Source organism: Hymenobacter sp. NBH84 (genome assembly GCF_014217645.1).
In the GTDB taxonomy this organism is placed as follows: Bacteria; Bacteroidota; Bacteroidia; order Cytophagales; family Hymenobacteraceae; genus Hymenobacter; species Hymenobacter profundi.
This window is the reverse complement of the sequence record NZ_CP043644.1, coordinates 105,172-566,544: the sequence shown is the minus strand read 5'-3', so window position 1 is coordinate 566,544 and position 461,373 is coordinate 105,172. Positions and strand designations below refer to the sequence as shown.

The window sequence follows — 461,373 nt, the reverse complement described above, 5'->3', positions numbered from 1 at the left end:
TGCGCATCCACGGTCTTCTTGGATTCGCGCTGCACAATACGGTCAGCCAGTTCCATCTTCAGCGCCCGAATATCGGCCAGTACCAGCTCGGCCATTTTGCGGGCGCCCAGCTCCGAGAAGTGCGTGTTGTCTTCGCGGCCATCAGGATAATTAGGGTGCTCACTAGGCGCCAGGTGGTTGAATAGCAGCTTGCTATTTTCTTCTCCAAACTGCTGCAACAGCGCCTGACTTTCGCGGTCCAGATCAATGAATGCCACTTTTTGCTCTTGCGCAATGGTCCGCACCAGGGCCGAGTAGGTGTCGTGTGTGCCTTCAATCTTGCCATTTGCGTCGAACTTGCGGCGCGCTACCGGCGTGAGCAGCACGGGCGTAGCCTTGCGGGCGCGGGTTTCGGTGATGAAGCGTACTAGGTTGGCGCGGTAGTCGGCTTCGGGTGTGTAACTTTTCTTCGTCGGCACCTCGTCGTTGTGGCCGAACTGAATAAATACGTAGTCACCTTCTTTAAGCGCGGCGGCCACGGGCTGCCAGCGGTTTTCGGTGAGGAAGGTTTTGGTGCTGCGCCCGTTTTGCGCCCGGTTGTCCACGGTCACGGTTTCGTCAAAAAACACCGTAAACGGCATTCCCCAACCCGTTTCGGGGTAGGCCTTGCGCTCCTTGATCGACATAGTAGAGTCGCCGACCAAATACACGGTGATGTTCTTTTTGGGCGGCCCAAAGGCCAGCAACGCCAGCAGCAATACGGCTCCCGCGAGCCGAAACAACGGATGATTCATAGGTGGGAGATGGGTAGGACGAAGTACATACTACCGGTTTGCCCTACCTTTCCCAAGCAGCACGCCGCTTTTTTCTACGGGAACGTTGCCAAACGCAGTATTTTAGCGCACCCTGTGTCCCAGGGGCTATGGATCGGTTTCATACCAACGTCCCGGTGTCTAGCCTAGGGCTTCAGACTTGGGACACAGGATGTGCAAAACAGCCTACCCTGCCCTTACCCTCGTATAGCCAACAACCCTACCCGAGCCATTATGCCCGATTCCAGATACGATGCCGTAGTAGTTGGCTCCGGCCCCAATGGCCTGGCCGCCGCCATTACGCTCCAGCAAGCCGGTTTGTCAGTGCTGCTGATTGAAGGCAAGAGCGAGTTGGGCGGTGGCCTGCGCACGGCCGAGCTGACGCTCCCCGGTTTCCGCCACGACATTTGCTCGGCCATCCATCCGCTGGCTGTTGGCTCGCCTTTCTTCCAAACCCTACCCCTAGCCCATTACGGCCTGAAATATCTCACGCCACCCGTAGCCGCCGCCCACCCCTTCGATGGTGGCACGGCTGCCGCGGTCTATAACTTCCTGGCCGATACAGCGCGCCACCTGGGCCAGGACGAGCAGCGCTACCGCCAGCTCCTGGAGCCACTGATAGCTAGCTGGCCCGCCATTGCCAACGACGTGCTGGCTCCGCTGCATTTTCCTAAACATCCGCTCCAGATGGCACAGTTTGGTGCGCCGGCCATGCTACCGGCCTCCGTGCTCACCAGCTATTTTCAGCAGAAAGAAGCGCGGGGCTTGTTTGCCGGGATGGCCGCCCACGCCATTCAGCCGCTCAGCAACCTCACTACCTCGGCTATTGGCCTGGTATTGTTGATAGCGGCCCACCGCGGCGGCTGGCCCCTACCCCAGGGCGGCTCGCAGTCCATTGCCGATGCGCTGGTGGCGCACTTCCGGGCGCTGGGCGGCACCGTGGAAACCGGCACTTTCGTACGCTCCCTCGACCAACTGCCCCAAGCTCGCACAGTGCTGCTCGACGTGACGCCCACACAGCTGTTGCAGATAGCTGGTCACAGTCTGTCCGCTGTATACCAGTGGCAGTTGCGGCGCTACCGCTACGGCATGGGCGTGTTCAAAATCGATTGGGCCCTGGATGCTCCTATTCCCTTCACCGCCCCCGAGTGCCGACAAGCCGGCACTATTCATCTGGGAGGCACCCGCGAGGAAATTATTGCCGGTGAACGGGCCACCTCCCAGGGCCACCACGTCACGCGGCCATTTGTGCTATTGGCCCAGCAAAGCCTCTTCGACCCTACCCGCGCCCCAGCCGGTAAGCACACGGCCTGGGCCTATTGCCACGTGCCCAACGGCTCCCGCATCGATATGACGGCCGCCATCGAGCAACAAGTAGAGCGCTTCGCCCCCGGCTTCCGTGACCGGATCATCGGCCGCCACACCTTCGATACGGCCCAAATGGAAGCCCACAACCCCAACTACGTGGGCGGCGACATCAACGGCGGCGTGTTGGACATTGGCCAACTTTTCACGCGCCCGGCCCTACGTGCCTCCCCCTACCGCACGTCCGCCAAAGGGCTCTACCTGTGTTCCTCGGCTACCCCTCCCGGCGGGGGCGTGCACGGCATGTGCGGCTACCACGCCGCCAAGCAAGCGCTGCATGATGTATTTCAGTTATCGGCTGCGCCGTTGCATGAAGGGTAGGGCGCTGTACGTCAATAATGTAGAGCCTAATGTATTTCTGTTTGCTTGAACTATGTTTTTAAAGCTAACATTAATACTTTTCAATAATATCATTATTACGTATAGTTGATATTTTGTTTTTTATTTTTTCGATTTATGCTATAGACTGCTCCTGCTATCAATCCGACCAATCCGCCCAGATAACTAAAATTGTGCATTGATCCAACTGCTATAAAATTATTTTTATCAACTAAATTATCAGGCAACCACCAATTTACTCCAACCTCTGCCAAATAAATTTTTCCGTACACAAGACCGATAAGCCCGATAGCAAAAGCAGTAATAATAGTTATCATCATTGATTTCATAGTCACATAAAACATTCGCTTACTATCTTTATGAATAAGCCCAACAAGTCCAAGAATTAAACCAATTGACAAACCCATCCACCAAGTTGCCATAAACCCAACAGCAGAAACCTCAAATCTTGGATTAGGAAAAATTGCTTCATTTCCCATATCCATAAGTCCAAATTGATAAAATTTAAACTTTGTATAGTACTCAGGTGAAATTGTATAAGTCAACTGGTCGTGCACAACACCGTAAAGGCCTCCAACTAAAGAAGCCATAGATACGATTAATACCAATGTAAAAAGTTTTTTCAAAATTTTGTTATTAACGTATTAAAAAAAATTAGCATTATCAACACATATTTCAAACCAATATTTATAAAAGCACAATACAATCTGTGATACACAAATAATATATATATTTTTAACAGCGTTAATATTAATTTATTTGTAGAACAATAACATATATATGTTAATAAACAAACAAAAAGCCTGACCATTCGGTCAGGCTTTCTATATAAACAACAACCGCTTACGAACTAGCTTTCGTCAGTACTTCTACCATTTCCTCCGAGATGCCGGTGGTGCTGAAGCCGCCGTCGTGCATGAGGTTTTGCATGGTCACGTAGCGCGTGAGGTCCGAGAACAGCGAGATGCAGTAGTCGGCGCAGGCTTCGGCGGGAGCGTTGCCGAGAGGCGAGAGCTTGTCGGCGTAATCGTAGAACGCGTCGAAACCGCTGATGCCGGCGCCAGCTGTCGTCTTGGTAGGCGACTGCGAGACGGTGTTCACGCGCACTTTTTTCTGCTTACCCAGGCGCTGGCCGTAGCTGCGGGCAATGCTTTCGAGCACGGCTTTGGCCTGCGACATATCGGTGTAGTCGAGGAAAGCGCGCTGGGCGGCGATGTACGACAAGGCTACCACCGAGCCCCACTCGTTGAGGGCGTCCTGCTTCTCGGCCACGTGCAGCATCTTGTGCAGCGACAGCGCCGAGATGTCCAGCGTCTTCTGGAACCAGTCGTAGTTCAGCTCGCCGTAGTGCTTGCCCTTGCGGATGTTCGGCGACATGCCGATGGAGTGCAGCACGAAGTCAATCTTACCGCCCAGTTGCTCCTGCGCACCCGAGAACAGCTTTTCCAGGTCTTCCACCGAAGTAGCATCGGCCGGAATGATGGGGGCGTTGCACTCCTCGGCCAAGGCGTTGATTTCGCCCATGCGCATAGCCAGCGGGGCGTTGGTCAGCACGAAGCGGGCGCCCTCGGCGTGGGCTTTCTGGGCCACTTTCCAGGCAATTGATTTTTCGTTGAGGGCGCCGGAGATAATGCCGACTTTGCCAGCGAGTAGATTAGGCATGAGGTGAAGTTGGGTAGTATGAGGATTCAGAGTACAAAGGAGGTAAAAAAAATAAGAACGTCATGCTGAGCCTGTCGAAGCATCTCTACCGTGAGTAATTAACTACTATCAGTAGAGATGCTTCGACAAGCTCAGCATGACGTTCAAGACTTCACCAGTCCACCGCCTACCCTACCAATTCCTCGCCGCGCATGGCCAGCAGCTCGCGGGCGCTCTGGAAGGCGTATTCGCTGGGGTTGGCGCCGGAAATCATCTGCGCAATTTCGCGGATGCGTTCCTGCAACGTTAGCTCCCGGATGCGGCTGATGGTACGGTCGGCGCGGTCTTCCTTGTACACGAAGTAGTGCGAGTCGCCGGCGGCAGCCATTTGCGGCAGGTGCGAAATGGCAATCAGCTGGTGCTTCTTGGCCATTTGCTGCATCATGCGCCCTACCTTCACCGCAATTTCTCCACTGATACCGGTGTCGATTTCATCGAACACGATGGTGGGCAGGGCCGTTTTATCGGCCAGCATGTACTTGATGCACAGCATCAACCGCGAGAATTCACCGCCCGATGCGGCTTTGCTCAGCGTTTGGGGTTGGGCACCTTTGTTAGCCGTGAACAGAATGCTTACCACGTCGATACCGCTGGTGGTGGGCTGGCCCACGCTGTGCTGCACCACAATGCGCGAGTTAGGCATGCCCAAATCGGCGAGCAGAGACGCCAGCTCCTTCTGAAACTTGGGGAAGCTGCGCTGGCGCTGCTCCGAGAGCTGAGCCCCTCGGCGCGTTACGGTGGCTAGCGCCCCTTCGGTATCCCGGCGTAGTCGGCTGATTTCCTTATCCAGATTCAGCACCGAACCTACTTTTTCGCGCAATTCTTCGCGCACCTCTAACAGTCCTGGCAGGTCGCGCACCTGGTGTTTGCGCTGCAAATTGTAGAGGCTAGTAAGGCGGCCTTGCAGCTCGTCGATGCGGGCCGGGTCGCCCTCGGTGCGGCGTTCGGCGGTTTCTACCTCGTCGGCAATGTCGTGCAGCTCAATTAGGCAGCTATCGAGGCGCACTTTCAGGTCTTTGAACGCGTCGGCGTAGGTTGAAACCTGGCCGAGTAGGCTGGCAGCTTCCTTCATGCTGCCGGTGGCGCAGTACTCGCTTTCGGTGAGGGCCTGCAAGGCCTGCGTCAGCTTGAACTTGATTTCCTCGGCGTGCTCCAGCTGTTTTATTTCTTGCTCCATTGCCTCCTGGTCTTCCGTATCGAGGCGGGCTTCTTCCAGCTCATTCAACAAAAAACTGTTGTAATCCAGCTCTTTATTGGCCTGTGCCACTTGGCTTTCCACGCTTTTGAGGTCGGCTTCCAGCTTGCGGTACTGGCGGTAGGCGGTGCCATACTGAGCGCGGGTAGGCACTAGGCCGGCGTACAAGTCTAGCAGGTTGAGTTGAAACACCGCGTCGCCAAGCAGCAGCGTATCGTGCTGGGAGTGAATGTCCATCAGGTTTGCCCCGATTTTGCGAAGAGCATCCAGTGTCACCGGCGTATCGTTCACAAACGCCCGCGATTTGCCGGCCGGACTAATCTCGCGGCGCAGGATGCACTGCGCGTCATAGTCCAGATCTTCCGCCTCGAAGATGTCCTGCAACTGGTAGCCGCTAATGTCAAACTGCCCTTCAATCACGCACTTTTTAGCCGTGTCGAAGAGCATTTTAGAATCGGCGCGGTTGCCGAGCAGCAGCCCAATAGCGCCCAGCATGATGGATTTGCCGGCGCCGGTTTCGCCGGTAATGATATTCAGCAGAGCCGAAGGCTGTAGCTGCAATTGCTCAATGAGAGCATAATTCTTAATGCGCAGATCAACTAACATGGGAGTAGATAGAAGCTGGAAAGGTGGGCCAGTCGGGCTATCAGCAGCTCAACCAGTAGAGTTCGACTAGGCTTTCTTCATGCAAAAGCCCGCAATCAGCTAATAAAATTAGCTGATTGCGGGCAACTTACAAGAGCTCACCAATTTTTTTAGTAGAAAATACTGATTTTCCTCCCATCGGTCATTTTGACCACAGGGAGAAATCTCGCGTGCTGACGGAAGTATACAAATTACTTGAATGCGTCAGCAGCCAAAATTTCTCCTTGTGGTCGAAATGACGTTTTGCTTATTCTACCTCCTACCGCAAAATAGCTTGATACTTAGCCGTATTTGTCGGGTCAATTTCGCCGAGCATATTTACTACCTGCTGTTTCTGCTGTGGGTCCTGGCTGGTACGAAAAATATTGGCGATTTCGTCGGATTTCGTATCGAAGAAGGAGCGCGCCACCAGCGTGCCCGGCCGCCGCAACACAGCTGCCTGAATACCCGTCAGGGCCGTTAGAATGCTGGCGCGGGCGTCTTGGGGCTTCTCGATAAAGACGTCCATACCCTGCCGGTAGTAGGCGTATGAACCCGTACGGAATGCCTCAAGCTGAGGATCTTGCAGGTTCGTGAGCAGCCAGTAACGGTTGCGTGGTTCCCCATCCTTCCATCCGCCATCCGACTCGTTGGTGACCGTCTGCGACGCGGCCGCCAACAGAATATTGCGGGCTCGGTCGTAGTAAGGCGTGCCGCCCAAACGGGCAAAGCTGTCCTGATCCATGCCGATGACGATGTAGGCGTAGAAGCTCAGCAGCGACGATAGATTGCCTACAAAGGTGTTTTCCGAGAAATCCAGTGGATTTTGAGGTGAGTAGTTGAACAGCCACCCCCGGTCGGAAATCGACATAACGTTGGTTTCGTAACCGGTGCCGTACACAGGGCGCGTGGTAATAATGCGCACGGTGGCCGTGTAGGTGCCCGTCTGCGGAATCCCCGTTAGTCCCACGAAAAACTTACACCGGATTTTTTCCTCTGGTCGATAGGTCTGGTTGGTCCAGGCGCGGGTATTGAGGAAGTTCTGGATGTCGTTCTGCATTTGCAGCACGATTTGCTGATCCGATACCGTAACGTTTTCCGTCGTCACGCGCACATCAGCTAGCAGCTCCTGTGCCTGCGCTACCGATGTGCACAGGCAAGCAAGCAACAACAAACACAGCGACAGTAGTTTACGCGTATTGAGCATAACGAGCAAGCACAAACTGAACAATATCCTGCGCCACGGCAGATTTAGGTAGTAAGTCCGACGTCGTGACCACGCCATCGGCCGTGAGCAGGGTTACTTTGTTGGTATCGTGGCCGAAACCAGCCCCGGCATCGCGTAGGGAGTTGAGCACCACCACATCAAAGTTTTTGCGGCGAAGCTTTTCCAGCGCGTGCGCCTGCTCGTTATTGGTTTCCAACGCAAAACCCACCGAAAATTGTTCAGCGCGCTTGGTTTCTCCCAGCGTAGCCGCAATATCCACGTTTTTGACCAGCGTGAGCGTGAGCGTATCACCGGCTTTCTTGATTTTTTCGGGGGCTACCTCGGCGGGACGGTAGTCGGCCACGGCAGCCGCAAACACCCAGATCTGCGCTGTGGGTGCGGCCTCGGCGGCGGCGGCATACATCTGCGCAGCGGTTTCTACTCGCACCGTCTGGATGGCTGGGTGGGTAGGCACAGGCAGGGCCGTGGGACCACTCACTAGTGTAACGGTGTGCCCAGCTGCTGCAAAAGCGTCAGCCAGCGCGTAGCCCATCTTGCCCGTCGAGCGGTTGCCGATAAACCGCACAGGGTCCATCGGTTCGTAGGTAGGGCCGGCAGTGAGCAGGATATTCAATTAAAAATTATGAATTAAAAATTATGAATCCTCTCTGTCATCCTGAGCGGAGCGAAGGACCTTATCACACTAGAACAACTCGTCCCCGAGTCATTTCAGAGTTAACGTACAGTCCTTGTCGATTGGCTCCTTCTCTTTTGGAAAGGGAGCCGGGGGTGAGACGCAACAATATAACGAACCTATACACTGACTCCGAATGTGCTCCAACGTGAGAAGGTCCTTCGCAAGCTCAGGATGATAGAGCAAACAACTACCCCCTCTTACTCGAAAAACCGTTCTAGCTCCGCTACAATTTCTTCGGGCTCCAGCATGCGGCCGGGGCCAGAAAGGCCGCTAGCTAGTTCGCCGCTGGGCGAGTCGAGTACGTGGTTGCCGTAGCTACGCAACGCCGTTAAGTTGGCTGTTACAGCTGGGTGCTGGTACATATCCAGGTCCATGGCGGGGGCCAGAAACACGGGGCAGCGCGCTGAGAGGTAGGCAGCATCCAGCAGCGAGTCGCAGAGGCCATGGGCAAAATGGCCGATGGTGTTGGCCGAGGCCGGGGCTACCAGCAGCACATCGGCCCACAGGCCCAGGTGCACATGGTTGTGCCACTCGCCGGCCCGTTCATCTTTCAAAAAGCCCTGTAATACTGGCTTCTTGGAGAGCGTACCCAGGGTGAGCGGCGTCACAAAAGCCGAGGCCGAAGCGGTCAGAATTACCTGCACTTCGGCCCCGGCTTTCACGAGTAGCCGCACCAACGCGGCCGATTTATACGCGGCAATACTCCCGCACACGCCCAGCAGAATCTTACGGTTATGCAGTGCCATGCGCGGGGAGACAACTACTCGTTTTCGAGCAGGTTGCCGTCGTTGTCAACTTCCGGCGTGCGGAAATATACCTTGCCTTCCAAAAACTCCTCGATAGCGAGGTTAGTAGGCTTAGGCAAACGCTCGTAATGCTTGGAAATCTCAATCTGCTCGCGGTTTTCGAACACTTCTTCGAGGTTGTCAACCGTGGTAGCAAATTCAGCCAGCTTGCCGTTCAACTCTTCTTTCAGCTTCACCGACAGTTGGTTGGCACGCTTCGAGATGATGGCAATAGACTCGTACACGTTGCCGGTGTCTTGCGCGAACTCCGACATGTTGCGCGTCACGATGGAGGGAGAAACGTTATTCGGAACTTTCATATACAGGTATCTTCAGAATCTGGAAAATTTCTTTTGGGGTGGGCGCTGCCTAGTTGGTGGAAGCTGAAGCCGCCGTTTTCTCGGTGGGTTTCAGCCGAACCAGCTCTTTTTGCGCGAAGTCATACATATTCTCGGCGCTCTTGAGGTTGCGGCTACTAGGGTAGGCGTCGATGAATTGTTGGTAAAAGGCTACGGCCTCCAGGTACCGTTCGCGCTGCTTGTTTTCCACGCTTTCCTTGGCCAGGTTGAATTGTGATTCCAACTTCAGGTAAGCTGCGTCCTCACTATATACCGAACCGGGGTACTGCTGTTGAAAGTTGCCCAACGCCACCACTGCCGATTGGTAATAGCGCAGCTGTTGGTACAGCTTAGCACCCTGAAACGCTTTGTTTTCCAACTTCTTCTGCAACTCCTGCGACATATTTTCCACCTCGGGGCGGAATGTGCTTTCGGGGTAGCGGTTCAGGAATTCCTGGATGCTCTCGTTGGCCGACAGCGTGTTGGTCTGGTCCAGCTCGTACTCGGGCGAGTCACGAAACAGCGACTTGGCATGCAAAAACATAGCTTCCTCGGCGTACTGCGAGTTGGGGTATGTTTCGTAGAACGACTTGAAGTAATACGCGCTCAGCACGTAGTTGCTCTGCTTGAAGTTCGTATTGGCGAAGTAGAATTGAGCCTTTTCTGCCTCTGGGCGGCCTTTCAGCAGGGGTTGCAGTTCTTCCAGCAGCGTGCCGGCCTTGAAGTAGTCACCCTCGTTGTAGTACTTGATGGCGGCTTCGTATTTTTTGTTCACGTCGTTGCTCTTGAGCAGCTTTTGGTAGCCGCTGCACGAGCCGAGCAGCAAAGCGCTCAGAAGCAGAACAAAGAAGGCGGTAGGGCGAAACACAGACATGGATAGCATGAAGAACGCAAAGATAACGGATTAGCCGCCCGAATCAAAGGCAGCACAGGGCGAGATACTTACCGGGAAGCTGGCTTGCCGGTGGCTACCGGCGCTTTACGGTTTGGAGCAACGGGCCGGGCCTTCGGCGCAGTTTTCTGTTTCTTAGATTTGGACTTCGCTTTTGCTTTGGGCTTGGCGGGCTTCCCAAACTGCCGCCCTAACACTTGCTGGCGGGTAGGCCGTTCCGTGGCGCGCCACTGAAAACCTTTCAGCTTGCGGTCCTCGTCTTTTAGCTCATGGGGCGGAATGAAACTAGCATCGGGGTTGGTGTAGTAGGTGACTTTGGGAGCTTTTTTACCCTCCGTGAAGCGCAGGGCCATGGAGGCACCTACCGCTTTGTTCATGCCCGTGAGGGCGGTATCACCATCAAGAGCAAAGTAGAGGCTCTCGGCGTTGCCAAGCACCGTAATTTTTTTCAGTTTGCTGTCCGCAAAGTAGGCCACCATGTTGCGGCCCTTCACTTGATTATAGTTCAGCAGGGTGTCTTCGGCAATACTGAATGCATTGGCATACAGGCGCATCTGGTCAATTTTGCCGTTGCGCAGCCTGATTTCCATACTATCGGAGGTGAGCTGGTTTTGCTCCTGCCACAGAATAGGTTTCTTGTTGAGGTAGATAACCGAATCCTGCCGGTCGTAGGTCAGCGAGTCGCAGGCGCCTTGCAAGTCGTTACGGAAGATCTTGGCCCTGGGGTAGACATACAACACACTAGCATTGAGTTGCTTTTGAGTAGGCGGCAGCGGCGCTGTGGTTTGAAAACGAATGCCGGGTTTAGGCTTGGATGGCGGCGGCGGGGCTGGCCTACCTTCCACGCTGATCAGCGTATCACCCGCTACGTAGAGCGTGTCCTTGCCGGAGATATTGCGCATCACGGGTGAGCCGTACACCTTGGCTTTGCCCAGCGCCCGCCAGTAGCGCCCCACATCACCCCGAATCACGAGGTTGTCCTTTTTGGAGGTCATCGAGACGTGGCCAGTGGCAATGCCGTAGCTAGTGTTTTCGTCGTACACCAGCTTATCGCCGCCCAGCAGGTAGTCGGGCGTTTCTATTTTAGCATTCTTCTGAAAGTCAGCTACTTTCGTCAGAGTATTGTACGTACCGTTTTCGGCATAGAGCGTGCGGTTCAACTTATCGATGATGCGGGTAGGACCAAAGAAGTACACCACCTTCGATAGGGTATTGTACTGCAAGGTGTCGCTGCGTATCTCGTTGCTTTTCGTGACCACGTGCACGTTGCGCCGAAAGCTGAACACTTTACTGTCCGTGTTGTAATAGCCAAACTGACTATCGAGCGTGTTTTCGGGGTCTTGGAGGTGGCCGCCGGTGCTGTAGTAAGCCAGATTTTTAGTTAAGTCGTAGTCTAGCAGGCTGGTGGTGAGTGTCATGCGCGGGTCGCGCATCACCACGTTGCCGGTCATGCGAGCCGTGCGGGCGTTGCCGTCGTAGAAACCTTTGTCGCCGGTGATGGTCACGGTGTCATTCTGCACGATGCGCACGTTGCTGAACGCATCTATGGTATTGCGCTCGAGATACTGGTAAGCCGAATCGCAAAATAGCAACGTGGTGCCCTGCTTGAAGCGTACGTTACCCAGCAGCTTACGGATTTTAACGCCGTTGAACTCGCCGCCCACAAACTCATCGGTACCTAGCAGCTCTACGGGCGGGTTCTTGCCGGTAGTAACGGGCTTGGCAGCCGGTGTTGCCGGGCGTTGCGCCCAGCTAAAAAGGGGCGCCAACAGCAGAAAAAAGAGAAAAACGGATTTCGGGAACGACATTTCGGCGCAAAGGTACGGAAGGTCGGTTGCTAACGGTCATCTTTGCAGAATAGTGCTTTTTTGTTGTTCCTATTAGAACGTCATACTGCTCCATCTGTCATCCTGAGCGGAGCGAAGGACCTTATCACGTCGAACGAGTCATAACAACGATTATCGTTCGACGTGATAAGGTCCTTCGCTCCGCTCAGGATGACAGACTTATAAGATGCCATGACGCCCCTACACCCTACCTCATGCTCGACCAGATTCGCCAATTCATTCTCGATAACGACCTCTTCTCCCCTACCACCGATATCGTGCTCGTAGCCGTGAGCGGTGGGCAGGACTCGGTAGTCCTACTCGATGTGCTGCACCGCCTGGGCGTACAGATAGCGGTGGCGCACTGCCACTTCGGCCTGCGCGGCGACGAGGCCGACGCCGACGAACAATTTGTGCGTAAGCTGGCTAAGCAGTACGAAGCGCCCTACTTCGCAGAGTTTTTCCAGACCAAGACTTTTGCCCAGCAGGAAGGCATTTCGACGCAGATGGCCGCCCGCGCCCTGCGTTACGCATGGTTTGAGCAGGTGCGGCAGCGCGAGGGATATGCCTGCATCGCCACGGCTCACCACCAGCGCGACGCCGCCGAAACCATGCTGCTCAACCTCACGCACGGCACGGGCCTGGCGGGTTTACATGGCATTCCGGCCAAGAGCGGCCACGTAGTGCGCCCCCTCCTACCCATCGACAAGCCCGCGCTGTTCGACTACTTAGTGGAAAACCGCCTGATCTGGCGCGAAGACGCCAGCAACGACTCGCCCGTGTACCAGCGCAACCGCCTGCGCCAGGAGGTGCTGCCGGTGCTGCGCGACATCAACCCCAACCTCGACCAAACCCTGCAAATCACCGCCGAGCGGGTAGGCGGCGCCGAGGAAATCGTGCGTCGCTACGTGCAAGACACGGCCGCTGAAGCCCAGCACACCGAAAACGAGGTAACCTACCTGCGTATCGACACGCTGCGGAAAACGGCGGCCACGGCGCTGGTGCTGCACGAGCTGCTGCGGCCGTTTGGGTTTTCCTACCTCGTGGTGAAAGATATTGTGGCGGCGTTCGGCGCCGAGCCAGGCCGGCAATTCGACTCGCCTACCCACCGCCTAGTGAAGGACCGCGAGCAACTAGTGATTACGCGCCGCAACCTGGGCAACTTTGGCACGCACCAGATTGCAGCCGGACAGGAAACACTGAAAATCGACGGGCTGCACCTGCGGCTGGTGCTGCACGAGGCCGAGGACTTTGCCCTACCCCGCGCCAAAAACCAGGCAGCCCTAGATGCGGATAAGCTGAAGTTTCCGCTCGTGGTGCGCCGCTGGCAAGAGGGCGACTGGTTTATGCCTATCGGCATGAAAGGCAAAAAGAAGCTCTCGGATTTCCTGATTGACCAAAAAATTCCTCTAAACCTGAAGGACGACGTGCGCGTGCTGGTATCCGGCGACGGTAAGATTGCCTGGGTGATTGGCCTGCGGCCCGACGAGCGGTTTAAGGTGACGGAGGAAACCCAGAGCGTGCTGGCAGTACAGCGGATGTAGGGGCGCGTGGCACACGCTCATCGTTGCTGACGCTTGCCGAAACGCAACACGATTTCGGCCAATATCTGTCGTTACTGCGCAGCCTTCGGGGTTTTCGGTTACATTTACGCGTATCGCATTTCCTACCCACTCAACGTATTCACTGATGAAAGTTACTGTAGTTGGGGCTGGCAACGTGGGCGCAACCTGCGCCGATGTACTTGCCACCCGCGAAATTGCCAACGAAGTAGTACTGGTTGATATCAAGGAAGGCTTCGCTGAAGGCAAGGCGCTTGATATCTGGCAGAAAGCCCCCATTATTGGCTACGATACCCGCACTGTGGGTGTAACCGGCGACTACTCGCGCACCGCCGACTCCGACGTGGTGGTAATTACCTCCGGCCTACCCCGCAAGCCCGGCATGAGCCGCGACGACCTGATTTCGACCAACGCCGGCATCGTGAAATCGGTGACGGAGCAGGTAGTAAAATACTCGCCCAACGCCATCATCATCATCGTGAGCAACCCGCTCGACGTGATGACCTACCAGGCCCACCTCACCTCCGGCTTGGACCGCACGAAGGTGTTCGGCATGGCCGGCATCCTAGACACGGCCCGCTACCGCGCTTTCCTGGCCGAAGCGTTGAATGTGAGTCCGAAGGATATTCAGGCGGTGCTGATGGGCGGCCACGGCGACACCATGGTACCCCTACCCCGCTACACCACGGTAGGCGGCATTCCCGTTACGGAACTACTAGATAAAGAGACTCTTGACGCCATCGTAGACCGCACGGCCAAGGGCGGCGGCGAGCTGGTGAAGCTTATGGGCACTTCGGCCTGGTACGCGCCCGGCGCGGCGGCGGCTCAGATGGTAGAAGCTATTGTGCGCGACCAGCGCCGCGTATTCCCGGTGTGCATCAAGCTGGAAGGCGAATACGGCATCGACGGTGTGTACCTGGGCGCGCCGGTTATTCTCGGCAAAAACGGCATTGAAAAGGTGATTGAGTTGCAACTCAACGACGAGGAAAAAGCCCTGCTGGAAACCTCCCGAGGCCACGTGAAAGAAGTGATGGACGCGCTGGATAAGATGAGCCAGACTAACGCCTAACAGTATTCGGCACACTACCCCAACAACGGGCCGCTCTGCGTATGCAGGGCGGCCCGTTGATTTTGTTGCTGAGGCCATCAACCAAAACTTCGGCCTAGCCGGTTGGTTGTTCTGGGCGATACGCCACCTGAGTGGCGGCCGCTAGATGCAGTATTTCTCATCCCATATTCTTGCACATTTATGGAACACCGTCAGTTAGGCGCTTCGGGCCTGCGCATTCCGGTCTTGAGCTTTGGCACGGCTACCTTTGGAGGAAGCACCGAATTCTTTAAGTCCTGGGGCAATACGCAGGTAGAAGAAGCCCGGAAGCTTATTGATATTTGCCTGGAAGCCGGCGCCAACCTGTTCGACACGGCTAACGTGTACTCGCAGGGCGTGGCAGAAGAAATTTTGGGCAAGGCGCTGGAAGGCCGCCGCCACGAGACGCTGATTTCCACCAAGGCTACCTTCCCCACGGGTGAAGGCCCGCAGGATTACGGCTCCTCGCGCCAACATCTGGTGCGGGCCTGCGAAGACTCGCTGCGCCGCTTGGGCACCGACTACATCGACATCTACCACATGCACGGCTTTGATGCCCACACGCCGGTAGACGAAACCCTGCGCACGCTCGATATGCTAGTGCAGAGCGGCAAAGTACGCTATATCGCCTGCTCCAACTTTTCGGGCTGGCATCTGATGAAGTCCTTGTCCGTGTCGGAGCGGCACGGGTGGGCGCGCTACGTGGGGCACCAGGTGTATTACTCCCTACTCCACCGCGAGTTTGAATGGGAGCTGATGCCGCTGGGTATCGACCAGGGGGTAGGAACCCTTGTGTGGAGCCCCTTGTCGGCGGGACTCCTGAGCGGTAAAATCCGCCGTGGCCAGCCCATGCCCGAGAGCAGCCGACTGGCGCAGGGCGGCGGCCAAGGTCCGCAGGTGCCCGATGAGCGCCTGTTTGCCATTGTGGACGTGTTGGACGAGGTAGCAGCCCAAACCGAAAAAACCGTGGCTCAGGTCGCCCTCAACTGGCTGTTGCAGCGCCCCACTGTCGTGAACCTCGTTGTGGGGGCCCGCAACGAGGAACAGCTGCGCCAGAACCTGGCCGCTACGGGCTGGAACCTCACACCGGAGCAGGTAGCCCGCCTTGACGCCGTGAGCGATACCACGCCTACTTACCCCTACTGGCACCAGCGCCTGTTCCCCATGCTCGGGGCCTCGGCGCTCTAATAAGCTGTTTGCATTAGCTAAAAGAGTGCTAGGCCGGTGTAGAGACACATACTTGCGTCTCGTCGTTGAACGAAGGTCGCTCTGATGGCGCAGACGACGAGACGCAAGTATGCGTCTCTACACAGTTCATTAGTTAGCTTAAATAGCCTCTAGGCCTGACACAGTATTGCCATTCAAATATTTGGGCCGACCAAAGCACGTTTCTACGTGTGTTCTGGTCGGCCCAACTGTTGTATCTGCAATCCGCTTTACTGCTGACTGGCCCGAAACAGCTTCTGCTTTTCTTCTTTCGAGAGGCTTTCGTAGCCGGAGCGCGAAATCTTGTCCAGAATGGAGTCGATATCGTCGGCTTCGGGCTGGGCCGGGCCTTTGCGGGCTTTGGCAGTAGGCGGCACCGTGGCGCGGTTGCGGTGCGACACGCGCAAGCTAGGACGGCCCGAGAACAAGCCCCCTACCCAGTCGCCGATAGCAAGGATGGGGCGGCCCATATCGCGGCCGGCTTGTAGCTGCTTGATAAACGTGAATCCTAAAATGGCCCCGCCAATGTGCGCCATTTCGCCGCCGGTATTGCCACCGTCGAGGCCAAAAAGGGCAATCAGCACCAGCACCGCCGCAATGTATTTGATACGTACTGGACCAATTAGAATCAAGTTGAACTCGTAGTTGGGTAGCAGCGTGGCGGCGGCTACTACAATGGCTACCACGGCACCCGAGGCACCTAGCACAATAGTTGGCCCTAGCTGCTGAAGTTTGGGAATGACATTGTACCCAAGTAGAAACAGCGCCGCGCCGGCTAGTGCCCCCAGAATATATAGGCTCGTCACCTTCCGCTCACCCAAATATTCTCGAATCAGTGACCCGAACCAGTACAGGTTCAGCAGGTTGAACAGAATATGCAGAAAGCCCTCGTGTACAAAGGCATAGGTCAGGACCGTCCAGGGGCGGTAGGCCAGCCACGAGAGGTTGGAGGGTAGGGCCAGCTGCTCGATAACGCTGCTGTAATACGGCAGCCCGCTCAGCCACATCACTACCCGAATCAGTTGCAGGACCACAAACACCAACACATTAATCAGCAGCAACTGATTCAGCGAGTTGTCGCGGCGGTTGAAAGCAGTCCGGATGTCGTTATAAATGCTCATAGAGAAGAAAAAGCAGAAGCGCCGAACCCGGCCGGTAGCCATGTAAGGTATGCAGCATTGGGTAAACGTACGAAGTCGGCCAAAGCTTATGCTGTTGCGTTTGCGTTAATAAAACTGACCGCGGCTCCTTTCCCAGATTTTCAACACAATGAAGCCTATCAACATTCCGCCCAAGTGGGCAAAGTGTGCCACTGTGTCGCCTGGCACACGGTACACGCCCTGGATTAGCTCAAAAGCCGCATAGCCGAACACCATGTACTTGGCCTTTATCGGAAAGGGAATGAACAGCAGCATCAACTCGGTGTTTGGGAACAAGTAGGCAAACGCCATCAAAATCCCAAAAACCGCCCCCGACGCGCCCAACATGGGCACGTTAAAACTCTGGTTGTAAATCCCATCTACGTTTTCGGTGGCCTGCGCAATATTGGCAGGGGTAGGGCTTTCTTGCAGAATACGAGCGTTTTCCCGGTAGCCTTCTGCTTCGGGCAGGTAGGTGCGGAAGAAATCGGCGTAGTTGCCGGAGCTAGGATCTTGGCGGAATTCCATCCGTGCCTGATTCATCTTGTCTAGCTCGTAGTAGCGCACGCCGGAGTACAGCACGCCGGCCCCTACCCCGCAGATCAGCCAGAACGTCAGGAAGCGGTTGGCACCCCACTGCATCTCCAACAATGGCCCGAAGCTGATGAGCGCGAACATGTTGAACAGAATGTGCATGAACCCGCCGTGCATAAACATGTAGGTCAGAAACTGCCACGGCTGATAATTGGGCGAGCCTACCGGAAATAGCGCCAGCATAATCGTTTGGTCGCCGAGCACCTGCTGCGCCACAAACACCAGTACGTTGATTAACAGGATATTCCGGACGGCCGGGGTGAGGTTGAACATCTAAACGGGGTAGAGAAGTGATAGAGGCTGAATGAAGATGCTGTCATCTTACACGCATTTGTCATCCTGAGTGGAGCGAAGGACCTTATGCCCGCAGAGCGAGTCGTTGTTACGCAAGTCGTTCTGTGGGCATAAGGTCCTTCGCTCCACTCAGGATGACAGGCGAATTTGAGATAACGACAAACGTGTTTCATTCATGACCTACGGCTTACGGAAAAAGTCCTGAATCTGGTTGAGTTCTAGCAGTACCAGGGTTCGGCGGCCATCGGGTGTGTAGCCGGGCACCTGGCAGGCGAAGAGGCGGTCGGCCAGGGCGTTCATCTCCAGGTCGGAAAGGCGGGCGGTGGCGGCGCTGCTGGCTACGCGGCGTGCCAGGGCCCGCGCTACCTGCTCGCGCCGGTCGAGCTTCACGGGGCCGGCGTGGGTTCGGAACTGCTCAATAAGACCTTCCAACAGCGCCTGCTCGTCGCGGGCGGGCACGTCGGCCGGAATGCCTTCCACGGCCACCGTAAACTTGCCGAACTCCGTGAAGCGAAAGCCTAGTGCGTGTAGGGCATCGGTCACCTCACGCAGCACCGCAAAATCCTGAGGCGAAAACGTGACGGTGCGCGGAAACAGCAGCGTCTGCGACGCACCGCCCTCGCGCTCCAACGCTTGGGCATACTGCTCAAACAAAATCCGCTCGCGGGCCGCTACCTGGTCAATCAGCATCACCCCCGATTTCACGGGCACCAGCAAATACTGCTGGTGCACTTGCAGCACGCGGTTGCCGGGGCCGTTGGCGGTTTCGCGCAGGGGCAATTCAGGATTGGCCTCTACGGGCGGCTGGGCCGGCGCTTTGGGTGGCATAGCCGCCAGAAAATTAGCCATGTCGGGAGAAGCTGCACTACCCCCCGCTCTGGGCTTGGGTGCTACAGGGGCCTCACCCTCCAAATCGGCTGCCGAAAGTTGGCCTAACGACTTATAAAAGTCCTCCAAGTCGCGTTTGGCCTGCTCGGTTGGGCGCGGGGGTAGGGGCCGCTCGTAGTCGGTTGTTTTGTCGGTTTTGGAAGTCGACTGGCGCACCTGACTAGCGGCGTCGCTAGCAGCAGCGGCTAGCGCATCGGGGCGGCGGGCGTCGTCGAAACGGTTGGGCGTGCTGGGGGTAGCCGGCGACATGCGCAAGGGCTGGATGGGCGCGAAGTTCACGTCGCCCTCAAAATCCAACGACGGCGCCATGTTGTGAATCCCCAACGATTGCTTCACCGCCGAACGCACGATGGCATACACGGTCTTTTCGTCCTCAAACTTGATTTCCGTCTTGGTGGGGTGCACGTTGATGTCAATGGCCTTGGGGTCCAGCTCCAGAAACAGCACGTAGAACGGGTGGGTGTCGCGGGGGAGCAGACCCTCGTAGGCGGCCAGCACGGCGTGGTTGAGGTAGGCCGAGCGAATGAAGCGATTGTTGACGAAGAAAAATTGGTCGCCCCTACTCTTCTTGGCCGACGCTGGCTTGCCGATGTAGCCGCGCACAGCCAGAAAGGGCGTCACCTCCTCCACCTGCGCCAGTTGCTCTTTATAGCCATTACCCAGCAGCGCCACGATGCGCTGGCTGAGTTTGCCGGCCGGCAGGTTGAACACCTCCAGCTCATTCTGGTGCAGCGAAAACCCAATCTGCGGATTAGCCAGCGCCACGTGCTGAAACTCGTCCAGAATATGGCGCATCTCCACAGCGTTGCTTTTGAGGAAGTTGCGTCGCGCAGGCACGTTGAAAAACAGGTTTTTCACGCTGATACTGGTGCCATCGGGGCAGGCCACGGGCTGCTGGCTGCTGATGCTAGAGCCTTCCACCAGCAAGAGTGTGCCGGTTTCCTGCTGGCGCGGCTTGGTGCGCAATTCCAGCTGCGATACGGCCGCAATACTCGCCAGCGCCTCGCCCCGGAAGCCTAGCGTCCGAATCTTGAACAGGTCTTCCGTAGAGCGGATTTTGCTGGTAGCGTGTCGCTCCAGGCTCATGCGCGCATCGGTGGGCGACATCCCCAGGCCATTGTCGACTACCTGTACTAGCTGTTTGCCGGCGTCTTTGATGATGAGCTGTACTTGCGTGGCGCCGGCGTCCACGGCGTTTTCGAGCAGTTCCTTCACCACCGAGGCCGGACGCTGCACCACCTCGCCGGCGGCAATCTGGTTGGCCAGGTATTCGGGAAGCAACTGGATGATATCTGCCATTCCTCAGAAACCGCGGGGCGGGAAGAAGAGTTTGCGAGTTAAAAAGAAGATGGGCATGCGCTTGACCACAACCGGCACGGCGAAATTATCCGTAAGTTTGTAGTCAACTTTCGTTACCCTAGCGGACTACCGCGGCTTTTTGCAGCAGCTTGAGCAGCACGCAACTGGCCCAAAAAAAGCCTGTTTGGCTGGTCCAGATGGATAACAAAAGTAGAGCTATTTCCGCTCGGTTTCAACTTTACGCCTGTTTCAGACGCACCCCACGGCGCCCATGCTCAAGGATTTTCGCATTCGACTTCTGCTGGTTTTCGTGGCGCTTATTGGTCTGATGATTTCAGCGGCTGCCCCGCGCACGGCTCGCGAAGCCGCCCCTACCTCCCTGGCCGAGCAAAACTGGGTGGATAGCGTGTTCAACTCACTCACCCCCGATCAGCGCCTGGGTCAGCTGTTTATGGTGGCCGCTTACTCCAATAAAGACCGCCGCCACGTGCAGGGCATTGATGCTCTGGTGAAGAACTACAACGTGGGCGGCCTAATGTTTTTGCAGGGCGGTCCGCGCCGGCAGGCCATCCTCACCAACCGCTACCAAGCCGAGGCCAAAGTGCCCCTGCTCATTGCCCTCGATGCCGAGTGGGGCTTGGATATGCGCCTCGACTCGACCATGCACTTCGCCAAGGAAATGACCCTGGGCGCTATGGACGACGACCGGTACGTGTACCAAATGGGCCGCGAAATCGCCCTGATGCTCAAAACGTTGGGTGTGCAGGTAAGCTTCTCGCCGGTAATTGACGTGAACTCGAACCCTCTGAACCCGGTCATTGGCAACCGTTCGTTTGGGGAAGACAAAGACCGGGTGGCCAGGGCAGGCTTAGCCTATATTAGTGGGTTGCAGGACCACGGCGTAATGGCTGTGGCCAAGCACTTTCCCGGCCACGGCGACACGGATACGGACTCGCACGTGGCCCTGCCGGTTATCAATACCGACATGGCCCGCCTCACCAATGTAGACCTCTACCCCTTTCAAAAGGCTTTTGAGCGGGGCGTGATGGGCGTGATGGTAGGGCACCTGTATATGCCGCTGTTTGATACGGTACGCACGCTTTCGGCTACCCTTTCGCCTAATTTGGTGACGGGCTTGCTGAAGCAGAAAATGAACTACAAGGGCTTGGTGTTCACGGATGCGCTCAACATGAAGGGCGTAACCAGCTACTACAAGCCCGGCGAGGTAGATGCCATGGCCCTGGTGGCCGGCAACGATGTGCTGCTGTTCTCGGAAGACGTGCCCGTGGCCCTGCAAAAGATCAAGGAGGCCGTGGCCGCCGGCCGCATTCAGCAGGAAGACATCGACCAGCGGGTGCGCAAGATTTTGCGGGCCAAGTTTTGGGCCGGCCTCAACCGCTATCAGCCCGTGAACGTGCCCGATCTGATGCAGAATCTGGACCGCCCCGCAGCCCGCACCGTGCAGCAGCAGATCTACGAACACGCCACCACGGTAGCCAAAAACCAGGACGACCTTCTGCCCTTGCAACGCTTGGATACGTTGCGCATTGCCACCATCACCATCGGCACGAAGCCGGGTAGCGTGTTTGGTGAAACAATGAACAAGTACCAGCCGGGGCCGGTGTATGCCATCAGCAACCGCTACGCGCCTGATTCCACTTTCGAACGGATACTTACGCGCCTCACACCCTACAACACGGTGGTTGTGAGCCTGCACAACATGAACAATACGCCCGCCCACAACTACGGGCTGGGCGACGGCACCCTTACCTTCCTGAAACGCCTGCAAGCCAATCCGCGCCTGAAAGTGGTAGTGGTGGCCATGGGCAATGCCTACTCGCTGAAATTTCTGGAAGACGCCCGTACGCTGGTGTGCGGCTACGAGGATAATTACGCCTCGCAACTAGTGGTGCCGCAGGTGCTCTTTGGGGCGTTGCCGGCCAAGGGGCAGTTGCCCGTTACGGTGTCGCCTACCTTGAAGGCGGGTGTAGGGCTGCCTACCCCCGACCTGCGCCGCCTGCGCTACGCTACCCCCGAAAGCGAAGGCCTCGACTCGAAGGTGATGGCTCAGATCGATAACATTGCCCTTGAAACCGTAGCCTACGCCGCTGCCCCTGGTTGCCAGGTACTCGTGGCCAAAAACGGCGCCGTGGTATTCGACAAAAGCTACGGCTACTACACCTACGACAAGGAGCACCCCGTGAACAACAGCACGCTCTACGACCTGGCCTCCGTAACCAAAGTAGCCGGCACCTTGCAGGCGGTGATGTATCTGAAGGACCAAGGCAAGCTCGACCTCGATGCGAAGCTCTCGACCTACCTACCCGAGCTGCGCAACAGCAACAAGCGCGACATGCTGGTGCGCGACGTGCTGCTGCACCAAGCCGGCCTGAAACCGGGTATTGCCACCTGGGAAAAAACTGTGACCAGCGCCGGCCCCAAGCCTGCCTATTACGCTACTACCAGCACGGCACAGTACCCCAACGAAGTCACGCCCGAGCTGTACAGCGTGAAAACCGCCGCCGACTCGGTGTGGGCCTGGACCATCAACTCGTCGTTGCTGCCCAAGGTGAAGGGTAAGTACCCAGTAGAGTATAGTGATCTGAGCTTCATCATTATGAAGCACTTGTGCGAGCGAATCTTAAAGCAGCCCATCGAAAATTTCCTGGACGCTACCTTTTACAAGCCGCTGGGGTTGGGGTCGATGACGTACAACCCGCTCAACCGCTTCCCCAAATCGTGCATCGCACCCACTGAAAACGATAATTACTACCGTCACAGCCTATTGCAAGGCAACGTGCACGACCAATCGGCGGCGCTGGTGGGCGGCATTGCGGGGCATGCGGGCTTGTTTTCGAATGCCAACGACCTGGCTATTCTAATGCAGATGGACTTGCAGAATGGCAACTACGGCGGCGCACGCTACTTCCGCACGCCGGTAGTCACAGACTTTGTGCGCACCAGTGGCGTAGCCGGTAATCGTCGGGCGCTGGGCTGGGACAAAGGCACGCCTGAGAAGGAATCGGGGCCTACCTCGAACCTGTCGCCGGCCAGCACGTTTGGGCATACGGGCTTCACGGGCACCTGCGTGTGGCTTGATCCTGAAAACAAAATCGTCTACATCTTTCTTTCTAACCGCGTGTACCCCGACGCCAGCAACCGCAAGCTGGTGCAATACAACATTCGCACACGCATTCACGACGTTATCTATAAAGCACTGCAAAAGACATGAGCTGTTGGCTGATTGCATTTTCTTCTGAGTAGCTCCGCCACCGGCGGCCTGGCACCTGGTTTCAGGTGGTAGGCCGCCGGTTTTGCTTGCTGTGTCTGCAACCTTGCAGCGTCCCCGGTTTCTATTCTTCTGACTCCCCTTCCACCATCCGCGCACTTTCTGCGCCTCTGCCCGCCCTACTTTCATGAACATCGGCATTGTTTGTTATCCCACCTTCGGCGGCTCCGGCGTAGTTGCCACCGAACTGGGCAAAGCCCTGGCTCTCAAGGGCCACAAGGTACACTTCATCACCTATAGTCAGCCCGTACGCCTCGATTTTTTCAACGAAAATCTGTTTTACCACGAGGTATACATTCCGCCCTACCCGCTGTTTCAGTTTCCACCTTACGAGCTAGCGCTGGCGAGCAAGATGGTAGACATTGTGCAGAACGAAAACCTGGACGTGCTGCACGTGCACTACGCTATTCCGCACGCTTCGGCGGCTTATATGGCCAAGCAAATTCTGCTCACCCGCGGCATCCGGGTGCCCGTCGTCACTACCCTGCACGGCACCGATATTACGCTGGTGGGCAAAGACGCCAGCTACGAGCCGGTGGTTACGTTCAGCATCAACCAGAGCGACGGTGTGACAGCTGTTTCGGCGGACCTACGGCGCGAGACCTACGAGTATTTCGCCATCGAGAAGGACATTGAGGTGATTCCGAACTTCATCAATCTGGAGCGCTTCAAGAAGCAAAACAAAGAGCACTTCCGGGCGGCCATCGCGCCCAACGGCGAGCGGATGCTAACGCACACGTCCAACTTCCGCTCGGTGAAGCGCGTGGAGGACGTGGTAAGCATCTTTGCCGGCGTGCGTGAGCAAATTCCGGCTAAGTTGCTGCTGGTAGGTGACGGCCCCGACCGCCCGCGCATCGAGAAAATTGTGCGGGAGCTGGAGCACCACCAAGACGTGCGTTTCCTAGGCAAGCTCGAAGCCGTGGAGGAAGTTCTAAGCGTGACGGATTTGTTTCTGATGCCCTCGGAAAAGGAAAGCTTCGGACTAGCTGCGTTAGAAGCCATGGCCTGCGAAGTGCCCGTGCTGAGCACCAACGCCGGCGGCATTCCCGAGCTGAACATCAACGGCGTGACCGGCACCGTCAGCGAAATCGGTGACGTAAAGGATATGGTGAAGAACGCGCTATTTATCCTGCAAGACGAGAACCTACCCCGCTTCAAAGCCGCTGCCCTGGCCCGCGCCGCCGAGTTTGAGGTAGGCAAGATTGTGCCGCTGTACGAGGATTGCTACCGCCGCGCTATCAAGGCCCAGTTGGCCTCGGTGTAGGGTAGGAAGTTGTATAAGCATCCTATAGCAGAACGTCATTCCGAGCTTGCCGAGGAATGACGTTCTGCTTTTTATCTCCTACCCCATCCCCCTACCCTACCTCACAACAGCAACTCCCCTATCTCTTGCCAGCTGTGCACGCGGCGGTAGCCGGTTTCGTGGATGTTGTGCGGGGCGTTGAATAGAATACCCTCACCCCGAAAACGCTCGAAGTTATAGGCGTTGTCGTCGATGAGGTAGTCGGCGTTGAGGATGCTTTTGTCGCCGCAGAAGACGTAGTTGGGCCACGAAATAAATGGGAAGTGCTGTTGTAGCCAGTCGTACTTGTCGCGGAAGCAGTTGGGAAACTCCATGGCCGCCGTGGCAATAAACAGCTCGTAGCGCTCCGATAGGGCACGTAGCACCTCTTGGCTATCCTTGATGATAGGTAGGTCGCGAAAGAAACCTTCCCGGTTCACGTAGTCGCGGATGATGGGCTGGTGCTCCGGCGCTACGGCTTGGTAGGCGCTTTTGCCCTGTAGCTGATCGAGGGTCAGTTCAATATTATAGTCACGGAGATACCACTCCTGGAAGCGGGCGATGGAGTCGGCAATTACTTCGTCCATGTCCACGGCAATGCGTTGTTTGGTCATGCAGATGCTGGTTCGGAAAGCTAGTCAGGTCAGGTGTTGTTCGTTACTAACTACCTCACCCTGTTTTGGTTATTACCAGTTGCTTATTTAATTTATAACCGCAATCTGATTTTCCGCTTCATTCCTTTGGTGTTGTGCTTATAATACAATTTTATACCCGCTTATTTCTTTCCGGTTTTCGCTTTTCCGTAGCTGGCTTCATTTTTTTCTTAATCCTGCTAGGTACGTTTTCGGCAAGGGCCCAAACGTATTTCGTGGACTTAAACGGTCATACCCTTACGCTACCCGAGCGAACCACATACATTGCGAAAGTGATAGACGCCCGGCCACAGCAAGCCAGCATTGGCTGGGTGCAGCGTGGGCTGGCCAACGCCCGCACAACGGCCGCCTTACGCAACGGCGTAGAGGCCGACCTGACCACCTTCCTTCAACAGCTCCCCCAACGCCCCACCGACCGCCTCTTGCTCCTGCGCATACGGCAGTTGGCTATATCCGAGCACACAGGTGCTTTCTCCGAAAAGGCATTTGCTGAAGTCGCTCTTGAGTATTTGCTGCGGCTAGATGATGGCTACCATTTGGTATTGAGTACTGCCGAAACCATCGAAAGCAGTGGCGTGGAGGTTACCGCTCATCATGCTAACAATATCACACAGGCCTTTCAGCAGAGTTTGAACCAGTTGGCAATTGTGCAGTGGGATGCGGTGGCGGCTAGCCCGGCTCTTACGCTGGAGCAAATACAACGTCCGCAGGAGTTGGAGGTTGGCGAAGCAGAAACATATCCCGTCTTGACCGCTACTGCCCCGAAAGCAGGCATCTACCCCGATTTCTTGGCTTTTCGCAACAACATGCCCGATACCACCACCGTGTATGTGGTCGAGCGGAAGCCCCGCACTGGGGCCAACTGGAAGGGCACTACGGAAATCTTGCCCTACACGGTGAATATAAAGACCGGCCAGCGCACAGCTCTGCGCAACGTATGGGGCTTCTCGGATGGGCAGCACCTGTACGTGCTGCACAACAGTCGGTTCTTCCCCTTGGAGCGCGAAGGTGCCGGATTTGGCTTCACCGGTTTTTCGCCGGCCGATGCAGGTGCCGTGAATACCGCTGCCTTAGCGGGTGGCCTCATCGGGGCCGGTATTGCCGCAGCCGCTACCAGTGGCAAGCCCATGCATTTCAAGGTGAATATGCGTACCGGCCGCATTATGAATGATTTTCCTACCCCATCGGCGGCTGGCCGCGTGCCATCCGACACTACGCAGCTTATTATTTACCGACGCGCCGGGGGCGACAAGACGCCCGTTACAGTGAGCATCAACGACCAGCCCGTTGGGTCGCTCAGCGGCGCAGCCTACCTAGTTGTACCTTGGAGCACCAAGCAACACGAAGCGCATGTATGCGTGAGTGGCGGTGCCGATTATTGCCTGACAGTGCTACCCACCAATGCGGCCCCCGTGTACCTAGAGTGCAGTCGCCAACCCACCGACCCTACGCTGCCGCCTCTAACCACCGTCACCAATAAGGTAGGCGAGTTCAATGTGAAAGGCATTCGGCTGCGGCAGGAGCAGGACACAAAAAAGCAGGCCAAGTAACCCTTAGCCTTACCTATACCAACTCCGTAGCCGGGTCCCAAAACAACTCCCGGAAGTTTTGCACTTGGTCTTCTACCACCTGCACGCCTTCTACCTCTAGTGCTTCCTGCATGGCGGTGGGGGTAGCAAAGTGCTGCCGCCCCGTGAGCAACCCCAGCCGGTTGATAACGCGATGCGCGGGCACGCGCTGGCTGGCCGTGTGCGAGGCCATCATGGCCCAGCCTACCATACGCGCGCCGTGGCGGGCACCTAGGTAGTTGGCAATAGCGCCGTAAGTCGTTACGCGGCCGGGCGGCACTAGGCGCACCACTTCGTGCACGTCCTGAAAGAAATTGCGCTGGGCTTCGGTTGGATTTTTGGGGACGTTCATCGGCTGTAAAAGTACGAGGCAGTATCTATTCTATCGGTAAGAGCCAGACAGGTAGTCTGCCCTTCGTAGCGCTGCACTAGCACATGAGCCGGAGAAAATAACGACGCCAAATTAGCTGAGTAGGCAACAAAGTATATCACCGAAAAGCGAGGCAAACCGCTCCTTTCGCTTATAAAGCCTGCAACTCGCAGGCTTTTTTTGTGTCTTAGCAATGGCAGGTAAGTCAGGTAAACCATTTCTCCGTAAACTCTAATGCCTTACCTGTCGTTGTGATGGATTGCAGCCCGGCATCATTCACGCTTACGTATTAGTAATCACGCCTTTAATTACATGCAAACGCAGGAGCGAGAGGAAGTAGAAACCACCTCGACAACCAGCCCCGGTCGTCGAATTCTAGGAATTATCATTGCCCTGGCTGTTGTAGGTGCGCTGGTTTTTGTGAAGTATCACTACTTTCCTTCGCCTGAGGCCGGAGGTAAGGGTGGCAAAGGCGGCGGCAAAGCGGCGGGTGGTAAAACGGCAAGCCGCACTCCCGTGCAGGTATATCCGGTAACCGCCACCAGCCTTTCCAACATAGTATCCGCCACCGGCTCGGTGCTGGCCGATGAGTCGGTAGTGATTCAGAGCGAGATTTCGGGCAAGATTACCAGCCTCAACATCAAAGAAGGCCAGCCGGTGAAGAAAGGCCAACTGCTATTTACCATCAATGCCGACGAGATTCAGGCGAATTTGAAGCGGCAGGCTTTCAACCTGAAGCTCTACCAGGATCAGGAAAAGCGCCAACGTACGCTGCTGGAAAAAGAGTACATCAGCGCCCAGGAATACGAGCAGACCAACAACTTGCTGCTCACGGCCCGCGCCGATGAGCAAGCGCTACGCGCTGCCTTGGCTAAAGCCTACGTGCGGGCACCCTTCAGCGGTGTGCTGGGGCTGACGACTGCCACCGTGGGCACCTACGTGAGTCCTGGTACGCAGATTACCACGCTTTCCCGCATCCGACCCGTAAAGGTTGATTTTGCCGTGCCCAGCCGCTTTTCCAACGCTGTGAAGGTAGGGGACCCGGTAGTGGTAACCGACGAAGGCACTACCCAAAAGTACCGGGCAAAAGTTTACGCCATCAATCCCCAGATTGACCCTGTTTCGCGCACCTTGCAGGTACGGGCGCTTTACCCCAACACAAAGGACGAGTTGCGGCCCGGTGCCTTCGTGAAGGTTAATCTGGAACTAGGCGCCACCACAGAGGCCTTGCAGATTCCGACCGAAGCCGTCATCCCAGATGCCAGTGGCTACACAGTATATGTTGTGAAGAACGGGAAAGCGGAGTCGCGCAAAGTGAAAATCGGAAACCGCTCCACCAAGCTCATCGAAATCACCGACGGCTTGGCTGTAGGTGATTCGCTGATTCGGACGGGTATACTACAAATAAAAGCCGGCGATAAAGTGGCCGTGCAGAAATAAGAACGACCACTCCCCTCCTCAGCTGAGGAGGAGATGTTGCGGCTTTGGCCGCAACTGGGGTGGTTGGCTCGTTGCTGATGTTGTTACGTCGCACAGGCAAGCGCCAAACAGATAATTATATAGTTAGTACTGCTTTATAAACAACATCAGCAACAAGCCAACCACCTTCGCTTCGGCTTTCACCAAAGCGTCTCCTTCTCAGCTGAGGAGGGGAGTTCTCGTCCTTCCTACTTTCCTCCACCCATGAGTCTTTCTTCCACCAGCATCAACCGCCCGGTTTTAGCCATTGTGATGAGCTTGCTCATCGTGATTTTCGGCGTCATCGGGTTTCGCTACCTCAGCATTCGGGAATACCCGAGCGTCGATCCGCCGTTTATCTCGGTATCGACCACTTACACCGGCGCGTCGGCCGACGTGATTCAGTCACAGATTACGGAACCGCTGGAGGAGGGCATCAACGGTATTGCAGGTATCCGCAACCTAACGTCTACCTCCCGCGACGGCCGCTCGCAAATCAGCGTGGAGTTTGACCTGGACGCCAACCTGGAAGCCGCCGCCAACGACGTGCGCGACAAGGTATCGGCGGCCCAGCGGCGCCTACCCGACGACGTAGACCCGCCCACCGTGAGCAAGGCCAACGCCGACTCGCAACCCATTGTGCTGGTGTACCTCAGCAGCAACAAGCGGAGCCTATTGGAGCTGACCGACTATGCTAACAACGTGCTACGCGAACGTCTGCAAACTATTCCTGGCGTGAGTGAGGTGCGGGTGTGGGGCGAGCGGAAATATTCTATGCGCCTGTGGCTGGACCCCGTGAAGATGGCTGCGCTGGGCGTTTCGCCGGTAGATGTGCAGGCCGCTTTGCGCCGCGAGAACGTGGAGCTACCTGGTGGTGCCGTGCAGGGCGAAGCCACCCAATTGACGCTCCGCACGATGGGTCGCCTCTACTCCGTAAAAGATTTTAATAACCTGATTCTGCGCAACGACCCGGCTGCGTTGGTGCGGCTTTCAGATGTGGGCACGGCCGAGCTGTACCCCGAAAACGACCAGTCGTCGCTGGCACGCAACGGCTTCCCGATGGTGGGCATCAACGCTGTGCCACAGCCGGGCTCCAACCAGATTGAAATTGCCAACGAGTTCAATAAGCGCATCGAGCAGTACAAAAAAGACCTACCCGAAGACTTGAATCTGAGCACTGGCTTCGACAACTCAGTCTTTATCCGGGCTTCTATTGGTGAGGTAGAGCACACCATTATTGAGGCCTTTGTGCTGGTGGTCGTGGTGATTTTCCTGTTCCTGCGCGACTGGCGCTCTACCATCATTCCGGTAGTAGCTATTCCGGTGTCGCTGGTAGGCATTTTCTTCGTCATGTACCTGCTGAATTTCTCTATTAACGTCCTCACCCTACTGGCTATCGTACTGGCTATTAGCTTAGTAGTAGACGATGCCATTGTGGTATTGGAGAATATCTACTCCCGCATTGAGGCCGGCGACGAGCCGCGGGAGGCTGCCATTAAGGGCTCAGAGGAGATTCTGATGGCCGTGGTTTCGACCACAGTGGTGCTGGCGGCGGTGTTCCTACCCGTTATTTTCCTGGAAGGCATCACGGGTCGCTTGTTTCGTGAGTTTGGGATTGTGCTGGCAGGCTCGGTGCTGATATCGGCCTTTGTGTCGCTGACGCTCACGCCCATGATGTGCTCGCAGATTTTGAAGCGGCAGGAAAGTCACAACTGGTTTTATCGCAAAACGGAGCCTTTCTTTGAGCGCCTGACCACCGGCTACCGCCACAGCCTGGAGGCCTTTTTGCGCAACCGCTACTGGGCTTGGCTGATTGTGGCAGGCACAGGGGTAGGCATCTGGTTTTTCATGGGTGCCCTACCCTCCGAGTTGGCGCCGCTTGAAGACCGCAACCGCATCAGCATCAATGCCACCGGGCCAGAAGGGGCGTCGTTTGAGTACATGACCACGTACATGGATCAGCTCACCAGAATCATTGTGGACTCGGTGGGTGCCGAAAACCTGGATAACGTACTGACGGTGACTGCCCCCGGCGGTGGCGGCGGCGCGGGCGTCGTGAACACGGGCATCGCTCGTATTCAGCTGATCAACGCCGAGAACCGGACCGCGACCCAGCAGCAGCTAGCGGATAAACTGACGAACAGCGTAAAGCAGTTGACGCTGGGCCGCACCTCCGTGTCGCAGGACCAAAGTATCGGCAACAGCGGCGGCGGCCTGCCGGTGCGGTTTGTGCTGCAAACTCAGGATTTTGAGAAACTGCGCGGGGCTGTTCCGAAGTTTCTGGAAGCCGCCCGGCAGGACCCTACCTTCAGCTTCGTAGATGTGGATTTGAAGTTCAGCAAGCCGGAACTGCGCGTAATTATCGACCGCGAGAAGGCGCAGAGCCTGGGCGTGTCGGTGCAGGATATTTCGCAGACGTTGCAGGCCGGTCTTAGCGGAGCGCGCTACGGCTACTTCATCAAAGACAGCAAGCAGTACCAGATTATTGGGCAGGTGACCCGTGAAGACCGCAACCAGCCGCTGGACGTGCGCACGCTCTACGTGAAAAACCGCGAGGGCAAGCTCATCCAGCTCGACAACGTGATTCGGCTGGAAGAGCAGAGCACGCCGCCCCAGCTCTACCGTTTCAACCGCTACAACGCCGCCACGATATCGGCGGCCCTCAGCCCCAACCAAACCCTGGGCGACGGCATTGCCGCCATGCGCCGCATTGCCGACAAAACGCTGGACGACTCCTTCAGCACGGCCCTGTCGGGTGCTTCCCGCGATTTCGAGGAAAGCTCCTCGTCCTTGTTGTTTGCCTTCGGACTGGCGCTGGTATTGATTTACCTGATTCTGGCTGCGCAGTTTGAAAGCTTCCGCGACCCTGGCATTATTATGATTACGGTGCCGCTGGCGTTGGCGGGCGCGTTGCTGAGCTTGTGGTATTTCAACCAAACGCTCAACCTGTTCTCGCAGATCGGTATTATCATGCTGGTAGGACTGGTCACGAAAAACGGTATCCTGATTGTGGAGTTTGCCAACCAGCGCGTGGAGCACGGCCTCGACTACATGACGGGCCTGATTGAAGGTGCTACGGCCCGCTTCCGCCCTATTCTGATGACATCGCTTTGCGCGGTGCTGGGTATCCTACCCATTGCCGTGGCTACGGGCGCGGGCGCGTTCAGCCGTCGGGCCATGGGCATTGGGGTAGTAGGCGGTTTGCTGTTTGCTACCATTCTCACGCTGTATGTGGTGCCGGTGATGTACTCCTACTTTGCCACGGCGAAAAAGCACAAGCCCGTTTCAGGAGCCGACACTTCGGAAGAACAGCCACTTCCCACGGAGCAGCGCGAGTTGCAACCGGCGTAGATTTGGTATTGCATGATAAGAGTTTAAAAAACGTCATTTCGACTATTCTGCTTGATTTTCAGAATACTTGGAATGACGTGCTGCTGATCTTCTTTCCCTCCCTTTTGCCTAGTCTGCCCCGCATGTTTTCTGTTACCCGTTTCTGCTTTTCCCTTACCTCCTGTTTCCTGTTGACTGGCGCAGCGGTGGCGCAGCAACTGCCCAAACCGGAAGCCAAACCGCAGACCGAAAAACCAGCTACCGTAGTACCCGCCCCGCCGCTTTCCCTGGAAGAAGCCCTACGCATGGGCTTGCAAAGCAACTACGGCATCTTGATATCGCGGCGCGACGAGGAAATTGCTAGCAACAACGTAACACGCGGCAATGCGGGCCAGTTGCCGGTGGTAAGCGGCAACGCCCTGCGTACGTTCAACATCAACAACTCCCGCCAGCAACTCAACAACAATGACCCGCGCGTGGTACGCGGCGGCAAAGCCAATGCGCTGGCCGCCAACGCCAACCTGAACTGGACGATTTTTGATGGCCTTGGGATGTTCATTGCCCTGGACCGCCTGCGCACACTAGAGCAGTTTCAGCGCGAAGTGACGCGCAACACGGTGGAGCAAACCATTGCCGACATCACCGACGCTTACTACGCCGTGGTGCGCGAATCGGGCAAGATTAAGTCGTTGGAAGAGGCATTGAATATCGGGCAGGCGCGTATTGATCTGACTCAGGCGCAGGTAGATGTGGGCCTCACGGCCAAGGTAAACCTGCTCACGGCGCAGGTAGATTTCAACGCCGACCGCTCCCTGCTCATTCAGCAACAGGAATTGCTGGCTACGTCTAAGATTAATCTGAACAACCTACTCAGCCGGGCGCCCAACGTTGATTTTCAACCCACGGACTCTATTGTGGTAGCCCGCGGCCTCAACCACGATGCCATTGCCCAGGCCGTGCGCCAGCGCAACCCGCGCTTGCAACAAGCCCAACTGAACACCGACGTAGCCACGTATGACCGCCGCCTGATTCGGGCCAGCCGCTACCCTACCCTGGCCCTCACGGGTAGCTATGGCCTCACGCGCAACATCAACAACGCCATCTTCATCAACACCCCCGACGGTAGCTTTCTGGGCTCCAACGTCAGCCGTGTGTATGGGCCGAGTTACGGCGTGCAGGCCTCCATCCCGATTTTTGACGGTTTCAACCGTACACGCTTGGAGCAGAACGCTCGCGTGACGGAACTGCAAACCAAGCTTCAACTAAACCAGACGCAACTTCAGTTGGATGCCGAACTGGAGCAGGCCTACGTGCGCTACCAAAATCGCTTGCAGCTATTGCAATTAGAGGAAGACAACATTAAGCTAGCCCGTCAAAACGTGGCCATTGCCCTGGAGCGCTACCGTTTAGGCCTGCTCACCCCCCTGGACCTCCGCGTGGCCCAAAACACCCAGCTCGCCGCCGAAGTACGCCTCCTCGACATCCGCTACGACGCCAAACAAGCCGAAACTGCTCTTCGCCGTTTGAGTAGCGGCTTGGTACAGGAGCAGTAAGGAAGGGTAGAAAAGTAAAAGTATGTCCTCCTGAGCGCAGCGAAGGACCTTCTCACGCTAGAACGAGTCGTTGTTATGACCATCGTTCTAGCGTAAGAAGGTCCTTCGCTGCGCTCAGGAGGACACTACCTCTCTATTTCCATACTTTCCTACCCTCTATACCGCCATACCTTCTACTTCATCGTCCGCAAATCAGCCAAAGCAGCTTTGGTCTTTTCGATTTTCTCCTTTTCGTCGTCGTCGGCAGGCTTTTGGGGTGGGGTGTTGGAGAAGAATGCCAGGATGCTTTGGCGCAATTCGGGGGTCATGCCTTCAAACTTCTTGTCGTGCAGCTTGCGGATTAGCTCGCCGTAGGTTTCGTCGGCCAGCGGGTACTCGCCTAGCTTGGTGGCATGGCCGGTATCGAAGTCGTAGTTGGGGAGTTCAGGGGCTTCTCCGGCGGCCAGGGTTTTCGTGCGGGCCAGCACCTTGCAGTAATCCTCCATCACTTCCTGAAAGCTTTCCTTGAAAAACTTCTGGGCTTCGGGGGTAGGCAGCTTGAAGGCAAACGGCCGTAGCGGGCCAATCTTGGGTAGCACCTGAATGACCTTCGACAAGATTTTAGCCCCAAAACCCGGTTTATCGAAATCGGCGGTGCCAAACTCGCGCCGGTATTTACGCTCACTCACGTGGTACACGTAGTCGCGACGACGGGCGCGCTTGTCCAGCTTCTTGATATTCTTACGCTCGGCGTGCCAGGCCGCCCGCGAAGCCGTCGGAATCAGCTGCATCACGGAGAAGCGGTAGGCACTCACGCTCAGATCCACGTTGAACACAATCTGGCCCAGATCCAGACCGTAAGTTTTCTGAAAAGCCCGTTCCAGCAGGTCTTTATCTACCTGAAAACCAATAAAATCGTGGTATTTATCGGAGCGGTAGCGGCCGGCAGCCAGCTGCACCACATCGAAGGCAAACTCCAGCTGTGTGTGTTGAATGGGCGCCTGCTCGTAAGTGATGTAGTTGCCAAACTCGGCCGCCAACTTAGGATAGACCGAGGGCATGGCGCGGTTGGTGCCTTCGGAGTGACCTTTGATATCGGCCACGTAATGGGCCAGCGCACCCAGAGCAAAAGCGTACTCGTTTCGGTCGTGGGCTTCGTTGAGCATGTTTTGCACGAAGTCGCCGCTACGGACGTAGTGCGCCAGGTTGGTAAACAGCTCAGAGCCGAACGGGTAGTAGCCCATATCCTGAATAATGGACCCGCCATAGGCGTAGGCCTTGGCCGATTTCCACTCCTCGGGGGTAGCGCCGGGGTAGCGCTTGGCCAGCAAGGGCACCAAGCACCGCCGCCAAGCCGAATCGACGTTGGCCTGGTGTGTGAGTACTGAATACGCAGTAGCCGATTGCGGCCTGCACAGCAACAAAAGCAGCAATGCACTGCTCAGCAAGAGGAATTTCGGCATAGTAGCAGTTTCCCAAGAGCAATTAGCTATAGGGTAGATTTCGCGTACGCAAAAGTTGCACTGAAGTTGGCAGCGCCCACTCAATTTAGTACCCAGCTTCCTAGCCTACTTATCAGCAGCCCCTACTCTCACGCACATCGGACAAACTCACTTTCTGCGGAAACACACTTTGTACCGTACCTTTGCCCGCATGAAACCCGTGCTGGCTTTCTTTCTGGCGTTGCTGATGCTCATGGGCAGCCTGATTCCGCAGAATGATTTGTCGGAGTTGACCAAGCTGCCCGAGCTGCTGGACCACTACCAATACCACCGCACTACGGCGGGCGGCGGCTTGTCGTTGAGCGAGTTTTTGGTGCTGCACTACAGCCCCAACACCACGCATTACCTGCGCGCGCACTCGGCCCAGCACAACATCGAACACCAGAAGCTACCCCTGCACAGCCACCACGACTGTGTGATGGCGGCCTACGTGCTACCCGCCCGGCCAGTGGTAGTACCTTTGCGTATGCATTGGCCCGCCCCGGCCCACCGCGTCAGCCAGGGCACATCCTACACGTTCAGCTTCAGCCGGGCACTGTTGCAGCCACCCCGGGCGTAAATTAGGTAGGGGCGGCTTGCAGCCGCCCGCAGGGCCGTTAGGTGCCGTTTTTCTGTTCGGCACACTGCCGACGCAAATAAGTAGATACTGGCTATTAGGCAGTTTCTGACGGACCGATAGTCCAAGCCCTACCCTACGGGCGGCTGCAAGCCGCCCGTACATCCCCTACCCCCTTTCTTTCACCAAACCAACCTGGCTACTTGTGGCCGCGCCTGCCGTATGCGGTAAGCGCGCCGGGGTAGTACGTATATCTTGGCGAAGCACTGCTTTGCATACCTGCTCATGCTCTCCAACATCATTGCCCTGAGCATCCGGAACAAGCTACTTGTAGCCCTGATGCTCCTCGCCTTGGTGGCCTGGGGCGGCTATGCGGCCACTACCTTGCCGCTGGATGCCATCCCCGACGTCACCAACAACCAAGTACAGGTTATCACCCAATCGCCGGCGCTGGCAGCGCAGGAGGTGGAGCAGCTGCTCACGATTCCGCTGGAGTTGCAGTTGCGCACCATTCCCAACGTGCGCGAAATCCGCTCCATCTCGCGCTTTGGGCTGTCGGTGATTACGGTAGTGTTTGAAGAAGACGTGGATACCTACCTCACGCGCCAGCTGGTGGCCGAGAAGCTCACCACAGCCCAGGCCGACCTAGGCGCAGGGCTGGGCACGCCTACCATGGCACCCATCACCACCGGCCTGGGCGAGATTTTCCAGTATTCTCTGCAAGTTGACCCCAAGTACAAGGACCACTATTCTCTCTCGGCCCTGCGCGATATGCAGGACTGGATTGTGAAGCGCCAGCTCGCCGGCACGCCGGGCGTGGTAGACGTCAGCAGCTTTGGCGGCTACGTGCGCCAATACGAGGTGAGTGTGAATCCCGAGCGCCTGGCCTCGGCCGGCGTGAGCCTGCCCGAACTGATACAGGCCCTGCAAACCGGCAACAGCAACACCGGCGGCAGCTACCTAGAGCGCGGCCCCAACGCTTACTTCATCCGGGGCGAGGGTAGGGTAGAATCGTTGGACGATATCCGGCAGATTGTAGTGAAGCAGGTAGGCAGCGTGCCCCTGCTGGTGGGCGACGTAACTACCGTGCAATTTGGCCACGCCGTGCGCTACGGCGCCATGACGCGCAACGGCCAGGGCGAGGCCGTGGGCGGCATTGTGTTGATGCTGAAGGGCGCCAGCTCCGAAGCCACCATCAAAAACGTGAAAGAGCGGGTGGCGCAGATCGAGAAGGCCCTCCCCCCCGGCGTGCGCGTGCTCCCCTTCCTTGACCGCACCAAGCTCATCGACAAGGCCATTCATACGGTCAGCAAAAACCTGCTGGAAGGCGGCGTCATCGTCATTATCGTGTTGCTGGTGCTGCTGGGAAACCTGCGCGCTGGCTTGGTGGTAGCCGCCATGATTCCCTTGTGCATGCTGTTTGCGCTGGCCATGATGAAGGTGTTTGGCGTGTCGGCCAACCTGATGAGCCTGGGCGCACTGGACTTCGGGCTGATTGTGGACGGGGCCGTGATTATTGTGGAAGCTATGATTTTCCACCTCGTGCACGAGCGTAAGCGGGCCGCAAACGAGACGATGGACCAAGTGGCGCAATCGGCCGCTACCCGCCTCATGCGCTCGGCGTTGTTCGGGCAGCTTATTATCCTGATTGTGTATTTCCCTATCCTGTCGCTGACTGGGGTAGAGGGCAAGATGTTCCGCCCGATGGCGCTTACAGTGAGCTTCGCCATCATCGGGGCCATGATTCTGTGCCTCACCTACGTGCCGGCCGTGGCCGCGTGGGCGTTGCGCAAAGACATTAAGGAAGAAGGCACGCTGGCCGACCGCATCATGCGGACCCTGCACCGCGGCTACGACCCCATCATTCGGGGGGCGCTGCGTATTCGCCCCATCATTGTGGGGGCGGCGGTGGCGTTGCTGGCTGGTGCCGTGGTTATCTTCCTGCAAATGGGCGGCGAGTTTATTCCGCAGCTCGACGAGGGCGACTTTGCCGTGAACGTGACGCTGGCCCCCGGCTCATCGCTCGACCAGAGCATCAAAACAACCACCAAAGTGCAGCAAACTTTGCTGCGCAAGTTCCCCGAAATCCAGCAGATTGTGGGCAAAATCGGCACGTCGGAAATTCCCACCGACCCCATGTCGCTGGAAGATTCCGACCAGATGGTGATTCTAAAAGCGCAGGACGAGTGGACTTCGGCTCACTCGCGGGAGGAGCTGGCGGGCAAGATGCAGAAGGCGTTGGCCGGCATTCCGGGCATCAACCTGGAGTTTCAGCAGCCTATTCAGATGCGCTTTAATGAGCTGATTTCGGGCGTGAAGTCGGATATCAGCATCAAGATTTATGGCGACGACCTGGAGGTTTTGTACGAAAAGGCCAACCAGACTGCTGCCCTCATTCGGCCCCTGGCGGGGGTAGGCGACTTGAAAGTGGAGCAGATTGTGGGCCTACCCCAAATGCGTGTGACCTACAACCGCGCCAAGATGGCCCGCTACGGCCTGCGCGTGGAAGACCTGAATACGCTCTTGCGCGCCTCCTTCGCGGGCGATGTAGCGGGTCAGGTCTACGAGAAAGAACGCCGCTACGACTTGGTCGTGCGCCTCGACTCGGCCCGCCGCACCAGCCTCGCCGACCTGCGCCGCCTCTACGTGGACCTACCCGACGGTCAGAAGATTCCGCTGGAAGAGGTGGCCCAGGTGCAGTACCGCAACGCCCCCACCCAAATCTCCCGCGACGACGCTCAGCGCCGCATCAACATCGGCGTGAACGTGCGTAACCGCGACATTCAGAGCCTGGTAGAGGAAATTCAACAAAAGCTGACGCAAGGTGTGAAGCTGCCTACTGGCTACTCGGTGGTGTACGGCGGCGAGTTCGAGAATTTGCAGCGTGCCAAGGCTCGCCTCACTATTGCCGTGCCGGTGTCGCTGCTGCTGATTTTCACCTTACTTTATCTATCCTTCAGCTCCGTGAAGCAGGCAGCCCTTATTTTCACGGGCATTCCGCTGGCGGCCATTGGCGGCGTGCTGGCGCTGTGGGTACGGGGCATGCCATTTAGCATCTCGGCGGGGGTAGGATTTATTGCGCTGTTTGGTGTGGCTGTATTGAATGGCATCGTGCTGGTAGCCAGCCTAAATGAGCTAGCGGCCGAAGGCGTGCGCGACGTGCGCGAACGGGCCTTACGGGCCACCTCCGAGCGTTTTCGGCCGGTGCTGCTCACGGCCGCGGTGGCCTCGCTGGGCTTCTTACCGATGGCCTTGTCTACCTCGGCCGGCGCGGAGGTGCAGAAACCGTTGGCCACAGTGGTCATTGGCGGTTTGATTTCGGCTACGCTGCTCACGCTGGTGGTTCTGCCTGTGCTCTATACCTACTTCACCAAGGATGGCGAGCCTAGCCCGACGGCCGACCGTGCACCCCACCCCCCAACCCCCTCCCCTCCGGGAGAGGGGAAGCCTGACGACCATTCTTCACGTCAATTGCCGGAACTAGCTCCCCCTCTCCCGGAGGGGAGGGGGTTGGGGGGTAGGGTGAGTCCGTTGCTCCTATTACTGGCCGTACTATCGAGCCTTCTCCTACCCCACGCGGCCACGGCCCAAAATACATTGGGCAGCACAGCCGGGCAAAGTACTGCCATCGCACCGCCTACTAGGCCACTCTCGGTGGGGCAGGCGTTGCAGGCGGGGTTGGGACAGAGCCTGTTGGTGCAGTCGGCGGCGCTGGACGTGCGCCGGCAGAAGGCCCTGAACCGCTCGGGCTACGATGTGCCGCGCACGGTGCTGGACTACCAGCGCGGGCAGATTTCGGATGCTTCCACTGATCAGAGCTTCAATATTATTCAGCAGACGGCCTTCCCTACCCTCTACGCGGCCCAAAAGCGCCTGCTCGAAAACCAAACTGGCGCCGCCGAGCAACGCGCCCGCACCCAGCGCCGCGAGCTAACCCGCGTCATCCGCACCGACTACTACGATCTGTTGATTGCCTACCGCCGCGTGCAGCTCCTGCGCCGTCAGGATAGCCTCTACCGCCGCGCTGCCTACGCCGCGCGCATTCGCTACCAGATAGGCGAAACCAACCGCCTGGAGCAGGTAGCCGCCGAGGCCCGGATGCTGGAACTGCAAAATCAACTGCTCACCTTGCTCACCGATGTGCAGGTGCAGCGCCAGCAATTGGGCGTGCTGCTGGGCTACCCGGCCCCCGTCGACGTGGATACGATGGCCAGCGTGGTAGCCACCATAAGCCCCGCCGATACGGCCGCGCTTTCGCCCGATGCCAACCCTACCCTGGGACTGCTGCAGCAGGAAGTGACCATCAGCGCACAGCAAACCAAGGTGGAGAGGCTACGCCGCCTGCCTGATTTGCGGGTGGGCTATTTCAACCAGAGTATCAGTCGGGTAGGTGGCTACCAGGTGGCGCAGGCGGGCGTGGCGGTGCCGTTGCTGGGCGGGGTGCAAAAGGCGCGCATTGCGGCGGCCCGGCTGGGCGAGCAGTACGCCACCAATCAACTCAACTATTACACCGTGCAGCTCAACAGCCAATTGCGCACCCTGCGGCAGCAGCTGGCCCGCGCCCGCGCGTCCCTCACTTATTACGAAACCGTAGCCCTACCCCAGGCCCGCCTGGTACTAAGCACGGCCGAAAAAATCTTCCGCGCCGGCGACGTGGAATACGTGACCTACGTGGTAAACACGGAGCCCGCCTGGCAAATCCAGCAAGCCTACCTCGACCAGGTGAGCCGCTACAACCAACTGCTGTTCCAGCTTCAGGCCCTCACGGGCACGGAGGAATAGGTTTTCTTTTTTTGATTTCAACGACTTCGATATATGCTTTTCTCGCTGTGTAACGCAACGCCCGTGACCCCACCCCCCAATCCCCTCCCCTCCGGGAGAGGGGGAGCTGAGAGGGAATGTTCCATTAGGGATGAACAATTCTTTGTTACCGTCAGGCTCCCCCTCTCCCGGAGGATGTCGCGTATCAAGCGAGTGTGGGGCCGGGGGGTGGGGTCCACCCGCTTGCTCCTCATACTATTCGCCTGGTTCGTAACAGCCTCCTGCAACTCTACCCCCACCGAAACCCAAACCCAAGAGGCTCCTACCGCCAACGCTACGAAAGAGCCTACCTCCCCCAATCAACTGACCCTCTCCCCTACCCAAGCGCAGGCCGCAGGTATCGAAATCGGCACGTTTGACCACCAGGAAATGACTACCGATGTGCTGGCCAACGGCCTTATCGACGTGCCACCTCAGAACATGGCGTCTATTTCAGCGGTGATGGGGGGTTATGTGCAAACGGTAAACGTGCTGCCGGGCCAGTTTATCAAACGCGGTGGCACTGTGGCTGTGCTGCGCCATCCCGACTACCTCCAACTGCAACAAAACTACCTGCAAAGCCGCGCCCGCCTGCGCTTTTTGCAGCAGGAGCTAGACCGCCAACAGGTGCTTGATGCCGAGGACGTAGGCGCCAAGCGCAAGCTGCAACAAGCCCAAGCCGACTACCAAACCGAGCAAGCCGCTCTGCGCGCTCTGGCCGCCCAGGTGCGGATGCTGGGCCTGTCGGTAGCGCGGCTCGATGGCGGCCATATCGCCCCTACCGTGCCGCTTACGGCGCCGGTGGGTGGGTTTGTGCGCGCCGTCAACATCAACCCCGGCCAATATGTGGGGCCGCAGGATGTGTTGGTGGAGGTAGTAGACCGCTCCGATTTGCACCTGGAGCTGAAGGTGTTCGAGAAGGATATTGCCCGCGTGAAGGTAGGCCAGCGCATTTTGTTCAACGTTCCCAACAGCAGCTCGCCCGACAACATGACCGCCCGTATCTTTCTGGTAGGCAAGGCCTTCGACGACAACGACCGCACCGTGAGCGTGCACGCTCACCTAGAGCCCGAGCGCGACGACCTGCTACCCGGCCAATACGTGTCAGCGCGCATCCAAACGGGCGGGCGGCGCCAACGCACCCTCCCCGAAGACGCCATTATTCAGGATGGCGAGGTGAGCTACGCCTTCGTGCGCACGGCCACCGATAGCGCGGGGAGCACCTTCCGGCGACTACGGCTGCGGACGAGCCAGCCTCAGCACGGCGCCGTGGCAGTCACGCTGCTCGATAAGCTACCCGACACCACCCAGCTGGTCCGCCGCGGCGCCTATTTCCTGCAAGCTGAACTCACCAAAGGCCAGGGCGACGACGAGTAGACCGCGTTAATTTGCAGCTTCTCCGCAACCTGATTCGTTTCTGACAGTAACGGTAGACAGTCTATTGGGCCGGACTTAACCGTTGGCCCTACCTACGAGCTTTCCCTGCATGACGCACGAACAACAACGCTTGGCCGAATCTGCCACTATTCCGTGGAAGAAATTCGGTCCCTACCTCACCGAGCGCCAGTGGGGTACGGTACGCGAAGATTACAGCCCCGATGGCAATGCCTGGGACTACATCACCCACGACATGGCCCGCAGCTACGCTTACCGCTGGGGCGAGGAAGGCCTCGGCGGCATCAGCGACGACAAGCAGCATCTGTGCTTTGGCGTGGGCTTATGGAACGAGAACGACGAGATTCTGAAGGAGCGCCTGTTTGGCCTGACCAATGGCGAGGGCAACCACGGCGAGGACGTGAAGGAGCTGTATTACTACCTCGACAGCACCCCTACCCACTCCTACATGCGGATGCTCTACAAGTATCCGCAACGCACGTTTCCGTATCAGAAGCTGCTGCGCAAAAACAAGCGCCGCACGCGCCAGCAGCCCGAGTACGAGTTGCTGGATACGGGTATTTTTGACGACGGCCGCTATTTCGATGTGTTCATTGAATACGCCAAGGCCGGGCCGGATGATGTACTCATTCAGCTGACCATCCATAACCGGGGGCCGCGCAAGGCCCGCCTGCACGTGCTGCCGCAACTCTGGTTTCGCAATACTTGGGCCTGGGGCGAGGGCAATCCTACCCGCCCCCAGATGCGCACCCCCGCCCCCGGCGTCGTGCAAGCCGACCACGAGGCGCTGGGCCGCTACCACCTCTACTGCGACCGGCAGCCCGACCTGCTGTTCTGTGACAACGACACCAACTACATCCGTCTGCAAGAGCCACCCCGCGCAACGCGCTACTTTAAAGACGGCATCAACGACTACGTGGTGGAGGGCGACCCCAGCGCCGTTAACCCGGCTAAAGTAGGCACCAAGGCCGCGGCCCACTACCGGCTCAGCCTAGAGGCTGGCACCTCCCAGACCATCCGCGTCCGCCTCAGCCAGCCCACCCACGAAGCGCCTTTTGCAGAGTTTGACGCCGTGTTTGCTCAGCGCCAGCAGGAAGCCGACGAGTTCTACGACTGCGTACAGGAAAGTGTGACTGACGAAGATTCGCGCAATATTCAGCGGCAGGCCTTTGCCGGCATGCTCTGGAGCAAGCAGTTTTATTATTACGACGTGACGAAGTGGCTCGACGGTGAGCCGAAGGGTCCCAAGTCGTCGGTGCGCCGCCGCAAGGGCCGCAACGCCAACTGGCGCCATCTCTACAACGCCGATATCATCTCCATGCCCGACAAGTGGGAGTATCCCTGGTACGCGGCCTGGGACTCGGCGTTCCACTGCATTCCGCTGGCGATGGTAGACGCCGAGTTTGCCAAGCAGCAGCTACGCCTCCTTACCAAAGACTGGTACCTGCACCCCAACGGCCAGTTGCCCGCCTACGAGTGGAACCTCTCCGACGTGAACCCGCCCGTGCACGCCTGGGCCACCTGGCGCGTGTACCAGATGGACAAAAAGTTGCGCGGCCACGGCGACCTGCAGTTCTTGGAAGCTGTCTTTCACAAGCTCACGCTCAACTTCACGTGGTGGGTGAACCGCAAGGACAAAAGTGAGCGGAACATCTTTGAGGGCGGCTTCTTGGGGCTGGATAACATTGGCGTGTTCGACCGCTCGGCGCCCTTACCCACCGGCGGCCACATCGAGCAGAGCGACGGCACCAGCTGGATGGCCATGTTTGCCCTCAACCTGATGCGCATGGCCCTGGAGCTGGCCGGCACCAACACCGTGTACCAGGAAATTGCCGGTAAGTTCTTCGAGCACTTCCTCTACATTGCCGACGCCATGACCCGTGGCGGCGACGGCCGCTTCGACCTGTGGGACGACGAAGACCAGTTCTACTACGACGTACTGCGCACCCCCGACGACGAGCGCACCATCCTGAAAGTACGCTCCATCGTGGGGCTGATTCCGCTGTTTGCCGTGGAGGTCATCGACCAGGAACTGCTCGATACCGTGCCGGAGTTTACGGCCCGCGCCATCTGGCTACTCGAAAACCGGCCGCACCTGGCCAAGCTGGTGTCGCGGTGGCAGGAGCCGGGTAGGGGCGCGCGACACAAGCTGTCGTTGCTGCGGCGCGAGCGGTTAGGCCACGTGCTGCGCCGTATGCTGGACGAAAGCGAGTTTCTGGCCCCCCACGGCATTCGGGCCTTATCGCGCTATCACCTGGAGCATCCGTATGTGTTCAGCACGGAGGAGGACGATTTCGAGGTAGGCTACATTCCCGGCGAGGCCGAGTCCAGCATGTTTGGGGGTAACTCCAACTGGCGCGGCCCCATCTGGTTTCCTATCAACTTCCTGATTATTGAGTCGTTGCAACGGTTCCATGCGTATTACGGTGACTCCTTCACCATTGAGTACCCTACCGGTTCGGGCCAGCTTTACAACCTGCGCGACGTAGCCCTGGCTCTCTCCGACCGCCTCACGGGCCTGCTCCGCCAGGATGCGCAGGGTCGGCGCCCGGCCTTCGGCAACACCCCGTTGCTGCAAACCGATCCGCATTTCCGCAACCACATTCTCTTCCACGAGTACTTCCACGGCGACGACGGCCACGGCCTGGGCGCCACCCACCAAACCGGCTGGACCGGGCTAATTGCCAAGCTGCTCAGCCTACCCGCCTCTGGCACTACCTTCTAATCAATCGCACCACAAAAAGCCCCGTTTCTTACGTAGAAACGGGGCTTTGCTATTACTGCTGGCCCTGGCGCACACCGCGATTCTAATTTGTTGTGCATACGCTGGTATCTATCCTGTGCGGGCAGTGCTATATTCGATTTCTACAAACTCTATCCTTCTATTCAATGGCGTCTTCTGATTCGCTACCTCCTGAGCAACTAGCATCCCCTACCCCATTACCCGCCCAGCCAGAAGGTCTACCTCAGCACGCGCCAATGCGTCGTTTGGATCGGGCCGTAGGCGCCACCGCTACCAAGCTTGTTCCGCTGGTGACGCTGCTTCAGGCCATTCAGCCGCAAGTGGCGCAAGAGTCGGTGTTTCATACGCGCCGCAAGAAAATTCAGGCGCACATTGCCGTCGCTTTCATGGAGTTGAAAGCAGAACGCCCCCGCCGACGCGTGCTTACCCATTCCTTCCAAACCATCACCAACCTTGTGCGGGAAGAAGCCCACGATATTAGCAAGGATGAGGTAAAGCAAGCCACCAAAGAACTGGTACTAGCTACCCTCAAGAATGCGCCCAAGCTGATTGGCATTGCACATCAAGCCCGGCTGCTGTCGTAACGCTACGATTGCGCGCATTTCATAAAAGCAAAAGCCCCGTTTCCAGCTGGAAACGGGGCTTTTGCTTTGCAGAGGAGGAGGGATTCGAACCCCCGGAGGTTTAACCCTCAACGGTTTTCAAGACCGCCGCAATCGACCACTCTGCCACTCCTCTAACTAGTTGCTGCTAACAAAAAGGCTCTTTCCGCAGCAATGAAAGGCCTTTGCAGAGAGGGGGGGATTCGAACCCCCGATACCCTTGCAGGTATAACGGATTTCGAATCCGTCGCATTCGACCACTCTGCCACCTCTCTAAGGTCCAAACGAGTGGGTTTGGGTCGACAAAAGTAGCAGGCCGAGGTAGGGTACGCAAGCGCTACAAGCGTTTTTTTTAATCTTTTTTCTGTGACGCTGCTTGTCTCTAACGTTCCTTCTTGAGGCTGAATAATTTAGCCCGCCGCTATTACCTTATCTGACCGACCGGGAAAATGCAGCCGACGGCGGGGTGGGGTAGCCTCCTTGCCGTGTCGCAGTCGCCCGGTCACGGCATCAATGCTCACGTTCACCTCAAAGCCCAGAATCAGGGTCATGCATACGAAATCCAGCCACACCATCAGACCGATAAGCGTGCCGATGGAGCCGTAAAAATGGTTGTAGCTGTCGAAGATCTTGACGTAGAGAATAAATAGAAAGGACACGATAAAGATCAGCACCGTGGCCACTACCGCCCCCGCCGACACAAACGGCCATTTGTTGTGCACGGGCGGCACATAGTAGTAAATCAGGCAGGTTATCATCAGCGAAAGGCCCGTAACGGAGCCATACTTCACAATGGTAATCAACTGATCCGTAAAGGTTTCGGACACTACCTCATGGAATACCAGCCAGTCGATGATATAGGTACCGAAGAAAATACCTGTGATGGCCACCAGCAGTAGCACCGACAGCACCACCGTCAGCAACGTGGCAATGACGCGCTTGCGCACGTAGGTGCGTCGCTTAAACGACGGGTACTTTTTCTCGAATGCATCGAGCAGGGCCATGATGCCGTTGGAACTGAGTACCAGCGCGGTAGCAAAACCAAACGACAGCAAGCCACCATGTTGAATCGTGATGATGTCATTGATGGTGCTGGCCGTGGCGGCGTACATCTCCTTCGGCATCAGGTCGCCGATGAATTGCAGGATGTCCACGTTCAGGTTGGGTACCGGGATGTACGGTATCAGCGTGAACAGGAAGATGATGGTGGGGAAGATGGCAATGGTCAGGTTGAACGCCATGTAACTGGCGCGCTTGGTGATGCTGTCCAGCTTCGACTCCTGAATCATGCGGTCCATCACATCGTACACCGACGCCCTACCCCCCGCGAAGCGCAAGCGCTTCAGCCACACCATCAGGCGGCGGTAGCTGCGGCGCTGACGAATGTCGGAGAGGCGGTAGCGGCGAACGGGTAGACGCATGCGGTAGGTGGTGAAATGGTGAGTGGTGAGTTTGTGCGTAACCGCGGATCAGCCCAACGAATTCCGTGGCTCCTACCCTCCTTTTACTCCTTTTTCAGGAAAGCGGCTGGGGCGGGCGCTTCCGAGGCGGGCGTTTTGGGTGGCGTGAGCGGGCCGGCCGTTTCCTCCTCGGTGAAATAGGGAAGCAGTTTTTGCTGAATGGCCGCTGGAATGGGCACGGGTCGGCCGGTGCTCATATTCACGAATACCATGAGCGTGTGGCCTTCGGTAAGCAGCTCCTGCGCCTCGCTATAGATTTCGTATTCGAACAGAATGCGCGTGCCCTCGGCGGGCTGACGCAGCAGCATCCGCACGGTCAGCAGGTCGTCGTAGCGGGCGGGGCGGCGGAAGCGGGTGCGTAACTCGCCCACGGGCATCCCTACCCCTTCGGCCTCCATGGCCTTATAGCTGATGCCCAGCTGCCGGAACGCCTCGGTACGCGCTACCTCAAAGTAGGCCGCGTAGTTGCCGTGGTAGACGTAGCCCATCTGGTCCGTCTCGGCGTAGCGCACGCGAATGAGGGTGTCGTGAGAGTACATAAGAGTGAGTAGTAACTGAGTAATCAAAACAGACCGTCATGCTTCCCTCAGCATGACGATCTGTTATTTCATAATTCCGCTCCTCGTCAGGGCGGCCTGGTAACGGCGGGCATTTACCAAGTGTGCTGCCTCGTTGGTGGCAAAGGCGTGGTAGCCGCTAAAATCCTCTTTCGCGCAGAAATAGAGGTAGTTGTGGTCCTCGGGATTCAGTACGGCGTCGATGCTGGCGATGCTGGGCAGGTTGATGGGACCGGGGGGTAGGCCGTTGTATTTGTACGTGTTGTAGGGCGAATCCTTCTGCAAATGCACGTTGAGCACGCGCTTGATGCCGAAGTCGCCGTTGGCGTACACTACGGTAGGGTCGGCTTGCAGCTTCATGCCGCGCTGGAGGCGGTTGAGGTACACACCTGCCACGCGGGGGCGCTCGTCGGCGTGCTGCTGCTGCTCAGCCTCCACAATGCTGGCCAGCGTGCTCACCTGGGCGCGCGTGAGGCCTAGCTTTTGGCGCTTGGCGTCGCGGGCGGGCGTCCAAAACTTCTCGTACTCCTTTTTCATGCGTTGCATGAGGTTGTCGGCCGAAGAATTCCAATACAGCTCGTAGGTATTCGGAATGAACATCGTGAGGATAGTCGTGGTATCGAAGCCCAAGCTTTTGGTGTAGCTCGGGCTGCTCAGCAGCGAATCGAATTGCCCCGGCCGGCTATCGATGGTGTGGCTGAGCTTGAGCGCCAAGTCCTTGCGCAGTCGAATGTTCTGGAACGTGAGTTTCAGGGGCGACTGCCGCCCGGCGCGTAAGTCCGATACCAGCTGGCGGTTGGTATAGCCGTCTTTCAGTTCGTAGCGACCGGGCTTCACCAGCTCGGGATACTTCATTAGCTTGGCTACGAAGGCAAACGAGAGTTTATCGACGATGGCGCCAGAGGCATAGATGCTGTCTAGCACAGCTTTATACGGCTCACCGCGCCGGATGAGCACGTAGGTAGGCCGGCCGTTGGTGTCCACGTTGGCGGTGTAGAACACCTGGTAGAAATAGTATGAGAAGCTTACGAACAGCACGCCCGCCAGCGCCACCACGGTGCCAATGCGCTTACGACGCTTGAGGGCCTTATCGCGGCGCTCGATAATATTAGGGGTAGGTTGAGATGGGGTAGCCATGCGGCAGGCAACGGGTTGAGAAGGAAGATACTGGCCGATACTCTTCGCCGGGGCATCCCAAACGGGCACACCAGGAGTATCCACCCCAAAAGTACGAGTTCTGCCGCGCTAACTTCTGGCTGTGGGTAGCAAGCCCCCAAAACTTTCGGAGCGACTACCATGTATTAAGAGGATACATTTCGACCCGCTGTGGCCGAAATAGCAGACAGGCAACGTTGTTTTTCTGTTCTGCCTGCTACCTTTCTCCTACCCCACCGTTTGGTGGTAGCATCAGTTTTCACTCAATCCTTCTGCTTTCCTATGGCTGCTACGTTGCTTCGCATTCACCCCGATAATCCACCCCAAAACCGTCTGCTGCAAGCCGTAGAAGTGCTGCGCAAAGGCGGGGTCATTATTTATCCCACGGATACTATCTATGGTTTGGGCTGCGATATTCACAACGCTAAAGCCGTGGAAAAGCTCTGTCGCATTAAAGGCATTCACCCAGATAAAGCCAATTTGTCATTTATCTGTGCCGATTTGTCGCACATCACCGACTACGCCCACGGCATTACTACGCCCATGTATAAGGTGCTGAAGAAGGCCCTACCCGGCCCGTTCACCTTCATCTTTGAAGCAAGCCCGCAGGCTCCGCGCTACGGGGGCGTAAAGCGCAAAACCGTGGGTATCCGCGTGCCCGACAATCAGATTTGCACCAGCCTGGTGCGCGAGTTGGGCAACCCCATCGTCTCCACCTCCATCCGCGACGATGATGAGGTGTTGGAATACACCACCGACCCCGATCTGCTTTTCGAGAAATACCGCTCCCTGGTAGACCTCGTAATTGACGGCGGCTTCGGCAACAACGTCGCCAGCACCGTAGTCGACTGCACCAATGAGGACTTCGACATCATCCGCCAGGGCGCGGGAGATATTGAGCAGTATTTGTAAGGTGAAATAGTGAAGCGCTGACTGAAAGAGCGTCTCTCAGTCAGCGCTTCTACTCAACATTCCGCTTGTGTTTCCAGCGACGGTGCGACCAGAGATATTGTTCGGGTGCGGCCTGAATGTCACGCTCCAGCAGGCGGGCGAAGTCCTCGGCAATAGGGTAGGAACCCTTTTCAATGGGCGCATAGCCGTCGTAAAGCAATGTAATGGTGATGTCGTAATAGCCGCGTCGCGCGCGCTGGATACTGACGTAGAACACCGGTGCTTGTAGTTGCGGGGCTAGGCGGTCGGCGCTGGTGTAGAAGCTGGTATCCTGGTGCAGGAAGGTGGTCCAATAGGGACTATCCCGGGGACCAGCGGCCTGATCGGTGAGCAGGCTAAGTGCACGTCCTTCGCCGCGGGTGCTCAGCAGGTGGCGCAATGTATTGCGCATGGGCACTAGCACCGCTCCGGTGCGGGTGCGCAACTCATACATAAAGCTCTCAAAGAAAGGGCTACTCAGCGGCTTATATACCCCATCGGCCCTACCCGGAAACCGCACCGCCGCGCCCGACAAAATCCACTCCCAATTGCCAGCGTGCGAGCCCAGCGTGAGGACAGTACGGCCGGCCTCAAACAACGGCTCAATCAGCTCAGGGTTGGTGAAGCGCACCCGCCTACCTAGCTCCTTCGCTGAAATGGTACGTAGCTTTAGAATCTCCACCATCACTTGGGCGAAGTGCCGATAGAAAGCCCGGCCGGTGGCGGCCACCTCCACCTCCGTTTTCTCGGGAAACGAGTTGCGAATATTCTCCGTGATGACGCGCCAGCGGTAGCGCACTCCGTAGGCCAGTAGCAGATAAATGCCATCGGCCAGAAAATACAGCACCGACAGCGGCAGCCGGGACAGCCCAATCAGCAGCCAGTTGACGGGACGGAGGTACCAGGGGTAGGGTTTGGCAGGGGTAGAGGGAGGCATGCGTTAGTTGGTGGCGCCAGCGGGCGCGTAGTCTTCCATGTCGCGGGTCAGTACAGTGCTTTGCGTAGTAAGCAGCTGGTTTTTCGCGTCGCGAATTTCAATAGTGAAAATATATTGCCCGCTGGGAAGCGGCCCAAGAGGCAACTCGCCGGCAATAGTGGTAGGCTTGCCTTGCGCAGCCTGCTCGAGCGTAGTCTCGGCTTCGGCGGCGCCACCTTCATCAGAGGCAATGCGGTAGCGCACCTTTAGCGGTTGTCCGGCGGGCGCTTGGTATAGCTCGGCGTAGAAAAAAATTTGCGTGGTGCCACGCCCGTAGTAGCCCCCCGGCGCCCGCGACAACCGCAGCCCGCCCCGCGCAAAATTGTCCTGCACGCCTGACTTCGCCGCTGGTCGTGCCAGCAGCACAATGTCACTTAGAAAAGCTTCTTTGTCCTTGGTTTGCAGCGTAAGCGACTGGTCTACTGTAGTCTCGCTGCCGGCTTTATATTGGTCGCGCAGACGGGCGCGCACCGTGTACTGACCATCGGGCAGGACTACGCGCTTCTGGAAGCTGATAGGACTCTTGATGGCCGCTGTAGTGTCGCTGAGCACGGGTGGTTTCAGCGTTACGGTTTCCTGGTAGGCAGGCTGGCCGTCGGCTTTCAGGATTTCCAGCGTGAGCACGGCCGCCGCCTGAAACGTTTTGGGCGCCCGGCGCAGGTAGGTCAGCCCTGTACCCGACACGGTGGCGTACAGCTCCACCACCGAGCCTTTCACGGTGCGGTCTTCGTTGCGAAAATGCGCTACATCGAGCAGCAGTTGGGGCGTGGCGGCCTGCACAGTGGCCGTCAAAAGGACAAAAAAGAAGCTGAGGAGAATACGCATCGTGTCAGTTTGGCGGGTAAAGGTAGCCGGTTCGGGGCTGGTTGGATTGTTGAACAACAAAAGTCTGCGGCTTCGTGCCCTACCCTACTCAACAAGTTAGCCAGTTCGCCCGTGGTCATTTTCGAGTCGCAGTACAACCCGCCCATTGCCTTCTTTGCCGAGCTGGTAGGGCAGGACACGCTGCTGCTAGAGGCCCACGACCACTACCGCAAACAGACCTACCGCAACCGCTGCCTGATCCTGACGGCGCAGGGCGTGAAGCCCCTCACGGTGCCGGTAATAGACGGCAACCGAAGTGAGAAAATTGCCACCTCGGCCATTGAAATCGACTATCGGCAGAACTGGGTGCACCAGCACTGGCGCACGCTGCAAACTGCATATGGCGGCACACCGTATTTTGAGTATTACGCTGATTATCTGCACGACATCTACTACCAGCGCCCTACCCTACTTTTTGACCTGAACACACAGCTACTGCGTTTTTACCTGCGTTGCTTACGCTTGCGACTTCACGTAGAACTCACGCAAGAATACATTTCTTGTCATCCGGTTACATCGGACAGCGCCTTGCTTGACCGTCGTGACTGGCTGACGCCCAAAGCCGCTGTGGCAGACCAACCTGACAGGACGTCGGGCCCTGCCTACCCCCAGACCTTTGGCGTACAATTTGTACCCAATCTAAGTATCCTGGACCTGTTGTTTATGCAAGGTCCAGCCGCCGGCGCCTTTCTTACGTAAGGTCAAATACGGCTAGTAGAACCTTCGCCCGAGCTTATCTGTTTTCAGGTACAATCGGCCTAATCCGTGCCCTGATCTCACTCGTGGGCTTGCGGGGTTCCGTTTTTCTTTATTACTTATCTGCATGGAAGCTAAATTCTCAAACCGAGTCAAGGAAGTGATTTCCCTGAGCCGGGAAGAAGCCATCCGGCTCGGTCACGACTATATCGGAACCGAACATCTATTGCTGGGCATGATTCGCGAAGGGGAAGGCACTGCCATTGGGCTGCTCAAGAAATTGGGTGTCTCGGTGGAAGAGCTAAAGTATGCCCTGGAACAAGCTACCCGTAATACGGCTACGCAGGGCACGAGCATTACTGGCTCTATCCCGCTGACGAAACAGACTGAAAAAGTCCTAAAAATCACCTATCTGGAGGCGAAAATCTTCAAGAGCGAAATCATCGGCACTGAACACTTGCTGCTGTCGATTTTGCGCGATGAGGACAACATCTCGTCCCAGATTCTCAGCAAATTCAACGTGAACTACGAATCTGTACGTGACTCGCTGGACTATCACGGTGCCGCGAGCAACAACCCCACCAACGGCCCCGAAGCTGATGACGACGACAACGACCGTCTGTTTGGCGGTGGCCAGGGCCGTGGCGGCTCCGGTGCTGCCCCCAAGAAAGGCAACGAGAAGTCGCGTACGCCCGTGCTCGACAATTTTGGCCGCGACCTGACCAAGCTCGCCGAGGAAGACAAGCTCGACCCAATTGTGGGCCGCGAAAAGGAAATTGAGCGCGTAGCGCAAATCCTGTCGCGCCGCAAGAAGAACAACCCGATTCTGATCGGTGAGCCTGGTGTTGGCAAAACGGCCATTGCGGAGGGCTTGGCTCTGCGCATCATCCAGAAGAAAGTGTCGCGCGTGCTGTTCAACAAGCGCGTGGTAACGCTGGATCTGGCGTCGCTGGTAGCGGGTACCAAGTACCGCGGACAGTTTGAGGAGCGCATGAAGGCCGTGATGAACGAGCTGGAAAAGTCGCCCGACGTAATTCTGTTCATTGACGAGCTGCACACCATTGTAGGTGCCGGTGGAGCTTCGGGCTCGCTGGATGCCAGCAACATGTTCAAGCCAGCTTTGGCCCGTGGCGAGATTCAATGCATCGGTGCTACTACCCTCGACGAGTACCGCCAGTACATCGAGAAGGATGGTGCCCTGGCCCGTCGTTTCCAGATGGTGATGGTAGATCCTACCACGCCCGAGGAGACCATCGAAATCCTGCACAACATCAAGGACAAGTATCAGGACCACCACCACGTGGTGTACACCGATAAGGCTATTGAGCAGTGCGTGAAGCTGTCGGACCGCTACATGTCGGACCGTTTCCTACCTGACAAGGCCATTGATATTCTGGACGAAGCCGGTGCCCGCGTGCACATCAACAACATCGTGGTGCCCGAGGATATTCTCAAGCTCGAAGAGCAGATTGAGAATATTAAAGGTGAGAAAAACCGCGTGGTGAAGTCGCAGAAATACGAGGAAGCCGCCAAGCTTCGCGACACGGAAAAGAAGCTGATTGATCAACTTGAGCAGGCCAAAAAGGACTGGGAAGAGGAGACCAAGAAGAAGCGTTACACCGTGAAAGAGGAGAACGTGGCCGAGGTTATCGCTATGATGACTGGCATCCCCGTATCCCGCGTGGCTCAGAACGAAAGTGCTAAGCTGCTCAACATGGGTGAGGAGCTGAAGGGCAAAGTAATTGGTCAGGACAAGGCCATTGCTCAGCTTGTGAAAGCCATCCAGCGTACCCGTGTAGGCTTGAAAGATCCGAAGAAGCCAATTGGCTCGTTCGTGTTCCTCGGCCCAACCGGGGTAGGTAAGACCGAACTGGCGAAGGTGCTAGCGAACTACCTCTTCGACAAAGAAGAGTCGCTGGTGCGCATCGACATGTCGGAATACATGGAGAAATTCAGCGTATCGCGCCTGGTAGGCGCGCCTCCCGGTTACGTAGGTTACGAAGAGGGCGGTCAGCTGACGGAGAAAATCCGCCGTAAGCCGTACTCGGTTGTCCTACTCGACGAGATTGAAAAAGCGCACCCCGACGTATACAACCTGCTATTGCAGGTACTGGACGACGGTATCCTGACTGACGGCTTGGGCCGCAAGGTGGACTTCCGGAACACCATCATCATTATGACCTCGAACATCGGGGCACGTGATCTGGCGGACTTCGGGGTAGGCATTGGTTTCGGTACGAAAGCTCGTACGGAAAACCTGGACGAGATTACGAAAGGTACCATCACCAACGCCCTGCGTAAGACGTTCTCGCCCGAGTTTCTTAACCGTTTGGACGACGTGATTGTCTTCAACTCGTTAGAGAAGAAAGACATCCATCAGATCATCGACATTTCGCTCTCGAAGCTGCTGTCGCGCATCCAGTCGTTGGGCTACCGTGTAGAGTTGACTGAGGCCGCCAAGGACTTTGTAGCCGACAAAGGCTATGATCCGAAGTACGGTGCTCGTCCGCTGAACCGGGCCATCCAGAAGTACATTGAAGATCCGATTGCAGAGGAAATCCTGAAGGCGCAAATCGCCCACGGTGACGTTATCACGGCTGACTATACGGAAGGCGCTGAAGAGCTAACCTTCTCCGTCAGCAAGAGTGACGAAGCTCCTGACTTGCCAAGCGACGAGCGCCCGGAAGAAACTCCGGCCCCGGACGACGCTTCGGATAAGAAGAAAGACAAGTAAGTCATATAGTGTACAAAAAGACAGGCCGTTTCCGCGAGGAAGCGGCCTGTCTTTTTATTTTCTCTGTGTTTATCAATCAATTACACAAGATTTACCACAAGCATAAAGCCGCCCCAAATTCTGGTGCGGCTTTTTTTGTTTCCTGCCTTACCTTTGAAGTTCACCCCCTACCCCACCCGCATGACCGACCCACACGCCAATGCCCACCACACCAAGTTAGAAATACTCGAAGCCAAGAATGCCGAAGCCCTACTCGGCGGTGGTCAGGCCCGCATCGATGCCCAGCACAAAAAAGGAAAGCTCACAGCCCGCGAACGGCTGGATTTACTGCTCGATGAAGGCTCGTTTGAGGAAATCGGGAAGTTTGTGATGCACCGCTCCAAGGATTTTGGGCTAGATAAGGAGTACTACCTCGGCGACGGTGTAGTAACCGGCTACGGCACCGTAAACGGCCGACTCGTGTACGTTTTCTCCCAGGATTTCACGGTGTTCGGCGGCTCGTTGAGCGAGACCCACGCCGAGAAAATCGTGAAGATTATGGACCTGGCCATGAAGAACGGCGCACCTGTTATCGGGCTGAACGACTCGGGCGGGGCGCGTATTCAGGAAGGGGTAGTGAGTCTGGGCGGCTATGCTGACATCTTCTATAAGAATACCCTAGCCTCGGGGGTAGTGCCCCAGCTTTCGGCCGTGATGGGACCGTGCGCGGGAGGTGCGGTGTACTCGCCGGCCATTACGGACTTTATTCTGATGGTGGAGGACACAAGCTATATGTTCGTGACCGGCCCCAACGTGGTGAAAACCGTGACCCATGAGACCGTGACCAGCGAGGAATTGGGCGGCGCCAGCACGCACTCCACCAAAAGCGGCGTCACGCACTTCACGGCGCCCAACGAGGTGGCCTGTATTCAGCAACTCAAGCAACTGCTGAGCTACATGCCCCAAAACTGCGAGGAAACCGCTCCTAGCCTGCCTTATACGCCTGTCGGCGACGAGCAGCGCCCCGAGTTGGACACGCTCATTCCCGACAACCCCAACCAGCCGTATGATATTCGGGAGGTAATAGAGGGCATCATTGATGCGGATTCTTTTCTGGAAGTGCATCAGAATTTTGCTGAGAACATTGTGGTAGGCTTTGCCCGACTGGCTGGCCGCAGCATCGGCATTGTGGGCAACCAACCGGCCGTACTGGCGGGCGTGCTCGACATCAACGCCAGTACCAAAGCCGCGCGGTTTGTGCGGTTCTGCGACGCGTTTAATATTCCGCTGCTGGTGCTGGAAGACGTACCCGGTTTCCTACCCGGCACCGACCAAGAGTGGCGCGGCATCATCACCAACGGCGCTAAGTTACTGTATGCTTTCTGCGAAGCCACCGTGCCCCGCGTGACGGTCATTACGCGCAAAGCCTATGGCGGTGCCTACGATGTGATGAACAGCAAGCACATTGGTGCCGATTTAAACTATGCTTGGCCTACTGCCGAAATTGCGGTGATGGGCGCCAAGGGAGCCGCCGAAATTATCTTTAAGCGTGAAATCGCGGAGGCCGAAGACCCCGAAGCCAAGCTCCAGGAAAAGGTAGACGACTACCAACAAAAATTTGCCACGCCCTACCGCGCCGCTCACCGTGGCTTCGTAGATGAGGTTATCCTACCCTCGCAAACCCGTCAGAAACTGATACGAGCGTTTAAGATGTTGGAAAACAAAGTCGATCAATTACCCCGGAAAAAACACGGTAATATCCCACTGTAAGTTTTTGTACGAAGTCGCAAGCGATGTAAAAACGAATTGCATAGAGCTTTTTACACGCAGACTTCGTAGGTGCTTCTCGCGAACGTTACTCTCTGTGCGAAAAATATTCTTCTTATATGCGTCCCGAATCTTTCGATTTTCTTCAGAAATACCTCAACAATGCCTCCCCTACCGGTTTCGAAAAGGAAGGACAGAAATTATGGCTCGACTACGTGCGGCCCTATGTGGATGACTACCTAATCGACACCTACGGCACGGTGGTGGGCATTATCAACCCCGAAGCCAAGTACAAAGTAGTCATTGAAGCCCACGCCGACGAAATAAGCTACTTCGTCAACTTCATCACCGAATCGGGCTTCTTGTACCTGCGCAAAAACGGCGGTTCCGACCCACTGGTGGCGCCCAGCAAGCGCGTGAACATTCACACGTCCAAGGGCATTGTGAAAGCAGTGTTCGGCTGGCCGGCCATCCACGTGCGCAAGGTGGACCAAGACAAAGCTCCTACCATGGAAACCGTGTACCTCGATTGCGGTGCGTCGAGCAAGGAGGAAGTGGAAGCGATGGGCATTCATGTGGGCTCCGTCGTCACCTTCGAAGACGAGTTCATGGTGATGAACGACAAGTACTACGTGGGCCGGGCGCTCGACAACCGCGTGGGCGGTTTCATGATTGCTGAGGTAGCGCGTCGCCTGAAGGAAGAAGGCAAAACCCTACCCTTCGGCCTGTACGTGGTGAATTCGGTGCAGGAGGAAATTGGCCTGCGCGGAGCCGAAATGATTGCCCACCGCTTGCAACCCGACGTGGCCATCATCACCGATGTAACCCACGACACGCAGTCGCCGATGTACGAGAAAAAGACGTCTGGCGACCTGTTCTGCGGCCGTGGGCCGGTGGTTACCTATGGTCCGGCCGTGCAAAACAACCTGCGTGACCTGATCATTGAGACAGCGCAAAAGTCCGAAATACCGTTCCAGCGGGCGGCCGCTACCCGCGCCACTGGCACTGATACCGATGCCTTTGCTTACGCCGGCATGGGCGTGGCCGCGGCCCTTATTTCCCTACCCCTCAAGTACATGCACACCACAGTAGAAACCGTGCACAAAGACGACGTAGAAAACGTGATTAAGTTGATCTACGAAACCGTGCTGCGCATTGAGGACGGCCACGATTTCCGGTACTTCAAATAAACCCACGTTTTCTTATTTTTTAATGGGCTGCTGTTCTACACAAACGTGAGCAGCAGCCCGTCTTGCTTATGCAGCTTCCTCCTATATCCTCCCTACCCCTCACACTCACCGATCAGCTAGGTCGGCGCGTGGTGGTGCCTTTTCCGCCGCAACGCATTGTGTCACTGGTACCTTCGCAGACGGAATTGTTGTTTGATTTGGGACTGAGTGAGCGAGTGGTGGGCGTCACGAAGTTTTGCATCCATCCGGCCGACGCGCGACAGTCGGCTGTGGTTATCGGGGGCACTAAGAACTTCGATTTTGAGAAGATTGCGACCCTACAACCCGATTTAATTCTGGGTAACAAAGAAGAGAACTACCAGGAAGGTATAGAACAATTAGCGGCATCCTACCCTGTATGGATCAGTGACATTGCCACACTGCCCGACGCGCTTGTGATGATTCGGCAAGTAGGCCTGCTTACGGGCACTGCCGTCCGTGCCAACGTGCTGGCCATCGAAATTGAGAATTCCTTTGCCACGTTATCTGCCGCGCAGCCACCGCTACCTACTGCTTATTTTATTTGGCGCAAGCCTTATATGGTGGCCGCTGCCGATACGTTTATCAACGACATGCTGCACCGTGCCGGCTTCGAGAATGTATTTGCCGATCAGCAGCGCTACCCTGAGATTACGCCAGCGCAACTAGCCGCCGCGCAGCCTCAGCAGGTTTTGCTTTCCTCCGAGCCCTACCCTTTCCGGGAGAAACACCTAAAAGAGTTTCGGGAACTATGCCCAACGGCTACTGTGCGGCTCGTTGATGGGGAGCTGTTTAGCTGGTACGGCAGCCGGTTGCGGCACTCGGCGGCATATTTTCGGCAACTAGCTGCAAGCTGCTAATATGAAAAAATATGCATAAGAAAGAACGTCATGCTGAGCTTGTCGAAGCATCTCGTGTGCTGACGACAGATACTATCTAGGTCAGCACGCGAGATGCTTCGACAAGCTCAGCATGACGTTCTAAAACTTCTAAAACAACCCTATCGCCTCTTGCTTTACTACGTTCAGGGCCTGGGTAGTAGGGTCTACCTCGTCGGCAATGACGGTTTCGAGGACGCGCTTGGCCAGCTCTGTGCCGCGCAATTGCTGAGGTTGGGGTAGGGAATGATAGGCCTTGTTAATCATGGTGAGCACGTTTTCCTTGGCTTGCTTCACTTGTTGCCAGGCTTCGGAGCTCATGTAAAGCTGTTGGGAAAGATTGTGCTCGTACTCAGCCCGAACTTCCTGGAGCAGCAGGCGGTGGTAGTCGGGAGCCGATTGGCCGGCGCTGCTCAAGCGCACTAGTAGGTTGCTGGGCGTGATGCGCTCCAGAAACAGCACGATCCGCTCGTAGGCTTGCAGGCGCACGGGCAATACCTCTTTGCTGCTTTGCAGGCGTAGCTCAATCAGGCGGCGCTGTTGTTCTTTTTCGAAATATTGCTGAACAAGATAAAAAATAGAACCCGCCACCAACAAGGCAGGCAGAATGATCTTCAGCAAATCAAAAATGTAAGCGGTAGTGTCCATACAAGGGAAAAGCGCCGGAAAGCGCCTCTGCGTAAAAAGAGAAAGGAAGGATGAAAGAGCGGTGTGGCCGTAGTGGGCCGCAAAGATATACGGTGAACCGTAGGGGATAGTAACGTGTTATACTATAACTTGATGAACTGCGCGCAAATAGTACTCTGCGCGGCGGTTTGTATCTTTGCCTTCTACATTATTTACCTCTGTCTTATGGCTACTGCTGTTTCGACCAAGCTTGCTCCCATCAGCCTCACTCCTCGCGCTCTGGAAGAGGTTCGTACCATTCTCCGCGATAAAAGCGTGCCCACCGAATACGGCCTGCGCGTGGGCGTACAGGGCGGCGGCTGCTCGGGCCTGAGCTACCTGCTGGGCTTTGATAAAGCCAAAGACGCCGATGAAACCTTCGACCTGGATGGCGTATTGCTCATCATGGATAAAAAGCACGCCATGTACGTGATGGGCATGGAAGTCGACTTCCAAGATGGCCTGAACGCTCGTGGCTTCGTGTTCAACAACCCTCAGGCCAAGAGCACCTGCGGCTGCGGCTCGTCGTTCTCGGCGTAGCCTTTTGCTTTCTATTCTTCGCGGCCCCTTGTCACGTGCAGTGGCAAGGGGCTTTTGCGTTGCTGTGCTAGGCTGGCAGCTTATCTAATAGCGGCGTATTCAGCAGCCGCAAGGCTTCGGCCTGCCGCGTACGCACCCGTTGCAGCTCATGCGTGTCAGTGAGGTTTTGCTCGGCCGTTTGCAGGGTTCGTTCGCACTGCCGGCGTATTATTTGCCGGCGCTTGAACGAGGACGTACGCCGTATAATGGTTTCAAATGCGGTGAGCGTACGCAGGTGCACGGCCACGTTGTCGGCGCCGCTGGTGCGGATTTGGTCGAAGGCGGTGGATACGTATTTATCGAAATCCGGGCTGTTGGCGATAACGCGCACCCGGTCGCCGGCCGTACGCAGCGGGGAGCCCAGCTGGCGGTTGGCCAGGTAGCTGATGAGGCCCCCTAAGTGGTCGATGCACATGATGGCCGTGGTGGTATCGTTGATGCCCGGCGACAGCGCTTTCAACGCAATATCAACAATCTGGCGAATGCCGAAACCGGCATCCTGGTCCAGCGTGCGCTGGTGGCCAATGCTGAACTGATCGTTTAGGTGTTCGATTGTTTCCTCCGTTTCGGCTAGCGGCTGCTCATCACCCTGGTATAAGGCCACCGATACTAGAGGGTCGCCCATGGCCACAAAGCTACCGATGGTATGCTCCATACGGATGACGCCATCCTGCTTCTTGGCAAACTCCAGAATGGACTCGTTGTTGATGCCCTGTACGTAGCCGGTAGTGCGCGCCAAGATAGGATACCAGTGCAATCCATCGGTGGTAGCCAGATCAGCCTTTTCTTCCGCATCGGCGGCCTCCCCCAGCGCGGTAGGAAACAGCTTCTGCATCGACTTATACGTTTCTTCCGAAGCCCCGGCAATAATGTTGGCTGCTTGTACGGATGAGGCAATGTGGTGAATAAAGAAAATCAGCATGCCAATGCTCACCAAGGCCAGAAACAACCCAAATGCCACCGCCAACGACGGAATGAACTTGCCCTCGTCGCCCCCACGAATGGTGCGCAGCACCATCAGGCAATACACGAAGATGCCTACGAAAAAGCCCATCACCACCTGATTGGCCCGGTCGCGCATGAAGTTGCGCAGCAGCCGCGGCGTGTACTGGCTCGATACCTGCGCCAGGGTAGACAGCGTGAGGGAGAAAATGAGACCCGCCACCGTAATCATGGAGCTAGCAATAGCCGAGAGCATCCCGCGGGCTCCATCGGCCCCCGCCCCAAATAGCAAGGGGTACTCCGACACCCAATCGTGGCTGATGCCATCGTCAATCATCACCAGCCCATAGGCCAGTAGCATGGCTACGACCACCATCAGGGTAGGCACAAACCACAGGCTCGAATTGATATCAGACCACCACTGCTTTAGCTTATTCATGCAGAAGTTAACTGCATTTTATACCGTTGAGTTGTGCGTATATTTTGGCTACGGTCTTCTACCCTTACCTATTCAATAGGTCTTTGTCATATCGGTGGGCACTACTACCACGTAGTCCGCTTTTTTCAGGTTATCCTTGTCCAGTTTTTGCAGCTGCTCCTGCGATACGGTGGAAATAGTGAGGATCTTTAGCTGCGGCGCGGCTTGGTGCAAGTACCACACAATACCGTCGTGGTTATCGGAGTGGTAGCTGCCATTGAAGTGCAGTAGCGTTTGGCCTGGCTGCCTGCTTTGACCAATAAAATGGGCCATGGTGGCATCTTTGAGTGCCTGCGCCTGAATGATGTTCTGCACACCAGCAGCGTGACCCGCATCGCTCCCAAACATAGCCTGCATGTTCTTGTAGCCCGGCAGCTCAAAATCGACGGTGATGGGTAGGGGCGCCAGCCAGGCCTTTTCCGTATCGGGTAGGGCGTTGAGGGTCGAAAGGCTGCCTTTGGCTACCTGCGAGGCATAGCGACGTGGCACGTTGGTGCCAACCACGCGCAGCTTTTGCTGCCGGGCTAATTGCAGTAGCGGTTTGTAATCGGTAGCATAATTGGGCCAGGGGCGGCTATCGGCCTCGAAGGCCTGGTCGGTTAGCTCGCCGGTGTTATACTGCTCTACTAAGGGCTGCACGTCGCGCTCAAACATTTCGAAGCCGAGCACCAGCTGGCCTTGCTTGCGCTGAGCCAGGTCGCGGGCTACCTGCAATTCCAGCCAGTGCGCAATAGGGTCGTTGTGCTGCTCGCCAAACAGCACCACATCGGCCTGGGCCAGCTGGGCCAGCATTTTGTCGTAGTCGGCAGGCTTGCCGGCAGCCGTGAACAGGCGGTAGGCAGGTTTGTCCTGGGCGTGTACAGCCGGAGCAACAAGTAATAGTAAGAAGAGTAGGAAGCGCATAACTCAAAGATACGCCCTCCTCTGCGTCCTCCGCGAAAACACTGCGTCCTCTGCGGGCTAAGTCGTTGCTACGATTTTAGCCCGCAGAGGACGCGGAGGGAAACGCAGAAAGCGTAGTGTTCTGCTACCCCTTATAAAGCATCCACTTCGATAGCTCACGGTAGGTTACTTTCTTGCCGTACATCAGCACGCCTACCCGATAGATGCGCGCCCCTACCCACACGGTGCCTACAAACCCGATGGCTAGCAGCACCAGCGACAAGGCCAGCTGCCACGCCGGCACCCCAAAGGGTAGGCGGATGACCATGGCAATGGGCGAGGTAAACGGAATCATCGACATCCAGAAGGCCACCGGTCCATCGGGGTTGCGCAGAATCACGGATACGCCAATGATATAGCTCAAGATCAAGGGCATGGTGATGGGAAACATGAATTGCTGGGTGTCCGTCTGGTCGTCTACGGCTGCGCCGATAGCACCGAATAACGCCCCATACAGCAAGTAGCCACCTAGAAAATAGGCTATGAAGCCAAACAGAATGGTGCCAATGGGTAGATCGGCTAGCACCTTGAAAACACCCGTACGCGCTGTCGTTGCCTGCTGCATGACATCTTGGCTGTCGTTGGGCTGCGTTGTGGCTGAAGTACCAGCTGATACCGTGCTACCCGCAGTGGTCTGCGAGCTAGTGCCAGCTACCTCCGTTTTGGGCGCCGCAAACTTGTCCAGCACCACCGACCCTACTACCACCGATGCGCCCCACGAGAGCAGCCCCCACAGCAAAAACTGCGTGAGCCCTACGGCTGCAATGCCCACAATTTTGCCCATCATCAGCTGAAACGGCTTCACCGACGACAGCATCACTTCCATAATCCGGCTCGACTTTTCCTCCCCTACTCCGCGCATAATCTGCACGCCGTAGATGAAAATGAACATGTAAATCAGCAGCGCCAACGCATAGGAAATGCCCGAGGTAGCTAGTGCGTTGCTGCTTTTCTCTTTGCCCTCTTCATCTAGATTAATACTGGCTACATCTACGGAAGACCGTAGCGCATCCAGCTTTTCTTGTGATAAGCCGGCTCCGCGCAGCTTTTCCTCAGCCAATATTTTATCCAGCGCGTCTTCTACAGCCTTTTGTTTGCGCAGGCTCACGTTGCCTTTCGCATACAGCTGAATGCCTGTGCTTTGCTCTGGCGTGATGGTGGCCGGTAGGTAGAGCAGCCCGCCATCATCCGATTTGCGGTATTCGCTCTTGGCTTGTTCCAATGGCCCTTGCACCGGAATAAATTGCATTCGCTCCGTTGATTTCAGGCGGCTGCCCAACCGGTCCGGGCTCTGGTCCAGCACCCGCACCACATCAATATCGTCGTTATCTGCCATGGCTACTTTGGCTATCAAAAAACCAAAGCCCACAAACAGCACCGGCACCAGCAGGGTCAGAATCAGGAAGCTTTTCTTACGGACGCGGGTCAAGTATTCGCGCTGTGCGACCAACCAAAATTTCGATTCCATTCTAATAACAGTAAGTTAGTTGCGGCTCTCTTCCAGCTCTACCAGCGTTTCGGGCATGGTTTCGCGCACGCGCCGAATAAAGATTTCGTTGATGCTCGGAATCTGCTCCCGGAAAGCGTGCACCTCCACATTGCCGATAAGGTAGCGCAGCAAATCGTTGGGCGTGGTGCCGGCATGCAGCCGGATGCGGTCCTGAAAAAAGCCGTTTTCGCGCTCCTTGTGCTCCAGCACTTCAAAATCGGGGTGCAGCACCATCAGCCGGCCTTTGCCCTCTACCACATACGTTTGGGTTTTGAAGGCGTCGCGGATGTCGGAAACGGTGCCATCCAGCACCTTGCGTGAGCGGTTGATTAGGGCAATGCTGTCGCACATTTCCTCCACCGACTCCATACGATGGGTAGAGAAAATGATGGTGGCCCCGCGCTGGCGCAGCTCCAGAATTTCATCCTTGATGAGGTTGGCGTTGATGGGGTCGAAGCCAGAGAACGGCTCGTCGAGGATAATCAAAGACGGCTCGTGCAGCACTGTGGCAATAAACTGCACTTTCTGCTGCATGCCCTTGCTCAGGTCTTCCACGTTTTTGTCGGCCCAAGGCTTGATATCGAAGCGCGTCAGCCAGTTCTTGATGCGCTGCGTGGCATCGGCTCGGCTCAGGCCGCGCAGGCGGGCCAGGTAGAGCAGCTGCTCGCCTACCTTCATCTTCTTGTAGAGGCCGCGCTCCTCGGGCAGGTAGCCAATCTGGGCAATGTGCTCAGGGTTCAGCTTCTGCCCCCGAAACCGGATTTCTCCTTCATCGGCGGCCGTAATCTGCGTGATAATGCGGATAAGCGAGGTTTTGCCTGCACCATTGGGGCCCAGCAGCCCGAAGATGCTACCCTCTGGGATGGCCAAGCTCACGCCATCCAGTGCTGTGTGCTGGGCGTAGGTCTTGCGTACGTTTAGTGCTTCAAGTATAGGTTGCACAGCTAGGAAGAAGAAAGGTTGACGCCGTAATATAGGAGGTTTACTATTCACTATGGTTTAACTCTCGCAGGGTAGCTTCCAGACGGTCGAGATGGCGGCCGTACAGATCTTGCAGCATCTGGCGGGCAACGCGCCGGGTGAAGCGGCTAACCACCACGGCTATTACACAACCTAGCCCTACCCCAACGAGTTGGATCAGCAACAATCGGCCGGAATACTGAGTTAGAGCCTTATACAACGCAAAGAAGAGGACGATGCCGAAGGTGCTAAACACCACCCACACACTGGAGCAGTAGGAAGCTTCTAGTATCTGCCGAATGCCTGCTACCTGCTGGGCCACGTGCGCGTGTATCGTAGCCCCTACCTCGCTCAGCCCTCGAATGCCGCTGAGCATGTGGCGGTGGTAGGAACCCAAACTCACCAGACTGATCAGAATAAGCCATATTAGCATAGTGCGCGTCTCAAGACTTTTCACATAAAAAAACCCGATGGTGCTACCCACCAGCAGCATCAAGGTGAAGCCTAATTCCCACCGGGCATTGCGCCGCAGCCGGCCAATCGAATTTTGCTTGGTTTCCATGAGCAGTTGTTCTAAAGTTTGTGCGTTATAAGATGTGGAAGTATTAGGAGCGGACTGTTGCCAGCGCCGGCGTAGCTCATCGAGTTCCATCAGGCGGGTTGCGTTAGAAGTTGACGAAGTTTTTCCTGCACGCGGTGCATTTTCACGCGCACATTGTTCTGGGTGATGCCCAGGATATCAGCCATTTCCTCGTAAGTGCGCTCTTCTAAATAGAGCAGCACAAAGGCCTTATCGACATCAGAAAGGCGGTCGATGGCGCGGTACAATTGGTGCAGATCATCAGCATCGGGGCCGTCGGCGGGAGGTAGGGGCACGTCGGGCAGTTGGTCTGCGACGAGATGAGCAGAGGTAGGACGGCGACGGCGCTGGCGCAAGTCGCTGATGGCGACGTTCAGTGCCACCCGGTACAGCCACGTGCTAAGTTTTACGTCGGGACGGGGCTGGTAGCGCGGCCACGCCCGCCACAGTTGCCCTACTATTTCCTGGTACAAGTCCTGCTGGTCGTCGGCAGTGGCGCAGTACATGCGGCACACCCGCCGTAGCAGCGGCTGGTACTCGTTCAATAAAGCCAGGAAGTCGGGTGGCGCGGCTAGCATAGCAGACGATTTACTTCATTTATCGCCACGTCTCCTTAATCATTACAGCTTTCTGCGAAAAAGATTTTGCAGGAAGTATGCATAGCTAGAAAATACAAATGCCCGCCTCCTACTATGTAGAAGACGGGCATCCGTAGAATTAGTGCTACTCCGTGATTTTACTGGAAGTACTCCTTTACTTTCTCGAAGAAGCCTTTCTCGTTTTTACCAGGGTTCGGCGTGAAATTCTGCGCGTTTCGCAGTTTTTCGAGTAGCTCGCGCTCCTCGCCGTTCACGTTCTTGGGCGTCCACACATTCAGATGAATCAGCTGGTCGCCGCGGCCGTAGCCGTTGATGTCTTTGATGCCTTTGCCACGCAGGCGCAGGATTTTGCCCGGCTGCGTGCCTGGCTCTACCTTGATCTTCACTTTGCCTTCGATGGTCGGCACCTCCAGGTTGGCACCCAGCGCCGCATCTACGAAGGAAATGTATTGCTCAAACATGATGTTGTTGCCATCGCGCTTCAGCAGCTCGTGCGGCTCCTCTTCAATCTGAATCAGCAGGTCGCCGGGCACGCCACCGCGCTCGGGAAAGTTGCCTTTGCCGCCCATCGAGAGCTGCATGCCTTCGGCCACACCCGCCGGAATGTTGATCGGAATGATTTCTTCCTGCAACTGGCGGCCTTCGCCGTGGCACACGTCGCACTTGCTGGTTACTACCTTTCCCTCGCCGTGGCAGGTAGGGCAGGTTGAAGCACTCACCATCTGGCCCAGCATGGTGTTCACTACCCGCTTCACTTGGCCTTCGCCGTGGCAGGTAGCGCACTCGCGCAGGTCGGTGCCGTTTTTGGCGCCGGTGCCCGAGCAGGTGTTGCAGGCCGTGTAGCGCTTCACCTTGATTTTCTTCTCTACACCGTTGGCTACTTCCTCCAGATCCAGCTTCAGCTTGATGCGCAGGTTGGAGCCCTTCTTCACGCGTCGACCACCGCCGCGCTGGCCGCCTCCGAAGAAGCCCTCGAAGCCACCACCGCCGAAAATGTCGCCGAACTGGGAGAAGATGTCTTCCATGTTGGGGCCGCCGCCGCTGGCACCGCCTACCCCCTGGTGCCCGAAACGGTCGTAGCGGGCGCGCTTATCCTGGTCCGACAGCACCTCGTAGGCCTCGGCAGCCTCCTTGAACTTGTCTTCGGCCGATGGGTCGTCGGGGTTTTTATCGGGGTGATACTTGATGGCCACTTTGCGGTAGGCCTTCTTGATCTCGTCCCCCGACGCCGTTTTCACGACGCCCAGTATTTCGTAGTAATCTCGCTTGGTTGCCATATTTCGTTAGTCGACCGGTGCGGTTTGCGCCGCCGGCTTGTTGCCGCAACAGCCACAAACGGGCAGAAGGTTTCAGTGCTCGTTTGTGGCGGTTGCAGATGCTCAGCAATTATTGACCCAGTACTACCTTGGCGTGGCGCAACACCTTGTCGCCTAAGTAGTAGCCCTTCTCTACCTCGTCCACTACCTTGCCTTTCAACTCCTCGCTGGGGGCCGGAATCTGGGTGATGGCCTCGTGCAGATCGGGGTCGAACGCACCGCCTTTGGTTTCCATAGGTGTCAGTCCCTTTTGTTGCAGGGTCTTCACCAATTTGTTATAAATAATGTCGATGCTCTCGCGAACAGCGGTAACGTCCGTCGAGTCTTTAGTGTAGGTATTAGCCCGCTCAAAATCGTCCATCACGGGTAGCAACGCCACCATCATCTCCTGATTAGCTGTTTTGAACAGCTCTTGGCGCTCTTTCGCCGTGCGACGCTTGTAATTATCAAACTCTGCTGCCAGACGCAGGTATTTATCTTTCAACTCCGTCAGCTCCGCATCAGTTTTGGGTGCCTCATCGACGGGAGCCGTTTCTGCCGTTTCGCCAGCCGTGGTAGCTTGGTCAGCAGTCAAGTTGTCGTCCTGGGGTTCTTGCTTATCGTCAGTCATTGGATGAAATAATCGTCGGAAGGGGTTTTTCACTCAGTTTTAGCCAATTGGCAAGCACTCGGGCGCAAGGAGTTTGCCAAAGCGGTTTTGGCTGTCAGTTTGGCACAGAAATGTACCTTAGTTATTCAACTGATAACTTACACTATGCTGCAACAGCTTTTTGACTTCGTTGAGCTAAACAGAGAAGCTGGGAACGAGGATTGGAACGATACATTTGCTTATTGGCTGCTTATACTGCACGATCCGGATCATCCCTATGCTCGCAATGCTGAAATGGCATGCAGCGCTATGTCATTTCAGTATGATGTGGAAGAACAAAGCACAGATGTATTCAGTGATGAAGAACTGATTCCGTCTGTCTTTTTACCGATAGCACCTGTAACATTAGCATTTCGCTGGGCTCCTTTTCCGGCAGCAAGTACAGCGCTGGGTCAGCCTTTGTACTCTGACAGTAACAAGGGTAAGACGCTCGCTATATTTAAGCCGACCACAGAAAACCACCTTACCGGCTTTACTACAGACAACAAACACTTCGACTTTCTACTGCCACATGTCTGTAGCAAAGCAATTGAAACACAGTCGTTAGTTCTGCTAGTTGGGGAACCAGGTTGGGACTATACATCTGACTATCTTGAAGATGAGCCACAGATACAGGAGCGCATGCGAGAGTTGGGATTCGTCTACACGCTACGCAAACCGCAGGATTCGCCTTCTACTACTTAGCATGCAACTGTGCCCAAATCATATCCTTCAGCTTCTGAATATTCTTATTCGTCAGGCTGGAAATGAACACCGTGGGCAAATCCGTAGGTAGCGTCTGCTGAATTTCCTTTTCTAATTCCTCGTCCAGCATGTCGGATTTGGTGATGGCCAGCAGGCGTTTTTTCTCCAACAGTTCGGGATTAAACTGCTCCAACTCGCCCAGCAGTACCTGGTACTCGGCAGCAATGTCGGGGCTGTCGCAGCTGATCATGAACAGCAGGGTAGCGTTGCGCTCGATGTGGCGCAGGAAGCGCGTACCCAAGCCTTTGCCTTCAGCAGCACCTTCGATGATACCCGGAATATCAGCCATTACGAAGGACTGATAGTCGCGGTAGGCGACCACACCTAAGTTAGGTACCAGGGTAGTAAAGGCATAATCCGCAATCTTGGGGCGGGCGGCCGACACCACCGAGAGCAGGGTGCTTTTGCCGGCGTTGGGCAGGCCTACCAGGCCTACATCGGCCAGCAGTTTCAGTTCCAGGATAATCCACTCGTCGATGCCGGGCTCGCCGGGCTGCGCGTAGGTAGGTGCCTGGTTGGTGGCCGATTTGAAGTGGTCGTTGCCAAGGCCGCCGCGGCCGCCGGGCGTTAGGATCAGGCGCTGGCCATCCTCGGTGATTTCCAGGCGCTTCTCGCCGGTTTCGGCGTCGCGGGCCACGGTGCCTAGTGGCACCTGAATCACGATATCGTCGCCCTGGGCGCCGGTGCGTAGGTTTTCGCCACCGTTTTCGCCGGGCTTGGCAATCAAGTGTTTCTGGTATTGCAGGTGCAGCAGCGTCCAAAGCTGGGAGCTGCCTTCCAAGATGATGTGGCCGCCTCGGCCACCATCGCCGCCATCGGGGCCACCGTTGGGTAGGCCCTTGGCCCGGAAGAAATGGTGCGAGCCAGCCCCGCCCCTACCCGAGCGGCAGTTGATTTTAACGTAGTCGATGAAGTTGTTGGAAGCCACAGGTTTTTAATTAAGAATTAAAAATTAAGAAGTAGGAATTATGACATTCCTACCTTCCTGACTTTTAACGATTGTATACAAAAAAGACTGTCATCCTGAGCGCAGCGAAGGACCTTGTCACGCGAGTACGAGTCGTTGGTACGATGGTCGTTTTGACGTGACAAGGTCCTTCGCTGCGCTCAGGATGACAGAGGGTTGCGAATTTAGAATCGCAAAGTTACGCTTTTACTTCGTCGGTAGCCTGCTGGCTACCTTCGGAGGTAGGCTGGTGCTGGTCGACTACGGTGCAGATCTGCTGGAAAATATCCTCGATAGCGCCAATGCCGTTGAGAGCATGGAATTTATGCTGACTGGCGTAGTAGCCCGCTACTTGCGCGGTTTCGGTGTTGTACACCTGCACACGCTTGCGGATTTTTTCCTCATTCTGGTCGTCGGGGCGGCCGCTGGTTTTGCCGCGCTCCAGTAGGCGCTTCACTAGCTCTTGCTCATCTACTTCCAGCGCTACCATGCACGACACATTGGTGTTGTGCTGGGCTAGCAGGGCATCGAGGCTTTCGGCCTGCGGTACGGTGCGCGGAAAGCCATCGAAGATGAAGCCATCCGATTGCACATTCTCTTTCAGGGCACTGTCGATCATACCGATTACCACTTCATCGGGCACCAGCAGGCCTTCGTCCATCAGCTTTTTGGCCTGTAGCCCCAGCACCGTACCCTGAGCAATCTGGGCGCGGAGCAGGTCGCCGGTGGAGAGGTGCACCAGGTTGTAGTGAGCAATTAGCTTTTGGCTTTGCGTTCCTTTGCCGGCGCCGGGCGGGCCGAAGAGCACGAGATTAAGCATGGGTAATGGTTTCGCAGATAGTGCAGAAGGTGAAAGAAAGTGGCAAGATAGGCAATCTGCCTTCAGCAACTCCGACTAATGCAGCAATTACACCGCTTTGTACACATCGGGGTAGTTGCGGCCCAGCCCGTCGTAATCAAGCCCATAGCCCACAATAAAGTCATTGGGAATCGACAGGCCTACGTATTGCACCGCTAGCTCATGCTGCAAACATTCGGGCTTGAGAAACAACGTGGCTACCTCCAACGACGCCGGTTTTTTGGCCACGATGGTATCCAGCAGCATCCGCATGGTGTGACCCGTGTCTACAATATCTTCCAGGATAACCACGTGCCGATCAGCCAGTTCCTCGTATAGCCCAAGTACTTCCTTAATGCTACCCGTACTGGCGGTACCCGCGTAAGACGCTACCCGAATAAACGTCACCTCGCAGTCGATGGTCACGTTTTTCAGCAAGTCGGCCGTGAACATGAACGCGCCGTTGAGCACCGATAGAAACAGAGGCTGCTTGCCGGCATAATCCTGGTTGAGGCGGGTGGCAAGCTGCTGAATGGCTTGAGCCAGTTCAGCGGCCGACAAATACGGAGCAAACTGCTTATTGTGCAGTGAAATAGTGGACGTAGGCATCCAGAAAGAGTTGAATCCTGTGCAAATGCGCTAGCAAAGGTAGGGGTTGAATGGTTGAGTGTTGAGTTTTAGCCGTTGAATTGAAACCGCTTGCTCCGCTGAGCGGAACCGGAAGCATAAGTCGAAACATATCTATTGCTTCGTTCTCACGCCAGATAATACTCATGGCAGAGATGTTTCGACTGCGCTCAACATGACACCTGCTTTTCACTTAAAACCATCTTCCCACACTTCCTGACCTGAAGTATAACTCGCAAAGCGCACCCCTTGCTGAGCGCCCAACTCAGTTTTTGGCACCGAGAGAGCCGGCGTCAGAATGCGCGTGGCACCACCGGGCGCGGCAATATGTGGGGCAATCACCAGCGACACGATGCTCATGAGCTTGATGAGGATGTTCATGCTGGGGCCAGAGGTATCTTTGAACGGGTCGCCTACCGTGTCGCCCGTCACGGACGCTTTGTGTTGTTCGGAGCCTTTGTAAACCATCACCCCGTCAATCAGCACGCCTTTCTCGAAAGACTTCTTGGCGTTGTCCCAGGCGCCGCCGGCGTTGCTCTGGAACATGGCCATCAGCACCCCGCTCACCGTGACGCCAGCCAGCGTGCCGCCCAATACCTCCGGTCCTAGCGTGAAACCGATGAGGACGGGTGCAATAAGGGCAATAGCGCCCGGCAGCATCATTTCCCGAATAGCAGCCGAGGTAGAAATGGCCACACATTTCTCGTATTCGGGCCGGCCAGTACCTTCCATGATGCCCGGGATTTCGCGGAACTGCCGCCGCACTTCCTGCACCATCGCCATAGCGGCCCGCCCTACCGCCGATATAGCCAGCGCCGAGAAAATAAACGGAATCATGGCGCCCACGAACAGGCCGGCCAGCACGCGGGCGTTGCTGATGTCGATGACCGAAATATTGGCTGTGCCCATAAATGCCGCAAACAGCGCCAGCGAGGTAAGTGCAGCCGAGGCAATAGCGAAGCCTTTGCCGGTGGCGGCAGTGGTGTTGCCCACAGCATCTAAAATGTCGGTGCGTTCGCGCACTTCCTTAGGTAGCTCGCTCATTTCAGCAATGCCGCCGGCGTTGTCGGCAATCGGCCCGAAAGCGTCGATGGCCAGCTGCATAGCGGTGGTGGCCATCATGCCCGCGGCGGCAATGGCTACCCCGTAGAGGCCGGCAAACTCGTAGGAGAAGATAATGCCGGCGGCCAGCACAATAATGGGTAGCACTGTAGACTCCATACCCACGGCCAGCCCGCCAATGACGGTGGTAGCGTGCCCGGTGCTGCTCTGCTGCACAATGCTATTGACGGGCCGCTTGCCCATGGCGGTGTAATACTCCGTGATGATGCTCATGAGTGTGCCCACCACTAGCCCTACCAACACGGCATAAAAGACATCCAGCGACGTGAAGGGAGCCGCACCCGGCCGGCCAATCACAAGCGTGCCCACGGGCAGCATCCAGCGGATAATAAAGAAAGAGGCGATGCCCGACACGATAACCGAGGCGTAGTTGCCAAAATTGAGCGCCGCCTGCACGTTGCCGCCTTCTTTCACCCGCACCAGCAGAATACCCACTAGCGACGCCACAATGCCCATCCCGGCAATGACCATGGGTAGCAGAATGGGTGAGAGGCCGTTGAACTGGTCGTTGGTGGCTACTACCTCGCGGCCCAGTACCATGGTCGCCAGGATGGTGGCTACATAGGAACCGAACAGGTCGGCACCCATACCGGCTACGTCGCCCACGTTGTCGCCTACGTTATCAGCAATGGTGGCGGGGTTGCGGGGGTCGTCTTCGGGAATGCCGGCTTCTACCTTGCCCACGAGGTCGGCGCCCACGTCGGCAGCTTTAGTGTAGATACCGCCCCCTACCCTAGCAAACAGCGCAATGCTCTCGGCCCCCAACGAAAAGCCGGTGAGAACTTCCAAAGTGGTTTCCATCTCAATGCCGTTGGCCCCGCCGCCTTTGTTTACCACAAACAACTGGTAGAACACGATAAATAACGACCCCAGCCCCAATACAGCTAGTCCCGCTACACCCATACCCATCACCGAACCACCCGAAAACGATACGCTCAACGCCTTACTCAGGCTGGTGCGCGCCGCCTGAGCCGTGCGTACATTGGCCTTGGTGGCAATCTTCATCCCAATAAAGCCCGCCAGAGCCGAGAAAACCGCTCCGATGATAAAGGCCAGCACAATCACCGGGCTGGATTTCTCGCCGGTGCTACCTAGGTAGAATAGAAAAGCGGAGGCAATTAGGCCGAACAACGTCAGGACGCGGTACTCGGCCTTCAGGAAGGCAATGGCGCCGTCGGCGATGTAGCTGGCAATGGTGCGCATCCGCTCATCGCCGGCATCCTGCCGGCTAACCCAGCCCGAACGCAGCCAAGTGTACAATAACGCCAACAGCCCGAGGCCGGGCACCAGGTAAAGGAACAGCATAGTGGGTGGAGTGAGAGGGTGGGAAGAAAAGAACAACCCGCCGGCCGAAGCCAAACGGGTTGTTAAAATACCCTTTATCCATTAATAATCAAGCCCTCAGCTATTCCCTATCCCTACCCTACAATTCCCGCATCAGCACTTGGTACAGCGCCAGCATACTTTCGATATCGCGCTTGTCAACGATTTCGTCGGGCGAGTGCACGTTGTCTTCAGGGGCACCCACAAAGCACCAGTCCCAAGGTGCGTCGGCGTGTTGCAGCTCCTTGGCATCGGAGCCGCCGGCGCCTTCTACCTCCAACTGATGCGGTATGCCCGAGGCCGCCGCAATCTGCCGGATGCGGTCTACATAGGCACGGCGCGGAATCAGAGAGTCGCGTAGGGAAATAGCTACTCCCTCGCCCGGCCGCACACCTTCCGTCACCCACGTAATATCCGAAATTAGGGCCTGGCGTACCCCGTAGGTTTCGTAGATGTATTTGGCGAGGTAGGCCACCGAGCCGCCTCCGTGCTCCTCCCAGCAACTGAACACTACAATGCCGTGCTCCAGCGTTTCGCAAAGGCGCAGGGCGTTCCACACGCCTAGGCGATTGTCGAGGTAGCAGCTTTGCACGGTGGTATCGGTTTCGCGGAAGTCACAGAAGAACGTGAGTTCCGTACCCCGTTCAATGTCGCGGGTGAACTCATAGCCTAGTGCGCCGGTTTCCTCATCAACTGTCAGTGTGCATTCGATAGGTCCTTGTGTGTCTTCGCCTACCAAACGGTAGCCGGGCTCCGCGTTGGGGCCACCAATGCGCACGAGTTGCCGGCCGTAGCGCACCGTGAAGCCGATACTATCTAAGTGGGCGAAAACGGCAGTACGGGGCTGCCCAAACACGAGGATGATGCAATCCTGGAATTGTTCACCAGCCAACACTTGCGGAGTAGTTTGCCAGTTTTTCTGCTCCGTGGCAATGTAATGGAGCAAAAATTCGGTGAGCCGTGTTTCGTGGCCGGAAGGTGCCGGTATGTGGCACAGAGTTCGTAGAAGTTGCATGAAGTGTAGGTTGTTAATTCGAAACTAGGGCAAAAGATATACTTTAGCTTATTCGTTGAATACTGACTGACTGGTTTACCGTACCCATTGTCTGTGTTCGTATCCGTGCCCATGACCCACCCACGTTATTTTCTTCTGTTGTTGCTCCTGTTGCCCTTCCTGGCCTTAGCGCAACGCCCCGACACTGCTCGCGTACCGGCTCCCATCCGCAATATTCAGGTGGAAAACGTGGATGTGCTACCCGGCGCGGTCGATACGAAAGGCTGGCTGTTGCTGGACCGCGACATTCAGTTGGAGTTGGAGGGGGCTATACAGAATATGTACAACTTCAAGTACGACAAGGCTGAAAAGCAGTTTCGGTCCCTGCGGCGGCGTTACCCCAATCACCCCATGCCCTACTTTCTGATGGGCCTGAGCACTTGGTGGAAAATTGTGCCGACCAACGTACAGAGCACGCAGTATGATAAGCTGTTCTTTGCTTACATGGACTCGGCCATTACGGTAGGCGAGAAAATGTATGAGGCGGATAATAAGAACTACGAAGCCTGCTTTTTCCTTTCTGCCGCCTATGGCTTCAATGCCCGCCTGCACGCCGAGCGGAAGGACTGGCGCAAGGCTACCTTCAGCAGCAAGCACGCGCTGGACTACTTACAAATCAGCAAAGAAGCCAACGGCCTCAGCCCAGAGTTTTTGTTCGGGCAGGCCTTATTTAACTACTACGCCGTCTGGATTTCGGAAGAGTATAAGCTTCTGCGCCCCGTCCTACTCTTCTTCCCGAAAGGCGACCGTGCCCTCGGCCTCAAACAATTGCGCAGCGTGGCCGACAACGGTTTTTACACCGGTACCGAGGCTAAGTTTTTTCTCATGAAGATTCTCTACAATGAGGAAAACAGCCCCAAAGAAGCCCTACCCCTCTCTCGCTACCTAGCCACCAACTACCCCGACAACGGCTATTTTCAACGCTTCTATGCCCTCAACTGCTTCCATCAGGGCGAGTTTACGGAGAGCGAGCGGGTGAGCCGCGAGATTCTGGATAAAATCAATCGGGGCCTTCCTGGCTACGAGTTTATCAGCGGCCGCTATGCTACCTATTTTCTGGGCTGGCTGATGCAGAATAAGTACAACGACCTATCCAAGGCCAAGGATTACTACCAGCGCTGCATCGTATTCGCCGAAGGCACCGGCGAAACTTCGGGCGGCTTCTACATCTACTCCCACATCAACCTGGCTCGTATGGCCGATAAGGCGAAAGACATAGCAGCGGCCAAAAAATACTACACAGTAGTGGAGGACAAAGCCAGCCATAAATCGGATCAGTACCGCGAGGCCAAGGCGTATCTGAAAAAGCACAAATAATCCTGCTGGTATGGAGCTGAAGGACCTGTTGCTAACGCCTATTTACTTAGCTATTTTCTACGGTATTGCTTTTTCGGTGCGTAAGAAGTATACCAATGCGCTCACGAAAAAGTATTTCATTCCAGCGCTTTCGTTGAAGTTTCTAGGAGCTATTGCGCTGGGGTTAATTTACCAGTTCTATTATGGTGGGGGTGATACGTTTAACTACTACGGCCACACCAAAGTAGTATACGAAGCCTTTATGAACTCGCCATCGGCGGGGCTACAGCTTATTTTTGGTTCCACAGAAGGTTATAACCCAGAAGTGGCGCAGTACGTGGGCCGCTTGTATTGGTACCATGCTGATACAGAATATTTTGTAGTAAGAATTGCTTCTTTCTTCGGTCTCTTCTGTTTTAATACCTATACAATTATCGGTCTGCTTTTCGCTGCGCTGAGCTTCAGTGGTATGTGGGCTATGTATCTGACGTTTATCCACATTTATCCGTTAGCATATAAAAAGTTAGCTATTGCCGTATTCTTCCTACCCTCTGTATTTTTCTGGGGTTCTGGCCTGATGAAAGATTCCGTATGTATTGGGGCGCTTGGGTGGACTTTTTACGGTTTCTACCATGCTACTATTCTCAAACGCAACGTTTTATTTTCGACTATTATAGGGTTAATTGGTGCGTATCTGTTGGTTTCAGTGAAAGTTTACATCCTGCTTTCCTTTTTGCCCCCAGCTCTTCTTTGGGTATTCAACGAAAATAACAGACGCATTAAATCGGCAGCGGCGCGGATGCTGCTCAAGCCCTTTTTCCTGCTCATGGGGCTGGGAGCTGGCTATCTAGGTGCCACTCGCCTTACAGCCGGTGATGACAAATATGACGTTGATAAGATTGGAGAACGCACTAAGATCAACTCAGAGTACCTTACCTCACAGGTAGCCAACGGCTCCGCTTATAATATCGGCTCGTTTGATGGCTCGTTGGGTTCTATGGTGAAGGTGGCGCCGCAGGCAATTACCGTTAGTTTATTCCGACCTTTTTTATTTGAGGCCCGGAACCCAGTTATGCTATTGTCTGCCATGGAAGCAGCATTATTTCTCTACCTTACGGTCAGCCTTTTCTATAAGACGGGCGTGCTGAAAAGCTTTCGGCTTATTGCATCGCAGCCCATTCTTACGTTCTGCTTTATCTTTTCGGTGGTATTAGCCATTGGAGTAGGCACCAACAGCGGCAACTTCGGCACCTTAGTGCGCTATAAGATTCCGCTGATGCCCTTCTATCTCGGTGCGCTTTACATCATGCAATTTATGGCGCGCCCCCAGCGAAAGATTAGAACTGCACAACTTCAGGTGAACAGGGCTAAGAAGGTAGAATTATTGGCCAGCACGGAATAACGCTTCTCTACAGTTTGGCGAGCGGCGGCGCCCATCTGCGCACGCAGGCTCGCATCGAGTAGCAAACGGCGTAAAGCTGTCTCCCACTCTAATGGGGTAGTACAGATATTGCCATTTACGCCATCGGTTACTACCTCTGTATTCATCCCTACTGGCGATACTAGGGCAGGTTCACCCAAGGCCATATATTGTAAGGCTTTAAAAGCGCATTTACCCTGCGCCCACAGGTCATCTTCCAGCGGCATCAGGCCCACATGAAACTCTAGTAGATCAGCAATTTCGGTTTCCTTACGCCACGGCTGATACACAAGCGACTGCAGGGGTAAAGATGGCGGCTGATTGGAAATTACCCGAAACTCAAAGTCGAACTCCTGCTCCAGCCGGGCCAATACGGGCACTACTTGGTGCAAGTATTTCAGGGTAGAGTGCGTGCCCGTCCAGCCGATAATAAGTTTACCGGGAGCCTGTTGATCACGCACCCGGTTATGCAGGCGCTCAGTGTCTATGGTAGTTGGGTTAATGATAGCCTGCGTGTTGAACTGCCGGGCATAGGCGTGCAGGTAGGCGTTGCCGCAACTCACCTTGTACGACCACCGGCAGATGCTATCCACTTTCTGGTGCCACTTAATACCAGCCACCAACTTGTTGGCTTCCGAGGTATTAGCCAACCAGATAGAATCATCAAAGTCGTAAATAATTTTCTTACGCAACACCTTTGCTATCAACCACTCAAACACCGGCGGCCCGATGGGTGATGCCTCCCGGTGAATAAACACATAGTCGTAACGCGGCACCATGAACAGCAGCCCTACCCTCCGCACAAAGCCGGCCACAATGCCCGTAGCCTTGGCCAGTGTATGCCCTGGCTTGTAAAGGATTCGCCAAGTGGCCATCGACAGAAACGGGGACAGATGCCACTGATGCCCACGCTGCGTCAACATGCCCAGATATTGCTCAAAGCGGAAACGTTGTGAGGGAGCCTGCCCTAAGGGATAAGGCGCAATAAACAGAATATTCATGCGTGCAAGCTACTGCCGAGCCACCAGTTCCTTATACAGGCTACCCAAACGTAGGTAAGTGGACTGCGGACTAAATTTCTGCCGGACAAATGCCCGGCCAGCCACCGCAAATTTGCGCCTCTTTTCGGTATCGACGGCCAGCGTAGTGATGGCGGTAGTCATGGCCGTCACGTCGCGGTTAGGCACCAGCAGGCCAGAGCGTTCGTTCTCAAACAACTCAGCAGGCCCACCGCAGTTGGAGGCAATAAGCGGGGTACCGTAATACAACGCGTCCAGGCAAGTCAGAGAGAATGATTCCGACTCGGAAAAGTTGAGCACGATATCGGCCTGTTTAATGGCGGCTTCCACGTCCTGCACGAAACTGCCAAACGTTACAATCTGCTCCAAGCCGGCTGCTTGTACCTGCGCTTCCAACTGCTGCCGAAATTCTCGGTTTTTCGGCATACCCATGTCCCCACCCGCAAAATGCAGACGCAGGTTGGGGTACTGCGCGTAAGCTTCTTTGAAAGCCACTAAGGCGAAGTTCTGGCCTTTCCCCTGAATGTAGTTGCTGAGGTAGAGCAGTTCTACGGTAGCTGGGTGACGTGGTGTTGGTACCACCGGTACCACATAACGTTCTGTTTCCGGTATCGGGTCGAAAATCACCTGCACCTTTGCTGTTACACTAAAATATGCTTGAACTGCCTGTGACACACATACCACACGATCGGCAAAACGTTCTGCCAACCAGCGCCACGTGCGAGCCAGTAACTGCGGCAGACTCTGCGGCAGGAAACGCACGTGCGTTACCACGCGCAGCCGCCCCCCACTTAGTAGTTGGGCCACGTAGCCTGTCAAATTATAAAAATCGTTGAGGTGCAACAGCGTTGCCTCCTCATGTCGGGCTAGTTGGCGGAGCCGCCAGCTATTCAATAGCAGCATAGGCACATAACGGATCAGGTCCCCTACCCGCCGGCTAATTTCTACAAACGGCAATTCATGAATTGAATAACCGGCCTGCTCTAGCACGGCCCGACCAGTGCTACCTGCCGGCAGTACGTACACAAACCGATACTGCGTGCGCAATGGATCCGTTGCACTCCGAATCGCATTTAAGGCCCCCGTTACGGCCCGAGAGTTATCGATGATCAGAATGGTGGGCTTTGCGGACAGGTGGACTTTACTCAAGCGGACAGTAGTTAAAAAGGAATAAACACGCCTACTCTGCCAGCACGGCATCTATTACCTGTGCCCAGCGCTCAAACGTGCGGGCGTGCGAAAAGTCATCGGATCGTTGCTGTGCAGCCTTACCCAGTTGTTCTCGTTCTACAGCATTAGATAATAGTTGGTCCAGCGTATCTACCCACACTTGTTTATCGGCAGTCAGGGTAACGGTTTCGGTGAGCATGGGCATTAATATTCCATATTTCCCCCGCTCCATCGCCCGTATAGGTTGGAAAGGGGTAGAGGAAATAGGTGCTAGCATCTCGCGGGGGCCAGTGGGGCAATCTGTCGTTACTACGGGTATGCCACAGGTCATAGCCTCTCCTAGCGCTAGCGGAAACCCTTCCCAAGCCGAAGGAAAAACGAAAAGCGTTGCCGGCCGGATATACTTGAATGGGTTGGCTTGTAGCCCAATGAAGTATATATCGTAGTCGGGCGTGAGTGAATCGTTGTTCCAAGCCTCATATACTCGCAGGCCCAGCGCGCGCGCATGTTTCACCAAATCGGTGCGCAGTTCACCATCGCCAATAAAGACTAGCTTGGCCGGTTGCCGGGCCAGCAATGTTGCAAAAATATCTAGCAGTGGCGCCTGGTTTTTCTGAATAGCCAAGCGGCCGGAGGTAATCAGCACAGGTGCAGTTGCATAGATAGCTTGCATCGCGTCGTCTACAGGCTCCAGGGACTGCGCACGTACCTGCGCTACATCAAACGAGTTGTTGATTACCACCAGCTTGTGCGGATCTACCCCGAAGTCTTCCACCATTTCCGGAATGATATCCCGGCTCACCGTCACGATACGGTCGGCACGCCTGTAGAGCAACGGCATCAACACTTTCTTCCGCAGCCACCCTACAACGCCGTTGATGTTGCGGTCGTGCGTCTTGGATCCATGAATCAGCAGAATTATTTTCTCACAGCTCTTGCTGAGCAGATTAACATAATCGGCACCTTCCAGATGACTTATACACACATCCGTATGTAACCGCCTTTTAATGGCTTTTAAACGAATAATCCGCTGTATGAAGTTAACAGCTTTTTGCTTAGCATTATTTCCCCCGGGTACTTCCATATTCTCCAGCGGGTTACCACTCGGGTACAGGTTTGGCTCGTCCAGATTAAAAACTGCCTCCGTCACGTCGTATTGCTTCTGCAATTCCACACTATGATCATGAAACACCCGTTGGGCGCCCCCAAGACCGAAGTTGGGAATGATCATCAGAATACTTTTTTTCACTATCGTCACCCAGTTATGCTAGATTATGCCTGCACCTTTATCCTAGCACTCGCTAGAGACAACCAATCCATCATGTGTTTCTGAAAAGAGACAGGATTAATATAGAAACCATTTACGTATTTACTTTTGGCTACCTCCCCAATCATTCCATCATATTGGTAGCCTAATTGAGCCGCCATCAGCATGTAGTGAAAAGGATAAAACTCGCCAGGCGGAAGCAACTCCATCAGCCCCATCGGTTGCGTACCATGGAACAGCATATTCACTAGGCCTGCTCCATGAATCCCCACTACATAGCGAGCCTCTCTCATTAATTTAATTTGTTGGGCAAGAGTCATCACGTCAAAGTCGATGACCTCGAATCCTTCCGCACGACAAATAGCTTCTATTTCTGCAGCGTTTTCAATATAGCGTCCCCGTTTAGGACTACGGGTGATGAATATACGACGGTTGGCACTACCAACAGGCACTAGGTCCTGCACCGGTACTAGTTCTCTAATTCGAGCATAGTAGGATGCCGTATGCGTTAAAGGCTTACAGAAATACGTTTTCCGGCTACGTATATATTCTCCCGGTTTCTGCACTACCCAATTTCTATTCTTCAAGTAAGGATGCTGTAAAAAGTACTGAAAATAGGGCCGGTTGTATAAGGTTTCAGCTATAAGCAACGGAACTTCATAGGGCAGTTGCAATTGTTCCTCTAAGAAGAACAATTTGGCTAATATGTCATTGTAAAAATGATAATAGTTCTCTTCTCCCGTATCACGCAATGACACTAATACATCGTGAGCGGGCAACGTTTCAGGTAAAAGATGCCGCATACGCAGGGAAGGTTTTTGCAGATAGTAAACCCGACTAAACCCTAGCGATGGATAAATTAACTTCCTATCAGCTGCTAGCGCCCAACCGTATTTCGGGTCAATCAGGCACTCATCTTTGTATACTAACAGATATTCATCTTGGGTCCAGTTCTCGTATTCATTAACTTGATACTGAAGTCGGGTGTCTAGATGATCCTTCGGTACAGAAGTTATTTGAAATGGATAGGCGTCGCGCTTAATAAAGAAATCTTGCTCGTCAAATCGTTTTTCTGGAAATACTATTTTATCAATAGTATTGATACGCAGCTTATTGTAATGTGCATACGCTTTACTAAGCAATGCAACTGGTACTAATTTTTTGATTATCGTTTTCAACATAGCTACCGCTTTTACACCCAATGCTTCACAGATGCTAAAAACCGACGCCGCCACAATACGCTAGTGTCCTGTTGCACTGCCTTCCAAAGATAACGTGCCGTTTCAACGCGATACTGCTTACTTAGGGCTAGAGTAAGGGCAATAAACGTATAGCGGTCGGCAACAAACTGGCCAACCTTACCAGGAAACCGATGTGCAAATTCCGGATTCCGCTGCACGAGTTGTCCAAACAGCTCATCCCGAGCTCGCACAGCCTCTGGGGAAATGGTATTGAGGCTACGGCCGTCATGCTCACGCAAGCAAAACGTTTTTTCACGGATAGAGTGAAATTGGTATTGACTGGCTAGACGGAGCCATAGTTCCCAGTCTTCCGCCGAGGACAATCGTCGATCTTCCACAAATGGATTAGCCAAAGCAATATCCCGACGTACGAAGACGGTGTTGCACGCTAGAGGGTTGTCATGCAGTAGTACTTGGTTGGTATCTTCCCGAAACGCGCACACCTCACTTATCAGGCGGCCTTGACCATCTAGTCGTTCATAGCCGGTGTGCATTATTTCCGCCTCCCCGTGCTGGCTGAGAAATGCCTGTACCACCCGCAAGTGGTTAGGGTACATCTCATCGTCGGAATCGAAGAAGTTCAGGTACTGGCCGCGAGCTTGCCTTGCGCCATAGTTGCGAGCAGCTCCTCGCTCACCGTTTTCTTTATGAAATACCTGAATACGAGAATCAACGGCAGCAAGCTTCTCTATTACTGCAGCAGTTTCATCATTACTTCCATCATTTACCAGAATCAATTCAAAATCAGAGTACTCCTGCTTTAGAATAGCGGCCACAGTGTCCGGAATAATTACGGCACGGTTGTAACAAGGAACAATAATCGAAAAGAGAAGCATGACTGGCAAAATATTTATTTTCTCAAAACCCCATAACCACTTCTTTCACAGCATAATATTTATTAAGATATATATATTTAGTAGCTTATCACAATTGCATAATATTTTACCAACTCATCCCATATTATTAGTATAATATGGAATGAGTTGAGCGCAGCTTCAACGAAAATTGAAAAGTGGATGCATTTGACCAATTAACTACATCTATATACTTGAGGAATATTTCAAATTGCAACTTACCATCTATTGTGTAGCCAGGAATGGTTACTACTGTAGAAACCAATTTTATATTATTCTTAAAAACCGTAAGACGAGAACGTTAATCTATTAAATTCATGCACCATACTGATAATTTCACAATCTTTACTTGCATCAAAATTAATGAATAAATTATCTCAATTTATTCTTTTCACGTGCCATACCTATTCATCAAATGATCCTCTTTCGCCTTTATATTGAAAAAATTTAAATTCTGTTTCTTCATTCAAGGTTTTTATCTGATTTTTTACTTATTCATTTTCTAAACTCATTTATTGATTCGCAATAAAATTCTTTATAGTAAGATAATTTTTATAAATAATTTTATAATTAGATAAAAATTCAAAACAATAAGGAGACATCAACATTAGCTTGACAAAAGGTGTATTATAGGGTAAAATTAAATATTTATAAACCGTATATATACAATAATTATTATAATAAAATTCAAATCCAATATTCTCTAATATACTTATATTATTTTCTTATCCTAATTTTTTACGCCTTAAATCTATAAAATCACGCACAAGCCTTATACTAATAGTCAAACCTATATTTCATTTACCAAACTTTGTCTCAAATTCTTTATGCTTTTAAAAACAAATATAGCTTTTCTCCAATTGCGTAAAGAACTTTTGATATTGTACAGCAAGCGCAACATCTCAAAGTTGTGCGTTAGATTTTCTTGATCTGTATTAAGAAGTGTATCAATTAATACCCCAGGCTGCCGAACAATTTGTATACTAAGCCACAATAAGCGTTTAGTATAAAGAAAGCGAAAACGTGACACAGTAAGAGATGGATGCCGAAAGATAAAGTAATATACTACACTTGTTATCTGCGAAGATGCTGTACTACGGGCCATACGCATGAGGTATTGCCATGTCATTCGCTCTTTAAACATAAAATGTTGGAAGCGTAGCTGATCATTGTACCATAACTTGTAGCCTGCCAAACGGAGCGCATCACCTAGTTCTAAGTCTTCTCCTCCTGAAAGCACTTTTCCTCGTTTAGCCGAGGTAGTGAAAGAGAAACCGTGCGCATACAGCTTACGCCAACCCGATTGCCGCACCACTGAGCCGGCACCATAAATGTAACCCACATTATCAGGCAGTGGCCCATTAACTCCCTCATTTTGTGGACCAATAGCATATACCGCCTTAAATTGATCAAACCATTCAGGTGGAGTAATTTCGTAAGCACCTTGTGCATGCGCACCCAATATACCAATCTCTGGATGAGCAAGCATAGTTTCATATGCTACCGCCACATAATTAGCAGCTAACCAGTTGTCGTCATCTACAATTGCAATAAACTCGTATTTAGCTGCCTCAAATCCTCGAATGAGTGCATTTTCCTTGCCTGCCACAGATTCATCTAGTACTCTATATGGAACAGGCAATTGCAACTCCTCACATAAATGGGTAGCTACTTCTATTGTTTTATCTGAAGAAGCGTTGCTGACAAGTATTACCTCCCAACTTATATGCAGCGGAACCTGCTGAGCGGCAATATAATGCAGAGTAGTATGCAATCGACTCTCGCCGTTGTGCGTACAGATTAGGAGTGTAACTCCGTTAGGTGAAAACAAAGTGGACATTAATTCAATAACTACTGATTGCTTTTTTATAAAGTAATCGTGCACGTTGCTGCATATTTTTCACTTCAATGTAATTAACCCGAGTCTTATTAAAATCTTTTATGAAATTAATCCAAATATAAAACTGTTCTTGCATCAGCAAGTATTCAATATCATCTTGGAAACGTAACTTTAAGTATTTTAATAAATTTCTCATAGAGAATGTCCGTATAGTAAGATATATAAAATCTTTTATCCAAGGATAAGTTTGAGAATAATCTACAGCCGAATTATAAGTTAGACGACGATAAACCGATAATCTTGTGAAAGTTTCGCTGAAAGAATGAATAATACGAGGCACGTATTCTTTGGTTAATCTATTCTTAGTCATGAAATGAGTAAGACATAATGCTGGCGTGTACCAGATTTCATAACCAGCGAGCTTCACAGCGTAACTGAGTTCATCATCCTCACCACCCATCAACTGCTTTTCACCAACTCGGCCGTTTAACAAACTTTGGAAGTTAGCTTGTTTTAATAAGTTCCACGCAGTGTATCGCATGAATAGACCAGCGCCACAAAGCGCCCCTTGCGAAATAGGCCCTGCTTCAGTTAATAGTCTTGGTGGATTTCCAGTAAATAATACAGGGGTACCAACTGCATAGTTCCGACTAACTTTTGGGAACCATGCCGGCATGGTCACTTCAAAAGCTCCTGTACTACGACCGCCAATTAACCCAATATTCTTGTGTTTATTTAAATAGTCAAATCCTACTTGCAAATAGTCATTATTCAACCAATTATCATCATCAACAATACACATAAATTCGTATTCAGCTTCGCTATAAGCAAGTTCCAAAGCATAGTTTTTACCCGGAATGGGTTGCCAAAACGTACGCAGAGCTACCGGAGCACCACAATTTTTCCAGTAAGCAGCACAAAATTCTATTGAATTATCAGAAGAATTATTGTCAACTAAAATAATTTCCCAAGGAATTTCAGATGCTACCTGTTGTTTAGCTAAATGCTCGAGCGTTGTGGCCAAACGTTGAGCACCATTGTATGTGCATATGAGCACTGATACACCAACTGGACGAACATGCACCATTTTAAAATGTATATTAAGATTAGATTCTCTCAAACAGTCTGTGTAATCTATATCACGTATTGCATAATATCATTAAATTTTACATAAATCATTAGCATACAATAATAGATTTACTCTTATTAATCTCAGTTAATATTCATAGCTATAGCATTGCGTTTAAAATTTAATACTTTCCGATAATTCTGCTTAGTGGTTTCAAAAACGGTAAGAAACTTAAATATGTATTTTATGTACGTATTACTCCATATAAAATGTGTTTTTTCTTTACCAAATAAAAACCCAAAATATTTCAGAGAAAAAACATTCTTTATAGCAAACCATTCTATATAAACAAAGTCTTTTAAGACATCCTGAGCAATATTAGGTTCAGCAGGCTTATTTAACATAGCGTATTTGTATGGCAACAGCTGCAGACTTCCTGTTACGCATGCGCGTAACAATCGGTCACGATACTCTACAGTGAGTCGACCTTTCGTCATGTAATGCACCAGCGATAAAGAGGAAGAATACCATAAGGTATAACCAAGCAGACGGGCTACAAAGCATAACTCGTGGTCTTCCCCAGCTACCAGATCAGCACCCTTACGTCCGGATAGCAGACTCTCGAAACCTAGGGCTACCATGCGCTCCCAGATTATATGTCGCACGAACAGCCCAGCTCCCCACAACTCAAAGTCTATTACAGGTCCATCACTTACTGGACGAGGAGTATCACCATCATAAAGAATGGGGGTACCAACTGCATAATAATGCTGATATTGTTTGAACCACTCTGGTGGCTCTACTTCAAATGCCCCTGTCGTTCTGCCACCCAATAAGCCGACTTCAGGGTGACTTTGCAGAATGTCAAAACCATTCTGCACGTAGTCTGGGGCCAGCCAGTTGTCATCATCCACAATGCACATGTAGCTGTAGCCCGCTTCCTGATAAGCTAGCTCTAGCGCATAATTCTTTCCGGGAGTAGGCTGGGTATAAACCCGAAGTGGGGCAGTCGTGGCAACTGTAGCCCAGAAAGCCTGCGCTACAGTTGCTACATCATCGGTAGAAGCATTATCAACCAGCAGTATCTCCCACGCTACGGATGGCGCTACTATCTGCTGGGCTAAGTGATTTAGAGTTTCTACTATCCTGGCAGCTCCGTTGTAGGTGCAAATAAGCAGTGAAACCCCAACCGGACGAGTGATTGGCATGAGATTAGGAGAGAACTTCAGATGAACGCGATAAATAGGCTTTAGTGGCCTTGGCTTTGAATGCGGCTACCGACTTATAGTACCCTCGTATGCGTCGAAAGTTACAGATAAAGTCATAGAGCGTTAATAGTTGATGATGATAACCCATCACGGTTAGCTTCCTCCCTTTTACCAATGAGCATACATACACCCGGGATAGCAACTTGCGCGCAACGTTACGACTCATGTACAAAAAGTCTTTCGTCAGGTTTGCAAGCGAGCCAAAATCTTTAGCTGGAGGTCCCCACAATACATCCCGATACACTTTTAACCGGGCTTGCGACCACACTGTACCATAGAAAAGACGGTCGCGGTACGCAGCCGTCAGCCGGCCAGCTGTCATGTAGTGTTGCAAGGTCAGCTTCGAGCAATACCAGACATCATAGCCCAATAGCCGTGCCGCGTAGCACAGTTCATCGTCTTCGCCGGCAGTCAAATTCTTCGTGCCCTGCCGGCCCACAAATAAACTTTGAAACGCCTGCTGCCGAAGCTGGTGCCAAAGCTCAGTGCGCACATACATCCCGGCACCCCATAACACTGCCCGCGCCACGCGGCCATCGGGTAGCGGCGTACCCTGCTCCGGGTCTAGCTGAGAACCAACTGCGTAGAAGGGCTGGAAGGCGGCAAACCATTCCGGAGGAGCAACTTCGAAAGCACCCGTATTTTGCCCGCCCAGAATCCCAATCTGAGGATTCGCAACCAGGGTTTCGTAGCCAGTCTGGAGATAGTCGGGCGCCAGCCAATTGTCGTCATCCACGATGCAGGCGTACCTGTAGCGTGCTTGACTGAAAGCAACCTCAACGGCAAAATTCTTGCCGGGCCTGGGCTCAGCGAAAGTACGTAAGGGCGCAGGTGTGCTTAGTCTTTCCCAGCAAGCCTTGGCAATCTGTACCGTATCATCGGTGCATGCATTGGCTACAAGAATTACTTCCCAAGCAATGTCATTTATCCCTTTCTGCTGAGCCAGACAGCCTAAGGTTTCGCTAATGCGCGAAGCACTGTTGTATGTACAAACCAGAAATGAGATACCCACCGGAAGTAACTCCATTATTATTGATGATTTAAAGATTAATTTATGATATCGAACATCTTATTTTTAATCAGTTTGAGTCATATCTATTCTTCCACAAAGAAGCTATATTAGGATTCAAGTGAAAGATACGGTTGACCACACCTTGCAATTGGCAGTTTAGCTTGCCCCTTTCAGCCCTTGGTACCTGGCATTTAGCCGCACGGCAACGCTCACAATCTTATAGTCAAGTATCTTTCGATAGTGGCGGTCCTGTACACTAAGAGCTTCATTCTCATTTACAATACTGCGTACATAACCCGGCACCAGCTGATCCCAGATGGCAAACTGTTCGTTCTTGTATTTTTTATATCCATCGACCGCACTTAAACCAGTAAAGTCATAGTCTACCAATAGGCGGTCAATATGCTTAAAGACTTTTTCGTCGAGAAAGCACCGTAAGAATAACCAGTAATCAGCGGCCAGTTGGTAATGCTCTGGATAGAACCCGTATTGCTGAAATAGCTCTGCTTTTATCAAAGACGCTTGATGGTTGATTGTTTCTGTTTTGAAATACTTTAATTCTAGAACAGGAGGATGCTTTAGTAGCCCTTGCATTACATCTGTTGAGCTTCCAATAAATGCATCACCGTAGAATATATCTACGCCAGGATAAGCTTTGAGGTAGTTCAGAATAACTTCAACGATATCAGCAGCTATAAGATGGTCGCCACTATTCAGAAACATTAAGTATTCTCCGCTTGCTTGCCTAATACCTTTGTTCATGGCATTGTAAATACCACTATCCTTTTCACTAACCCAATACGTAATTTTATCCGTGTTTCTGCATAGTACCTCTATTCCACCGTCGGTCGAACCACCATCAATGATAATGTACTCAAATGCCCCAAAAACCGTCTGCTCAAGAACTGAGTCTACCGTTTTGCTTAGACCTCTACAATTATTGTAATTGACAGTGATAATAGACAGTGGAACAGGCATTTTTTCTTCCTTACGCATTTACAATACCCTACTCTGCCAACGTAAACCCGTATCCTTCAATGAAGGGACGCCAAAACGCAAGATTATAGCGCCACCAAGCATGACACCCCATTGGTAACTTTGTACCATTGAGGTCAAAAAGCACCTCGGGTTTTACTTCAAAGCTAAACTTTAGCGCCTCTTCAACAGGTGCTACCCGAAAGCTGTTCGCATAGGTGGGAGCTACATTGCTAAAGAATAGGTCTTCGTTCAGATGCCTGGCCACTTGCAACGTATAATTCTCTCCCAACTGATTGCGCAACCAGCGGTATGGAAACTTAATATAGGCGATTAACTTTTTTTTTCTACCCAGCTCATATTCCGCTGGCTCTCTGTAGTAGATCGATCGTAGAATCTGGCGGACCGAACTGACTCTTCGCAGCGAAAAGCCAGAGTTGCCGACCCCCAGAAATTTTGCATCCGGCTTTGGGTCAGTATACCCTTCAAACCAGGGTGCCCCTATATAGTCATAGCCTTTAGAACACCAGAATTCCAGTGCATCTTCGAAGACAAAGCAGTCTAACTCGTAGGTTAGCAAGAACTCATAATTGGCAAACAGGTTATAGAAGTACCGGCTTATCTTAAGTTTATTATAAGCTACCAGAGAGGCTTGCCATTTTGGATCAATAGCAAGAACTTCGAAATAAGATACGACCTCCTGATAACGGATTAAGTCCATACCGGCCGGCGCTATCACCTTTATGGGATGCTTACCTAGTACAGCAAAGCACTGCTGAAAAGAAATAAGCTCGTAGGCAGATGGCGTGGCAGTGTGCACGGGCACAACAACGCAAACCCTATTCATAAGTAACTTTGTGCTGCAACTCCCGAATTATTCTGATCAGCTTACTGGTGTTACGTAACAGAAAAGCATTGTACAAAATATCTGCGTCCTTGGCTAGATAGTAAATTATGTTACCCCTGAGCTTATGATAAATGTAGCGGGGTAAAGTAGAGGGCTTATCAGATAAGCGTTTGAGAGCGATACTGCGCCAGTAGGCTTCGCTTAGTACTTCTTCCCCTTGTCTTTTGTCAAGCAGTACCTTGTACGCTTCAAATACCAGCCAAGACTGTGAATATTGATGCCACATCTTGATCAGGTATTGTTTGGTCATCCTTGCAGCTGGCATGTAATGCTGTAAGGTCAGTTCAGAGGAATATGCAATATCATAGCCAGCTAATTTGAAACAAAAGCAAAGCTCCACATCCCCCCCTCCTATCACTTTATTCCCAATTCGGTCTGTCAAGTAAAAACCGAAGCCTTTTTCCTTGACTGCATAGTATGCCTGCTTCTTAAAGGCCATGCCAGCACCTACAACATAGCGGTACCCATCCAGTAGTTGGAACTCTCGCTCTCCCTGAGAACCAATAGCATAAGAGTGTGCAAAAAACGGCAACCAATCTGGCGGTGCTGCCTCGTACACGCCAAGATTATTACCGCCAATGGCTGCTACCCGTGGATGGGCTTGCAGAAGCTCATATGCTTTCTGCACATAACCGGGGGCTAGCCAGTTATCATCATCACAAAAAATAAGAAAATCATAGGCTGCTTCCTCAATGCCTTTTTCCCGGGCTGCTGATAACCCGGGAGTAGGAGCATCTATCACGCGTAGAGGAGCACTGGCAGCATATTTTTGCCACTCTTGTCTGCCTACCTGGACTGTATTGTCAGTAGAATTGTTATTGATAAGTATCACTTCCCAAGCAAGAGATACTTCGGTAATTTGATGCGCCAAATACCGGAGCGTCTCAGGTAAACGAGATGAACTGTTGTAACAACAAATTATTACTGAAATGCCTTGCACTTTTAAAAAAATTAATTAGCTATTTTTTTAAAAAATAAATTAATTTTATTCTTTATTTTTCCTTTTAAAGATTTTTTATAATTCATAATTTTATATAGATCTTGATCATTTTTGGTTATTTCTTCCAAACCAGAGAACCACTGTATATTATCTCTGTCAAAAAAAATGTCAGAGATTTCTTTACTTATAAAAGAAGAGTCGTCAAATTTATTTTCTGTATATGCTTCATTTATCAGCGTTTTTATATCAATTCCTATACTTTGAGCAAATTCCATAACCTTTAATGATCCTTTTTGCCTTTCTATTTTCCATTCTTCAGAATTATATACATGGCTTTCCATATTATCATGCCATAACACAATACATGTTCTCAATGGGTTAAAAATTATCGTGCCAAATCCTGAGATGGCAGCAAATAACAACCTATCAGCATTTGTAGGATGAATCTGGTCAAATATTTCAACACTTTTAGAAAGAATATCACCTTTACAAATCATGGTTGAAAAGTGAAAAGGTGTAACAAATACAGAAAATAAAAAAATATGTTCTTTGCTATACAATATAGGTTCATAATTTATAAAATCATTTTTCATATGAAATACTTCTTCTCCCTTTTGAAGAGCAGACCTCTTTAATGAGAAGCGATTTTTAACATAAGAAAAATTGCTGAAATAACAAACATTATTGTCGTTATTTTCAATGGATTTCTTGGCTATTTCTAAATGGTTCACATCCCACCAATCATCATCGCACAGGAAGGCCACATAATCTTCCTGCTCTAACGATAAAAGCCATTGCAAGTGCTTTGGCATAGAAAGTTGATCATTTTGATACTTATAAACTATATTAATATTTTTAAACTCACTACATACCAACTCAGACTCTTTGTTCAGTCCATTTTCCGATACTATTACTTTATTGATATTTTGTACAATAGTTTGTTTTGAAACACTAGTTAGAGCTATTCGTAGCAGCTCAGGACGGTTAAATGTAGGTATGACAACAGTGAACATAGTTATTTAAGAAAAGATTTGGTTACCGAAATATAGTCCACGCCGGGTTGGATAGATTTGGTAACGTTCTTATTAGCAACCTGAGTCAACGACTGTAATAGGCCACTTTCTTCCGTGATATTCTTAACCATGAGTCTTGATACTTAAGAAGTCATCAATATTGGAAAAGCAAAATTTAGGAAACCCGCTCAAAAATTTGTGGCCAAAATAAAATATTATACAAGGAATACTTATGTAAATCACATAAAAATAGTTTGTCCTAAATATTTTCCTCTCAAAACGCAATCGTCACTCCAAAAGTAATTCCATTGACCGAACCTGCCAGCCAAAAACAAGCTTGCCGAATTTGCATGAGGTTCCTTTTTAAACTGTTGATCCCAATCCGTCATTGGCTCCAAATCATTTTCTTCCCTGACCAAGCCGTATTGTGCCAACCAGTTATAAATAGTATCTAACGCTTTCCTCCGTGAATGATCAAAAATTACATTTGCCCATTCTACCCATTTTGAATGCGTGGACTCTATATTATCCTCAGCTTGAATTAGGCCCATTTCAATCATCTCATTACATACAGCAGAAATGATTTTATCCTGGCTTTCTTTCATCGGTTTGTACTTAGAAAAGTACACCTCTACCTGAATACCAGTTTTCCCAGCTATGCCGTTTGCAGGAGATAATAGTTCTGTGAAATTTATTCGCGAGCTATACTTATCTTCATCATACACATATATCCAGTTATTCTCTCTCTGAGCTGGATGATTTGCAACGATATTAACCAATAAGACAGATGAACAGCTTAATTGACTGGCGGCATCTTTTATTACGTCCGGGGCATCGCTCTGTCGGATCAGCACTGGCAATGGAATGGTGCTGATCAGCTTTTTAAATTTTATTTTGGTGCCATCTGAAAAATGGATGGCTCTATTTTCAAAGGAGGTGAAGGAGACTTTCTTGCCATATTCAATGTTGGCTCCCGCCAGCATCTTCTGAGCGAATGACAAGTAACCACCCATTTTAGGGTAACGTACCGAAGTTATGTAGTGCGTCGATTTATCTAAAGGGTTCTGAGCACCTTCTAGCACATCATTGACCGCTGGAAAGTACATTCTTCCTCCAACCCAATCTGTAGTCAGGTTTTTTGGCTCAGTCGTCCAATACTTTCGTGTATAAGCACCGGGGAAGTTGTTCGCGAATGTATCACCGTATGCGAACTCCAACCATTCCTGGTAATTGCCTGGCGTAAAATCGACTCTATCCGATGATTCTCTGACTGCCAGAAAATCATTGACGCATTCTTCCCTTATTACTTGCGGAGCCGCATACAGGTTAGTTTGCGCAGGGTGAGGTATCCAGTAGCCTTTGTAGTAGTTAGCCGGGAATACCGGGTATTCTGCAAACTCTGTGCTACTGGCGAAGAGGTCCCGCACGTATTCATTTTTTGTAAATGAAACGTGCGGTCCTTCATCCCAGGTGAATCCATCTCTGATTTCGCTGTGTATATGTCCGCCTGCATAAGCATTTTGCTCAAAGACCTGGCATTTACTATGCCCGATGTGATAGGAGGAACTTATTCCAGCCAAACCAGCGCCAAGGATTACAACCATTGTTTTTACTTTACTTCTCCTACACCAACAGTTTTCAGGTACATAGCCAGTACCTCTACAATGTAGTCATAGTGCTGTTCTTCCAAGCCAGGCCATACCCCTAACCAGAAAGACTTATTCATGACAGTGTCCGTGTTTTCCAATCCACCAACTACCCTGTGCTCAGTATTCTGATAAGCGGGCTGGCGGAGCAAGTTACCGGCGAATAGCAGACGCGTACCGATTTTGTGATCTTCTAGGTGCTGAATCAAATCCTGCCGCTCAATCGGGCTATGGTCCCGAATGGTCAGCAGGAAGCCGAACCAGCTCGGGTCGGAATTAGGCGTAGCTTCGGGCAGGATGAAGTGCTCTTCAAACTGCTTCATTTTGCTGAGCAGTAGCGCATGATTCTCGCGGCGGCGCTGCACAAAATGGTCAGCCTTGTTGAGCTGGCTCAGACCGATGGCGGCCTGCATATCCGTTACCTTCAGGTTGAAACCGATGTGCGAGTACGTGTACTTATGGTCATAGCCGTAAGGCAGCTCGCCCAACTGCCAGCAGAAGCGCTTGTTGCAGGTGTTGTCCTTGCCAGGCTCGCAGTAGCAGTCGCGGCCCCAGTCACGGAAGCTTTCGGCAATCATCTTCAGCCGGATGTTATTAATCAGTACCGCTCCGCCTTCGCCCATCGTGATGTGGTGGGCCGGGTAGAAGGACAACGTGGCCAAGTCGCCGAAGGTGCCGGTTTTCTTCCCGTTGTAGGTAGCCCCCAGAGAGTCACAATCGTCCTCAATTACCCAGAGATTGTACTTCTTCGCCACACGCATCACCTCGTCTAGGTTAAACGGGTTGCCCAGCGTGTGGGCAATCATGATAGCTTTTGTCTTGGGCGAAACTGCCTGCTCGATCAGCTCGGGTTTGATGTTGTAGGTGGGAATATCCACGTCCACGAACACCGGCACGCAGCCAAACTGAATCATGGGATTGACGGTGGTCGGGAAGCCCGCCGCTACCGTAATTACCTCGTCGCCGGGCTTGATGGCCCGGTCGCCCAGCTTGGGCGAAGTAAGCGTATAAAAGGCTACCAAGTTGGCCGACGAGCCGGAGTTGACCAGAATAGAGGATTTGCAGCCAAACCACTTGGCCAGCTTTTGCTCGAACTTCGGCCCAAAGCGGCCGGTCGTGAGCCAGCCATCCAGCGTGGCATCAACCCCGTGTAGCAGATCTTCGGCATCCAGTACCTTACCGGTTACGGGTAGATAATCCTGCCCCGGAACGAAGGTTTTGGTAGTATTCTTTTCTGCTATCAGCTTCAAGCTCTCTAGCAAAGTAGGGTCGGTGAAATTCTTGTACATAATGAAAACCGATTTCAGAAGGTTGAAACTTTCTTTATAGCAAGGAATTTATCTATTCCTTTATTTATAGTTATAACAGGCACCCAATTAAAATGATTTATCAACTTAGCAATAGGAGCAACTGAATACATAGTGTCACGATCACGATAAGGCAATGCTCCCCAGTTAATATTTTCCGGTAAGTTTAATTTTTCACTCAATATTTGCGCTACTCTTCTGAGAGTACTTCCCTGACCTGTTCCTAAATGATAATCCTCCCAATTTTTTTTAAGCAAACTTAATTGTTCAATCAACAAGCAATAAAATGATATAACGTCTTCAATGTGAATAAAATCTAATGTTTGCTCACCTCCAGACATATTTGAAGGATTTTCTGCAAAAAAACTGTTATAAATAATATCAATAATTTTAGGCTGTGAATCTACTTGACCATAAATAGTATATGGTATTACATTTACAACTTTAAAACCATCAATCTGTTGATAGTACTTAACTATATTATGAAAAGCAGTTTTAGTTGCGGAATACAAGTAAGAGGGGCTATACTGTCCATCACCATAGAAGTATTCAGCAAATGTACCAGTATTTATAAAAGTAGTTAAGCCTACACCTTTTAATGACTGCAAAAGCTGAGCGCCAAACGTTATATTACTTGCTATTAAATCAGGTATAATATTTAAATCATCTTTACTAGTTAAAAGCGCTGCAAGATGCACAACTACTTCAGGAGCAAGTTCAGCTACTTCCGTTGCCCATTTATCATTACTACTGTCTATAACTTTTATTTTTTGAATAATTTTTTTCGTAAAAACAGAATCAACTTTATTTGAATCACGCACTAAAATTGCAACCGTATGCTCTTTCTCAGATACGGCTTTAACTAGTTCTTTGCCAATGAAGCCGGTTGCGCCTGTAATTAATATCTTCATTACGAATCAAAAAGTTGGTTGAAAGTCGGCCAGACTCTTGAAGGCAGCATCGCGGTCCGATACAACAGGGGCTTGTACCGGCCACTCAAACCCAATAGAGTCCCACCGAATACCGGCGTCCGCTTTGGGTTCATAAACGCTAGTCACGTTATAGACTACCGTTGCCGTATCGCTCAGCGTTAGGAAACCATGAGCGCACCCACGCGGGATATAAATGGCCCGGGCATGCTCACCCAGCGAAACAGCCAGGTGCTGGCGGTAGGAAGGCGAGTCGGGCCGCAAGTCCACTATTACATCCAGAATCTCCCCTTGGGTAACGTAGACCAACTTGTCATGCTCGTGCGGTGGGAGCTGAAAGTGCATTCCCCGGATCACATTCTTATGTGAGATGGAGTAGTAGCTCTCCCGAAAATCGACCGCCAATCCGTGTTCCTGGAAAGCCCCTGCGTGAAAGGTTTTCACGAATGTACCCCGCTTGTCCTGACTGACGAAATTTTCGAGTAGCTGCACGCCCGTCAGCGTAGTAGCGTTAACTTTCATACGTAGCGAAGGTCTTAATCTGCTGCACAGTGAAGTCGCGGATAGCGGTCGGCTGCGCGTCGTAAGCCTTGTACCATTCCAACGTTCGGCTGATGGCTTTATCGGCGGTGTACTGCGGCTGCCAGGCCAGCCCGCCAACCGCCTTGCTGATATCCAACTTCAACAACCCTGCTTCGTGGGGCTGGTTGGTCAGGGTTGGTTTCTCATAGGTACCACTGCCCCAGATTGTCAGTGCCGTCTGCACCAGGGCTTCCACTACTTTGTTGTCTTCCGCGTGCGGGCCAAAGTTCCAGGCGCCCCCGTAGCGCAGCGGCTCGGCGGCCAGCCTGGCACCCAATAGTAGATAGCCGCCCAGCGGTTCGAGTACGTGCTGCCAAGGCCGCACGGCCAATGGGTTGCGCACCGTCACGGGTTGCCCCGCCCGTAGCGCCCGCACGATATCGGGGATGATGCGGTCTTTGGCCCAGTCGCCGCCCCCGATGACGTTGCCGGCGCGGGCGCTGGCTATCCCCTTCTGGTGGTGCGCAAAAGCCGCCGGGTTGAAGAACGATTGGGTATACGAGCTGATAACAAGCTCCGCGCACGCCTTGCTGGCGCTGTACGGATCATAGCCGCCCAAGCGGTCGGTTTCCCGGTAAGGGTATACCCACTCTTGGTTTTCGTACACCTTATCAGTCGTAATCAACACGACGGTACACGGCTTTTCCAGCTTGCGCACGGCATCCAGCACGTAGGCCGTGCCAATAGTATTCACCGCGAAGGTGGCGGCGGGTATCTCATAGGAAAGCCGCACCAACGGCTGAGCCGCCAAATGAAAAATGAAGTCCGGCTGAAAGCTCAGTACTTCCTGCTCCAGCCGGGCCGCATCGCGCAGGTCGGCAATCACCGATTCGCACAGTGTGTCGCCCTCGATCAGGTTGTACAAGTCTTCAGCCTGCTCCGGGGCCAGCGCGTAACCTTTCACCTGTGCGCCCAGCAGGTGTAGCCACTGCAGCAACCACGAGCCTTTGAATCCCGTGTGGCCGGTCAGAAATATCTTTTTGTCCTGGTAAGCAGTGTGTAGATTCATTATTACCAGATTTTCCATTTCGCTACGCCCTGCTGCCAGTCGCCTTCCAGCTCGACTTTGTCCCGCAGCGTATCCATCGGCTTCCAGAAGCCGTGGTGCTTGTACGCCTGCATCTGGTTGGCCACTGCGATACGCTCGAGCGGCTCCCGCTCCCAAATTGTAGTATCATCTTCGATGTAGTCTATCACGCCGGGCTCACACACGAAAAAGCCTCCATTAATCCAGGCACCGTCGCCCTTTGGCTTTTCCGTGAAAGAGGTCACCTCATCCTGCCCACCGAAGTTGAGGGCCCCGAAGCGGCCACTGGGCTGCACGGCCGTCACAGTGCATAGCTTGGAGTTTTGCTTATGATAGGCCAGCGACTCCGCAATATTTACGTCGGCCACACCGTCGCCGTACGTCAGGAAGAAAGTTTCGTCGCCGATATGCTGCTTCACCCGTTTGATGCGGCCTCCGGTCATGGTGTTCATGCCCGTATCCACAAGGGTAATGTTCCAAGGCTCGGCAAAGCTATCGTGCACCTGCAAGGAGTTCTCCTTGAGGTTGATCGTCACGTCCGACTTATGCAGGAAGTAGTTGGCGAAGTATTCCTTGATAACGTATCCCTTGTAGCCTAAGCAGATTACGAAATCGTTGAACCCGTGCGAAGAGTAGATTTTCATGATATGCCACAAAATAGGCATGTCACCAATCTCTACCATTGGCTTGGGTTTCAAAACTGTTTCTTCGGAAAGACGAGTACCTAAGCCACCAGCCAGAATTACAACCTTCATTTTATACAGCTTTCAATTCAACGTTCTGAAAATTCACCCCGCCCCAACCAGAATGCCATAGTGTAATCATCTGGGTTTTGAGAAGATCTTTGTAGGCTATCTCAAAAAACAAGGTTTTCGTAACAACGTCGTACTCTGTTGTACCAGTTAGTTCGTTGCCAATTCCTACTGAAAGATCAATGTAATATTGTCCTTTAGCGAGTTGATGATTCTTTATAGTTATTGAAAATTCTTTTTCTTGACCTTTTTTTATTGATAAAACTTCTTCCGAGAAGAAAGTACCAACTGCACTTTCATCCATCTGGCATATGGAAAAAGCCAGCCGAAAATCGTCACGGTCCACTTTACTTTTGAGCCTTACTATGAAAGTGATATCATCTTCTGTAGAATACAAATTGTTCTCTACAGGATTTATAAATTCTATAGTTTGGTATTCTATCAGACGAGACAAGTCATACCCACGATTCGCATCGGTTAACTGCAGTTTTGTATTGCTATTAAAATTCAAAAAATTGGCTATGTAATAATCTACCACCTCGTCGGCTGTTCCGCCAAACGAGACTTGCCCATTCTGCATTAGCAGCCCCGTTGTACAAATATTCTTCACAGCTGCCATACTGTGGCTTACAAATAAGATTGTGCGTCCGTCATTGCGGCTCACGTCCTTCATCCGCCCCAGGCACTTCTTCTGAAACTCGGCGTCGCCCACAGCTAGCACTTCGTCTACAATGAGAATCTCGGGCTCCAAAAATGCTGACACTGCGAAGGCTAGACGCACGTACATGCCGCTACTGTACCGCTTCACGGGCGTATCGATATAGCGTTCTACTCCGGAGAAATCGACAATCTCATCAAACTTCGAGCGAATCTCAGTTTTGCTCATACCCAGGATAGCTCCGTTCAGGAAGATGTTTTCCCGCCCGGTCAGCTCCGGGTGGAAGCCTGTACCGACTTCCAGCAACGAAGCAATTCGGCCTTTCACCTTGATGCTGCCTGTAGTAGGCGCGGTAATCTTCGACAGAATCTTGAGCAGTGTGGATTTGCCAGCCCCGTTGCGGCCGATGATGCCTAACACCTCGCCTTGCTTCACCTCAAAGTTGACGTTCTTCAATGACCATACGTAATCGCTGCTGCTCTTTTTAGTGCGGTCATTGGTTTCGCCAACTATCGCAAACGGGTCTTCTTTGCCGCGCACGCTGGCCCACCAACGGCTGAGGTCTTGACTCATAGTGCCGGTTCCTACCTCGCCTAAGCGATACAATTTACTTATGTCCTCTACTTTAATGGCAATATTACTCATGTTTCGTCAGCGTAATAGAAGTAATAATCCGAATGGTGCTGTAGCAGACCTTACACGGTATCCGTAAAGCTCTTCTGTACCCGATTGAAGATAATAGTACCGATTAATAAAATTACCAACGTGAACGCTACGCTATACACCAAGTAATTCCAATTAAATATTCCTGAGCCTAAAAAGGCATACCGGAAGGTCTCAACAATTGAAGTCATTGGATTGGACAGAATCAAATATCTGTATTTGCCAGTGATGCTAGACAATGGGTAGATAACCGGCGTAGCATACATCAACAGTTGTACGCCAAAAGCCAACAACATCGCTAAATCGCGATATTTAGTGGTCATGGCGCTGAATATCATACCCAAGCCCAGCGACATCAGCCCCATTACAACGACTAGCAAAGGAGTGAGCACAATCAGCCAGTTAGGATGGATACCACTATCACCTTTCAGTAGGTAGTATAGCCAAACCACGATAAACAGGCCAAATTGAATGGCAAACCGCACCAGATTGGAAATGACAATGGATAGTGGCATAGTCAGGCGTGGGAAATATACCTTGCCAAACATCCCAGCATTGTCCCGAAAGACCGTAGAGGTAACCGTTAATGTCTGGGCGAAGTAGTTCCAGATAGTGATACCCGACAGGTAGAACACCATCATAGGTAAGCCATCGGTGGAGAGCTTGGCTACGTTGCCGAAGATGATAACGTAAGTGATGGTAGTAAGCAAAGGCTGGATGAAAAACCAGATGGGGCCCAGCACTGTCTGCTTATAAGTTGAGACGAAGTCGCGCCGTACGAATAGCATTACTAAGTCGCGGTAACGCCACACATCGGCTAGACCTAAGTCCAACAGGCGTGTGCGGGGCTGAATTACTTCGGTCCAGTTGTCATCCTGCACGTTAGCATCAACGTAGGTTTGCTCTGGCTTACTTACAACGTTTGTGGTATCCACAAAGGGGGTGGGTTAGGAAAAAGATGCGCCCGCAAGTAGCTACTTGCGGGCGCAAAGATAACTATACAGCGGGATAAACCGCTTACAAGGACCGTACCTAAGCTATTGAAGCCGGCTGAAAGGCCTCTTGGTACACAGCCTTTATGCCTCCCGGCAGCGCAATCTTATACTTCCACCCTGCCTCGGCCAACTTCGAAACATCGAGTAACTTGCGCGGAGTACCATCAGGCTTGTCGGTGTTGAAGCGGATGTTCCCTTCATATCCGACTGTATCGCGCACCAGTTCTACTAACTCACGGATGGTAAGGTCTTCACCAGTGCCCACATTCACAGGCTCTTTACCGTTATAGTGCAGCATCAGGTGCAAACAGGCGTCTGCTAGGTCGTCTACGTGCAGGAACTCGCGGCGCGGTGTGCCCGTACCCCATACTTCTACTTCTGGAGCATTGCTTTCCTTAGCCTCGTGAAACTTACGCAGCAATGCGGGTAGCACGTGCGAATTCTGCAGGTCATAGTTATCACCAGGGCCATAGAGATTAGTAGGCATGGCGGAAATGTAATTGCTACCATGCTGGTCACGGAATGCTTCGCAAAGCTTCAAGCCCGCAATTTTAGCTAGCGCGTAGGGCTCGTTGGTAGCTTCTAGAGGGCCAGTTAGCAAGTACTCCTCCTTTATAGGCTGAGGTGCCATTTTGGGGTAGATGCACGACGAGCCCAAAAACAACAGCTTCTTCACATTTTGATTGAAGCTGGCCTGAATGACGTTATTCTGAATCTGGAGATTATCTAGCAGAAAATCGGCCCGGTAGGTATTGTTAGCTAGTATGCCGCCTACTTTAGCAGCAGCCAGGAATACATACTCTGGCTTTTCCTCTGTGAAGAAAGTGTCTACAGCCTCTTTATTACGCAGGTCCAGTTCTTTGGAAGATCGGGTGATAATATTTTGGTAGCCAGCTTGCTGTAACCGACGTACTAAAGCCCCGCCTACCATACCCCGGTGACCAGCTACGTATATTTTGGCGTTCTTTTCCATTAGAAGTTTTTTTATGAGCGCTATAAAATTAGCTCCCCTCCTTTTTCATTTCAAGGGGCAGGGGGAGGTTCAAATCGTTGAACAATAGTTAATTCTAGTGTTCTAATCTCTACCTGTTACTACCCCACCCCTCCTGAAAAAGCAGGGGAGCTAATTTCTAGAGTTTAACAACAAACTACTCGGCGTAGTTTTTCAGGATGGTATGCCCCCCTTCGCGCAGGTACTCGTCGCGGCGCGACTCGTCCAAATCCGACTGCATCATTTCTTTTACCAAGCCCTGCAAATCATATTTAGGCTCCCAGCCAAGTTTAGTTTTGGCTTTGGTAGGATCACCAATGAGCAACTCTACTTCCGTAGGGCGGAAATAACGCTCGTCTACTTTCGTCACGATAGAACCAATTTCGAGCTGGTAGTCAGGGTTGTTGCAGGCTACTACGCGGGCTACCTCTTTGTCTTCTTCACCTTCAAAAGCCAGTTCTACGCCTACCTCGGCAAATGCCAGCCGTACAAAGTCGCGTACAGTAGTGGTTACGCCAGTAGCAAGTACGAAATCTTCGGCGGTTTCCTGCTGCAGCATACGCCACATGCCTTCCACATAGTCTTTAGCGTGACCCCAGTCGCGTTTAGCGCTCAAGTTACCCAGGTAGAGGCAATCCTGTAGGCCTAGGGCAATGCGCGATACGGCACGGGTGATTTTGCGCGTCACGAAGGTTTCGCCGCGCAGGGGGCTTTCGTGGTTGAACAGGATACCGTTACAGGCATACATGTCGTAGGCTTCGCGGTAATTCACCGTAATCCAGAAGCCGTACATTTTAGCCACGGCATAGGGCGAACGGGGGTAGAAGGGCGTAGTTTCGCGCTGGGGCACCTCCTGCACCAAGCCGTATAGCTCGGAGGTAGAAGCTTGATAAATACGGGTTTTCTTGGTCATGCCCAAGATGCGAACGGCTTCCAACAGACGTAGTGTACCAATACCATCCACGTCGGCAGTGTACTCAGGCGTATCGAACGATACTTTCACGTGCGACATGGCACCGAGGTTGTAGATCTCGTCGGGCTGTACCTCCTGAATAATGCGAATCAGGTTGGTAGAGTCCGTTAGGTCGCCGTAGTGCAACGTGAAGCGCACGTTCTTTTCGTGCGGATCCTGATAGAGGTGGTCGATACGACTGGTGTTAAACAGGGAAGCACGACGCTTAACGCCGTGAACTTCGTAGCCCTTGCTCAGTAGCAATTCAGCCAGGTAAGTACCATCCTGCCCTGTAATACCGGTAATGAGTGCACATTTTGCCATGTGTAATGTGTTTGAAGTGATGATGGAATTAATCGAAGTGAGAGACGCTGTTGGGTAATAAGAAAAAATGGGTGGATTTGGCAAATGGGCGTTCAGAAAGGTGAAATTAGCATTTTTTCTAATACGATATTGTACTGAAACGCGAAATCAAATAGCAGTTTGGGAATAAAAAGCCCGAATAGCGTTTGCTATCTTCTCAATCTGAATTTGCGTCATGCCTGGCCACAGGGGTAGGCTTAAGCAGGTAGCCGCTAATTGCTCTGCAATAGGCAGTGATTGCGGTAGTGTAAGTCCTTGGTAAGCAAGCTGCCGATGTGGTGGCACTGGATAGTGGATCATTGTAGCAATGCCCTGGCCCGCTAAATAGTGTTGAAGGGCATTGCGGTGGGGAGTATGAATAACGTACAAGTGATAAACGTGCGTGGCACCGGGCTGGACTGCTGGCAGGTGTAGAGTAGGAATATCAGCCAAATAGGAATTATACCAGATAGCCAGTTGCTGCCGCTGAGCAGTCCAGGTTGTTAAAAAAGGAAGTTTAATCCGCAGCACGGCCGCTTGTAACTCATCGAGCCGCGAATTATGGCCCAGTACGTTGTTATAATATTTTTGTTTCGAGCCATAGTTACGAAGTAGCCGAATTTTATGTGCAAGTTCCAGATTGTTGGTCGTAATAGCTCCGGCATCGCCCAGGGCACCCAGGTTTTTGCCAGGATAGAAACTCGTCCCATTCAGCTCTCCAAAGCTGCCGGTTGGCTGCCCAGCAAACGTGGCGCCCTGTGCCTGCGCGTTATCTTCTATTACTGCAACGCCATAGTGTCGGGCGATGCCCATAATTTCCGGCATCCGGCACGCTTGTCCATACAAATGCACCGGCACTATAGCCTGGGTGCGCGATGTAATGGCCGCCGGCAACAAATCAGGATTCAGATTGCTGGTGGCTGGGTCCGGCTCTACGGGTACGGGTGTAGCGCCTGTTTTGGTAACGGCCAGCCAAGTAGCGATGTACGTATTGCTGGGCACAATAACCTCGTCTCCTGGTCCTATATCCAGCGCCAGCAGAGCGAAATACAGCGCATCCAGTCCGTTGCCTACCCCCACGCATTCCTCCGTGCCATTAAAGCGGGCATATTCTCGCTCGAAGCCTGCTACCTCCTCCCCGAGCACAAACTGCCCCGAATCGTAGACCCGCACTATAGCCGCCAAAATAGCTTCGCGAAGTGGCTGGTGTTGCGCTTCAAAAGATAGGAACGGAATAGATGACATGAATGTAAAGTAGGCTGTGCGCAGTGTCCAACGCATCCGGTTCAAGTAGAGAGAAACCGAATTCTGCTGTTTGCAGGCTTGGTACAGCAGCAAACAGGTATGTATTATTAGCCCCTTCCTCGCGTACGACAGTTCAGAAATTTGTTCTTATGGACAACCTATTACGCTCTATATAACAGAAGCACCTTTACCGCTTCTAAGAAGCGGTAAAGGTGCTTCTGCTCTTAAACAGGCACCATCTATTTCTGATTCAAAGCATTGCTGCTTTTGTTAAAGCTGCCTTACCAAGTGAATTAGTATCGATGAGGCATCCTAGAAGCTGCGCGGCGTGTTGTCGACCTTGCCGGCCATTACTTCGCTCACGTGCTCTTTGAAATACTCCAGCGTACGCTTCAAGCCTTCAGCGCGGTCCACCTTTGGCTCCCAGCCTAGAATTTCCTTGGCTTTGGAGATATCGGGCTTGCGCTTCATCGGGTCGTTCTGGGGCAGCTCTTGGTAGCTGGGCTTGAACTCCACATTCATCAGACGCGCAATTTCTTCCCCGAACTCCTTGATTGTGATTTCATCGGGATTTCCTACGTTCACCGGCATCGGGTAATCTGACAGTAACAGGCGGTAGATGCCCTCAATCAGGTCATCAACGTAGCAGAACGAACGAGTTTGTGAACCGTCGCCGAACACCGTCAGGCTCTCGCCGCGCAGGGCCTGTGACAGGAATGCCGGTAATACGCGACCATCGTTGAGACGCATACGGGGACCGTATGTATTGAAGATTCGTACAATGCGCGTTTCCAGACCGTGGTGGTTGTGGTAGGCCATCGTAATGGCTTCCTGAAAACGCTTAGCCTCATCGTAGCAGCCGCGCGGCCCCACGGGATTTACGTTGCCGAAATATTCCTCTACCTGCGGGTGAATCTCAGGGTCGCCGTACACTTCCGAGGTGCTGGCAATCAACATGCGGGCGCCTTTCACGCGGGCTAAGCCCAAGAGGTTGTGCGTACCCAGCGAGCCTACCTTCAGCGTCTGAATTGGGATTTTCAGATAATCGATAGGCGAGGCGGGCGAGGCGAAGTGCAGGATGTAATCCAACTTACCGGGCACGAATACAAACTTCGACACATCATGGTGATGAAATTCGAAGTCCTCTTTCCCAAACAGATGCTCAATATTCTGGAGGTCACCCGTCACCAAATTATCCATGGCAATGACGTGATAGCCCTCCGCTAGGAACCGGTCGCAAAGGTGAGAGCCCAGGAAACCGGCTCCACCCGTAATAAGTACGCGTTTTTTGTCGGACATATAGTTTTAAGCTGTCGGCTAAAGCTATTGGCTGTTAGCTTTCTTTGAAAAGAGAAGTCAGTGGAATTTAAGGAAAGCTAATAGCTCCTTAAGCTGGCTCTTTATGGGCAGTTTTGATACCAATGCAATGGTAAGAGAAACCTATTTCGCGCAACTCGGCTGGGTCGTAGATATTGCGACCATCAAATATAACCTTGTCTTTCAACAACTTACCCACTACTTCGAAGCTAGGTGAACGGAACTCGGGCCACTCTGTTACAACGAGTAGCGCATCGGCGTCTACTAGGGCTTCGAAGGGGTCTTTAGCGTAGGTGATACGGTCGCCTAGCGAGTGTTTGGCTTCTTCCATCGCTACCGGGTCGTAGGCCGATACAGTGCCGCCTTCAGCTAGCAACTTCTCGATAATAACCAAGGAAGGTGCTTCTCGCATGTCGTCGGTTTTGGGCTTGAAGGACAGGCCCCACACGGCGAATTTCTTACCGCTTATCTCACCGCCGAAGTGCTTGCTTACTTTATCAAACAGTACTTCCTTCTGGGCGTCATTCACGCTTTCCACAGCCTTTAATACCTGCATCTCATAACCGTTTTCGGAAGCAGTCTTGATGAGGGCTTTCACGTCTTTGGGGAAGCAAGAGCCACCGTAGCCGATGCCAGGGTAGATAAAGCGGTGGCCAATACGGACGTCGGAACCGATGCCTTTGCGCACCATGTTCACGTCAGCACCCATGATTTCGCACAGGTTGGCAATGTCGTTCATGAACGAAATCTTGGTAGCCAACATGGAATTGGCTGCATATTTCGTCATTTCGGCCGACGGAATATCCATGAAGATGATGGGGTGGCCGTTGAGCAGGAACGGCTTATAGAGGCGGCTCATCACCTCTTCGGCCCGCTCCGATGAAATACCGACCACAATGCGGTCAGGTTTCAGGAAGTCGTCGATGGCAGCACCTTCTTTCAGGAACTCGGGATTGGAAGCTACGTCAAACTCGATGTTGGCACCGCGCTTGGCCAACGCATCTTTCAACTCCTTGTGCACTTTAGCAGCCGTGCCTACTGGTACCGTACTCTTGGTTACTACTACGCAGTAATCGTTCATGTTCTCGCCAATACCACGGGCTACGGCCAGCACGTATTTCAAGTCGGCGGAACCGTCTTCACCGGGAGGAGTGCCTACGGCAATGAATGCCACATCACACTCTTTAATAGCCTCTGCCAGATTAGTAGAGAAATTCAGGCGGCCAGCCGACACGTTGCGGCTTACCATTTCCTCCAAGCCCGGCTCGTAGATGGGTAGTATCCCCTTGTGTAGGTTATCTATTTTCTTTTGGTCGATGTCGATGCAGGTTACCTCAATGCCTACCTCGGCAAAGCATGTACCCGTTACAAGGCCCACATAGCCCGTACCTACTACTGCAATTTTCATAATTGATGGGAAAAAGTCTGGTATAACTTCAGTGCAAAGGTGAAACAAAAAGAAGTAGGAATCATGGATTATCTCAATAATCCATACCTAATAATGCAATAAATTGCCCACATCCCGTCACGCCACCCTATTTTTTGCCTTCAGCATAGGTGCGGCCATAGCAGCTGATTCCTACTCCATAGATGCGTATACGGGGTACGCGGGCTACTTTGAGCGTTACTTTCGGCTCAAAGCCGAAGCGTTTTTCCGCTAGCGTCAGGCCCTGTACGATATCGCGCCAAAAAAGTTTATAACACGTTTCCATATCCGTCAGATTGAGGTTGGCGAACGAGTTGGTCAGCATGGTTAGCCAATGACTGCTGATACTGTGCCACAAAAACAGTACCCGATGAGGACTACCCCCATAAAGCGTGAGCCATATACCACATCGGCTACCCCACGCAGTACAGGTCGCAGCAGTAGGTTGTATTCGGCAGGATCATATTCCAAATCCGCGTCCTGAATTACGATGTAGTCGCCGGTAGCGGCTCTTATACCGGTATGCAGCGCCGCTCCTTTTCCTTGATTCACTGCATGTTTGTGGTACTGCAAAGACAAATTAGGGTGGTTGGCTTGGTACTGCTGTACGGCGTGTGCCGTATTATCCTCAGAGCAATCGTCAACAACAATTACTTCTTTGGCTAGGTTGCTAAGCAATTCCACCGCTTCTATCTGCTCCAGTATTTTAACAATCGTTGCGCCTTCATTATAAGCCGGAATCACGATAGAAAGCTTACTGACCGGCGCAATAGAACTCATGCAGCAAAGAGAAAACCTAGAGTGGAAGTAGTTACGCTTGCATCCATTTTTTCCACCACCACTGAAATACGATAAGCGCCCAGATGCGGGCGTGCACGTCGCCGGGGCTACGGGAGAATAGTTGGGTTTTGAGGGCGCGAATAGCTTCTACGTCGAAAATCCCCTGGGCTTCGATGAATGTATCGGAAAGCAGGTCATCTTCAATCAGCGGACGCAGCTCGCCACGGAACCACTTAAGTAAGGGCACTTCGAAGCCGTGCTTGGGACGCTTGTATAGCTCCTCGGGCAACATAGGCCGGAAAGCATCCTGCACAATCTTCTTTTTCAGATTCGCGTCAATTTTGCTCGATACCGGTAGGGAGAAAGCAAAGTTGACCACATTGTGGTCCAGAAACGGCGGACGCACCTCCAACGAGCAAGCCATGCTCATTAGGTCTACCTTGGCCAGCATATCGTAGGGTAGCACCAGCTGTACATCGGTGAGTAGTACCTCATTCAGGTCGCCGTCGGCGTGCAGGTGTTGCAGAATGTCTTTACGGCGTTTATCGGCTAGCTTCTTGTTGATTTTCTGCTGGGCAGCGGGGCTGAGCAGGCTACGTGCATCGGTGGCCGAAGCAAAGGTAGCCCAGTCCCAGTATCGATCTTTGGGGCCGCTGAGCATGCCGCGCGAAAAGCGCTGGAATTGCCGCACCCGGTTGCCAAAGAATGAGTTGCGTGATTTAGGCAACACATCCCACAGCAGGTTCAGGCTGGTCACGGCCTCGGCCTTGAAGCCGCCCTGCCGCACCTGAAACTCCCCCATGTGCTTGTTATAGCCCGAAAATAGCTCATCGGCCCCATCACCGGACAGGGCCACAGTTACTTTCTCGCGGGTGCGCTTGCTCAGAATATACACCGCCAATGCTGAGGAATCAGCGAAGGGCTCATCGAGATAGTTCAGCACATCGAAGATGTGGTCGTATAAATCCTGGTTGGTAAGCGAGAAAACCGTATGGTTGGTCTTGTATCGGTCAGCTACCAGCTTGGCGTATTTGGTTTCGTCGAAAAACGGCTCGTCGCGGTAACCAATGCTGAAGGTGTTTAGGTGCTGCGTATGACGCGAGGCCAGTGCCACTACCACAGATGAATCGATGCCCCCGCTCAGGAAAGCACCCAGCGGCACGTCGGCTACCAGGCGGCGTGATGTGGCATCATCGAGCAAATCAACCAGCTTTTTCTGTTGCTGCTCGTAGCTGAGTTTGTTCTTTTGGACCTTCTTGGAGTCATAGGGCACTTTGTACCAGCGCTTGCGCACTACCTTCTTGCCTTTGATATAAAGATAGTGGCCGGGTAATAATTTCTTGACCCCTTTGAAAATAGTGGCCGGACCCGGAATGTAGTTCAGCTGCAAATAATGACTCAGCGATGTATAATCCAGTTTACGTGGCACGCCCAGCGCCAGCAGCGACTTCATCTCGGAGCCAAATAGTAATTTGTCTTCGTCGCGGTACACCAAGATGGGCTTCTCCCCCATTCGGTCGCGGGCAATGAATAAGGAGTTTTCCTCTTTATCATAAATCGCCAAGCCGAAGAATCCGTTGAGCTTCTTCAGAAAGTTTCGGCCCTCAGTGATATAGAGTTGAAGAATAACCTCAGTATCGGTCTGGGAATGAAAGCGGCAGCCTTTCGCTACTAGCTTTTGCCGCAACTCTTTGAAGTTGAATATTTCCCCATTGAAGACAATGGTATAGCGCTCCGACTCGTCGGTCATGGGCTGGTTGCCATCGGCCGACAAATCCAGAATGGCCAGACGGCGGAAGCCTAAGCCTACGCAGTCGTATACGTATTGCCCCCGCGAGTCGGGGCCGCGGCTCTCAATGGCATCGGTAGCGGCGGGTAGGGCGGCCAGCGTCGTGCGACCCGCATCAGTAAAGGCGAATGTTCCGGTAATTCCACACATAGCAGTGGGTAAAAGTACGAAGTCTGCGGACTACCCTGTAAATAAAGTGCCAGATACCTCCGCAACCAAAGCCCGGCTGGTTTAGTACACCTTGGTACCTGCTCACCCTCAGCCTCCCTTTATTATGAATCTGCAAGAACAAATGAGCCTACAAAAGCAATTTGAAGTCGCCATTACGCGCGTAGACGCCCTACCTGCCGAAAAAGGCGCTGAACACATGACTGACCTCTACGGTCTCTACAAACAAGCCACCGACGGCGACCACGACACTAAACATGACGAGGTAGACACCGACGACCACGACAATCCCAATGGTCCTGCCGGCCTCTCACAGGCACAGTGGGACTCGTGGAGCAAGTATAAAGGAATGCCCGAGGAAGAAGCCAAACGTCAGTATGTGGCCTTAGTCGAAAAAATTGCCGGCCCGGTAGGCGAGGCGGCTAATATTATCACTGGAAACGGCCAGCCTGCTACTGCTACTCAGGTAAATCCTGCTGGTACTGCCAGAGTTGATGATCCGCAGCCTGGAAAATCGGCCCCTGGTGGCTTGCAAGGTAACCTAGAAAGTGGCACTCCTTATGGTGGCGAAGATGACTTAAAGCTAAAGCCATAAATTTAGATAATGGTAATTTGTTGGCTATTAATGCCTCATGCTAACAAATTACCATTATCTAAATTTATAACTTCATTATTTAGATAAATTGACATAAATTTATTTCAGCAAAACACATATTTAACTTTACAAACAAATTTGCCCGCTCTTAAAATAAGCATCAGAATAAAAAGATTTATTAAACCTTTCTACACGATCATATTGATGCAAAATATTTGGCGTATACTTATTATATGTCAATAATTTATTTTCTAATTCTATCTTATCTTCTAATTCAGAGTTAATTGTTAAAACAATATTTCCATTATCATACTTTTCAGCAAAAGGAATAACATTACAAAAGATCATATAGTTAAATATCCCTTGATCCATACCTAAAATATTCAAAGGAATCTTGTGCTCAATGCACGTTTTCATAAAAGCCCTTAAGAAATTAAGTATTCCATCATAAGTACCCATAATTGTTCCAGAGCAAAAAATAGGTTCAGAAGCCATTTGATTAAGCACCTTTTTGCCAAAGCCCTGTTCTATCCAAGCTCGGTTATGAGATTGATCAATTAACTTAACACCTGGCGCCTCGCGAAATACAGCCAATATAGAATCTAACCCAAGGAAAGGGTTTTGCTGAAAGACCACATCTCTGACATCAGTGATAAGTATTTTATCATATACTTCATTATTAATAAGATAATTGTAATAATAAGCGTATCGAGCTGTTTGTCGTTCATACAAATAGATGAAATGTTTAATAAATTTAGATTTAAAACCTCCAATATTAGCTTGTAAGTAATTATGGGCAGCAGTTTGAGCAGGCTTTTGCATAAGAAGCTTACCCAACAATCTTTTGAATATCGTCTTCCTGAATACCGGCTCGAACAGTATATCAATATCAAGCTGCATCTTTACTTCAGGAGGGATATACAAATTATTATCAGCAATTAAAACTAACTTACCTTTGTACTGGCATTTAATTAGCGAGAGTACAAATGGCTTAATTTTTTCAAATGTATAGCCAATTGCCAGACCCATGATTAGATTACGCTGCATGTTGATACAGTATTTTTTAACAGAAAACGAAATTTTTTTTAAGCATCTATATCAAATTCAAACCCTTCGTTATCTCAATCTATTCGATTTTTCACTCTATGGACTTGAAAATTTTACCCGGATTCATAATGCCATGCGGATCAAATACCTTCTTGATGCCGCGCATCAGGTTGAGATTGGCTTCTTTCAACGCGATACCGATATAGCCTTGCTGCACTAATCCGATGCCGTGCTCGCCGCTGATTGTGCCGCCTAATTTTACACACAGCTCAAAGATTTCGGAAATAGGCTTGCGCAGGCCTACATTCCATTTTTCGTCGTCTAAGTCGCCGCGGATGATATTGACATGTAGGTTACCGTCGCCAGCGTGGCCGTAGCACACACTCTTAAAACCGTAGCGAGCCCCTATCTCCTTCACGCCTCGTAGCAGGGTAGGCAGCTCCGCGCGGGGCACTACCGTATCTTCTTCTTTGTACACCGAGTTGTAGCGCACCGAGTTGCCAATGTTGCGACGAATTTTCCACAACTCGTCTTTCTGTGTGGCGTTATCGGCCAGTAGGATTTCGCCTACGTCGTAGTTCTCCAGTACTGTATATACCTGCTCGGCCTCTTTATACAGATCATCCAGGTCCTGGCCGTCGAGTTCGATGAGCAAATGCGCCGTAATATCATCCGGCAGGGCAAGCGGAATTTTTAGGTAGTCGGAAGACCACGCAATGGCTTCGCGCTCCATGAACTCCATGCCCGATGGGATAATGCCTGCCCGGAACACCGCCGATACCGCCTCCGCTGCCTGCGCCTCCTGCCGGAAGGGTACTAGCATCAGGATATTATGCTTGGGGTAGGGCAACAGCCGAAATACCACTTTTGTGATGATGCCAAGCGTACCTTCCGAGCCTACCATCAGCTGAGTTAGGTTGTAGCCAGTAGAGTTTTTGAGCGTATTGGCTGCTGTCCAGATGATATCACCAGTGGGTAATACCACTTGTAGATTTAGTACGTAGTCGCGAGTAGTACCATATTTCACCGCTTTAGGACCACCACTGCTATGGGCCAGATTGCCTCCTAAAAAGCAACTACCCTTGCTGGCCGGATCAGGAGGGTAGAACAGTCCCACGGCTTGCACAGCCTGCTGAAATGCTTCATTTACTACCCCTGGCTCTACAGTAGCCTGCAAATTGCGCTCATCGATTTCAACGATTTTATTGAGCCGATCGGTACTGAGCAATACTCCATTGTGCACAGGCAGGGCCCCGCCGCTCAAGCCAGTACCAGCGCCGCGGGGCGTCACCGGAATGTGGTGTTTATGGCAGAGATGCACAATCTGGCTGATTTCCTCAGCGTTAGCGGGTCGGAGAACCACATCGGGTGCGTAGTGTAAGTCCTCGGTGTGGTCGCGGCCGTAGTCGGCGTACGCATCGGCTTCGGCGTGCTGAGCGGTTAGGATGTATGCCGGGCCTACTATTTGCTCGAAAGCAGCAATCAGCTCGGGAGTGAGAGACTGGAAATTCATGGTAGAAAAAGAACAAATGACCGATTCACCTATCTTTGTGCCGATGCAGGCATCCATCGCGAAGGTACAGTATTCGGAGCAGGCGCGTCGGCTTTTCACTATTTTCCTGATGGGGATAGTGTTGTGGCTCAGCTCCTGCAACGGCACCCGCAAAGTAAATTACCGCAACGGCCGCTATTACTCGGCCCGCGATATGGCCCGCATGAAGGCCGAGGATCGGCGCCGCGGCACCAGCCGAAGTCGCCCGATGGCCCGCACCAAGACCCGAAAGGCCCTACCCTCCGGCCGCACCAAGATTGTGGTGAAACGCAGTTCTCTACCAGCTAATGTGCCGCGCGAAATGGCCACTGTCATTGCCACGGCCCGCTCCTACCAGGGCACTCCTTATAAGTTTGGTGGCACCTCCCGTTTGGGTATGGACTGCTCGGGGCTGCTCTACAATTCTTTCGCGGCCATCAACGTCGCCATTCCGCGTTCCTCCAACGAGCAAGCTGCCTGGGGCGACCCCGTGAAACCACAGAATCTGCAGGTAGGCGATTTAATATTCTTCGGGGCTAATCCTGGGAGTGGCAATATTACGCACGTGGGTATGGTGACAGAGGCCAGTAATGAGGGAGTGCAATTTATCCATGCGTCCAGCTCATTGGGGGTTACTGAAAACAGTCTGGAGACGGATTATTACCTCAGCCGATTCATCAAAGCCGTGCGGCCTAGAATATAAATATTTGATAATCAATTTAGAAGCAAATTCATTTTCGTTAACACTCTTTACAACGTAACAATTTCTTAACATTATCTCCCCAGACAGAAGCCTTACTTTTACAGCGTTTCTCTGGTATCTACCATGCCTTTTTTCACTTTCTTATTCTCTTTATGAGACAAACACTTTTACGCAACTTGCTTGTGCTACTATTGACAGTTTTGTCAGTACAGCATGGCTGGACGCAGGGTACAACTGTGGCAGCCATGAACGGTACCATTACCGATCAGACAGGCAGTGGCCTACCTGGTGCCACCATTATTGCGGTGCATACACCTACGAATACGCAGTATGTGGCGCCCACTAATTCCGATGGGCGCTTCAACATTCAGAACATGCGTGTGGGTGGTCCCTACACCATTCGAGTGACTTTTGTGGGCTACCAGGATGTGACGCGCGATGGCATTTTTCTAACACTAGGTCAGAACCTGCGCCTAGATGTGAACCTGAACGAATCAACTCAGCAACTAAGTGAGGTAACTGTTTCAGGTCGTCGCGACCCGGTTATCAACTCAGGACGGACAGGAGCTGCTACTACGGTGCAAACGGAGCAGATTATGCGCCTGCCTACCATTAACCGCAGCATTCAGGATTTCACGCGTCTTTCGCCACAGGCTAATGGCAACTCGCTGGGTGGTCGCAATAACCGCTACAATAACATCTCCATTGATGGAGCCGTGAACAATGACCTGTTTGGTTTGGCTGGTAGCGGCACACCGGGTGGTCAGGCAGGTACGCAGCCGATTTCGCTGGATGCCATTGAGGAATTGCAGGTGGTAATTGCTCCCTACGACGTGCGCCAGGGTGGTTTCACGGGTGGCGGCATCAATGCCGTAACTCGTAGCGGCACCAACAAAGTACAAGGTTCTGTGTACGCCTTTGGTCGTAACCAGAGTCTGCTGCGCCGAGGTCCTACGGATGACCTCAACCGCGCCGATAACTTCAAGTTTTACCAGACCGGCTTCCGCGTAGGTGGTCCGATCATTAAGGACAAACTGTTTTTCTTCCTGAATGGGGAATTGGAGCGTCGGCAGCAGCCTAGCCTTACGCGCCTGCGCCAGCCCGGTGATGCCGCTAACGCCTCGGGCGTAGCCGGCGCTACCGCCGCCGATGCTGACCGTTTGCGCACTGCTGTATTGGAGCGCTACAACTACGATATTGGTGGTTACGACCCCTATACGTACAAGACAAACAACGACAAAGTATTTGCTCGCTTGGACTGGAACATCGATCAGAACAACCAGCTGACCCTACGTCATAATTATGTAGATGGCTTCCAGGATAACTTGAGCCGCTCAGTTAACAGCTACTCGTTAGGGAGCAATGGTTACCGCTTCAATACTACCACCAACTCAACGGTGCTGGAATTTCGTAGTAAAATCAGCTCGCGGTTTGCCAACAACCTGATTGTGGGCTACCAGCGCATTCGCGATAAGCGTGCACCCTATGGTGGGGCTTTCCCACAGATAACGATTCAGACTATTCCGAACAGCAACAACGGCAACTTAGTATTCGGCGGTGAGACGTTCTCCAACGCTAACAGCTTGAACCAGGACATCGTAGAGTTGACCGACAATTTCACCTTCTACGCGGGTAAGCACGTTCTCACCTTGGGCACGCACAACGAGTTCTTTAAGTTCCAAAACCTGTTTGTGCGCGATATTTATGGCAATTACTCCTATCGCTCTATCAATGACTTCCTAAACAGCGACCCGAACTTTACGCCGGCTAGCACGGCCCATGCGCAGCCCTATTCCTACTCGCTTTCCTACGCACCTGCGCAGGGCGTTGACCCAGCGGCTCAATTCAAAGTTTCGCAGTTGGGCGTGTATCTGCAGGATGAATATACCATTCTGGAGAACCTGAAAGTAACGGGTGGTGTGCGCCTCGACTTACCTATTCTACCGACTACCCCGCTGAATAACACGGCGTTCAACAACGAGTTTAATCCGCTGTTCGACGTTTCGACAACGAAAGTTCCCACGAAGCAGCTGCTGTTCTCGCCCCGCGTTGGCTTCAACTGGGATGTGTTTAATGACCTAACTACGCAAGTACGCGGTGGTACGGGTATCTTCACTGGTCGTCCGCCCTATGTGTGGATTTCCAACCAGTATGGCAATACGGGCGTGAACGTGTCGCGTATTTCGTCCTTTGCCGGTAGTGGCACTATCACTACTCCCGTTATTAACTTTACGGGCGACCCAAATAATCAACCTGCTGCGGCCGACCTTGGCCTGAATCCCGGTTCGTCGGAAATTGATGTAACGGCGAAGAACTTCAAGTTCCCGCAACAGTTCCGCTCTAATTTGGCTATCGACCGTAAGTTACCCGGTGGTGTTACGGCTACCGTAGAAGCCATCTACTCGCAGGTTATCAATGATATTTTGTACCAGGATATCAACTTGAAGCAGTCTACTACAACGACTGCCGAGGGTAATGGCCGGCCTTTCTACAACAGCAATCAGAACGCTCGCAAGATCAACCCAACGTACACTAACGTTATCCTGCTGGACAACACCGACAAAGGCTACACTTACCAACTGAGTGCTCAGCTTCAGAAGGCATTCAACTCCAATCTGTCAGCTTCGGCAGCGTATACCTACGGTAAGTCCAAGGACATCAACAGCGGGTCGTCGAGCCAGGCGTATTCCAACTGGCGCTTCAACCAGACGCCTGGCAACCCCAACAATCCGCCGCTGGCCTACTCTAACTACGATTTGCGCCACCGCATTATCGCGTCGCTCAACTATCGCCAGGAGTATGCCAACCACTTCGCTACGGGCCTGTCGCTGTTCTATACGGGTCAGTCGGGCACGCCCTACACGTATTTGTATAACAACGATGTGAACGGGGACGGTGAAGCTGGCAACGACCTGCTATACATACCCAGCGATTTGAACACGCTGGCCTTCGCGCCGAACGGTTCGACCACCGGTGACCAAGTGAGGCAGCAGTTTATTGATTATGTGAACCGCGACAGCTACCTGAAGACGCTCAGCAATGAGTTCACGAAGCGTAACGGTGCTCGCACGCCCTGGTCGCACCAGGTAGATGCTCGCCTGATTCAGGATTTCTACTTCAGTTCGGGTAACGGCACGCGCCACACGTTGGAAGTTACGTTCGACGTATCTAACATCGGTAACTTGCTGAACAAGGATTGGGGACGGCAGTACTTCGTTTCCAATCAGTCATATAGCCTGTTGGGCTACCGTATATCCGGCACTAGCGCAGCCGACCGGGCCATTGCTCCTACCGGTTCGCCTATCTATTCTTTCAACAATATTGATCGGGCCTACCAAGTAAACCAGGTAACCTCGCGTTGGCAGGGCCAGTTGGGCATACGCTACACCTTCGATTAAAGAAACCTTTAATAAGTGCACAAAAAAAAGGCGGAGAATTCTCCGCCTTTTTTTTGTGCACTTATTAAAGGTATATACAACGTTGTCAATGCTTATTCTGTGAAAGAATAATGCTTTGGTTGAGTGCATAACTAGACAGCAGCACACCAACCATAGCATAACAATTTCTTAACATATCAACTGAGAAGCTGGCACTTACATTTGTGCCGTTTTTCATTTAACCCTCTGTATGAAACACAATTTTACACGTTACTTAGTAGTAGCGTTGCTATTGCTACTTGCTCACGTCGGTTGGACGCAGGGCGTTACTACGTCCGCCATGAATGGTACCATTACCGATCAGACGGGCGCTGGCCTTCCTGGGGCTACCATCATTGCGGTGCACACGCCTACCAACACGCAGTACGTGGCACCCACCAACTCCGATGGGCGCTTCAACATCCAGAACATGCGCGTGGGTGGTCCCTATACAGTGCGTGTAACTTTTGTGGGTTACCAGGACTTCCTACGCGAGGGCGTATACCTGACGTTGGGTCAGAATCTGCGTCTGGATGTGAACCTAAGCGAGGCCACGCAGCAGCTAGGCGAAGTAGTGGTATCGGGCCGTCAGGATCCTGTTATCAACTCCAACCGCACGGGTGCCGCCACCACGGTACAACGCGAGCAGATTGAGCGCCTGCCTACCTTGAACCGCTCCCTTAACGACTTCACCCGTCTCACGCCACAGGCCAATGGCCAGAGCTTTGGTGGCCGCAACAGCGGCTTCAACAACATCACCATCGACGGTGCTGTTTTCAATAATGCTTTTGGTCTCAACTCAACGGTAGGTGGTCAGGCCAGCGCCCAGCCTATCTCGTTGGATGCTATCGACCAGATTCAGGTAGCTATTGCTCCTTACGATGTACGTCAGGGTTCGTTCACGGGTGCTGGTATTAACGTAGTGACCCGCTCGGGCACCAACAAATTCACGGGCTCGGTGTATGGCTTCTACCGCAATCAGGATCTGGTGGGCGACAAGGTAGGCGACGTGAAGAATGAGTATCCCAAATTCAATCTAAAAAACTACGGTTTCCGTGTAGGTGGTCCCATCATCAAAGACAAGCTATTCTTCTTTATCAACGGAGAGCAGGAGCGGCGTAACGACCCCCCAAACGGAAACTTTATTGCTAATCGTGCTGGTGTGCCCGCCCCCGGCGGCAATTCCCAAACGTCGGCTGCTAATGCTAGCGACCTGGATTTCCTGAGTAACTTCCTGCAGCAGCAGTATGGCTACAACCCCGGCCCATATGAAGGCTACAATTTGCGTTCGAACAGCGACAAGGCTACGATTAAGATTGACTGGAACATCAATCAAAACCACCGTTTCAACATCAAGTATAATTACCTGAAGTCGTATGCGGACATCAACGGCAGCACCTCGGGCGCCATTGGTGGCAACCGAGCGCAATCGCAGTTTGGTTTGCCGTTCTTCTCGTCGTATTATACCATCAACAACAACCTGAACTCGTTCATCGCCGAACTTAACAGTACGCTGGGCGGCGGCAAGTTCTCGAATAACCTGACGGCGGGCTACTCGGCTTTCCGTGACTACCGCGAAAGCCCCGCCGGTGGTATTTTCCCGCTGGTTGACATCGGCAACGGCACGAGCCGTAGCGCGGCCAACGCCAGCATCACGGCGTCGAACACTTACACTTCGTTTGGTTTCGAACCCTTCTCGGCGTTCAACATACTGAATACCGACGTATATCAGGTAGGTGACAACTTTACAGCTTACCTCGGCAAGCACAACGTAACACTAGGTACTTACAACGAATTCTACAAGTTCCGAAACGGCTTCGCGCCCAACTACTACGGCAACTACTCGTTCAATTCGCTGGAAGATTTCTACGCTTCGGCTGGTTTCACTTACGACCGCGCCGCTCAGACGCTGACGCCCCTCACCGGCACACGCCCTGGTCCGGCTCGCTACAACCTACAGTATTCGGCTGTTGGTGACGGCAGTTTTCCCTACGCCGACATTAAGGCCGCGCAGTTTGGCCTGTATGCGCAAGACGAGTGGACGGTACGCAACAACCTGAAGCTCACCTATGGCATTCGTGCTGACCTCCCCTTTGTTACCTCCGACGTGGCGCAGAACAACAACGTAGCCGCCCTAACGTTCCGAGATGGAGAGAAAATCAATACTGGTGAACTGCCCAAGAAAACGGTGCTGTTCTCACCTCGCGTTGGTTTCAACTGGGATGTGAACGACGACAAAAAAACGCAGGTACGCGGTGGTACGGGTATATTCACTGGCCGCGTGCCGTTCGTATGGATTTCCAACCAGGCTAGCAACAACGGTCTGTTGTTCGGCTCATTCAGCAGTGGGGGTGCCGTTGCTGCCGGCTACCCCTTTAACGCTGATGTAGACACGTATCGTCCGCAGAACGCCGCTGCCAATACCAGCTACAACTTGGCTGTAACGGACCGCGACTTCAAATTCCCGCAAATCTGGCGTACCAATCTGGCTATTGATCAGGTGCTGCCTGGCGGCATAATCGCTACCCTGGAAGGCTTCTACACCAAGGACATCAATGCCGTGTACCATCAGAACGTAAACCTACCTGGTTCAGAAAACGAGCCTTTCGCCCGCGCCAACGGCGCCGACAACCGGCCAATTTTCTGGAATAACGTGGTTAACCCTACCACTGGCGCTGTAACCTCGACCCGTAACTACCAGATTTATGGTGGCCGTGGCGGTGCTACCGCCGCTAACCCCAATATTAGCGACGCCATCCTGATGAAGAATACCAGCAAGGGTTATTCCTACGCCGTAACGGCGCAGCTGCAAAAGTCTTTCTCGAGTGGCTTCTACATTAGCGCAGCCTATACCTACTCCGATTCGCGCTCGGTGAACGATGGTGGCTCAATTGCGCAATCGATCTGGCGTGACCGCTCAGTATCGGGCGACCCCAACGCCAACGTGTTGTCGTATTCGCAGTACCTGCAGCAGCACCGCGTAATCGGTTCGGCTTCGTTCCGTCGAGAATACTTGGGCCACTTGGGTACTACCCTCTCACTGTTCTACGAAGCAGCACCGCAAACTCGCTTCTCCTACGTGTACTCGGGTGACATGAACGGCGACAACCAGACGTCGAACGACTTGATGTACATTCCTCGTACACAGAGCGAAATCAACCTGCAAAACATCAACTACTTTGCCGGTACGCCACAAGCCTTCACTTACACCGCTGCCCAGCAATGGGCCGACCTAGATGCTTACATCAGCCAGGACGACTACCTGAGCAAGCACCGTGGTGATTACGCTAAGCGCAACGGCGCTATTCGCCCCTGGCAGAACCGCCTGGATGCTCGTTTGCTCCAGGACGTGTTCACCAACATCGGTGAAAACCGTAACACGCTGCAGCTGAGCATCGATATCTTTAATATCGGTAACCTAATCAACAGCGACTGGGGCGTGTATCAGACTTACAACAAGAATAACCCGATGACTTTTAACAGCTACAACGCTCAAGGCCAGCCGGTATTCACTTTCCCCTACCAGATTGCTCCTACCCGCAACGCTACGACGGGCGTAGTAACACCTGGCACCGTACTAACGAAAACCTTCCGTAACGATACCGGTGGCATTGGTTCGCGCTGGCAGGCACAAGTTGGCCTACGCTACATCTTCAACTAATTCAGAAGGTTAGCATTTTGAAACAGGGCTGGCACGAATGCCAGCCCTGTTTTTTTGATAAATATTTCAATACCTCCCTTGCAGATACCGAAATCTACCCTACTTTTGCATCACCAAAACGCAATTGGCGGCTTGGTTGACAAAAACGGGGGATTAGCTCAGCTGGCTAGAGCGCTTGCATGGCATGCAAGAGGTCATCGGTTCGACTCCGATATTCTCCACTCCCATTGCAAAAGTCTGACTTGAAAAAGTCAGACTTTTTTGTTTTTGTCAATAACTGACACGGCCCTGCTTTCACGTAGAAAGCAGGGCCGTATCGTTGAGAAGATAAGAGGGCGAGGGCGCTACACAAACAAGCCATCCACGGATAGGTACCGCTCGCCAGTATCGTAGCAGAAGGTGAGCACGCGGCTACCCTTCGGCATCTCGTCGAGTTTTTTGGCTACGGCGGCCAATGAGGCGCCGGAGGAGATGCCACCTAGCACGCCTTCTTCGCGAGCCGAGCGGCGTGTCATTTCAAATGATTCCTGCTGGTTGACTTGGATAGCACCGTCCAGCACGCTGGTATGCAGGTTTTCGGGGATAAAGCCAGCGCCGATACCCTGAATAGGGTGCGGGCCTGGGGCACCACCGCTGATAACGGGTGAGGCTTCGGGCTCTACCGCAAACACCTGCATGTTCGGAAATTTCTTCTTCATCACTTCGGCTACCCCAGTGATGTGGCCGCCGGTGCCTACTCCAGTGATGTAATAATCGAAGCCTTCGGGGGCCTCTTCCAGAAGTTCTTGGGCAGTGGTATCGATGTGGATCTGGATGTTGGCGGGATTATCGAACTGCATGGGCATCCAGGCCTTGGGGTTTTCGGCCACCATTTCCTTGGCTTTTTCAATGGCGCCCTTCATGCCTTTCTCGCGGGGCGTGAGCTCCAGTTGGGCGCCGTAGGCCGACATCAGCCGGCGCCGCTCGATGGACATGGACTCAGGCATAACCAATGTAATCTGGTAGCCTTTCACGGCGGCTACCATAGCTAGCCCTACCCCCGTATTGCCGGAAGTAGGCTCAATAATCACGCTGTCTTGGGTAAGGATGCCGTCTTTTTCGGCCTGCTCGATCATGGAGAGGGCGATACGGTCTTTGATGCTGCCGCCGGGATTGGTGCGCTCGGTTTTCACCCACACCTCTACATCGGGGCGGTGGGCAAACAGGCGGTTGACGCGCACCAGCGGCGTGCGGCCGATGGTGTCTAGGATGGAATTGGCTTTCATGGGATGGGAATGATTGAGTGAGTTACTGAGTGTTGCTTGGCCTGCTGAAAGACAGCTTACGAAGTGGGTACTTGTTCAACGTCTTTTTCGGTAAGAAGAACCGTAGCATCCCAAATCATTTGCCAAGCAGTAAGCAAGTGATTAAATAGAAAACATGATATCAGCCGTTGGGTCTTCGGTACGAGTTACCTGAATTTGGGCTTGGTGATACACGCGTGAATGCGAAGGCACGCTTTCTGTGAGCCATACATTACCACCGATGATGCTATGACGCCCAATAACCGTACTGCCACCTAAAATAGTAGCGCCGGCATAAATCACCACATTATCTTCGATGGTGGGATGGCGCTTGGTATGCGCCAAGTGCTTAGCCACACTCAGCGCTCCCAACGTAACCCCTTGAAATATCTTTACGTGCGCGCCAATCACAGTGGTTTCGCCGATGACGATGCCCGTGCCATGGTCTATGCAGAATGAAGGACCAATCTGCGCGCCAGGATGGATGTCGACGCCTGTGCGGGTGTGGGCAAACTCGCTGAGTAGGCGCGGCACGCGGGGCACTGCCAATCGGTGCAGGGCATGGGCCAGCCGGTGCAGAGCAATTGCGTAGAAACCCGGATAGGTAGCAATGACTTCCAATAAGCCTTCGGCAGCTGGGTCGGCGGCCACAATAGCGGTGGCGTCTAGCAGCAGCAACTCACGCAGTTGCGGCAGTTGCTCGATAAAATTGGTAGCTACGACTGGTGCCGGCTCTGTGAGGGTCACTACGCTGAGCAGGACCGCCAGATCGGCGCGGAGCTGGCTGATGGTAGCCGCCACGGCATCGGTAGTAGATAAAGGGCGGTCGGCGCGCTCCGGAAACAGGAGTTGCAGCACTTGCTCGGCCCAGTGGCAGAAGGCAGGCCCTGGTAGCGGTACGGCGGCCTGTTGGTGGGCGTGGGTGAGGGCGTGCAGAAAATCGTCGGACATGCGGAACGGATAAAAGCAACGGCCGGCTACTGCCACACATATAACAGGAGCCGCCGAACGGTTTTCAACCAGTCGGCGGGCCGGAAGGTTTAGGACAAGTGGTACAACCACCATCCCCTACCCTGCGTTAGGTATGGTAATTCTCTCATCCACTCCAACTTCTATTCTGACCATCATGGCCGATACCACCATCACCAAAGTTGATTCGAAGCACTCTCCTACTGGTCCTGACGGCGAAAAATACTTGGCTTCCGGCGTCCACGTTTCGATGCGCATGTGGGAAAACGAGCAGCCATCTGAGGCGAAAGAGCCTTCAACGCGCCCGTATGAAACCGTAGGATATGTAATCAGCGGCCGGGCCGAACTGCATCTGGAAGGCCAGAAAGTAATTTTGGAGCCCGGCAACTCGTGGGTAGTGCCCAAAGGCGCCTCGCATACCTACAATATCTTGGAGGCCTTCACGGCAGTAGAAGCCACTTCACCACCAGCGCAAGTGCACGGCCGCGAGGAAAAATAGCCTCCGGTTTTTATTCTAAATTCCATAAGCAGCTCGCTTTTTCTTTAATGGAAAGGCGAGCTGTTGTATGCTATACCTTCGCCGTCGTAGCTTATCAATACGAATCAGCGCAAGTACCGATAGTTCTGATAATGGGACATTTTCGCTCCATGTACAGATAGAATATAATCTATAAAAATCCATCTACTCTATACAATTATTTATAATACCTTTTTTAATATAAACATCTGACACGCTTGTCAATGCAATAATTATTATAATGTTTTCAAGAAAGAATTTTACATAATAAGCTTCCCCTTTATTCTCTTTATTCCAGATACTATACCTGCTTCATTTTTGTAGAAAGATAAATGGCATTCGTCCTTTCCTTTCTGTATTCTCAATATGAAGCACTTTCTACCGATTCCTACCTTTTTACTAATAAGTGGCTTGAGCTTAGCGACTAAGCCAACATTGGGACAGCAAACTGCTTTGACGGCTTTGTACGTGAATGATGCGGCTACTTCTAATGATGTATACACCCAAGCAGCGGGCAATGACCTGACCGGCAACGGTACGCCCGAGGCGCCTTTCGCTACGGTGGGGCGTGCGTTGCAAGCAGCCCAAGCCGGCGCTACCATCTACGTAGATGCAGGTACTTATACCGAGCGTGTTGTGCTAGACAAAACGGTACACCTCCGTGGGGCAGGTACCGCAACGAATCGCCCCGATGGGGCTACGGTTTTCAACGCGGGTTTGCCTCAATCTGGTGCGCGAAGCCATGAGGTAGGACTGCTGCTCACGGCGCCCGGTGGCACGGTAGCGGCGCCGCTCATCATCTCTGGCTTTACCATTCAAGCCTACGACCTAGGGATAGAAACCAATGGTAGCGCCCGCGCCAACGTTGTGTTGGAAGACGTGGAAATCCTGGACCAAAGGCAGTATGGTATTTTCTGGAATAGCCTGGGCGGCGCCGAGAACCTGACGTTTCGACGCGTGCATATTGCTCGCACAGCTGTTGATCCGGCCGATGTGCGCACCAACTATAACGGTAGCAGTAGTCCAGCAGGGCGCGGTTTATTTATCGTTAATGGCACGAAGCGTCAGATTCTGATTGAAGGCGGTACTTATGAGCAAAATCGGCGTGCCGGCATTGATATCAACGATGGCAGCGTGAGCGACTTGATTATTCGCGATGTGCTGTTTTCGCAGAATGGCGGCGGGGCTATTGCGTTGCTGGGGGCCGGAGGCTTGCGCGATGCGGCTGGTAATTTTCTGACCACAGCCGCGCTGATTGAGCGCAATACCATCCGCAACAACGGTTCCAACGGAATGGAGCTAAAATCGGTGACGGGCAACGGGCAAGCCAGCGGGCCGGGCAGCTTTGTGGTGCAGGAAAACGTGATTACGCGTCTCACTACCCGCCCCGATCCGCTACCCGACGGGCTCCCTGAGGATATTCCCACTAGCTTGATTGATGACAACGCGGCTATTGCTTTCATTGACCGCGACCGGGGAGTTATTCAAGCGGGTGGTGGTGTAACCGGCGACTTAGTGACGGGCGGCGCCTACCTCGCCAACAATACGCTGGAAGGTTATATTGCCAGCGAACAGCAGAGCAGTCTCAGCTCGGGCATCAACGGGTTCGGCATTGTGCTGGAGGGCAGCCACAACCGGGTTATCGGCAACCAGATTACACAATGCCAGATCGGTATTCAGGTGCAGGAGCGCCCTACCAATAGCACGGGGGTAGGCACACCCTTCTTCGATATCAACCGCAATACGCAGCTTGCCACGCTGGACAACCTTATTCAGGACAACAAGCTAGAGAATTGCACGCAGGCGTTGGTGGCCGTCAACCTGACTACGCCCGTAGCCGCGCCGCTGAACTGGCTGGGCAGCACCGAGGCCAGCCAGCTCTACGGCCCCGACAACCAGAATGGCCTGGTAGCCACGATCAGAAAAGACCGCAATACGTTTACGCGCGAAGCGCCAACCAGCGCGGCCGGACGCATTGCCTACTCCCCTTTCCTGCATAGCAACCAGGATGTCGCTACCGACACCGGCTTTCAGGGCGACCGGAGCTACCTGCACGTAGACGGCGCTAGCCCGGCCCTCGTACCTGGTGCCAGCTTGCAGCAAGGTTTGGAGTTGCTGACTGCAAACGGAACCCTAAGCGCTATTGCCGGCACCTACGATGAGGCCCTGACAGTGAACAAAGCGTTTACCTTAACTGCCATAGGCGGTACTACGCTGCGCGATCTTACCCTGGTTGGCAATACCTTGACGCTGGGCGCCCCCTTCAATCTATCGGGAAACCTTACGCTCACGAGTGGCCGTGTGGTGACGACCAGCACCAATCTGCTGTCATTGTTGGCTACGGCCACGGCTACGGCCGGCAACGTCACTTCGTACGTAGATGGGCCGCTGCGGAAGATTGGCAATCAATCTTTTGTGTTTCCACTAGGGAAGAATGGCCAGTGGGCCCGCGTAGGTATTTCGGCTCCCAACGCTGCTAATACAGGCTTCACGGCTGAATATCAGGCACCCCAGGCAACCAGCACTACCGCTGACGTGACGCTTGCAGCCCCGCTGCACAATATCAGCGCCGTAGATGCCTGGCAGTTGACACAAGATGGCGGTGCGTCGGAAAACGTGCGTGTGCAGTTGTTCTGGGAAAACGCATTCCGTAGTGGCATTGATGCCTTCACCAACGATTTGCAGGTAGCCCGCTACGATGGCACTTCTTGGGTAACCGCTGGCCACGGTGAGTTGAGCGGCGAATTGATGGCCGGCGCCGTAACTTCTGCCGATGCCGTAGGCCAGTTTGGCACCTTCACGTTAGGCTCACTTTCTGCCGATACAAACCCATTGGTAACAGAGCTGGCTGCACTGCAAGCCACCGAAGTGCAGCCCAACGTGGTGCAGCTAGACTGGACTACATCGGATGCGGTGGCAGTGCGCGGCTTCGATATCGAACGCTCCTACGACCAACAGGAGTGGCAGAAAGTTGGGGCGGTGGCTAGCCGTCCGGCTACTCCGCAACGCGCTTACACCTATCAGGACCGCCCAGACCGCACCAACGTAACGGCCTACTACCGGTTGCAGCAGGTGTTAGCCAGCGGCAACCGCGTATCGACGCCGGCGGCCGTTAACCTCACCGGCGTGACGTTGCCCACCAAAGCAGCCGTTGCTTCTACCACTTTCAGCCTGTATCCTAACCCCGCTACCCGCCAAGTGCAGGTTGCCCTACCCTCCACTGCCACGGGCACTATCACGCTCACGCTTTTTGATCTGACCGGCCGTACGGTTCTCACCCAAACGCTGCCCGCTAAATCTGGCGCTACCCTACCCCTACCGGCATCATTGCCGACCGGCACCTACATGGTTCGCGTGCACGGACAGGGTTTTGCTGACAGTGTAGTGCGCTTGGTGAAGCAGTAAGTCATCATTCCCAAATAGCATAAAAAAGGCCTCAGTATACTTTACTGAGGCCTTTTTTTGAGCCGCACCACAACTACCGCACTAGCTCTACCCGCTCTATCGTGTCGCCGATTTCCAGGCGCTGCACTACGTCCATGCCCGCTACTATCCGTGCGAAAATGGTGTAGCGGCCATCGAGGTGTGGAGTGGGTGCGTGGGTAATAAACCACTGGCAGCTCTCGGTGTCTTTGCCGGCTGAGGCCAGACCTACGGCCCCCGCGCCGTAGCGCAGATTGGCCAACTCAGAGCGCAGATTATAGTCGGTGCTACCCCAGCCGTCGCCACGCGGGCAGCCTCCCTGGGCCACGAAGTTGGGCACTACCCGGTGGAAGTTCTTACCGTCGTAAAAGCCCTGCCGAATTAGCTCCACAAAGCTCGCCACGGAGCCAGGCGCATCTTCTACCAGCAATTGCAACGTGATAACGCCCTTGCCGGTGCGCACTACCACGCGCTGGTTGGCCGGAATGGCAGACACCGCCGCCCAGTTAATGGGATGTGACGCTGCCACTGCCACGGGCGTAGGAGTAGCTGGTTTCTTCTGCAAAAAATCCAGCGTCTGCTGCACCGACTGCCACGCCTCCAGGTCGCGAGGTAGGACGAGCTTTGCCTGAGCTTTTTGCAGAAAAGTGGCATCGGGCAACAGCTGGCGGAGGTTCAGCTTGGGGTCACGTAGGGCTTCGGCGGCAATGCCGAGCAGCGCTACGTCGCCGGTTTCTGCGGCTTGCCGTAGCGCCAGCGCAAACGAAGCATGTTGTACTGCCGGGAAATCGGGCTGATGCCGCATGGCTACCAGCGCCTCTAGCCCATAGGTACGCACCACCAATTGCTGCGCCGGGGCAAACGTGGCCTGCCGCACAAATTCATACGCCGCCGGGTCTTCGCCCAGCGCTTTCAGCAAATACCCTTTCTCGTAGGGACTTGCCGCAGCGGCGTAGCGCTCTTGCACGGCCTGCCGGATAGCGGCCTGCTCCTTGGAGCGCTGATTCAGGGCTGCGGCAAGTAGCGTGGCCCGCACCCGCCACTGCGTCAGTTTATTGGCTTTTTCCAGAAACAGCGTGCCCAACTCCTGGGTGGCATGGGCCAGGAAAAACTCGGCTGCTGTAACGGCTACTTGGTCGTTTACGTCCGTTAGGGCCGCCCAAGCAGCTTCTTTCACTTGCACGTACATAGCAGCATTCATCGCACGCAAGGCGCTTACCCGCACCCGATAGTCGGGGTCGCGGCGGGCCAGGGTACCCAGCAGGGCAGGCACCGCGGGGGCGTGGCTAGCCTTGCCCAGTGCCAGTGCGACGGCTCCGCGCACAGCATAGTTTGGGTCAGTTTGGGCGGCAGTGGCCAGCGGGGTAGCATAGGGCGTCAGGTCGAGAGCACGGGTGCGGGCCAGGGCATTTGCCGCAGCCAGGCGGGCACCGTAGGGGTTGTTTGTACCCAGCAATTGTACTAGTTGGGCTACGGCGGGCTCTGAGGTGATACCGCGCAAAGCGGCGCGATACAGCCCCCAGCTTTGCCCGGCGAGGGCAGCCGTATCGGTAGTCAGTGAAGCGGGTAGGCGCACCAACGCCGGGAGACCAGCACGGGTAGTGCATTTGCCTAACGCCTCCAACACCTCAGCCCGCACTGTAGAGTTGGTTTCAGCGGTTAATTGCTGACGTAGTGCTGCTTCGGCTGTGCTGTCGGCTGTCTGACCCAACGCATAGGCCACAGCGCGCCGCACCGCTGCTTCTTGGTCGTTGAGGTGAGCGTTTAGCGCACTTGTGGCGGCTTTGTCCTGCACCGAAGCAAAAGCCAGCGCGGCCTGCTCGCGGTAGCGCGGCTCTGAGCTCAGCAGGTAATTCAGCAGTGCAGGCGTTCGGCGCTCATCCTGTAAGGTAGCAATTCGGCGCAGGGTAGTATCAGCCGCAAACTTGTTGGGAGCCGACGCAATGGCCGGCATAGTTGCTGCGGGTTGCGTGGTAGAGCAGGCGCAAGCGCAGCCAAGCAAGGCAAACGCAATGGTCAACCGCAGACGAGTAAAAGCAGGGGTGTATAAAGGCATATTTGCCTCTAAAATAGACAAAATGCCCTACGCACCTGCTGTCCCGAGTAGGTTTACGTGCGGCTACTCGGGCTGCCCGTTCGCGACTGTAGCCACCAGCTGCTGCCCGAGCGCAGCAAACAATACGTTGTTGCCATCCTGCTGATAACCGCTCAGCTTTTCCGCAAACTCATCTAGCTCGTACAAGAAGGCGCGTACACTGTCGGCGGTGAGGGTAGTGAAGTGGCGGCCGTATCCCAGCTTTTCCACTTCAGCCGCATTCAAAAACTGCTCGAACTGCGCCGGAATGGGCACCGCGCAAATGGGCTTATGCAGGTACACTGCCTCACTAATGAGCGAGAAGCCGCCGTTGGTAATCACGGCGCGGGCGCTGGCGAGGTCGTCGATAAAGCCTTGCTCGCTGAAAGCCCGCAAGTGCACGTTGCCGTGGTTTTCCTCTTTATTGAAGCCATACACCCGAAACTCCTGCCCTGGCAGCGCTTGCAGCAACGGCACCAAGTTGGTTTGGGTGGTAGCCGACTGGTACACCAGCACGTGCTGACCACGGGTAGGCTGCGCGGCTAGAATCTCGGGGCGGATAATGGGCGGCACCAGCGTGGTATTGGGCTTCAGAAGCGGCAGCTCGAAGAAGGTAGTAACGAGGTAGTGCCGACTGCGGGGCAGTTTGGCCCGCACAATCTGCCGGGCCAGTTGCAGGTGTTCGCGCTCGGTGGGCGGCACAGCAATGTCCAACGCGGCGCGACTGATTATCTGCATGTTGTCGATGCTGATAAGGGGTAGGCGCTTCCAGCGAGCAAAGAAGTAGCTAAACGACTCGAAATCGGAAATGACCAAGTCTGGCGCAAACGCGCCCAGCAGCTCGCGGTACCGGGCAAAGTTGACGCGCAGATTCTCGGGGGCCGTGCGCAGCGTGAGTGCCACCGTACGCATGCGCGACACTGTCACGTCTTTATACGCCAGGTGAAAGCCCTTGATTTCATGAACTCGCCCCGGAAAGTTGCGGGCCAGCATCTGGTAGGCGCGGCTGCTGCTCACTACTTGCACCTCATGCCCCTGATCCAATAGCCAGCCAATCACTACTTTACTACGGGTAGCGTGCCCCAGCCCTTCGCCGGGCACACCGTACAGAATCTTCATGCTAAGTGGTGAAGTGGTGAGATGGTGAAGTGTGAGTAATGAATAGTAGCCAAACCGTGTGTCATCCTGAGCTTGCGAAGGACCTTCTCACGGTAGAACGACCACCGTACCAACGACTCGTTCAACTGGTAGAAGGTCCTTCGCAAGCTCAGGATGACACACGGTTTGGCTACTCACCACCTCACCTACCGGGTAGGCACGCGAAATTGCAAGCCTAGGCTGGGCACGATGGTGAGGCCTTTGAGCGACGTAGAAGCGTTGTTGAGTAGCGCGAACGTGCCGTAGTTCTGGTAGAAAATAGACAGCGAGGGAATGATATAAGCGTAGCGGTAACCGATTTTGACGTTGGCGAAAGCACCAAACGACGAGAAGTTCTGCTTGCTGAGCGGCAGGTCCGGGATGCGCTGGTTGGTACCCTGGTAGAAGATATTGCCGGGCTGGAAGCGGTAGCTTAGGAATGTATGCGCGTACACCACACCGTAGGAGAAAGCGCCTTTCTCTTCTTCCGGCCCAAACGATTTGCTGAACACCAGCGGCACCAGCAAGTCGTGGCGGGAGGCACGGAATCCTACTGCATCGGTGATGTTGTCAAGGAAGGCGAAGTTGGGCAGCTTGGCTCGTTGCGTGGCGTATTGCAGGCCAATGCTGGCGTAGGTGTCGCCGCCCCTACCCTGCGGGTGCTCCACGGAGCCGACAGGCCCCAAGAACTGGTACATGGCATCGAACACGTGCGAGCCAAACGCATACTTGTAGCCTACGTCGAGGCGGTCGAGCACGCCGTAGCGCAGGTAGAGGTCGGCGGTGGGCTGCACGGGGTCCAGCACGTAGGCCAGGGCCGCCGCTTGTAAGTCGGTGACGGTTTGGCTGTACCGCACAGTATCCGCACGGGCAGCGCTTTCAGCGGCCGATTTCAGGGCCGAGCCGGCTTTGCCCAGCGTGGCGGTAGGCACGTTGAAGGCCGCGTTGCCGCCTACCCGGAATTCCCCCCGCGGTGTCACCTTGCCCGTGCTGACGATGGTGCGTGGCGCCACGCAGGAGGTAGCGGCTAGCAGCGCCGCAACGGCCACCCAGGAAAAAATACGACGAAATGGAGTATGCATAGAGGCAAAAAGAACAGATACAAACCGACAAAGAAACGGGTTATTGGCCCTTCGCCAAAACCAAGCCGAATGCTGTGCCTGTTTTCACCTCACCAAGCGAACTATAGCAACGCAACCGGCCCGGCGCAGGACTGCACCGGGCCGGTTTGTTGGCCTGTAGCAACGTTAGTTGCCGCCCCCTACGTAGCCTTCCGTGAAGACGCGATACTGATCGAAAATAGAACGTACGGAGCGGCGCAGCACGATTTCACCGCGTGGACCGTTGGGCACCGTCACGCCGGAAGCATAGCCGTTCCAGACGGCGCGGTTGGTGTGGTTGTCGATGAGCGTCACGAGCAGGGTACCCTCAGAGAGCAGCATACGCATGGGCTTGTAGCCGCGCTTATACTCATCAGGCGTTTCATCGTCCTCTACCACGCCCATCTTCACCCAACGCTCTAGGTCTTCCTGCATATAGCCCCGAAAGCGCATATCACCCTCGAACACCTGGAAGTTGATGAGCAGATCGGGGCGAGTAGTGGCGGGGCGGTAGCCCTGGGCACGCAAGCGGTTGCGCACGGCATCGCGCAGGGCCTCGCCTAGCCGGCTGGAATCGGAAGCTAGTCCCTGCCCCCGCATAAACTCGTAGGTGCGGTAGCGCTTAAATGTGCCGCTATAGCTATAATCTGATTCAATGCGGGCCTCACGCGTGGCGAAACAGCCAGTCAAACTCAACAGCAACAGCCCCACAAGCAGGGTAAAGGTAGGCTTCATACGGATGGATTGTAGTGAGAAAGGTTATGCCTAAGATACGCAATAATCTTCCTTACAGCTCTCACAGTCAGCCACAAAACCGTAAAAAATTTTGCACTTGCACCCGTTGTTATCGGTAACCCGCCGCTTGTAGCTGAAACAGCTCGGCGTAGCGCCCACCGCGCGCCAATAACTCTTGGTGTGAACCGATTTCGATGAATTTGCCCTGCTCAATCACCAGAATGCGGTCGGCCATGCGCACGGTGCTGAAGCGGTGCGAGATGAGCACGGCGGTTTTGCCCTGCGTTAGCTCATTGAAGCGCTGAAACACTTCGTACTCGGCGCGGGCATCGAGGGCGGCGGTAGGCTCGTCCAGAATTAGCAGTTGGGCATCGCGCATGTAGGCGCGGCCCAGGGCAATTTTCTGCCACTCGCCCCCGCTCAGGTCTACCCCACCGGCAAAGCGGCGGCCAATGATTTGGTCGTAGCCCTGGGGCAGCTTTTTCACCACCGAGTCGGCCAGGCTTTGCGCGGCGGCGGACTGGATGCGGGCCGTGTTTTCCTTTTCCTCGATGCGGCCTACGGCCAGGTTTTGACCTGCTGAGAGTTGGAAGCGCACGAAATCCTGAAAAATCACGCCGATTTCCTGGCGCAACTCCTGCGGATCGTACTCGCGCAGGTCGTAGCCATCGAGCAAGATGCGGCCTTCGGTGGGGTCGTAGAGGCGGGAGAGCAGCTTGACGAGGGTGGTTTTGCCGGAGCCGTTTTCGCCTACCAGCGCCAGCTTTTCGCCGGCGTGCAAGGTGAAGCTGAGGTTGCGCAAGGCCCATTTTTCGGCGTTGCGGTACTTGAAACCCACGTTCTCAAACTCGAACCCTACCCGGATAGGCCGCGGAAATGGCCGCACTGGTCGGGTTTCGTCGCGCACAATGCGGGGCTGTAGGTGGAAGAAATCGAAGAAGTCCTGCAAGTACAGCGCACCTTCCGCCACCGAGCTAAACCGGCTCAGAATGCCTTCCAGCAAGCCCCGCATCCGAGCGAAAGAACCCGCCAGAAACGTGAGCTGACCAATAGATACTGCCCCGCGCACAGCCTGCGCAATAATGTAGACGTAGGCCGCGTAGTAGCCAGCCGCCCCTACCGCCGCGAAGAACGTACCCCAGCCGGCCCGGCGCACCACGAGGCTTTTATTCTTCTCATAGAACTCGTCGGAAAGCTGACGGAAGCGGTCCGTGAGGAAGCCGGCTAGGCCGAAAATCTTTACTTCCTTGGCGGTTTCGTCAGAGGCACCAGTCACGCGCAGGTAGTCCAGCTCGCGGCGCTCAGGCGTCCAGCCGTGCACCAGCGAGTAGCTGCGCTCGTTGAAGTGCGACTCGCCCAAAAATGCTGGCACCACGGCCACCAGCAGCAGCAAGAGCAGCCACGGGTTGAATGCAGCCAGGCCCACGGCCAGAAAACCCATCGTAATGAAATCCTGGGCCTGCGACAGCACCTGCGACATGAGCACCGTGCGCGAGAGCGTCTGGCGGCGCGCCCGCTCCAGCTTGTCGTAGAAGGCGCTATCCTCGAACTGGTCCAGGTCGAGGCGGGCAGCGTGCTCCATGAGGCGGATAGACGACTGGTTGGCGAACAAATCGCCCAGCAACGAGTCGAGCAAGGCCACGCCCCTACCCAGCGCATCGGATAAGATGGCCAAACCAAACTCCAGTGCCAGCAGCGTAAGCACTGGCGAGAGCGTGCGCTCGGCGGCGGGTAGGCGGCTCAGCGCCACTACCTCATCCAGAATAAGCTGGCCCACATAAAGAATAGCTACGGGTAGGGCTGCCCGCAGCAGACGCAACACAATATTAGCAAGGGTGAGGGCAGGGCTGGTTTGCCAGACCAGCTTTAAAAATTCCGGTAAGTTGCCCAGCGCCGAGAATCGCTCCCGTACCGTGAGAGCCGGTTTTCCGTCCTGGCGAGGGCGCTTGGCGGAAACCGCGTGCAGTGAATCGAAAATTGAAGCCATTGGTAGCCATACGACACAATTCGCTCCAACTAGGTTCGCTGGAAGCAGGGTAGCCGTTTTGGCAGGTTTTACTGCTTGCAGTGTGGTGAGCTAACAGTGGAGCTCGACGAGCAAGCGCAAACCACTCGCTTCTACTGTTGTGCTGCTACGCTAATCTTCTTCGACAACCACAGGGTAGGTAGGGTGTCAATAGGCGTTTGCAACTCTTCCGCGCTTGATGGGTAAATAAGTCGATCCGGTACGTGTGTTGTTCCGGATGCTGCGTATGCTCCCGATTGTACCCCTTCAAGAAGTTCGCAATGTCTGTGCGTTGGTAAGCATTCAGCTCATTTCCACGCAGCCGTTTTCCGGTGCTCTTATGGTGTTCATGCAGCTAAACGCCAAACCACTTCTGGTTGTGTTTTCACGCAGCCCATTGCTTCTCGGTTGGCGTGCGTAGGGGCATATGTGTAAACCTACCTACTACCACCCGTTTCCTCTCCTCGTCCGTTAGCGCCGAGTAGTATTTGTAAACTTTACTGGAATCCGCTTTAAATGTTGGCTTGTCGTACACCGGCACATCACCATACTGTTGCAATACTTCTTGAACAGCGGATTGTGGCTTCGGCTGTTGCTTTTTTGGCTGATTCTGCTTTCTCGGCTTATCTCGCATCAACACCATAAACGGCGATTCCTCGTGTTCTCTCACCTCTTCCGCATATCCTTTTTCAGTGGTTAAATCCATTTGATACAAATACCCTTCTGGCTGCCGGGCATTTTTATGGACATAGCTTCCTAAAAACGCTACGATATCGGTGCGCTTGTAAGCGTTCAGCGCCTTCCCGCGTACCCGTTTGCCATCTACCCAAATGCCGAACTTATGCGGGTTATGCCAGTCGGCCCATTGTGCTTCAGTAGGTGTGCGGCGGGGTGAAATAGGAGCTACCCATACCCATTTTCTTTCCTCGGGTGTTAGGTCTGCGTACTTTTTCTGCTGGTTATTAGGCAGCATCACCAGCTTGTCGCCGTAGCGTTGCAGAAGCGTATCCGCTTTTGCTAAGGTAGCCGGGCGCTGGATTTTGGCTGGTGCGCTGCTAGTAGTTTCTGGTCGGGCCTCTTGCGCCGCCGTGGTGCTAAACAGGAACACAGAAGTTCCTACCAACAAACCGCTGAAAGAACCTGCCAGCCACACGGTGCGCCGGGACGTGTGTTTCGTCATCATAAGTAGTCGTTGTTTGGTGGTTTGAAATGTGAGTGTACTCGCTAACAGAGGCAGTGGCGTGGGTGTGAGCTTGCTCAGCAGTAGCTGCTGGTACTGCAGCACGTTGTGGTGACTGCTGTTTACGGCCTCATCGGCCAGAAACTCGTGGTTGAGCTGCATGGCTCGCCTACACCAGTAAAGCAGCGGGTTGAACCAAGCCAGGCACAGCAGCCACTCTATTAGTAGTACATCGAGCGAATGCCGCTGCCGGATGTGGGTTAGCTCGTGAGTGAATAGCTCCTCCTCAATCTCGCCCCGCTGGTAGGCCGTTTCGGGCACAAACAGGTAGTGCAGAAAGGTGTAGGGCACGCTGCCCGTAGGCAACCGAACCAGCGTAGCACGGCGAAATGCTTCTTTCGGGTGGTCTGTAATTTGGCGGGCTAGACGGTACAAATTGCGGCCGAAACGCCCCATCAGCACCGCCGTAACGATACAGTAGAGTAATAGCCAATAAGGTGGCGTAGCGGCTTCCGGTGTAGATGGCGTCGGTGCAGCTGCCACGGACGGTGGCGCGGGCGGCAACTCCTGCACAAACACTGACTCCGGCGAAACAGTAGTTAGCACGGCCACGCTGGGTGCTACTTCCACTGAAAGCATGGGTACCACTGCCGAAACTAACAGGCTGCCCAGCAGATAGAAGCGCTTAAACGTGTTCAGTCGCTCATTCTCAAGAGCAATCTTGTAGAAGACAAATAAAAGCAACAAGCTTAGGCTGCTCTTGAGTAAGTACACCGTCATAGCTTCTTCTTTCTTAGTTGCTCTTCAATAATCTTTTGTAAGGATTCCAACTCCTCAGTCGATAAGTCGGCTTGCGTGGTGAAGAAGGAGGCAAACTGCGCGGCCGAATTGTTAAAGAACTTCTTCACTAACCCGTTGACATGCGTAGCGAAGTAGGCTTGACGGGTTACGAGTGGATAATACTCGCGTGAGTTTCCGTACTCGCGGTAGGCTATAAGGCCTTTGTCAGTCATCCGTTTAAGCAGCGTGGCCACAGTGGTAGCAGCTGGTTTGGGGTCATCGTAAGCATCGAGTAGATCCTTCATGAAGGCCCGTTCCCGACTCCACAAATGATGCATAAGGGTTTCTTCAGTAGCAGAGAGCTTCATTCTACGTTTATAGATTATGTTCTACAATTGTAGAAATAAAACACTTCAAAAACAAGCTATCCTCTATAGTTATTATTGCTAGCCAATATGTTATCTACATTCACCACACACCACGCTACGACTTAAAATCTGCTTGATTTAAGCTACGTAGCGGTAATGGCTCATCGTGCAGAGTGCAGAACACAGAACCAAAAGCCTACCCCAAGACAAGCGTAATGGTCAGGAGTCCAGCTTGAATCTGTCGTGCCCGCACTGGAATGAAGTGCTTGGCTTATTAACAAGCTGCTCACAGTTCATAGCGCCCTACAACTAGGCTTCTCCTCTCTTCTGCGTCAGTTTTCGGATGCGTTACCGACTCCTCTGTCTAAGTTTTGGCCTCAACATACGCCTGCTACCCATGCTAATGACTTGATACAGAAATCGAACCGTGCACTAGTAAAACATAAAAAACTTCGCGTAGATCAGCTGTAGGGTGCAACGCGCTGTACCTACAATCGTCTGTACCAAGAGAGGAAGGCACGGCCCTACCCTGATATCTTACGGCAAACACACCTGCTGTGAATAGTGCCTACCTTCTCTTTTCTACCCGACCTATTTCTACTCCTAAAATCCCACTTCCATGAAAAAACCGTGTACTCTATTTGCCTTCTTTGCGCTGCTATTGGCTGGCTTAGTCGCGCAGGCTCAAACAACGACAGCAGTACAGTCTGTACTCATTGACTTTGGCATAAACGATGGCACCAACGGCAACAGCACGCCCAGCCCCGATGCCAACGGCAGCTACTGGAACAACATCCTCAACAACACGAGTGACGCGTTTTCCCTAATCGACAAGACGAACGCCGCCACGAGTATCAAGCTAAACGTGGGGCCTAACTTTCTCACCAACGGCATTCTGAACGGTGGCTTGCTGACGCCGGATGCCGCGCTACTGGGACAATACGCCGTGGCTACTGCCACCCAGGACTACTTTTTCGTGCAGGGCACTGGAGCTACCTCTACGGCTACCATTCGCCTGAGCGGATTGGACCCTGCCAAGCGCTACGTATTTCACGTGTTTGGCAGTCGCCAGGTTACTACCGAGCGACGCGTGTCGCGCTACACCTTCACGGGCGCTACCACCAACACCATCACGCAGACCACTTCGGGTGCCGATGTGGGGGCGAATGGCTACCCCGGCAACAACAACACCATCACCAGCTCCGATACGCTGGCCGCGAATAGTAACGGCATTATCGAGCTGACGCTGAGCAAGTCTGCCGGCTCTTTTGCCTACCTCAACCTGATGCGGGTAGACATTGTGCCGGCCCGCGCCACGCCTCCAACACCGCCTGCCACAGCTAACACCTCGTTCTACTTCGACTTTGGGGTAGACGACGGCACTAATGGCAACCCTACGCCTGGTCCCGATACCAACGGCAACTATTGGAACAACATCCTCAACATCACCAGCGCCGCCGACACGTTTCGTTTGGTGGACAAAGCCAACCGGGCAACGAGCGTGAAGCTTGCTGTAGGCAAAAACTTCCTGACCAACGGCATCAATACAGGCGGCTTGCTGGCGCCGGACGCCGCGCTGCTAGGGCCGTATGCGGTGGCTACCGCCACCCAGGATTACTTCTACGTGGAGGGTACGGGTAGCACTGCCACTGGCAGACTGCGCCTGAGCGGGCTGGACCGCACCAAGCGCTATGTGTTTCACGTGTTCGGCAGCCGGCAGATTGCCACCGAGCGGCGCGTGTCGCGCTATACTTTCACGGGTGCTACTACCAGCACCTTCACGCAGACCACCTCGGGCGCGAATGTGGGAGCCAATGGCTACCCCGGCAACAACAACACTATCAGCGACTCCGATACGCTATCTGCGGATGCCAATGGCATGATTGAGCTGACGCTGAGCAAAGAGGCTGGTTCGTTCGCCTACCTCAACCTGATGCGTGTGGATGTGGTGCCAGACCGCAACCCCGTAACGGGCAATATCGCCTTCCAGAATTCTGGCTTCGAGCTGGGCAATTTCACCAACTGGACCACCACAGCGCGTGGTACTGACGCTACTACTACCATCAGCACGGCTACTAAGCACGCGGGCAGCTACGCCGCCCAACTATCGGGTGGTAGCTTGGCGCTGGAACAGCAAATTACTTATGTACCCACCATCGGCACCACGGCCCAGAAGCTGAGCGGCTGGTTTTATAATCCGGCCACGGCGGGCCTGCAAGGTAGCCAGGCGGTGCACCTGGAGCTACTGTATTACAACAGCAGCAACGTGCTGCTGGGGCAGTTCCGCTCCGACTCGTTGGTAGCTTCTTCACCTGCTGGCACCTGGACGCAGCTGCAAACCACCGCCACCATTCCCACAGGCACAGCCTATGTGAAAGGAGCCGCTGTGTGGCGCAATCCGGACGGTGCCACGGGCAGCGCTTACTTCGACGACCTGCTGCTGGAGCCCTACACTGTGCCGATACCGCAGAACCCGTTGAAGATCGTGTACATGGGCTCGTCGGTACCCTACGGCACGGGCGCTACCAACAACTACGGCTATACGTCTATGTACTCCGACCTGCTAGCCCGCCGCGCCACGGCCGGCACAGGGCAGCCCTGGGTAACGGCCAATATTTCGGTACCCGGTAACAACACAGTAGCCGTACTCAACCGCTACGCCGCCGACCTGCTACCCCAGCACGGCAAATACGTGGTATATGCGCTGGCATTGGGCAATGAAGGCATCCTCACCGGCGGGCAGCCCATCTTCGATCAGTTCCGCGCTAATATGACGCAGCTCATCAGACAAGCGCGGGCCGATGGCATGGTGCCCATCGTGACGAACTCCTACACCCGCTCCGACTACACGGCCGAGGCTTATGCCTTCGTTCGGCAGATGAACCTGCTGATTCACGGCTGGAACGTGCCGAGCGTGAACCTGCTGGGGGCTGTAGACGATGGACAAGGCCGCTGGGCCACGGGTTACCGGTCCGATGACCTACATCCCAATGGCTTAGGACACGCCGAAATGGCGCATACCCTGGTGCCGTCGCTCTTCGATGCCCTGCACGCGGGCAAGCCCCTACCCTCCCGCCGCCCCGGTACGGGCACGGGTATCACGCTGGTAAAAACGGTAGGGCAGCCTACCTCGGTTGTTCGCTTTGTGCCCGAGGATGTGGTGCACCCCTTCACGCAAGCCCTCCGCTTCAAGACCAACGGCGCGGGTCAGCTGGTCGAAATCCGCGACAGCGCTGGTATTGCAGCCGGTACTATCCGCATCAGCACCGATGGCAAGCTGCTCTACACGTCGGCCAAAGGCCCGACCATTACGGGCACGGTGCCGGTAGCTAATAACCGTTGGCATAAGCTGGTGCTCACGCACTACTACGCCCGCGGCACCACCATGCTCTATGTGGATAGCGTGCGGGAGGGCAGCGTGGCCGAGCGCCTGCGTCCTACCCAATTCGAGGTAGGTGGCACAGCCGCTCCAACCAAGTTGCAGCTGCGCGACTGGCTGTTCTACCGCTCGGGTATGAATCAGGACGAGGTACTGGCTATGGCCGCCGACTCGCTGCTCAAGTCAAGCCTGGAGCTGTATGCTCCACTCGATGGCCGCACCACAGCCGATTCGCTGGTTAATCTTGCTCAAAGCCTGAACACCCTAGCTCGCACTGCCGGGTCGGTAACGCTAGGCACGCGTGAAAGCACTAGGGCGGCGCAAGTAGTCCTGTATCCTAATCCTACTACTGGGGATTTACGCCTGCTAGCCCCCTGGAACCTGGAAGGCACCGAGGTAAAACTATACGATACGATGGGCCGCCTTGTGCTCCGCACGAAAGTAACGGGCGGCAAGCTCAATATCGGAGCCCTAAAATCCGGGGTGTACTCCCTGGTGTTTGAAACGGCCGACGGGCTGGTGCATAAGCGCATCGTACGCCAGGGTAATTAGCCGTAACGGGTGTAAAACGGAATAAGGGAAGCAAATCTTTTGCTTCCCTTATTTTTTGTTAGACAATGTGTTATCCACTATTGCATCCTGCTCATCCACAAAACCCGCGCAATCCATTAAAATCCAAGCGAATCCGTGGTTCGGATTTTCCCGACCTTTGCGCGCTATGTCTGCTGCTCCCCCCACCCGCGTGTACACGGCCGGTTTCTGGCTGATGTGCCTGTCGTCGTTCCTATTCTTTGCCAGCTTCAACATGCTGCTGCCCGAGCTACCCGACTACCTCACCAGCCTGGGCGGCGCCGAGTACAAGGGCTACATCATTGCCATGTTCACGGTCACGGCGGGGTTGTCGCGGCCGTTTTCAGGCAAGCTGGCCGACACGGTGGGGCGCATTCCGGTGATGGTGTTTGGGTCGCTGGTGTGCTTTCTGTGCGGGTTTTTCTACCCCTGGACGGCCACAGTAGGCGGCTTCCTGCTGCTGCGGCTGCTACACGGCTTTAGCACGGGCTTCAAGCCTACCGGTACGGCGGCGTTTATTGGCGATATTATCCCGTTTGAGCGCCGGGGCGAAGCTATGGGTCTGCTGGGCGTGGCCAGCTCGATGGGCATGGCCGCCGGCCCCGCGCTGGGCGGCTTATTGGCCGAGCATTTCTCCCTGAACGTGCTGTTCTACTGTTCTTCCGGAACGGCGCTGCTTTCGCTTATCGTGCAGGGCACCATGACCGAAACCCTACCCCAGGCGCAACGCCAGAAGTTCAGCCTGAAGCTGCTGCGCCTGCGTTGGGACGAAGTTCTGGAGCCACGCGTGTTTCGACCAGCGCTGGCTACCCTGCTGTGCATGTTCCCGTACGGAGCCGTGCTCACGGTTATTCCCGACCAGAGCACCTACCTGGGCATCAGCAATAAAGGCTTGTTTTTCACCTTTTATACTGTGGCCTCGCTGGTCGTGCGGCTGGTGGCGGGCCGTGCCTCCGACCGCTATGGCCGAGTGCCGGTGCTACGCTTCTCTACTACCCTGCTGCTGGTGGCGTTGGTCGCGCTGGCCCTGGCGCCTTCGGTTCCGTTTCTGCTGGCCGCGGCTGTGCTGTATGGTTTCGCTACGGGCCTCAATTCCCCTACCCTCTATGCCTGGACCATTGACCTGAGCCCCGCCGAGCGGCGCGGCCGGGGCGTGGCTACCATGTACATTGCCTTGGAAGCCGGTATTGGCCTGGGCGCCCTGCTGGCCGGTTGGATTTTTGCCAACTCGCCCGCCCGCCTACCCTACGTGCATGGCCTGAGCGCCGCCGTTACGTTGGTGGCCTTGGTGTATCTGTGGGTAGGCGTGCGCCACCAACCAGCTTCGGAAGTCGCGTAGCCTATTACTACCGGTTTTTGTAACTCTTTGAAACAGAACTTCTGCCGCTGCCGGGGCCAGCATTTCCCACCCGTTACTTTTTCTTCCAGTAGCGCTCTAGCCGGTCGGCTTCTTTTGTCGTGAGGTGGATAACTGTGCCGTGCTTCGGCGACTTAAAATTGGTGGCTTTCATCACGCCCGTGTTGAAGTGCCCTATGTCGTTGAAGGTAGCGAAGTCGGTGGTTTGGCAGAAGCCGAAATTGTGCGGCTGGATGCTGAATACATCGTACATCAACACCCATTTTTCCTCCCCAATGCGCTTCCACACATTCGGCGCTTCGCAGGCACCCGGCTCGGCGTCTACCCACGCCGGGTTGTAGCGGTAGCCGCTGTGGATGCTGTCGGATAGCGCCATTTTGATGCCGCCTGGCTTTTCCTGTGCCACGTACATCAGACAAAAGCGTTTATCGGGAAGTTGGGTGATATCAGCATCCAGTATCTGTATCTCCGGGTTTGGGTATTCGAAGAGAATTTTCGGCGCCGACGTAAGCCGGGTAAATGCCGCATCGGTGTAGGCGTAGTAGAGCTTGGTACGTCCGTTGCCCAGGCGCATCGTGAAATACAGCATCATTTTGCCGGCGGCGGCATCGTAAATCGTTTCGGGTGCCCAGGCGCAACCAACGTCCTTCAACTCCGGGAAAGCCTCATCGAGGCGCACTACGTGGTGCGTCCAGTGGATGAGGTCCGTGGACCGGAGCAGCACCAGCCCCCGGTTGTTGCCCCACCCATACGCTTTTTCGTCGCGCTCCCATGTGGTAGCGCGGTAGCCCTTTTGTTTGGCAAATAGGTGCAAGTCGGTCATGGCCATGTAAAAGGCACCGTCGGGGCCGCGGTAAATGTGCGGGTCGCGGATGCCGCGCTGCTCGGCAATGGTGTCGCCAGCTATAATGGGCTGGCCCTTGTTGACGGCCGTGAACGTGTAGCCGTCGCGGCTGGTGGCCATAAACAGGCTGTGCGTGGGGTCGGTGAAGAAGACGAACAGGTAGGCGCCCATCTTCTTTTCGTTGGGTAGCGCCACTTGGCGCTGCGCTCCGGTAAGTCCTAGCAGCCCCAACAGCGCAACGGTTCCCAGTACCAGCCTATTCCAGTTCATTGCTTCTGCGGTTCTTGATTAGAAAATCACTCTGTAAAATCCTCACTATACAAGGCTGCTGATACTTTGTAAGCGCAAGCAGCTCCGGAGTTGATAGGTAAGCGAGCTAAGGTAAGTGAGGGGTGAGTAAGCTGACTGTCAGACCCGAAACGCAGCATGCGCACAAAGCGTCAGATAGGTACAAAAATTTGGCTAAATATCATCTATTCTTCATCTTTGATGTGGATAAGACATTCTACCCTTTTGGGTTGATTTAGACTATCACTATCAGTTCGTTGCTATTACGCGTCATTTTTACTTTTCCTGGTTATGCGTCGTTTTATACTCAACAGTAGCTTGCTGCTGGGGCTGCTGTGTAATTACCAGCCGGCGGCCGCTCAGAAAGCTTCGGCCCTGAAGCCCCCTATTTCCTTCGGCGACGTATCGGCCGCAGATTTTGGTCCTAACCCTACCCCTGTGGCTGCCGATAGCGCCGCCGAGGCCGAGGTACTGTGCGACTATGGACAGTCGCGTATTGTAGGAGCCACGGAGAAATTTCAGGTAGTGTTCGACCGTACGACGCGCATTCACATTCTGCGCAAAGCCGGCTACGAGTGGGCCACGGTGCGCGTGCCCCTCTATGTGGACGACGACCAGCGCGAGAAGCTCTCCAACCTGAAAGGCTTCACCTACAACATGGTAGGCGGCAAGGTAGAGAAAACCAAGCTGGACCCCGGTTCGGGTGTGTTCAGCGAGAAGATTGACAAAAACCACGTGCTCTATTCCTTCACCCTACCCAACGTGAAAGAAGGCTCAGTGGTGGAGTTCACCTATACCATCACCTCCGATTTCCTGTTCAACCTCCAGGACTGGCAGTTTCAACACCGCATTCCCACGCGCTGGAGCGAGTACCGCGTGGCACTGCCCTCTTTTTTCCGGTACAAAGAAATTACGCACGGCTACCTACCCTTTGCGGCCCAGGACCAGACGTGGGTGCCCTACAGCACCGGCTACCATCAGAATCAACAGACTGGCTACGGTTCCGTTAATACGGGTCCTACCCAAACGACCAGCATCAGCACGCAGGCGCTGGCCAAGCGCTGGGTGCTGCAAAACGCGCCGGCTTTCCGCGAGGAGCCTTTTATGGCGGCCGCCCAGGACTACATGCGCAGTGTGCATTTCGAGCTGGCCGGCTCCGACTTTACGGGCCACGATTTCCGCGACCTATCGCATACTTGGGAAAAAATTGGGGCGGCGCTGCTGGCCGATGAGCGGTTTGGCGCGGTGCTCAACCAGAATTCGCCGCTGACAACCGAGGCCAAAGCACTACGCACCCGCCTACCCGATGCCCGTGCCCGCGCCGAGGCCGTGCTGCGGCTAGTGCAGCAGCACGTGAAATACAACGGACAGGAACGGCTCTATACCTCGCAGCCTACCCGCAAAACCTACGAGCAGCACCAAGGCAACTCAGCCGACGTGAACCTGCTGCTGCTGCAAACGCTGCGCGCGGCCGATTTGACCGCTAGCCCCGTGCTGCTGAGCACGCGCAGCCACGGCCGCATCGTAACGGATATGCCCCTGCTCAGCCAATTCAACTACACCATTGCCCACGTGATGCTGCCCGATGGTGAGCTGCTATTAGACGCCACCGAGCCGCTGTTACCCATGGAGATGCTGCCGGAGCGCTGCCTCAACGAGCAGGGCCGCCTGCTGACCACCACCGGCGCCTGGGTACCGCTCACCAGCAACCGCAACTATCTGGAATACACCAAGGCCGATTTCAAGCTTGACGACACGGGAACGTTGCGCGGCACCATGCGCCAGGGATACAGCGGATACGCTGGCCTTGCGGCCCGGCAACAGGTGTTCAGCCAAGGCGAATCGAGCTACAAGACCCAACTGGGCCGCCGCTGGACCGACTGGCAGTTGACCACCCCGCCTACCCTGCTGGAGCTGGAAGACCCTAGCAAGGCCTTTGCTGTGGACTTAGCTATGACCCTGCCCGGCCCTGAAACGCCAGCCAATACGCTTTATCTACCACTAATGCAGGCAGTAGGACTAAACAACAATCCCTTCCGCCACGCCGACCGATTCTTTCCCGTCGATTTCAGCACCACCCGCGAGCTGACGCAAGTGGTGAGTCTGGCCCTGCCGGCCCGCTACACGGTGCAGGAAAAGCCCGCCGATTTACAGTTAGCCCTACCCGGCAACGCGGGCAAGTTTCTCTACCACGTGGCCCAGCCCACCCCCGACCGTCTGGAAATCACCTCGCGCTTGCAACTCACCAAGACCAGCTACAGCCCCGCCGAGTATGCGGCCCTGCGCGAGTTTTACAGCCGCGCCATTGCCAAGCACGCCGAAATGCTGGTGCTGCAACGTCAGTAAAAGAGATACGCCAGAACAATGTTCTGGCGCATACTTGCTTCTCGTCGGCCGCGCTGCGTGGCCGAAATCGTTCAACGACACCGTTCTATCAACAAGCACTAACGCAAACAGCCTTCTACCGCCGCCCTGCTTTCTACCCTACACCTTATCGCAACTATACAATTCCGCTGCCGCGCACTACCCTAGCGTGCAGCAGCGGCTCCTTGTGTCTTCATCAATTACTCCCTTCTCTACCTCACTATGCAAAAATTGCTACCCCGCTTATTCCTACTGGCGCTGGCCGGTGGGCTTACGTTCACTGCCCACGCCCAGACCGAGCCCATTAAGTTTGGCAAGCTGGACCCGAAGGATATGGACGAAAAAAGCTTCGTGGCCGATAGCGCCGCCGAGGCAGTGGTCCTCTGCGACTACGGCATGTCGCGCTTCATCGTAGCCAATGGTGAATTCAAAATCATGTTTGAGCGCGTGACGCGCATTAAAATCCTTAAGAAATCGGCCTACGACCGGGCTACGGTGGAAGTGCCACTCTACCACAAAGGCCAAAGCGAGGAGAAGTTGGGCAGCCTGCGCGGCTTCACCTATAATATGGTGAACGGCCAACTCACCAAGGAAAAACTGGCCAGCGAAAGCACCTTTCGGGAAGAAAAGTCAGCTAACGTGACCGTGCGCAAGTTTACGCTGCCCAATGTGCGCGTGGGCTCCGTGATTGAGTACGCCTATTCCGTTAGCTCCGATTTTCTATTTAACTTCCAGAATTGGCAGTTCCAGGAAAGTATTCCCGTGCGCTGGAGCGAGTACCGAGCCAGCATCCCGGAGTATTTCGACTACAAAATGCTGATGCAGGGCTACGAGCCGCTGGCTATCAGTGAGCACCCTACCGGCCAGGCGCAGTATATTCTTGGCAGCGGCGGCTCGTCTGATGGCAACCGTGTACGGCTCAGCACCGAAACAGTATCGGCCAGCGTGACCAACCACCGCTGGGTGATGAAGGATGTGCCAGCGTTCCGCGACGAGCCCTACATGACCACCTCGCGCGACTATGTGGCACGCATCGACTTTGAGCTAGCCGGTACTAAATGGCCCAACCAGGGGTATCACAGCGTAGCCAACACCTGGAATAAGATAAATGACGATCTGCTGATGGGGGAGGAATTTGGCGGCCAAGCCAAGCACGCCAGCTTTCTGAAAGACGAAATTGCCGCCCTCAAAGCCAAGCACGCCGGCGACCCAGCCGCCCTAACGGCCGCCGTGCGTCACCTAGTCCACCACTCGGTGAAGTACAACGACCTGGACCGCCTCTACGCCACCACTACTACCCGCCGCGCCTACGACCTGCACAGCGGCAGCGCCGCCGACGTGAACTTACTGCTGATTGGTGCGCTACGCGACGCCGGCCTCACGGCCAACCCCGTTATCTTGAGCACCCGCGACCATGGCCGCGTGAACACCATGTTTCCGCTGCTGTCGAAGTTTAACTATGTCATTGCCCACGTGGCCCTACCCGATAACAAGGAGATACTGGTAGATGCCACGGAAGAAGCTACGCCGTGCGGCACTCTACCTCGCCGCTGTCTGAACGGCGTGGGCAGGCTGCTACTTTCCAAAGCCGACGACTCACGCTGGGTGGACCTCACGCCTACCACCCGCTATGTGGAATACCGACAGGTACAGCTACAATTGGATGAAAAAGGTGGCTACACCGGTAAGGTACACCAAGAGTATGGTGGCTATCTGGGCGCACACCACCGCTCGCGGTTGCTAAAAATGGGCGAGAAAAAATTTATGGAGGAATTGGCGAAAGGTCATGAGGGCTGGGACATTCCTAAGTACGCCTTCAAAGCGACGGACGTCAACACCACACCGCTGGCCCTGGACTACGAGTTGACCAGCGCCGGCAATGAGCAGGTCGCTGATATCCTATATGTCAATCCGATGCGGCATTTTGCTGATAGCAAAAAACCCCTTTCCGCACGAAGACCGTCGGTTTCCGGTGGATTTTGGCGCGCTGACGGACGAAGTAAATCAGGTGACGCTGACCCTGCCGGCTGGCTATGTAGTGGAGGAGATGCCCAAACCGATAGTGGTGGAGCTGCCTGATAACGGCGGTCGGTTCCTCTACTCTATCTCGCCCGGCGAGAACTCCTTACAGATTATCTCCCGCCTGAATCTACGCAAAGCCGTGTACTCGGCCGAAGAATACGCGGCGTTGCGGGACTTCTACTCGCGCCTGATGGCTAAGCAGGCGGAGCAAATCGTGCTCAAGAAAAAATCGTAAGCTGATGCGCTATTCCTTTTTATTCTGCCAGGCTGCTGTTCTGAGCGCTAGCCTGTTACTAACCAGCACCGCTTGGGCCGCGCCGGCGCCTAAGTACTCCGTAAGCGACCTTTCGGCCAGCCTACGCGAGAATGCTCACGGCGTGGTGCGCGCCTACGATGAAACGCTATTGGTGAAATCGGTGAGCCGCACGGTGAGCACGGTGCACCGCGCCATCACCATTCTGGACGGTGCTGGCGCTGACTGGGCGCAGCTGATGGTGCCCTACGATCAGCTCAACAGCATCAACTACCTGCGCGGGGCCGTGTACGACGCCGATGGCCGCCTGATTCGCTCCCTGCGTGCCTCCGACGTTAAGGACTACGGCCTGTCCGACGGCTTCAGCCTGGCCACCGACAACCGCGGCCGGTTGGCCACGCTGCAACAGTCGGCCTACCCCTATACGGTGGAATTCGACTACGAAATCACCTCTGACAACTCGCTGTTTTACAGCACTTGGGAGCCGCAGGACGAGCCCCAGCTAGCTGTGGAGCACGCCACCTTCCGGGTGCTCACGCCCGCAGCCCTACCCCTGCGCTACCAGGAGCGGCACTTGCCCCAAGGCGTGCAGGCTGCACACTCGCAGCAGGGCGGGCAGGAAGTGTATCAGTGGGAAGTGAAAGCCCTGGCGGCTATGGAGCGTGAGCCTGATGGCCCGCCCCTGCGCGAGTTGGTGCCGATGGTAGTAACAGCACCCGCCGCGTTTGAGGTACAAGGCCACGCCGGTAGCGCCGCCTCCTGGCAACAGTTGGGCCAGTGGAGCTATGAGCTGAACCGAGGCCGCGACGTGTTGCCCGACGACCTGCGGGCGCGCGTGGCAGCGCTGGTGAAAGACGAAAAAGATGAGCGCGTCCGCATCCGAAAAGTGTACGAGTTCTTGCAGGCCAATACCCGCTACATTTCGGTGCAGCTAGGGCTAGGCGGCTGGCAGACGTTTCCAGCTTCGGCCGTGAGCACCAATGGCTATGGCGACTGCAAAGCCCTGTCGAACTACGGCATGGCGCTGTTGCAGGCGGCCGGCATCACGGGCTACTGTGCCCTGGTGCGCGCCGATGCGCCGGACATTCACACGGAGTTTCCCAGCTCGCAGTTCAACCACGTGATATTGTGCGTGCCGCTGGCGCAAACCAAAACCGCCAAGGCCGACACCGTGTGGCTGGAATGCACCAGCCAAACGGCGCCGTTTGGCTACATGGGCAGTTTCACGGGCAACCGCCACGCACTATTACTCACCCCGCAGGGGGGCAAGCTGGTGCGCACTCCTACCTATGGTGTGCGCGAAAACCGCCGCGAGCGGCTGGCCGACGTGTATCTGGACGCGCAAGGCAAAGCCACGGCTGCCGTTCGCACGGCATACACCGGCCTGGAGCAAGACCGCCTCAGCGCCATGCTCGATGGGCTGGACCCAGCTCAGCAGAAGAAGTACATCACAGAAAGCCTGACACTGAACAACTTCAGCATCACGAAATTCAACCTGACGGCCAACCGGCAGCAGGCCCTCCCGATGGTGACAGAGAAGCTGGACCTGATGCTACCTACCTTTGCCTCCGTGAGTGGCAAGCGCCTGTTTCTGGCGCCCAACCTGCTCAGTCGCCTACCCGCCGTGACCGCGCCCGTGGGTGGCCGCCAGTCGGATGTGTGGTTGAGCCACGCCTACACCTACGCCGATACGGTACGCATTCACGTGCCGGCCGGGCTACAGCCCGAGAACCTGCCGGCGTCAGTGCAACTCACCACGGTTTTCGGTACGTACTCGGCCCAGCTGCACACCCTGCCCGATGGCACGTTGCAGTACGTGCGCCAGCTGCAAATGCTCCGCACACGCTTTGCCAAGGCAGAATACCCCGCCTACGTGGAGTTCCGACGCAAAATCAGCGCGGCCGATAAGGCGCAGATTGTGCTGCTGAAGACGGATGCTTAGCGTAAGTATTCGCTACTTTACTTTTCGAATGCCCGGTTGTCTCTCACAACCGGGCATTTTTTATAGCCTATGCACTACACTACTGCGCAACTCCTGCGTCAGAGCAGCTTAATTTTGTGACTATGGCCTTCCCATATCGCTGAAAACAACCCAACTTATGAACACCATAGTCGTTGTTTGTAAGCTGTTTGTCAACTAAACGAGGTGCGGCGTTGAGGTGCTGTTCTTTTCGTTTTCTTCCTACCCTACCTTTCCACCTTCTCACCTCTTACCCGATGCAAACTTCTACCCTGCGGCGAGGGCTGCTAAGCGGTCTGTTTTTAATAGCAGGCCTGCTGCCAGCCGCGGCGCAACGCGTGCTATGGGCCGATGCCTCTCCTGCTGTTGTGCCGAAGCAACATACGCTGGTCCTGAGCCGCTTCCGGGCCGTGACGGTACAGCTAGGCACGGTGCGCAATACCTTGCGCGCGGCGCCAGCCGAGCGTAGCGCGGCAGCCCGTACATCGGGCACCGTGGTGTCGTTGCCCCTACCCGATGGCACCTCCCAGCGGTTTCGGGTGGTGGCCACGCAGGTGATGGCGCCGGCGTTGGCGGCGCGCTACCCCCGCATTCGCACCTACGTGGCCCAGGGCCTCGACGACCCCACGGCCACGGCCCGCCTCGATGTGTCGCCGGCAGGTTTTCACGCCCAGATTCTGGCCGCCAACCGTACCGTTTATATCGACCCGGCCGCGCCCGGCGATACGGTAAACCACTTGGTATTTGACCAAAGCAGCATGAGCCGCTCGGCGCTGGGTGCCGTGTGCCACACGCCCGATGGCCTGGACCGCACGACTACGGCCGCTCTAAACCGACCGGCTGCTCTCCAACGGCCCAACGGCAGCCAGTTACGCACCTACCGACTGGCAGTGGCTTGCACCAGTGAGTATGCCGCTACCAAAGGCGGCACCAAGGAGGGCGCCCTGGCCGGCATTGTCACCTCCGTGAACCGCGTAGATGGCATCTACGAGCGGGAGCTGGCCATTCGGATGGTGCTGATTGCCAACAACGACCGCCTGATTTTCCTTACCGACTCTACCGACCGTTATACCAACGACAACGGTGAAATGATGCTTAAGCAGAACCAAGCTGTTCTGACGGATAGCATCGGCTCGGCTAACTACGATATTGGGCACGTATTCAGCACTGGCGGCGGGGGCATTGCTTCCCTGGGCTCAGTGTGCGTGGCGGGTCGCAAGGCTATGGGTGTGACTGGTTCGCCAAACCCGGTAGGCGATGCCTTCGATGTGGATTTCGTGGCCCACGAGATGGGCCACCAGTTTGGAGCCGACCATACGTTTAACAGCCAAACCGGCAGTTGCGGGAGAGGTAACCGCTCCGCTTCCTCAGCCTACGAGCCGGGTAGTGGCGTCACAATTATGGCCTATGCGGGTATTTGCGGAAACGACAACCTACAGGCCAACAGTATTCCATATTTCCATTCGCGCAGCTACGACCAGATTCTGAACCACGTAACTGGAGCCGGCAACTGCGCCGTTGTCACTGCTACCGGCAACCAGGCGCCTACTGTGAATGCCGGCGCCAACTACCGTATTCCTATCGGTACGCCCTTTACGCTTACTGGTTCGGCCACCGACCCCGATGGGGATGCGCTTACTTATACCTGGGAACAGTACAACCTGGGACCGGTCGGCCCACCTACTGCGCCACAGGGCAATGCGCCCATTTTCCGGTCGTTTGAGCCTACCCCAATTCCCAGCCGCACGTTCCCGCGGGTGTCGGATTTGGTGAATAACACCACGACCATTGGGGAGTTGCTGCCAACGTATGCGCGGCGCCTGATTTTTCGGTTTGTGGCCCGCGACAATCGGGATGGTGGGGGCGGCGTGGAATACGACTCGATGAACGTGGCCGTGATTGGTACCGCTGGCCCTTTTCTGGTGACTACCCCCAACACGGCTACCACCTGGCAGGCCGGTATGCCCCAGCAAGTGACCTGGGACGTGGCCAATACCACGCAGGCGCCCATCAACGCCACCAACGTGGACATTCTGCTTTCTACCGATGGCGGCCTCACGTTCCCGACCATGCTACTAGCTGCTACCCCCAACGACGGCTGCGAATCGGTGACGGTGCCCGCTACTACCAACACGGCACTGGCGCGCATCAAGGTGCAGGCTACGGGCAACGTGTTCTTCGATATTTCCAACCAGAATTTCACTATTAAACCGCTTACGGCGCCTACCTTCTACCTTAATACAGCCTGCATTGGAAGTAATCTGCTGACGGTGTGCCCCAGCACCAGCGTGCCGGTGAGCCTAAGTATCGGGCAGGCACAGGGCTTTGCGGGCACCGTAGCGCTGGGCGCAACTAGCCTGCCCAGCGGCCTTAGTGTTAGCTACGCACCTGCCAGTGTAGCGGCTGGCGGCACGGCGGTAGCCACCATTGCAGCAGCAGCCGCGACCACACCCGGCACCTATACCCTTACTCTCACGGGCACTAGCGGTGGGGTAGTGCAGAATCAGGTGGTGCGCGTGGTAGTGCCGCCGCTGGCTACGCAGGCGGCCGTAGCCGTAGCGCCGGCCGCTACTGCGCTGGTTACTACACGGCCTGTATTTACGTGGCAGGCTGTGCCGAATGCCAGTGCTTACACCATGCAGGTAGCCACAGACGCCGCTTTTAGCAATGTAGTATTCACTCAAAACATAGCGTCGGGCACTACTAGCTTCACCCCTACCACTCCCTTGGCGGCGGGTACTACTTACTACTGGCGCGTGCGTGGCGGCAATGTCTGTGGTGCAGCGCCCTACTCGGCGGCTACGGCCTTCCGCACGGGGGTAGTATCCTGCCAGCCTTATGCGGCTACACAAATCCCCGTCACGATTCCGGCAACGGCGAATGCCTCGGCTTCTTCAACAATAGAAGTAAGCTCAACGGACGTGGTAGCGGCTATTCGGATTAATAATCTGACCATTACACACCCCAACGCAGGCGAATTGACGGTAACGCTAACCAACCCAGCGGGCCGCTCGGCCGTGCTGCTGGCTACTCTGTGTGCCGGTACGGCCAACCTCAACTTGTCGCTGGATGAGCAGGCGACGGCAGCGCTTGCTTGTCCGCTGAACGCGGGCGGCACCTATCGCCCTGCCAACTCCCTGGCCGGTTTGCTGAACGCGCCCGCCAACGGCACCTGGACCCTGCGCATCACTGACAACACTGCTGGCAACGGCGGTACGCTTACAGGCTGGGCGTTGGAGCTCTGCACCGTACCGGCCCCACCCGCTGCGCCTACCAATTTGCTGGCCTACCTTAGTGGCACCAGCGGCAGCACAGCCACCATTGGCCTGCAATGGCAGAACAACGCCACCAACGAAACCGGTTTCGAGCTGGAACGCTCCCTCACTACGAATACCAGTTTCCAGCGCATCGCCACCATTACCGCCAACCAGACTACCTATTCCGACGAGGTATCTAGCACTGGCCGCTACGTGTACCGCATCCGGGCTGTAAACGACATTGGCAATTCAGCTTACTCCAACGAGGCCGTCGCCAGCGTAACGCTTGCCAGCGCCACCGCACCTGTCCTCAAAGGGTTGACTGTGTACCCCAACCCTAGCAGTGGTAAGTTTCAGCTGGAACTGAACAACGCGCAAACGGGCGCCGTGCAAGTGCAGGTATTTGATGCGTTGGGCTGTAGTGTGATGACGCGCACCTTTTCCAAAGCAAGCAACACGCTGCAACAAACCCTGGATTTGAGCACTGTCAGCACAGGTATTTATCAGTTGCGCGTCACGCAGCCACAAGGCACATCGGTGCTGAAGCTGGTGAAGGAGTGAGTAGTGCAGTGGTAAGTGGTGAATGAAAAATGTGTGTGTCATGCTGAGCTTGCAAAGGACCTTCTGCCAGTTGAACGAGTCGTTGTGACGCTTGTCGTTCATACATGGTAAGGTCCTTCGCAAGCTCAGCATGACACACACATTCTTCATTCACGACTTCACCATTTCATCACTCAAAACCGATACCGCGCCTGGGCTTTCACCTCAGAGCGGCGGTTGCCCTCGATTAGATCCAAACCCGAGCCGATGGCCGTCTGGTTGCGGTAGTGCGTTTCGGCGTAGCGCAGCCAGAGCGTGAGGTGACGATTGCAGCGGACTTCGGCCAGCAAGTAGGCGCGTGTGCCCTGCCCGTAGAGGGCCGGCACCGAAAAAGCGTAAAGCACATCCTGCTCAAATACGTACTGGCGCGTGTCGTAATCGTCGGTGTCGAATAGGGCGTAACGGCCGCTCAGGCGCAGGTAGCGCCCGAAGGTGTAGGACACGTCCTGGGCCAGCACATAGCCCGTACGGCGCGGACCGTCGCCCTCCCGGTAGCGGGTGCCCTGCACACGCGTGCGCAGGCTGAGCACAGTGGTAGGGTTGGCGTCGTAGAACAGCAGCAGGCTATGGCGCAACGTGGGCTCCGGCAGTGGTAGCGGGCGTGGGTCGTCGGCATTGTACTCTTTGAGGCGGGTACGCAGCTGGGCGTAAAGCAGGCTGGTTTTGGTGGGCGTGTAGGCCAGGCGCAACAGCCAGTCGTGGCCGTGCGAAGGCGCCCCTACCCGGTAGCGCAACCAAGGGAACCAGAATTGGTCGTAGTAAGCCGAAATTTCCCACCCGGCCGCCGGTCGTACTTTCAGACCCAGGTAGAGGCCGCGCTCGTTGATGTTGCGACTATTTTCGCTGAGGGCGTTGCCATAGAACGTGTGGAAGTCGCGGGTGTAGGAGCGGTAGAGCACGGCCGCATCTACATTGGGTGCCAGGCTGGCCAGCAGGCCGTTCACCGTGCCTACCCCACCACTGCTGCTACGGGCCGTTTCGCCAAACAGCAACAGATTGCGCAGCACGTAGCTGTAATGCGCGCCCACAGCCAGGTTATTTTGACCTCGAAATTCATACGCATTATACAAGGCCGTCCGGCGTTGCAAAGCTCTATCGTAGTGCGTGCCCACGGCCGTGAGGCCTACCGCCAGATGGTTGCTGCGGCTGGTATACGTCACGTTGCCGCCCCCAATAGCTTCGCCCAGACTTTTGCGGTTAGACAGCTCCGTAGGCGTGCGGTGCAAGCCCACCACCAACACCCCCGATGAATACTCCGTGAAATCAGCCAATGAATCCAGAGTTTGCTGGCTGTTGGCATCCACATGTTTATAAGACGCAAACGCTGTGGCCCGCACCGTGCTACTCACGGCTACGGTAGCCGCGGCGCCCCGAAAAAAGGTGCTTTCCAACACCGAGGAGTAGGGGCGCACACCCAACGAGCTACGCCGAATAGTGGTAATTGTTTCGCCGCCTTTCCCTACCTGCAACCCCGAGGACAGCAGGAGCCCCTGCCCAAATTGCAGCTGATAATCGCCCAGCGCCAGGGTTTTCAGACGGCCGCGCTCCTGCACTACCAAGTGGGCTGACAAGAAGTCGGCGCCGTAGCGGCGCTGGCTGGGCTGCCACGCCAGCGGCTCTCCGGCATCTTTTTCGGCCGTGATGCCCAGGCTAAAGTCCTTGGTGTGGCTAACGCGGTAGCGCAGCAACAGTTTATCGGGCGAGCCGAGGTAGCGGCTGGTGAGGCGGCCCGTGCTGGTAGTATCGGAAGCGGTGTAGCCGTGGCGCTGCTGCAACACTCGCTCGTAGCGCAGAAACAGAGCGTTGTTGTCTTCGTGCAACACGCGCTGCCACAGCGGCCCGCGGGCGGCGTTGGGACCAGCATCCGTCACCGTCACGAAAGGCGCCACGCGGTAGATGGTGCGTAGGTCGAAACCGTCGATGCTTTGTAGTTCATACAGGCTAAGCAGCGGCCCTACCCGCTGGCGGTGCTCCAGCAACTGGCTGATCTGCACTTCGGATAGTAGCAGAAGCGCCCGCAACTCCTCGCGCGTAGCCAGGTTCAGGTTGAGCGGCGTTTGGTAGTAGAGCAGTAGCGTTTCGTACATATCCTCATAGGGCATGTCGTCGCTCTGCTGATCGGCAAACAGCTCCTGGATTAGCCGGTCCAGGTCGGGGGTAGGGCGCGGAAACTGCTGGGCCTGGGTAGGCCGGGCCGCGCAGAACAGCCATACCAACACGAGCCCAACGGCTACCCTCAAGCAGCCAGGCAATCTGCTCATAGCTGCGCAGGCTTTGCGAGCAACACATGCACGCTCAGGTGCTGACTAAGCCCAAGGACCGTTTGCCAGGCGGCAGCGTAGTCGATGCGCAGTTGCCCCGTCTGAAAGCCTACCCCGCCGGTGGTCTGTTCGCTCAGTGCTGCAAAACCCGCCCGCACCTGCAATACGTCCAGCACTTTGTATTCCAGGCCCGCCCGGAAGTCGGCATCATGGTCCACGTCTTTTTCGGTTTCCACAGTCAGCAGCACCTTCTCGGTGGGCTGGTATCCCAGGCCGGCGCGCAGCACGGTAGGCACCCGCTCGTCTTGGTAGCGGGCCAAGCGAGCTTGGTTGAGGTTGTAGAGGTAGGCGCCAAACACCAGCTTTTTCGGCATAATCTCGGCTTGCCCGCCCAACGACAGGGCCAGCGCCCTGCGGCTGCCCAGGCCCTCGATGCTCATCTGCAATACATCGAGGCGGGCGCCTACGCTCACTTGGCCACTGCGGTAGCCATAGGCAGCGCCTAGGCGCTGCTCGGCGTAGAGCTTACCACCGAAACGCTGGGCCTCAAAGCCCACTACGCCGTTTTTCGGGCGGTTCTCTACTACTTCGCCTAGGGGTAGGGCTACAGCCAACGCGGCTGTGTTGAAATTGGGTAGCAGGAAGCGGTTTTCGGCATAGAAACCCACTTCCGGCTCGGTAAGTTGACCCAGACCAGCGGCGTTGTTGCCCACGGCCCACACGTCGTGGAGGGTAGTGCTGGTGTAGCCCAACGCCGCAGCCCGTGCCCCCCGGATGCCCGGCCCGTTGCCTTGTGCGAAAGCGTGCAATCCCAGCAAAAACAGGCAAAAAAATAGCGCGTAGCGTTTCTCCATAGAAAGCCAATCAGAAGACTAGAATAAATACACAAACAATTCACTAACAGACTCTATAGCAAAGAATCTTCCTGGTTTTATTCAAATACCCCGCCAAATGGAAGGCTCTTGCTACGTGGCGGGCACTAGCTGCTGCTGTTTCGCGTTCTTTGTGCTACCATGAAGTTGCTCTTCCGCCATTTGTTGCTGGCGCTGTTGTGGGTGTACCGCCACCTGCTGTCGCCCCTCAAGCCCCCTACATGCCGCTACCAGCCCACATGCTCGGCCTATGCCGTGCAGGCCATCGAGCGGCACGGCCCGTGGCGAGGCGGCTGGCTAGCGCTGCGCCGCATTGGGCGCTGCCACCCCTGGGGCGGCCACGGCTACGACCCTGTACCTTAATGACGGCATTGAGCGTATACCTCCTGATACACGCGCCTCTACCTTTGGGTAGGGGCCTTTTCTTTTGCCCTCTTTATGAATACTATGCCCTTTTTTTTGACCACAGCCTTACTGGCTAGCACGTTGTTGAACAGTTGTAATTCCACCCCCGCTGAGCAATCCACCACCGATTTTAGTACCACGCAGGCAGATCAGGGAAAGAAAGGGAAGAAGGGCAAAAAGGGGAAGAAATCGAAGGGCGAAGACGTAGAGCTAAACAAAGTAGGCGACCTGGAAGAAGTTCGCGAAAGCTCTGGCTTGGCTTTGGCCGATACGCCCGGCACGTTCTACACATTCAGCGACGCCGGTAATCCGCCCATTGTCTACAAAGTGTCCGAAACAGGCAAGCTACTCGGCACGTTGCGCCTCAGTGCCACCAACCACGACTGGGAAAGCATTTCGCGCGATAACCAGGGGTACTACTACCTAGCCGACGCAGGTAACAATAGCAACGATCGTGAGGATTTAGCTATTCTTCGCTTTCGTCCCAAAACGCCTAATCAGGTTGATAAAATCAACTTTTCGTACGCCGACCAAACCGAATTCCCGCCCAAAAAAGGCGACCGTAATTTCGATGTGGAAGCCTCGCTTTGGCACCAGAATCAGCTCTACCTTTTTACAAAGGACCGCGCCAATAGCAGCACCAGCAAGGTGTATACCCTCCCTGACCAGCCCGGCACGCACAAAGCAAAATTGCTTACCAAGCTGAGCATTCCGGGCCAGGTAACGGACGCCAACCTAAGCCCCAATGGCCGTCGCCTGGTATTGATGGGTAGGGAAGAAATGTTTGTGCTGGAAGGCAGCTCTTTGGCCGATGCGCTGAAAGCTACGCCCCGTCAGATTTCGCTGAAAGGCGCTGGGCAGACGGAAGGCGTAGTCTTTACCAACGATAACACCATCTACATCAGCACTGAACAAGGTGACTTGTATAAGTATGAGTTTTAGTTGAGGCACAACTACTAAACAAAACCGCCTGTCATCCTGAGTTGGCGAAGGACCTTCTCACGGTTGAACGAGTCGTTGTTACGTCAATCGTTCACGTGTGAGAAGGTCCTTCGCCAACTCAGGATGACAGGCGGTTTTTATTCGCCATTTCCAAACTTTACAGGCTCACGTTTACTTTGCCTGCGCCAGCTTGGGGTTTTGTTCTTCTTTGCCTAAATCGCGCGGGGCGTAGCCGTAGGGATTCTTGGGGTCTTTGCCAGCGCGTAGCAGCACCCAGAAGCCAATGGCTACCATGGGAATGCTCAGGATTTGGCCCATATCCAGGGGTAGGTTATTTTCGAAATCAACCTGGCTTACTTTCAGGAATTCTACGAAAAAGCGGAACGTGAACAGAAGCACTACAAACAGTCCGAATAGTTGCCCGCGTGGGGTGCGCTCCTTGGTTCGGTTCCACATGAAGTAGAGCAGGAAGAACAAGAACACGCAGAACAGCGACTCGTAGATCTGGGTAGGGTGGCGCGGCACGGCGATGCCATTCACGAAGTGCTCCCGGTCGCGGAGGAAAATAAAGGCCCAGGGCACGTCGGTTTCTCGGCCCACAATCTCGGAATTCATCAGGTTGCCCAAACGAATGAGCGCCCCGCCCGACGCCACCACAATCACGATGCGGTCGAGCGTCCAGAGCATGTCGAACTTGTTGTTGCGGCTGAACAGGTACACGGCCAGGATAATACCGATGGTAGCGCCGTGGCTAGCCAAACCGCCGTGCCATATCTTAAACACCTCCAGCGGATCTTTCAGTATCTCAGGCTGATAGAATAGCACGTGTCCTAGTCGAGCACCGACGATGGTACCAATCAGCACGTAAATCGTGATGACATCCACCCACATCGGCGACACTTTCTCCGACTTATAGATGTGCGCCAGCACAAACGTGCCCACCACAAAGCCCGACATAAACAGCAGCCCGTACCAGCGCAAGGCCAGCGGCCCCAGCGTGAACAAACCTAAGTCCCAGGGGCCAAACTCAGCAATGAGAGGCGACACATCCCAAGTGATGGCAGCAAGAAAAGAAAGCATAGGGTAGGCAAAAGATGATAGAAATTCAAAGGTAGTCACTTCCCATTTGGTAGCCGGGCAGCTAAGGCGCCGTGGTCAGCGCGGCTACTCACCGCTGAAACTGGCCTCAGGTTGATCGGCGTTTTTCTTGTTGTGCTCCGCCGCTTACGGCGTGCAGACCCGCATCATCGCCGCTAAGCAACAGCAGAATGCCCAGCATAACAGCGTAGGCGGGCCAGTGCCGCCAAGTCCGCAAAGGCGGGCGCTTCGCTGCGGCATTCACTAGCCGAGTGTGCACCCGGCCGTAAAAATACGGGCGAGGCGGAACAGCTACTTCAGCTCGCCACTGGTGCAGCAGGGTTTCCCATTCTTCATCGGCCTCCGTGCGATTAGTTGAATCAGACATGGCGTTGGGTGGGTTGAAGATGATGACGAAGCGTTTTGCGGGCGCGAAATAATAACGACTCTACGGCGGACACGGTGGTACTAAGCACCGCGGCTATTTCCTCGTAACTCAGCTCTTGCTCGTGGCGCAAGGTGAAAGCCACTTGCTGCTGGTCGGGCAGCCGAGCGATGTGCACCCGTAGAAGCTCTACCTGTTGCCGGCCTTCTAACTGGGCCTGGGGGTGGTCGTTGTCGGCTGGTTCGTAGAGTACGCGGTTGTCGAAGCCCAGCAGGCTGGTTAGGTAGGCGAAGCGCTTGCGGGCACGGGCGCGGCGCTGCTGCTTGAGAGCCCGAGAGGTAGCCAGTCGATAGAGCCAAGTGGTCAGGGCCGCTTCGCCCCGGAACCGGCCAATCGTTTGGTAGACTTCCACGAATACTTCCTGCGCCACGTCTTCGGCCTCTTCCGGCGAGCGAAGCAGCGCCAGCACCGTGCGATAGATGCGGTGCTGATACCGCTCCACCAACGTGCGAAATGCCGCTTCGCTACCCTGCTGCAAGTGGGCTATCAACTCGGCCTCCGCGCAAACCGAAGCAGGTTGCGGGGCAGCAGGTATTTGTTGAAAACCAGGCAGCGGAAGAGTGTACATCCGGGAGGCAGAAAAGAGGAAACAGCGCCCTACCTATTCCGGCCATAGCCGTGGGTAGCAGGGTTACATCAGCTTAGGTCCCCTCATTGTAGAAAACTTGCTCAGCTCCTTCAAATAAAACACAACTACTTGTGAAACAGAACTATATTTTCACATAAGCTAATTAGCAGGTCATTCCGAACCAATTCGACCGTCATGCTGAGCCTGTCGAAGCACGCGCAGCATGACGGTTTGACGACTTCATAAACAGCTTCATCAGCGAATCATACCATGCCCATTGAGAAACGAGCCCTGCTGCCTGGATAGCTACAGCGCGTTTAGTTCCTCGGTATAGCCACCGCTGAGAATGGGGAAGCGCAGCCAAGAGCGGGGGTCCACGTTGTAGTCGTCGAGGTGGAAGGCGGGGGCATACCGCTCGCGCTTCCACTGGTTGCGGCTCCACAAGGAGAAGAAACGCTTCACGTAGACTTTCAATTGTTCGCGGTCGGCGGTGGAGTCTTCTTCGAGTAGGGTAGCGAGCACCTGGGCCGGACTGAGGCGGCTGTAGAAAGCTAGGCGCTCGATGCGGTTGAGCAATACGTAGGGCATCAGGTCGCGCTCGTCGGTTTGCTTTTCTTCTAGCGGGCGAAGCTCGGCAGTGGGTTGCAGGGCATTCACGTGGCGTAGAGCGGGATAGTGGCGCTCCACTTCGGCCCAGCGTAGCCATTGCTTTACAAAAGCCTTGTCCACACCGGCAATGGGCGAAATGCTACCGGCAGTGTCGCCATCCATGGTGCAGTAGCCCACCGAGGCTTCGGAACGGTTGGAGGTAGTGATGAGCAAGGCGTTGAGCACGTTGGCCAGCAACCAGATGCCGGGCGCCCGCACCCGCGCCTGAATGTTTTGCAGGGCTAGGTCGTCGGTTTGCCAGGTAAGAGGGCGGTCCAATGCACTGGCTATTTTGCTGACGTAGCCCGTTACTTCGTCGTCGATGTTCCAGTTGTAGAACACCGCACCCAGCTCCTCGGCCAATTCCTGCGCCGAATTTAGGGTGTCGTCGGAGGAATTGACGGTGCCCTGGTAGGCGCACGTGAGCAGGCGGCCAGTGATGCGGCGGTTGGTCTGGCGCTGCTCGTCGGAGGTTACTTCGGTGCTGGCTTTAGGTAGGTTATCCGAAGGCGCTTCCTGCGGTGTTCCGTCGGCGGCAGCGCGGTGCTCCTGCGCGGTGGGCGCCTCCGTCTGGCCGGTAATGTTCACAATATCCTCGGCCGTGAAGCAGCCCGTACGGCGCATAAACTCGGCCGTGCCCAGCTCAGCCGTGCCCAGCCGCACCATTTCCGCCACCGAAACCGCGCACATGCACGAGTCGGCCCCGCCCGATAGGCTCAGCACGAAGCCGCGGGTGCGGGCCTTGCGCATGTAGTCGAATAAGGCCAAGCTCAGGGCTTGGTTCAATTCCAGATATTCATCGGGGGTAGGGAGCGGCTGAATTTCGGCGGCCGGCTCCAGGGGCGTGGCAAAATCCACGTCCACGCATTCCACATCCACTTCCTTGAAGCTCAGCAACTGATTGCGTGTCAGCAAATGTCCTTCGCGGGCCACTAGAATCTCGCCGTCGTAGATGATGCGGCCGGCTTCGTTGCCGAGCAGGTTGGCGTAGAGGTAGGTACAATGAAAATTGCGCGAAGCGTTGAGCACCAGCTTGTAACGCAAGTCCGTTTTGCTCATGGCAAAATGGCTGGCCGAGGGATTCACAATCAGGTCTACCCTACCCTGCAACCGGGACGCGGGGCGCACGTTGTCGGGGCGCCAGGCGTCTTCGCAAATCTCGAAGCCGAAACGTACGCCTTTGTGCTCGAAGGTTAGGTCGCCGAGCGGCCATTCGTGCCCCTGCCAGCGCACGGTTGTGGTTTCGCCAGCCGGCCAGGGGTAGAAAAAGCGCGTTTCGTAGTGTACGCCGTCGTTGGCCAGAAACTGCTTGGCAGCGAAACCTAAAATTTCGCCATCGCGCAGCACGCAACTGGTGTTGTACGTGCGCCCTTCCAGCCGCACAGGTAGGCCCACACACACCAGAATGCCTTCAGTCCAGGGCAGGATTTGCTGCAAATATTCCAGTGCCGCTTCGCACAGCCAATCGCTCAGAAACAGATCTTCGCAATTGTAGCCGGTCAGGCATAGCTCGGGCAAACACAGCAACTCTACCCCCGACTCCTGGGCCTGCTCGATGGCCGTGCGAATGGTGCGCAGGTTATGCTGCCACGCAAAAGGAATTTGGTTAAGCGCTGCGCCGGCGATACGCATAAGAATGAAGTTGTAAAGGTGAAATTGTGAATATAAATAACGTCAGAACGTCATGCCTCATCCGGCGTCCGCTTGCCGAAGCATCTCGCGTGCTGACGGAAGATAGTATCCAACATCAGCACGCGAGGTGCTTCGGCAAGCGGACGCCGGATGAGGCATGACGTTCTATATAAGTAAAAAGTTACTTCTGTGTCAGCTTGCTGGCGGCAGCTTCGTCCAGAAACCACGTGACGTTACCATTTTCAGGCTGGATCAGTTGAGCAGGGTAGCGCTGGATATCACGCCCCTCTTCCAAGATCTGCCGCACGGCTTCGGCCTTGCCCTCACCGTACACCAAAAACACGGTGGCACGGGCCTGATTCAGCAGCGGGGCCGTCATGGTAACGCGGTTGGCCTGCACTTCTTCGATATAAAGCGCCTGCACACTCACGGTTTCATCGGTGAGCACAGAGGTATGCGGAAACAGCGAAGCCGTGTGGGCGTTGTCGCCTAGCCCTAGCAAGTCCAGATCGAGGGGTAGGAAATTTTCGCTATCGAAATAGCGCTGCATCGTGCGCGTGTAGGCGGCCGCCGCTTCCGAAGGGCTCAGGCTTGTATCGACGGCAAAGATTTGCGCCGGCTGAATGTCCAACGGGTCGAGTAGGGCTTTTTTGGCCATCAGGTAATTGCTGTTGGGGTCGGTGTGCGGCACGTAGCGCTCATCACCCCAAAAGAAATCCACCTTATCCCAGGCTAGTTGGTCGCGGTAGTCGGCGGCCAGTAGCTCAAACAACTTTTTGGGCGACGACCCGCCCGACAGCGCCACTGCAAACCGACCACGCGCCGCAATGGCCTCGTTGCCCGTCGCCACAAAATACTCTGCCAGCGCCCGCGATGCTTCCTCCGACGATTTAAAAACGCGAATAGCCATTAGCACTCTTTTTTATCGTGAAGGGGTAGCGTAAACCAATGGTAACCGTCGCGGGCGATGAGCGCCTCGGCAATTTCCGGCCCCCAGGAGTCAGCGGAGTAGTTAGGGAAGTTCATGCTCTTTTTGTTTTCCCAGGCATTGAGAATCGGCATAATAAGGTCCCATGCAGCTTCTACTTGGTCGCCGCGCATAAACAGCGTTTGGTCGCCGAGCATCGTGTCCAGCAGCAGGGTTTCGTAGGCCTCGGGCGTATCGTTGGTATAAGTACCTTGGTAGTCGAACACCATGTCTACTCGATTCAGCACCATATCCAAGCCGGGGCGCTTGGCCTGCACTTGCAAGCGAATGCTCATTTCGGGCTGAATGCTGATAACCAGCCGGTTTTGGTGCCACGCCTCCGCCGATTCGGTTGGGAAAATCAGGTGGGGCACGTCTTTAAACTGAATGGTAATGATGGACGCCGAGCGATGCAAACGCTTGCCCGTGCGCAGGTAGAACGGTACGCCCTGCCAGCGCCAGTTATCCACGAAGAACTTGATAGCGGCAAAGGTTTCGGTGTTCGAGTCGGGGTCTACCTTGTTTTCTTCGCGGTAGCCAGGCACTTCTTTGCCCTCTACCCACCCCTTGGCATATTGCCCGCGCACAGCGGCCGAACGCACTTCTTCCGGTCCAAAGCGGCGCATAGCGCGCAGTACATCTACCTTACGGTTACGCACTTCGTCGGCCTCAAAGCTCACGGGCGGCTCCATGGCCACCAGGCACAGCAGCTGCAACAGGTGGTTTTGGATCATATCGCGCAGGGCACCCGAGCCGTCATAGTAGTCGCCCCGCTCGCCCATGCCCAGCTGCTCGGTCACGGAAATCTGCACGTGCTCAATGTAGTTGCGGTTCCAGAGCGGCTCCAGAATGGCATTGGCAAAGCGGAAGGCCATGATATTCTGCACCGTTTCCTTACCCAGGTAGTGGTCGATGCGGTAGATCTGACGCTCCTGAAAAATACCAGCCAGCAGGTCGTTCAACTCCTTAGCCGTTTCCAGATCGTGCCCAAACGGCTTCTCAATCACAATGCGCACGCGGTCGGGGTCCTCGGCCAGCTTGGCTTCCGAGAGGTTGCGGGCGATGATGGGGAAGAAGTTGGGCGATACGGCCAGGTAGTAAATCACCTGCGCCGTAGTGTTCCACTCGGCTTCGTGCTCGGCCACCCGCTCGCCAAATTGCGTGTAGGTAGCCGCATCGTTCAGGTCGGATACCTGGTAGGTTAGGTGCTGCGCAAACTCCTCCCACTTCTCCAGTCCAGCCTTGCCACGACGCGAAAACTTGTTGATGTCTTCCTTCACCCTGTCACGGTAGGCTTCGTCTGTTAGCTTGGTGCGGCCCGTGCTCAGGATAGCGAACTGCGCAGGGAGCCACCCATCCAGAAACAAATTATACAGTGCCGGTGCCAGCTTGCGGGCGTTCAAATCGCCGGTTCCCCCGAAGATGACAAAAATGGTCGGCCGGATTTTATCTTTATTACTCATGCGTAAGTCGTAGCGAGTGATGATGGAAGACACGAATTATTTGTTGGGCGTAACCGGCGTTTCATTCTCGGTGCCAGTACCGCGGTGCGTATCTTCTTTGTTTTCGGCGGCTTCGTGCGAGGGCGTCCACTGGGTGTGAAACACGCCCTCGTGTCCAACGAGCTCGTAGGTGTGTGCACCAAAGTAGTCGCGCTGGGCCTGAATCAGGTTGGAAGGCATCCGGCCGGTGCGCAGCGTATCGAAGTAGCTGAGCGAAGCAGCCAACGCGGGTGTACCAATACCCATCGTGGCCGCGCGCGCTACCACCGCACGTGCCCCGGCTACCGACTCCTGCACCTGCTGGCGCACGTTGTCATCGAGCAGCAAGTGGGCCAGATCAGGCTTCTGCTGATAAGCGTTGTAGATAGTATTCAGAAACTCGGAGCGAATAATGCAGCCCCCACGCCAGATTTTAGAAATATTGGCCAGGTTCAGGTTATACGCATACTCTTCCGAAGCACGAGCCAGCATGTGCATGCCTTGGGCGTAGGCGATGATCATGCTGAAATACATGGCTTGCTCCAACTCTTGCAGTTGCTGCTCCTGGTCTTCTTTGCTGGGGGTAGGACGTGCCTGATACACCTTTTCCATCTCCTCACGCAGCGATTTATACTTCGATAAATCGCGCATCGCTACGGCTTCGTCAATTAGCGACAAGGGCACTTGTAGGTCCATCGCAATCTGCGACGTCCACTTGCCAGTGCCCTTGGAGCGGGCTTCGTCTTTGATGTCGTCTAGCAGCAGGTGGTCGGTGTCGGGGGCGATGTAGGCAAAAATGTCCTTGGTGATGTCTACCAAGAAAGACTGCAAGCGGCCCTCGTTCCACTTGGCATATACCTGCTGCATAGCTTCGTTGCTCATGCCCAGGCCGTTTTTCATTACATCATATGTCTCGGCCAGCAGCTGCATAATGCCGTACTCGATGCCGTTGTGCACCATTTTCACAAAGTGGCCAGAAGCGCCCGGCCCGATGTACGTCACGCACGGCTCACCGCCTACTTTAGCCGCTACAGCCTCCAGCACAGGTTTCATCTTCTGGTAGGCATCCTGGTCGCCGCCCGGCATCATACTGGGACCGCGCCGCGCGCCTTCCTCCCCACCCGAAATGCCCATCCCGAAGAAATGCAGCCCTTTTACTTCCAGTTCCTGCGCTCGGCGCGTAGTATCCAAGAAATAGGAGTTACCACCATCAATCAGCATATCGCCTTGGTCGAGCAGGGGCGTAATTTCTGAGATTACGCTGTCCACAATCTTGCCGGCTGGCACAAGCATCATCACCACGCGGGGTTTGGCCAGGCTTTGCACAAAAGCACCCAGGTCCGAAAAGCCCTCCACATTTTCTACCCCGTCTTCGTTGGCTTCCTTGTGCAGCAGCGGAATTTTGCTGGTGTCCTTATCATAGCCAGCCACGGAAAAATCGTGGTCGGCCATGTTTAGCAGCAAGTTGCGGCCCATAGTACCCAGGCCAATCATGCCGAAGGCGTAGTTTTTTGGTTGTGGTGCGCTCATTGGGAAAGAAAGTTTCTAGCGGTGTTAGGTGTGAGATGAAATGCGGAAGCAGATGCCGCGAAGGTAGTAATTGGCAGCAGACGTCCTACCCGTCTCTAACCATTGAAGTAGGGCATGGTTTCAGGTCAGGACTGCCTGCAGTTGGGTAGGGTGTACGTAAACTCTGGCTCAGATGATAAATAAAAAGCCGGCCGCCTACCCTTTTATTGGGCAAGCAGCCGGCTTTTGACATTGATAGTAAGATGATTACAGACCCAGTGCGGTTAGGGCGCGTTCGGCGGCCAGTTGCTCCGCCTGTTTCTTTGAGAGGCCCATTCCCGTTGCCACCACAGCTTCATCAACGAACAGCGTGGCCGAAAACTCCATCACACCGCCCCCGCGTGGCTCGCCGGCCAACTCGTAGCGCACTACCTTGCCTTGCCGCTGTGCCCACTCGATGAGTTTGCTTTTGAAGTTGGACGTGGTTTCGGTCAACGACTTCACATCCACAAAGGGCTTAATCAGGCGGCTGAGCACAAATTTGCGGGCTACCTTATAGCCCTGGTCGAGGTAGACGGCGCCTACGAGTGCCTCCAGCGCGTTGCCGTTCACGGAGCGCGAGCGGGCCGCCCTACCCTGAGTGGCATCCAGCTGCACCAGCTTATCGAGGCCCAGCTTGAGGGCAAGCTGATTGAGGCTTTCGCGGTTGACGATGCGGCTGCGCATCTCCGTCAGGAAGCCTTCCTGCTCGTAGGGAAACTTACGAAACAGGTACTCGGCCACGATGGTCCCCAGCACGGCGTCGCCCAGAAACTCCAGGCGCTCGTTGCTCTGGTGCCTGCCTTGCTCCGGCTGCTGCCGCACCACTGAGGAGTGCGTAAATGCCAGCCGATATACGCGCACATTGTCGGGCGAGACGCCCGTCATCGTGGTAATGGCCTGCCGAAAGGCCCGGTCGTGCCCTAGCAACCGCCGAAAAAATCCAAATACAGGCAAGGGCTGACCGGGCCTCGGCATTAGTCGCGGAATTTACGGAAGACCACCGACGTATTGTGGCCGCCAAACCCGAACGTATTGCTCACGGCAATGTTCACCTCGCGTTTCTGCGCCTCGTTAAAGGTGAAGTTCAGCCGCGCATCCAGTTCCGGGTCGTCCGTGAAGTGATTAATAGTAGGCGGAATGATGCCGTGCTGAATGGCCAGAATGCTGGCTACGGCCTCAATACCACCCGCGCCGCCTAACAAGTGGCCGGTCATGCTTTTGGTGGAGGAGATGTTGAGGTTGTACGCGGCCTCACCAAACACCTTTTGAATAGCCTTGATTTCAGCGCCATCGCCCAGCGGCGTGCTGGTGCCGTGGGTGTTAATGTAGTCTACATCTTCCGGCGTGATGCCAGCATCACGCAGGGCGTTCTGCATCACCAGCACTACACCCTCGCCCGTAGGGTCAGGCGCCGTAATGTGGTAGGCATCCGAAGACAGGCCACCGCCAATGATTTCGGCGTATATTTTCGCGCCGCGGGCTTTCGCGTGTTCGTAGTCTTCTACTACCAGCGCGCCGCCGCCTTCGCCCAATACAAATCCGTCGCGGTCCTTATCATAAGGACGCGAGGCGGTAGCAGGGTCGTCGTTCCGCTCGCTCATGGCCTTCAGGGCATTAAAGCCCCCTACCCCGGCCTCGGTAATAGCCGCCTCCGAGCCGCCGGTTACGACCACATCGGCCATCCCCAAACGGATGTAATTGTAGGCCGATACGATGGAGTCGGACGAGGAAGCGCAAGCCGACGTGGTCACGAAGTTGGGGCCGCGGAAGCCGTTCTTGATAGAGATGTTGCCCGACGAGGAGTCAGCAATCATCTTCGGAATGAAGAACGGGTTGTAGCGCGGCGTGCCGTCGCCCTTGGCAAAGTTGAAAGATTCCTGCTGGAAGGTGGTGAGGCCACCGATGCCAGAGCCCCAAATCACGCCTACCCGATCTTTATTAACGCCACTCTCGTGCAAACCAGCGTCCTTAATGGCTTCATCGCTGGCAATCACACCAAATTGCGTGAAGAGGTCCATCTTCCTACCTTCCTTGCGGTCGAAGTAGTCGTCGGGGGTATAATTTTTCACTTCGCAGGCGAAGCGCGTTTTGAACTTGCTGGCGTCGAAACGGGTGATAGGCCCCGCGCCGCTCACGCCCTGCGCCAGGCCTTCCCAGTAGGCGGGGGCCGTGCTGCCAAGTGGGGTAATGGCCCCAATGCCGGTCACAACAACTCTCCGAAGAGACATAGGCTAAGGAAGAAACGAAAGAATAGGAAAGGGTGGGAAAAGCAAAACGGCCGGCGGCAAGCCGGCCGATGAGCTATAAGCCGTAAAAAGAAGTCGCGAACGACTACTTAGCGTGCTCCTCGAGGTAGCTGATTGCCTGCCCTACGGTAGCAATGTTTTCAGCCTGATCGTCGGGGATAGACACGTTAAACTCTTTTTCAAATTCCATGATCAACTCAACGGTATCGAGCGAGTCGGCGCCCAGATCGTTGGTGAAGCTAGCCTCTGGCGTTACTTCCGAAGCTTCTACACCTAGCTTATCGATGATAATGGCTTTTACTTTTTCTGCGATTTCAGACATTTCCGTGGGGGTTTGAGGAAAACTAGGCACAAATAACACCATCTTCGCTAACATTGTCAAACAAACCCGGTCTAATCTTACAGGTACAACATTATGGCCGGGCTGGTTCCAACGCGTTTAGCGCCTCCCTACTTTTGCTTGTTTTCCCTTGATACTCAGCCGATGAAAACCCTGACTCTCGACTTTGAATACGACTGCGACTTCGAGTTATTTGGCCTGGTTTCCTCTACCCGAGAGCATCGCCTGGCCTGGCTGCTGAATGCCGACCTGCGCCTGCGCTTGGTAAAACAGCAGGATATCATCTACGATTTGCTCAGCCGCGGTCGGCTGGTGATCAGCAATTATCTGCACACTACGCACACGTGCACGTTGCGCCTGTTTCGCAACCGCTCGGTGGCGCCCTCTACCCTCAAAAAGCCCTACCTCGCGCCCGATGTGCGGCAGTACGACTACCTACTACAAATCAGCAACGGCACGGGCACACTGGCGCCGGAGCAGGTGCTAGCACGCCTTACAGCGCTGGAAGACGTACAACATGTGTGTCAACTAGACCCCAACCAACTGGAATTCAAGGAGAATTTGTTTTTCTAACACACCCCTATCCTCTTGCCCTGGGGCAGAAGCCCTAGGTTCCGCTACCTTTGTAGCACTGTGCCTCGCACTCTACCTGTTTTTTCGTACCACCAGACATACCATTCTCTTCTTCTCTTGCATGGAACCACGTCCTCATTTCAATAAAACCAAGATTGTAGCCACCGTTGGTCCGGCTTCTGATACGTACGAGCGTTTGGGCGCCCTTATCCGTGAGGGTGTCAACGTGTTCCGCCTGAATTTCTCGCACGGTGAGCACGAAACGCACCTGAACGTTATTAATACGGTGCGTCGCTTGAACAAAGACCTGCGCACCAATGCGGGATTGTTGCAGGATTTGCAAGGGCCGAAAATCCGATTGGGCGAAGTAGAGGGCGGCAGCGTGGAAATCAAGGCCGGCGACAAGATTAAGCTGGTGTGTGGCGAAAAGGAAATCAGCACAGCGGAGCGCCTGAGCACGATCTACCTGGGCTTGGCCCGCGACGTGAAGCCCGGCGACGCAATTCTGATTGACGACGGCAAGATTGAGCTGCGCGTGCTGGCCACCGACCGCGAGAAAGAGGTAGACGTGGAAGTTATCTACGGCGGCACCGTGAAGCCCCGCAAAGGCATCAACCTCCCCGACTCCGACGTGTCGGCCCCGTCGATGACGGAGAAGGACATTGCCGACTTGAAGTTTGGCCTGGAAAACGACGTGGACTGGGTGGCCTTGTCGTTTGCGCGCCGCGCCGAGGACATTCGTTTTATTAAGTCGCTGATTGCCGAAGCCGGCAAGCAGACCCGCGTCATAGCCAAAATCGAAACGCCCGAGGGCCTGCGCAATGTCGACGAAATCATTGCCCTCACGGATGCCGTGATGGTAGCCCGCGGCGACCTGGGCGTGGAAATTGCCGGTGGTGAAGTACCGCTGGCGCAGAAAATGATTATTCAGAAGTGCAATAAGGCCGGCAAACCCGTGATTGTGGCTACCCAGATGATGGAGAGCATGATTACGGCCCCCCGCCCTACCCGCGCCGAAACCAACGACGTGGCCAACGCCGTGCTCGACGGTACCGACGCCGTGATGCTCTCCGCCGAAACCGCCGTGGGCGCCTACCCCATTGAGGTAATCCGGCAGATGGGGGCCATCATCCGGAGCGTGGAAAGCAAGTCGGAAACTATCTTCAACCATTGGGTGCCTATCGATTCCAACTCGCCCGGTTTTATGGTGGATAGTCTGTTGTCGGCGGCGGGCCACTTGGCCAAAAACACGGGTGCCAAGGCCATTACCGGCATGACGCACCGCGGCTATACCGCTTTCCAACTGTCGAAATACCGCCCTAAGGCCGATATCTTCATCTTCACCGACAGCCGCGAACTACTCACAGTCCTAAGCCTGGTGTGGGGGGTACGTTCATTCTACTACGACCGCATGAACAGCACCGACAGCACCATCGACGACCTCAAGAATATTCTGACCACTACCGGCCACCTGCAAAAAGGCGACGTGTTCATCAATACCGCCTCTATGCCGATTACGGAAAAAGGTAAGACCAACATGGTGAAGGTAAGCGTCGCTTAATCACGGATTCGCTCTGATTATAGCGGATTCCACGGATTTTTTGGACGATTATTACTGAAAGCGGCTGCCTACAATAGGCAGCCGCTTTTTATGTTGCTACCGCTTAGGTAGCCAGAACAATGATGCACGACATCAGCAAACCGTCCACAAAATCCGCTGTAATCCGTGGTTCAGACAAAAAGGCCCTGCGTTTGCACGCAGGGCCTTTTCTATTAAAAAGAGCAGGAACGCTGGAGAGAGTCGCCTTAGGCGGCCAGCGAGCTTACGAACTTAGCCAGGCTCGACTTATTGTTAGCGGCTTTGTTCTTGTGAATGATGTTCTTTTTAGCCAGCCGGTCCAGCATCGACGAAACCTTCTTCAGCTGCTCCTGTGCTTCGGATTGCACCGTGGTAGCGCGGAGTTTCTTGATAGCGGTACGGGTCGATTTAGCCTGATAACGGTTCAATACGCGCTTAGCTTCGTTGGAACGGATGCGCTTGAGGGCCGATTTGTGGTTTGCCATGGGGTTGAAATAGGTACGTTCTGCTCTGTTTCAGTTCAGTTGGGGTGGCAAAGGTACGGCTTTCGTTGGAATTAACAAACGACTAAGCCAGATTTGCGCACAGTCTGCTATTTTACGGGAATACATCAGATGGCACGAAACAACTTCCACGCTTCTGTGCTTGCTTGCTACCCTTCCTAAACTGCCATGCCTGTTATCGCTGAATCTCGTTACCGGCCACCATTTTACTTGTTCAATGGTCATTTACAAACCATTGTGCCCAGCCTGTGGCGCTCGGTGCCAGAGGTGCACTACCAGCGCGAGCGGGTAGAAACAGAAGATGGTGACTTTCTGGACCTCGACTGGTCGCGGCCGGCTGGCAACGCCCGCGACACGCTGGGCATTGTATCGCACGGACTGGAAGGTGACGCCTCGCGACCCTATGTGCGTGGCATGGTGCGAGCCTTGAACAACGCGGGATTCGACGCGCTGGCTTGGAACTACCGCAGCTGTAGCGGCGAGATGAACCGCCTGCTCCGCTCCTACCACCTCGGCGACACCGATGACCTGGATTTCGTGATTCGATACGCGCTGGCTACTGGCCGTTACCAACGTGTGTTTCTAACGGGTTTCTCAGCCGGTGGCAACGTGACGCTGAAGTACCTAGGTGAAAACCCCGAGCGTGTGCCACCGCAAGTGGCGCGGGCAGCCGTTTTCTCGGTACCTACCGATCTAAAAGCCAGCTCCTACCAGATTGCCCGGCCCGAAAACCGCGTGTATATGACGCGCTTCATGAAATCGTTGCGGGCTAAGATGCGACAGAAGGCCGAGTTGCTACCCGGCCAAGTGGATTTGGAGGGCATTGACTTACTGCGCGATTTCCCGGAGTTTGATGCCCGCTTTACGGCGCCCATGCACGGCTTTCAATCGGCCGACGAATACTACGAGACGGCCAGCTCTGGCCGCTACCTCAGCCATATCCGCATCCCTACCCTTCTCGTAAACGCCCAGAACGACCCTTTCCTGGCGCCTACCTGCTACCCTCGCGACGTAGCAGGGCGCAGCCAGTACGTATTCCTAGAAACGCCACCCGCTGGCGGCCACGTAGGCTTTGCCGAAGGCACTCCCGACGGGAAGTATTACTCTGAACGCCGGGCCGTAGAATTTCTGACGGCAGAAGTGCCGGGGTAGGAAAAGAGAAGTAGTGAGTAGTAAAACACGTGTGTCATCCTGAGCTTGCGAAGGATCTTATGCCAGTTGGACGACTATCATAACAACGAATCGTTTTTGTGTGATAAGGTCCTTCGCAAGCTCAGGATGACACACGTTTCTTTTAACTCACTACTCAACTCTTATGCCTTTTGACTCGGCACAAACACTACCTTCTTCGTTTCAAAGAACTCTTCGTTGAAGAAGTCGCTCAGATCTGTACTATGCGCTTTCAGGCCTGATTCGGCAATTTCTTCGGTTAGGTCGCCGCCTTTTAAGTAATAGAGGCCACTGTTGGCAGCGGCGTGAGGCTTGTAGCGGTGCGCAATCCAGGTATGGAAGGTAGCGAGGCGGGCCACGGCGCGGCTCACGATGTAGTCGTATTTGGTGTGTAGCTGCTCGGCACGAATTTGCTCGGCCGTGACGTTGGTGAGGTGCAGCGCCTCTGCCATTCCTTCTACCGCTCGAATCTTTTTGCCGATGCTGTCTACCAAGTGAAATTTCACCTCGGGAAACAAAATAGCCAACGGCAAGCCGGGCAGGCCACCGCCCGTACCCACATCCAGCACCGACGAGCCCGCCGGGAATTCTATGACCTTGGCAATACCCAACGAGTGCAGAAAATGGCGCTCGGCCAGGTTTTCCACGTCGGTGCGGGCAATGAGGTTCACGCGCTCATTCCAACCGCGAAACTCGGTTTCGAGCTGGCGGAACTGGTCACGCTGGTGGTCGGTGAGGGTAGGAAAGTAGTTGAAGAGGATGTCCATGGTGTGGGCAAAGATAGTGCAGCTACATAGTAACTACACTGTCATCCTGAGCGGAGCGAAGGACCTTCTCACGGTAGAACGACAAGCGTAGTAACGACTTGTTCTACCGTGAGAAGGTCCTTCGCTCCGCTCAGGATGACAGATGGTTTCAACCCAAACAAAAAGCCCCGACCGAGGCCAGGGCTTTTCAAATCAATCATCAACTTATCAAGAATCAGCACATTAGATAATGTGCTTCTTGTTCTTTACCATATCATAGAGCAGCTCGCGGGCACGGTGCAGTTGGGCTTTCACGGTGCCGAGGGGGGCTTTTAGCTCCTGCGCAATTTCCTCGTAGCTCAGCTCATCGAAGTAGCGCAGCGTAACAAGGCGCTGGTACTTATCGGGCAGGCGTGATACCACGTGCTGCATGATTTCGATTTTCTGATTTTTGATGGCGTTTTCGGCCGGATTGAGGTTGCCGTCGCGAAAATCGATGGTGATTTCGTCGCCATTGTCAATCTTGATGGCCGAGTCAATCGACATCGTTTTGATTTTATTCTTGCGAATAAAGTCGATGCAGTTGTTGGTGGCAATGCGGAACAGCCACGTGCTGAACGCATACTCGGGATTGAACTTGTGCAGATTGCGGAACGCCTTGGCAAAAGCCTCAATCGTAAGGTCTTCGGCGTCGTCGGCGTTGCGCACCATCTTCAAGACCACGTGATACACGGGTTTCTTGTAGATCTGCATCAGCTCAGCGTAAGCCTTTTCGTCGCCTTGCTCTACGGCGGCACGAATCAGCTTGAAATCGTGCTTGGCTTTGGCGGAGAACTGTTTTTGTATTTCCTGATTGTTTACTTCCATCGGAGCGTGCGGTGAAGGAACAGCGAGATTCCCAGGGCTAGATAGTAGAAAGAATAGATGGCGTCGAGCAAAGGCAACAGCGCCGGGGGTAGGCGGTCATCAAGGCGGCGACCCAATTGGTGATAGGTCAGAAACATGATACCGGTCCGTAACGACCATAAGACAGCCAAAGGTATCCAATCGGGGCGGGAAAATAACAGTCCAAATGCAGTGAAATAAAAAAGCAGATTAGTACCAATAAAGTTTCCTACTCGCCATCTATCGGCGAAACGGTAGCGCTTACCCGCCGACAAATGCCGACGTTTTTGTCGCCACCAAGCGCCCCACTGTGCAGCTGGCTCACTGAGGGTATGGGCGCTGGGTTCGGCCACTACGGCCACCCGGGCGCCCTGGGCCACGGCATCCTGCACCAGCAGGTCGTCGTCGCCGCTCAGGCTGCGAATGTGAGATGCAAACCCTTTGGTGGAGCGGAAGGTTTGCTGCGTGTAGGCCAAGTTGCGGCCCACGCCCATGTAGGGCTTACCACGCCAGGCAAACGACAAATACTGTGCTCCGGTGACTAAGGTTTCAAAACGGATCAGCTTATTAAGCAGGCCCGGCGCAGGCGTGTAGGCAGAGTAGCCCAGCACCATGTCGGCGGGTTGGGCAAAGCCGCGTTGCATCAGCCTGAGCCACTGATTGGTAGCGGGTATACAATCGGCATCGGTGAACACCAGGCGCGGGTAGCGGGCGGTTTTGATGCCTAGGGTAAGCGCATATTTTTTGGGCGACAGGCCATCGGGGGTGCGGCGCACTTCTACCAGCCGCACGTGGGGGTAGTACTGCGCGAGTTGCTGCACATAGAGGTAGGTCTCGTCGCTGGAACGGTCATCGACGAGAATGATTTCGAAGCCGGCGGGGTAGTCCTGCTGGAGCAGCAACGGCATCAACTGGCGCAGATTGTCTAACTCGTTGCGGGCGCAGATGAGAATGGAAACGGGCTCTTCATCGGGGCCGGGTGCGTCGGCTGCCGGCTCGGGTGGCCGGTTGGCGAAGGGTAGGAAATAGTAAGCGAAGTAGAACAGCTGCACCAGCACACACGCCAGCAGCAGCCATACCAGCGGGGAAAAAGGAAGTGGCAACACAGCAAACAGGATAAGCAGGCAAAAGTAGGCATTAGTTACCTTTGTAAATTCCTACCGTACATTTCTCGCAGAGATTCGCGGAGGTAGGGGCCGAGGTTCGCAGTGTCGTTCTCACAAACACACTGCGAACCTCGGCCCCTACCTCCGCGAATCTCTGCGAGAAAGGCTCTTGCTTATATGACTTTCGATTTAGTTGCCCAGGACCCGCAGTCCAAAGCCCGCGCTGGTGTAGTGCACACCGCGCACGGTGCTATTCAAACGCCCATTTTCATGCCCGTGGGCACAGCCGGCACCGTGAAAGCTGTGCAGCAGCGCGACCTGAAGGACGACATCAAGGCGCAGATCATCCTCGGCAACACCTACCACCTCTACCTGCGCCCCGGCCTAGACGTGCTGCGCCAAGCCGGCGGCCTGCACAAGTTCAACGGCTGGGACCGACCCATTCTCACTGACTCGGGTGGCTACCAAGTCTACTCGCTAAGCGGCACGCGCAAGATCAAGGAAGAGGGCGTGAAGTTTCGCTCCCACATCGACGGCTCGCAGCACCTGTTTTCGCCCGAGGGCGTGATGGACATTCAGCGCACCATTGGGGCCGATATTATGATGGCCTTCGACGAGTGCACGCCCTGGCCCTGCGAGTACGACTACGCCGCCCGCTCCCTCGACATGACCCACCGTTGGCTGAAACGCTGCATCGAGCGTTTCGACAGCACCGAGGGCCACTACGGTTACGACCAAACGCTGTTCCCCATTGTGCAGGGTAGCACGTTCAAGGATTTGCGGGTGAAGTCGGCGGAGTTTGTGGCCGAGCAGCAGCGCGAAGGCAACGCCATTGGCGGCCTGAGCGTGGGCGAGCCCGCCGAGCTGATGTACGAAATGACCGAGTTGGTCTGCGACATCCTACCCCAAGACAAGCCACGCTACCTGATGGGGGTAGGCACGCCGGCCAATATTCTGGAGAATATAGCGTTGGGCGTAGATATGTTTGACTGTGTGATGCCGACCCGTAATGCCCGCAACGGCATGCTGTTCACCACGCAGGGTATCATGAATATCACCAACAAGAAATGGGCTACCGACTTCGAGCCGATTGACCGTGAACTAGGTGGCTACGTCAGTACGTTTTACTCACGCAGCTACGTGCGCCATCTGTTTCAGAGTCAGGAAATGCTCGGCCCGCAAATTGCCTCTATCCATAACCTCAGCTTCTACCTGTGGCTGGTAGGCCAGGCGCGGGAGCAAATCTTGGCCGGCACCTTCCGCGAGTGGAAGGACAAGATGGTGAAGCAGGTGATGACACGCTTATAGCAAGCTATTAGCTGATGGCTGATAGCTGTTAGCTTATTTATTCTATACAGAAGGCTAATAGCTAACAGCTATTAGCTATCAGCTAAATTCATGCGGCTACTCGATAAATACATCATCCAGAAATTCCTCACGGCGTTCGTGTTCACGGTGCTATTGCTGGTGAGCGTGATTTGCGTGGTGGATTTCACGGAGAAGAACGACAAGTTTATTCAGCATAATCTGCCTGCGAAGAAGATTATGCTGGATTACTACGTCAACCTGTTTCCCTATTTCGCCAATCTGCTGTCGCCCATCACGGTGTTTATTGCGGTGGTGTTTGTGACGGCGCGGCTGGCCGAGCGCACCGAAATTGTGGCCATGCTGGCCAGCGGTATGAGCTTCAACCGGCTATTGCTACCCTACCTGGTGGGTGGGGCCATTATTGGCGGGGCCACGTTTGGGCTGATTGGTTGGGTGATTCCGGTGGCCAACAAAACCCGCGTCAATTTCGAGCGGCTGTACGTGAAGCGGCCGTATCACTTTAGTGCCCGCAACGTGCACATGAAGGTAGGCGAGCGGAGCTACGCTTATATGGAGAGCTACGACAACACCAGCAACATCGGCTACCACTTTGCCCTAGAAACCATTGATGGCACCAAGCTACGCCGCCGCCTCACGGCTGATGCTATCAGCTGGGACTCTACCAAGCACGTGTGGCACCTCTCGCCGCAGCTGGTGCGCACCATCGATGGGCAGCAGGAAAACTTGCTCACCATCCCCGCCCGCGACACCACGCTCAACCTCTACCCCAAGGACTTCGCCAGTAAATACCGCCTGGCCGAAACCATGACGCTGCCCGAACTGAACGAGTTTATTCAGCAGAAAATAGACCGCGGCGCTGACGATACCCAGCAATACCTCAGCGAAAAATACGAGCGGTATTCTTACCCCTTTGCCATCGTCATCCTCACGGCTATCGGCGTGATTCTGAGCTCGCGCAAGTCGCGGGCCGGGGTAGGTGGGCAAATTGCGTTGGGCTTCGTGCTAGCTTTCTTGTTTATCATTTTCGTGATTCTGGGCCGCAACCTGGCCAGCGTGGGCGACATGCACCCCATGCTAGCCGCTTGGATGCCTAGTATCGTTTTCTCCTGCATCGGCGCCGGCCTCTACCGGTTTGTACCGCGCTAACGAGCGACTGAGTGGATGAGTGAATAAGTAATTGTTCTCACTGCCACATTTCACACACTTAAAACAATCACTCAGTCACTCACCCACTTTTATGTTAAAAGATTACCTGCGGCTGCATTTTATTGTGTTGCTCTGGGGCTTCACGGCCATTTTGGGCAAACTGATTTCGTTGCCGCCGGTGGAGTTGGTATTCTGGCGCACGTTGCTGGCCAGCATAGGGCTGCTGGGGTTGCTGCTGATGCGCCGGCAGTCGTGGCGGATAGGTGCGGCCGACACGGCGCGGCTATTAGGAGTAGGCACGCTGGTGGCGGCGCACTGGATTACCTTTTTCCTGGCGGCGCGGCTGTCGTCGGTGAGTGTGTGCCTAGCGGGCCTGGCCACGCTGGCGCTATGGACCTCGTTGCTGGAGCCACTGATTCTGTGGCGGCCGGTGCGTTTCTACGAGGTAGGGCTGGGCTTGCTGACGATGGTAGGGCTCTATATTGTGTCGCAAGCTGAGCTGAACCAGTTATTGGGGCTGAGCGTGGCCATTGTATCGGCGGGGCTGTCGGCGCTGTTTAGCGTGCTCAACTCCAAGTTTGTGAAGCGGCATACGCCTACCCAGCTCACCTTTTATGAGATGACCGGGGCCTGCCTGAGCATCTTATTATTCCTACCCTTCTACAGCCGCTATTTCACCAACGGCGCGGGCTTACACTTGTCTCTGCACGGCAACGATTGGTGGCTATTGCTAGTGCTGGCGGGCGTGTGCACGGTATATGCTTTCTCAGCCTCTGTGGAACTGATGAAGCGCATTTCGGCCTTCGTAGTCAACCTCACCATCAATCTGGAGCCCGTGTATGGCATTTTGCTGGCCGTGTATTTTTTCCATGAGAAGATGTCGGCCGGTTTCTACGTGGGCACGGCCATCATCCTGTTCAGCGTCCTAATTCATCCGGTGCTGGACCAGTGGAACAAGCGTCGCCAGCGCCAGCCCGCCGCGGCGGAAGTACTGGTGTAGGGGCGCCTTGCAGGCGACCATCATTGCTCCTGTTTCCTACCGATTGAGATTACCGCTGCACGCGAGATTTCTCACTCCGTTCAAAATAACCGGCTATCAGCGAGAAATAAGCACCAGCGTCAGCAACGACGGGCGCCTGCAAAGCGCCCCTACAGCCGGCCGTGCCACGTGGTATACTCTGTGGGCCACTTCAACGCGGGGGTTTCTTCTCTACCTGCAAACAACCCATACACCGCCGAGCCTGAGCCCGACAAGCTGGCGTAGGTAGCGCCCGCATCATACAGTTGCTGCTTGATGCTGCCCAGCACTGGGTACACCGGCGTGAGGGCATCCTCAAAATCATTGCTGATGGTATGGCGCCACGTCTCCATAGGTTGCGGAAGCGCCTCGCGCAAGTCGTGACGGGGCGTAGCGGGCACCACGCGGGCGTAAGCTTCGGCAGTGCTGATGTGCAGGTTAGGGTAGACCACTACGCAGGGCGTACCGGTCAGATTGAGGTCGATGGGCTGAAACACGTCGCCTTTCTCGTGAGCAAAAACGGGTTTGTTTTCGATGAAAAAGGCGCAATCGGAGCCCAGGCGGCGGGCGTAGCCAACAAGTGTTTCGGTGGAAAGCTGTAGGCTGAACAGGTCATTCAGGGCCCGCAACGCAAACGCCGCGTCGGCCGAGCCGCCGCCTAGCCCGGCCCCAATGGGTACCACTTTGTGCAGGTGCAATTGCGTGGGCGGCAAGTCGAAATCGGCTTTCAGCAGCTCATAGGCCCGCAGGCAGAGGTTGGTGGCCGGGTCGCCGGGAATGGGCAAGCCAGTGAGCGTGAGCGTGGTTTCTGGGGCGGGTAGAGCTTCTAGGGCATCGGTCCAGGGCAAGGGTAGAAACACCGATTCAAGGTTGCGGAAGCCGTCGGGTCGCTGGCCGGTAACGTAGAGGCCAAGGTTGAGCTTGGCGTTGGGAAAAACAAGCATGTGGAGGCGCCTTGCAGGCGCCCGGTGCCAGGGCGCCCGTTGGTACATAAACGGCTACACCACCGGCGCAGCCCGCGGCGAAGCTACGGCTTCTCCGTCACAGAAACCGTATTTTTGCGGCACGCATGGCCCACCTCCCTACCCCAGCTTCTTGGTATACCCGCCGCGGCAAGCGCCTGCTGGATGTTTTGCTGGCGGCGCCGCTGGTGGTGCTTACGGCCCCGCTGCTGCTCGGCACCGCTGCACTGCTGGCTGTACAAAATCAGGGGCGCGTGTTATTCCGGCAGCAGCGCCCCGGCTTCGATGGGCAGCTGTTCACGCTGTACAAGCTACAAACCATGACTGAGGCCCGCGACGCCTACGGCCACCTCCTACCCGATGCCGAGCGCCTACCCCGCCTTGGCCGCTGGGTGCGCGCCACCTCCCTCGACGAATTGCCGCAACTCTGGAACGTGCTGCGCGGCGACCTGAGCCTGGTAGGCCCGCGCCCCTTGCTGATGCAATACCTGCCACTGTACTCGCCCGAGCAGACGCGGCGTCACCACGTACGGCCGGGCATCACGGGCTGGGCACAGGTAAACGGCCGCAACGCCATCAGTTGGGAAGAAAAATTCCGGTATGATGTGTGGTACGTGGACCACCTAAGCTTAGGGCTGGATCTGCAAATTCTGCTACGCACGGTTAAGCGGGTACTCGGTGCGCAGGGCATCACCGCCGCTGGCCAGGCCACTACCACTGCTTTCACTGGCTCGCCCCCACCCACTACTTTATGAGCGAAATTCTTACACCGTCCCCGCTATTTCCCCTGGTCATTTTCGGTGCGGGCGGCCTGGGCCGCGAGGTGCTGGTACTGGTGCGCCAGCTCAACGAGGTGCGGCCTACCTGGGACCTGCGCGGCTTCTACGACGACCAGCCGCCCACCACCCCTACCCTGCACGACCTACCTTACCTCGGCACCGCTGCCGACCTCAATGCTACCCCTGAGCCCCTAGCCGTGGCCGTGGCCGTGGGCAGCAGCCGCAGCCGAGCCGCTATTGTGGCCCGGCTTACCTCGCCCCTTCTGTCGTTTCCTACCCTCATTCACCCTAGCGTAGCCTGCCAGTCCTACCAGCGTCTGCGCTTTGGGGCGGGCTGCATCATCACCCACGGCTGCATTCTAACAACGGATATTCAGTTAGGAAACTACGTGCTGCTCAACTTGGGCTGCACGGTAGGCCACGATGCCGTGCTGGAAGATTTTTGCTCCTTGATGCCCCACGCCAACGTGGGTGGCGAAGCGCACCTGGGCGCGGGGGTGTATCTGGGCACCAATGCCACGGTGCTCAACCAAGTGACGGTAGGGGCGCACACGACCCTGGGCGCGGGCGCCGTGGCCGTCCGCGACCTGCCGGCCCACTGCACGGCCGTGGGCGTGCCGGCCGCTGTTATAAAACAACATAAGGCCGTATAAATTGCGACATCACGGCATTTTAGCCGTTCCTGCGTACCTTCCCCGCCTTGCTATCACCTTCCGCTTTTCATGCGCAGCCAGGATTACGACCGAATTTACCTTTCGCCCCCACACCTGGGCCGCCACGAACTGAATTATCTGCATAAGGCTATTGAAGACAACTGGGTAGCCCCGGTTGGTCCCAACCTCACGGGCTTTGAGCAGGACATTTGTCAATACACTGGCGCGGCGCACGCGGTGGCGCTTACCTCGGGCACAGCCGCTATCCACCTGGGTTTGCAACTGTTAGGGGTAGGTCCGGGCGACGAAGTGCTGTGCCCGTCGTTCACCTTCGTGGCCACGGCCAACCCCATTCTATACCTAGGTGCCACGCCGGTGTTTGTGGATAGTGAGCCTACCACCTGGAACATTGACCCTACCCTACTGCGCACGGCCATCGAAGATCGATTGCGCCTGGGCCGCAAGCCCAAAGCACTCATCCTGGTGCACCTCTATGGCATGCCCGCTCAGCTTACGGAGGTGCTAGCTATAGCCGCCGAATATGCTATTCCAGTGCTGGAAGACGCCGCCGAAGCCCTTGGCTCACGCTACCAGGGTAGGCTGTTGGGCACGTTTGGCGACGTGGGTCTTTTCTCGTTTAATGGCAATAAGATTCTGACTACCAGCGGGGGCGGCGTGCTGGTGACCAACAACGCCAACCACGCCCGCCGGGCGCTGCACTTGGCCACTCAAGCCAAAGACCCTGCGGCCCACTACCAGCATTCGGAGGTTGGTTACAACTACCGCCTCAGCAACCTGTTGGCCGGTATCGGACGCGGGCAGATGGAGCTAATCGAAGACCGCGTAAAGAAGCGCCGCGAAATATTTGCTTGGTACCAAGACAAGCTGCGTGAGTTACTGGGCCTGAGCTTTGTGCCCACCGAGCCCGCAGGCGGCCGCAGCAACCGCTGGCTCACTACCGTGCTTCTCGACCCGGCTACCGCTCCGGTCACGCCCGAGCAGTTGCGCCAACACCTCGAAACGCGTAATATCGAGAGCCGGCCGCTCTGGAAGCCACTGCACCTGCAACCACTTTTTGCCGGAGCACCCATGTACGGCGGCACCGTCTGCGCCGATTTGTTTGCCCGCGGCTTGTGCCTACCCTCCGGCTCCTCTCTAACCGATGAGGATCTGGTCCGCGTGGTAGAGGCCGTGCGCGAAGTTTTGCCCGCCGCTTCTTAGGCCTTTATCGGCAGTTGGAAGGAAATCTGGCTGGCTTCGCCGGGCGAATTACCTATTTTGCGCTTTCTGTCGATTTATCCTCTGACCTTCATGGCTGACGAAGCCCCCATTCCCCAGGCCTCCCCCGTACCGGCGCCACCCGTTGCCCTGCCCGTCGCTCCTACCCTCACGCCGCAAGCCAGACTACGCAACTTCGCTTTGGTGGTGTTGGGCATTCTTTCGGCGGGTATGGGGCTTAAAGGCTTTCTGCTATCCAGCCACCTCATCGATGGGGGTGTAACAGGCATTTCCATGCTCTTGTCCAACGTGACGGGCATACCGCTGGCGGGCTTGCTGCCGCTTATCAACCTGCCCTTTCTGATTTTGGGCTACCGCCAGGTAGGGCTGCAATTTGCCATCAAAAGCGCAGCCGCTATTGCGGGTTTGGCAATATGCCTGGCTGTGGTCCACTTCCCCGACGTCACCCACGATGTACTCCTAACTTCCGTGTTTGGTGGCGTGTTCATCGGCGCGGGCATCGGCCTGGCCATGCGCGGCGGCGCCGTTCTCGACGGCACCGAAATAGCGGCCCTACTCATCAGCAAATACACGCCCCTGCTCAAGGTCAGCGACGTTATTCTGATTCTGAACATCTTTATCTTCAGCGTGGCCGCCTTCGTGCTTAGTGTCGATGTGGCCTTATATTCTATTCTGACCTACGTAGCGGCCTCCAACTCCCTCGACTTTTTGCTTAACGGTATTGAGCAGTACACGGGCGTTACCATTATTTCCGCTGAGTTCAGCGAGCAGATTCGGCAAGCCATTACGGAGAAGCTTGGCCGGGGTGTCACCATGTACCAGGGCAAGCGTGGCTTCGGCAAGCGCGGCGCTCAGAACATCGATATGGATATCGTTTTCACCGTTGTCACGCGTTTAGAAATTCCGCAGCTCCGCGCTGAAGTTCGCAGCATCGACCCCAAAGCCTTTGTCATACAGTATCGAATTGATGACACGGAAGGCGGTATGGTGAAGAAAAGACCACTACATTAAATACCGTAAGAATAAACTGAAAGCCCCCGCAATGGCATATTGCGGGGGCTTTCAGTTTATAAAAAGCTGTATTATCTATCCTAATTGTGTAGAATACTGCCCTGATAAGGTACATAAAGTTCACTAGGTAGTATATAACGTACAAAAGACTAAATACTCAGTATAAAACACTACCCGCCAGATAGTGCTTGCTGTAGATCAGCCAGCAGTTCATTTACCGGCTCAATTCCCACAGACAGCCGCACCAAGCCCGTTGTAATGCCTAGCTCGATGCGTTGCTCTGGCGTCAGGGCGCGGTGCGAGGTGCCGGCAGGATAGGAAAGTGACGAATCTACCCCCGCTAGCGAAGGCGCAAACGGAAACCGTTGGCTGCGTTGCATCACCCGGTTCACCACTTCATCTTCATCAGCCAACAAAAACGATAGCATTCCGCCGAATAACCCACGGCCTTGCGCCGCGGCCAGCTGGTGCTGCGGGTGGGTAGGAAGACCAGGATAATACACCGCCCGCACGTTGGGCTGCTGCGCCAGCATATCGGCAATCTGCACGGCGTTGCGTGAATGCGCTTCCACACGCAAGCGCAATGTTTTGAGGCCCCGCACGGCCAGCCAGCTTTCCATCGGGCTCAGCGTGAGGCCAAACGTGACGCCGATTTGCTTGAGGCGCGCCGCATCTTCCTCGGTGCGCACTACCACGGCGCCGGCTGTCACATCGGAGTGGCCCGCCAGGTATTTCGTAACGCTGTGCACGGCTAAGTCAGCGCCGAGAGCCAGCACCTGCGTGAGCACAGGGGTAGCAAACGTATTATCGACTACCAATTTCAACCCATGCGCGTGGCAGGCCGCGGCCGCAGCCTGCACGTCTACCACCCGTAGCAACGGATTGCTGATAGTTTCGCAGAGTAGCAGTTTGGTGCGCGGTTGCAGGTAGGGCTGCAAGTCGCCCGTCAGATCGGCAAATGGCACGTATGTGACGCTGATGCCCAAGCGGCTCAGCTCCTGGTTCAGCAGCGACGACGAGCCCCCGTAGATATCCTGGGCACACAACACATGGTCGCCGGCCTGACAGTAGCACAGCATGGCCGCAAAGATGGCCGCCATGCCCGAGCCCGTAGCTACGGCGCCCGCGCCGGTTTCCAGCTTGTTTACGGCATCGGCTAACTCGTCGGAATTGGGATTGCCGTTGCGCGAATACATATAACGGCTCCCCGGCTCCCCGAAATACAGTTCTAGTTCGTTCAAATCGTCGAACTTAAAAACGGAAGTCTGGTAGATTGGGGTGATTTTGGGATGAATTTCCATCGAATACAGCAAGCATGGTTCGCGGCACAAGCTACGGCTTACGACACAAAAAAAGGTCTTCCTCTACAGAGAAAGACCTTTTTTAGGAAAATCAGGAGCGTGAAAGCTATGCCTTAATCGACTCAGCCAACACAATTACGTTGTTGCGCAGTACTTCCACCACGCCACCATCAATGTTGAACGACTCACGGCCGCTGGTACCGTTGATCGTCACCGCACCGGTTTTCAGCGCCGAAATCAGCGGGGCGTGGTTGTTCAGCACTTCAAACAGCCCGTCGATGCCGGGAAACTGCGCCGAGGTTACTTCGCCTTCAAACACCTTACGGTCCGGCGTGATGATTTCTAAATGCATATTCTTTGAGCTATTAGCTGTTAGCTGATGGCTGTTGGCTGATGGCCAGACTACAGCCCGAAGACTAGCAGCCAATGGCCATCAGCTAACAGCTCAAAAGGAATTACTTCGCTTCGGCAATCAGTCGCTCACCTTTAGCTACAGCATCTTCGATGTTGCCTACCAAGTTGAAAGCAGCCTCGGGCAGGTGGTCATACTTGCCGTCGATGATTTCGTTGAAGCCTTTGATGGTGTCCTTGATGTCAACTAGCACGCCTTTCAAACCCGTGAACTGCTCAGCCACGAAGAAGGGCTGCGACAGGAAACGCTGCACACGACGGGCACGCGTTACCACCTGCTTGTCCTCCTCCGACAGCTCGTCCATACCCAGGATAGCAATGATATCTTGCAGTTCCTTGTAGCGCTGGAGCAGCTCTTTCACGCGCTGGGCGGTGTTGTAGTGCTCGTCGCCGAGGATAGTAGCGTCCAGAATGCGCGAGGTAGAGTCCAGTGGGTCCACAGCAGGGTAGATGCCCAGCTCGGCAATCTTACGCGACAATACCGTGGTAGCGTCCAAGTGAGCAAAGGTGTTGGCCGGAGCCGGGTCCGTCAAGTCATCGGCAGGTACATATACGGCCTGTACCGACGTAATGGAACCACGCTTGGTGGAGGTGATACGCTCCTGCATGGCACCCATTTCGGTAGCCAGGGTAGGCTGGTAACCTACGGCCGAAGGCATACGGCCCAACAGAGCCGATACTTCCGAACCCGCCTGCGTGAAGCGGAAAATGTTGTCGATAAAGAACAGGATGTCACGACCAGCGCCGGTGCCGTCGCCGTCACGGAAGCTCTCGGCAATGGTCAGACCCGACAGGGCCACGCGGGCGCGGGCTCCGGGAGGCTCGTTCATCTGGCCGAACACGAGGGTAGCCTGCGACTTTTCCATCTCCGCCATGTCTACTTTGGAGAGGTCCCAGCCGCCTTCTTCCATCGAGTGCTTGAACTCCTCACCGTAGCGAATGATGTTGGCCTCGATGAATTCACGCAACAAGTCATTGCCTTCGCGGGTACGCTCACCCACACCGGCAAACACCGACAGACCCGAGTAGGCCTTGGCCACGTTGTTGATCAGCTCCTGAATCAGTACGGTTTTGCCTACCCCGGCACCGCCGAACAAACCAATCTTGCCACCCTTTACATAAGGAGCAAGCAGGTCAATTACTTTGATACCAGTGAAGAATACCTCCGACGACGTAGCCAGGTCCTCGAACGCGGGAGCGTGGCGGTGAATAGAGAGGCCACCCGTGCTCTGCGGCTGCGGAATGCCGTCGATGGCCTGGCCGATTACGTTAAACAAGCGGCCTTTCACGCCGTCACCGGTGGGCATGGAGATAGGAGCGCCCAGGTCGCGCACTTCTGCGCCGCGGGTCAGGCCCTCCGTCGAGTCCATGGCAATGGTACGTACCCGGTCTTCCCCCAAGTGCTGCTGGCACTCCAGTACCACAACTTGGCCATTATCCTTCGTTACTTCGAGGGCATCCAAGATATTAGGCAGCTTAGCGCCTTCACCCGCGAAGCTCACGTCCACAACGGGACCAATGACTTGGGTGATTTTACCGATATTCGCCATGCGGTTCTTATTATATGTAGGGGGGTGCAACGTTTTCAGGCCGCAAAACTACGGCAAAATCGTTGCTTTGCCAAGTCTACTTGTATAGAGAGCCTGAGAAATTTTCAGCTTTTTACTGGAAACGTCACACTCTGAAAATCAAGGTTTCAGCACCCATTACCGGCAAAAAAAGGGCATTTGAAACGAGTTGGTCGAAAAAAATATTTGCCCGAAAGTTTGCCTTGAATTCTAACAGTAGTACATTTGCACACCCAAACGGCACACCCCGTTGGGAATTACAAATTGTCCGATGGTGTAACTGGCAACACGCTTGATTTTGATTCAAGAAAGTCCAGGTTCGAGCCCTGGTCGGACAACTGCTCAACTACCGCGAAAGGCGCTGCATCTTCCTCTTCAGGAAGGCAGCGCCTTTCGCTTTTTCTTGTTTTTCCGGGGCGTTGGCTTTATTCGGGCCAGCGCTTGGTGCTTTCTGCTCGCTGGCCGTTCTTTGTCGTCTTCTCCAATACACCTACCTCTTTCTCATGGCACAACAGGTTAAAATCTTTACGGGCAACGCATCGCACGAACTCGGTGAGCAGATAGCGGCCGCCTACGGTATTCCGCTGGGCGACCTTAGCATCCAGCGCTTCGCCGATGCGGAACTGGGGCCGAGCTTCAACGAAAGCGTGCGCGGCTGCGCGGTTTTCCTGATTCAGAGCACCAACCCACCCGCCGAGAACCTGATGGAGCTGGCCCTGATGGTAGACGCCGCCAAACGCGCTTCGGCCTATAAAGTGAACGTGGTGATGCCCTATATGGGTTACGCCCGCCAGGACCGCAAAGACAAACCGCGCGTAAGCATTGGGGCCAAAGTGGTAGCCAACATCATACAAAGCGTAGGCGCCGACCGCCTCATGACCTGCGACCTGCACGCAGGCCAGATTCAGGGTTTCTTTGATATTCCGGTAGACCATCTCGACGGCGCCGCCGTGACGGTTCCTTACATCAAGTCGATGAATCTTGATAACCTGCTGTTTGCCTCGCCCGATGTAGGTGGCGTAGTACGTACGCGGGCTTATGCCAAACGCTTTGGGGCCGAGATTGTAGTGTGCGACAAAATGCGCCTGCGGGCCAACGAAATTGCTTCGATGCAGGTAATCGGCGACGTGGCCGGCCACAACGTGGTTTTGGTAGACGACATCGTGGATACGGCCGGTACTATTTGCAAAGCCGCCGAGCTGCTGATGGAGCGCGGCGCCAAATCGGTACGCGCCGTGATTACCCACCCCCTACTCAGCGGCCCCGCCCACGACCGAATCCGCAACTCGGCCCTGGAAGAGTTGATTATCACGGACACCATTCCGCTGCGCGAAGAGAACAGCAAAATCAAGGTCGTGTCGGTGGCGGGGCTGTTTGCCCAGGCCATCCACAACGTCGTTAGTCACGAGTCGATTAGCTCGCTGTTTATTTAAAATCTTCTGTCATCCTGAACGCAGTGAAGGACCTTATGCTGCTAGAACGACTCGTTGTTACGAACATCGTTCTAGCAGCATAAGGTCCTTCACTGCGTTCAGGATGACAGATGTTTATTACATCTTCTCCTTACCTGTCGGCAACACTTCCACATCCAGGAAACTGTCGCCGTACACGGTGTGCGTGGCTTTCACGTAGTCGCTGGCGTCGGCTTTATAGGGGTTCGCCACAAACTTCTGCGGGTTGCGGGCAATGAACGGGAACCACGTGCTCTGCACCTGCACCATGATGCGGTGGCCCTTTTTAAAGGTATGCAGCACGTCCTGCAACCGGAAATCCACCTCGGTTTTCTGGTTGGCTACCATCGGTTCGGGCTTCTCGAAGCTGTTGCGGAAGCGGGCGGGCATCACTTCAGAGCGCACCATCTGCCAATAGTTGCTGAGCATGATGTTTTTGTTGGGCATGTAGTCGTTGTTGGCTTCATCGGCCGGGTACACGTCGATGAGCTTCACTACCCAGTCGGCGTCGGTGCTGGTGGTGGCCACTTGCAGCTTGGCCATAATTTCGCCGCCCAAGGTCACGTCTTCGGTCAATACGTCGGTCTGGAATACCACCACATCGGGGCGACGGCCGGCGAAGCGCTGGTCTTCGCTCATGTAGTTGTGCGGGGTGAAGCCCATCGTGGTGGTCAGGTCCTCGGTGTAGGGCACCGGCTTCAGCGGGTCGCTGAGGAAGGTAGTAGTGCCGGGCGTGGCGGCAGGCTGCTGTGCGAGCTTGCCATCGGCGGCCAGATAAAGCTTCTGGTGGGTAGCGTTGGAAGCGGGCCATTTGGCAAACGTTTCCCACTGCTTCTTGCCCGTGTCAAACATGTACGCTTCGGGTAGGCCGGAGTTCTTGCCGCCGTCTTCTTTCAGAAAGTGACGAAAAAATTTGGCCTCGATATTCTTCTGGTAAAACGTAGCGATGCTGTCCCCAAAATACACGTTGCTGTGCATGGTGTGGCCGGTTTCGCGGCTCCAGCGCCCGTGCCCAAACGGCCCCATCACGATGGTGTTGTAGGCGTTGGGGTTCTTCTTTTCGATAGTCTTATAAATGGTGAGTGGCCCGCGCAAATCCTCGGCGTCGAACCAGCCGCCCACGGTCATTACGGCCGGTTTGATGCCGGACTTGTAGTGCTCAGGTAGGCCGCGCTTCTGCCAGAACTCGTCGTAGTTGGGGTGGTTGATGGTTTCCTGCCAGAAGAAGTTGTTGGCGTAGTACTGGTCGGCATTTTTCAGCGGGCCAAGGTCCAGCAGAAACTGGTAACCGTCTTTGGTATTCGGCTTGATGGTTTGGGCGCCGTACCAGGCCCGGCTAGTGGTATCCTGCTTCTGCACCCCAAACACCGGGAAGGTGAAGATGTACGATTCCAGAAACGCGCCGTTGTGGTGAAAATCGTCGAAGAAGAAATCCGAAACGGGTGCCTGCGGCGAGGACGCTTTCAGCGCGGGATGGTCCGACAGGATGCCGGCCGCCGTGTAGAAACCGGGGTAGGAAATGCCCCATTGCCCTACCCTACCGTTGTTGTTGGCCGCTTTCTTGGTCAGCCACTCAATGGTATCATAGGTATCAGAACCTTCATCGACGTCCTTTTTGCCCTTCTTGTTGTCGATAACAGGCGTCATGTTGGTCCAGGTGCCTTCGCTCTTGTAGCGCCCGCGCACGTCCTGATACACAAAGATGTAGCCCTCCTTCATCATCGTTTCCGATGGACCTAAGCGCGCCGGGTATTTGCCTTCGCCGTAGGGCGCGATGCTGTAGCAGGTGCGCTGCATCATCATGGGGTACTTGTGCTGCTTAGAGGCATCCTTGGGCATGTAGATGGCCGTAAACAGCTTGGTGCCATCGCGCATCGGGATGTACACTTCCTGCTTGGTATAGTGTGCTTTGGCGTAGCTATCGGCTTGCTGAGCCAGCGCCGGGGCGCCACACCACACCAGCATGCTTAGCATAACTGCTTGTTTCATGGGAGAGGGAATAAAATGAGTGCCTCAAAGTACAGAATTGCCTGCGGAGGCTGCTGCTAAAGTCTGCTGTTTTGCAGGTAGGTTGCGCAGCTGTCATTCCGGGTACAACGAGGAATCTAGGTGAACAAGAACAACGACTTACTCAAATTCCTCGCTTCACTCGGAATGACAATATGTAAAACCTAAACTATTCACTACCTTTGCGGCCCGTTTACCCATGTGGGGTAGGCGTTCTATTTCTCTCAAACACACGTTTTTATGAAAAGCCTCGAGATTGTAGGGTTTAAAAGAGCGAATCTCGGTAAGAAAGATGCCAAGGCGTTGCGCCTGGAGTCGTATGTACCGTGCGTACTGTACGGCGGCGACGAGCAAGTGCATTTTTCAGCCCCGGCCATCCTGTTCCGCGAACTGCTGTACACCCCTGAAGTACACATTGTAGATCTCAACGTTGAGGGCACTACCTACCGTGCTATCGTGCAGGACGCGCAATTCCACCCCGTAAACGAAATGCTGCTGCACGTTGACTTCCTATTGCTGCAAGACGGCAAAGAAGTGAAGATGGATGTGCCCGTACAATACGTAGGCGTATCGCCGGGCGTACTGGCCGGTGGCAAGCTGGTAAGCAAGCTGCGTAAGCTGAAAGTGAAAGCCCTACCCGAAAACCTACCCGATTCCGTGAAAGTGGATATTTCGGACCTGGGCCTCGGCAAGTCAATCAAAGTAAGCAAAGTGGAGCCTGAGAACTACACTATCCTGACCAACCAGATGGCTCCTATCGCTACCGTGGCCATCCCACGTGCGCTGAAAGGCCAGATGGCCAACGAGAAATAAGTTACTGGCTTCGGCCACGTATCGTATACAAAAGAGCCGCTCCTACAAGAGCGGCTTTTTTTATGAACTGTAGAGCGTGTTCTTTGCAACTTCGTTCTTATAAGAGGCTAACCGCCTACCTTACCGCATGAAATTCCTCGTTCTCGCCCTCGGCAATATCGGGCCAGAGTACGCCGATACGCGCCACAACATTGGCTTTATGATAGCCGATTATCTGGCGCAGAAAAATGACGCCCGGTTTGAGCTAGGCCGTCATGCCTTCGTTACCGAAATCAAGCATAAGGGCAAAACCTTTGTGCTGGTGAAGCCCACTACCTACATGAACCTGAGCGGCAAAGCCGCCGCGCACTACCTCACCAGCCTGAAAATTCCGAAGGAGAATATGGTCGTGGTAACCGACGACCTGGCCCTACCCTACGGCAAGCTGCGCCTGAAAGGCAAAGGCTCGGCCGGTGGGCACAACGGTTTGAAAAGCATCCAAGAAAGCATTGGTTCCGACGAATACGCTCGCCTGCGCTTCGGCGTAGATGCCAACTTCTCGAAGGGTAGGCAGGTGGATTACGTACTCAATCCCTTCACCGCCGATGAGCAGATTGACCTTTCCACCCACATTGAGCGGGCAGCCGACGCGATTCTGTCGTTCGGCTTGATTGGCCTGGAACGCACGATGAACGTAGTGAACACGAAGTAGGGCGCCTTGCAGGCGCCCGTGGATAGGCGACACATAAAAAAAGCGTCTGTCATCCTTCGCTGCGCTCAGGATGACAGACGCTTTTTTGCGAACTGCTGCTGACCCTATTTACGCCACGCCTGAACCAGGCAGCACCGCGCTGCTCGGTTGCATCAACGACAATACACCATCAGCGTTTTCAGCCATCAGCAGCATGCCTTGACTTTGGATGCCTTTGATTTCACGGGGCGCCAGGTTAAGCAGCACTTGTACTTGCTGGCCAATGAGGGCTTCGGGTAGGAAATGCTCAGCGATGCCCGACACGATAGTGCGCGGCTCGGGTAGACCCAGGTCGACCGTTAGTTTCAGGAGCTTTTTGGTCTTGGCTACCTTCTCGGCGGCCGTGATGGTGCCGATGCGCAGGTCCATTTGCTGAAACTGCTCAAACGAAATGTCAGCCTTGGCGGGAGCCGCTACGGCGGCGGCTAGCTCGTTGGCTTTCTTGGTGTCGAGCAGCTTCTGCACCTGGGCTTCTACCGTGGCGTCCTCGATTTTGTCGAAGAGCAGGGCAGCGGGCTGGAGTTGGTGGCCAGCAGGTAGGGCGTCGGGGCGGCCAGCTTGTTGCCAGTTGCTTTTTTCCAGGTTCAACATCTGACCCAGCTTTTCAGCCGATGCGGGTAGGAACGGCTCTAGCAGCGTCACCAAACCAGCGGCCAGTTGCAGGGCCACGTGCAGTACGGTACCGGTGCGAGCTTGGTCGGTTTTGATGAGCTTCCAGGGCTCCATGTCGGCCAAGTACTTGTTACCGAGGCGCGTGAGGTTCATTAGCTCGTTCAGCGCGTCGCGGAAACGGTAGGCTTCGATCAGGTCGCCTACTCGTTGCGGGAACTCCGCGAGCTGGCGCAACACGTCTTCGTCTTCGGTGGTGAAGCCTACGGCTTCGGGCACTTTGCCTTCGAAGAACTTGTGCGTGAGCACCACGGCGCGGTTCACGAAGTTGCCGAGGTTGGCAACTAGCTCGTTGTTGTTACGCGCCTGAAAGTCTTTCCAGGTGAAGTCGTTGTCTTTGGTTTCGGGGGCGTTGGCGCAGAGCACATAGCGCAGCACGTCGGCCTTACCGGGAAAATCCTGGAGGTACTCGTGCAACCACACCGCCCAGTTGCGCGAGGTAGAGATTTTGTCGCCTTCCAGGTTCAGGAACTCGTTGGCCGGCACGTTGTCGGGTAGGATGTAGTCGCCGTGAGCCTTCAGCATCGTGGGGAAGATGATACAGTGGAACACGATGTTGTCCTTCCCGATGAAGTGCACCAGCTTGGTGCCGGCGTCCTGCCAGTAGGGTTTCCAGGCGTCGCCGGGCAGCAGGTCTTTGGTGGCGGAGATGTAACCAATGGGCGCATCAAACCACACGTAGAGCACTTTGCCCTCGGCGCCGGCTACGGGCACGGGCACGCCCCAGTCCAGGTCGCGGGTTACGGCGCGGGGGTGCAGGCCCTGGTCGAGCCAAGATTTACACTGGCCGTACACGTTGGTTTTCCAGTCCTGCTTGTGGCCGTCCACAATCCACTCGCGCAGCCAGGGTTCGTACTGATCGAGGGGTAGGTACCAGTGCTTGGTTTCGCGCAGCACCGGCTGGTTGCCGGAAAGCATAGAGCGCGGGTTGATCAGCTCGCTGGGGCTCAGCGACGACCCGCATTTCTCGCACTGGTCGCCGTAAGCATTTTCGTTGCCGCAATGCGGGCAGGTGCCCACAATGTAGCGGTCGGCCAAAAACTGCCCGGCTTTTTCATCATAATACTGCTCCGAAACCTGCTCGATAAATTTGTTATCGTCGTAGAGTTTGCGGAAAAAACCGCTGGCGGTTTCAGCGTGCGTTTCGGAAGAAGTGCGCGAGTAAATATCGAACGACACACCAAATTCCTGGAAAGAATCTTTGATGATGGCGTGGTATTTATCGACCACCTGCTGGGGCGTCACGCCTTCTTTTTGGGCGCGAATGGTGATGGGCACACCGTGCTCATCGGAACCACAAATGAACTTGACATCGCGCTGCTGGGCACGCAGGTAGCGCACGTAGATATCGGCCGGCAGGTACACACCCGCCAGGTGACCAATGTGCACGGGGCCGTTGGCGTAGGGTAGGGCCGCCGTAACGGTATAGCGTTGGGGAAGAGTTTGCATAGAAAGAGAAACCAAGAACAGTCGTCGCGGAGTGCAAACGGCGCGCAGAAGAGCGCCAATTTTCCGGCAAAGGAACGAGTAAAAAACAGGAGTTGCGGTGGTAACAAATTCTTAATGAATTTGTCCCCGCCACACGCACTACCTTTCGCCACAACAGTCGAGCCGCGTGCGCGTATCTGCTACCAAGAACATCTCATCTTTTTGTTTCCCTACCCATGAAAAAACTGGAGAAAAAACTGAAGACAGCCAAAGCTGATCTTATCAATACAAAAGCGTCTATGGTAGATACTGACAAGGCCGAGGGCAAGACCAAGAAGAAAAGCAGCCCCAAAGCCACGGAACTGGTAACCGACAACCGCGCCGAGAAGAAAAGCAGTCAGAAGAAAGCGCTGAAAGCCGCCGCTAAAGAGCTGCAAAAGGAGCTGGACAAGCGCATGAACGAGGTAGTAAAGCGCATTCGCAAGGAAACCAAAGCCAAGCTGAAGGAAGTGGTGCGCGAAGCCACCAACCGCCTCGATGCCGACACAGAACGCATGTTTGAGCAGGCCCTGCATACCATAGTGCGCCACTACGACACCCCTACCCCCGCCGCTTCCGATAGCATTGACACGGAAGAGCTAGCCGCCACGCCAGCTGATACGGAGGATGCCGCACCGAAATCAGCCGCCGCGCCGCGCCGCCGCGCCGCACCTGCTGCCACATCTACCCGCAGCCGGCCTTCACGCGCCAAAAAACCTGCCCCAACCACTTCGGCCGATAGCCCTGCCGATACGCAGTAAGCCTTAGTTTTACCGGGGCAACCGCAACGTATCTACCGGCGCCCCGCGCAGGCGACTAAGCCGCGTTTCGGTGGGTGTGTTGTTGGGTAGGTTAGTATTCAGGCTCTCGGGACGTTTGCGGGAGTTTACATCGCTGGCCTGCTGACCGGGCTGTACCCGGCCGGGGGTAGCATCAGGCGCAGTGCCACTGCCGAAACCCGCGTTGCTGTTGTAGGCAGCCTGGCGGTCGGCATCCGTCAGGATTTCGGCTGGTACGGCCGGACGGGCTACCTCCACGCCTTGCTCCTGCGAGATGGTGCAGGCCGAACTGCCAAGCAGCAACGACGCACTGAGAAACGAAAATAAAAATCGGGCTGACATACAGAACGGGCGCGTTGTGGGAGGTATTTTCTCCTACAACGCGCCCGTTCTGTATTCAGTTGCCAGTAATACCATTGTCATCCTGCGCAAGTGCAGGATGACAATGGTATTGGTTACTTCCAGCAAGTACATTATGCAGTCACCACGCCCAAGTCGGCCTGAATACCGTTCCAGAGGGCCACGCGGGCCTTCATACACTCGGCGGCCACGGTAGCGGCTTCCTGCCATTTCTGGGCATCATCGCCGCACAGTTCGCGCACCATTTGCTGGGCTAGCGGTGTGTGTACTTCTTCGTCCAGCTCGATGTGACGGTTGAGGTAGTACGCAAACGTATCGAGCTGGCCGGGGAAGCGCCGCTGCAAGTCAGCCACGAGGTGGCGAAACATATCCGGAATCACGTCTTCGCGGCCAAACGTGAAAGCCGCAGCCACGGCGTGCGGCTTGCCCGAGTCGATGATAGCAAACGTGCTCAGCACAAACTCCCGCACCGAGGCTGGTGCTTGCGCGGCTTCTAGAGCTTCGGCTACAGTTTTGCCCTCGGCCAGCGTCGCCAGCAAGCGCTCTGCCGGCTGGGTATCGGCACCGCACTCCTGCATGGAGCGCAGATACAGCTCGAAGTGGCTGCTAGGGCGGCCTTCAGGATCTACGTCGGTTTCCTCTTCCAGCACGATGTCGTTGATGAGGCGCCGGGTAGCGGGGTTGCCCTTGGGCACCCAGGGTAGAGTTACACACGTCAGCTCACGCTGCAACTCTTTCAGCAGCGACATGAAATCCCACACGGCAAAGACATGATGCTGCATGAACGTGCGCAAATCGTCGAGCGACGTGAGCGCATGGTACACACCATGGTCGACGAGTTGCTGACGGGCGGGAGCTAACTGCTGTTGCAGACCTTCTATGGAATTGGGATGAGCGGACATAAGTAGGAAAATAAAAAATGCCGCTAAGCCGAAGCTCAGCGGCACAAAAATACGGTTCAGCTTAGGTTATTTCGCTTTCTCGAAAGTCATGCCGTACGAATCCATGCAGTAGCGCAGGCCGGTAGGCTTAGGGCCATCGTCGAAGACGTGGCCAAGGTGGCCGCCGCATTTGGCACACACAATCTCGTCGCGGCTCATGCCAAAGGTTTCGTCATCGGTCACTTTCAGGCTATTATCGGTAGCAGGTGCCCAAAAGCTCGGCCAGCCCGTGCCCGACTCAAACTTGGTGCTGGAGTTAAACAGCAAATTGTGGCAGCCGGCGCAGTAGTAGGTGCCCTTGGCGTGGTTATCCCAGTAAGGGTTGTTGTACGCGCGCTCGGTGCCTTTCTCACGCAGAATGTAAAATTGCTCGTCGGTGAGTTGTTTTTTCCATTCAGCGGTGGTTTTCTGCACCGGAAACTCGCTGGGCTTTCCCGTCACGGGCTTAGGCGCAGCATATTTCTTATCCACGTTGTTGACGGTGCGGGCCGGCACGTCGGGGCCATTGGGGACGGTTTTGGTTTTATTCTGAGAACAAGCCGTGGTGCTGATGCCAAGGGCTAACAGCAAAGCCAGCAAGGAGGTACGCATGAGGGTAGGAAATGAAAGGCCGGAGGAGACAACGGGTAGGAAACCCGTCTGTAATGAAACGTACGCAGTTGGCTTTGCGTTCGGTTCTGTCACGCAGCGCGGCTCTTTCAGTCACAGTGAGTTATCTTTTTGTTGCTGTGCGCTTTTGCCGCTAAAAATGCGTACCTTTGCACCCGCAAAACCCTTTGTATGCAGAACATTCGGAACATCGCAATTATTGCGCACGTTGACCACGGCAAGACTACGCTGGTGGACAAAATCATTCATGCCTCGAAAATCTTCGACGAACACCAACAGTTCGACGACCTGATTCTCGACAACAACGACCTGGAGCGCGAGCGGGGTATCACCATCGTTTCCAAGAACGTGTCCGTCCGCTATAAGGACGTTAAAATCAACATCATTGATACTCCTGGTCACGCCGACTTCGGTGGTGAGGTAGAGCGCGTACTGAAGATGGCCGACGGCGTATTGCTGCTCGTCGACGCCTTTGAAGGCGCCATGCCCCAGACCCGTTTCGTGTTGGGCAAAGCCATCGACCTGGGCCTGAAGCCCATCGTGGTAGTAAACAAGGTGGACAAGGAAAACTGCCGTCCCGACGAGGTACACGAGCAGGTATTTGACCTGATGTTCAACCTGGGTGCCTCGGAAGACCAGCTCGACTTTGTGACCCTTTATGGTTCGTCGAAGCAAGGTTGGATGAGCACGGACTGGAAAGTACAGACCGACAACATCATCCCGCTGCTCGACGCTGTGGTAGCTTCTATCCCCGCTGCACCAGTGTTGGACGGCTCGCCCCAGATGCAGGTTACCTCGCTCGACTACTCGTCGTTCGTAGGTCGTATCGCTATCGGTCGTGTGCACCGTGGTACGCTGAAAGAAGGCGGCAACATGAGCCTAATGAAAGCTGATGGCTCGGTTAAAAAGGTAAAAATTAAAGAGCTTCAGATTTTTGAAGGTCTTGGCCGTGTGAAGGTTCCCGAAGTTAGCTCGGGCGAAATTTGCGCCGTAACGGGCATCGAAGGCTTCGACATTGGCGATACAATTGCCGATCCGGACAACCCAGAAGCCCTACCCCGCATCAGCATCGACGAGCCGACGATGAACATGCTGTTCACCATCAACAACTCGCCGTTCTTTGGCAAGGAAGGTAAGTTCGTGACCTCGCGTCACCTGCGTGACCGTCTGTACAAGGAAACTGAGAAAAACCTAGCCCTGCGCGTGAAAGACACCGATAAGGAAGACTCCTTCCTGGTGTATGGCCGCGGCATTCTTCACTTGTCGGTACTCATCGAAACGATGCGCCGCGAGGGCTACGAATTGCAGGTAGGCCAGCCCCAGGTACTGTTCCAGGAAGACGAGAGCGGCCACCGTTTGGAGCCCATCGAGCACTTGGTAGTAGATGTGCCCGAGGAAACCGCCGGTAAGGTGATTGAGCTGGTGACGATGCGCAAGGGCGAGCTGACCATCATGGAGCCGAAAGGCGACTTGCAGCACCTGGAGTTCAACATTCCGTCGCGCGGTCTGATTGGCTTGCGTAACAACGTGCTGACCGCTACCGCTGGTGAGGCCATTATGAACCACCGTTTCGTGAAGTACGAGGCCCACAAAGGCAACATCCCCGGCCGTATCTCCGGCTCGCTGATTTCGCTGGAAACGGGTCCCGGCACCGCCTACACCATCGACAAGATGCAGGACCGCGGCGAATTCTTCGTGGATCCAGGTGAGGAAGTGTACGCTGGCCAGGTTATCGGTGAGCACACCCGCCCCAACGACTTGACCATCAACATCCAGAAGGGTAAGAAGCTAACGAACATGCGTGCCTCGGGTACCGATGACAACGCCAAGATTGTTCCGAAGCGTCAGTTCTCGCTGGAAGAAGCCATGGAATACATCCAGAAGGATGAGTACCTGGAAGTGACGCCGAAGTCGGTACGGATGCGTAAGATCTACCTCGACGAAAACGAGCGTCTGCGCTACGCCAAGCAGGCTGACTAGTTCTTAAAAGAACTGTTAGCTGATGGCTTTTAGCCTTGAGTTTGTAAAAGGGACGCAACCGCGGAGGTTGCGTCCCTTTTCATTTTTCGGCTTTATCAACTGCCAGACCGATTACGTATCTTAGCCTACTGGCTTACGCTTTATACTATATGGATTCCGAGAACCGCAATAAGCGCGACCTACCCGAAGTGGTAGCTGATATTCTGATTACGCTAGAGCAAGTGCAGCAACAACAGGCACAAATGCAGCAACAGCAAGCGCAAATGCAGCAAGATATGAACGAAGGCCTCGCGCGGCTTAACAACTCTTTCGACCGCTTGACAGAGGCCGTGATTGATGCTATGAATCGGCAGACAGCGCGCTACGATGGTGTGGCTACCCAGCAAACTCAGCAGCATACCGATATAGAGAGCTTGCAGCAGCGCATTGAGCGGTTGGAGAAAACCGTGTACAACAAGGCCAGTTAGGCAGATTACATAGTAAAATAGAAGAAGGCCCGGCGCACGCCGGGCCTTTTTTAATGGCGTCTCACTTCGAATTCAGTGTAGCCCTGTACTTCCCCTACCGCTTCCTCTACCCGCTCTACCTTGGCGGTGCTGGGGCCGTGCTTACACCAAGTGGCCAGCTTGTTCAGCGCCTCCGCAGGCCCTTCGGCCTCAATTGTAACGGTATTATCATCGTTGTTGCGGGCGTAGCCAGTGAGGCCGAGTAGGCGCGCTTCCTGTTTTGCGCTCTGCCGAAAAAACACGCCTTGTACGCGTCCATGAATGCGAAATGTGCGGTGTTCGTGTGCCATAACGTATGCCTACGGTAGGGCAAGGAGGCAGGTTGAGCGTGAGAACATCAACTGCTTTCAATACCCTACCTACTCATCGCCGTTTAGTAGCTTATCACAACGCTTCCCTACACCCGCTTACTCCGCAACCATGTCCTACCTGCTCACCAATTGCACCATCTACAGCGGCACCACTGTTTTGCACGACCACGCCGTGCTGATTAAAGGAAGCCACGTGGCCGCTATTGTACCCGAAGTGGCCGCTCACGCCGATATAGACCGCGTAGATGGACGCGGCTGCAACGTGAGCCCCGGCTTCATCGATTTGCAGATTTATGGCGGTGGCGGGGCGCTGTTTTCGGTTGATCCGACGGTGGAATCGTTGCAGAAGCTACAGGCCTACGTGCGCCGCCATGGCACCACCAGCTTCCAGGCTACTATGCCCACCAACTCGCCCGAGATGATGCGGGAAGCGCTGCAAGCTGGCCACGACTACCAACAAGCCGGGTACCCCAGTCTGCTAGGTATTCACCTAGAAGGTCCCTACATCAACCCCGTCAAGAAAGGCGCGCACCAAGAAGAGTTCATCCAACAGCCCGCTACCGATGCAGTGGCAGAGTTACTTACGATAGGCAAAGGCGCCCTACGCATGATGACCCTGGCACCTGAGGTAACCACGCCGGAAATAGTAGCCCTGCTGCGTCGGGCTGGAGTAGTCTTGTCGGCGGGGCACTCTAATGCAACGTATGCACAGGGCGCGGCGGCGTTCAAAGGAGGTTTTACTACGGCCACGCACTTGTTCAATGCCATGTCGGCGCTGGAAAGTAGGGCGCCGGGACTGGTGGGCGCCATCTACGACGCCGATTCGGCCCACGCCAGTATCATTGCCGATGGCGTGCACTGCGATTTTGCAGCCGTGCGCATCAGCCACAAAATGCTGGGCAAGCGGCTGTTTCTTATTACCGATGCCGTGGAAGCCGGCACCCACGGCGCCTACCGCTTCCGCCGGGCCGAGAACCGTTTCGTGGATGAAAACGGGACGCTGGCCGGCTCAGCCCTCAGCATGATGGATGCCGTGCGCAATTGTGTGCAAGAGGTGAGACTACCCCTGGAAGAAGCCCTGCGCATGGCCACCCTCTACCCCGCCCAGGTCCTCGCCCTCGACGATGAGCTAGGCCTCATCCAACCGGGCTACCGCGCTGATTTATGCCTATTTAATGCTGACTATGAGGTGCAAGGCACTGTGCTGGCAGGAGAGTTAGTTTGGAATGGGTAGTGAGATGGTGAAATGGTGAGTCTGTGAAGTGGTGAATACAAAAGCGTCTGTCATCCTGAGCTTGCGAAGGACCTTATGCCAATTGAACGAGTCATTGGTACGCTGGTCGTTCCCGCGTGATAAGGTCCTTCGCAAGCTCAGGATGACAGCCGTAATTTTTACTCACTACTCACAATTTCGCAACTTCACAAACTCACCATTTCACCTCTCTGCCGCACGGCTTCAAACGTCAGTATCGCAGTGGCTGTACTTACATTGAGAGAGTCGATGGCGCCGCGCATGGGGATGATGATGGTTTCGTCGCAGGCCTCGCGCAGCTCGGGGGTCAGGCCGTCGGCTTCGGTGCCCATTACGAGAGCTGTAGGGCCACGAAAGTCGCGGGTAGTGTAAGGTAAAGCCGCGTCGGTGAGGGCAGCGGCGTAGGTGCGGATGCCATACTTTTGGCACCACGCCAGTAGCTCGGGCCGAGAGGTGGCTATTGTAGGCACCGTGAAAATGCAGCCAATGCTGCTGCGGATGGCGTTGGGGTTATAAAGGTCGGTGCGTGGGTCGCAGACGATGACGGCGGTAGCCTGGGCGGCGTCGGCGGTGCGTAGGATGGCACCCAGGTTACCGGGCTTTTCTACGGCTTCCAGCACCAGCAACAGTGGATTGGAGGGTAGATGAATGTCGGCTAGTGTGTGGTGGGGCGGACGTACCAAGGCCAGCACACCATCAGAGCCTTCACGATAGGCCACGCGCTCGAACACAGCTTTCGATACGGTTACCCACTCCGTGCTTTTGTCAAGCGCCGCGGCGAGGGTAGACGGTTGCGCAGCGCCGGCCAGTTCGGGGCAGATGAACACGGTGGGCACCACTACACCTGCCTGCCGCGCCACGGTCAGTTCCCGCAGGCCTTCTACAATGGTCAGGCCCTGCTGGCGCCGTTCCGACGACTTTTGCTGCAACCGTAGTAGGGCTTTGATACGTGGATTCTGGGGGCTGGTGATGAGGTCAGACATGGTGGGCAAAGATACGGGCGGGTTGGTACCGACAGGCAATAAGTTGGACGTTTGCGATTGGCTTAGTCTCATACCATACCCAAACTTTCCAACGTTATGCAACCATTGGATAGCCAGTGGTTATCCATGTGCTAATGGTTTGGCCGTTCCATCAATTTTCGGCTAGCAGCGTAGCAAAATTAATTTTACCTTCATGCCGACCCCGTTTTTTTGGGCTTCTGTTTTTTCTCTACGTCCCATGACTTGCCGCTCCTTTCTCTTCGCCGTACTCTTGCTGGGTGCGCCCGCCGCATGGGCGCAGCAGGAGGGCCCTCGCCAACTCAACACGCTGCCGCAAGCAGCCCCCACGCCCGTAGCCGCCCCCGACACGGTGCGGCCCCAACTGGCGCCGCCGCCCACCGTATCGGAGGCCGAGATGCGCCAGCAACAGCGGCAACGCCAGATGCAGAGCCTACCCCCGGCCAATACTAGCCGCTACGCAGTGGGCTTGAAAAGCGGGCAAGTATACCGCGCCTACGACGTTGAAATCAAGCAGCCCGTGTTTGGGCGCAACTTCCTGCTGCTTGACGGTCAGCAGCGCATCGACTTCGATCAGGTGCGGTATTACGAAGATGAAACCGGCTTCTATGTGCGTACTACCCTACCTAAGTCGCGCCGCGAGGCTACCCTGCGCCGCGACCGGGTAGGCCGCCTGAGCCTCTATTCCATCACGCGCACGCAGTACGCGGGCGGTAGTCCTTTCGGGTATAGCCCGTTTGGCTACGGTGGCTTCGGCATGCCATACGGCGGTGGTTTTGGGGGCTATCCTTATGGTGGCTACCGAACCGTTAAGACTACCTACTTCAGCAAGGAAAACGGCCCGGTGCAGGATTTGAACATACGCAACCTCGGCGTAGCCGTATCCGACAACGCCGGCGCCAGCGCCCTGCTGGCTCAGGCGCGCCGCTACCAAACCATCACTACCCTTAGCTACGTGGCTGCTGGCGGCTTGCTGGTGGCTGGACTGGTATCCTCGTTTAACCCCAACCCGGGCCAGTCTGCTGTTTCGCCGTTGGTATATGCCGGCATCCCGCTGCTGATTGTGCCGCTGGTGTTGCAAGGCAAGCAGCAAAACAGCATCAGACAAGCCATTACGATCTACAACAGCGGCAACAACGCCGGTCGGTAAAGTAGCGTGGGCAACCTTGCAGTCGGCGCTTTGCGTAGGCAAACAAGTGAAGCCCTCTCCCGCCGCCGCCGACTCCCCTACCTTCGAAGCCCGCCAGGAAAAGGCGCTGCTGGTACACGCGCGCCTCTGCGCCGAGTACGGCGCGCCTTTTCCGTTTTTCAGTGAGAAAGATCCGCTGAGTGAGCTCATCAGCTCCTTGCTTTCGCACCGCACCAAAAACCAGGATTCGCACCGCGCCTACCAACAGTTGCGCGCCCGGTTTCCGACTTGGGATGCCGTGCGCGATGCCCCTACGGCGGAGGTAGAAGCGGCCATCAATCCCTGCACCTGGCCCGAACAAAAGGCCCCGCGCTTGCAAGCCGTGCTGCGCGAGGTAAGCACCCGCTGCGACGGCCCCTGCCACTTGGAATTTCTGGGGGATATGCCCATTCCAGAGGCCCGCGCCTGGTTGGAACAGCTGCCAGGGGTAGGCCCCAAAACCAGCGCCGCCGTGCTGCTGTTCAGCACGTTGCACCGGCCCGCCATGCCCGTCGACAGCCACCACCACCGCGTGGCTCAACGCTTGGCTCTGATTGGCCCGAAGGTAGGCGAAGGCCCTGCGCACGCCCTATTGGCGGCCCTCCTACCCCCCGATTGGACCGCCCAGCAAGTCTACGACCACCACGAAGCCCTCATGTTTCATGGGCAAAAGTGCTGCTACTATGCTGCCCCTGCCTGCGGGCGTTGCGTGGTACTCGATCAGTGCCCTTTTGGGCAGGCCCGGGTAGGAGGTTGATTGTTTGATGAGCTGGTATGTTGATATGCTCATGGTTTGGTGTGCTAGGGTGCTAATGGAGAATACTGTCCCATCATTTCAACCATCTGAAAAAAACGGCGTTTCAATACTGTGTGCCGAAACCAGTAGATAGCACACCCTCATATCAAACAATCAACTAATGAAGCAGACATATGGCGTTCCAGCCCTCGTTTCCATGTTTTTGCCCGGTTTGGGCCAACTGATTAAAGGCCAGATCCTGAAGGCGTTGTTCATTTGGGTGATTAGCGGCGTGGTCGGTTTTTTCTTGTGGTGGACGGTTATTGTGCCTTTCCTGGTATGGGCCTGGAACGTGTACGACGCCTACAACGACCCCGCGTAAGGAAGCTGTTTTGGCCATTCTGCACCTCAAAGCCAAGCCCAACGCCCGCCGCAACCAGTTGCTGGCAGCTCCCGATGGCACCGTTACGGTGCGCCTGCAAGCACCCGCTCAAGATGGCAAAGCCAACATTTGTCTGCTGGCCTACCTGGCTGAGCTGTTCGGCATAGCGAAATCAAGCGTTGAGCTTCTGAGTGGTCACACGGCACCTTATAAAAAAGTAGCCCTCCATGATGTGTCAGAAATTGACTTGCAAACGGTTTTGCAGCAATATAACACAGATTAGTTAGCACAAAACCGCGAAAGGGCGTAGCTTGCAAGTACAACGATTCGTGTTTACTTATGGCTACTTTACCCGATCCATCCGCTATTCAACCACTGCTGGAAGCGCTTACCTTCTCGCCAGATAATCTACCCCTTCGCAAGCACGTAGCCGGCCTGCTAGTACAGGCACAACGCCTGCCCGAAGCCGAAGAATTGTACCGCACCGGCTTGCGGCAGGCACCCGCCGATACGGATTTGCAGTTGGGTCTGGCTGAGGTTTACACGGGTTTGCACAAGACCTCAGCAGCGTTTGTAGTAGTAGAAGAACTACTGACCAGCGCCCCAGAACACGCCCGCGCCCACTTGCTGCACGCCCGCCTGCTTGCCCAAACCGGCCAGCAGGTAGCCGCTCGTGAGGCTTACGAAACCGCTCTGCACTATAACCCTACCCTGGAAGACGCCGCATTGGCGGCCCAACTGCGCGAATCGGCCACACCTGTGCCCGCACAAGGCCCGCGCCCCACCGACAGCGCGCCGGTGGTAGACGAACAAGCTCTGTTTGCGGGCCTCGAAAAGCCCAAGATCAACTTTGCCGATGTGGGCGGCATGGAAGCGGTGAAAGAGGAAATTCGCCTCAAAATCATTCATCCGCTGCAATTCCCGGACCTCTATAAAGCCTACGGCAAAGCCACCGGCGGCGGACTGCTGCTGTATGGCCCGCCCGGCTGCGGCAAAACCCATCTGGCCCGCGCCACCGCCGGCGAGGTGCAAGCCTCGTTTATCAACGTGGGCATCAACGACATTCTGGATATGTGGTTGGGCAACAGCGAGAAAAACCTGCACCAGCTGTTTCAGATGGCTCGGTTGCAGGCGCCGTGCGTGTTGTTTTTTGATGAGGTAGATGCCCTGGCTGCCAACCGCCACGACTTGCGCCAGAGCGCGGGCCGCACGGTTATCAACCAGTTTCTGGCCGAGTTAGATGGCGCCGTTAGCGCCAACGACGGCGTACTCATCATGGCCGCTACCAATGCGCCTTGGCACTTGGATGCGGCCTTCCGCCGTCCCGGCCGCTTCGACCGCATTGTGCTCGTAACGCCCCCCGATGAAGCTGCCCGTCAGGCAGTGCTGGAAGTTATGCTGCGCGAAAAGCCCCTGGCTGCCAACGTGCAAGTAGCAGCGCTGGCCGCCAAAACCGCCGGCTTTTCTGGCGCCGATCTCAAGGCCCTGGTAGATGTGGCCATTGAAAACCGGTTGCGGGAATCGATGAAGCAGGGCCGCCCCCTACCCCTAGAGCAGGCCGATTTTCTGCAAGCCATTGGTCAGGTGCGCCCCAGCACCAAGGAGTGGTTTGCCACAGCCAAAAACTACGCGCTCTATTCCAACGAGGGCGGCGTGTACGACGACATCCTGACGTATCTAGGCATCAAAAAACCGCGGGAGTAGCCCAACGGCTTGTGTGATGAGGCAGGAAGAAGAATGGTTTGCCCGGGCAGCGCTCCTGCTTCAGCACCACCGCCCCGCCGACGCGGCTCAACTGGCCATGCGCCGGCTTCAGCAGGAACCGTACGACGTGCAGGCGCATCTCACGCTAACGGAGGCGTTGCTGCGGCAGCGCCGGTTGTCCGAAGCGCTGGAAATGAGCCGCACAACCATTGCACTGGCCCCCGAGGAGCCCAGCGCTTTCTTCCTGCTGGCCCAAGTGCAGCACCTGCTCAGCCGCTATATGGCCGCCGATGAGGCCATTATCCAGGCCCTACGCCTGCGCCCCGATATGGTGCGGTATTATGCTTTGCGGAGCCAGATTTTGTGGTTTGCGGGCTTATATGCGGCCGCTACCGAGGTAGCCTATGCGGGGCTCAACCTGGAGCCCCAGCATGCGGGCAACTTATTGTGGTTGGGCATGGGCCTCAACAAACTGCACGACTACACCACCGCCGACGCCGTGTTTACGCAGCTGTTGGTGCTGGCACCGAGCACGGCCATCGTACGGCTCAACGTGGGCTCGGCGCTGCTGGAACGGCAGCAAGCCGCTGCCGCCCTACCCCACTTGCGCGAAGCCCTTCGCCTCGACCCTACTTTACAGGTAGCGCACCGCCTCTTACAGCAAGCTATCCACGACACGCACTGGTGGCGACAACCTATTATGTGGGCCGTCGCGCAGAAAAATAAAATTCAGCACCATTGGCAAGCGCCGCATCTTCGGAGCAAGCTGTGGGCGGTTTGCCTGACGTTGTGCTGCTGCTTACTACTCCTACCCCTGGCTGGTGCGTGGTTGCTGAGTGCCGTGCTGGACTGGCGATACCAGCAAGAGCAACGCGCCCCCACGCCCACCGATGCCTGGTTTTATGGTGGGCTGATCTGGGGAGGCTTCACCATCGCTAGCGCTGCTCTGTTGCCAGCCAGCCTACCGTTGGTGTGGGCACTGGTAGGAGGCGGGCTGGTTTTTCCGCTGCGCAACGCATGGCGGCGCTTCCGGGAGGGCGACAAGCGGCTTCCCCTGGGCTTCCTGTTGCTACTCTCGCCGGGTGGTAATGCCCTGCTTATGCTACACGGCTTTTGGCAAAATCCTGACCCTGCCACCGAAAGCCGGAGCTTCCTGGCTATTTTTGGTCTTTTCCTGCTGATTTATCAGTTATTCCGGCCCGCTAAACCATATGCTCAGCAACAAGAGTAGCAGGCCCCACTTACGCTGTTCTTCATGCCCGTAACTCACTGGACCGAACGCATCCTGCTGCTCCTACGTCAAGAACGTGCTCCGCAGGCCGAGCAGGAGCTGCGCCAGATGCTGCACGACGACCCTACCGATGCCCTGGCGCACGGCTGGCTGGGCATGGCCTTGTTGGAGCAAAACAAGTTGGAAGAAGGACAGCAGGAAGCGGAGTTGGCCATCCACTTGGCGCCGGAATACGATTTTGCCTACTACCTGCTTAGCCTGGCCCACCTGCGTCAGCACCGGCCCCAGGAGGCCCAGCAGGCCATTGAGCAGGCGCTGGCGCTGGACCCCGCCGACCCCAACTACCACCACACGCTGGGCATCATCCGGTTTCGGCGGGGGCAATGGGAAGCTGCCCTGCGCGCTGCCGAAACCGGCCTGCGCTACGACCCCGCCCATATCGACTGCCTGGGGCTGCGCGGACGGGCACTGGCTCGCCTGGGTCGCCGCGCCGATGCCGCCGACACGCTCCAAGAGGCCCTGCGCCACGACCCCGACGCGGCCGGCACCCACGCCGATGCCGGCTGGGTAGCCCTGGAAGCTGGCCGGCCTAAGCAGGCGCTGGGGTTCTTCCGCGAGGCCCTGCGCCTTCACCCTACCTCCGATTACGCCCGCGAAGGCTTGGTAGAAGCCCTCAAAGCGCGCTACTGGCTGTACCGCGGCTTCCTGAAATTCGCGTACTGGTCTACTACGCTGAGTGATGGCACCCGCCGAGCCTTGTTTATTGGATTATGGGTGCTGGCGCGGTTCGTGCCGCTGCTACTGCCTTTGTACTTGCTACTAGTGTTCATGAGCTGGTTTGCTGATCCGCTGTTCAACTCCTTGCTGCGCTTAAACAGCCACGGCCGCCACGCCCTCAGCCCCGACCAGGTGCGCCAGTCAAACCAGTTTTTGGTGCTACTGCTGGGCGGCACGGTGGCGGTGGCAGGCGGGCTACTGGGTCAGTTGCCGGCCGTGGAGTTGCTGGGCTATGCCACGCTGGGGCTACTGTTTCCGGTAGTGGGCACATGGCGGCTGCTGGCACCCAAACGTCAGCGCCAGTCGATGTGGTTTGCGGGCGGCCTGGCGGTGGTAGGGCTCATAGCCGTCGGCTTAGTGGCGCTTGGCTTGCCACAAACCTACGTTACGCCCGCGCTGGCTTTGTATTTCGGTGGCCTGGTGGTGTACGTCTGGACGTATGCGTTGCGATAGAAAACTTTGCTCTGAAGCTGTTTAGACTTAAAACATGCTGTAAACACGAACGTCCCGCATTCATAAGGCGGGACGTTCGTGTTTACAGCGTACTTCTTCGCGTTTACCGAGAAATCAGCTCTGGCTCCGACTCATGTTGTGCCGGACTCTTGCGGAAGGTGCGCTCATACTCCTCATCAACGTGGTAGGTCGATTCTTCGTGCTGGCTCAGGTCGAGGCCTAGTTCCTCGTCGGCTGGTTTCACACGTAATCCGAAGATGCTGGCCGTTATTTTCAGCAAAATCCAGGAGCCTACAAAGGTGTAGGCTACTACGATAACCAGCGCCAGCACGTGGTAGCCAAACGTGGTAGCCGACCCATGAATCAGCCCTACTTTATCAGCAAACACACCCGTGAGCAACATGCCTACGATACCGCCCAGGCCGTGGCAGGGGAAAACGTCGAGGGTATCGTCGAGGGTGGTGCGGCTGTTTTTCCAGTGCACGGCGGCGTAGCTAATCAGCGAGGAAATAACCCCGATGAAGATGCTGTGTCCGCTTTGCACGTAGCCGGCCGCGGGCGTGATGGCCACCAGGCCTACTACCGCCCCGATGCAGGCGCCCAGCGCTGTGGGCTTGCCGCCCCAAATGGTTTCAATCAGCATCCAGGCAATGAGGGCCGCCCCCGAAGCCAGGGTAGTATTCACGAAGGAAAGAGCTGCTATATCGTTGGCGCCCAGCGAGGAACCAGCGTTGAAGCCAAACCAGCCGAACCACAGTAGACCAGTGCCCAGCATGACGTAGGGCACATTAGGCGTCGAGAAAGAACTCTGACGAATGTGCGTAGAGCGGCGCCCCAGCACCATGGCCCCAGCCAGAGCCGCAATACCGGCCGAGATGTGCACCACCGTACCACCCGCAAAATCGAGCACACCCCACTGTCGCAGGAAGCCCTCGGGGTGCCAGGTCCAGTGGGCCAGCGGGCAATAAATGAACAGGCTGAACAGCACCATAAACGCCAGGTAGCCCTTGAAACGCACGCGTTCCGCAAACGAACCGGTAATCAGGGCCGGCGTGATAACGGCGAACTTCAACTGAAACGCGAAGAATAGCACAAACGGAATAGTAGCCGCAAACGCCGGATTGGGCGCCGTACCTACATTACGAAGGGCTATAAAGGTCAAAGGATTACCAATCAATCCGTGCCAGGAGTCGCCGTAGGCCAGCGAGAAGCCTACCAGGTAGAACAGCACCGTGATAACGCCCATGGCTACAAAGCTCTGGAGCATGGTGCTGATAACGTTCTTGGGGCGCACCATACCGCCGTAGAAAAACGACAGGCCCGGCGTCATAATCAGCACGAGGGCGGTAGCGGTAAGCATCCAGGCAACGTCGGCGCCATTCAGCGAATCGGGCGCGGCGGCGGGGTGCTCCATGGGCACCAGCGCTACTACTAAACTAATGGCTACCAGCGCGAATAGCGAAAACAGGGTGTAGCTTGGCCGTAGAGTAGAAGGGGAAGACATACGTAGAGGTGATTGAGAGGACCAGGGGGTATAGTTTCCAAGGGCAATATACACTTGAAACGCATTTTTCATCCAGATACCCTGCAATACTTACCCCCTTTTTCTCAAAAACATCTATTATTTACGATTTATACCTATAAAGTTTATATCAAACAACACGTAATACTGCTCTTTTCCTTTTTCATCTTCTCTCTCAGTATTTTCTCTACCCCCTGGCCCTACCAAGAACATTATCCAGATATTTCTGACCTGATCCAGTGTTTAGTAGCAAAATTTGCTCGTCGGGGCTGATAGTGCCGGCAGCTAGCAGATGACGCGCGGCCATCCACACGGCGGCGCCTTCGGGCGCTACAAACAGGCCCTCTAGCTGGCCTAGCTCGCGCATTCCTTCCAGCATATCTTCGTCGGAAATGCTTACCACCGTGCCGCCGGATTCTCGCAATACGCGCAGCATCATTTGCTCGCCCAGGGGGCGCGGCACCGCGAGGCCATTGGCAATGGTAGGCTGTCCCACATAAGCGGCGCAATTGGCCTGACGACCGAAATAGGTGTCGGCCAGCGGCTGGCAATTCTCGGCCTGCACGGCTACCATGCGTGGTAGCTTCGCGTTTTCAGGGAGCCAGCCCAGCACCTGCATCTCCCGGAAAGCCTTCCAGATGCCAATGAGGCCAGTCCCGCCGCCAGCAGGGTAGAGCAGCACGTCGGGCAGTTGCCAATCGAGCTGCTCGGCCAGTTCATACCCCATGGTTTTCTTGCCTTCGAGGCGGTAGGGCTCCTTTAGGGTAGACACGTCTAGCAGCTCGTTGCGGCTATTCAGCTCGCGCACGCGGGCGGCGCAGTCGTTGATGAGGCCATCCACGAGATGCACCTCGGCCCCATACCAGTAGCATTCTTCCCGAAAAGCTGTGGGCGTGTGGCGCGGCATCACTACCACGGCGCGCAGGCCAGCGCGGGCGCAGTAGGCCGCCATGGCCACGCCCGCGTTGCCAGCCGTGGGGATAATGCACCCCGTACTTCCCAGCTCCTTTGCTTTCGACACAGCCATGCTCAGGCCACGGGCTTTAAAGGAGCCGGTTGGGTTTTGACCTTCATCTTTGAGCAATAGCTCGCGCAGATTATAACGGCCCGCCAGCTGACGCAGAGGTAGAATGGGCGTGAAGCCTTCACCCAGCGTCACCTTGTTTTCGTCGTCGAGCAGGGGCAGCATGGCCCGGTAGCGCCACATGGAGGCATCGTGCACGTTGATGGCCGCGGCGCGAGTCAAGCGCGGGCGCTGGTCGTACACTGCCTCCAGCGGCGCCGCGTGGCACTCCGACACGGTTTGCAACAGGTAGGCAGTGTGAGGCTGGCCGCACACCGAGCAGTGTAGCTCGTGCAGACGAGAAATGAGTTCAATGGAAGTCAGCATAGTAGTAAAGTCTACGCAAAACTCCGCCCTGTTCATTCCTGAACCTAACAGCTATTTGGAATAGGCTATGCCAGTTTGGAATACTGGTTTTGTATGTGCGTCTGTCATCCTGAGCAAAGCGAAGGACCTTCTCTCGCGTGAACGAGTCGTTGTTATGACTATCGTTCTTGCGTGAGAAGGTCCTTCGCAAGCTCAGGATGACAGACAACTTCAACCGCTCATCTTCTCTATCCCCTCACCGATAATACCGTTGCGCGAACTGCACGAAGCTCTTGTAAGGCAGGTTGTTTTCGGTGCCTTTGCGCTGCACGAAATCGAAGTGACGCACCAGGTTCAGGTCGTGCACGGGCACTTCTACCAGCTCGCCGGCTGCCAGCTCTTTCATCACCGCTTGGCGTGGTAGGAAGGCCAGACAGGTATCTACGCGCACAAAGTTTTTGAGCGCCTCGGTGCCACCCAGGCGCACCTTCACGGGTAGGTCAGTCAGCTTGATACCTTTCTCCGAAAGGGCTTCTTCCAGCACTGCCAGCGTGCCCGAGCCTACCTCCCGCAGAGCCACGGGCACCCGAAGCAAGTCCTTCGCCAGCAACTCTTTCTGCCGAAACGGGTTGCGGGCCGAGCATACTGCTACTACCTCGTCGGTGAGCAAGGGCGTGTAAGTGACGTTGCTGACTTTGTGAATGCCTTCAATAATGCCCAGGTCGATTTCGTGGTCGAGCAGGGCTTTGAGGATGTTCTCGCTGTTGCGGTTTTTAAGCGTGAGCTGGGTGTTCGGGAACTTGCTGAGGTAAGCCGAGAGCACCGGCGGAATCACGTAGAGCGAAATGGTGGTGCTGGCCCCAATGACCATGTGCACCTGCGGCGAAAACGCCTCGCTGAGCGCCGCCATGTCGCGGTGCAGCTCGTGCTGGAGTTGCCGGGCCAGCAGCAGCTTCTGGTAGAGCAGTTCGCCCGCGGGCGTCAGCTTTACCGTGCTGCCAAGGCGCTCAAACAGCCCCGTTTTGTAGTGCTCTTCCAAGGCCTTTACCTGCTTGCTCACCGCCGACTGCGTCACGAAAAGCGTTTGGCTGGCCTTGGTGAAGCTCAGCTGCCGGGCCACTTCCAGAAAAACTTCGTGCGGGTAGGAAAGCATCCAGCAAGTTTACTGTTTACAGCGAATTTCAGACTTGTACACGAAGCAAAAAAGCTTGCTTGTGCACGCCAGCAGCTGGCAGGTAAGGAGCGGCTCGATCTACATTATACGCTTTCGGGCTTCTGGCTTACCTTTGTCCTATCGTTATGACGATCTACCTTCTCGCGCCCATTCCTACTCCACCCTGAGCAGCTTTGGCTCAGTTTCTCGGCCCCTACCTTCTGTAGCGGCCTTTTCGCGCGTTTTTAGTTTTCTGATTTTTAACAGAATAGCTTCTCCAAGGCTTTTCTGGCCGACGGCGCACGCTAGTCGGAACATCTCCTCCTTGCATGATTCTTCTCGACAAGTTAACCAAGGGCTACAGCCCGAAGGACGAAGTATTAGCCGGCCTCACCACCGCCCTGGCCCTGGTGCCCGAAGTAGTGGCCTTTGCCTTGCTGGCGCACGTCAGCCCGCTGGTGGGCATCGGCTCAGCGTTTATTATTTGTTTGATTACCAGTATTCTGGGCGGCCGACCAGGCATGATTTCGGGTGCGGCTGGTTCGGTAGCCGTGGTGATTGTGAGTCTGGTGCAGCAACACGGCGTAGAGTACCTGTTTGCCGCCGTGGTGCTGATGGGTGTCATTCAGATTGGGGTAGGGCTACTAAGGCTGGGCAAGTTTATCCGGCTGGTGCCGCAGTCGGTGGTATTTGGCTTTGTCAATGGCCTGGCTATCATCATCTTTATGGCCCAACTGGAGCAGTTTAAGACCGAGGACGCGGCCGGCGCCACGCACTGGCTCACGGGCTCGGCGCTGTGGCTGATGCTGGGACTAGTGTTGCTCACCATGGCCATTGTGTATTTCCTACCTAAGCTCACGAAAGCGGTGCCGTCGTCGCTGGTGGCCATTTTGGTGGTGTCGGCGCTGGTGATTTTCGGTAACCTGCCTACCAAGTCAGTGGGCGATATTGCTTCTATCAGCGGTGGCTTGCCCCTACCCCACCTGCCGGCCATCCCCTTCACCTGGGACACGCTGGCGCTGGTGTTTCCCTACTCCGTCATCATGGCGCTGGTGGGCCTCACCGAAAGCCTGCTGACCCTGACGGTAGTGGACGAGCTGACCGACACCCGCGGCCGCGGCAACAAGGATTGCGTGGCCCAGGGCCTCGCCAACGTGGCTTCGGGCTTCACGGGCGGCATGGGCGGCTGCGCCATGATTGGGCAAACCATGGTAAATATTGAGTCGCGGGGGCGGCACCGGCTGTCGGGCATTGTGGCGGCGGTGGCGCTGGCGCTGTTCGTGCTGGTGGGCTCGTCGCTGATTGAGCGGCTACCACTGGCGGCGCTGGTGGGCGTAATGTTTATGGTGGTCATCGGCACGTTTGAGTGGGCCAGCCTGCGCATCATCGGCCGCATGCCCCTCACCGATGTGGTGGTGATGGCGCTGGTGACGCTTATCACGGCCATTTCGCAAAACCTGGCGCTGGCCGTGCTCATTGGCGTGGTGATTTCGGCGCTGGCCTTTGCCTGGGAAAACGCCCTGCGCATCCGCGCCCGCAAGCACCTCGACGAGCAGGGCCGCAAGCACTACGAGATTTTCGGGCCGCTGTTTTTCGGCTCCGTGGTGGCGTTCAACGAGAAGTTCGACCCGGCCGGCGACCCGCAGGAAGTTGTCATTGACTTCCGCGAAAGCCGCGTGACGGATCTGTCGGCCATCGAAGCCCTCAACAAGCTCACGGAGCGCTACGCCAAGCTGGGCAAAACCCTGCACCTGCGTCACCTCAGCCCCGACTGCCGCCGCCTACTCACCAACGCACAAGCACTGATTGATGTAAATTACTGGGGGGAAGACCCTACCTATAAGGTGGTGGCCGACACGGCGGAATAGGCTATTCGTATAAATCAGCCGGGTCAGCACCTGCCAAATCAACTAAAAACTGACCCAGTTCCTCAGTAAGCGCTTGTAGAAAAGCTTCGCCTTTTTCGGCCGTCGCGGCAGCGGGGTTGCCTACTCCTGTGTCGTCCGTTACCTGACTCCACTCGCGCTGTGCCCAAGCCCATGTGCGCAGGGCCGGAACCCGAAACTGCTTGCTGGTCCCCGCACCAGCTTCGGACAAGGGCAGTACCAAATGAGGCGCGATGTGTAGCATAGCACTTGTTTCCAACTCATCGGCGTGGTCGCCGGGGGCACTGAAGAAGCGGCTTCGGTCCACTATCTTAAACAAGTTGGCCGTGCACAAAAACACCTCCGGAAACTCTGCTTGCAGCTCCCGTAACATCTGCTGAAAATTATTACCGCCATGCCCATTCAGCACGAATAGCTTGGGAATTTTCTGGCGGACCAGCACCCGCACCAAATCGCGTAGGATGGCGAGTTGGGTACTGGGGTTCAGGTTCATATCCAGCAAAATATCCAGTTGACCGGTATTCACCCCGAATGGAATAGTAGGCAACACCATCACCTTCGCGCCCTGCTCCCACGCCAGCCGGGCAGCCTCCGCAGCCACATAATCACACTGAAAATTATCGGTGGCATAGGGCAGATGATAGTTGTGGGCTTCCGTGGCACCCCACGGGAGAATAACCACTTCGGGCGCATGGTCTTTCACATACTGCCAAGTTGTTTCTGCGAGGATGTAAGGACGAGGAATCATGGGGTATTTATCAGAGCCGAATAAAAAAGACGCGTTAGTTTGTACTACGTACAAACGCATTCTTAAAGTCAGGGCATCCTTTTCGGCGTATACTTTACGCTTATGATAACGTCCTTTCGTAACCTACCTTCCCCTACCCCTTTCTCCTATGCCTTGGCTTCTTCTATTTATTGCGGGTTTGTGTGAGGTAGGCTTTGCCGCCTGCCTGGGCAAAATGAAAGAAACCACCGGCACCACGGCTACACTGTGGCTGTTGGGATTCTTCGCCTTTCTTACGCTCAGCATGACGCTGCTTTACCGCGCCACCCAAACCCTACCCATCGGCACGGCCTACGCCGTCTGGACGGGTATTGGGGCTGTGGGCACGGTGCTGGTGGGCATTGTGGTGTTTCGGGAACCGGCCGACTTTTGGCGGGTCTTTTTTCTGACCACGCTCATTGCCTCTATTATTGGGCTGAAGTTCGTGTCGAATGAATAGGGCTATGGTTGAACTGTTGGCGTATCTACGCCTTAAACTATTAGATTGCGCACCGGCCTTCCTGCCCGCCGGAACGGTGTAGAGACGCATATTTGCGTCTCGTCGTTGAACGATTCGGGCGGCGGACGTTCAACGACGAGACGCAAATATGCGTCTCTATACCGCGCCAGACTAACTCAACACAACTCATGGCCCTACCTTACCATCGTCTCGTCGTCAAGATTGGTTCCAACGTACTGACCCAGGCCAACGGCACGCCCGATCTGGCTCGTATTGCCCACCTAGTAGAGCAGATTGCTACACTGAAACAGCCGGGGCGGGAGGTAATTGTGGTGTCGTCGGGGGCGGTGGCGGCGGGGCGCAGCCTAGTGCAGGTGACCGACAAGGCCGATGCCGTGAGCAGCCGCCAGCTGTTGGCCGCCGTGGGCCAAGTGAAGCTGCTGACCACCTACGCCGAGCTACTGGCTCGCCACCAGCTCACGTGCGCGCAGGTGCTGGTGACGAAAGAAGATTTCCGCGACCGGCAGCACTACCGCAACATGCAGAACTGCTTCCGGGCACTGCTCCAAAACAACATCATCCCCATTGTAAATGAGAATGATGTGATATCCGTAACGGAGCTGATGTTCACCGACAACGACGAGCTGGCCGGCCTGCTCGCCGCCATGCTCGACGCCGACGCCCTGCTGATTCTCAGCAATGTAGACGGCATCTACGACGGCGACCCGAAAGACCCCAGCTCCCACGTTATCCGCGAGATTGGCCCCGATACGCCCGATTTTTCGGCCTTCGTAACCACGCAACGCTCCCAGTTCGGGCGCGGCGGCATGATTACCAAGTGCCACATGGCCCACAAGGTGGCCCAGTTGGGCATTGCGGTGCACATCGCCAACGGCAAAACCGAAAACGTGCTGCCCCGCGTGCTGAGCGGCGAAGTAGTGAACACGCGCTTCCTACCCAGTCGCACGGCCTCGGGCCGCAAGAAGTGGCTGGCCCACGCCGAGCCAGCCGCCAAAGGCACCGTGCGCCTCAACGCGGGCGCCTGCGCGGCCCTCAACACGCCGGGCAAGGCTACCAGCTTGCTACCGGTAGGCGTAGTGACGGTGGAAGGCGAGTTTGAAAAGGGCGACATCATTCGGCTACTGGCTGAGGATGGCCGCGCCGTGGGCCTGGGTATGGCGGAGTACGATGCCACGCAAGCCCGCGAGCGGCTAGGCCAACAGCAGCAGAAGCCCCTGGTACACTACGATTATCTGTTTTTGAACGCTGATATTTAGCTGTTAGCTGATAGCTTCCAATCACGAACAACAGCTAACAGCTAACAGCTAATAGAAACCACGCCTATGAACCTCACGCCTACTTTCGAAGCCACACAGCAAGCCAGCCGCACCCTCGCGCAAGTCTCCCCCGATACCATCAACGCGGTGTTGCTGGCGGTGGCCGAGGCTGCCGTGCAGCACACCGAGTTCATCCTGACCGAAAACGCGAAAGACTTGGCGCGCATGGCTTCCGACGACCCCAAGTACGACCGGCTTCAGCTTTCAGCGGCGCGCATCCAAGCCATTGCCGACGACCTGCGCAACGTGGCTTCTCTACCCTCTCCGCTCGGCAACGTGCTCACTGAAACCGACCTCGCCAACGGCCTGCACCTGCGCAAAGTGCGCGTGCCGCTGGGCGTGGTGGGCATCATCTACGAAGCGCGGCCCAACGTGACCTTCGACGTGGTGGCGCTGTGCCTGAAAACCGGCAACGCCTGCGTGCTGAAAGGTGGCTCCGATGCCGATTTTTCCAACCGCGCCATCATCTCCGTTATCCACGAAGTGCTGCGCCAGCACGACCTTGACTCAGCCGTGGCTACCCTGCTCCCCGCCGACCGCGAAGCCACCGCCGCCCTGCTGCAAGCCGTGGGTTATGTGGATGTATTGATTCCGCGCGGCAGCCAGCAGCTCATTGATTTCGTGCGCAACAACGCCCGCGTGCCCGTCATCGAAACCGGCGCGGGCATTGTACACACCTACTTCGACGAAACCGCCGATTTGGCGAAGGGCCGTGCCATTGTGGCCAACGCCAAAACGCGCCGCGTGAGCGTGTGCAACTCGCTGGACTGTCTGCTCCTGCACGAAAGCCGCCTCATCGACCTGCCTACCCTGCTCGCACCGCTGGCCACCGCGGGTGTGCTCCTGCACGCCGACGAACGCGCCTACCCTGCCCTGCGCGGCGTGTACCCCGCCGAGTTGCTGCAACCTGCCCGGCCCGAGGATTTCGGCACCGAGTTCCTGTCGTTGCAGCTGGCCGTGAAAACGGTAGGTAGCCTCGACGAGGCTCTGAACCACATTGCCCACCACGGCTCCAAGCACAGCGAGGCCATTGTGTCGGAAGACGCGGCGCACATCGAGCGTTTTTTGAACGCCGTGGACGCCGCCGCCGTGTACGCCAACGCTTCTACCGCCTTCACCGATGGCGCACAGTTTGGCCTAGGGGCCGAAATCGGCATCAGCACGCAGAAGCTGCACGCCCGCGGCCCCATGGGCCTGGAGGAGCTGACCAGCTACAAGTGGCAAGTGCGTGGCAACGGGCAGGTGCGGGCATAGCGGCACGCGCTATATGCTGGCGCTTGCCGGTCCGACGCCGTAGGCGTCCGACCGGTTGTCGTTGCCCGAGCTTCGTGCTGACGCTTGCCTCTCCTACCTCTATTGGCGCGAACATCAGCAACGAAAACCGGTCGGACGCCTACGGCGTCGGACCGGCAGACGACGGCAAGCAGCTACAAATCCTGCACACACCGAAAGCCCACGTGCATGAGGGCGGTTTCGGGGGTGCTACCCGCCCTACCCGACACGCGGTAGCCGTGGCACCAGCCTGGCTCGCATAGGAAAGAACCGCCCCGCTGGGCGCGCTCGGTGGTAGGCGAGTTGGCCACGGCCACCGAGTCCATGATGTCGGCGTAGGTGAGCTTGTAGTTGGCGCACCACTCCCACACGTTGCCCGACATATCGGCCAGGCCCAGCGGCGACGTGCCGAACGAGCCTACCGGCGCGGCGTAGTGGAAACCGTCGGTCTGGCGGTCGAAATCGGGGAAGGTGCCGTTCCAGGTGTTGGCCGTGAACTTGCCGTGCACTTGCAGGCTGTCGCCGGCGGGGTAGAGCGTGCGGGTGTTGCGGCCATTGCGGGCAGCGTGTTCCCACTCTATTTCATCAGGTAGGCGCTTGCCAGCCCACTTGGCGTACGCCTGCGCATCATTCCATGATACTTGCGTGACGGGCTGGTCGGGCGCGGCGGGGCCGGCTTCGGGGCCGTAGGGGTACTGCCAATTGGCTCCATCTTTCAGGCCCCATTGCTTGGTGGTTTCGTCCAGCACGCCACCGTTGCCGAAGTGCTCGGCCTCTGTTTTGTAGCCGGTAGCCTGCACGAAAGCCCGAAACTGCCCTACCGTCACTTCGTGCTGATCCATTAGAAAAGGCTTCACCAGCACCCAAAACGCGGGCTTTTCCTGCGCCACGCCATCGGCGGAACCAACCTGAGTGTAACCGCCGGGCACGTACACCATCCCGGCCGGCACGGCAGCGGGCAGAGCGTTGGTTGGAGCTGTTTTTTGCGCCGGCTCGTGAGTAAACACCGTGATGGTAGGCGAATACTTCCGTTGCTCAAGTGGGCCAGATTCGCAGGCGCTTAGTGCCAGCAGTAGGCTACCGGCACACAGACTATTGAGCAGAAAATGACGCATCAGCATACATGACGAAAGATTGGACGGGGTAATACAGCACGAGCAAATGTCAGCACATACTGCTTGCGGAAGCAACCGGATTGCGGTTTGTTCACGCCAATAGAACACAAATCTTTATAGGCATCATACTCAATATGCTAAAATGATTTAGCTTGTCGGCTGGTTCTTCTGGGTTAATGAGGTTCGCGGCATCCTTTTGCGGTGGGCTTCCGTGTCTCTTACCAGCAATAGCATGTTTCGTCTACCAGTCAAAAACACTGGGCGCTACGCCTACCACGCCGTTAGCAGTGCACTGGCCTTGGTGGTGCTGATGGGCTCTATGGCCTTCACCCTGGCACCATCCAAATCGGCCAAACGCCCCAACATCATCCTCATCATGGCCGACGACCTGGGCTACTCCGATCTAGGTTGCTACGGTGGCGAAATCAACACGCCCAATCTGGACAAGCTCGCCAAGGATGGGCTTCGTTTCAATGCTTGCTACAACACGGGCCGGTGCTGCCCTACCCGCGCTTCCATGCTCACGGGCCTGTATCCGCACCAGGCGGGTATTGGCAAAATGACGTTTGCTGAGGGCAAACCTGGTTATCAGGGCACGCTGGATAAGCACACTGTAACCATTGCCGAGGCCTTGCGCGCGGCCGGCTACCAGACCGGTATGGTAGGCAAGTGGCATATTTCGGAAACGGTGGGGCGCAAAGACAACGCGGAGCAACTGAAGTGGCTGGCCCACCAAGCCGACTACGGCGTATTTTCTGACCCCAACACCTACCCCACGGGCCGCGGCTTCGAGAAGTTCTACGGCACCATTTGGGGCGTGGTCGATTACTTCGACCCGTTCAGCCTGGTGTACGGCAACCAGCCGGTGAAAACGGTACCCAAGGATTTTTACTACACCAATGCCATCGGCGATACGGCGGTGTCGTTTGTGCGGCAGTTTGGCAAGCAGGCTGATAAGCCGTTTTTCATGTACGTGGCCTATACGGCCCCGCACTGGCCCATTCAGGCCCTACCCGAGGATATCAAAAAGTACGAAAACACTTACAAAAATGGCTGGCAGGCGCTGCGGCAGAGCCGCTACAAGCGCATCATCGACCTGAAGCTGTTTGACCCAGCCACCACGCCGCTGCCGGACTTTATGTTTCCGAAAAAGGACTGGGCCACCAACCCTACTAAGGACTGGGACGCGCACGCCATGGCCGTGCACGCGGCCATGGTCGACCGCATGGACCAGAACATAGGCCACCTGATTGCGGAGTTGAAGCGCACCAAACAGCTCGATAACACCATCATCCTATTTTTATCCGACAACGGTGCCAGCTCAGAAGACCCCACCGAATACGGCCCCGGCTTCGACCGGGCCGGCAGCACCCGCGAGGGCCAAACGGTGGCGTTTCCGACCAAGAAAGAAGTCCTGCCCAATGGGCAACTAGTGCACGCTGGTATTGGCGCAGTGTGGGCTCACAGCATCAACACGCCGTTTCGCTACTACAAGGCCAAGCAGCACGAAGGCGGCATTACCACTCCTTTGATTGTGCATTGGCCCCAGGGCGTGCAGCAGCCCGGCCGCTTGGTGCGCGAGCCGCTGCACGTGATTGATATGATGAGCACGTTCCTGGATCTGGCGCAGGCTTCCTACCCTAACACCTTCGAGGGGCGCACCATCACACCTACCCCCGGCAAGAGCTTTGTGCCATTGTTGACCTCGTCCAAGGCGCCAGCCCAGCGTATTCACCCGGAGTTGTTCTGGGAGCATTTCGGCGCGGCGGCGTTCCGGCAGCAAGATTGGAAGATTGTGCGCCTGGACGCCAACGCGCCCTGGGAATTGTACGACCTCAAAAACAACCGCTCAGAAACCAAGAACCTGGCCACCCAATACCCCGACCGCGTGACGGCCATGAGTCAGCGCTGGCAGCAGTTGGCCGAGGAATACAAAGTCTTTCCGAAGCCCACGGCTCAACAGTAGCCTCTCCAAGTACTGAAACTACTTCGGAAGCGACAAAGGCAGTAGCAAGCGGCTTCGGTCGGCTTCTCCCCCACCCTACCACCCTACCCCCATGACCTTTCTCACCCGCTTTGTTTTTCCGTTGACCGCGGCGCTGCTCCCCCTACGCGGATACGCCCAAACGCCGCCAACACCTACCCCCACCGCTCCCAACTCTGCGGCTTTTCAGGCTAGTGCGTTTCAGATGATGCCTCTGGGTGCGGTGAAACCGGCGGGTTGGCTTCAGCGCCAGCTGCGTATTCAGGCCGATGGGTTGACAGGCCATTTGGACGAATTTTGGTCCGATGTGGGGCCGAACAGTGCCTGGCTAGGTGGCTCGGGCGAGGGCTGGGAACGAGGCCCCTACTACCTCGACGGGCTGTTACCCCTGGCCTACCTCCTCGACGATACTACCCTGAAAGCCAAGGCACAGAAATGGATTGACTGGACCTTGCAAAGTCAACGGCCCGATGGTGCCATCGGCCCCGCCAAAAACAAGGATTGGTGGCCGAATATGCTGGTGCTTAAAAGTCTGATGCAGTATCAGGAAGCGACAGGTGACAAGCGCGTGGTCCCCTTCATGGAGAAATACTTCGCCTACCAGAGCAGCCAACTGGCTGCTAATCCGCTACACGAGTGGGCCAAGTACCGCTGGGCCGAGGAGCTGCTGCCCATCCGGTGGGTGTACGAAAAGACCAAGAATCCACAACTGCTGACGCTGGCCCGGCAGCTGGCCGGGCAGGGCTACAACTGGCAACAGATGTACGCGCAGTTTCCCTTCACCGAGCCAACGTCGGTAGAAAGCCTGGGCCTACCGAAAGGTTTAACCGACAAATCCTTGCAAGCCCACGGCGTCAATAATGCCATGGCGCTGAAAATGCCCGCGCTTTGGGGCATGACTGGCGGCACCACTGCTGACCGTCAGAGCATCTACCAACAAATCAAGGTATTGGACCAGTACCACGGGCTACCCAACGGCATGTATAGCGGCGACGAGCACTTCTCGGGCCGCAACCCGTCGCAGGGCATTGAACTGTGCGCGGTGGTAGAGGCGCAGTACTCCTACGAGCAGTTGCTAGCCCTACTCGGCGACCCTGCTTTTGGCGACCGGCTGGAGAAAATCACCTTCAACGCCCTACCCGCCACCTTCGACCCTACCATGTGGGCGCACCAGTACGACCAGCAGCCCAACCAGGTGCTGGTGAGTAAAGCCAAACGACAGTGGTCCACCAACGGCGACGACTCCAACGTATATGGCCTGGAGCCGTGGTTCGGGTGCTGCACGGCCAACATGCACCAGGGCTGGCCCAAGTTTGCGGCCAATCTCTGGATGACCTCGCCCGACGATGGCCTGGTGGCCGCGGCCTATGCGCCCAACGAGCTAACCACTAGGGTAGGTAAAGCGGACATCACCATCCGCGAGGAAACCGACTACCCCTTCCGCGACAACATTCGGTTTGTGGTGGCGAAATCGGCTAAGAAAGTGGCTTTCCCGTTGCGCCTGCGCATCCCGGCCTGGGCCGATAAAGCGACGGTAACGGTGAATGGCAAACCCGTGGCCAATGCTCCGAAGGCTGGCACATTTTACCAGCTAAAGCGCCGCTGGCAGCAGGGCGATGTGGTGGAGCTACGCCTACCCATGGACGTGCGCGTGCAGCCGGGCTACAACCAGTCGGTATCGGTGGAGCGTGGGCCGCTGGTGTATGGGCTGAAGCTGGGCGAGCAGTGGGACAAACTGCGCGACCGGCCCAACCAAGCCGACGACTACACCGTGCGGGCCACTACCCCCTGGAACTACGGGCTGTTGCTACCCTCAGCCAACCCCGCCAATGCATTTCAGGTGAAGGAGTTGCCGACTACTGGCGTAGTCTTTTCGCCGGATAGTGCACCCGTTGAGTTGCGCGTGCAGGGCATGCGCCTACCCGAGTGGCAGATGGCGCAGAACTCGGCTGGTCCGCCGCCGGCAAGTCCGGTAGCCCGGCCTGCCGGGGCCACTCCCGAAACGCTGACGCTTATTCCGTACGGCGCTACTAATCTACGCATTACGTCCTTTCCGGTGGTGCGGCCGTAGCTCAGCGTACACCACCATCGCATAGCTCATCAAAAATCACTTGTTAGCATGAGTAGAGCCTACTGGCTGCTACAGACATCAGGCCCAACTTAGCCGGGTACAGTTACGTTGGAGTAGACCTCTTTTGATTTGTTCCGCATGTTATTACTACACCGCCTTACGTGGTTTCGGGTGGCCCTGGCCTGGGGCGTGTTCACGCTGTTCATGATTTTGCTCGTGTATGGGCAGGCCCTCACCAGTGGCTTGTCGGTGCACTGGCGCACGGCGGTGCTGGGGCCGCTGGTCTACGGCGTCATTGGCACCCTGCTCACGCCGGTGGTCTTTGAGCTGGCTACGCGCTTCAACCTCACCGCAGGTCGGCGGCGCTGGCTGGCCTACCTGCTGGTGCACGCCCGTAGCAAGTGTGCTGATTACGGTGCTCTACCGGGCCGCCTACCTCGCGCTGCTCTACCTAATGGCCGTGCCGGGCGTGCGGCTTTCCTGGGCGGCTATTCTGGGCTCGGTCAACGTCTGGATTCCGATTTATTGGATGGTGCTGTTTGTGGCCTATGCCCTGGACTTTTACCACAAGTGGCAGCACCGCAACCTGGAAGCCGCCCGCCTGGAAACTCAGCTGGTGCAGGCCCAATTGCACGCGCTGAAACAGCAGCTCAATCCGCATTTTCTCTTCAATACCCTCAACGCTCTTTCTACGCTGATTGAGGACGAGCCCCGTGCGGCTCAGCGCATGACCGCCAAGCTCGGCGAGTTTCTGCGCCTGGTGCTCGACCACACTGAAGCTCAGCAAGTACCTCTGGCCGAGGAGCTGCATTTCGTGCAGCTCTACCTCGACATCGAGCAGGTGCGCTTCTCCGACCGTCTCACCTTCACGCACCACGTAGAGCCGGCCGCCCTACCCGCCTTGGTGCCGCACCTGCTGTTGCAGCCTCTAATTGAAAACGCCGTGCAGCATGGGCTGGCGGCGGTGGGCGGCGGCAGCATTCAGCTGCAAGCGCATCGGCAGGACAACCAGCTTGTGCTGGAAGTGCACAACAGCGGCAGCAGCCCCCATGCTAGTAGTGTACGTGGGGTAGGGCTGGCCAATACCGAGCAGCGGCTGCGCACCTTGTACGGTAGCCGCTACGTACTTACCCTACGCTCGGGCGCAGAGCAGGGCACGGTGGTTCGCCTGGAGCTGCCCTTCCAGACAAATTAATCCTACCCTAATTCTGGTTTGCTGCTTCCTATGTCGTCGATTCGTACGTTGATTGTAGATGATGAGCCACTTGCCCGCCGACGCATTACCCAGCTCCTGACCCATGCTCCCGACTTCACGGTGCAGGGCCAGTGCAGCAACGGCGCCGAGGCCCTGGCTGCCCTATCTGGCGATGCGGAGGTAGACCTGGTGTTTATGGATGTGCAGATGCCCGACTTCACGGGCTTGCAGGTACTCCAGCAACTTCAGGAGCGACCAATTCCGCTGGTAGTCTTCGTGACGGCCTATGACCGCTACACCCTACAGGCTTTTGAAGCCCACGCACTCGACTATCTGCTCAAACCCCTCGACCCCGACCGCTTCACCCGCTGCCTGGCCCACGTGCGCCAGCGCATGGCGCAGCACCAAGCCAAGCAGCTGCACCAGCAACTCACTTCCTTCCTGAGCACCCTACCCAGCCCCGCCGCTGCACCCACGTTTTCTACCCAATTGCTGGTGAAGCAGCCTGGGCGCCTCTACTTTGTGCCTACAGCACAGGTGCAATACCTGGAGGCTACCGGCAACTACGTAACCGTGTATGCCCAGGGGCAGCCCCACGTGTTGCGCTCTACCCTCAGCCAGCTGGAGCGCCAACTCGACCCCAGCGTATTTTTGCGCATTCACCGCTCGCTTATTGTGAACACCCAGCAGGTGAAAGAGCTACGGCCCTGGGCTCACGGCGAGTACCTCCTCACGCTACAAGACGGCCAACACCTGACCTCCTCGCGCAGCTACAACGACGCCATTCAGCAGTTTTTGAAGCAGTTTATTTCTTGAACTGCTTGTGAGCAGCTTGGCTAGCTGAACAGGCAAACCGGACCGACTACCCCTTTTACAGTACAGCTTGTCCCTGATAATAGCCAACTCGCCCCTGCCAGGAGGCGGGTACGCATCAGCAGGCGTATGAGGGGTGACTCGTTAGCTAGCGGTTTTGACTAGGCTAACGGGCTCCACCCCTCACCCTTATGATGAACTTCATGAACAATCATCTTTCCTCTCTGACCACTGCGCGGACCTGGTCCCGGCGCGTGGTTTCTGCGCTTTTCCTAGCTGGTGTACTGGCCGGCGCTACTTCCTGCAACGACGATTCTGACTCCGATAGCTCCGGCATCAAACCCGCCGGCCCAAAGCCCGAATGGGGTCCAACGATTCACCCGGAGATGCAAACCGTCATCGAAAAGCTCGACCAGCTTAGCAATGGGGTTGCGCTCACGTCGCTCACGCCGCAGCAAGCCCGCATGGCGCCTTCGGCTACCGATGCGGCCATGGCCGTGATGCGTGATTATAACATACCCGCTCCCGTGTCGCAGGTAGACACCACCGGGCAGCGCATTCCGGTATCGGGTGGCACGATTCGCGTACGCATCTACCGTCCCAAAAATATGACGGGTACCTTGCCAGCCATTGTGTATTACCACGGCGGCGGCTGGGTTATTGCCAACCTGAACACCTATGATCCATCGGCGCGGGCCTTGTCGGAGCAGACGGGCGCCGTAGTGGTATCAGTGGCCTACCGTCAGGCGCCAGAGTTTAAGTTTCCTACCGCCCACAACGACTCGTTTGCAGCCTACCGCTGGGTACGTGACAACGCTACTACCCTCAACATCAACGCCCAGCGCATTGCGGTGGCCGGCGAAAGCGCCGGGGGCAACCTAGCTGGGGCAGTATGCCTAATGGCCCGCGACGCTTCGGTGCCGCTCCCTGTGCACCAACTGCTGGTGTACCCCATTGCCCGCTACGACATGAACACCACCTCCTATACGCAGTACGCCAACGCCAAGCCCTTAAGCAAGCCGCTGATGCAGTGGTTCTACGACAAGTACCTGACGAGCTCTGCTGACGGCACTAACCCACTGATTTCACTGGTGAATGCTACCAACTTGGGCGGCCTACCCCCAGCTACGGTCATCAACGCTGAAATTGACCCGCTGCAAAGCGAAGGTCAAGAGTACGCCAGCAAGCTGAAAGCCGCCGGTGTGCCGGTAACAGCGAAGGTGTATGAGGGCGTAACGCACGAGTTCTTCGGCATGGCCACGGTAGTACCCGAAGCCCGCGAAGCGCAGGCCTTGGCTGCCTCAGAACTGAAGAAGAGTTTGCAGTAGCCTTCTGCTACTACTGCTTTCAACAAGCAAAACGGCACGGTACCCAATGGGTACCGTGCCGTTTTTGTTTTGGCCTTAACTCGCTTCGGTGTGGGTGTGCTATTTCAAGGGTGTGGTAAGGAAGAAAAGAGGTAGCTAGAGAGTGTCATATCAAGAGGAAACAGGGCACTAGATATTGCGGCCAAGAATACCATTACAGTCTACCTCTTCTATTTGCTAAGATTTACAAAAACAGGTTGAGATAAATCAGCTGAAAGCACCAAAAGCACCATACGAATTCTTCTATCCTTGACGCCCCAAAACTCATCTATAAGCATAATACCACAAAATAAAACAATTTTTATACTCCCAACACCTTGCTTATTCAGACTACTTTTATAAAAAAAATAAAAAGATACATTGCTATTTTAAGAAGCTTATCTACTTTGGTCGGATTAAAACAGGTAAACCGGTAGGCATATTGTTGAATGGACGTGCTCAACAAACAAGTTCTTTACAAGAAGTGCATCGCGAAACACTTGTATTTCGCTGGTGAGCTTTCCTGTGCGGAGTTGAGCACGAGCCTAGGCAAAAGCTTGCCGCTTATCAACCGGCTGATAACGGAACTAATCAGCGAGGGCGCGGTAATTGAGACGGGCTATGCGCCTTCAACCGGCGGCAGAAGGCCCCTGATGTACTCCTTAAAGCCCGACCTACAATATGTGGTGGCAGTGGCCATGGACCAGCTGATTACGCGCATCGTGCTGCTGGATATGAAGAACAACCCCGTTGGGGAAGTTGAAACACTGGAGCTAGAACTGGCACACACCCCCGGCGCCCTACACCAGCTAACGGCCTTCCTAGCGGACTTCATCGCCAAATCGGGTGTTCCAAAAAGTAAGATAGTAGGCATCGGCATTGGGATGCCGGGATTTGTAGATATCGCCAAAGGGATCAACTACTCCTTCCTCGAAGCTGATGACGACAGCATAGTAGGCCAAATTGAGGCGGTAGTCGGAATTCCAGTGCTGATCGACAACGATTCGAGCTTGGTGGCACTGGCCGAGCTGAAGTTGGGTGCCGCCCGCGACAGGCAGAACGTGATGGTGCTGAACCTCGGCTGGGGCACGGGCCTGGGCATGATCATGAAGGGAGAACTGTTCAGGGGGCACAACGGCTTCGCGGGCGAGTTCAGCCACATGCCGCTGTTTATGAACAACAAGCTGTGCAGCTGCGGCAAAACCGGCTGCCTGGAGACGGAAGCCTCGCTGCTGGTAATTGCCGAGAAGGCCGTAGAGACCCTCAAGCAGGGGAAGCGTTCTAGCCTACAAGGGATTACCATAGGCCCTATCGATCAGGTGGTCAACACCATTATGCAGGCGGCCCTGAAGGGCGACAGCTTTGCGATAGAGCTAATTACGGAATCGGCCTACAACATCGGCCGCGGGGTATCTATCCTGATCCACCTGTTCAACCCAGAGTTGATTGTGCTGAGCGGCCGGGGGGCGGTGGTGGGCAAGCTGTGGCTGGCGCCCATTCAGCAGGCCATCAATGAGCACTGCATCCCGAAGATTTCGGAAAACACGGCGCTTACCATTTCTCCCTTGGGCTACGAGGCCGAACTACTCGGTGCTGCCGCCCTCGTCATGGACCACTACGATACGCTACTGCCGGCACCCCAAAAAGTGCACGCTTAATTTTTTTTGGTTTAAGAGGGACTAACTCTCTTTAAACCAGCGACTACTCTAATCCCTACTTTCAATTCAACTATATGAGAAACATGTTTACTAGAGGGTTCCTGCTTTGTCTGCTGCTGAGCCTTTTTGCGAGTATGGCCTTTGCCCAGCAGCGGCGTACTATCACGGGCAAGGTAACAGATGAGAAAGGCGCCCCCATCCCCTTTGCGTCCGTGCAGGTGAAGGGCACCACCAACGGCACCACCACCAACGACGACGGCGAGTTCAGCGTGACGCTGCAGAATAATGGGTCGGTGCTGGTTTTTAGCTCTATTGGCTACGCAAGCAAAGAGGTGGTTATCGGCGAAAGCAACGTCCTCAACGTGGTGCTGGGCAGCAGCACCAGCGAGATTGGGGAAGTGGTCGTAACGGCACTGGGCATTGAGCGGGAGCGGAAGTCGCTGGGCTACGCGGTGGAGGAAGTGGCGGGCCAAACGCTGGTAGAAGCCCGTGAGCCCAACGTGGTGAACGCGCTGTCGGGTAAAGTAGCAGGCTTGCAAGTACTGCGCTCCAGCAACGGCCCGGCCGGTTCTTCCAAGATCATCCTGCGGGGCAACAACTCCCTTACCGGCGACAACCAGCCCTTGATTGTAGTAGACGGCATACCGATCAGCAACGCGACGGGTGCCATCAACAATGATTACTTCAACCCCTCAGTGGACATGGGCAACGGCCTGTCGGACATCAACCCGGAGGATATTGCCAGTATTTCGGTGCTAAAAGGACCAGCCGCAGCGGCCCTATACGGCTCCCGGGCCGGCAATGGTGCCATCATCATCACCACCAAATCGGGTAGGCCGCAGAAGGGCCTGGGCATCACCATCTCGTCTACTGTAGGCATGGAGACGCTCTTTACGCACCCCAAGCTACAGGACTCTTTCGGGCAGGGTAGCAACAACATCTACGACAACCGCTCTGGCGCGAGCTGGGGTCCCAAGGCCGAGGGCCAGGACGTGACGAACTGGAACGGCGAGACGGTGCCCCTGCAGACCTACGACAACATTGGCAACTATTTCCGCACCGGCATCCGCTCCAACCAGAGCGTGTCGTTGCAGCAGCAATACAAGTCTACGGCCCTTTATACTTCCTACAACCGCCTGGACGACCAAAGCATCATCCCCGGCACCAAACTGACCCGAACCAACCTGATGGCCCGCGCCATCACCAACTTCGGGGCCGAAGACCGGTGGACCATCGACACCAAAATCCAGTACAGCCAGTCGACTGCCAACAACCGGCCGCTGGTGGGTGCCAACACCAGCAACTCCTACAGCACGCTGTATAACCTGCCCCGCTCGCTGGACATCCGCCAGTTTAAGCCGGCGGTGACCGAGGAGGGCGGTATGCTCTGGTACGGTGGTAGCAACCAGATCAACCCCTACTGGAACAACAAATACAACCTTAACGAGGACGTCCGGGACCGGTTCATTATGAACGGCTCGTTGAAATATGCCTTCACCAATTGGCTGACGGGTGAAATCAGAGGCGGGGCGGACAAGTACTACACCAACGCCCAATCCAACCTGTACGCTGGCAGCCCCATTGCCGCCAACGGCCGCTATACCTTGGGCAAGCAAAACTTCACTGAAACCAACTACAGCGCGCTACTCACGGCCAAGCAGGACAACGTGATAGGCAAGCTGGGGGGTGTGGCGCTGCTGGGCACCAACTTCATGGAACAGCAGTTCAGCGACTTGAACAGCAACTCGGGTGATTTGGTGGTACCGAACCTGTTTTCGCTGAACAACGGCGTCGGCAACCCAACTGTTGGCCAGGGCTTCACTCAGAAAAGAATCAACTCCATCTACGGCTCGGCGCAGTTGAACTGGGACGGCTACCTGTTCCTGGACGTGACGGGGCGTAACGACTGGTCGACGACGCTGAGCGAGAACAACCGCTCGTTCTTCTACCCCTCCTTCAGCGGCTCCTACGTTTTCACCGACATGGTGGAGAAGGCCGGGGGTACGCTGCCGGGCTGGCTCAGCTTTGGTAAGCTCCGGGCTTCCTACGCTGTGGTCGGCAACGACCTCTCACCCTACCGCCTGTACAACATCTACACCATCGGCAAAGACCCGAACGGCAACACCACAGCCGGCAAAAACAGCACCCTGTATGACTCCAACATCCGCAGTGAGCGGATCAAATCGTACGAAGCTGGCATAGAGCTGCGGTTCCTGAAAGACCGCCTCGGGGTTGACGTGGCCGTGTACCGGTCCAATGCCACCGACCAGCTGATTTACCTTCCCCTGGATCCGCTGAGCGGCTACAGCAACCGAATCATCAACGCGGGCAATATCCAGAACACCGGCATCGAGGCCCGCGCAAACGCCAGTATTATCCAGAATCCCACGGGCGTTAACTGGAACATTCTGGCAAACTTCTCCAGAAACAACAACACGGTAGAGTCGTTGGCCAACGAGGTGAAAACCTACACCTTGGGCGGCTTTGATGACGTGCAGGTAGTAGCTGCCGCCGGTGGCCGCTACGGCGAAATCTACGGCAGCAAGTTCCTGCGTGTAGACGACCCCACCAGCCCCTACAACGGCCAACTGCTGCTGAGCGCGGCCGGCCTACCGCAACGAGGCCAGCAGAATGTGAAGCTGGGCAACCAGCAGGCCAACGGACTGCTGGGCGTTACCAACACCATTACTTACAAAGGACTGGGGCTTTCCTTCCTGGTGGACGCCCGCTTCGGCGGCAAGATTTTCTCCTCTACCCTGTCGGGTATGCAGCTCAACGGCACCTCCTCCGTGACGGCCCCCAACGGCGAGCGGAACGAGTTTGTGGTAGACGGCGTAGTAGCGGGCACTAATGGCGGCAGCTACGAGCGCAACACTACGCCCGTGACGCAGCAGCTGTACTGGAATGCCATAGCCGGGGTTGGCAACCTGGGCATCACCGAAGCCAACCTCTACGACGCCTCCAACGTGCGCCTGCGCAACGTGCAGCTAAGCTATGGCCTACCGGCCAGTTTGCTGAGCAAAACGCCCCTGCAGCGGGTGAATGTAGGGGTAACCTGCACAAACGTATGGCTGATTAAGAGCCACATGAACGGACTGGACCCCGAGTCGGTTTACGCCACAGGCACCAATGCTACCGGCTTCGAGGGCGGCAGCCCGCCGACTACCCGCGCTTTCCTGTTTAACCTTGTACTAGGCTTCTAATCTTCGAATTACCTTTAGTCATGAAACCTATATTTAAACATTCCTGGGCGTTGCTGGCGACGAGTACGCTGCTGGCTGCCTGTAACAACTTCGACGAACTGAACGTCGACCCCCTGGCGGCCAGCGGCGACCAGGTGCAGGTGGAATACTTCATCAACAGCGCTATCGTCAACGCGCAGATGAACCCCGACGTGGCCGAGCGCTCGTTTGTGCTGTACTGGAAAACGGCGGCCCATCAGCAGGAAGACGAGGGCTTCTCCTCCGGCTCGGTAGACGACGGCTGGACAACGGCTTACTACAACCAGGTAGCCGGCTGGCTGAACGCGGCCAATACGGCCATTCAGATTGCCGACGAGCAAACGGCGAAAGGCCAGGCCAAAGCCTACACCCCTAATCTGGTGCAGGTGGCCCGCATCTGGCGCGCCTACTTGCTCAGTGAGATGTCGGACAACTTTGGTCCCGTTCCCATTGATGCCTTCCAGGGCGTAAACCCGAGTTTTTCCGACACGAAGGACGTATACTACTACGTGCTGGACGAACTGAAAGACGCCAGCGCCAAGCTGGACATTTCCGTCGTAAACCCTTCGGACCTAGCTAAGCAAGACCCTGCCTATGGCTACGACTACGCCAAGTGGAAAAAGTACGCCAACTCCCTGCGCCTGCGCTTGGCCATGCGCTTGTCCGAAGTAGACCCCGCTAAGGCCAGAGCGGAGTTTGAGGAGGCTGCCAAGCTGGATCTGCTGACCACCATGGACGGCACGTTCCAGGTGAAGGAGAAGCCAGGCTGGGATGCCCTCACCGGCGTGATGAGCCGTGAGTGGAACCCGCAATTTCTGTCGCCTACCCTCTTCAACATCTACTTCGGCCTGGGCGGCGTGCCTTCCAAGGATCAACTGCCGGCTAGCATGGCGCAGTATGTGAAGCCGGCCGACTGGATGGGCGTGAAGTATGAAGACCACTTTGCCACCAAAACCAACGACCCCTCGGCTGGCTTCTGGTTCGATGGACTTCCCTACTCCATCGACCCGCGGGCGTACAAGGCCTTCATCATTCCAGGCGATTTTACCAATCCCGGCTTCAGCAACTATCCTTCCTACACTAGCAACGCCAAAAACACTAAGCGCAATCTGGTAGATGACAAAGGCGCTGTGGTGCAGACCATAGACGCGGCCTACACCTGGAACCCGGGCATAAACGGTGAATGGGGTGCCAAGGGCGCCAAAAACAAGGTTTCGTATTACTTCTCCGGCACCATTCCGCGGCTATCGCAGCAGTTTAGAGGCAGCCAGAGCCAGCGCATCTTCTTCGCTCCTTGGGAAACCTACTTCCTGCTAGCTGAAGCAGCAGAGCGCGGCTGGAGCACGCCCATGACTGCCCAGAAGGCGTACGAGGCGGGCGTCACTTCCAGCTTTTCTTACTGGAACGTGCCTGTGGGCAGCTACTTAACCTCCGAGGACTATAATCGGTGCGGCACTTCCGTGAACTGGACGCACACAGACGAGCCGGCCGCTACCCGCACACTGAACTACAAAAACGGCTACACCAACCAGGCCGGAACGGTGGCGTTTACCTACCCTACCAACAACCTGTACAAGAACGGCACGGTTAAGAACGACCACCTGACCAAGATTATCACCCAGAAGTACATCGCGCAGCTACCTTGGCTGCCGTTGGAGGCCTGGAGCGACCAGCGCCGCCTGGGTCTGCCGTTCTTCGAAAATCCGGCAGTGGAGAACCCACTAGTTGATTTGCCCGCCCTCACGCAGTCCAACTACATGAAGAGCGAGGTAGCTTTCTTCCCGCAACGCCTCAAGTACCCCTCCAGCCTACCCAATACCAACGCCAAAGGCTATGGGGAGGCCGTGGGCTTCCTGGGTGGTAAAGACAACGCTTTCACCCCGCTGTGGTGGGCTAAAAAGCAGTAGTATTACTCCCCAAAATAGTAGCCCTACCGATCAATGTACCTAGTGCTTTGGTCGGTAGGGCTACTGCTTTGGGGGGGTGCTTCGCTTGTTGCCTAGCCGCTTCTATGGGGTCTAACTTCGGTGTACGCGTTGCCGGGGTTTAGCTTAGAGCGGGAAAGGATATTTGCAGAAACGTAGCCGGCAAGAGGGCACTTTAATGCCACTCCCTACTCCTATCCCAACAACTCCTGAAGTAACTGATACCCCTGCGGCCACAGCCCCAACCCTGATTCGGAGTTTAGATGCCCTAGCGCACCTACATTCACAAACCGGCTACCCCAGGCCGCCGCAAACTGTTGGGCTCTAGCTAGGCTGACGTACTGATCATCGGTGCTGGCTACCACGATGCTGGGAAACGGTAGGCGCGCCAGTGGCATGGGCGCAAAGCCTACTACTTCGGGCGGGAAGTCGGGCCGGTCGACATCGGCGGGCGCTACGAGCAGAACGCCTTGCAAGTGGTGGCGAGTAGTAGCGGCCCAGTGCGCCACCGTAGCGCAGGCCAGGCTGTGCGCCACCAGCACCACTTGTGGGCCGGCAGCAGCTACGGTAGCTTCAAGCGTTTGCACCCAATCAGCGCAAACGGGGTGGTTCCAATCGTGCTGCTGCACGCGTTGGTAGCCGTACTGCTGTTCCCACTGCGTTTGCCAGTGTATCGGGCCAGAGTTGCCTAGTCCAGGCGCGGTGAGAATGGTAGTAGGCATAAGGAAGTGGTTGTCCTGCGACTGTAAGCGCTTGCTATGTAAGCTACGCCAGCGTGAAGCAAGGTAACTAGCGCAAGTTTAGCACAGCGTAGCTCGTGCCGACTATGCCGGGAGTTGTGCTTGCCTCACCAGAATGATGCTATGTGAACAGCACGGTTCTTCTATGCGGCAGATGAGGTGCAACCTCATCCTCGAAGTGAACCGAAGCACGAGTTACGTTACGCTAAACTCAGGCTAATTAAACAGGTATTTCGCTCATGTTAAGCTGAATTTAACATATACAAAAAAGCATATAACACCCGTTTTCTATACCTTACCCCTCTATCCAACTCCACTATACACAATGCCCCGTCTACCCCGCTTGGCGCTGCTGTGGCTGCTGCTATTCCTATGCGCCTGCACAAAAACCACTTCGCCTACTGCCCCCAACGGCGAAGAAATTGACCCTTACCAAAACCTGGTATTTGAGTTTGACCAGGCGGTAGTAGGGCCGGAGCAGCAAGACCGCTGGGATACCACGCAGGTAGTAACATTTGAGCCGGCCGTGCGGGGCAAGTTCAAGTGGAACAACGACCGGGAGCTGATCTTCTCGCCCCTCACGCCGTTCCGACCCAGCACTACCTTCCGGGCGACGCTGCGGCCCCAGGCCCTACCCACCGACAAGCGCGACACCAAGCTACCGGAGAACCGGCAGGTGTTTCACACACCTTACCTCCAGCCGGGCACGGTGCAAGCTTTTTGGGGCCGCTCGCGGCGGGCGGCGGGCACCGCTGAGGTGCGCCTCGATGTGCCCTTCAACTATGCCGTGCGGCCCGCCGACGTGCGCCCGCTGCTGCGCCTCACGCAGAACGGGCAGCCGGTGGCCTTCGAGGTGCTGACCACCGAGCCCGACCAGACCATCCAACTTGCCCTCACGCAGGACGTACGGCCCGGCTCCCCGCTCACGGTGGCGCTGGCGGCCGGGCTGCGCGCCGCTGGCAGCGACCAGCCCACTACGCAGGATTTCACCCTACCTGTAGATGTGCCCGACCCGCAGGCCCTGGCCGTGAGCAGCGTATCGGGCTACTTGCAGGGCGCCGACCCGGTGGTAACGGTGCGCACCAACCAGCCCGTAGCAGAGGGCGACCTGACAGGCGTGCTGGCCGTGTCGCCACAGGTGCCGTTTGCAGTGGAGACGCAGGAGGGCGGCTTCACGTTGAAGGGCGGGTTTGAGGTAGGTAAGAGCTACCAGGTGCGCATCGGCAGCGGCTTGCGCGGCACGTTGGGCGGCCAGCTGGACGAGGACGTGACCCAAACCGTAAGCTTCGGCAACGAGCGGCCGACCATCAGCTTTGCCAGTGGCGACAAGGCCATGTACCTCGATGCGCTGGGCGCCCGCAACCTGGGCGTGCGCATCAACGAGGTGGCGCAGGTGAAGGTGACCATTGCGAAAGTCTACGCCAACAACATACAGCAGCTGTTGCGTAGCGGCTCGCAATACGGCTACCCAGAGTACGACCCCGATTCTGAAGAAGACAACACGGACGACAACGGCGAGTACATTGACCGTTCGTTTCAGTACTACGACGTGGAGAACTTGGGCAACGTGCTGTCGGAGCGCACCTACACGGTGGCGGGGCTACCCAAGCAACAGGGCTTGCGCTTACTCAACCTGAGCCTGAAAGAACTGGAGTTTACCGACGGGCTGAAGGGTCTTTATATCATCAAAATACAGGACACCGAGCGGCAGTGGCTGCAAGTGAGCAAGCTGGTGGCCGTCACCGACATCGGCCTGATTGTGAAGCAGGGCGCGGCGGGAAGCACGCTGGTATTTACCAACTCCATCCGCGACGCCAAGCCACTGGCGGGCGTGTCGGTGCGCTTTGTGAGCAGCAACAACCAGGTGATGGGCACCGGCACTACCAACGCCGACGGCGTGGCGAAATTCGACAGCACCGCCGCTACCAGCCGGTTCCGACTGGGCATGGTGATGGCGCAGCGCCAGTCCGATTTCACGTTTTTGGACCTGAGCCGGAGCCGCGTGGAAACGTCGCGGTTTGAGGTAGGCGGCCTGCAACGCAATGCGGCCCGCTACCAGGCTTTCCTGTATGGCGACCGGGACCTGTACCGCCCCGGCGACACCATTCGCACGAACACCATCATTCGCACCGAGAATTGGCAAGCGCCACCTAAGAATCTACCCGTTAAGATTCGTTTGCTTCTACCCACCGGCAAGGAATACGCTAGTTTGCGCAAGCAACTGTCGGCGGCAGGTTCATTTGAGGCGCAGTTTATCCTGCCGCCCAGCATCATGACCGGCCTCTACACGCTAGAAGTCCTCACCGGCAACGACGTGCTGCTGACCTCGTGCCAGCTCAGCGTGGAGGAGTTCATTCCTGATAGAATGAAGGTGACGGTGAAAGCCTCGCGGGCCGTGGTGAAGCCGGGCCAGCCGGTTTCGGCCCAGATTATGGCCCAAAACCTGTTCGGCCCACCCGCCGCCGACCGCAAGTTTGAGGTGGAGTTTTCACTGAAAGAAAAGCCCTTCACCCCGAAAAACTACCCCGACTACACCTTCGCCATCAACAGCGGCGAGAAGCGGCGCGGCAATTACGGCTACCAAGAGCAAACGCCCATTTCGGCCCGCTTCGAGAAGACGGTGCGCGAAGGCACCACCGACGCCGCCGGCCGCGGCACCGCCACCTACCAGGTGCCCGACTACACCGACCTGGGCACACTGGAAGGTGCGGCCTTCGCCACGGTGTTCGACGAAACCGGCCGCCCGGTGAACCGCCTCGCTACCTTCGAGGTACAGACGCAGCCAGTGCTGTTTGGTATTAAGGAGCTGCCGGAGCTGGTGAGCACCCGCGAAAAGGTGCCGGTGCAGATGGTAGCCCTCACGCCCGCCGGTCAGCCTACCAGCGCCTCGGCGCGGGTGCAGGTGGTACGTCTACTCTGGGAAACCGTGATTGAGCGCCAGGGCGGCCGCTACATCTACAACTCGCAGAAGCGCGAGCAAGTAGTATCTAGTCAGCAACTTACCGTGGGTGCGGGTGGTGGCGTAGCGGTGTCATTCGCGCCTACCTACTCCGGCGAGTACGAAATCCGAGTGGCGCGGCCGGGTGCGACTACCTACGTGGCCCAGCGCGTGTACGCCTACGGCTACGGCGACACCCAGGCCAACAGCTTCGAGGTGAACAACGAGGGCGAGGTGACCATCGAGCCCGACAAGCCGAAATACGAGCCCGGCGAAACGGCCCACCTGCTGCTGAAAACGCCCTTCCCCGGCCGCGTGCTGGTGACGGTGGAGCGGAACAGGGTGCTGAACAGCTTCTACGTGACCACCGACGAGAAATCGGCCAAGGTAGACGTGCCGATACGCGCCGGGCACGTGCCCAACGTGTACGTGACGGCCACAGCCATCCGCGCCATTCGCGACAACCGCCTACCCCTCACGGTGGCCCGCGGCTTCGTGCCGCTCATGGTAGAGAAGCCCGGCTCGAAGCTGACTGTCAGCATTAAAGCGCCCGTGCAAAGTCGTTCCCAGACCTTCCAGACCATTGAGGTGAGCACCGCGCCCAAGGCCCAGGTAACTCTGGCCGTGGTGGACGAGGGTATTTTGCAGATGAAGGATTACCGCACGCCCGACCCGCACGGCTACTTCTACCAGAAGCGCGCCCTGGAGGTGCAGGCCTACGACGTGTACCCCTTCCTACTCCCCGAACTCGGCACCAGCAGCAGCGGCGGCGACGCCGCCGACCTCTCCCGCCGCACCACGCCCGTGCCCTCGCGCCGCGTGAAACTCCTAGCCAAATGGAGTGGCGTATTCACGGCCGATGCCAGCGGCAAAGTGCGCTACCGCGTGCGGATTCCGCAGTTTTCGGGGGCCGTGCGCATCATGGCCGTGGCCTACAAAGACGACGCATTCGGCGCGGCCGAACACACCATGCGTGTCGCCGATCCGGTGGTCATCAGCACCGCCCTACCCCGCTTCCTCAGCCCCGGCGACACGATTGACGTGCCGGTGACGCTGACGAATACGACGAACGGGAAAATTTTGGTTATGGTAGAACCAGGGCTGACTGGCCCACTCGAATTGGCCGAACCTCATAAAGTTCTGCCTCATACGAATGGCGTTATCACTGAACAAGCCAGTCAATACTGGTTACCTCTAAATCCGAATAATGAGAGGCGTTTCACCTTTCCTATCAGAGCAACACAATCTATTGGGAATGGTATTGTCACTGTAAAAGTAACAGGTAAGAAAGGCATAACAGAAACCTTCACTGAAACCATCGAATTACCCGTCCGCCCCGCCTCACCCTTACAGAAGCGCAACGGTTCCGGCGAGGTAGCGGGCGGCGCGACGCAGCCGCTGAAGCTGCAAACGGATTTCCTACCCTCGTCGCTGCGGAGTCAGCTGGTGGTGAGCCGCTCGCCGATGACGGTGTTTGCCAAGGACTTGCGCTACCTGTTGCAGTACCCGTACGGCTGTTTGGAGCAAACCGTGTCGGCTGCTTTCCCGCAGCTGTACTACGGCGATTTGGCGGCTACGCTGGGGCAGCAAACCGGCAAGGTCGCGAAGGCGAGTCCGTATAATCCTAACTACCACGTGCAGGAGGCCATCCGCAAGGTAGAGGCCCAGCAGATGTACAACGGCAGCCTCAGCTACTGGCCCGGCGGCGACTACGATAACTGGTGGGCCACGGCCTACGCCGCCCACTTCCTGCTCGAAGCCCAACAAGCCAGCTTCACGGTCAACAAAACCGTACTGGATAGGGTGCTGCGCTACCTGCAAGCGCGGGTGCGCCGCCGCGAAACGGACACCTACAACATCATCCAAACGGGCGGCGCCATCCAGCCCGTCACGCGGGCCAAGCGCGAAACCGCCTACTCCCTCTACGTGCTGGCCCTGGCTGGTCAGCCCGACGCGGTGGCGCTGAACTACTACAAGGCCAACCGCGCCCTACTCACCGAGGATGCGCGCTGGGTGCTGGCCTGCACCTTTGCCGTAGCCGGCAACCAGCGCAGCTTCCAGCAGCTCCTACCCGCCCGCTTCGCCCCCAAAACCACCGATGGCCGCGAGCTGGCCGGCTCGTTCTCTTCACTCATCCGCGACGAGGCGCTGGTGCTCAACGCCCTACTCGCCGCCGACGCCGACCACCCGCAGGTGGCCCCGCTGGCCCGGCAGCTCAGCCGGCAGGTGCAGCAGGCGAGTTGGCTGAACACCCAGGAACGGGCGTTTTCCCTACTCGCCCTGGGCAAGCTGGCCCGCCGCAACGCCGCCAGCACCGTCACGGCCGCGTTGCTGGCCGATGGCAAGGTAGTAGGGCAGTTCTCGGGCAAGGATGTGTCGGTGACGAACGTGGCCAACCGCCCGCTGATGCTGCGCACGCAGGGCAGCGGCAAGCTCTACTATTTCTGGGAGATGGAGGGCATTTCGCCCACCGGCCGCGTGCCCGAGGAAGACCAGTACCTGCGCATCCGCCGCGAGTTCCTGGACCGCAACGGGCAGTTTTTCGCTACTACTTCCTTCAAGCAAAACGATCTGGTCGTAGTCCGCCTCACCCTGCAAGCCGCCGAATCGGCCGGCACCGTCGAAAACGTGGCCGTGACGGACCTGCTGCCCGCCGGCCTGGAAATTGAAAACCCGCGCATCGGCGCCGTACGCGACTTGGCCTGGGCCACCGACGCCGCCCAACCCGACTACCTCGACGTGCGCGACGACCGCCTGAACCTGTTCACCACCGCTACCCCGCGGCCCAAGGTATTCTACTACCTGGCACGGGCCGTAAGTAAAGGCACATTTAAGCTAGGCCCGGTGAGTGCCGATGCCATGTATAACGCGGCGTATCATTCGTATTCAGGCGCGGGCGTGGTGCGGGTTCGGTAAATTGTCATGCTGAGTGAAGTGGAGCATATCAGTTGGCAGCTAGAACGTTAAGGTGTTACTATGGAAACTTCCCTTGTTCTCTTTTATTTTATTGCTCTATTCGGACTGCTGAGCTTAGGTGCGCTGATTTTCTTTATCATACGAGCAGGAATACACCGATTCTGGCCCTCCACATCGCATCCTACCATAGTATCGGTAATGTTATCTATGGTGGCTACCCCACTACTGTGTATTCTTGGTTTTTACCTGTTCCTCGTTATCTATTTTTACTACCCGCACCGAGATTTTAATCAAGATACTTGGGCTGCTAAACAGGATAAGCGCTACGAGATGGTAGACGACCTGCAAAGTTCGCATCAACTGATTGGCTTAACTGAGAAACAGGTTACTACCCTATTAGGCAAGCCAGATATGCGTTTTGAAAACAGTTGGGAGTATTATTTGGGCATGCCTCCTAAACTCATTCCAATTGATGGTGATGCACTCTCTCTGGAATTCCGTGATGGTAGAGTGACGCGCTATTGGGTGCACGAGACGTAGTGTTGAGCAGTATCTTCTACCTTTAGATCATATGAACTATCTTATTTACCTCGCCCACGGTCCGGCTGAACTCCGTAGCGAGGCACTGTATAGTATCCTCTCCTACTTCGAGGTAGCGCCTGTGCCACCCGCTACCGTGCTCATTTATACTGATGCGCCAGATGCTTTCCGGGCTGTGCTGGGTGAGCGGGCCGACGTACTTTACCCCAATGTAACGGCGGCTGAATGGCAAACGTGGCGCGGCGAATCGAACATGGTGTACCTACTGAAGATTGGGGTACTGGAACATGCTGCGGCACACTATCCCGGTAACTTGTTGTTTGTGGATACAGACACAATTTGGCAACGCGACCCCACCCCCATCTTCGAGCAGATTGCGCAGGGCGTACGATTTATGCACGTCAACGAGGGGATATTGCGCACGGGCAATACGCTAAGTCGAAAGGTGTATCGTCATTTGCAAGGCCGCGAGTTTCAAGCAGGCGCAGCGCGAGTGAGCATCACGCCCGATACACCGCTGTACAACTCCGGCGTTATCGGGTTTCAAAGCAAAGACGCAGCTTTGCTACGTGATGTAATGCAACTGGCCGACCAGCTCTACGCCGCTTACCACAAGCACATGATGGAGCAACTGGCCACCGGCCTGCGCCTCGGCTTGGATAGCCCATTACGCGAAGCGGCGCCCTACGTGCTGCACTATTGGAACCTGAAAGCTGCCCGGCCAGTACTAGCGCGGGTGTTTGAAAAATATCAGGGTCAACCAACTACTGAGTTGCTAGCGCGGGCGCATCAACTCAATCTCCCAGTTATTCACGAAGCAGAACTGGCGTATCGTACCCTACCCAGCTGGCGCCGCACGTTGCTGAAGCTGCTGGGCAAGCGGTGGCGAATGCCAGAGCTTGCGGTGTGATATAGAGACAGACTAGGTTGTGTCTCATCGTTGCTAGTGTTGTTCAACCAACGCGGTTTCGGTCATTCAACGAGAAGAAATAAGATTTTGTACCTCTGCTTTTACTTTGCGCAACGGCTCTAAAAGCATCATTTTGCCCTCATGAAACGGCGCACCGGCATATGGCTCCTCGCGGCACTAGGACTGCTGCTCGTGCTGCTGCTCGGCCTCAATTGGGCGTTTTCCCTACCCCCTACCCCGCGCTACTCCCCCCTGGTGCTAGCGGCCGATGGCTCGGTACTGCACGCCTACCTCAACCCTACCCAGAAGTGGCGGATGAAGTCGGAACTGGCGGATATAACGCCGGCACTACGGGCAGCTATTATCGAGAAGGAGGACCGGTATTTTCGTTGGCACTTCGGGGTGAACCCCGTGGCGGTGGTGCAGGCAGCCGGGCGCAACCTGCTGGGCCACGGGCGCACCACAGGCGCCAGCACCATTACTATGCAGGTGGCGCGGCTGCTGGAACCTAAGGAGCGTACCTTCGGCAACAAGCTGCTGGAAATGCTGCGCGCCGTGCAGTTGGAGGCACATTATAGTAAGGATGAAATCTTACAGCTCTACCTGAATCTGGTGCCTTATGGGGGCAACATTGAGGGCGTGAAGTCAGCGGCGCTGCTCTACTTCCAGCAGCCTCCCCACTACCTCTCGCTGGCCCAAACCGTTACGCTGGCCATCATCCCGAATCGCCCTACTAGCCTCGTGCTCGGCCGCGACAACGGCAGGATCATGCAGGAGCGCAACCGCTGGCTCCGGCGCTTCGGCCGCGCAAAGCTATTCCCACAGAAAGACATCAATGACGCCTTGTTGGAACCGCTCGATGCCCAGCGCCACGCTGCGCCTACCCTAGCCCCGCACTTGGCGCGGCGACTGGTACGGCAGTTTCCACGGGAGGCCATCATCCAGAGCACCTTGCAGCGCAGCCAACAGGCCCGCGCCGAGGACCTGACGCGCAACTACGTGCGCCGCCTGCACGAGCTAGGCATCACGCAGGCTGCCGTACTGGTGGTGAATAACCGCACCCGGCAGGTAGAGGCCTACGTCGGCTCGGCCGATTTCCGGGACTTTGCCGGGCAGGGGCAGAACGACGGCATCACGGCCATACGCTCGCCGGGCAGCACGCTCAAGCCGTTTCTTTACGCTCTGGCGCTGGACCGCGGCCTGGTCACGCCCAAGCTGCTGCTACCCGATGTACCCACCAACTTCCAGGGCTACCGCCCCGAAAATTTCGACAAGCACTGCCAGGGCGAAGTGACGTTGGAGCGCGCCCTGGCCTACTCCCTCAACATTCCGGCTGTGCGCGTGCTGCAAGAGGTGGGTGTGCCCACCTTCACCGAGCAGCTCCGGCGGGCCGGCTTCCGCAGCATCACCCGCAACCGGGCACAGCTGGGGCTCAGCAGTATTTTGGGTGGCTGCGGGGCTAGTTTGGAGGAACTAACGGGGCTTTATGCAGCACTGGCAAATGGGGGGAGGTATGCGGAGTTGCGACGGGTAGCACCCCGCCCCCCAGCCCCACACTCGCTTGATGTGCGACATCCTCCAGGAAAGGGGGAGCTGAATAGTAAGCAGGAAAGCAGTCGTCAGGCTCCCCCTCGCCCAGATGGGAGGGCGCTTGTCTCCCCCGCGGCCGCTTTCCTCGTCACCGACATCCTCTCGCAGCTTACCCGCCCCGACCTGCCCATCAACGCCACTAGCAGTTTGCGCCTACCCAAAATTGCCTGGAAAACCGGCACCAGCTATGGCCGCCGCGACGCTTGGAGCATTGGCTATAATAAGGAATACACGATTGGCGTATGGGTAGGGAATTTCAGCGGACAGGGCGCGCCTACCCTGACGGGTGCCGATGTAGCCACGCCCCTACTCTTCGACCTGTTCAATACCCTCGCCTATAACTCGCCCAACAACTGGTTTGCCCCGCCCGCGGCGCTGGATTTCCGGCTGGTATGCGCCGAAACCGGCTTGGTGCCGGGCGAGAACTGCCCCAACCAGATCATCGACTACTTCTTGCCCAACGTGAGCAGCGGGCGGCGCTGCCAGCACCAGCGCGAGGTGCTGGTGTCGGAAGACGGGGCGTTTGCTTACTGCCGGGCTTGTGCGCCGGCTGCGGGCTACCGGCGGGTGCTCTACCCTAATTTGCTACCTGAGGTGGCGGCCTACAAGGAGGCACAGGGCATTCCGTACCGCCGCCTACCCCCGCACAACCCGCAGTGTCAGCTGGTGCGCGGCGGCGCCGAGCGGGCGCCGAATATCACCTCGCCCCTACCCAATACCGAGTACGTGCTCGACCGCCACGAGCACCAGCAGCTCCTGCTTAGCTGCACCACCGATAGCGAGGTACGGCAGGTGCATTGGTACGTGAACGACCAATTTCTGCGAACCGCCAACGCAACCGAGCGGGTATTCTTTCGTCCTTCGCCGGGTCCATTGAAAATTTCCTGCGCCGACGACCACGGCCGCAACGTGGATGTGCAGGTGTTGATAACGGAGCAATAGAACTTCCGCATAGGGTAGCCAGATACCCTCGTGCACAAAAAAATATCAAACTGTAACCATCTGTATTACAGATGTAAACCCCTGTGCTACAGCAGGATTTACACAATAATAACCTGGTCAGTTAAAACATTCTGTATTCCGAACGGGTACATAACGGGCTTGCGCTCCGCCGAAACCAGTTTCGGTGGGCTACGCAGCCCCGGTAAAACGACTGCATTACATGATACAAGATGTACTAGGGATAATGCCCCGGCCCCTCCACTGGCTTCGCATTAGCCCCCGGCACTGGCTGGCTGCCTTGGCCATGCTGCTGGTGCTGCATGGCGCCTCGGCCCAACCAACAACCGCCCCCGTAGGCCAACCCCTGCCCGCTAATGCTACCCTCGACCAATGCGTAGAGTTTGCTTTGCGCAACCAGCCCCTCGTGCGCCAGTCGCAGCTGGATGAGCGCATTGCCGACCGCAACATACGCATCGGGCTTTCCTACTGGCTGCCGCAGATCAATGGCACGGGTGTATATACCCGGAACATTCAGCTCCAGGCATCGGTGCTGCCCGTCGATTTCACTGACCCTGCGGCTGGTCAGCGCATTGTGCGCTTTGGCCTGAAAAACGTGTCGACAGTAGGCTTGCAGGCGACCCAGTTGCTGTATAGCAACGACGTGTTGCGGGCTGCCCGCTCGGTGCGGGCCACCCGCCTGAACTACGCGCAGACGACGGCCCTCAACAAAATTGATGTAGTAACCAACGTTAGCAAAGCGTTCTACGACATTCTGCTGACCGAAGAACAGCTACGGATTTTGCTGGAAGTGTTGCAGCGGCAGGAACGCCAGGTGCGTGATGCCAAAGCGCAGTACGAAGTGGGCATTGCCGATAAAACCGACTTTCTGCGGGCTGATATTTCGTTGAAGAATGCAGCGGCACAGCGGCGCAGTCTGGTGGCCGCGCTGCCTGGCAAATACGCTACCCTCAAGCAACTGATGGGCATTGAAGCGGGCAATAACCTGGCGCTTAAATACGACACGCTGGAAATGGTTCGTCAAACGTTGCTGGATACCACCGTGCAACTGGCCTACGAGAAGCGGGTGGAAATTCAGCAGCTCCAGACGCAGAAGCAGCTTCAGCGCTATACCATCGATTACTACCGTTTCGGCTTCCTACCCTCACTGTCGAGCTACTACAACTACAACCGGGTATACCAGGACAACGATTTTTCGGAACTGTATAAGCAAGCCTTCCCCAACCAGCAGGCAGGTTTGCAGCTGGCCCTACCCATTTTCACAGGCACGCGGCGCTTGCAGAATCTGAAAATTGCGGAGTTGCAGGACGAGCAGTTGGACCTGACCATCTTCGACGCCAAAAACCAGATTAACAGCGAGTTTGAGCAAGCTATGGGTGCTTACAAAGGCTCCCTCAACGAGTTCTACACGATTGAGCAAAACGTGGCCGAGGCCAAGGAGGTGTACCGCATCTTGAACCTGCAATACCGCGAGGGCCTGCGCACGTTCTTGGACGTGATTATTGCCGAAACCGACCTGCGCACGGCCCAGCTCAACTACTACAACGCGCTGTTCAACGTGCTATCCACGAAGCTGGACGTGCAGCGGGCCTTGGGCAACATTACCTTCAATCAGAATCAGTAAACAACGAATCCCATGACGTGGAATTCTAAGCGAGTGTGGCCCGTGTTTGTCAGCAGTGCGCTGCTACTAGCCAGCTGCGGCTCCAAAGACGAAGAAGCACAACAGCAAGGTCCGCCCCCGGCCGTGCCAGTGGCCGTATATAAAGTGCAAAGCGAAGACGTGGTAAGCACCGACACCTACCCCGGCACGGTAGTACCCCTGAACGAGGTGCAGCTACTGGCCGAGGTAACGGGTTTTCTGACCAATATCTACGTGCAGGACGGCCAGCGCGTGACTAAGGGCCAGAAGCTATATACCATTGACCGCACCCGCTACGCTGCCGCCGCCAACGAGGCCCAGGCCCAGCTCGACGTAGCCAAAACCAACTACGACCGCGCCGTGCAGGATGCCCAACGCTACGAGCGCCTCGATAAGCTCGACGCCGTGGCCAAGCAGCAGGTAGACATTGCCCAGGCCAGCCGCGCCAATGCGGCCTCGCAGGTAGAAGCCGCCCGCGCCAACCTGCGCAGCGTGAACCTGGATTTGAACCATGCTACCATTACGGCCCCTCTCACGGGCACCATTGGTATTTCGCAGGTGAAACTGGGCGCCCTTGTCACGCAGGGCCAGACGCTCCTCAACACCGTATCGGCCGAAGACCCGATTGCGGTGGATGTGAACATCGGCGAGGCCGACATCACACGTTTCCTGGAACTCCAGAACAATTCCAGCGCCCGCCAGGACTCGGTGTTTACGCTGATGCTCCCCGGCAACCAGGAATATTCCCTACCCGGCAAGATTGTGACGGTAGACCGCGCCGTGGACCCGCAAACCGGGACGCTGCGTGTGCGCGTGCAATTCCCGAACCCCAAGAAGCTGCTGAAAGCCGGCATGAACGTGTCGGTGCGCGTGCGCAACCAGGACAACGGTAACCAGCTCGTGATTCCGACCAAAGCCCTTGTTGAGCAGCTCGGTGAGTTCTACGTGTATGTGGTAGGCGACAGCAACAAGGTAGCCCAGCAGAAAGTAGCAACGGGCGCCAAAATACAAGGCAAAACGGTGGTGCGCGGCGGCTTGAAGCAAGGCCAGACCATTGTGAGCGACGGCGTGCAGAACCTGCGCCAGGGCGCCGTAGTGCAGGTAGGCGACCCCAGCCAACCCGCCGCCGCGCAAGGCCAGGGCCAGCCCGCGGCTTCGGGCAAGTAGATTTTAAAAAGGCCGTCATGCTGAGCTTGTCGAAGCATCTCGCGTGCTGACGGCAGAGACTAGCTTTCATCAGCACGCGAGATGCTTCGGCAAGCTCAGCATGACTGATGAAGTACAGTACACCGCTTCCTTGCTCAGCATGACGGTCAACATCAGCAACGAAACGCGAGCTAACACCTTGCGCTCTATTATATGATTTCAGACGTATTTATCCGGCGCCCCGTTACAGCCATTGTGGTGTCCATCGTCATTGTGCTGATTGGGGTGCTGTCCATTCTGAACCTGCCCATCAGCCAATACCCCAACATCTCGCCGCCGGTAGTGCAGATTTCGGGGAGCTTCACGGGGGCTGATGCCCTCACGGTGGAGCAAACGGTGATGACGCCCATTGAAACGCAGGTGAATGGTACGCCCGGCATGGCCTACCTGCAAAGCAACGCCACCAGCGACGGCAACCTGTCGTCGAACGTGACGTTCGAAATTGGCACCGACATCGACATTGCTACCCTCGACGTGCAGAACCGTGTGAGCGTAGCGCAGCCCCAGCTGCCCGACGAAGTGAAACGCTTGGGCCTGACGGTGAAAAAGCGGAACCCGACTATCTTGATGGTCGTGGGCCTGTATTCGCCTAAGGGTAGCCACAACGTGCAGTTCCTCGATAACTACACCAACATCTACGTACGCGACGCTCTGTTGCGTGTGAAGGGGGTAGGCGACGTGACCAGCATCGGGCAGGACTTCTCGATGCGCGTGTGGCTGAACCCTGATAAGATGTCGCAACTGGGCCTAACCGCCACCGACGTCACCACCGCCCTGCGCGAGCAGAACATTCAGGTGGCAGCGGGCTCGGTGGGTTCGGCACCGCAGTACGGTTCGCAGGCGTTTGAGTACACCATTTTCGTGAATGGCCGCTTGAGCACCGCCGAGCAGTTCGGCGACGTGATTGTGCGCACCGACCCGCAAACCGGCTCGCTGGTGTACCTGCGCGACATTGCGCGCATTCAGCTAGGCAGCTTCAGCTACTCCCGCGCCGCCACCGTGAACGGGCAGCCCGCTACCTTGCTGCTCGTGAACCAGGTGCCCGGCGGCAACGCCCTGGAAACCGCCGATGGCGTGAATGCGGCTCTGGAAGAGCTGTCGAAGAAGTTTCCGCCAGACGTGGCCTACCGCGTACCGTTTGAGTCGGTAACGGTGGTGCGCGTGTCGATTGAAGAAGTGCTGCACACCCTGATTGAGGCGCTGGTGCTGGTAACGGTGGTGGTCTTCGTATTCCTGCAAAGCTGGCGCGCTACCCTCATTCCCATTCTGGCCGTGCCAGTGGCTATCATCGGCACGTTCATCCTGTTCATTCCGCTGGGCTTCACAATTAATACGCTCACGCTCTTTGGATTCGTACTGGCCATTGGTATCGTGGTCGATGACGCCATTGTAGTGGTAGAAGCCGTGCAGCACTACATCGACACCGAGAAACTCTCGGCGCGCGAGGCCACCGAAAAGGCCATGAAAGACATCACGGCGCCGGTTATTGCCATTGCCCTGATTCTGGCGGCGGTGTTTGTGCCGGTGGGCTTCATTCCGGGCATTGTGGGGCGCCTGTATCAGCAGTTTGCCATCACCATTGCTATTTCGGTTATCCTTTCGGCTTTCATTGCCTTGTCGCTCACGCCAGCTTTGTGCTCGTTGCTGATGCGCCCATCGGAGCAAAACGCCGATGCCAAGGGTATCAATAAGCTGTTTTACAAGTTCAACCAGTGGTTTGCTCGTGTTACGCACTCCTACTCCAATGGGGTGAAGCGCAGCCTGAAATTCACGCCGCTGGTTATCATTCTGCTGGTGTTGGTATATGCAGGCACGTTTGGGCTGTTCCGTGTGAAGCCCGGCGGGTTTATCCCGACGGAGGACGAAGGCCGCTTGTACGTATCTATTGAGTTGCCAGCGGGCGCAGCCAGTAGCCGCACCCGCGCCGTGATGGCCCAAATGTCTAAGATCTTCCAGGAGAAGGCGCCGGCTGTCAACAACTACTCCGGCATTGCGGGCCTGAACGCGCTGAACTTCTCCTTTAAGCCCAGTAGCGGCACCTACTTCGTGCAGCTCAAACCCTGGGACGAGCGCAAAGACAAGGCCTTGCAGTTGGAAGGAGTGATAGCCTCGCTGCAAAAAGAGTTTTCGGTGATCAAGGGCGCCAATATTCGAGTGGTGCCGCCACCGGCTATTCCGGGTCTAGGCAACACGGGTGGTTTCAGCTTCCAGCTAGAGCAACGTGAAGCTGGTACCGATATCAAGGCGTTTGAGGACAACATCAACAAGTTTGTGGCCGCCGCCAACCAACGCCCCGAGATTGCGCGGGCCTACACCTTCTTCACGGCCCAAACCCCTGGTTACCAAGTAACCGTGAACCGCGAGCAGGCTAAGAAGTTGGGCGTGCCGCTCACGAACATCTTCAACACGATGTCGACGTTCATGGGCTCGGCTTACATCAACGACTTCACCAAGTACGGTCGCAACTTCCGGGTAGTGGCGCAGGCCGATACCGCCTACCGGCAGAACATCGACGACCTGAATGGCTACTACGTGCAGAATGCCCAGGGTCAGCAAATCCCGTTAGGCTCGCTCATCACCTATAAGTTGGTGGAGAATGCGCCGCTGATTTCGCACTTCAACCTGTTCCGCTCGGCTGAAATCAACGGCGATGCGAAGGAAGGCTACAGCTCCGGCCAGGCTATTGCGGCCTTGCAGGAGGTAGCCGCCAAAACCCTACCCGCCGACTACGGCTTCGACTTCTCGGGTCTGAGCCGCGAGGAACTGAATGCTGGCAACAGCACCATTATCATCTTCGGCCTGTCGATTCTGTTCGTATTCCTGTTGCTGGCGGCGTTGTATGAGAGCTGGTCGATACCGTTCTCGGTGCTGCTATCGGTGCCGCTGGGGGCTTTTGGTGCCATTGTAGCCCTCACGCTTATTCCACGCCTCACCAACAACGTGTACGCACAGATTGGTCTGATTACGCTGATTGGTCTGGCCGCCAAAAACGCCATTCTGATTGTGGAATTTGCCAAGGAGCGCGTAGACGTTGGCGTGCCGGTGATGGAAGCTACCATTGAAGCCGTGGAGCTGCGTTTGCGCCCCATCATCATGACTTCGCTGGCCTTTATTCTGGGCGTACTGCCGCTGGCCTTCGCCTCAGGTGCGGGTGCGGTGTCGCGCCAGACCATCGGCTGGACCGTGACGGGCGGTATGCTGGCGGCTACCTTCCTCGCCATTTTTGCCGTGCCGGTGCTGTTCCTGAACATCACCAAGCTGGCCTATGGCAAAGAGAAGCTGGCCGAGATGTCGAAGGACTATAACCCCGAGGAGCACGGCCACGCCCAGCACGGCTCGCAGGAGCCCAATACGCCGCCCGAAGGCCCATCGGAAGGCGATAAGAAAAACGACAAACAGACCGAAAAGCAGAAGCGCGACGAGCAAACGCCGCCAGAACTGGGCACGTAATCTGTTTTTTCTTGTCATCCTGAACGCAGTGAAGGACCTTCTTACGTAAGAACGACAGCCGTACCAACGACTCGTTCGCACGTGAGAAGGTCCTTTACTGCGTTCAGGATGACACTGTATTTTAGCACACTATGAAACACGTTGCCTTTGCTGCCTTGCTTCTGCTCGGTACCGCTCCTATGCTCCACGCCCAGCAGGTTTTGCCCCTTTACAAGGGAACCGTTCCTAATTCTAAACCCAGCGAAGTGAAGGAAGCCAGCGTTACGCTGGCCAACGGTGGCATACGCATCAGCAACGTAGTACAGCCTACCCTCACAGTCTTTCTAGCTCCGGCCGACAAAGCCACTGGCACGGCGGTTATCATCTGCCCCGGCGGCGGGTACGCGCGCCTGGCCATCGACCACGAGGGCTACAACATAGCCAAGCGCCTGAACGACATGGGCGTGACGGCTTTCGTGCTGAAGTACCGCCTCCCCAACGACCAAAGCCAGCTGGACAAAAGCACGGCCCCGCTGCTCGACGCCCAGCAAGCCCTTCGCATGGTACGCGAGCAGGCCACCGCGTTTAGAATAAACCCCAGCCGGATTGGGCTGATGGGCTTTTCGGCGGGCGGCCACCTGGTCAGCACGACCGGCACGCACTTCGCGCAGCCCGTGGATACGAAAGCCGGCAACACCTCGGTGCGGCCCGATTTTCTGATGCTGCTCTACCCGGTCGTTAGCTTCTCAGACAGCCTGGCGCATGCGGGCTCGCGGGATAATCTGCTGGGCAAAAATGCGCCGGCTGATCAAATAAAGCTATACTCCAACGAGTTGCAGGTGACGGCCCAAACGCCGCCTACCTTTCTGGTGCACGCCCAGGACGACAAGACCGTACCCGTGCTGAACAGCCTGGTGTTCTACCAGGCCCTCACCCACCACAAAGTACCCGCCGAAATGCACCTCTACCCCAAGGGCGGCCACGGCTTTGGCCTACACAACCAAACCACCCAAGACGACTGGACCGAGCGCCTGCGCAACTGGCTGGCGGCCAACGGCTGGCTGGCAAAGTAACTTCGCGCAATCCTGTCACAGTACAAAGTCCCCGGCAGCCACTGCCGGGGACTTTTACTTTCATAAAACAAAAAAATCTAGTTGGCAGTATGCACCGTATATGCCTCCTGTGTCCTCAAAGCAGGCAAAACCAGTGTGGCACAATGCTTGCAAAAACTTGTCAGAATCAAATACTGATTTCTAACCTTAACGATCTGTCATCATGAAAAAGGCCAGTTATATCTTCCTCGTCATGCTTTTCTTATTTGCAGCGGTGCGCCCCGAGGCACATGCGCAAAAGAGAATCAGTACGCAAGCTAAAGGTACTATCATTGGTGCGGGTGCGGGCGCCTTGGGCGGGGCTCTCATTCATAAGCGCAACCGAGCGGCGGGCGGCGTGGTAGGTGGTGTGGTAGGCGCCGGTGCCGGCTACGCCGTGGGCAAGCACATCGACAACAAACAGAAAGAGCGCGCCCGAATAGCGGCGGCCAACCGTGCGGCGGCCCAACGCGCCGCCGCTGCCCGTGCCACGGCCGCTCGCAAGGCTTCTGCTACCAACGGGGTAGCCGCCGCCCCTGCTGCTATGGCGCTTACTTCAGCCTCGGCCCAGCCAGCTGCTGCCAGCACCGTATTGGCCAATGGCTACTTGGTGAATACCACCTACGGGGAGCGGGATACGCCCTACCCTACTTCCGAGTATCGCCGCAAGAGCTGGTAATTCGGGCTGGTTTGCTTCGGAAAGCTCAGGCCTGTGCTTGAGCTTTCCGCTTTTTTTGTCTTCCCTACCTTTTACTTTTTTATGAGAATCCTTTTTGGTCTACTGCTTGGTGGCGCGTTGGCGTCGTGCTCTTCTAATACGGCCTCCGATGCTGTAAATGTGCAAAGCCTCAACCAACAGTTTGTTGGTGCCTGGAACAGTAAGAACGCGGCCCAGCTTGATTCGCTCCTAGCCGACGACGTGCAGTTCGTGCAGGGCGAAACCCATTACAAAGGCAAGGCTGAAGTAGCCGATAAGTGGGTGAAAGCTACCATTGGCACCATCGCCAACCTGAAAACCTACACCGCCAGCTCCAGCGCCGATACGCAGCTCGCCTACGACGCCGGCACCTTCACGGCCGAGGTATTGCCCGAAACCGCTGGTGCTCCTCAAGGCGAAGGCGAAGGCAACTACATGCTGCTCTGGAAAAAGGACGCCAGCAATAAATGGAAACTCAGCTACGCTCAGCTCGAAGATTTGCCCGTGCAAGTGAAGTAATTCTTTTGCCTTGAAAACATACGCTGGCGGTCGACCTTGCACTTCCTACCAGTATCATACACAACGCCCCCGCTACTGAGAGTAACGGGGGCGTTGTGTTAAAGCGAAAATCGCGTCTCGCTTAGCTAAAAGCGTCCTTTACGTTGCCAATGATGGTATCCGTGATGGTCATCTGCTCGGTTTGGGCGTGACCTTCGGGTACGGGTGGGGCCAGTTTGGGCTCGTCGCCGTAGGGTTGGGCTTTCAGAACTGAGAACTCGCCATTGCCGTCGATGCTAGGGCCATGCGTCCAGCGGCCTTCGGGCGTGCCCGAGCCATCAATATTGGGCGTGATAAAGGCGTAGCTGAACTCCTGATTTTCCTTGCTTTGGGGGAAGGAGTTAGGAATGGGTAAGCCTTTGGCGCCGCCTAGCTCTTCAATTACAGCCAGCCACTGCTGCTGGTGCATAGTGTCGCGGGCAATCATAAAGGACAGCATGTCTTTCATGCCGGGGTCGTCGGTGATTTCCCAGAGGCGGGTAGCCAGGGCGCGGCCGGTGCTTTCGGCAGCTACGTTGGTATACATATCGGCCATCAGGTTGCCGCTACCTACTACATAGGCACCGCTAAACGGTACGCCTTCTGAGTCGTAGGCCAAGGCACCCAGGCCAGCCGAGAGGAACTGACGTGGGTTCATGCCACCTAATACAGCGCCTACTACGCCATCTTGCTTAATAGCTGATTCTTGTACGCTTAGGGGTGCGCCTTCCAAGTTGAGGGCCACGGCCGTAGCCAGCATTTCAATGTGCGAAATTTCCTCGGTGCCGGTGTCCAGCAACATGTCGCGATATTTCACTGGGCCACGAGCGTTCCAGGCCTGAAACAGGTACTGCAAACACACACGCATTTCGCCTTCAATGCCGCCAATGGCTTGTTGCAACATGCGCGCAAACGCCGGATTTGGCTTCTCGACCCGCACTTTGTACTGGGTTTTCTTATCGTGGTAGAACATAGGAAAGGTGTAGGTGTGGAGAATAGAGCCACAGTCACGCTGTGGTTCCCTATCTATACGCCTCCCTACACTGCCATAACGATTCAGAAAATACGGATTTTAGAAACACTATTTTGGCCTTGCTTCTCCGTATAAATCCCAAAAGACCGAAGTTATACGGGTTTACCGTGTAACATTCGGGTATTCCTCGCCATCGAATACCGGCGTGAGGTCACCTGACTCTTCTTCCGTGAACATGCGCGAGCGAATCAGGAACCGCACGCCCAGCGGAATTTCCAGCGAAAAGCTGGCGCCCCTACCCTTCACCACATCTACCGTAAGTTGGGTATGTTTCCAATACTCGAACTGGCTGGCCGACATAAAAAAGTCGCAGTCGTGTATGCGGCCCAGCCACACGTCGTTGGTTCCTACCCGAAACTCGCCCGCGGCAAAGCACATCGGCGAGGAGCCGTCGCAGCAGCCGCCACTCTGATGAAACATCAGCGGGCCGTGCTCGTCGCGCAGCAAGTCGATGGTGGCTTCAGCGGCAGGAGTAACGAGGACGCGGAGGGTAGGCATGGGTAGGAAGTAAGGTAAGAGCAAAGGCTATTTGGTTTTGCGGGCGTAGGTATACACGGCGCCTGTACGCTGCTCGCGCACCAGCACCAGCTTATCCGGCGCCATTTCGTCGGGCCGGCTCACCCATTCATAGGCGAGTTGGCGTTTTGCATCCCACACGTGGCGGTGGTTGCCGGCGCTCGAAATACTTTTTTGCAAGCTATTCGGCATAGGCTCGGTGACGGGAGGCGGCACGGTGGCAATACCGGCACTGGTTTGTGCTTCCACTTTCTGAAGCGTCCAGTCGGGGTTTTGCTGATGAGGCGCTGGTAGCAATTGCGCCTGCGCCGCCGAAACCGTGCTGATGACAGTGAGAATACTTAGTAAGAATTTCATAGGGAGGTGTATAGTATATTGATATGTTAGAGACGCAACTCACTGTGAAAAAGATGCTTGTTTGCGAAAACGTCTGTCATCCTTCATCTGGCGTCCGCTTGCGAGGGACCTTCTCACGCATGAACAATGCACGACTAATAGCAATTGAGTCTGTTTTGAATAAGCTAAGGCAATTAAAGGACATTTTGCTGTCAATAAACAACTCTATACTTTTATATTAAGTATATTTAATTATTCATCATTAGTATCTGAACCTCAAATGTTTCGACTATGAAAAACATCATTTTATTCCTACTCACAACATTGCTTCTGACCGCTAGTAGTTTTACAAGTCCAAAAGCGCCAACAACAGAATCTTCAAGAATTGAAGTTATATTCAATCGGCAACTCACCTTTGATGATGTTGTTCAAATCAAACAACGTTTACTATTAAGAGGCATCACATTGAGATACAACAAGCTCTCATTTGACGATAATGGTAAGCTTACTGCTATCGATTTTCATGTGGATTGCAACGATGGTATCTCTGGTAGTGCAGAAGAAAGCAACCTTACTAATGATACTCGTATGGGTTTTTACCGTGATTATTCAGACACGGCTAAAATCAAATTTGCCACTGGTAACTTCAAAGGGAGACTTTGACACAAATCAAATAGTTTGTTATTTATTAAAGTTAAAAAGAGCACCGGCAATTCAAGTTGCCAGTGCTCTTCTGCTTTAAACCATTACTAAAAGAATCCCAGCTTCTGTTGGCTGTAGCTGATCAGCATATTTTTGGTCTGGCGGTAGTGCTCCAGCATCATCTTGTGATTCTCGCGGCCGAAGCCCGACTTCTTATAGCCGCCAAACGGCGCGCCGGCGGGATAGTCGTGGTAGCAGTTCACCCACACGCGGCCGGCCTGAATGGCGCGGGGCACCTGGTATAGCTCGTGCGCGTCGCGGGTCCAGACGCCGGCGCCGAGGCCGTAAAGCGTGTCGTTGGCTATTTCGATGGCTTCGTCTACCGTTTTGAAGGTAGTAACGGCCAGTACTGGCCCGAAGATCTCCTCCTGGAAAATCCGCATTTTGTTGTGGCCGCGGAACACCGTGGGCTGAATATAGTAGCCTTCAGCCAGGGCGCCATCTTCCTGATGGTAGGCGTCGCCGCCGGTGAGCACTTCGGCGCCTTCGTCCTTCCCGATTTCCAGGTAACTCAGAATTTTCTCGAACTGGTCGTTGCTGGCCTGGGCGCCCATCATGGTTTCCTTATCCAAGGGGTTGCCGAGCTTGATGGCCTTCACGCGCTCAATCACGCGGGCGATAAACTCGTCGTAGATGTCTTCCTGTACCAGCATACGCGAGGGGCAGGTGCAGATTTCGCCTTGGTTCAGGGCAAACATCACGGCGCCTTCGATGGCTTTGTCGAGGAAGTCGTCGTCGGCATCCATCACACTCTTGAAGAAGACGTTCGGCGACTTACCGCCCAACTCCATCGTCACGGGAATGATGTTTTCGGAAGCGTACTGCATAATCAGACGGCCCGTGGTGGTTTCGCCCGTAAACGACACCTTCTGGATGCGCGGCGACGAGGCCAGTGGCTTGCCGGCTTCCAGCCCGAAGCCGTTCACCACGTTCACTACCCCAGCCGGCAGCAAGTCCTGAATCAGCTCCATGAGCACCATAATGCTGGCGGGCGTTTGCTCGGCGGGCTTCATCACCACGCAGCAACCAGCGGCCAGCGCGGGGGCCAGCTTCCAGGTAGCCATCAGCAGCGGAAAGTTCCAGGGAATAATCTGCCCTACCACGCCCAGCGGCTCGTTGATATTCAGCGACAACGTGTTTTCGTTTAGCTCGGTGGCGCTACCTTCTTCGGCCCGAATGACACTGCCGAAGTAGCGGAAGTGGTCTACCACCAGGGGTAGGTCGGCGTTGAGGGTTTCGCGGATGGCTTTACCATTTTCCACGCACTCCACGGCGGCCAAGTGCTCCAGGTTTTCCTCGATGCGGTCGGCAATCTTCAGCAGCATGTTGCTGCGGGTGGTAGCCGAGGCATTTTTCCAGGTTTTGAAGGCTTCGTGGGCGGCATCCAGGGCTAACTCAATATCCTCTTTGGTGGAGCGGGCTACCTTGGTAAAGGCCTTGCCATCAATGGGCGACGGGTTATCGAAATACTGCCCTTTGGTGGGCGCTACCCACTTGCCGCCAATGAAGTTGTCGTAATGGTCTTTGAAGGTAGGACGCTCCACCAGCGTGGTGGTTTTTTCCATCGTTTCCATAAAAGCGGGAGTTTTAGAGTGTGTTCGGATAGGGGCAAGCTACTTTTTACTCTGCCGAAAAAGATGTACTATTCTCGCAGTAAAGCGTTCTATTGTCGCAAGTTGCCTTGACCTTGTGGTTCAGCATGCGTATTTCTGCAAACGATTTCTGTTCGCTGCACCAGAAGTACTTGAAACCACTCTTTTGCTCCACCCATCTGCTCTTTCACCATGTCCTACCCTACCCTGTCGCACCCGCTCCACACCCACGAGCAGCTGACTACACTGGTTGAAAACCGTACGGTGTACTCGCTGGATGCTTTCGAGCTGAACGTGTTTGAAACCCACCGCGTGGCCGAGCAGGTGCCCCTGAGCATGGGCCATCTGGTGCTCACTACCATGCTGCGCGGCAAGAAGGTGATGCACCTGCCCGGTCGCCCAGCGTTCGACTACCTCCCCGGCGAATCGGTGCTGGTGGGCGAAAACCAAACGATGGTCATCGACTTCCCGGAGGCCACCGACGAGGCGCCTACCCAGTGCCTGGCCGTGGCTATTCCCACCGAAACCATCCAGCAAACCGTTGATTTGCTGAATGAAGAATATCCGCACGCCGAGGCGCACCTCCCCTGGCACCTTGATACCGCCGAGCACGCCCACCTCACCAACACGCCGGAGCTAACGGGCACCCTGGAGCGCCTCGTGCAGCTCTCCCGCGATACGGGCCGCGTGAAGGACGTGCTGGCTAATTTTACTATCCAAGAAATGCTGGTGCGCTTGATGCAGACCCAAGCCCGGCAGCTGCTCTTTCACAACTACGCCCGGCACGCTACCTCACACCGCTTCGCAGCCGTGGTACAATACATCAAGCAGCACCTCGCCGACAAGCTCACCATCGACAAGCTCAGCAACCTGGCGTGCATGAGCAAGGCTACGTTTTTCCGGGTGTTTCGGCAGGAGCTGGGCATCACGCCCGTAGAATACATCAACCAGGAGCGCCTGGCCGAAGCCAAACGCCTGCTGCGCCAACCCCTTGCCTCGGTGGCCGATGTGTGCTACCGCGTAGGGTTCACCAGCACAGCCTATTTCCAGCGCTTGTTCAAGCAAGCCGAAGGCCTCACGCCGGGCGCCTACCGCAAACGCTGCCTCTGAAACGTGCCGTCACAACCATTGCCGGCGCTTGGTAGTTAGTAAACCTAACCCGGTTGTTCGGGTGCGTTTTGCTCTTGCGTTATGCCTACTTCGCCGGCTGCTGTGCCGCTTGCTGTTGCCGCTCCTGATCGGCCTGTTCCTACTACCCAGCCACCCATTGCACCGGCGTTGGTGTGGCTCATGGCCATTACCTGCGGACTGGTGGTGGCCAACCTCTACTACAATCAGCCCCTGCTGGTCGAAATCAGCGACACGTTTGGTATTACGGAGGGTAGGGCCAGCCTAGTGGCCACGGCCACGCAGGTAGGCTACACGCTGGGCCTACTCTTCATGGTGCCGCTCGGCGACAAGCTGGAACAGAAAAAGTTGATTATCCTGCAATTGCTGGGCGCAGCGGCGTGCTTAGTGGTGGTGGCTGTGGCGCCTACCTTTGGCATCTTGCTTACTGCCAGCTTGCTTACCGGCTTGTTTTCCTCGGTGCCGCAACTGCTGATGCCCCTGGCTGCTCACCTCGCCAACGACCAGGAGCGCGGCCGAGTAGTGGGTAAGGTAATGAGCGGCTTGCTGATTGGTATTTTGCTTTCGCGCACCATCAGCGGCTATGTGGGGGCGCATTTTGGGTGGCGCACCATGTTCTGGGCAGCCGCGGCCACCATGGTAGTGCTCAGTGGCATCCTGCTTTTGATGCTGCCCCGGCATCAGCCGCTGTTCAGCGGCAGCTACAAAGAGCTGCTCCGTTCCTTAGGCAACCTCACCCGCGAGCAGCCGCTGCTGCGGCGCTCGGCGCTGGTAGGCGCCTGCATGTTTGCAGGCTTTAGTGCGTTCTGGACTACCCTCGTGTTCTTTCTCGAAAGCCCCGCCTACGGCTACCACAGCGACATGGCCGGTCTGTTTGGTTTGATTGGGGCATCGGGTGCGCTGGCCGCGCCGCTGGCTGGCAAATCGGCCGATAAGCGCGGTGCCGAATACGCCTTGGGCGGTGGTATTTTGCTGTTTCTGGGCGCCTACGTGCTGCTAGCGCTGGGCGGGCACTACCTCATCGGGCTGATTATCGGGGTAGTCGTTCTCGACGTTGGCCAGCAGCTCACGCACATTTCCAACCAGTCGCAGGTGTTTGCGCTGGTGCCCGAGGCCCGCAGCCGCCTCAACACGGTGTATATGACGGCCTCCTTTATCGGCGCTTCAATAGGCTCCTACGCCGGCGGGCTGGCCTGGACGGCCTTCGGCTGGCCGGGCGTATGCGGGGTAGGGCTGGTATTTGTCGGCTCAGCCTGGCTGGTTAATCGGTTCTACGGGCGGTAGGAAGGGTAAGAGGCGAGGAGAGTTAAGAAGGGTGTCATCCTGAGCTTGCGAAGGACCTTATTACGCTGAAACGATTTGTTATTGTACCTGTCGTTCATACGTAATACTATCCTTCGCAAGCTCAGGATGACACCCTTCTTAATTCTCCTCCCTCCTTACCCTCCTCAACTCTCTCACCATTGCGCCTCCGGATGACGGCGCACGTAGGCGGCTACCTCGTAGATCAACCCGGCGTGGCCGGTGTCTAGCAGCACCGTGCGGGCGTTGGTGAGGGTGGCTATGAACTGCTGCAAGCCCACGTGCGGAATCACCTGATCGTGGCGACCTAGAAAGAACGTAACGGGGGTAGGGCGTTTGTTTAGCAGCCGGGCCAGTGCTTTCAGCGAAAACGTAAGCTTGCGAAACCCTACCCAACTACGGTAGATACGCAGGCGTTTCTCGCGGCTATCCAACTGCCATTCGGCAAAGCGCACCAGGCCGGCGTCTACTAAGCGCCGCTGCCGCAACGAGTCGATGAAGCCTAGCAGGCGCTGCGGGCGCAGCACGGTGCGGCCCAGCAGGTTGCGCATAAACGGCGGAGTGGTAGCCAGTGAATACCAGAACTGCCGTTGCAAGCCATCGGGCGCGAGTAGCCAGAGCTGCTCTACCTTCTCAGGGAAACGCTCGACGGCGGCAAGGGCGAACTTGGCGCCCATGCTAAACGCCAGCAGACCGAACGTGTCAATTTGCTGCTCGCGCAGAAAATCCGCCAGCAACTCACCCAGACGTTGTTTGGTGAGGGGTGCGTCGGTGCGGCTGAGGCGGCTCTGGCCGTGGTAGAACAAGTCGAACGCGTACACGCTCACCCGCTGCTCGCCCAGCACCGATACCAGGCTGCGCCAGTGGCCGTGGCCCTGCCCGTATCCATGAAACGCCAGTACCACCCGCGGCCCGGAGCCATAGCGCTGGAAATGAAGTGTGGTTTTCAAGTATCGTATTCTAATGAGAAAATAGCCCTTTAGAACACGGCGGCGCGTCAATACGTGCCCGTTTATCCTACCCTGGCATCATTGGACTCACCTTCGCGCGGCACTGGCACCCCTCGGATGCTGGACACCCCACCCGACACGATAAACTTCATGGCTTCGCTGCTAGAAATATTCAGGTAGGTGATGCTCTCCACAGGCACCAGTTGTAACTCACCTGAGAAATTGTAAGAATGCGGGTAATACACGGCTACCAGATGCGGTTGGTCAAGGGCCACAATGTTTTCCTGGGTGGCAAAGCCCATACGGTAGGCGGGCAGCTCGGCATTGATGCGCACCAGCACCGGCCGGTTAAACTTCTGATTATCGCCCACAAAAGCCGCAAACAGATCCTTGATACTGGAATAAATGATGCCCACCAGTGGCATGCGGTGCAGCATCCGTTGCGTAATCGTCAGCCAAGGGCGTACTAGAAAGCTGGTTGCCAGAAAACCTATGCTGGTTATCAACGCGGCCAGCAGCAGCAGCCCCAGTCCTGGCACACCTTCCACATAAAACAGGTGGTCGAGCCAGGTGAAGGCGGCTATCAGAATATAAATGGTAAGGGCAATGGGCGCTACTACCAGCAGCCCGCTCAGAAAATAGTTCGGAAGGTTACGCATGCAACAGAATCAGCATTTACTTCTGAGGGTAGGGCGCAAATCATGCCACACCCCTTACCCTAACATGACAAATGCCCGGCTGGTAGGGCACCGGCCGGGCATTTGCTTGAATGTATGATGTATCGTTATTCGCTGGCGGGTGGCTTACACCAGCTCCCCAATCTGAGCAATGCGGTCAGCAACCTGCTGCATCAGCCACATGGGCGTGCTGGTGGCCCCGCAAATCCCTACCGATTGCGCGTCCTGGAACCACTCGTCCTGCAAGTCTTCCTCGTTCTCCACAAAGTAGCTGCGCGGGTTGGTTTTGTTCACGACACTAAACAGAGCCTTGCCATTGGAGCTTTTACGGCCGCTCACGAACACAATCACGTCGTGCTGAGTGGCAAACTTAGCTAAAGCCGGCTCGCGGTTGCTCACTTGGCGGCAAATGCTGTCATTGGCGTCGAAGGTAGCTACATCGACACCGGCGGCGGCAATGCGCTCCTCAATTACCTGCTTCATGTGGTAGAAGCCAGCCGTGCTCTTGGTAGTCTGGCTGAACAGCGTGACGGGGCGCGAAAAGTCTACTTGGTCCAGGTCGGCCTCATTCATCACGATGATGGCCTGGTTGCCGGTCTGGCCGGCTAGGCCTGCTACCTCGGCGTGGCCGGGCTGTCCGTAGATGACGATTTGTCCTTGCTGGCGGTTGCTGATGTCGAAGGCGTGCTTCACGCGGTTTTGCAGCTTCAATACCACCGGGCAAGAGGCGTCAATCAGCTCCAGATTGTTCTGCATGGCCAGCTGATAGGTTTCCGGCGGCTCGCCGTGCGCCCGAATCAGCACCTTGCAGTCGTGGAGCGTGCCCAACTGCTCGCGGTCGATGATGCGCAGGCCTAGTGCGTGCAGACGCTCCACCTCCATCCGATTGTGCACAATATCGCCTAGGCAATACAGGGTTTCCTCGTGCGCCAGCTCATCCTCGGCCATCTGAATGGCGAATTCAACGCCGAAACAGTAACCCGAATTTTTGTCGATGGTGATGTTCATAGCTTTTTGATCTGCAAACAGAGCGCCAAATGCCAATCGGCTGCGCAATTTTACTTATATAACCGCTTAGCTGCCATTCCGTTCACTGCCGCCCGCCATAGGCGCAAACAACGCTGCTGAGGCCCGTTCCAGCACAAAGTCTACCTGCTCGTCGATGGTCATGTGCGAGGTATCGAGCAGCACGGCATCGGAGGCGCGGCGCAGGGGGCTTTCGGCGCGGGTGGAGTCGATGTGGTCGCGTTTTTCCAGGTTGTCGATGATATCGGCCAGCTCTACTACCTCGTTTTTCACGGCCAGCTCCTCCTGCCGGCGCAGGGCGCGGGTGTGGGTGTCGGCAGTCATAAAAATCTTGACCTCTGCATCCGGGAAAACGGTGGTGCCGATGTCGCGGCCGTCCATTACGATGCCGCGCTTGCGGCCCATCTGCTGCTGCTGGCGCACCAGGGCGTGGCGCACGGCCGGAATCACAGATACTTCGCTTACGGAGTTGGAGATGCGCATCTGCCGGATTTCGTCTTCGCGCACGTGCCCGTCGAGGCATAGCTCGTTGCGGCCCGTTTTGCGGTTGCGCTTAAAAGAAATCTGCATCTGGTGCAGGGCTTCCTCTACACGCGGCAGGTCGTCGAAAGCAATCTGGTGCTCCAGCAGGTAGAGCGTCACGGCCCGGTACATGGCGCCGGTGTCGATGTACGCGTAGCCTAGCTCGGCAGCTACAGCCTTGGCCGTGGTGCTCTTGCCACAGGAGGAGTGACCATCGATGGCAATAACGAGCTGGCGCATGGCGAAGGGGCTAGGCGAAGGAGGAGTGTTCACTAAATCCAGTTTTTACGACGTTGAGCAGCTTGCAGATGCGCAGGCACCTGGGCAAAAAATACGGCCACCGACTCGGGCAGCCCGTGCGCCAACTGTTGCGCCACGCGGTAGAAAGGGTTGAAAAAACTCTTGCCCCCAATGCCTACCCCCGTGGTATTGTCGAGGCCGGCGGCCCACTCGCCCTGGTAGGTATGCACTAGGCACTGCCCAAGAAAACAGCCCAGCGCCATTACCACGCCCTCCTGCTCGGCGGGCTTGATGGTAGCGCGCTGCTCCTCGATAAAAGCGGCTAATCGGTCCACGGCGGCCGCATCATAAGCGTTCAAGCGCAACTGTTGCCGCACAGCCTCGGCGGCACGGTGGAGAGAGGCAAGGGGCGATTCGGCTTCGGGCATGGCGTACAAAAGTACGAAGCTCCTCGGAAGTGGCCGCCCTGCGCAGTAGTTTATTGCCGAGGCGCCGCCGATTGCGCCTGCTTCCACTGCTGATATTGCTCCAGAATAGCCGCTGCATCTCGGCGGCGGTAGGCGCGGGCTTGCAGGCGCTTGGCCAGTTCCGGATCATCTCCCACCACACTCAGCATCTGCCGACTGAACGCGGCACGGCTACTGCGCAGCTTCACCACGGCTCCATCGGGTCGGCGCAGCCACCACTGCGTGCCCAGCAGTTGCCACACGAAGCCCGCTTCCATATCCTGATATTGATACAGCCCCATTTTACTTCCTGCGAATAATTCCTGCGCAAAAAAGCGTCCTACCCCACCATACGTGGCATCAGGCAGCACCACGCGGATTACCTCGGTGGGTAGGTAGGAAATGGCTTGTTGGTACTCATTGACGAGGTAGACGCGTTCGGTCTTTAGCTGGTGAAGCTGGCCATCGTGCCACTGGCGGTCGGCAGTTTGGTAGCGCACCGACTGGCTATGCCGCACGTTGGAAATAGTGCCGGGCAGCACGTTCGGGTACATCGTGCGCTGGGCCGGCTCCTCGGGCCGGAGCTGGGCGACGGCGGGTAGGGATAGAAAGAGTAACAGAGCAGCACTAATATCTTTTATCTTCATCATCCGATTCTATTTGTAAGCAATGTGCCGATGCTGCGGGATATAATTTCCTGCAACATCGGCACATTTTATTATACGTTTATCGGCCTCTCTTGCTATTCAGCTTTGAAGATGACGTTTGGAGGGGTCAGTTTCCAACGGGCGTAGGCCTCTAGCATGTCCCGCATTTTATCTGGTCCTAATCTGCCTGCTTCCAATTGCATCACCAACCCTGGATGGTCGCTAAACAGGCGGAGCATCATTTCTTGAAACTCTTTGTATTTCGTGGGCACCACCTGAATCGATTGCCCTGGCAGCTCAAGTAACTGATATGCCGTGCCGTAGCCCACAGCCGCAGGCCGAATATATTCCGAAAGCCTATAGCCGCCTTGTCTGAATATCTGTCTTACAAAGCTGTTCGCGTGGTATTCCTCTTTTCGCGGAATCATAAAATTGCTTGCTACGCGCATTGTGTCGCCGGTGATGCCTGCCAAGGTGTAGCACACCACTTCACCAGCCGGATAAGGCGTTTCGGATTTATCCTTTTTATCAAGACTTTTCACCGTAATCTGCTCCATTTCAGGCAATATCCGTCCTTCGTGCCAGCTACCATCGCGCAACTGATACCAGCCTTTGCTGTAGCTGGGACCCGTGTTGCCATACATCATGGGTGGCATAGCGGGCACAGGCATACGGGGTGGTGCGTAGGTAGGAAATTGAGCGTGCGCGTGCTGCCCGTACAAGCAAAGACCAACGAACAGGTATACGCTACCGAGTAAAGCTTTTTTCATATAAAAAATAACGTTTAGCTCGGTGTATCAAATAATAGTCCAATCAATTACTCTCACACGGGCACGGAATCTTACCCTTCGACCGGTGCTTGTACGCGGCCGTTTTCTTGGCTAGGGAAGAACGATGGGCGCAGCCTGACGACAGGAGGCCGGTACCCATGAGCAGCGCTGCCAGCGCCAGAGTTGCAATCTTTTTCACGCTTCAGGAAGTTTACTCAAATATAAAGTTCTTTGCCCGGCCGCCCGTTGGGTAGGCTTTTCTCCGCCTCCATTCTACTTATGGCTTCTTCTTTCACACGCACGGCCAACGTCGTCGACTTATTCGCCAACACCATATACCCTGCCATAATTCACGTGGTAGCAGGTCGTATTAACCGCCTGGAGCCTACCGGCGCCGCGCCCAATCCGGCCCTACCCTATGCCCTACCAGGCTTCGTGGATGCGCACGTGCACGTAGAAAGCTCCCTGCTGGTGCCCTCGGAGTTTGCCCGCTTGGCCGTAACGCACGGCACAGTGGCTACCGTATCAGACCCGCACGAGATTGGCAATGTACTGGGGGTAGGCGGTGTGGAATATATGCTCGAAAACGGCCGGCAGGTGCCGTTCAAATTCTGCTTCGGGGCGCCCTCCTGCGTGCCGGCCACGCCGTTCGAGACGGCCGGGGCCGTTATTTCGGCCGCCGATGTTGAGCAGCTTTTTCAGCAATACCCCGAAATCGGCTATCTGGCCGAAATGATGAATTGGCCCGGCGTGCTCCACCGCGACGCCGACGTGATGGAGAAAATCCGGCTGGCGCAGCAGTACAACCGCCCCGTAGATGGTCACGCGCCCGGCCTCACCGGCGCCGATGCCCTGCGCTATGCTCAGGCCGGCATCAGCACCGACCATGAGTGTTTCATGGCCGGCGAGGCGCTAGACAAGCTGCAAGCCGGTATGAAAGTACTGATTCGGGAGGGTTCGGCGGCCCGAAACTTCGAGGCCCTCATCGACCTGCTACCCGAGCACTATGAAAATATGATGTTCTGCTCCGACGACAAGCACCCTGATACGCTGGTGTTGGGTCACATCAACCAGCTAGTGCAACGAGCCGTGGCGCGCGGCCAAGACGTACTAAAAGTGCTGCGCGTAGCCTGCCGCAACCCCGTGGAACATTACCGCCTACCCGTGGGCCTGCTGCGCGAAGGCGACGCCGCTGACTTCATTGTGGTAGATAACCTCCAGGATTTTACGGTACAACAAACTTACCTCAACGGTGAGCTGGTAGCCGAAAACGGCCGCACGCTGATTCCGGCCGTGCCAGTGGAGGTCATCAACAACTTTGTGGCACACCCGGTGCAGGCCCAGGATTTCCGGCTACCCGCGCCTACCCCGCAGCCTACCCTCCGGGTGATGGAATGCTTCGATGGGCAGCTTATCACCGCCCGCCACGATGTGCCCGCTCGCGTCGAGAACGGCTTGGTGGTACCTGATATAACGCAGGATATTCTCAAGCTCACGGTAGTGAACCGCTATACCGCGGCGCCGCCTGCGGTGGCATTTATCAAAGGCTTCGGGTTGAAGCATGGCGCCCTGGCTAGCAGCGTGGGCCACGACTCCCACAACATCACGGCCATCGGCTGCGACGATGAGAGCTTGGCCCGCGCCGTGCAACTGGTAATGGAGGCAAAAGGTGGTTTGGCGGCCGTCGGGCCCGATGGGCAGGAACTCCTGCTCCCCCTACCCGTGGCCGGCCTCATGTCGGACCTGGACGGCTACGCGGTGGCCGCCGCCTACGCCGCCGTAGATGCGCTGGCGAAGGAACTAGGTTCCACGCTGCAAGCACCCTTTATGACGCTTTCCTTTATGGCCTTGTTGGTTATCCCAAGCCTGAAGCTGAGCGACAAAGGATTGTTTGACGGTGAGGCGTTCCAGTTTGTGGAGGCGATGGTGTAGAGGAAGGAAAGTGAAAAAGCGTGTCATCCGGAGCGGAGCGAAGGACCTTCTCACGTTGAACGAGTCGTTGTACGCTTGCCGTTCAATGTGAGAAGGTCCTTCGCTCCGCTCCGGATGACACGCTTTTTTTAGTTTCTAAAGACTAAAACCGCTTTTCCAGTAGCTTCTGCATCTTTTCCTCCGTCAGCGGCTTTGCTAGGTATTCCACCCCTTCGTACTGAGCCACGCGGGCCGTATCGGCGGCGTGCATGGAGGTGGTAAGCACCGTGAGCACCGTTTGTTGCTTGATGTCGGTGGGTAGCCGGTCGTACATGCGCAGGAACTCGAAGCCGTCGATGCCGGGCATCTTCAAATCAACAAATACCAGCTCCGGAATAGCTTCGCCACCACGGTTGGCACCCCACAGAAACTCATAGGCCGGTTCGGCCTGGGTGAACGTGTGGATGGTATCGGCTACTCCCAAACGATTTAACAGACGGTTGTTCAGGAAGCTGGTGGTTTCATTGTCGTCCACCAGAACGATATTGCGCAGTTTCTTCGACATAAGTTTGGTGACTCGCTAGCAGCGGCATCTATCAAATATAGCTGATTATAGCGTAGCCTACAGCCAGCCTTGTTCGCGCATCCAATCGTCGTTGTACACCTTGGCCAAGTAGCGCGTGCCGTGGTCGGGTAGTACCACTACCATCGTATCCTCCTCGGTGAGATGCTCGCGGGCGTACTCCAACGCGCCGTACACCGCCGAGCCGCACGACCAGCCCACAAACAGCCCTTCTTCGCGGGCAAGGCGGCGCGTCATCACGGCCGCGTCCTTGTCAGCTACCTTAATAAAGAGGTCAATCAGGTCGAAGTCCACGTTCTTCGGCAGAATGTCTTCGCCGATGCCCTCCGTTTTGTAGGGGTAGATTTCGTTTTCGTCGAAAATACCCGTCTCCTTGTATTTCTTGAATACCGAACCGTAGGTGTCCAGCCCTACCGTCACCACGCCGGCGTGCTGCTCCTTCAGGTATTTGCTGATGCCGCTGATGGTGCCGCCCGTGCCTACCCCGGCCGCAAAGTGCGTAATCTTGCCTTCGGTCTGCTGCCAGATTTCGGGGCCGGTGGTTTCGTAGTGGGCCGCGGTGTTGGAGAGGTTGTCGTACTGGTTGGGGTAGAACGAGTTCGGAATTTCCGCGTTCAGCTTGCGCGCCACCGAGTAGTAAGAGCGCGGATCGTCGGGGGACACGTTGGTGGGGCAGATGATGATTTCTGCCCCCACGGCCTTCAGAATGTCGCGCTTTTCCTGGCCTTGCTTGTCGCTCATCGTGAAGATGCACTTGTAGCCTTTGGCAATGGCGGCTAGTGCTAGGCCCATGCCCGTGTTACCGCTGGTGCCTTCGATGATGGTGCCGCCGGGCTTCAAAATACCGGCTTTTTCGGCATCGTCAATCATTTTCACCGCCATGCGGTCTTTCACCGAGTTGCCGGGATTGAAATATTCTACCTTCGCTAGCACAGTGCCCCGGATGCCTTCCGTGACTTTCTGGAGCTTAACGAGGGGTGTGTTACCGATAGCTTCGGTGATGTTATTCAGATACATAGCCTGGGGTGGGGTGGGCAATTGAGGCCGCAAAGGTACGGATTTTCGGCGGGCCGATTGGTGCCGTATGCACTTTCTTGCGTTTGCTTCGGTGCAAAAGAGAGCTGCAACAACCCACATTGCGGCGGGCTTTGTGCCGCCTATAAATAAAACCTACTTTTGTGCACGGCCGCCCCGACGGGCAGCTGTCGTTCCAGCGAATATCTCCCTTAAACCCATTTCCTAATGAGTGTTCTGGTTAACAAGGATTCCAAAGTGATTGTGCAGGGCTTCACCGGCTCTGAAGGCTCGTTTCACGCGCAGCAAATGATTGAGTACGGCACCAACGTGGTGGGTGGCGTAACGCCCGGCAAGGGTGGTCAGCAGCACCTCGACCGGCCGGTGTTCAACACCGTAGCCGACGCTGTACGCGAAACCGGCGCCGATGTCAGCATCATTTTCGTGCCCCCGGCTTTCGCCGCCGATGCTATCCTGGAAGCCGCTGATGCTGGCATCAAGGTGATTGTGACCATCACAGAAGGCATCCCTACCAAGGACATGATTGCCGTGAAGCACTACCTCAAAGATCGTGAGGGCGTGCGCATGATTGGCCCCAACTGTCCCGGCGTGATGACTGCCGGCGAGTGCAAAGTAGGCATCATGCCAGGCTTTATTTTCCAGAAAGGCAAAATCGGTATCGTGTCGAAGTCGGGCACGTTGACCTACGAAGCCGTTGACCAACTCACCAAAGCCGGCCTTGGCCAGACCACGGCCATCGGCATCGGCGGTGACCCCATCATTGGCACCACCACCAAAGAAGCGGTAGAGCTGCTCATGAACGACCCCGAAACTGAGGGCATCGTGATGATTGGCGAAATCGGCGGTGGTATGGAAGCTGAGGCAGCCCGTTGGATCAAAGAAACCGGTAACAAGAAACCCGTCGTTGGCTTCATTGCCGGCCAGACCGCCCCTCCCGGCCGCCGCATGGGCCACGCCGGTGCCATCGTAGGCGGCGCCGATGATACGGCCGCAGCCAAAATGGCCATCATGCGCGAGTGCGGCATCCACGTGGTGGATTCGCCCGCTAACATCGGCGAGACGATGTTGAAAGTACTGAATGGCGAGAAGGTAGAGGCGTAAGTCTGCACTATATTTAGCAAGAAAAAAGCTCCGGCAATTGCCGGAGCTTTTTTCTTGCTATTGACTTTTTCGCGCGCTTATACTAGGTCGCCAAACTGCACCAATACTAAATAAATACTCTCCTCCACCAGCTGCAAACCACTTATCAGAGGCAAATGGTCTATAATTATCGTCAGATGGCCGCAAAGAGCTTAGTGATAATCCTAAAATAGATTGCACGTACCATTTCTGCTGATTGCCGAGCGCATGACGATAAAATAGGCTGTATTCATGACGCGTATCACGAAAGAGTGGAATGGGTCTACTATCATTGTGCTGAATATTTCGATAGTATATCCGACCAAGCCTATAGGTTATGCCGACAGCACCTTTATGCTTTTGGTATGCTAGGCCTGCCTGCCCAAAAAGCTTCTGGTAATTACCCCTATTATAACCTGAACTAAAAAAGCCACTCTCCTTTCTTTCTCCATAAGCTGTGCCCGCACCACCTATACCATTCAGTAACCATTTGTTTCCCAGCTTCCAATAGGTCCCTAGACCTATCTCAGCTTGTCTATTTACTAGGTAATTCTGTTCACCCAGCTTTATGGCCATAGCAGCGGCTACAGTCATCAGTACATGCGGCAAGGGTGTGTAAGCTCCCATTGCCTCTACATGGCCATCGTATTGCACAGAAGCATGTAGCTCTACCGGATCCTGAGTGGATACCAGTGGCATCGCTGGCTCCATGGGCACGTATACGCCACAACCAGCTAGTAGAAGCCCACAAATGCAGACCCGAGTGGTAGCAAGAATAGAATAAGGTAGCATAGCATCTTCTTGTAAGTGGACAGCACAAAGAAGATAGTATAGATTACAGCAAAAAAACGAACTAATTGATTTTTAAGACTTCCTTGATTGTCGACGAAACAAACAAAACGCTTTACAAAATAATGATTAATAGTGCATTAAATAGAATATCAAGGGAGAAATATTAGACTTCCTCTTTCCTACCTCCTACCCTCCTGCCCGCCCAAATTCACGACTACCCCCAGTTGAAACACCGCATTGGCCGCCCGCAGGTACTTGCGGTGCTTCAGGCCGAAGTTGCCGCCGCTGATGAGTTGTAGCTGCACTGGACCTAGTACTTGCACGCGGGAGAAGGTAATGGGCTCTAGGAAAATATTATCCTCGCCGCGAGTGGCTACCCCATCGAGCTTGAAGTTACTCAGTTCCACGTGGCTCAGGCGTAGGGCAGTGCCATAGCTGAGGGGGAAATGATTGCCGAATAGGTGCAACGTCTGGTGCTTCTTGGCACTGTAGTTCACCTGCAAAAACAGCTTGTTCAGGTTGCCTTCTTGGCGCTGCTCTACTACGCCCTCGCGCGTACGGTCGGTGCGGTCGGAGGAGCCCAGGCCGTAGCCACCATAGATTTCCAGCACCCGCTGGTCGGGTAGGCGAGTGAAGTAGCCGGCACCCGCCTCGAAGAAGTCGAAGTTTTCGGCCTTCTTGGGCTTGTTCCTATGCAGAAACGAGGCCGAGCCCATCACTCCTAATCCATTGGTGACGGCGTAGGCTCCCTGCAACGAGGTATTGCCGCCGAAATTGGAATGTATCCCCCCGCTGAACTCGCCTTGCTGCGTGAGCAACGGCACTTGTGGCGGCGGCGGAAAATAAAGCGAAGCGCAACTGGACAGTCCTAACAGGAGCAGCAGAACAAGAAAACGAGCGAAAAGCAGCATACAGCCGAAAGCGGGCGAAAATGAGGCCAAAACCAGCAAATTTTTACGGTATACTGCCTAGCCGTCAACGGCTGAGCTTCGTATAGCTGTCCAATGCAAGCGCACGGCTACGAGCCAGTTTGCTGGTTTTGTCGCCTAAAGTTCTGCTTTTATGCCCGAATCTTTCGATGTTATTATAATTGGCTCCGGCCAGGCCGGTAATCCGTTGGCAACTGCTTTCGTCAAAGAGGGCCGCCGCGTGGCCCTGGTTGAGAAAAACCTGTTGGGTGGCTCCTGCATCAACTACGGTTGCGTGCCCACCAAAACCCTGCTGGCGTCGTCTGAACGAGCGCACCACGCTTACACCGATGCGTCGTATGGGATTGATGTGGAAGTGGAAGCCATCGACCTGCCGACCATTGTGGAGCGCAAGGACGCTCTATTGGAAAAGCTCCGCCAAGGCATCCACGAAAACCTGACGGACCAGGAAAACCCCGTGCAGCTTTTCGACGGGCACGCTAGCTTCACGGCGCCTCACACGCTCAGCGTGGCCCTTACTACGGGCGGCACCGAAACACTGACATCCCCACTTATTTTCATCAACACTGGTACTCGCGCCGCTATTCCCAAGATTGATGGGCTACAGGAAACCGATTTCCTGACGCCTACCACTATTCTAGATTTAAAGGACAAGCCCGAGCACCTGATTATTATTGGTGGTGGGTATATCGGTTTGGAATTCAGCCAACTCTACCGGCGCTTGGGCTGTGAGGTGACGATTGTAGAGTCGTCGGATGTGGTGCTGGAGCGCGAAGACGCAGACGTGTGCGAGGCCATGCAACAGTTGTTGGAGAGCGAAGGCGTGCAGTTTCTGCTCGGTTCACAAGCACACCGGGTTTCGCAGAACGCCGAAAAGCAGTTTACGGTATCGGTAAATACTCCTGACGGGGAACGGCGTTTGCGAGGCTCGCATGTGCTGGTGGCGGTGGGTAGGGAACCCAACACCAAAGAGCTGGGCCTCGACAAAGCCGGGGTAGAAACCGATGACCGCGGCTACGTATTGGTCGACGACCAGTTCCACACCAATGTGCGCGGTATTTACGCGCTGGGCGATGTACACGGTGGACCCCAGTTCACCCACATGAGCTACGACGACTACCGCATCGTGCGCGACAATATTCTGAAAGGTAAAAACCGCTCGAAAAAAGGCCGTGATGTACCGTACGTGGTGTTCACGGAGCCACAGCTTGGCCGCATTGGCCTCTCGGAGCACGAGGCTCAGGAGCAAAAGTTGGATTATCGAGTGGCCAACATGCCGGTCAAAACTATTGGCCGCGCCCAGCAAACAGGCTTTACGGAGGGCTTTATCAAGGTGCTGGTAGATGGCAAGACGAACTGCATCTTGGGCACGGCCGTGTTCTGCGAGCAAGGCGGCGAGATTATGTCGATGCTCCAACTGGCTATGCACGGCAACATCACCTGCGAGATGCTCCAGGATATGATTTTTGCTCACCCTACCTGGGCGGAAGCTTTGAACAACCTGTTCTCAAAACTCGAAAACCCAAAGAAGAAGTAATACCTGAGTAAATAAACCACTACCTCTCCGAGGAATTTGTTTTGGCGGTTATGCAGCGCTGTGCGCTGCATAACCGCTTTTTTTATGCCATAAAATACTGTCTTACAACTACTTATTACTACTGATTCAGTGCAGAAAAAGCAGCTATAGAACATGCGTTGGAGGTCACGAAGAATAGTAGAATTTCCTCTACGCGGGGCACGATGCTTCATACCGGCTTCATGTAGCGATGCTTGCTTTGTAGCATCAACCTCGCCTACCAACCCTGGCGACACTCCTTTTTAGCGCATTCCAAAACCGCTCTTTTATCCGCCCTACCCTACCCACCGCCATTATTTCTGGCATCGTCAACTGTCTGTCATATTACCCCAAGTTCTTATGAAAAAAGTGTTCATGCTCATGTTCGTGAGCTGGTGCGGCTTGTATGGTTTCACAAGCTGCGCGGACAAAAAAGAAGAAAAGGAAGAAAAGGTAGAGTATCTGGTTACCAGCCCTTTGCAAAAAGACACCACCATTACCAAAGAGTACGTGGCGCAGATTCACTCCATCCAGCACATTGAGCTGCGGGCGCTGGAGAAGGGCTACCTCCAAAAGATTTTCGTGGATGAGGGGCAGACCGTGAAGCAGGGGCAACTCATGTTTCAGATCATGCCCATGATCTACCAAGCCGAGTTGAAAAAGTCGCAGGCCGAGGCGAACTACGTGAATCTGGAATACCAGAACACCAAGCGCTTGGCCGACAACAACGTGGTGTCGAAGAGTGAGTTGGCGCTGGCCGAAGCCAAGTACGATAAGGCCAAAGCTGATGTGGCCCTGGCCCAAACGCACCTGGGCTTTACCACCATTCGGGCGCCGTTCAACGGCATCATGGACCACTTTCAGGCCCGGCTGGGTAGCCTCGTAGACGAAGGCGACCTGCTCACGACGCTGTCGGACAACAGCAAGATGTGGGTGTATTTCAACGTGCCCGAAGCAGAGTATTTGGCTTACAAGGAGGCTAAGACCAACAACCTGGAAAAGGTAAACTTATTGATGGCCAACAACCAGGTGTACCCACAACCTGGTGTAGTGCAAACCATTGAAGCTGACTTCAATAACGAAACCGGTAACATTGCCTTTCGGGCTACTTTCCCTAACCCCAAGAGCCTGCTGCGCAATGGCGAAACGGGTAGCGTGCTGATGACGGTACCGCTCAAAAATGCCCTCATCATCCCCCAGAAAGCCACGTTCGAGGTGCTGGAGAAAAAGTTTGTGTACGTGGTGGACAAGGACGAGCACGTGCACCAGCGCGAGGTAACGGTAGGCTCTGAAATGCCTGACCTATACATCATTACCGATGGCCTGAAACCCGACGACCGGATTATGCTGGAAGGCATTCGAAAGGTGAAAGACGGCGAGAAAATCAAGTACGAGTACGAGAAGCCGGAGAAGGTGATTTCGCACCTGAAAGTGTACTCCGAATAGGTGCTTTTATGAGCTGTTAGCTGGTGGCCGTTAGCTGTTAGCTTCTGCTCAGACAAAATGCAGGCTGTTTCTTCTCAACGAAAAGCTAACGGCTGACAGCTAATAGCCATCAGCTAAAAATCAGCATTCTATGTTCAGTAAATTCATTCGCAGGCCAGTCTTTGCCATCGTGATTTCGGTGGTGATTGTGTTCCTGGGCGTCATGGCCATCAATACGCTGCCTACGTCGCAGTTTCCCGAGATTTCGCCGCCCATGGTGATGGTGTCGGCGGCCTACCCTGGCGCTAGCGCCAAGGTGCTCACGGAGTCGGTGCTTATTCCGCTGGAGCAGGCCGTGAATGGCGTGCCCGGTATGAAATACATGACCTCTGACGCCGTGAGTGCCGGCGAGGCCAATATCCAGATTGTCTTCAACCTAGGCACTGACCCCGACCAGGCCGTGGTAAACGTAAACACGCGTATTGCGCAGGTGCTCAACCGCTTGCCAGTACTGGTGCAGCGCGAAGGCGTGATTGTGAACCGCGTGGTGCCCAACATGCTGATGTACGTGAACCTGTACAGCAAAGACAAGAACACGGACATGAAGTACCTGTTCAACTTTGCAGGGGTGAACATGATACCCGAAATCCAGCGCATCAACGGCATTGGCCGGGCCAGCATCCTGGGTAGCCGGCAGTATGCCATGCGCATCTGGCTGAAGCCCGATCGTATGCGCGCCTATAACGTGTCGGCCGACGACGTGATGAAGGCACTTGACGACCAGAGCGTAATTGGTTCGCCGGGTCGTATTGGCCGCTCCGACGGAGGTAGGGCCGAAGCCCTGGAATACGTACTCACCTACCAAGGCCGCTTCAACGATGTGGAGCAGTACAAGAACGTGATTATTAAGGCCAATCCTGATGGTGAAATTCTACACCTGAAGGACATTGCCAACGTGGAGCTAGGTTCGGAATTCTACGACATCTACTCCAACCTCGACGGCTACCCCTCGGCTGCTATTGTGCTGAAGCAAACCTACGGCAGTAACGCTACGGAGGTCATTAAATCGGTGAAAGCCAAGCTGGAAGAACTGAAGAAAACCATGCCGCCTGGCATGGACTACAAAATCAGCTACGACGTGTCGAACTTCCTCGATGCGTCGACGGAAAACGTAATTCACACCCTGCGCGATGCCTTTATTCTGGTGGCGCTGGTGGTGTTCCTGTTCCTGGGCGACTGGCGCTCTACCCTCATTCCTATCATTGCGGTTCCGGTTTCGTTGGTAGGCGCGTTTGTGGCGATGCAGGCGTTTGGCCTCACCATTAACATGATAACGCTCTTTGCGTTGGTGTTGGCCATCGGTATTGTGGTCGACGACGCCATTGTGGTGGTGGAAGCCGTGCACGCCAAGATGGAGGAAAAGCACCTGTCGCCGTACGGCGCGGTGCGCGAGGTGATTGGCGAAATCAGCGGCGCTATCATCGCCATCACCATTTTGATGACGGCGGTGTTTGTGCCTGTAGCCTTCATGAGCGGTCCGGTGGGTATTTTCTACCGTCAGTTCTCGATTACGATGGCTACGTCTATCGTCATCTCTGGTGTTGTGGCCCTCACGCTGACGCCGGTGTTGTGCGCTATGATTCTGAAGAATAACCACGGTCAGCCGCGCAAAAAGACACCCATCAACCGCTTTATCGACTGGTTTAACCGCGGCTTCGAGAAGCTGACCGGCCGCTACACAAACCTGCTAGAAAAGGTGGTTGACCGGCGGGTGTTTACGTTCGGCATCCTGATTATTTTCGGGCTGGGCATCTTCGGCATCTCCTCTACCCTACCCTCAGGCTTTATCCCGAGCGAGGACCAGGGCATGCTCTACGCCATCATTCAGACGCCGCCCGGCTCTACCCTAGAGCGCACCAATGACATTTCGCAGCGTCTCTATGAGCTGGCCAAGGACGTGCCCGGCATCCAGAGCATCTCTACCCTAGCGGGCTACGAGGTGCTTACGGAAGGTAGGGGCTCCAACGCCGGCACGTGCTTGATTAACCTTAAGCCGTGGTCGGAGCGCAAGGAATCCATCCACGACATTGTGGAGGAGCTAGAGAAAAAGGCCAAGCAAATTCCCGGCGCGACCGTGGAATTCTTCGAGCCACCAGCAGTACCGGGCTACGGCGCGGCGGGCGGTTTCCAGCTGCAACTACTCGACAAAACCAACACCGGCGATTACAAGGCGCTGGAAAAAGTGAACGAGGAATTTATGGCGGCTTTGAACAAGCGCAAGGAACTGGCCGGTCTGTTTACGTTCTACTCGGCCAACTATCCGCAGTATGAGTTGCAGATCGATAACCAACTGGCCATGCAGAAAGGTGTGAGCATTGGCAACGCCATGAACACGCTGAGTATCATGATTGGCTCGACCTACGAGCTGGGCTTCATCAAATACCAGCGTTTCTTTAAGGTGTATGTGCAGGCCTCGCCGGAGTACCGCAAGCTGCCCAAGGACGTGATGGATATGTGGGTGAAGAACGACCGGGGCGAAATGGTGCCGTTCTCAGCCTTCATGAAGATTGTGAAGACCCAGGGCGCCAACGAAATCAACCGCTACAACATGTACACCACGGCCTCCATCCGCGGCGATGCAGCAGCGGGTTTCAGCTCGGGTGAGGCCATTAAGGCGGTGCAGGAAGTGGCGAAAGAAACCCTACCCCGCGGCTACGACATCGACTGGGGTGGCTTGTCGAAAGACGAGGTGAGCCGCGGCAACGAGGCCATCTACATCTTCTTGGTGGTGCTGGCCTTTGTGTACCTGGTGCTGGCCGCGCAGTACGAGAGCTTCCTGCTGCCGTTGGCGGTGGTGCTGTCGCTGCCAGCGGGCATTTTCGGCTCGTTCCTGTTCATCAAGATGCTGGGCTTGGCCAACAACATCTACGCCCAGGTAGGACTGGTGATGCTGGTAGGCCTGCTGGGCAAAAACGCCGTGCTGATTGTGGAGTTTGCGGTGCAGGAGCACGAGCACGGCATGTCGGTGCGCGATGCGGCCATTGCCGGCGCCAAGGCCCGTTTCCGGCCTATCCTAATGACCTCCTTTGCCTTCATTGCGGGCTTGATTCCGCTGGTGCTGGCTACTGGCGCGGGCGCCATTGGCAACCGCACCATTGGTACGGCGGCGCTGGGCGGCATGCTGTTCGGCACCGTGTTCGGGGTAGTGATTGTGCCCGGCCTGTACTATGTATTTGGCAAGCTGGCCGAAGGGCGCAAGCTGATCCAAGACGAAAACGAATATCCGATGAGCGAAGGCGTAGAGCCTCGCGTGCTAGTTGAAGAAGTAGAAGCTCATGCTTAGAAAACGCATTTATCAGTATATAAGCGTAGCCTGCTTGTCGCTGGCAGTAGGAAGTTGCAAAATGCCGGAGTTGGTCATGAAAGATGCCAATCGCCGCGTGCCCACCAGCTACAACAGTGCTGCCTCGCAGGATACCGTTAGCGCCGCGCAGGTGCAGTGGAAGCAGTTTTTCACCGACCCCAACCTGGTTGCCCTGATTGATACCGCCCTGCAACACAACCAAGAGTTGAACATTGCCTTGCAGGAAATCCAGATTTCCCGCAACGAGGTGCAAATCCGGAAAGGCGAGTACCTACCCTTTGTAGGCATAGGAGTTAATGGCGAGGCCGAGCGGCCCGGTCGCTACACTTTGCGCGGCGCTACGGAAGAGGCCGTGAACATCAAGCCCGAGCACCGTACGCCCGACCCGCTGCCCAACTACCGGGTAGGCGCCTTTGCCAGCTGGGAGGTAGATATCTGGCACAAGCTGCGCAACTCGCGCAAGTCGGCGGCGTTGCGGTATTTGTCGAGCGTGGAGGGTAGGAACTTCACCATCACCAACCTGATTGCCGAAATTGCCAACTCCTACTTCGAGCTATTGGCCCTCGATAATCAGCTGGCAATTGTGCAGCAGAACATTGAGATTCAGACCAATGCGCTGGAACTGGTGAAGCTGCAAAAGGAATCGGCGCGCACCACGGAGCTGGCCGTGCAACGTTTTGAGGCCCAGGTGCACAACACCCGCAGCCTGCAATACGGCATTCAGCAGCGCATCATCGAAACCGAAAACCGCATCAACTTCCTAACCGGCCGCTACCCCCGCCCGATTGCCCGCAACGACGCTACGTTCAACGACTTAGTTCCGACGGTCATTCAAACGGGCGTGCCCTCGCAGCTGCTGCAAAATCGCCCCGACATCCGGCAGGCCGAGCAGAACCTGGCGGCTGCTAAGCTAGACGTGCAGGTGGCGCGGGCCAACTTCTACCCTTCGCTGCGCATTACCGGCTCGGTGGGCTTTGAGGCCTTCAAGCCCGGTTTGTTGTTCTCTACCCCCGAGTCGATGCTCTATAATCTAGCAGGGGAGCTGGTAGCGCCGCTGGTGAACCGCAACGGTATCAAAGCTGTGTACGGCAGTGCCAACGCTGTGCAAACCCAGGCCGCCTACAACTACGAACGCACCGTGTTGAACGCCTATGTAGAGGTAGTAAACGAGCTGGCCAACATCAGCAACCTGGCCCAGAGCTACAATGAAAAGGCTTTGGAAGTGCAGTCCTTGAACCAGTCCGTGACCATCTCCAACAGCTTGTTCCGCTCGGCCCGCGCCGAATACACGGAAGTGCTCTTCACCCAACGTGACGCCTTGGAATCAAAGTTCGACCTGATCGAAACCAAGATGCAGCAGTTGAATGCTACCGTGAACGTGTACCGCGCCCTGGGCGGCGGCTGGCAGCAATAGCACCAGCAGCCACACATTGGCACAAGCGAAAGCCCGCCCGGATTTTTCCGGGCGGGCTTTCGCTTGTGCCAATGTGTGGCTGCTTAGAATTTCTCCAAAACGTGCTTCTGAACTTGCCGAAGAATTTCGGAAGAACAGGCAAGAACTTAATACTGAACCCGTTTGAACCGGTGCGGGTATACCACAATTCCAATGGAAGTGAATAAGTCGCCGGCTTTCACATCGGTAATCAGTGGGCCTACTGGGGCTGAGCCCCTTACCAGATCGGCCGACCACGAGGCGCTGAGCGTCAATTGCAGCTGGGCCCACTGTAATACGCCTTGCCGGTTACCGAAGCGCATAAACAGCATGGGCTCGTTGCGCGTCATTCGGCGCAGGCTAATGGGTTGGTTGTTGTTGGTGAGGGTAGTAAAATGCACTTGCGAAAGCCGATAGGCTAGCCCCATTGTGAAAGGCCCATCCTCGTACGCCACAAATACGTCGCCGAACGGCTTGCCGTAGCGCGCATTATATTGATAGGTGATAGTCGAATCGCGCTGGAACAGAAAAAGATAGGGGCTTAGGAAGCAAAAAGCGAGGAATGGGGCATAACTTCCTGTTATGCAGCAAACTAACCGCTATTATAAGTGCAGCAAAATTTCCGAGGTCAAATTTCGCTACTTGTTGCGTCTTTTCGCGCTGGATTTGACGGCTTCGGACGCGGCCCGGCTGACGGGTCTGAGCGTACGCGCGGTCAACGACATATACCTGCGCCTGCGCCACCGGCTGCTAGCTTGCAGCCCGGTGCCGGCTGACCTGGACGGGGCCGTCGAACTGGACGAGAGCTACTTCGGCCCGCGGCGCGTACGCGGCAAACGGGGCCGGGGAGCGGGGGGTAAAACCATTGTCTTTGGCCTGTTCAAACGCGGGGCTCAGGTATACACGGAAATCGTCCCGGATTGCTCGAAAAAGACCCTGCAAGCTATTATTCGGGGTAAGATTGATGTCACGGCGATGGTCAACACCGATGGCTGGCGCGGCTATGATGGCTTGGTGGACGTGGGCTACGACCGTCATTTTCGGGTGCATCATGGGCAGAACGAGTTTGTCCAGGGAGCCTCGCATATCAACGGGATTGAATCATTTTGGAGCTTTGCCAAAGCCCATCTGCAACGCTTCAAGGGCGTGCCCAACCATACGTTTTTACTACACTTGAAAGAGGCCGAGTTTCGCTTCAATCATCGCCACGAAGACCTGTACAAACTCTTACTTAAATTGCTTCGTCAACAGCCCCTCTAATTAGTTTTGCTTCCTAAGCCCCAAAGATAATATGCATCCTGAAACCCGCGGCCACTCTGCCCCCAACCATAGCCCGCCGAGCCTCCTACCAGCCACCTCTGCCCTAAAGTCCAATAGGTACCCACCCCTACCTCCAATTGACGCGTACGGAAATATGTTGTGTCGCGCCCGTCGGTGCGAAGTGCACCCGCGGCACGCACTACTACATGGCGCATTGGCGAGTAAGCAGCTGAGCCCTCCAACCGGCCCGAGAAGAGGTAGGCGCTACCTGCTACCTCGGCTTGCCCCTTATCGCGCAACATAGGTGCGCTGGGTTGAATCGGAGTATACACTACACAGCTACTCAGGGCTGCCAGCAGTCCTAATGGAGTAAATCGTTTACCCCAGCGTAGTGTGATTGTCATATATACACATTGTCATACATACACATAAAAGGCGATGGTCTGCTGGCTGGCGTAGCAACATGCTCCGCAACAACCGGCAGACCATCGCCGGATAGGAATAGTGTAGTGGATAATACATATACAAGAGCTTACTCGAGTGGCATAGGTTGCAAGCAGTTAGCGCATTTGTGAAAAAAATTTACTCACCACAAAAAAGGCCGCCGCAACTCTCGTTGCGGCGGCCTTTTTTGGCTTGTTGCCCTACCCTATTTGGCGTAGGCGACGGCGCGCATCTCCCGAATCACGGTAATCTTGATCTGGCCGGGATACTGCATTTCCTTCTCGATTTTCTGTGAAATCTCGTAGCTCAGCTCCTGGGCGCGGTCGTCAGTCACGTTCTCGGCATTCACCATCACGCGCAGCTCGCGACCCGCCTGGATGGCGTAGCACTGCAACACCCCGTCAAACGACACAGCTGTTTCTTCCAGCTGCTTGAGACGCTTGATGTAGCTTTCCATCATCTCGCGGCGGGCGCCGGGGCGCGAGCCCGAAATGGCGTCGCAGGCCTGCACCAGCGGCGCAATCATGGCCGTCATCTCCATCTCGTCGTGGTGGGCGCCGATGGCGTTTACCACATCGGGGTGCTCTTTGTACTTCTTGGCCATCTCCATGCCTAGGATGGCGTGGGGCAGCTCGGGTTCCTCGGTGCTTACCTTGCCGATGTCGTGGAGCAGGCCGGCCCGTTTAGCGTGTTTCACGTTCAGGCCCAGTTCGGCGGCCATAGTGGCGCACAGGTTGGCTACCTCGCGCGAGTGCTGGAGCAGGTTTTGGCCGTACGACGAGCGGAAACGCATCCGCCCTACCATCTTCACCAGCTCGGGGTGCAGGCCGTGAATGCCCAGGTCGATGATGGTTTTCTCGCCGATTTCCACGATTTCCTCGTCGATGTTCTTGCGGGTTTTGGCCACAATCTCCTCAATGCGGGCCGGGTGAATGCGGCCGTCCTTCACCAGCAAGTGCAGGCTCAGGCGGGCCACCTCGCGGCGCACCGGATCGAAGCCCGAAATGATGATGGCCTCGGGCGTATCATCCACGATAATCTCCACGCCGGTAGCGGCTTCCAGTTATAGTACGTCGCCCTGTTGATACCCATCTTCCTGCAAACTTCTGCGACAGCCACACCCGTGTCTGCTTGGCGCAGGGCAAATACGATCTGAACCTCAGTAAACTTGGCCTTTTTTAGGGAAATTGTCACTGATTTTTAAGGTACGACAAGTGCCCGATTTCTCTACTTTACCCTGGCCTAGTTTACTGGGAGGAGGTCACTATCGACCTATGCTTACCTTCGTTTACAATCAAGCTGTTTAGAAAGCCGTCAGGCGGTCATGCTGAACTTGTCGCCTTTCTAAACAGCTTCAATAATATCATCACCACCCAAGCCTTATGCATATAACTATTCCCTTATTTCGTAAAGGCCTTGTAGCTATAACGGTTATTATCCTTTTTTTAGTAAGCTGGTATTATACGGTCCGTAATGCACACGCGCCTTTATTGGACGGCACTGAAGACGCCGGCCCTACTTTTTCTGTTCCCGCTGGAACGCGCCTAACTGGCCATATTCCCTACGATACTAATTGGGCTTATCAACCAGATGCTTCGGATAATAACTTTATAGCTTGGTTCGATGGGGTACCCACGCCCGATGCTCCTGATACTCCAACTTCGTACAACACAAAAAATCAGATTGACCCGGCTGTTACCTATCTCACATTTCCCAAGAAGCTGGATGTGCGACTAACTAAAATCCGGTTTTACGACGGAGCCGGCTCATCTAAAGTACCACTCCGGGTGAGCTTGCTGCTCACCGACGGCTCTGAAGTGACAGACGTTGCTCAATTCTTTGGGCAGGCATACGATCAGTGGATTGACGTATATACCGTACCGACAACGCAGCAACGGGTGAAAGCTGTTATTTTACGCACTTCCTTGAATAGCAACATGGTAGCTGCAGGTGCGTATCCTACAGAAATTGAGTTTACGGGCACTTATACATCCTACGTTACGCCAAAAGCCAATCTGACGCATCGAGTACCATTGCGTAATATGCTTGGCTCTAATACTTTCCCCTGGAATAATAGCGGCGGAAAACCAGAAGGCAGCCCAGAAATTCCGACTATGCTGGCCAAGTACAACTACATGGCTTGGAATCGAGCCTACGACGACTGGCCACTTTTTGAGCAGAAAGAAGGAGACTATCGCTATGCGCCCACTTACACTGGCGGTTGGAATCAGGATCTTGGGTTTGCACGGCTTAAGGCCAAGGGTGTGCAAACAATTCAGTGCCTAAAAGATATTCCTAAGTGGCTGATAGACCGCTTGCCTACGTCGGTTGGGGAAGATGGACACCTCGACGCCGCTCGCTCGGACCGCCGTGTGGAATCGGCTCACCACAAGTATCGAGGCAACTTGGTTGAATATGTTAGTCGGGTGGCTTTCCCTACTTCCGGCAATTCGGCTACACTCAGCTACCTACGTGCCGATGGCGCCCGTACGCCGCTTTTTCCCTACACTGCTGATGAGCCGACCTATTTTATTGATAAGGAAACGCAATTAGTATACCGCTGGACAGGCACCACCTATACGCTGCTCACCCGCAATGTACCCGGCGTGTATTTCTCCGTTTATACGGCCGCAGATGCTGTTCCTGAACACCCCACAGGCCAACTGCGCACCAAATTCAATGAAACCCTTACTGCCGACCGTCAGAAACCCAGTACCTACGTCGAGTTTGCACGACTAGCCTTCCAGAGCGCTGCCCGCTATGGCACTAACAAACAGCTCGACCCGCACCTGCTACACACCCCCGACAAGCAGATGGGACTTAATCTGCTGGCTGGCATAGAGGCTGGTAACGAGTTGAACGCAGGTTGGAATGGCCGCCGTCGCTACACCAGTCCTTTTGAGATGGCAGCGTTACTGTCAGCTTTCTACGACGGACACCATAATACACTAGGACCAGGCGTAGGCGTCAAAAACGCCGACCCAAATATGCCCGTGTTCATGGGCGGTATCGTCAGTGTCAATCCGCGTGTTATCCGAGCAATGATTGATTGGTGTGCTCAGAATCGGGGCTACCGCCCAGACGGGAGCGTTGATATTTGCTGGGATGTTATCAAGTTTCATCAATACACCAACTCACACGGACTGGAGCAGCACCAATCGGGTACTCGGTACGGAATGCCGGCTGATATGGTTCCTCTGGCACCGAGGCGGATAAAGCGTATGAAAGACGTCAGTTACGAGTATTTGGGTCGTTCGTTACCAGTGCATATTGGTGAGTTGGGATATGATATCGGCCCTACAGGCCAACAGGCCGCACTCATCACGGACATATTTGGGCGTGTACAGCATACACGCCGCCAATCGCAAGCCGATTGGGCCGTGCGGGATATGCTATGTTACAACCGCGCCGGCGCAGATGGGCTCCAGTTCTACCTGCTCCAAGACCCTGCTCCTGTAGCCAACCCTGACGCTTCGTCTAATCTATATATGTCTAGCGGCTTTTTCCAGCGTGGCGATCAACAGCCAGCCGATATGCCTCGCTTGGCAGGTTGGTATACGCAACAGTTTATCGAAAAATTCGGCGATTACGCTGTAACCAGCATCCTGAGCGAAGATCCACTAGTGTATAAGCTCACACATGGCAAGCATACGGCTTACGCACTTGTCATTCCTGATATGGTAGGGCGTACTGGCAGCTACACTCTACGGTTACCCGGTGTCAGTAACGCCACGTTGTGTACGCTGCAACCTACTGGCACTAGGTTACACGAACAACACCTCCGTATTGTGGACACCCTTAGAGTGTGCGTAAGCGAAACCCCTTGCTTTATTACAGTACCGTAACAATACAATCTCGCCATAGCAGCTTGAACAGCTTGCGCCAACTTAATTTTAAACGCTTAACAATAAGCGTTTTGTTAGTACACACCTATCTACTATTCGTGAAGAGTAGGCATGCTCCTTCAAAACTTATAAATTAATCCACGTATAAGCTTATTTCTTCCTTTTAAAACACATGTAAACACTTACTTTTGTGTAACTACATAGTCAAGTAGGTTAGTCATTCCACTACTATATTCTTACAAAGGATAGTATGCTGTATTGGGGTAATTTAAACATTCAAATCTTTAGAGTCCAACATTCTGGTTATATAGCTGTATGAAAAATCTAGTACTTTTATCATATGGAAATATGATAGAACATAGACGAGCAATAGGAGCTGTTATGAGCTTCTGGGCTTGGTACAGTGGGAATAAAGAAGAAGTCAGAACGATCATCTATACCGATAATCCCGACTACTTCAGATCAATCGCACAAGATTTACCTTTAGAATATGTGCTTCTTACTTTGCCAATTCTAGATGCTATGCTAAACGGAGGAAACTATATCCACCGCCGCAAAATCGCAATCATAGACGAAACGTATAAAAAGTACCCGTTAGAAGAAGTCTTATTTATAGATTCAGACACCTTCTTCATAGCTGATCCTAAAGAATGGTTTAATAGTTTCAAAGAAGGCAAAAGCTTCATGCACGTGGCAGAGTTTTCTTTCGAAAAAGCGGTACAGCATTTTGCTTCTTTTCAACAAGAGATATACCCTATTTCTTTTATTAATCTGATTGAGAGCAAGAAATTCTATATAGATGATATCGAAGAACAATTACATAGAAATCAACTTAGCTGGAACTCAGGAGTATTAGGTTTACCAAGCAACATAGCCAAGTATATGAAAGATATATTTGCGCTAAGCGATGAGTTTTATGAAAAAACATCTTGGCGAATTAGTGAACAGCTTGCTTTTTCTTTAGTATTACAACTGAAGACAGAGGTGCATCCGAGTAATCAATATGTATATCATTATTGGAACCCAAGGCAAAAGGCAATAATGGACAGTATCTTAACATTATTATTTAATAAAGGACTTACTGATCAAAGTCAGAACAGATTCTTTAGAAGAATACGATTATCTACTAAAAAGTGGAAAGAATATATTGAATTAAATAATGCAAAATATGAAATATCTAACTCATTTAATAGTAAATATTATTTAAGAGGGTGTAAATATATTGTTCACACGACACTTAAAGGATTACTATATTATAGATTCAACTTATACATATAAATAATTTCATCAGATATACTAATTTTACTCAAAATACAAACAATCAAAAAATAAATGTTATCCGTGTTAAAGAGTAAGTTTAATTTCGAACTAGTTTTTATTTTCCTACTTTGCTTACATACAGCGTTAATACTAAGCATTGACTTATTTCCATTTGCAGATGTACCAAGTCACTTAGCAGAAGGAGTCATTTTTAAACATTATGGCAGTGACACCAATCTATTTAACAAATATTATACGATTCATTACCTATTTTATCCCAACACTTTTCATTTATTATTTTTTTCTCTTCCCATTTTTCCTAATGTAGAGATTGCTAACAAGCTATTACATCTACTTACGGCAGTAGGTTTGCCTATACTAGTGTTTTTTATTCTAAAAGAATTGCGGGCAAACAAATGGTTTGCTATTGTTTCTTTTATTCTGATTTATGGCTATAACTTAACCTTCGGCTTTACCGGGAATGCGGTAGCTAACGACATTGTTTTATTGATTCTACTGTTATGGTTAAGAACAATCAATAGAAATAGTAATCATGCTATTTATATGGTTAGTATTTCTATTTTACTAATCATTGTCTATTTCCTTCATGCAATGGTAGCTCTATTCTCTATGTTGATGATGGCATCCTTTTTATTTTACAAATACAGAAACAGTTCAATAAAATTAATTTTAAATAGTCTATCATTACTCCCTCTAATTAGTCTTATATTATACTGGTGGTTTTTTTTACAAAAGCAGGCTGAGACCAGCACACAGTACAACAAGCAAGAATCTACTTTTGCTTTTCTAAAGTCTTACTATCAATACAGCTTTTTGCAAACGTATACCAAGAGGGTTAGTTTTTTAATAGCCGATAATTTCCAGTTATTTGATGGAAAACTTGGAAAAGTAGTAGCTTTCACGTTGTCTTGCGTCATCTTTGCACCTTTTATTATCTTTATTTATAATTATTTTAAAAAAAATATAACCATAACACATTTTCGATTTCTTAATGAAAGTGCCATCTATCTTATATTATTCTTCGCTGTAAATTGTATCTGTTTTTTCTTATTACCAGCTAAAATACCAGGACAAGAGCCTCTATATGAGCGCTTCTCTACTATGCTTCTTCTTTCAATTATTCTGATGGGAAGTAAATTACCTATACTCTATCGAGTTTCTTTTTCTTATGTAATTATAACTTTAGCTTTTATTCATCTAACCTTATGGGCACAATATTTCTTTCAATTTAATCAGGAAAATAAATATTTTGAGCAAATTCTACCTCAAGACAATACCAAGATCTTATCCTATATGAACTATGACCCTGCTTATAGAGGCAGAATGGTATATGACCATTTTCAAAATTATTTTATTGTAAAGAAACAAGGGATTTCTACTAGCAAAGTAATAGACTATAGGTTCGGGATGGTAAGGCGAAAAAATAGTGGTGGACTACCTCATCAGGGTCATATGTATTATCGTGACAGTCCGAGAGAACTTCTTTTAAAATCGGATTATATCCTTGTTAGAGGAATTATTCCACCTAGAGATCAGCGTTTACTGGATTCGATGAATACGTTCGTTAATGTTAGAAACATATATAATTGGCACCTTCTAAAAAGGAAATAAAGTACTAGGTATAATTATCTCATATTTTATTTTGCTAATACTTCATCAACGTGTTTAACAAACAGTTTTACCACGTTTTCCCAACTAAATTTTTGAACAAACTGTATTCTATCTGCCTTTTTCTGTAAAGACTCTTCTTGTAGAGCTTGTTCTATTTTTTGTAAATATTCTTCTTTATTGGTGGCCAAGTATGTGTAATTACTAAATTCCTCCGTCATCGTATTAGTAGTGGTGGCAACGACGGGTTTACCTAATGCTAGATATTCCAGGATCTTTAATGGAAAATTGCTACGGGTAATATCGTTCAGTACCTGCGGATTGATGCAAACATCAAAGTGCTGGATGTACGCATGAACTTCCTGCGTATGTTTTCTTCCTAAGAAAAACACATTAGGCATTTTGTGCAAATCGCTTTGCGCAAAGTCTTCGTCTTCCCAACCTATTAGCACAAAGCTCCACCCTGGACGCTCTTGCGCCAATTCCCGTAATAAGTCCAAGTCTAACCGTAATGTGATGAGGGCTCCTACATAGCCAATGCGCGGCCCAGCGATAGTAGCTAGGTCAGCGGGGACAGCAGTGGCCGAATCGCTAGTAAACTGCTTAGCAGCAAAGCCATTACCTATATAGAAGCTGTTGGCATTATAACGGCGTGCATTGGTTGTAAAGTCTAGTGAATTACAGAAAATCGCGTCAGCTTTTGTCATCAGTCGGGGTTCCAGCACTTGGCCATGCCGCCGCCAATACGGCATTCCTATAGTATAATCCCGGTCCAGATAAATATATTTTAAAGGTTGCAGAAATTCCTTCAAATAGAAGCTGCGAAAAATATCTTTATCATTTACTAAGATAAACTCTTCAAATCCCAGCTCCTTTAGAGCTGGCTTGATATCATTAGCCAACCGGCGGTTATTGAGCTTAATTAACCAGGAAAATAGGTTAGTTGAGCGTATCCAATTGAAAGAGTCTAGCCGTCGTAGTGGATAAAGTACCCACAAGTTGGGTGCAAGTTTTTGCAGGGGATCTGCTTGCGTTTTGATTACCTGCAGATGATCTGTTATACCCGAATCGGAAGAGGGAAAGAAATATTCCTTACGATCGAGAGGAGAATTAACATAGAGTACTTTATGATGCTGTCGAGCCAGCTCCTTAGCCAAACTTGTAGAAGTTGATTCCCGATTGGTATTTATACGTTGTAGACTAACAAAGACAAAATTCATTTCAAACAGAAAAAGAGTTAAAAGCTAAAAGTCTTTACTAATTATCTTGCATTCAAATAATTATGCAAAATAACGATATTATACCTTATAATTTAAAGCTCTTCACTTTACCACCTGTGTATCAATATATTCAACTCTCAAAGCAGTTCTAGTTCTAAGTGTAGAACTAGAACTAAGCCTCGCTCATATTTCATAATGGCTGCGAGCATGCATAGACTACTTATTTACTTACCGTAACCGACTCATGCGTCACGCGCTGCGCTTTATCCCATGCAGCAGGCTGGTTGTTACGAATGAATCGCCAGAAGCCTTGAAATACAGCTATATTCATTAGCGTAAAATAGAGAGGTACTAGTAGGGGCCCGGCGGCCTGGTTATGAGTAGCCCGCCACCATCCCAATGCTGCCAACCCATAGAATAGGATCTGTAAGCCAAGCAACACGGTATATAGCCATCCATGCGACAAGCTCAGCACCACGTTGAGAGGGAGCAATAAGGCAAGCAAAGCTGGTGTAAGACTCCAACGCAACACTCTATGAGAAAAATACAGAAATGATACTACTGGCTGCCGCAATGGGTTGAGCAGAGGTAATAGGCGACTCATTGCCTGCCATCCCCCCGCACAAATACGAACTTTGCGCTTCATTTCGTCACGTAGCGAGAAAGATGGCGGCTCCATTGCATAGGCCTGCGGCTCATACACTACCCGATATCCTGCGTGTACGATACGCATGGACTGTACAAAATCATCTAGGATGGTATCTGCCTCCAAAGGCTGAAAAAGGGAAGTTCGAAACGATACTAACTCACCTGCAGCTCCCATTAGACTGCGAATATCAGAGTCACAGCGCTTTAGAAAAGACTCATACTGCCAATATAGTCCCTCCCCGGCTCCGGATGTGCTCCCGTCAGACAACACCTGCTTTTCGCCTGACACAGCACCTACTGTCGGATCGGCATAGTGGCGCAGCAGGTAACGTACGGCTTGCGGGTTTAAAACCGTATTACAATCAGTAAAGATGACGTATGGAGTAGTGACATGCCGCATTGCTCTGTTCTCTGCCATCGATTTGCCAGCCCGCTTTGGTAGGTGCAAATGGATTACATCAGGATATGCAGCTAAAACCTGACCTGAGTTATCGGTTGAACCATCAGTGATAAATAGTAGACGCAGCTTCTCGGCAGGATAATCGAGTGCTTGGCAATTGCGCACTTTTGCGTCCAAAATATCTGCCTCATTGTATGCAGGCACAATTAGCGTTACTTCAGGTTCAAACTTCTCCGCAACTGTATTTTTTGTACGGCGCGCTATTTTGGCCCACAGCCACACAACAATAGCATAGCCGGCGTAAGTGTAAAATACAATAGTTAAAAACAGCCAGAATAAAAGAAGAAGCATAATGGCGAGTAAGGTGGACAACAGAAGAAAGGCAATACTGACTAGAGCATCACCTGTGGCACGGGCAGCAATATTCAGTATACATTCCTAGTAGGTAGAGATAACGGTAGCACGCGCTCGTAGAGTTGCTCCACTTGACGCGTCATGGTGACAGCGTTAAACTCCATTTGAACCGTCTGGCGTGCCTCCCTACCCAATTCACGGCGCAACGTTTCATCTCCAATTAACTTGGTCAACGCTTCCGCCAACTTTTCTGGGGACCGAGCTGGGATCAACAACCCATTGATGGTATCTTGGATGACCTCCCGTGTACCGTCAATAGCCGTCGCAACGACGGCTTTCCCCATTGCCATAGCTTCGAGCAGCCCCAACGACAGCCCTTCCCACAGCGAGGGTAGGCAATAGATATCCAGCGCTCGCAAGAAATCGGGGATATCCTGCCGGGCTGCTAGAAATACAACACGTGACCCCAACTGTAACTCCTGTGCCAACTGCACGGCGGCAGCTTTTAGGTCACCATCGCCTACCAATAGAAAAGTAGCTGGTATATCGGCTGGCAGCAATGCAATAGCGCGTAGCAGCGTGAATGGGTCTTTTTGCACCGTAATACGCGCAATATAGCCAATCAACACTCGGTTGGCTGGTAAACCCAATTCTGCCCGGATGTCGGTGAAACTACGGGCTGGGTCATATTTAGTTAAGTCTACCCCGTTTTTAATCACTACGGCCCTCCTCATATCACTGAAGGCTAAACCGTCTTGATAGTTACTTTCTGATACGCATACTGTCACACTAGCCTGCTTGAGCAATAGCTTTTCCCCAAGCTGTCGAATACGCAATACCAGCGGTTGTTGATCGACATGAAACGACCAGCCATGCACGGTGTAAATAATAGGTAGCCCTAATCGCTTAGCTGCCCAGAATGTATTGGATCCCGCACGGGTACCATGGGCATGCACAATATCAATTCGCTCTTGCTTAAGCAATTGCTTTACCTGCTGCCATTTCAGAAAATTAAATGGCTTTTCGGTTTCTATGACGTGGGTGGTGATGCCCATTGCTCGCAGCCGATCCACCATTGGTCCCGGCGTGAACGATAGTACGATAGGCTCATATCGGTTTTTATCTAACAGCCGCACTACATCCAGCACATGCGTTTCACCTCCGCCGATAGCTCCCTGTCGGATGCTTTCCAGCACTCTGATTTTTCGTTGTGTAACCATACGGCAATTATGTTAAGCTGGCTACCGGCGTGGTTTGGCTTGTAAGCCGCTACGCAGGCCAATCAGTAGGCTAATGAGTGCCGGCAAAAAGATGATTTCCCAAGGCATAAATGGTCCTTTATTTTAGGGAGGAGGAAGCTGCCGAATCTACCTGCCGGGCCACATGCGGGGTAGGCATAAAAGACGTTTTTGCCTTTCTAATTTGCAGCAAAGCTAGCACCATAGCGCTCAAGGCTACCGGCAAGTGTAGCACTGCTCTTCCCACCTGACGAGTATACAGACGTTTTGGTAGAGCCAGAAGTAGTGCAAGAGCTGTACCTAGCAAAAGCATCAGCCAGAAGTCTGGGCCTGGACCTACCCGCCACAGTAGCGACAGCATTAGCAGAAAACCAAGTATACCGAGTAGCAACACCCGTGGCAGGAGCATGGATTGCAGAATCTTATCCACAAAATCTATGTTTCCCTGGCGCAGTTGTCGTAACCCCTCCCCAAAGTACTTCACTAAGAATTCTTGTTGCGTTGCTAACCAGCGTGTACGCTGCGTTGCAAACACCTTAGCGTTAGGAATTTTTTCGTCATATACGTACGCGGACGGTAGATAAGCTATTTTCTTCTTGTCTCGTAAAACACTGAAATCTAACTCTTTGTCCTCACCAGGAGTATCACCAATATCTTGAAGCAATTGTTTTAGGTACTCGTAATCGAATGCCATACCCGAACCAATGAGAGACGACGACATTCCCAGGTTAGCATGCCCCCTCCGGAAAATATGATTGTTGATTTCTTCATTGCAGGCATCCAGCACGGCAAAAGGAGAATCTAGGTTTTTTGCTGTTCGATGTCCTTGGACTACTCGGTAACCGGCTGCGAAAGCGGCATCTACTTGCGTCAGGAATCCCGGAGCCATTACGTTATCTACGTCCAATATTACGGCCACGTCGTATGCCCCAGCAGGCAATTCAGTTAAGGCAGAAAATAGCGCTTTGCCTTTAGTGCTTTTCTCAAAAAATACTTCCACAACGTTAATTTGCTGCGCACGCAAAGTTTGCACAGTCGCCAGTTGCAGGCCATCAGCAATAACACATACATCTGCAACACCAGCATACGCGTGCTTCCTAGCGGCAGGAGCAGTCTCCGCAATAATCGTATCAGCTCGGTAGGCAGGTAATAATACGCACATACGCCGTTTGCTTCCCCCACTTGATGGTACAGCCGGTGAAGAGCGATGACCAGCTAATGCAAAAAACAGGAGATACAATACATTGAGTAGCAGATATGCTCCAACCAATTGCAGAAGTATCGATATTAGTGACGTTACAATGCTCATTTAAGCGGATAGAAAACGATTTTGATGTACATTCTGGCCTTGCAGATGCCAGCCAATACCGCTCCATACTGCCTTCAGATGATTAAATTCACCTCGTAGCAGATGTACTACACTTTGCTTAGGGGCGGCGGCTAGCAGAAAAAACAAAATTCCACTCCACCGCTGTAATCCAGTGAAATTGCGACGGATAAAGAGAAGACGGTTTCGGTGCATATAATAAGTTCTTAGCACTGAACCTTGTCCAACAGAGGCTGATTCTTTATGATAAACGGTAGAGCCACCGACATAATAACATTGATAACCAGCGCGTTTTACCATCTCACACCAGTCTAATTCTTCATAATACAAAAAGTATAATTCGGGCATTAAGCCAATTTTGAATACTACTTGTAAAGGCACTAGCATGGCAGCGCCATGTGCTAATTTTGTGGGATAGGTAGTATTATATTGTCCGTTGTCTTTCTGCTGACTGCCGATAGAGAAATTTCGTCCAGTCCAAGGATTTATATTACTGCTGCCTGCATACTGGATTGTATTATTGGAGTTATAGTAGACAAGCTTAGGTGAAACCATGCCTATAGCGGCATCCGCTTCCAGCAGATCGACCATCGGTTCCAGGAAGTTCGGCTCTACTTCAGTGTCGTTGTTGAGGAAAAGGATATACTTTCCTTTAGCAGCGCAGATACCTAAATTATTACCACCTGCAAAGCCTAGATTAGCGGACGAACGGATGAGTTGCACTGTGGGAAACTGCTCAGCAATTGCGGTAGGCGCTTCTGTTGGAGATGCATTATCCACTACAATTACTTCTGTATTTGGATACGTGATCCTCTCCAATGACGCCAGCATAGCGCAAGTTATCTGCGCTTGGTTGTAGTTAACAGAAATAATAGAAACTAGAGGCTTATTACTCATCACGCATTGTTCTTAATTGTGGAGTATCAAGTGTTGGCCCCATAAAAATGAATACCCAGGATATGTAGATTATCATAGCGGAAGGCATTTGATTAATAATCTCATTACTGTATGTACAGATCAGAATACCTCCGTAGCCCGCGGTTAAGGCAAGCAGCTTTTGTCGTAAGTCAGGATCTTTCAATCGCCAGACAATCCCCATACACTTACCTAAGATAAAGAGCGTTATCCCAAACCATAGCAGAAAGCCGACGATACCATACTCCGCCCATATTTTGACAAAATAACTATCCGGAGGAATTCGGGATAGAAACTTATTTGGATTATACTTTATCCCCCACGCCCCAATAACCCCTACTCCTCCGCCTAAAGGCCGAGTAGCGAGATAATCGCGCAGAATGGCTTGGTTGTTCAACCTCACCAGCAACGAAGGATCTTCAGGATTAAGAGCAGAGCGCAGGCGGAAAATGTCGGGGTTAGAGTTCCCAATGGTGGTATACTTCATCACCCAAAAAACCCCGCCAGCTATCAAGCAGCCTAACAGCAGAATCTTAATTTGCTTGCTTAGTGCTAAGTAGATGAATACGCCTACAATGAGTACGAAGAAAGCCCCTCGGGTACCCGATATCAGCATACCATAAAGGAGTATTGCACTACTAATTATTAGCAACAGCCGCTTCTTCCAGGAGTAAGGGCCTAGTGCCATAATGAGGCAGATTAGGGCAATATGCGCTTGAGAAGCACCAAATTGTGCAGCATCACTGTAATACGAAAATACACGTAGCCGTCCCCACAGTACATGCGTCCGTGCTGCCCCTTGATCCAGCCAATATTGCTCCATCACATCTACTCCAAATAGCTTTTGCTTGATACCATAGAGAGTTCCTAGTACCGAAAACCCAACTAACAGATAAAGAAAAGTGGATAAGTCCCGCTTCCGTGCGAACAATAAATAACCCAGAGGTACTGTTAGCACCCACAGGAGCGTGGTGCTACGCATTTCATAAAACCACCCCGTAATGCTGGCGCCCGCTGGGTTACCTAGTTCCAGCACATTGATGACAAACCAGATTAGCGAGAGTAAGCACAAGTCATTACGAATACGCTTACTCTGGAATATATCAGTGCGGTGAAATAGGACAGCTAGCCAAGTAATGATCAGAATACTTTCCATCCCCAGCCCCACCGGAATGGTAATGATGTGCCGGCTTAGGTAATTGTTTAGAAAGCAGTAGATAATAAAGCTAATGAAGCCGATCCGTGGGTAGTAAAATACCAGCACCAGGAAAAACACTAGGAAAGGCACTGCTATCAGCAGCCCCGGTACTAATACTCCCATCTTGCTCGTCAGCCAGCCTAGGCATAACGCTCCTGCAAGCAGTACGGGCAGGAGCCAGCGCGAATGCAGCAATGTAGCAGCAGGTGGAGGAGCGAACTTCATAAGTAAGCAGGCAGCTCAGCGTTAGCTTAGGCTTTCTTCAGTCTGGTATAACTCTACGCCGGACAGTACCACTTCTACCGGGGCATTAGTAGCAGACCGTAGGCGTTCTACTATTTGGTGATCGGTAGGGCGCCACGTACGCGTGGCTGGTACGGTTAGAAAGATCAGATTTAACTGCCGCAACACGCCTACTGGCAAAGCGTCACCTAGCAAGGCAGGAAACTCAATCAGTACCACTTGCACGTTCGGCTGGCTGATTTCGGTCATGCGTTTGGGCACAGCATTCTGAATCAACTTGTCCAGTTGCCAGCCTTGCACGGCTGCCATCGCGGAGGGGTAAAATAGCGACGGGGCTTCCAGCGTCTCATCTATATCCTCACGGTCAGGGTACAAAGCAAGCGTCTGCACGCCCATTTCATGGCATCGCTGAGCCAAAGCCTGGCACAGTGTAGTTTTGCCCTCCTGCCGCTGTACACTAAATACACCCACCACAAATGGAACCGGAGCGGGCGGCGTATTAGCTTTAAGCAAAATCTGATGCACTAGTTGATCGAGACTACGCTGCTGAGAAGCTATAAACTGCTGGGTTGCAAGAGCATGCGTATCTAACATCACCCCTGCTACCGGTAAGCCAATCCGACGGGACGCTATCAATGGATTTCTTAAGGATTTATCCATCAGCCCCAGCCCTAATACTAGGCCAACTACAAATACGAAGCCGCCTAATGTGCTCAGTAGCAATAACAACACCAACAGATTCGTTTTGGGCGTCACTGGCAAATTTGGTGGGTCAATTACTTTGAGGCTGCCAGCAAACTGCGTATTTTTCTGTGAGGCTTTACTAGCATTCAGGCTGGCCAGTACAGCAAGATAATTCTGCTCAGCTAAGCTAATTTTACGTTGGATTCCCTTGAGTGTAGCCCCAAGCGGCGCCATGCGTCGGTACTCTTTCTCAAACTCATTTTGTCGCTGAGTCAGCACATTCAGCTTAGCTCGATTAGTTTCCACCAATATCATCGTCTGCAACCACTCTGCGAGCAAGTTAGCATTCGGAATACCCTCGGCCGTATTCGCCTGATCGTTATACTGATTGACGTTGCTTAGAATAGCCTGCGACGTTTTATCTATCTCGGCCTGCAGTTCTTTAGCTTTAGCATTATTAGCTTCTTTTTGTGTATTAAACAATTGTTGATCAGCCAATGCCGCGTTCAACTTGCTCAGCTTCTGGCGCTGTTCTAGTACGCGGCTGCTGCTGAGCAGCGCAGCCTGTTTATTACCCAGCTTCTGGTTTATGGCCTGTAGCACTGCTTGTGCTCCTTCGTACTCCTGCCTCACAGTAGTGAGTGTGGCATTCAAAGCGTCTTTATCAATGGCAATGTTTCTCGACTGTTCATCATAGTTAATGATGTTGTTATCTTGGTTGAAAGCTAAGTTTTCCCGCTCTGCCGCCGTTAGCCGGTTTTTTGCGCTGTCTAATTCTGCCTCATAATAAGCTACCACCGAACTAGTTTGCCCCTCCCGCAGTCCCCGCGACTGCTGCAAAAACACCTGTGTTACGAGGTTCAAGGTTTGGCGACAGATAGCCGGATTGATATTTTCGTATTCTAGCCGAAGTAGGTCGCTCGTTCCAATCCGCGACACTGTCAGCGTCGCAAGAGCTTTGAGAGAATACGTTGGGTCATTGGAATTTAACAGCCAATACAGCGCATTGGTATTGTTGGCTTGGGCATAGCGACGTACGTTTTGTAATGTAGCAGATGGTGTAGCCCCCAATAGCTCTTTTCGCATGTCTTCCGACACATTTTCCCGTAAACTATTATATTCTGGCGCAGCCTGTAGAGCAGGCTGTTGGCTAGTCTGCCACAAATGGTCAGCTAGCAGCCGATAAGCGACTTCCTCCCCTGTAGAACGGGCTTTGATCAGGTTGATCAGGTTATCGAAGGCGTTGCTAGTTGTGTTGAAATTAGCTTCCGCATTGCCTGTTAGAGAGTAGCCGGAGGCAATACCAGTGTAGAGGGTCGTATCGGAGCTATAAGTTTTGGGTAAGTGGCGCGCAAAGAAATATGTGGAGATTCCAAAAACAAGGGGAACCAGTATTAGCAGCAGCCATTTGCGCTTTAGTAATTGGAGGGCATCAGAAAAACTCATCGGGCTGTTGTCATCAGAGTTGAAATTTTAGTTCCTACTACTTCCTCTAGTAGCATAAAGGATGTATTGTACTGGTTGAGGGCAGTTTCCTGCGCAATGGCAGCTCCCGTCAAACCAGCGCTAGCCACCGAAAGCTCGGCTAATGGCAGTTGTCCTTGCCGGAACTGGCGTTCTGATAGTTGATAATTAGTTTTCACAGTCACATAAGCTTCCTGTTGCAATGTGAGCAGCTTTTTGGCCAGTAGTACATTTTGGTAGAGCTGAATTATTTGTTGGCGAATCGCATCGATTTGCCCTTGTCGCGTTAACTCTGCCTGCTGGTAAGCCATTTGCTCCCGCTTAATCAGGTTGCCGCGGCTGATAATTCGTGTTAGCGGGAATCCTACAGTAGCGCCAGCGAAATAGCGTGTGGAAGTAATGGTGCGCACCTGAGTAGGATTAGCGGGGTCATAGACTCCACCATTGAGAACGTTTCCGTAGCCGTAATTGCCTCCCAGTGTCACGCTTCCCAAAATTTCTTCCTTGGCAATCTGAATATCTTGCTCCTTAATAGTTTTGTCTAGCTCTACTACCTTCACCTGCTTTGAATGCTGGCCGGCTGCTTCCATCAGCCGGGGTAGGGCAATAGCTGGCGACTCAAAAAAAATAGTTTGCCAATCCTCGGTCGGAGGCGCGGTAGTCTGGCCAAGTGCCGACGACAAAGGAAGCACTAGTACCAGAAAGCCGAATATTTTTTTCATTATACGCTTTCTTGTTGAAATAGAGCTGGTATCGTTTTCAAGACAATCTGGATATCCTTTTTAAGAGAGTAGTGCTTCGCGTATTCTACATCCAGCAACTTGCGTTCTTCTGCCGACATTGTCTTGCTGCCACGCTTGCTCACCTGCCACAAGCCTGTGATGCCGGCGGGTGCGATGAATCGAGCCGCAAATTGGTCGGTGGTCAGCCTTTCGGCTTCATACAGCGGCAATGGCCGGTTACCAACCACAGACATATCTCCACACAAAACATTAAAAAACTGGGGCAGCTCGTCGATGCTAGTGTTGCGAATGATTTTACCGATGCGCGTAATGCGTGGATCGTTCGCTATTTTGATGAATGTAGCATCCACCTTATTTTTTTGGACTGACCGGTGTTGGCGTTCACAAATTTGGCGCCCTTGATGATCAATTAATTGTTGTTGGCAAGCTGTACCAGCCAACTGACATGCGGCACATACATCAGAAAACACAGTTTCTTGTTGCTCCGGCGCTGCTTGGTACTGATTTAGGTTCTGCATGGAAGTTAATAGCTGATCAGCATCTTGCCGCATCGAGCGAAACTTCCAAAATTTGAAGATCCGGTATCCTGTGCCTACTCGATAGGAGTAGTAAAAGACTGGGCCTCTTGATTCCAGCTTGATTAGTAACGCTATTAAAAGAAACAGCGGTGCTAGGCATACAAGAACAATGAAGGCGAATATTGCGTCGAAAATCCGTTTGGATACAGGAAACCGTATAGAATATAGTGGTTGACCTGACTTATCGGCAGCAATAGTTGGAGGGTAGCCTGGCAGTTGAGAAAAATCAGGGCGTGGCTCACGCTCCGTAGCTTCTCGAAACCGTAAGTCTGTGATGCTGGCATTCATAGAGCGCTATTTTAAAATTTAGTTTCATGCAGTGGCGCATTAGGAAGTCAGGCGGGATTAGAAAAGGCAGACAGTAGGGCGGAAAGTTGAGATGTTAGTGGTGGCTATAATTTGATCCTTGCCAATAGCTTTTGGATTCTCAAATCAAGTTCCTCAGGATTGAAGGGCTTAACTACGTAATCGTCAGCTCCTTGTTTTAGACACTTGATTTTATGACTAGTTTCATCCTTACCTGATAGTATAATAAGAGGTGTATGCTTATGTGCGGGAATAGAGCGAACTTGTTTTATAAAGTCTAACCCGTCCATGATTGGCATTGCATAGTCAGCGACAATAGCATCTGGACGATGATCCTGCTTTAGCCATGTAATGGCTTCCAATCCATTTGGATACACCACCACGTTAAAAGAGGGGCCGAAGTAATACTTCAAAATGAGACAGATAGAGGGCTCATCATCAACGATAAGCAGATTTTTTTTCATGGTTGATGCAAAAGGGCCTGGATAGCATTGCACTTTAGAGGCTGCAATATATAATTAATATTATTAAGATTTAAATGTGATATAAATATAATACTAATTATCAAGAATTCACCCAATAGTAATATCATTTTGATGATACAAATAGTAACATACCCATATTCGTTAAGACAATCTTCCTAATTCCTCTTGAAAGAGAACAGAAAGCAACTCAGTAGTTTCTGCTACTGCTTTGACAAGCGGCATGAGTTCCGCTTTAGACGTTTCCTTATCAGCGAGGGTTTCCAATTTTCTCAAGTATTCAGTTTCCGGCTCAATCTGTAGGTTGCCAAAAATAGTTTTCAACATATGTGCTTCATGGCCTATCATCGGCCTGTTATTTTGCTCTACTGCCTCTTGCAAAGCATACACTTGTCCTGGCACCTTGCTGATGAACAGTTCCAACAGCTTGCGAACAAATACTGGGTCGATTGCGAGCTTCCCTAGCATATTTAGATTATAGTGCCGTCTGGAAGTCATTGTATGTAAATCAGTTGGCGCTACCTCTGCAACCATAAGTGGCCCACGCTGATTTACCCGCACTAGCAACTCATACAGGGCCGCTTCAGAGAAAGGCTTGAGTAGATAATCATTAAATCCTTGGGCTTGGTAGGAGTTGGCGTTGATCTGAAGGACGTCAGCAGTGAGGGCGATGATGAGAGTATGCTGGTTGGGATTACTGTTCGCTCTCAGAAGGGCAGTGGCCGCTAGACCATCCTGTTGAGGCATTTGAATATCCATCAAAATTATATCATACTCACGCAACTGGGCCTTAGCTACCGCTTCCTCACCGTTCTGTGCCATATCCACTTGCACCTGCCACTCACCCAGCATTGACACCGCAATTAGCTGATTAATGGGATTGTCCTCGACCAATAAGATAGTAAGGCCCTGTAACATATCTATTGATTGAGCCGCGACTGGCTCACTTGCTTTTAGCTTCTCCCCTACTACATAAGGAATCGTGAAGTAAAAGCAGCTTCCTTGCCCAAGCTCACTACGCACACCTATTTTACCGCCTTGTAACTCAATCAGGTTTCTGCAAATACTAAGCCCTAGCCCTGCGCCACCATATAGGCGCGGAATGCTGCTGTCAGCCTGTTGAAAACTATCAAAAATATAGTCTAGGCTACTGGATTTGATGCCGATGCCTGTATCTGTGACACTAAATGTGACAGGTAGTACCTCACCAATTTGCTCGCCAGCCTCCAGGGTAATTGTAATAGTGCCTTGGTGAGTGAATTTAATAGCGTTGTTGATCAAGTTTACCAGAACCTGATGCAAGCGGTGGGGGTCGCCTTGCAATGGGGGTAGGAGTGAGATGGGCTCATCAACTCGCAGTTGCAGGCCTTTCTCGGCAATATTCGCGGCAAACGAACGTGCTGTATTCTGTACTGTTTTAAGTACATCGAATGAAATAGTTTCTAGATGGACCTTTCCCAGTTCCATTCTGGCAAAGTCCAATACATCATCAATAACGACGAGTAAATTTTTGGTGCTGAACTCAATTAATTCCACGTAGTCAGCTTGTTCAGCTGATAGAGAAGATTTATTGAGCAATTCGACTAACCCCATTACTCCATGGAGGGGCGTACGAATTTCATGGCTCAGCTTAGCAATAAACTCTTGCTTAGTCTGCACCAGAGCCTCGATTGCCTGTTGCGCGCGTTTTAGCTCCGTAATATCGGCGGAGCATGTGAGTAGGCAGCGGGCACCATTATTACGTACCAATAAGCTCTTGGTAGTGTGGTGCCAAATAGTTGTTCCATTCTGGAGAAGGTAGTTCTCTTCTGAGGTCAATACGCTCCCACTCACCGGCCAATTGGCAGAAAAATTAACGATAGAAGCGAATGGAACCTGTTGAGCATCGGCGGAACTTGGGCCCAAACTCAGGAACTGTTTATAACGCTGGTTAGCCAGTAGACACTGTCCTCTTTCGTCCTCTACATAGATAATGTATGGACTGCTGTCAATAATTTGACGAACCAATTCCTCTTCATATGGAATGTCCTGTTCTACAGTCTCAAAAGGTAAACTCGTCGGTACTAAGGCATGAGCCACTACCTTACTTTCTAGCTGTGCCTGCAACCGCAGAACCTCTGCTTCGGCAATTCCCCGCCGCCGTCGCTCAAGCGCTAATTCTTCTTCTAAGCTCATGAGAGAGGGTAAATCAAAAATTCATCACGTATAGAAAACAGCAATTTCTCTCAGGAGGCCGACTATACTAGCTTTATTAAACATGCTTCGCGACTACGAGAAGCATGGATCAAATATAATCCACCGCCTTTTAGATCTAGTAAGTGACTTAGCTTATATAAACGAAATGGCGGGGTAAGCACGTAGCGACCGAAGATCGATGGGCTATTACGAAACCTATCGATCTTCAGTCGCTATGTGCTTACCCCGCCATTTCGTTTTCTAGATAGCGTGGTGGCCGCATAATTATTTAGGAAACCATATCTCGAAAGTTTTAGCCATTTATTGTGCCTTATTCACCGGCGTAGCTTACCTTCTGACTTACTACCTCCGTTCCAGTCACCAAACGCACTATATATAGCCCGTTACTCAAGCCCACAGATTCCATCGAAACGCTATTCTGAACGCCAGCCTCCACCTGCCCATCAAATAGCGAACGGATTTGTTGACCAGTCAGGTTGTAAAGTGCTAATGTAACTTGACTTCGTTGCTGGACACTGAATTGCACAGTAGCTTGCTTACTGAAAGGATTAGGATAAATGTTCAGATTAGTAGCAGGTGCGCTATTATCAATAGTATCATTTAGCGTGGCTGATGCTACGGTTGCCGTTGCCGTTAGCTGACTGCTGGTAACTGGTACAAAGGGAATCAGCACTGAGCCCGAAATAGGCTGCTGACGGGAGCCATCGGGCCGCTGCCAAGCTACAGCAACAAAGCCTGTTCCCCACGACTGCTTATGCAATACTTCTACGTAGTAGCGCCGCCCGGTTTGCAGCTGTATCGGTGCCGACTTCTGCTCCGAAGAGCGGTACCAGTCGTATGCTGAGGCGCGCCAGCCCGTGCTGCTGGCAATCCGCACTTTGTGTGCGGGGTCATCGTCGGAGCTGAGGAAAAGGTCAGCAGCATCATCACCAGTCACCCAGAATGTGTAGGCCCCATTTTGCGGCGGACAAATATAGCCGCGCAGGCGGGCGCCGTGATTATTGCCATACTGATTGGAGGCCGCAAACGATGTAAGCTGGCTGCTGCTATTAGGAAGCTTAGTAACAGGGATATCTGCCGTAGTAGCTCCCTTTACATTGTTCCACTGCTCGCGAAGAAGCGTACCGGTGTTATCACAGCCACTTGAGGCTACTGGAGGAGCTGGTGCTACAACCTGCGACGCGGCGTCTTCTACGAAGAATGCGGGAGTACCACTTAACGTAATTTCCTGCGCTTGCTGGATAGAGCTAGCGTTTGTGGAGGAGAAGTTCCATTCATAACGTTTCACTGTCTTTAGTCCCAAGGCCGCCGGAAAAGAGTAGGTAACCTTAGCATACTCTGATTTATCAGTCAGCGCCTTGGCCCACAGCACGTACACGTAGCTATTATCTTTACGAAAAGCTGCTCCATTGGCACTGGCGGGTAGCGTTAAGGCAGCTGTACGTGCGGCATCGTAGGAAAAACCATACAGTAATTTGGACGTAGTAGCAAACCCCTGCCCTAATTGCGTAGTCCTCTGCTGACCTGGGGCATCTCGCTTCAGGTTTTCGTAAAAGCCCATCAAGTCTAGCGCGTCACCACGCGATACGGATATGCTGGCCGCTGGAGTGTTTATAGACTCGCCCAAATGATAGAAGTATAACTGTCTAATTCTATTTTTCTGGGCTTGCACCAACATCTTTATTCCAAAGTTGCGCTGCATCTCGTCCGTGCTTATCCGGTCGTCAGAGGTGCGGCGACTTACATTGGTTTCCGTCATAATTATATGCTTGGCTGGATACTTAGTGCCATTATAACCATATCGATTCAGCACATCAACCATCGCTTGCTCTTCCTGAATTACTCGTTCAGCAGCGTAGTCTGAAGTCCGGAAGTAACGAAACCCGCCAATACTGTTATCCCACTTGTGCAACGAATAAGCCGGATAGGTGTGGAAGCTCACAGCATCTAAATACGCCCCGCCGGTATTGGGATACTGCGCCGTTATGGACCCACCATTAGGGTTGTCGGAGTAACGTAATAACGCGTCCAGAAATTGCGGGTAGCCAATGCCACCAGTAGTCACGTAGGCATCGGGGCGGTACTTCTTTACCACCTCATAGCTAATGCGCAGCATTCGGATATAGTAATAGAAAGGAGCCCGCAAGTTGGGCAATTCCGCCGGCGACGGCGCACGGCTCAACCATACATCCTTGTTACCTATGAAGGTGTAGTCAGGCTCGTTTACTATTTCCCAGAAACGCACCTTATCACCGTATGTTTGCAACAGCTGGTACATATAATAAGCATAATAGTTATTGGGATTCACGCTGCCATTGCTAGTCCAAATAGGCTCATACAGATTTGCAAACACCTTTGATGGGCCACTACTACCCAAGTAAGTAGTCTTATCAAGGTGGGCTGCCGATGGCTCTCCTATGAAGCAGGTAATCTCCTTCATCCCAAGTTCGTCTGTGTAAACCTTGAAGGTATTGGCTCGAATGCCAAAGCCGTATTTCTCTACGAAATAGTCGGGTAAAGTTGGGCGTACGGAACGCACCCCTAACGTTTGGGCCGCAGTTGCCAAACCTTCGTCGTCCCAACCATTGCCATAGTAGCCAAGGTTGATACCATACTGGAAAGCCTCTCCATAAGGCCGGACGTAAGAATTCGCATTCCGCGTGGGTGCTTGACTGTAGCTATATGGAGCAGCGATGCCAACAATCAACAACAGGAGTGAAATGAGACGTCTCAAAAAAATGGTATTTTTTTGTGAATGAAAAAATTATTGAAAAATTACAATTTGAACTATATTCAAAAGAATATAGATTTACTTAGATAATACTAGACTAAAAGATGCAATAAAGAGCAAATACCAACAAATTTTGCAACTATACATCTTGAGTCCTATGAGCAAATATAGAAGTATGTTTGCACATTTCTCATACTAGCTAAATTCAATTTTGACGACTTATAGAAATTTATCTCTGCTCGCGTAAGGATTGCCCCCCTTTACAGCCTGTATTTAGACATCAACTTTTCCGCTCATTTCCTATTTAAAAAAGCAAGTAGAGATGTAAAAGTTGACGATCGAATGGAGCTATTGAGCGGCAAAAAATGGCGTTACACAGCTTCTAGTTGATGTGTATACAGAAGTAAGGGCAAAATAAAAGTCCGTTGCGCGGCATATGCCGGTGCAACGGACTACATATAATTTCCACTCATTATCGGTTGCTGAATACAGCAAACTCAAACTGTCATTTTAAGTAAGAAATGACAAAATTTTATAACTTACTGTTATTCTGACAGTTTAAATATCAGCACGTTTCCAACATTAAATTGTATTGCATGCGCACTATTTCAGTCTCAATAATTTCTTTTTGTAATATCCAATGCAGTGCCGCATAATATGCAACGCTTATAAGAAAAGCGACTTATAGAAAGCAACAGTGTTATGTGCAATAATTTTTGGCTCAAATGCAATAAGATTAGGCTTGCCTTCTAATCTAGTAGTAACGTCTCTCATACAATTCATTAAATGATCCGCAGAAAGCGCACCCTTATACAATTTAATCCACTCGGTCCCTACTACAGTACTTAACTCCTCTAGGGCCCCTGAATCAGAAGCTAATGTTGGGCGATTAAAGCTAAGGTTAAGGAAAATAGACCCAGAATTAAATACTTTATCATACGGTGTAACTACTAAATCAGCGCAGTTAAAATAAGTTTGCAACTCTTCATCTTTTATGAATGAATCATACAATACTATATTCTTGTTAACTTCTATATCATTAAGTACCCCTATCATATCTTTATGTACCTTCCCTGCTATAAGTAGTAAGGTATTTGTGTTATCCATTTTATTATAAGCCTCAATGAGTCCTGTTACATTTTTGTAAGGTCTTATCTGCCCTAAGAACAGGAAAACAAACTTATCTTCAGGTATTTCTAGCTTCTTTCTCGCTTGTAATTTAGTAATAGTGTTATTGTAATACTCTTTGTAATGTGGATGTGCTAAATGGACATACCGTTGATTCGCCTGATTACTGCTCATCTCCTTTATAATATACAACCCAGGCTTATTAAGGCTAATAAATCCATCCGTTTGCCTATACATAAAATTCGCAAGACTTTTCTGAAGATCGGGAAAATTACCTTCATGTGCTTCTAAGTTATGAACAGTCCACACTACTTTTACTCCTCGCATTTTTATATATTTAATAAATAGAAACAGAATATTCATTCTAATATTTGCTTTACGCTCATTATTTCCGAATAATACATAAGTAGGCCAATGTATATGAAATACTTTATAATTAACATTTAAAATATACTTAATCACGCTTTTCAATGAAAAAACAAAATCATACACTACACAATTTTCTTCTTCAATACTTTTGTAAAGTATATAGTTATAAGGATTGTCTTTTTTTGTAGAGAAGCCGGGCCAAGCTAAAATTCCAAATTTGCTCATGTGGGAATTAAATTATTTCTTTTTAATAGATTGTGCCATTTCAACAATTGCCGCAACCTTTCTTCTAGTAGAAGAAAATGTAATCATCAAAGTCAGGTAAACGAACGCACCAACTATAAAACCGCATATACAATACCATACTAGCGGCAATGCTATGTTATACCGTTGCAGTAAAATACCATAGACAGCCATTGATATACCGCTAGCCACTGAGAAAGCTGCTGGCAAGGTTATTTCTTTTAAAAAGGCCGTTGCGCTAATCGGGCTTTGATTAAGAATATAGTATAACACAGGCACAAACAGTGTATATCCTACTATACCCTGTGCAATAGCAACCCCTCGAACACCATCTAGAAAAACTCCTATTGCAAAACCTGCCACCATAAAAAAAGCGTTAATCACCCCTATTATGAAGTATTTTTTTACACTACCAGTAGTTATTAAAACCAAGCTTGGCGTACTTGCTACCGGTTGAATAAAAGCAGAAATAGCTAATACTTGAAAAATAGGACCAGCTTCTGCCCACTGTTCGCCTAGGATAAGTAAAATTAATTCATTGGAAAAAACACCAAGATATACAATCATCGGCATCGAAAAGAATGCCAAAATAAATAGATACCTAAAGTAAAAACTCCTATATTTTTCCTTGTCATTCTGTAGTGAGCTTAAGGCAGGAATAGCTACCGAATTCAGTGGATTTCGCAGCTGTGTGATAGGTAACATAAGGAGCTGATACGCTTTAGAATATAGCCCAAGCGCTACTGAACCTACAAAACGGCCAATAAACACATTATCCATATTTCTGGAGAAGTGATTTACTACATCAAAACCTGTAATACCGGCGCCAAACTTTAAAAATGAACCTGTTTCAGATTTTTTGAATGTTAGGTCAGGCCTCCAATCACACAAAATCCATAAGGCTATTGTCTGCAATGCTGCTAATATTAACCCTTGCATTACAAGCGCCCAATAACCAAATCCCAACCAAGCCAGCAAAACCCCAATCAATAAGTTCAGACCAACAGTAACTAACTGTAATAGGGCCAAACTGTTAAAATACATCTGTCTTTTCAGCAAAGCGTTGTGTTGTAGCGACAACCCCGCTATGAATATAGTCAAAGCGGCAACCAACGTAATATTTAATAGACGTTGTTCATGGTAAAAACTCGCTATAGCTGGTGCTAATACAGCAACTACTAATGCTATTAAAAAACTAATAAAAACATTTACCCAAAAGACTGAGCTTACTTCACTTTGTGTTAATTCTTCTCGCTGAATAATAGCAGATGATAATCCTAGGTCTTTAAAAATAATAATAAATCCCGTTACGCTACTTACCATAGCTACCAAACCATAATCTTCAGGTAACAGTAGCCGAGCTAGAATAACAGTCTGTGCAGTCGACATCAAAAACAGAATAATTTGTCCTGCCATTGTGCTTACTCCGCCTCTGATAGATCGATCTTTCAGACCATCTTTGAGGTGCAGAGTATCAAACCATTTATCGTTTCTGGTGCCTTGCAATACTGTATTTTGATTCATTTTATTTTGTTATTCACCATGCCCGAAGCCACTTAGCTATGCATTGCGTGAGCAAGTTTAATGTATTATTCTTAGATTATTTGTTTTTAGATCGTTTTAAGACGCGTTTGTATTAGACTACCCAATCCTATCTCAGGTTAATAAGCTGCTTTGTTTAACCTGTATCACTTAGGTAATGGCTAACTGTGGCAAAGCAAAAAGGCCGCCGCAACTCTCGTTGCGGCGGCCTTTTTTGGCTTGTTGCCCTACCCTACTTGGCGTAGGCGACGGCGCGCATCTCCCGAATGACCGTAATCTTGATCTGGCCGGGATACTGCATTTCCTTCTCGATTTTCTGTGAAATCTCGTAGCTCAACTCCTGGGCGCGGTCGTCTGTTACGTTCTCGGCATTCACCATCACGCGCAGCTCGCGACCCGCCTGGATGGCGTAGCACTGCAACACCCCGTCAAACGACACAGCTGTTTCTTCCAGCTGCTTCAGACGCTTGATGTAGCTTTCCATCATCTCGCGGCGGGCACCGGGGCGCGAGCCCGAAATGGCGTCGCAGGCCTGCACCAGCGGCGCAATCATGGCCGTCATCTCCATCTCGTCGTGGTGGGCGCCGATGGCGTTTACCACATCGGGGTGCTCTTTGTACTTCTTAGCCATCTCCATGCCTAGGATGGCGTGGGGCAACTCAGGTTCCTCGGTGCTTACTTTGCCGATGTCGTGGAGCAAGCCGGCCCGTTTGGCGTGCTTCACGTTCAGGCCCAATTCGGCGGCCATGGTGGCGCACAGGTTGGCTACCTCGCGCGAGTGCTGGAGCAGGTTTTGGCCGTACGACGAGCGGAAACGCATGCGCCCTACCATCTTCACCAGCTCGGGGTGCAGGCCGTGAATGCCCAGGTCGATGATGGTTTTCTCGCCGATTTCCACGATTTCCTCGTCGATGTTCTTGCGGGTTTTGGCCACAATCTCCTCGATGCGGGCCGGGTGAATACGGCCGTCCTTCACCAGCAAATGCAGGCTCAGGCGGGCCACCTCGCGGCGCACCGGGTCGAAGCCCGAAATGATGATGGCCTCGGGCGTATCATCCACGATAATCTCCACGCCGGTAGCGGCTTCCAGGGCGCGGATATTCCTACCCTCGCGGCCGATAATCTTGCCCTTCACGTCGTCCGACTCGATGTTGAACACCGATACGCAGTTCTCAATGGCGTGTTCGGCAGCCGTGCGCTGAATGGTTTCCAGCACCACTTTCTTGGCGTCCTTGGTGGCCGTGAGCTTGCTCTGCGCCACTACGTCTTTGATGTATGAGGATGCCTGCAGCTGCGCCTCGTTTTTCAACGATTCTACCAGCTGCTCGCGTGCCTCGGCGGCCGTCAGCCCCGAAATGGTTTCAAGCTGCTGCTGCACTTGGCGGGCCTTCTCTTCGGCCTCTACCTCACGCAATTGCAGCTTCGCTAGCTGGGCTTCGTGGGTGGTCTGGCGCTTTTCTTCCTGGGCATCCAGCCGGTCGCGCTGCTGTTGGGCGTCGTTCTGGAGCTTGTCGCGCAGGGTGTCCAGCTCTTTTTCCTTGCGCTGAATCTGGTCGAGCTGCTTTTGCGTGGTTTGCGTGAGTTGCTTGATGTTCTGCTCCTGCTCCACCACGGCTTGGCGGCGCTGGGTCAACTCAGTGTCCAGCTCAGCTTTTTGGCGGCGGCTTTCCTGCTCAAACTCATGCTTGAGGGTCCGAAACTTGTCTTTCGACTGCTGAATCCGCTCGTCGCGGATGCGGTTGGCTTTCTCTTCTGCTTCTTGCAGAAGCTGTTGGGCGCGGGCGCGAGCCTCGGCCTCATGGTCCTGCCGGGCCTTGCCGGCCAGCAGGCGGCCGACAAACACGCCGGCCACAAGGGCAACGACGGCAGCCAGCGCGATATAAACATAGGGTGACATGTGCTATGGTTTTTGGGGAAGGGGTATATAAAAACCATAACAAAAAAACTAGTCCAACGCGTGCCCACCCGCGCAGCCGATTGCCGCAGGGGTAGGGTAAGCGTGAAACCGAAGCCGGGCTACGATTAGCCCAGCACCAGCGACGAAAGCAGCTCGTCCAAGCGCGCGAGGCGCTCGGTAAGGGCTGCATCGGTGCCGTCCTTCTCCTTGCCGACCTTCAGGCGGTCGACCATTGTGGTTAGGGCAATCATGGCCAATAGGTCTTGCTTGTCCTGGATGCCGTACTGGTCGCGAAACTCCTTAAGCTTTTCATTCAGCAGCTTACCGGCCATGCGCAGGCGCTCCTCATCGGGGGCGGCAACGCGCATGGGATATTCCCGTTCAGCAATACGAATTTTTATGGCTAAGTCGCTCATGCGAGCAGTGCGTTTTTAGGTGGATGGGGATAGGTCGTTACTCCTTCAAATAGGCAAGGCACTTATCTATTTCGCGGATGTATTCGTTGAGGCGCAGTTTCAGCTCGTTGACGTGGGCAGGTTTCTCTGCTACGGTATTGACAAGTTTAGCGATATTCTCCCGGTTCTGGAAATCCTTGAGCTGCCGGTCCCGGTCGCGCACATCGGCGCGCAGCTGCTCAATGGTGGTTTGGGCATCGCTCAATTCCTCCCGCACCTGCTGATAGGCAGCCACTAAGCTGTTCACTTGCCGCTCCAGGCGGTCGAGTTGGGCTAGTTGCTGGGAGGAAGCCATTTTTCAGTTTTAGATTAGTTGTCTACAATTTCTGAAAGAATAAAACTAGAACGTCATGCTCCATCTGACGCCCGCTTGTCGAAGCATCTCTACCGCTTTGTTGCTACCCGTTGAGGTTATTAACGGTAGAGATGCTTCGATAAGCGGACGCCAGATGGAACATGACAATACTATCCATTCGTCAGCACGCGAGATTTCTCATCTCTGCTTGATGCGCAGAATGTTTGAAATGACGTGCTGACTTCCCCCAAAAACCACTCCTTACTTCCGAATCAGGGCGCCGGCCTGCTTCTCGAATTGCTGGATGAGACGCTGCATCACCTGGTCGATGGCTTGGTCGGTGAGGGTTTGGGTAGGGTCTTGCAGGGCGAAGCTCACGGAGTAGGATTTCTTGCCTGCTCCCAGGTTCTCGCCCTCGTATACGTCGAACACATTCAGACTGTGCAGAAGTTTCTTCTCGGTGCGGCGCGCAATCTGCTGCAACTGATCGAACGTCACGGTCTTGTCTACCACCAGCGACAAGTCGCGGCGCACCTCCGGGAACTTGGGCAGCTCGCGGGCCACCAGCGTGTTCTTGTACTTGCGCACCAGCCAGTCCCAGTCCAATTCGGCGTACCACACCGGTTGGTTCACGTCGAGCTGCTTGAGCACACCCGGCGACACGGCCCCCAGGTGCACCACCGGCTGGTTCTGCACCAGCAAGGTAAGCCCACCCGCGAGGTAGGGATGCTGCACCGGCTGGCTGGCATAGTTGCTGAAGCCCAGCGACGCCAACACCTGCTGCACTGCCCCGGCCAGGTCGTGGAAGGTGGTTTTATCCGCCTTGTGCTGCCAGGTTTCGGCAGAAGCGTTGCCGGTGAGCAGCAGCACCAGCTTGTTCTGCTCCTGGTGCTTGCCCGTCTCGGGCTTCTGCGAGTAGGCTTTGCCGAACTCGTAGAGCTTCAGGTCTTTTTGGCGACGGTTGAGGTTGTAGCGCACCACTTCCAGGGCCGAGTGCAACACAGTGGGCCGCATGATGTCGAGGTCGGCGCTGTTGTAGTTGTGCACGCGTACCAGCGTTTCGTCCTTGGAACCCTTCTGCTCGAAATAAGCCGAGTTAGTGAGCGAGTTGGTGATAATCTCCGAATAGCCCTGCCCACTGAGTAAGCACGCCGTGTTCTGGCGCAGCACCTCTGGGTCGGGGTTCGGGAACTTGGCCAGGTAGGAAGCCGAGTTGAAGGGCCGGAGCGCCACGTTGTTGTAGCCGTAGATGCGCAGAATTTCCTCAATCACATCGGCCTCACGGGTCACGTCTACCTTGTGCGGCGGAATTTTCAGTTGCCATTCCGTTGCAGATTGCTCGTTGGCTGCTGGTTGAGCGGTGAGGAGCGTGAGATGCTCAGCTAGGTCCTGCCCTATTGCATTACCTGGTGATGGTTGCTCCTGAATCTCAATATCCAAATCCGTCAGAATCTGCCTGATGCGGTCTTCGCCTATCTCCTGCCCTACCAGTTTAGTTACGCGGGGTAGCCGCAGGCGCACCTCCGTAGGCTGAATGGGGGTAGGATATTCGTCGACCACCAGCGCGGCAATGCGCGCCCCGGCCACTTCCTGCAACAGCAGCGCCGCCCGCTTGAGGGCTACCGGCACCATATCGGGGTCGGTACCGCGCTCGAAGCGGAAGGAAGCGTCAGTTTTGAGCTGGTGGGTCTGGCTGGTTTTGCGCACCACGGCCGGCGCGAAATAGGCGCTTTCCAGGAACACGCGGGTAGTGGCGTTGCTCACACCCGAGGTCTTGCCCCCGAACACACCGGCCAGCGCCAGGGGCGCGCCGTTGGCATCAGCAATAACCAGGTCGGCGGCTTGGAGGGTACGCTCTGTGCCGTCCAGCGTTACGAACTTCTCGCCAGCTTCAGCCCGCTTCACTCGAATCTGGTTGCCCGTAATCTGGTCGGCATCAAAAGCGTGCAGGGGGTTACCCAGCTCGTGCAGCACGAAGTTGGTGACATCCACCACGTTGTTGATAGGCGACAGACCAATGCTGCGCAAGCGGCGCTGCAACCACTCCGGCGACGGTCCTACCTGTACGTTATCGACTAGCAAGCCGGCGTAGCGTGGGCAGGCAACTTCGTCTTCGATGGTGACGCTGATAGTGCTTTCGGCCGAGGTAGGCGCCTGGAAGCCGCTCACGTCGGGTAGGTGGCAGGGCTGACGCAGTAGGGCGCGCAGCTCGCGGGCCACGCCGTAGTGCGAGGCCGCGTCAGCGCGGTTGGGCGTCAAGCCAATTTCAAATACCGAATCGGAACCCAATCCGAAGTACTCAGCGGCCGGCGTGCCATTGGGCAAGTCGGTATCGAGCACCATAATACCAGCGTGCGACTCACCCAGCCCAATTTCATCCTCAGCGCAAATCATGCCTTCAGAAGCCGCCCCGCGAATCTTGGACTTCTTGATTTTGAACGGCTCACCGCTGCTAGGATGCAGCATAGCACCTTCCAGTGCCACCACCACTTTTTGGCCGGCTGCCACGTTGGGCGCACCGCATACAATCTGGCGCGGGGTGGCATCGCCTACGTCCACGGTGGTCAGGCTGAGCTTATCGGCATCGGGGTGTTTTTCGCGGGTGAGCACGGTGCCCAGCACCACGCCGCGCAGGCCACCGGGCACGCTTTCCAGCTCCTCAATGCCTTCCACTTCCAACCCGGAGCCGGTCAGCAGCTTCCCGATTTCCTCGGCCGATTGGGTGGTAGGGATGAGCGTACGGAGCCAGTCGTATGATATTTTCATGGGGTCATTTGCTAGTTGTTCGTTGTCAGGTAATAGTTGTTAGTTATCCGTTTTGAGTGACGCGAATACACATCATTTGGCAACCAACAACCAGCATCCGACAACTGATGCTGCCCGCAAAGGTAGGGATTTGGCAGGCTGCCCGAAACGCAGCCTGCCCTAGCTTTTGCTTGTTTATCGGAACCTATCTACAGCACCGAAGTTCTTTCGTCCAAAACCCACCTGTCATCCTGAGCGGAGCGAAGGATCTTCTCACAGCAGAACGACGGACGTAACAACGACTCGCTTTAACGTGACAAGGTCCTTCGCTCCACTCAGGATGACAGACGGGTTTCAGGTGTATGTTCCCTACCCCTACTCGTGAAAGGCCTTTTCGCCGGCTGGGATTTCTACATTCAGCCTATTCTCAGTGGGCGGCAGGGGGCACACGAAGCTGTTGTTGTAGGCGCAGTAGGGATTATAGGCGTGGTTGAAATCGAGTGTGATTTCGGTGTCGTCGGGGGCGGGTACGGCGGCGTCGAGGTAGCGGCCGCCGCCGTAGGTGACAAGGCCGTTGGTACGGTCAGCGAAGGGAATGAACAGCGTGGTATCAGGCCCGAACGCCCGGCGGTAGAGCGTGAGCTTGTACTCCTGCTTGTTCAGAATGAAAGTGGCTTGTCCCCAGCGCAGGTAGGTTTCGGGTTGCGCGCCGGTGGTAGCCATGCGCGCCGTGTCGCGCTTGGTAAGCCCCTGGTACTGCGCATCGAGTCGGTAGGCGCGGTCGGGCTCGTAGTAGGGTAAAGCTTTGAATGTATCGCGCTGGGCCTGGCTAAGTGGTGAGCCGCTCACGCGCCGGAACGAGTCGTCCTTTTCCTGGCGTTTCTTCTTTACGCCGATGATGTACTGGCTGTCGCTCAGCACCAAGTCTTGCAGAAAGTAGCCCACAATCAGCAGCAGGCCCAGACCAATAAAGAATTTCGGGTTGATTTTCACAGGGGCAAAGGTAGGGGCTGGCGCGAACCCCTGCTTCACCGATTGTACTTTTAAACAGGATAGTAGCCAAGATGAAACGCTAGTTAGCATTGCTTTCCATGCGCATCTTCTCGCTCTCGATGCCGGTGCGGCGCGTTCTGATAGCCTTCACTTTCTGGTTGCCGAAGCGGTAGCTGAAATTCAGCCGTGCGAAGCGACTCTCCATTTTATCGAGGCTAGAGGCCTGTACATCTTCCGCCCGCGTGTCGTAGCGGCGATTTTGCATGTTGAAGGGGTCAAAGACACTCAGAGTAAGGGTTCCTTTTTCTTTTAGTACCGATTTCGTTACCGCGATGCTACCGCCATACTGCGCCTTGAAGGAGTAGGCCCCGTAGGTGAGCGGCGACTGGTAGAAGAGGGAGATTTCTGAACTCATGCCGTGCGGCAAATTCACGGTGTTGTTGCTGCTGGCCATTACCCCTACACTCGACCGGTTGAGCCAGGGCATGGTAGGCGAGTTTAACCGGACGTAGGTTGCGCCCACAAAGTTCGACGTGGTGAGCACGCCGCCCAGCAACTGCTTGGTCAGGCTCACGTTGCCATCCACCGACGTGGCACTACTCAGGTTGGCGTCGGACTGAATGACAATGTTGGTAGCCGGGTCGCGACGGTATATTTCCGCTAGGATATTCGTGTGGCGGCCGTAGGACAAGGACGTCGTCACCGCGTTATTGTAGCTGTGCGAAACGGAGAAATTGTCGGAAAACGAGGGGCGAATGGTGGGGTTGCCTTGGTAGTAGAGGTAGGGGCTGACGTAGGTTAGAAAGGGATTGATAATGCCGAAGCGGAACCGGTCAATCTTGCGCTGGTAGCTTACATTCCACTGTTGCTTTTCCGACATCGTGTAGTCCAGCGCCACGTTGGGGAACAGGTTGAAGTAGTCGCGCTTGTTCACCTGCTGAAGCGTCAATGATTCCCCTTCGCTGTGCGTGTGCTCGGCCCGTACGCCTAGTTGCACAATTATTTTCTTGCTCACCGGCTGGCGTACCGAGACGTAGCCCGCGTTGATGTATTCGCGGTAGACGAAGTGGTTGGTGCGTTGCGCGTCGTTGAGCCAGTTGCCGCCCTCAGCCAGATTTTCCCAATGAATGTCGCTGTCGGTGATGGTGCGCAGCGACTTCAGGCCCGCTTCCAGCGCCGTAGCTTTGCCGAAGGAGCGCGTGTAGTCGGCGGTGAAGGAAGCCACCGTATTGCTGGCCGGTGAGTAGGTGCGTAGCGCAGAAGCCGTTGTTTCCTCAGTCGATAGAGCATAACCGGCATTGCGGTATTGCTCGTCGAAGCGCTTGCGAAAGGTGAGGTAATCCGCGTTGAGCTTCAGCTCCCCGCCGGCCGAATCCAGCACTGTGCGGTAGTATAGGCTAATGGTTGGGTTGAGGCCGCGCCCGGTGCCGTCGGTTTGCAGCACGTTGGTCGTACTGAGCGGGCCGTTCAGGTTCGCCACCGCAGAGTTGGTATTGCCGTTCGTTTCGCGGGCAGAGTGTATCCCGCGTACTTGCAGGCCCACCGAGCTGCGCTTGGTAAGGTCGTACTCCACGTTGATGCGCGCCGTCTGGCTGTTGCGCTCGGTCTGGGTGTAGCTCGCTTCGTCGATGCGCGTTTCCTGGTTCAGCACGCGGTGGCTGGTTAAGCGGCGGTACTGCTTGGTGCGTTGGTAGTCGAGGCCCCCGAATACGTTTAGTTTGTCGCGGCGGTAATTCAGGGTGAAGCCGCCGTTGTAGCGGGCGAAGCGGCCGGTCCCTACCCCAGCAGTCACGCTACCGTTGGTGCCAAAGGCGCTGTTTTTCTTGGTGAGGATGTTGATGACGGCCCCGCCGTTGGCGTCGTACTTGGCCGAGGGGTTGGCCACCACCTCCACTTTGTCGAGGGTGTTGCTGGGAAGGGAGGCGAGCAGTTCGGCCAAGTCGTTGCCCCCTAGGTTGGTCACTTTGCCGTCGATGAGTACCAGGGCCGTTTTGCCCCGCACCACGTAGCGGCCGCCTTGGTCCATCACGCCCGGGGCGCGGCTTAATACTTCGGCAGCAGTGCCGCCCGCCGCCAGCGGACTAGCGGCCACGTTGAGCACCAGCTTATCGGCGTGCTGCTCAATAAAGGCTTTCGTGCCCGTCACCTTCACCTCGCCCAGCGCGTGGTGCTCGGGGGCCAGCGCCACTGCCACCGCGGGAGTATTCCCGGCCCCTACCGCCACAGCCACCGGCTGTCCGGCACGGTAGCCCAGGTAGCGCACTTTCAGCGTATAGGCTCCCTTCGAGAGGCCCGCAAAGCTGAACGCACCTTGCTCGGTCGTGACTGTGCTTAGCATTTGATTGGTATCGTCTACTGCGCGCAGCACCACCGTCGCGAAGGGCAGCATCTGCCCCGACACGCTGTCGGCCACCGTGCCGGCCAAAGTACCTGGGGCCACCGGGGTGTGGGCGGTGGGCGTTTGTGCGGTAGTCGTAGTAGCTACCGACGTGAGGGTGCCGGCGAAAAGCAGGAAGGCGAAGACATTTTTCATAACGGAAGGATGATGTAGTCAGGGAGTGAATCCGTGCCGTTAGTCGGCTGGGAATGGGACAAAACAACCACCCCGCCGGCCTACCTTTCCGCTTTTTTCGACCGCACTACGGTTGATTTCGACCAACCATAGCGCGGCCTTTTTTAGTCGAAAAAAAGGCCGTATTGGTCGAAAAACCGCCCTCCTGACTTTCGTATCCGGTGCAAAACCCGCCACCTTCGCCCCTATGCAACAAGACGCTATGCGGCCCAGCCGCTTCCCTCTGGTATTCGAACTGCTGATTTGGGCGCTGTACGCAGGAATGTATAAGTATGCCTACTACCTGGAAGCCACTAAGCTGCACCCGGCGGAACGAGCCAACTTTCCGTTTCCGCAACTTATCCTGTTTGCACTGGCGGCTTCGCTCTACGTGCTGCCCTTCTACCGCTGGCTGCTTCCTACCCTGCTACGCCGCCGACGCTACGCGCTGCTGTTCTTCGTTGCCGTGCCCTACCTGTGGTGGGCCATCAAGCTCAACGAAACACTGGCCGCGGGTGCTTTCGCGCCTATTGCCGCCCCGCCCCTACTCACCGAATTTTATCGACAGAGTTATCAATACGGAGTAGCGCATTTGCTCGACCGGTCCTCCAATTTGCTGCTTCTCCTCACCGATATGCTGGCTTTCAGCTGCGTGGGTTTCGTGCGGGTGGCTTTCGAGCAGGAAGCGCGCCGCCGTCACATCGAGAAAGAGCACGCCGCTTTGCAACTGGAGCAACTCAAGGCCCAGTTGCAGCCGCATTTTCTGTTCAACACCCTCAACAGCATCTATGGCCTGAGTTTGGCTGGTTCGCCCGAGACGCCGCGCTTCATTTTACTGCTTTCTGAGCTGATGCGCTACGTGCTCTACGACAGCGGCAAAGAGTACATTGAGTTGCCGCATGAGGTGGCCTTTCTGGAAAATTACTTCGAGTTGGAGCAACGCAAGTACGAAAGTGCCAGCATCCGCTTCACGGCTACTGGCACGGAGCTGTTTGGGCGGCAGGTGCCGCCGCTGCTGTGGCTGCCGCTGGTGGAAAACAGCTTCAAGCACGGCCGGCATCACTTCAGCGACGAGGCCAGCGTGGCGGCCACGCTCACGGCCACGACCGATACGCTGCACTTCATCATTGAAAACGATATGCTGCCTACCCTACCCCCTACCTCGCCGCGCCGCAGCGGCGGCATTGGGTTGGAGAACATCCGGCGACGCCTGCAACTGTACTACCCCGGCACTCACCAACTGCACCTCTCCGAACACGCGGGCCGCTACCGTGCCGAGCTTATCTTGCACGCATGAGCATTGCCCCTACCCGCTGCCTGATTGTAGACGACGAGCCCCTAGCCCACCAGGTACTCACCCGCTTCATAGCCCAAACGCCCGGCCTCGTCCTCAGCGGCCAGTGCCGCAACGCCGTGGAGGCCCACGACTACCTCCGCCAGCACCCCGTCGACCTGCTGTTCCTAGACATTGAAATGCCGCTCGTAACGGGTCTGCATTTTCTCAAAGCCCTCGAAAATCCGCCTAAAACCATCCTAACCACCGCCTACCGCGAGTACGCCTACGAGGGCTACGAATTGGAAGTGCTCGACTACCTACTCAAACCCTTCAGCTACGAGCGATTCGCGAAAGCCGTGGCGCGCTACCAGCCCCCGGCCCCTGTCCTACCCGATGCGGCAACGCAGGAGTATTTGTTACTGAAAGACCAGGGCGGCTTGCTGAAAGTGCCGCTCTCTACCATCCGCTACGTGGAAGGCTGCAAAGACTACGTGAAAGTGGTGACGGAAACCAAGACCTACCTCCACCACGCTACCATGCAGAAAATGACGGAGCTGCTGGGGCCGCGCTTTGTGCGGGCGCATCGGTCGTTTATCGTCGGGGCAGCCCATATCAAGCTGCTTCAACCCGAGCAATTGGTGTTAACCGATGGCAATGCTATTCCCATCGGCAATTCTTACAAGCTAGAGCTGAGAGCATATTTCGAAAAGTGAGGTAGCGCGCTGCCGCTTGTCCTCCTGAGCTTGCGAAGGACCTTCTCACGTAAGCACGACCATCGTACCAACGACTTATGCTTGCGTGAGAAGGTCCTTCGCAAGCTCAGGATGACAGATGGGATTTAGGATAACAAACGACGTTTAGGATGTTCAAGCGTTACAGCATCCCTTCATCCGCGAAGCTGTAATACCCTAAATCCGTGTAAATCAGATGGTCCAAAATGGGCAGATCCAGGAACTGGCCAGCTTCTTTGAGCTTGCGGGTGAGGGCAATATCAGCGGCGCTGGGGTTTCGGTTGCCGCTGGGGTGGTTGTGCACCAGGATGATGCTGCTAGCCAGTTGCTCCAGGGCGTGCTTGAAAATAAGTTTGGGGTCGGCCACGGTGCCGGCCACGCCGCCGGTGCTCACGGGCTGCTTGCGCATCACCACGTTGGCGCGATTCAGTAAAACCACCCAAAACTCTTCATGCGGCAAGTCTTGTAAGTTGGGCCGGATGGTGTTGTAGATGTCGGTGGAGCAGGTGATAACCGTGCGCTGGCTGGCGGTGGCTTCCTTGCGGCGTCTACCCAGCTCCAAGGCCGCCACAATGGTAATGGCCTTGGCCTCGCCGATGCCTTTGTGGCGCATGAGTTCCTTCACCGAGAGCTTCGCTAGTGCATTCAAATCATTCTCCACCGCTTGTAAAATCAGTTTGGCTACGTCTACCGCCGAAAGCTTGGCCGTGCCCGAGCCCAGCAAAATAGCCATCAGCTCGGCGTCGGAGAGGGCAGCACGACCTTTGGTCAGCAGCTTTTCGCGGGGGCGGTCTTCCTCGGCCCAACTCTTGATGCTGAAGGAGGTAGGCGCCGAGTACGTATGAGTAGGAAGCTGCTCGTCGGCTAAACTATTTACCGGATTCATTGTACACCTGTGTGAAATTACATGCCTCCGGTAAGCAAACATAGTACCGGCCAGCATACAGTAAAATCTCCGTTCTTTCGTCTACCCTCACGCGGCCGTTTGGTGGCTGTTTTCTTCTTCCCTCCTTCGTTTTTGCATGTCTCGTTTTTTGTCGTTACCAGTTCTGTTTTTCTTTCTCTTAGTTGAATGGTACGGCCTGCAAGCCGTGCGCACCGCCATCCAACCCGACACATCTGGCGGCCGGCGGCTGACTGCGGTGGTGTATGTGGTGGTGACGCTGCTGGTCTGGGGGCTGGGCATTTGGGCCATCAGCACGCGCCGCACCGCGCAGCCGCATTACAAAGTCTACTTCTTGGGCCTGTTGCTGGGACTAATTGCAGCCAAGCTTGTGATTGCCCTACCCCTACTGCTGGAAGACGTGGTGCGGGGCGGGCGCTTCGTGGCGCGGCAGTTTAGCGGCAGCTCAGCGGGCGGTGAGCCTATTTCGCGCAGTGCGTTTCTGAGCCGGGCGGCGCTATTGCTGGGTGCCGTGCCCTTGGTGGCGCTGGTCTGGGGCATCGTCCGCGGTGGCACCGACTACCAGGTGAAGCGTCGGGTGCTGCGCTTCCCCAATTTGCCGGCTTCGTTCGACGGCTTCAAAATCCTGCAAATCTCGGACCTGCACACGGGTTCATTCACCTCCAAAGAGCCGTTGCAGCGTGCCGTAAAGATTATCAACGACCAACAGGCCGACCTCATCTTCATGACCGGCGACTTGGTAAACAACGTGGCGACGGAGGTAGAAGAGCACATTGAGACGCTGGCGGGCATTCGCTCGGAGCGGCCTATTTATTCCATCCTCGGCAACCACGATTACGGGGACTATGTGCAGTGGGAATCGTTAGAGGCTAAACGCGCTAACCTGGAACGCCTGATGCAGAACCACGCCAAAATTGGGTGGGAACTGCTGATGGACGAAAACCGTGTGGTAGAGCACAATGGCGAGAAAATCGTCATTCTCGGCGTGCAAAACTGGGGAACCAAGTTCGTGCAGCACGGCAATCTGGCCAAAGCGCACGCCGGCTCCGGCGATGCGCCGTTCAAAATCCTGCTCACCCACGACCCTACCCACTGGGATGCGCAAGTGCATGAGTACCAAGACATCGACCTGACGCTCTCAGGCCACACACACGGCGCGCAGTTTGGCGTGAACCTGCCGCACCTGAAGTGGAGCCCCGTGCAGTATGTATACAAGCAGTGGGCCGGCCTGTACAAACGAGGTAAGCAGCACCTGTACGTAAATGTGGGCCTAGGCTTTCTGGGCTACCCTGGACGGGTAGGATTTTTACCCGAAATCACAGTGCTGGAATTGCGCCGCGCGTAGGTCCGGTAAAAGTCAGTGGAGCGAGCAAAAATAACCTCCTGCCCTTAGATGCGTATATGCCGCACATTCCTTTTTTGCTCTCTCCTCTTCATACTGACTTATCATGAAAAAGACTTTTTTGCTGCTCAGCTGCGCTGCTGCGCTGACCATGGCTTCCTGCTCGGACAACAAAACCGAAACCGCCACCACGGATACCATGGATACTGCCGCGTCTACCACCGACGCGAATGATGCTACCTACCGCTCGCAGGCCGATGCTACCGCTCAGCGCATGGCTACCGACCTGAACGTGACGGACACAGCCGTGGTATCGAAAGCCCGCGACGCGTACTACAACCGCGCCCGCAAGCTGGCCGATGTGCGCAACCAGTACACCAACGACACCACCGGTCTGGGTGCTGCCAAGCGTGCCGCCTACCTGGAGTCGAACGAGGAATTCCACGATTTCCTGACCCCTGAGCAGTACACGGCCTACACCAGCAACCCCGGCCGCTACTACGAGGAAGTAGATATCGTGACCGTGACGCCGGCGCCGGCGCCGCTTACGCCTGGCCAGAAGATTGAGCGCGCTGCCGCTGGTGTAGCGCCCGGTACCAAAGTAGAAGGTCCCGATGGTAGCAAGATTGAGGTTGATAAAGACGGCGACATCAAAATCAAAGATGCCCAGGGCAACAAAGCCAAGAAAGCCGGCGACGATGGCACCGTGAAGCTGAAGCCTGAAGACGGCGACAAAGTAAAGATCAAGTAGCCTCGTTTCTCTCGTATACAAAAGCCCGCCCGTGCAACGGAGCGGGCTTTTTTCGGCTCAATCCGTAAACCACAGGCAATAGTGCCGAAAGTCTGCGTTAGCTTTGTTTTGTGAGTATGCTACCTTTTCCACGTCTTGCGCAACTACAGGTGGTGCGGTTGCTAGGGCTTCTGCTCCTGTTGTGGCTGTGGTCGGCCGGCGCCGCGCAGGCCCAAGTACGCGTGACAGGTACCGTATCGGACGCCGAAACGCGCAAGCCCGTGCCGCGGGTTACGGTGCTACTCCAAGGCAAAGGCCAGGGCGTTATTGCTTCTGACCAGGGCGATTTCAGCCTGACCGCCACCGCCCGTGATACCTTAGTGTTTCAGGCCCTGGGCTATAAAACCCAACGCTTGGTGGTAGGCAACAGCGGCTTGTCGCAAATTATTCTGCAAATCAAGCTGCAACCGGCCAGTATTGAGCTGCAAAGCGTGGAGGTGCGCCAGGGTCGGCCCTCTGATGCCGTGATTAACCGGGCACTACGCAACATGAAGCGCCCTACCCCACCCGATAATGCCGTAAAGCGTCCGGCCCCGCCCAAGCCCCTGTTCCCCGTCGATAGTACGGCGCCAAAGTCAGCCACGGAATCGGCCTCGATACAAAATCCAGTGAGCCTGCTCTACGAGCAGTTCTCGCGCGAAGGCAAACAGCGCCAGAAGATGGAGGAAATTCAGGCGCAGGAAAGGCTTCAAAAAGCTCTTAAAGCCCGACGAGAGTATAACAAATACTTTTTGGATAATCGGGGTTACGAATAGCCTTTTTACAGTGCTTTGACGCTTTTTTTAGTAGACTAACTCCGTAGCTTGCTGTAATAGCAAATTCATAGTCAATACAATATAAATTTACACATACTACGTATAACCTTTTCTACAACTTCGTCCTGTGGTAATCGTACGATTGTAGTATGAGAATAGGGTATCCTTGCGTCAATGAATCGCTTGATTGTTCCTCTGCATCTACGTTTCGATTGGCATCTTACTCAGATGAACGCGTAGAGCAGACCGTGGCCAACAATTTGGCTTGCTTGCAGCGCATTCTGACGTATAACGTAGAAAACGACCTGCTCTTTTTCCGGATTGGGTCGAATATCGTTCCGTTTGGTTCGCACGCTATCAATACCTACCCGTGGCAAACCCGATTTGCAGCGGAGTTCCGAGCCATTGGAGACTACATCCGGCAGCACCAAATGCGCGTGTCGTTGCACCCCGATCAGTTTGTGGTGCTGAACTCGCCCGACGCAGGCATTGTAGAGCGCAGTATTGCCGAGCTGGTTTACCAGGGCTCTATGTTGGATCTGATGGGCATGGACACCACTGCCAAGCTGCAAATCCATGTAGGAGGCCTCTACAACAACCGCGAGTTGGCTCTCAATCGGTTTGAGGACACGTACCGGACCCTACCCGAACAGGTGCGTAACCGGGTGGTTATCGAAAACGACGACCGCCTCTTCAGCCTGCGCGACTGCCTACGCCTGCACGAGGCCGTGGGCGTCCCCATCCTGTTCGATACTTTCCACCACGAATGCCTGAACCACGGCGAGCCGATGGCGGAGGCCCTGCGCCTAGCCGCCTCTACCTGGCACCCCATCCGCGACGGTGTAATTATGCTGGACTACAGTTCGCAACAGCCCGGTGAACGCAAAGGCAAACACACCTCCACGTTGGTCGATGCCCTGTTCCACGACTTGCTACCGCACTTGCACGGCCTTGATGCGGATATCATGCTGGAAATAAAAGATAAAGAATCTAGTGCCCTACGTGCGGCAACTATTCTACGACAAGCGGGTCTACTACAAACCGCTTCCTAACTCTCTGCTCCCTCACCTTATTTCGCTATGGCAAACCTTCCCTCCGCTCATTCGGGCGATATCCTTCTCACCCATACTATACAGGCTCTGCTGCAAGGTCCTACCGGTATCCCCATTAGCACGTCGCTCACCCACGTTGACCAGTGGTATCAGCTTCTGATTGATAGTGGTATACCTGCTTTTCAGGACATTGCCCGCGAGTTGGGCAACCTGCAATCGTTGATCAGCGCGGAGCAGGATATTTTTGATGGTAAATCCATCGGCCGGTCGCTCAGTATGCTAGGCGCCCAAACCATTCAGGCCGCCGATAACGTGGATGATACGCTGAAGGCCGATTTGAGCAAGCTCGGCGACCTGCTAATTAAGTTTGGCGGCGATTTGGAAAACCATGCCTTGCTAGCATAAGAAGCAGACGCTTACCAGCAAGCCCGTTTCCATCTCGTGGGAACGGGCTTTTTTTCTGCCAATAGCTTATTGTATGCCCCTTTTTGTTGGTATTATTCTCGTAGAAATGGATTACGAATATATTATGAAATTTTTGAACTACTTCAATACCAACCACATGCGACGATGAAACATAATTATATTAGGTTTTGCAAAATTATAACAGGAGTAGTATATTTCCAGAACCTTTAAACGTCTTGGCCTTGTGTTTAGGACGTTCTGCTCTCTCGCCTTATCTATCCCGCCCATGTACACACCAGCAAAAGAACTCGAGCTCACTTGGTATGAGAAGCTATTCATGTATGGCGCGTTAAGCTGGGCTAGCGTAGCGGGCTATTGTATCGTACATGTACTATCCTAGTTCAGCAGTCACTGCTTACTTAAGGTAGGATACCGTTTTGCACGAGCGCAAGGCAGAAACCCACGTGCTACATGGGGTTTCTGCCTTGCGCTCGTAGTTTTCCGGCAAACGCTGCTAGAACTTAATGCGCCGTTCCCAAACTAGAGGTAGAAGAAATAAATAACACGCAAAAAAGCCCGTTTCCGTACCGGAGGCGGGCTTTTCTATGGGGTCACGGATAGAGGCTTGGACCTGATCAAAGCCACAGGCGACTAAGCTAGGGTGTCTGCTCTGTGGCTAAGAAATCACGAACTGCTTGTTCAGTAATAAGATAACTGGCTCCGTTGCGACGGGCTTTGTCATTATTAGGTCCAGAGTATTGAGAACAAATTTTTCCACTAAACACAAGTTCCCGCGCTTCCTCCTCCGTGCTGCTTAGCCGATCGGCTAACTTTCGCTCCATAGGACGATTGACACCTATACGGTACACCCTACCCAGTTTGCGTTCCTCTACCAGGGCTTCCATCAATATGTCGAAGTGCGCTCTATTCTCTGCTAAGCGCTGTGTCAAATTCTTGGTTTCAGCCACTGAGTCATCAGACGGGAGAGGTAGAGAAATTACTTTATTCGTTTCTACCATATCCCCTTTACCTAATACAAGCCAATCCATCCGCACTTGCGGTAAGGCAGCCCCTATTTTTTGTAGGACTACTACAGATGGAACACTCTGCCGGCTACCTAAGATTGATCCTAAACTCTGATAGCTTATATCCGCAGCCTTCGCAAAGGCTGATTTATTGCCTTTATGATAACACTGCACTAACTCAGCAATTCGCTGATTCACAGATTTTCGTTCCTTCTCATTCATAACTCTGCATCTACTTCTTCGTCATTTTGCACAAAATAACAGACACAAATTTGGATTATTCCAGTGAATACACCAACATATGCGGCAAGATGAATGATAGATTAATACTTTGCCGCTTTCTTAAAGCTGTAAATCCCTTCTAGCCTTCGTGTACTGTATAAAACATGAAAGCAGCGTCTCTTGCTGTACCCCCAGAAAACAAAAAGCCCGTTTCCATACCGGAAACGGGCTTTTCTGTGGAGTCGCAGGGATTCGAACCCTGGTCCAGACAAGGAAGGCGTCGGGCTTTCTACGTGTGTATCTATGCTTGGATTGTCGGGGTAGCCCGGGCGCACATCAGGCCTTTAGTCTACCCGTAGATGCAGTTAGGTTTCGCCGCGTGGTCACACCTCCCACGTGGCTATCTTTTACTTACGACGCCCCGAACTCACCCGTGTAAAAGAAAACGGATGCGGGACGATGGCATTACTTAGTACCTAGACTAGGCAGCCATGGCGTAGGAATACTCGCCAGTTATTGTTCGGACGACTTTTTAACGGGAGATTCATCCAACTCCCGACACGCTTACTCGCGACTTGCACAAGCTGTCAATTCCATGTCGACCCCAGATTAGAAAGAACGGTACCCGCCGTAAGAGGCGGGGCGTAAATGTACGCGGATTAGTTAGAAAACGTTGCAGCAGGGCTAATTTGTTCCCGTTTGTCATTCCGAGCGCAGCGAGGAATCTGCGTGTGACGCTACTATCTTCTGCCTCAGATTCCTCGCTGCGCTCGGAATGACAAACACCGCTGCCGACTTCCAAAGCCCGCCATTTCGGGGTATCTTTGTAGGATAGCACTATGGAGAATTTCGTTGTTTCGGCCCGGAAGTACCGTCCGGCCACGTTTCGCAGCGTGGTGGGGCAGCAGCACGTGACTACTACCCTGCAAAACGCCATTGCCTCGCAGCATCTGGCCCAGGCCTTCCTGTTTTGCGGGCCGCGGGGGGTAGGCAAAACCACCTGCGCCCGCATCCTGGCCAAGACCATCAACTGCGAGTTTGTGGAGGAGCACGTGCGGCAGGGCCGCTCGGTGGCGGAGCTGGTAGCGGCTGGCCGACAGGACATTATTCCCGACTCCGTCCTCCACTCCCCTACCCCCGACGCGCCCGCCGAGCTGGAAGCCTGCGGGAAATGCGCCTCGTGCCGGGCGTTTCAGGAAAACGCGTCGTTTAACGTGCACGAGCTGGACGCGGCCTCCAACAACTCGGTGGAGGATATTCGCTCTTTAGTGGAGCAGGTGCGCTACGCCCCGCAGCAGGGCCGCTTCAAGGTGTACATCATCGACGAGGTGCACATGCTGTCGAATGCGGCTTTCAACGCGTTTCTGAAGACGCTGGAGGAGCCGCCGGGCTACGCCATTTTCATTCTGGCTACCACCGAGCGCCACAAGATTATTCCTACCATCCTGTCGCGCTGTCAGGTGTTTGACTTCAACCGGATTCGGGTGGATGACATTCGCGGGCACTTGCGCTACGTGGCGGAGCAGGAAAAAATCCGGGCCGAGGATGACGCGCTGCACCTGCTGGCCCAAAAGGCCGACGGCGGTTTGCGCGACGCCCTGAGCATGTTCGACCAGATGGTGACCTTCGCCGGGCACGACCTACGCTACCAGGACGTGGTGCAGAATCTGCACATTCTGGATTATGAGTACTATTTCCGGCTGGTGGATGCCCTGTTGCGCGAAGACCTGTCGCAGACTTTATTGCTGCTGGATGAGGTGATGCAGAACGGCTTCGATTTGCACAACTTTGTGGTGGGCGCCGCCGAGCACCTGCGCGGCCTGCTGGTGTGCAAAGACCCCGTAACGGTGCAACTCCTGGAAGTATCGGAAGGTATCCGGCAGCGGTACGTGCAGCAGGCCCAGGCCGCGCCGCTGGCCTTTTTGCTCTCGGCCCTGAACCTGGTGAGCCAGTGCGACCGGGAGTTCAAGCAAGCCAAAAACCAGCGCCTGCACGTGGAGCTGACGCTCATGAAGCTGGCCTACCTCAACGGCGCCGTGCAGTTTGCCCGCGACCTGAGCAGCCCCGCCGCCAACGGCGAGGCGAAAAAAAAAAGTAGTCCCGTAGCCCCGCCTACCCCTGCGGCGGCAGCTGATAACCAGTTGGTGGCCGATGGTACTGCTGAGGCACCGGCTGCCTATGCCGTAGCCGCGCCGCCTACCACTGCACCAGCGCCGCCCGCGACCCGTCCTCTACCCTCACCTACCCCAGTAGCGGTCAGTGTTCCGGCCGCGCCTGCTGCGCCAGCACCAGCAGTAAGCGCGCTCCCTACCCCCCCCCCCTGCAACACGCCCCCGCCGACCCGCAGCCTATTGTGCCGGTGGAAAGCGGCGTGGAAGAACTGCACGACACGCCCAGCATAGAGGACGAGACAGCCGACTTACCCAACCCTACCCAGCAATTCCGCGACACGCAGCCGCATGTGGAGGTAGGGCGCCCCAGCTTCGAGGGGCACGAGCCGGCACCTGGTTTGCCGCTGCCTCCGGTTACGCGCCCCAGCGGCCCAATCCAGTCGAAGGTGCCTAGCCTGCCGAGCTTATCGGCCCTGAAAGCGAAGGTAGCCCAGCAGGCCAGCACTGTGAAAGCGGCTCCTACCCTCGACGTGGAGCCTACCTCTGTGGACGGCCTACCGCCGATAGACGAAGAAGTATTGCACCGCGTGTGGAACGAGCTGAAGGAGGAGCGCAAGGCACAAGAACGAATGAGCGAGTATATGGTGCTCAACCGCCCCGTGCAGGCCAACGCACGTCATACGATAGAGCTCATTGTAGACAATCCGGTGCAGGTGGACCAGTTCAACGAGTTTCGGGCGGAGCTGCTCACAGAGCTGCGGCGGCGCACGGGCTACCCCCGTCTCACGGTGCAGGTAAGCGTAGCTCCACAGGCCCAAACGGCCCGCAAGCTTTACACGTCGTCGGATAAGTTTGAGTACCTGGCCGAGAAGTTTCCGATGCTGCATGAGATGAAGCAGCGCTTGGGATTGGATACGGATTTCTGATCACGGATTCGCTCGGATGTTGAGGATTGGTCGGATTTTGTAGACGATTGCGGCTTGGCTGTCATCCTGAGCCTGCGAAGGACCTTATCACGGTAGAACTACAGGCATTATAACGACTCGTTCAACTGGCAGAAGGTCCTTCGCAAGCTCAGGATGACAAACGGGAAAGGCACCGTCCACAAAATCCGACCAATCCAATAAATCCGAGCGAATCCGTGGTCCTATACACAAAATTTCGCACTTCGCGGGTGCGACGGGGTATTTCGGGGACGGTCGGGCTTTTTATTCCAAAAGAGGCCCCCTATCTTTGATTTCTTAAGTCCTCCGCACCGCCTTCCTGTGAAAAAACCCCTTCTACTAGTACTTCCGGCCCTGGCTACCCTGGGTTTCACCCAATGCCAGTCCAGCAAACCGGCCGCTACTGCTCCCGCCACCGAAGCCCCCATTACCGCCGCGAAGCAGAAAGAGTACAAGTACGAAACGGTGGAAGGCGACCCGCTGAAAGCCCGTATCTACACGCTGGATAACGGCCTGACGGTCTACCTCTCCGACTACGACGACGCGCCGCGCATCCAGACGTACCTGGCTGTGCGCGCCGGCTCCAAAAATGACCCGCACAACGCTACCGGTCTGGCACACTACCTAGAGCACATGGTGTTCAAGGGCACTTCCAAACTGGGCACGCAGAACTGGCAGGCTGAGAAGCCGGAGCTGGATAAAATTGAAGGGCTGTACGAGCAGTACCGCGCCACCCGCGACGCGGCGCAGCGCAAGAAGCTCTACCACCAGATCGACTCCGTATCGAGCGTAGCAGCCAAGTTGGCTGTGGCGAATGAGTACGATAAGGTGATGGGCGCCATTGGCTCGAAAGGCTCCAATGCCTACACCTCGGTGGAGCAGACGGTGTATCAGGAGGATATTCCGAGCAACCAGATTGAGAAGTGGGCCGCCATCCAAAGCGAGCGACTGAAGGAGATGGTGCCGCGCCTGTTTCATACGGAGCTGGAAGCGGTGTATGAGGAGAAAAACCGCACCCTCGACAACGACTTTTCCAAGGAATACCAGGCGCTGAACGCCGGCCTCTACCAAAAACACGAGTACGGCACGCAGACCACCATCGGCACGATTGAGCACCTGCAAAATCCGTCGATTACGGAGATTAAGAAGTATTTCGGGCAGTACTATGTGCCCAACAACGTGGCGCTGGCCCTGAGCGGTGACCTGGATTACGACCAGACTATCCGCCTGATTGACCAGTACTTTGGGCAGATGGAGCGCAAGCCGGTGCCTGCGTTTGAGCCGGCGAAGGAAGCGCCCCTCACTACCCCATTGGTGAAGGAAGTGGTAGGGCCGTCGGCTGAAAACGTAATGCTGGGCTTCCGCTTTCCCGGCACTACCACCGACGACGCGCTGGTGCTGCGCATGATCGACAAGATCCTGACCAACGGTCAGGCCGGCCTCATCGACCTCGACCTGAATCAGCAGCAGAAAGTATTGCAGGCATCGTCGTTCACAGATTTGAATGATGATTATTCCTCGCACATCATGTACGCTACCCCGCGCCAGGGCCAAACACTGGACCAGGTGAAGGCGCTGCTGCTAGGCGAGCTGGACAAGGTAAAGAAGGGCGACTTCCCGGAGTGGCTGATTCCGGCCATCATCAACAACGAGGAGCTGCAACGCACCAAGAGCTACGAGGACAACGAAGCCCGCGCGGGTGCTTTTGTAGCGGCGTTCATTGCCCGCCAAGACTGGAAAGACTACCTCAAGCAGTTCGACGACTTCGCCAAGATCAAGAAGGAAGATGTGGTGCGCGTGGTTAATCAGTACTACCAGAACAATTACGTAGTGGTATACAAGCGCACCGGCCAGGACAAAACCACCGAGAAGGTAGTGAAGCCGGCCATTACGCCGGTGCCCGTGAACCGCGACGCTGCTTCCGACTTCTACAAGCAGGTGACAGCCATGCAGTCGCCGGAATTGCAGCCGGTGTTTGTGGATTACAAGAAGGATATTCAGGAGGTGAAGCTTAGCTCGGGCGTGCCGGTGTTCTACACCCGCAACGCTGAGAATAACCTGTTCAATCTCTACTACGTGCTCGATATGGGCACCAATGCTGACCCACGCCTGGGCCTAGCCACCGACTACCTCCAGTATCTGGGCACTGATAAGTACACGGCCGCGCAATTGCAGCAGGAGTTCTACAAACTAGGCTGTTCGTTCTCGGTGAGCAGCGGGCAGGACCGTACGTTCGTGAGTCTCTCCGGCCTCGACAGCAACATGGAGCCCGCTTTGCAGCTATTCGAAAGCCTATTGCGCGCCCCCAAGGCCGACGCGGAGGCCCTCAAAAACATGGTGGCCGGTACCTTGAAAGCCCGCCAGGATGCCAAGCTAAACAAGAACGTGATTCTGCAACAGGCCATGGTGAACTACGCCAAGTATGGCCCCAAGAATCCATTCACGACCCAACTCAGCGAGAAAGAATTGAAGGCGCTGAAGCCGCAGGACCTGATTAGCCGCATTCAGCAGCTCACGGGCTACCAGCATCGCGTGCTGTATTATGGGCCGCGGCCAGTTGCAACGGACGTAGCAGCTCTTATTCCCAACGGCGGTAGCTCGGAGTACGTCGTTGCTGGTATAAAAAACACCCTTGATCAATATCACCGTACGCCCGCTACCCTCAAGCCCGTACCGGCCGACAAGGACTTTGCCGAGCAGCCCATGAACCAGCGCCAGGTATACTGGGTGGACTACAACATGGTGCAGGCCGAAATTCTGTTCCTAACCAAGGGCGACGCCTACGATAAAGCGCTGGTGCCCACGGTGAGCCTGTACAACGAGTATTTCGGTGGGTCGATGGGGAGCATTGTGTTCCAGGAGCTGCGCGAGAGCAAGGCGCTGGCGTACTCAGCCTCGTCGCGCTACGCGAGTGCCGATAAGCTGGGTCGCTCCAACTACATCACCTCCTACATCGGCACGCAGAGCGACAAGCTGCCCGAGGCTATGGCTGGCATGGCGGGTTTGCTGAACGATATGCCCGCGGCGGAAGCAAACCTAACGATTGCCAAGAACGCCATTCGCAACAGCATCGCCACGGAGCGCATCACGAAGTCGAATATCCTGATGAGCTACGAGCGCGCCAAACGCCTCGGTCTCGATTATGATGTGCGCCGCGACGTGTATGAGAAAACGTACAACATGAGCTTTGACGACTTGAAGAAGTTTCAGGAGGCTAAGGTGAAAGGCCAGAACCAAACCATTCTCGTTATCGGCTCCAAAGACCGTTTGAATTTCAAGGAGCTTGCTAAATACGGCAAGGTTCAACAACTTACCCTGAAAGAGATTTTTGGGTATTAACCCTGTCATTCTGAGCGGAGCGAAGGACCTTCTCACGATAGAACGTGTATCGTGCAGCAACCGCGCTACCGTGAGAAGGTCCTTCGCTCCGCTCAGGATGACAGTCATTTTACCAATCGTAACACTTTATAGACCGTCACCTAACAACTGACACTTTTCACAATGGCAGAACAAAAAATTACCATCCAGAACGGCAAATTGAATGTGCCGGACCAGCCCATCATCCCATTCATTGAGGGCGACGGTACGGGTCCCGATATCTGGGCGGCATCCGTAAAAGTATTCGACGCAGCAGTGGAGAAAGCCTATGGCGGCTCCAAGAAACTGGTGTGGAAAGAGGTTCTGGCCGGTGAGAAAGCATTCAAGCAAGTAAACAACTGGCTGCCCAACGAAACGCTGGACGCTTTCCGCGAGTACCTGGTAGGCATCAAAGGCCCCCTGACTACCCCCGTAGGCGGCGGCATTCGCTCGCTGAACGTGGCTCTGCGCCAGGAGCTAGACCTGTACGCTTGCGTGCGCCCCGTGCGCTGGTTTGAGGGTGTGCCCTCGCCCGTGAAGCAGCCCAACCTGACCGACATGGTGATTTTCCGCGAAAACACGGAAGACATCTACGCCGGTATCGAGTACATGAACGGCACGCCCCAGGCTCAGAAAATGCTGGAATTCCTGCAAGACGAGATGGGCGTGAAGAAAATCCGCTTCCCCGAGTCGTCTTCGTTCGGCATCAAGCCAGTATCGAAAGAGGGCACGGAGCGTTTGGTGCGCGCTGCCATCGAGTACGCCATCACGCACAAGAAGCCTTCGGTGACCATCGTGCACAAGGGTAATATCATGAAGTTCACCGAGGGTGCCTTCAAAACCTGGGGCTACGAGCTGGCCGAGCGCGAGTTTGGCGACAAAGTATACACTTGGGCACAGTACGACAAAGTACTGGCCAAGCAGGGCCAGGAAGTAGCCGACGCGCAGCAGAAAGCTGCTCTGGAAAGCGGTAAGATTCTGATTAAGGACAGCATCGCCGATGCGTTCTTGCAGCAGATTCTGCTCCGCCCCGCCGAGTACTCGGTAGTGGCTACCCTGAACCTAAACGGCGACTACATCTCCGACGCGCTGGCTGCCATCGTGGGTGGTATCGGTATTGCGCCGGGCGCCAACATCAACTACACTACCGGCAACGCCATCTTCGAGGCTACCCACGGCACCGCGCCCAAGTACGCCAACCTCGACAAGGTGAACCCCGGCTCGGTTATCCTCTCGGGTGCCATGATGCTGGAGTACATGGGCTGGCAAGAAGCCGCCGACCTGATCTACAGCGGTCTGGAAGCTGCCATCGCCTCCAAGCGCGTTACCTACGACTTCGAGCGTCTCATGGACAGTGCTACCCTGCTGAAATGCAGCGAGTTCGGTGATGAGATTATCAACCGGATGTAGTAGTTTGGCAGTAGCCACTTAACAAGACCCCCGCGTTGGCTGAAAGGCTGGCGCGGGGGTTTTGTTTACATCTGGCATAGTAATTCGTACCTCCGCACTCGCTCGGCTATGCCGAGTTAGGACTACGTTTGAGGGGCTCTGCTCCGAATCCGGCTGCGCCGCCTGAACAATACTATCTAACGACCGCAACAGCGCGTAGCAGAACTGCTTGAGCATAGGGCTCACTCGGCGCAGCCGAGCGAGTGCGGGGTGTAGAAATGTTGTGACTTAGCACGTTACAAGTTATGTTAGCCTCAATATATTATTCTGAATTCTTGTGTCAGAACTTCGTAAAACGCACCCCGGAGGGCTATTCTTTTTGACGTTGACTGTAGTAGGCTGGGTAGATGTATTTATTCGCCCGCAGTACACAGACATTGTCCTTAATAGCCTACGATATTGCCAGCAGCATAAGGGGTTGGAATTATACGCCTACGTCATCATGAGCAGTCATATTCACTTGATTGCTGCCCGCACTGACGGAAGCCTTAGTGACGTATTACGCGACTTAAAAGCACATACAGCCAGACAGTTACTCAGAGCTATTGCTGAGAACGAGCAGGAAAGCCGCCGAGAATGGATGATGCGTCTGTTCGCGTACTATGCCCGGCCACAACGCCAGAATGAACAGTATATGTTCTGGCAGAAAACCACTTTCCCTATTCCTCTCTGGACACCAGCTGTGGTACGTCAGAAGATGGATTATATTCATAGTAATCCGGTAGCGACCGGCTTAGTTACAGCACCAGAACACTACCCTCTGAGCAGTGCCTGCTATTTCAGCCCTCTTCAAACACTACCTCTATAAATACGTTTTATCTCTACACACGCCGCACTCGCTCGGCTGTGCCGAGTGAGTTCTACGCTTGAGGGGCTTTGCCCCGAATCCGTATGTACCGTATGGGCAAGGCCGCGCTAACGTCAGGCAGACGCGCGCAGCAGAGCTGCTTGGGAGTAGTCGTCACTCGGCATAGCCGAGCGACTGCGACGAGGGGTAGTGGCTAACGGCCGTTCAACGAAGCGGTAGAGATGCTTCGACAAGCTCAGCATGACGGTTTCCTACCCCTCCACCCGCCTACCCTGCTCTAGCTGCAGCACCTGCGTGACGCTTTGCGGGATTTCGTGGGGGTAGTGGCTCACGTAGATGAGCGTGACGTTGCTGACCTGGCAGATACGGTCCAGCACGTGGCGGAAGTGCTGTTGCTGCTGAGCGTCGAGGCCCTGGCAGGGCTCGTCGAAGAGGTAGAGGGGCGGGTTGCGAACCAAGGCGCGGGCTAGCAGGCACAGGCGCTGCACGCTGGTGGCCACCTGGCGGAAGGGTGTAGCGGCGTGCCCCTCCAGGTCCAGTAGGCGCAGCCAGCGGCGGGCAATGGCGGCCTTATCGGGCTGGCTGGGGCGGAGCAGGCCCAGCGTTTCGTAGAAGCCCGACTCGATGATGTGCAGGCAGCTTTGCCGGGCCGGGAAATACTGGAACAGCTCCGGCGACACAAAGCCAATCTTCTTTTTGATGTCCCAGATACTCTCGCCGCTGCCGCGGCGCCGGTCGAAGAGGGTGATGCGCTGGCGATAGGCCTGGGGGTTGTCGCCGTTGAGTAGGCTGAGCAGGGTGCTTTTACCGGCGCCGTTGGGGCCGGTCAGCGCCCACCGCTCGCCGGGCTTCACTTCCCAGTTGATGTGGTCGAGCACGACCTTGTCGCCATAGCGGATGGTCACGTCTTCGAGGCGTACGATAGTTTGAAACTGTGGGGGCGGCGTGAGGGCTAGCAGGGCGCGCAGCTCTGCTTCATCCAGGGTAGGCAAGCCGGTTGCGGCAAGCTGATCGGGGTGGAAATCGGCCTTTGGCTGTGTTGCCGCTACCCTACCCGCTTGCAGCACCGCCACGTGCGTGATGCCAGCAGGCACTTCGTGCGGACTAGTCGCCATTACCACCGTGATGCCCGAGGCCACAATGGCAGTCATCAGTTCATTAAAGGCCGCACGACTTTGTACATCAAAGCCTGTGAGGGGCATGTCGAGCAGGAGAAGGGCCGGGTTGCGCAGTAGGGCCGCGGCCAGTAGCAGGCGGCGGGTTTCGCCGTTGGAGAGCTTGATGAGGCGCTGGGTTTGCAGCTGGTTCAGGCGTAGGAGGGTTACTACCCGTTCGTAAGTCCAGTGAGGTGCGGCGGTGGCCAGCGGTACGGCTCGCAGGTAGTCTTCTACGGTGGGCACGCTGTCGGTATCGGTGGCGTTGAAGCGCTGCTGGTAGTAGATTTCGGTGGTGTTGGCCAGCGTACGGAAGTTGGGGCGGGCGGGCACATGGCTGACCAAGCGGCGCCAGGTGAACAGCGGGTCGTGGGTTGCGGCGGCACGCTCCTGCGCTAGCGCATCGAGGTGGGGGTAGGTGGCCCGGCCGCCGGTGATGGTCAGGTGGCCGGCCAGGGTAGCGAGCAGGGCGCTTTTGCCGGAACCACTTTCGCCCACCAGCGCCCAGTGCTGACCGGGTTCGATCTGAAAGTTCAGCTCCGCAAACAGCAGCCGGTTGAGATGACGAACGGTGACGTTTTCGAGCGAGAGCAGAGGTTCGGGCATCGGAAAGAAAGTAGGCGCACAGCTGATTTGAAACGGCAGCTTACGCACACCAGCCCAGACTTCCCAATGCACCCGCCATAATTTCGGCGTCTACCTGCCGCCTTGCGTACCTTGCCGCCATGAACTCCTACCCTACCCTGGCCACCGAACGGCTGCTACTGCGCCAGCCGCTAGCGCATGATATTCCAACCATTGTGCAATTAGCCAACGAGCCGACGGTAGCCAACATGACGCTGAATATTCCGCATCCTTACGGGGAAGCCGACGCCATTTACTGGTTGAACGCGGCCAATCAGGGTTTTGCCAGCGGCCAACACCACGTATTTGCCATCGAGTTGCGCGAGACAGGGCAGTTTGTCGGCGGCATTGGCCTCACCGTGGAGCAGCGTTTCAATCGGGCCGAAGCAGGTTATTGGGTAGGCAAGCCGTTCTGGAACCAGGGTATAGCTACGGAAGCGCTACGGGCCGTGCTAGCCTTCGGCTTCGAGACACTGGAACTACACAAGATTTTCGCCACACACCTGGTTGCTAATCTGGCCTCTGGCAAAGTGATGCAACACGCCGGCATGCAGTGGGAAGCCGAACTGCACCAGCACGTGCGCAAAAATGGGCAGTATTTCGATTTGATGCAGTATCAGCTCACGCGCCCGACCTACCTGGCCCGTGTTGCGGGGTAGGCTGGTTGCCGCGCTGCTCGACGTTAGATGATGTAGAGACGCATACTTGCGTCTCCTCGTTGAACGACACCACCTGATTATATCCAAGATAAATACCATCAGCAACAATGAGACGTGAGTACGCGTCTCTACACCGTTTCTTAAAACTCATACCCTGCCGTTAGCTGCACTCCTTCGTACTTGAATTCCTCCAAGTTGGAGCGCTGGCCCAGCCCTACGTGGTTGAAGCCGCGTAAGTAGCGAGCTGTTAGGCTTAGATGGTCTGTTAGCTGCACAGCTACACCAGCAGTACTCAGGATGCTGCGCTCCTCTGTGTCGTGGGTGGTGTTGGTGGTGGCACCGGCCACGGTTTGCTCCGCTCGAATCAGCAGGTCGAACTGAGGGCCGGCCAGCACCCACAGACGCGGCAGCACTTGGTAGCGTATCGTGAGGGGTAGGGAGAGGTAGGCGAAGCTGTACTGACTATCAGTATTCTTGTTCGCGCCGCGCATTTGGGCAAATAGGTAATCCTGCTCCAGCGCCCACTTTTGCCCCAGTGGCACGCGCATGGTCAGGCCGGCTACCGCCCCTACCCGGTAGCTGGCCTCCACCGGCACGGCGGGCCGGGGGTAGCCCCGGTTGAAGTTCATGTTGATCAGGTTGGCCCCTGCTTTCACCCCAAATAGCACCGGCCGCTTTTCCCCGTCAGCGGGCGCTTGTTCTCTATCGTGGGTAGGAAGTGTGGGAATAGCCATAGCCGGCCGAGCCATCAGCAGGGTAGGCAGGCTAAGTAGCCCGGCAAAAAGCAGCGTGGAGTTCATGCGCAGTAGCAGCTTGGGAGCCGCTTCAATTGAAGCACCAGCTGTAGGGGGTAAAGATATATGCCCAACGCTATTCTTCGCGAATAACGTTGGGCATAGTGTGGTTACCTCTTTGTAAAGAGCCGTTTAGCTCGGTTCGTCGCCGAATTTCTCGTTGCGGCCGCTGGTGTCGGGTTGACCGGTGAGGGCACCTTTTGCCATCTGGAACAAGCTGTTGACCTTGCCGCCGGGCTTGTCCCAGTATTCGGCTTGGTGGAAATCAATCTTGAGTAGGGTGATGTTCGGGTCGTCTTTGCCCTTGGGGAACCAAGCTTTCAGGCCGTCGTTCCACAGGGCATCGATTTTGGCTTTGTCCTTTTTCACCTCGGCGGTGCCGGCCAGGCTCACGTAGGTTTCGGCCGTTTCGTTGGAGTAGTTGATGCCTACGCGGTTGTTGGACCTGATTTCCTCTACTTTGCGCGAATCTTCGTAGGTGAAAAACCACAGCGTGCCGTCGTCGTCGAGGCCGTGCGTGTACATGGGGCGACTATGGAAGTCGCCGTCGGTCTCCAGCGTGGTGAGGGTGGCGTAACGAATGTCCTTGATTTTATCCTTGAGCGTATCCAGCTCCTGGGGTCGGATGGCGGTTGACATAACAGAATAGTGGTTGGTGGAAGGTTTAGAGTAAAACGACGACCACCGCCGCGGGTTAGGTTACTCGCGGGATTAAACAACATTCTGTACATCAGGCACAACACGCTTGCCCGCGGTAGCGCCTGCCTTTCGATTGCGCCACATCCAGCCACTAGCGCCCAGAACCACTACCAGCCCTACCCCCATCGTACCCAGCATCAGCCTGAAAGAAACCGGGTACAACAGGCTGCCGCCCACCATGACGGCCACGCCCAGCCACCACAGCACCTCGGCGCCCATTGACCCGGTCTGAAGCGGCGCCTGATGCAGCGCGGCCGGATTGGCGGGTGGGTAGAGCAGGAATTTCAGGCGTGGAAAGTCGTGCAGCAGCAGTCCCAGTGTGAGCACCAGAAACCCCGTAACCAGGTAGGGCGTGCCCACCCAGTGCTGCGACCAGGTCAGGAAGATGATGTTCAGCCACATAGGTACTAGCATCACCGCGCCCAACAAGGCAAAACGACCTGTAAGCAGCAGCACGCCAATCAGGAGCTGCGCCACGCCAATGAATTGCGCGAAGATTTCCAGGCTGTGCTCGGCCAGAAAGGCGTGGTTCATGGGCGGCCCCATTAGGCCCGGAATGTGGTTATCGGAGAGCTTGTAGAGGCCGCCGCCCAGCATGAACGCGCCCAACAGCAAGCGCGCACCCACCACGTAGAGCCGCCGCAACCAGCCCCCTACCCCCAACGCCACTGCCGTAGCCGCAAGGGGTAGGAGAATACAGAGAGCGTAGAAAAAAGCAACCACGATAGCCTAGTGACCCGCCAGGGCTTGCAGCGCCGCACCGGGAAGTGTAGCGCGGACGCTATCGGCGAACTGGTAGCGCAGGTTGGAAATCGTGGGTGCATCCAACGTGAAAGCGCTTTTATGCTGGAAATCCAGCCGAGCCGCGCCGATGGTATTGGTTTTGGCGACGCGCACGGCGGCGGTGCTACCCGGTGTAGTACCGGCTACCACCCGCAACTGCTTCAACTGGTTCTGGGCCAGTTCTACCGAGGCATTCTGGTCGGCCGCTACCAATAGGCTGTCTTGTTGGAAGCCTTGCACCTGCACATCTGCCGATGGCAAATCTGGATTTGGGGAAGTGGTAGGATAGGGAAACGCCGTGCCAACTGCGGACGAGTTCACAAGCAGCGTAGCGAGGCGCGGGCAGCTTACCACCACCACACGTGGCGTCCAGGGGCTACGCGAATTGCGATGCTTGGCAAGGTCGATGATGCGCAGGCGGCGGCCGGTTTGCACAACTTGTATAGAATCGGCTTTGTTGTGTTGCCGCACGGCAAACGGACCAGCTTCAACCTTGACTGTCAAGCGACTACCGGGCGTTAGCTCTACCTCGTCAAAATCGCGAAGCGTCAATGCGCTGTAGTCACGGTAGGGGTTGCGGAATTCGCCGCGGTTGTACTCGGCGCGTAGGGCTACGTTGTAGGTAGCCAACGAGGCTATTAGGATTAAGACTCCAACGAGCAGAAGTTTGGTGCTGGTTTTCATGGCTTAGGAAGGTAGAGTAGCGGTTTGTTCCTGCTGAAACCGGGTGTAGCGCTCCTGCACTTCCTCCAGGCTGATGTCGAGCAGCGACACCGTTTTAAAAAACTCGGGTAGCTCCTGTTGTAGAAACCTCTCTTTGCGCAGGGCTTTCACCTGCTGCGCAGCCTCGGGGGCCACAAAAAAGCCCAGGCCGCGCTTGTTGTAAATCACCTCCTGCTGTTGCAGCAAATCGTAGGTCCGCATCACCGTATTGGGGTTTACTTGTAAGTCGCCGGCCAGCTCGCGCACCGACGGAATCTTCTCATCACCGGCCCACTTGCCCAGCAGAATATGGTCGCTCATGTACCCGGCTATTTGCAGGTAGATAGCTTCGTTGTCTTTAAATTCCATATTAATTTCCTCTCCGTTACACTTGCTTTTCCCGCAGGCGAGCATAGGCCACCGTCCAGAAAAGCACAGTTAGTACCACGAATACCAGTCCTATCCACTGCATTTGCGTTTCAGGCAGATCCACTCTGTAGAAAGAGTTCATCGTGCGAAAATTCGCTCCTGTAAAGGGTAGGGTCGTAACCAACTCTGCTCCGAACATGGTCTTCAGCACCTGAAAGTTGACCAACGTTAGCACGCCTAGCACACCAAAAACCACAAAGCCCGTTTTCACGAATTGGGCTTTTTCAAAGAAAATGGCGCCTACTAGCATTACGGCGTGCAGTACAGCGTATGCGTATAAAATTGTATAGGGCTGATCCTGTGGATCGAAAAGATCCATAGCCTCGTGGTAACCACTGGGTGTGTTGAATAGCAGTAATACAATGCTGTTGGCTAGGTAGAACACTGGCACATAGACCAGTAAAAACAACACAAATGAGTATATCCAGCCAACCAAATACTTTTCCAGAGTAGAAGCCGGTAAACACAAGGCAGCAATAGCCCGGTTCTTGAAACCGAATTGCTGAAAAATGGTGCTGGTGAAGAATGCGCCCGCTCCCAGAAGAAATAGAGCGAAAAACATAGTTTGTACACTAGTATTCATGGAGCCGCTATTGAGATAGGAGAGACCTCCCATCACCACCAGCATTGCGCCGAATAGCACGGCTGCACCCATCAGGTACTCGCGCAGGTGCTCGGCGGTGTGCTTGCGAAACAGCCGCCCAAAGCGTTGGAAACTAAACAGGTTGTGCATAGGAAGGCTGTTTTAGATAAGGAAGAAGGGTAGAGCTACCGCTGGTAGCGGCATTGAATAGCAGTTCCAAGTCTACCCGGCTGTAGGCGCCGCTAGCGTTGGGCACGATGGCCTGCCGGCCGCGCACCGAGTCCTCGGCGTAGAGCACGGGCGTAGTATCAGTGGTGGGTAGGGTAGCAAAGGTGAGCTGGTCGGTAAGCTGGTCGAGGCTGTGGTTGAGGGCAATCTGGCCGTCGTGCAGCACCACTACCGTGTCGATGAGGCTGTCCAGGTCGCGCACCTGGTGGGTGGAAATCACCATGCAGCGCTCTTCGGTGAGGGCCGACGCCATAATGCGCCGGAACTGTGCTTTGGACGGAATATCGAGGCCGTTAGTGGGCTCGTCCATCACCAGCAAGCCCGTGTTGGTGGCCAGGGCAAAGGCAATCATGAATTTCTTTTGCTGCCCGAAGGAAAGCTTGCTGAGCACGGCGTGCGCCGGTACTTCAAACTCGTGGAGGTAGCGCGTTAGCTCCTCTTGGCGGAAGCGGGGGTAGAAACCGGCCGTATTAGCCACAAACTGCGCCGCCGTGAGGGCCGGCACGTACAGTTCCTCCGCCAGAAAATACACCTCCTCCAGCACGGAAGGTAGGCGCCGTTGGGCCGATACGCCGTCGATCAGACACTGCCCTGCTTGCGGAAAGGCCAGGCCTACTATGTTCTTGAGCAGCGTGGATTTGCCCGCGCCATTTTTCCCTAGTAGACCATAGATATGGCCGCGAGAAAGGGAAAGCTGCACTTTGTGTAGCAGCGGAGAGTGGCGGCGGTAGCCGAAACTCATATTCTGAATGTCTACCATATCTATTGCCTTAGTGTATTACTTAACTAGTACACTACAAACATATAAATAAGCAGATGATCTATACAATGCTTTGACGATATTTATTTTTGAAGTAGCTGCGCGGCATCCTACCATGCCCTGATTTGCCTCCTCTAGCTCTCGCATTTGCTCGGATGTGCCGAGTGAGTTCTATGTCTAAGGGGCTGCGCCCCGAATCCGCCCGTGCCGTATATGTAGAGATTGCAAGCACATGCATCACATACACGGGCATCACACCAAGGTCGGAGCACATTCATACGGGCGCACCCGGCTCCACTGGCCCCATTGTCATTCCTTTCACTGATCTTGCTTCTCCCATCACAAACGCTGTAACTGTGAAGAGGCCTGCGTAGGGGGAGGAAGATATTGCGCAGACTATTCTGACTGGCAACTCCTATGTCAATCTGCACACCGCCATGTATCCGAACGGTGAAATCAGGGGCAACATCAAACCAGACTAAGCTACGCTGCTTCTGTTAAAGCCAAAAGCCCGCTGTACAGCTTGTACAGCGGGCTTTTGGCTTTAACAATCTTACTTCGATAAGCCGCCGAACGCACCGGACAGGCCATTTTTATCAGGTTGAAACTCCATCGAAATAGAGTTCATGCAGTAGCGCTTGTGCGAGGGCGGCGGGCCGTCGTTGAAGAGGTGGCCCAGGTGGGCGTCGCAGCGGCCGCAAAGCACTTCGGTGCGTTCCATGCCGTGCGTGTGGTCTTCCTGATAGCGCACGCTTTTGGGGCGTAGCGTCTGGAAAAAGCTGGGCCAGCCGCACTCGCTGGCAAATTTGGCATCGGAGCGAAACAGAGCATTGCCGCAGGCGGCGCAATAGTAGGTGCCCTTGCCGGTGGTGTTCCAGTACTGACCGGTGAAGGCCCGCTCGGTGGCCTTGTTGCGGGCTACCTCGTAGAGAGCCGGCGACAGCACTTTCTTCCATTGCGCATCGCTCACGCGCAGATGCGTGGTGTCGGTGCGGGAGTAGTAGGGGTTGGCGGGACGCGTAACGGGCGTGGCCGTTTTTGCCTTGGTAGGCGTGGTCTGGCCGAAGGCAGTCAGGCTACCGGCGCTCAGCAGGACCAGCAGAAAAGAGCGAATAAACATGCAAGCAAGGTAAAAGAGAAAGTCAGCATACGTAGCTGCCTCGCGAATTGGATGCACCTACCCGTACGCAACAGCGCGGCGCGGCATCCTGTTCCACAGGGTAGCAGCCGCAGCCTACCCCCTACGGCGAAGTTAACTCTCAGTCCCCTACCCTCGTTTGTACTAAGTAAACTGCAACGCATGGCAAAATCCGACGAGCCTTCCTACCCTCATCTGGCCCTTTCTCTCAGCGACCGGCTGGCCCTAGAGCGCACCCGCCTGGCCAACGAGCGCACGCTACTGGCCTACTTTCGCACAGGCATGGCGTTGATTATCGGGGGGCTGTCCCTCATGAATTTCTTCCGGGACTATATCTACGTCTGGATTGGGGCGGGCTTTGTGCCGCTGGGAGTGGCCGTGGTGGTAGGCGGCTGGTCGCGCTACCGGTTCAAGCGGCAGCGCATTCATGCCAACATGCTCACGGCTTTAGCACGGACCTAATGTCCCTGCGGATGGGTAGCCCGTACTACTCGCGCCGTCACCGACAATTGCCCCACATGGCGCATGGTGTGCTCGGCGGCGTGCGTCAGCAGCCCAATTACGGTGGAAGGCAGCACCGCCCGCCCTACCCCCCGAAACTCGGGGAGGGTAGCTTCAGGGGTGGTGCGCAGTTGGTCCAGGGCGCGGTCTACCTGCCGGGCGAAGGCCGTTACCAGCACATCGGGGGTCAGCGGCAGGTCGGTGTCGTCGTGGCCTTCGGCGGCTAGGGCGGCTAGTTGGGTTGAGGTGAGGGCCTCGGCGCGGGCGTAGGTGAAGGTGCGGTCGAGCACGCCAGTGAGGTGCTGCAAATGGAAGCCCACCGAGGCTACCCCCGCCGGCCGCTGCCACAGCAACGACGCCGGAAAATCAGTCAGTAACTCCTGTATTTCCTCGCGGGCTTGCAGCAGCGCGTGGGCTACGGGTTGGAGCAGCGGCGGCACTTCGGGCAAGGGGCCACGCAACCATACTTCCAGCATATCAGGCATTTGGGTAGTAGCTAAGGGATAGAGTGTTCGGCTACTATAAGTAGCCATATGGCATGCTAAGAAAGCACGTGCTATAACCTGTGGCTGGTTTTAATTGTTGGAGCTAGTACCTTGCCATTGGACGAAAAAATCTTTCTTTTTTGCAATCGATGCCGGTAACGTTTTCAGTGAATTACTTGAAAAAAAGCTGTGGGAAGCTGGTTTTTTCTGTGTTCATTTGGTCCCACCGGTTTGCGCTGCAACTGCCAATGAGTATCAACCACTTGGCTCGCAGCGCCCGTGGTTCTACGATAGTCCAGCTTTTTTCGATCTGATCTTTCACGCAATTCCGCGCCTCTGTTTCTTTTCTATTCCCTATGCCCCCCATCATTTCGCCCCAGGTTGAATTCAATGCCCTGTTAGCGCAGGTAAAGGAGTACACACCCGAGATTTTCGACCAACAAGGTCAGTTTCTGAACCTGCTGGAAGGCAAATGGCAGGAGCCGGGCAAACCGCGCAGTTTTGTATCGGCCATTGATGGCACGGTGTTAGGCAGCCTACCCATGCTGGAGCGCCCTACGGCCCTGCGTGCAGTAGAGTTTGCCCGCGGCGAGTTTCCGGCCTGGGCGGCTACTGACCTCGATGAGCGCCGCCGCCGCGTGCAGGACTGCCTCGACCAGCTGCGCACGCACCTCGAGCTGATTGCCAAGCTTTTGATGTGGGAAATCGGCAAAACCTATAAGCTGGGTTTCACGGACATCGACCGGTGCATCGACGGGGTGCAGTGGTACAACGACAACATTGAGCAGATGCTGGGCCGCCGCAAGCCGCTGGGGCTGGTTAGTAACATTGCTAGCTGGAACTACCCTATGTCGGTGCTGCTACACGCAGTGCTGGTGCAGGTGCTGTGCGGCAACTCAGTTATTGCTAAAACGCCCACCGACGGCGGCTTCATCTCCCTGAGCTTCACTTTTGCCATTGCCCGCCGCTGCGGCCTGCCCGTAACGCTGGTGAGCGGCCCCGGCGGCGAGCTGAGCGACGTGTTGGTAAAAGACCATCATATTGATTGCCTGAGCTTTGTGGGCGGACGCTACAACGGCCGCAACATCGCCGACGCCCTCGACGAGAACCAGAAGCGCTACATGCTGGAAATGGAAGGCGTGAACACCTACGGCATTTGGGACTATTCCGACTGGGACACCCTGGCCGGCCAGCTGCGCAAGGGCTACGACTATGGCAAGCAGCGCTGCACCGCCTATGTGCGCTTTGTGGTGGAGCGCCGCCTGTTCCCGCGCTTTCTGGAAACCTACTGGAACGTGATGCAGTCCCTGAAAATTGGTAACCCCACGGTGGTACAAAACGCCAACGACCCGCTGCCCGAGCTGGCTTTTGGGCCGGTTATCAACGCCGGACAGGCCCAGGAATTGGACCGTCTCTACCAGGATGCAATGAAAACCGGTGCCACTCCCCTACTCGAAGGCCATCTACCCGACGAGCTATTCCTCCCTGGCCAGGACCGCTCGGCCTACCGTGCCCCGCGTGCCCTCGTGAACCTGCCCCGCCAAAGCGAGCTGTATTTCAAAGAGCCCTTCGGCCCCATTGATACCATTGTGTTGGTAGACCGCCAGGAAGAGCTGGTAGGCGAAATGAACATCTCCAACGGTGCTCTGGTAGCCGCCATAGCCTCCGACGATGAGCGGCTGGCCCAGCGCACGGCCAAGGAAATCCGCGCGTTCAAGGTGGGTATCAACCAGCTCCGCTCCCGCGGCGACCGGGAAGAGGTGTTTGGCGGCCTGGGCGAATCGTGGCGCGGGGCCTTTGTGGGCGGCAAGCTGCTGGTAGAAGCCGTAACAGAAGGCGCCTCCGACCAGGCCCTATACGGTAATTTTGACGACGCTATTCTGCTGCCTGACAATCCGTAACAAGTCATTTCACCAAAGCAAAAGCGCGCTGATCGATTGGTCGGCGCGCTTTTGCTTTATCAGTTGAAGAGGTTACCGAAAGGGTGTAGAGACGCATACTTGCGTCTCGTCGTTGAATGATTTCGGCCAAACGGCGCGGACGACGAGACGCAAATATGCGTCTCTACACGTTCAACAGTAGTGCGCCTTGATGACTTCTACTGCCCCTCAAAGCGCACTACCTTGTTCACATAGTCGATGGTAGTGCGCTGCTGGCGGAGCATGGGGTAGCCCAACAATCCATCCAACACCACCTGATCTGGCTTTTGGTTGAGGTGGCTGATGGAAGCAAAAACCGTTGGCTGATTGCGGAACGTTGGACCGTGCACCAGTTGCAGCTTGCGCAGCTCGCCACTCGTAACAGAACGCGCCTTTTGGTCGGCGCCGGCTAGCTGCACAGTTTCACTTTTGCGCAGCTGCGAGGCAAAAGTCGCGGCGAAGCGTGCATCTAGTAGATTCTGCTGGGCACCGCAGTCGAGGGCCAGGCGCAGGGTGTGGCCGGCCACGAGCGCCTCTACCACGGGCAGGTGCCCGCGCATAATGAAGGGTAGGCCCTCGGCCGACGCAGTGGGGGTAGGCTTGCGCAGCGTGACTGTTTGCGCCGCGTAGTCCAGCGTTAGGGCGTATTGCTCCAACAGATTGTAGCCAATAAGCCCTAGCAACTCCGACACGCCGGCTCGGTGAGCCAGATCGGTTAAGTCGAGCGTGGGCACATCACGGTTTTGAAAGGAGATGCCCTGCCAGTTAAAATCGGTTGCGTGGTAGTAATCGAAGCTGGACCCGGCTCCGTTCACACCGCGCAGTTGGTGGGCCGCTACCGTGCTCCCGCTGGCGGATGAGCCAAAGCGCGTCTTGTTCAGCAGCAAAGCTGGGGCACCCGAGTCCAGGAAAAAGTCACCACGTTGGCCGTCTACCTCGGCCGTCACAATAAGCAGCCCGTTCTGCACGCGCATGGGCATCACTACCTCCGCTGGCGTTGTCAGGTCCTGCGCGCCAAATCGGGTGTCGATTCTCTTCGCTTCCGCTTTCAGCAGATTTATTTCCAGCAGCTTGTTGGCTGGCGTCACCAGCACATCGTATTCCTTCTCGACCCCATTTTGAGTGAGCGCAACTACGTAGCGAGTGTTGACCCCTTCGGTGGTTTGCCGGATGAGACGCGGGTTTTCAGCCTTCTTAAATCGGGGCAGCATCTGCGCCAGCACCTGCGCGGTATAGGCGGTAGGTAGCCCACTCACCTGCGTTTCAGCCAGTAAGTAGGGCTGCACCACTGCCACAGACTGTGTTTGCATAGCCGCCACCAGCTTGTCGATTGGCTCGACGCCGATTGTCGTCTGCGCCCAAACCAACGGTTGCAGTCCTACTAGCAGAAATAGGCAGAAGAAAAGGGTACGCATACGGATTCTGATTTCAAGATAAAAAGGCCTTAACGGGGCCAGTGCTTAACGCATAGAGACAACGGATCTTACTCCCAGTGCCCAATAGTAACTTATAGAACCGCAAGAGAGTGTCGCTTTCTTTGCTGGGCTACTTACCCGTACTTTCTCTGTCCTACTCCGCCCGCAACCTATTACCTTGCATGGAGTTTGTAGGCAAGCCGAAAATTTTAAGTTTGTATGTTGGAAATTTCGCAGCGGGGGCAGCAGATGCCGATGTCGCCTTACCGGAAGCTGACGCCGTATGCCGATGCAGCCCGGCAGCGTGGCACGGAAGTGTATCACCTCAACATTGGGCAACCCGATATCGAAACGCCCCCCGAAATGCTGGCCGCCGTGCGCGAAACCACCATTCGGGTGCTGGAATACAGCCCCAGCGCCGGCAGCGGCAGCTACCGCCAGAAGCTGGCGGCCTACTACCAGCGCAACCACATTCCGGTGCAGCCCGACGATATTCTGGTAACGGCAGGTGGCAGCGAGGCCATCTTCTTTGCCTTCATGAGCTGCCTGAATCCGGGGGATGAAGTTGTGATTCCGGAACCCTTTTATGGTGCGTATATCTCCTTTGCCATTGCTACGGATGTGCGCATTGTGCCCGTGGTGTCTACCTTGGATGAAGGCTTTGCCCTACCCCCCATCGAGGCGTTTGAGCGGGTGATTACGCCCCGTACTAAGGCCATACTGGTGTGCAACCCCAGCAACCCCACTGGCTACGTGTATTCCGAAGCCGAGCTGTTGCAGATGCTGGACCTGTGCCAGCGCCACAACCTGTTTTTCTTGTCCGACGAAGCCTACCGCGAGTATTGCTACGAGGGCTTTGCCACCAGCGCCTTGCAATTGCCCGGCGCCGAACAGCACGTGGTGATGGTGGATACTATCTCCAAGCGTTACAGCGCCTGCGGGGCGCGGCTGGGTGCATTAGTGACTAAAAACACCGACGTGCAGGCCGCCGCGCTCAAATTTGCCCAGATGCGCGTGAGTGCGCCCGCCCTGGCCCAACTGATGGGCGAGGCCGCCGCCGAGCTACCCGACTCCTACTTCGAGCACACCAAAGCAGAATACCGCGCCCGCCGCGACCTGATGGTGCGCCGCCTGCAAGCCATGCCCGGCGTAACGTGCCCCGTACCCGGCGGCGCCTTCTACGTGATGGCCCGCCTACCCGTAGACGACGCCGGCACGTTTGGGCGCTGGCTGCTGGAGGAGTTCAGCTACCAGGGCCACACCGTCATGGTATCGCCCGCGGCGGGCTTCTACGTCACGCCCGGCCTGGGCCGCGATGAGGTACGCCTGGCCTACGTCCTGAACCTAGAGAAGCTCGACGCTGCCCTCGATTGCTTGGAGCAAGGTCTTGCTGCCTACCCCGGCCGGCTAGCGCAAGGAGACGTGGCTGCAACGCCTGCGCTAGAAACGCGTCCGTAAGTCGCTATTCCTCGACCACTTCCCTACCCCTATTACTATGGCTGCCAGCTCTCCGCCCAAACTGTATTCGTTGGCGTTGCGCCTTTGGCACTGGAGCAATGCGGCGGTTATTTCGGGCTTACTCACTACCATTCTGTTCTTGTTCGTCATTATCAAGACGAAAGAGGTAGGCCCCATTTTTCAGGAGATGCTAGCCAAAGACGGGCTGGAAGTAACGCAGCAACAAGCACGGGCGCTGCGTAAGGTAGTGAGCAACCGCATCTGGGATTGGCACATTACGTTAGGTTTGATTCTGACTGGGCTACTGGTGTTTCGAGTGGTGCTGGAGTGGCTGCAACCCGCCAGCCAGCGTTTCTCTACCCGCCTGCGGAACGCCCGCGCCCACTATCAGCGCAAGGGTGCTGATACCCGCGATGCTCGCCACTCAGTGCTGGTGAAGTGGTCCTACCTTGTGTTCTACCTATTGCTCGTGGTGATGGTAAGCACCGGGCTTGTGCTGGTGTACGCCGATGATGTTGCCTTCCTGCACGTCATTGAGCACACCTGCAAAGAGATACACGAGGTCACGATGTATCTGGTTATTGCCTTTGTGGTGGCGCACGTGGTAGGCGTAGTGTGGGCCGAGGTGACTCGTAACCGCGGCATCGTGTCGGATATGATTAATGGGGGCAACCGGGTAGAGTAGCCGCAACAGTAGAGATTGAGTAGCTTACAGCATCTAGTTAATATACTGATGCTCTATGCTTTATCAACCTTCCGCTTTTGGCCTATTTCTTCTGTTTGGGCTTGATCTCGCCGCGCTAGCGCTCCTGTATTTCCTGATTCGGTTGCCGTTCCGCTGGGAGCGGGTGTTGCTATATGGCGCCGCCGTGTTGCTAGTGCTCTTCTCCTCATTCCTAAAGCTGTTATTTTCCGAGCTTGCTCCTGGTGCTTCAACTCCTGGCGATTTGCAGATCGAAAACAGGCTGAGCAGTTCGTTTCAGACTTTCTATTATCTGAGTGAAGACAAAGATGGCCAGCTACAAGCCGACTGGAAGGAATACATGCTAGGCCGCCGCAAGACCCGCATGCTGGAGATGGAAGGATTTCGTGGCCTGCTCATTGCCAAGAAAATAAACGGCCAGTGGCAGTACCAGCGCGTGTTGCCAAGCCATCTAACGGCTGTGCTCGACCCCGCGCATTTCCAACCAGATACCTCCGGCCGCGTAGCACGCGCGGTTTGGATGCACTTCGGTGTCGAACTCAGCACCTACTTATCGGAGCTGCTGACGCTGGTTGTGTTCTCCCTGCTGGTTTATCGCCTACCTACTGCCTTCCGCAAGCGAACAACGAGGCCGTCAAAACGCCTACTGGCAGCATGGTAAGCGTATCACCTTGCTATAACCCAGTCTGAAGCAGCCAGTAGTGTTTCTATAATCCTGAGGTAGCAGGCCTACAGAACAGCCAATCTTTCTCAGCCGTATTCCTTGGCCTACCTCGGTAAAGAGGTGAGGCTTTCGCTATTCACCGAAACTATCATCCAAATACAGAATCGCATAAGGGTCGTGGTACGCTTATTGTCTAAGGCAGAGCGTCTTAATTTTTCCTGCTCCATGCTCGCTCCCGAAATTCATTTCCGCGCTGCTCTCCATGAGGAGCGTTTTGCCCTAGCCGCCGTTCTGCTCTCTCAAGCAGTAGAGGCACGTGCTTCCCAGCCATTCTCGTTGGTGCAGCTAATGCACTTGCAGCGAGCCTGCCAACTGCTGCTCGCGCACCGCGACGGGCATACAGCCGACAGCCTGTTGCAGGCGGCAGAGGAATACATGTACTCCCTGGCTCCCATCCCCAAAATGAACGCGGAGCTGGCATAGCGTTAGCCGCTACCCTATGAAAAACGCCAGCCTCTCACGAAGCTGGCGTTTCTGTTGTTGGCGGTGTAGCGCGCTATGCGCCCTTACAGCGTCTGCAAGTCAATCACGAAGCGGTAGTGTACGTCGCCTTTGATCATGCGCTCGTAGGCTTCGTTGATGTCTTTCATCGGAATCATTTCGATGTCGGACATGATGTTGTGCTCGGCGCAGAAGTCCAACATTTCCTGGGTTTCCTGAATGCCACCGATCAGCGAGCCGGCAATGCGACGACGCTTGGCAATCAGGTTGAACGCGTGAATTTCGGGTGCTTCGGGTGGCACGCCCAGCAGTACCATCGTGCCATCGAGGCGCAGGGCAGCCAGGTAGGGCGTCAGGTCAATTTTGGCCGATACCGTGTTGATGATCAGGTCGAAGTAGTTGCCGGCGCCTTTCATGGCTTCCGCATCTTTCGACACGATGAACTTATGAGCACCCAGCTCACGGGCATCTTTTTCCTTTTCAGGCGAGGTGCTGAATACGGTTACTTCGGCACCCATAGCGGCGGCTAGTTTCACGGCCATGTGGCCCAGGCCGCCCAGCCCTACTACGCCTACCCGGTCGCCGGCTTTCACTTTCCACTGACGCAAAGGCGAGTAGGTAGTGATGCCAGCGCACAAGAGCGGCGCTACGCGGGCCAGGTCCAGCTTTTCAGATACATGCAGCACAAACTCCTCGCGCACCACAATGTGGCTAGCGTAGCCGCCGTAGGTGGGCGCGCCGGTTTCCCGCTCGCGGCCGTTGTAGGTGCCCGTGAAGCCTTCTTCACAGTATTGCTCTACGCCTTCGTCGCAGCTAGAGCAGTGCTGGCACGAATCGACCATACAGCCTACGCCGGCCAAGTCACCTTGCTTGAATTGTTTTACGTGGCTACCTACTTCCAGTACACGACCCACAATTTCGTGGCCAGGTACCATCGGGAAGATGGAGCCGCCCCATTCGTCGCGGGCCTGGTGTACGTCGGAGTGGCACACGCCACAGAACAGGATTTCAATAAGTACATCGTGGGCGCCTACCTCGCGGCGCTCGAAGGAGAAAGGCGCAAGCGGGGCGTTAACCGTTTCGGCGGCGTATGCTTTGGTTTGGTTCATGAGAGGGAAATAAGAACGGATAATCTGTCCTACTCAACCCGGACCCACACCCCAAGGTTTAATTTTGGGCTGTTATATTTTCCAAAATCAATCTTTCCTGTCACTCCGGTTCTTTTCATCTTGTTGCGAAGCAGCTATTTGGCTGGCAGTAGGCCACGGCTCGTTTCCATTCACTAAATCATCTACTTGCTTCCGCATCCGCTTCAACGACTCCTGGGCAAACCGCCGCTGCAACATGCGCCCAAACAACCGAAAGCCAATCCAGTAAAATGGATTGCGGATGCTGCCCAGTTGCGAGTAGGCATGAACATGGAAGACAACCTGGCCCGTCGTCAGGTTTTTGTGGACGGTAAACTCAATCTCGCCGCGTTCGAAATGTCCTTCCAGCGTACGGTAGTTGTAGCCCCACACCTGCTCTTGCTGGCCGTCGTTGGTGGTGCGCTGCTCGTTCGTGACGCCGCCGATGCGCACACCAAACCAAAACGTGAAGAACAGAAACTGCGCCCGCAGCACCATAATGCGATGGTCAAGCTCCGAATCGGGCGGAAAGATGCCGGTGATGAGGTCGGGGGGCGGAAACGAGTAGCGACGCAGCACTACCTGGGCAGCTTGCCAGCTACCGTGCTCTTCGGGCGGACCCGGCTGCTCGGCCAGCAGTTCGGTCTGATAATCATCAATGCGCCAGCCGCTTTCGGCAGTATATTCATTGCTGCGCTCGGGGTCGAAGTTGTACTTCGCGTCTTGGTAAGCGGCAAGCCGCGCCTGCTGTTGCTCCCATAAAGGCGGAGTGGTTGTGTTAGCCATGAGCAGAGACAACGGCACCATTCTCAAATGTATCTATCTGTACCTCAGACAGAGTAGCGCCGCCGCTAGCCTCAGCCACCCGCTCGCAGAAGATGCGCCAGGTTTGCTCCTGCACCCGTTTGCCGGCACCCAGCTTATCGTACATGAAGGCTACCAAGCCGTCGCGGCTGCGAGCCCAGGAGTGGATTTCGAAGCGAATAGCGTCGGCGCGGTCGGGGTGTGGCAGCAAGCTGAAGCGGATGCGGCCGGCCTCGGGGTGCCCATCGAGCGTAATAAATTCGAAGGCGGTCGGACTGATGTCCGTCACGCGTACCTCACCATTCCACGGCCCCAGAATCTTGATTTTGAACTCGTCGCCTGCGGCTAGGCCGTGCTGCGCACCAGCCGTTTTCTCGAAATCGGCCAGCAAATCGGGCGAGAAGTGCGCTACATCGCATTGAATTTGCTGCATCAGCTCAGCAGCCGTGCGGCGTGGGCGGACGATGTCGAGGCGGTAGCGCCGCTCTAGAAAAGGGCCGGAGCCTGTATCAGCGGGTTGTTCAGATTTAGCCATAGCAGTAAAGGAGAAAGGCTTATTCTAACGCAGGGCGCGGGCAGGGGTTGGCCCCAGGGTAACCCTACTCCCAATTCGCAGTACATCTAACTCTACCCTTCCGCTGCCTTATGTACCGTCCCTACCACCCCCCTGCCGACCCGCTCGTTGTGCGCGACCTGACCCAGCAGCAAAATGACCTGCGCCAGCGCGTGCAGCTGATGCCCCTACCCACCGCGCCGCGCCTCATTGCCGGCTGCGATTCGTCCTTCCCTACACCCGATACCATCTTGTCGGTGTTCGTGGTGCTCACGTTTCCGGAGTTGCAACTGGTGGAGAAAATCTACCACCACGACGCCGTGACGCTCCCCTATGTGCCAGGCTTTCTAGCCTTCCGCGAAGCGCCCAATCTGCTGCGCGTCTACGAAAAGCTTCAGCACAAGCCCGACGTGATTATGGTGGACGGCCATGGCATCGCGCACCCGCGCCGTATGGGCATTGCCACCCAACTAGGCGTGCTGCTCGACGTGCCTACCTTCGGCGTAGCCAAGCAGAAGCTAACGGGCAACTACGAGGAGCCCGCGTTGGAGAAGGGTAGCATCACGCCCCTCACCGACAAAACTGGCGAGCTAATCGGGCAGGTATTACGTTCCAAGGACAAGATCAAGCCGCTGTTTGTGAGCCCCGGCCACCGCTGCGACCAAGCCACCGCCATGCAGCTCACGCTGGCCTGCCTACGCGGCTACAAGCTTCCCGAGCCTACCCGCCTGGCCGATTATTGGGCCGAGCAGTTCAAGAAGGAAATAAGGTAGCATACTAAATTGCCTCCCTTCCAAAACCCCGCCTGTCATCCTGAGCGGAGCGAAGGACCTGCTCACATAAGCATTACTACCGAACGATTATCGTTCACACGTGAGCAGGTCCTTCGCTCCGCTCAGGATGACAGGCGGGGTTTAGCTGTTTACTGAAACTGCCGCCTGCAACGCTGCCAACGACTCGCCTGCCGCTTCTGGCAGTCCCAGCAGCCGTGCCACCACTGCATACACTACCCGCGGGCTGCCCGCTTCGGCCATAATACCACGCTGGGCAGACGCTTGTGTTGATTTCGACAGCTTCTCGCCGTCGGCGCCGGGTAGTAGGGCGTGATGCGCGAACTGTACGCAGAGAAACGCAGCAGTGCTTTCAGCGTGCCCGGCCAGCCACAATTGCGCGGCCGTGCTAGGCAGTAGGTCCAGCCCGCGCACGACGAGGGTAGTACCCAGGCGCACATCGTCTACCACAGAAGCAATCTGATACGCGGCCACGCCGTCTTTCTTGCGTACCACAAAGTCGCCCATGTCGGCAGCCAATGGCACCGCTGTTTGCTGCTGCCATTGGTCCTGAAACTTGATGGCGAGGCCGTTGGGCACGTGGGCGCGCCAGGCGGTTTCGGGCGTGTCTAAGGGTAGGCGTTGCGCCTGGCAGGCCGCGTCGGGATGGCGGCCGCCGGCGCGCTGGATGTCGGTGCGGGAGCAGCGGCAGGCGTAAAGTAGATTAGGCACTTGGCGCAGCTCATCCAGCAACTGCTGGTACTCCGCTAAGTGGTGCAACTGCGAAAAATTTGCTTCGAAATCAGCGGGGCCGCTGGGGCCGTGGTCGTAGTCGAGGCCGAGCCACTCGATGGTCTGGAAGATGTTGTCGAGGTAGGCGGGGCGCAGGCGTTGGCGGTCCAGGTCGTCGATGCGCAGGTGCAGCGTGCCGCCAGCGCGGCGCGTGAGCAGCCACGTCAGCACGAAGTTGACGGCGTTGCCCAGGTGCAGGTAGCCGCTGGGGGTAGGCGCCAAGCGGGATATGATGGAAGGGGTAGTGGGTGAACTCATAAATACTCTATGTCATCCTGAACGCAGCGGAGCGGAGCGAAGGACCTTATCACGTGGAAACGAGTCTTTCTACGACATCCGTTCTCACGTGATAAGGTCCTTCGCTCCGCTCCGCTGCGTTCAGGATGACAGACGGTTTCTACCTCCTACCGCCCACCGGGAGGGCAGTTGTCTTTCAGGAACTTGGTATACGTAGCGGCCAGGTGGCGGCTGGTGCCTTCGCCTTCGGAGATGCTGTGCGTGCGGTTGGGGTAGCTCATCAGCTGGAAAACCTTTCCGTGGCGCACCAGCTCGTTGATCATCTGCTCGGCGTTGTTGTAGTGCACGTTGTCGTCGCCGGTGCCGTGGATGAGCAGCAGGTTGCCGCGCAGCTTGCTGGCGTGGGCCAGCGGCGAGTTATCCACGAAGTAGTGCTTGTCTTCGGGCAGTAGGCCCATGTAGCGCTCCTGGTAAATGTTGTCGTAGTTCAACTGATTATCCACGGCGGCAATGCTGATGCCGGTTTTGTAGATCTGCGGGTACTGAAACAGCAGGCTGAGGGTAGACGAGCCGCCCCCGCTCCAGCCCCACACCGCCACGCGGCTGGTGTCCACAAACGAGTTTTTCAACACCTCCTTGGCGCCCATGGCCTGGTCGCGGATATTCAGCTTGCCGATGTTGTGGTAGATGGCCTTGCGGAACTCCCTACCCCGCGGAGCCGGTGCGCCGCGGTTTTCCAGCGAGGCATAGATGTAGCCGTCATCAGCCATGCTGCCCTGGTAGAGACGGTTGAAACCGGTGCCGAAACGGTCGGTCACGGTTTGGCTGGCCGGCTCGCCGTACACGTAGAACACGATGGGGTACTTCTTCTTGGGGTCGAAGTTGGAGGGCTTCACCATCCAGCCGTCCAGGGTCACGCCGTCCTCGGTTTTCACCTGGAAGAACTCCGCTTTTGGCAGCTCAATAGTACGCGCCTGCGCCGAGGCCTCGCCGCCGCTCAAGCGCTGGTGGGCGGGTAGGCTCACCACATCCGACACCGGAAATACGATGGTGCTGGAGTAGTTGTGCAGGGCAATTTTGCCGTTGGGCGAGATGTCGTAGCCGTGGGTGCCCGCCAGGTTTTGGGGCGTCACGCGCTCGGCCTTGCCACCTTTCAGGGGCACTTTGTAGAGATACTGCTGGGTGGCATTGGTGGGCGAGGCCATGAAGTAGATAGTGCCCGTGGGCTCGCTAATCTGCTCAATGCTAATCACATCGTAGTCGCCTTTGGTCAGCAGTTTTTCTTTGCCCTTGCGGTCTACGGTATAGAGGTGGCGCCAGCCGTCTTTTTCGCTGCTCCACACAAAGCTCTTCCCGCCGTCAATCCAGTTCCAGCCCACGGCGCCGTCTTTGGCGTCAATCCAGGCTTTGTCGGTTTCGGAGTAGATGGGGTTGGCCGCGCCGGTGTTGGCATTCACCAACATCAGCTTGCTTTCGTTCTGGCGGCGGTTCAGCTGCTGCAAGATTAGCTCGCCATTGCCAGCCCATTCCATGCGCGGAATGTAGTGTTGCACGGCATCGCCGGGCACGTCCATCCACTTGGTTTCGCCGCCGTTCACGGCTACTACGCCAATGCGGCAGCGGCTGGGGTCTTCGCCTACCACGGGGTACTCCACGGGCACGTTGAAGGGGTAGAGCGCGTCGGTGGTGTTCAGCATCAGGTAGTTGGGCGTCTTGCGGGCGTCCAGCTGCCAGTAGGCAATGTGCTGGCCGTCGGGTGCCCAGCGGAACCCGTCGCGGCAGTCCAGCTCCTCCTCGTACACCCAGTCGAAGGTGCCGTTGATGAGCTTGTCGGTGCCGTCGGTAGTCAGTGCTTTGCTGGTGCCGCTGGCAATATCCTCCACGTACACGTTGTGGCCGCTCACGTAGGCGACTTTCGAGCCATCGGGCGAGAACTTAGCGAACATCAGCGACGACGCGGGCTTGTCTTTGCCTACCTGTTTCAGCGTCTTACTGGCCTGGTCGTACACCCAGTAGTCGCCGCGGGTGTCGTAGCGCCACACTTTTTTGGTGTTGGTGTTGATGAGCACCTTCTGGCCGTTGTCGGAGAAGGCAAAGCGACGCACACCGATAGGCGCTTGCTGGCCGGCGGGCGTCAGCATTTGCTTGCTCACGAGGGTCACTTTCTTGGCCGGGTCGCGCAGGTCGAGCTGTACAATTTCGCCATCCTGGGCGCGCATGTAGCCGTAGCCGTCTTTGGTCCACTGGGTGCCGGGGCCTACCTGGGCCAGCGTGGCCGTAGCTCCGGTAAAGAAAAGAACCGCCGCCACACCGGCGCTGCGTACTGCGTGTTGAATCATTCGGGGAATTAAATTTTTGGGAGGCTGAAATTAAGTTTTTTCGACGGGAAGGCGGTTGCCAGCCCAGCAACGGCATCTCTCCGGCGCCTATTGCTTGCTGTCGCAGGGTCGCGTGGAAGCGAAGTAAGGTTGCACGCAACTTTCGTGTACCTACATAGGTTATACACACAAAGTAGTACCTTGCATTCCCATTCGACTATATTTTATCATTTCCTGTGAAACACGCCCCCACTACCTACCCCGTGCATGAGCTGATTCGGCAGCGCTGGAGCCCCCGTTCGTTTGCCAGCCAGCCCGTAGCGCACGACACAGTTCAGCACTTGTTTGAAGCAGCTTCCTGGGCCGCCAGCGCCATGAACGAGCAGCCCTGGCGCTACCTCTACGCCCACCACGCCGACCAGGAGAACTTCCAGAAACTGGTGGACTGCCTGCTGCCCGGCAACCTGCCCTGGGCCAAGAATGCGCCCGTACTGATTCTGGCCCTGGCCAACACGCAGTTCGGCAACGGTACGCCCAACGGCGCCGCCCTCCACGACCTGGGCATGGCCAACGCTACCCTGTCGCTGGAGGCTACAGCCCAAGGCCTATACACGCACTTCATGGGTGGTTTCGACCGGGCCAAGGCGCAGGAAGTCTTTCACTTGCCCGATACATTGCAACCCGTAGTGATAATTGCCCTAGGCTACCTCGGCGACGCAGAGCTGTTAGAAGAACCCTTCCTGAGCCGCGAAAAAGCTGCCCGCCAGCGCAAGCCTGTTTCCGAAATTGCCTTTAAAGGCTCCCTACCTGCCTAGCGCCATGCCCCACCGCCTCACCCGCGCCCATGACCGGGGTCTGAAAGACCTCGGCTGGCTGCAAAGCAATTTTTCGCTCAGCTTCGGCCCCTATGCAAACCCCGAGCGGGCGGGCTTCGGGCTACTGCGCGTGTTCAACGATGATTTCGTGCAGCCGGGCAAGGGCTTCGGGCTGCACGCCCACGCCAACATGGAAATCATCAGCATCATGCTGGCCGGGCGCATGAACCACATCGACTCGTTGGGCTACAAGGAGGAGGTAGGCGCCGATTGGGTGCAGATTATGAGTGCTGGCTCGGGCCTGCGCCACGAGGAGCACAACGTGGGCGACGACACGGTGAACTTCCTGCAAATCTGGATTGAGCCCAAGCTGCAAAATGTGACGCCGCGCTACCAGCGCCGCCACTTCCCCGCCGAGAAGCGCCGCAACCAGCTTACCACCGTGGTCAGCAACGAAGAAGGCACGGCGCATTGCTGGATCAACCAGAACGCTAAACTTTCCCTGGGCTTCTACGATGCCGGCCAGCAGCTCACCTACTCGCTTAACCCACTGAATAAGTGCGTGTTCATCTTCGTGATGGAAGGCGCGTTGACTGTGAATGGCCAAGCCGTAGCCCAGCGTGAAAGCCTCGGACTATGGGAAACCAGCGAGGTGCAGATCAGCTGCGAGGCGGAAAGCAAGTTTATCGTGATTGAAACGCCAATCAATCATTAAAAAGCTAGAAAACTAGTTCCCCTCCTTTTTTCAAGGAGGGGCCAGGGGTGGTCTTGTTAGAGCTAGAAACTAGAACTAGTTTATTGTTCTGACGATTAGGACCACCCCTAGCCCCTCCTTGAAAAAAGGAGGGGAACTAGTTTTCTAGCTTTTTAGCTATTCGCTGCCTACCTCTACCTACCCAACGTCCGTAGGGCCAATAGGCACAGCGCTACGGAGCCCGAAACCTTGATTTCGCCGCGGAGTACCATGCCTTCTACTTCGGCCAGGGGCACGCGCACTACCTCAATGTTTTCGGTGGGGTCGAGGTGCTGCTCGGCTACGTGGTGGGCGTTGCGGGCCAAGTAGAAGTAGATGCGGTTGGTGTCTTTAGTAGGGTTGTCGATGACTTCGGAAAGCAGCGTTAGGTCGCCGGCGTAGCCAGTTTCCTCTACTAGCTCGCGGGCAGCGGCTTGCAGGTGCTCCGTCTCGTGCGCATCTACTACCCCGCCGGGTAGCTCCAGCAGAATCTCGGCGGCGGCGTGCTTGTACTGGCGCACAAACAGCACTTCATCATCGGCAGTAAGCGGAAAAATTAGCACCACGTTGGGGCGCACACTCACGAAATAATCGTCGAGTACTTGGCCGTTGGGGAGTTCCACATGGTCGCGGCGGAGCGTGTACCATTTGTGGTCGAAAACGATGTCAGATTGTAGGGTTTTCCAGGGGGTAATCTTGTCAGCCATAGCGAGGGAATGAAGCGGCAAGATACGGCTTACGACATGACCCCACCCCCAGCCCCTCCCCTCCGGGAGAGGGGTGCGTTCTAATAGAGCTATTCGCTATCAGCTTCGTCTGGCACCCCTCTCCCGGAGGGGAGGGGCCGGGGGTGGGGTCACGCAAGGGCGCTTAAAAAACTTGGTACGTGACCGTCAGGTAGTACAGCCCGCCCACGCTAGGGCCGCCCAGGAAGGAATAGTAGTATTTGTTGAGCACATTGGTAGCCCCTAGCTTGAAGTGGAGCTGGGGCTTGGGTAGGGCGTAGCTCACCTGCGCGTCGAGGCTGCTGAAGGCAGGTACATAGCCGTTTACCAGGAAGGTTTGGGAGTAGTAGCGGTTCTGCCAGTGGTAGTTCAGGCCAAAGCCAAAGTGCTTGTACGCCTGCTCGTTGCCCAGGCTGAGGTTGTAGGCCCAGCGCGGGGTGTTGAAGCCATCTTCCAGCCCGTCGCTGTTGGTGGTGCGGTCGAGGCGGGCGTAGGTGACGTTGGCGCCGGCCTGGTAGCCTTGCAGGAAGGAGTAGCGCACGCCGGCGCTGCCGCCGTAGGTGTACACCTGGCTTTTGGAGTTGGTCCAGAGGCGGTAGCGGCTCTGGCCGGCGCGAGCGCTCAAGGCCGTGGCAATGCTGTTGAGATTGGTACCGGTAGCGGTAATGACCTCGCCGGTGCTGGTGACGGGCACGTAGGCTTCCACCTGCGCAATAAAGTCGCGGTAGGAATTGTAGTAGAAATCCACGTCGACCAGCAGCCTACCCTCCGGCAGCAGCGCCGCCTTGTAGCCCAGCTCCAACGACTTAATGTACTCGGGCTTGAGGTAGGTGTAAGTGTTTTTCTGCAACAAGCCCTGGTTTTGCTGAATAGCCTGGGCGCGGCTCAGCCCACTGGTGTTCACGCCGCGCGTTACGGCGGCATTAAAGGCGTCGATGCTGGTGCGCAAGTAACTGTTCTCAAACACCCCATCCGACATCACCCGCAAACCGCCCACACGCTGCACCTGCCCACTGTTCACGTTGGAAAAGCCCTCAAACAAGCTCGGAAAGCGGTAGCCGCTCTGGTAGCTGAAGCGGAAGTTATGGCGCTGGGTAGGCGAGTACACTGCCGTGAGGCGCGGATTGAATCGCGTAGAGAAGTAGTCGTTCTTATCGGCGCGGCCGGTGGCCGTCAGGCGGATTTTGTCCTGCCACAGGTGCGCGCCTACCTGCACAAAGCCGCCGGTTTTGGAGTAAGTCAGGTTATCGCCCAGCGGGTCTTTGCCGGGCTCGGGGTTGCGGAAGTAGTTACCGTCGGGCACCACCGCGTAGGTGCGGTGGTCGGCGCCGGCCAGCAGGTCCAGCCATTGCGGAAAACTACCGTTGAGGCGACGGCGCAGGGCTTCGGCCACGTTCACCTGCCCCTCGGCGTGGATCAGGTCAGACTGCACGCGCAGGGCCGCGCCCTGGTCCCAGTTGTTGATGTTTTGGAGCTGGCGCAGGCGGTCCTTGAACGCGGGCGTACCGGGTTGCAGGCGGCCCACATCGGCGGCGGCGCGGGCGGTGGCATGAGCCTGGGCTACCGTTTGGCCTGCTTGGGTAGCGGCGTTCCAGGCGGCGGTATACTCCTGGTTCCAGGCGGCATCGGGCTTGAAGCTGCGCTCCAGGTTTTCGGCCATGGAGCGCAGGTTGTAGCTCTGGCCGGTATTCTCGCGGGTGAGGTAGGCGCGCGCCTGCACTATCGGGCTGTTTAGCGACAAGCCGTGCTGCTGCACGCGGTAGTCTTGCAGCCGGAAGCGGTTGCTGCGCTGGTAAATATTATCGAGGCTGCTGAAGCAGTAGGTGTAGGCTAGCTCGGTGCGGCTGTTGAGCTTGTAGTGCAGCGCCCCGTCGGTTTTGATGGTTTGCAGCGTGTAGTCGGTCACGTCCTGTTCTCGGTAGCCGGTGCGGGCCACCTGGTAGGTTTTGCCGCCCAAGGTCAGATTGGAGCGGTCCGACGACTCGTTGCCGTAGCTGCTCACAGGGTCTTTGGCCGGGTTATCGTCCCCAAATAGGCCGGTGGTGGCGTTGCCGTTGGGGTTGATGTCGGTGTAGTTGTCGGCAATCCAGTCGTAGCCGCGCAGGTAGGTGGCGTTTACTTTGAATGCCAACTTATCCGAAATCAGCACCTTGGCATAGCGCAGGCTGGTTTCGGAGTAGGGATGCACGCCGGTACTCCGGTCGTTGACGTGGTTGAGGCCAGTTTTCTGCTGCACACTCAATCCTTCGGACGTGAACGGGTTGCGGGTAGCAAAATTGGCTAGGCCATTGATGGCGTTCAGGCCGTAGAGCGCGGCGGCCGTGCCGGGCACAATTTCCACGCTCTGAATATCCAAATCGCTCGGCCCCATGGCGTTGCCAATGGGTGCGCCCAAATGCGGGGCCTGGTTGTCCATGCCATCCACCAGCTGTACAAAGCGCACGTTGGTGGTGTTGGTGAAGCCGCGGGCATTAATCACCTTGAAGCCCAGGCTGGGCGTAATCACCTGCACGCCCTTCACGTGCTCAATGGCGTCGAAAAACGACGGCGCGGGCGTCAGGCGCAGTTCCCGCAGCCCTAGCTTCTCCACCGTCACCGGCGACTTCAGGATGCTTTCTTTCACCTTCGAGGCCGCTACTACCACGTCGCCTAACACAATGGGCGCTTTGCGGCTGGTATCAGCCGGGGCAAGGGTATGGCGCAGTTGGGACAGCGCCACACCTGGCACCACCATCAACAGGCTAAAGCAGGCAATATGACGACGCAGGGTAGGCTGGCGAGGGTAGCCGTTTGAGCGCATAAACTAGCGTTATATTTTCTTGAATATAACGCTCAAATGCCTTAGATGTTTAGCGACGCGTGGCGCATCTGCTATTTTCCATTCTACAGCCGAAGATTGACGCGCCAGCTATTCCCTACCCCAGCAGCCGCTCGGTTTCCTGACGGATGAACTCTTGAAAGCGCACCTGCGCAGCGCCGAACACTTCCAATACCTGCCGACCAGCCGGCGTAAGTACTGTTCCGCCCCCGTGCGAGCCGCCGGTTTGTGTGCTTACCAGCGGTGTGTTCACTTGCGCGTTCATCGAACTCACGAGGTCCCAAGCCTTTTTATAGGACATGCCCATGGCCTGCGCGGCTTTGGAAATCGAACCCGTTTCGGCAATATGGCCCAGTAGCTCCAGCCGACCAATGCCCATAAACCGGTCGGTGGGGCCTTGCAGCCACAAGCGGCCATCCAGGTGGAAGCTTTCGGGGGTAAGAAGCAGCTCTTTCATAGCCTGAACATACGCGCATTGGGGCAACATTGCCTGGCTGGCAGTAGCTTCTACCTTGGTTAGAAGCTCAGGCAGAAGCCTTTCCGCAAAAAAGAAATAGAGAGTAGCGCCACTGTTTCTATCTTTACCAAGCCTATAGTGTCTTCGGCAGCTTTTTCGTTCAGTAGCTTCGCCGTTGGCTTTTCTTCCTTTCCAGCTTTCTACCCGCTATGAAACTGCACCTACTCACCACCCTGGCTTTTGCGTGCTGCACCCTCACGGTGGCGGCCCAGGATGCCTTTTATCAGCAGCCCCCCAAGGCCATTGTGGATCTGGTGGAGGCCGCTCCTACCCCCCGGGTCAGCTTTGCTTCTAATGGGCAGTGGATGCTGATGATGGACGTGCAGGACATGCCTACCATCGAGGAGCTGTCGCAGCCGGAGCTGCGCATTGCGGGCCTACGCCTGAACCCGCGCACCAACGGCCCCAGCCGCGTAAGCTACTCCACTAGCCTGCGCCTCAAGCGCCTGCCCGATGGCAAAGAGCTGCTAGTACAGGGCCTACCCAAAACGGCCCGCATCAGCGAGGTAGGCTGGTCGCCGGACAATACCAAAATAGCCTTCACTAACACCACCGACAAGCACGTGGAGCTGTGGCTGGTAGATGTGGCGGCGGCCTCGGCTCGCCTGGTCCCCAATCTGTTTCTGAACAGCGCCTTCGGCGACTCCTACACCTGGACGCCCGACAGCAAGTCGCTGCTGGCCACGGCTGTGGTAGGTGGCCGGGGCGAGGCGCCTGCCACCAACGTGGCGCCCACTGGTCCCATTGTGCAGGAAAACACGGGGCGTAAAGCGGCGGCCCGCACGTACCAAGACTTGCTGAAAAACCCTGCCGATGAGCGCCTGTTTGATTACTACGCCACGGCGCAGGTAGTGAAGGTGGATATAACCGGCCGGATGCAGCCGTTGGGCTCGCCAGGCGTTATCGAATCAGCCAAGCCCTCGCCCGACGGTCGGTTTGTGCTGGTGAAAACCCGTCACCGGCCCTACTCCTACACCTTGCCGGTGAGCAGCTTCCCGCAGCGGGTAGACGTGCTGAACATCGACGGCACCTTGGCCAAAAAGCTCGTGGATTTGCCCTTGGCTGATAACGTGCCTATCGCCTTTGATGCGGTGCCCGTTGGGCCGCGGGGCCACAACTGGCGCGCCGATGCGCCCGCTACCTTGTATTGGGCGGAAGCTCAGGACGGCGGCAACTTGAAAAAAGACGTGCCGGTACACGACAAAGTATTTATGCTGGCGGCGCCTTTCGATGGCACCACGCAGTTGCTGGCCGAGCTGCCCTTGCGTTACCGCGGCATGCAGTGGGGCACCAGCACCCTGGCCCTCGCCAACGGCTACCGCTGGGCCGACCGTAAGGAAATGACCTGGATAGTGAACCCCAGTGCCCCCACAGTTACGCCTACGGTGCTGTTTGACCATTCTTCGCAAGACACCTACCACGACCCCGGCACGCCGGCCCAGCACCGCAACGCAGCCGGCTACCCAGTGCTGTTCACGGGCAAAAGCGGCGACGCCATCTACCTCCTGGGGCAGGGCAGCTCACCGGAGGGCGACCGGCCTTTTGTGGATCAGATGAACATCAAAACCCGCCAGACGGAACGCTGGTGGCGCTCGGCGGCACCCTACTACGAGGTGCCCGTGGCCATGCTGGATGCCGACCGGCACGAGTTTGTGACCCGGCGCGAATCGGCCACGCAGCCGCCCAACTACTACTTGCGCCAGAACAGCCGCTTGGTGCCGCTCACCAGCTTCCCCAACCCCTACGCCACCATCGGCTCCCTGAAAAAGCAGGTGCTGCAATACAAGCGCCCCGATGGCGTGGCCCTAACGGCCAACCTCTACCTGCCGCCTAACTACAAAAAGGAAGACGGCCCTCTGCCTACCCTGATGGAGGCCTACCCCCGCGAGTACAAAGACAAGAACGACGCCGGCCAAGTGAGCGGCTCGCCCTACACGTTCACGCGGTTCGGGTGGTCGTCGCCGGTGTTTTGGGTGACGCAGGGCTATGCCGTGATGCAGGGCGTGAGCATTCCGATTGTGGGCGAAGGCACCAAGGAACCCAACGACACCTACACCGAGCAGCTGGTGGCCTCGGCCAAAGCGGCCATCGATGAGGGTGCCCGCCTGGGTGTGGTAGACCCCAAGCGCGTGGCCGTGATGGGCCACAGCTATGGTGCCTTTATGACGGCTAACCTACTGGCGCACTCCAACTTGTTTAAAGCAGGCATTGCGCGCAGCGGGGCCTACAACCGCACGCTCACGCCCTTCGGTTTTCAGGCGGAGGAGCGCACCTACTGGCAGGCGCCGCAGGTGTATCAGGCCATGTCGCCCTTCAACTACGCCGACAAAATCAAGACCCCTATTTTGCTGATTCACGGCGAGGCCGACAACAACTCGGGCACTTTCCCGCTGCAAAGCGAGCGGTTTTACAACGCATTGAAAGGCCACGGCGCTACCGTGCGCTACGTGGTGCTACCCTTCGAGGCCCACAGCTACGCCGCCCGCGAGAATATCTTGCACATGCTGTGGGAGATGAATAGCTGGCTGGATAAATACGTGAAGAGTCCAGCGCCTACCACGTCTTCCACCCAAAACACCGGCGACGTGGGCACCACCAACGTGAAGTAGGTTTCGGGTCTGCACAGCACCAGAACGTCCTTTCGACCAGCACGAGAGATTTCTCTCGCTGGTGGAAAGGACGTTCTGCTATATTGACGTTTTGTTCTTTTATGCCGCTTAACTTCACCTGGATGCAGCTTTCACCCCTATACACGCTTCTTTTCTTCGAAAGCGTATCTTGAGGCCCCAATCCCTACCTTATTCTTTAATTCATGAAAAAATACCTGCTTCCCGTCTGCTTGCTCCTGTTAAGCGGTCCGTCGTTTGCCCAAAAAACCAAAACGGCCAAGAAACCTAAGGCCAGCAGCGCGCAGCAGAAGCCCGACCGGCGGGCCGGCAACCCCATCTTCCCCGGCTGGTACGCCGACCCGGAAGGCGCTATTTTTCAGAAACAATACTGGGTGTATCCTACCTACTCAGCGAAGTACGAGGACCAGATTTTCTTCGACGCTTTCTCCTCACCCGACCTCGTGACGTGGACCAAACACCCCGCCATTCTGGACACCACCCGCGTGAAATGGGCCAAAAAGGCCATGTGGGCGCCCGCCATCATCGAGAAAGACAAGCGCTACTACCTGTTCTTCGGAGCCAACGACATTCAGAGCGATAAGGAGACCGGCGGCATCGGTGTGGCCGTGGCCGACAAGCCGGGCGGGCCATACAAAGACTACCTGGGCAAGCCGTTGGTCGATAAATTCCACAACGGCGCGCAGCCCATCGACCAGTTTGTGTTCAAAGACCCCAAAGATGGGCAGCACTACCTGATTTACGGCGGTTGGAAACACTGCAATATTGCCAAACTGAAGAACGACTTCACGGGATTCGTGCCGTTTGAAGACGGCACCACGTTCCGCGAAATCACGCCCCAGCAGTATGTAGAAGGGCCGTTTATGTTTGTGCGCGGTGGCAAATACTACTTTATGTGGTCGGAGGGCGGCTGGACCGGTCCGAACTACTCGGTGGCCTACGCCGTGGCCGATTCGCCGTTTGGGCCGTTCCAACGGGTAGGCAAGATTTTGCAGCAGGACCCGAGTATTGCCACTGGCGCGGGGCACCACTCCGTGATGCAGGTGCCGGGCAAGGACGAATGGTACATTGTGTATCACCGCCGTCCGCTGGGCGAAACCGATGGCAACCACCGCGTCACCTGCATCGACCGCATGGAGTTCAACGCCGACGGCTCCATCAAACCTGTGCAAATGACGAACACCAGCGTATCGGCTAAGCTCCTCCGTTAGTAGCGCAACCACCCGGTTTATCTGGCCGTTTAAGCCTCTGGAAACACCCATTTCTAACTTGACTTCAACGACCATGAAATTCTTCAAATTCTTCCTTGCCAGTCTGCTGGTGTTTGCTCTCTTAGGTACCACTCTTTCCACCGCGCAAGCGCAGGACAAGCCAAAGAAAGGCTGGAGTAAAAAGGCCAAGGGTGCCGCCATTGGTGGTGGTGCTGGCGTAGTGGGCGGGGCCCTATTAGGCGGCACCAAAGGCGCTATTATTGGTGGTGCCGCTGGTACGGTAGCCGGTGGTGCTGTGGGCCGCAAAAAGGATAAAAAGACCGATCCTAAGCGCTACAAAGAGTATAAGAAGGACTAACTAAGCGCAGGCTTACTTCAATGAAAACGCCCCGGCTACGATAGGTAGTCGGGGCGTTTTGCTTTTACCATTTTCCTACTCTTCCTGTCATTCTGAGCGCAGTGAAGGACCCTCTCACGTGAGAAAGAGTCGTTGTTATAATGACCGTTCTTACGTGAGAAGGTCCTTCACTGCGTTCAGGATGACAGAAGATTTAATAAGGTAATTAGAACTACTCTGTCACCCAAGTCACCTTTTCGGCGATGGGCTTGCGGGTGCTGCGGGCAGTGGCGCCTTCCTTGGGGTAGCCCAGCCAGAAGATGCCCAGTAGGCGGTCGGTGGGCGCAAGGCCGAAGAAGGGCTTGGCATCTTCCACATACGTAACACCGCCGCTACCCCAAAAACCGGCCAGACCGTAGGCGGTGGCCGTGAGGTGTAGGTTTTGCACGGCGCAGGCCACGGCTTCCACTTCTTCTACCTCGGGCACCTCGTCGGTGCGCTTCAGGCCAATGGCAATGGCGTGCGACGACAGCAGCGGCATTTGCGCCAGCTTTTCGTACTTGGCCTGCTGAAACTTCTCCCCGGCGTGCTGCTTGTATGTTTCGCTCTGAAACGTGGCGAGCTTCTGCAAACCAGCCCCGCTAAACACCACAAAGCGCCACGGCTCGGTGCGCTTGTGGGTAGGCGCCCAGTTGGCGTTTTCCAGTAGTTGCTGAATTATTTCGTCGGGGATGATGCGGCCCGGCGCAAACTGCACGGGCTGCATGCTGCGCCGCTCGTGCAGCAGGCGGTTGATCTGCTCAACATCAAAAGGAAAGTCAGAAGCTTCTGCCATTGAATTACGGGGTTGTTTGTAGGTAAAGTCGTTGCTTTGGTCAGATGTTTTAGGCAGATTTTCGTTAGAAGACCTTCCACTACCCTTCTTTTCTCCATGCAGCTTTTCGTTTACACCCCGCTCACCGAGCCCGAGCGTCAGCGCCTTATCGACCAACTTCCCGACGATGTCCACGCGGTATTTCGTACCCAACTGGAAAAGTCCGAAGAAGCGACGGCTTTCCAAAAGGCTGAGCTGCTGCTGGGCAACCCGCCACCCGAATGGTTTGCCCAGCACGAACCCAACAACTTGCAATTCTGGCAGATAGATTCGGCGGGCTTTGAACGCTACCAGGACCTACGCCCCTCCTACCCCGTAGCCAACATGGGCGACTACTTTGCCTGGCCCTGCGCCGAAACCATGGTAGCCGGGCTGCTGGCCCACTACCGCCATCTACCCGAATTGCTGGCCCTGCAAGGGCGCCAGGAGTGGCACCGCGGCTCCTGGCAGGGCCGCCTGGGGCTGTTGCGCGAGAAGCGCGTGATTATCTTAGGTTCGGGCACCATTGGACAGGCTGTGCAGCAGCAGCTCACGGGTTTCAACTGTCACGTGCAATTGCTCGCCCGCACCGACCCACGGGCTCAATTGCACTCCAAAGATGAGTTGCGCGCAGCCCTACCCAACACCGACATCGTGGTGAATTGCCTACCCGGCAGCGCCGACGGTTTCTTCTCTGCTGAGTTGATTGAGGCCATGCCCACGCATAGCGTGTACGCCAGCGTAGGCCGCGGCAACACCACCGACGAACCCGCCCTCATTGCGGCCCTGCGCGCCAATCGCCTCGCCGGCGCTGTGCTCGACGTAACGGCCCAAGAGCCCCTACCCTCCGACAGCCCGCTCTGGACCATGCCCCACGTCATCCTGACGCAGCACACCGGCGGCAACCAGCCCGGCGAAAACGACGCCAAGGTAGACCAGTTCCTGCGCAACCTGCACCGGTTTCAACGGAAACAAGAGCTGGAAAACTCAGTGGATGTGTCGAAGGGGTATTAAGGTAAACCGCTTGTTGTAGATACTAGAAAACGCCTGTCATCCTTGGTGCTTATCGTAGGGCGATGCTTACTCGTACGCCACGCTTATTACCTCTACTACCTCCTCTTTCGGCCCGAGGCGCAGCGTGACGGTCTGCCCGACTTGGGCGCCCTGCACGGCCCGCGCAATGGGCGCGATGAACGCAAACTTATTGGCCGGCACCGAGGCCTCGTCTACTCCTACAATGGTAAACTGTCGCTCGGTGCCGGGCTTGCCGCCGCTGCGCGTGCGCAGGTGCACGGTGGCCCCAAAGCGTACCTCGTTGGCGGGTTGCTGGTGAGGGTCTACTACCTTGGCCGTGGCGATACGGGCGTTGAGGGCCTGCAACTGGCCGTTGAGTAGGGTAAGCTGGCGGGTACGGTCGGCGTCGTTGTCGCGGTTGGCCTCGGCGCGGGTACGGGCGGCTTCCAGCTCGGCCAGCTCGGTGCGCAGCTGCTCCAGGCCCTGGGGCGTTACATAGTTGGGCGTGCCAGGCGGCAGCGCGGCACGGGGCGGAATAATGGGGATTTCGAGGGAATCATCCTCTTTGGTGAAAGCACGGCTCATGCTATCTGCTAACGCGCCACGGGTAGCTGGGTTGTGCTATCCAACCAAACCCTGAAGTCCGGCAAACAGTACACAGCTATACCCGGCCACCCCGGCCGGGAGGCCTTGTTCTACCGCATAATGCAAGAAATTCGCACGTTTTCTGCCCCTTCCGAGGATGCTCTGTGGCAGCAGGTAGCCACCGATATGAGCAGCCAGCCCGATTTGCTGGAGTACAGAGCCCGCCTGGTGCTGCCCGATTTCGAAGCCGTATTGTATCTGGATATTGATCTGGGCGGCGGCTTCGAAGGTGGATTTGCTACCACCAGCTTCTCGGCGTTAATGCCGCCCGCCACTTCCCTGCGCTTTGCCCTGCACGAGCAGGATTGGGTGCACGAAATCGGGAAGCTGTTTGGTATGGAAGACGCCCAGTTGGGCTACCCCGAAATCGATGATGCCTTTATCGTGAAAACCAACGATGCGCCTCAGTTGACGCAGCTATTGGCCGCGCCAGAGACACGCATCACCCTGGTGCGCCACCCTACGGCCCGCATCACCCTGGCCCCCGCCGACGAAGACGAGCCGCCCTACCCTGGCGCGCTGGTGTTGCGTTTCGAGCAGGACGAGGCGATTACGGACCCCGTGACGCTGCGCGATATTCACTGGCTGCTGCACACGCTGGCCCAGCCTGCGGGACCAGTTACGTTTTAAAGCGCGTTTTCTTTAGCTGTCATCCTGAGTGCAGCGAAGGACCTTCTCACGTCGGAACGAGTCGTTACCATGCTCGTCATTCAATAGATCGTTTCAATTTGAGAAGGTCCTTCGCAAGCTCAGATGACAACGACTTTACACCTTCCCCACCATGTTCAAAATACCGAAGGACCCCGAACTACCAGCCTGGGTGTTCCTGGCGCTGCGGCTAGGCTCGATGCTACTGGTAGCGGTGGTGGCGTGGCTGGTGTGGAAGTGCAGCTAACCCGTTTCACTCCCCCACAAGCTGCTGCATCTGTCGGGCATTGCCGATGGCCGACGCGTCGATGTCGTTGTTGAAGTAGAGGTAGACCTCGCGCATGTGCGGCGCTGCCTGGATTTCAGTTATCACCCGCCTCAAAAATTCCTCGGAGTAGGGCGATTTATACAGCTCCGGCACACCATGCAGACGGTAGTACACGAGCCCGGTGTTCGTCACCACTTCGTCGGGTAGAGCGGGGTGGCTTTGGCCCACAAAGGCGATGTTGTGCCGGGCAAGCGCCTGGTACACGTGCCCCAACCACCAACTGGGATGCCGAAACTCTACTACATTCTGAAATGCTGGATCGAGGCTGCTGATGATGCGCTCCAGGCGTTCTTCAGAATAGCTAAGGCGCGGCGGCAACTGAAATAGCACGGGGCCTAGCTTTTCCTGTAGTCCTTCCTGGGCCGTGCCGTAGAAGTCGGCGAGTAGCTGCGCGGTGTCGTGAAACTGTTTGTAGTGCGTAATCAACCGGGGCGCTTTCACCGAAAACCGGAAGTCGGTTGGACTCTGCTGATACCAACTTTCCATGAACGACAGCTGCGGAAAGCGGTAAAATGTCACGTTCAATTCCAGCGTGCGGAAGTGCTGGCTGTAAAAATCGAACCAGCGCCGCTGCGGGAACTTGTCGGGGTAGAATACACCTTTCCAGTGTCGATAGTGGTAGCCGGAACAGCCAACGTGCCAGGTGCGCATACGCAAGAGAGAAGTGTCTATTGCCGCATACGCAAGCCAGCGGGCAGCCGATGAAAGCCGCCGGATCATTATCTTGATGCGCCGTGCCGCTGACCATCCGTTTTGTCTGTCGCGTGTATTCTTCGCTTTCGGAGCTTTTCCTTGCCTGTTCTTTCTCCTAGCTGCTACCCTATGAAACACCTTACTACCTCACTGGCTGCGCTCTTGCTTAGCTCATCCGCGTACGCCCAATACAGTCAGACTGCCATTAAAACGCTACCCTACCCTCAGACCAAAAAGGTCGATACCGAAACGACCTACTTCGGCACCAATGTGGCCGACCCCTACCGCTGGCTCGAAGACGACCAGGCCGCCGATACCAAAGCCTGGGTGCAGGCCGAAAACAAGGTGACGCAGAATTTCCTGAGCCAGATTCCCTACCGCGAGGCCATCAACAAACGCCTCGAAACGCTGTGGAACTACGAGAAATACGGCGCCCCTTTCAAGGAAGGCAAGTACACGTACTTCTCCAAAAACACGGGTCTGCAAAGCCAGTCGGTGCTTTACCGGCAGATAGGCAATGGCGCGCCCGAGGTGTTCTTGGACCCAAATAAGTTTTCGAAAGACGGCACTACCTCGCTGGCGGGCCTCAACTTCAGCAAAGACGGCAGCCTGGCCGCCTACCAGATTTCGGAGGGCGGCTCCGACTGGCGCAAGGTGATAGTGCTAAAAACCGCCGACAAAGGTATTGTAGGCGATACGCTGAAGGATGTGAAATTTTCGGGCCTAGCCTGGAAGGGCAACGACGGGTTCTACTACAGCAGCTACGACAAGCCTAAGGAAGGCAGCCAGTTGGCCGGCCTCACGCAGTACCACAAGCTCTACTACCACAAGCTGGGCACGCCCCAGAGCCAAGACAAGCTGATTTTCGGCGGCGACAAAACGCCGCGCCGCTACATCGGTGCCTACCTCACCGAGGATGAGCGGTTCTTGGTGATTACGGCCGCCAACACTACCACCGGCAACGAACTGTACGTGCAGGACCTGAGCAAGCCGGGCAGCACCATCGTGCCTGTGGTGGCCGACGAGAAAAACCAGAACAGCATTGTGGAGAATGTGGGCAGCAAGCTCTACATCCACACCAACCTGAACGCGCCCAACTTCCGGCTGGTGACAACGGACGTGACTAAGCCTACTTCCGATAACTGGAAAGACCTGATTGCGGAGACGAAGAACGTGCTGGACATTTCCACTGTGGGCGGCAAAATCTTCGCGCACTACCTCAAGGATGCTACTTCGCTGATTGAGCAATACGACCTGAATGGCAAGAAAGAACGCGCCATCGACCTACCCTCGGTGGGTTCGGCAGGCGGCTTTGGCGGCAAGCGCGACGAAAAGGAAACGTACTACACGTTCACGTCTTACATCTACCCGCCTACCATCTTCAAGTACGACATTGCCACGGGCAAATCGACGCTGTATAAGAAGCCCAACGTGCAGTTCGACCCTACCAAGTACGAGTCGAAGCAGGTGTTCTACCCTTCCAAGGATGGCACGAAGGTTCCGATGATCATCACCTACAAAAAAGGCACAGTGATGAACGGCAAGAACCCTACCCTGCTCTACGCTTATGGGGGATTTGGGGTGAGTTTGACGCCGGCCTTTAGCACCTCCAATATTCTGCTGCTCGAAAACGGCGGCATCTACGCCGTGCCCAACCTGCGCGGCGGCGGCGAGTATGGCGAAACCTGGCACTTAGCCGGCACCAAGCTCAACAAGCAAAACGTGTTCGACGACTTCATTGCCGCCGCCGAGTACCTGGTGCAGAATAAGTATACGTCGAAGGACTACCTCGCCATTTCGGGCGGCTCGAACGGCGGTTTGCTGATTGGGGCTGTGATGACGCAGCGTCCCGACTTGTGCAAAGTGGCTTTCCCGGCGGTAGGCGTGCTGGACATGCTGCGCTACAACAAGTTCACGGCCGGCGCCGGCTGGGCCTACGACTACGGCACGGCCGAAGACTCGAAGGAAATGTTTGAGTACCTCTACAAATACTCGCCCTATCACGCCCTGAAGCCGGCCGCCTACCCCGCCACCATGGTTACCACCGCCGACCACGACGACCGGGTAGTGCCCGCGCACTCGTTCAAGTTTGCCTCGCGGTTGCAGGAAATGCAGAAAGGCTCGGCCCCAGTGCTCATCCGCATCGAGACGAAAGCCGGCCACGGCGCTGGCCGCTCCACGGCCCAGGTTATCAGTGAGCAGACGGACAAGTGGGCGTTTATGTTCTACAACATGGGCGTGCCGTACAAGGGTGCGCAGTAAGTAGTTACAAAAAGCAAAAGCGGCCGTCCTACCGTGGTAGGGCGGCCGCTTTTGCTTTTTCAGTGATGTTAGAAAGCAATGTAAGTCGTAGTTGATTTTGTTGTAGAAGTTACATCAAGCCGTCTTACAACAGTGGTTGTCCGAACTTGCATCGTCGTGGATGTTAGTTGAAGTAATTCTGCTTTTTCTGTGTGATCAGCGCCATTCAGCTTTCCTGAAACAGTCAATTCTGTTTCATCAGCATTCAACGACCATGTATATGTCTGTGTCTGAGGATCTGTGGCAGAGCACTTCGTAGCTCCTTCATCAACAACTATGGTTTTATCAATAGTATATTTTGCGAAGTTGTCCTTTTGGCAGCTCGTGAGTAGTGCATAGCTATCAAAACTCGTTGTTATAGGTGCTATTCCATCCGCAGTTATAACTGTCGTTGATGCTATGGTTGTAATACGCCAATTTTTAGCTGTCAACATCGACTCTTTTGCTGTGAGTTTAGATTTGGGTGCTGCCTGATCAGACTCTTCTTTAGTGCAGCCAGCCATTAGCAAGGCCGCACATAATCCAACCGTGTACGCGTAAAGTTTAGTCATGAAAAAGTAAATTGTATAAAATGAAAAATTTAAGCGCTTATATGAGCTAATACATTGCCATAAAATTGAATATTTCTAATATATCTCTTATAAAATTGATTCCTGCATGTATTATCTTTGGTTAACCCTATTTGCTGATTTATTTAGCTTGTAGTAGTCGGTAAAGGGAACTCCCCCCCTACCTCATCACAGCCGGAGTAGAAATCCGGCCGAGCAGCACCGGCAGGCTACGCAGATTCGCTACCTGCGCGTCCTACCTCCCCTACCCCTTGCTGCACTGCGGGCGGCGCAAACTGCCCACTACGCAGTTCCTGCCGCAGCTGCCGCAACTCCTCGTGCAACGCCGCTATTTGCGCGGCACCCGCTACTTCGGCGTCGCCATCATCCGCATCGCGGCCGATGAAGAACGTGGCCAGGGTAGCCGTGAAGTAGCCGAATACCGTGAAACCGTACAGCGCCAGTAGAAAGCAGAGCGCTCGGCCTTCGGGCGTGCGGGGCCAATAGTCGCTACCCAGGCTGATGAGCACCATGGCCGTCCACCACAGCGCCTCGGGGTAAGTGGTGAGGCCGCCGGGCTCCTGGTTTTCAAAGGCATACATACCGGCCGCGCCCAGCAGCAGCACTACCCCCGTGAGACCCAGCACGTACCCTACCCCGCGCCGCCCAAAGCTGCTCGACAGGGCCCGCATTCCCCGGTTCAGGGAGCCGACTACCTTCACCAGCCGTAGCCCGCGCACCGCCCGCGCTGCCCGGAACACCCGCGCCAACCGAAACAGCCGCAGCGCCGGCGCCGCCAGGGAAATCAGCGTGATGACGTTGTTTTTCAGGAACGGTAGCTTCTGGGGCGCCAGGAAAAACTTGAGCGCGAAGTCCAGAATAAACGCTACCCAGATGCCGTTGCTTAGCACCTGCAAGGCGGGCGTCAGGCCCCAAATCAGCTCCACGCCCAGCAGCACCAGCCACACAAAGCCCAGCACCAGCATCGGCGTTTCCAGCCAGTCGGTTATCCGTTCCAGCAGTTCGTGACGCTCTTGTTGCAGTTGCTCTTTTTCGGCGGGAGTAGGCATAGTATAGCAGATGGAGATGAGGGTAGTCCATACGCTATGGGCTAGGGGGAGTTTATGGAAGCGTTGTGCCAATAGCGCTTTCACTGTGCTCTTACACTTGTGCGTATAGGAGTTCCGACGTACTATACTTCTTCCTGAGGATGACATTCTTAACTGGTGTAACACAAAACTTTTACCGATACTTTGAAATACAAAGTTCTTTTACATCCTTTGCATGACGCTTGCGCATGCGGCTCCTTTACGCTCGTCTCTAGCAGTGAAAAGCCGTGCCGACGCGTGACATCCAGTACCCGCTTTTTTATCACATAAGGTAAAGCAATCTGCACCGGATACCAACCCATTACCCTCTGTCAGCTAGTCTTCTCAGGCGTATTTCCTCACTCATTTCACATATAATTTCCTACCCTTATGACACTCTTCAAAAGCATTGCGCGCGTTGCGCTGGTTACGGGACTTCTGTTTGCTTATCCCACTGACGGCAAAGCTGTTCGTTGCCGATATGGCCTGGGATGGATTTGATTTCGTTGCTGCGGGTGTCCTGCTCTTTGGCGCCGGCCTCACGTTTGTTTTGATTGCCAGGATGGGCAACACGACCACGTATCGGGTAGCGGTTGGTGTGGCAGTGGCAGCGGGGCTGCTGCTGGTGTGGGCCAACCTGGCGGTGGGGCTTGTCGGGAGCGAAGACAACCCCGCCAACCTACTCTACGGCGGCGTGCTGGCCGTGGCCTTACTTGGGGCTTTTGTGGCGCGCTTCCGCCCCCTGGGCATGTCCAACGCCATGTTTGCGGCGGCCATTACCTATGTGGTGGTCACAGCCATAGCGCTGTTCGTCTGGACACCGTCGGGAGAGGCAGCCGAACCGCACGTACGGCTGCTGAATGTGTTGGTAGCCAATGGCGCTTTTGCCGCTATCTGGGCCGTTTCGGGCGTGCTGTTTCGCCGCGCCAGCACTATAGGCGCTGCTACCAACCGGCAGTTGGCTTAGCCTACAGTGCGGTACGCTACTTTCTACCCCAACCTTTCAACACCCTACCATCATGGCCCTCAGCAAACGTGCTTTGCCTCTGACACTGGTTGCCCTGTGTCTCTTGCTTGTCCCCTTCGTGGTAGCTCAGTTTACCACCGGAATAGTCTGGACTTTAGCCAACTTTATTATTGCTGGCCTCCTGTTGCTGGGCACTGGTCTCTTGTATCTATTGGTCGCTAGCACGGCCCGCAACGGCGCTTACAGGCTGGCCACCGGGGTAGCGGTGGCGGCAACGTTCCTACTCGTGTGGGGCAACCTGGCCGTGGGATTTATCGGAAGTGAGGACAACCCCGCCAACCTGCTGTATATCGGCGTGCTGGCTGTTGGCTTCGTTGGGGCCGTTGTGGCGCAGCTCCAGCCAATGGGTATGGCCAAGGCTATGTTTGCCGCGGCACTTACGCAGTTCGCCGTTCCGTTTGTGGCACTATCCATCTGGCGGCCAGAGCTTACGTTGGGCGTTTTGTGGGTGATTGTGCTCAATACTGTATTTGCTGGTATTTGGGTGGTGTCGGGGTGGTTGTTTCGACGGGCTGGTGCCATCGGTATCAGTCCAAAATACTAGTGGTTGCTTAACAACTGACTATCAAGGCGTAGAAGGCTATGCAAAGTCTCCCAAAATTGCCAGCGTCAATCAGCCGCAAATCATTAAGACGGGGCACTTGCTGAACCTTTTCCAGTATTTTTACAGTAGTAAAAGTGAACCCATTATCACTTAACAACTAGAAACATGGGCACTGCCGACAAAGAAAAATCAAGTGCAGCTACTACCCCCAAACTGACCAAAGAAGAGCGGTTGGAGCAGGCCCGCGAGTATGCTAAGCAGTTTAAGTTTGACACACTTTCGGAGCAAGAGTTACTAAAGTTGCGCCGTAATGCCTATGCCTACCTCCTCTGAACCCCGGCAGCCGGGTGAAGGCTACCCATTTACGTATCGTAAAGGGCCGACCCAGCAGGGCGGCCCTTTGGTTTGTACGCACTACTACACGTTTCGAACCCGGAAAAAATCGACGATATGTGTTTGAAGCAGAACAATACGAGTACCATGTATACGTGCTAAAATTTTATCCGCTGGCGCTCAAGAACTCACCCAACCGTTTTAAACTACTAGTGAATGACGGTGACGCTTTTCGCATTCTTAGCACTTGTCTGCGGGTATTTGCTGACATCTGCCGTCGTGATCCATTAGCCTCAGCTGGCTTCATTGGGGAAGCACTGATGGGTGAGAGCATATCACTTACGAAGAGGTTTCGGGTGTATTTTCAGTCGGTTATTACGTTTATCGAGCCGGTTCATTTCCTGCACCACCCCCTACCCGCCATCAGCGCCTACTTTCTGGAATGCCGCGCCAACCCAGAGCCGGACCTGAAGGAAAAGGTGGAGCAGATGTTCCGGGAGTTGTATATCGTACCGCAGGCGTTGGAGTCGCCCAAGCCAAACTGATCGGGAAAGCCATTCAAAACTGAAATTTTGTCTTGTCTATTCTTCCCAAAATTCAAATTTTCGGCCAAAACGTCAGCTAAAATCCCCTAGCACCTCGTTTGCTATATCCTTCGTAGAACTTCCTACCCGGAGGTCATCTACTTAAGACTTAGCGACAAATGAACTTTAATAACTATACCATCAAGGCGCAGGAGGCCGTGCAAAAGGCCACCGAGCTTGCGGGCGCCAACCAGCAGCAGGCCATCGAGACGGGGCATTTGCTGCGGGGAATTCTGCAATCGGATGAAAACGTGGTAGGCTTCCTGACCAAGAAGCTGGGAGCCAATCAAAACTTGCTGACGCAACGCCTGGACGCCATCGTGAGTGGCTACCCCAAGGTAAGCGGCGGCTCGCCCTACCTCTCCAACGATGCCAACGCAGCATTGCAGCGGGCTACGGGCTTTTTGAAAGAATTCGGCGATGAGTACGTGTCGATTGAACATATGCTGCTGGGTATCCTGGGCGGCAAAGACAGCACGGCTACCTTGCTGAAAGACGCGGGCTTCACGGAGAAAAATCTGAAGGCAGCGATTAAAGAACTCCGCGGAGGCCGCACGGTGAATAGCCAGTCGGCCGAGGACCAATACCAGAGCCTGAACCGCTACGCCATCAACCTGAACGAGCGGGTGCGCACCGGCAACATGGACCCCGTGATTGGCCGCGACGAGGAGATTCGGCGGGTGTTGCAGATTTTGTCGCGCCGTACCAAGAACAACCCGGTGCTGCTCGGTGAGCCGGGCGTTGGCAAGACCGCCATTGTGGAGGGTCTGGCTCAACGCATCGTGGCTGGCGACGTGCCCGAAAACCTTCAGGACAAAACCATCATGTCGCTCGATATGGGCCTGCTCATTGCGGGCGCCAAGTACAAGGGCGAGTTTGAGGAACGCCTGAAAGCCGTTATCAAGGAAGTGACCGACTCGGAAGGCCAGATTGTGCTGTTCATCGACGAGATGCACACCTTGATTGGCGCTGGCGCGGGTGGCGACTCCGCTATGGACGCCGCTAACCTGTTGAAGCCTGCGCTGGCCCGCGGCGAATTGCATGCTATTGGGGCTACTACCCTCGCCGAGTACCAGAAGTACATCGAGAAGGACAAGGCGTTGGAGCGGCGCTTTCAGGCCGTGACGGTGGATGAGCCTACGGTGCCCGACGCCATCAGCATCATGCGCGGTATCAAGGAGAAATACGAGCTGCACCACGGCGTACGCATCACCGACGATGCCGTAATTGCGGCCGTGGAGTTGTCGAACCGCTATATCACCGACCGTTTCCTACCCGACAAAGCCATCGACCTGATGGACGAGGCCGCCGCCAAGCTGCGCATTGAGCTGAACTCGATGCCGGTGGAGCTAGACGAGGTGCAGCGCCGCATGATGCAGCTGGAAATCGAGCGCGAGGCCATCCGACGCGAAGAAAACCACGACCGCGAAGCTGTGCTCAACAAAGAGCTGGCCGACCTCGGCGAGCAGCGTGACTCGTTGAAAGCCCGTTGGGAATCGGAGAAATCGGTGCTCACGGACATCCAGACGCAGAAGGAGAACATCGAGCGCTTCAAGGTAGAGGCCGAACAGGCCGAGCGCCAGGGCGACTACGGCCGCGTGGCGGAGTTGCGCTATGGCAAAATCCAAGAGGCTGAGGCCTCGCTGAAAACCTTGCAGGAGCAAGCCAACGCCAACAAAGACGGTGGCTCGATGCTGCAAGAGGTGGTAACCAGCGAGGACATTGCCGAGGTAGTGGCCAAGTGGACCGGCATTCCGGTGAGCAAGATGCTGGCCAGCGACCGGGAGAAACTCCTGCACCTGGAAGAAGAGCTGGGCCGCCGCGTGGCGGGTCAAGCCGAGGCCATTGCGGCTATTTCGGATGCGGTGCGCCGCTCGCGGGCTGGTTTGCAGGACCCACGCCGCCCCATTGGCTCGTTCATCTTCCTGGGAACCACGGGGGTAGGGAAAACCGAGCTGGCGAAGGCCTTGGCTGAGTACTTGTTCAACGACGAAAACGCCATGGTGCGCATCGACATGAGCGAGTTTCAGGAGCGCCACGCGGTATCGCGCCTGATTGGGGCACCTCCCGGCTACGTGGGCTACGACGAAGGCGGTCAACTGACCGAGGCCGTGCGTCGCAAACCCTACTCGGTGGTGTTGCTCGACGAGATTGAGAAGGCCCACCCCGATGTGTTCAACATCTTGCTGCAAGTGCTCGACGATGGTCGCCTCACCGACAACAAAGGCCGGGTGGCGAACTTCAAGAACACCATCATCATCATGACCTCGAACACGGGCGCCGACATCATTCAGCGCAATTTCAAGGACCTGAATGAGTACAACGCTGAGGAAGTGCTCGACCGCACCCGTGAGGAAGTAGTCGACCGCCTGAAGCAACATATGCGCCCCGAGTTCCTGAACCGGATTGATGAAATCATCATGTTCGAGCCGCTGAAGCGCAAGGAAATCCGCAAGATTGTGGATATCCAGTTCAAGCAGATTCAGCAGCGCCTAGAGGAAGCCGGCATCCGCCTGGAAGCCACCGACGAGGTGCTCGATTACCTGGGCGAATCGGGCTTCGACCCGCAGTTCGGTGCCCGCCCACTCAAGCGCGTGTTGCAGCGCCAGATCCTGAACGAGCTGTCGAAGGAAATCCTCGGCGGCCAGGTATCGAAAGATTCGGTGGTAGAAGCCGTGCTGGAAGACGGGCACATCCGCTTCATGAATGTGGAGTTGCCGACGGTAGAGTAGGCCGTTGCAGTCTAAATAAAAAGCCCCGCTGGCGTTGTACCAGCGGGGCTTTTTAGTGTATACTCGGATCAACAAACGGTTCTTTCGATTGAAAATGCTTCTCTCGTAGTCGTCGCCTAATTTTCTTGGGTAATGGCTGTCCACGCTGATAGGCGGCCAGTAGTGCCGCCTCTTTCCGATGACTGAAACGAACCCGTTTTGCAATACCAATAGCGAGGGGTACACCCACATATAAACCCGTTACGATTACACCAGCTGCAAACCCCGATGCACCATAAGCAATACCGAATACGACACCGCCAGCAAACATTGTGGCACCAGCCCCTATACCGAGTAGCCCAGACCCTTCCCGTCGGAGTTCAAATAATCTGTGAACAGCTACGACTGAATCGGTAGGAACAGCGGCCGTAGTGTCTACAGGAAGTCTTTGCTGACTGACGGCAGGTAGGTGAAAAGTCAGCAATAACAGGAACAGAATACTATAGCGTAGCATATGGCGGCTTGAATAGCACAATATGCCGTGAAGGAAAGCAACGTATTGCCTGTTTGCAACTGCCTGCTTGACAAGCTAAAGTCTACTCTCTGCTACTATAACATTTTTATTTTCAATCCATTATACAGAAAACCTAATGTTATAATAGGTCTAATGGAAATAACTATTTTTCAGATTACCGCGCCTGGGCCTGCGGGTGGCGCTGTTCGTACTCCATCTGTTCGCGGAGTAACAGTCGCATTTGGGCTGCCTCCTGGAAATGCACCGGCTTCAAACGCCGACGATATTTGCTGGGTATTGGCTGCCCAGCGGCATACGCTTGGTCTACCGTTAGCAAATGCTTCTTGTTATACGCATTTGCATGCAGGATAAAGCCCACTATCGTACCAGCCAGAATAGGCACGCCCAGCGGTGGCGCAATGGCTTTCTCGGCCGTTACCTGCTGGCCATAGCTGTCGGTAGTGGAGATGGGTAGCGACAAGGACATGCCCACGATAAAGGGAATAGTGTACACAAACCCACCCCGCCGCTGCCGCCGAAACATAGAAAGGAGAGCACCCGTTGTGTCGGCTTCGGCACCGGCTGGCTGGTAGCGCGGCAGGTACCAACCATTGAATAGCAGCACTGCTCCCGAGTCGGCAGGAGGCTGGTGGCGAGGCAGCGGAGCCGCAGGCGTTATCGACTGGGCCTGCAAAGTACCGGCAAGAAGCACTGCCAGCCCCAACGTGAGAATCAATCGCATATGCTAGACAGGCTTATACTTAACGGCTTTATATGGTACCACAACCTGCTTGAAAAACCGTGGCTTGAGGCGGTGACGCACATTAGCGGGTAGCGGCTTGCCGGCACGCACATCTGCAATAAGAGCCGCCTGCTTCGCAGCGCTAAAGCGAGCAAGCTTACTGGCGCCATAGGCATCAAATAGCAGCATCACGCCCAGGCCAGCAGCTATGCCGCCTGCGCTTGCGCCCTCGTCTACTACCGCTGTACCGTAGGAGCCCGAAACTGTTTTTTTCTGACTAGCGGCCGTCAGCACTCGAACACCGCCCAGCGTGCTCCCGGCAATCCAGCTAATGCCACCTACCCGCCGGCGCGAATACAGGGTAGTGAGGGCGTGCACAGTATCTTCGGCGGCAGCCATCGGGTCCTCGGTAGCCGGAATTGCGTTGTTGAGAGGCCGATTGGATAGAGGCAACTCCTCGGAGGCTGGCGCAGTTGGCTTTTCGATTGGGGGTAGGGCTTCCGTTTGGGCGTAAGACGCACTAGCGCTCAATAGCCAAAAGGCAATAAAGGGTAGCTGTAACTTCATGAGGTAGAGTTTGGTAGAAAATAAAGCCAAGCAACCTACTACAACTTTAGCGCAGAAAAAACGCAGTCAGGCCATTTTAGAGGCAGGAGGCTACTTTTTCCACTTAAAAGTCCAGGAATAGCCTAATCAGCGGGTCCCTGCGTCCTTTGCCTGTGTCGTTTGGACCTTCCCCCTACTTTCGGGAAGAAGCTTAACTGTAGCGCCATAATCAATGAGCTCTTTGCTTTACAGCAAGCCCGGCCGTAGCAACCTCCGGCCGATACGGGGAGTAAAACAGAGGAATGGAAGAAGTCCTACCCTGTGTTTTTGCTCTCCGCGTGCCCAACCGTTTCAGCCCGTTAGCCCATTCTGAAACGCCACTAGCACACCGCAGAAGCAGACCAGATGATGCTAACGGCGCACGGCCGACTGCCAACGATAACCTGACTATATGGAAAATATAGACATCTGGGGCGGCGTGGAATGCACCTGCCGGCGAGTAGGCGACGCATATTCCGATCAGCTCACGCGTAGTGGCCACCGTGACCGGATTTCAGATCTTGACCGGTTTGCAGAGCTCGGTTTGCGCACCTTGCGCTACCCGGTTTTGTGGGAGCATGTGGCTCCTACCAGCCTAGATCAACTCGATTGGCGCTGGCCCGACGAGCGCCTCGCACGGCTGCAACAGTTGGAGATAGAGCCCATTGTGGGCCTGGTTCATCACGGCAGTGGGCCGCGCTATACCGCCCTCGATCAGCCAAGTTTTGCTACGGGTTTGGCTCGCTATGCCGGCCTAGTGGCCGAACGCTACCCCTGGGTGCGTTACTATACACCCGTCAACGAGCCCCTGACGACTGCCCGCTTTAGTGGCCTCTACGGGATTTGGTACCCACACGGCACCCACGACAACGTATTTGTGCGGCTGCTCTACCATCAGGTACTGGCCACGAAGCTGGCCATGCAGGCCATTCGACGGGTGAACCCGGCGGCGCAGCTTGTGCAGACCGAGGACCTGGGCCAAACGCACCACACCCCCGCTTTGGCTGCGCAGGCTGAGTTTGAAAACCACCGCCGCTGGCTAAGCTTTGATTTGCTCAGCGGCACCGTCACGTCAACGCACCCGCTGTGGTCGTACCTGCTTGGCCACGGCCTGAGCGAAGCGGAGCTGGCTGTTTTTCAGGACTCGCCACTGCCGCCTGATCTACTGGGCATCAACTACTACGCTACCAGTGAGCGGTTTTTGGACGAGCGGGTGGCGCAGTATCCGGGGCACGGCGCCGTGCCGGCTACCGGTAGCCGACCAGAGTACGTAGATGTGGAAGCGGTGCGCGTACCCGATGCCGAGATGCTGGGCCTGGAAGAGCTATTGCGCCAGGCCTGGACGCGCTACCACCTCCCACTGGCCATCACTGAATCGCACCTGGGTTGTACCCGCGAGGAGCAGATGCGCTGGCTTCAGCAAGCCTGGGAAGCCGCTAACCGCCTGCGTCGCACCGGCGTGGATATACGCGGCCTCACGGTATGGTCGCTGCTGGGCGCTTTCGACTGGGACAATCTGCTCACCCACGATGGGGTTTCGTACGAAAGCGGCGTGTTTGACGTGCGCAGAGGGGAGCCCCGACCTACGGCTCTTTTCAAGATGATACGCAACCTCATCCGGCACGGCCACCACCATCACCCCGTCTTGCAAGGGCCAGGATGGTGGCAGCGCCCCAGCCGCTTCTATTCTGCTTCCTGAACTCACTGCTATGGACAACCTTGACATATTACCTGCGATGCAGCCCCTCCTTATTACGGGTGGCAACGGCACGCTGGGCCACGCTTTCCGTTTGATTTGTGAGATTCGGGGGCTGGCAACCATCAGCCTGGGTAGGGATGAGCTGGATATTACGGATGCTGACGCCATTGCAGCAGCTCTGCGACAGTACGAGCCCTGGGCCGTGGTGAATGCGGCCGGCTACGTGCGCGTAAACACCGCCGAAACTGACGCCAAGCAGTGCTACCGCGAAAACACGCTGGGTCCTACCCTGCTGGCACAGGCCTGCGCCGCCCAGCAGGTGCCGCTGCTCACCTTTTCTTCTGATCTGGTGTTCGATGGCAAGCAACGCCGTGCCTACCTCGAACACGACCCCGCCTGCCCCCTCAACGTGTATGGGCACAGCAAGCTGCAAGCCGAGCAGGCTGTGTTGGCGCACCAGCCCAAGGCATTGGTAGTGCGCTCAAGTGCCTTCTTTGGGGCCTGGGACGAGCATAATTTTGTGCACCACGCGCTGACTGCTGCCCGGCTGGGCGAGTCCTTTGCGGCGGCCGACGACGTGGTAGTTTCTCCTACCTACCTGCCCGATCTGGTGAACACTGCTTTGGATTTGCTGCTGGATGAGGAGCACGGCATCTGGCACCTGGCCAACGACGGTACCTGCACCTGGGCCGAGCTGGCTCGTCTGGCTATAGGAACCGCGGGCCTGGATTCGGGCAGCGTGGTGCCCCGACCGGCCGCCTCGTTTGGGTGGGCTGCCACGCGTCCGAATTTCAGCGCCTTGGGCAGCCAGCAGGGGATACTGCTACCCAGTCTGGAAAGCGGCCTGCACCGCTACCTGGCCGACGAGCAGCTGTTGCACGCTGCCAACTCACCGACCTACCTAGTGGCTTAAGACGCTATCTAGTTCCCTACCCTGTTGCGAGCTTACATTGGTTGCAGATCCCCGAATGGCAGTGCTCACGCTCCTACTGTCTATAGCTGGTAGAAGCGTACCTGCCACGTATCACCCTTCCTTTTTATAGAACCCACATTACGCTTCCGCCCACTTGTAGCGGCGCTCTTTCCACTCGATGGGGTGAGGCCAGACGGTATACACCAACACCGCCAACGACATAACCGGTAGGTAGAACTCGTAGAGCAGCAGCACCGGCAGCCGCTCGCGGTGGCCGGCTTGCCGGAGCGTAATAGTTAGAAACAGCGTCTGGCAGCCCACCTTCGCGGCCCATAAGGCCCCGATGACGCTCAGCGGCAATATACCCGGCCAACCAAGTACTATGTAGAACAAAGCGTAGGACCCAAACAACGTGCTTAGCTGCCAGGGTAGGTGCGCGGTGCCTTTCATCCAGCGTTTGCGCTGACGCATCAGGTGCCGCACCGTAGGCTGTGCCACCGACACACCCAGCGCTGTGGGCAACACTAGGTTGCGAAACTGCCACCCTTGCGCTACTACCCGCTCAAACAGTTGTAAGTCTTCGCTAATGCTGAAGGCCAGGGCCTCGTAGCCTCCAATAGATTCGTAGGCGGAGCGGCGTACCAGCATGTTGTTGCCGACGGCCGTTACGGGTACTCCCCAATCGGTAAGCAAGCGAATCAGGCTGAGTCCGAACAGCCAGTCGAGCCCCTGCAAGCGGCCAAACAGCGAGCCACCCGCCGTGGTAATGCCCGTTACGATGCCCACGGCCGGGGTAGCGGCAGCCAGCATGGTGTGCACCCATTCGGGCGAGAGGGCCATATCGGCATCGGTAATCAGAAAGTAATCGGCGGTGGCGGCGCGGCAGAGGTGGGCCAGCACGTTGCTTTTGCCACGGGCAGTACCCAGCCGGTGCCGGATGGGCAGCAGCCGAAACTGGGGCTTGTCGGCAATGAAGCGCCGCACTACCGCTTGTGTATCGTCAGTGGAGGCGTCATCGCCAATCAGGATTTCGAGTAAGTCTGCGGGGTAGTTCAGGGCTGCCAACGCCCGCAGGCACCGCTCAATGGTGGCTTCTTCGTTGCGTGCTGCCACCAGAATACTCACCCGTGGGTAGCGCTTGGGTAGGCGGGAGGTAGGGCGGGGCCACAGCAGTGCTAGCAACACCAGCGCATACAACCCGAAGAATGCGCCGAAGAACAAGGGTGCAAAATCCATAGTTATTCTTTCTCGTCATGCCAGAAGGCTGCTTTCCTACCAGTATGTGGGCCAGGGAGGCTGAGGTTTGCTTCTGCGCTGCTCTTATCAGTGGGTACAAGCGTTGCGGTCATCTTGCTATACGCCTCACCTCTAGCGTGCTACCACCGGAAAAACCCGTAATATGACCCGGATAAATAGGGATTTTACGCTACGTATTTCCCGCGTTGCTTTCCCGTACCGCCACCCTACCCTCCCTGTGCAACGGTCCTACTTGCCCCTACCCTCCGCTTGCTGGCAATCCAAAATGACACGCACGAAAGCCCATCAGCAGCCGATTATCTCCTTGATTTACTAAGGCTACGACCTCTATCCTGTTGCTGAACAATATGCAACCGGCCGTATATGCGCCAGTTTGTTAGCTTTGCCAGATGTCGTCCGTCTTCCAGACCTACTTCCAGCTTGGGTTTTTCCACATCTTCAACCTGCAGGCCTACGACCACCTGGTGTTCCTGCTGGCCTTGTGCGCGCCCTATGTGCTCAGCGACTGGCGGCGGGTAGTGGCGCTGGTCACGAGCTTCACAGTGGGCCACAGCATCACGCTGGCGCTGGCTACCCTGAACGTGGTGCAGTACAACCCGGCGCTGATTGAGAAGCTGATTCCGGTGACAATCCTCATCACCTGTCTCGTAAACATCGTGAAGGCGGGTCGGGCCAATACCCGGCCCATTGTGGCCCCTACCCGGCGCGAGCCGTTGGTACTCACCCTACCCAACTTGCTGGCTGCCAGCTTCGGACTGATTCATGGCCTAGGGTTTTCGAGCTACCTGCGGGAGCTGCTGGGCCAGCAAAGCAAACCGGTGCTGGAGTTGCTTAGCTTCAATTTGGGCGTAGAGATAGGACAATTGCTGATTGTGGGCCTCATTCTGCTGCTGGGTTTTCTGGTGTTGCGCGGCTTCGACGCCGTGCGCCGCGACTGGGTGCTGATCACCAGCGGGGCCGCCTTGGGCATTGCCCTGGTGCTGCTAATAGGGTAGGCACTGTGGCCGTGCAACGCTTGGTAGGTGCCTTCTGTCTTTGCAGGTGCGGCTACGCGTGCTTTTGAGTATATTTGTTTCTCCTCCTTTTTTCTTGTTTTCCTCCTGATTTTCATGCTGAAACACTACTTGCTTCTGACGGCTGGCGTTGCGATGCTGACGGCAACCGCCCCGGCCCTGGCCCAGAGCACTAACTCCGGCACCGACAAGTTTGCGCAGCTCGGCCCGGAGCTGCCGACGCCCAACGAGTACCGCACGGCCAGTGGTGCTCCCGGCCACGCCTACTGGCAGCAGCGCGCCGACTATAATATTAAGGTGAAGCTGGACGACGAGAAGCAGGCCATTACGGGCTCTGAGGATATCACCTACACCAACCTCTCGCCCGACGAGTTGCCCTACCTCTGGGTGCAGCTCGACCAGAACATCATGGACAAAAACTCCATGACCACGGCTACCCAAACCAACCAACTGCAGACCCGGATGCCGTTTCAGGCCATGGACTACATCGAGCGGTCGGAGTTTGACGGTGGGTTTAAGATTGAGTCGGTGAAGCTGAAAGGCGCGGCGCTGAAGCACACCATCAACCACACGATGATGCGCATTGATCTGCCTACTCCCCTCAAGCCCAAGCAGTCGGTGACATTCAGCATTGCCTGGCACTACAACATTAACGACCAGACCAAGATCAGCCAGCGCTCGGGCTACGAGTTCTTCCCCAAAGACGGCAACTACCTCTACGAAATTGCGCAGTTCTACCCCCGCATGGCCGTGTACTCGGACTTTCAGGGCTGGCAGAACAAGCAATTCCTGGGTGCGGGCGAGTTTGCCCTACCCTTCGGCGACTACCGCGTGAGCATCACGGCGCCTTCCGACCACATTGTGGGCTCTACCGGCACGCTGCAAAACCCCAATGAGGTACTCACCAGCACCCAACGCCAGCGCCTCAACAACGCCCAGGGCGCCAGCAAGCCCGTGCTGATTGTGACACAGGCTGAGGCCGAGCAAGCCGAAAAAGGCAAGCCCAAAGGCACCAAAACCTGGACCTACGCCGCCAAAAACGTGCGTGACTTCGCCTGGGCGTCGTCGCGGAAGTTCATTTGGGATGCCATGGGTATCAAGCAAGGCGGCAAGAACGTGCTGTGCATGAGCTACTACCCCAAGGAGGGCAACCCGCTGTGGGGCCAGTACTCCACGGAAGTAGTGGCGCACACCATCAAGACCTACTCCAAGTTTACCATTCCGTACGAGTACCCGGTAGCTATTTCGGTGCACGGCCCGGTGGGCGGCATGGAGTACCCCATGCTGTGCTTCAACGGCGGCCGGCCCGAGGCCGACGGCACGTACTCGGCGGAGCGGAAATACGGGATGATTTCGGTGATTATCCACGAGGTAGGGCACAACTTCTTCCCGATGATTGTGAACAGCGACGAGCGCCAGTGGACGTGGATGGACGAAGGCCTGAACACCTTTGTGCAGTACCTCACCGAGCAGGAGTGGGAGCGTAACTACCCCTCGCGCCGCGGCGAGCCCCGCAACATGGTGGACTACATGAAGTCGTCGCCGAGCGTGCAGACGCCGATTATGTCAAATTCGGAGTCAGTGTTGCAGCTTGGCAACAACGCCTACGGCAAGCCCGCTACCGCCCTGAATGTGCTGCGTGAAACCGTGATGGGCCGCGAGCTGTTCGACTACGCCTTTAAGCAGTACGCTACCCGTTGGGCCTACAAGCACCCCGAGCCCGCCGACTTCTTCCGCACGATGGAAGACGCTTCGGCCGTGGACCTTGACTGGTTCTGGCGTGGTTGGTTCTACACCAACGACCACACCGACCTCAGCATTGAAGGCGTGAAGTCGTACACCGTAGACTCGAAGAACCCCGAGGTAGAAAACGCCCTGAAGCGCCAGCAGATCAACACCGCGCCGAAGAGTATTTCGGACATGCGCAACCTCCAGGATATTCCGAAGACGCTGGTAGACAAGAAGCCGGAGTTGAAGGACTTCTACAACAACTACGACCCGCTGAACACCACCGCCGCCGACAAGCAGCGCTACCAGCAGTATGTGAAAACCCTGAAGCCTGAGCAGCAGCAACGCCTCAGCCAGGGCCTGCACTTCTATGAGGTAGACCTGAAAAACCTGGGCGGCCTGGTGATGCCCGTGATTGTGGAAATGACCTACGCCGACGGCAAGAAGGAAGTGGTGAACATTCCGGCCGAAATCTGGCGCAAAAACAACGAGCACGTTACCAAGGTATTCGTAACCGAAAAGCCCGTAACGGCCTTCGTGCTGGACCCCTACCAGCAAACCGCCGATACCGACCTTTCGAACAACGCCTACCCCCGCCAGGTAGCGCCCTCGCGCTTTGAGCTGTTTGAGTACCAGCAGCGCCAGCAGCAGAACCCCATGCAGCAGCAAGTATCGATGCAGCAGAAGGAAGACAAGCCGACAAACACAAGCGCCGGCGGCACGAACTAGGTTTTATTTCTCGTATTTTCAAACAGCCGGGCACAAACTGTCCGGCTGTTTGCTTTTATTTAATGAGTGCATCCTTCAATATTTCTACAATGGCGCAAAAAACTGCTATGAAAGCCCAAAGATTATGTATATTATCTACGCTAATATTCTTTCTATTATTTAGCTATAGCTGCCAACGAAAATCTGTTCAGGTTATATCAGGAACAATATTAGGTTGGACCTGTGAACACGGGCTTATTATCGAAGTAGATCCTAAATACCCTATAGGCAAACGATTAAGCATACGTAGAGACTATCTTCCCTCGCAATTCGCTATTGAAGGACAAAATGCTATTGCAGCAGCAAACGAAACCCGCTTTGGTAATAAAAAAGGAGAGAAAATATATTTTCGCTATTATCCTGTTGATAGTACAATGGCTAGAGTATGTCCTGGTTGGCACTCAGACACGACCAAATTATTTTATGTAGATATTGACGTCATTAATCATAATAGCAAAAACTAATTAGTAGTCAGCAACGCAATAAAAATATATTTTACCTGCGTCCTCTTGCTTCCGGTGATGTTCTCAGTAGGCTAGTAGTTCACGTAGCTTTCGGTGAAGCGACCATCCGCGTACAGGTCCAGCACGCCGTAGCCGGGCGCGGTTTCCCGCAGGTTGCCTTTCCACCACGCCCCGCTTACCGCGCCGTTGCACAGGTAGGTAACGTTGTTGTACACCACTTTGTCGCGCAGGTGCAGGTGCCCGCTCAGGCAGAGCTTCACGTTGGGGTGTTGGTAGAACAGGTTGATAATCTTGGCTGTATCCGTGTGCATATCGCCGCCGAGCATCTCCCAGCGGTTCACCACATTGTCCTGAATCATCAGCACCGCCGTCAGGATGGGAATGTGCGACATCACCAGCACGGGCGTGGTGGCGGGGGTAGTGCGCAGCTCATTTTCGAGCCACGCAAACTGCTCATCGCCCAGCTTGCCAATGTACCAGGTAGCATCTACATCCAGATGCACGCTGTCCAGCACAATAAACTTCCAGCCGCCGCGGCTGAAGCTGTAGTAGGGTTTTGCCAGCTCCAGCTGCTGCATTGCATACTGCTTGCCGTAGGTCGCCTGTCCTTTGGTGTTCTCGTGCCACCAGATGTCGTGGTTTCCCAGGCAGTAGACCATAGGCAGGCTGCACTCGGCCTTGAGCACGGATTTCATCAGCTTCCATTGGTCATCGATTGAACTGAGGTTTTCCTTGTTCATATCAAACACCACGTCGCCGCCATTCATGATAAGCTGCACCTTGGGCGTTTGCTGCTGCACATGGTGTAGGCACCGTGCAAATTTGGCCGGTGCTCCCAGGTCGTTTTTCAGGTGAATATCGGTGAGATGCGCAATGCGCAAAACCGGCTGCTCTGCTGGTGCTGCCGCGCCCACGTGTACCGCTGGGGCCGCTAGTAGGCCGCCCAGGTTTTTTAGTGCTGCTCTTCGTCTCACGGTAGGAAGATGAACTATTGACTTGTTTCCGTTAGCAAGGTACAGGGTACTACAACTCGGCATCCATACGACAGACTGCCTCATCGAACCACCCTTGTCGTAAAGATTAGCTTCTCGTTCGAATAGATTGCTGGGTGTCTCCCCTACGAAGGCGAGCAGCCAGGGCCGCATGCTGTCTACCCTCTGGCTACTGCGGCTTTTACTACCCTTGCAGCAGCTTCACTACTAGCACGTTAGAAAATCAGACAACCAGCAACACAGCAGATTACGTTCTTACTGGCAAGCACTTCCTTAACAAAATCACAACCTCATGGGACTACTCGACGGCCTACTTGGCAACGCTTCTGAAAAAGACGCACAGGAACTACAGCAGCAACTCAACCGCATCCTGGCTTCCGGCGAGCGAATTGAGCACGCCTACGCCATCATCCGCGACCAGCTTATCTTCACCAACAAGCGGCTGATACTGGTAGACAAGCAAGGCATGACGGGCAAGAAACAGGAGTTTCTAAGCGTACCCTACCGCAGCATCGAGCGGTTTTCGATGGAAACTGTGGGCCATTTCGACCTCGAATCGGAGCTACACATTTGGGTGCGCGGGCAGGCTGACCCCATCCGCAAAACCTTCCGCAACGACAAGAGCGTGTACGATATCTACCGCGCGCTGGCAGAGCACGCGTTGTAAGTTGCTTGTAGTAAAGCATTAAAATAAACAGAACGTCATTTCGACCACTGGTCGAAATGACGTTCTGTTTAGTAGTCCTATCTACCTATTCTGCTGCCTATCTCTTACCACACATACGTACCCACAGAGCCTCCGTCCAGAGTCACTTGTAAGTCGTTGCCGCGGTATTTCACGACAAAGGTTTGGGGGTTGCTGCTGGTATTCAGCACAATCAACACTTTTTGACCACTCGGGTTTTTGAAGCCCACATTGGGTAGGTTGCTGGGCACGCTGGTGTTGATGCGCACCGAGCCAGGCCGCACAAACTTAGCCGCCTGCGCAATGATGTAGTAGGCGGTATTGCGCGTCACAGCGTTTCCGCTAATGGTGACGGCCGGCAGGCAGGTGGTGCAGCCGCCGGGCGTATGCGGGCCGTTGCTGGGGTCGGCGGCCAGGTTCCACTCCAACACATTGCGCGACCAGTTCCGCGTGGCCCCGATAATCATATTGTTGGTGTGCCAGTTCAGGTCACCAGCGAAGTTGCCGGGGGCACCCACCCATTGCTCGGTGAAGTAGACGTTCTTATCGGGGTAGGCATTGTGCACCGCCGACAGCGCCTCAATACTGCCCGCGTAGAGGTGAAACGCCGACCCATCGACATACTGCCGGGCCTGGGCATCGGCCAGCACGGTCAGGGGGTAGTCGGTGCGGTCGGTGTTGTGGTCGTAGAGGATGATTTTGGTGGTTAGCCCCGCTGATTTCAGCGCTGGCCCGATGCTTTGCTTGATGAACGTAGTCTGCTCTGCGGCCGTCATCATCATACTGGGGTTGTTATCAGGGTTCAGGGGTTCGTTTTGCAGCGTAATGGCATCAATAGTCACACCCTCGGCCTTCATGCCCTGGATATACTTCACGAAGTACTGTGCGTAGGCGTCGTAGAACTCCGGTTTCAGGGAGCCGCCTTTGCTGTTGCCGTTGGTTTTCATCCAGGTAGGCGGCGACCAAGGAGAGCCCAGGATTTTGATGCTGGGGTTGATGGCCAGAATCTCTTTCAGCACCGGCAGCAAGTACTGGCGGTCGGGGTCGAGGCTGAACTTGGTGAGTTGCGGATCGGTTTGGCCGGCCGGCAGGTCGTCGTAGCTGAACACTTGCGCATCCAGGTCCGACGCGCCAATACTTATGCGTAGATAGCTGGTACCGATGTTGTTGGCATCGGCGGCAAACAACTCCTTCAATAACGCTGCCCGCTCGGTGGCGCCCATCTGGTGCAGCACGTAGGCGCTGCCGCCCGTGAGCGTAAAGCCAAAGCCGTCGATGCTCTGATAGGTTTGCGTAGTATCTACCGTGATGGTGGGTAGGGTGTTGTTGGCAGCTGGCGCGGCAAAGTTCAGCGTCAGAGGCTGCTTCTGAAATAAGGCGGTTTTATTGGCCGTGGTGAGCCACAGCGCCACCTGCGACGAGCCGGTGGGCGAGGTAGGCGTTGGGGGCGTGGGCTGAGCACCATCGCCCCCGTTATCAGAGCAGCCGCTTAGCCCTACCCCGGCCACCAGTACCATTGCCCAGAAGGCATTATTCATTAGTGAGCATGTCATATAGAGTTGGAATAGCAATGAATATAGGGGAGGCTTGCACCTCCCCTACCCTCTGGTTTATGGATACCGCCCATTAGCTTACCACACATAAGTACCAGCCGCGCCGGCCGCGAGCGTCGCGGTTACCGTTTTGTCGTGGTAGCGAATGCCAAACGTTTGCGACGTTTTCTGGTCGTTCTGCACCAGTAACACGGTTTGCCCCGCAGGCGTGCGAAACGCTACGTTCGGCAGCGTGCCTTCGGCCGTGGAGGCAATGCGCACCGAGCCCGGTCGCACAAACTTGCTACCGTGTGCAATGGTATAGTAGGCCACGTTTCGTTGCACCTGATTGCCATTTATGGTGATGGCGCCCAGGCACTCGGTGCAGCCGCCGGGCGTGTGCGGGTTCTGCTCAGGGTCGGCGGCTAGGTTCCACTCCAGCACCGTTTTGGCCCAGTTTCGGGTAGCCCCAATCATCAGCGTTTTCACGTGCCAGCCCAGGTTACCCTCAAACTTAGACTTCGATCCTACCCATTGCTCGGTGAAATACACGTTTTTATCGGGGTAGGCGTCGTGCACCTTCGACAGCGCGTCGATGGGGCCAGCGTAGAGGTGGAAGGCCGAGCCATCGACGTACTTGCGCGCCTCGGGGTCGTTGAGAATGGTGAGGGGATAGTCAGGGCGGTCGGCGTTGTGGTCGTAGGTGATAATCTTCGTGTCGATTTTCGAGGCTGCGAAAGCTGGTCCCAGGCTTTTCTTGATAAACTCGGCCTGTTGCTCAGCCAGCATCAGCAGGCTGGGGTTGTTGCCGGGGTGCAGAGGTTCGTTCTGCACCGTGATAGCATCAATTCGGATTCCTTCGGCTTTCATTCCCTGCACGTACTTCACGAAGTACTGCGCGTAGGCATCGTAAAACTCCGGTTTCAGGGAACCGCCTTTGCTGTTGCCGTTGGTCTTCATCCAGGTAGGCGGCGACCAGGGCGAGCCTAGGATTTTGATGCTGGGGTTGATGGCCAGAATCTCCTTCAGCACCGGAATCAGGTCCCGGCGGTCGGGCGCGAGGCTGAACTTGGCGAGTTGCGGGTCAGTCTGGCCTTCGGGCACGTCGTCATAGCTAAATACTACCGGATCGAGGTCCGATGCGCCAATGCTCACGCGTAGGTAGCTTACGCCAATGCTGCCAGCCGCGTCGGGCGCGAACAACTCTTTGAGTAGGGCGGTTCGCTCGGCCTGGCCCATCTGGTGCAGCAGGGTAGCGCTACCACCCGTGAGGCAGTAACCAAACCCGTCGATGGTCTGAAATTTCTGGCTGTCGTCTACTTCAATGGTGGCAGGGGTAGCGCTGGCCGCAGCCGCGAATTTCAACGCCGTGGGCTGACGCTGAAACAGCAAGGTTTGGTCGGGGGTGGTAATCCATTGCGTGACGTCCGCACTTTTGCTGGTGCCCGCCATGGGCTGCTGGCAACTGGTAGCGCCCGTCAACAACGCCCCGCACAACGCTAGCGGCAACCATGCCTTTCGAAAATTGGTTTGCATACAGTAGGTAGGAAAGTGGGAAACAGAACAAAAAAGAGCCGGCCCGCGCCCCTAACATTGCGGAACCGGCTCTCTATCACGCCACTGGAAAAGTGTATACCTAGCGGACGTGAAAGCCTTGGCTATATCAGAGAATTTAGTACCCCGGATTCTGCTGTAGTTGTGCGTTGTTGTTAATCTCAGCCTGAGGCAGAGGGAACAGCAAATAGTTGGCATCAGGACGGTTGAGGCGTTGCTGGATAATATCCAGTGCTGTCACAGCATGAGCCCCAGCTTCTGCCTGGTTGTGGCGGGCATAACGCAGCAGGTCGTACCACCGCTCCCCCTCGAAAGCAAGTTCCAGACGACGCTGCCGGTCAATTTCATCCCGCATAGCCTTTTTGCTGGCGTACTGCGGCGAAGCAGGCGTGAGAGCCGCTAAGCCCGCACGAGTACGCACAAGATTCAACTTTTCCAACACATCGGCCGAGGGCCCTGCTTGTTCGTTGGCGGCTTCCGCGTACATCAACAATACATCCGCGTAGCGCAAGATATACGTATTGTCGGGGCTGTTGAAAGCGTTTGGTGCACCGGGCCACTTGTATACAAAGGGTCCACGGTCGTTGGCACTGCTGCTGGTTCCATTCACGAAACTAGCGTAATCGAGACCCGCATTGGTACGGCCGATTAGCGTCCACCGACGGTCACGGTTCGGACGGAGCTGGCCGTTGGTATAAGAAGCCGTGTCAGCATACTGTAGTAATTCCGCCGTTGGGATGTTGAACTTAGGGAAGGAATACGTAGCGGGTGGCGATGGTAGTAGCAGGTCAGGCAAGATGTTGTTGCCATCAGCGTTTCCCTGGTTCTGAACTTCCAGAATTGTTTCAGGCGCTTTATTCTCAGCAGGGAACAGCCCTTTAAAGCTTGTCAACAGGGAATACTTACCAGTGCTGATGACCTTGTTGGCCGCCGTTACGGCTGGTCCCCATTGCCGTTGCGTTAGGTACACTTTGGCCAATAGCGAGTTCACAGCCCCATTGGTTACCCGATTTGCATTGACAGCAGGCACTAAGCCATCGGCTGCCGTCAGGTCGGCCACAATCTGGGTATACACTGCCTCAACGGTTGCTCGGGGTAGGGCCACCACCGACTGCTCGCCGCTTTCGGTTGGGTCTAAGCGCAGCGGCACACCGCCATACAGCTTCACCAGATTGTAGTAGTGCAAAGCTCGCAGGAAATAAGCCTCCCCTAGAATCTGCTTTCGGCGCGCCTCATCCATCGTGATGGTAGGTACATACTTGATAACCGCATTGGCGCGGTTGATACCCAGATAGGAGTCGCGCCAGATGTTGTACACCTGGCTGGTAGTAGGCGTCCAGGAAATACGGTCCAGCGATGCTACGTCGCCGTTGTTGCTGTTGCAGTTGTCGGAAGGCATTTCGCCTACCGTAATCAAATCCTGACTGTACAGGCCAGTACCTTGCAGGGCGTCATAGGCAGCCGTCAGACCAGCTTCAGCGTCATCGGCGCTCTGAAAAAAGTTTTCCGGCGAGATAGATGGCAGTGGTGGCTTGTCCAGAATATCACAGCTACCAAGCAGCACCAGGGCAAAAACGGGGATGAATATCTTTTTCATGGGTAGAATGAAACTCAGATTAGAAATTGGCATTCAAGCCTACCGTGTAGGTACGTGCCTGTGGATACACGCCAAAGTCGCGACCGATGCTAGTCGATGAGAATGGATCCGCGCTTACTTCTGGGTCATAGCCCGAGTAGTCGGTCCAGGTCAGCAGGTTCTGACCGCTCACGTACACGCGCAGGCTGCTGATACGGGCTTTATTGATGATGCTGGTAGGTAGGGTATAGCCCAGCGTCAGGTTTTTGAGGCGCACGTAGCTGCCATCTTCAATCCAACGGTTGGAGAAACGGCCGTTGTTATTCGGGTCGTTGAAGACCGCTCGCGGAATAGAGGTATTTGTGTTGTTGGGAGTCCAACGGTCCAGCACCGTTGTCAACTGGTTCACCGGCCCTGTTAGGGACTCCAATGCCTGACGGTTGGCATTGTAGATATCGTTGCCGAAACTACCCTGGAAGAACACGCTCAGATCAATTCCTTTGAAGCTGAAGGTGTTGGTAACACCGGCAATGGCTTTCGGGTTAGGATTGCCAATGATGGTGCGGTCATCGTTGTTGATAACCCCGTCGCCATTAATATCTACAAAACGAATATCGCCCGGCTGTGGGTTGTTTGGCTGGCTAGGCGCACTGCTAATCTCGTCCTGCGTCTGGAAAATACCTTGCGTCCTGAAGCCATAGAAAGAACCTAGCGGCTTGCCTTTCTGCGAAATGGTGTTGTCGTAGATAATAGTCCGATCCACTGACTCGCCTTCGTCGTTCACCAACGTACCCAGGTCTACTATTCTATTGCGATTCAGCGACACGTTTAAGTTAGTCGACCACGTGAAGCCGCCATTCTGCCCTTGCACGTTAGCCGTGTTCAGCGCAAACTCAAGTCCTTTGTTTTCCACCGAGCCTACGTTCTGCACAATGTCTAGCACCTGAGCACCTGTGCTCGGCGCAAGAGGCACGCTCAGCAATAGGTCTTTCGAGCGCTTCAAGTATGCATCCACTGTCAGCGTAAGGCGGTCATTGAACATGCCGAAATCCAGACCCAGATCGTATTGTTTGGAAGTTTCCCATTTCAACGAACGGTTACCGATCCGGTCGGGGCGGATCCCCCCTTGCACAGTACCATTATTGCCCGTATAGTTGGCTCCTACCACATAGGAGCTAAAGCGCTGGTAGGTATAGCCCAAGTCCTGGTTGCCATTGCTACCAAAGCTACCCCGCAGCTTCAAATCTGAAACTCTGCTGTTCTGTGGGAAGAAGCTTTCCTTGGAAATACGCCAGCCCAGGGCCACAGCCGGAAAATAGCCATAGTACGCGTCGAAACGGCTGGTGCCATCCTGGCGCAAGCTCAGGGTAGCCAGGTAGCGGTCTTCGTAGCTATAAATAGCACGCGCGAAGAGACTGGTTAGGCCCCATTCTTCTTCGTAGCTGCTCGTGCCCAGGCGCTCCGTACCGGCCGATAGGTAGGGCACGGCATTGGAAGCATACCCCCGCACAGAGGCATTAGAAGCGAAGCGATTCGACGCTTGCACCGACTGCCCTACCAGCAGTTGCAGGCTGTGCTTGTCGCCAATGTTTGGGTTGTAGGTGACCGTGTTTTCCCACAGCCAGATATTTTGCAGCGTTGTGCCCGTACGGCCGCTACCGCGGGTAGAAGCATCAGCGCGCGAAGTACCAGGATAATTGCGGGTGATAAATTCGTTCTCCAGCTGGGTACGGAAGTCGATGCCAATGGAGGAACGGAATTGTAAGTTTTTCAGGATGTTGTATTCCCCAAACAGGTTTCCAATCACCTGATAGCTCAGCGACCGGTTGCTAGTTTCCAGCAGGTTTCCTACCGGGTTATCCGACAAGGAGAAAGGGTTCACCCCGTATACACCGTTGGCATCTCGCACAGGAACAGTTGGAATTTGCGCCAACGCCCCCAGCACAGTACCTGAGTTCCCTAATCCCTGTTCGCTGCGTACGCTACCGTTAGTGTTCGTCCGGCTCAGGTTTAAATTGGTTCCTACCCGAAACTTCTCACCCGCTTTTTGGTCAAAGTTCAGTTTGAAGTTGAAGCGGTCGAAGCCCGAATTCAGAATGATACCATCCTGTTTGAAGTAGCCGCCCCCTACATAATAGTGCGTTTTGTCGGTACCACCGCTCACATTCAACTGATAGTTTTGAATAGCAGCGGTACGGTATACTTCATCCTGCCAATCCGTATCGTAGGGTGGCAGGTTGTTTAGGTCTGGATAGCCAATGGCCGCGCCGGCGTTGGCCTGCGACTCGTTGTAGTACTCTGCAAACTGCCGGGAATTCAGTACATCCAGCTTTTTGCGCAGGCTTTGCACCCCATAATACGCATTGAAGCCTACTTGCGGCTTGCCGGAGCGGCCACGCTTTGTTGTGATAACTACTACACCGTTGGAAGCACGCACCCCGTAAATAGCGGCAGCAGCACCGTCCTTCAGTACGTCAATCGACTCGATATCTGCTGGGTTGATAGCATTTAGCGGGTTAGGCTTCTGATTACCCACGCTCAACTCCCGATCGTAGGTAGGCAGCACAGGCACACCATCAATTACATACAGCGGCGAATTGCTGCTATTAAGCGAGCTGTTGCCGCGAATCCGCACGTTGATACCTGCGCCCGGAGCACCGGTTGGTGCTGTTACCTGCACGCCAGGTGCCTGGCCTTGCAGTGCCTGATCGAAGCCAGCTACTTTCTGCCGCTCAATCTGCTGGGCACCTACTGAGGAAACCGCAGTCGTCAACTCTTGGCGTGCTAAGGTACCGTAGCCTACTACCACTACCTCGCCCAGTGCCTTGGTATCCTCTACCAATGTCACGTTGAGAGCGGTAGTAGCACCCGCCACAGGCACCTCTTGGCGCACATAGCCCACATAGCTGAATACCAGTGTGCTACCTTCTGGCACTGTTAAAGAAAACCTGCCCTCAACATCGGTCGAAGCGCCGTTGGCTGTGCCCTTCACGACTACCGTTACACCGGGTAGTCCCTCGCCATTGGCCTGCGTTACCCGTCCGGAAACCGTTACATCTGCTACGGAAACGTTTGCAGAATTTGCAGAAGAAACCGTGCCCGAATTTTCTACAACCAAGTAATAATCGGCCCGCAACTTCTTGAACGTCAAGGCAGCCTGCGGCAATACCTCGGCCATCTTAGCATCCAGCGTGGCGCCGTCGGCACGGGCAGGCACGCGTTTATTACGTACTAACTCGCTCTCGTAAAAGATGGTAACGTTGTATTCTTTTTCCCACCGACCAAGCAGGTCTTTTAGCGCTACCGTTTCGGCGCGGGAAGCAGTGCGCTGATTGGAGTAGTTGGTGGCCAGCAGCTGGGTGGGGGCAGCCAGCACATCCGGGGTAGGGACCAGCAGCGCGCACACTGCCGTCGCGGAGGCCGTACGGACGACTCGGCCGCACAGTCGGGTAGTAAATGGGGTCATAAGCTAGGTTTGGGGGAATTATGATCCGAGAAAATGAGGCGATTCTGCTGGCGCTGAATCGTTAGGTGAAATGTCTCTTCTAAGGCCTGCAACAACACATCCAGCTCGCCAATAGGCACAGTACCGGTAATGCGGCGGTTCTGTAACTCGGGTGTTGCAAGAACTACTTCCACGCCGTAAGTGTCGTGCAGACGGGTGGCCAGCTCAGCAATGGTAGTTTCATCGAATACTAGCTTGCCATCTTTCCAAGAAGTATAGGGCGCAGCAGCCACCGTCGTTTTACGCACGGCAGCCTCGGGCTGCCGGCTGTTCATCTCCACTAGTTCACCGGGTTGCATTACCAAATCGGGGCGGTGGTCGGCGGCCTTAAACTTGAGTTGCACCTTGCCTGATACCAGCATCACGCGAGCCTGCTCCTGGCGTCGGTACACGGCAAACTTGGTCCCTAGCACTTCCACCTGCATACCATCTGGGGTGTGCACAATGAAGTGTTCATCACTAGGTAGGTGGCGTACCGAAAAGTACGCTTCGCCATCTAGCCACACCTCCCGCGGCTGGCCAGTGGCCCAGGCTTGGGGGTAGCGCAAGGTGGAATGGCCGTTCAACGTCACCTCCGTACCATCGGATAAATGCAGGGTACGTTTCTGGCCGTAGTCGGTGGTTTCGGTGTGGGCAACGGCTGCTACCGGTGCAGTGGGCGGCGTACCATACTGCCACCATAAACCGCCTACGGCCAGCCCGCCAATTACAGCGGCGGCGGCCCAGGGCTGCCAACGCCAGGCAGCGGTACGCCCCATTTGCTGGTGCAGTGAGGTCAGCAGCGCCTCATAGTTGGGTTCATCAGGTAGGGCAGCAGCGGTTGGCGTTTCCAGCGTGTGCCAGTGCGCACGCATCCACTGCTCTGCTATAAGCTGATTGGTGGGCTCGGTTAGCCAAGCTCGTACCACCGCCGCTTCAGTTGGCGTGGCCTGATCGTGTACATAGCGGTTGAAGAGTTCCTGCGTAACAAGTGGCAGCATAGGTTAGCAGAGTAAAGCGGCTGGATATAGGTACTACACCCCAGCGGCTCAACACCCTGACTGCGCCCGCAGAAAAAAATCAAAAAGAGTTGATCGAAATCAATAACGGCAAAACTATCAATACGTTACCATGCAATTTAAAATAGAGTCGCAGAAATTTAAGGGCTTGCGCCATCTGCGTTTCCACTGTTTTCACCGATATGTTCAGCTCACGCGCAATTTCGGGATACGATAGACCTTGTTGCCGGCTAAGGGTAAAAATGCGACGGCGTTTGGGCGGTAGCTTGGCTAGCGCAGCCAGATACACCGTTTCCAACTCGGCATACTCCACATCTTTTTCCATGTTGCCTTCTGTGGGCGGCACATGGCGCAAAAAATCCTGGTAGGCAACCTGATGCTGCACGTGGCGCAACTGGTTTAAAATCAGATGATGCGCTGTGGTAAAAAGATAGCCTTTCAATGGTACGTCGTCGCGCAATTCATGACGCTTTTCCCATATTTTCAAAAAGCACTCCTGCACAATTTCCTCTGCTGCTGCTCTAGTTTTCAGGTAACTATAAGCAAACCGGTACACGCGCGGACTGTAGTGTCGAAACAGCGCGTCGAATGCTCGGCCGTCGTCGTGGCGTAAACGGCTCAGCCAAGCAATATCCGGAAAATCCAGTACAGCTTTCAAAGAAGACAATAAAGAGAAGCGAAGGCTAAATGTACTTAAAAGTAGTTTCTTACTGGTTTAAGTAAGAAAGCTAAGAGTTGTTTTCGTTTTCCTGCCTCGCAGTGGAATTTCTTACCGGATAGAATCTTATGCCCACAAAATCTGCAAGATGCAGCCGTGCAGATACTGCATATCAATCGTACTGTTGCCATACACCACGCACTACCCGTATTGCCGGTATAGGTACCGCGTTTGACGGAAGCATTTGCACATAGCCGGTACAATAGCTTGCTGCTGCACTATAGCTAACTTCAGTTCTTGACTTCCGTGTTACTTTACCCTTGCACTGGCTCCTGCAAAGCCGGCGGGGTAGGATTATACTGCGGCGTGGCGTTCAAGTGCTCGGCTGCCGACTGCCCGCTGTGCTTTTTATAATCGCGCCGTTTGTAAGGCCGAATAATCAGGCGCAGCGCCTTATCGGAGCTGAAATAGCTGATGGCCCAGCTGATGAGCGTTACGACCTTGTTGCGGAAGCCGATGAGCGTCATCAAGTGCACAAACAGCCACGTCAGCCACCCGAAAAAGCCTCCGAAGTGTATGTCCTTGGGCAAATCGACTACTGCCCGGTTGCGGCCCACAATGGCCATGGTGCCCTTGTTGGTGTAGTCAAAAGGCTTGAGCGATTCCTTTTTCAGGATACGGCCCAGATTGGCAGCCAACTGTTCGGCTTGCTGAATGGCTACTGGCGCCAGCATGGGGTAGCCTTTGGGCATAGCGTCGGTCACCATGTTGGCCACGTCGCCGATGGCGTAAATATTCGTGGTGCCCGTCACTAGGTTATGATGGTCCACGTTGAGGCGCTTGTTGCGGGTGATCTGCTGCTCCGAGAAGCCGGGTAGGGCTGCTCCATTCACACCGGCGGCCCAAATCAGGTTTTCCGTTCGAATGAAATCCGTATCAGAAATGTAGGCTTTGCCATCCTCAAAGCGCTTGGCTGAGGTATTGAGCCGAATATGGACTCCCATCTCGTCCAAGTACTTGTGCGCCGTTTGCTGTGCTTCCTTCGACATGGGCCCCAACACGGCCCCGCCGGCCTCAATGAGGTAGATTTCCATCTGCTTCAGGTCCAGCTCGGGGTAGTCCTGGGGTAGCACGTCTTTGCGCATCTCGGCCAGCGAACCGGCAATTTCCACGCCCGTGGGGCCGCCACCCACAATCACCACATTCAGCAGCGCCTGCCGCTTGGCGGGGTTGGCTTCCAGCACCGCCCGCTCGAAATTTTGAAATAGAAAGCTGCGCAGATTCAGGGCATTCGGCACACTCTTGATCTGCATTCCGTTCTTCTCAATGGTTTCAAGCCCAAAGAAGTTGGTGACCGAGCCCGTAGCCAATACCAGGTAGTCGTAGCTGATTTCCCCAATGTCGGTTACGATGGTATTGCGGTCTGGCTCCACGCGCTGCACATCGGCCAGGCGGTAGAAGAAGTTCTCCTGGCCTGCAAAAATCTTGCGGATGGGGTAGGCAATACTGTCGGCTTCTAGGGCGCCGGTAGCCACTTGGTAGAGCAGCGGCTGAAAATTATGGTAGTTGTTGCGGTCCACTACTACTACCTGTAGGGGCTGGTCGGCTAGCTCTTTGGCCAAGCGCAGCCCCCCAAAACCACATCCCACAATTACAACGCGCGGGAGCGGGGAGGTAGGCAAATTCGTATCCATGCGGTAAAGTATAAGGGCGCGTGGTACGCTCCCATCGTTGCGAAATTCGGTTGTGCCGGCCGGGGCAGCCAGGCATCAACTCGCTGGTACGCAACTTTAAAAATTTGGACGATGCTTCGCTTAAAAAACAGTGTATCTAGACCAAACTATCCAACACGCTATAAGCCAGAACGCCGTTCCTCTCAGCGGAAGGAACGGCGTTCTGGCTTATGCTAACAGCGTTTGATTATCTAATAATCGTCGCCGGCCTTTTTCTTGAACTCCCCGGCTTTTATCTGATTGATGAGTTGCAACCAGCTGAAGGGGTTTAGCAGGGGGTTATTGGTGTAGGGGGTAGCGCCTTGGCCCATACGCCGTTGCTGGTCGTATTGCTGCATCTGCATAGTTTGGCGGTAGTTGGCCATGCTAGAGGTGGGTAGAGCGATGAACAGTCGGCGCATCACCTCAGGACTAAGGTTGGCCGCGGCCGAAGAGCCCTTCTCATCGGGTAGGCGCAGGGCCAGAAAGGCTTCCTTAAATGCCTTTTCGGTGGCGTACGGAAAGATCCGCACCTCCGGGAGTATGGTAGCGTCTTCCCGCAACTGAATAATAATGGAATAGCTCTGCCGTGGGTAATCGGGTGGGACCACAACCCATTGGTTGCCGTAGCCCAGCGCCCGAACCACGATGCTGTCGCCGGCCAGCACAGGCAGCGAGAAGTAGCCGTACTCGTTGGTGAGGGTGCCCCGTCCGGCTTTGGGCACAAATACAGCCGCTCCTGGCACGCCCAGAAGCGAGTCGCCGGTGGCGATGATGCCGGAAAACTGCACTACCGGCCGCTTGCCCTGGGCCTGCGCGGCAGATCCTGCCAACAGCAAGAGCAACAACGTGATTACCCCGGCAAAAGCAGTACGAAAAGAGGAGGAAACAGACATAGAATGAATTACAGACTACAAGTATACGGCAGATTGAAAGGTAGGCGCCCGGATTGACGTAAATTTGTCGTACCGCTCCTTACCTCCTTCCTTCCAATTCAAACAAAAGATGCGCCTAAAACACTTCACCGTTGCATTAGGGTTGCCCATTTTTAAAGCATTCGGCGACGAAAGTCGGCTGCGTATCCTTCATCTGCTGTGGCGCAACCAGGAAATGTGCATTTCTGACCTGGAACAGGTGTTGGACTTCACCCAAACCAAAACCTCCCGCCAATTATTGTATCTGAAAAACGCGGGCATGGTCAACTTCCGCCGTCTCGATAATTGGGTATTCTATTATATAAAAGACGAGGTAGGCGACGTGGTGCAGCAGTTGCTGGGCTACCTAGAGCGCGACGCCCAGCTGCGCCACGACCAGGAAACCTACCAAACGCTATGGTCGAACCGAGAGCTGGCCGCGTACAAGCTGCAAAACCGCCGCTGGAAAGGTGAAGCCGAGGTGAAATAGTGAGATGATGCGTGATGAAATGGTGAGTTTTCGTTTTCGCCTCATTATCCGTTACGTCAACTTATCCGGCGTGCTGGTCGTTTGAATCTCACAACTTCACCACTCACAATTTCACCACCTCGTGTACGCCTATCATATTTTCGTTTGCACCAACCAGAAAAGCGGCGTTGGCGATGACGTAGCCAAGACGTTCAAAAAAGAACTGAAAAAGCAGGACCTCAAAAAACTGCTTAGCGCTGGTAAAAAACGCAAAAACCGCGTGCAAACCACCGGCTGCCTCGACGTGTGCAAGCACTGCAAAAAAGGCAACGGCGCGGCCGTGGTGTTCTACCCCGAGAACATCTGGTATGGCGACGTGCTCCCCAAAGACGTGGCCGACATTGTAGCCGAGCACTTAGGCGAGGGCCGGCCCGTGCAGCGCCTGCGGTTAGAGTAGTTCTCTCCCGTACACGCACTTTCTGCTATTCATTCTTAACTGTCTACCCCAACTTGAAAACGTATCGCCACCTGTTTTTCGACCTCGACCATACGCTTTGGGATTTCGAAACGAACTCCGAAGAGGTACTTCGGTTTCAGTACGACGACCACCGGCTGGCGCGCTATGGCTTCACGGTAGAGCAGTTTATGACGTATTACAGCGAAGTGAACCATGCGCTGTGGCGCCTCTACCAAGGCAATAAGATCACGCAGCAGCAGTTGCGCACCACCCGCTTTGCGCGCACTCTCACTAAGCTGGGCGTGCCCGAGGACGAACTGCCGGCTGATATGTCGGATCAATACACCTCCCTCCTACCCCACAAAACGGCTGTTTTCCCCTATACCTTCGAGGTGTTGGACTACCTAAAAGACAAAGGCTATGCGCTGCACTTGCTGACCAATGGTTTCCGGGAAATTCAACACGTGAAGCTGAGCGCCGCCCGCCTGACAGATTATTTTCGGGAGGTTATTACCTCCGAGTGCAGTGGCTGCCTAAAGCCCGACGGCCGTATGTACCAGCACGCCCTGGACCGCGCCGGCACCACCGCCGCCGACAGCCTCATGATTGGCGACAACCTGGAATGCGACGTGCTAGGCGCCGCCAACGCCGGCCTCGACCAAGTGTATTTCAACCCTGCAAAACGCCGACATTTCGCCCAAACGACTTACGAAATTGCCTGTTTGAGCGAGTTGAAGGAGATTTTGTAAACGCAAAACCGTCTGTCATCTTGAGTGCAGCGAAGGACCTTCTCACGTTAGAACGACAAGCGTATCAACGACTCGTTCAACTAGCATGAGGTCCTTCGCGCTGCTCAGGATGACAGACGGTTTTGGTTTTAGCTACCTTTGTCTTAGCCTATCTCGGCCACAAACCGAAAACTATTACCGAAAAACCACCCGCTATGGCCAACGCCTTTTTCAACGTTCCTACCCCCATTAACGAGCCTGTGAAGGGCTACGCGCCCAACTCTCCCGAGCGCATCGAGCTACTGAAGATGCTGAAGGAGCTGAAGCAGCAGGAGTGCGATATTCCGATGCACATTGGCGGTCAGGAAGTTCGTACGGGCAAGACCCTACCCATCAACCCACCCCACGACCACCAGCACACGCTGGGTGTTTTCCACGAGGGCGACGCCTCGCACGTGCAGCAGGCCATTGACGCCGCCTTAGCTGCCCGCGAGCAGTGGGCTTCCCTACCCTGGGAGCAACGCGCTGCTATTTTCCTGAAAGCCGCCGATTTGCTGGCCGGTCCTTATCGGGCGCGCATCAATGCGGCTACCATGCTGGGGCAGAGCAAGAACGCCTTTCAAGCCGAAATCGACGCGGCCTGCGAACTGATCGACTTTTTCCGCTTCAACGTGCACTACATGCAGGAGTTGTACCGGCAGCAGCCGCAGTCGGCGCCGGGTATGTGGAACCGTTTGGAGCACCGCGCTCTGGAGGGCTTCGTGTTTGCCCTCACGCCGTTCAACTTCACCTCCATTGCCGGCAACCTCCCTACCTCGGCGGCCATGATGGGCAACGTGGTGGTATGGAAACCCGCCTATACGCAAATCTACTCGGCGCAGGTACTGATGGAGCTGTTTAAGGAAGCAGGCGTGCCCGATGGCGTTATCAACCTGATTTACGTGGACGGCCCCGTAGCTGGCGACGTCATTTTCAACCACCGCGACTTTGCCGGTATTCACTTCACCGGCTCTACGGGCGTGTTCCAGACCATCTGGAAAACCATCGGCGAGAACATTCCCAAGTACCGCAGCTTCCCCCGCATTGTGGGCGAAACCGGCGGCAAGGACTTCATTGTGGCTCACCCTTCGGCGCACGCTAAGGCGGTAGCCGTGGCTATTTCGCGCGGGGCGTTTGAGTATCAGGGGCAGAAGTGCTCGGCCGCGTCACGGGTGTACCTACCCTCCAACCTGGCCGACGAAATCCTGGGCTACGTGAAGGAAGATCTGGCTTCGTTCAAGATGGGTGATGTGGAGGACTTCTCCAACTTCATCAACGCCGTTATCAGCGAGGTGTCGTTTGATAAGCTTGCCAAGTACATCGACGGTGCCAAGGCCGATGCCGACGCCGAGATTGTGGCCGGCGGTGGCTATGATAAGTCGAAAGGCTACTTCATCGAGCCTACCGTTATCGTAACCAAAGACCCGCAATACGTGACCATGCGCACGGAGCTATTTGGGCCGGTAGTGACGGTGTATGTGTACGACGCTGACCAATTTGAGCAGACCTTAGAAGTAGTAGACTCCACCTCGCCCTATGCCCTCACCGGCGCCATCTTCTCGCAAGACCGCTATGCCATCGACCTAGCCTCGAAGAAGCTGGTAAATGCCGCTGGCAACTTCTACATCAACGATAAGCCTACTGGGGCCGTAGTGGGCCAGCAACCCTTCGGCGGTGCCCGCGCCAGCGGTACCAACGACAAGGCCGGCTCTATCCTGAACCTGTTGCGCTGGGTGTCGCCGCGCGCCATCAAGGAAACCTTCGTGCCTGTTACGGACTACCGCTACCCCTTCCTGGGCTCGGAGCCGCAGGAAGATCTGAACCGCGATAAAGGCCTGTAAGCCTCTGCTTCGCGATGGTTGTACCGCCGGCTATACGTTAACAGAAATAAAAGCCCCGTTCGGATTTTCCGGCGGGGCTTTTGGTTTGTCGACATGCTTATTCAGGGGTTCCGTCATGGCAGAACAGATGTTCTACCCACAGGCGGTCGACTCAGCAGGTAGGAGAAGATCAACTGGTAAGGTTATCACTGATACTAGCCAGTCCCTCTTGCCAGTCGCTTGCAACATACGACAGGTTGTTATTTCACCCTGCTACGCGTCGTAGCCCTCTTTGAACTGTAGATCACCACTGAGTGATTCATGCTTGACAATGGCCTCGTGCATGTGCCGTGCCTGACTACTGGCTACTTGTGCTTTCTGAAAAAACAGGGTCGCTACTTGCTGCTGCTTTTCTTGGGTAAAGTGCTCTCCTAAGGCCTGCAACAGCATGTGTGCTTCTTCGAGCCCGCGCATGGCTTGGTAGAGGAAGCCTTCTACAGTCTGCGTGACTTCGCCCAGCAAAGCGTTGGCCGTATAGGCGTGCCCCGTGTGGCAGCGGTAGCGAATAAGCTTGCCCTCAATAAGCTGCGTCAGTGCCCCGTGGCATTCGGGACAGGTGAAGGAGGTTAATTGTCCCTGCTCAATGATGCCCAAGGCGAAGGCATTATTAGCCTTTGCAATTTGAAATTCGATGCCGAGCAGCTCTCGCTCCCGCTTCAGCACACGTGGAACAGCCGGAGCTGGCTCCAGGGTCAGCCGCACCAGCAGGGACCCAAGCTCGGCGAGTGGCACAATATGGTCGGCCTCCACGTAGCCCAGGGCATTGATAGGCATCGCCGGCGACTCAGCATCATGCGGGTCCTGCACCACCGCCACGCCACCCAGGCGCTGTAGCGACCATAGCCCAGAGGTGCCATCATCTAGGTAGCCCGTAAGCACGACGCCAATCACGCGGGGACCGTAGCCATAGGCAGCGGAGCGAAACAGCGCGTCAATAGACGGACGGAAGCGGTTTTCTTTCGGCCCGCGCTTCACCAGCACACGGTCATTTTCCAGTAGCAAATGGTGGTCGGGCGGGGCCACGTAGATAGTACCAGCGGCAAAAGCCTCGCCGTCCTGGGCATGCTTAGCAGATAAGGCAGACACGCGGTCCAATAGCTGCGGCAGAATACTCTGCGAATCGGCCCCCACGTGTTGCACCACAAAGATAGGCGCCGGAAAGTCGGCTGGCAGGGTTTGCACCAGTGCTAGCAGGGCGGCTACGCCCCCAGAGGAAGCCCCAATCACAACAATATCACGGCGCTGGTGAGTATTGGCAGGAGTTGATTGGGGCTGTTTCATTGCGTAGGCAGGAAGGGAAGGAAACGAATAAAGTACCTATAAATAATAGGAGTCAGCAGACTGCTTAACAGCAGGTTATAGCACCCGTAAACTAGGTTCGTCTTCTAAGCTCTATTATAAAATGAGCTGTCAGCTAAAGCCGTCAAATATACCCTTTTCCTACCCTATCCTATTCATCTTTGTTCCAAACTATCCAAGCCCTACCTTTGCTTCCTACCGCCTTTTCGTTTAGGCCTCCATTTCAGTCAACGACTATGCTTCTCGCTGTAAATTCTATCAATTACCAGCCCGTCGACTATTTGCCGATGCTGGTTCAGTTTATTTTGGCCATTGCCTTTGTAGCCTTTGCCATGGTGGTATCGCACTTGGTAGGCCCCAAGCGCCATAGCAAAGTGAAAGACGCTTCCTGGGAATGTGGTATTGAGTCGGTAGGTAACGCCCGCACGCCTATTTCGGTGAAGTACTTTCTCACGGCTATTCTATTTGTGCTGTTCGACGTGGAAGTTATCTTCATGTACCCCTGGGCCGTGAACTTCCGCAAGCTGGGCACCTTCGGTTTTGTAGAGATGGTGGTGTACCTGGCGTTGGTAATGGCTGGTTTCGGCTACGTGATTCGCAAGGGCATCCTGAAATGGAGTGAAATCCCTACCGCTCAGCCAAACTATAAATAAGCCGTTGGTGTTGGCTTTTTGGGTGTACTTCCCTCACTAACTGACTTTCACGCATGGATACTAGAGTTCCCGAAATCAAAACCGTACCGGCTCCTGAAGGCATTGAAGGCGCTGGTTTTTTTGCCACCTCGCTGGAGAAGGTAGTGGGTATTGCCCGCGCCAACTCGTTGTGGCCCCTACCCTTTGCTACCTCCTGCTGCGGCATTGAGTTTATGGCAACCATGGGCGCGCACTACGACATCTCTCGCTTCGGCTCCGAGCGCCCCAGCTTCTCGCCGCGCCAGGCCGACTTGCTGATGGTGATGGGTACCATTGCCAAGAAAATGGCTCCTATTGTGAAACAGGTATACGAGCAGATGGCTGAGCCCCGCTGGGTGCTGGCCATGGGCGCCTGCGCCTCATCGGGTGGCATTTTCGACACCTACTCCGTACTGCAAGGCATTGACCGCATCATTCCAGTTGATGTGTACGTGCCAGGCTGTCCGCCTCGTCCTGAGCAAGTGCTCGACGGCTTGATGCGCGTGCAGGACCTAGCCAAGAATGAGTCTCTGCGCCGCCGTAACTCGCCCGAGTATCAGGCGCTGCTGGCATCCTATAATATTAAATAAGTGGTTAGCTGTTCGCTGTTGGCCATTCACTTCTTATCGGAAGTATGCCAACAGCGAACAGCCAATTGCCAATAGCTAACAGCTCACAAAATGGCTGACCCAATCGAAGAATCTGCTGCCGCCCAAGCCACTGCCGTTGCGCAGGAAGACCCGAATAAACTGACCAACGCCAAGATCCTCAGCAAGCTGCAGGAGTTGTTTGGCGAGGCCTCCTTCACAGATGTAGAGGAGCCATATGGTTTGCTGACGGCTACTACTACCCGCGAGCGGATTCACGATATCATTCAGACGCTGGCTAGTGAGCAGGAGCTAAAGATGCACTTTCTGACCACCATGTGCGGGATTCACTACCCTGAGAACGAGGGTCAGGAATTAGGTATGATCTACCACTTGCACAGCTTGGTGAACAACGTGCGGCTACGGCTGAAAATCTTCTTCCCCATTGCTGATCCGGTAGTGCCTACCCTCACCGATGTATACGCTACGGCCAACTGGATGGAGCGGGAAGCTTACGACTTCTACGGCATTATCTTTCAGGGTCACCCGAACCTTATTCGGATCCTGAATGTGGAGGATATGGACTACCACCCCATGCGGCGCGAATATCCCCTGGAAGACGGTACCCGTGAAGATAAAACCGACCTGTTTTTTGGTCGCTAATATTTGATCTGTCATGCTAAGAAACGAAGCATCTTATCACGGCGGCGTTTAGTAGGCTCTAACTCAATGTGGCGCAGGCGTGATAAGGTCCTTCGCCGCGCTCAGGATGACACCATTTGATATGGCAGTAAACGACACTCTCGACGGTACGCATAAGATTATAGAAGAGGCACGTGACCAGAATTTTGGTATGAACGTGCCGATGCTTAACGACTTCAGCCAAGAGCTAACGACCCTGAACCTGGGGCCTACGCACCCGGCTACGCACGGTATTTTCCAGAACATCCTGCAAATGGATGGGGAGCGGATTGTATCGGGCGTGCCTACCATCGGCTACATCCACCGCGCCTTCGAGAAGATTGCGGAGCGCCGGCCGTTCTACCAGATTACGCCCCTAACGGACCGCATGAACTACTGCTCGTCGCCCATCAACAACATGGGCTGGCATATGACGGTAGAGAAGCTGTTGGGCGTGACAGTTCCCAAACGCGCGCAGTACATGCGCGTGATTATGATGGAGTTGGCCCGCATTGCTGACCACTTGGTATGCAACGGTATCTTGGGGGTAGATACGGGCGCTTTCACTGGCTTCCTGTATGTATTCGAGGAGCGCGAAAACATCTACGAGATTTACGAAGAAGTTTGCGGTTCGCGCTTGACCACCAACATGGGCCGGGTAGGCGGCATGGAGCGCGACTTCTCCGACGTAGCCATTCAGAAGCTGCGCACGTGGCTGAAGCGCTTCCCCGATGTGATGCGGGAATTTGAGAAGCTGTTCAACCGCAACCGCATCTTCATGGACCGCACCATCGATGTGGGCGGTATCACGGCAGAAAAGGCGCTGAATTACGGCTTCACCGGCCCCAACCTGCGCGCCACTGGTGTTGATTATGATGTGCGTGTAATGAACCCCTATTCTTCCTATGAAGACTTCGATTTCGAAATTCCAGTAGGTACCAAGGGCGACACCTATGACCGTTACTTGGTGCGCAACGCCGAAATCTGGCAGAGCCTCCGCATCATTGAGCAAGCCCTAGAAAACCTCCCCGAAGGCCCTTTCCACGCCGACGCACCGCATTACTACCTGCCGCCCAAGCAGGCCGTGTACAAAAACATGGAGGCGCTTATCTACCACTTCAAAATCATCATGGGGGAGATAGACGCGCCAGTAGGTGAGGTGTATCACTCTGTGGAAGGCGGTAATGGCGAGTTGGGCTTCTACCTGATTTCGGATGGAGGTCGCACGCCCTACCGCCTGCACTTCCGTCGGCCTTGCTTTATCTATTACCAAGCCTACCCCGAAATGGTAGTAGGCCAGTCGCTCTCCGATGCCATCCTCACGCTGTCGTCGATGAACGTAATTGCCGGCGAACTGGACGCCTAGTATGCCGCTGAATCTGATTGATATGGAACCCACGAATGCCCCCGCCAAGCCTCAGTTTTCGGCCGCTGCTCAGGACGAAATCAAGCGCATCATCACGCACTACCCTGAGGACCGCAAGAAGTCGGCGCTACTCCCGGTGCTGCACATTGCCCAGGCCGAGTTTGGCGGTTGGGTGAGCCCCGAGGTGCAAACGCTGGTAGCCGAAACGTTGGACCTCAAGCCCATTGAGGTGTACGAGGTAGCCACGTTCTACACCATGTTCAACCTAAAACCAGTGGGCAAGCACGTGTTGGAAATTTGCCGCACGGGTCCTTGCATGCTGCGCGGTTCCGACGAGCTAACGGCCCACCTGGAGCGCCTGACAGGTGCCAGGGTAGGTGGTGAGACCTCGCCCGATGGCTTGTTCACCTTGAAAGAAGTGGAATGCCTGGCTGCCTGCGGCTTTGCCCCCATCGTGCAGGTGCGGGAGAAGTATTATGAGCAGCTTGATACGCCCGAAAATGTGGATGCCATGCTCACAGAGCTGCGCAACATGGTGCACCGGCCTATTCTTCCGTGGGAAGCACTGGCGCAGCATTAATCGGGCAGAAAAATTAGACGATTGGCGAATAGCTACTAGCGCACACGATCATGGGACGCAAACTGCTGACTGAACATATTAACGTTGAAGGCATTGACACCTTTGAGGTATACCGCAAACACGGCGGCTACCGCTCGGTGGAGAAGGCTTTGAAGACAATGACCCCCGATGAGGTGGTAGAGGAAGTGAAGAAGTCGGGCCTGCGTGGGCGCGGCGGCGCGGGCTTCCCTACTGGCCTAAAGTGGAGCTTTTTGGCGAAGCCAGAAGGCGTGCCGCGCCACTTAGTGTGCAACGCCGACGAATCGGAGCCGGGCACATTCAAGGACCGTCAATTGATGTCGAAGCTGCCGCACTTGCTCATTGAAGGCATGATTACGAGCAGCTACGCGCTGGGCGCTAATACCTCGTACATCTACATTCGCGGCGAGTTGCTGTACGTACTGCGCATCCTGGAAAAAGCTATTTCGGAGGCGTATGCCAATGGTTTCTTGGGCAAAAACATCCTCGGCTCGGGTTACGACCTGGATTTGCACGTGCACCCCGGTGGTGGCGCGTATATCTGTGGCGAGGAAACGGCTCTGCTCGAATCATTGGAGGGCAAGCGCGGCAACCCGCGTAACAAGCCACCATTCCCGGCTGTGCAGGGCCTTTATGCTCGTCCCACGGTAGTAAACAACGTGGAGTCGATTGCAGCCGTGGTTCCCATTATCAACGATGGCGGCGATGAATACGCCAAGTTGGGGGTAGGTAAGAGCACGGGCACTAAGTTGTTCTCGGCTTGTGGTCACCTCAACAAACCCGGCATCTACGAAATTGAGCTGGGTGTGCCCGTTGAAGAATTCATCTACTCCGATGAGTACTGCGGTGGCATCTGGAAGGGTAGAGAGCTGAAAGCAGTAGTAGCCGGTGGCTCTTCCGTACCAATCCTACCCAAAGAGTTAATTCTGAAGACGGCAGCCGGTGAAGACCGCCTGATGACCTACGAATCGCTTTCTGATGGTGGCTTCGTGACGGGCACTATGCTGGGCTCGGGTGGCTTCATCGCCATGGATGAAACCACGTGCATCGTGCGCAATACCTGGAGCTTCTCACGTTTTTACCACCACGAGAGCTGCGGCCAATGCTCGCCCTGCCGCGAAGGTACCGGCTGGATGGAAAAAGTGCTGCACCGCTTAGAGCATGGCCACGGTCACATGGAGGACATCGACCTACTCGTGAGTGTAGCCAAGCAGATCGAAGGTAACACGATTTGTCCGCTGGGTGAAGCCGCCGCGTGGCCGGTGGCTGCCGCCGTGCGCCACTTCCGCGACGAATTTGAGTGGCACGTGACCCACGCTAAAGAAGCTGCCCGCCCCGGCGCGGTCTACCCTGGTAAAGCAGTACTGGCTTAACTGTCATGCTGACGAAGGAAGCATCTTATCACGGCTGCTTTCGTCAAATTCACTAACTATTGCGGCGCTGACATGATAAGGTCCTTCGACACTGGCTTGATGCGCCACATGCTCATGATGACAAGTAAATAATGGCTAAAATAACCTTCGACGGCATTGAGATTGAGGTTCCGGACGGAACCACGATCATGAATGCGGCCCGTACTGTGGGCGGTAGCATTGTGCCACCGGCCATGTGCTACTACACGCCGCTGAAAGGCTCGGGCGGCAAGTGCCGCGCCTGCCTAGTGAAAGTCACGGCCGGCTCTACCAAGGACCCGCGCCCCATGCCCAAGCTGGTACCTTCGTGCATTACCTCGGTGCAAGACGGAATGGTGGTAGAAAATACCGTGAACCAGCAAGTACTGGATGTCCGCAAGGGTATTGTGGAGATGCTGCTCATCAACCACCCCCTGGACTGCCCCGTGTGCGACCAAGCGGGTGAGTGCGACCTGCAAAACTTTGCTTTTGAGCACGGTGTGAGCACCACGCGTTATACCGAGGAGCGTCGCACGTTCGACAAAATCGACATCGGGCCGCTGATTCAGCTGCATATGACGCGCTGCATCCTGTGCTACCGCTGCGTGTACACGGCCAACCAGATAGCTGGCGACCGGGTACACGGTGTGCTGGGCCGCGGCGACGCCGCTGAAATCGGTACGTACATCGAGAACATCATCGACCAGGATTTCTCCGGCAACGTCATCGACGTGTGCCCGGTAGGCGCCCTCACCGACAAAACTTGGCGCTTCAAGCAACGCGTGTGGTTTACGAAGCCCGTGAATGCCCACCGCGACTGCCCCAAGTGCTCGGGCAACGTGCTGCTGTGGTACAAAGGCAAAGACGTGCTGCGCGTAACCGCCCGCAAGGACGAGTACGGCGAGGTGAAAGAGTGGATCTGCAACGAGTGTCGCTTCGAGAAAAAGGAAACGTCGGATTGGACCATTGAAGGTCCCGCCCACATCGACCGTTCTTCGGTTATTTCGGCCAACCACTACGAATTGCCGGTGCTCAACCACTCTGTAGTAGCCGACCTCCCCGAAAGCACGCAACGCGAGTTGGAAAAGAACCCACCATTGAAATTAGGATCGTAAATCAAGCTCTTAGCTGATAGCTGTTGGCTGTTAGCTCCCTGTGCTTCATTATTAAACAACAGCTAACAGCTAACAGCTAATAGCTATCAGCTAAAAAGAATGTTAGAACTTCCTGCCCTCGGCTGGCAATCCATCGTCATCTTCGTGGTCTTCGCGCTATCGTTGCTGATTGCCACCTATTGCACTTACGCCGAGCGCGTCATTGCGGCCTTCCTGCAAGACCGGGTAGGCCCGGACCGCGCTGGCCCTTACGGCCTCGCTCAACCACTAGCTGATGCTGTGAAGATGTTCACCAAGGAGGAGTTTTTTCCTAGTGGCGCCAATACGGCCCTGTTCATCTTCGGTCCTTGCCTAGCCATGATTACGGCGCTGATGTCATCGGCGGTTATTCCGTTTGGCAACGTGCTGGAGTTCGGTTCCAACTACTTCTTTCTGCAAGGCATTGAGGTAAATATCGGCTTGCTGTGGGTGTTCGGTGTGGTATCGCTAGGCGTATACGGCATTATGATTGGCGGTTGGGCCTCCAACAACAAATTCTCACTGCTAGGTGCTATCCGGGCGGCTTCGCAGAACATCAGCTACGAATTGGCTATGGGCCTGTCGCTGATTGCAGTGCTGATGATTTCGGGTACGCTGTCGTTGCGCGACATTACGTTGCAGCAATCGGTGGCCGGTGAGTGGCACTTCTGGAATATCGTGAAACAGCCGTTGGGCTTCATCATTTTCCTGGTGTGCGCTTTCGCTGAAACCAACCGTACACCCTTCGACTTGCCCGAGTGCGAAACGGAACTGGTAGGTGGTTATCACACCGAGTATTCGTCGATGAAGCTAGGCTTGTACCTGTTCTCGGAATACGTAAACATATTCGTGGCTTCGGCCGTGATGAGCGTTCTGTACTTCGGCGGTTTCAATTTCCCTTTCCAATACGAGCTACGCGACTGGTTGGTGAGCAACCAAGATTGGACGCTGGCCGGCGCACAAAACCTGATTACCATCCTGGGCACTGTGTTGCTATTCGGGAAGATTTTCGGCTTCATTTTCTTCTTTATGTGGGTGCGCTGGACCCTACCCCGCTTTCGCTACGACCAACTAATGCGCTTGGGTTGGACTATTCTCATTCCCCTGTCCATCTTCAACATCCTGCTCACCGGTGGTCTGATTACCTTCGGTATCATTTAGTAGGCTTTTGATCTGACCTTATGCAATCCCTTAGCAATAGAGCCAAGCAAGTTGAAAAGAAGCCCATGACGCTGGCCGAGCGGGCCTACCTGCCGGCTATCTTTCAGGGCTTGAGCATTACGATGCGGCACTTCTTTATGAAGAAGCCCACCATTCGCTACCCTGAGGAGCAGCGCCCGTTTTCGCCCGTGTTCCGCGGCCTGCACGTGCTGAAGCGCGACGAGCAGGGTAGGGAGCGGTGCACTGCCTGCGGCCTCTGCGCCGTAGCGTGCCCCGCCGAAGCCATTACGATGGTGGCCGGTGAGCGGAAAAAAGGGGAAGAAAATCTGTACCGCGAGGAGAAGTACGCCATTAGCTACGAAATCAACATGCTGCGGTGTATCTTTTGTGGCCTCTGCGAAGAAGCCTGCCCGAAAGCCGCCGTGTACCTGCAAGCAGACAAAATGGCGCCGCCCCGCTTCGAGCGCGACGAGTTCATTTATGGCAAAAATCGTTTGGTAGAGCCCGTTTCGCCGGATGACCGCTCGAAGCGCGGCATTCAGCTCACGGAGGAACAAGCCCAGCAGCTACGCACCAAGATGGACGCACAACTGGCGTAGTTTCTCTTTTCCAAAGTACATCCTCCCTACCCCTCCTTGCAAAGGGAGGGGCGTTGGTTTCCCGCTTTTAGTCATAGCTTTGCCCTATGTCCCCACTTTTTCTCTTCCTGTCGTTTCTGGCGCTGCTGAGCGCGCTAGGCGTGGTTATCGCCAAGAACCCCGTGCACAGCGTGCTGTTCCTGATCCTGACGTTCTTCGCTTTGTCGGGGCACTATTTGATCCTGAACGCGCAGTTTCTGGCAGCTGTGAATATCATCGTGTACGCAGGTGCTATCATGGTATTGTTCCTGTTCGTGATTATGTTCTTGAACCTGAACGCTGACACGGAACCTAAAAAGCCTATAATGGCCCAGATAGCTGCTGTTATCGCGGGCGGTTCGTTGTTGCTGGTACTAGTGGCTGCCCTCCGCAACGTGGAACCGGTAGGTTACGATGCTGCTACCTTCGACTCGCAGATTGGCATGGTAGACCGTCTCGGTTTGGTGCTCTACGATCAGTATCTGTTGCCTTTCGAATTGGCCTCTATACTTTTCCTAGCCGCTATGGTAGGCGCCGTGATGCTAGGCAAGCGCGAGACGGGCGAACGAAATTTTTAGAAGCTTCTCTTCTATATAAAAGCGAAAGCGGCAACTGAGGTTTCAGTTGCCGCTTTCGCTTTTATACTTCCTTCGGAGTAGCCAATGGCTCTTCGCCAAACTTCCGGCGCATCCAGGCTGGGCCACAAGCGCTCTGCATTTTCTGTTTGAATTTCTCCTGTTCCTCGGGCGTCATGGTAGCCATGCGACCGGCAATCTTTTGCTTCCAGGCATTACGACGACGTGCCCAACCTGCGCCGCCCCTACCCCATCCACCGAACAGAATACGCGAGAGTAATAGCAGACCGAGACCCTGCCAGAAACTAATAACTGGCCCGTTGAATATTTCCGGCACCAACTTGTTCCAGAGAATCATAAAAAACTGGCCGACTATTGCAAGGAATAGAACGGCGAAGAGTACGAATTTGAGGCCACGTAGCAGCCAGGAAGAGCGGTTCATTGTTGAGGTGCTAATGAGGTAATGTGCTGATGTAATGACACAGCATGTTGACTGTCGAAATAACCGAACGTCAATCCGTAAAGAGTTCGGTGTAGAGCTTTTGCAGGCGTTTGCGCAGGTGTTGCACGGCGTAGTGCTTACGCGAAATCAGGGTTTTGAGCGGCACGCCGGTTTCTTCTTCCATTTCGCGAAAGCTTTTCTCTTCCAGTTCGTGCCAAATAAACACCTGGCGCTGAGCGGGCGGTAGCTCCTCTAGCGCGGCGGCCAAAGCCTCCATCAAGGTTTCGCGGAGTAGGCGGTTTTCGGGTGCGTCGTCGGGGGCCGGTAGGATGTCGGCGAGCAGCAGCGAGTCATCTTCATCTGTGCCCGTTGCATGCAGCTCATCTTCCAGCGAAGCGGTTTTCTTACGGCGATACAGGTCGGTGATGCGGTTGCGCGCCACCCGAAACAGCCACGCCGCCGCTTGTTCTACGGGCTTCAGTAACCGGTAGCTTTCTACCAATTCAGCAAAAACGTCTTGCAATACGTCTTCGGCTTCGGCTTCGTCGGGAATACGGCGGCGGATGAAGGCCAGTAGCCGGGCCCGCTGTTCGCGCACCGCTTGCTGAATCTGCCGGTCCTGATGGCCTGCATCCATGTAGGCATTATCGAGCATGAGGGGTAGCGTTTCCATTCTGCTAACACAGACGGATGAAGGCCGAAAATACTTGAACAAACCCTCACATTTTCTTTGGTGTGTGTACGCCCTAGCCCTATTGATACAGTGGCAATTGCTCCTCGCTATCTTGCTGGCGCTTGTTATGGGTAGCCACCGACAGGTTAGACTGGTTCCAAATCACGTTTTACAGTGGGGCTTTTCTATTTTTCCGATACCTTTGCCACCTATACTGTACCGCCCCCGTCGGCAAACCCCACCGCATGGACCAGACCATTCCGGAAGTAATCCGCACCGTACCACTCCAGTACTACGTGTTTTTCGCCACGGCCTTGTTTGCCATCGGAGTTACGGGCGTACTGATCCGGCGCAACGCCATCATCATTTTCATGTGCGTGGAGCTGATGCTGAACGCAGTGAATATCCTGCTGACAGCCTTTTCCGCCTACCGCGCCGATGCTAACGGACAGGTATTCGTGTTTTTCATCATGGCCGTAGCCGCCGCCGAGGTATCGGTCGGGCTGGGCATCATTGTGATGATCTACCGCAATTTCCAGACTACTGACGTCAACCTGCTCAGCCGACTAAAGTTTTAAATTGGCGTCCGAAGGGACACAGGATTTGCGTGTTTGAGTTGATGCTATAAGATCGACAAAGAACAACTCCCAGTCCTTCAGTCCCCAAAACCCAGTCCCTATCTTATGCAAGAAACTGTACTACCCCTTCACGGAGCTCCGCACGCCACGCTGCTGTATGTGCTGATTCCGCTGCTGCCGTTTCTGGGTTTTCTGATTAATGGCCTGATGAACCGGCGCCTGTCGGGCACAGTGGCCGGAGCACTGGGCAGCGTGATGGTGCTGGGCTCGTTTCTGATTTCCTGCTACCTATTTGCCACGTTCGAGTACCAGTACACAGTGCCGCTATTCGACTGGATTTCGGTAGGCTCCCTGCAAATCCCGTTTTCCTACCAGGTCGATCAGTTGAGCCTCATTATGTTGCTGCTGGTGACGGGGGTAGGCTTCCTGATTCACGTATACAGCATCGGCTACATGCACCACGACGAGAACGTGGGCAAGTTTTTCGCCTTCCTGAACCTGTTCGTGTTCAGCATGTTGGTGCTGGTGTTGGGTTCCAACTTCGTGATTCTATTCGTGGGCTGGGAAGGCGTAGGTCTGTGCTCTTACCTACTAATCGGCTTCTGGAACAAGGAAACTGCTAACAACAACGCTGCTAAGAAAGCCTTCATCATCAACCGGGTAGGCGACTTGGGCTTCCTGCTCGGCATCTTCCTGATTTACCTGACCTTCAACTCGGTACAGTATGCCGAGGTATTCCAGAAAGCCAGCCTGGGGCAGTTCGGCCCCTATTCGGTAGCGGTGGTTACGGCCATTACGTTGCTGCTGTTTGTAGGCGCGGCCGGTAAATCGGCTCAGATTCCGCTCTACACCTGGCTGCCCGACGCCATGGCTGGCCCTACCCCCGTATCGGCCCTCATTCACGCCGCAACGATGGTCACGGCAGGTATCTACATGGTGCTGCGCGCTAACGTATTGTTCACGCTGGCTCCCGAGACCCTGGAGGTTATAGCCGTTATTGGCGCAGCTACAGCACTGTTTGCGGCTACCATCGGTCTGGCACAAAACGATATCAAGAAGGTACTGGCTTACTCCACCGTGTCGCAGCTGGGCTATATGTTCCTGGCGCTGGGCGTGATGGGCTACTCTACCTCGCTGTTTCACGTGCTCACGCACGCATTCTTCAAGGCGTTGCTGTTCCTGGGTGCGGGTTCTGTGATTCACGCCATGAGCAATGAGCAAGACATTCGCCGCATGGGCGGCTTGCGCAAGGCCCTACCCGTCACTTTCGCTACCTTCCTCATTGGCTGCTTAGCCATTTCGGGCATTCCGCCCTTCTCGGGTTTCTTCTCGAAAGATGAGATTCTGAGCCACGTGTACGAGCACAGCAAGGTGCTGTATGCGGTAGGCCTGTTCACGGCGTTCCTGACGGCCTTCTACATGTTCCGCCTGCTGTTCCTGACGTTCTTCGGCGAGTTTCGGGGCACGGAGGAGCAGAAGCACCACCTGCACGAGTCACCGGCCAGCATGACGCTGCCACTGATTGTATTGGCTATTCTGGCAGCTGTGGGTGGCTTTATGGGGGCACCCATGCTGCTCGGTGGCAAGCACTACCTCGCCGATTATCTCGCGCCTATCTTCACCTACTCGCAGCGCCTCAACCCGGCCGCTTTCGGCCAAGAGCCTGACCACAACACCGAGCTGATGCTGATTGGCCTCTCGGTAGCAGCGGCCGTGCTGGGCATTGTGCTGGCCTACGTGCAGTACGTGAGCCGCGCCGCCCGCCCCGCCGAAGACGATGCCCAGCGCTCGGCCCCAGAGAGCCTAGTGTATCACAAATATTACATCGACGAACTGTACAACGCCCTGTTCGTGCGGCCCATTATGTGGCTCTCGCGCGGCCTTTATCGCTTCGTGGAGCAAAGCATTATCGACCCCATCGTGAATGGTTTCGGCCGGGCTACCCTCGGCGGCAGCCAGCTGCTGCGCTACGTGCAAACCGGCTCGGTGGAAACCTACTTGATTCTGATGGTAGTGGGAATTGTGCTGGTACTCGCGCTGAATTTCGTGCGATTCTAGACCGCTCATCCATAGTTACTGCCACGCAGCTTTTCGCCTCATATAGTAGTAAACTGCTGACTTACCGCTCCTTGTTTCAGAGCGCCCCAAGAACAACCTGATTAGCTAATGCTCACCGTCTTTCTCCTACTCTGGCCCGTGGCGGCTGCTCTACTGCTGCACTTCTTTAAAGGGGGCGCGGCCCGCGTGGTGGCCCTGGGCGCAGCGCTGGTTGAATTGGCGGTGGCTGCCTTTGCCGCCATCTTGTCGCGCGGCAATGTCAGCGGACAGTTCGATGTCAACTACCAGTGGGTAGCCTCTGCGGGCATCAACTTCCACGTAGGCATGGATGGCCTGAGCGTGTTGCTGGTGCTGCTCACGGCGTTTCTAGTGCCCATCATTATGCTAGCCGCCTTCCGCCGCGAGTATGAGAACCCCTCCACGCTGTACGCGCTGGTGCTGTTTATGCAAACCGGGCTGGTAGGCGTGTTCGTGTCGCTGGATGCGTTCTTGTTCTACTTCTTCTGGGAAGTGGCACTTATTCCGATTTACTTCATTGCCGGCGTGTGGGGCGGCGAGCGGCGTGTGCAGGTCACGTTTAAGTTCTTCCTGTATACCATCATCGGTTCGCTGTTTATGCTGGCGGGCTTCGTGTACCTGTATTTCCAGACCGGCCCGGCCGCGTCAGGGCTGGCGCAGCACTCTTCGGAGCTGTCGGCTTTCTACAACCTGAACCTGAGCAGCAGCGAGCAGTCGTGGCTGTTCTGGCTGATTTTTGCGGCCTTTGCCGTGAAGATGCCCATTTTCCCCTTCCACACCTGGCAGCCGGATACCTATACCGAGTCGCCCACCGTGGCGACCATGCTGCTTTCGGGCATCATGCTGAAAATGGGTGTGTATGGCGTGATGCGCTGGCTTCTACCCGTTGTCCCTTACGGCGTAAGCCAATGGCAGCCGCTGGTGCTGATTCTGTCAATTATCGGTATCGTGTACGGAGCCATCATCGCTATCCGGCAGCACGACATCAAGCGCCTGATTGCCTACTCTTCGTTTTCGCACGTGGGCCTGATGGCGGCGGGTATGTTCTCGCTCACCCAAATTGGCCTGCAAGGCGCCGTGATTCAGATGCTGGCCCACGGTGTGAACGTGGTCGGGCTGTTCTTCGCGGCTGATGTAATTGAGCGCCGCACTGGCACCCGCAACATCGCCGACCTCGGTGGCCTCACGCGCCGCACACCTCTGCTCACGGTTACCTTCCTGGTAGTGCTGCTGGGCTCAGCAGCCTTACCCCTCACCAGCGGTTTTGTGGGCGAGTTCCTATTGCTAGCCGGTGTATATGAATACAACGCCTGGATGGGCGCGGTGGCAGGCCTCACGGTCATCTTTGCAGCGGTGTACCTGCTACGCATGTTCCAGCGGGTGATGCTGGGGCCGGATTCAAGCTTCTCTGCCACCATTACTGACCTTACCGGCGCCGAACTGGCCGTGATGGTACCGCTGGTGGTATTAGTCTTCTGGATTGGTCTGTTCCCGAACACCTTCCTGCACATTTCGGAACCAGCGGTGATGCAGCTGCTGAATATCGTGAAACGATAGGTACTTTTTGGCTGCTGGCCACTCGCTGTTAGCTGGTAGCTAACCGTGCAACGACAAAAGCTAGCAGCCAACAGCTAATAGCTAATAGCTTCTCATCCCATGACTTCTCTCATTATACTTTCCGTTTTTGGCATCATCAACCTGTTTTTAGGGTTTCTGCGCTCTAACAAGATGCTGATGCCCCTGGCGATGCTGGTGCTGGTCATTGTATTTGGGGCCAACGCTTACGACTGGAGCCTGGGTACGCAAAGCTTCTTCAGCGAAATGCTGGTAGTGGACCGTTACACGGTGGCCTTCACGGGTATTGTGGTGCTGACTACGATGCTGCTCCTACCCTTCTCCGAGAAATACGTGCGCGAGGGCGAAGCCAACCTGGCCGAATACTACTCGCTGCTGCTATTTGCGCTGGTAGGCGCCATTATGATGGTAGCCTACAACAACATGCTGATGCTGTTTATCGGCATTGAGATTATGAGCATTTCGATGTACGTGGTGGCCGGTGCCGACAAGCGCAACGCCCGCTCCAACGAAGCCGCGCTCAAGTACTTCCTGATGGGTGCCTTTGCCACGGGTATTTTGCTGTTTGGGGTAGCGCTGGTGTACGGCGCTACGGGCACGTTTTATCTTTCTCAACTGAGTGCTGCCGTTACTAATCCGGCAAATGCGGAGTTCACTCCAATGCTGTATGTTGGCATCCTGTTGATTATCATTGGCATCAGCTTCAAGGTAGGCGCGGCGCCCTTCCACTTCTGGACTCCCGATGTGTATGAAGGTAGCCCTACCTTCTTCACGGCTTATATGAGTACGGTGGTGAAAACAGCTGGCTTCGCTGCTTTTTTCAAGCTGTTGCTTGTTGGTTTCGGGGGGGCACAGTCGTTCTGGCTACCTACCGTGCTGGCTATTACTATTCTGACGCTGCTCATTGGCAATCTAGGCGCGGTAGCCCAAACTAGCGTGAAGCGCATGCTGGCCTACTCCAGCATTTCGCACGCCGGCTACCTGTTCATTGCCCTGGTAGCGTTCGATCAAAACCTGTCGGCCAACGGTATTTTCTTCTATTCACTGGCTTATTCAGTAGCTACTATATCGGCTTTTGCGGTGCTGAAGCTGGTAGCCGATCAGCGCCAGCGCGAGGACTACGACGGCTTTGGCGGCCTGTACCGCACCAACCCACTCCTAGCGGGTTGCCTCACCATTTCAATGCTGTCGTTGGCGGGTATCCCGCTCACGGGGGGCTTCTTCGGTAAATTCTTCGTGTTCTCGGCTGCTGTTAGCCAAGGCTATATTGGGCTGGTGGTGTTTGCGCTGGTGATGTCGATGGTTAGTATCTACTACTACCTGCGGCCGGTTATTGCAGCGTATCTGCGGCCATTGCCGGAGAATGCGCAGCCGGTTTATGTCAGCAGCTTTCAATCGGTGATGCTGGTGGTGCTGGCCCTGCTTACGGTTGTGCTGGGCGTATTGCCCGGTTTGGTAAGCGGGTTGCTATAGGAGTATTTGTTCAGGCAAAAACCGCTGTTATTCTAAATAAAGCGAAGGACCTTATCAAGTTGAACGAATCGTTGTTGCGACAGCCGTTCATACGTGATAAGGTCCTTCGCTTTACTTAGGATGACAGCGGTTTTTGCTTACGCCACCTGCATCTTCACATCGGGCCAAGGCATGTGGATTAGCTCCACGGTAGACCACAGTTCCCGCTGCCCACTGAGGTGCAGCAGCACGCGGGCAGTGGTTTCTACATCTTTCTGGCAGTAGGTAACGATGCGCGCCAGATTCTTTTCCTTCCAATACACCTCCCCTACCTGCGAGCCGTCGATATCGTCTTTGGGTGACGGAATATTGAAGGCGCCCGCCAACAAGGCCAACGACGTGTAGCCTTTGTTGTCGCCAAACTTCCACATGTCCATCGTGTCGAGCAGGTGGGGAAGGTCCCAGGGCTTGTAACCGGCAATGTCGAGCATGGGGGGTAGGGAGATGCCGCAAATCACCATGCGGCGGCCCAAGTAGGCATAGTCAAACTCGCGGCCGTTGTGGGCGCAAAGGAAATATCCATCGGGCGAGGCGCCCGGGAAGCGGCTGCGCAAGTCACCAAAGGGCTTGTGGCGGTCCAGCAAGTTAGCAAAGCCTTTTAGCACCACGCACTCATCATCATCGGCGAAGGACTTCACCCGGAACTCCAGCGTCTCGTCGGGTAGCATGCGGAAATACCCTACTGAGATGCATACGATTTTGCCAAACTCGGCGTATAGCCCCGCGTTGCCGAACAATTCGCTGGTTGTTTTACCCTCCGTGATTTCGCGCTGGTGCCGCTTGCCACAAAACTTATCCCACAACGCTTGACGCTCGGTGCTCAGTTTGCTGTGGCAATCTTCGCAGGGAACTGTTTCTATATCAACAAGAAAGACTTTCGTCAGGTCGACGTGGCGGAGGGCATTCATACCGGCCGGGAATTATAGGATAGGAGGACTACTGCCGAAGATAGGAGTTTCGAGCTGATGTATCCCAACAGTTCTACTACCCTAGTGTTTTCTCTTGTTGGCGGTACACGCCGTAGGAGTACCCGTATGTGATGACCACCGAAGTTAGAATTAATGTAGCCAGCAGCGTATTAGCGACTTTAGCAGATACTACCACTGTGGCTACCATCACCACCAGTCCTGACCAAAAGAACAGCCGTCCGCCCAGCCGGTGGGTTTTTTCCCATATCACGGGAAATTCCAGCGCCCACGGCGTCCGAATGCCCACAAAGTAGTTGGGGCGAACTGTCGTGAGATAATTACCGAGTAGCGCGAAGAAAATGCCTAATGCCAGCACTACTCCTTTTCCGATCATTGTACCAGGATGGAGCGCTGCGTATAAACTCATGCAGCTAAATACGCTTAAGCCGGCCACCAACGTCAGGCGGAGTTTCTGAAAGTTGGTAGCAGCACTATCTATGCGCCGTTTGGGATCGAAGCGTGGCAACCATGTTAGTAGAAAGTAGATGGCAAGCGGCGCCACCACGCACAGCCACCACATCGATTCCTTGGCAGTATAGCCATTTGGCTGCCCATTAATGTCGAAGTGGGTAGGGATTTGTGCAGGTAGCTCATCCCATACTCCTGTTAAATAAATAGTAGGTAATACCAATAATACCAACGTCAGCAAATGCCAAAAGGAAAGGTTTGTTTTCATACTGCGAGAAGATAGAATGATGAATCTTTTACAATTGCCCTTCCGCAGCTACTTTCAACTGCACCCAACGCTGCCCGCATTGCCAACCAAAAAGCAAAACAGCTAGCACATAAGCTCCTAGTATTAAGCTGACAACAAGAAACAGCGCATAGCTAGCCGGTAGGATCCATATAGGTAGCATTACCAGCAGTCCGCTCGCAAATAACAACCGCCCCGCTAGCCGGTAGCTGCGTGTCACCAAGTCGCCGTAGTGCTGCATAAAAGGCGTGTTGAACGTGAGGAGCAAGTATTTTGGCTGGCCTAACGCTACCTGATAGTTTCCTAGTAATACCATGAATACAGCTATGGCAGTTGCTACCCACTGTGGCGAAATCGTATCAGAATGCGTGGTATTGTACAGGTAGTAACAGTACAGCAAGCTCAGAAAAGCTACCATCACTCCGTGTGACTTGCGAAGACTACGTTTGCCAACAACTCGCTCTATATGAATCCGTTGCGGACCCATAAATCTAAAATCAGTGAGTATCTGCGTGAGGGCTACCATTATCGGCAATAAAAAGATCCAGGGGATATGCTGGTACTGCGCGGGGGGTAGCGTAGCCAGTAGGAATAGCATGTATAGTAGTGGCAAGGCGATAATGCTGCACAATACAACCTTCTGACGGATAGAGAATAAAGGCTTCATGTAGTAGTGGGATTGGAAGAATTTTTGAACTGCATCATCCAGCCGATAATCTCATCAAACACCGTCATGTTCAGGGTATAGGTCACGAACTGGCCTTGCTTGTCGCTGGTGACGAGGTCGGCTTGGCGGAGCAGGTCGAGGTGGTGGCTGATGGTAGGCTTGGAGAAATGGAAGGCCTCGGCAATGTCGCCGGCCGTGCGGGGGCCGTCGCGCAGCAATTCCAGGATGGCGCGGCGAGTAGGGTCGTTGAGGGCTTTGAAGAGAGCGTTCAAGTACTAGTTTTATATTTAGACAAATATCTAAATAAGAGTGAAAAACCCTAGCTCCTTTTCAAAAAAATTTCCGACGGCTTGTTTTGCTTACCTATGACGCATCCAATGTGCATGCTTATACGCTTGCCCATTTCTTATCACTAATGGTGTTTACTACGGCCTCGGAGTACGGCAGTGCTATTTCTCTTTCCAGCTAAAAAAGGGCATTAAAATGCATTAATTTAGCTTTAATTCCCTTTTAATGCCTGTATATCAAATAGTTATATATATTATGAAGCTAATTCAATCTGAACGGTAGTGGGTGTCGTAAGGCTGGGGTAGTATAATAATAACCCTAACACAATGAAACACTCCTTTCTAAAAACTGCCGGCACGCTGGCTTTAGCATTCGGTCTGTCAGGCATGTTCACTGCCTGCAACGACGACTCGGAAGATCTTACTGTTGATAAAATCGACCTTGGATTTCAGGCGCTGACTGACAACAACCAACTGTTGTCGTTAAATGCCAATGATGCCGACGAATCGCCTGCCCCCGTTACCATCACGGGTCTGCAAAGCGGCGAGAAGATTATAAGCATCGACTACCGTCCTGCCACCGGCCAATTATATGGGTTAGGCAACACTAGCCGACTTTACGTTATCAACCCTACTACCGGCGCGGCGCGTATGGTAGGCACTGCCCCCTTCACCCCTGCTATCAACGGTACGATGGCCACCATCGACTTCAACCCTACCGTAGACCGCCTGCGCCTGGTAACCAACACCGGCCAGAACCTGCGCCTGAACCCTGAAACCGGCGGCGTAGTGGCAACCGATGGCAGCATCAACGGCGTGACCAACGCAGCTATTTCGGCTGTGGCCTACACCAACTCGGTATCGGGCACCGCCACAACGACGCTCTACGACATTGATCCGGCCACTGACCGCCTGTACCGGCAAGACCCACCCAACAACGGTACGCTAGTAGCCATTGGCGACCTGGGTGTGAACGTGACGGGCATGAGTGGTTTCGACATTGCCGCCGGCACCAACGACGCATTCGCCGCTCTCACCGTAGACAATCGCTCAGGCCTATACAAGATTGACCTGACCTCGGGCCGCGCCACGCGCTACGACGATTTCGACGACGATAACAACATTATCGGGTTGGCCATTCCTACCCAGGCCGTAGCCTACGGCGTAGATGCCAGCAACAACTTCATCACCTTCAACCCCACCAGCCCCCAAACGCAGGTATCGAAGCCGATTACGGGCGTGCAGAGCGGTGAGCAGATTTTGGGCCTAGACATGCGCCCTGCTACCGGCCAGCTCTACGGCTTGGGCAGCACCAACCGTGTGTATACCATCAATATGTCGTCGGGCGCGGCTACAGTAGTGGGCAGTGTGCTTCTACCTCTCACGGGCGCCGAGTTCGGGTTTGACTTCAATCCAGTGGCAGACCGCATCCGCATTATAAGCAACACAGGTATCAACCTGCGTGTGAACCCAATTGATGGTGTGGCTATTATAGATGGCCCGTTGAACCCAGGTACACCCAACGTAACGGCGTCGGCCTACACCAATAACTTCGCTGGTACCACCACCACGGTACTCTACAACATCGACTCGAACAACGACCAGCTCTACCGCCAGGACCCACCTAACAACGGTACTCTGGTAGCAGTGGGCGCGCTGGGCGTGAACACCACCGGTGCAAACGGCTTTGACATTGGCGGCACTAGCGGCACCGGCTTCGCCGTGCTGACGGTAGGCACCAGCGCCAGCGTATACACCATCAACCTGACTTCCGGCGCCGCCACCAAAGGCGCCGACCTTCCTACCCCCCTGCGCGCTATGGCCGTGGGCCTGGGTTTCTAAGCTAGGCACACACACAAGAAAGGGGCGCCTGAAGTTTCAGGCGCCCCTTTCTTGTGTGTGTGTTACTTTCTAGAAATTCTACTTCCCCGCTACCACATCCGTCTTAATACTCAACTCCTTCAGTTGCGCCTGCGAAATCTCGGAAGGCGAGTCAATCATCACGTCCCTACCCGAGTTGTTCTTGGGGAAGGCGATGAAGTCGCGGATAGAGTCGGCGCCGCCGAAGAGGCTGCACAGGCGGTCGAAGCCGAAGGCGATGCCGCCGTGGGGTGGAGCGCCGTACTCGAAGGCGTCGAGTAGGAAACCGAACTGCGCCTGCGCTTCCTCGGGGCTAAAACCGAGTAAGGAGAACATCTGGGCCTGCACGGCGCGGTCGTGGATACGGATGGAGCCACCCCCTACCTCTACCCCGTTGATGACCATATCGTAGGCGTTGGCGCGGGCCTGGCCGATGGTTTCGGGGTTGTCGAGCAGGGCCACGTCCTCGGGCTTGGGCGAGGTGAAGGGGTGGTGCATGGCAAAGTAGCGGCCTTCTTCCTCGATGTATTCGAGCAGGGGGAAGTCTACTACCCACAGGGCCGAGAAGGTATCCTTATCGCGCAGGCCGAGGCGCTGGCCCATTTCTAGGCGCAATTCGCTTAGGGCCTTGCGGGTTTTATCGGTAGGGCCGGCCAAGATCAGCAGCAAATCACCTTCGTTGGCGTTGAAAGCGGCTTTCCACTTTTGCAATTCCTCCTGCGAGTAAAACTTATCCACCGACGACTTCACGGTGCCGCCGGCTTCTACGCGGGCGTACACCAGGCCAGTAGCGCCCAGCTGCGGACGCTTTACGAACTCCGTCAGCTCGTCTACCTGCTTGCGGGTGTAGGTGGCGCAGCTCATGGCGTTGATGCCTACGACCAACTCGGCGTTGTCGAATACCGGAAAGCCCTGGCCTTTCACGATGTCATTCAGCTCCACAAACTTCATTTCGAAGCGCGTGTCGGGTTTGTCGTTGCCGTAGTAGCGCATGGCATCGGCATAGTCCATGCGGGGTAGCTTACCGATTTCCAGGCCTTTCACCTCTTTGAACAGGTATTGCACCAGGCCTTCGAAAGTGTTCAGGATGTCTTCCTGCTCCACAAACGCCATTTCGCAGTCAATCTGGGTGAACTCCGGCTGGCGGTCGGCGCGTAAGTCTTCGTCGCGGAAGCACTTCACAATCTGGAAGTAGCGGTCGAAGCCCGACACCATCAGGAGCTGCTTGAAGGTTTGGGGCGACTGGGGTAGGGCGTAGAACTCGCCGGGGTTCATGCGCGAGGGCACCACAAAGTCGCGGGCGCCTTCGGGCGTGCTTTTGATGAGCACGGGCGTTTCCACCTCGATGAACTGTTGCGCGTCGAGGTAGCGGCGCACGGCCTGGGCCATGCGGTGGCGCAACATCAGGTTCTGGCGCACGGGCGCGCGGCGCAGGTCGAGGTAGCGGTACTTCATGCGCAGGTCGTCGCCGCCGTCGGTGTCGTCTTCAATGAGGAAGGGCGGCAGCTTAGCCGGGTTGAGCACCTCCAGGCTCTCCACCCGAATTTCGATGGCGCCGGTGGGCATCTTGTCGTTTTTGGAGTAGCGCTCGGCCACTTTGCCGGTCACCTGAATCACGAACTCGCGACCCAGCTCGCGGGCGGCTTCGCGTAGGGTTTCGGCCTCGCGGCCTTCTTCCAGCGCCAACTGCGTGATGCCGTACCGGTCGCGCAGATCAATCCAGAAAATGCCGCCTTTGTCGCGGGTGCGCTGCACCCAACCAACAAGCGTTACAGTTTGACCAGCATTTTCGAGGCGAAGCTCGCCATTGGTGTGCGTACGAAGCATAGTGGTAGTGTTTTATAGCTACGAAGGTAGGAAGGTCGCGCGGAAATGGTGGTATACTCAGCGTGATAGAACGTCATGTTGAGCGGAGCAAAGCGCAGCCGAAACATCTCTACCGCAACAGTAAATCATGATCATATGGGAATTACTAGCGGTAGAGATGTTTCGACTGCGCTTCGCTCCGCTCAATATGACGTTCTTATTTTCTTATAACCTTCCCTACCCCACGCAACTTCTATAGCGTTTCCGCTATCTTATCCCCATCATCCCTACCCCTTACCAATCAGTCAGCAGCACGATGGAGCTACTTATCGAGAATTTATCGAAGACCTATGGCAACGGCGTACGCGCCCTCCAAAATGTATCCTTGCGCATCCCGACCGGCATGTTTGGCCTGCTTGGCCCGAACGGCGCCGGCAAGTCGTCGCTGATGCGCACTATTGCTACCCTACAGGAGGCCGATAGCGGCAGCATCACGCTGGGCGATATAGATGTGCTGCGCGACAAAGACGCCGTGCGCCGGGTGCTGGGCTACCTACCGCAGGAGTTTGGCGTGTACCCCAAGATTTCGGCCGAACAGCTGCTCGACCACTTTGCCGTACTCAAAGGCCTCAGCGACAGCAAGCAACGGCGCGAGGTAGTACACGGCTTACTCCAGCGCACCAACCTCTACGAGGTGCGCAAGAAAAACCTGGGAGGCTACTCCGGCGGTATGAAGCAGCGCTTCGGCATTGCGCAGGCGCTGCTGGGCAACCCGCGCCTGATTATCGTGGATGAGCCTACCGCCGGCCTCGACCCCGCTGAGCGTAACCGTTTCCACAATCTACTGGCCGAAATCGGGGAGAATATCATTGTGATTCTGAGCACGCACATTGTATCCGATGTGAGCGACTTGTGCCGCAACATGGCCATCATCAACAAGGGCCAGGTGCTGCTCACCGGCGACCCGCTGCTGGTGATGCAGGAGCTGAACGGCCAGCTCTGGCGCCGCACTGTGGACAAAGACCAGTTGCCCGCTTTGCAACAGGAACAGCAAGTGATTTCGACGCGCCTGTTTGCTGGCCGCACCATCGTGCACGTGGTCAGCGACGCGCAGCCGGGCCCCGACTACGAGGGCATTACCCCTACCCTGGAGGACGTGTATTTCGCCCGCATCGCGCAGGCTGAGCGGAAGGTGGCATTGGCGTAACCCCACCCCCTAGCCCCCTCCCCTCCGGGAGAGGGGGGACTAGCTTTTAGATTTTAGAGTCCTAGACCTAGAATTTAAACCTAAGACTAGTTCCCCCTCTCCCGGAGGGGAGGGGGCTAGGGGGTGGGGTTACACCAGCGTCATTTCTACCCTTCTTATTCTTCCTCGCATGTTTCTCGCTATTCTCAAGTTTGAACTCTGGTACCGGCTCCGACGGCCGGCTACGTATATCTATTTCTTTATCCTGCTGGGCATTGGCTTGCTAATGATGCTGATGACGGGCGGCTTCTTTGAAGGCGTCACGGCGTCGGTGGGCAACAGTAAGGTGTACATCAACTCGCCGTTTGCGCTCAATGGGCTGATCAGCGTGCTCACCATTGTGCCGGGCGTGCTGATTATTTCGGCCATGTTCGGGCCGGCCGTGCTGCGCGATTTTGATAGCCGGATGCACCCGCTTTTGTACACAGCGCCCATCAGCAAAGCTGGCTATTTGGGTGGGCGCTTCTTCGGCACCTTGCTCGTTACGCTGCTGGCCCTCAGCGGCATTGGGGTAGGCCTGTGGATTGGCACATTGTTTCCGGGCATTGCGGCTACCAAGCTGGGGCCGTCGCAAGTAGGGGCTTACCTGATGCCCTACCTCACGTTTGTGTTACCGAACGCGCTGTTTGCCGGGGCTATTTTCTTTGTGCTGGCTACCCTTACGCGGCAGGCGCTGAGCACCTACGTGGGCAGCATTATCTTTCTGGTGCTCTATTTCGTGGCCCAAAGTCAGCTTTCAGACCTCGACAACAAAACCCTGGCTTCCCTGCTCGACCCCATGGGCAACGGCGCCCTGGCCCTACTCACCAAATACTGGACACCCGCCGAGAAAAACACCCGCCTGATTACGCCTACCGGCCTGCTGGGCCTCAACCGCCTGCTGTGGCTGGGCGTGGGGCTGCTGCTGGTGACGTTCTGCTACCTGCGGTTTCGGTTTGGACAGACCGTGGACACCGTGCGCTTACGCCGTGCCCGCCCCGAGGACGTAGGCCAGGCGGTGCAGCCAATGGGCACACTGGTACTACCCCAGGTGCAGCAGGATTTCGGCACGAGCCAGCACCTGCGGCAATGGGCCCGCCTGACGTGGCAGGAACTGCGCGACGTACTACGAAGCCCCTACTTCATTGCGATTGTAGTGGCCGGCTTGGCGTTCCTACTCGCTTCGGCCCTGCAAATCGGCAAGATTTACGACACGCAGACGTACCCCGTAACGGGGCAGGTAATTGAGATTTTGTCGGGGTCGTTTACGCTGTTCTTACTGGCTATCATCACGTTTTACGCTGGCGAATTGGTATGGCGCGAGCGGGACGCCCACATGAACCAACTCTACGACGCCCTACCCATCCCGAACTGGGTACCATTGGCTTCCAAGCTGGCAGCACTGCTGCTGGTACCAGTGGTATTACTGGTGGTGGTACTGGTGTTTGGCCTGCTCACTCAGATTTCTTACGGCTACTACCACTTCGAAATTGGTCTATATCTGCGTTGGCTGTTTGGCCTGAAGCTGCTGGACTTCTGGTTGTTGGTAACGCTGGCGGTAGTGGTGCAGGTGGTAGTCAATAACAAGTACATGGGGCACTTGGTGATGGTTCTGTACTTCGTATTCGTGGTGTTTGTGGCTGGACAGGTAGGATTGGAACACAACCTGCTACTCTATGGCTCTGACCCCGGCATTCGCTACTCGGCGCTCAATGGCTTTGGGCACTTCATTGGGCCGTATTTCTGGTTTAAGAGCTACTGGGCGGCACTGGCCGTGGCCCTGGCGGTGGTAGCCAACCTGCTGTGGGTGCGCGGCACCGAAACCACCTGGGCCACCCGGCAGGAGCTGGCGCAGCGGCGCTTCAGCACCCCGGCCAAAATCACGCTCGCGCTGGCGCTACTGGCATTTGTGGGACTGGGCGCGTGGATTTTCTACAACACCAACGTTCTCAATAAATACCGCACCGGCAAGCAGGACGAGCTAGATCGAGTGGCTTACGAAAAGAACTACAAGCGCCTCCAACGCCTGCCCCAGCCGCGCATTGTGGCCGTGGATGTGCAGGTCGATTTGTTTCCGGAGCGGCAGGAGGCACGAGCACACGGGCAGTACTGGGTACTTAACAAAACCCAGCAGCCTATTGATTCTGTGGTGCTGGACGTACTGAACACGGCCCGCATCCGGAAGCTGCAAGCCGGCCCCGGTGCCCGCAACGTACTGACCGACACTACCCAGGGCCTCTACGTGCAGCGCCTGTCCCGCCCCCTGGCCCCCGGCGACTCCCTCCCCCTAGCCTTCGACCTCTACTACCCTGCGCCAGGCTTCGAGAACAGCACGCGCCGCACCAACATTGTAGAGAACGGCACCTTCATCAACAGCGCCATGATGCCCCACCTCGGCTACAGCGAGGGTAGTGAGCTGAGCGAAGAAAGTGCCCGCAAAAAGTACGGTCTCAAACCCAAGCCGCGCATGCGCCCGCTCAACGACACGGCCGCTCGCCAAAACACCTACATCGCCCACGATGCCGACTGGGTACGCTTCACGGCCACCGTCAGCACCGTGCCCGACCAAATTGCGCTGGCCCCCGGCTACCTGCAAAAGGAGTGGCAGGAAGGCGGCCGCCGCTACTTCCGCTACGCCATGGACGCGCCGATTCTGAACTTCTACTCGTTTCAGTCGGCGCGCTATGCGGTGCGCCGGGCCAAGTGGAACAACGTGGATATCAGCATTTACTACCAGCCGGGCCACGAGTACAACCTCGACCGGATGATTCGGGGCGTGAAAGATGGGTTGGCTTATTATTCCAAGAATTTCAGTCCTTACCAGCACCGGCAAGTGCGCATTGTGGAGTTTCCGGGGTATAGCAGCTTTGCGCAGTCGTTTCCCAACACGATTCCGTTTTCGGAGAGCATCGGCTTCATTGCCAAGGTGGATACCACCAACCCCGACGACGTGGACTACCCCTACTATGTGACGGCCCATGAGGTAGCGCATCAGTGGTGGGCGCATCAGGTAATCGGGGCTGATGCGCAGGGCTCGACGCTGATGGTGGAAACACTGGCGCAGTATTCGGCTCTGATGGTGATGAAGCAGAAGTACGGCGAGGCCATGATGCGCAAGTTTCTGCGGTACGAAATGGACAGCTACCTCGGCGGCCGCGCCCAGGAGCGCATTGCCGAACAGCCCCTCTATAAGGTAGAGAACCAGCAATATATCCATTACCGCAAAGGCTCGGTGGTGATGTACGCCTTGGCTGACTACATTGGCGAGGACAAAGTAAACCAGGCGCTTTCCGACTACATCAAGGAGGTGCAGTACCAGGAGCCGCCCTACACAACCTCGCTGGATTTGGTGCGCCACCTGCGCCAGGTCACGCCCGATTCGTTGCAGTACCTCATCACGGATATGTTCGAGCGCATCACGCTGTATGAGAACAAGGTAGACTCCGTGACGGCCCGCAAGCTGCCCAACGGTCAATACCGCGTAAACATGGTACTGAGCGCCAAGAAGGTGTACGCCGACAGCCTCGGCAACGAAACGCCCGCCCGCAACATGAACGACCTGATTGACGTGGGCGTGCTGGCCCGCAAGAAAATTAACGGTCAGTGGCAAGACGTGACCCTGTATCGTCAGAAGCGTCGCTTCCGCCCCGGCACTACCCGCCTCAGCGTGACGGTACCCGAGAAGCCCGCCAAAGCCGGCATCGACCCTTATAACCTATTAATTGACAGAACGCCGAGCGACAATCTGAAAGACGTGACGGTTGAGAAGTAGAGATAGGGAAAGCCTTTCTTCTGTCATCCTGAGCATGTGGCGCATCAAGCCAGCGTCGAAGGACCTTCTCACGGCAGGACGATGCTCTTAACAATGACTCGTTCCTACCTGAGAAGGTCCTTCGACGCTGGCTTGATGCGCCACATGCTCAGGATGACAAATGAGGGGTGACAACTGAATGACAGCGAAGGCATCACAAATAATGCTTGGATAAACCACATTTGGCCCAACTTCTGCAAGTAGCCGGGAAACGACTTTGTTTTCCCGGCTACTTCTGTTTTCCCCTACCCATGAAACGTTCCGCTCTTCTGTCTCTCGCTGTTGCCTTCCTTACTGTTTCGGCCGCCCAGGCCCAAACTCCCACTAAAGTCAAAACCAAGACGAAAGCCGAAAACGGCACCGTCGTGAAAGCTAAATCCGACGTGGAGCCCATCGTGCTCGACGGTCCTATTAAGCGCGTAGAAACCCTTTCGGGCATCGACGTATTCCCTACCTCCGATGGGCAGACGATTATGCTCAGCTTTACGCAGCAGTTCACCAAACCCGGCACACTGGTCATGACCAACTATCGGAATCAGCCTATTTACACCACGGCCCTTGATCCGCAAAGCAATACGGGGCAGCCCGTATCGCTGGGCCGCATTCCGGCGGGCACATACTTGGTAGAGGCCAAAACCGGCAACTACGTGTATTGGAAAAAAGTACGCATCAAGTACCCTACCTTGGCCTCTGCCAAAAAACGGCGCTAACGGAACGGCGCGGCACCAGTGCCGCGCCGTTGTTGTTCTTACCCTACTTTTGTTTTTATATGATGCAAGCAACTCGTTTTCTTAGCCGTCTGGCTCCTCTACTCTTTCTAATGGTGCTTACGGCTTTCGTGGCGCCGCCTAAGCTGCGCAAAACTACCATTGCCAAGAACCTCACCGTGGGCGTGCCCGACACGTTCGCGCCCCTCCCCGACGACGGTATTGCGGCCAAGTTTCCGGCCCAGCGCCGCCCCTTGGGTGCGTTCAGCAACCCCAGCGGCCGCGTCGATTTCAGCGTGACGCAGAAGCCTACTTCCTTCAGCAACCGCGACTACGCCTTGCTGGTGAAGATTTATAAGGCCAGCATTCAGAATATGTACTCGAAGGTGCAGTTTCTGGCCGAGGACATTCGCACCATCAACAAGCGCGATTTCGTGGTGCTGGAGTTTGTCTCGACGGTGAACGACACACGCCGGGGTAGCAATATGGCGCCCATTCGGCGCTACCAGTTGGTGCAATACGCCATTGAGGGCGACCAGCAGTATATCTTCACCTTCACCGCCCCCGCCGACGAGCAAGCCCAGTGGCAACCCACCGCCCAGGCCGTAATGGAAAGCGTAGTGTTGAAGTAGTGACCATCAACAGTGCATACAAAAAAGCCACTCCTGCACAGGAGTGGCTTTTTTGTATATATAATAACAAGGAGCTTACGCAGCAGCTTCTACTTGCTTAGCAAACTGTACGCTGATAACCAGCTTGATATCTTCGCCTACCACAATGCTACCGGCTTCGGTTACGCCGTCCCAGGTCAGGCCGAACTCTTTGCGGTTGATTTTGCCAGTTACATCAAAGCCGGCTTTCAGATTGCCGTAGAAGTCGGTGGCGGTGCCGCCGTGCTCTACGTCCAGCGTTACGGGCTTGGTCACGTCTTTTACCGTGAGGTTGCCTTGCAGCTTATAGGTGTCGTCGCTGGCTTTTTTGAAGGAAGTCGATTCGAACTTGATGTTCGGGTACTGCGCAGCGTTAAAGAAATCTTCGGCCTTCAGGTGCTGGTCGCGGGCCTCCTGGTTGGTATCGATGCTGTTGACGTCGAGCGTGAAGTTGATTTGAGCATCCTCGAACGTGTCGCCTTCGGTTACTGCCGAACCTTCGAACTTTTTGAAGTTGCCGGTCACGGTAGAAATAACCAAGTGCTTCACTTTGAACTGCACTTCAGAGTGCATGGGGTCGAGGGTCCAGTTGGTGGTAGCCATAATAAAGAGAGATGAAAATGTGGAGTGCGATGTTGACGCAACAAATGTAGGTACATATTTCAAAAAATCAATGTACATACATATATTTTTTAATTTCTATTGTGTTCGTCGGTTTTACTTTTGATGTTATGACGCTTTCCCTGCTCAACGACGACCACTACATGCGCGAGGCCCTCAAACAAGCCCGCTACGCGTTGGCCGAGGACGAAATTCCAATTGGGGCCGTGGTGGTGCTGGAGCGCCAGGTTATTGCCCGCGCCTACAACCAGACCGAGAAGCTGCGCGACGTGACGGCCCACGCCGAAATGCTGGCCCTCACGGCCGCCGCCAACCACGTAGGCAACAAATACCTAGCCGATTGCACGCTTTACGTGACCGTAGAGCCCTGCGTGATGTGCGCCGGCGCCACGGCTTGGGCGCAGGTACGGCGCGTGGTGTATGGGGCCGACGAGCCAAAGGTAGGCTACCACCGCCACGGCCACCTGCTACACCCGCGTGCCGAGGTGGTGAGCGGCGTATTGGCCGAGGAGAGCAGCCAGTTGATGCGCGAGTTTTTCGCGCGTAAGCGTAAATAGAGTAGAGTAGCACGCGTGCCCGGCGTGCCAAGCCAGGATTAAATTCTAATAACGCTATATTTGGACGTTGTGCCGGTGGTGTGGGTCTTTTTTTGTAACCCCCTCCCCCATCCGGCGGTTATGATAACGGGTAGTCACTCGGCTTCCCGTATTTTTTCACCTACAACCCCTACTCCTATGGCTTTTGAACTGCCCGCCCTTCCCTACGCTTACGACGCATTAGAACCCTCGTTTGACGCACAAACGATGGAAATTCACCATACCAAGCACCACCAGGCCTACGTAACCAACCTCAACAACGCCATTGCCGGCACCGAGCTGGAAGGCAAGTCGTTGGAAGACCTGATGCAGAGCATTGCCACGGCTCCCATTGCGGTGCGCAACAACGGTGGCGGCCACTGGAACCACTCGCTGTTCTGGACGATTCTGTCGCCCAACGGTGGCGGTGAGCCTACGGGCGCCGTGGCCGAGGCCATCAACAAGGCATTTGGTAGCTACGAGAAATTCAAGGAAGAATTCACCAAAGCCGCTACTACCCGCTTCGGCTCGGGCTGGGCGTGGTTGTGCAAGCAGCCCGATGGCTCGCTGCAAATCTGCTCTACCCCCAACCAAGACAACCCCCTGATGCCCGACACCGGCTGCAATGGCACCCCCATCCTGGGCCTCGACGTGTGGGAGCACTCCTACTACCTGAAGTACCAAAACAAACGCCCCGACTACATCGCGGCCTTCTTCAACCTCATCAACTGGGATGAAGTGAACAAGCGCTTCTCGGCTGCCAGCTAAGCAACCGCTCGGTGTAGAGACGCATACTTGCGTCTCGTCGTTGCTGATGCTGTTTGATAGAACGGTGCTAACGCGAGTTGTGCAATGACGAGACGCAAGTATGCGTCTCTACACCGTTCCAACTATCCTGTTAACTAACTTAAGCAAACTCTAAGCAACTGCTCGGTTAACTACCATACAAAAAGCCCTTCTGCACTGTGCAGAAGGGCTTTTTCTTTTCATACCCACGTTATTACCACTGTTAGGGGACTTTGTAGGTAGGGTCATTGTGGGTTAGCTTTTCAAACAATAGGGCTACCTCGTTCTCGGCATCTGGCAGCCCTTGCTGCCGCCACAGCTCCACGCCTTGCCGCACCAGCACGCACGCGGGCAGCTGTTGGGCATGGAAGCTATGTACTACCGCCGGATGCGTGGCTTCGTCGATTTTAAGCACTCGAATAGCCGGGCTGAGCTGCTGTTGCAATTGCTCTAGCGCCACCTGAATTCGGTGCTGCTGCCGACTATCGGGGGTAGTGACTGGGAGCAGCACCAGCAGCACGGCAGTGTCGGTGGTGTGCGGCGGCGGAGAGAGTTGGGAAACGGACGTCACGGCAGAGTGCTAGATACTGCCGTAAAATTGCGTCTCCCGCTTACCTTTTCTCCTGAGGGTGGTCAGCTGGCCACCTGACATTTATCATGCAGCTTCCATCTGATTTATGCTGAACTTTGACCTACTGAACATTGACCCAAATAGCCTATAACAGAACGTCATTTCGACTAATGGCTGAAATGACGTCCTTCTGAAATAACAACCTTGTAGCAATACAACCGCCTACCCTAGTCCACATTCCTGCCGTATGCTATCACCTCCCACACCTACTCTGACGGATATTCTGTTCAACCAGACCAAGGAGTTTGTGGGGGTGTATGATGTGGCGCTCGGCTGGTTTGCGCAGGTTAATCCGGCGGGGGTGCACCTGCTGGGCTACCCCTCGGAACAGGCTCTGCTAGCTGCCTCAGACCATTCTCAGTCGCTGACTGCCGTAGATTGGCAGCACTTGCAGAAACTAGCGCAACAGCAGGGGCACCACGAAACAGAAGCAGAAATTAAGCGCTTGCAGGGCGCGCCGTTTTGGGCGCGTATCGAGCTGACCGCTTTCACCTCTGAGCAAAAGCCCTACCTGCTGGTGCGCCTCACGGAGCAAAGCCGCCTGCACCAGGCCGAGCGCGAGTTGGCCCAGAGCGTGCGGCGCTTCGAGGCAGTGGTGGCTAATGCCACCATTGGCATTATCATGTGTAATCGGGCGGGCGAAATCGTGTCGGCCAACCGCACTTCACACCAGCTGTTTGGCTACGCAGAAGATGAATTACTGGGCCAGCCTATTGAGGTGCTGGTGCCCCACGCCGTGGGGCTCCGCCACGAGCAGCTGCGCCAGTCCTTCAACGCCCAGCCCTCGGTGCGGGCCATGGGTGCCCACCGCGGCGACTTGCTGGCCCGCCGTAAAGACGGCAGCGAGTTCCCTACCGAAATCAGCCTCAGCTACTTCTACCTGGATGAGGAGCTGTACGTGGTGTCTTACATCGTCGATATCACCTTCAAGAAAAACGCCGAACGCGAGCTAATTGCCCAGCGCCAGTACGTGGAGCGCCTGAACGCCGAGTTGGAGCAAAAAGTAGCCGACCGCACCCATGCCCTACTAAACACGCTGGAACAGCTGGAGCAGCGCACCGACGAGCTGACCCGCGCCCTGGCCGCCGAGCAGGAGCTGGGCGAGTTGAAGTCGCGCTTCGTGAGTATGGCCTCGCACGAGTTTCGCACCCCGCTCACGGCGGTACTCACCTCGGCCACCCTCATCGAAAAATACCCCCACGCCGACCAGCAGGACAAGCGCCAGAAGCACTTGCAGCGCATTCGGGGCTCGGTGCGCCACCTCAACGACATTCTGGAAGAGTTTCTGTCGGTGGGTCGCATTGAAGAGGGTAGAATTGAGGCCAAACCGGTGCGCCTGCTGCTCGACGCCCTCCTTACCGAAACCATCCAGGACGTGCAGGGGCTGCTGAAGGCCGGCCAAACCGTGCAGACCGAGTTGCACTGCGCCCAACCCATTTGGCTGGATACGTCGCTGCTGCGCAAGATTCTGGTGAATCTGCTTTCCAATGCTATCAAGTATTCCGGCGAAAACTCGGTGGTGACGGTGCGCGCCGCCTGTGTCGGGGACGAGCTCACGCTCACGGTGCAGGACCAGGGGGTAGGGATTTCGCCGGAAGACCAGGGGCACTTGTTCGAGCGGTTTTTCCGCGCCCGCAACGTCACCAACCTACCCGGCACGGGCCTGGGGCTCTACATTGTAGCCAGCTATTTGCAGCTGTTGGGCGGCACCATTGCCCTACACAGCGAGCTGCACGTGGGCACCACCGTTACGCTTACCATTCCCTATGAAGACCATTCTGCTGATTGAGGACAACGAGGCGCTACGCGAAAACACGGCTGAGATTCTGGAGCTGGCAGGTTACGCCGTTGTCACGGCCGAAAACGGCAAGGTAGGCGTGGAGCAGGCCCTGGCGACTAAGCCCGACCTGGTGATTTGCGACATTATGATGCCCGTACTGGATGGCTACGGGGTGCTGCACATCTTCAACCAGAACCCGCAGCTTTCGGGGGTGCCGTTCATCTTCCTGACCGCCAAAACCGAGCGCACCGACCTGCGCCGCGGCATGGAGCTGGGCGCCGACGACTACCTCACCAAGCCCTTCGACGAAACCGAGCTGCTGAGCGCCATCACAAGCCGCCTGAACCGCTTTCAGCACCTCAAGGCCGAGTACAACCTGCAAGCCGAGGGCCTGACCGAGTTCCTGAACGATGCCCAAGCGGTAGGCAACCTGGAAAGCCTGTCGGCCGACCGGCGCGTGCACACCGTGCGCCGCAAGCAGGATATTTATGTGGAAGGCGACGAGCCCATTCGGCTGTATTTCCTGAAATCGGGTAGGGTGAAAACGGTGAAGACTACCAACGCGGGCAAAGAGCTGATTACGGGCCTCTACCACCCCGGCGACTTTTTCGGCTACCTCTCCCTGCTCACGCAAACCGCCTACGACGACTCGGCCGTGGCCCTCGACGATGCCGAGCTGGTGTATATCCCGAAGCACGACTTTCTACAACTGCTCACCCGCAACGCGGAGGTAGGGCAGCAGTTTATTCGTCTGCTGGCCGGGCGCGTGAGCGAGCGGGAACAGCAGCTGCTGGACATGGCCTACAACTCCATCCGCCGCCGCGTGGCCGATACGCTGCTGCACCTGCACGAGCAAACCACCGCCGACGCTCCGCTCATCCAACTCTCCCGCGACGACATGGCCGCCATGGTCGGTACCGCTTCTGAGTCGTTGATTCGGACCCTAAGCGAGTTCCGCCAATCCGGCTACGTAGACCTGACGCCCCAAGGCATTAGGGTAGTGCAGCCCGACAAGCTGCGGGCGGCCAATTGGTAACCAACGCGCACCCCTGACAGGCACTTGAAGCTATACTAGGGGTGCGTCTTTTTATTGACAATTAACTGGTTATAAGCTTACGCCACCGGTCAGTTCGAGGCGCTGGCCGTTGAGCCACTTCGCGTCTTCGGTGCACAGGAAAGCCACTACCCCGCCTACATCGTCGGGCAGGCCTGGCCGGCCGAGGGCAGTCATTTGGGTCACGTATGCCCGTATTTCTGGCGTGTCGGTCATAGCGCCACCCCCGAAGATGGCCCCCGGTGCTACCACGTTTACGGCAATGCCGCGCGTACCTAGCTCTACGGCCAAATAGCGCGTAAACACATCCACTGCGCCCTTCATAATGGCGTACGCCGACGCACCGGGGTAGGAAATACGCGTGGTGGCCGACGACATATTGATGATGCGCCCGCCATCCTGGAGCAGCGGCAACGCCTTCTGCGTGAGGAAGAAGACGCCTTTGAGGTGAATATTCAGCATCTCATCAAACTGCGCCTCCGTGGTGTCGGCGAAGGGAGCTTGCATGCTGGTGCCGGCGTTGTTGATGAGAAAATCGAAGCGCGTAGTGCCGAAAGCGGCCTGCAACGTTTCTGGCAGCTGCGCGAAGAACGTATTGAAGCTGCTGACGTCGGCGGTGTTGAGTTGTACGGCCACGGCCTTGCGGCCGTGCGCTTCAATTTCGGCTACCACGGCAGCCGCGTCGGCTTGCTGGCTATGGTAGGTAAGCAGTACATCGATGCCTTTTTGTGCCAGGCTCAGCGCAATGTTTTTGCCCAGGCCCCGGCTGCCGCCGGTTACCAAGGCTATTTTGGAAGTTGTCATCTGTATAGAATTGACGTGTTTACTAGAACACGACAAAGGTCCGGCAGATGCCCCTACCCCAACTTGCGCAAGGCAATCCGTTTTATGTAGAAATCAAACCACTTCCGTGTTCCGGAATGCGCCGGGCGCCACCAGCGTGTGGCGCTTGAAGAAATGAGAAAAGTGGGCCACGTCGGTAAAGCCCAGGCTGTCCGCAATTTCCGCCATCGTCCAGTGCGTTTGCCGCAGCAGGGCTTGCGCCTCCTGCGCAATGCGCGTCCCGAGCAAGTCGGTGGTGGTGCGGCCGGTGGTTTCCTTCAGCACTTTGTTGAGGTGGTTGACATGCACGGCCAAGTGGTCGGCGTAGTCTTTGGCCGTGCGCAGGCGTAGTTGCTGTTGCGGCGTCTCGAGCGGAAACTGCCGTTCCAGCAGCTCCGCAAACAACGAGGTAAGGCGGGCCGCCGCACTATGTACGGGGTGCAGCGTGGTAGCCGGTTGCAGCTTCTGCCCCAGATGAATCAGCTCCAGCACATAGGTGCGCAGCAGGTCGTACTTGTATGCATAATCAGAAGCCATTTCTTCCTGCATCCGTTGGAAAACTGACTGCACACGAGCCCCTACCTCATCGGACAACTGAAAAACGGGGTAGCCTTCTGCCTTGAAAAGCGGCAACTCTTCGAGTACTACGCCGCTTTTGGCCGGCAGCAGAAACTCCGGCGTGAACACGCAGAAATACCCGCTTTGTTTTTCTTCTGGCAACCAATAGTGTGGCGTTTGGGGAGCAGAGAAAAACAAGGTAGAATGCTCCAAATCGAAGCTTTTGTCGGGGTAGTCTACGCGACTACGCCCGGTCAGCAGGCTGACCTTGTAAAAGGACCGGCAGGCATACGGCGCTGCGGGCATCTCACGTGTGGGCTGCCACAGTTCGTCCAGGTTGAACACGTTGAAGTGCCCTACCTCCTGCTGAATGCCGCTGGGTAGTAACGCGTTCAGGTCGGAGCCGGTGCAGGTGGTAAGTTCCTGGTAAAACTCGGTGAGCAGAGGAGAATGCATAGCTGGTTGCCTTTGTATAAATCAAAGGTACTGCTATTTAGATGTGGCTACGCTACTCCTGTGCGACTCCTCATCCTGCCTCCGCGCTGCTCTACAGAATCGACAGCGAATTGTACTGCCGGATACGGTACTCAAAGACGGTGGCAATATTCAGCGCCCGTTGCTTGGCTTCGTCGGCCTTGGGGCCAGCAAAGTGCTCGTCTACTGTGGCACGGAACAGCGCGAGCCACCGCTGAAAATGCGTGGCATCGATGGGCAGCGGCAGGTGCTTGGGAAACGGCCGGCCGCGGTAGCGCCCGGTGCCCAGCAGCAGGCTGCTCCAGAAGTCGTACATGGTAGGCAGATGAGTGGCCCAGTTCACGTGCGCAAATCCGTTGAAAATGGGCGCCAGCAGCTCATCCTGGTTTACTTTGTCGTAGAAGCTGTCGATGAGCAGCTTGATATTGGCTTCGGTGTGAATATCGACTGGAGCAGGCATGGCGCGGAAAAAAACGAGTTGAGGCCAAGGGTAGGCGAACAACTCTCCTACCTTCTACAAAGTTCTTAAAAAGCTAAGCAGCGTGCGTGGCTGGCGCTTGTATTCAAACATCTGCGCAATTTCCTGTGCTTTGGCCTTGGCGGCTTCGGCAATAGGGCCGTTGAAATTATCCTCTACCGCCGCCAAAAACAGCTGCCGCCAGCGCTGGAAATACTCGCCGGTGTTGGGCAGCACCAAGCCGCCGGGAAAGGGCCAGCCATCGGCACCGCCGGTGTTGAGCAGCACCCGCTTCCAGAAAGCCTGCATGGTAAACAGCGGCTGGGGCCAGTGCACCGGCGCATCGGCCTGAAGGATGGGCCCGAGTAGTTCGTCGAGCCCTACCTTTTCATAAAACGTGGTGATGAGCGTGGTGATGTCGGCTTCGGTGCGGATGTCGGGGAGCGTTTGCATAGCCATGAGGGTAGGAAATAAGGGAATCCGTTGTGGCCGCCTGCCGGTCCGACGCCGCAGGCGTCCGACCGGTATCGTTGCGGACGCCCGCGCCGCGTGGGAGTAGGTAGGTAGTAAACGTCCGCACGCAGCTCGTTCAACTTCAGCAACGATACCGGTCGGACGCCTGCGGCGTCGGACCGGCAGGCGTCAACCACAAACCAAAGGTCAGCGAGCAAGCCAATGGCTCCCATGACCTTACTCATCTCCTACCCTGACGTTTGTCATCTGCCGGGCACAGCCGAAGCAGGACCTTTGGTTTTCTTCTGCCTGACTCGCTTTGCGCATGAATGCTGTTTCCCCCGAAGTCCCTACCCACGTTGCCTGCACCCACTGTGGCGACGAATGCCCCGACGAGCCTATCCTACTTGATAAGCAACCGTTTTGCTGTGCCGGCTGCAAGGCCGTGTACGAGCTGCTGCAAACCAACAACCTCTGCGCCTACTATGCCTTCGATGAGCGGCCCGGCCAGAAAGTAAAAACGCTAGAGTTGCCCGGCCGTTTCGACTACCTCGATTCGGAAGTTGTGCAGGCGCAGCTCCTCACGTTCCGGTCGGATACGCTGGCGCGACTCACGCTCACGGTTCCACAGATGCACTGCGCCTCGTGTATCTGGCTGCTGGAGAAGCTTTACCAACTGAATCCGGGTATTTCGGAGTCGCGGGTGAATTTTCTGCGCAAGGAAATTAGTATCAGATATCAACCTGGAAGAACGTCGCTGAAAGAGGTAGTGAAGCTACTAACGGCCGTGGGCTACGAGCCGCAGATTACGCTGGCCGAGTTGGGCGTCCAGCCCCACCACCACAACCGGCGGCTGTACTACCAACTCGGGCTGGCCGGCTTCTGCTTCGGCAACGTGATGCTGCTGGCTTTTCCCGACTACCTCAGCTTCACGGAGCAATTGCAGGGCGAGTTCGGACGTTTTTTTGGCTACATCAGCCTATTGCTGAGTTTGCCGGTGCTGCTGTATAGTGCGTGGGGGTTCTTCCAGTCGGCGTGGCAGGGTGTGCAGCAGCGCTACATCAACCTAGATTTCCCGATTAGTCTGGGCCTGAGCGCCTTGTTTCTAACCAGCGTATTCGATATTCTAACGCAGCGCGGCCCTGGCTACCTCGATTCGTTTACGGGGCTGGTGTTCTTTATGCTGATTGGCAAATGGGTGCAGCAACGCACCTACGATGCCCTGCGCTTCGACCGCGACTTCACCTCCTACTTCCCCGTAGCCGTCACGTTACTCACGCCCGAGGGCGAGCAATCGGTATCGGTGAAGGAGCTGCGGGTAGGGCAGCGCATCCTGGTGCGCCACCAGGAAGTAATTCCCACCGACGCCATGCTGATGCGCGGCACCGGGCAGATCGACTATTCCTTTGTATCGGGGGAGAGTGTGCCAGTGGCGAAGATGGCGGGCGAGGTGGTGTATGCGGGCGGCCGCCAAACCGGCGAGGCCGTGGAGCTGGAAGTGGTGCGCGAAGTGTCGCAGGGCTACCTCACCCAGCTCTGGAACAATCCCGCCTTTCAGAAAATCGAGAAGCAAACGCTGGAAACCTACGCCAACACGGTGGGCCGCTACTTTGTGGCCGCGACGCTGCTGCTGGCCACCGGCGCAGTGGCCTACTGGTACCCCCGCGACCCGCAAATGGCGCTGCGGGCCTTTACTTCGGTGCTGGTCATTGCCTGTCCCTGCGCGCTGTCGTTGGCTACGCCCTTTGCCCTGGGCGCGGCCCTGCGCACGTTTGGGCGGCTGAAGTTCTACCTAAAAAACGCTGGGGTAGTCGAAACACTAGGCCGTGTCGATACCATCGTGTTCGACAAAACCGGCACGCTCACTGAAGTAAAACGCTCGACGGTAGAGTACCTTGGCCGGCCGCTAACCACGGCCGAGACGCAGCTAGTAGCGGCCGTAGTGCGCCAGTCGACGCACCCGCTAAGCCAGCGCCTGGCGCGGGAGTTGGACCCCACCCCCAGCCCCTCCCCTCCGGGAGAGGGGTACCAGGCGACTAACCTGTCAGAACGCACCCCTCTCCCGGAGGGGAGGGGACGGGGGTGGGGTCACGCCGTTCACAACTTCACCGAAGTCCCCGGCCAGGGGGTGAGCGGGGTAGTAGACGGCGTACGGGTGAGGGTAGGCTCGGCGGCTTTCGCCGGCGACCAGCGCCGTGCACCGGAAGCGGCCGAAGAAGCCGACCAGCTGCAATCCCGCGTGTACGTGGCGCTGAACGGAAAACCGCTGGGCTGCTACGTGTTCCGGAACGTGTACCGCGACGACCTCCAACCCATCCTCACCGACCTCGGCCAACGCTACCACTTGGCCGTTCTCTCCGGCGACAACAGCACCGAGCGCGACCGGCTCCGCGAGTTATTCGGCCCCAAAGCCGAGCTGCGCTTCCATCAGTCGCCCCAGGACAAGCTCGACTACGTGGCCGCCCTGCGCCAGCAAGGTAGGCGCGTGCTCATGGTAGGCGACGGATTGAACGACGCCGGCGCCCTGCAACAAGCCGACGCTGGCATTGCCCTCACCGACACGCTCACCAATTTCTCCCCCGCCTGCGACGCCATCATGGACGCTAGCAGCTTCGGCCGTTTCGCCACGTTTCTGCGCTTCTCGCAAGACTGCTTGCAGATCGTGCTGGCCACGTTCGTGCTGTCGTTTTGCTACAACGGCATTGGGCTGGGGCTGGCGGTGCAGGGCAAGTTTACGCCTATCGTCTCGGCCATTCTGATGCCCATCAGCTCCTTGAGCGTGATGATTTTTTCGACGCTGCTAGTACGCTATGCAGCCTACAAACGCACGCTATGAACATCATTTTCATCTTAATAGGAATCAGCCTCACGGTGGCCCTCACGTTCCTGGGCGCCTTCCTGTGGGCCGTGCGCTCGGGCCAGTACGACGACGACTACACGCCCTCGGTACGGGTGCTGTTTGAGGATGAATCGCCTACCGGTCCGACGCCATAGGCGTCCGACCGGTATCGTTGCTGATGCCCGCGCCGCGTAGGGGTAGCACGCAACTCGTTCAACCTCAGCAACGATACCGGTCGGACACCTATGGCGTCGGACCGGGGTGGCTACAGCCATCCGGCCACTCGATCCGGATCAATCACTTGCTCTGCTTCACGGCGGAAAACATCGTACTCGATGGGTATATCCAGCAGCTCACGAGCCACTTGCTGGTTACACATGGACCCATTCCGCAATCCGGCATACTCCGGATAAGAAGAGTAAACCCAACCCTCCAGGCGCTGTGCCAAGCCAGCGCGAACCGGATTTTGATGAATGTAGTGGAAGCACGTGCGGGGGTACTGTTCGTATAGATCGAGCAGCCGCCGAGCTTTGGTTTTCGGTTGAAACAGAGCACCAGTGCGGCCCGTTTCTTTGTTGAATCCCTGTGTGTAGGTACTCAACGCTAGGGCTAAGCCTTGTACAATTGGCTGCTTGGCACTGCTGCTAGTATCCTGGTCCCGACAGCCCGCCGCAGTGGTATAGATCAGCAAGTGAAAGTGGTTGGGCATCAAGCAATAGCATAGTATCTCGCAGTGAGGCCGCACGTACTGCCTTATTTTTCTGAGGAAGTATACATAGTGGCCGGGCGTGAAGAAGATCTGTTGCTGATTATTACCTCGATTATACACGTGGTAAAGTTGTTCGGCCTCGTAACGCATGCGGTCAAAATAGCTTTTCTCAACAAAATAACCACCACCCGGTCCGACGTCTGCGGCGTCCGACCGGTATCGTTGCGGATGCCCGCGCCGCATGAGGCACTAGAAGCAGGCATCCGCACGCAGCTCGTTCAACATCAGCAACGATACCGGTCGGACGCCTGCGGCGTCGGACCGGCAGGTGGCCTACCTAACATCAATCACCCCCGCACCTGACATTCGTCATCCCTTCCGGTTGAGCCAAGCAGGACCTTTGGAGTAGTAAATCACTCACTACTCCACGTTATGGAAGTCGAACAAAAACCGCTTACGCCGGCCCCGGCCGCGCCGCCCCAGGTGGTGCCGGGCTTCGTGAAGACGGTCGACACGTTTTTTTACGACAACCGGATTGTCCGGGATTTTGGCCTGGCCACTGTGTTTTGGGGCGTGGCCGGCATGCTGATTGGGGTGATTATCGCCTTTCAATTGGCCCGGCCTGAGGTGAACATGGGCACGCCCTACACCACCTTCGGGCGGGTGCGGCCGCTGCACACCAACGCCGTGATTTTCGCTTTCGTCGGCAACGGCATTTTCATGGGCGTGTACTACTCCTTGCAGCGCCTGTGCAAGACTCGGATGTACTCCGATGTGCTCAGCAAAGTGCACTTCTGGGGCTGGCAGCTCGTGATTTTGTCGGCTCTCATTTCCCTACCCCTGGGCTTCACCACCAGCAAGGAATACGCCGAGTTGGAGTGGCCCATCGACATCCTGATTACGGTGATCTGGGTGGTGTTTGGTTGGAACATGTTCGGCACCATTGCCAAGCGCCGCGAGCGGCACCTGTACGTGGCCATCTGGTTCTACATTGCCACGCTGCTCACGGTGGCGGTGCTGCACATTGTCAACTCGATGGAGGTGCCGGTGAGCTTCCTGAAAAGCTACTCGGCCTACGCCGGGGTGCAGGATGCGCTGGTGCAGTGGTGGTACGGCCACAACGCGGTGGCCTTCTTCCTGACCACGCCCTACCTGGGCCTGATGTACTACTTCCTACCCAAGGCGGCCAATCGGCCGGTGTATAGCTACCGCCTGAGCATCATCCACTTCTGGTCGCTGATTTTCATCTACATCTGGGCAGGGCCGCACCACTTGCTCTACACCGCCCTACCCGACTGGGCGCAAAGCCTGGGCGTGGTCTTCAGCATCATGCTGATTGCCCCGAGTTGGGGCGGCATGATCAACGGCCTGCTGACCCTGCGCGGCGCCTGGGATAAGGTGCGCGAGGAGCCGGTGCTCAAGTTCATGGTGGTGGCCATCACGGCCTATGGCATGGCTACTTTCGAAGGGCCGATGTTGTCGCTGAAAAACATGAATGCCATTGCCCACTTCACCGACTGGATTGTGGCGCACGTGCACGTAGGCGCCCTCGGCTGGAACGGCTTCCTGACCTTCGCGGTGCTCTACTGGCTGTGGCCGCGCCTCTACAAAACCGAGTTGTATTCCAAGAAACTCGCCAACACGCACTTCTGGCTGGGCACGCTGGGCATCCTGTTCTACGCCCTACCCATGTATTGGGCCGGGTTCACGCAGGGCCTGATGTGGAAGCAGTTCACCAACGAAGGGCTGCTGCAATACCCCAATTTCCTGGAAACGGTGCTGCAAATTGTGCCGATGTACTACCTGCGCGGCATCGGCGGGGTGCTCTACCTCAGCGGCGCGCTGCTGATGGTGTTCAACCTAGTGAAAACTGCCCAATCGGGCCAGTTGCTACCCAATGAGAAAGCCCAGGCCGCGCCCCTTACCCCACTCTACCTCACCAACAACGCTGCCGACCAGCACACCGACGGCTACTGGCACCGCTGGATTGAGCGGCGGCCCGCCCAAATGGCCATCTGGGCCACGGTGGCCATTGCCATTGGCGGCGCAATTGAGATGATTCCGACGTTCCTGGTGAAGTCGAACGTGCCTACCATCGCTTCGGTGAAGCCCTACACGGCGCTCGAACTCGAAGGCCGCGACATCTACATCCGTGAGGGCTGCTCCAACTGTCACACCCAGATGGTGAGGCCGTTCCGCTCCGAAACCGAGCGGTACGGCGAGTACAGCAAAGCCGGCGAGTTTGTGTACGACCGCCCCTTTCTGTGGGGTAGCAAGCGCACCGGCCCCGATTTGCACCGCGTGGGCCAGAAGTATCCGCACTCCTGGCACTACAACCACATGATGGACCCCACCAGCATGTCGCCCGGCTCGATTATGCCGCCCTACCCCTGGCTGTTCGAAGATGACATCGACTACTCGCACACGGCCGATAAAATTCGGGTATTGCGCAAGTTCGATACGCCCTACCCTGCGGGCTTCGAGGATGTGGCCGTGGCCGATGCCCGCAAGCAAGCCGACGGCATTGCCCGCGAGCTGAAGAAGGAGGAAATCGAGGTGAAGTCGGACAAGGAAATCGTGGCCCTGATTGCCTACCTCCAGCGCCTGGGCACCGACATCAAGGTGAACCCGCAGCAAGCCGCCGCTTCGGCGCAGTCGAACGCAGCTGAGATATCCCATTAGTCTTCAGCTTCCCTACCCTTAGTGTCATGGATAAGAACGTCTTACGCGCCATTGCCGGCGTGGAAATCTACCCGATTATCTCCTTCGTCATCTTCTTTCTCTTCTTTCTGGGGCTGCTGGCCTACGTGTTCGTCGTGAACCGCCAGCACGTGCATTCAATGAAAAACCTGCCGCTACTAGGCGGCGAGGACGAAACCACTCCAACCACTTTTAATTCCAACCTGCCATGCTAACCAAGCGCACTCTCCTCCTGACTTTGACGGGCCTTTTCACTAGCTATGCCGCTACTGCCCAATCTGCTACGCCTACTACGGCCGGACCCCAACCCACCGACGTCCTGAGCTGGCTGGCCTGGGGCCTGGCAGCTGTGGTGCTCCTTTTTGGAATGATGACTGCTAGCTCTCTGGCCTCGGTTGTTGCTTACTCGGTGCAGGAGCAGGAAGGCCCGAATGAAGCCGCCCCGGCAGTTTCTGATGCTGCTCCGGCTGCTGCTCCCACAGTGTCGGTAGCGTCTATTCCCGCCGTTCCCGTTGAGCAGAAAGTTGCCGCATGAGCCTACCGCGAAGAACTCTGTACGGTGCCAGCGCCTGGGTGCTAGCCCTATTGGGTAACCACCCGGTGCTGGCCCAAACGGCGGAGGCGCCAGCTACGGCAGCCGCTACCGGCGTTTCGGATAGCAAAATGCTGCTGTTCTGGTTTCTGGTGAGCACCTTGGCACTGGTCGTGCTGCTAGGCTTGCTGCTAGTCACGGCCTTGGTCGTGAAGCTGCGGCCCCAACTGCGCCGGGTATACGACATGCCTACCGTGCGCCACAGCTGGAGCGGCAAGGTACTGGGCCTGCTGGTGGGCGACCCAGTGCTGGTGACCGGCACCGTGCGCGACGAGGTGATTGCCAACCACGACTACGACGGCATCCACGAGTTCGACAACGACCTGCCGCCGTGGTGGAAGTATGGCTTCATCCTCAGCATCATTTTCGCCGGGGCCTACTTCACCTACTTCCACGTAGCCAAAGCGGGCCAACTCAGCCACGCCGAGTACGAAACGGAGATGCAGCAGGCCGCCCTGTTGGTGGCCGCTGGCTCCGACGACCCCAACCAGCTCACCACCTACCAAGCCCTACTCGCCCCCACCGACCTGGCCGACGGCAAAACCCTCTTCGTCCAAAATTGCGCCCCCTGCCACGGGGCCAGCGGCGAGGGCAAGGTAGGCCCCAACCTCACGGACGACTACTGGCTGCACGGCGGCGAAATCAACCACGTGTACCGCACCGTCAAATTTGGGGTGCAAGGCAAGGGCATGGTGGCCTGGAAAGGCAAGCTCTCGGCCAAACAGCTGCTGCAAGTATCATCCTACGTGGTATCGCTGCAAGGCACCAACCCACCCAACGCCAAGGAGCCCCAAGGCGAAATCGACCCCACGGCTAAGAAGCTGGCGCCGAATAGGTAGCGGGCGGCGGACCTCACCTCCCGGCCCCCTCTCCTCGGGGAGAGGGGGAGCCAGACGACAATGTGCCGTGAGCCATCTTATTCACTCATTATTGCTCCCCAAGTGGTGCTCTCGGCTCCCCCTCTCCCCGAGGAGAGGGGGCCGGGGGGTGAGGTGCACTGTCTGCAACCTGAATCCCATGAAAACTCCCACCTCAACCGAAAGCTTCCGCGATTCCATCGCCACGGTGGATGCCGAGGGTAGGCGCGTCTGGCTCTACCCCAAGCAGCCGAAGGGCGCCCTCTACCGCGCACGCACCTGGATCAGCTACGGGCTGCTGGCCCTGCTTTTTGCCGGTCCCTGGCTGCGTATCAACGGCTTGCCGGTACTCATGCTGAACCTACCGGCGCGGAAGTTTATCATCTTCGGGCAGATCTTCTGGCCACAGGACTTTTTTATCCTGCTGCTGGCGATGATGACGTTTGTGGTGTTTGTGATTCTGTTCACGGTGGTGTACGGGCGGGTATTTTGCGGCTGGGTGTGCCCACAGACCATCTTTATGGAGATGGTATTTCGGCGCATCGAGTACTTCTTCGAGGGCGACGCGCCCCAGCAAAAGGCGCTCGACAAAGCCGACTGGGACTGGAACAAAACGTGGCGTAAAACCGGCAAGCACGCGGTTTTCCTGCTGATTTCCTTCCTGATTGCCAACACGTTCTTGGCCTACATCATTGGCTCTGATGAGTTGGTAAAGATCATCACCGACCCGCCCCAGGAGCACCTGGGTGGCCTCACGTCGATGGTGCTGTTCACGGGGGTGTTCTACGCGGTATTTGCCCGGTTTCGGGAGCAGGTGTGCACCATTGCCTGCCCCTACGGCCGCTTGCAGGGCGTGATGCTCGATAAAGACAGCTTGGTAGTCGCCTACGACTACCAGCGCGGCGAGCCCCGCGAGAAGATGCGCAAAAACAAAGTGCGCACCGCCGGCGACTGCATCGACTGCCACCAGTGCGTGCAGGTGTGCCCCACCGGCATCGACATTCGCAACGGTGCCCAGCAACTGGAATGCACCAACTGTACGGCCTGCATCGACGCCTGCAACAACATCATGGCGATGGTGAACCTGCCGCCGAACCTCATCCGCCACGCCTCGGAAAACAATATTGCCACCGGCACTAAATTCCGGGTCACGGGCCGTACCAAAGCGTTATCGGCGGTGCTCATGGTGCTCCTGGTGGTGATGACAGGCCTGTTGGTGTCGCGGGCCAATGTGGCGGCTACGGTGCTGCGCACGCCGGGCCAGTTGTTCCAGAAAACCGACCACGGCACCATCACTAACCTCTACAACATCTCGGTTATCAACAAAACCAACCAGCCCTACCCCATCGAGTTGCGAATTCTGGAGCCGGTCCACGGTAGCATCTCACTCGTGGGTACCGATGGCCTGACGCTGCCGGCGCAGGGCATCACGGAGGGTGTGTTTTTCGCCGAGCTGCCCGCCGGTGCGCTGCACACCACCAGCTCCAAACTTCGCATTGGGGTGTTCAGCGGCGGCAAATTGATTACGGAGGAGAACACGAAATTCCTAGCCCCGCCCCGGTAAAGCCGCCTACCCGGTCCGACGCCTCCGGCATCGGACCGGTTGCCGCTTGATGCTGTTGAACGAGCTTCGTGCGGACGTTGCAGACGCCAAAACACACGGCGCAATCGCCAGCGTACGGCAACCGGTCGGACGCCTACGGCGTCGGACCGGAACCATCAAACCAACCACTCCATGACAACGACTCCCACCCGCACCCTCTGGCCCTACGCCATCGTCACGGCTTTTCTGCTGTTTGGCAGCTACATCGGCTACATGGTGAGCCAGACAATGCGCACCAACGTGGACCTGGTCAGCCCTACCTACTACCAGCAGGAGCTAGCCTACCAGCAGCGCATCGAATCGGTGGCGCGCACGGCAGCCCTACCCGTAGCCGTGACCATCACCCACGACACGGCGGCTTCGCAGCTCCAAGTGCAGCTGCCGCCTTCGTTTGCCGGCCGGCGTATTGCGGGGCAGCTCCACTTCTTCCGCCCCTCCAATCTGCACCTCGATTTCAACCTACCCCTGCAACCCGGTTCGGACCTCACCCAACGCCTCAACACCCAAAAAATGGCCCGCGGCTTCTGGCGCCTCCGCGTGGAGTTCACCGCCGATGGACAGGCGTATTTTGTGGAGAAGGATTTGGGAATTTAGAACAAATAATTACTGCGAAATAATAGGTATACAAAGCATCCATCTGAATAACTACCACATACAAAAGGGGCGTCTGCAACATGCATACGCCCCTTTTGTATGTGGTAGGAACAAGCATCTTTTCCCACCGAATCGTCGCTACTCAGTCGCGTTGCAGGTGCTTGCTGATGGCAATAACGTCTTCTTCGCCCAAGGCGGGCTCGGCCTGCTGGAAGGTGTCGTGGACTACCTCGCCCAGGGGCGTATTTAGACCTTCGGCTTTCGCCAGGCGCAGGTCTTTGGCCAGGTGCTTCAGGGCGAAGGCGGCTTGGAAGTTTTCGGCCATGATGGCTTCGCCTTTGATCTTGGAGAAAACGTTGCCCAGGGCGCCGTTGGCGATAATCGTCTGCATATCTTCCAGTTGCAGACCGTGCTGCTGAGCAAAGAGGAAGGTTTCGGCTAGGCCCTGCGTGTAGATGCCCAGCAAGATGTTGATAGCCAGCTTAGCGCGGTTGCCGTTGCCGGTGGGGCCGAGGTGCAACGCCAGCTTGCCCAGATGCTCAAATAGCGGCTGCGCCTGTTGGAAGGCCGGCTTGTCGCCGCCTACCATAATCACCAGCTGGCCGGTTTCGGCCTGCTTCACGCTGCCGGAAACCGGCGCATCGAGGTAGGTGTGGCCTTTTTGTTGGCTGAGACTCGCCATTTCTTCGCTGATGCCCGGCGATACTGTGCTCATATTGATGAGCAACTTGCCGCTCGCCGGGGCTTGGAGTAGGCCATCGGGGCCGGTGAACAGGTCGCGTATGGCCTGGTCGTCCGATACCATCAGGAACACCACGTCGGCCTGCTGCACCAGCGCCGCCGGCGACTCGGCGACAGTGGCCCCGGCGGCGCGCAGGGCTTCTTCTTTGTCTTTGCTACGGTTATACACGGCCACCGGGTAGCCGGCCGCCAGCAATCGGCCCGACATGGGGTTGCCCATCGTGCCCAGGCCAATCCAGCCGAGTTGAGGGTGTGCGTTCATGGATAGTAGTTGAGTGATGTAGAGTATACCATAAGAAGTGGAATTGGTTTGTTCTGCCGGGGTACCCCACCCCCCCGGCCCCCTCCCCTCCGGGAGAGGGGGAGCCGAACGATTAGGCTGTTAGCTTCTAGTTATTGTCTGATAGCTCCGGTAAAGGCTCCCCCTCTCCCGGAGGGGGAGGGGGCCGGGGGGTGGGGTACCCCGGCAGAACAAACATCACCCCTACCACCTGATTTTCGTCATATCATCGGCGACGGTTTATAGCCTACTTGCTTCCCAATTCGAACACGCGCTTTCCGCCGATGCTCTGGGCAGGTTTCATCTTTGGTCTTCTGGGTAGTTTTCCACTGCGTGGGCATGTGCGGTGCCATTGCGTTGGCGCTGCCGGGCAAGCTAGATGCCGCCGATACCCGCTGGCGCTACGTGGGTGGGCGGCTGCTTTACAACCTTGGCCGCGTTACCACCTACACGCTGCTGGGCGTGGCGGTGGGCGCGGTGGGGCAGTCGTTGCGGCTGGCAGAGTGGCAGCAGAGTCTGTCCATTGCATCGGGCCTGCTGATTCTGCTGCTTGTGGCGGTGCCCGAACGACACACCGGCCGTCTCGCCGACGCCCTCTACCTCGACCGGCCCCTAAGCTACCTGAAGCAAACGCTGGCGTACTTTTTCCGCCGGCAGGAGCTTTCGGCGCTGTACGTTACGGGCCTGCTCAACGGCTTGCTGCCCTGCGGCTTGGTGTACCTGGCGCTGGCCGGTGCTCTGAGCGCGCCGGGGGTAGGCGGTGCAGCCACTTACATGCTCCTGTTTGGGTTGGGTACGCTGCCGCTGATGCTGGGCCTATCGCTCACGGGGCAGCTGGTGCCGCTGGGGTGGCGCATGCGCATGCGGCAGGCCGTGCCCTACGTGGCCACCGTGCTGGCCGCACTATTCATTCTGCGCGGATTAGGGCTGGGGGTTCCCTACCTCAGTCCGCAGTTGGTGCACGCTGCTCCTGCCGCACATGCTGCTCAGCCTAGCACCATCCATTACTGTCATTGATTTTCAAACCAACGGCCACCCCTACTCTTTCCCCTATGAAAACTATTCTCGTCCCCCTCGACCTCACGGCGGCTTCGGAGCACGCACTGTTGTATGCCAACAAGCTAGCCGTGCGCTGGCCGGCCGAAATCGTGCTGCTCTACTGCCACCACGGCCCTACCCTCACCAGCGAGGAAATGCAGGTGTTGGAGCAACGGCTGCGCACGCTAGCCGAGCGCCTACGTTATCAGCAGCTCACGCGTCAGGATGGCCGCCGCATCCGCTACCACTACCGGGTGGTGTCGGGCTGTTTGCACGACCATGCACAAGCCGAAGTAGCCCGGCACGCAGCCGATTTACTGGTGATGAGCCTGGAGCACATCGACTGTGGCCGCCCCGATGTAGCTGGCAATCACGCCGCTACCCTTATCGACCTGGTAGCGTGCCCTGTGCTGGTGGTGCCGCCCGGCCGCCGGCCGCTGCCGAGCAGCGCCGTTTTCTCAGCCGATTTCGACAAGCTAGATACCAACCTCCTACCCCGCTTGTCGGCACTGGCGAAGGCCTTTCCGGCGCCGTTGCAGCTGGTACAGTTCTACTCGCCTCTGCACCGCTCCGACCGGATGCGCCTGAAGCGTGCCTTGGAAAAAGCCCGCCCCCAGCTCACCTGGCCCGACATCACCACGCACCTACTCGAAGACGACGACCAGCTGGAAGGCACCAGCGAGTTTTGCGCCCGCACCCAGGCCCAGCTGCTCATTGTGGCGCCCACCAGCAGCGCCTTGCTCCGCCGCCTGTTTGATGCCTGCTATACCACTACCCGCGCCTACCACACGCAGATTCCAGTGTTGGTACTGCGCCAGCCTCAGCCTACCACAGTGTGCTGCGCACGGTGCGCACGCCAAGCCCAGCACGAAGCCGTCCAACGCGCCGAAGCTGTTCACTAGCTCGCCACCTGCTCCTACCCCTGACAGGGGCATAACGCCCCTGTCAGGGGTAGTCACCTTATTACCAATTACTTACATTTACTGTTAACACTCCCTTCGTTATGCCTACCGTCCTCACCACCACCGATTCTTTTACCCGCGTTGCTGCCGAAATCTGGATGCGGGGTTTTCAGGAGCGCCTGTGCAGTCAACTCGAAACCACCGACGGTGGTACTACCTTCCAAACCGATGCCTGGGAGCATGAGGGCGGGGGCGGCGGCCTATCGAACGTTATTCAACACGGGGCGGTGCTGGAGAAAGGTGGGGTAAACTTTTCGGCCGTGTGGGGCGAAATGAGCGAGCCGGCCGGCCGCAACCTGCTCATGCCTAACCCCGAGTATTTTGCCACGGGTGTATCGCTAGTGCTGCACCCGCGCAGCCCGATGGTGCCCATTGCCCACATGAACGTGCGCTACTTCGAGGCCGGCAACGGCGAAGCCTGGTTTGGCGGCGGCATCGACCTGACGCCCATCTATGTGGTGGAGGCGCAAGCCCGTTGGTTTCACCAGCAGCTCCAGGCCGTGTGTCAGCGCCACAACCCAACCTACTACCCTCGCTTCAAGCAGTGGGCCGATGACTATTTCTACCTGCCTCACCGCCAGGAAACCCGCGGCGTAGGCGGCATCTTCTTCGACCGCCTCACGGTAGGAAAAGATGGCTCGTTCGAGGACCTATTTGCCTTCGTGCAGGGCGTGGGCGACGCTTTCGGCCCCATCTATACCGAGCTAATGCGCCAGAACCGCACCCTACCCTATAATACCCCCGAAAAGCAGTGGCAGCTTATCCGCCGCGGCCGCTACGCCGAGTTCAACCTCGCCATCGACCGGGGCACCAAGTTCGGCCTCGAAACCGGCGGCCGCACCGAGAGCATCCTCATGAGCCTCCCCCCGCAGTGCGAGTGGCATTACAACCAGCACCCCGCCCCCGGTTCGCCGGAGGCCGCTACCTTGGCGTGGCTGCGCAAGGGGGTAGAGTGGGTGTAATAGTGAGTAGTGAAGTTGTGAGTTTGTGAGTGGAAAAATACGGCTGTCATCCTGAGCGAAGCGAAGGACCTTGTCACGCGAGAACGAGTCGTCAATACGTCAATCACTCTATCGTTATAAGGTCCTTCGCTGCGCTCAGGATGACAGGCGTTTTTCCACTCACCACTTCACAAACTCACAACTTCACCACTCACCATCTCACTATTTCACCATCTCACCACTCCTAAGTATCTTTATGGGTCAAACTCTATCCGTTGCGCTTTAAATCAGACCTGCATGAGTACTAAGCTGCGTCTTATCATCCTGAGCTTTTTACAGTTCTTTATCTGGGGCTCGTGGCTGATAACCATCGGAGCCTACTGGTTTCAAACCAAACAGTGGTCGGGGGCGCAGTTCGGCGCTATCTTCTCTACCATGGGTATCGCCTCTATTTTTATGCCCTCGCTCATGGGCATTGTGGCCGATAAGTACATCAATGCGGAGAAGCTCTACGGTGTGCTGCACCTGCTGGGCGGCGTTGTGCTTTTCACCATTCCGTGGGTCACGGACCCCGGCATGTTCTTCTGGGTGATTCTGTTGAACATGATTTTCTACATGCCTACCCTCTCGCTGTCCATTGCCGTGTCGTACTCGGTCTTGAAGCGTGAGGGGCTGGACGTAGTGAAGGACTACCCGCCCATTCGGGTGTGGGGCACCATCGGCTTCATTGTGGCCATGTGGACGGTGAGCTTGCTGGGCTTCGAGAAATCGGCCAACCAGTTTTACGTGGCGGCTGGCGCGGCGCTGCTGCTGGGTCTGTATTCGTTCAGCCTACCCAAGTGCCCGCCCACGGCCAAAGACACCCCTAGCCGCTCGCTGGTGGATGTACTGGGTCTGAAGTCGTTTGCCCTGCTGCGCGACACCAAGATGGCGACCTTCTTCCTGTTTGCGCTGCTGCTGGGCGCTGCTTTGCAGCTCACCAACGCCTATGGCGACACTTTCCTGCACGATTTCGACCAGGTACCGGCCTACCAGGATACCCTCACGGTGCGCTACCCGGCTATCATCATGTCGATTTCGCAGATTTCGGAAACGCTGTTCATCCTCGCAATTCCGTTCTTTCTGCGGCGCTTTGGTATCAAGCAAGTGATGTTTTTCAGCATGATTGCCTGGGTGCTGCGCTTCGGCCTATTTGCTTACGGCAACCCCGGTTCAGGCCTTTGGATGATTATTCTGTCGTGCATTGTCTACGGCATGGCCTTCGACTTCTTCAACATCTCCGGTTCGCTGTTCGTGGAAACCCAAACGGCGCCAAGCATCCGGGCCAGCGCGCAGGGGTTGTTTATGATGATGACTAATGGCTTTGGGGCCGTGCTGGGCAGTTCCATCAGCGGCATCGTGATTCAGAAATACTTCACCGCCGCCGATGGCACCAAAGACTGGCACAGCATCTGGATAACCTTTGCGCTGTACGCGCTGGTTATTGCCGTACTGTTCGTGCTGCTCTTCAAGCATAAGCATAACCCGCAAGCAGTAGAAGACGCACACCCCGAGCCGCTGCTGTCGGTGGAGCAGGCGTAACACCCCTTATTTAATGCACTATATTTTATGATGCTGCCGGCTACCCCGGACCTCTCTCCGTCCTTCACTCAGCACGGTTTTCAGCCGGTAAATTGGTTTTACCTAACGTTTGGCGAACTTCCTTCCCGCGAAATCTATCAGCTTGCCTCTTCGGAAGCACGCCAACTGGTGCTCACTGCGTTGGGTGAAACATACGACCTGGGCCAAGTCACTGTCGTCAAGTCATTCTACTTGGAAGAAGTAGGCAAGCCCCCCGAGCTTCATTACTACGCCTTGTCACCGGCGCCACATGTGCTTCTGTGGTTGTATGATCGTGGCCTGTACGGTGACCAAGGTGTTCAACTTTTCTATTCTTCTCGTACCGACGCTGCTGTATTAGCCCAGCTTAGAGCCCTACTTACCGCTCAGCTTGATACAGGAAAACTAGAGCGTCAGCGCATTCAGGTACTGCGCCTAGCAAATAACGATTTAGAGTTCTCGCCCCTACCCCTCAAAATCCCCGAGCTCGATCTTGCCGCCAGTTACAACGGCGACTTGCTGCCCGCACACGAGGCCATTGTGAAGCGTTTGCAGAAGCCGGACGATAAGGGGCTCGTTATTCTGCATGGGCCGCCCGGCACTGGCAAAACCAGCTACATCCGGCACCTCTGTAGCCTCACCGATAAGCCCAAGCTATTCATCCCGCCTAATCTGGCATTGCGTATCGCCGATCCGGAGTTTATCAATCTGCTGCACGACAACACCAATTCCATTCTGCTTATTGAGGATGCTGAGGAGCTACTAACCAAACGCGATGCCTCCGGCAGCAATGCGGTAAGCAACCTGCTCAATCTCAGCGATGGATTGCTATCAGATGGCTTCCATATTCAGATTATTTGCACCTTCAACGCCGACCTAGCCCGGATCGACAAGGCACTGCTCCGCAAAGGTAGGCTTATTGCCTCCTACGCCTTCGAGGCGCTGGCGCAACCCAAGGCGCAGGCGCTGGCTACCTCACTCGGTCAAACTACGCCCGTCACGGAGCCTATGACGCTGGCTGATATCTACAACCGGGAAGATGAGACGTTTGTCAGCGAGCCGAAAGCTACTGGGCGTATTGGCTTTGGAAGCAGCAGATAACAGCTCGACAGTATAAAATAAGTTTATTTTTAGCCTAAAAGTAGTTCATCAAAAAACCCGCATTACAGAGCGTAATGCGGGTTTTTTGATGCCACTGCGAAGGAGAGCTTAGAATTGCTCGTTGGCGGGGAAATAGAAGTCGCCTTCGATTTGCGCGTTTTCGTCGGAGTCGGAGCCGTGCACGGCGTTGGCTTCGATGCTCTTGGCGTACTTCTTCCGGATGGTACCTTCCTCGGCGTTGGCGGGGTTGGTAGCACCAATCAGCGTACGGAAATCAGCCACGGCGTTGTCCTTTTCCAGGATGGCGGCCACGATGGGACCCGACGACATATATTTTACCAGATCCTGGTAGAAGGGACGCTCCTTGTGTACTTCGTAGAATTGGCCGGCGCGCTCGGGCGTCAGCTGTACTTTCTTCAGGGCTACGATGCGGAAGCCACCGGCTTCGATCATTTGCAGAATGCCACCAATGTGGTTGTCCTGCACGGCATCGGGCTTAATCATGGTGAACGTGCGGTTGGTTGCCATACGATTCAGGGTCAAAGGGTAAGGGTAGGAAATTAAAAAACCGCCGCGGCGGTTTGTGGGCGCAAAAGTAGAGGTATCCGGCGAGAGTTGCCGAGTTGCACCGAATAAATCCTGCGGGCACCTTTTACAAAGCAGTGGCGTTTGACCGTATCCGACGCGCTCAGGCGCTCCTATTTTGAGAGCCGGGCGGGCCGTTTCGTTGCAATTCCGGAATTTTTCCGACTTTTGCCGCCTTGTTTCCGTCGTAAAATACCGACTTTCAGCCATCTAGTAGTAGGCAATGTCCACAATTACCGCCCTGCAAGAGCTGCTTGCGCAACCCCGGCAGATTTTCATTACGACCCATCACAAACCTGACGCCGATGCTTTAGGCTCGTCGCTGGCTATGATGGGGTATCTCCGCAAAAAAGGTCACCACGTTACTGTCGTGACCCCTTCCGACTACCCCGACTTCCTGGCTTGGATGCCCGGCAACGAAGATGTAATCATCTACGAGCGGCACCAGAACGACGCGCAGGTACGGGACCTCATCAACAAAGCGGAGGTTATTTTCTGTCTGGACTTCTCCTGTCTCAACCGCATTGCGGAGATGGGCGAGTACATCCGGCACGCGCCCGGCACCAAGGTGCTCATCGACCACCACCAGGAGCCCGAGAACTTTGCTGATCTGGATTTTTCCAATTCAAGCGCGGCAGCGGCTTCGGAGCTGGTGTTTGAGGTGATTCGCGATTTGGGTGACCAGGATTTGATTGACGTGGGTATTGGCGAGTGCCTGTACGCGGGCATCATGACCGACACGGGCTCGTTCCGCCACCCCAGCACCTCCCGCAACGTGCACCTGATTATTGCCGAGTTGCTCGATGCCGGCATCAATCTTTCTGATGTGCACCGCCGCATCTACGACTCGCACTCCGAGATGCGCCTGCGCTTCCTGGGCTTTGTGCTGAAGGACAAGCTCACGGTGCTGCGCGAGTACAACACGGCCTACATTTCCATCACCCAGGACGAACTGCGCCAGTACCAGTCCAAAACCGGCGATACGGAAGGCCTCGTCAACTTTGCCTTGAGCATTGAGGGGGTAGTGTTTGCCGCTATTCTCATCGACCGGGGCTCGGCGGTGAAGATTTCCTTCCGCTCGGTGGGTGATTTCTCCGTGAGTGACTTCTCGCGCCAGCATTTCCAGGGCGGCGGCCACCACAACGCCGCCGGCGGCGTCAGCTACGATTCACTCGACAACACCGTGCAGCGCTTCATCGACTTACTGCCGCAGTACCAAACGCAACTGGTCACGGCTCCTTTAGTAGTTGCGCCCCGTTCGGCGTAAC

The 461,373-nt window shown here is 55.4% G+C and carries 377 protein-coding genes, 4 tRNA genes, 1 other RNA gene and 5 pseudogenes (1 of these 387 only partly in view); 182 read left to right on the top strand and 205 right to left on the bottom strand.

Annotation, left to right across the window (positions count from 1 at the left end; translation table 11 throughout):
* Window positions 1-773 carry the 5' portion of a rhamnogalacturonan acetylesterase gene (locus F1C16_RS02355; protein ID WP_185282783.1) on the bottom strand. It extends 10 nt beyond the left edge of the window, so the window shows 773 of its 783 coding nt (coding positions 1-773); its start codon is at window positions 771-773; its stop codon lies beyond the left edge, outside the window.
* A 252-nt stretch (window positions 774-1,025) separates the two neighbouring features.
* On the opposite strand from F1C16_RS02355, the gene F1C16_RS02350 reads away from it, so the two are divergent.
* Window positions 1,026-2,477, top strand: a complete 1,452-nt coding sequence (locus tag F1C16_RS02350) for an NAD(P)/FAD-dependent oxidoreductase (protein ID WP_185282782.1) — start codon at window positions 1,026-1,028, stop codon at window positions 2,475-2,477.
* A 95-nt stretch (window positions 2,478-2,572) separates the two neighbouring features.
* Here the strand turns inward: F1C16_RS02350 and F1C16_RS02345 are convergent, their stop codons facing one another.
* The 9 genes from F1C16_RS02345 to F1C16_RS02305 form a co-directional block, all read right to left on the bottom strand.
* Window positions 2,573-3,085, bottom strand: coding sequence for a hypothetical protein (locus tag F1C16_RS02345; RefSeq protein WP_258048998.1), 513 nt, complete (start codon window positions 3,083-3,085; stop codon window positions 2,573-2,575).
* Between the two features lie 253 nt (window positions 3,086-3,338).
* Window positions 3,339-4,157, bottom strand: coding sequence for an enoyl-ACP reductase (locus F1C16_RS02340; RefSeq protein WP_185282780.1), 819 nt, complete (start codon window positions 4,155-4,157; stop codon window positions 3,339-3,341).
* Between the two features lie 166 nt (window positions 4,158-4,323).
* On the bottom strand, window positions 4,324-5,997 hold the full coding sequence (gene recN / locus F1C16_RS02335) for a DNA repair protein RecN (RefSeq protein WP_185282779.1): 1,674 nt from the start codon (window positions 5,995-5,997) through the stop codon (window positions 4,324-4,326).
* 298 nt (window positions 5,998-6,295) lie between these two features.
* A complete protein-coding gene (locus F1C16_RS02330) occupies window positions 6,296-7,222 on the bottom strand; it encodes a DUF4835 family protein (protein ID WP_185282778.1) in 927 nt (308 codons plus the stop codon).
* A complete protein-coding gene (locus tag F1C16_RS02325) occupies window positions 7,206-7,856 on the bottom strand; it encodes a phosphopantothenoylcysteine decarboxylase (protein ID WP_185282777.1) in 651 nt (216 codons plus the stop codon). The genes F1C16_RS02330 and F1C16_RS02325 overlap by 17 nt, the downstream gene beginning before the upstream one ends.
* A gap of 260 nt (window positions 7,857-8,116) precedes the next feature.
* Window positions 8,117-8,665, bottom strand: coding sequence for a flavoprotein (locus tag F1C16_RS02320; RefSeq protein WP_185282776.1), 549 nt, complete (start codon window positions 8,663-8,665; stop codon window positions 8,117-8,119).
* 14 nt (window positions 8,666-8,679) lie between these two features.
* Window positions 8,680-9,024 (bottom strand): DNA-directed RNA polymerase subunit omega, encoded by a 345-nt coding sequence (locus F1C16_RS02315; RefSeq protein ID WP_185282775.1) that lies wholly within the window; start codon window positions 9,022-9,024, stop codon window positions 8,680-8,682.
* A gap of 49 nt (window positions 9,025-9,073) precedes the next feature.
* Window positions 9,074-9,925, bottom strand: a complete 852-nt coding sequence (locus F1C16_RS02310) for an outer membrane protein assembly factor BamD (RefSeq protein WP_258048997.1) — start codon at window positions 9,923-9,925, stop codon at window positions 9,074-9,076.
* 59 nt (window positions 9,926-9,984) lie between these two features.
* On the bottom strand, window positions 9,985-11,742 hold the full coding sequence (locus F1C16_RS02305; protein WP_185282774.1) for an OstA-like protein: 1,758 nt from the start codon (window positions 11,740-11,742) through the stop codon (window positions 9,985-9,987).
* 233 nt (window positions 11,743-11,975) lie between these two features.
* Here F1C16_RS02305 and tilS point away from each other — a divergent pair, with 233 nt between their 5' ends.
* The 3 genes from tilS to F1C16_RS02290 all read left to right on the top strand — a co-directional run bounded on the left by tilS (window position 11,976) and on the right by F1C16_RS02290 (window position 15,597).
* Window positions 11,976-13,304, top strand: a complete 1,329-nt coding sequence (gene tilS, locus F1C16_RS02300) for a tRNA lysidine(34) synthetase TilS (protein WP_185282773.1) — start codon at window positions 11,976-11,978, stop codon at window positions 13,302-13,304.
* Between the two features lie 145 nt (window positions 13,305-13,449).
* Entirely contained in the window at window positions 13,450-14,391 is a 942-nt protein-coding gene (gene mdh / locus F1C16_RS02295) for a malate dehydrogenase (protein WP_185282772.1), read from the top strand.
* Window positions 14,392-14,571: 180 nt separating this feature from the next.
* The gene (locus F1C16_RS02290) at window positions 14,572-15,597 is read left to right on the top strand and encodes an aldo/keto reductase (protein ID WP_185282771.1); all 1,026 of its coding nucleotides are present in this window, start codon (window positions 14,572-14,574) and stop codon (window positions 15,595-15,597) included.
* A 248-nt stretch (window positions 15,598-15,845) separates the two neighbouring features.
* Here F1C16_RS02290 and F1C16_RS02285 read toward each other — a convergent pair whose 3' ends face one another.
* The 3 genes from F1C16_RS02285 to mutL form a co-directional block, all read right to left on the bottom strand.
* On the bottom strand, window positions 15,846-16,736 hold the full coding sequence (locus tag F1C16_RS02285) for a rhomboid family intramembrane serine protease (RefSeq protein ID WP_185282770.1): 891 nt from the start codon (window positions 16,734-16,736) through the stop codon (window positions 15,846-15,848).
* 105 nt (window positions 16,737-16,841) lie between these two features.
* Window positions 16,842-17,621: a rhomboid family intramembrane serine protease gene (locus F1C16_RS02280; RefSeq protein ID WP_185282769.1), complete on the bottom strand. Its 780-nt coding sequence runs from the start codon at window positions 17,619-17,621 to the stop codon at window positions 16,842-16,844.
* Window positions 17,622-17,822: 201 nt separating this feature from the next.
* A complete protein-coding gene (mutL, locus tag F1C16_RS02275) occupies window positions 17,823-19,829 on the bottom strand; it encodes a DNA mismatch repair endonuclease MutL (protein WP_185282768.1) in 2,007 nt (668 codons plus the stop codon).
* 271 nt (window positions 19,830-20,100) lie between these two features.
* On the opposite strand from mutL, the gene F1C16_RS02270 reads away from it, so the two are divergent.
* Both F1C16_RS02270 and bshA read left to right on the top strand, forming a co-directional pair.
* The gene (locus F1C16_RS02270; protein WP_185282767.1) at window positions 20,101-23,061 is read left to right on the top strand and encodes a glycoside hydrolase family 3 N-terminal domain-containing protein; all 2,961 of its coding nucleotides are present in this window, start codon (window positions 20,101-20,103) and stop codon (window positions 23,059-23,061) included.
* A 184-nt stretch (window positions 23,062-23,245) separates the two neighbouring features.
* Window positions 23,246-24,382, top strand: a complete 1,137-nt coding sequence (gene bshA, locus F1C16_RS02265) for an N-acetyl-alpha-D-glucosaminyl L-malate synthase BshA (protein ID WP_185282766.1) — start codon at window positions 23,246-23,248, stop codon at window positions 24,380-24,382.
* A 101-nt stretch (window positions 24,383-24,483) separates the two neighbouring features.
* Here bshA and F1C16_RS02260 read toward each other — a convergent pair whose 3' ends face one another.
* The gene (locus tag F1C16_RS02260; protein ID WP_185282765.1) at window positions 24,484-25,014 is read right to left on the bottom strand and encodes a 5'(3')-deoxyribonucleotidase; all 531 of its coding nucleotides are present in this window, start codon (window positions 25,012-25,014) and stop codon (window positions 24,484-24,486) included.
* Between the two features lie 254 nt (window positions 25,015-25,268).
* Between F1C16_RS02260 and F1C16_RS02255 the strand changes: the two genes are divergently transcribed.
* Complete coding sequence (locus tag F1C16_RS02255) at window positions 25,269-26,603, top strand: hypothetical protein (RefSeq protein WP_185282764.1); 1,335 nt, start codon at window positions 25,269-25,271, stop codon at window positions 26,601-26,603.
* Window positions 26,604-26,616: 13 nt separating this feature from the next.
* Here the strand turns inward: F1C16_RS02255 and F1C16_RS02250 are convergent, their stop codons facing one another.
* Window positions 26,617-26,973 (bottom strand): MGMT family protein, encoded by a 357-nt coding sequence (locus F1C16_RS02250; RefSeq protein WP_185282763.1) that lies wholly within the window; start codon window positions 26,971-26,973, stop codon window positions 26,617-26,619.
* 330 nt (window positions 26,974-27,303) lie between these two features.
* On the opposite strand from F1C16_RS02250, the gene F1C16_RS02245 reads away from it, so the two are divergent.
* From F1C16_RS02245 to F1C16_RS02235, 3 genes are all read left to right on the top strand, one after another.
* The gene (locus F1C16_RS02245) at window positions 27,304-28,431 is read left to right on the top strand and encodes an efflux RND transporter periplasmic adaptor subunit (RefSeq protein ID WP_185282762.1); all 1,128 of its coding nucleotides are present in this window, start codon (window positions 27,304-27,306) and stop codon (window positions 28,429-28,431) included.
* Between the two features lie 243 nt (window positions 28,432-28,674).
* Entirely contained in the window at window positions 28,675-31,800 is a 3,126-nt protein-coding gene (locus F1C16_RS02240) for an efflux RND transporter permease subunit (protein WP_185282761.1), read from the top strand.
* A gap of 122 nt (window positions 31,801-31,922) precedes the next feature.
* Window positions 31,923-33,332, top strand: coding sequence for a TolC family protein (locus F1C16_RS02235; RefSeq protein ID WP_185282760.1), 1,410 nt, complete (start codon window positions 31,923-31,925; stop codon window positions 33,330-33,332).
* A 173-nt stretch (window positions 33,333-33,505) separates the two neighbouring features.
* Here F1C16_RS02235 and F1C16_RS02230 read toward each other — a convergent pair whose 3' ends face one another.
* Window positions 33,506-34,774, bottom strand: coding sequence for a zinc dependent phospholipase C family protein (locus tag F1C16_RS02230; protein ID WP_185282759.1), 1,269 nt, complete (start codon window positions 34,772-34,774; stop codon window positions 33,506-33,508).
* 190 nt (window positions 34,775-34,964) lie between these two features.
* Here F1C16_RS02230 and F1C16_RS02225 point away from each other — a divergent pair, with 190 nt between their 5' ends.
* From F1C16_RS02225 to F1C16_RS02205, 5 genes are all read left to right on the top strand, one after another.
* A complete protein-coding gene (locus F1C16_RS02225; protein WP_185282758.1) occupies window positions 34,965-35,372 on the top strand; it encodes a hypothetical protein in 408 nt (135 codons plus the stop codon).
* Between the two features lie 282 nt (window positions 35,373-35,654).
* Complete coding sequence (locus F1C16_RS02220; protein ID WP_185282757.1) at window positions 35,655-40,151, top strand: CusA/CzcA family heavy metal efflux RND transporter; 4,497 nt, start codon at window positions 35,655-35,657, stop codon at window positions 40,149-40,151.
* A 222-nt stretch (window positions 40,152-40,373) separates the two neighbouring features.
* On the top strand, window positions 40,374-41,546 hold the full coding sequence (locus F1C16_RS02215; RefSeq protein WP_185282756.1) for an efflux RND transporter periplasmic adaptor subunit: 1,173 nt from the start codon (window positions 40,374-40,376) through the stop codon (window positions 41,544-41,546).
* Between the two features lie 109 nt (window positions 41,547-41,655).
* Window positions 41,656-44,289: a glucosidase gene (locus F1C16_RS02210; protein ID WP_185282755.1), complete on the top strand. Its 2,634-nt coding sequence runs from the start codon at window positions 41,656-41,658 to the stop codon at window positions 44,287-44,289.
* A gap of 164 nt (window positions 44,290-44,453) precedes the next feature.
* Window positions 44,454-44,891, top strand: a complete 438-nt coding sequence (locus tag F1C16_RS02205) for a hypothetical protein (RefSeq protein WP_185282754.1) — start codon at window positions 44,454-44,456, stop codon at window positions 44,889-44,891.
* Between the two features lie 69 nt (window positions 44,892-44,960).
* On the opposite strand, the gene F1C16_RS02200 is transcribed toward F1C16_RS02205, so the two are convergent.
* The 5 genes from F1C16_RS02200 to mltG form a co-directional block, all read right to left on the bottom strand.
* A tRNA-Ser gene (locus F1C16_RS02200) sits at window positions 44,961-45,045 on the bottom strand.
* A gap of 52 nt (window positions 45,046-45,097) precedes the next feature.
* Window positions 45,098-45,184: transfer RNA gene (locus F1C16_RS02195), tRNA-Ser, on the bottom strand.
* A gap of 135 nt (window positions 45,185-45,319) precedes the next feature.
* Window positions 45,320-46,330: a YihY/virulence factor BrkB family protein gene (locus F1C16_RS02190; RefSeq protein WP_185282753.1), complete on the bottom strand. Its 1,011-nt coding sequence runs from the start codon at window positions 46,328-46,330 to the stop codon at window positions 45,320-45,322.
* An 83-nt stretch (window positions 46,331-46,413) separates the two neighbouring features.
* Window positions 46,414-46,908 carry a thioesterase family protein gene (locus tag F1C16_RS02185; RefSeq protein ID WP_185282752.1) on the bottom strand — a complete coding sequence of 165 codons (495 nt, stop codon included), beginning with the start codon at window positions 46,906-46,908 and terminating at the stop codon, window positions 46,414-46,416.
* A gap of 63 nt (window positions 46,909-46,971) precedes the next feature.
* Window positions 46,972-48,063: an endolytic transglycosylase MltG gene (mltG, locus tag F1C16_RS02180; protein ID WP_185282751.1), complete on the bottom strand. Its 1,092-nt coding sequence runs from the start codon at window positions 48,061-48,063 to the stop codon at window positions 46,972-46,974.
* Window positions 48,064-48,363: 300 nt separating this feature from the next.
* Between mltG and F1C16_RS02175 the strand changes: the two genes are divergently transcribed.
* Window positions 48,364-48,993, top strand: a complete 630-nt coding sequence (locus tag F1C16_RS02175) for an L-threonylcarbamoyladenylate synthase (protein ID WP_185282750.1) — start codon at window positions 48,364-48,366, stop codon at window positions 48,991-48,993.
* A gap of 49 nt (window positions 48,994-49,042) precedes the next feature.
* Here F1C16_RS02175 and F1C16_RS02170 read toward each other — a convergent pair whose 3' ends face one another.
* A complete protein-coding gene (locus F1C16_RS02170; protein ID WP_258048996.1) occupies window positions 49,043-49,948 on the bottom strand; it encodes a lysophospholipid acyltransferase family protein in 906 nt (301 codons plus the stop codon).
* 3 nt (window positions 49,949-49,951) lie between these two features.
* On the bottom strand, window positions 49,952-50,779 hold the full coding sequence (locus tag F1C16_RS02165; protein WP_185282749.1) for a hypothetical protein: 828 nt from the start codon (window positions 50,777-50,779) through the stop codon (window positions 49,952-49,954).
* On the opposite strand from F1C16_RS02165, the gene F1C16_RS02160 reads away from it, so the two are divergent.
* From F1C16_RS02160 to F1C16_RS02140, 5 genes are all read left to right on the top strand, one after another.
* Window positions 50,726-51,550: a WbqC family protein gene (locus tag F1C16_RS02160; protein WP_185282748.1), complete on the top strand. Its 825-nt coding sequence runs from the start codon at window positions 50,726-50,728 to the stop codon at window positions 51,548-51,550. The two genes, F1C16_RS02165 and F1C16_RS02160, sit on opposite strands and share 54 nt — an antisense overlap.
* A 124-nt stretch (window positions 51,551-51,674) precedes the next feature.
* Window positions 51,675-54,281 carry an ATP-dependent Clp protease ATP-binding subunit gene (locus F1C16_RS02155; RefSeq protein WP_185282747.1) on the top strand — a complete coding sequence of 869 codons (2,607 nt, stop codon included), beginning with the start codon at window positions 51,675-51,677 and terminating at the stop codon, window positions 54,279-54,281.
* A 180-nt stretch (window positions 54,282-54,461) separates the two neighbouring features.
* Entirely contained in the window at window positions 54,462-56,030 is a 1,569-nt protein-coding gene (locus F1C16_RS02150; RefSeq protein WP_185284190.1) for an acyl-CoA carboxylase subunit beta, read from the top strand.
* Between the two features lie 116 nt (window positions 56,031-56,146).
* Window positions 56,147-57,217, top strand: a complete 1,071-nt coding sequence (locus tag F1C16_RS02145; RefSeq protein ID WP_185282746.1) for a M42 family metallopeptidase — start codon at window positions 56,147-56,149, stop codon at window positions 57,215-57,217.
* Between the two features lie 68 nt (window positions 57,218-57,285).
* On the top strand, window positions 57,286-58,095 hold the full coding sequence (locus F1C16_RS02140; RefSeq protein WP_185282745.1) for a helical backbone metal receptor: 810 nt from the start codon (window positions 57,286-57,288) through the stop codon (window positions 58,093-58,095).
* A gap of 129 nt (window positions 58,096-58,224) precedes the next feature.
* On the opposite strand, the gene F1C16_RS02135 is transcribed toward F1C16_RS02140, so the two are convergent.
* Window positions 58,225-58,761 carry a hypothetical protein gene (locus F1C16_RS02135; RefSeq protein WP_185282744.1) on the bottom strand — a complete coding sequence of 179 codons (537 nt, stop codon included), beginning with the start codon at window positions 58,759-58,761 and terminating at the stop codon, window positions 58,225-58,227.
* Between the two features lie 204 nt (window positions 58,762-58,965).
* On the opposite strand from F1C16_RS02135, the gene F1C16_RS02130 reads away from it, so the two are divergent.
* On the top strand, window positions 58,966-59,319 hold the full coding sequence (locus tag F1C16_RS02130) for an iron-sulfur cluster assembly accessory protein (protein ID WP_185282743.1): 354 nt from the start codon (window positions 58,966-58,968) through the stop codon (window positions 59,317-59,319).
* A gap of 67 nt (window positions 59,320-59,386) precedes the next feature.
* On the opposite strand, the gene F1C16_RS02125 is transcribed toward F1C16_RS02130, so the two are convergent.
* The 8 genes from F1C16_RS02125 to F1C16_RS02090 form a co-directional block, all read right to left on the bottom strand.
* A complete protein-coding gene (locus F1C16_RS02125; RefSeq protein ID WP_185282742.1) occupies window positions 59,387-60,739 on the bottom strand; it encodes a DUF2254 domain-containing protein in 1,353 nt (450 codons plus the stop codon).
* Window positions 60,740-60,811: 72 nt separating this feature from the next.
* Window positions 60,812-61,681: a ChaN family lipoprotein gene (locus tag F1C16_RS02120; RefSeq protein ID WP_185282741.1), complete on the bottom strand. Its 870-nt coding sequence runs from the start codon at window positions 61,679-61,681 to the stop codon at window positions 60,812-60,814.
* Window positions 61,682-61,805: 124 nt separating this feature from the next.
* Window positions 61,806-63,188: an ABC transporter permease gene (locus F1C16_RS02115; protein WP_185282740.1), complete on the bottom strand. Its 1,383-nt coding sequence runs from the start codon at window positions 63,186-63,188 to the stop codon at window positions 61,806-61,808.
* A gap of 15 nt (window positions 63,189-63,203) precedes the next feature.
* Window positions 63,204-64,151, bottom strand: coding sequence for an ABC transporter ATP-binding protein (locus F1C16_RS02110; RefSeq protein ID WP_185282739.1), 948 nt, complete (start codon window positions 64,149-64,151; stop codon window positions 63,204-63,206).
* A 43-nt stretch (window positions 64,152-64,194) separates the two neighbouring features.
* A complete protein-coding gene (locus F1C16_RS02105; RefSeq protein ID WP_185282738.1) occupies window positions 64,195-64,731 on the bottom strand; it encodes a hypothetical protein in 537 nt (178 codons plus the stop codon).
* Window positions 64,732-64,820: 89 nt separating this feature from the next.
* The gene (locus F1C16_RS02100) at window positions 64,821-65,327 is read right to left on the bottom strand and encodes an RNA polymerase sigma factor (RefSeq protein ID WP_185282737.1); all 507 of its coding nucleotides are present in this window, start codon (window positions 65,325-65,327) and stop codon (window positions 64,821-64,823) included.
* Between the two features lie 158 nt (window positions 65,328-65,485).
* Window positions 65,486-66,625, bottom strand: a complete 1,140-nt coding sequence (gene dnaJ, locus F1C16_RS02095; RefSeq protein ID WP_185282736.1) for a molecular chaperone DnaJ — start codon at window positions 66,623-66,625, stop codon at window positions 65,486-65,488.
* 109 nt (window positions 66,626-66,734) lie between these two features.
* Complete coding sequence (locus tag F1C16_RS02090) at window positions 66,735-67,274, bottom strand: nucleotide exchange factor GrpE (protein ID WP_185282735.1); 540 nt, start codon at window positions 67,272-67,274, stop codon at window positions 66,735-66,737.
* A gap of 144 nt (window positions 67,275-67,418) precedes the next feature.
* Between F1C16_RS02090 and F1C16_RS02085 the strand changes: the two genes are divergently transcribed.
* Entirely contained in the window at window positions 67,419-67,997 is a 579-nt protein-coding gene (locus F1C16_RS02085; protein ID WP_185282734.1) for a hypothetical protein, read from the top strand.
* Here the strand turns inward: F1C16_RS02085 and obgE are convergent.
* The 5 genes from obgE to F1C16_RS02060 all read right to left on the bottom strand — a co-directional run bounded on the left by obgE (window position 67,990) and on the right by F1C16_RS02060 (window position 73,928).
* Entirely contained in the window at window positions 67,990-68,985 is a 996-nt protein-coding gene (gene obgE / locus F1C16_RS02080) for a GTPase ObgE (RefSeq protein WP_185282733.1), read from the bottom strand. The two genes, F1C16_RS02085 and obgE, sit on opposite strands and share 8 nt — an antisense overlap.
* Window positions 68,986-69,202: 217 nt before the next feature.
* Entirely contained in the window at window positions 69,203-69,823 is a 621-nt protein-coding gene (locus F1C16_RS02075) for an adenylate kinase (protein ID WP_185282732.1), read from the bottom strand.
* An 87-nt stretch (window positions 69,824-69,910) separates the two neighbouring features.
* Entirely contained in the window at window positions 69,911-70,450 is a 540-nt protein-coding gene (gene hpt / locus F1C16_RS02070; protein WP_185282731.1) for a hypoxanthine phosphoribosyltransferase, read from the bottom strand.
* Window positions 70,451-70,657: 207 nt separating this feature from the next.
* A complete protein-coding gene (locus tag F1C16_RS02065) occupies window positions 70,658-72,895 on the bottom strand; it encodes a sodium-translocating pyrophosphatase (protein ID WP_258048995.1) in 2,238 nt (745 codons plus the stop codon).
* Window positions 72,896-73,013: 118 nt separating this feature from the next.
* Entirely contained in the window at window positions 73,014-73,928 is a 915-nt protein-coding gene (locus tag F1C16_RS02060) for a M20/M25/M40 family metallo-hydrolase (protein WP_185282730.1), read from the bottom strand.
* A gap of 111 nt (window positions 73,929-74,039) precedes the next feature.
* Between F1C16_RS02060 and F1C16_RS02055 the strand changes: the two genes are divergently transcribed.
* Complete coding sequence (locus tag F1C16_RS02055) at window positions 74,040-75,284, top strand: tol-pal system protein YbgF (protein WP_185282729.1); 1,245 nt, start codon at window positions 74,040-74,042, stop codon at window positions 75,282-75,284.
* A 10-nt stretch (window positions 75,285-75,294) separates the two neighbouring features.
* Entirely contained in the window at window positions 75,295-76,665 is a 1,371-nt protein-coding gene (locus F1C16_RS02050) for a hypothetical protein (RefSeq protein ID WP_185282728.1), read from the top strand.
* Here F1C16_RS02050 and F1C16_RS02045 read toward each other — a convergent pair.
* From F1C16_RS02045 to asnB, 28 genes and pseudogenes are all read right to left on the bottom strand, one after another.
* Window positions 76,617-77,684 carry a glycosyltransferase family 4 protein gene (locus F1C16_RS02045; RefSeq protein ID WP_185282727.1) on the bottom strand — a complete coding sequence of 356 codons (1,068 nt, stop codon included), beginning with the start codon at window positions 77,682-77,684 and terminating at the stop codon, window positions 76,617-76,619. The genes F1C16_RS02050 and F1C16_RS02045 overlap by 49 nt on opposite strands.
* Before the next feature lie 9 nt (window positions 77,685-77,693).
* The gene (locus F1C16_RS02040; RefSeq protein ID WP_185282726.1) at window positions 77,694-78,851 is read right to left on the bottom strand and encodes a glycosyltransferase family 4 protein; all 1,158 of its coding nucleotides are present in this window, start codon (window positions 78,849-78,851) and stop codon (window positions 77,694-77,696) included.
* Window positions 78,852-78,882: 31 nt separating this feature from the next.
* Window positions 78,883-80,121 carry a glycosyltransferase gene (locus F1C16_RS02035; protein ID WP_185282725.1) on the bottom strand — a complete coding sequence of 413 codons (1,239 nt, stop codon included), beginning with the start codon at window positions 80,119-80,121 and terminating at the stop codon, window positions 78,883-78,885.
* Window positions 80,122-80,144: 23 nt separating this feature from the next.
* A complete protein-coding gene (locus tag F1C16_RS02030) occupies window positions 80,145-81,320 on the bottom strand; it encodes a DUF563 domain-containing protein (RefSeq protein WP_185282724.1) in 1,176 nt (391 codons plus the stop codon).
* Window positions 81,321-81,331: 11 nt separating this feature from the next.
* A complete protein-coding gene (locus F1C16_RS02025) occupies window positions 81,332-82,216 on the bottom strand; it encodes a glycosyltransferase family 2 protein (RefSeq protein WP_185282723.1) in 885 nt (294 codons plus the stop codon).
* Between the two features lie 808 nt (window positions 82,217-83,024).
* Complete coding sequence (locus tag F1C16_RS02020; RefSeq protein ID WP_258049103.1) at window positions 83,025-84,074, bottom strand: glycosyltransferase family 2 protein; 1,050 nt, start codon at window positions 84,072-84,074, stop codon at window positions 83,025-83,027.
* Window positions 84,075-84,078: 4 nt separating this feature from the next.
* Window positions 84,079-85,161, bottom strand: a complete 1,083-nt coding sequence (locus F1C16_RS02015) for a glycosyltransferase (RefSeq protein ID WP_185282721.1) — start codon at window positions 85,159-85,161, stop codon at window positions 84,079-84,081.
* Window positions 85,162-85,286: 125 nt separating this feature from the next.
* A complete protein-coding gene (locus F1C16_RS02010) occupies window positions 85,287-86,351 on the bottom strand; it encodes a glycosyltransferase (protein ID WP_185282720.1) in 1,065 nt (354 codons plus the stop codon).
* A 4-nt stretch (window positions 86,352-86,355) separates the two neighbouring features.
* Window positions 86,356-87,438 carry a glycosyltransferase gene (locus tag F1C16_RS02005; protein WP_185282719.1) on the bottom strand — a complete coding sequence of 361 codons (1,083 nt, stop codon included), beginning with the start codon at window positions 87,436-87,438 and terminating at the stop codon, window positions 86,356-86,358.
* Between the two features lie 141 nt (window positions 87,439-87,579).
* A complete protein-coding gene (locus tag F1C16_RS02000) occupies window positions 87,580-88,419 on the bottom strand; it encodes a glycosyltransferase family 2 protein (protein ID WP_185282718.1) in 840 nt (279 codons plus the stop codon).
* Between the two features lie 10 nt (window positions 88,420-88,429).
* On the bottom strand, window positions 88,430-89,218 hold the full coding sequence (locus tag F1C16_RS01995) for a DUF5672 family protein (RefSeq protein WP_185282717.1): 789 nt from the start codon (window positions 89,216-89,218) through the stop codon (window positions 88,430-88,432).
* Window positions 89,219-89,237: 19 nt separating this feature from the next.
* The gene (locus tag F1C16_RS01990) at window positions 89,238-90,245 is read right to left on the bottom strand and encodes a glycosyltransferase (RefSeq protein ID WP_185282716.1); all 1,008 of its coding nucleotides are present in this window, start codon (window positions 90,243-90,245) and stop codon (window positions 89,238-89,240) included.
* A gap of 11 nt (window positions 90,246-90,256) precedes the next feature.
* Window positions 90,257-91,258, bottom strand: a complete 1,002-nt coding sequence (locus F1C16_RS01985) for a glycosyltransferase family A protein (protein WP_185282715.1) — start codon at window positions 91,256-91,258, stop codon at window positions 90,257-90,259.
* Between the two features lie 239 nt (window positions 91,259-91,497).
* Window positions 91,498-92,862 carry an NAD(P)/FAD-dependent oxidoreductase gene (locus tag F1C16_RS01980; protein ID WP_185282714.1) on the bottom strand — a complete coding sequence of 455 codons (1,365 nt, stop codon included), beginning with the start codon at window positions 92,860-92,862 and terminating at the stop codon, window positions 91,498-91,500.
* Between the two features lie 5 nt (window positions 92,863-92,867).
* On the bottom strand, window positions 92,868-94,193 hold the full coding sequence (gene rfbH, locus F1C16_RS01975) for a lipopolysaccharide biosynthesis protein RfbH (protein WP_185282713.1): 1,326 nt from the start codon (window positions 94,191-94,193) through the stop codon (window positions 92,868-92,870).
* A gap of 14 nt (window positions 94,194-94,207) precedes the next feature.
* Complete coding sequence (locus F1C16_RS01970; protein ID WP_185282712.1) at window positions 94,208-95,122, bottom strand: NAD(P)-dependent oxidoreductase; 915 nt, start codon at window positions 95,120-95,122, stop codon at window positions 94,208-94,210.
* Between the two features lie 6 nt (window positions 95,123-95,128).
* Window positions 95,129-95,662: a dTDP-4-dehydrorhamnose 3,5-epimerase gene (gene rfbC / locus F1C16_RS01965; RefSeq protein ID WP_185282711.1), complete on the bottom strand. Its 534-nt coding sequence runs from the start codon at window positions 95,660-95,662 to the stop codon at window positions 95,129-95,131.
* Complete coding sequence (gene rfbG, locus F1C16_RS01960; protein ID WP_219733386.1) at window positions 95,652-96,731, bottom strand: CDP-glucose 4,6-dehydratase; 1,080 nt, start codon at window positions 96,729-96,731, stop codon at window positions 95,652-95,654. The genes rfbC and rfbG overlap by 11 nt, the downstream gene beginning before the upstream one ends.
* Window positions 96,732-96,733: 2 nt before the next feature.
* Window positions 96,734-97,504 carry a glucose-1-phosphate cytidylyltransferase gene (gene rfbF, locus F1C16_RS01955; RefSeq protein WP_185282709.1) on the bottom strand — a complete coding sequence of 257 codons (771 nt, stop codon included), beginning with the start codon at window positions 97,502-97,504 and terminating at the stop codon, window positions 96,734-96,736.
* 1 nt (window position 97,505) lies between these two features.
* Complete coding sequence (locus tag F1C16_RS01950) at window positions 97,506-98,804, bottom strand: polysaccharide ABC transporter ATP-binding protein (RefSeq protein WP_185282708.1); 1,299 nt, start codon at window positions 98,802-98,804, stop codon at window positions 97,506-97,508.
* Window positions 98,805-98,854: 50 nt separating this feature from the next.
* The gene (locus tag F1C16_RS01945) at window positions 98,855-99,757 is read right to left on the bottom strand and encodes an ABC transporter permease (protein ID WP_258048994.1); all 903 of its coding nucleotides are present in this window, start codon (window positions 99,755-99,757) and stop codon (window positions 98,855-98,857) included.
* A gap of 97 nt (window positions 99,758-99,854) precedes the next feature.
* Complete coding sequence (locus tag F1C16_RS01940; RefSeq protein WP_185282707.1) at window positions 99,855-100,790, bottom strand: GDP-L-fucose synthase; 936 nt, start codon at window positions 100,788-100,790, stop codon at window positions 99,855-99,857.
* Between the two features lie 175 nt (window positions 100,791-100,965).
* A complete protein-coding gene (gene gmd / locus F1C16_RS01935) occupies window positions 100,966-102,084 on the bottom strand; it encodes a GDP-mannose 4,6-dehydratase (protein WP_185282706.1) in 1,119 nt (372 codons plus the stop codon).
* A 147-nt stretch (window positions 102,085-102,231) separates the two neighbouring features.
* Complete coding sequence (locus F1C16_RS01930) at window positions 102,232-103,347, bottom strand: DegT/DnrJ/EryC1/StrS aminotransferase family protein (RefSeq protein ID WP_185282705.1); 1,116 nt, start codon at window positions 103,345-103,347, stop codon at window positions 102,232-102,234.
* A gap of 312 nt (window positions 103,348-103,659) precedes the next feature.
* Window positions 103,660-104,646, bottom strand: a complete 987-nt coding sequence (locus F1C16_RS01925) for a UDP-glucuronic acid decarboxylase family protein (RefSeq protein ID WP_185282704.1) — start codon at window positions 104,644-104,646, stop codon at window positions 103,660-103,662.
* 88 nt (window positions 104,647-104,734) lie between these two features.
* Window positions 104,735-106,072: a UDP-glucose/GDP-mannose dehydrogenase family protein gene (locus F1C16_RS01920; protein WP_185282703.1), complete on the bottom strand. Its 1,338-nt coding sequence runs from the start codon at window positions 106,070-106,072 to the stop codon at window positions 104,735-104,737.
* A gap of 68 nt (window positions 106,073-106,140) precedes the next feature.
* Window positions 106,141-106,870: pseudogene (locus F1C16_RS01915) on the bottom strand (glycosyltransferase family 2 protein).
* Between the two features lie 31 nt (window positions 106,871-106,901).
* Complete coding sequence (gene asnB, locus F1C16_RS01910) at window positions 106,902-108,809, bottom strand: asparagine synthase (glutamine-hydrolyzing) (RefSeq protein ID WP_185282702.1); 1,908 nt, start codon at window positions 108,807-108,809, stop codon at window positions 106,902-106,904.
* 124 nt (window positions 108,810-108,933) lie between these two features.
* On the opposite strand from asnB, the gene F1C16_RS01905 reads away from it, so the two are divergent.
* Entirely contained in the window at window positions 108,934-109,422 is a 489-nt protein-coding gene (locus tag F1C16_RS01905) for an acyl-CoA-binding protein (RefSeq protein WP_185282701.1), read from the top strand.
* 126 nt (window positions 109,423-109,548) lie between these two features.
* Here the strand turns inward: F1C16_RS01905 and F1C16_RS01900 are convergent, their stop codons facing one another.
* Complete coding sequence (locus F1C16_RS01900) at window positions 109,549-110,469, bottom strand: hypothetical protein (protein WP_185282700.1); 921 nt, start codon at window positions 110,467-110,469, stop codon at window positions 109,549-109,551.
* 91 nt (window positions 110,470-110,560) lie between these two features.
* A complete protein-coding gene (locus F1C16_RS01895; RefSeq protein ID WP_185282699.1) occupies window positions 110,561-111,982 on the bottom strand; it encodes an FAD-binding oxidoreductase in 1,422 nt (473 codons plus the stop codon).
* Window positions 111,983-112,025: 43 nt separating this feature from the next.
* Here F1C16_RS01895 and F1C16_RS01890 point away from each other — a divergent pair, with 43 nt between their 5' ends.
* From F1C16_RS01890 to F1C16_RS01875, 4 genes are all read left to right on the top strand, one after another.
* The gene (locus F1C16_RS01890; protein WP_258048993.1) at window positions 112,026-112,703 is read left to right on the top strand and encodes a C40 family peptidase; all 678 of its coding nucleotides are present in this window, start codon (window positions 112,026-112,028) and stop codon (window positions 112,701-112,703) included.
* A 200-nt stretch (window positions 112,704-112,903) separates the two neighbouring features.
* Complete coding sequence (locus F1C16_RS01885) at window positions 112,904-116,101, top strand: TonB-dependent receptor (RefSeq protein ID WP_258048992.1); 3,198 nt, start codon at window positions 112,904-112,906, stop codon at window positions 116,099-116,101.
* A gap of 229 nt (window positions 116,102-116,330) precedes the next feature.
* Window positions 116,331-119,780 carry a TonB-dependent receptor gene (locus tag F1C16_RS01880; RefSeq protein WP_185282697.1) on the top strand — a complete coding sequence of 1,150 codons (3,450 nt, stop codon included), beginning with the start codon at window positions 116,331-116,333 and terminating at the stop codon, window positions 119,778-119,780.
* A gap of 147 nt (window positions 119,781-119,927) precedes the next feature.
* A tRNA-Ala gene (locus tag F1C16_RS01875) sits at window positions 119,928-120,001 on the top strand.
* Window positions 120,002-120,124: 123 nt separating this feature from the next.
* On the opposite strand, the gene cysK is transcribed toward F1C16_RS01875, so the two are convergent.
* Window positions 120,125-121,045, bottom strand: coding sequence for a cysteine synthase A (gene cysK, locus F1C16_RS01870; protein WP_185282696.1), 921 nt, complete (start codon window positions 121,043-121,045; stop codon window positions 120,125-120,127).
* Window positions 121,046-121,186: 141 nt separating this feature from the next.
* The gene (locus tag F1C16_RS01865) at window positions 121,187-122,014 is read right to left on the bottom strand and encodes a serine O-acetyltransferase (RefSeq protein WP_185282695.1); all 828 of its coding nucleotides are present in this window, start codon (window positions 122,012-122,014) and stop codon (window positions 121,187-121,189) included.
* A 133-nt stretch (window positions 122,015-122,147) separates the two neighbouring features.
* Here F1C16_RS01865 and F1C16_RS01860 point away from each other — a divergent pair, with 133 nt between their 5' ends.
* The gene (locus F1C16_RS01860) at window positions 122,148-122,531 is read left to right on the top strand and encodes a cupin domain-containing protein (protein ID WP_258048991.1); all 384 of its coding nucleotides are present in this window, start codon (window positions 122,148-122,150) and stop codon (window positions 122,529-122,531) included.
* A 384-nt stretch (window positions 122,532-122,915) separates the two neighbouring features.
* Window positions 122,916-125,954: a T9SS type A sorting domain-containing protein gene (locus F1C16_RS01855; RefSeq protein WP_185282694.1), complete on the top strand. Its 3,039-nt coding sequence runs from the start codon at window positions 122,916-122,918 to the stop codon at window positions 125,952-125,954.
* A 73-nt stretch (window positions 125,955-126,027) separates the two neighbouring features.
* Here F1C16_RS01855 and F1C16_RS01850 read toward each other — a convergent pair whose 3' ends face one another.
* The 7 genes from F1C16_RS01850 to F1C16_RS01820 all read right to left on the bottom strand — a co-directional run bounded on the left by F1C16_RS01850 (window position 126,028) and on the right by F1C16_RS01820 (window position 135,351).
* Entirely contained in the window at window positions 126,028-128,028 is a 2,001-nt protein-coding gene (locus tag F1C16_RS01850; RefSeq protein ID WP_185282693.1) for a peptidylprolyl isomerase, read from the bottom strand.
* 63 nt (window positions 128,029-128,091) lie between these two features.
* Window positions 128,092-129,165 carry an MJ1255/VC2487 family glycosyltransferase gene (locus F1C16_RS01845; RefSeq protein WP_185282692.1) on the bottom strand — a complete coding sequence of 358 codons (1,074 nt, stop codon included), beginning with the start codon at window positions 129,163-129,165 and terminating at the stop codon, window positions 128,092-128,094.
* A 185-nt stretch (window positions 129,166-129,350) separates the two neighbouring features.
* Complete coding sequence (locus F1C16_RS01840) at window positions 129,351-130,265, bottom strand: hypothetical protein (RefSeq protein ID WP_185282691.1); 915 nt, start codon at window positions 130,263-130,265, stop codon at window positions 129,351-129,353.
* A 165-nt stretch (window positions 130,266-130,430) separates the two neighbouring features.
* A complete protein-coding gene (locus F1C16_RS01835; protein WP_185282690.1) occupies window positions 130,431-131,018 on the bottom strand; it encodes a DUF4136 domain-containing protein in 588 nt (195 codons plus the stop codon).
* A gap of 109 nt (window positions 131,019-131,127) precedes the next feature.
* Entirely contained in the window at window positions 131,128-133,005 is a 1,878-nt protein-coding gene (locus F1C16_RS01830) for an ABC transporter ATP-binding protein (RefSeq protein WP_185282689.1), read from the bottom strand.
* Between the two features lie 403 nt (window positions 133,006-133,408).
* The gene (locus tag F1C16_RS01825; protein ID WP_185282688.1) at window positions 133,409-134,947 is read right to left on the bottom strand and encodes a M56 family metallopeptidase; all 1,539 of its coding nucleotides are present in this window, start codon (window positions 134,945-134,947) and stop codon (window positions 133,409-133,411) included.
* 32 nt (window positions 134,948-134,979) lie between these two features.
* Window positions 134,980-135,351 (bottom strand): BlaI/MecI/CopY family transcriptional regulator, encoded by a 372-nt coding sequence (locus tag F1C16_RS01820; protein WP_185282687.1) that lies wholly within the window; start codon window positions 135,349-135,351, stop codon window positions 134,980-134,982.
* Between the two features lie 619 nt (window positions 135,352-135,970).
* On the opposite strand from F1C16_RS01820, the gene F1C16_RS01815 reads away from it, so the two are divergent.
* Together F1C16_RS01815 and F1C16_RS01810 are read left to right on the top strand one after the other, a co-directional pair.
* Window positions 135,971-139,282 (top strand): SGNH/GDSL hydrolase family protein, encoded by a 3,312-nt coding sequence (locus F1C16_RS01815; RefSeq protein ID WP_185282686.1) that lies wholly within the window; start codon window positions 135,971-135,973, stop codon window positions 139,280-139,282.
* 166 nt (window positions 139,283-139,448) lie between these two features.
* Window positions 139,449-140,639, top strand: coding sequence for an MFS transporter (locus F1C16_RS01810; RefSeq protein WP_185282685.1), 1,191 nt, complete (start codon window positions 139,449-139,451; stop codon window positions 140,637-140,639).
* 73 nt (window positions 140,640-140,712) lie between these two features.
* Here F1C16_RS01810 and F1C16_RS01805 read toward each other — a convergent pair whose 3' ends face one another.
* Window positions 140,713-141,771 carry a glycoside hydrolase family 43 protein gene (locus tag F1C16_RS01805; RefSeq protein WP_185282684.1) on the bottom strand — a complete coding sequence of 353 codons (1,059 nt, stop codon included), beginning with the start codon at window positions 141,769-141,771 and terminating at the stop codon, window positions 140,713-140,715.
* A 309-nt stretch (window positions 141,772-142,080) separates the two neighbouring features.
* Between F1C16_RS01805 and F1C16_RS01800 the strand changes: the two genes are divergently transcribed.
* The 5 genes from F1C16_RS01800 (at window position 142,081) to F1C16_RS01780 (ending at window position 152,206) form a co-directional block, all read left to right on the top strand.
* The gene (locus tag F1C16_RS01800) at window positions 142,081-144,135 is read left to right on the top strand and encodes a DUF3857 domain-containing protein (RefSeq protein WP_185282683.1); all 2,055 of its coding nucleotides are present in this window, start codon (window positions 142,081-142,083) and stop codon (window positions 144,133-144,135) included.
* A gap of 240 nt (window positions 144,136-144,375) precedes the next feature.
* Window positions 144,376-146,232, top strand: coding sequence for a DUF3857 domain-containing protein (locus tag F1C16_RS01795; RefSeq protein WP_185282682.1), 1,857 nt, complete (start codon window positions 144,376-144,378; stop codon window positions 146,230-146,232).
* On the top strand, window positions 146,126-146,410 hold the full coding sequence (locus F1C16_RS01790) for a DUF3858 domain-containing protein (protein ID WP_258048990.1): 285 nt from the start codon (window positions 146,126-146,128) through the stop codon (window positions 146,408-146,410). The genes F1C16_RS01795 and F1C16_RS01790 overlap by 107 nt, the downstream gene beginning before the upstream one ends.
* Before the next feature lie 4 nt (window positions 146,411-146,414).
* Entirely contained in the window at window positions 146,415-148,370 is a 1,956-nt protein-coding gene (locus F1C16_RS01785) for a DUF3857 domain-containing protein (RefSeq protein ID WP_185282680.1), read from the top strand.
* Window positions 148,371-148,645: 275 nt separating this feature from the next.
* A complete protein-coding gene (locus F1C16_RS01780) occupies window positions 148,646-152,206 on the top strand; it encodes a reprolysin-like metallopeptidase (RefSeq protein ID WP_185282679.1) in 3,561 nt (1,186 codons plus the stop codon).
* Between the two features lie 173 nt (window positions 152,207-152,379).
* Here F1C16_RS01780 and F1C16_RS01775 read toward each other — a convergent pair whose 3' ends face one another.
* Together F1C16_RS01775 and F1C16_RS01770 are read right to left on the bottom strand one after the other, a co-directional pair.
* On the bottom strand, window positions 152,380-154,506 hold the full coding sequence (locus F1C16_RS01775; protein ID WP_185282678.1) for a helix-hairpin-helix domain-containing protein: 2,127 nt from the start codon (window positions 154,504-154,506) through the stop codon (window positions 152,380-152,382).
* On the bottom strand, window positions 154,503-155,360 hold the full coding sequence (locus tag F1C16_RS01770; RefSeq protein WP_185282677.1) for a hypothetical protein: 858 nt from the start codon (window positions 155,358-155,360) through the stop codon (window positions 154,503-154,505). Before F1C16_RS01770 ends, F1C16_RS01775 begins: the two co-directional genes overlap by 4 nt.
* A 159-nt stretch (window positions 155,361-155,519) precedes the next feature.
* Between F1C16_RS01770 and yidD the strand changes: the two genes are divergently transcribed.
* Together yidD and F1C16_RS01760 are read left to right on the top strand one after the other, a co-directional pair.
* Entirely contained in the window at window positions 155,520-155,741 is a 222-nt protein-coding gene (yidD, locus tag F1C16_RS01765) for a membrane protein insertion efficiency factor YidD (RefSeq protein WP_185282676.1), read from the top strand.
* 84 nt (window positions 155,742-155,825) lie between these two features.
* Complete coding sequence (locus tag F1C16_RS01760; RefSeq protein WP_185282675.1) at window positions 155,826-156,725, top strand: SdiA-regulated domain-containing protein; 900 nt, start codon at window positions 155,826-155,828, stop codon at window positions 156,723-156,725.
* A 171-nt stretch (window positions 156,726-156,896) separates the two neighbouring features.
* Here F1C16_RS01760 and lgt read toward each other — a convergent pair whose 3' ends face one another.
* The 10 genes from lgt to F1C16_RS01710 form a co-directional block, all read right to left on the bottom strand.
* Window positions 156,897-157,805, bottom strand: a complete 909-nt coding sequence (lgt, locus tag F1C16_RS01755; protein WP_185282674.1) for a prolipoprotein diacylglyceryl transferase — start codon at window positions 157,803-157,805, stop codon at window positions 156,897-156,899.
* Between the two features lie 106 nt (window positions 157,806-157,911).
* Entirely contained in the window at window positions 157,912-158,190 is a 279-nt protein-coding gene (locus tag F1C16_RS01750; protein ID WP_185282673.1) for a hypothetical protein, read from the bottom strand.
* Window positions 158,183-158,815, bottom strand: coding sequence for an RNA polymerase sigma factor (locus F1C16_RS01745; protein ID WP_185282672.1), 633 nt, complete (start codon window positions 158,813-158,815; stop codon window positions 158,183-158,185). Before F1C16_RS01745 ends, F1C16_RS01750 begins: the two co-directional genes overlap by 8 nt.
* Window positions 158,816-159,121: 306 nt before the next feature.
* Window positions 159,122-161,095 carry an NAD(+) synthase gene (gene nadE, locus F1C16_RS01740; protein ID WP_185282671.1) on the bottom strand — a complete coding sequence of 658 codons (1,974 nt, stop codon included), beginning with the start codon at window positions 161,093-161,095 and terminating at the stop codon, window positions 159,122-159,124.
* Window positions 161,096-161,276: 181 nt separating this feature from the next.
* Entirely contained in the window at window positions 161,277-162,005 is a 729-nt protein-coding gene (gene pgl, locus F1C16_RS01735; protein ID WP_185282670.1) for a 6-phosphogluconolactonase, read from the bottom strand.
* A complete protein-coding gene (zwf, locus tag F1C16_RS01730) occupies window positions 162,005-163,525 on the bottom strand; it encodes a glucose-6-phosphate dehydrogenase (RefSeq protein WP_185284186.1) in 1,521 nt (506 codons plus the stop codon). The genes pgl and zwf overlap by 1 nt, the downstream gene beginning before the upstream one ends.
* Before the next feature lie 36 nt (window positions 163,526-163,561).
* The gene (gene gndA, locus F1C16_RS01725) at window positions 163,562-165,073 is read right to left on the bottom strand and encodes an NADP-dependent phosphogluconate dehydrogenase (protein WP_185282669.1); all 1,512 of its coding nucleotides are present in this window, start codon (window positions 165,071-165,073) and stop codon (window positions 163,562-163,564) included.
* Window positions 165,074-165,319: 246 nt separating this feature from the next.
* Window positions 165,320-166,048 (bottom strand): ribonuclease III, encoded by a 729-nt coding sequence (rnc, locus tag F1C16_RS01720; protein ID WP_258048989.1) that lies wholly within the window; start codon window positions 166,046-166,048, stop codon window positions 165,320-165,322.
* Between the two features lie 20 nt (window positions 166,049-166,068).
* Window positions 166,069-167,322, bottom strand: coding sequence for a beta-ketoacyl-ACP synthase II (gene fabF, locus F1C16_RS01715; protein ID WP_185282667.1), 1,254 nt, complete (start codon window positions 167,320-167,322; stop codon window positions 166,069-166,071).
* Between the two features lie 103 nt (window positions 167,323-167,425).
* Complete coding sequence (locus tag F1C16_RS01710) at window positions 167,426-167,662, bottom strand: acyl carrier protein (protein ID WP_073109216.1); 237 nt, start codon at window positions 167,660-167,662, stop codon at window positions 167,426-167,428.
* Window positions 167,663-167,824: 162 nt separating this feature from the next.
* Here F1C16_RS01710 and F1C16_RS01705 point away from each other — a divergent pair, with 162 nt between their 5' ends.
* Together F1C16_RS01705 and pyk are read left to right on the top strand one after the other, a co-directional pair.
* Window positions 167,825-168,253 carry an IPExxxVDY family protein gene (locus F1C16_RS01705; RefSeq protein ID WP_185282666.1) on the top strand — a complete coding sequence of 143 codons (429 nt, stop codon included), beginning with the start codon at window positions 167,825-167,827 and terminating at the stop codon, window positions 168,251-168,253.
* Between the two features lie 121 nt (window positions 168,254-168,374).
* Entirely contained in the window at window positions 168,375-169,814 is a 1,440-nt protein-coding gene (pyk, locus tag F1C16_RS01700) for a pyruvate kinase (protein WP_185282665.1), read from the top strand.
* A 245-nt stretch (window positions 169,815-170,059) separates the two neighbouring features.
* On the opposite strand, the gene rpsT is transcribed toward pyk, so the two are convergent.
* Window positions 170,060-170,317 (bottom strand): 30S ribosomal protein S20, encoded by a 258-nt coding sequence (gene rpsT / locus F1C16_RS01695; RefSeq protein WP_185282664.1) that lies wholly within the window; start codon window positions 170,315-170,317, stop codon window positions 170,060-170,062.
* A gap of 186 nt (window positions 170,318-170,503) precedes the next feature.
* On the opposite strand from rpsT, the gene F1C16_RS01690 reads away from it, so the two are divergent.
* On the top strand, window positions 170,504-171,487 hold the full coding sequence (locus F1C16_RS01690) for a YheT family hydrolase (protein ID WP_185282663.1): 984 nt from the start codon (window positions 170,504-170,506) through the stop codon (window positions 171,485-171,487).
* Window positions 171,488-171,648: 161 nt separating this feature from the next.
* Here F1C16_RS01690 and rsmG read toward each other — a convergent pair whose 3' ends face one another.
* From rsmG to F1C16_RS01675, 3 genes are all read right to left on the bottom strand, one after another.
* Window positions 171,649-172,272, bottom strand: a complete 624-nt coding sequence (gene rsmG, locus F1C16_RS01685; RefSeq protein ID WP_185282662.1) for a 16S rRNA (guanine(527)-N(7))-methyltransferase RsmG — start codon at window positions 172,270-172,272, stop codon at window positions 171,649-171,651.
* A 222-nt stretch (window positions 172,273-172,494) separates the two neighbouring features.
* On the bottom strand, window positions 172,495-173,118 hold the full coding sequence (locus F1C16_RS01680; protein ID WP_185282661.1) for an RNA polymerase sigma factor: 624 nt from the start codon (window positions 173,116-173,118) through the stop codon (window positions 172,495-172,497).
* The gene (locus F1C16_RS01675) at window positions 173,109-174,242 is read right to left on the bottom strand and encodes a glycosyltransferase (protein WP_185282660.1); all 1,134 of its coding nucleotides are present in this window, start codon (window positions 174,240-174,242) and stop codon (window positions 173,109-173,111) included. The genes F1C16_RS01680 and F1C16_RS01675 overlap by 10 nt, the downstream gene beginning before the upstream one ends.
* Before the next feature lie 177 nt (window positions 174,243-174,419).
* On the opposite strand from F1C16_RS01675, the gene tgt reads away from it, so the two are divergent.
* The 3 genes from tgt (at window position 174,420) to F1C16_RS01660 (ending at window position 177,717) form a co-directional block, all read left to right on the top strand.
* Entirely contained in the window at window positions 174,420-175,550 is a 1,131-nt protein-coding gene (tgt, locus tag F1C16_RS01670; protein WP_185282659.1) for a tRNA guanosine(34) transglycosylase Tgt, read from the top strand.
* A gap of 90 nt (window positions 175,551-175,640) precedes the next feature.
* Complete coding sequence (locus F1C16_RS01665) at window positions 175,641-176,717, top strand: LptF/LptG family permease (protein WP_185282658.1); 1,077 nt, start codon at window positions 175,641-175,643, stop codon at window positions 176,715-176,717.
* Window positions 176,718-176,808: 91 nt separating this feature from the next.
* Window positions 176,809-177,717 (top strand): DMT family transporter, encoded by a 909-nt coding sequence (locus tag F1C16_RS01660; RefSeq protein ID WP_185282657.1) that lies wholly within the window; start codon window positions 176,809-176,811, stop codon window positions 177,715-177,717.
* A 149-nt stretch (window positions 177,718-177,866) separates the two neighbouring features.
* Here F1C16_RS01660 and ispE read toward each other — a convergent pair whose 3' ends face one another.
* Window positions 177,867-178,679, bottom strand: a complete 813-nt coding sequence (gene ispE / locus F1C16_RS01655; RefSeq protein WP_185282656.1) for a 4-(cytidine 5'-diphospho)-2-C-methyl-D-erythritol kinase — start codon at window positions 178,677-178,679, stop codon at window positions 177,867-177,869.
* Window positions 178,680-178,804: 125 nt separating this feature from the next.
* Between ispE and F1C16_RS01650 the strand changes: the two genes are divergently transcribed.
* The 4 genes from F1C16_RS01650 to F1C16_RS01635 all read left to right on the top strand — a co-directional run bounded on the left by F1C16_RS01650 (window position 178,805) and on the right by F1C16_RS01635 (window position 182,379).
* Window positions 178,805-179,452 (top strand): sugar transferase, encoded by a 648-nt coding sequence (locus F1C16_RS01650; RefSeq protein WP_185282655.1) that lies wholly within the window; start codon window positions 178,805-178,807, stop codon window positions 179,450-179,452.
* Window positions 179,449-180,129 (top strand): acetyltransferase, encoded by a 681-nt coding sequence (locus tag F1C16_RS01645; protein WP_185282654.1) that lies wholly within the window; start codon window positions 179,449-179,451, stop codon window positions 180,127-180,129. Before F1C16_RS01650 ends, F1C16_RS01645 begins: the two co-directional genes overlap by 4 nt.
* 69 nt (window positions 180,130-180,198) lie before the next feature.
* Entirely contained in the window at window positions 180,199-181,350 is a 1,152-nt protein-coding gene (locus F1C16_RS01640) for an aminotransferase class I/II-fold pyridoxal phosphate-dependent enzyme (protein WP_185282653.1), read from the top strand.
* 90 nt (window positions 181,351-181,440) lie between these two features.
* Window positions 181,441-182,379 carry a YitT family protein gene (locus tag F1C16_RS01635; RefSeq protein ID WP_185282652.1) on the top strand — a complete coding sequence of 313 codons (939 nt, stop codon included), beginning with the start codon at window positions 181,441-181,443 and terminating at the stop codon, window positions 182,377-182,379.
* A gap of 170 nt (window positions 182,380-182,549) precedes the next feature.
* On the opposite strand, the gene F1C16_RS01630 is transcribed toward F1C16_RS01635, so the two are convergent.
* The 3 genes from F1C16_RS01630 to atpD all read right to left on the bottom strand — a co-directional run bounded on the left by F1C16_RS01630 (window position 182,550) and on the right by atpD (window position 185,641).
* Window positions 182,550-183,680 (bottom strand): PLP-dependent aspartate aminotransferase family protein, encoded by a 1,131-nt coding sequence (locus F1C16_RS01630; protein ID WP_185282651.1) that lies wholly within the window; start codon window positions 183,678-183,680, stop codon window positions 182,550-182,552.
* A gap of 106 nt (window positions 183,681-183,786) precedes the next feature.
* Window positions 183,787-184,032, bottom strand: a complete 246-nt coding sequence (atpC, locus tag F1C16_RS01625) for an ATP synthase F1 subunit epsilon (RefSeq protein ID WP_185282650.1) — start codon at window positions 184,030-184,032, stop codon at window positions 183,787-183,789.
* A 103-nt stretch (window positions 184,033-184,135) separates the two neighbouring features.
* Entirely contained in the window at window positions 184,136-185,641 is a 1,506-nt protein-coding gene (atpD, locus tag F1C16_RS01620) for a F0F1 ATP synthase subunit beta (protein WP_185282649.1), read from the bottom strand.
* A 283-nt stretch (window positions 185,642-185,924) separates the two neighbouring features.
* On the opposite strand from atpD, the gene F1C16_RS01615 reads away from it, so the two are divergent.
* Window positions 185,925-185,997: transfer RNA gene (locus tag F1C16_RS01615), tRNA-Gln, on the top strand.
* Between the two features lie 165 nt (window positions 185,998-186,162).
* On the top strand, window positions 186,163-187,092 hold the full coding sequence (locus F1C16_RS01610) for a ribose-phosphate pyrophosphokinase (RefSeq protein WP_185282648.1): 930 nt from the start codon (window positions 186,163-186,165) through the stop codon (window positions 187,090-187,092).
* Window positions 187,093-187,209: 117 nt separating this feature from the next.
* On the opposite strand, the gene F1C16_RS01605 is transcribed toward F1C16_RS01610, so the two are convergent.
* Window positions 187,210-189,099, bottom strand: a complete 1,890-nt coding sequence (locus F1C16_RS01605; RefSeq protein WP_185282647.1) for a CocE/NonD family hydrolase — start codon at window positions 189,097-189,099, stop codon at window positions 187,210-187,212.
* 258 nt (window positions 189,100-189,357) lie between these two features.
* On the opposite strand from F1C16_RS01605, the gene F1C16_RS01600 reads away from it, so the two are divergent.
* Window positions 189,358-189,930, top strand: coding sequence for a 50S ribosomal protein L25/general stress protein Ctc (locus F1C16_RS01600; RefSeq protein ID WP_185282646.1), 573 nt, complete (start codon window positions 189,358-189,360; stop codon window positions 189,928-189,930).
* Window positions 189,931-190,057: 127 nt separating this feature from the next.
* On the top strand, window positions 190,058-190,621 hold the full coding sequence (gene pth, locus F1C16_RS01595) for an aminoacyl-tRNA hydrolase (RefSeq protein WP_185282645.1): 564 nt from the start codon (window positions 190,058-190,060) through the stop codon (window positions 190,619-190,621).
* 108 nt (window positions 190,622-190,729) lie between these two features.
* Here pth and metG read toward each other — a convergent pair whose 3' ends face one another.
* A complete protein-coding gene (gene metG, locus F1C16_RS01590; RefSeq protein ID WP_185282644.1) occupies window positions 190,730-192,778 on the bottom strand; it encodes a methionine--tRNA ligase in 2,049 nt (682 codons plus the stop codon).
* A 278-nt stretch (window positions 192,779-193,056) separates the two neighbouring features.
* Here metG and F1C16_RS01585 point away from each other — a divergent pair, with 278 nt between their 5' ends.
* Window positions 193,057-193,557, top strand: a complete 501-nt coding sequence (locus F1C16_RS01585) for a hypothetical protein (RefSeq protein ID WP_185282643.1) — start codon at window positions 193,057-193,059, stop codon at window positions 193,555-193,557.
* Between the two features lie 9 nt (window positions 193,558-193,566).
* Here F1C16_RS01585 and F1C16_RS01580 read toward each other — a convergent pair whose 3' ends face one another.
* The 3 genes from F1C16_RS01580 to msrB (F1C16_RS01570) form a co-directional block, all read right to left on the bottom strand.
* Complete coding sequence (locus F1C16_RS01580) at window positions 193,567-193,917, bottom strand: hypothetical protein (protein ID WP_185282642.1); 351 nt, start codon at window positions 193,915-193,917, stop codon at window positions 193,567-193,569.
* A gap of 131 nt (window positions 193,918-194,048) precedes the next feature.
* Window positions 194,049-194,837: a DUF3050 domain-containing protein gene (locus F1C16_RS01575; RefSeq protein WP_185282641.1), complete on the bottom strand. Its 789-nt coding sequence runs from the start codon at window positions 194,835-194,837 to the stop codon at window positions 194,049-194,051.
* Window positions 194,838-194,903: 66 nt separating this feature from the next.
* Complete coding sequence (msrB, locus tag F1C16_RS01570; protein ID WP_185282640.1) at window positions 194,904-195,467, bottom strand: peptide-methionine (R)-S-oxide reductase MsrB; 564 nt, start codon at window positions 195,465-195,467, stop codon at window positions 194,904-194,906.
* A gap of 189 nt (window positions 195,468-195,656) precedes the next feature.
* On the opposite strand from msrB (F1C16_RS01570), the gene typA reads away from it, so the two are divergent.
* Together typA and F1C16_RS01560 are read left to right on the top strand one after the other, a co-directional pair.
* Window positions 195,657-197,465 carry a translational GTPase TypA gene (gene typA / locus F1C16_RS01565; RefSeq protein WP_185282639.1) on the top strand — a complete coding sequence of 603 codons (1,809 nt, stop codon included), beginning with the start codon at window positions 195,657-195,659 and terminating at the stop codon, window positions 197,463-197,465.
* A gap of 149 nt (window positions 197,466-197,614) precedes the next feature.
* Window positions 197,615-197,932: a hypothetical protein gene (locus F1C16_RS01560; RefSeq protein ID WP_185282638.1), complete on the top strand. Its 318-nt coding sequence runs from the start codon at window positions 197,615-197,617 to the stop codon at window positions 197,930-197,932.
* A gap of 50 nt (window positions 197,933-197,982) precedes the next feature.
* On the opposite strand, the gene F1C16_RS01555 is transcribed toward F1C16_RS01560, so the two are convergent.
* Complete coding sequence (locus F1C16_RS01555) at window positions 197,983-198,261, bottom strand: acylphosphatase (protein WP_185282637.1); 279 nt, start codon at window positions 198,259-198,261, stop codon at window positions 197,983-197,985.
* A 130-nt stretch (window positions 198,262-198,391) separates the two neighbouring features.
* Here F1C16_RS01555 and nagA point away from each other — a divergent pair, with 130 nt between their 5' ends.
* Window positions 198,392-199,516 carry an N-acetylglucosamine-6-phosphate deacetylase gene (gene nagA / locus F1C16_RS01550; RefSeq protein ID WP_185282636.1) on the top strand — a complete coding sequence of 375 codons (1,125 nt, stop codon included), beginning with the start codon at window positions 198,392-198,394 and terminating at the stop codon, window positions 199,514-199,516.
* 185 nt (window positions 199,517-199,701) lie between these two features.
* On the opposite strand, the gene F1C16_RS01545 is transcribed toward nagA, so the two are convergent.
* Window positions 199,702-200,517, bottom strand: a complete 816-nt coding sequence (locus F1C16_RS01545) for an RNA methyltransferase (protein ID WP_185282635.1) — start codon at window positions 200,515-200,517, stop codon at window positions 199,702-199,704.
* Window positions 200,518-200,755: 238 nt separating this feature from the next.
* Between F1C16_RS01545 and F1C16_RS01540 the strand changes: the two genes are divergently transcribed.
* From F1C16_RS01540 to F1C16_RS01510, 7 genes are all read left to right on the top strand, one after another.
* Window positions 200,756-201,685, top strand: coding sequence for a hypothetical protein (locus tag F1C16_RS01540; protein ID WP_185282634.1), 930 nt, complete (start codon window positions 200,756-200,758; stop codon window positions 201,683-201,685).
* 46 nt (window positions 201,686-201,731) lie between these two features.
* Entirely contained in the window at window positions 201,732-202,460 is a 729-nt protein-coding gene (nth, locus tag F1C16_RS01535) for an endonuclease III (RefSeq protein ID WP_258048988.1), read from the top strand.
* A gap of 160 nt (window positions 202,461-202,620) precedes the next feature.
* The gene (locus F1C16_RS01530) at window positions 202,621-202,821 is read left to right on the top strand and encodes a hypothetical protein (RefSeq protein WP_185282633.1); all 201 of its coding nucleotides are present in this window, start codon (window positions 202,621-202,623) and stop codon (window positions 202,819-202,821) included.
* 10 nt (window positions 202,822-202,831) lie between these two features.
* Complete coding sequence (locus F1C16_RS01525; RefSeq protein ID WP_185282632.1) at window positions 202,832-203,104, top strand: DUF167 domain-containing protein; 273 nt, start codon at window positions 202,832-202,834, stop codon at window positions 203,102-203,104.
* Between the two features lie 56 nt (window positions 203,105-203,160).
* Window positions 203,161-204,525 (top strand): 26S protease regulatory subunit, encoded by a 1,365-nt coding sequence (locus F1C16_RS01520; protein WP_185282631.1) that lies wholly within the window; start codon window positions 203,161-203,163, stop codon window positions 204,523-204,525.
* A gap of 16 nt (window positions 204,526-204,541) precedes the next feature.
* Window positions 204,542-205,756, top strand: coding sequence for a tetratricopeptide repeat protein (locus tag F1C16_RS01515; RefSeq protein ID WP_185282630.1), 1,215 nt, complete (start codon window positions 204,542-204,544; stop codon window positions 205,754-205,756).
* 24 nt (window positions 205,757-205,780) lie between these two features.
* Window positions 205,781-206,986, top strand: a complete 1,206-nt coding sequence (locus F1C16_RS01510; protein ID WP_185282629.1) for a tetratricopeptide repeat protein — start codon at window positions 205,781-205,783, stop codon at window positions 206,984-206,986.
* Between the two features lie 103 nt (window positions 206,987-207,089).
* Here F1C16_RS01510 and F1C16_RS01505 read toward each other — a convergent pair whose 3' ends face one another.
* The 3 genes from F1C16_RS01505 to F1C16_RS01495 all read right to left on the bottom strand — a co-directional run bounded on the left by F1C16_RS01505 (window position 207,090) and on the right by F1C16_RS01495 (window position 211,030).
* Window positions 207,090-208,490 (bottom strand): ammonium transporter, encoded by a 1,401-nt coding sequence (locus F1C16_RS01505; RefSeq protein WP_374940588.1) that lies wholly within the window; start codon window positions 208,488-208,490, stop codon window positions 207,090-207,092.
* 205 nt (window positions 208,491-208,695) lie between these two features.
* A complete protein-coding gene (locus F1C16_RS01500) occupies window positions 208,696-209,898 on the bottom strand; it encodes a threonine synthase (protein WP_185282628.1) in 1,203 nt (400 codons plus the stop codon).
* Window positions 209,899-210,133: 235 nt separating this feature from the next.
* Entirely contained in the window at window positions 210,134-211,030 is an 897-nt protein-coding gene (locus F1C16_RS01495) for a LysR family transcriptional regulator (RefSeq protein WP_185282627.1), read from the bottom strand.
* Window positions 211,031-211,359: 329 nt separating this feature from the next.
* Between F1C16_RS01495 and F1C16_RS01490 the strand changes: the two genes are divergently transcribed.
* The gene (locus F1C16_RS01490; protein ID WP_185282626.1) at window positions 211,360-212,898 is read left to right on the top strand and encodes a SulP family inorganic anion transporter; all 1,539 of its coding nucleotides are present in this window, start codon (window positions 211,360-211,362) and stop codon (window positions 212,896-212,898) included.
* Window position 212,899: 1 nt separating this feature from the next.
* On the opposite strand, the gene F1C16_RS01485 is transcribed toward F1C16_RS01490, so the two are convergent.
* Window positions 212,900-213,664, bottom strand: coding sequence for a creatininase family protein (locus F1C16_RS01485; protein ID WP_185282625.1), 765 nt, complete (start codon window positions 213,662-213,664; stop codon window positions 212,900-212,902).
* Between the two features lie 148 nt (window positions 213,665-213,812).
* Here F1C16_RS01485 and F1C16_RS01480 point away from each other — a divergent pair, with 148 nt between their 5' ends.
* From F1C16_RS01480 to F1C16_RS01470, 3 genes are all read left to right on the top strand, one after another.
* On the top strand, window positions 213,813-214,142 hold the full coding sequence (locus F1C16_RS01480) for a multidrug efflux SMR transporter (protein WP_185282624.1): 330 nt from the start codon (window positions 213,813-213,815) through the stop codon (window positions 214,140-214,142).
* 188 nt (window positions 214,143-214,330) lie between these two features.
* Window positions 214,331-215,419 (top strand): glutamate 5-kinase, encoded by a 1,089-nt coding sequence (gene proB / locus F1C16_RS01475; RefSeq protein ID WP_185282623.1) that lies wholly within the window; start codon window positions 214,331-214,333, stop codon window positions 215,417-215,419.
* 66 nt (window positions 215,420-215,485) lie between these two features.
* Window positions 215,486-216,733: a glutamate-5-semialdehyde dehydrogenase gene (locus tag F1C16_RS01470; RefSeq protein WP_185282622.1), complete on the top strand. Its 1,248-nt coding sequence runs from the start codon at window positions 215,486-215,488 to the stop codon at window positions 216,731-216,733.
* Window positions 216,734-216,906: 173 nt separating this feature from the next.
* Here F1C16_RS01470 and F1C16_RS01465 read toward each other — a convergent pair whose 3' ends face one another.
* A complete protein-coding gene (locus F1C16_RS01465; RefSeq protein ID WP_185282621.1) occupies window positions 216,907-217,866 on the bottom strand; it encodes a formylglycine-generating enzyme family protein in 960 nt (319 codons plus the stop codon).
* A gap of 232 nt (window positions 217,867-218,098) precedes the next feature.
* Between F1C16_RS01465 and F1C16_RS01460 the strand changes: the two genes are divergently transcribed.
* The 8 genes from F1C16_RS01460 (at window position 218,099) to F1C16_RS01425 (ending at window position 232,061) form a co-directional block, all read left to right on the top strand.
* The gene (locus tag F1C16_RS01460; protein ID WP_185282620.1) at window positions 218,099-219,832 is read left to right on the top strand and encodes an arylsulfatase; all 1,734 of its coding nucleotides are present in this window, start codon (window positions 218,099-218,101) and stop codon (window positions 219,830-219,832) included.
* 91 nt (window positions 219,833-219,923) lie between these two features.
* Window positions 219,924-221,921, top strand: coding sequence for a beta-L-arabinofuranosidase domain-containing protein (locus tag F1C16_RS01455; RefSeq protein ID WP_185282619.1), 1,998 nt, complete (start codon window positions 219,924-219,926; stop codon window positions 221,919-221,921).
* Between the two features lie 322 nt (window positions 221,922-222,243).
* Window positions 222,244-223,116 carry a sensor histidine kinase gene (locus tag F1C16_RS01450; protein ID WP_185282618.1) on the top strand — a complete coding sequence of 291 codons (873 nt, stop codon included), beginning with the start codon at window positions 222,244-222,246 and terminating at the stop codon, window positions 223,114-223,116.
* A gap of 30 nt (window positions 223,117-223,146) precedes the next feature.
* The gene (locus tag F1C16_RS01445; RefSeq protein WP_185282617.1) at window positions 223,147-223,932 is read left to right on the top strand and encodes a LytTR family DNA-binding domain-containing protein; all 786 of its coding nucleotides are present in this window, start codon (window positions 223,147-223,149) and stop codon (window positions 223,930-223,932) included.
* Window positions 223,933-224,120: 188 nt separating this feature from the next.
* Window positions 224,121-225,257: an alpha/beta hydrolase gene (locus F1C16_RS01440; protein ID WP_258048987.1), complete on the top strand. Its 1,137-nt coding sequence runs from the start codon at window positions 224,121-224,123 to the stop codon at window positions 225,255-225,257.
* A gap of 551 nt (window positions 225,258-225,808) precedes the next feature.
* Complete coding sequence (locus tag F1C16_RS01435) at window positions 225,809-226,933, top strand: ROK family protein (protein ID WP_219733383.1); 1,125 nt, start codon at window positions 225,809-225,811, stop codon at window positions 226,931-226,933.
* A gap of 134 nt (window positions 226,934-227,067) precedes the next feature.
* The gene (locus F1C16_RS01430; protein WP_219733382.1) at window positions 227,068-230,136 is read left to right on the top strand and encodes a SusC/RagA family TonB-linked outer membrane protein; all 3,069 of its coding nucleotides are present in this window, start codon (window positions 227,068-227,070) and stop codon (window positions 230,134-230,136) included.
* A gap of 20 nt (window positions 230,137-230,156) precedes the next feature.
* Window positions 230,157-232,061, top strand: a complete 1,905-nt coding sequence (locus tag F1C16_RS01425) for a SusD/RagB family nutrient-binding outer membrane lipoprotein (protein WP_185282614.1) — start codon at window positions 230,157-230,159, stop codon at window positions 232,059-232,061.
* A 212-nt stretch (window positions 232,062-232,273) separates the two neighbouring features.
* On the opposite strand, the pseudogene F1C16_RS01420 reads toward F1C16_RS01425, so the two are convergent.
* Window positions 232,274-232,825: pseudogene (locus tag F1C16_RS01420) on the bottom strand (RBBP9/YdeN family alpha/beta hydrolase); the annotation flags it as partial.
* Between the two features lie 319 nt (window positions 232,826-233,144).
* On the opposite strand from F1C16_RS01420, the gene F1C16_RS01415 reads away from it, so the two are divergent.
* The 10 genes from F1C16_RS01415 to F1C16_RS01370 all read left to right on the top strand — a co-directional run bounded on the left by F1C16_RS01415 (window position 233,145) and on the right by F1C16_RS01370 (window position 251,257).
* The gene (locus tag F1C16_RS01415; RefSeq protein ID WP_185282613.1) at window positions 233,145-238,673 is read left to right on the top strand and encodes an alpha-2-macroglobulin; all 5,529 of its coding nucleotides are present in this window, start codon (window positions 233,145-233,147) and stop codon (window positions 238,671-238,673) included.
* 60 nt (window positions 238,674-238,733) lie between these two features.
* The gene (locus F1C16_RS01410; RefSeq protein ID WP_185282612.1) at window positions 238,734-239,213 is read left to right on the top strand and encodes a hypothetical protein; all 480 of its coding nucleotides are present in this window, start codon (window positions 238,734-238,736) and stop codon (window positions 239,211-239,213) included.
* A gap of 31 nt (window positions 239,214-239,244) precedes the next feature.
* On the top strand, window positions 239,245-240,123 hold the full coding sequence (locus tag F1C16_RS01405; RefSeq protein ID WP_185282611.1) for a hypothetical protein: 879 nt from the start codon (window positions 239,245-239,247) through the stop codon (window positions 240,121-240,123).
* A 141-nt stretch (window positions 240,124-240,264) separates the two neighbouring features.
* Window positions 240,265-242,655, top strand: coding sequence for a penicillin-binding protein 1C (gene pbpC / locus F1C16_RS01400; RefSeq protein ID WP_185282610.1), 2,391 nt, complete (start codon window positions 240,265-240,267; stop codon window positions 242,653-242,655).
* A gap of 244 nt (window positions 242,656-242,899) precedes the next feature.
* Window positions 242,900-244,297: a TolC family protein gene (locus tag F1C16_RS01395; RefSeq protein ID WP_185282609.1), complete on the top strand. Its 1,398-nt coding sequence runs from the start codon at window positions 242,900-242,902 to the stop codon at window positions 244,295-244,297.
* A gap of 12 nt (window positions 244,298-244,309) precedes the next feature.
* Window positions 244,310-245,482, top strand: coding sequence for an efflux RND transporter periplasmic adaptor subunit (locus F1C16_RS01390; RefSeq protein ID WP_185282608.1), 1,173 nt, complete (start codon window positions 244,310-244,312; stop codon window positions 245,480-245,482).
* Between the two features lie 192 nt (window positions 245,483-245,674).
* Window positions 245,675-248,971 carry an efflux RND transporter permease subunit gene (locus tag F1C16_RS01385; RefSeq protein WP_185282607.1) on the top strand — a complete coding sequence of 1,099 codons (3,297 nt, stop codon included), beginning with the start codon at window positions 245,675-245,677 and terminating at the stop codon, window positions 248,969-248,971.
* A gap of 131 nt (window positions 248,972-249,102) precedes the next feature.
* Window positions 249,103-250,023: an alpha/beta hydrolase gene (locus F1C16_RS01380; protein WP_185282606.1), complete on the top strand. Its 921-nt coding sequence runs from the start codon at window positions 249,103-249,105 to the stop codon at window positions 250,021-250,023.
* A 232-nt stretch (window positions 250,024-250,255) separates the two neighbouring features.
* On the top strand, window positions 250,256-250,720 hold the full coding sequence (locus F1C16_RS01375; RefSeq protein WP_243900287.1) for a glycine zipper domain-containing protein: 465 nt from the start codon (window positions 250,256-250,258) through the stop codon (window positions 250,718-250,720).
* 81 nt (window positions 250,721-250,801) lie between these two features.
* Entirely contained in the window at window positions 250,802-251,257 is a 456-nt protein-coding gene (locus F1C16_RS01370) for a DUF4440 domain-containing protein (protein WP_185282604.1), read from the top strand.
* A gap of 121 nt (window positions 251,258-251,378) precedes the next feature.
* On the opposite strand, the gene F1C16_RS01365 is transcribed toward F1C16_RS01370, so the two are convergent.
* The 3 genes from F1C16_RS01365 to F1C16_RS01355 all read right to left on the bottom strand — a co-directional run bounded on the left by F1C16_RS01365 (window position 251,379) and on the right by F1C16_RS01355 (window position 253,181).
* Window positions 251,379-252,248: a manganese catalase family protein gene (locus F1C16_RS01365; RefSeq protein ID WP_185282603.1), complete on the bottom strand. Its 870-nt coding sequence runs from the start codon at window positions 252,246-252,248 to the stop codon at window positions 251,379-251,381.
* Window positions 252,249-252,410: 162 nt separating this feature from the next.
* Window positions 252,411-252,806: a DUF779 domain-containing protein gene (locus F1C16_RS01360; RefSeq protein WP_185282602.1), complete on the bottom strand. Its 396-nt coding sequence runs from the start codon at window positions 252,804-252,806 to the stop codon at window positions 252,411-252,413.
* A gap of 27 nt (window positions 252,807-252,833) precedes the next feature.
* Window positions 252,834-253,181: a hypothetical protein gene (locus F1C16_RS01355; RefSeq protein WP_185282601.1), complete on the bottom strand. Its 348-nt coding sequence runs from the start codon at window positions 253,179-253,181 to the stop codon at window positions 252,834-252,836.
* Between the two features lie 270 nt (window positions 253,182-253,451).
* Between F1C16_RS01355 and F1C16_RS01350 the strand changes: the two genes are divergently transcribed.
* Window positions 253,452-253,823 carry a hypothetical protein gene (locus tag F1C16_RS01350; RefSeq protein WP_185282600.1) on the top strand — a complete coding sequence of 124 codons (372 nt, stop codon included), beginning with the start codon at window positions 253,452-253,454 and terminating at the stop codon, window positions 253,821-253,823.
* Between the two features lie 86 nt (window positions 253,824-253,909).
* Here F1C16_RS01350 and F1C16_RS01345 read toward each other — a convergent pair whose 3' ends face one another.
* On the bottom strand, window positions 253,910-255,436 hold the full coding sequence (locus F1C16_RS01345; RefSeq protein ID WP_185282599.1) for an aldehyde dehydrogenase family protein: 1,527 nt from the start codon (window positions 255,434-255,436) through the stop codon (window positions 253,910-253,912).
* Between the two features lie 210 nt (window positions 255,437-255,646).
* Here F1C16_RS01345 and F1C16_RS01340 point away from each other — a divergent pair, with 210 nt between their 5' ends.
* A complete protein-coding gene (locus F1C16_RS01340) occupies window positions 255,647-256,564 on the top strand; it encodes an AraC family transcriptional regulator (RefSeq protein ID WP_185282598.1) in 918 nt (305 codons plus the stop codon).
* 81 nt (window positions 256,565-256,645) lie between these two features.
* Window positions 256,646-257,866: an MFS transporter gene (locus F1C16_RS01335; protein ID WP_258048986.1), complete on the top strand. Its 1,221-nt coding sequence runs from the start codon at window positions 256,646-256,648 to the stop codon at window positions 257,864-257,866.
* 173 nt (window positions 257,867-258,039) lie between these two features.
* On the opposite strand, the gene F1C16_RS01330 is transcribed toward F1C16_RS01335, so the two are convergent.
* The 7 genes from F1C16_RS01330 to F1C16_RS01300 all read right to left on the bottom strand — a co-directional run bounded on the left by F1C16_RS01330 (window position 258,040) and on the right by F1C16_RS01300 (window position 263,162).
* Window positions 258,040-258,834, bottom strand: a complete 795-nt coding sequence (locus F1C16_RS01330; RefSeq protein ID WP_185282597.1) for an alpha/beta fold hydrolase — start codon at window positions 258,832-258,834, stop codon at window positions 258,040-258,042.
* A 62-nt stretch (window positions 258,835-258,896) separates the two neighbouring features.
* The gene (locus F1C16_RS01325; RefSeq protein WP_185282596.1) at window positions 258,897-259,493 is read right to left on the bottom strand and encodes a DUF502 domain-containing protein; all 597 of its coding nucleotides are present in this window, start codon (window positions 259,491-259,493) and stop codon (window positions 258,897-258,899) included.
* 144 nt (window positions 259,494-259,637) lie between these two features.
* Window positions 259,638-260,519 carry a 4-hydroxy-3-methylbut-2-enyl diphosphate reductase gene (locus F1C16_RS01320; protein ID WP_185282595.1) on the bottom strand — a complete coding sequence of 294 codons (882 nt, stop codon included), beginning with the start codon at window positions 260,517-260,519 and terminating at the stop codon, window positions 259,638-259,640.
* A 66-nt stretch (window positions 260,520-260,585) separates the two neighbouring features.
* Window positions 260,586-261,299 carry a (d)CMP kinase gene (cmk, locus tag F1C16_RS01315; protein ID WP_185284181.1) on the bottom strand — a complete coding sequence of 238 codons (714 nt, stop codon included), beginning with the start codon at window positions 261,297-261,299 and terminating at the stop codon, window positions 260,586-260,588.
* A gap of 32 nt (window positions 261,300-261,331) precedes the next feature.
* Complete coding sequence (locus tag F1C16_RS01310) at window positions 261,332-261,727, bottom strand: hypothetical protein (RefSeq protein WP_185282594.1); 396 nt, start codon at window positions 261,725-261,727, stop codon at window positions 261,332-261,334.
* Window positions 261,728-261,777: 50 nt separating this feature from the next.
* The gene (locus tag F1C16_RS01305; RefSeq protein ID WP_185282593.1) at window positions 261,778-262,395 is read right to left on the bottom strand and encodes a hypothetical protein; all 618 of its coding nucleotides are present in this window, start codon (window positions 262,393-262,395) and stop codon (window positions 261,778-261,780) included.
* Window positions 262,396-262,487: 92 nt separating this feature from the next.
* Entirely contained in the window at window positions 262,488-263,162 is a 675-nt protein-coding gene (locus F1C16_RS01300; RefSeq protein ID WP_185282592.1) for a hypothetical protein, read from the bottom strand.
* Between the two features lie 279 nt (window positions 263,163-263,441).
* Between F1C16_RS01300 and ade the strand changes: the two genes are divergently transcribed.
* A complete protein-coding gene (gene ade, locus F1C16_RS01295; RefSeq protein ID WP_185282591.1) occupies window positions 263,442-265,094 on the top strand; it encodes an adenine deaminase in 1,653 nt (550 codons plus the stop codon).
* A 142-nt stretch (window positions 265,095-265,236) separates the two neighbouring features.
* Here the strand turns inward: ade and F1C16_RS01290 are convergent, their stop codons facing one another.
* Together F1C16_RS01290 and F1C16_RS01285 are read right to left on the bottom strand one after the other, a co-directional pair.
* Complete coding sequence (locus tag F1C16_RS01290) at window positions 265,237-265,638, bottom strand: response regulator (RefSeq protein WP_185282590.1); 402 nt, start codon at window positions 265,636-265,638, stop codon at window positions 265,237-265,239.
* A 60-nt stretch (window positions 265,639-265,698) separates the two neighbouring features.
* Window positions 265,699-266,673 (bottom strand): annotated as a pseudogene (locus F1C16_RS01285) (PLP-dependent cysteine synthase family protein); the annotation flags it as partial.
* A 225-nt stretch (window positions 266,674-266,898) separates the two neighbouring features.
* On the opposite strand from F1C16_RS01285, the gene sucD reads away from it, so the two are divergent.
* Window positions 266,899-267,792, top strand: a complete 894-nt coding sequence (gene sucD, locus F1C16_RS01280; protein ID WP_185282589.1) for a succinate--CoA ligase subunit alpha — start codon at window positions 266,899-266,901, stop codon at window positions 267,790-267,792.
* Window positions 267,793-267,849: 57 nt separating this feature from the next.
* Here sucD and F1C16_RS01275 read toward each other — a convergent pair whose 3' ends face one another.
* Together F1C16_RS01275 and F1C16_RS01270 are read right to left on the bottom strand one after the other, a co-directional pair.
* The gene (locus tag F1C16_RS01275; protein WP_185282588.1) at window positions 267,850-268,464 is read right to left on the bottom strand and encodes a hypothetical protein; all 615 of its coding nucleotides are present in this window, start codon (window positions 268,462-268,464) and stop codon (window positions 267,850-267,852) included.
* Between the two features lie 317 nt (window positions 268,465-268,781).
* Window positions 268,782-269,513, bottom strand: coding sequence for a hypothetical protein (locus F1C16_RS01270; protein ID WP_185282587.1), 732 nt, complete (start codon window positions 269,511-269,513; stop codon window positions 268,782-268,784).
* A gap of 151 nt (window positions 269,514-269,664) precedes the next feature.
* Between F1C16_RS01270 and F1C16_RS01265 the strand changes: the two genes are divergently transcribed.
* The 4 genes from F1C16_RS01265 to F1C16_RS01250 all read left to right on the top strand — a co-directional run bounded on the left by F1C16_RS01265 (window position 269,665) and on the right by F1C16_RS01250 (window position 277,289).
* Complete coding sequence (locus tag F1C16_RS01265; RefSeq protein ID WP_185282586.1) at window positions 269,665-271,068, top strand: mercuric reductase; 1,404 nt, start codon at window positions 269,665-269,667, stop codon at window positions 271,066-271,068.
* 378 nt (window positions 271,069-271,446) lie between these two features.
* Window positions 271,447-272,532, top strand: coding sequence for an efflux RND transporter periplasmic adaptor subunit (locus F1C16_RS01260; RefSeq protein ID WP_185282585.1), 1,086 nt, complete (start codon window positions 271,447-271,449; stop codon window positions 272,530-272,532).
* A 130-nt stretch (window positions 272,533-272,662) separates the two neighbouring features.
* On the top strand, window positions 272,663-275,854 hold the full coding sequence (locus tag F1C16_RS01255; protein ID WP_185282584.1) for an efflux RND transporter permease subunit: 3,192 nt from the start codon (window positions 272,663-272,665) through the stop codon (window positions 275,852-275,854).
* Window positions 275,847-277,289, top strand: coding sequence for a TolC family protein (locus F1C16_RS01250; protein WP_185282583.1), 1,443 nt, complete (start codon window positions 275,847-275,849; stop codon window positions 277,287-277,289). Before F1C16_RS01255 ends, F1C16_RS01250 begins: the two co-directional genes overlap by 8 nt.
* 146 nt (window positions 277,290-277,435) lie before the next feature.
* Here F1C16_RS01250 and F1C16_RS01245 read toward each other — a convergent pair whose 3' ends face one another.
* Window positions 277,436-277,708 carry a hypothetical protein gene (locus tag F1C16_RS01245; RefSeq protein WP_185282582.1) on the bottom strand — a complete coding sequence of 91 codons (273 nt, stop codon included), beginning with the start codon at window positions 277,706-277,708 and terminating at the stop codon, window positions 277,436-277,438.
* Window positions 277,709-277,889: 181 nt separating this feature from the next.
* Here F1C16_RS01245 and F1C16_RS01240 point away from each other — a divergent pair, with 181 nt between their 5' ends.
* Window positions 277,890-278,567, top strand: a complete 678-nt coding sequence (locus F1C16_RS01240; RefSeq protein ID WP_185281262.1) for an IS1595 family transposase — start codon at window positions 277,890-277,892, stop codon at window positions 278,565-278,567.
* On the opposite strand, the gene F1C16_RS01235 is transcribed toward F1C16_RS01240, so the two are convergent.
* The 3 genes and pseudogenes from F1C16_RS01235 to F1C16_RS22895 all read right to left on the bottom strand — a co-directional run.
* Window positions 278,564-278,869 (bottom strand): hypothetical protein, encoded by a 306-nt coding sequence (locus F1C16_RS01235; protein ID WP_185282581.1) that lies wholly within the window; start codon window positions 278,867-278,869, stop codon window positions 278,564-278,566. The two genes, F1C16_RS01240 and F1C16_RS01235, sit on opposite strands and share 4 nt — an antisense overlap.
* A 347-nt stretch (window positions 278,870-279,216) precedes the next feature.
* Window positions 279,217-280,074, bottom strand: a pseudogene (gene rny, locus F1C16_RS01230) (ribonuclease Y); the annotation flags it as partial.
* A pseudogene (locus tag F1C16_RS22895) lies at window positions 280,068-280,199 on the bottom strand (transposase); the annotation flags it as partial. The pseudogenes rny (F1C16_RS01230) and F1C16_RS22895, both read right to left, overlap by 7 nt.
* A 194-nt stretch (window positions 280,200-280,393) precedes the next feature.
* Here F1C16_RS22895 and F1C16_RS01220 point away from each other — a divergent pair.
* From F1C16_RS01220 to F1C16_RS01210, 3 genes are all read left to right on the top strand, one after another.
* Window positions 280,394-282,856: a hypothetical protein gene (locus F1C16_RS01220; RefSeq protein WP_185282579.1), complete on the top strand. Its 2,463-nt coding sequence runs from the start codon at window positions 280,394-280,396 to the stop codon at window positions 282,854-282,856.
* 315 nt (window positions 282,857-283,171) lie between these two features.
* Window positions 283,172-284,134, top strand: a complete 963-nt coding sequence (locus F1C16_RS01215; RefSeq protein WP_185282578.1) for a hypothetical protein — start codon at window positions 283,172-283,174, stop codon at window positions 284,132-284,134.
* Between the two features lie 63 nt (window positions 284,135-284,197).
* The gene (locus F1C16_RS01210) at window positions 284,198-285,748 is read left to right on the top strand and encodes a hypothetical protein (RefSeq protein WP_185282577.1); all 1,551 of its coding nucleotides are present in this window, start codon (window positions 284,198-284,200) and stop codon (window positions 285,746-285,748) included.
* Window positions 285,749-285,774: 26 nt separating this feature from the next.
* Here the strand turns inward: F1C16_RS01210 and F1C16_RS01205 are convergent, their stop codons facing one another.
* The 20 genes from F1C16_RS01205 to F1C16_RS01110 form a co-directional block, all read right to left on the bottom strand.
* Window positions 285,775-286,902 (bottom strand): glycosyltransferase, encoded by a 1,128-nt coding sequence (locus tag F1C16_RS01205; RefSeq protein WP_219733380.1) that lies wholly within the window; start codon window positions 286,900-286,902, stop codon window positions 285,775-285,777.
* Window positions 286,903-287,185: 283 nt separating this feature from the next.
* Window positions 287,186-288,364 carry a glycosyltransferase family 2 protein gene (locus F1C16_RS01200; protein ID WP_185282575.1) on the bottom strand — a complete coding sequence of 393 codons (1,179 nt, stop codon included), beginning with the start codon at window positions 288,362-288,364 and terminating at the stop codon, window positions 287,186-287,188.
* Window positions 288,365-288,438: 74 nt separating this feature from the next.
* A complete protein-coding gene (locus F1C16_RS01195; protein ID WP_185282574.1) occupies window positions 288,439-289,587 on the bottom strand; it encodes a glycosyltransferase family 4 protein in 1,149 nt (382 codons plus the stop codon).
* Between the two features lie 118 nt (window positions 289,588-289,705).
* Complete coding sequence (locus tag F1C16_RS01190; protein WP_185282573.1) at window positions 289,706-290,914, bottom strand: glycosyltransferase; 1,209 nt, start codon at window positions 290,912-290,914, stop codon at window positions 289,706-289,708.
* On the bottom strand, window positions 290,915-291,829 hold the full coding sequence (locus F1C16_RS01185; RefSeq protein WP_185282572.1) for a glycosyltransferase family 2 protein: 915 nt from the start codon (window positions 291,827-291,829) through the stop codon (window positions 290,915-290,917).
* Entirely contained in the window at window positions 291,822-293,270 is a 1,449-nt protein-coding gene (locus F1C16_RS01180; protein ID WP_185282571.1) for an O-antigen ligase, read from the bottom strand. The genes F1C16_RS01185 and F1C16_RS01180 overlap by 8 nt, the downstream gene beginning before the upstream one ends.
* Before the next feature lie 21 nt (window positions 293,271-293,291).
* A complete protein-coding gene (locus F1C16_RS01175) occupies window positions 293,292-295,418 on the bottom strand; it encodes a hypothetical protein (protein ID WP_185282570.1) in 2,127 nt (708 codons plus the stop codon).
* Window positions 295,415-296,026 (bottom strand): TolC family protein, encoded by a 612-nt coding sequence (locus F1C16_RS01170; RefSeq protein ID WP_185282569.1) that lies wholly within the window; start codon window positions 296,024-296,026, stop codon window positions 295,415-295,417. Before F1C16_RS01170 ends, F1C16_RS01175 begins: the two co-directional genes overlap by 4 nt.
* A gap of 131 nt (window positions 296,027-296,157) precedes the next feature.
* The gene (locus F1C16_RS01165) at window positions 296,158-297,045 is read right to left on the bottom strand and encodes a sugar transferase (RefSeq protein ID WP_185282568.1); all 888 of its coding nucleotides are present in this window, start codon (window positions 297,043-297,045) and stop codon (window positions 296,158-296,160) included.
* 104 nt (window positions 297,046-297,149) lie between these two features.
* Window positions 297,150-297,527: a response regulator transcription factor gene (locus tag F1C16_RS01160; protein WP_185282567.1), complete on the bottom strand. Its 378-nt coding sequence runs from the start codon at window positions 297,525-297,527 to the stop codon at window positions 297,150-297,152.
* Between the two features lie 162 nt (window positions 297,528-297,689).
* The gene (locus tag F1C16_RS01155) at window positions 297,690-299,720 is read right to left on the bottom strand and encodes an ATP-binding protein (protein ID WP_185282566.1); all 2,031 of its coding nucleotides are present in this window, start codon (window positions 299,718-299,720) and stop codon (window positions 297,690-297,692) included.
* 331 nt (window positions 299,721-300,051) lie between these two features.
* Window positions 300,052-302,475 (bottom strand): PA14 domain-containing protein, encoded by a 2,424-nt coding sequence (locus tag F1C16_RS01150; RefSeq protein WP_185282565.1) that lies wholly within the window; start codon window positions 302,473-302,475, stop codon window positions 300,052-300,054.
* A 663-nt stretch (window positions 302,476-303,138) separates the two neighbouring features.
* Window positions 303,139-304,194 (bottom strand): glycosyltransferase, encoded by a 1,056-nt coding sequence (locus tag F1C16_RS01145; RefSeq protein ID WP_185282564.1) that lies wholly within the window; start codon window positions 304,192-304,194, stop codon window positions 303,139-303,141.
* A gap of 12 nt (window positions 304,195-304,206) precedes the next feature.
* On the bottom strand, window positions 304,207-305,736 hold the full coding sequence (locus F1C16_RS01140; protein WP_185282563.1) for a lipopolysaccharide biosynthesis protein: 1,530 nt from the start codon (window positions 305,734-305,736) through the stop codon (window positions 304,207-304,209).
* 250 nt (window positions 305,737-305,986) lie between these two features.
* Window positions 305,987-307,651 (bottom strand): ribonuclease Y, encoded by a 1,665-nt coding sequence (gene rny, locus F1C16_RS01135; protein WP_185282562.1) that lies wholly within the window; start codon window positions 307,649-307,651, stop codon window positions 305,987-305,989.
* A gap of 125 nt (window positions 307,652-307,776) precedes the next feature.
* A complete protein-coding gene (locus F1C16_RS01130; RefSeq protein ID WP_246455625.1) occupies window positions 307,777-308,019 on the bottom strand; it encodes a cell division protein ZapA in 243 nt (80 codons plus the stop codon).
* An 85-nt stretch (window positions 308,020-308,104) separates the two neighbouring features.
* Window positions 308,105-308,401 carry a hypothetical protein gene (locus tag F1C16_RS01125; protein WP_185282560.1) on the bottom strand — a complete coding sequence of 99 codons (297 nt, stop codon included), beginning with the start codon at window positions 308,399-308,401 and terminating at the stop codon, window positions 308,105-308,107.
* A 261-nt stretch (window positions 308,402-308,662) separates the two neighbouring features.
* Complete coding sequence (gene pheT, locus F1C16_RS01120; protein WP_185282559.1) at window positions 308,663-311,167, bottom strand: phenylalanine--tRNA ligase subunit beta; 2,505 nt, start codon at window positions 311,165-311,167, stop codon at window positions 308,663-308,665.
* A gap of 354 nt (window positions 311,168-311,521) precedes the next feature.
* Window positions 311,522-312,139, bottom strand: coding sequence for a DUF1684 domain-containing protein (locus F1C16_RS01115; RefSeq protein ID WP_185282558.1), 618 nt, complete (start codon window positions 312,137-312,139; stop codon window positions 311,522-311,524).
* A 79-nt stretch (window positions 312,140-312,218) separates the two neighbouring features.
* A complete protein-coding gene (locus F1C16_RS01110; RefSeq protein ID WP_185282557.1) occupies window positions 312,219-314,672 on the bottom strand; it encodes an outer membrane beta-barrel family protein in 2,454 nt (817 codons plus the stop codon).
* A gap of 226 nt (window positions 314,673-314,898) precedes the next feature.
* Here F1C16_RS01110 and F1C16_RS01105 point away from each other — a divergent pair, with 226 nt between their 5' ends.
* Window positions 314,899-315,987 (top strand): sensor histidine kinase, encoded by a 1,089-nt coding sequence (locus F1C16_RS01105; RefSeq protein ID WP_185282556.1) that lies wholly within the window; start codon window positions 314,899-314,901, stop codon window positions 315,985-315,987.
* Window positions 315,984-316,679 carry a LytTR family DNA-binding domain-containing protein gene (locus F1C16_RS01100; RefSeq protein ID WP_185282555.1) on the top strand — a complete coding sequence of 232 codons (696 nt, stop codon included), beginning with the start codon at window positions 315,984-315,986 and terminating at the stop codon, window positions 316,677-316,679. Before F1C16_RS01105 ends, F1C16_RS01100 begins: the two co-directional genes overlap by 4 nt.
* A gap of 160 nt (window positions 316,680-316,839) precedes the next feature.
* Here F1C16_RS01100 and radC read toward each other — a convergent pair whose 3' ends face one another.
* A complete protein-coding gene (radC, locus tag F1C16_RS01095; RefSeq protein ID WP_185282554.1) occupies window positions 316,840-317,583 on the bottom strand; it encodes a DNA repair protein RadC in 744 nt (247 codons plus the stop codon).
* 136 nt (window positions 317,584-317,719) lie between these two features.
* Here radC and F1C16_RS01090 point away from each other — a divergent pair, with 136 nt between their 5' ends.
* From F1C16_RS01090 to F1C16_RS01070, 5 genes are all read left to right on the top strand, one after another.
* Complete coding sequence (locus tag F1C16_RS01090; protein ID WP_185282553.1) at window positions 317,720-318,946, top strand: metallophosphoesterase; 1,227 nt, start codon at window positions 317,720-317,722, stop codon at window positions 318,944-318,946.
* Between the two features lie 103 nt (window positions 318,947-319,049).
* Window positions 319,050-319,694, top strand: a complete 645-nt coding sequence (locus tag F1C16_RS01085; RefSeq protein ID WP_185282552.1) for a hypothetical protein — start codon at window positions 319,050-319,052, stop codon at window positions 319,692-319,694.
* Between the two features lie 116 nt (window positions 319,695-319,810).
* Window positions 319,811-320,488 (top strand): carboxypeptidase-like regulatory domain-containing protein, encoded by a 678-nt coding sequence (locus F1C16_RS01080; protein ID WP_185282551.1) that lies wholly within the window; start codon window positions 319,811-319,813, stop codon window positions 320,486-320,488.
* Between the two features lie 149 nt (window positions 320,489-320,637).
* Window positions 320,638-321,540 carry a UV DNA damage repair endonuclease UvsE gene (gene uvsE, locus F1C16_RS01075; protein ID WP_185282550.1) on the top strand — a complete coding sequence of 301 codons (903 nt, stop codon included), beginning with the start codon at window positions 320,638-320,640 and terminating at the stop codon, window positions 321,538-321,540.
* A gap of 27 nt (window positions 321,541-321,567) precedes the next feature.
* Complete coding sequence (locus F1C16_RS01070) at window positions 321,568-321,945, top strand: hypothetical protein (RefSeq protein WP_185282549.1); 378 nt, start codon at window positions 321,568-321,570, stop codon at window positions 321,943-321,945.
* Between the two features lie 656 nt (window positions 321,946-322,601).
* Here the strand turns inward: F1C16_RS01070 and F1C16_RS01065 are convergent.
* Complete coding sequence (locus F1C16_RS01065; RefSeq protein WP_185282548.1) at window positions 322,602-323,192, bottom strand: hypothetical protein; 591 nt, start codon at window positions 323,190-323,192, stop codon at window positions 322,602-322,604.
* A gap of 234 nt (window positions 323,193-323,426) precedes the next feature.
* Window positions 323,427-323,798, bottom strand: a transfer-messenger RNA (tmRNA) gene (gene ssrA, locus F1C16_RS01060).
* Window positions 323,799-324,031: 233 nt separating this feature from the next.
* Here ssrA and dnaX point away from each other — a divergent pair.
* From dnaX to F1C16_RS01035, 5 genes are all read left to right on the top strand, one after another.
* Window positions 324,032-325,594: a DNA polymerase III subunit gamma/tau gene (gene dnaX, locus F1C16_RS01055; protein ID WP_258048985.1), complete on the top strand. Its 1,563-nt coding sequence runs from the start codon at window positions 324,032-324,034 to the stop codon at window positions 325,592-325,594.
* Entirely contained in the window at window positions 325,546-326,229 is a 684-nt protein-coding gene (locus tag F1C16_RS01050) for a hypothetical protein (RefSeq protein ID WP_185282547.1), read from the top strand. The genes dnaX and F1C16_RS01050 overlap by 49 nt, the downstream gene beginning before the upstream one ends.
* Window positions 326,230-326,568: 339 nt before the next feature.
* The gene (locus F1C16_RS01045; RefSeq protein WP_185282546.1) at window positions 326,569-329,586 is read left to right on the top strand and encodes a pitrilysin family protein; all 3,018 of its coding nucleotides are present in this window, start codon (window positions 326,569-326,571) and stop codon (window positions 329,584-329,586) included.
* A 162-nt stretch (window positions 329,587-329,748) separates the two neighbouring features.
* Window positions 329,749-331,014, top strand: coding sequence for an NADP-dependent isocitrate dehydrogenase (gene icd / locus F1C16_RS01040; protein ID WP_185282545.1), 1,266 nt, complete (start codon window positions 329,749-329,751; stop codon window positions 331,012-331,014).
* A gap of 316 nt (window positions 331,015-331,330) precedes the next feature.
* Entirely contained in the window at window positions 331,331-331,861 is a 531-nt protein-coding gene (locus F1C16_RS01035) for a transposase (protein WP_185282544.1), read from the top strand.
* A gap of 251 nt (window positions 331,862-332,112) precedes the next feature.
* Here F1C16_RS01035 and F1C16_RS01030 read toward each other — a convergent pair whose 3' ends face one another.
* On the bottom strand, window positions 332,113-333,621 hold the full coding sequence (locus F1C16_RS01030) for an ATP-binding cassette domain-containing protein (RefSeq protein ID WP_185282543.1): 1,509 nt from the start codon (window positions 333,619-333,621) through the stop codon (window positions 332,113-332,115).
* Between the two features lie 119 nt (window positions 333,622-333,740).
* Here F1C16_RS01030 and F1C16_RS01025 point away from each other — a divergent pair, with 119 nt between their 5' ends.
* Window positions 333,741-334,298 carry a GNAT family N-acetyltransferase gene (locus tag F1C16_RS01025; RefSeq protein WP_185282542.1) on the top strand — a complete coding sequence of 186 codons (558 nt, stop codon included), beginning with the start codon at window positions 333,741-333,743 and terminating at the stop codon, window positions 334,296-334,298.
* Between the two features lie 140 nt (window positions 334,299-334,438).
* Here F1C16_RS01025 and F1C16_RS01020 read toward each other — a convergent pair whose 3' ends face one another.
* From F1C16_RS01020 to F1C16_RS00990, 7 genes are all read right to left on the bottom strand, one after another.
* Complete coding sequence (locus F1C16_RS01020) at window positions 334,439-335,098, bottom strand: porin family protein (protein ID WP_185282541.1); 660 nt, start codon at window positions 335,096-335,098, stop codon at window positions 334,439-334,441.
* 126 nt (window positions 335,099-335,224) lie between these two features.
* On the bottom strand, window positions 335,225-335,731 hold the full coding sequence (locus tag F1C16_RS01015) for a pyridoxamine 5'-phosphate oxidase family protein (protein WP_185282540.1): 507 nt from the start codon (window positions 335,729-335,731) through the stop codon (window positions 335,225-335,227).
* 72 nt (window positions 335,732-335,803) lie between these two features.
* The gene (locus tag F1C16_RS01010) at window positions 335,804-336,514 is read right to left on the bottom strand and encodes a DoxX family membrane protein (protein ID WP_185282539.1); all 711 of its coding nucleotides are present in this window, start codon (window positions 336,512-336,514) and stop codon (window positions 335,804-335,806) included.
* Window positions 336,515-336,520: 6 nt separating this feature from the next.
* Window positions 336,521-337,258: a hypothetical protein gene (locus tag F1C16_RS01005; protein ID WP_185282538.1), complete on the bottom strand. Its 738-nt coding sequence runs from the start codon at window positions 337,256-337,258 to the stop codon at window positions 336,521-336,523.
* A 3-nt stretch (window positions 337,259-337,261) separates the two neighbouring features.
* A complete protein-coding gene (locus F1C16_RS01000; protein WP_185282537.1) occupies window positions 337,262-337,645 on the bottom strand; it encodes a GntR family transcriptional regulator in 384 nt (127 codons plus the stop codon).
* Between the two features lie 16 nt (window positions 337,646-337,661).
* On the bottom strand, window positions 337,662-338,438 hold the full coding sequence (locus F1C16_RS00995; protein ID WP_185282536.1) for a hypothetical protein: 777 nt from the start codon (window positions 338,436-338,438) through the stop codon (window positions 337,662-337,664).
* Window positions 338,422-339,276, bottom strand: a complete 855-nt coding sequence (locus tag F1C16_RS00990) for an ATP-binding cassette domain-containing protein (protein ID WP_185282535.1) — start codon at window positions 339,274-339,276, stop codon at window positions 338,422-338,424. Before F1C16_RS00990 ends, F1C16_RS00995 begins: the two co-directional genes overlap by 17 nt.
* A gap of 386 nt (window positions 339,277-339,662) precedes the next feature.
* Here F1C16_RS00990 and F1C16_RS23280 point away from each other — a divergent pair, with 386 nt between their 5' ends.
* A complete protein-coding gene (locus F1C16_RS23280) occupies window positions 339,663-339,758 on the top strand; it encodes a CHRD domain-containing protein (RefSeq protein ID WP_185284179.1) in 96 nt (31 codons plus the stop codon).
* Window positions 339,759-339,829: 71 nt separating this feature from the next.
* Here F1C16_RS23280 and msrB (F1C16_RS00980) read toward each other — a convergent pair whose 3' ends face one another.
* Window positions 339,830-340,396 carry a peptide-methionine (R)-S-oxide reductase MsrB gene (gene msrB, locus F1C16_RS00980; protein ID WP_185282534.1) on the bottom strand — a complete coding sequence of 189 codons (567 nt, stop codon included), beginning with the start codon at window positions 340,394-340,396 and terminating at the stop codon, window positions 339,830-339,832.
* A gap of 51 nt (window positions 340,397-340,447) precedes the next feature.
* On the opposite strand from msrB (F1C16_RS00980), the gene F1C16_RS00975 reads away from it, so the two are divergent.
* Window positions 340,448-340,876, top strand: a complete 429-nt coding sequence (locus F1C16_RS00975; RefSeq protein ID WP_185282533.1) for a DUF202 domain-containing protein — start codon at window positions 340,448-340,450, stop codon at window positions 340,874-340,876.
* Here F1C16_RS00975 and F1C16_RS00970 read toward each other — a convergent pair.
* On the bottom strand, window positions 340,873-341,391 hold the full coding sequence (locus F1C16_RS00970) for a DinB family protein (RefSeq protein WP_185284178.1): 519 nt from the start codon (window positions 341,389-341,391) through the stop codon (window positions 340,873-340,875). The two genes, F1C16_RS00975 and F1C16_RS00970, sit on opposite strands and share 4 nt — an antisense overlap.
* A 365-nt stretch (window positions 341,392-341,756) precedes the next feature.
* Here F1C16_RS00970 and F1C16_RS00965 point away from each other — a divergent pair, with 365 nt between their 5' ends.
* Window positions 341,757-343,301, top strand: a complete 1,545-nt coding sequence (locus F1C16_RS00965) for an aldehyde dehydrogenase family protein (RefSeq protein ID WP_185282532.1) — start codon at window positions 341,757-341,759, stop codon at window positions 343,299-343,301.
* A gap of 197 nt (window positions 343,302-343,498) precedes the next feature.
* Here F1C16_RS00965 and F1C16_RS00960 read toward each other — a convergent pair whose 3' ends face one another.
* The gene (locus tag F1C16_RS00960; protein WP_185282531.1) at window positions 343,499-344,734 is read right to left on the bottom strand and encodes an aspartyl protease family protein; all 1,236 of its coding nucleotides are present in this window, start codon (window positions 344,732-344,734) and stop codon (window positions 343,499-343,501) included.
* Window positions 344,735-344,953: 219 nt separating this feature from the next.
* Here F1C16_RS00960 and F1C16_RS00955 point away from each other — a divergent pair, with 219 nt between their 5' ends.
* The 4 genes from F1C16_RS00955 to F1C16_RS00940 all read left to right on the top strand — a co-directional run bounded on the left by F1C16_RS00955 (window position 344,954) and on the right by F1C16_RS00940 (window position 348,042).
* Window positions 344,954-346,192 carry a pyridoxal phosphate-dependent aminotransferase gene (locus tag F1C16_RS00955; protein ID WP_185282530.1) on the top strand — a complete coding sequence of 413 codons (1,239 nt, stop codon included), beginning with the start codon at window positions 344,954-344,956 and terminating at the stop codon, window positions 346,190-346,192.
* Between the two features lie 37 nt (window positions 346,193-346,229).
* Window positions 346,230-346,877, top strand: coding sequence for a cytochrome b/b6 domain-containing protein (locus F1C16_RS00950; protein WP_185282529.1), 648 nt, complete (start codon window positions 346,230-346,232; stop codon window positions 346,875-346,877).
* Window positions 346,878-346,932: 55 nt separating this feature from the next.
* On the top strand, window positions 346,933-347,556 hold the full coding sequence (locus F1C16_RS00945) for a hypothetical protein (RefSeq protein WP_185282528.1): 624 nt from the start codon (window positions 346,933-346,935) through the stop codon (window positions 347,554-347,556).
* Between the two features lie 228 nt (window positions 347,557-347,784).
* The gene (locus tag F1C16_RS00940; protein WP_185282527.1) at window positions 347,785-348,042 is read left to right on the top strand and encodes a hypothetical protein; all 258 of its coding nucleotides are present in this window, start codon (window positions 347,785-347,787) and stop codon (window positions 348,040-348,042) included.
* Window positions 348,043-348,125: 83 nt separating this feature from the next.
* Here the strand turns inward: F1C16_RS00940 and F1C16_RS00935 are convergent, their stop codons facing one another.
* From F1C16_RS00935 to F1C16_RS00925, 3 genes are all read right to left on the bottom strand, one after another.
* Window positions 348,126-349,169 carry an NAD(P)-dependent alcohol dehydrogenase gene (locus F1C16_RS00935; protein WP_185282526.1) on the bottom strand — a complete coding sequence of 348 codons (1,044 nt, stop codon included), beginning with the start codon at window positions 349,167-349,169 and terminating at the stop codon, window positions 348,126-348,128.
* A gap of 87 nt (window positions 349,170-349,256) precedes the next feature.
* Window positions 349,257-349,973: a DUF1990 domain-containing protein gene (locus F1C16_RS00930; RefSeq protein WP_185282525.1), complete on the bottom strand. Its 717-nt coding sequence runs from the start codon at window positions 349,971-349,973 to the stop codon at window positions 349,257-349,259.
* Entirely contained in the window at window positions 349,966-350,526 is a 561-nt protein-coding gene (locus F1C16_RS00925; RefSeq protein WP_185282524.1) for a DUF1990 family protein, read from the bottom strand. The genes F1C16_RS00930 and F1C16_RS00925 overlap by 8 nt, the downstream gene beginning before the upstream one ends.
* Before the next feature lie 110 nt (window positions 350,527-350,636).
* On the opposite strand from F1C16_RS00925, the gene nfi reads away from it, so the two are divergent.
* Entirely contained in the window at window positions 350,637-351,317 is a 681-nt protein-coding gene (nfi, locus tag F1C16_RS00920) for a deoxyribonuclease V (RefSeq protein ID WP_185282523.1), read from the top strand.
* A gap of 141 nt (window positions 351,318-351,458) precedes the next feature.
* On the opposite strand, the gene F1C16_RS00915 is transcribed toward nfi, so the two are convergent.
* The gene (locus F1C16_RS00915) at window positions 351,459-352,364 is read right to left on the bottom strand and encodes a glutamate--tRNA ligase family protein (RefSeq protein WP_185282522.1); all 906 of its coding nucleotides are present in this window, start codon (window positions 352,362-352,364) and stop codon (window positions 351,459-351,461) included.
* A gap of 146 nt (window positions 352,365-352,510) precedes the next feature.
* Window positions 352,511-354,682, bottom strand: a complete 2,172-nt coding sequence (locus F1C16_RS00910) for a S9 family peptidase (protein WP_258048984.1) — start codon at window positions 354,680-354,682, stop codon at window positions 352,511-352,513.
* Between the two features lie 215 nt (window positions 354,683-354,897).
* Between F1C16_RS00910 and F1C16_RS00905 the strand changes: the two genes are divergently transcribed.
* Window positions 354,898-355,476, top strand: a complete 579-nt coding sequence (locus tag F1C16_RS00905; protein ID WP_185282521.1) for a nitroreductase family protein — start codon at window positions 354,898-354,900, stop codon at window positions 355,474-355,476.
* A 4-nt stretch (window positions 355,477-355,480) separates the two neighbouring features.
* Window positions 355,481-356,191 carry a pirin family protein gene (locus tag F1C16_RS00900; RefSeq protein ID WP_185282520.1) on the top strand — a complete coding sequence of 237 codons (711 nt, stop codon included), beginning with the start codon at window positions 355,481-355,483 and terminating at the stop codon, window positions 356,189-356,191.
* Window positions 356,192-356,364: 173 nt separating this feature from the next.
* Here F1C16_RS00900 and F1C16_RS00895 read toward each other — a convergent pair whose 3' ends face one another.
* From F1C16_RS00895 to F1C16_RS00885, 3 genes are all read right to left on the bottom strand, one after another.
* The gene (locus tag F1C16_RS00895) at window positions 356,365-356,916 is read right to left on the bottom strand and encodes an NUDIX hydrolase (RefSeq protein WP_185282519.1); all 552 of its coding nucleotides are present in this window, start codon (window positions 356,914-356,916) and stop codon (window positions 356,365-356,367) included.
* Window positions 356,917-357,079: 163 nt separating this feature from the next.
* Entirely contained in the window at window positions 357,080-359,734 is a 2,655-nt protein-coding gene (locus tag F1C16_RS00890) for a TonB-dependent receptor (protein WP_258048983.1), read from the bottom strand.
* A 115-nt stretch (window positions 359,735-359,849) separates the two neighbouring features.
* Entirely contained in the window at window positions 359,850-360,209 is a 360-nt protein-coding gene (locus tag F1C16_RS00885; RefSeq protein ID WP_185282518.1) for a winged helix-turn-helix domain-containing protein, read from the bottom strand.
* Between the two features lie 209 nt (window positions 360,210-360,418).
* On the opposite strand from F1C16_RS00885, the gene F1C16_RS00880 reads away from it, so the two are divergent.
* From F1C16_RS00880 to F1C16_RS00870, 3 genes are all read left to right on the top strand, one after another.
* Window positions 360,419-362,878 (top strand): prolyl oligopeptidase family serine peptidase, encoded by a 2,460-nt coding sequence (locus F1C16_RS00880; protein ID WP_185282517.1) that lies wholly within the window; start codon window positions 360,419-360,421, stop codon window positions 362,876-362,878.
* 203 nt (window positions 362,879-363,081) lie between these two features.
* Complete coding sequence (locus F1C16_RS00875) at window positions 363,082-364,107, top strand: glycoside hydrolase family 43 protein (RefSeq protein ID WP_185282516.1); 1,026 nt, start codon at window positions 363,082-363,084, stop codon at window positions 364,105-364,107.
* A gap of 73 nt (window positions 364,108-364,180) precedes the next feature.
* Window positions 364,181-364,465 carry a YMGG-like glycine zipper-containing protein gene (locus F1C16_RS00870; RefSeq protein ID WP_185282515.1) on the top strand — a complete coding sequence of 95 codons (285 nt, stop codon included), beginning with the start codon at window positions 364,181-364,183 and terminating at the stop codon, window positions 364,463-364,465.
* Window positions 364,466-364,676: 211 nt separating this feature from the next.
* Here F1C16_RS00870 and F1C16_RS00865 read toward each other — a convergent pair whose 3' ends face one another.
* The gene (locus F1C16_RS00865; protein WP_185282514.1) at window positions 364,677-365,279 is read right to left on the bottom strand and encodes a nitroreductase; all 603 of its coding nucleotides are present in this window, start codon (window positions 365,277-365,279) and stop codon (window positions 364,677-364,679) included.
* A 96-nt stretch (window positions 365,280-365,375) separates the two neighbouring features.
* Between F1C16_RS00865 and F1C16_RS00860 the strand changes: the two genes are divergently transcribed.
* Window positions 365,376-366,311 carry a D-2-hydroxyacid dehydrogenase gene (locus F1C16_RS00860; protein WP_185282513.1) on the top strand — a complete coding sequence of 312 codons (936 nt, stop codon included), beginning with the start codon at window positions 365,376-365,378 and terminating at the stop codon, window positions 366,309-366,311.
* Between the two features lie 66 nt (window positions 366,312-366,377).
* Here the strand turns inward: F1C16_RS00860 and F1C16_RS00855 are convergent, their stop codons facing one another.
* A complete protein-coding gene (locus F1C16_RS00855; RefSeq protein WP_185282512.1) occupies window positions 366,378-366,896 on the bottom strand; it encodes a GreA/GreB family elongation factor in 519 nt (172 codons plus the stop codon).
* 33 nt (window positions 366,897-366,929) lie between these two features.
* On the opposite strand from F1C16_RS00855, the gene F1C16_RS00850 reads away from it, so the two are divergent.
* Window positions 366,930-367,586 carry a hypothetical protein gene (locus tag F1C16_RS00850; protein ID WP_185282511.1) on the top strand — a complete coding sequence of 219 codons (657 nt, stop codon included), beginning with the start codon at window positions 366,930-366,932 and terminating at the stop codon, window positions 367,584-367,586.
* Window positions 367,587-367,857: 271 nt separating this feature from the next.
* On the opposite strand, the gene F1C16_RS00840 is transcribed toward F1C16_RS00850, so the two are convergent.
* Window positions 367,858-368,583: a DUF72 domain-containing protein gene (locus F1C16_RS00840; protein WP_185282509.1), complete on the bottom strand. Its 726-nt coding sequence runs from the start codon at window positions 368,581-368,583 to the stop codon at window positions 367,858-367,860.
* A gap of 171 nt (window positions 368,584-368,754) precedes the next feature.
* Between F1C16_RS00840 and F1C16_RS00835 the strand changes: the two genes are divergently transcribed.
* Window positions 368,755-370,887: a prolyl oligopeptidase family protein gene (locus tag F1C16_RS00835; RefSeq protein WP_185282508.1), complete on the top strand. Its 2,133-nt coding sequence runs from the start codon at window positions 368,755-368,757 to the stop codon at window positions 370,885-370,887.
* A gap of 68 nt (window positions 370,888-370,955) precedes the next feature.
* On the opposite strand, the gene F1C16_RS00830 is transcribed toward F1C16_RS00835, so the two are convergent.
* Together F1C16_RS00830 and F1C16_RS00825 are read right to left on the bottom strand one after the other, a co-directional pair.
* Window positions 370,956-371,477 carry a hypothetical protein gene (locus tag F1C16_RS00830; protein ID WP_185282507.1) on the bottom strand — a complete coding sequence of 174 codons (522 nt, stop codon included), beginning with the start codon at window positions 371,475-371,477 and terminating at the stop codon, window positions 370,956-370,958.
* Between the two features lie 227 nt (window positions 371,478-371,704).
* Window positions 371,705-372,544: an ion channel gene (locus tag F1C16_RS00825; RefSeq protein WP_185282506.1), complete on the bottom strand. Its 840-nt coding sequence runs from the start codon at window positions 372,542-372,544 to the stop codon at window positions 371,705-371,707.
* Window positions 372,545-373,004: 460 nt separating this feature from the next.
* Here F1C16_RS00825 and F1C16_RS00820 point away from each other — a divergent pair, with 460 nt between their 5' ends.
* The 5 genes from F1C16_RS00820 (at window position 373,005) to clpB (ending at window position 377,782) form a co-directional block, all read left to right on the top strand.
* On the top strand, window positions 373,005-373,529 hold the full coding sequence (locus tag F1C16_RS00820; RefSeq protein ID WP_219733373.1) for a hypothetical protein: 525 nt from the start codon (window positions 373,005-373,007) through the stop codon (window positions 373,527-373,529).
* A gap of 103 nt (window positions 373,530-373,632) precedes the next feature.
* Window positions 373,633-374,133, top strand: coding sequence for a hypothetical protein (locus F1C16_RS00815; protein ID WP_185282505.1), 501 nt, complete (start codon window positions 373,633-373,635; stop codon window positions 374,131-374,133).
* A gap of 165 nt (window positions 374,134-374,298) precedes the next feature.
* Complete coding sequence (locus F1C16_RS00810; RefSeq protein WP_185282504.1) at window positions 374,299-374,466, top strand: hypothetical protein; 168 nt, start codon at window positions 374,299-374,301, stop codon at window positions 374,464-374,466.
* 155 nt (window positions 374,467-374,621) lie between these two features.
* On the top strand, window positions 374,622-375,011 hold the full coding sequence (locus F1C16_RS00805) for a hypothetical protein (protein ID WP_185282503.1): 390 nt from the start codon (window positions 374,622-374,624) through the stop codon (window positions 375,009-375,011).
* A 158-nt stretch (window positions 375,012-375,169) separates the two neighbouring features.
* A complete protein-coding gene (clpB, locus tag F1C16_RS00800) occupies window positions 375,170-377,782 on the top strand; it encodes an ATP-dependent chaperone ClpB (RefSeq protein ID WP_185282502.1) in 2,613 nt (870 codons plus the stop codon).
* 668 nt (window positions 377,783-378,450) lie between these two features.
* Here clpB and F1C16_RS00795 read toward each other — a convergent pair.
* Window positions 378,451-379,017 carry a hypothetical protein gene (locus F1C16_RS00795; RefSeq protein ID WP_185282501.1) on the bottom strand — a complete coding sequence of 189 codons (567 nt, stop codon included), beginning with the start codon at window positions 379,015-379,017 and terminating at the stop codon, window positions 378,451-378,453.
* Window positions 379,018-379,020: 3 nt separating this feature from the next.
* Window positions 379,021-379,584, bottom strand: a complete 564-nt coding sequence (locus F1C16_RS00790; RefSeq protein ID WP_185282500.1) for a hypothetical protein — start codon at window positions 379,582-379,584, stop codon at window positions 379,021-379,023.
* 430 nt (window positions 379,585-380,014) lie between these two features.
* Here F1C16_RS00790 and F1C16_RS22770 point away from each other — a divergent pair, with 430 nt between their 5' ends.
* Complete coding sequence (locus F1C16_RS22770; protein ID WP_219733370.1) at window positions 380,015-381,301, top strand: family 1 glycosylhydrolase; 1,287 nt, start codon at window positions 380,015-380,017, stop codon at window positions 381,299-381,301.
* A 37-nt stretch (window positions 381,302-381,338) separates the two neighbouring features.
* Window positions 381,339-382,214 carry an SDR family oxidoreductase gene (locus tag F1C16_RS22765; protein WP_219733367.1) on the top strand — a complete coding sequence of 292 codons (876 nt, stop codon included), beginning with the start codon at window positions 381,339-381,341 and terminating at the stop codon, window positions 382,212-382,214.
* Between the two features lie 138 nt (window positions 382,215-382,352).
* On the opposite strand, the gene F1C16_RS00780 is transcribed toward F1C16_RS22765, so the two are convergent.
* A complete protein-coding gene (locus tag F1C16_RS00780; RefSeq protein WP_185282499.1) occupies window positions 382,353-383,450 on the bottom strand; it encodes a glycosyltransferase in 1,098 nt (365 codons plus the stop codon).
* Between the two features lie 410 nt (window positions 383,451-383,860).
* Between F1C16_RS00780 and F1C16_RS00775 the strand changes: the two genes are divergently transcribed.
* From F1C16_RS00775 to F1C16_RS00765, 3 genes are all read left to right on the top strand, one after another.
* Complete coding sequence (locus F1C16_RS00775) at window positions 383,861-384,466, top strand: HupE/UreJ family protein (protein ID WP_185282498.1); 606 nt, start codon at window positions 383,861-383,863, stop codon at window positions 384,464-384,466.
* 114 nt (window positions 384,467-384,580) lie between these two features.
* Window positions 384,581-386,941 carry a M1 family metallopeptidase gene (locus F1C16_RS00770; RefSeq protein WP_185282497.1) on the top strand — a complete coding sequence of 787 codons (2,361 nt, stop codon included), beginning with the start codon at window positions 384,581-384,583 and terminating at the stop codon, window positions 386,939-386,941.
* Between the two features lie 62 nt (window positions 386,942-387,003).
* The gene (locus F1C16_RS00765; protein ID WP_185282496.1) at window positions 387,004-387,444 is read left to right on the top strand and encodes a hypothetical protein; all 441 of its coding nucleotides are present in this window, start codon (window positions 387,004-387,006) and stop codon (window positions 387,442-387,444) included.
* Between the two features lie 71 nt (window positions 387,445-387,515).
* Here the strand turns inward: F1C16_RS00765 and F1C16_RS00760 are convergent, their stop codons facing one another.
* Window positions 387,516-388,418 (bottom strand): metallophosphoesterase, encoded by a 903-nt coding sequence (locus F1C16_RS00760; RefSeq protein ID WP_185282495.1) that lies wholly within the window; start codon window positions 388,416-388,418, stop codon window positions 387,516-387,518.
* Between the two features lie 310 nt (window positions 388,419-388,728).
* Between F1C16_RS00760 and F1C16_RS00755 the strand changes: the two genes are divergently transcribed.
* Entirely contained in the window at window positions 388,729-389,103 is a 375-nt protein-coding gene (locus F1C16_RS00755) for a PH domain-containing protein (RefSeq protein ID WP_185282494.1), read from the top strand.
* A gap of 104 nt (window positions 389,104-389,207) precedes the next feature.
* Here F1C16_RS00755 and F1C16_RS00750 read toward each other — a convergent pair whose 3' ends face one another.
* The 8 genes from F1C16_RS00750 to F1C16_RS00715 all read right to left on the bottom strand — a co-directional run bounded on the left by F1C16_RS00750 (window position 389,208) and on the right by F1C16_RS00715 (window position 401,552).
* Window positions 389,208-390,659, bottom strand: coding sequence for a glycoside hydrolase family 30 beta sandwich domain-containing protein (locus F1C16_RS00750; RefSeq protein ID WP_258048982.1), 1,452 nt, complete (start codon window positions 390,657-390,659; stop codon window positions 389,208-389,210).
* Between the two features lie 93 nt (window positions 390,660-390,752).
* The gene (locus F1C16_RS00745; RefSeq protein WP_185282493.1) at window positions 390,753-392,189 is read right to left on the bottom strand and encodes a glycoside hydrolase family 30 beta sandwich domain-containing protein; all 1,437 of its coding nucleotides are present in this window, start codon (window positions 392,187-392,189) and stop codon (window positions 390,753-390,755) included.
* 136 nt (window positions 392,190-392,325) lie between these two features.
* A complete protein-coding gene (locus F1C16_RS00740) occupies window positions 392,326-393,804 on the bottom strand; it encodes a RagB/SusD family nutrient uptake outer membrane protein (RefSeq protein WP_185282492.1) in 1,479 nt (492 codons plus the stop codon).
* A gap of 19 nt (window positions 393,805-393,823) precedes the next feature.
* Entirely contained in the window at window positions 393,824-397,249 is a 3,426-nt protein-coding gene (locus F1C16_RS00735; protein WP_185282491.1) for a TonB-dependent receptor, read from the bottom strand.
* Window positions 397,246-398,268, bottom strand: coding sequence for a FecR family protein (locus F1C16_RS00730; RefSeq protein WP_185282490.1), 1,023 nt, complete (start codon window positions 398,266-398,268; stop codon window positions 397,246-397,248). Before F1C16_RS00730 ends, F1C16_RS00735 begins: the two co-directional genes overlap by 4 nt.
* A 79-nt stretch (window positions 398,269-398,347) precedes the next feature.
* Complete coding sequence (locus F1C16_RS00725) at window positions 398,348-398,944, bottom strand: RNA polymerase sigma-70 factor (RefSeq protein WP_185282489.1); 597 nt, start codon at window positions 398,942-398,944, stop codon at window positions 398,348-398,350.
* 314 nt (window positions 398,945-399,258) lie between these two features.
* Window positions 399,259-400,638 carry an NAD(P)/FAD-dependent oxidoreductase gene (locus F1C16_RS00720; RefSeq protein ID WP_185282488.1) on the bottom strand — a complete coding sequence of 460 codons (1,380 nt, stop codon included), beginning with the start codon at window positions 400,636-400,638 and terminating at the stop codon, window positions 399,259-399,261.
* Between the two features lie 230 nt (window positions 400,639-400,868).
* Complete coding sequence (locus F1C16_RS00715) at window positions 400,869-401,552, bottom strand: carboxypeptidase-like regulatory domain-containing protein (protein WP_185282487.1); 684 nt, start codon at window positions 401,550-401,552, stop codon at window positions 400,869-400,871.
* A gap of 109 nt (window positions 401,553-401,661) precedes the next feature.
* On the opposite strand from F1C16_RS00715, the gene F1C16_RS00710 reads away from it, so the two are divergent.
* The 4 genes from F1C16_RS00710 (at window position 401,662) to pruA (ending at window position 405,104) form a co-directional block, all read left to right on the top strand.
* Window positions 401,662-402,060 carry a metalloregulator ArsR/SmtB family transcription factor gene (locus tag F1C16_RS00710; protein WP_185282486.1) on the top strand — a complete coding sequence of 133 codons (399 nt, stop codon included), beginning with the start codon at window positions 401,662-401,664 and terminating at the stop codon, window positions 402,058-402,060.
* Window positions 402,061-402,181: 121 nt separating this feature from the next.
* Entirely contained in the window at window positions 402,182-402,496 is a 315-nt protein-coding gene (locus F1C16_RS00705; RefSeq protein WP_185282485.1) for a ferredoxin, read from the top strand.
* A 53-nt stretch (window positions 402,497-402,549) separates the two neighbouring features.
* Complete coding sequence (locus tag F1C16_RS00700) at window positions 402,550-403,245, top strand: YjjG family noncanonical pyrimidine nucleotidase (RefSeq protein ID WP_185282484.1); 696 nt, start codon at window positions 402,550-402,552, stop codon at window positions 403,243-403,245.
* Between the two features lie 194 nt (window positions 403,246-403,439).
* The gene (gene pruA / locus F1C16_RS00695) at window positions 403,440-405,104 is read left to right on the top strand and encodes an L-glutamate gamma-semialdehyde dehydrogenase (RefSeq protein ID WP_185282483.1); all 1,665 of its coding nucleotides are present in this window, start codon (window positions 403,440-403,442) and stop codon (window positions 405,102-405,104) included.
* Window positions 405,105-405,356: 252 nt separating this feature from the next.
* Here the strand turns inward: pruA and F1C16_RS00690 are convergent, their stop codons facing one another.
* Window positions 405,357-406,424: a chemotaxis protein CheB gene (locus F1C16_RS00690; RefSeq protein ID WP_185282482.1), complete on the bottom strand. Its 1,068-nt coding sequence runs from the start codon at window positions 406,422-406,424 to the stop codon at window positions 405,357-405,359.
* 254 nt (window positions 406,425-406,678) lie between these two features.
* Here F1C16_RS00690 and F1C16_RS00685 point away from each other — a divergent pair, with 254 nt between their 5' ends.
* The 10 genes from F1C16_RS00685 (at window position 406,679) to F1C16_RS00640 (ending at window position 415,225) form a co-directional block, all read left to right on the top strand.
* Complete coding sequence (locus F1C16_RS00685; RefSeq protein WP_185282481.1) at window positions 406,679-407,095, top strand: NADH-quinone oxidoreductase subunit A; 417 nt, start codon at window positions 406,679-406,681, stop codon at window positions 407,093-407,095.
* 53 nt (window positions 407,096-407,148) lie between these two features.
* Complete coding sequence (locus F1C16_RS00680) at window positions 407,149-407,703, top strand: NADH-quinone oxidoreductase subunit B (protein WP_216859179.1); 555 nt, start codon at window positions 407,149-407,151, stop codon at window positions 407,701-407,703.
* A 90-nt stretch (window positions 407,704-407,793) separates the two neighbouring features.
* Window positions 407,794-408,363 carry an NADH-quinone oxidoreductase subunit C gene (locus F1C16_RS00675; protein WP_185282480.1) on the top strand — a complete coding sequence of 190 codons (570 nt, stop codon included), beginning with the start codon at window positions 407,794-407,796 and terminating at the stop codon, window positions 408,361-408,363.
* A gap of 190 nt (window positions 408,364-408,553) precedes the next feature.
* Window positions 408,554-409,747 carry an NADH dehydrogenase (quinone) subunit D gene (gene nuoD, locus F1C16_RS00670; RefSeq protein WP_243900297.1) on the top strand — a complete coding sequence of 398 codons (1,194 nt, stop codon included), beginning with the start codon at window positions 408,554-408,556 and terminating at the stop codon, window positions 409,745-409,747.
* A 22-nt stretch (window positions 409,748-409,769) separates the two neighbouring features.
* The gene (gene nuoE, locus F1C16_RS00665) at window positions 409,770-410,327 is read left to right on the top strand and encodes an NAD(P)H-dependent oxidoreductase subunit E (RefSeq protein WP_185282478.1); all 558 of its coding nucleotides are present in this window, start codon (window positions 409,770-409,772) and stop codon (window positions 410,325-410,327) included.
* A 50-nt stretch (window positions 410,328-410,377) separates the two neighbouring features.
* A complete protein-coding gene (gene nuoF, locus F1C16_RS00660; protein WP_185282477.1) occupies window positions 410,378-411,718 on the top strand; it encodes an NADH-quinone oxidoreductase subunit NuoF in 1,341 nt (446 codons plus the stop codon).
* A 131-nt stretch (window positions 411,719-411,849) separates the two neighbouring features.
* On the top strand, window positions 411,850-412,851 hold the full coding sequence (locus F1C16_RS00655) for a 2Fe-2S iron-sulfur cluster-binding protein (RefSeq protein WP_185282476.1): 1,002 nt from the start codon (window positions 411,850-411,852) through the stop codon (window positions 412,849-412,851).
* Window positions 412,852-412,950: 99 nt separating this feature from the next.
* Entirely contained in the window at window positions 412,951-414,030 is a 1,080-nt protein-coding gene (gene nuoH / locus F1C16_RS00650; RefSeq protein ID WP_185282475.1) for an NADH-quinone oxidoreductase subunit NuoH, read from the top strand.
* A gap of 20 nt (window positions 414,031-414,050) precedes the next feature.
* Window positions 414,051-414,629, top strand: coding sequence for an NADH-quinone oxidoreductase subunit I (locus tag F1C16_RS00645; protein WP_185282474.1), 579 nt, complete (start codon window positions 414,051-414,053; stop codon window positions 414,627-414,629).
* 86 nt (window positions 414,630-414,715) lie between these two features.
* Window positions 414,716-415,225 carry an NADH-quinone oxidoreductase subunit J gene (locus tag F1C16_RS00640; RefSeq protein WP_185282473.1) on the top strand — a complete coding sequence of 170 codons (510 nt, stop codon included), beginning with the start codon at window positions 414,716-414,718 and terminating at the stop codon, window positions 415,223-415,225.
* A gap of 61 nt (window positions 415,226-415,286) precedes the next feature.
* On the opposite strand, the gene F1C16_RS00635 is transcribed toward F1C16_RS00640, so the two are convergent.
* Window positions 415,287-415,580, bottom strand: a complete 294-nt coding sequence (locus F1C16_RS00635) for a hypothetical protein (RefSeq protein ID WP_219733365.1) — start codon at window positions 415,578-415,580, stop codon at window positions 415,287-415,289.
* A gap of 154 nt (window positions 415,581-415,734) precedes the next feature.
* A complete protein-coding gene (locus tag F1C16_RS00630) occupies window positions 415,735-416,337 on the bottom strand; it encodes an RNA polymerase sigma factor (RefSeq protein ID WP_243900281.1) in 603 nt (200 codons plus the stop codon).
* A gap of 245 nt (window positions 416,338-416,582) precedes the next feature.
* Here F1C16_RS00630 and nuoK point away from each other — a divergent pair, with 245 nt between their 5' ends.
* The 4 genes from nuoK to F1C16_RS00610 all read left to right on the top strand — a co-directional run bounded on the left by nuoK (window position 416,583) and on the right by F1C16_RS00610 (window position 422,039).
* Window positions 416,583-416,915: an NADH-quinone oxidoreductase subunit NuoK gene (nuoK, locus tag F1C16_RS00625; protein WP_185282471.1), complete on the top strand. Its 333-nt coding sequence runs from the start codon at window positions 416,583-416,585 to the stop codon at window positions 416,913-416,915.
* A gap of 105 nt (window positions 416,916-417,020) precedes the next feature.
* Window positions 417,021-418,973 carry an NADH-quinone oxidoreductase subunit L gene (nuoL, locus tag F1C16_RS00620; RefSeq protein ID WP_185282470.1) on the top strand — a complete coding sequence of 651 codons (1,953 nt, stop codon included), beginning with the start codon at window positions 417,021-417,023 and terminating at the stop codon, window positions 418,971-418,973.
* Between the two features lie 108 nt (window positions 418,974-419,081).
* Window positions 419,082-420,548 carry a NuoM family protein gene (locus F1C16_RS00615; RefSeq protein WP_185282469.1) on the top strand — a complete coding sequence of 489 codons (1,467 nt, stop codon included), beginning with the start codon at window positions 419,082-419,084 and terminating at the stop codon, window positions 420,546-420,548.
* 99 nt (window positions 420,549-420,647) lie between these two features.
* Window positions 420,648-422,039 (top strand): NADH-quinone oxidoreductase subunit N, encoded by a 1,392-nt coding sequence (locus F1C16_RS00610; protein ID WP_185282468.1) that lies wholly within the window; start codon window positions 420,648-420,650, stop codon window positions 422,037-422,039.
* A 137-nt stretch (window positions 422,040-422,176) separates the two neighbouring features.
* On the opposite strand, the gene F1C16_RS00605 is transcribed toward F1C16_RS00610, so the two are convergent.
* The 4 genes from F1C16_RS00605 to F1C16_RS00590 form a co-directional block, all read right to left on the bottom strand.
* Window positions 422,177-422,986: a 3'-5' exonuclease gene (locus F1C16_RS00605; protein WP_185282467.1), complete on the bottom strand. Its 810-nt coding sequence runs from the start codon at window positions 422,984-422,986 to the stop codon at window positions 422,177-422,179.
* A 76-nt stretch (window positions 422,987-423,062) separates the two neighbouring features.
* Window positions 423,063-423,722: an SdpI family protein gene (locus F1C16_RS00600; RefSeq protein WP_185282466.1), complete on the bottom strand. Its 660-nt coding sequence runs from the start codon at window positions 423,720-423,722 to the stop codon at window positions 423,063-423,065.
* Between the two features lie 28 nt (window positions 423,723-423,750).
* Entirely contained in the window at window positions 423,751-424,407 is a 657-nt protein-coding gene (locus F1C16_RS00595; RefSeq protein ID WP_185282465.1) for a hypothetical protein, read from the bottom strand.
* Window positions 424,404-424,679: an autorepressor SdpR family transcription factor gene (locus F1C16_RS00590; protein ID WP_185282464.1), complete on the bottom strand. Its 276-nt coding sequence runs from the start codon at window positions 424,677-424,679 to the stop codon at window positions 424,404-424,406. Before F1C16_RS00590 ends, F1C16_RS00595 begins: the two co-directional genes overlap by 4 nt.
* 342 nt (window positions 424,680-425,021) lie before the next feature.
* Here F1C16_RS00590 and F1C16_RS00585 point away from each other — a divergent pair, with 342 nt between their 5' ends.
* Entirely contained in the window at window positions 425,022-426,536 is a 1,515-nt protein-coding gene (locus F1C16_RS00585; RefSeq protein WP_185282463.1) for a DUF4394 domain-containing protein, read from the top strand.
* A gap of 78 nt (window positions 426,537-426,614) precedes the next feature.
* On the opposite strand, the gene aspS is transcribed toward F1C16_RS00585, so the two are convergent.
* Window positions 426,615-428,381 carry an aspartate--tRNA ligase gene (aspS, locus tag F1C16_RS00580; RefSeq protein ID WP_185282462.1) on the bottom strand — a complete coding sequence of 589 codons (1,767 nt, stop codon included), beginning with the start codon at window positions 428,379-428,381 and terminating at the stop codon, window positions 426,615-426,617.
* 295 nt (window positions 428,382-428,676) lie between these two features.
* On the opposite strand from aspS, the gene F1C16_RS00575 reads away from it, so the two are divergent.
* From F1C16_RS00575 to F1C16_RS00560, 4 genes are all read left to right on the top strand, one after another.
* The gene (locus F1C16_RS00575) at window positions 428,677-429,567 is read left to right on the top strand and encodes an ABC transporter ATP-binding protein (protein WP_185282461.1); all 891 of its coding nucleotides are present in this window, start codon (window positions 428,677-428,679) and stop codon (window positions 429,565-429,567) included.
* A gap of 169 nt (window positions 429,568-429,736) precedes the next feature.
* Window positions 429,737-433,357 (top strand): M1 family aminopeptidase, encoded by a 3,621-nt coding sequence (locus F1C16_RS00570; protein WP_185282460.1) that lies wholly within the window; start codon window positions 429,737-429,739, stop codon window positions 433,355-433,357.
* Between the two features lie 290 nt (window positions 433,358-433,647).
* On the top strand, window positions 433,648-434,106 hold the full coding sequence (locus tag F1C16_RS00565) for a hypothetical protein (protein ID WP_185282459.1): 459 nt from the start codon (window positions 433,648-433,650) through the stop codon (window positions 434,104-434,106).
* A gap of 59 nt (window positions 434,107-434,165) precedes the next feature.
* Window positions 434,166-434,735: a hypothetical protein gene (locus F1C16_RS00560; RefSeq protein WP_185282458.1), complete on the top strand. Its 570-nt coding sequence runs from the start codon at window positions 434,166-434,168 to the stop codon at window positions 434,733-434,735.
* Between the two features lie 75 nt (window positions 434,736-434,810).
* On the opposite strand, the gene F1C16_RS00555 is transcribed toward F1C16_RS00560, so the two are convergent.
* Window positions 434,811-435,356, bottom strand: a complete 546-nt coding sequence (locus F1C16_RS00555; protein WP_185282457.1) for a YceI family protein — start codon at window positions 435,354-435,356, stop codon at window positions 434,811-434,813.
* Window positions 435,357-435,484: 128 nt separating this feature from the next.
* Between F1C16_RS00555 and F1C16_RS00550 the strand changes: the two genes are divergently transcribed.
* Together F1C16_RS00550 and F1C16_RS00545 are read left to right on the top strand one after the other, a co-directional pair.
* Window positions 435,485-435,931, top strand: a complete 447-nt coding sequence (locus F1C16_RS00550) for a nucleoside deaminase (protein ID WP_185282456.1) — start codon at window positions 435,485-435,487, stop codon at window positions 435,929-435,931.
* Between the two features lie 177 nt (window positions 435,932-436,108).
* The gene (locus F1C16_RS00545) at window positions 436,109-436,717 is read left to right on the top strand and encodes a superoxide dismutase (RefSeq protein ID WP_185282455.1); all 609 of its coding nucleotides are present in this window, start codon (window positions 436,109-436,111) and stop codon (window positions 436,715-436,717) included.
* 241 nt (window positions 436,718-436,958) lie between these two features.
* Here the strand turns inward: F1C16_RS00545 and F1C16_RS00540 are convergent, their stop codons facing one another.
* Window positions 436,959-437,306, bottom strand: a complete 348-nt coding sequence (locus F1C16_RS00540) for a thioredoxin (RefSeq protein WP_185282454.1) — start codon at window positions 437,304-437,306, stop codon at window positions 436,959-436,961.
* Between the two features lie 247 nt (window positions 437,307-437,553).
* Between F1C16_RS00540 and F1C16_RS00535 the strand changes: the two genes are divergently transcribed.
* Together F1C16_RS00535 and F1C16_RS00530 are read left to right on the top strand one after the other, a co-directional pair.
* The gene (locus F1C16_RS00535; protein ID WP_185282453.1) at window positions 437,554-439,155 is read left to right on the top strand and encodes a PAS domain-containing sensor histidine kinase; all 1,602 of its coding nucleotides are present in this window, start codon (window positions 437,554-437,556) and stop codon (window positions 439,153-439,155) included.
* On the top strand, window positions 439,133-440,182 hold the full coding sequence (locus tag F1C16_RS00530) for a response regulator (protein WP_185282452.1): 1,050 nt from the start codon (window positions 439,133-439,135) through the stop codon (window positions 440,180-440,182). Before F1C16_RS00535 ends, F1C16_RS00530 begins: the two co-directional genes overlap by 23 nt.
* A 69-nt stretch (window positions 440,183-440,251) precedes the next feature.
* Here F1C16_RS00530 and F1C16_RS00525 read toward each other — a convergent pair whose 3' ends face one another.
* The 4 genes from F1C16_RS00525 to F1C16_RS00510 all read right to left on the bottom strand — a co-directional run bounded on the left by F1C16_RS00525 (window position 440,252) and on the right by F1C16_RS00510 (window position 442,964).
* Window positions 440,252-441,004, bottom strand: coding sequence for an SDR family oxidoreductase (locus F1C16_RS00525; RefSeq protein WP_185282451.1), 753 nt, complete (start codon window positions 441,002-441,004; stop codon window positions 440,252-440,254).
* Between the two features lie 93 nt (window positions 441,005-441,097).
* Window positions 441,098-442,036: an AraC family transcriptional regulator gene (locus F1C16_RS00520; protein ID WP_185282450.1), complete on the bottom strand. Its 939-nt coding sequence runs from the start codon at window positions 442,034-442,036 to the stop codon at window positions 441,098-441,100.
* A gap of 91 nt (window positions 442,037-442,127) precedes the next feature.
* On the bottom strand, window positions 442,128-442,514 hold the full coding sequence (locus tag F1C16_RS00515; RefSeq protein WP_185282449.1) for a group III truncated hemoglobin: 387 nt from the start codon (window positions 442,512-442,514) through the stop codon (window positions 442,128-442,130).
* Between the two features lie 54 nt (window positions 442,515-442,568).
* Entirely contained in the window at window positions 442,569-442,964 is a 396-nt protein-coding gene (locus F1C16_RS00510; RefSeq protein ID WP_185282448.1) for a group III truncated hemoglobin, read from the bottom strand.
* 325 nt (window positions 442,965-443,289) lie between these two features.
* On the opposite strand from F1C16_RS00510, the gene F1C16_RS00505 reads away from it, so the two are divergent.
* The gene (locus tag F1C16_RS00505) at window positions 443,290-445,800 is read left to right on the top strand and encodes a heavy metal translocating P-type ATPase metal-binding domain-containing protein (RefSeq protein ID WP_185282447.1); all 2,511 of its coding nucleotides are present in this window, start codon (window positions 443,290-443,292) and stop codon (window positions 445,798-445,800) included.
* Window positions 445,797-445,958: a cbb3-type cytochrome oxidase assembly protein CcoS gene (ccoS, locus tag F1C16_RS00500; protein ID WP_185282446.1), complete on the top strand. Its 162-nt coding sequence runs from the start codon at window positions 445,797-445,799 to the stop codon at window positions 445,956-445,958. Before F1C16_RS00505 ends, ccoS begins: the two co-directional genes overlap by 4 nt.
* 110 nt (window positions 445,959-446,068) lie before the next feature.
* On the opposite strand, the gene F1C16_RS00495 is transcribed toward ccoS, so the two are convergent.
* Window positions 446,069-446,512 carry a transposase gene (locus tag F1C16_RS00495; protein ID WP_185282445.1) on the bottom strand — a complete coding sequence of 148 codons (444 nt, stop codon included), beginning with the start codon at window positions 446,510-446,512 and terminating at the stop codon, window positions 446,069-446,071.
* Between the two features lie 432 nt (window positions 446,513-446,944).
* On the opposite strand from F1C16_RS00495, the gene ccoN reads away from it, so the two are divergent.
* The 6 genes from ccoN (at window position 446,945) to F1C16_RS00465 (ending at window position 452,858) form a co-directional block, all read left to right on the top strand.
* Window positions 446,945-449,194 (top strand): cytochrome-c oxidase, cbb3-type subunit I, encoded by a 2,250-nt coding sequence (gene ccoN, locus F1C16_RS00490; protein ID WP_185282444.1) that lies wholly within the window; start codon window positions 446,945-446,947, stop codon window positions 449,192-449,194.
* Between the two features lie 26 nt (window positions 449,195-449,220).
* On the top strand, window positions 449,221-449,427 hold the full coding sequence (locus F1C16_RS00485; protein ID WP_185282443.1) for a hypothetical protein: 207 nt from the start codon (window positions 449,221-449,223) through the stop codon (window positions 449,425-449,427).
* Between the two features lie 23 nt (window positions 449,428-449,450).
* Window positions 449,451-449,747: a hypothetical protein gene (locus F1C16_RS00480; RefSeq protein WP_185282442.1), complete on the top strand. Its 297-nt coding sequence runs from the start codon at window positions 449,451-449,453 to the stop codon at window positions 449,745-449,747.
* Window positions 449,744-450,643 (top strand): cbb3-type cytochrome c oxidase N-terminal domain-containing protein, encoded by a 900-nt coding sequence (locus tag F1C16_RS00475; RefSeq protein ID WP_185282441.1) that lies wholly within the window; start codon window positions 449,744-449,746, stop codon window positions 450,641-450,643. Before F1C16_RS00480 ends, F1C16_RS00475 begins: the two co-directional genes overlap by 4 nt.
* A gap of 178 nt (window positions 450,644-450,821) precedes the next feature.
* Complete coding sequence (gene ccoG / locus F1C16_RS00470; protein ID WP_185282440.1) at window positions 450,822-452,225, top strand: cytochrome c oxidase accessory protein CcoG; 1,404 nt, start codon at window positions 450,822-450,824, stop codon at window positions 452,223-452,225.
* 171 nt (window positions 452,226-452,396) lie between these two features.
* On the top strand, window positions 452,397-452,858 hold the full coding sequence (locus F1C16_RS00465; protein WP_185282439.1) for a FixH family protein: 462 nt from the start codon (window positions 452,397-452,399) through the stop codon (window positions 452,856-452,858).
* Window positions 452,859-453,000: 142 nt separating this feature from the next.
* Here the strand turns inward: F1C16_RS00465 and F1C16_RS00460 are convergent, their stop codons facing one another.
* Window positions 453,001-453,861: an NAD(P)-dependent oxidoreductase gene (locus tag F1C16_RS00460; RefSeq protein WP_185282438.1), complete on the bottom strand. Its 861-nt coding sequence runs from the start codon at window positions 453,859-453,861 to the stop codon at window positions 453,001-453,003.
* A gap of 324 nt (window positions 453,862-454,185) precedes the next feature.
* Here F1C16_RS00460 and F1C16_RS00455 point away from each other — a divergent pair, with 324 nt between their 5' ends.
* The 5 genes from F1C16_RS00455 (at window position 454,186) to F1C16_RS00435 (ending at window position 459,520) form a co-directional block, all read left to right on the top strand.
* The gene (locus tag F1C16_RS00455; protein WP_258048981.1) at window positions 454,186-454,896 is read left to right on the top strand and encodes a sulfite exporter TauE/SafE family protein; all 711 of its coding nucleotides are present in this window, start codon (window positions 454,186-454,188) and stop codon (window positions 454,894-454,896) included.
* Between the two features lie 35 nt (window positions 454,897-454,931).
* Entirely contained in the window at window positions 454,932-455,819 is an 888-nt protein-coding gene (locus tag F1C16_RS00450) for a universal stress protein (RefSeq protein ID WP_185282437.1), read from the top strand.
* Window positions 455,820-455,920: 101 nt separating this feature from the next.
* Window positions 455,921-456,841, top strand: coding sequence for an oxygen-dependent coproporphyrinogen oxidase (hemF, locus tag F1C16_RS00445; RefSeq protein WP_185282436.1), 921 nt, complete (start codon window positions 455,921-455,923; stop codon window positions 456,839-456,841).
* A 276-nt stretch (window positions 456,842-457,117) separates the two neighbouring features.
* The gene (locus F1C16_RS00440) at window positions 457,118-458,401 is read left to right on the top strand and encodes a nucleoside permease (RefSeq protein WP_185282435.1); all 1,284 of its coding nucleotides are present in this window, start codon (window positions 457,118-457,120) and stop codon (window positions 458,399-458,401) included.
* Window positions 458,402-458,428: 27 nt separating this feature from the next.
* Window positions 458,429-459,520 carry an AAA family ATPase gene (locus F1C16_RS00435; protein WP_185282434.1) on the top strand — a complete coding sequence of 364 codons (1,092 nt, stop codon included), beginning with the start codon at window positions 458,429-458,431 and terminating at the stop codon, window positions 459,518-459,520.
* Window positions 459,521-459,628: 108 nt separating this feature from the next.
* Here the strand turns inward: F1C16_RS00435 and F1C16_RS00430 are convergent, their stop codons facing one another.
* Window positions 459,629-460,048: a nucleoside-diphosphate kinase gene (locus F1C16_RS00430; RefSeq protein ID WP_185282433.1), complete on the bottom strand. Its 420-nt coding sequence runs from the start codon at window positions 460,046-460,048 to the stop codon at window positions 459,629-459,631.
* Window positions 460,049-460,328: 280 nt separating this feature from the next.
* Here F1C16_RS00430 and F1C16_RS00425 point away from each other — a divergent pair, with 280 nt between their 5' ends.
* Window positions 460,329-461,372 carry a bifunctional oligoribonuclease/PAP phosphatase NrnA gene (locus tag F1C16_RS00425; RefSeq protein WP_185282432.1) on the top strand — a complete coding sequence of 348 codons (1,044 nt, stop codon included), beginning with the start codon at window positions 460,329-460,331 and terminating at the stop codon, window positions 461,370-461,372.
* Window position 461,373 lies beyond the last annotated feature (1 nt).

Bases quoted from the DNA above. Each gene is read 5' to 3' on its own strand.
- F1C16_RS02350 (WP_185282782.1), top strand. From the start codon at position 1,026: ATGCCCGATTCCAGATACGATGCCGTAGTAGTTGGCTCCGGCCCCAAT.
- F1C16_RS02345 (WP_258048998.1), bottom strand. From the start codon at position 3,085: ATGGCTTCTTTAGTTGGAGGCCTTTACGGTGTTGTGCACGACCAGTTG.
- F1C16_RS02340 (WP_185282780.1), bottom strand. From the start codon at position 4,157: ATGCCTAATCTACTCGCTGGCAAAGTCGGCATTATCTCCGGCGCCCTC.
- recN (WP_185282779.1), bottom strand. From the start codon at position 5,997: ATGTTAGTTGATCTGCGCATTAAGAATTATGCTCTCATTGAGCAATTG.
- F1C16_RS02330 (WP_185282778.1), bottom strand. From the start codon at position 7,222: ATGCTCAATACGCGTAAACTACTGTCGCTGTGTTTGTTGTTGCTTGCT.
- F1C16_RS02320 (WP_185282776.1), bottom strand. From the start codon at position 8,665: ATGGCACTGCATAACCGTAAGATTCTGCTGGGCGTGTGCGGGAGTATT.
- F1C16_RS02315 (WP_185282775.1), bottom strand. From the start codon at position 9,024: ATGAAAGTTCCGAATAACGTTTCTCCCTCCATCGTGACGCGCAACATG.
- F1C16_RS02310 (WP_258048997.1), bottom strand. From the start codon at position 9,925: ATGCTATCCATGTCTGTGTTTCGCCCTACCGCCTTCTTTGTTCTGCTT.
- F1C16_RS02305 (WP_185282774.1), bottom strand. From the start codon at position 11,742: ATGTCGTTCCCGAAATCCGTTTTTCTCTTTTTTCTGCTGTTGGCGCCC.
- tilS (WP_185282773.1), top strand. From the start codon at position 11,976: ATGCTCGACCAGATTCGCCAATTCATTCTCGATAACGACCTCTTCTCC.
- mdh (WP_185282772.1), top strand. From the start codon at position 13,450: ATGAAAGTTACTGTAGTTGGGGCTGGCAACGTGGGCGCAACCTGCGCC.
- F1C16_RS02290 (WP_185282771.1), top strand. From the start codon at position 14,572: ATGGAACACCGTCAGTTAGGCGCTTCGGGCCTGCGCATTCCGGTCTTG.
- F1C16_RS02285 (WP_185282770.1), bottom strand. From the start codon at position 16,736: ATGAGCATTTATAACGACATCCGGACTGCTTTCAACCGCCGCGACAAC.
- F1C16_RS02280 (WP_185282769.1), bottom strand. From the start codon at position 17,621: ATGTTCAACCTCACCCCGGCCGTCCGGAATATCCTGTTAATCAACGTA.
- mutL (WP_185282768.1), bottom strand. From the start codon at position 19,829: ATGGCAGATATCATCCAGTTGCTTCCCGAATACCTGGCCAACCAGATT.
- F1C16_RS02270 (WP_185282767.1), top strand. From the start codon at position 20,101: ATGCTCAAGGATTTTCGCATTCGACTTCTGCTGGTTTTCGTGGCGCTT.
- bshA (WP_185282766.1), top strand. From the start codon at position 23,246: ATGAACATCGGCATTGTTTGTTATCCCACCTTCGGCGGCTCCGGCGTA.
- F1C16_RS02260 (WP_185282765.1), bottom strand. From the start codon at position 25,014: ATGACCAAACAACGCATTGCCGTGGACATGGACGAAGTAATTGCCGAC.
- F1C16_RS02250 (WP_185282763.1), bottom strand. From the start codon at position 26,973: ATGAACGTCCCCAAAAATCCAACCGAAGCCCAGCGCAATTTCTTTCAG.
- F1C16_RS02245 (WP_185282762.1), top strand. From the start codon at position 27,304: ATGCAAACGCAGGAGCGAGAGGAAGTAGAAACCACCTCGACAACCAGC.
- F1C16_RS02240 (WP_185282761.1), top strand. From the start codon at position 28,675: ATGAGTCTTTCTTCCACCAGCATCAACCGCCCGGTTTTAGCCATTGTG.
- F1C16_RS02235 (WP_185282760.1), top strand. From the start codon at position 31,923: ATGTTTTCTGTTACCCGTTTCTGCTTTTCCCTTACCTCCTGTTTCCTG.
- F1C16_RS02230 (WP_185282759.1), bottom strand. From the start codon at position 34,774: ATGCCGAAATTCCTCTTGCTGAGCAGTGCATTGCTGCTTTTGTTGCTG.
- F1C16_RS02225 (WP_185282758.1), top strand. From the start codon at position 34,965: ATGAAACCCGTGCTGGCTTTCTTTCTGGCGTTGCTGATGCTCATGGGC.
- F1C16_RS02220 (WP_185282757.1), top strand. From the start codon at position 35,655: ATGCTCTCCAACATCATTGCCCTGAGCATCCGGAACAAGCTACTTGTA.
- F1C16_RS02210 (WP_185282755.1), top strand. From the start codon at position 41,656: ATGACGCACGAACAACAACGCTTGGCCGAATCTGCCACTATTCCGTGG.
- F1C16_RS02205 (WP_185282754.1), top strand. From the start codon at position 44,454: ATGGCGTCTTCTGATTCGCTACCTCCTGAGCAACTAGCATCCCCTACC.
- F1C16_RS02190 (WP_185282753.1), bottom strand. From the start codon at position 46,330: ATGCGTCTACCCGTTCGCCGCTACCGCCTCTCCGACATTCGTCAGCGC.
- F1C16_RS02185 (WP_185282752.1), bottom strand. From the start codon at position 46,908: ATGTACTCTCACGACACCCTCATTCGCGTGCGCTACGCCGAGACGGAC.
- mltG (WP_185282751.1), bottom strand. From the start codon at position 48,063: ATGGCTACCCCATCTCAACCTACCCCTAATATTATCGAGCGCCGCGAT.
- F1C16_RS02175 (WP_185282750.1), top strand. From the start codon at position 48,364: ATGGCTGCTACGTTGCTTCGCATTCACCCCGATAATCCACCCCAAAAC.
- F1C16_RS02170 (WP_258048996.1), bottom strand. From the start codon at position 49,948: ATGCCTCCCTCTACCCCTGCCAAACCCTACCCCTGGTACCTCCGTCCC.
- F1C16_RS02160 (WP_185282748.1), top strand. From the start codon at position 50,726: ATGCGCTACATCGAGCAGCAGTTGGGGCGTGGCGGCCTGCACAGTGGC.
- F1C16_RS02155 (WP_185282747.1), top strand. From the start codon at position 51,675: ATGGAAGCTAAATTCTCAAACCGAGTCAAGGAAGTGATTTCCCTGAGC.
- F1C16_RS02150 (WP_185284190.1), top strand. From the start codon at position 54,462: ATGACCGACCCACACGCCAATGCCCACCACACCAAGTTAGAAATACTC.
- F1C16_RS02145 (WP_185282746.1), top strand. From the start codon at position 56,147: ATGCGTCCCGAATCTTTCGATTTTCTTCAGAAATACCTCAACAATGCC.
- F1C16_RS02140 (WP_185282745.1), top strand. From the start codon at position 57,286: ATGCAGCTTCCTCCTATATCCTCCCTACCCCTCACACTCACCGATCAG.
- F1C16_RS02135 (WP_185282744.1), bottom strand. From the start codon at position 58,761: ATGGACACTACCGCTTACATTTTTGATTTGCTGAAGATCATTCTGCCT.
- F1C16_RS02130 (WP_185282743.1), top strand. From the start codon at position 58,966: ATGGCTACTGCTGTTTCGACCAAGCTTGCTCCCATCAGCCTCACTCCT.
- F1C16_RS02125 (WP_185282742.1), bottom strand. From the start codon at position 60,739: ATGAATAAGCTAAAGCAGTGGTGGTCTGATATCAATTCGAGCCTGTGG.
- F1C16_RS02120 (WP_185282741.1), bottom strand. From the start codon at position 61,681: ATGCGCTTCCTACTCTTCTTACTATTACTTGTTGCTCCGGCTGTACAC.
- F1C16_RS02115 (WP_185282740.1), bottom strand. From the start codon at position 63,188: ATGGAATCGAAATTTTGGTTGGTCGCACAGCGCGAATACTTGACCCGC.
- F1C16_RS02105 (WP_185282738.1), bottom strand. From the start codon at position 64,731: ATGGAAACCAAGCAAAATTCGATTGGCCGGCTGCGGCGCAATGCCCGG.
- F1C16_RS02100 (WP_185282737.1), bottom strand. From the start codon at position 65,327: ATGCTAGCCGCGCCACCCGACTTCCTGGCTTTATTGAACGAGTACCAG.
- dnaJ (WP_185282736.1), bottom strand. From the start codon at position 66,625: ATGGCAACCAAGCGAGATTACTACGAAATACTGGGCGTCGTGAAAACG.
- F1C16_RS02090 (WP_185282735.1), bottom strand. From the start codon at position 67,274: ATGACTGACGATAAGCAAGAACCCCAGGACGACAACTTGACTGCTGAC.
- F1C16_RS02085 (WP_185282734.1), top strand. From the start codon at position 67,419: ATGCTGCAACAGCTTTTTGACTTCGTTGAGCTAAACAGAGAAGCTGGG.
- F1C16_RS02075 (WP_185282732.1), bottom strand. From the start codon at position 69,823: ATGCTTAATCTCGTGCTCTTCGGCCCGCCCGGCGCCGGCAAAGGAACG.
- hpt (WP_185282731.1), bottom strand. From the start codon at position 70,450: ATGCCTACGTCCACTATTTCACTGCACAATAAGCAGTTTGCTCCGTAT.
- F1C16_RS02065 (WP_258048995.1), bottom strand. From the start codon at position 72,895: ATGCTGTTCCTTTACCTGGTGCCCGGCCTCGGGCTGTTGGCGTTATTG.
- F1C16_RS02060 (WP_185282730.1), bottom strand. From the start codon at position 73,928: ATGCAACTTCTACGAACTCTGTGCCACATACCGGCACCTTCCGGCCAC.
- F1C16_RS02055 (WP_185282729.1), top strand. From the start codon at position 74,040: ATGACCCACCCACGTTATTTTCTTCTGTTGTTGCTCCTGTTGCCCTTC.
- F1C16_RS02050 (WP_185282728.1), top strand. From the start codon at position 75,295: ATGGAGCTGAAGGACCTGTTGCTAACGCCTATTTACTTAGCTATTTTC.
- F1C16_RS02045 (WP_185282727.1), bottom strand. From the start codon at position 77,684: ATGAATATTCTGTTTATTGCGCCTTATCCCTTAGGGCAGGCTCCCTCA.
- F1C16_RS02030 (WP_185282724.1), bottom strand. From the start codon at position 81,320: ATGTTGAAAACGATAATCAAAAAATTAGTACCAGTTGCATTGCTTAGT.
- F1C16_RS02025 (WP_185282723.1), bottom strand. From the start codon at position 82,216: ATGCTTCTCTTTTCGATTATTGTTCCTTGTTACAACCGTGCCGTAATT.
- F1C16_RS02020 (WP_258049103.1), bottom strand. From the start codon at position 84,074: ATGTCCACTTTGTTTTCACCTAACGGAGTTACACTCCTAATCTGTACG.
- F1C16_RS02015 (WP_185282721.1), bottom strand. From the start codon at position 85,161: ATGGTGCATGTTCGTCCAGTTGGTGTATCAGTGCTCATATGCACATAC.
- F1C16_RS02010 (WP_185282720.1), bottom strand. From the start codon at position 86,351: ATGCCAATCACTCGTCCGGTTGGGGTTTCACTGCTTATTTGCACCTAC.
- F1C16_RS02005 (WP_185282719.1), bottom strand. From the start codon at position 87,438: ATGGAGTTACTTCCGGTGGGTATCTCATTTCTGGTTTGTACATACAAC.
- F1C16_RS02000 (WP_185282718.1), bottom strand. From the start codon at position 88,419: ATGCGTAAGGAAGAAAAAATGCCTGTTCCACTGTCTATTATCACTGTC.
- F1C16_RS01985 (WP_185282715.1), bottom strand. From the start codon at position 91,258: ATGTTCACTGTTGTCATACCTACATTTAACCGTCCTGAGCTGCTACGA.
- F1C16_RS01980 (WP_185282714.1), bottom strand. From the start codon at position 92,862: ATGGTTGTAATCCTTGGCGCTGGTTTGGCTGGAATAAGTTCCTCCTAT.
- rfbH (WP_185282713.1), bottom strand. From the start codon at position 94,193: ATGTACAAGAATTTCACCGACCCTACTTTGCTAGAGAGCTTGAAGCTG.
- F1C16_RS01970 (WP_185282712.1), bottom strand. From the start codon at position 95,122: ATGAAGATATTAATTACAGGCGCAACCGGCTTCATTGGCAAAGAACTA.
- rfbC (WP_185282711.1), bottom strand. From the start codon at position 95,662: ATGAAAGTTAACGCTACTACGCTGACGGGCGTGCAGCTACTCGAAAAT.
- rfbG (WP_219733386.1), bottom strand. From the start codon at position 96,731: ATGAATCTACACACTGCTTACCAGGACAAAAAGATATTTCTGACCGGC.
- rfbF (WP_185282709.1), bottom strand. From the start codon at position 97,504: ATGAAGGTTGTAATTCTGGCTGGTGGCTTAGGTACTCGTCTTTCCGAA.
- F1C16_RS01950 (WP_185282708.1), bottom strand. From the start codon at position 98,804: ATGAGTAATATTGCCATTAAAGTAGAGGACATAAGTAAATTGTATCGC.
- F1C16_RS01940 (WP_185282707.1), bottom strand. From the start codon at position 100,790: ATGGAAAAGAACGCCAAAATATACGTAGCTGGTCACCGGGGTATGGTA.
- gmd (WP_185282706.1), bottom strand. From the start codon at position 102,084: ATGGCAAAATGTGCACTCATTACCGGTATTACAGGGCAGGATGGTACT.
- F1C16_RS01930 (WP_185282705.1), bottom strand. From the start codon at position 103,347: ATGTCATCTATTCCGTTCCTATCTTTTGAAGCGCAACACCAGCCACTT.
- F1C16_RS01925 (WP_185282704.1), bottom strand. From the start codon at position 104,646: ATGTCCGACAAAAAACGCGTACTTATTACGGGTGGAGCCGGTTTCCTG.
- F1C16_RS01920 (WP_185282703.1), bottom strand. From the start codon at position 106,072: ATGAAAATTGCAGTAGTAGGTACGGGCTATGTGGGCCTTGTAACGGGT.
- asnB (WP_185282702.1), bottom strand. From the start codon at position 108,809: ATGTGTGGAATTACCGGAACATTCGCCTTTACTGATGCGGGTCGCACG.
- F1C16_RS01905 (WP_185282701.1), top strand. From the start codon at position 108,934: ATGAATCTGCAAGAACAAATGAGCCTACAAAAGCAATTTGAAGTCGCC.
- F1C16_RS01900 (WP_185282700.1), bottom strand. From the start codon at position 110,469: ATGCAGCGTAATCTAATCATGGGTCTGGCAATTGGCTATACATTTGAA.
- F1C16_RS01895 (WP_185282699.1), bottom strand. From the start codon at position 111,982: ATGAATTTCCAGTCTCTCACTCCCGAGCTGATTGCTGCTTTCGAGCAA.
- F1C16_RS01890 (WP_258048993.1), top strand. From the start codon at position 112,026: ATGCAGGCATCCATCGCGAAGGTACAGTATTCGGAGCAGGCGCGTCGG.
- F1C16_RS01880 (WP_185282697.1), top strand. From the start codon at position 116,331: ATGAAACACAATTTTACACGTTACTTAGTAGTAGCGTTGCTATTGCTA.
- cysK (WP_185282696.1), bottom strand. From the start codon at position 121,045: ATGAAAGCCAATTCCATCCTAGACACCATCGGCCGCACGCCGCTGGTG.
- F1C16_RS01865 (WP_185282695.1), bottom strand. From the start codon at position 122,014: ATGTCCGACGATTTTCTGCACGCCCTCACCCACGCCCACCAACAGGCC.
- F1C16_RS01860 (WP_258048991.1), top strand. From the start codon at position 122,148: ATGGTAATTCTCTCATCCACTCCAACTTCTATTCTGACCATCATGGCC.
- F1C16_RS01855 (WP_185282694.1), top strand. From the start codon at position 122,916: ATGAAGCACTTTCTACCGATTCCTACCTTTTTACTAATAAGTGGCTTG.
- F1C16_RS01850 (WP_185282693.1), bottom strand. From the start codon at position 128,028: ATGCCTTTATACACCCCTGCTTTTACTCGTCTGCGGTTGACCATTGCG.
- F1C16_RS01845 (WP_185282692.1), bottom strand. From the start codon at position 129,165: ATGAAGATTCTGTACGGTGTGCCCGGCGAAGGGCTGGGGCACGCTACC.
- F1C16_RS01840 (WP_185282691.1), bottom strand. From the start codon at position 130,265: ATGCATACTCCATTTCGTCGTATTTTTTCCTGGGTGGCCGTTGCGGCG.
- F1C16_RS01835 (WP_185282690.1), bottom strand. From the start codon at position 131,018: ATGAAGCCTACCTTTACCCTGCTTGTGGGGCTGTTGCTGTTGAGTTTG.
- F1C16_RS01830 (WP_185282689.1), bottom strand. From the start codon at position 133,005: ATGGCTTCAATTTTCGATTCACTGCACGCGGTTTCCGCCAAGCGCCCT.
- F1C16_RS01820 (WP_185282687.1), bottom strand. From the start codon at position 135,351: ATGAAGCTCTCTGCTACTGAAGAAACCCTTATGCATCATTTGTGGAGT.
- F1C16_RS01815 (WP_185282686.1), top strand. From the start codon at position 135,971: ATGAAAAAACCGTGTACTCTATTTGCCTTCTTTGCGCTGCTATTGGCT.
- F1C16_RS01810 (WP_185282685.1), top strand. From the start codon at position 139,449: ATGTCTGCTGCTCCCCCCACCCGCGTGTACACGGCCGGTTTCTGGCTG.
- F1C16_RS01805 (WP_185282684.1), bottom strand. From the start codon at position 141,771: ATGAACTGGAATAGGCTGGTACTGGGAACCGTTGCGCTGTTGGGGCTG.
- F1C16_RS01800 (WP_185282683.1), top strand. From the start codon at position 142,081: ATGCGTCGTTTTATACTCAACAGTAGCTTGCTGCTGGGGCTGCTGTGT.
- F1C16_RS01795 (WP_185282682.1), top strand. From the start codon at position 144,376: ATGCAAAAATTGCTACCCCGCTTATTCCTACTGGCGCTGGCCGGTGGG.
- F1C16_RS01785 (WP_185282680.1), top strand. From the start codon at position 146,415: ATGCGCTATTCCTTTTTATTCTGCCAGGCTGCTGTTCTGAGCGCTAGC.
- F1C16_RS01780 (WP_185282679.1), top strand. From the start codon at position 148,646: ATGCAAACTTCTACCCTGCGGCGAGGGCTGCTAAGCGGTCTGTTTTTA.
- F1C16_RS01775 (WP_185282678.1), bottom strand. From the start codon at position 154,506: ATGAGCAGATTGCCTGGCTGCTTGAGGGTAGCCGTTGGGCTCGTGTTG.
- F1C16_RS01770 (WP_185282677.1), bottom strand. From the start codon at position 155,360: ATGGAGAAACGCTACGCGCTATTTTTTTGCCTGTTTTTGCTGGGATTG.
- yidD (WP_185282676.1), top strand. From the start codon at position 155,520: ATGAAGTTGCTCTTCCGCCATTTGTTGCTGGCGCTGTTGTGGGTGTAC.
- F1C16_RS01760 (WP_185282675.1), top strand. From the start codon at position 155,826: ATGCCCTTTTTTTTGACCACAGCCTTACTGGCTAGCACGTTGTTGAAC.
- lgt (WP_185282674.1), bottom strand. From the start codon at position 157,805: ATGCTTTCTTTTCTTGCTGCCATCACTTGGGATGTGTCGCCTCTCATT.
- F1C16_RS01750 (WP_185282673.1), bottom strand. From the start codon at position 158,190: ATGTCTGATTCAACTAATCGCACGGAGGCCGATGAAGAATGGGAAACC.
- F1C16_RS01745 (WP_185282672.1), bottom strand. From the start codon at position 158,815: ATGTACACTCTTCCGCTGCCTGGTTTTCAACAAATACCTGCTGCCCCG.
- nadE (WP_185282671.1), bottom strand. From the start codon at position 161,095: ATGCGTATCGCCGGCGCAGCGCTTAACCAAATTCCTTTTGCGTGGCAG.
- pgl (WP_185282670.1), bottom strand. From the start codon at position 162,005: ATGGCTATTCGCGTTTTTAAATCGTCGGAGGAAGCATCGCGGGCGCTG.
- zwf (WP_185284186.1), bottom strand. From the start codon at position 163,525: ATGAGTAATAAAGATAAAATCCGGCCGACCATTTTTGTCATCTTCGGG.
- gndA (WP_185282669.1), bottom strand. From the start codon at position 165,073: ATGAGCGCACCACAACCAAAAAACTACGCCTTCGGCATGATTGGCCTG.
- fabF (WP_185282667.1), bottom strand. From the start codon at position 167,322: ATGTCTCTTCGGAGAGTTGTTGTGACCGGCATTGGGGCCATTACCCCA.
- F1C16_RS01710 (WP_073109216.1), bottom strand. From the start codon at position 167,662: ATGTCTGAAATCGCAGAAAAAGTAAAAGCCATTATCATCGATAAGCTA.
- F1C16_RS01705 (WP_185282666.1), top strand. From the start codon at position 167,825: ATGAAAACCCTGACTCTCGACTTTGAATACGACTGCGACTTCGAGTTA.
- pyk (WP_185282665.1), top strand. From the start codon at position 168,375: ATGGAACCACGTCCTCATTTCAATAAAACCAAGATTGTAGCCACCGTT.
- rpsT (WP_185282664.1), bottom strand. From the start codon at position 170,317: ATGGCAAACCACAAATCGGCCCTCAAGCGCATCCGTTCCAACGAAGCT.
- F1C16_RS01690 (WP_185282663.1), top strand. From the start codon at position 170,504: ATGCCTGTTATCGCTGAATCTCGTTACCGGCCACCATTTTACTTGTTC.
- rsmG (WP_185282662.1), bottom strand. From the start codon at position 172,272: ATGGACATCCTCTTCAACTACTTTCCTACCCTCACCGACCACCAGCGT.
- F1C16_RS01680 (WP_185282661.1), bottom strand. From the start codon at position 173,118: ATGGAAGTAAACAATCAGGAAATACAAAAACAGTTCTCCGCCAAAGCC.
- tgt (WP_185282659.1), top strand. From the start codon at position 174,420: ATGACTTTCGATTTAGTTGCCCAGGACCCGCAGTCCAAAGCCCGCGCT.
- F1C16_RS01665 (WP_185282658.1), top strand. From the start codon at position 175,641: ATGCGGCTACTCGATAAATACATCATCCAGAAATTCCTCACGGCGTTC.
- F1C16_RS01660 (WP_185282657.1), top strand. From the start codon at position 176,809: ATGTTAAAAGATTACCTGCGGCTGCATTTTATTGTGTTGCTCTGGGGC.
- ispE (WP_185282656.1), bottom strand. From the start codon at position 178,679: ATGCTTGTTTTTCCCAACGCCAAGCTCAACCTTGGCCTCTACGTTACC.
- F1C16_RS01650 (WP_185282655.1), top strand. From the start codon at position 178,805: ATGGCCCACCTCCCTACCCCAGCTTCTTGGTATACCCGCCGCGGCAAG.
- F1C16_RS01645 (WP_185282654.1), top strand. From the start codon at position 179,449: ATGAGCGAAATTCTTACACCGTCCCCGCTATTTCCCCTGGTCATTTTC.
- F1C16_RS01640 (WP_185282653.1), top strand. From the start codon at position 180,199: ATGCGCAGCCAGGATTACGACCGAATTTACCTTTCGCCCCCACACCTG.
- F1C16_RS01635 (WP_185282652.1), top strand. From the start codon at position 181,441: ATGGCTGACGAAGCCCCCATTCCCCAGGCCTCCCCCGTACCGGCGCCA.
- F1C16_RS01630 (WP_185282651.1), bottom strand. From the start codon at position 183,680: ATGGAAATTCATCCCAAAATCACCCCAATCTACCAGACTTCCGTTTTT.
- atpC (WP_185282650.1), bottom strand. From the start codon at position 184,032: ATGCATTTAGAAATCATCACGCCGGACCGTAAGGTGTTTGAAGGCGAA.
- atpD (WP_185282649.1), bottom strand. From the start codon at position 185,641: ATGGCGAATATCGGTAAAATCACCCAAGTCATTGGTCCCGTTGTGGAC.
- F1C16_RS01610 (WP_185282648.1), top strand. From the start codon at position 186,163: ATGGCACAACAGGTTAAAATCTTTACGGGCAACGCATCGCACGAACTC.
- F1C16_RS01605 (WP_185282647.1), bottom strand. From the start codon at position 189,099: ATGAAACAAGCAGTTATGCTAAGCATGCTGGTGTGGTGTGGCGCCCCG.
- F1C16_RS01600 (WP_185282646.1), top strand. From the start codon at position 189,358: ATGAAAAGCCTCGAGATTGTAGGGTTTAAAAGAGCGAATCTCGGTAAG.
- pth (WP_185282645.1), top strand. From the start codon at position 190,058: ATGAAATTCCTCGTTCTCGCCCTCGGCAATATCGGGCCAGAGTACGCC.
- metG (WP_185282644.1), bottom strand. From the start codon at position 192,778: ATGCAAACTCTTCCCCAACGCTATACCGTTACGGCGGCCCTACCCTAC.
- F1C16_RS01585 (WP_185282643.1), top strand. From the start codon at position 193,057: ATGGTAGATACTGACAAGGCCGAGGGCAAGACCAAGAAGAAAAGCAGC.
- F1C16_RS01580 (WP_185282642.1), bottom strand. From the start codon at position 193,917: ATGTCAGCCCGATTTTTATTTTCGTTTCTCAGTGCGTCGTTGCTGCTT.
- F1C16_RS01575 (WP_185282641.1), bottom strand. From the start codon at position 194,837: ATGTCCGCTCATCCCAATTCCATAGAAGGTCTGCAACAGCAGTTAGCT.
- msrB (WP_185282640.1), bottom strand. From the start codon at position 195,467: ATGCGTACCTCCTTGCTGGCTTTGCTGTTAGCCCTTGGCATCAGCACC.
- typA (WP_185282639.1), top strand. From the start codon at position 195,657: ATGCAGAACATTCGGAACATCGCAATTATTGCGCACGTTGACCACGGC.
- F1C16_RS01560 (WP_185282638.1), top strand. From the start codon at position 197,615: ATGGATTCCGAGAACCGCAATAAGCGCGACCTACCCGAAGTGGTAGCT.
- F1C16_RS01555 (WP_185282637.1), bottom strand. From the start codon at position 198,261: ATGGCACACGAACACCGCACATTTCGCATTCATGGACGCGTACAAGGC.
- nagA (WP_185282636.1), top strand. From the start codon at position 198,392: ATGTCCTACCTGCTCACCAATTGCACCATCTACAGCGGCACCACTGTT.
- F1C16_RS01545 (WP_185282635.1), bottom strand. From the start codon at position 200,517: ATGTCTGACCTCATCACCAGCCCCCAGAATCCACGTATCAAAGCCCTA.
- F1C16_RS01540 (WP_185282634.1), top strand. From the start codon at position 200,756: ATGACTTGCCGCTCCTTTCTCTTCGCCGTACTCTTGCTGGGTGCGCCC.
- F1C16_RS01530 (WP_185282633.1), top strand. From the start codon at position 202,621: ATGAAGCAGACATATGGCGTTCCAGCCCTCGTTTCCATGTTTTTGCCC.
- F1C16_RS01520 (WP_185282631.1), top strand. From the start codon at position 203,161: ATGGCTACTTTACCCGATCCATCCGCTATTCAACCACTGCTGGAAGCG.
- F1C16_RS01515 (WP_185282630.1), top strand. From the start codon at position 204,542: ATGAGGCAGGAAGAAGAATGGTTTGCCCGGGCAGCGCTCCTGCTTCAG.
- F1C16_RS01510 (WP_185282629.1), top strand. From the start codon at position 205,781: ATGCCCGTAACTCACTGGACCGAACGCATCCTGCTGCTCCTACGTCAA.
- F1C16_RS01505 (WP_374940588.1), bottom strand. From the start codon at position 208,490: ATGTCTTCCCCTTCTACTCTACGGCCAAGCTACACCCTGTTTTCGCTA.
- F1C16_RS01500 (WP_185282628.1), bottom strand. From the start codon at position 209,898: ATGCTGACTTCCATTGAACTCATTTCTCGTCTGCACGAGCTACACTGC.
- F1C16_RS01495 (WP_185282627.1), bottom strand. From the start codon at position 211,030: ATGCTTTCCTACCCGCACGAAGTTTTTCTGGAAGTGGCCCGGCAGCTG.
- F1C16_RS01490 (WP_185282626.1), top strand. From the start codon at position 211,360: ATGATTCTTCTCGACAAGTTAACCAAGGGCTACAGCCCGAAGGACGAA.
- F1C16_RS01485 (WP_185282625.1), bottom strand. From the start codon at position 213,664: ATGATTCCTCGTCCTTACATCCTCGCAGAAACAACTTGGCAGTATGTG.
- F1C16_RS01480 (WP_185282624.1), top strand. From the start codon at position 213,813: ATGCCTTGGCTTCTTCTATTTATTGCGGGTTTGTGTGAGGTAGGCTTT.
- proB (WP_185282623.1), top strand. From the start codon at position 214,331: ATGGCCCTACCTTACCATCGTCTCGTCGTCAAGATTGGTTCCAACGTA.
- F1C16_RS01470 (WP_185282622.1), top strand. From the start codon at position 215,486: ATGAACCTCACGCCTACTTTCGAAGCCACACAGCAAGCCAGCCGCACC.
- F1C16_RS01465 (WP_185282621.1), bottom strand. From the start codon at position 217,866: ATGCGTCATTTTCTGCTCAATAGTCTGTGTGCCGGTAGCCTACTGCTG.
- F1C16_RS01460 (WP_185282620.1), top strand. From the start codon at position 218,099: ATGTTTCGTCTACCAGTCAAAAACACTGGGCGCTACGCCTACCACGCC.
- F1C16_RS01455 (WP_185282619.1), top strand. From the start codon at position 219,924: ATGACCTTTCTCACCCGCTTTGTTTTTCCGTTGACCGCGGCGCTGCTC.
- F1C16_RS01445 (WP_185282617.1), top strand. From the start codon at position 223,147: ATGTCGTCGATTCGTACGTTGATTGTAGATGATGAGCCACTTGCCCGC.
- F1C16_RS01440 (WP_258048987.1), top strand. From the start codon at position 224,121: ATGATGAACTTCATGAACAATCATCTTTCCTCTCTGACCACTGCGCGG.
- F1C16_RS01430 (WP_219733382.1), top strand. From the start codon at position 227,068: ATGGCCTTTGCCCAGCAGCGGCGTACTATCACGGGCAAGGTAACAGAT.
- F1C16_RS01425 (WP_185282614.1), top strand. From the start codon at position 230,157: ATGAAACCTATATTTAAACATTCCTGGGCGTTGCTGGCGACGAGTACG.
- F1C16_RS01415 (WP_185282613.1), top strand. From the start codon at position 233,145: ATGCCCCGTCTACCCCGCTTGGCGCTGCTGTGGCTGCTGCTATTCCTA.
- F1C16_RS01410 (WP_185282612.1), top strand. From the start codon at position 238,734: ATGGAAACTTCCCTTGTTCTCTTTTATTTTATTGCTCTATTCGGACTG.
- F1C16_RS01405 (WP_185282611.1), top strand. From the start codon at position 239,245: ATGAACTATCTTATTTACCTCGCCCACGGTCCGGCTGAACTCCGTAGC.
- pbpC (WP_185282610.1), top strand. From the start codon at position 240,265: ATGAAACGGCGCACCGGCATATGGCTCCTCGCGGCACTAGGACTGCTG.
- F1C16_RS01395 (WP_185282609.1), top strand. From the start codon at position 242,900: ATGCCCCGGCCCCTCCACTGGCTTCGCATTAGCCCCCGGCACTGGCTG.
- F1C16_RS01390 (WP_185282608.1), top strand. From the start codon at position 244,310: ATGACGTGGAATTCTAAGCGAGTGTGGCCCGTGTTTGTCAGCAGTGCG.
- F1C16_RS01385 (WP_185282607.1), top strand. From the start codon at position 245,675: ATGATTTCAGACGTATTTATCCGGCGCCCCGTTACAGCCATTGTGGTG.
- F1C16_RS01380 (WP_185282606.1), top strand. From the start codon at position 249,103: ATGAAACACGTTGCCTTTGCTGCCTTGCTTCTGCTCGGTACCGCTCCT.
- F1C16_RS01375 (WP_243900287.1), top strand. From the start codon at position 250,256: ATGCTTTTCTTATTTGCAGCGGTGCGCCCCGAGGCACATGCGCAAAAG.
- F1C16_RS01370 (WP_185282604.1), top strand. From the start codon at position 250,802: ATGAGAATCCTTTTTGGTCTACTGCTTGGTGGCGCGTTGGCGTCGTGC.
- F1C16_RS01365 (WP_185282603.1), bottom strand. From the start codon at position 252,248: ATGTTCTACCACGATAAGAAAACCCAGTACAAAGTGCGGGTCGAGAAG.
- F1C16_RS01360 (WP_185282602.1), bottom strand. From the start codon at position 252,806: ATGCCTACCCTCCGCGTCCTCGTTACTCCTGCCGCTGAAGCCACCATC.
- F1C16_RS01355 (WP_185282601.1), bottom strand. From the start codon at position 253,181: ATGAAATTCTTACTAAGTATTCTCACTGTCATCAGCACGGTTTCGGCG.
- F1C16_RS01350 (WP_185282600.1), top strand. From the start codon at position 253,452: ATGAAAAACATCATTTTATTCCTACTCACAACATTGCTTCTGACCGCT.
- F1C16_RS01345 (WP_185282599.1), bottom strand. From the start codon at position 255,436: ATGGAAACGATGGAAAAAACCACCACGCTGGTGGAGCGTCCTACCTTC.
- F1C16_RS01340 (WP_185282598.1), top strand. From the start codon at position 255,647: ATGTCCTACCCTACCCTGTCGCACCCGCTCCACACCCACGAGCAGCTG.
- F1C16_RS01335 (WP_258048986.1), top strand. From the start codon at position 256,646: ATGCCTACTTCGCCGGCTGCTGTGCCGCTTGCTGTTGCCGCTCCTGAT.
- F1C16_RS01325 (WP_185282596.1), bottom strand. From the start codon at position 259,493: ATGCGTAACCTTCCGAACTATTTTCTGAGCGGGCTGCTGGTAGTAGCG.
- F1C16_RS01320 (WP_185282595.1), bottom strand. From the start codon at position 260,519: ATGAACATCACCATCGACAAAAATTCGGGTTACTGTTTCGGCGTTGAA.
- cmk (WP_185284181.1), bottom strand. From the start codon at position 261,299: ATGCGCCAGCTCGTTATTGCCATCGATGGTCACTCCTCCTGTGGCAAG.
- F1C16_RS01310 (WP_185282594.1), bottom strand. From the start codon at position 261,727: ATGCCCGAAGCCGAATCGCCCCTTGCCTCTCTCCACCGTGCCGCCGAG.
- F1C16_RS01305 (WP_185282593.1), bottom strand. From the start codon at position 262,395: ATGATGAAGATAAAAGATATTAGTGCTGCTCTGTTACTCTTTCTATCC.
- F1C16_RS01300 (WP_185282592.1), bottom strand. From the start codon at position 263,162: ATGAAAAAAGCTTTACTCGGTAGCGTATACCTGTTCGTTGGTCTTTGC.
- ade (WP_185282591.1), top strand. From the start codon at position 263,442: ATGGCTTCTTCTTTCACACGCACGGCCAACGTCGTCGACTTATTCGCC.
- F1C16_RS01290 (WP_185282590.1), bottom strand. From the start codon at position 265,638: ATGTCGAAGAAACTGCGCAATATCGTTCTGGTGGACGACAATGAAACC.
- sucD (WP_185282589.1), top strand. From the start codon at position 266,899: ATGAGTGTTCTGGTTAACAAGGATTCCAAAGTGATTGTGCAGGGCTTC.
- F1C16_RS01270 (WP_185282587.1), bottom strand. From the start codon at position 269,513: ATGCTGCTTTTCGCTCGTTTTCTTGTTCTGCTGCTCCTGTTAGGACTG.
- F1C16_RS01265 (WP_185282586.1), top strand. From the start codon at position 269,665: ATGCCCGAATCTTTCGATGTTATTATAATTGGCTCCGGCCAGGCCGGT.
- F1C16_RS01260 (WP_185282585.1), top strand. From the start codon at position 271,447: ATGAAAAAAGTGTTCATGCTCATGTTCGTGAGCTGGTGCGGCTTGTAT.
- F1C16_RS01255 (WP_185282584.1), top strand. From the start codon at position 272,663: ATGTTCAGTAAATTCATTCGCAGGCCAGTCTTTGCCATCGTGATTTCG.
- F1C16_RS01250 (WP_185282583.1), top strand. From the start codon at position 275,847: ATGCTTAGAAAACGCATTTATCAGTATATAAGCGTAGCCTGCTTGTCG.
- F1C16_RS01240 (WP_185281262.1), top strand. From the start codon at position 277,890: ATGCAGCAAACTAACCGCTATTATAAGTGCAGCAAAATTTCCGAGGTC.
- F1C16_RS01235 (WP_185282581.1), bottom strand. From the start codon at position 278,869: ATGTTGCGCGATAAGGGGCAAGCCGAGGTAGCAGGTAGCGCCTACCTC.
- F1C16_RS01220 (WP_185282579.1), top strand. From the start codon at position 280,394: ATGCATATAACTATTCCCTTATTTCGTAAAGGCCTTGTAGCTATAACG.
- F1C16_RS01215 (WP_185282578.1), top strand. From the start codon at position 283,172: ATGAAAAATCTAGTACTTTTATCATATGGAAATATGATAGAACATAGA.
- F1C16_RS01200 (WP_185282575.1), bottom strand. From the start codon at position 288,364: ATGCTTCTTCTTTTATTCTGGCTGTTTTTAACTATTGTATTTTACACT.
- F1C16_RS01195 (WP_185282574.1), bottom strand. From the start codon at position 289,587: ATGGTTACACAACGAAAAATCAGAGTGCTGGAAAGCATCCGACAGGGA.
- F1C16_RS01190 (WP_185282573.1), bottom strand. From the start codon at position 290,914: ATGAGCATTGTAACGTCACTAATATCGATACTTCTGCAATTGGTTGGA.
- F1C16_RS01185 (WP_185282572.1), bottom strand. From the start codon at position 291,829: ATGAGTAATAAGCCTCTAGTTTCTATTATTTCTGTTAACTACAACCAA.
- F1C16_RS01180 (WP_185282571.1), bottom strand. From the start codon at position 293,270: ATGAAGTTCGCTCCTCCACCTGCTGCTACATTGCTGCATTCGCGCTGG.
- F1C16_RS01175 (WP_185282570.1), bottom strand. From the start codon at position 295,418: ATGAGTTTTTCTGATGCCCTCCAATTACTAAAGCGCAAATGGCTGCTG.
- F1C16_RS01170 (WP_185282569.1), bottom strand. From the start codon at position 296,026: ATGGAAGCAGCCGGCCAGCATTCAAAGCAGGTGAAGGTAGTAGAGCTA.
- F1C16_RS01165 (WP_185282568.1), bottom strand. From the start codon at position 297,045: ATGAATGCCAGCATCACAGACTTACGGTTTCGAGAAGCTACGGAGCGT.
- F1C16_RS01160 (WP_185282567.1), bottom strand. From the start codon at position 297,527: ATGAAAAAAAATCTGCTTATCGTTGATGATGAGCCCTCTATCTGTCTC.
- F1C16_RS01155 (WP_185282566.1), bottom strand. From the start codon at position 299,720: ATGAGCTTAGAAGAAGAATTAGCGCTTGAGCGACGGCGGCGGGGAATT.
- F1C16_RS01145 (WP_185282564.1), bottom strand. From the start codon at position 304,194: ATGAGCAAATTTGGAATTTTAGCTTGGCCCGGCTTCTCTACAAAAAAA.
- F1C16_RS01140 (WP_185282563.1), bottom strand. From the start codon at position 305,736: ATGAATCAAAATACAGTATTGCAAGGCACCAGAAACGATAAATGGTTT.
- rny (WP_185282562.1), bottom strand. From the start codon at position 307,651: ATGTCACCCTATGTTTATATCGCGCTGGCTGCCGTCGTTGCCCTTGTG.
- F1C16_RS01130 (WP_246455625.1), bottom strand. From the start codon at position 308,019: ATGCGCGTTGCCGCCCCCGATGAGGAGCGCCTGCGCATGGCCGGTAAG.
- F1C16_RS01125 (WP_185282560.1), bottom strand. From the start codon at position 308,401: ATGGCTTCCTCCCAGCAACTAGCCCAACTCGACCGCCTGGAGCGGCAA.
- pheT (WP_185282559.1), bottom strand. From the start codon at position 311,167: ATGAAAATATCATACGACTGGCTCCGTACGCTCATCCCTACCACCCAA.
- F1C16_RS01110 (WP_185282557.1), bottom strand. From the start codon at position 314,672: ATGAAAAATGTCTTCGCCTTCCTGCTTTTCGCCGGCACCCTCACGTCG.
- F1C16_RS01105 (WP_185282556.1), top strand. From the start codon at position 314,899: ATGCAACAAGACGCTATGCGGCCCAGCCGCTTCCCTCTGGTATTCGAA.
- F1C16_RS01100 (WP_185282555.1), top strand. From the start codon at position 315,984: ATGAGCATTGCCCCTACCCGCTGCCTGATTGTAGACGACGAGCCCCTA.
- radC (WP_185282554.1), bottom strand. From the start codon at position 317,583: ATGAATCCGGTAAATAGTTTAGCCGACGAGCAGCTTCCTACTCATACG.
- F1C16_RS01090 (WP_185282553.1), top strand. From the start codon at position 317,720: ATGTCTCGTTTTTTGTCGTTACCAGTTCTGTTTTTCTTTCTCTTAGTT.
- F1C16_RS01085 (WP_185282552.1), top strand. From the start codon at position 319,050: ATGAAAAAGACTTTTTTGCTGCTCAGCTGCGCTGCTGCGCTGACCATG.
- F1C16_RS01080 (WP_185282551.1), top strand. From the start codon at position 319,811: ATGCTACCTTTTCCACGTCTTGCGCAACTACAGGTGGTGCGGTTGCTA.
- uvsE (WP_185282550.1), top strand. From the start codon at position 320,638: ATGAGAATAGGGTATCCTTGCGTCAATGAATCGCTTGATTGTTCCTCT.
- F1C16_RS01070 (WP_185282549.1), top strand. From the start codon at position 321,568: ATGGCAAACCTTCCCTCCGCTCATTCGGGCGATATCCTTCTCACCCAT.
- F1C16_RS01065 (WP_185282548.1), bottom strand. From the start codon at position 323,192: ATGAATGAGAAGGAACGAAAATCTGTGAATCAGCGAATTGCTGAGTTA.
- dnaX (WP_258048985.1), top strand. From the start codon at position 324,032: ATGGAGAATTTCGTTGTTTCGGCCCGGAAGTACCGTCCGGCCACGTTT.
- icd (WP_185282545.1), top strand. From the start codon at position 329,749: ATGGCAGAACAAAAAATTACCATCCAGAACGGCAAATTGAATGTGCCG.
- F1C16_RS01030 (WP_185282543.1), bottom strand. From the start codon at position 333,621: ATGCCCGAACCTCTGCTCTCGCTCGAAAACGTCACCGTTCGTCATCTC.
- F1C16_RS01025 (WP_185282542.1), top strand. From the start codon at position 333,741: ATGAACTCCTACCCTACCCTGGCCACCGAACGGCTGCTACTGCGCCAG.
- F1C16_RS01020 (WP_185282541.1), bottom strand. From the start codon at position 335,098: ATGAACTCCACGCTGCTTTTTGCCGGGCTACTTAGCCTGCCTACCCTG.
- F1C16_RS01015 (WP_185282540.1), bottom strand. From the start codon at position 335,731: ATGTCAACCGCCATCCGACCCCAGGAGCTGGATACGCTCAAGGATAAA.
- F1C16_RS01005 (WP_185282538.1), bottom strand. From the start codon at position 337,258: ATGAAAACCAGCACCAAACTTCTGCTCGTTGGAGTCTTAATCCTAATA.
- F1C16_RS01000 (WP_185282537.1), bottom strand. From the start codon at position 337,645: ATGGAATTTAAAGACAACGAAGCTATCTACCTGCAAATAGCCGGGTAC.
- F1C16_RS00995 (WP_185282536.1), bottom strand. From the start codon at position 338,438: ATGCACAACCTGTTTAGTTTCCAACGCTTTGGGCGGCTGTTTCGCAAG.
- F1C16_RS00990 (WP_185282535.1), bottom strand. From the start codon at position 339,276: ATGGTAGACATTCAGAATATGAGTTTCGGCTACCGCCGCCACTCTCCG.
- msrB (WP_185282534.1), bottom strand. From the start codon at position 340,396: ATGTTTATTCGCTCTTTTCTGCTGGTCCTGCTGAGCGCCGGTAGCCTG.
- F1C16_RS00975 (WP_185282533.1), top strand. From the start codon at position 340,448: ATGCACCTACCCGTACGCAACAGCGCGGCGCGGCATCCTGTTCCACAG.
- F1C16_RS00970 (WP_185284178.1), bottom strand. From the start codon at position 341,391: ATGCTGGAAGTATGGTTGCGTGGCCCCTTGCCCGAAGTGCCGCCGCTG.
- F1C16_RS00965 (WP_185282532.1), top strand. From the start codon at position 341,757: ATGCCCCCCATCATTTCGCCCCAGGTTGAATTCAATGCCCTGTTAGCG.
- F1C16_RS00960 (WP_185282531.1), bottom strand. From the start codon at position 344,734: ATGCGTACCCTTTTCTTCTGCCTATTTCTGCTAGTAGGACTGCAACCG.
- F1C16_RS00955 (WP_185282530.1), top strand. From the start codon at position 344,954: ATGTTGGAAATTTCGCAGCGGGGGCAGCAGATGCCGATGTCGCCTTAC.
- F1C16_RS00950 (WP_185282529.1), top strand. From the start codon at position 346,230: ATGGCTGCCAGCTCTCCGCCCAAACTGTATTCGTTGGCGTTGCGCCTT.
- F1C16_RS00945 (WP_185282528.1), top strand. From the start codon at position 346,933: ATGCTTTATCAACCTTCCGCTTTTGGCCTATTTCTTCTGTTTGGGCTT.
- F1C16_RS00940 (WP_185282527.1), top strand. From the start codon at position 347,785: ATGCTCGCTCCCGAAATTCATTTCCGCGCTGCTCTCCATGAGGAGCGT.
- F1C16_RS00935 (WP_185282526.1), bottom strand. From the start codon at position 349,169: ATGAACCAAACCAAAGCATACGCCGCCGAAACGGTTAACGCCCCGCTT.
- F1C16_RS00930 (WP_185282525.1), bottom strand. From the start codon at position 349,973: ATGGCTAACACAACCACTCCGCCTTTATGGGAGCAACAGCAGGCGCGG.
- F1C16_RS00925 (WP_185282524.1), bottom strand. From the start codon at position 350,526: ATGGCTAAATCTGAACAACCCGCTGATACAGGCTCCGGCCCTTTTCTA.
- nfi (WP_185282523.1), top strand. From the start codon at position 350,637: ATGTACCGTCCCTACCACCCCCCTGCCGACCCGCTCGTTGTGCGCGAC.
- F1C16_RS00915 (WP_185282522.1), bottom strand. From the start codon at position 352,364: ATGAGTTCACCCACTACCCCTTCCATCATATCCCGCTTGGCGCCTACC.
- F1C16_RS00910 (WP_258048984.1), bottom strand. From the start codon at position 354,682: ATGATTCAACACGCAGTACGCAGCGCCGGTGTGGCGGCGGTTCTTTTC.
- F1C16_RS00900 (WP_185282520.1), top strand. From the start codon at position 355,481: ATGCCCCACCGCCTCACCCGCGCCCATGACCGGGGTCTGAAAGACCTC.
- F1C16_RS00895 (WP_185282519.1), bottom strand. From the start codon at position 356,916: ATGGCTGACAAGATTACCCCCTGGAAAACCCTACAATCTGACATCGTT.
- F1C16_RS00890 (WP_258048983.1), bottom strand. From the start codon at position 359,734: ATGCGCTCAAACGGCTACCCTCGCCAGCCTACCCTGCGTCGTCATATT.
- F1C16_RS00885 (WP_185282518.1), bottom strand. From the start codon at position 360,209: ATGAAAGAGCTGCTTCTTACCCCCGAAAGCTTCCACCTGGATGGCCGC.
- F1C16_RS00880 (WP_185282517.1), top strand. From the start codon at position 360,419: ATGAAACTGCACCTACTCACCACCCTGGCTTTTGCGTGCTGCACCCTC.
- F1C16_RS00875 (WP_185282516.1), top strand. From the start codon at position 363,082: ATGAAAAAATACCTGCTTCCCGTCTGCTTGCTCCTGTTAAGCGGTCCG.
- F1C16_RS00870 (WP_185282515.1), top strand. From the start codon at position 364,181: ATGAAATTCTTCAAATTCTTCCTTGCCAGTCTGCTGGTGTTTGCTCTC.
- F1C16_RS00865 (WP_185282514.1), bottom strand. From the start codon at position 365,279: ATGGCAGAAGCTTCTGACTTTCCTTTTGATGTTGAGCAGATCAACCGC.
- F1C16_RS00860 (WP_185282513.1), top strand. From the start codon at position 365,376: ATGCAGCTTTTCGTTTACACCCCGCTCACCGAGCCCGAGCGTCAGCGC.
- F1C16_RS00855 (WP_185282512.1), bottom strand. From the start codon at position 366,896: ATGAGCCGTGCTTTCACCAAAGAGGATGATTCCCTCGAAATCCCCATT.
- F1C16_RS00840 (WP_185282509.1), bottom strand. From the start codon at position 368,583: ATGCGCACCTGGCACGTTGGCTGTTCCGGCTACCACTATCGACACTGG.
- F1C16_RS00835 (WP_185282508.1), top strand. From the start codon at position 368,755: ATGAAACACCTTACTACCTCACTGGCTGCGCTCTTGCTTAGCTCATCC.
- F1C16_RS00830 (WP_185282507.1), bottom strand. From the start codon at position 371,477: ATGACTAAACTTTACGCGTACACGGTTGGATTATGTGCGGCCTTGCTA.
- F1C16_RS00825 (WP_185282506.1), bottom strand. From the start codon at position 372,544: ATGCCTACTCCCGCCGAAAAAGAGCAACTGCAACAAGAGCGTCACGAA.
- F1C16_RS00810 (WP_185282504.1), top strand. From the start codon at position 374,299: ATGGGCACTGCCGACAAAGAAAAATCAAGTGCAGCTACTACCCCCAAA.
- clpB (WP_185282502.1), top strand. From the start codon at position 375,170: ATGAACTTTAATAACTATACCATCAAGGCGCAGGAGGCCGTGCAAAAG.
- F1C16_RS00795 (WP_185282501.1), bottom strand. From the start codon at position 379,017: ATGCGATTGATTCTCACGTTGGGGCTGGCAGTGCTTCTTGCCGGTACT.
- F1C16_RS00790 (WP_185282500.1), bottom strand. From the start codon at position 379,584: ATGAAGTTACAGCTACCCTTTATTGCCTTTTGGCTATTGAGCGCTAGT.
- F1C16_RS22770 (WP_219733370.1), top strand. From the start codon at position 380,015: ATGGAAAATATAGACATCTGGGGCGGCGTGGAATGCACCTGCCGGCGA.
- F1C16_RS22765 (WP_219733367.1), top strand. From the start codon at position 381,339: ATGCAGCCCCTCCTTATTACGGGTGGCAACGGCACGCTGGGCCACGCT.
- F1C16_RS00780 (WP_185282499.1), bottom strand. From the start codon at position 383,450: ATGGATTTTGCACCCTTGTTCTTCGGCGCATTCTTCGGGTTGTATGCG.
- F1C16_RS00775 (WP_185282498.1), top strand. From the start codon at position 383,861: ATGTCGTCCGTCTTCCAGACCTACTTCCAGCTTGGGTTTTTCCACATC.
- F1C16_RS00770 (WP_185282497.1), top strand. From the start codon at position 384,581: ATGCTGAAACACTACTTGCTTCTGACGGCTGGCGTTGCGATGCTGACG.
- F1C16_RS00765 (WP_185282496.1), top strand. From the start codon at position 387,004: ATGAGTGCATCCTTCAATATTTCTACAATGGCGCAAAAAACTGCTATG.
- F1C16_RS00755 (WP_185282494.1), top strand. From the start codon at position 388,729: ATGGGACTACTCGACGGCCTACTTGGCAACGCTTCTGAAAAAGACGCA.
- F1C16_RS00750 (WP_258048982.1), bottom strand. From the start codon at position 390,659: ATGAATAATGCCTTCTGGGCAATGGTACTGGTGGCCGGGGTAGGGCTA.
- F1C16_RS00745 (WP_185282493.1), bottom strand. From the start codon at position 392,189: ATGCAAACCAATTTTCGAAAGGCATGGTTGCCGCTAGCGTTGTGCGGG.
- F1C16_RS00740 (WP_185282492.1), bottom strand. From the start codon at position 393,804: ATGAAAAAGATATTCATCCCCGTTTTTGCCCTGGTGCTGCTTGGTAGC.
- F1C16_RS00735 (WP_185282491.1), bottom strand. From the start codon at position 397,249: ATGACCCCATTTACTACCCGACTGTGCGGCCGAGTCGTCCGTACGGCC.
- F1C16_RS00730 (WP_185282490.1), bottom strand. From the start codon at position 398,268: ATGCTGCCACTTGTTACGCAGGAACTCTTCAACCGCTATGTACACGAT.
- F1C16_RS00720 (WP_185282488.1), bottom strand. From the start codon at position 400,638: ATGGATACGAATTTGCCTACCTCCCCGCTCCCGCGCGTTGTAATTGTG.
- F1C16_RS00715 (WP_185282487.1), bottom strand. From the start codon at position 401,552: ATGTCTGTTTCCTCCTCTTTTCGTACTGCTTTTGCCGGGGTAATCACG.
- F1C16_RS00710 (WP_185282486.1), top strand. From the start codon at position 401,662: ATGCGCCTAAAACACTTCACCGTTGCATTAGGGTTGCCCATTTTTAAA.
- pruA (WP_185282483.1), top strand. From the start codon at position 403,440: ATGGCCAACGCCTTTTTCAACGTTCCTACCCCCATTAACGAGCCTGTG.
- F1C16_RS00690 (WP_185282482.1), bottom strand. From the start codon at position 406,424: ATGAAACAGCCCCAATCAACTCCTGCCAATACTCACCAGCGCCGTGAT.
- F1C16_RS00685 (WP_185282481.1), top strand. From the start codon at position 406,679: ATGCTTCTCGCTGTAAATTCTATCAATTACCAGCCCGTCGACTATTTG.
- F1C16_RS00680 (WP_216859179.1), top strand. From the start codon at position 407,149: ATGGATACTAGAGTTCCCGAAATCAAAACCGTACCGGCTCCTGAAGGC.
- F1C16_RS00675 (WP_185282480.1), top strand. From the start codon at position 407,794: ATGGCTGACCCAATCGAAGAATCTGCTGCCGCCCAAGCCACTGCCGTT.
- nuoD (WP_243900297.1), top strand. From the start codon at position 408,554: ATGAACGTGCCGATGCTTAACGACTTCAGCCAAGAGCTAACGACCCTG.
- nuoE (WP_185282478.1), top strand. From the start codon at position 409,770: ATGGAACCCACGAATGCCCCCGCCAAGCCTCAGTTTTCGGCCGCTGCT.
- nuoF (WP_185282477.1), top strand. From the start codon at position 410,378: ATGGGACGCAAACTGCTGACTGAACATATTAACGTTGAAGGCATTGAC.
- F1C16_RS00655 (WP_185282476.1), top strand. From the start codon at position 411,850: ATGGCTAAAATAACCTTCGACGGCATTGAGATTGAGGTTCCGGACGGA.
- nuoH (WP_185282475.1), top strand. From the start codon at position 412,951: ATGTTAGAACTTCCTGCCCTCGGCTGGCAATCCATCGTCATCTTCGTG.
- F1C16_RS00645 (WP_185282474.1), top strand. From the start codon at position 414,051: ATGCAATCCCTTAGCAATAGAGCCAAGCAAGTTGAAAAGAAGCCCATG.
- F1C16_RS00640 (WP_185282473.1), top strand. From the start codon at position 414,716: ATGTCCCCACTTTTTCTCTTCCTGTCGTTTCTGGCGCTGCTGAGCGCG.
- F1C16_RS00635 (WP_219733365.1), bottom strand. From the start codon at position 415,580: ATGATTCTCTGGAACAAGTTGGTGCCGGAAATATTCAACGGGCCAGTT.
- F1C16_RS00630 (WP_243900281.1), bottom strand. From the start codon at position 416,337: ATGGAAACGCTACCCCTCATGCTCGATAATGCCTACATGGATGCAGGC.
- nuoK (WP_185282471.1), top strand. From the start codon at position 416,583: ATGGACCAGACCATTCCGGAAGTAATCCGCACCGTACCACTCCAGTAC.
- nuoL (WP_185282470.1), top strand. From the start codon at position 417,021: ATGCAAGAAACTGTACTACCCCTTCACGGAGCTCCGCACGCCACGCTG.
- F1C16_RS00615 (WP_185282469.1), top strand. From the start codon at position 419,082: ATGCTCACCGTCTTTCTCCTACTCTGGCCCGTGGCGGCTGCTCTACTG.
- F1C16_RS00610 (WP_185282468.1), top strand. From the start codon at position 420,648: ATGACTTCTCTCATTATACTTTCCGTTTTTGGCATCATCAACCTGTTT.
- F1C16_RS00605 (WP_185282467.1), bottom strand. From the start codon at position 422,986: ATGAATGCCCTCCGCCACGTCGACCTGACGAAAGTCTTTCTTGTTGAT.
- F1C16_RS00600 (WP_185282466.1), bottom strand. From the start codon at position 423,722: ATGAAAACAAACCTTTCCTTTTGGCATTTGCTGACGTTGGTATTATTG.
- F1C16_RS00595 (WP_185282465.1), bottom strand. From the start codon at position 424,407: ATGAAGCCTTTATTCTCTATCCGTCAGAAGGTTGTATTGTGCAGCATT.
- F1C16_RS00585 (WP_185282463.1), top strand. From the start codon at position 425,022: ATGAAACACTCCTTTCTAAAAACTGCCGGCACGCTGGCTTTAGCATTC.
- aspS (WP_185282462.1), bottom strand. From the start codon at position 428,381: ATGCTTCGTACGCACACCAATGGCGAGCTTCGCCTCGAAAATGCTGGT.
- F1C16_RS00575 (WP_185282461.1), top strand. From the start codon at position 428,677: ATGGAGCTACTTATCGAGAATTTATCGAAGACCTATGGCAACGGCGTA.
- F1C16_RS00570 (WP_185282460.1), top strand. From the start codon at position 429,737: ATGTTTCTCGCTATTCTCAAGTTTGAACTCTGGTACCGGCTCCGACGG.
- F1C16_RS00565 (WP_185282459.1), top strand. From the start codon at position 433,648: ATGAAACGTTCCGCTCTTCTGTCTCTCGCTGTTGCCTTCCTTACTGTT.
- F1C16_RS00560 (WP_185282458.1), top strand. From the start codon at position 434,166: ATGATGCAAGCAACTCGTTTTCTTAGCCGTCTGGCTCCTCTACTCTTT.
- F1C16_RS00555 (WP_185282457.1), bottom strand. From the start codon at position 435,356: ATGGCTACCACCAACTGGACCCTCGACCCCATGCACTCTGAAGTGCAG.
- F1C16_RS00550 (WP_185282456.1), top strand. From the start codon at position 435,485: ATGACGCTTTCCCTGCTCAACGACGACCACTACATGCGCGAGGCCCTC.
- F1C16_RS00545 (WP_185282455.1), top strand. From the start codon at position 436,109: ATGGCTTTTGAACTGCCCGCCCTTCCCTACGCTTACGACGCATTAGAA.
- F1C16_RS00535 (WP_185282453.1), top strand. From the start codon at position 437,554: ATGCTATCACCTCCCACACCTACTCTGACGGATATTCTGTTCAACCAG.
- F1C16_RS00530 (WP_185282452.1), top strand. From the start codon at position 439,133: ATGAAGACCATTCTGCTGATTGAGGACAACGAGGCGCTACGCGAAAAC.
- F1C16_RS00525 (WP_185282451.1), bottom strand. From the start codon at position 441,004: ATGACAACTTCCAAAATAGCCTTGGTAACCGGCGGCAGCCGGGGCCTG.
- F1C16_RS00520 (WP_185282450.1), bottom strand. From the start codon at position 442,036: ATGCATTCTCCTCTGCTCACCGAGTTTTACCAGGAACTTACCACCTGC.
- F1C16_RS00515 (WP_185282449.1), bottom strand. From the start codon at position 442,514: ATGCCTGCTCCAGTCGATATTCACACCGAAGCCAATATCAAGCTGCTC.
- F1C16_RS00510 (WP_185282448.1), bottom strand. From the start codon at position 442,964: ATGCAAACGCTCCCCGACATCCGCACCGAAGCCGACATCACCACGCTC.
- F1C16_RS00505 (WP_185282447.1), top strand. From the start codon at position 443,290: ATGAATGCTGTTTCCCCCGAAGTCCCTACCCACGTTGCCTGCACCCAC.
- ccoS (WP_185282446.1), top strand. From the start codon at position 445,797: ATGAACATCATTTTCATCTTAATAGGAATCAGCCTCACGGTGGCCCTC.
- F1C16_RS00495 (WP_185282445.1), bottom strand. From the start codon at position 446,512: ATGCCCAACCACTTTCACTTGCTGATCTATACCACTGCGGCGGGCTGT.
- ccoN (WP_185282444.1), top strand. From the start codon at position 446,945: ATGGAAGTCGAACAAAAACCGCTTACGCCGGCCCCGGCCGCGCCGCCC.
- F1C16_RS00485 (WP_185282443.1), top strand. From the start codon at position 449,221: ATGGATAAGAACGTCTTACGCGCCATTGCCGGCGTGGAAATCTACCCG.
- F1C16_RS00475 (WP_185282441.1), top strand. From the start codon at position 449,744: ATGAGCCTACCGCGAAGAACTCTGTACGGTGCCAGCGCCTGGGTGCTA.
- ccoG (WP_185282440.1), top strand. From the start codon at position 450,822: ATGAAAACTCCCACCTCAACCGAAAGCTTCCGCGATTCCATCGCCACG.
- F1C16_RS00465 (WP_185282439.1), top strand. From the start codon at position 452,397: ATGACAACGACTCCCACCCGCACCCTCTGGCCCTACGCCATCGTCACG.
- F1C16_RS00460 (WP_185282438.1), bottom strand. From the start codon at position 453,861: ATGAACGCACACCCTCAACTCGGCTGGATTGGCCTGGGCACGATGGGC.
- F1C16_RS00450 (WP_185282437.1), top strand. From the start codon at position 454,932: ATGAAAACTATTCTCGTCCCCCTCGACCTCACGGCGGCTTCGGAGCAC.
- hemF (WP_185282436.1), top strand. From the start codon at position 455,921: ATGCCTACCGTCCTCACCACCACCGATTCTTTTACCCGCGTTGCTGCC.
- F1C16_RS00440 (WP_185282435.1), top strand. From the start codon at position 457,118: ATGAGTACTAAGCTGCGTCTTATCATCCTGAGCTTTTTACAGTTCTTT.
- F1C16_RS00435 (WP_185282434.1), top strand. From the start codon at position 458,429: ATGATGCTGCCGGCTACCCCGGACCTCTCTCCGTCCTTCACTCAGCAC.
- F1C16_RS00430 (WP_185282433.1), bottom strand. From the start codon at position 460,048: ATGGCAACCAACCGCACGTTCACCATGATTAAGCCCGATGCCGTGCAG.
- F1C16_RS00425 (WP_185282432.1), top strand. From the start codon at position 460,329: ATGTCCACAATTACCGCCCTGCAAGAGCTGCTTGCGCAACCCCGGCAG.